This window comes from Pseudomonas sp. R32 (genome assembly GCF_009866705.1).
Classification (GTDB): domain Bacteria; phylum Pseudomonadota; class Gammaproteobacteria; order Pseudomonadales; family Pseudomonadaceae; genus Aquipseudomonas; species Aquipseudomonas donghuensis.
The window spans coordinates 2,339,377-2,781,704 of sequence record NZ_CP019396.1 but is presented as its reverse complement, the minus strand read 5'-3'; the positions used below and the strand labels follow the sequence as shown (position 1 = coordinate 2,781,704).

460 protein-coding genes, 1 tRNA gene, 4 pseudogenes and 2 riboswitches (2 of these 467 only partly in view) are annotated in these 442,328 nt (G+C 62.4%); of the genes and pseudogenes, 216 read left to right on the top strand and 249 right to left on the bottom strand.

The genetic code is table 11. From position 1 onward, the window contains the following. The 3 genes in view from PspR32_RS13175 to PspR32_RS13165 are tightly spaced (at most 45 nt apart) and all read right to left on the bottom strand, a layout consistent with a single transcriptional unit that may run on beyond the window. Window positions 1-430: the start of a 3-keto-5-aminohexanoate cleavage protein gene (locus PspR32_RS13175; RefSeq protein WP_159388648.1), read on the bottom strand. It extends 623 nt beyond the left edge of the window; 430 of the gene's 1,053 nt are visible here — the first part of the coding sequence; its start codon is at window positions 428-430; its stop codon lies beyond the left edge, outside the window. 45 nt (window positions 431-475) lie between these two features. Then, window positions 476-1,324 carry a TauD/TfdA dioxygenase family protein gene (locus PspR32_RS13170; protein WP_010226075.1) on the bottom strand — a complete coding sequence of 283 codons (849 nt, stop codon included), beginning with the start codon at window positions 1,322-1,324 and terminating at the stop codon, window positions 476-478. A gap of 13 nt (window positions 1,325-1,337) precedes the next feature. Continuing rightward, entirely contained in the window at window positions 1,338-2,318 is a 981-nt protein-coding gene (locus PspR32_RS13165) for a quinone oxidoreductase family protein (protein WP_010226073.1), read from the bottom strand. A gap of 189 nt (window positions 2,319-2,507) precedes the next feature. Here PspR32_RS13165 and pdxR (PspR32_RS13160) point away from each other — a divergent pair, with 189 nt between their 5' ends. From pdxR (PspR32_RS13160) to PspR32_RS13150, 3 genes are all read left to right on the top strand, one after another. Further along, a complete protein-coding gene (pdxR, locus tag PspR32_RS13160; RefSeq protein ID WP_159388647.1) occupies window positions 2,508-4,004 on the top strand; it encodes a MocR-like pyridoxine biosynthesis transcription factor PdxR in 1,497 nt (498 codons plus the stop codon). A gap of 104 nt (window positions 4,005-4,108) precedes the next feature. After that, a complete protein-coding gene (locus PspR32_RS13155) occupies window positions 4,109-5,173 on the top strand; it encodes a TIM barrel protein (protein WP_010226069.1) in 1,065 nt (354 codons plus the stop codon). Window positions 5,174-5,207: 34 nt separating this feature from the next. Further along, window positions 5,208-6,464 (top strand): MFS transporter, encoded by a 1,257-nt coding sequence (locus PspR32_RS13150; RefSeq protein WP_100783253.1) that lies wholly within the window; start codon window positions 5,208-5,210, stop codon window positions 6,462-6,464. An 8-nt stretch (window positions 6,465-6,472) separates the two neighbouring features. Here the strand turns inward: PspR32_RS13150 and PspR32_RS13145 are convergent, their stop codons facing one another. The 3 genes from PspR32_RS13145 to PspR32_RS13135 all read right to left on the bottom strand — a co-directional run bounded on the left by PspR32_RS13145 (window position 6,473) and on the right by PspR32_RS13135 (window position 10,289). Then, window positions 6,473-8,374, bottom strand: coding sequence for a potassium transporter Kup (locus tag PspR32_RS13145; protein ID WP_010226065.1), 1,902 nt, complete (start codon window positions 8,372-8,374; stop codon window positions 6,473-6,475). 259 nt (window positions 8,375-8,633) lie between these two features. Beyond that, window positions 8,634-9,383, bottom strand: coding sequence for a carbon-nitrogen hydrolase family protein (locus tag PspR32_RS13140; protein WP_036995629.1), 750 nt, complete (start codon window positions 9,381-9,383; stop codon window positions 8,634-8,636). Between the two features lie 24 nt (window positions 9,384-9,407). Continuing rightward, entirely contained in the window at window positions 9,408-10,289 is an 882-nt protein-coding gene (locus tag PspR32_RS13135; RefSeq protein WP_010226062.1) for a Dyp-type peroxidase, read from the bottom strand. Window positions 10,290-10,416: 127 nt separating this feature from the next. On the opposite strand from PspR32_RS13135, the gene PspR32_RS13130 reads away from it, so the two are divergent. Next, a complete protein-coding gene (locus PspR32_RS13130; RefSeq protein ID WP_036995631.1) occupies window positions 10,417-11,310 on the top strand; it encodes a bile acid:sodium symporter family protein in 894 nt (297 codons plus the stop codon). A gap of 49 nt (window positions 11,311-11,359) precedes the next feature. On the opposite strand, the gene PspR32_RS13125 is transcribed toward PspR32_RS13130, so the two are convergent. From PspR32_RS13125 to PspR32_RS13090, 8 genes are all read right to left on the bottom strand, one after another. Beyond that, window positions 11,360-13,345: a hypothetical protein gene (locus tag PspR32_RS13125; protein WP_036995633.1), complete on the bottom strand. Its 1,986-nt coding sequence runs from the start codon at window positions 13,343-13,345 to the stop codon at window positions 11,360-11,362. Window positions 13,346-13,479: 134 nt separating this feature from the next. Then, a complete protein-coding gene (locus PspR32_RS13120; protein ID WP_036995635.1) occupies window positions 13,480-14,289 on the bottom strand; it encodes an AraC family transcriptional regulator in 810 nt (269 codons plus the stop codon). Beyond that, a complete protein-coding gene (locus PspR32_RS13115; protein WP_036995637.1) occupies window positions 14,290-15,207 on the bottom strand; it encodes a pyridoxal-phosphate dependent enzyme in 918 nt (305 codons plus the stop codon). It abuts the gene before it with no gap. Then, entirely contained in the window at window positions 15,204-15,680 is a 477-nt protein-coding gene (locus PspR32_RS13110; protein ID WP_010226055.1) for a RidA family protein, read from the bottom strand. Before PspR32_RS13110 ends, PspR32_RS13115 begins: the two co-directional genes overlap by 4 nt. Window positions 15,681-15,818: 138 nt before the next feature. Beyond that, window positions 15,819-16,283: a sterol desaturase family protein gene (locus PspR32_RS13105; protein ID WP_010226054.1), complete on the bottom strand. Its 465-nt coding sequence runs from the start codon at window positions 16,281-16,283 to the stop codon at window positions 15,819-15,821. 54 nt (window positions 16,284-16,337) lie between these two features. Then, window positions 16,338-17,279, bottom strand: a complete 942-nt coding sequence (locus PspR32_RS13100) for an HlyD family secretion protein (protein ID WP_159388646.1) — start codon at window positions 17,277-17,279, stop codon at window positions 16,338-16,340. A gap of 3 nt (window positions 17,280-17,282) precedes the next feature. Beyond that, window positions 17,283-17,483 carry a DUF1656 domain-containing protein gene (locus PspR32_RS13095; protein WP_010226052.1) on the bottom strand — a complete coding sequence of 67 codons (201 nt, stop codon included), beginning with the start codon at window positions 17,481-17,483 and terminating at the stop codon, window positions 17,283-17,285. Further along, entirely contained in the window at window positions 17,473-19,620 is a 2,148-nt protein-coding gene (locus tag PspR32_RS13090) for an FUSC family protein (RefSeq protein ID WP_100783258.1), read from the bottom strand. The genes PspR32_RS13095 and PspR32_RS13090 overlap by 11 nt, the downstream gene beginning before the upstream one ends. Before the next feature lie 463 nt (window positions 19,621-20,083). On the opposite strand from PspR32_RS13090, the gene PspR32_RS13085 reads away from it, so the two are divergent. Beyond that, the gene (locus tag PspR32_RS13085) at window positions 20,084-20,791 is read left to right on the top strand and encodes an MgtC/SapB family protein (RefSeq protein WP_010226050.1); all 708 of its coding nucleotides are present in this window, start codon (window positions 20,084-20,086) and stop codon (window positions 20,789-20,791) included. Here PspR32_RS13085 and PspR32_RS13080 read toward each other — a convergent pair. Then, the gene (locus tag PspR32_RS13080; protein ID WP_010226049.1) at window positions 20,788-21,003 is read right to left on the bottom strand and encodes a hypothetical protein; all 216 of its coding nucleotides are present in this window, start codon (window positions 21,001-21,003) and stop codon (window positions 20,788-20,790) included. The two genes, PspR32_RS13085 and PspR32_RS13080, sit on opposite strands and share 4 nt — an antisense overlap. A 192-nt stretch (window positions 21,004-21,195) precedes the next feature. Here PspR32_RS13080 and PspR32_RS13075 point away from each other — a divergent pair, with 192 nt between their 5' ends. Next, window positions 21,196-22,107, top strand: coding sequence for a LysR substrate-binding domain-containing protein (locus PspR32_RS13075; RefSeq protein ID WP_010226047.1), 912 nt, complete (start codon window positions 21,196-21,198; stop codon window positions 22,105-22,107). A 70-nt stretch (window positions 22,108-22,177) separates the two neighbouring features. Here the strand turns inward: PspR32_RS13075 and PspR32_RS13070 are convergent, their stop codons facing one another. From PspR32_RS13070 to PspR32_RS13035, 8 genes are all read right to left on the bottom strand, one after another. After that, window positions 22,178-23,218: an ABC transporter substrate-binding protein gene (locus tag PspR32_RS13070; protein WP_010220454.1), complete on the bottom strand. Its 1,041-nt coding sequence runs from the start codon at window positions 23,216-23,218 to the stop codon at window positions 22,178-22,180. Window positions 23,219-23,272: 54 nt separating this feature from the next. Next, on the bottom strand, window positions 23,273-24,655 hold the full coding sequence (locus PspR32_RS13065) for an aspartate aminotransferase family protein (RefSeq protein WP_036995642.1): 1,383 nt from the start codon (window positions 24,653-24,655) through the stop codon (window positions 23,273-23,275). Further along, window positions 24,652-26,091: an APC family permease gene (locus PspR32_RS13060; RefSeq protein ID WP_159388645.1), complete on the bottom strand. Its 1,440-nt coding sequence runs from the start codon at window positions 26,089-26,091 to the stop codon at window positions 24,652-24,654. Before PspR32_RS13060 ends, PspR32_RS13065 begins: the two co-directional genes overlap by 4 nt. A gap of 85 nt (window positions 26,092-26,176) precedes the next feature. Next, the gene (locus PspR32_RS13055; RefSeq protein ID WP_036995643.1) at window positions 26,177-27,670 is read right to left on the bottom strand and encodes an aldehyde dehydrogenase; all 1,494 of its coding nucleotides are present in this window, start codon (window positions 27,668-27,670) and stop codon (window positions 26,177-26,179) included. Window positions 27,671-27,686: 16 nt separating this feature from the next. Then, window positions 27,687-28,850 (bottom strand): acetylornithine deacetylase, encoded by a 1,164-nt coding sequence (gene argE, locus PspR32_RS13050; RefSeq protein WP_159388644.1) that lies wholly within the window; start codon window positions 28,848-28,850, stop codon window positions 27,687-27,689. Then, on the bottom strand, window positions 28,843-29,517 hold the full coding sequence (locus tag PspR32_RS13045) for a DUF1028 domain-containing protein (protein ID WP_036995646.1): 675 nt from the start codon (window positions 29,515-29,517) through the stop codon (window positions 28,843-28,845). The genes argE and PspR32_RS13045 overlap by 8 nt, the downstream gene beginning before the upstream one ends. 10 nt (window positions 29,518-29,527) lie before the next feature. Further along, entirely contained in the window at window positions 29,528-29,938 is a 411-nt protein-coding gene (locus PspR32_RS13040; RefSeq protein ID WP_003201555.1) for a RidA family protein, read from the bottom strand. Beyond that, a complete protein-coding gene (locus tag PspR32_RS13035) occupies window positions 29,938-31,254 on the bottom strand; it encodes a flavin-containing monooxygenase (protein WP_159388643.1) in 1,317 nt (438 codons plus the stop codon). The genes PspR32_RS13040 and PspR32_RS13035 overlap by 1 nt, the downstream gene beginning before the upstream one ends. A 258-nt stretch (window positions 31,255-31,512) precedes the next feature. Between PspR32_RS13035 and PspR32_RS13030 the strand changes: the two genes are divergently transcribed. Then, window positions 31,513-32,034, top strand: a complete 522-nt coding sequence (locus tag PspR32_RS13030; RefSeq protein ID WP_159388642.1) for a GNAT family N-acetyltransferase — start codon at window positions 31,513-31,515, stop codon at window positions 32,032-32,034. Here the strand turns inward: PspR32_RS13030 and PspR32_RS13025 are convergent. Next, on the bottom strand, window positions 32,019-32,990 hold the full coding sequence (locus PspR32_RS13025) for a DNA-binding protein (protein ID WP_159388641.1): 972 nt from the start codon (window positions 32,988-32,990) through the stop codon (window positions 32,019-32,021). The two genes, PspR32_RS13030 and PspR32_RS13025, sit on opposite strands and share 16 nt — an antisense overlap. Window positions 32,991-33,168: 178 nt before the next feature. On the opposite strand from PspR32_RS13025, the gene PspR32_RS13020 reads away from it, so the two are divergent. Next, window positions 33,169-34,128, top strand: a complete 960-nt coding sequence (locus PspR32_RS13020; protein ID WP_159388640.1) for a site-specific integrase — start codon at window positions 33,169-33,171, stop codon at window positions 34,126-34,128. A gap of 23 nt (window positions 34,129-34,151) precedes the next feature. On the opposite strand, the gene PspR32_RS13015 is transcribed toward PspR32_RS13020, so the two are convergent. Both PspR32_RS13015 and PspR32_RS13010 read right to left on the bottom strand, forming a co-directional pair. Further along, window positions 34,152-35,315, bottom strand: a complete 1,164-nt coding sequence (locus PspR32_RS13015) for a glycerate kinase (RefSeq protein WP_100783265.1) — start codon at window positions 35,313-35,315, stop codon at window positions 34,152-34,154. Window positions 35,316-35,425: 110 nt separating this feature from the next. Then, window positions 35,426-36,526: a sugar diacid recognition domain-containing protein gene (locus tag PspR32_RS13010; protein WP_159388639.1), complete on the bottom strand. Its 1,101-nt coding sequence runs from the start codon at window positions 36,524-36,526 to the stop codon at window positions 35,426-35,428. Between the two features lie 161 nt (window positions 36,527-36,687). Here PspR32_RS13010 and PspR32_RS13005 point away from each other — a divergent pair, with 161 nt between their 5' ends. Further along, window positions 36,688-38,022, top strand: coding sequence for an MFS transporter (locus PspR32_RS13005; RefSeq protein ID WP_159388638.1), 1,335 nt, complete (start codon window positions 36,688-36,690; stop codon window positions 38,020-38,022). 143 nt (window positions 38,023-38,165) lie between these two features. Further along, entirely contained in the window at window positions 38,166-39,173 is a 1,008-nt protein-coding gene (locus PspR32_RS13000; RefSeq protein WP_036995654.1) for an aldo/keto reductase, read from the top strand. Here PspR32_RS13000 and PspR32_RS12995 read toward each other — a convergent pair. From PspR32_RS12995 to PspR32_RS12985, 3 genes are all read right to left on the bottom strand, one after another. Beyond that, complete coding sequence (locus PspR32_RS12995; RefSeq protein ID WP_036995655.1) at window positions 39,151-41,730, bottom strand: hybrid sensor histidine kinase/response regulator; 2,580 nt, start codon at window positions 41,728-41,730, stop codon at window positions 39,151-39,153. The genes PspR32_RS13000 and PspR32_RS12995 overlap by 23 nt on opposite strands. Further along, a complete protein-coding gene (nosP, locus tag PspR32_RS12990; protein ID WP_010220471.1) occupies window positions 41,660-42,823 on the bottom strand; it encodes a nitric oxide-sensing protein NosP in 1,164 nt (387 codons plus the stop codon). Before nosP ends, PspR32_RS12995 begins: the two co-directional genes overlap by 71 nt. A gap of 786 nt (window positions 42,824-43,609) precedes the next feature. Further along, on the bottom strand, window positions 43,610-44,791 hold the full coding sequence (locus tag PspR32_RS12985) for a porin (RefSeq protein WP_010226532.1): 1,182 nt from the start codon (window positions 44,789-44,791) through the stop codon (window positions 43,610-43,612). A gap of 351 nt (window positions 44,792-45,142) precedes the next feature. Between PspR32_RS12985 and PspR32_RS12980 the strand changes: the two genes are divergently transcribed. After that, window positions 45,143-46,213 carry an enoyl-CoA hydratase/isomerase family protein gene (locus PspR32_RS12980; RefSeq protein ID WP_036995660.1) on the top strand — a complete coding sequence of 357 codons (1,071 nt, stop codon included), beginning with the start codon at window positions 45,143-45,145 and terminating at the stop codon, window positions 46,211-46,213. A gap of 16 nt (window positions 46,214-46,229) precedes the next feature. Continuing rightward, window positions 46,230-47,381, top strand: a complete 1,152-nt coding sequence (locus PspR32_RS12975; RefSeq protein WP_159388637.1) for an acyl-CoA dehydrogenase family protein — start codon at window positions 46,230-46,232, stop codon at window positions 47,379-47,381. 84 nt (window positions 47,382-47,465) lie between these two features. Here PspR32_RS12975 and pedF read toward each other — a convergent pair whose 3' ends face one another. After that, window positions 47,466-47,903 (bottom strand): cytochrome c-550 PedF, encoded by a 438-nt coding sequence (pedF, locus tag PspR32_RS12970; protein WP_010226528.1) that lies wholly within the window; start codon window positions 47,901-47,903, stop codon window positions 47,466-47,468. 260 nt (window positions 47,904-48,163) lie between these two features. On the opposite strand from pedF, the gene exaA reads away from it, so the two are divergent. Next, window positions 48,164-50,035: a quinoprotein ethanol dehydrogenase gene (gene exaA / locus PspR32_RS12965; protein WP_026001516.1), complete on the top strand. Its 1,872-nt coding sequence runs from the start codon at window positions 48,164-48,166 to the stop codon at window positions 50,033-50,035. 111 nt (window positions 50,036-50,146) lie between these two features. Beyond that, complete coding sequence (locus tag PspR32_RS12960) at window positions 50,147-50,785, top strand: pentapeptide repeat-containing protein (RefSeq protein ID WP_010226524.1); 639 nt, start codon at window positions 50,147-50,149, stop codon at window positions 50,783-50,785. On the opposite strand, the gene PspR32_RS12955 is transcribed toward PspR32_RS12960, so the two are convergent. After that, window positions 50,782-51,408, bottom strand: coding sequence for a response regulator transcription factor (locus tag PspR32_RS12955; protein ID WP_010226522.1), 627 nt, complete (start codon window positions 51,406-51,408; stop codon window positions 50,782-50,784). The genes PspR32_RS12960 and PspR32_RS12955 overlap by 4 nt on opposite strands. Window positions 51,409-51,570: 162 nt before the next feature. Here PspR32_RS12955 and PspR32_RS12950 point away from each other — a divergent pair, with 162 nt between their 5' ends. The 12 genes from PspR32_RS12950 to PspR32_RS12895 all read left to right on the top strand — a co-directional run bounded on the left by PspR32_RS12950 (window position 51,571) and on the right by PspR32_RS12895 (window position 65,023). Beyond that, window positions 51,571-52,236, top strand: a complete 666-nt coding sequence (locus PspR32_RS12950; RefSeq protein WP_010226520.1) for a response regulator transcription factor — start codon at window positions 51,571-51,573, stop codon at window positions 52,234-52,236. Between the two features lie 548 nt (window positions 52,237-52,784). Continuing rightward, window positions 52,785-53,846 (top strand): 3-deoxy-7-phosphoheptulonate synthase, encoded by a 1,062-nt coding sequence (locus tag PspR32_RS12945; protein WP_159388636.1) that lies wholly within the window; start codon window positions 52,785-52,787, stop codon window positions 53,844-53,846. 111 nt (window positions 53,847-53,957) lie between these two features. Then, window positions 53,958-54,239 (top strand): peptidylprolyl isomerase, encoded by a 282-nt coding sequence (locus PspR32_RS12940; protein WP_010226518.1) that lies wholly within the window; start codon window positions 53,958-53,960, stop codon window positions 54,237-54,239. 116 nt (window positions 54,240-54,355) lie between these two features. After that, window positions 54,356-56,188, top strand: coding sequence for an extracellular solute-binding protein (locus tag PspR32_RS12935; RefSeq protein ID WP_232531886.1), 1,833 nt, complete (start codon window positions 54,356-54,358; stop codon window positions 56,186-56,188). Continuing rightward, window positions 56,185-57,243 carry a microcin C ABC transporter permease YejB gene (locus tag PspR32_RS12930; protein ID WP_010226516.1) on the top strand — a complete coding sequence of 353 codons (1,059 nt, stop codon included), beginning with the start codon at window positions 56,185-56,187 and terminating at the stop codon, window positions 57,241-57,243. The genes PspR32_RS12935 and PspR32_RS12930 overlap by 4 nt, the downstream gene beginning before the upstream one ends. Next, window positions 57,243-58,265, top strand: a complete 1,023-nt coding sequence (locus PspR32_RS12925; protein ID WP_159388635.1) for an ABC transporter permease — start codon at window positions 57,243-57,245, stop codon at window positions 58,263-58,265. The genes PspR32_RS12930 and PspR32_RS12925 overlap by 1 nt, the downstream gene beginning before the upstream one ends. Before the next feature lie 30 nt (window positions 58,266-58,295). Then, on the top strand, window positions 58,296-59,687 hold the full coding sequence (locus PspR32_RS12920) for a sigma-54 interaction domain-containing protein (RefSeq protein ID WP_159388634.1): 1,392 nt from the start codon (window positions 58,296-58,298) through the stop codon (window positions 59,685-59,687). Window positions 59,688-59,965: 278 nt separating this feature from the next. After that, window positions 59,966-61,357 carry a GntP family permease gene (locus tag PspR32_RS12915; protein ID WP_159388633.1) on the top strand — a complete coding sequence of 464 codons (1,392 nt, stop codon included), beginning with the start codon at window positions 59,966-59,968 and terminating at the stop codon, window positions 61,355-61,357. A gap of 10 nt (window positions 61,358-61,367) precedes the next feature. Further along, the gene (hbdH, locus tag PspR32_RS12910; RefSeq protein WP_159388632.1) at window positions 61,368-62,138 is read left to right on the top strand and encodes a 3-hydroxybutyrate dehydrogenase; all 771 of its coding nucleotides are present in this window, start codon (window positions 61,368-61,370) and stop codon (window positions 62,136-62,138) included. 56 nt (window positions 62,139-62,194) lie between these two features. After that, the gene (gene eco / locus PspR32_RS12905) at window positions 62,195-62,674 is read left to right on the top strand and encodes a serine protease inhibitor ecotin (RefSeq protein WP_010226508.1); all 480 of its coding nucleotides are present in this window, start codon (window positions 62,195-62,197) and stop codon (window positions 62,672-62,674) included. Window positions 62,675-62,750: 76 nt separating this feature from the next. After that, window positions 62,751-64,712, top strand: a complete 1,962-nt coding sequence (locus PspR32_RS12900) for an acetoacetate--CoA ligase (protein ID WP_159388631.1) — start codon at window positions 62,751-62,753, stop codon at window positions 64,710-64,712. Window positions 64,713-64,747: 35 nt separating this feature from the next. Further along, a complete protein-coding gene (locus tag PspR32_RS12895; protein ID WP_007932676.1) occupies window positions 64,748-65,023 on the top strand; it encodes a peptidylprolyl isomerase in 276 nt (91 codons plus the stop codon). Here the strand turns inward: PspR32_RS12895 and PspR32_RS12890 are convergent. Next, window positions 65,020-65,280, bottom strand: coding sequence for a DUF1652 domain-containing protein (locus tag PspR32_RS12890; RefSeq protein WP_036995672.1), 261 nt, complete (start codon window positions 65,278-65,280; stop codon window positions 65,020-65,022). The two genes, PspR32_RS12895 and PspR32_RS12890, sit on opposite strands and share 4 nt — an antisense overlap. 274 nt (window positions 65,281-65,554) lie before the next feature. Between PspR32_RS12890 and PspR32_RS12885 the strand changes: the two genes are divergently transcribed. Next, window positions 65,555-67,864 carry an autotransporter family protein gene (locus tag PspR32_RS12885; protein WP_159388630.1) on the top strand — a complete coding sequence of 770 codons (2,310 nt, stop codon included), beginning with the start codon at window positions 65,555-65,557 and terminating at the stop codon, window positions 67,862-67,864. Here the strand turns inward: PspR32_RS12885 and PspR32_RS12880 are convergent. Next, window positions 67,861-68,487 carry a LysE family translocator gene (locus tag PspR32_RS12880; protein WP_036995674.1) on the bottom strand — a complete coding sequence of 209 codons (627 nt, stop codon included), beginning with the start codon at window positions 68,485-68,487 and terminating at the stop codon, window positions 67,861-67,863. The two genes, PspR32_RS12885 and PspR32_RS12880, sit on opposite strands and share 4 nt — an antisense overlap. 142 nt (window positions 68,488-68,629) lie before the next feature. Here PspR32_RS12880 and PspR32_RS12875 point away from each other — a divergent pair, with 142 nt between their 5' ends. Both PspR32_RS12875 and PspR32_RS12870 read left to right on the top strand, forming a co-directional pair. After that, entirely contained in the window at window positions 68,630-69,448 is an 819-nt protein-coding gene (locus PspR32_RS12875) for an AraC family transcriptional regulator (protein WP_159388629.1), read from the top strand. A gap of 79 nt (window positions 69,449-69,527) precedes the next feature. Then, window positions 69,528-70,154: a LysE family translocator gene (locus PspR32_RS12870; RefSeq protein WP_159388628.1), complete on the top strand. Its 627-nt coding sequence runs from the start codon at window positions 69,528-69,530 to the stop codon at window positions 70,152-70,154. Here the strand turns inward: PspR32_RS12870 and PspR32_RS12865 are convergent. Further along, window positions 70,132-70,827 (bottom strand): metallophosphoesterase, encoded by a 696-nt coding sequence (locus tag PspR32_RS12865; RefSeq protein WP_010226490.1) that lies wholly within the window; start codon window positions 70,825-70,827, stop codon window positions 70,132-70,134. The genes PspR32_RS12870 and PspR32_RS12865 overlap by 23 nt on opposite strands. Before the next feature lie 85 nt (window positions 70,828-70,912). Here PspR32_RS12865 and PspR32_RS12860 point away from each other — a divergent pair, with 85 nt between their 5' ends. Then, window positions 70,913-71,437: a DUF3016 domain-containing protein gene (locus PspR32_RS12860; protein ID WP_010226488.1), complete on the top strand. Its 525-nt coding sequence runs from the start codon at window positions 70,913-70,915 to the stop codon at window positions 71,435-71,437. A gap of 73 nt (window positions 71,438-71,510) precedes the next feature. After that, on the top strand, window positions 71,511-71,792 hold the full coding sequence (locus PspR32_RS12855; protein WP_159388627.1) for a hypothetical protein: 282 nt from the start codon (window positions 71,511-71,513) through the stop codon (window positions 71,790-71,792). 10 nt (window positions 71,793-71,802) lie between these two features. Here PspR32_RS12855 and PspR32_RS12850 read toward each other — a convergent pair whose 3' ends face one another. The 7 genes from PspR32_RS12850 to PspR32_RS12820 form a co-directional block, all read right to left on the bottom strand. Continuing rightward, the gene (locus PspR32_RS12850; RefSeq protein ID WP_036995678.1) at window positions 71,803-72,330 is read right to left on the bottom strand and encodes a DUF2867 domain-containing protein; all 528 of its coding nucleotides are present in this window, start codon (window positions 72,328-72,330) and stop codon (window positions 71,803-71,805) included. A 12-nt stretch (window positions 72,331-72,342) separates the two neighbouring features. Further along, window positions 72,343-72,768, bottom strand: coding sequence for a bleomycin resistance protein (locus PspR32_RS12845; protein ID WP_010226483.1), 426 nt, complete (start codon window positions 72,766-72,768; stop codon window positions 72,343-72,345). A 137-nt stretch (window positions 72,769-72,905) separates the two neighbouring features. After that, window positions 72,906-73,898 (bottom strand): fimbrial protein, encoded by a 993-nt coding sequence (locus PspR32_RS12840; protein WP_010226482.1) that lies wholly within the window; start codon window positions 73,896-73,898, stop codon window positions 72,906-72,908. Between the two features lie 26 nt (window positions 73,899-73,924). Then, complete coding sequence (locus tag PspR32_RS12835; protein ID WP_159388626.1) at window positions 73,925-74,653, bottom strand: fimbrial biogenesis chaperone; 729 nt, start codon at window positions 74,651-74,653, stop codon at window positions 73,925-73,927. A 114-nt stretch (window positions 74,654-74,767) separates the two neighbouring features. Then, entirely contained in the window at window positions 74,768-74,974 is a 207-nt protein-coding gene (locus PspR32_RS12830) for a YceK/YidQ family lipoprotein (RefSeq protein ID WP_026001512.1), read from the bottom strand. Between the two features lie 71 nt (window positions 74,975-75,045). Next, complete coding sequence (locus PspR32_RS12825; RefSeq protein WP_010226479.1) at window positions 75,046-75,453, bottom strand: acyl-CoA thioesterase; 408 nt, start codon at window positions 75,451-75,453, stop codon at window positions 75,046-75,048. A 4-nt stretch (window positions 75,454-75,457) separates the two neighbouring features. Beyond that, on the bottom strand, window positions 75,458-76,363 hold the full coding sequence (locus tag PspR32_RS12820) for a LysR family transcriptional regulator (RefSeq protein ID WP_036995680.1): 906 nt from the start codon (window positions 76,361-76,363) through the stop codon (window positions 75,458-75,460). Between the two features lie 116 nt (window positions 76,364-76,479). Here PspR32_RS12820 and PspR32_RS12815 point away from each other — a divergent pair, with 116 nt between their 5' ends. The 4 genes from PspR32_RS12815 (at window position 76,480) to PspR32_RS12800 (ending at window position 80,812) form a co-directional block, all read left to right on the top strand. Then, entirely contained in the window at window positions 76,480-76,899 is a 420-nt protein-coding gene (locus tag PspR32_RS12815) for an ester cyclase (protein WP_010226477.1), read from the top strand. Window positions 76,900-76,902: 3 nt separating this feature from the next. Further along, a complete protein-coding gene (locus PspR32_RS12810; RefSeq protein ID WP_159388625.1) occupies window positions 76,903-77,946 on the top strand; it encodes an SDR family oxidoreductase in 1,044 nt (347 codons plus the stop codon). Window positions 77,947-78,260: 314 nt separating this feature from the next. Then, on the top strand, window positions 78,261-79,637 hold the full coding sequence (locus tag PspR32_RS12805; protein WP_036995681.1) for a pyridoxal-phosphate dependent enzyme: 1,377 nt from the start codon (window positions 78,261-78,263) through the stop codon (window positions 79,635-79,637). Beyond that, the gene (locus PspR32_RS12800) at window positions 79,634-80,812 is read left to right on the top strand and encodes a cystathionine gamma-synthase (protein WP_010226471.1); all 1,179 of its coding nucleotides are present in this window, start codon (window positions 79,634-79,636) and stop codon (window positions 80,810-80,812) included. The genes PspR32_RS12805 and PspR32_RS12800 overlap by 4 nt, the downstream gene beginning before the upstream one ends. Window positions 80,813-80,863: 51 nt before the next feature. Here the strand turns inward: PspR32_RS12800 and PspR32_RS12795 are convergent, their stop codons facing one another. Both PspR32_RS12795 and PspR32_RS12790 read right to left on the bottom strand, forming a co-directional pair. Beyond that, window positions 80,864-81,094, bottom strand: coding sequence for a PLD nuclease N-terminal domain-containing protein (locus tag PspR32_RS12795; protein ID WP_036995682.1), 231 nt, complete (start codon window positions 81,092-81,094; stop codon window positions 80,864-80,866). A gap of 195 nt (window positions 81,095-81,289) precedes the next feature. Further along, the gene (locus PspR32_RS12790) at window positions 81,290-81,703 is read right to left on the bottom strand and encodes a CBS domain-containing protein (RefSeq protein WP_036995683.1); all 414 of its coding nucleotides are present in this window, start codon (window positions 81,701-81,703) and stop codon (window positions 81,290-81,292) included. Between the two features lie 601 nt (window positions 81,704-82,304). On the opposite strand from PspR32_RS12790, the gene PspR32_RS12785 reads away from it, so the two are divergent. Then, window positions 82,305-82,670 carry a hypothetical protein gene (locus tag PspR32_RS12785; RefSeq protein WP_010226465.1) on the top strand — a complete coding sequence of 122 codons (366 nt, stop codon included), beginning with the start codon at window positions 82,305-82,307 and terminating at the stop codon, window positions 82,668-82,670. Window positions 82,671-82,779: 109 nt separating this feature from the next. Here the strand turns inward: PspR32_RS12785 and PspR32_RS12780 are convergent, their stop codons facing one another. Beyond that, window positions 82,780-82,989: a DUF2158 domain-containing protein gene (locus tag PspR32_RS12780; RefSeq protein ID WP_010226463.1), complete on the bottom strand. Its 210-nt coding sequence runs from the start codon at window positions 82,987-82,989 to the stop codon at window positions 82,780-82,782. 175 nt (window positions 82,990-83,164) lie between these two features. Between PspR32_RS12780 and PspR32_RS12775 the strand changes: the two genes are divergently transcribed. Then, the gene (locus tag PspR32_RS12775) at window positions 83,165-83,593 is read left to right on the top strand and encodes a hypothetical protein (RefSeq protein WP_159388624.1); all 429 of its coding nucleotides are present in this window, start codon (window positions 83,165-83,167) and stop codon (window positions 83,591-83,593) included. 28 nt (window positions 83,594-83,621) lie between these two features. Here the strand turns inward: PspR32_RS12775 and PspR32_RS12770 are convergent, their stop codons facing one another. Continuing rightward, on the bottom strand, window positions 83,622-85,151 hold the full coding sequence (locus PspR32_RS12770) for an MFS transporter (protein ID WP_159389382.1): 1,530 nt from the start codon (window positions 85,149-85,151) through the stop codon (window positions 83,622-83,624). Between the two features lie 191 nt (window positions 85,152-85,342). Here PspR32_RS12770 and PspR32_RS12765 point away from each other — a divergent pair, with 191 nt between their 5' ends. From PspR32_RS12765 to PspR32_RS26370, 6 genes are all read left to right on the top strand, one after another. Further along, the gene (locus PspR32_RS12765; RefSeq protein ID WP_036995688.1) at window positions 85,343-86,224 is read left to right on the top strand and encodes a LysR family transcriptional regulator; all 882 of its coding nucleotides are present in this window, start codon (window positions 85,343-85,345) and stop codon (window positions 86,222-86,224) included. A 133-nt stretch (window positions 86,225-86,357) separates the two neighbouring features. After that, window positions 86,358-86,579 carry a hypothetical protein gene (locus PspR32_RS12760; RefSeq protein WP_010226457.1) on the top strand — a complete coding sequence of 74 codons (222 nt, stop codon included), beginning with the start codon at window positions 86,358-86,360 and terminating at the stop codon, window positions 86,577-86,579. A 231-nt stretch (window positions 86,580-86,810) separates the two neighbouring features. Next, complete coding sequence (locus PspR32_RS12755) at window positions 86,811-87,215, top strand: hypothetical protein (RefSeq protein ID WP_036995689.1); 405 nt, start codon at window positions 86,811-86,813, stop codon at window positions 87,213-87,215. 91 nt (window positions 87,216-87,306) lie between these two features. Further along, window positions 87,307-88,236, top strand: coding sequence for an AraC family transcriptional regulator (locus PspR32_RS12750; protein ID WP_010226455.1), 930 nt, complete (start codon window positions 87,307-87,309; stop codon window positions 88,234-88,236). A gap of 271 nt (window positions 88,237-88,507) precedes the next feature. Then, a complete protein-coding gene (locus tag PspR32_RS26375) occupies window positions 88,508-89,086 on the top strand; it encodes a hypothetical protein (protein WP_232531853.1) in 579 nt (192 codons plus the stop codon). Continuing rightward, window positions 89,086-89,262: a fimbrial protein gene (locus tag PspR32_RS26370; protein ID WP_232531852.1), complete on the top strand. Its 177-nt coding sequence runs from the start codon at window positions 89,086-89,088 to the stop codon at window positions 89,260-89,262. Before PspR32_RS26375 ends, PspR32_RS26370 begins: the two co-directional genes overlap by 1 nt. Before the next feature lie 79 nt (window positions 89,263-89,341). Here PspR32_RS26370 and PspR32_RS12740 read toward each other — a convergent pair whose 3' ends face one another. Beyond that, window positions 89,342-89,707 carry a hypothetical protein gene (locus PspR32_RS12740; RefSeq protein ID WP_100782734.1) on the bottom strand — a complete coding sequence of 122 codons (366 nt, stop codon included), beginning with the start codon at window positions 89,705-89,707 and terminating at the stop codon, window positions 89,342-89,344. A 188-nt stretch (window positions 89,708-89,895) separates the two neighbouring features. Beyond that, window positions 89,896-90,081, bottom strand: a complete 186-nt coding sequence (locus PspR32_RS12735; protein WP_036995693.1) for a hypothetical protein — start codon at window positions 90,079-90,081, stop codon at window positions 89,896-89,898. A gap of 677 nt (window positions 90,082-90,758) precedes the next feature. Between PspR32_RS12735 and PspR32_RS12730 the strand changes: the two genes are divergently transcribed. Beyond that, window positions 90,759-91,166: a hypothetical protein gene (locus PspR32_RS12730; RefSeq protein ID WP_159389381.1), complete on the top strand. Its 408-nt coding sequence runs from the start codon at window positions 90,759-90,761 to the stop codon at window positions 91,164-91,166. A 196-nt stretch (window positions 91,167-91,362) separates the two neighbouring features. Here PspR32_RS12730 and PspR32_RS12725 read toward each other — a convergent pair whose 3' ends face one another. Beyond that, window positions 91,363-91,743 carry a hypothetical protein gene (locus PspR32_RS12725; protein WP_036995696.1) on the bottom strand — a complete coding sequence of 127 codons (381 nt, stop codon included), beginning with the start codon at window positions 91,741-91,743 and terminating at the stop codon, window positions 91,363-91,365. A gap of 577 nt (window positions 91,744-92,320) precedes the next feature. On the opposite strand from PspR32_RS12725, the gene PspR32_RS12720 reads away from it, so the two are divergent. Continuing rightward, the gene (locus PspR32_RS12720) at window positions 92,321-92,887 is read left to right on the top strand and encodes an isochorismatase family protein (RefSeq protein ID WP_159388623.1); all 567 of its coding nucleotides are present in this window, start codon (window positions 92,321-92,323) and stop codon (window positions 92,885-92,887) included. Window positions 92,888-92,936: 49 nt separating this feature from the next. Here the strand turns inward: PspR32_RS12720 and PspR32_RS12715 are convergent, their stop codons facing one another. After that, entirely contained in the window at window positions 92,937-93,629 is a 693-nt protein-coding gene (locus PspR32_RS12715) for a formyl transferase (protein ID WP_232531850.1), read from the bottom strand. Window positions 93,630-94,117: 488 nt separating this feature from the next. On the opposite strand from PspR32_RS12715, the gene PspR32_RS12710 reads away from it, so the two are divergent. Further along, window positions 94,118-94,510, top strand: a complete 393-nt coding sequence (locus tag PspR32_RS12710; RefSeq protein WP_420831628.1) for a hypothetical protein — start codon at window positions 94,118-94,120, stop codon at window positions 94,508-94,510. Here PspR32_RS12710 and PspR32_RS12705 read toward each other — a convergent pair. The 4 genes from PspR32_RS12705 to PspR32_RS12690 form a co-directional block, all read right to left on the bottom strand. Next, window positions 94,490-94,897, bottom strand: coding sequence for a DUF3224 domain-containing protein (locus tag PspR32_RS12705; RefSeq protein ID WP_036995700.1), 408 nt, complete (start codon window positions 94,895-94,897; stop codon window positions 94,490-94,492). The genes PspR32_RS12710 and PspR32_RS12705 overlap by 21 nt on opposite strands. 572 nt (window positions 94,898-95,469) lie before the next feature. After that, complete coding sequence (locus PspR32_RS12700) at window positions 95,470-95,859, bottom strand: hypothetical protein (protein ID WP_145997597.1); 390 nt, start codon at window positions 95,857-95,859, stop codon at window positions 95,470-95,472. Window positions 95,860-96,218: 359 nt separating this feature from the next. Continuing rightward, window positions 96,219-96,596: a hypothetical protein gene (locus tag PspR32_RS12695; RefSeq protein WP_036995701.1), complete on the bottom strand. Its 378-nt coding sequence runs from the start codon at window positions 96,594-96,596 to the stop codon at window positions 96,219-96,221. A 24-nt stretch (window positions 96,597-96,620) separates the two neighbouring features. Continuing rightward, complete coding sequence (locus PspR32_RS12690) at window positions 96,621-97,184, bottom strand: hypothetical protein (RefSeq protein ID WP_010226156.1); 564 nt, start codon at window positions 97,182-97,184, stop codon at window positions 96,621-96,623. A gap of 361 nt (window positions 97,185-97,545) precedes the next feature. On the opposite strand from PspR32_RS12690, the gene PspR32_RS12685 reads away from it, so the two are divergent. Continuing rightward, complete coding sequence (locus PspR32_RS12685; RefSeq protein ID WP_036995702.1) at window positions 97,546-97,725, top strand: hypothetical protein; 180 nt, start codon at window positions 97,546-97,548, stop codon at window positions 97,723-97,725. Window positions 97,726-97,736: 11 nt separating this feature from the next. Further along, on the top strand, window positions 97,737-98,891 hold the full coding sequence (locus PspR32_RS12680; RefSeq protein WP_442967018.1) for a site-specific integrase: 1,155 nt from the start codon (window positions 97,737-97,739) through the stop codon (window positions 98,889-98,891). A 199-nt stretch (window positions 98,892-99,090) separates the two neighbouring features. Here the strand turns inward: PspR32_RS12680 and PspR32_RS12675 are convergent, their stop codons facing one another. Beyond that, entirely contained in the window at window positions 99,091-99,384 is a 294-nt protein-coding gene (locus PspR32_RS12675; RefSeq protein ID WP_159388621.1) for a hypothetical protein, read from the bottom strand. Between the two features lie 275 nt (window positions 99,385-99,659). On the opposite strand from PspR32_RS12675, the gene PspR32_RS12670 reads away from it, so the two are divergent. The 3 genes from PspR32_RS12670 (at window position 99,660) to PspR32_RS12660 (ending at window position 101,702) form a co-directional block, all read left to right on the top strand. Next, window positions 99,660-99,812 (top strand): hypothetical protein, encoded by a 153-nt coding sequence (locus PspR32_RS12670; RefSeq protein ID WP_159388620.1) that lies wholly within the window; start codon window positions 99,660-99,662, stop codon window positions 99,810-99,812. A 160-nt stretch (window positions 99,813-99,972) separates the two neighbouring features. After that, the gene (locus PspR32_RS12665) at window positions 99,973-100,683 is read left to right on the top strand and encodes a fimbrial biogenesis chaperone (protein WP_159388619.1); all 711 of its coding nucleotides are present in this window, start codon (window positions 99,973-99,975) and stop codon (window positions 100,681-100,683) included. Between the two features lie 2 nt (window positions 100,684-100,685). Next, the gene (locus tag PspR32_RS12660) at window positions 100,686-101,702 is read left to right on the top strand and encodes a fimbrial protein (RefSeq protein WP_232531884.1); all 1,017 of its coding nucleotides are present in this window, start codon (window positions 100,686-100,688) and stop codon (window positions 101,700-101,702) included. A 56-nt stretch (window positions 101,703-101,758) separates the two neighbouring features. Here PspR32_RS12660 and PspR32_RS12655 read toward each other — a convergent pair whose 3' ends face one another. Then, window positions 101,759-101,968 carry a hypothetical protein gene (locus tag PspR32_RS12655; protein ID WP_159388618.1) on the bottom strand — a complete coding sequence of 70 codons (210 nt, stop codon included), beginning with the start codon at window positions 101,966-101,968 and terminating at the stop codon, window positions 101,759-101,761. A gap of 153 nt (window positions 101,969-102,121) precedes the next feature. Next, complete coding sequence (locus PspR32_RS12650; protein ID WP_198421657.1) at window positions 102,122-103,012, bottom strand: LysR family transcriptional regulator; 891 nt, start codon at window positions 103,010-103,012, stop codon at window positions 102,122-102,124. A 92-nt stretch (window positions 103,013-103,104) separates the two neighbouring features. Between PspR32_RS12650 and PspR32_RS12645 the strand changes: the two genes are divergently transcribed. Beyond that, window positions 103,105-103,713 (top strand): short chain dehydrogenase, encoded by a 609-nt coding sequence (locus tag PspR32_RS12645; RefSeq protein WP_036995708.1) that lies wholly within the window; start codon window positions 103,105-103,107, stop codon window positions 103,711-103,713. A gap of 205 nt (window positions 103,714-103,918) precedes the next feature. After that, complete coding sequence (locus PspR32_RS12640; protein WP_145997599.1) at window positions 103,919-104,134, top strand: hypothetical protein; 216 nt, start codon at window positions 103,919-103,921, stop codon at window positions 104,132-104,134. A 674-nt stretch (window positions 104,135-104,808) separates the two neighbouring features. Here PspR32_RS12640 and PspR32_RS12635 read toward each other — a convergent pair. The 4 genes and pseudogenes from PspR32_RS12635 to PspR32_RS12620 form a co-directional block, all read right to left on the bottom strand. Next, window positions 104,809-105,420, bottom strand: a complete 612-nt coding sequence (locus PspR32_RS12635) for an alpha/beta fold hydrolase (protein ID WP_036995710.1) — start codon at window positions 105,418-105,420, stop codon at window positions 104,809-104,811. Between the two features lie 113 nt (window positions 105,421-105,533). Next, window positions 105,534-105,683, bottom strand: a pseudogene (locus tag PspR32_RS12630) (lysis protein); the annotation flags it as partial. Between the two features lie 4 nt (window positions 105,684-105,687). Next, window positions 105,688-105,897 carry a hypothetical protein gene (locus PspR32_RS12625; protein WP_159388617.1) on the bottom strand — a complete coding sequence of 70 codons (210 nt, stop codon included), beginning with the start codon at window positions 105,895-105,897 and terminating at the stop codon, window positions 105,688-105,690. A gap of 371 nt (window positions 105,898-106,268) precedes the next feature. After that, the gene (locus PspR32_RS12620; RefSeq protein ID WP_159388616.1) at window positions 106,269-106,682 is read right to left on the bottom strand and encodes a hypothetical protein; all 414 of its coding nucleotides are present in this window, start codon (window positions 106,680-106,682) and stop codon (window positions 106,269-106,271) included. Between the two features lie 606 nt (window positions 106,683-107,288). Between PspR32_RS12620 and PspR32_RS12615 the strand changes: the two genes are divergently transcribed. Next, window positions 107,289-107,627, top strand: coding sequence for a hypothetical protein (locus PspR32_RS12615; RefSeq protein WP_159388615.1), 339 nt, complete (start codon window positions 107,289-107,291; stop codon window positions 107,625-107,627). A 57-nt stretch (window positions 107,628-107,684) separates the two neighbouring features. On the opposite strand, the gene PspR32_RS12610 is transcribed toward PspR32_RS12615, so the two are convergent. Continuing rightward, a complete protein-coding gene (locus tag PspR32_RS12610; protein WP_159388614.1) occupies window positions 107,685-107,894 on the bottom strand; it encodes a hypothetical protein in 210 nt (69 codons plus the stop codon). 208 nt (window positions 107,895-108,102) lie between these two features. Between PspR32_RS12610 and PspR32_RS12605 the strand changes: the two genes are divergently transcribed. Next, window positions 108,103-108,402: a hypothetical protein gene (locus tag PspR32_RS12605; RefSeq protein WP_159388613.1), complete on the top strand. Its 300-nt coding sequence runs from the start codon at window positions 108,103-108,105 to the stop codon at window positions 108,400-108,402. A gap of 403 nt (window positions 108,403-108,805) precedes the next feature. On the opposite strand, the gene PspR32_RS12600 is transcribed toward PspR32_RS12605, so the two are convergent. From PspR32_RS12600 to PspR32_RS12560, 9 genes are all read right to left on the bottom strand, one after another. Then, window positions 108,806-109,189, bottom strand: a complete 384-nt coding sequence (locus tag PspR32_RS12600) for a hypothetical protein (RefSeq protein WP_232531849.1) — start codon at window positions 109,187-109,189, stop codon at window positions 108,806-108,808. Next, on the bottom strand, window positions 109,186-109,809 hold the full coding sequence (locus PspR32_RS12595; protein ID WP_159388612.1) for a glycoside hydrolase family 19 protein: 624 nt from the start codon (window positions 109,807-109,809) through the stop codon (window positions 109,186-109,188). The genes PspR32_RS12600 and PspR32_RS12595 overlap by 4 nt, the downstream gene beginning before the upstream one ends. Before the next feature lie 59 nt (window positions 109,810-109,868). Further along, the gene (locus PspR32_RS12590; protein ID WP_159388611.1) at window positions 109,869-111,119 is read right to left on the bottom strand and encodes a phage tail fiber protein; all 1,251 of its coding nucleotides are present in this window, start codon (window positions 111,117-111,119) and stop codon (window positions 109,869-109,871) included. A gap of 18 nt (window positions 111,120-111,137) precedes the next feature. Continuing rightward, complete coding sequence (locus PspR32_RS12585; RefSeq protein WP_159388610.1) at window positions 111,138-112,202, bottom strand: hypothetical protein; 1,065 nt, start codon at window positions 112,200-112,202, stop codon at window positions 111,138-111,140. After that, window positions 112,202-116,047, bottom strand: coding sequence for a phage tail protein (locus PspR32_RS12580; RefSeq protein WP_159388609.1), 3,846 nt, complete (start codon window positions 116,045-116,047; stop codon window positions 112,202-112,204). The genes PspR32_RS12585 and PspR32_RS12580 overlap by 1 nt, the downstream gene beginning before the upstream one ends. A gap of 58 nt (window positions 116,048-116,105) precedes the next feature. Then, window positions 116,106-116,603: a KilA-N domain-containing protein gene (locus PspR32_RS12575; RefSeq protein ID WP_159388608.1), complete on the bottom strand. Its 498-nt coding sequence runs from the start codon at window positions 116,601-116,603 to the stop codon at window positions 116,106-116,108. A 257-nt stretch (window positions 116,604-116,860) separates the two neighbouring features. Next, a complete protein-coding gene (locus PspR32_RS12570) occupies window positions 116,861-117,472 on the bottom strand; it encodes a tail assembly protein (protein ID WP_159388607.1) in 612 nt (203 codons plus the stop codon). 55 nt (window positions 117,473-117,527) lie between these two features. Next, window positions 117,528-117,956, bottom strand: coding sequence for a hypothetical protein (locus tag PspR32_RS12565; RefSeq protein ID WP_159388606.1), 429 nt, complete (start codon window positions 117,954-117,956; stop codon window positions 117,528-117,530). 98 nt (window positions 117,957-118,054) lie between these two features. Further along, window positions 118,055-118,474 carry a hypothetical protein gene (locus PspR32_RS12560; protein ID WP_159388605.1) on the bottom strand — a complete coding sequence of 140 codons (420 nt, stop codon included), beginning with the start codon at window positions 118,472-118,474 and terminating at the stop codon, window positions 118,055-118,057. Window positions 118,475-118,652: 178 nt separating this feature from the next. Between PspR32_RS12560 and PspR32_RS12555 the strand changes: the two genes are divergently transcribed. Next, window positions 118,653-118,907, top strand: coding sequence for a hypothetical protein (locus tag PspR32_RS12555; RefSeq protein ID WP_159388604.1), 255 nt, complete (start codon window positions 118,653-118,655; stop codon window positions 118,905-118,907). Here PspR32_RS12555 and PspR32_RS26255 read toward each other — a convergent pair. From PspR32_RS26255 to PspR32_RS12425, 26 genes are all read right to left on the bottom strand, one after another. Next, window positions 118,900-119,334, bottom strand: a complete 435-nt coding sequence (locus PspR32_RS26255) for a hypothetical protein (RefSeq protein WP_178114659.1) — start codon at window positions 119,332-119,334, stop codon at window positions 118,900-118,902. The two genes, PspR32_RS12555 and PspR32_RS26255, sit on opposite strands and share 8 nt — an antisense overlap. A 25-nt stretch (window positions 119,335-119,359) precedes the next feature. Then, complete coding sequence (locus PspR32_RS12545) at window positions 119,360-120,115, bottom strand: C40 family peptidase (protein WP_159388603.1); 756 nt, start codon at window positions 120,113-120,115, stop codon at window positions 119,360-119,362. Window positions 120,116-120,117: 2 nt separating this feature from the next. Next, a complete protein-coding gene (locus tag PspR32_RS12540) occupies window positions 120,118-120,870 on the bottom strand; it encodes a phage minor tail protein L (protein WP_159388602.1) in 753 nt (250 codons plus the stop codon). An 8-nt stretch (window positions 120,871-120,878) separates the two neighbouring features. Next, a complete protein-coding gene (locus PspR32_RS12535) occupies window positions 120,879-121,217 on the bottom strand; it encodes a phage tail protein (RefSeq protein WP_159388601.1) in 339 nt (112 codons plus the stop codon). Next, complete coding sequence (locus tag PspR32_RS12530) at window positions 121,217-124,612, bottom strand: phage tail tape measure protein (protein ID WP_159388600.1); 3,396 nt, start codon at window positions 124,610-124,612, stop codon at window positions 121,217-121,219. Before PspR32_RS12530 ends, PspR32_RS12535 begins: the two co-directional genes overlap by 1 nt. Window positions 124,613-124,682: 70 nt before the next feature. Then, the gene (locus tag PspR32_RS12525; RefSeq protein WP_159388599.1) at window positions 124,683-125,129 is read right to left on the bottom strand and encodes a hypothetical protein; all 447 of its coding nucleotides are present in this window, start codon (window positions 125,127-125,129) and stop codon (window positions 124,683-124,685) included. Window positions 125,130-125,312: 183 nt separating this feature from the next. Then, window positions 125,313-125,570 (bottom strand): DUF1799 domain-containing protein, encoded by a 258-nt coding sequence (locus PspR32_RS12520; protein ID WP_159388598.1) that lies wholly within the window; start codon window positions 125,568-125,570, stop codon window positions 125,313-125,315. A gap of 56 nt (window positions 125,571-125,626) precedes the next feature. Then, window positions 125,627-126,010: a phage tail assembly chaperone gene (locus tag PspR32_RS12515; RefSeq protein ID WP_159388597.1), complete on the bottom strand. Its 384-nt coding sequence runs from the start codon at window positions 126,008-126,010 to the stop codon at window positions 125,627-125,629. Between the two features lie 9 nt (window positions 126,011-126,019). Next, window positions 126,020-126,679 (bottom strand): phage tail protein, encoded by a 660-nt coding sequence (locus PspR32_RS12510; RefSeq protein WP_159388596.1) that lies wholly within the window; start codon window positions 126,677-126,679, stop codon window positions 126,020-126,022. A 39-nt stretch (window positions 126,680-126,718) separates the two neighbouring features. Continuing rightward, window positions 126,719-127,147: a phage tail terminator-like protein gene (locus tag PspR32_RS12505; protein WP_159388595.1), complete on the bottom strand. Its 429-nt coding sequence runs from the start codon at window positions 127,145-127,147 to the stop codon at window positions 126,719-126,721. After that, on the bottom strand, window positions 127,144-127,569 hold the full coding sequence (locus PspR32_RS12500; RefSeq protein WP_159389377.1) for an HK97 gp10 family phage protein: 426 nt from the start codon (window positions 127,567-127,569) through the stop codon (window positions 127,144-127,146). The genes PspR32_RS12505 and PspR32_RS12500 overlap by 4 nt, the downstream gene beginning before the upstream one ends. Before the next feature lie 20 nt (window positions 127,570-127,589). Further along, on the bottom strand, window positions 127,590-127,973 hold the full coding sequence (locus PspR32_RS12495) for a hypothetical protein (RefSeq protein WP_159388594.1): 384 nt from the start codon (window positions 127,971-127,973) through the stop codon (window positions 127,590-127,592). A gap of 1 nt (window position 127,974) precedes the next feature. Further along, complete coding sequence (locus PspR32_RS12490; protein ID WP_036995744.1) at window positions 127,975-128,343, bottom strand: hypothetical protein; 369 nt, start codon at window positions 128,341-128,343, stop codon at window positions 127,975-127,977. Then, window positions 128,343-128,699, bottom strand: coding sequence for a hypothetical protein (locus PspR32_RS12485; RefSeq protein WP_036995745.1), 357 nt, complete (start codon window positions 128,697-128,699; stop codon window positions 128,343-128,345). The genes PspR32_RS12490 and PspR32_RS12485 overlap by 1 nt, the downstream gene beginning before the upstream one ends. A 49-nt stretch (window positions 128,700-128,748) precedes the next feature. Further along, a complete protein-coding gene (locus tag PspR32_RS12480; protein ID WP_159388593.1) occupies window positions 128,749-129,729 on the bottom strand; it encodes a major capsid protein in 981 nt (326 codons plus the stop codon). 102 nt (window positions 129,730-129,831) lie between these two features. Continuing rightward, window positions 129,832-130,620 (bottom strand): DUF6651 domain-containing protein, encoded by a 789-nt coding sequence (locus tag PspR32_RS12475; protein ID WP_159388592.1) that lies wholly within the window; start codon window positions 130,618-130,620, stop codon window positions 129,832-129,834. Window positions 130,621-130,717: 97 nt separating this feature from the next. Continuing rightward, window positions 130,718-131,194 carry a DUF6998 domain-containing protein gene (locus tag PspR32_RS12470; RefSeq protein WP_159388591.1) on the bottom strand — a complete coding sequence of 159 codons (477 nt, stop codon included), beginning with the start codon at window positions 131,192-131,194 and terminating at the stop codon, window positions 130,718-130,720. A gap of 35 nt (window positions 131,195-131,229) precedes the next feature. Continuing rightward, entirely contained in the window at window positions 131,230-132,324 is a 1,095-nt protein-coding gene (locus PspR32_RS12465; protein ID WP_159388590.1) for a hypothetical protein, read from the bottom strand. Beyond that, window positions 132,324-133,703: a DUF4055 domain-containing protein gene (locus tag PspR32_RS12460; RefSeq protein WP_174242298.1), complete on the bottom strand. Its 1,380-nt coding sequence runs from the start codon at window positions 133,701-133,703 to the stop codon at window positions 132,324-132,326. The genes PspR32_RS12465 and PspR32_RS12460 overlap by 1 nt, the downstream gene beginning before the upstream one ends. A gap of 2 nt (window positions 133,704-133,705) precedes the next feature. After that, window positions 133,706-135,025 carry a phage terminase large subunit family protein gene (locus PspR32_RS12455; RefSeq protein ID WP_159388588.1) on the bottom strand — a complete coding sequence of 440 codons (1,320 nt, stop codon included), beginning with the start codon at window positions 135,023-135,025 and terminating at the stop codon, window positions 133,706-133,708. Then, window positions 135,000-135,476 (bottom strand): DUF2280 domain-containing protein, encoded by a 477-nt coding sequence (locus tag PspR32_RS12450; protein ID WP_159388587.1) that lies wholly within the window; start codon window positions 135,474-135,476, stop codon window positions 135,000-135,002. Before PspR32_RS12450 ends, PspR32_RS12455 begins: the two co-directional genes overlap by 26 nt. Before the next feature lie 31 nt (window positions 135,477-135,507). Next, on the bottom strand, window positions 135,508-136,116 hold the full coding sequence (locus PspR32_RS12445) for a putative metallopeptidase (protein WP_174242297.1): 609 nt from the start codon (window positions 136,114-136,116) through the stop codon (window positions 135,508-135,510). Continuing rightward, window positions 136,091-136,543 carry a proteasome subunit beta gene (locus PspR32_RS12440; RefSeq protein WP_159388586.1) on the bottom strand — a complete coding sequence of 151 codons (453 nt, stop codon included), beginning with the start codon at window positions 136,541-136,543 and terminating at the stop codon, window positions 136,091-136,093. Before PspR32_RS12440 ends, PspR32_RS12445 begins: the two co-directional genes overlap by 26 nt. 9 nt (window positions 136,544-136,552) lie before the next feature. Then, window positions 136,553-136,783 (bottom strand): Acb2/Tad1 domain-containing protein, encoded by a 231-nt coding sequence (locus tag PspR32_RS12435; RefSeq protein WP_159388585.1) that lies wholly within the window; start codon window positions 136,781-136,783, stop codon window positions 136,553-136,555. A 61-nt stretch (window positions 136,784-136,844) separates the two neighbouring features. Continuing rightward, window positions 136,845-137,108 carry a hypothetical protein gene (locus tag PspR32_RS12430; RefSeq protein WP_159388584.1) on the bottom strand — a complete coding sequence of 88 codons (264 nt, stop codon included), beginning with the start codon at window positions 137,106-137,108 and terminating at the stop codon, window positions 136,845-136,847. Window position 137,109: 1 nt separating this feature from the next. Next, window positions 137,110-137,433 carry a peptidase M48, Ste24p gene (locus PspR32_RS12425; protein ID WP_100413161.1) on the bottom strand — a complete coding sequence of 108 codons (324 nt, stop codon included), beginning with the start codon at window positions 137,431-137,433 and terminating at the stop codon, window positions 137,110-137,112. Between the two features lie 125 nt (window positions 137,434-137,558). Between PspR32_RS12425 and PspR32_RS12420 the strand changes: the two genes are divergently transcribed. Next, window positions 137,559-138,011, top strand: coding sequence for a hypothetical protein (locus PspR32_RS12420; RefSeq protein ID WP_159388583.1), 453 nt, complete (start codon window positions 137,559-137,561; stop codon window positions 138,009-138,011). Here the strand turns inward: PspR32_RS12420 and PspR32_RS12415 are convergent. The 16 genes from PspR32_RS12415 to PspR32_RS12345 form a co-directional block, all read right to left on the bottom strand. Further along, entirely contained in the window at window positions 138,008-138,286 is a 279-nt protein-coding gene (locus tag PspR32_RS12415; protein WP_159388582.1) for a hypothetical protein, read from the bottom strand. The genes PspR32_RS12420 and PspR32_RS12415 overlap by 4 nt on opposite strands. 128 nt (window positions 138,287-138,414) lie before the next feature. After that, window positions 138,415-138,924 carry a hypothetical protein gene (locus tag PspR32_RS12410; protein WP_159388581.1) on the bottom strand — a complete coding sequence of 170 codons (510 nt, stop codon included), beginning with the start codon at window positions 138,922-138,924 and terminating at the stop codon, window positions 138,415-138,417. 189 nt (window positions 138,925-139,113) lie between these two features. Continuing rightward, a complete protein-coding gene (locus PspR32_RS12405) occupies window positions 139,114-139,800 on the bottom strand; it encodes a hypothetical protein (protein ID WP_159388580.1) in 687 nt (228 codons plus the stop codon). Window positions 139,801-139,942: 142 nt separating this feature from the next. Further along, on the bottom strand, window positions 139,943-140,575 hold the full coding sequence (locus PspR32_RS12400) for an HNH endonuclease signature motif containing protein (RefSeq protein ID WP_159388579.1): 633 nt from the start codon (window positions 140,573-140,575) through the stop codon (window positions 139,943-139,945). Continuing rightward, complete coding sequence (locus PspR32_RS12395) at window positions 140,560-141,153, bottom strand: recombination protein NinG (RefSeq protein ID WP_159388578.1); 594 nt, start codon at window positions 141,151-141,153, stop codon at window positions 140,560-140,562. The genes PspR32_RS12400 and PspR32_RS12395 overlap by 16 nt, the downstream gene beginning before the upstream one ends. Window positions 141,154-141,244: 91 nt before the next feature. Beyond that, the gene (locus PspR32_RS12390; RefSeq protein ID WP_159388577.1) at window positions 141,245-141,760 is read right to left on the bottom strand and encodes a hypothetical protein; all 516 of its coding nucleotides are present in this window, start codon (window positions 141,758-141,760) and stop codon (window positions 141,245-141,247) included. Next, the gene (locus PspR32_RS12385; RefSeq protein WP_159388576.1) at window positions 141,753-142,379 is read right to left on the bottom strand and encodes a hypothetical protein; all 627 of its coding nucleotides are present in this window, start codon (window positions 142,377-142,379) and stop codon (window positions 141,753-141,755) included. The genes PspR32_RS12390 and PspR32_RS12385 overlap by 8 nt, the downstream gene beginning before the upstream one ends. Next, the gene (locus tag PspR32_RS26175) at window positions 142,376-142,531 is read right to left on the bottom strand and encodes a hypothetical protein (protein ID WP_174242296.1); all 156 of its coding nucleotides are present in this window, start codon (window positions 142,529-142,531) and stop codon (window positions 142,376-142,378) included. Before PspR32_RS26175 ends, PspR32_RS12385 begins: the two co-directional genes overlap by 4 nt. After that, the gene (locus PspR32_RS12380; protein WP_232531883.1) at window positions 142,531-143,247 is read right to left on the bottom strand and encodes a replication protein P; all 717 of its coding nucleotides are present in this window, start codon (window positions 143,245-143,247) and stop codon (window positions 142,531-142,533) included. The genes PspR32_RS26175 and PspR32_RS12380 overlap by 1 nt, the downstream gene beginning before the upstream one ends. A 74-nt stretch (window positions 143,248-143,321) precedes the next feature. Continuing rightward, window positions 143,322-144,173, bottom strand: a complete 852-nt coding sequence (locus tag PspR32_RS12375; protein ID WP_159388575.1) for a DnaT-like ssDNA-binding domain-containing protein — start codon at window positions 144,171-144,173, stop codon at window positions 143,322-143,324. After that, window positions 144,173-145,051 carry a ParB/RepB/Spo0J family partition protein gene (locus tag PspR32_RS12370; protein WP_159388574.1) on the bottom strand — a complete coding sequence of 293 codons (879 nt, stop codon included), beginning with the start codon at window positions 145,049-145,051 and terminating at the stop codon, window positions 144,173-144,175. Before PspR32_RS12370 ends, PspR32_RS12375 begins: the two co-directional genes overlap by 1 nt. Window positions 145,052-145,061: 10 nt before the next feature. Continuing rightward, the gene (locus PspR32_RS12365; protein WP_159388573.1) at window positions 145,062-145,895 is read right to left on the bottom strand and encodes a hypothetical protein; all 834 of its coding nucleotides are present in this window, start codon (window positions 145,893-145,895) and stop codon (window positions 145,062-145,064) included. 182 nt (window positions 145,896-146,077) lie between these two features. Next, window positions 146,078-146,290, bottom strand: a complete 213-nt coding sequence (locus PspR32_RS12360; protein WP_159388572.1) for a hypothetical protein — start codon at window positions 146,288-146,290, stop codon at window positions 146,078-146,080. A 19-nt stretch (window positions 146,291-146,309) separates the two neighbouring features. Beyond that, complete coding sequence (locus PspR32_RS12355) at window positions 146,310-146,516, bottom strand: hypothetical protein (RefSeq protein ID WP_159388571.1); 207 nt, start codon at window positions 146,514-146,516, stop codon at window positions 146,310-146,312. Window positions 146,517-146,756: 240 nt separating this feature from the next. Then, window positions 146,757-146,945 carry a hypothetical protein gene (locus PspR32_RS12350; RefSeq protein ID WP_159388570.1) on the bottom strand — a complete coding sequence of 63 codons (189 nt, stop codon included), beginning with the start codon at window positions 146,943-146,945 and terminating at the stop codon, window positions 146,757-146,759. Window positions 146,946-146,959: 14 nt separating this feature from the next. Continuing rightward, entirely contained in the window at window positions 146,960-147,175 is a 216-nt protein-coding gene (locus PspR32_RS12345) for a hypothetical protein (protein ID WP_159388569.1), read from the bottom strand. Between the two features lie 96 nt (window positions 147,176-147,271). Between PspR32_RS12345 and PspR32_RS12340 the strand changes: the two genes are divergently transcribed. Beyond that, on the top strand, window positions 147,272-147,940 hold the full coding sequence (locus PspR32_RS12340; protein WP_159388568.1) for an XRE family transcriptional regulator: 669 nt from the start codon (window positions 147,272-147,274) through the stop codon (window positions 147,938-147,940). A gap of 48 nt (window positions 147,941-147,988) precedes the next feature. Here PspR32_RS12340 and PspR32_RS12335 read toward each other — a convergent pair whose 3' ends face one another. The 3 genes from PspR32_RS12335 to PspR32_RS12325 form a co-directional block, all read right to left on the bottom strand. Next, window positions 147,989-148,192: a hypothetical protein gene (locus tag PspR32_RS12335; protein ID WP_159388567.1), complete on the bottom strand. Its 204-nt coding sequence runs from the start codon at window positions 148,190-148,192 to the stop codon at window positions 147,989-147,991. Window positions 148,193-148,838: 646 nt separating this feature from the next. Then, window positions 148,839-149,063 (bottom strand): hypothetical protein, encoded by a 225-nt coding sequence (locus PspR32_RS12330; protein WP_159388566.1) that lies wholly within the window; start codon window positions 149,061-149,063, stop codon window positions 148,839-148,841. After that, on the bottom strand, window positions 149,060-149,371 hold the full coding sequence (locus tag PspR32_RS12325; RefSeq protein ID WP_159388565.1) for a hypothetical protein: 312 nt from the start codon (window positions 149,369-149,371) through the stop codon (window positions 149,060-149,062). Before PspR32_RS12325 ends, PspR32_RS12330 begins: the two co-directional genes overlap by 4 nt. A 121-nt stretch (window positions 149,372-149,492) precedes the next feature. Here PspR32_RS12325 and PspR32_RS12320 point away from each other — a divergent pair, with 121 nt between their 5' ends. The 11 genes from PspR32_RS12320 to PspR32_RS12265 all read left to right on the top strand — a co-directional run bounded on the left by PspR32_RS12320 (window position 149,493) and on the right by PspR32_RS12265 (window position 155,618). Next, window positions 149,493-149,750 carry a hypothetical protein gene (locus tag PspR32_RS12320; RefSeq protein WP_159388564.1) on the top strand — a complete coding sequence of 86 codons (258 nt, stop codon included), beginning with the start codon at window positions 149,493-149,495 and terminating at the stop codon, window positions 149,748-149,750. A gap of 30 nt (window positions 149,751-149,780) precedes the next feature. Beyond that, window positions 149,781-149,972, top strand: coding sequence for a hypothetical protein (locus tag PspR32_RS12315; RefSeq protein ID WP_159388563.1), 192 nt, complete (start codon window positions 149,781-149,783; stop codon window positions 149,970-149,972). A gap of 445 nt (window positions 149,973-150,417) precedes the next feature. Continuing rightward, complete coding sequence (locus PspR32_RS12305) at window positions 150,418-150,852, top strand: hypothetical protein (RefSeq protein WP_159388561.1); 435 nt, start codon at window positions 150,418-150,420, stop codon at window positions 150,850-150,852. Between the two features lie 20 nt (window positions 150,853-150,872). Further along, the gene (locus PspR32_RS12300; RefSeq protein WP_159388560.1) at window positions 150,873-151,289 is read left to right on the top strand and encodes a hypothetical protein; all 417 of its coding nucleotides are present in this window, start codon (window positions 150,873-150,875) and stop codon (window positions 151,287-151,289) included. Further along, on the top strand, window positions 151,286-151,477 hold the full coding sequence (locus PspR32_RS12295; RefSeq protein WP_159388559.1) for a hypothetical protein: 192 nt from the start codon (window positions 151,286-151,288) through the stop codon (window positions 151,475-151,477). Before PspR32_RS12300 ends, PspR32_RS12295 begins: the two co-directional genes overlap by 4 nt. Next, the gene (locus tag PspR32_RS12290; RefSeq protein WP_159388558.1) at window positions 151,474-151,668 is read left to right on the top strand and encodes a hypothetical protein; all 195 of its coding nucleotides are present in this window, start codon (window positions 151,474-151,476) and stop codon (window positions 151,666-151,668) included. The genes PspR32_RS12295 and PspR32_RS12290 overlap by 4 nt, the downstream gene beginning before the upstream one ends. A gap of 157 nt (window positions 151,669-151,825) precedes the next feature. Beyond that, the gene (locus PspR32_RS12285; RefSeq protein ID WP_159388557.1) at window positions 151,826-152,926 is read left to right on the top strand and encodes a hypothetical protein; all 1,101 of its coding nucleotides are present in this window, start codon (window positions 151,826-151,828) and stop codon (window positions 152,924-152,926) included. Window positions 152,927-152,934: 8 nt separating this feature from the next. Then, complete coding sequence (locus PspR32_RS12280) at window positions 152,935-153,750, top strand: ERF family protein (RefSeq protein ID WP_232531845.1); 816 nt, start codon at window positions 152,935-152,937, stop codon at window positions 153,748-153,750. Beyond that, entirely contained in the window at window positions 153,747-154,514 is a 768-nt protein-coding gene (locus tag PspR32_RS12275; RefSeq protein WP_159388556.1) for a lambda exonuclease family protein, read from the top strand. The genes PspR32_RS12280 and PspR32_RS12275 overlap by 4 nt, the downstream gene beginning before the upstream one ends. Continuing rightward, window positions 154,511-155,059, top strand: coding sequence for a hypothetical protein (locus PspR32_RS12270; protein ID WP_159388555.1), 549 nt, complete (start codon window positions 154,511-154,513; stop codon window positions 155,057-155,059). Before PspR32_RS12275 ends, PspR32_RS12270 begins: the two co-directional genes overlap by 4 nt. Before the next feature lie 244 nt (window positions 155,060-155,303). Continuing rightward, complete coding sequence (locus PspR32_RS12265) at window positions 155,304-155,618, top strand: hypothetical protein (RefSeq protein ID WP_159388554.1); 315 nt, start codon at window positions 155,304-155,306, stop codon at window positions 155,616-155,618. 54 nt (window positions 155,619-155,672) lie between these two features. Here the strand turns inward: PspR32_RS12265 and PspR32_RS12260 are convergent, their stop codons facing one another. Continuing rightward, window positions 155,673-156,215 (bottom strand): protein-tyrosine phosphatase family protein, encoded by a 543-nt coding sequence (locus tag PspR32_RS12260; RefSeq protein ID WP_159388553.1) that lies wholly within the window; start codon window positions 156,213-156,215, stop codon window positions 155,673-155,675. Between the two features lie 211 nt (window positions 156,216-156,426). Between PspR32_RS12260 and PspR32_RS12255 the strand changes: the two genes are divergently transcribed. Continuing rightward, entirely contained in the window at window positions 156,427-157,065 is a 639-nt protein-coding gene (locus PspR32_RS12255) for a hypothetical protein (RefSeq protein ID WP_159388552.1), read from the top strand. A gap of 25 nt (window positions 157,066-157,090) precedes the next feature. Here the strand turns inward: PspR32_RS12255 and PspR32_RS12250 are convergent, their stop codons facing one another. Further along, window positions 157,091-157,327 (bottom strand): hypothetical protein, encoded by a 237-nt coding sequence (locus PspR32_RS12250; protein WP_159388551.1) that lies wholly within the window; start codon window positions 157,325-157,327, stop codon window positions 157,091-157,093. 97 nt (window positions 157,328-157,424) lie between these two features. Here PspR32_RS12250 and PspR32_RS12245 point away from each other — a divergent pair, with 97 nt between their 5' ends. The 3 genes from PspR32_RS12245 to PspR32_RS12235 all read left to right on the top strand — a co-directional run bounded on the left by PspR32_RS12245 (window position 157,425) and on the right by PspR32_RS12235 (window position 160,810). Further along, window positions 157,425-157,793 carry a hypothetical protein gene (locus PspR32_RS12245; protein ID WP_159388550.1) on the top strand — a complete coding sequence of 123 codons (369 nt, stop codon included), beginning with the start codon at window positions 157,425-157,427 and terminating at the stop codon, window positions 157,791-157,793. Window positions 157,794-157,846: 53 nt separating this feature from the next. Beyond that, complete coding sequence (locus PspR32_RS12240; protein WP_159388549.1) at window positions 157,847-159,904, top strand: DNA cytosine methyltransferase; 2,058 nt, start codon at window positions 157,847-157,849, stop codon at window positions 159,902-159,904. A gap of 249 nt (window positions 159,905-160,153) precedes the next feature. Beyond that, on the top strand, window positions 160,154-160,810 hold the full coding sequence (locus PspR32_RS12235; protein WP_159388548.1) for a hypothetical protein: 657 nt from the start codon (window positions 160,154-160,156) through the stop codon (window positions 160,808-160,810). 37 nt (window positions 160,811-160,847) lie between these two features. Here PspR32_RS12235 and PspR32_RS12230 read toward each other — a convergent pair whose 3' ends face one another. Further along, window positions 160,848-161,057, bottom strand: coding sequence for a hypothetical protein (locus PspR32_RS12230; protein ID WP_159388547.1), 210 nt, complete (start codon window positions 161,055-161,057; stop codon window positions 160,848-160,850). An 81-nt stretch (window positions 161,058-161,138) separates the two neighbouring features. On the opposite strand from PspR32_RS12230, the gene PspR32_RS12225 reads away from it, so the two are divergent. Genes PspR32_RS12225 through PspR32_RS12210 form a run of 4 tightly spaced genes read left to right on the top strand, consistent with a single transcriptional unit; the run spans window position 161,139 to window position 162,455 of the window. Further along, window positions 161,139-161,570: a hypothetical protein gene (locus PspR32_RS12225; protein ID WP_232531844.1), complete on the top strand. Its 432-nt coding sequence runs from the start codon at window positions 161,139-161,141 to the stop codon at window positions 161,568-161,570. Next, entirely contained in the window at window positions 161,567-161,926 is a 360-nt protein-coding gene (locus tag PspR32_RS12220) for a hypothetical protein (RefSeq protein ID WP_159388546.1), read from the top strand. The genes PspR32_RS12225 and PspR32_RS12220 overlap by 4 nt, the downstream gene beginning before the upstream one ends. Continuing rightward, window positions 161,923-162,219 (top strand): hypothetical protein, encoded by a 297-nt coding sequence (locus tag PspR32_RS12215; RefSeq protein ID WP_159388545.1) that lies wholly within the window; start codon window positions 161,923-161,925, stop codon window positions 162,217-162,219. Before PspR32_RS12220 ends, PspR32_RS12215 begins: the two co-directional genes overlap by 4 nt. After that, a complete protein-coding gene (locus tag PspR32_RS12210) occupies window positions 162,216-162,455 on the top strand; it encodes a hypothetical protein (RefSeq protein ID WP_159388544.1) in 240 nt (79 codons plus the stop codon). The genes PspR32_RS12215 and PspR32_RS12210 overlap by 4 nt, the downstream gene beginning before the upstream one ends. 54 nt (window positions 162,456-162,509) lie before the next feature. Here PspR32_RS12210 and PspR32_RS12205 read toward each other — a convergent pair whose 3' ends face one another. Next, window positions 162,510-162,722, bottom strand: a complete 213-nt coding sequence (locus PspR32_RS12205; protein ID WP_159388543.1) for a hypothetical protein — start codon at window positions 162,720-162,722, stop codon at window positions 162,510-162,512. A gap of 350 nt (window positions 162,723-163,072) precedes the next feature. Between PspR32_RS12205 and PspR32_RS12200 the strand changes: the two genes are divergently transcribed. The 3 genes from PspR32_RS12200 (at window position 163,073) to PspR32_RS12190 (ending at window position 167,247) form a co-directional block, all read left to right on the top strand. Continuing rightward, window positions 163,073-164,248 (top strand): tyrosine-type recombinase/integrase, encoded by a 1,176-nt coding sequence (locus PspR32_RS12200; protein ID WP_159388542.1) that lies wholly within the window; start codon window positions 163,073-163,075, stop codon window positions 164,246-164,248. 71 nt (window positions 164,249-164,319) lie between these two features. Further along, the gene (locus PspR32_RS12195; RefSeq protein ID WP_010226270.1) at window positions 164,320-165,906 is read left to right on the top strand and encodes an ABC-F family ATPase; all 1,587 of its coding nucleotides are present in this window, start codon (window positions 164,320-164,322) and stop codon (window positions 165,904-165,906) included. 150 nt (window positions 165,907-166,056) lie between these two features. Then, on the top strand, window positions 166,057-167,247 hold the full coding sequence (locus PspR32_RS12190) for an MFS transporter (protein WP_159388541.1): 1,191 nt from the start codon (window positions 166,057-166,059) through the stop codon (window positions 167,245-167,247). Here PspR32_RS12190 and PspR32_RS12185 read toward each other — a convergent pair. Both PspR32_RS12185 and PspR32_RS12180 read right to left on the bottom strand, forming a co-directional pair. Next, a complete protein-coding gene (locus PspR32_RS12185; RefSeq protein WP_159388540.1) occupies window positions 167,241-168,272 on the bottom strand; it encodes an alpha/beta hydrolase family protein in 1,032 nt (343 codons plus the stop codon). The two genes, PspR32_RS12190 and PspR32_RS12185, sit on opposite strands and share 7 nt — an antisense overlap. Window positions 168,273-168,412: 140 nt before the next feature. Further along, window positions 168,413-169,024 carry an FMN-dependent NADH-azoreductase gene (locus PspR32_RS12180; protein WP_010222058.1) on the bottom strand — a complete coding sequence of 204 codons (612 nt, stop codon included), beginning with the start codon at window positions 169,022-169,024 and terminating at the stop codon, window positions 168,413-168,415. A gap of 127 nt (window positions 169,025-169,151) precedes the next feature. Here PspR32_RS12180 and PspR32_RS12175 point away from each other — a divergent pair, with 127 nt between their 5' ends. After that, a complete protein-coding gene (locus PspR32_RS12175; protein ID WP_036995812.1) occupies window positions 169,152-170,060 on the top strand; it encodes a LysR substrate-binding domain-containing protein in 909 nt (302 codons plus the stop codon). Then, a complete protein-coding gene (locus PspR32_RS12170) occupies window positions 170,053-170,412 on the top strand; it encodes an MmcQ/YjbR family DNA-binding protein (protein WP_010222055.1) in 360 nt (119 codons plus the stop codon). Before PspR32_RS12175 ends, PspR32_RS12170 begins: the two co-directional genes overlap by 8 nt. Here PspR32_RS12170 and PspR32_RS12165 read toward each other — a convergent pair. Then, window positions 170,405-170,851, bottom strand: coding sequence for a DUF1294 domain-containing protein (locus PspR32_RS12165; protein WP_036995814.1), 447 nt, complete (start codon window positions 170,849-170,851; stop codon window positions 170,405-170,407). The genes PspR32_RS12170 and PspR32_RS12165 overlap by 8 nt on opposite strands. 1 nt (window position 170,852) lies before the next feature. Beyond that, a complete protein-coding gene (locus tag PspR32_RS12160) occupies window positions 170,853-171,683 on the bottom strand; it encodes an undecaprenyl-diphosphate phosphatase (RefSeq protein WP_010222052.1) in 831 nt (276 codons plus the stop codon). A 302-nt stretch (window positions 171,684-171,985) separates the two neighbouring features. Between PspR32_RS12160 and PspR32_RS26675 the strand changes: the two are divergent. Together PspR32_RS26675 and PspR32_RS26670 are read left to right on the top strand one after the other, a co-directional pair. Continuing rightward, a pseudogene (locus PspR32_RS26675) lies at window positions 171,986-172,762 on the top strand (cache domain-containing protein); the annotation flags it as partial. Between the two features lie 123 nt (window positions 172,763-172,885). After that, on the top strand, window positions 172,886-173,620 hold the full coding sequence (locus PspR32_RS26670; RefSeq protein WP_442967033.1) for a methyl-accepting chemotaxis protein: 735 nt from the start codon (window positions 172,886-172,888) through the stop codon (window positions 173,618-173,620). Window positions 173,621-173,699: 79 nt separating this feature from the next. Here PspR32_RS26670 and PspR32_RS26480 read toward each other — a convergent pair whose 3' ends face one another. Continuing rightward, entirely contained in the window at window positions 173,700-173,834 is a 135-nt protein-coding gene (locus PspR32_RS26480; protein ID WP_257792413.1) for a hypothetical protein, read from the bottom strand. 236 nt (window positions 173,835-174,070) lie between these two features. On the opposite strand from PspR32_RS26480, the gene pnuC reads away from it, so the two are divergent. The 8 genes from pnuC (at window position 174,071) to PspR32_RS12115 (ending at window position 180,959) form a co-directional block, all read left to right on the top strand. Beyond that, on the top strand, window positions 174,071-174,637 hold the full coding sequence (pnuC, locus tag PspR32_RS12150; RefSeq protein WP_010222050.1) for a nicotinamide riboside transporter PnuC: 567 nt from the start codon (window positions 174,071-174,073) through the stop codon (window positions 174,635-174,637). Continuing rightward, the gene (locus PspR32_RS12145; protein WP_159388538.1) at window positions 174,634-175,158 is read left to right on the top strand and encodes an AAA family ATPase; all 525 of its coding nucleotides are present in this window, start codon (window positions 174,634-174,636) and stop codon (window positions 175,156-175,158) included. Before pnuC ends, PspR32_RS12145 begins: the two co-directional genes overlap by 4 nt. A 325-nt stretch (window positions 175,159-175,483) precedes the next feature. Further along, window positions 175,484-175,921 (top strand): hypothetical protein, encoded by a 438-nt coding sequence (locus PspR32_RS12140; protein WP_010222048.1) that lies wholly within the window; start codon window positions 175,484-175,486, stop codon window positions 175,919-175,921. A gap of 1 nt (window position 175,922) precedes the next feature. Next, window positions 175,923-176,495: a hypothetical protein gene (locus PspR32_RS12135; protein WP_010222047.1), complete on the top strand. Its 573-nt coding sequence runs from the start codon at window positions 175,923-175,925 to the stop codon at window positions 176,493-176,495. A 52-nt stretch (window positions 176,496-176,547) separates the two neighbouring features. Then, complete coding sequence (locus PspR32_RS12130; RefSeq protein ID WP_159388537.1) at window positions 176,548-178,101, top strand: heme utilization protein; 1,554 nt, start codon at window positions 176,548-176,550, stop codon at window positions 178,099-178,101. A gap of 64 nt (window positions 178,102-178,165) precedes the next feature. Further along, window positions 178,166-178,846 carry a C39 family peptidase gene (locus tag PspR32_RS12125; RefSeq protein ID WP_010222045.1) on the top strand — a complete coding sequence of 227 codons (681 nt, stop codon included), beginning with the start codon at window positions 178,166-178,168 and terminating at the stop codon, window positions 178,844-178,846. A gap of 33 nt (window positions 178,847-178,879) precedes the next feature. After that, window positions 178,880-179,632, top strand: coding sequence for a hypothetical protein (locus PspR32_RS12120; RefSeq protein ID WP_159388536.1), 753 nt, complete (start codon window positions 178,880-178,882; stop codon window positions 179,630-179,632). 46 nt (window positions 179,633-179,678) lie between these two features. After that, window positions 179,679-180,959 (top strand): transporter, encoded by a 1,281-nt coding sequence (locus tag PspR32_RS12115; protein WP_010222043.1) that lies wholly within the window; start codon window positions 179,679-179,681, stop codon window positions 180,957-180,959. A 49-nt stretch (window positions 180,960-181,008) separates the two neighbouring features. Here PspR32_RS12115 and PspR32_RS12110 read toward each other — a convergent pair whose 3' ends face one another. Then, the gene (locus PspR32_RS12110) at window positions 181,009-182,334 is read right to left on the bottom strand and encodes a sigma-54 dependent transcriptional regulator (protein WP_010222042.1); all 1,326 of its coding nucleotides are present in this window, start codon (window positions 182,332-182,334) and stop codon (window positions 181,009-181,011) included. 323 nt (window positions 182,335-182,657) lie between these two features. On the opposite strand from PspR32_RS12110, the gene PspR32_RS12105 reads away from it, so the two are divergent. Then, a complete protein-coding gene (locus PspR32_RS12105) occupies window positions 182,658-182,924 on the top strand; it encodes a hypothetical protein (protein ID WP_010222038.1) in 267 nt (88 codons plus the stop codon). 111 nt (window positions 182,925-183,035) lie between these two features. Here the strand turns inward: PspR32_RS12105 and PspR32_RS12100 are convergent, their stop codons facing one another. The 4 genes from PspR32_RS12100 to cobW are packed head-to-tail and all read right to left on the bottom strand — an operon-like array spanning window position 183,036 to window position 189,536. Beyond that, window positions 183,036-183,776 (bottom strand): vWA domain-containing protein, encoded by a 741-nt coding sequence (locus tag PspR32_RS12100; RefSeq protein WP_100782717.1) that lies wholly within the window; start codon window positions 183,774-183,776, stop codon window positions 183,036-183,038. Further along, complete coding sequence (locus PspR32_RS12095; protein WP_100782716.1) at window positions 183,701-184,702, bottom strand: ATP-binding protein; 1,002 nt, start codon at window positions 184,700-184,702, stop codon at window positions 183,701-183,703. The genes PspR32_RS12100 and PspR32_RS12095 overlap by 76 nt, the downstream gene beginning before the upstream one ends. A gap of 1 nt (window position 184,703) precedes the next feature. After that, window positions 184,704-188,465, bottom strand: coding sequence for a cobaltochelatase subunit CobN (cobN, locus tag PspR32_RS12090; protein ID WP_159388535.1), 3,762 nt, complete (start codon window positions 188,463-188,465; stop codon window positions 184,704-184,706). Window positions 188,466-188,468: 3 nt separating this feature from the next. Further along, the gene (cobW, locus tag PspR32_RS12085) at window positions 188,469-189,536 is read right to left on the bottom strand and encodes a cobalamin biosynthesis protein CobW (RefSeq protein WP_010222033.1); all 1,068 of its coding nucleotides are present in this window, start codon (window positions 189,534-189,536) and stop codon (window positions 188,469-188,471) included. Between the two features lie 96 nt (window positions 189,537-189,632). Further along, window positions 189,633-189,830: riboswitch (cobalamin riboswitch) on the bottom strand. Between the two features lie 59 nt (window positions 189,831-189,889). After that, window positions 189,890-190,118: riboswitch (cobalamin riboswitch) on the top strand. Between the two features lie 98 nt (window positions 190,119-190,216). On the opposite strand from cobW, the gene PspR32_RS12080 reads away from it, so the two are divergent. From PspR32_RS12080 to PspR32_RS12055, 6 genes are all read left to right on the top strand, one after another. Next, window positions 190,217-190,402 carry a CbtB domain-containing protein gene (locus tag PspR32_RS12080; RefSeq protein ID WP_010222032.1) on the top strand — a complete coding sequence of 62 codons (186 nt, stop codon included), beginning with the start codon at window positions 190,217-190,219 and terminating at the stop codon, window positions 190,400-190,402. An 11-nt stretch (window positions 190,403-190,413) separates the two neighbouring features. Then, entirely contained in the window at window positions 190,414-191,106 is a 693-nt protein-coding gene (locus PspR32_RS12075) for a CbtA family protein (RefSeq protein ID WP_159388534.1), read from the top strand. Window positions 191,107-191,108: 2 nt separating this feature from the next. Next, window positions 191,109-191,510, top strand: a complete 402-nt coding sequence (locus PspR32_RS12070) for a cobalamin biosynthesis protein (protein ID WP_159388533.1) — start codon at window positions 191,109-191,111, stop codon at window positions 191,508-191,510. 27 nt (window positions 191,511-191,537) lie between these two features. After that, window positions 191,538-192,284 (top strand): precorrin-4 C(11)-methyltransferase, encoded by a 747-nt coding sequence (cobM, locus tag PspR32_RS12065; protein ID WP_159388532.1) that lies wholly within the window; start codon window positions 191,538-191,540, stop codon window positions 192,282-192,284. A 43-nt stretch (window positions 192,285-192,327) separates the two neighbouring features. After that, the gene (locus PspR32_RS12060) at window positions 192,328-192,573 is read left to right on the top strand and encodes a DUF1272 domain-containing protein (RefSeq protein WP_036995828.1); all 246 of its coding nucleotides are present in this window, start codon (window positions 192,328-192,330) and stop codon (window positions 192,571-192,573) included. Window positions 192,574-192,690: 117 nt separating this feature from the next. Continuing rightward, the gene (locus PspR32_RS12055) at window positions 192,691-193,356 is read left to right on the top strand and encodes a TenA family protein (protein ID WP_159388531.1); all 666 of its coding nucleotides are present in this window, start codon (window positions 192,691-192,693) and stop codon (window positions 193,354-193,356) included. A gap of 20 nt (window positions 193,357-193,376) precedes the next feature. On the opposite strand, the gene PspR32_RS12050 is transcribed toward PspR32_RS12055, so the two are convergent. Together PspR32_RS12050 and PspR32_RS12045 are read right to left on the bottom strand one after the other, a co-directional pair. Next, complete coding sequence (locus tag PspR32_RS12050) at window positions 193,377-194,291, bottom strand: site-specific integrase (RefSeq protein ID WP_010222025.1); 915 nt, start codon at window positions 194,289-194,291, stop codon at window positions 193,377-193,379. A 181-nt stretch (window positions 194,292-194,472) separates the two neighbouring features. Then, on the bottom strand, window positions 194,473-195,276 hold the full coding sequence (locus PspR32_RS12045) for a hypothetical protein (RefSeq protein ID WP_159388530.1): 804 nt from the start codon (window positions 195,274-195,276) through the stop codon (window positions 194,473-194,475). A gap of 120 nt (window positions 195,277-195,396) precedes the next feature. On the opposite strand from PspR32_RS12045, the gene PspR32_RS12040 reads away from it, so the two are divergent. Continuing rightward, entirely contained in the window at window positions 195,397-196,044 is a 648-nt protein-coding gene (locus PspR32_RS12040; protein ID WP_036995830.1) for a DUF1345 domain-containing protein, read from the top strand. Here the strand turns inward: PspR32_RS12040 and PspR32_RS12035 are convergent. After that, window positions 195,970-197,226 carry a pyridoxal phosphate-dependent aminotransferase gene (locus PspR32_RS12035; RefSeq protein WP_010222022.1) on the bottom strand — a complete coding sequence of 419 codons (1,257 nt, stop codon included), beginning with the start codon at window positions 197,224-197,226 and terminating at the stop codon, window positions 195,970-195,972. The two genes, PspR32_RS12040 and PspR32_RS12035, sit on opposite strands and share 75 nt — an antisense overlap. Window positions 197,227-197,534: 308 nt before the next feature. Between PspR32_RS12035 and PspR32_RS12030 the strand changes: the two genes are divergently transcribed. Then, complete coding sequence (locus PspR32_RS12030; RefSeq protein ID WP_010222021.1) at window positions 197,535-197,795, top strand: DUF1652 domain-containing protein; 261 nt, start codon at window positions 197,535-197,537, stop codon at window positions 197,793-197,795. Here PspR32_RS12030 and PspR32_RS12025 read toward each other — a convergent pair whose 3' ends face one another. The 9 genes from PspR32_RS12025 to PspR32_RS11985 form a co-directional block, all read right to left on the bottom strand. After that, the gene (locus PspR32_RS12025) at window positions 197,796-199,880 is read right to left on the bottom strand and encodes a putative bifunctional diguanylate cyclase/phosphodiesterase (protein WP_159388529.1); all 2,085 of its coding nucleotides are present in this window, start codon (window positions 199,878-199,880) and stop codon (window positions 197,796-197,798) included. Window positions 199,881-200,166: 286 nt separating this feature from the next. Then, complete coding sequence (locus tag PspR32_RS12020) at window positions 200,167-201,657, bottom strand: efflux transporter outer membrane subunit (RefSeq protein WP_159388528.1); 1,491 nt, start codon at window positions 201,655-201,657, stop codon at window positions 200,167-200,169. Then, window positions 201,654-204,761, bottom strand: a complete 3,108-nt coding sequence (locus tag PspR32_RS12015; protein WP_159388527.1) for an efflux RND transporter permease subunit — start codon at window positions 204,759-204,761, stop codon at window positions 201,654-201,656. Before PspR32_RS12015 ends, PspR32_RS12020 begins: the two co-directional genes overlap by 4 nt. Before the next feature lie 118 nt (window positions 204,762-204,879). After that, window positions 204,880-207,975: an MdtB/MuxB family multidrug efflux RND transporter permease subunit gene (locus PspR32_RS12010; RefSeq protein ID WP_010222017.1), complete on the bottom strand. Its 3,096-nt coding sequence runs from the start codon at window positions 207,973-207,975 to the stop codon at window positions 204,880-204,882. Beyond that, a complete protein-coding gene (locus PspR32_RS12005) occupies window positions 207,972-209,255 on the bottom strand; it encodes an MdtA/MuxA family multidrug efflux RND transporter periplasmic adaptor subunit (protein ID WP_036995838.1) in 1,284 nt (427 codons plus the stop codon). Before PspR32_RS12005 ends, PspR32_RS12010 begins: the two co-directional genes overlap by 4 nt. A 253-nt stretch (window positions 209,256-209,508) precedes the next feature. After that, window positions 209,509-210,009 carry a thiol peroxidase gene (gene tpx, locus PspR32_RS12000; protein WP_159388526.1) on the bottom strand — a complete coding sequence of 167 codons (501 nt, stop codon included), beginning with the start codon at window positions 210,007-210,009 and terminating at the stop codon, window positions 209,509-209,511. Between the two features lie 160 nt (window positions 210,010-210,169). Then, a complete protein-coding gene (locus PspR32_RS11995) occupies window positions 210,170-211,447 on the bottom strand; it encodes a serine/threonine transporter (RefSeq protein ID WP_010222014.1) in 1,278 nt (425 codons plus the stop codon). A 221-nt stretch (window positions 211,448-211,668) separates the two neighbouring features. Then, window positions 211,669-212,862 (bottom strand): amino acid aminotransferase, encoded by a 1,194-nt coding sequence (locus PspR32_RS11990; RefSeq protein ID WP_010222013.1) that lies wholly within the window; start codon window positions 212,860-212,862, stop codon window positions 211,669-211,671. Between the two features lie 198 nt (window positions 212,863-213,060). Next, window positions 213,061-214,086 (bottom strand): Ldh family oxidoreductase, encoded by a 1,026-nt coding sequence (locus PspR32_RS11985; protein WP_159388525.1) that lies wholly within the window; start codon window positions 214,084-214,086, stop codon window positions 213,061-213,063. Window positions 214,087-214,236: 150 nt separating this feature from the next. Between PspR32_RS11985 and PspR32_RS11980 the strand changes: the two genes are divergently transcribed. The 7 genes from PspR32_RS11980 to PspR32_RS11950 all read left to right on the top strand — a co-directional run bounded on the left by PspR32_RS11980 (window position 214,237) and on the right by PspR32_RS11950 (window position 220,846). Beyond that, window positions 214,237-215,106, top strand: a complete 870-nt coding sequence (locus tag PspR32_RS11980; RefSeq protein ID WP_010222011.1) for a MurR/RpiR family transcriptional regulator — start codon at window positions 214,237-214,239, stop codon at window positions 215,104-215,106. Between the two features lie 31 nt (window positions 215,107-215,137). Next, window positions 215,138-215,896 carry a transporter substrate-binding domain-containing protein gene (locus PspR32_RS11975; protein WP_010222010.1) on the top strand — a complete coding sequence of 253 codons (759 nt, stop codon included), beginning with the start codon at window positions 215,138-215,140 and terminating at the stop codon, window positions 215,894-215,896. A gap of 104 nt (window positions 215,897-216,000) precedes the next feature. Next, window positions 216,001-216,720, top strand: a complete 720-nt coding sequence (locus tag PspR32_RS11970; protein WP_010222009.1) for an ABC transporter permease — start codon at window positions 216,001-216,003, stop codon at window positions 216,718-216,720. After that, complete coding sequence (locus PspR32_RS11965) at window positions 216,717-217,427, top strand: ABC transporter permease (RefSeq protein ID WP_010222008.1); 711 nt, start codon at window positions 216,717-216,719, stop codon at window positions 217,425-217,427. Before PspR32_RS11970 ends, PspR32_RS11965 begins: the two co-directional genes overlap by 4 nt. Window positions 217,428-217,452: 25 nt before the next feature. Next, entirely contained in the window at window positions 217,453-218,694 is a 1,242-nt protein-coding gene (locus PspR32_RS11960; protein ID WP_159388524.1) for an NAD(P)/FAD-dependent oxidoreductase, read from the top strand. 18 nt (window positions 218,695-218,712) lie between these two features. After that, window positions 218,713-219,501: an amino acid ABC transporter ATP-binding protein gene (locus PspR32_RS11955; RefSeq protein WP_026001246.1), complete on the top strand. Its 789-nt coding sequence runs from the start codon at window positions 218,713-218,715 to the stop codon at window positions 219,499-219,501. A gap of 199 nt (window positions 219,502-219,700) precedes the next feature. Next, window positions 219,701-220,846 carry a DUF1624 domain-containing protein gene (locus PspR32_RS11950; protein WP_159388523.1) on the top strand — a complete coding sequence of 382 codons (1,146 nt, stop codon included), beginning with the start codon at window positions 219,701-219,703 and terminating at the stop codon, window positions 220,844-220,846. Window positions 220,847-220,884: 38 nt separating this feature from the next. Here PspR32_RS11950 and PspR32_RS11945 read toward each other — a convergent pair whose 3' ends face one another. Further along, window positions 220,885-221,178 (bottom strand): hypothetical protein, encoded by a 294-nt coding sequence (locus tag PspR32_RS11945; RefSeq protein ID WP_010222003.1) that lies wholly within the window; start codon window positions 221,176-221,178, stop codon window positions 220,885-220,887. 161 nt (window positions 221,179-221,339) lie between these two features. Continuing rightward, window positions 221,340-221,762: a homoprotocatechuate degradation operon regulator HpaR gene (hpaR, locus tag PspR32_RS11940; RefSeq protein WP_010222002.1), complete on the bottom strand. Its 423-nt coding sequence runs from the start codon at window positions 221,760-221,762 to the stop codon at window positions 221,340-221,342. A 366-nt stretch (window positions 221,763-222,128) separates the two neighbouring features. Between hpaR (PspR32_RS11940) and PspR32_RS11935 the strand changes: the two genes are divergently transcribed. After that, window positions 222,129-222,944 (top strand): gamma-glutamyl-gamma-aminobutyrate hydrolase family protein, encoded by an 816-nt coding sequence (locus PspR32_RS11935; RefSeq protein ID WP_010222001.1) that lies wholly within the window; start codon window positions 222,129-222,131, stop codon window positions 222,942-222,944. Window positions 222,945-223,028: 84 nt separating this feature from the next. Here the strand turns inward: PspR32_RS11935 and PspR32_RS11930 are convergent, their stop codons facing one another. After that, window positions 223,029-223,733: an MOSC domain-containing protein gene (locus PspR32_RS11930; protein WP_010222000.1), complete on the bottom strand. Its 705-nt coding sequence runs from the start codon at window positions 223,731-223,733 to the stop codon at window positions 223,029-223,031. 144 nt (window positions 223,734-223,877) lie between these two features. Between PspR32_RS11930 and PspR32_RS11925 the strand changes: the two genes are divergently transcribed. Next, on the top strand, window positions 223,878-224,264 hold the full coding sequence (locus PspR32_RS11925) for a hypothetical protein (protein WP_010221999.1): 387 nt from the start codon (window positions 223,878-223,880) through the stop codon (window positions 224,262-224,264). Between the two features lie 28 nt (window positions 224,265-224,292). Here PspR32_RS11925 and PspR32_RS11920 read toward each other — a convergent pair whose 3' ends face one another. Continuing rightward, the gene (locus PspR32_RS11920; RefSeq protein ID WP_100782705.1) at window positions 224,293-225,237 is read right to left on the bottom strand and encodes a DMT family transporter; all 945 of its coding nucleotides are present in this window, start codon (window positions 225,235-225,237) and stop codon (window positions 224,293-224,295) included. Window positions 225,238-225,387: 150 nt separating this feature from the next. Here PspR32_RS11920 and gcvA point away from each other — a divergent pair, with 150 nt between their 5' ends. After that, window positions 225,388-226,257, top strand: a complete 870-nt coding sequence (gcvA, locus tag PspR32_RS11915; protein WP_010221996.1) for a transcriptional regulator GcvA — start codon at window positions 225,388-225,390, stop codon at window positions 226,255-226,257. 39 nt (window positions 226,258-226,296) lie between these two features. Here gcvA and PspR32_RS11910 read toward each other — a convergent pair whose 3' ends face one another. The 4 genes from PspR32_RS11910 to PspR32_RS11895 all read right to left on the bottom strand — a co-directional run bounded on the left by PspR32_RS11910 (window position 226,297) and on the right by PspR32_RS11895 (window position 231,769). Next, window positions 226,297-228,738 (bottom strand): TonB-dependent siderophore receptor, encoded by a 2,442-nt coding sequence (locus PspR32_RS11910; RefSeq protein WP_159388522.1) that lies wholly within the window; start codon window positions 228,736-228,738, stop codon window positions 226,297-226,299. Window positions 228,739-228,825: 87 nt separating this feature from the next. Further along, entirely contained in the window at window positions 228,826-229,800 is a 975-nt protein-coding gene (locus PspR32_RS11905; RefSeq protein WP_010221995.1) for a FecR domain-containing protein, read from the bottom strand. Continuing rightward, window positions 229,797-230,303 (bottom strand): sigma-70 family RNA polymerase sigma factor, encoded by a 507-nt coding sequence (locus PspR32_RS11900; RefSeq protein ID WP_026001245.1) that lies wholly within the window; start codon window positions 230,301-230,303, stop codon window positions 229,797-229,799. The genes PspR32_RS11905 and PspR32_RS11900 overlap by 4 nt, the downstream gene beginning before the upstream one ends. Window positions 230,304-230,407: 104 nt before the next feature. Then, window positions 230,408-231,769: a M16 family metallopeptidase gene (locus PspR32_RS11895; protein ID WP_010221992.1), complete on the bottom strand. Its 1,362-nt coding sequence runs from the start codon at window positions 231,767-231,769 to the stop codon at window positions 230,408-230,410. 201 nt (window positions 231,770-231,970) lie between these two features. Here PspR32_RS11895 and PspR32_RS11890 point away from each other — a divergent pair, with 201 nt between their 5' ends. Further along, window positions 231,971-232,249: a DUF7693 family protein gene (locus PspR32_RS11890; protein ID WP_010221991.1), complete on the top strand. Its 279-nt coding sequence runs from the start codon at window positions 231,971-231,973 to the stop codon at window positions 232,247-232,249. A 73-nt stretch (window positions 232,250-232,322) separates the two neighbouring features. Here the strand turns inward: PspR32_RS11890 and PspR32_RS11885 are convergent, their stop codons facing one another. From PspR32_RS11885 to PspR32_RS11875, 3 genes are all read right to left on the bottom strand, one after another. Next, entirely contained in the window at window positions 232,323-232,910 is a 588-nt protein-coding gene (locus PspR32_RS11885; protein ID WP_010221990.1) for a hypothetical protein, read from the bottom strand. A gap of 17 nt (window positions 232,911-232,927) precedes the next feature. Then, window positions 232,928-233,539: a hypothetical protein gene (locus tag PspR32_RS11880; protein WP_010221989.1), complete on the bottom strand. Its 612-nt coding sequence runs from the start codon at window positions 233,537-233,539 to the stop codon at window positions 232,928-232,930. An 85-nt stretch (window positions 233,540-233,624) separates the two neighbouring features. Next, a complete protein-coding gene (locus PspR32_RS11875) occupies window positions 233,625-234,335 on the bottom strand; it encodes an SDR family oxidoreductase (RefSeq protein WP_159388521.1) in 711 nt (236 codons plus the stop codon). Between the two features lie 182 nt (window positions 234,336-234,517). Here PspR32_RS11875 and PspR32_RS11870 point away from each other — a divergent pair, with 182 nt between their 5' ends. After that, window positions 234,518-235,105 (top strand): LysE family translocator, encoded by a 588-nt coding sequence (locus PspR32_RS11870; RefSeq protein WP_036995850.1) that lies wholly within the window; start codon window positions 234,518-234,520, stop codon window positions 235,103-235,105. Here PspR32_RS11870 and PspR32_RS11865 read toward each other — a convergent pair. Together PspR32_RS11865 and PspR32_RS11860 are read right to left on the bottom strand one after the other, a co-directional pair. Then, window positions 235,094-235,879 (bottom strand): AraC family transcriptional regulator, encoded by a 786-nt coding sequence (locus tag PspR32_RS11865; RefSeq protein WP_036995851.1) that lies wholly within the window; start codon window positions 235,877-235,879, stop codon window positions 235,094-235,096. The genes PspR32_RS11870 and PspR32_RS11865 overlap by 12 nt on opposite strands. Window positions 235,880-235,884: 5 nt before the next feature. Next, on the bottom strand, window positions 235,885-236,421 hold the full coding sequence (locus tag PspR32_RS11860; RefSeq protein ID WP_010221984.1) for a helix-turn-helix domain-containing protein: 537 nt from the start codon (window positions 236,419-236,421) through the stop codon (window positions 235,885-235,887). A 159-nt stretch (window positions 236,422-236,580) separates the two neighbouring features. Here PspR32_RS11860 and PspR32_RS11855 point away from each other — a divergent pair, with 159 nt between their 5' ends. From PspR32_RS11855 to PspR32_RS11845, 3 genes are all read left to right on the top strand, one after another. Next, a complete protein-coding gene (locus tag PspR32_RS11855; protein ID WP_010221983.1) occupies window positions 236,581-237,363 on the top strand; it encodes an aldolase in 783 nt (260 codons plus the stop codon). Between the two features lie 36 nt (window positions 237,364-237,399). Further along, window positions 237,400-238,284, top strand: a complete 885-nt coding sequence (locus tag PspR32_RS11850) for a dihydrodipicolinate synthase family protein (protein ID WP_036995853.1) — start codon at window positions 237,400-237,402, stop codon at window positions 238,282-238,284. Between the two features lie 160 nt (window positions 238,285-238,444). Next, window positions 238,445-239,974, top strand: coding sequence for a catalase (locus PspR32_RS11845; RefSeq protein WP_036995854.1), 1,530 nt, complete (start codon window positions 238,445-238,447; stop codon window positions 239,972-239,974). On the opposite strand, the gene PspR32_RS11840 is transcribed toward PspR32_RS11845, so the two are convergent. Then, a complete protein-coding gene (locus PspR32_RS11840; protein ID WP_010221979.1) occupies window positions 239,943-240,974 on the bottom strand; it encodes an AraC family transcriptional regulator in 1,032 nt (343 codons plus the stop codon). The two genes, PspR32_RS11845 and PspR32_RS11840, sit on opposite strands and share 32 nt — an antisense overlap. Before the next feature lie 170 nt (window positions 240,975-241,144). On the opposite strand from PspR32_RS11840, the gene PspR32_RS11835 reads away from it, so the two are divergent. The 3 genes from PspR32_RS11835 to PspR32_RS11825 are packed head-to-tail and all read left to right on the top strand — an operon-like array spanning window position 241,145 to window position 243,797. Further along, window positions 241,145-242,329, top strand: coding sequence for an acetyl-CoA C-acyltransferase family protein (locus PspR32_RS11835; protein ID WP_036995856.1), 1,185 nt, complete (start codon window positions 241,145-241,147; stop codon window positions 242,327-242,329). A 14-nt stretch (window positions 242,330-242,343) separates the two neighbouring features. Further along, the gene (locus tag PspR32_RS11830; RefSeq protein WP_010221977.1) at window positions 242,344-243,192 is read left to right on the top strand and encodes a 3-hydroxybutyryl-CoA dehydrogenase; all 849 of its coding nucleotides are present in this window, start codon (window positions 242,344-242,346) and stop codon (window positions 243,190-243,192) included. Between the two features lie 11 nt (window positions 243,193-243,203). Next, window positions 243,204-243,797 carry a TetR/AcrR family transcriptional regulator gene (locus PspR32_RS11825; protein ID WP_010221976.1) on the top strand — a complete coding sequence of 198 codons (594 nt, stop codon included), beginning with the start codon at window positions 243,204-243,206 and terminating at the stop codon, window positions 243,795-243,797. Window position 243,798: 1 nt separating this feature from the next. Here PspR32_RS11825 and PspR32_RS11820 read toward each other — a convergent pair whose 3' ends face one another. The 6 genes from PspR32_RS11820 to PspR32_RS11795 form a co-directional block, all read right to left on the bottom strand. Further along, window positions 243,799-244,047, bottom strand: a complete 249-nt coding sequence (locus PspR32_RS11820) for a hypothetical protein (protein ID WP_159388520.1) — start codon at window positions 244,045-244,047, stop codon at window positions 243,799-243,801. A gap of 81 nt (window positions 244,048-244,128) precedes the next feature. Beyond that, on the bottom strand, window positions 244,129-244,506 hold the full coding sequence (locus PspR32_RS11815) for a response regulator (protein ID WP_010221975.1): 378 nt from the start codon (window positions 244,504-244,506) through the stop codon (window positions 244,129-244,131). A gap of 53 nt (window positions 244,507-244,559) precedes the next feature. After that, window positions 244,560-245,786, bottom strand: a complete 1,227-nt coding sequence (locus tag PspR32_RS11810) for a hybrid sensor histidine kinase/response regulator (RefSeq protein ID WP_010221974.1) — start codon at window positions 245,784-245,786, stop codon at window positions 244,560-244,562. Continuing rightward, window positions 245,780-246,355, bottom strand: coding sequence for a chemotaxis protein CheB (locus PspR32_RS11805; RefSeq protein WP_036995859.1), 576 nt, complete (start codon window positions 246,353-246,355; stop codon window positions 245,780-245,782). Before PspR32_RS11805 ends, PspR32_RS11810 begins: the two co-directional genes overlap by 7 nt. Beyond that, window positions 246,352-247,173, bottom strand: coding sequence for a CheR family methyltransferase (locus PspR32_RS11800; protein WP_010221972.1), 822 nt, complete (start codon window positions 247,171-247,173; stop codon window positions 246,352-246,354). Before PspR32_RS11800 ends, PspR32_RS11805 begins: the two co-directional genes overlap by 4 nt. Beyond that, window positions 247,170-250,652 (bottom strand): response regulator, encoded by a 3,483-nt coding sequence (locus PspR32_RS11795; protein WP_159388519.1) that lies wholly within the window; start codon window positions 250,650-250,652, stop codon window positions 247,170-247,172. The genes PspR32_RS11800 and PspR32_RS11795 overlap by 4 nt, the downstream gene beginning before the upstream one ends. A gap of 296 nt (window positions 250,653-250,948) precedes the next feature. Between PspR32_RS11795 and PspR32_RS11790 the strand changes: the two genes are divergently transcribed. Next, on the top strand, window positions 250,949-251,320 hold the full coding sequence (locus PspR32_RS11790) for a response regulator (protein WP_010221970.1): 372 nt from the start codon (window positions 250,949-250,951) through the stop codon (window positions 251,318-251,320). Window positions 251,321-251,372: 52 nt separating this feature from the next. Beyond that, window positions 251,373-252,692, top strand: a complete 1,320-nt coding sequence (locus tag PspR32_RS11785; protein WP_010221969.1) for a glycosyltransferase — start codon at window positions 251,373-251,375, stop codon at window positions 252,690-252,692. Here the strand turns inward: PspR32_RS11785 and cobF are convergent. Then, on the bottom strand, window positions 252,658-253,407 hold the full coding sequence (cobF, locus tag PspR32_RS11780) for a precorrin-6A synthase (deacetylating) (RefSeq protein ID WP_010221968.1): 750 nt from the start codon (window positions 253,405-253,407) through the stop codon (window positions 252,658-252,660). The two genes, PspR32_RS11785 and cobF, sit on opposite strands and share 35 nt — an antisense overlap. A 72-nt stretch (window positions 253,408-253,479) precedes the next feature. After that, a complete protein-coding gene (locus PspR32_RS11775) occupies window positions 253,480-254,769 on the bottom strand; it encodes an OprD family porin (protein WP_100782697.1) in 1,290 nt (429 codons plus the stop codon). 365 nt (window positions 254,770-255,134) lie between these two features. On the opposite strand from PspR32_RS11775, the gene PspR32_RS11770 reads away from it, so the two are divergent. Together PspR32_RS11770 and gloA are read left to right on the top strand one after the other, a co-directional pair. Further along, window positions 255,135-255,494, top strand: coding sequence for a histone-like nucleoid-structuring protein, MvaT/MvaU family (locus PspR32_RS11770; protein ID WP_036995862.1), 360 nt, complete (start codon window positions 255,135-255,137; stop codon window positions 255,492-255,494). A 216-nt stretch (window positions 255,495-255,710) separates the two neighbouring features. Beyond that, window positions 255,711-256,232 (top strand): lactoylglutathione lyase, encoded by a 522-nt coding sequence (gene gloA, locus PspR32_RS11765; RefSeq protein WP_010221965.1) that lies wholly within the window; start codon window positions 255,711-255,713, stop codon window positions 256,230-256,232. A 142-nt stretch (window positions 256,233-256,374) separates the two neighbouring features. Here gloA and PspR32_RS11760 read toward each other — a convergent pair whose 3' ends face one another. Beyond that, on the bottom strand, window positions 256,375-257,787 hold the full coding sequence (locus PspR32_RS11760) for a purine-cytosine permease family protein (protein ID WP_159388518.1): 1,413 nt from the start codon (window positions 257,785-257,787) through the stop codon (window positions 256,375-256,377). Window positions 257,788-258,111: 324 nt separating this feature from the next. On the opposite strand from PspR32_RS11760, the gene PspR32_RS11755 reads away from it, so the two are divergent. The 3 genes from PspR32_RS11755 (at window position 258,112) to PspR32_RS11745 (ending at window position 260,089) form a co-directional block, all read left to right on the top strand. Then, window positions 258,112-258,597 carry a flavin reductase family protein gene (locus PspR32_RS11755; protein WP_036995864.1) on the top strand — a complete coding sequence of 162 codons (486 nt, stop codon included), beginning with the start codon at window positions 258,112-258,114 and terminating at the stop codon, window positions 258,595-258,597. Window positions 258,598-258,691: 94 nt separating this feature from the next. Then, the gene (locus tag PspR32_RS11750; RefSeq protein ID WP_010221962.1) at window positions 258,692-259,735 is read left to right on the top strand and encodes an LLM class flavin-dependent oxidoreductase; all 1,044 of its coding nucleotides are present in this window, start codon (window positions 258,692-258,694) and stop codon (window positions 259,733-259,735) included. Window positions 259,736-259,840: 105 nt separating this feature from the next. Beyond that, a complete protein-coding gene (locus PspR32_RS11745; RefSeq protein ID WP_010221961.1) occupies window positions 259,841-260,089 on the top strand; it encodes a hypothetical protein in 249 nt (82 codons plus the stop codon). A gap of 16 nt (window positions 260,090-260,105) precedes the next feature. Here PspR32_RS11745 and PspR32_RS11740 read toward each other — a convergent pair whose 3' ends face one another. Beyond that, entirely contained in the window at window positions 260,106-260,321 is a 216-nt protein-coding gene (locus PspR32_RS11740) for a DUF3079 domain-containing protein (RefSeq protein ID WP_010221960.1), read from the bottom strand. Between the two features lie 174 nt (window positions 260,322-260,495). Between PspR32_RS11740 and PspR32_RS11735 the strand changes: the two genes are divergently transcribed. Genes PspR32_RS11735 through PspR32_RS11720 form a run of 4 tightly spaced genes read left to right on the top strand, consistent with a single transcriptional unit; the run spans window position 260,496 to window position 263,588 of the window. Further along, window positions 260,496-261,026 (top strand): iron transporter, encoded by a 531-nt coding sequence (locus PspR32_RS11735; protein WP_010221959.1) that lies wholly within the window; start codon window positions 260,496-260,498, stop codon window positions 261,024-261,026. Next, window positions 261,027-261,347, top strand: a complete 321-nt coding sequence (locus tag PspR32_RS11730) for a cupredoxin domain-containing protein (protein ID WP_036995865.1) — start codon at window positions 261,027-261,029, stop codon at window positions 261,345-261,347. It begins immediately after the preceding gene. Between the two features lie 19 nt (window positions 261,348-261,366). Next, window positions 261,367-262,221, top strand: coding sequence for an FTR1 family iron permease (locus PspR32_RS11725; RefSeq protein ID WP_010221957.1), 855 nt, complete (start codon window positions 261,367-261,369; stop codon window positions 262,219-262,221). Further along, window positions 262,209-263,588 carry a 4Fe-4S binding protein gene (locus tag PspR32_RS11720; protein WP_100782694.1) on the top strand — a complete coding sequence of 460 codons (1,380 nt, stop codon included), beginning with the start codon at window positions 262,209-262,211 and terminating at the stop codon, window positions 263,586-263,588. Before PspR32_RS11725 ends, PspR32_RS11720 begins: the two co-directional genes overlap by 13 nt. Here the strand turns inward: PspR32_RS11720 and PspR32_RS11715 are convergent. The 12 genes from PspR32_RS11715 to PspR32_RS11660 form a co-directional block, all read right to left on the bottom strand. After that, window positions 263,585-265,204 (bottom strand): methyl-accepting chemotaxis protein, encoded by a 1,620-nt coding sequence (locus PspR32_RS11715; RefSeq protein WP_159388517.1) that lies wholly within the window; start codon window positions 265,202-265,204, stop codon window positions 263,585-263,587. The two genes, PspR32_RS11720 and PspR32_RS11715, sit on opposite strands and share 4 nt — an antisense overlap. 12 nt (window positions 265,205-265,216) lie before the next feature. Beyond that, the gene (locus PspR32_RS11710) at window positions 265,217-265,912 is read right to left on the bottom strand and encodes an anaerobic ribonucleoside-triphosphate reductase activating protein (protein WP_100782692.1); all 696 of its coding nucleotides are present in this window, start codon (window positions 265,910-265,912) and stop codon (window positions 265,217-265,219) included. Next, window positions 265,909-266,076, bottom strand: coding sequence for an anaerobic ribonucleoside-triphosphate reductase (gene nrdD / locus PspR32_RS26465; protein ID WP_010221953.1), 168 nt, complete (start codon window positions 266,074-266,076; stop codon window positions 265,909-265,911). Before nrdD ends, PspR32_RS11710 begins: the two co-directional genes overlap by 4 nt. A 31-nt stretch (window positions 266,077-266,107) precedes the next feature. Next, entirely contained in the window at window positions 266,108-268,120 is a 2,013-nt protein-coding gene (locus tag PspR32_RS11700; protein ID WP_010221952.1) for a ribonucleoside triphosphate reductase, read from the bottom strand. Between the two features lie 172 nt (window positions 268,121-268,292). Next, on the bottom strand, window positions 268,293-269,285 hold the full coding sequence (moaA, locus tag PspR32_RS11695) for a GTP 3',8-cyclase MoaA (RefSeq protein WP_036995871.1): 993 nt from the start codon (window positions 269,283-269,285) through the stop codon (window positions 268,293-268,295). A gap of 10 nt (window positions 269,286-269,295) precedes the next feature. Continuing rightward, window positions 269,296-270,213 (bottom strand): peptidylprolyl isomerase, encoded by a 918-nt coding sequence (locus tag PspR32_RS11690; protein WP_159388516.1) that lies wholly within the window; start codon window positions 270,211-270,213, stop codon window positions 269,296-269,298. A 10-nt stretch (window positions 270,214-270,223) separates the two neighbouring features. Continuing rightward, on the bottom strand, window positions 270,224-270,904 hold the full coding sequence (gene narI / locus PspR32_RS11685) for a respiratory nitrate reductase subunit gamma (RefSeq protein ID WP_100782690.1): 681 nt from the start codon (window positions 270,902-270,904) through the stop codon (window positions 270,224-270,226). Beyond that, window positions 270,897-271,652: a nitrate reductase molybdenum cofactor assembly chaperone gene (gene narJ, locus PspR32_RS11680; RefSeq protein ID WP_159388515.1), complete on the bottom strand. Its 756-nt coding sequence runs from the start codon at window positions 271,650-271,652 to the stop codon at window positions 270,897-270,899. Before narJ ends, narI begins: the two co-directional genes overlap by 8 nt. A 2-nt stretch (window positions 271,653-271,654) precedes the next feature. Beyond that, on the bottom strand, window positions 271,655-273,193 hold the full coding sequence (gene narH, locus PspR32_RS11675) for a nitrate reductase subunit beta (RefSeq protein ID WP_010221946.1): 1,539 nt from the start codon (window positions 273,191-273,193) through the stop codon (window positions 271,655-271,657). Window positions 273,194-273,204: 11 nt separating this feature from the next. Continuing rightward, on the bottom strand, window positions 273,205-276,972 hold the full coding sequence (locus PspR32_RS11670) for a nitrate reductase subunit alpha (protein ID WP_159388514.1): 3,768 nt from the start codon (window positions 276,970-276,972) through the stop codon (window positions 273,205-273,207). Between the two features lie 70 nt (window positions 276,973-277,042). Then, window positions 277,043-278,440 (bottom strand): NarK family nitrate/nitrite MFS transporter, encoded by a 1,398-nt coding sequence (locus PspR32_RS11665; RefSeq protein ID WP_036995877.1) that lies wholly within the window; start codon window positions 278,438-278,440, stop codon window positions 277,043-277,045. Further along, a complete protein-coding gene (locus tag PspR32_RS11660) occupies window positions 278,427-279,722 on the bottom strand; it encodes an MFS transporter (RefSeq protein WP_010221942.1) in 1,296 nt (431 codons plus the stop codon). The genes PspR32_RS11665 and PspR32_RS11660 overlap by 14 nt, the downstream gene beginning before the upstream one ends. Before the next feature lie 316 nt (window positions 279,723-280,038). Between PspR32_RS11660 and PspR32_RS11655 the strand changes: the two genes are divergently transcribed. The 3 genes from PspR32_RS11655 (at window position 280,039) to PspR32_RS11645 (ending at window position 283,257) form a co-directional block, all read left to right on the top strand. Then, on the top strand, window positions 280,039-281,841 hold the full coding sequence (locus PspR32_RS11655) for a HAMP domain-containing protein (RefSeq protein ID WP_010221940.1): 1,803 nt from the start codon (window positions 280,039-280,041) through the stop codon (window positions 281,839-281,841). Then, window positions 281,838-282,485: a two-component system response regulator NarL gene (narL, locus tag PspR32_RS11650; protein WP_010221939.1), complete on the top strand. Its 648-nt coding sequence runs from the start codon at window positions 281,838-281,840 to the stop codon at window positions 282,483-282,485. Before PspR32_RS11655 ends, narL begins: the two co-directional genes overlap by 4 nt. A gap of 94 nt (window positions 282,486-282,579) precedes the next feature. Next, the gene (locus tag PspR32_RS11645) at window positions 282,580-283,257 is read left to right on the top strand and encodes a Crp/Fnr family transcriptional regulator (protein WP_010221938.1); all 678 of its coding nucleotides are present in this window, start codon (window positions 282,580-282,582) and stop codon (window positions 283,255-283,257) included. 21 nt (window positions 283,258-283,278) lie between these two features. On the opposite strand, the gene ubiT is transcribed toward PspR32_RS11645, so the two are convergent. The 7 genes from ubiT to norR form a co-directional block, all read right to left on the bottom strand. Next, on the bottom strand, window positions 283,279-283,749 hold the full coding sequence (gene ubiT, locus PspR32_RS11640; protein WP_010221937.1) for a ubiquinone anaerobic biosynthesis accessory factor UbiT: 471 nt from the start codon (window positions 283,747-283,749) through the stop codon (window positions 283,279-283,281). Next, window positions 283,743-284,633 carry a U32 family peptidase gene (locus tag PspR32_RS11635; protein ID WP_010221936.1) on the bottom strand — a complete coding sequence of 297 codons (891 nt, stop codon included), beginning with the start codon at window positions 284,631-284,633 and terminating at the stop codon, window positions 283,743-283,745. Before PspR32_RS11635 ends, ubiT begins: the two co-directional genes overlap by 7 nt. A 10-nt stretch (window positions 284,634-284,643) precedes the next feature. Beyond that, window positions 284,644-285,639: a ubiquinone anaerobic biosynthesis protein UbiU gene (gene ubiU, locus PspR32_RS11630; protein ID WP_159388513.1), complete on the bottom strand. Its 996-nt coding sequence runs from the start codon at window positions 285,637-285,639 to the stop codon at window positions 284,644-284,646. A 132-nt stretch (window positions 285,640-285,771) separates the two neighbouring features. Then, a complete protein-coding gene (locus PspR32_RS11625; RefSeq protein WP_159388512.1) occupies window positions 285,772-287,007 on the bottom strand; it encodes a molybdopterin molybdotransferase MoeA in 1,236 nt (411 codons plus the stop codon). Further along, a complete protein-coding gene (gene moaB / locus PspR32_RS11620) occupies window positions 287,004-287,558 on the bottom strand; it encodes a molybdenum cofactor biosynthesis protein B (protein WP_010221932.1) in 555 nt (184 codons plus the stop codon). Before moaB ends, PspR32_RS11625 begins: the two co-directional genes overlap by 4 nt. A 90-nt stretch (window positions 287,559-287,648) precedes the next feature. Then, window positions 287,649-288,296 carry a pyridoxamine 5'-phosphate oxidase gene (gene pdxH, locus PspR32_RS11615; RefSeq protein WP_036995879.1) on the bottom strand — a complete coding sequence of 216 codons (648 nt, stop codon included), beginning with the start codon at window positions 288,294-288,296 and terminating at the stop codon, window positions 287,649-287,651. Between the two features lie 81 nt (window positions 288,297-288,377). After that, complete coding sequence (norR, locus tag PspR32_RS11610; RefSeq protein ID WP_036995941.1) at window positions 288,378-289,898, bottom strand: nitric oxide reductase transcriptional regulator NorR; 1,521 nt, start codon at window positions 289,896-289,898, stop codon at window positions 288,378-288,380. Window positions 289,899-290,072: 174 nt separating this feature from the next. On the opposite strand from norR, the pseudogene PspR32_RS11605 reads away from it, so the two are divergent. Continuing rightward, a pseudogene (locus tag PspR32_RS11605) lies at window positions 290,073-290,513 on the top strand (hemerythrin domain-containing protein); the annotation flags it as partial. Window positions 290,514-290,645: 132 nt separating this feature from the next. Here PspR32_RS11605 and PspR32_RS11600 read toward each other — a convergent pair. The 3 genes from PspR32_RS11600 to PspR32_RS11590 form a co-directional block, all read right to left on the bottom strand. Continuing rightward, window positions 290,646-291,083, bottom strand: coding sequence for a CopD family copper resistance protein (locus tag PspR32_RS11600; RefSeq protein WP_010221927.1), 438 nt, complete (start codon window positions 291,081-291,083; stop codon window positions 290,646-290,648). Window positions 291,084-291,100: 17 nt separating this feature from the next. Beyond that, window positions 291,101-292,291 (bottom strand): NnrS family protein, encoded by a 1,191-nt coding sequence (locus PspR32_RS11595; RefSeq protein WP_159388510.1) that lies wholly within the window; start codon window positions 292,289-292,291, stop codon window positions 291,101-291,103. An 84-nt stretch (window positions 292,292-292,375) separates the two neighbouring features. Then, window positions 292,376-292,651 (bottom strand): hypothetical protein, encoded by a 276-nt coding sequence (locus PspR32_RS11590; RefSeq protein ID WP_145997604.1) that lies wholly within the window; start codon window positions 292,649-292,651, stop codon window positions 292,376-292,378. Here PspR32_RS11590 and PspR32_RS11585 point away from each other — a divergent pair. Then, window positions 292,650-293,333 (top strand): Crp/Fnr family transcriptional regulator, encoded by a 684-nt coding sequence (locus PspR32_RS11585; protein WP_159388509.1) that lies wholly within the window; start codon window positions 292,650-292,652, stop codon window positions 293,331-293,333. The genes PspR32_RS11590 and PspR32_RS11585 overlap by 2 nt on opposite strands. Beyond that, window positions 293,330-293,521: a hypothetical protein gene (locus tag PspR32_RS11580; RefSeq protein ID WP_010221924.1), complete on the top strand. Its 192-nt coding sequence runs from the start codon at window positions 293,330-293,332 to the stop codon at window positions 293,519-293,521. The genes PspR32_RS11585 and PspR32_RS11580 overlap by 4 nt, the downstream gene beginning before the upstream one ends. On the opposite strand, the gene PspR32_RS11575 is transcribed toward PspR32_RS11580, so the two are convergent. The 6 genes from PspR32_RS11575 to PspR32_RS11550 form a co-directional block, all read right to left on the bottom strand. After that, window positions 293,518-295,356, bottom strand: a complete 1,839-nt coding sequence (locus PspR32_RS11575) for a nitric oxide reductase activation protein NorD (protein WP_159388508.1) — start codon at window positions 295,354-295,356, stop codon at window positions 293,518-293,520. The genes PspR32_RS11580 and PspR32_RS11575 overlap by 4 nt on opposite strands. Window positions 295,357-295,431: 75 nt before the next feature. After that, on the bottom strand, window positions 295,432-296,859 hold the full coding sequence (locus tag PspR32_RS11570; RefSeq protein WP_010221922.1) for a cbb3-type cytochrome c oxidase subunit I: 1,428 nt from the start codon (window positions 296,857-296,859) through the stop codon (window positions 295,432-295,434). Between the two features lie 3 nt (window positions 296,860-296,862). Then, on the bottom strand, window positions 296,863-297,303 hold the full coding sequence (locus tag PspR32_RS11565) for a c-type cytochrome (protein ID WP_010221921.1): 441 nt from the start codon (window positions 297,301-297,303) through the stop codon (window positions 296,863-296,865). Between the two features lie 90 nt (window positions 297,304-297,393). Further along, window positions 297,394-297,630: a cytochrome C oxidase subunit IV family protein gene (locus PspR32_RS11560; protein ID WP_010221920.1), complete on the bottom strand. Its 237-nt coding sequence runs from the start codon at window positions 297,628-297,630 to the stop codon at window positions 297,394-297,396. A 9-nt stretch (window positions 297,631-297,639) separates the two neighbouring features. Next, window positions 297,640-298,218: a cytochrome c oxidase subunit 3 gene (locus PspR32_RS11555; RefSeq protein ID WP_026001241.1), complete on the bottom strand. Its 579-nt coding sequence runs from the start codon at window positions 298,216-298,218 to the stop codon at window positions 297,640-297,642. Continuing rightward, entirely contained in the window at window positions 298,202-298,996 is a 795-nt protein-coding gene (locus tag PspR32_RS11550) for a CbbQ/NirQ/NorQ/GpvN family protein (protein WP_036995884.1), read from the bottom strand. The genes PspR32_RS11555 and PspR32_RS11550 overlap by 17 nt, the downstream gene beginning before the upstream one ends. 199 nt (window positions 298,997-299,195) lie before the next feature. Between PspR32_RS11550 and PspR32_RS11545 the strand changes: the two genes are divergently transcribed. From PspR32_RS11545 to PspR32_RS11495, 11 genes are all read left to right on the top strand, one after another. Further along, the gene (locus PspR32_RS11545) at window positions 299,196-300,884 is read left to right on the top strand and encodes a nitrite reductase (protein WP_010221917.1); all 1,689 of its coding nucleotides are present in this window, start codon (window positions 299,196-299,198) and stop codon (window positions 300,882-300,884) included. 24 nt (window positions 300,885-300,908) lie between these two features. Further along, window positions 300,909-301,223: a c-type cytochrome gene (locus tag PspR32_RS11540; protein WP_010221916.1), complete on the top strand. Its 315-nt coding sequence runs from the start codon at window positions 300,909-300,911 to the stop codon at window positions 301,221-301,223. A 19-nt stretch (window positions 301,224-301,242) separates the two neighbouring features. Beyond that, window positions 301,243-301,566 carry a c-type cytochrome gene (locus tag PspR32_RS11535; RefSeq protein WP_010221915.1) on the top strand — a complete coding sequence of 108 codons (324 nt, stop codon included), beginning with the start codon at window positions 301,243-301,245 and terminating at the stop codon, window positions 301,564-301,566. Next, entirely contained in the window at window positions 301,563-302,741 is a 1,179-nt protein-coding gene (locus PspR32_RS11530; RefSeq protein WP_159388507.1) for a cytochrome D1 domain-containing protein, read from the top strand. Before PspR32_RS11535 ends, PspR32_RS11530 begins: the two co-directional genes overlap by 4 nt. Window position 302,742: 1 nt before the next feature. Then, window positions 302,743-303,201, top strand: coding sequence for an Lrp/AsnC family transcriptional regulator (locus PspR32_RS11525; protein WP_010221913.1), 459 nt, complete (start codon window positions 302,743-302,745; stop codon window positions 303,199-303,201). After that, window positions 303,198-303,707 (top strand): siroheme decarboxylase subunit beta, encoded by a 510-nt coding sequence (gene ahbB, locus PspR32_RS11520; protein ID WP_010221912.1) that lies wholly within the window; start codon window positions 303,198-303,200, stop codon window positions 303,705-303,707. The genes PspR32_RS11525 and ahbB (PspR32_RS11520) overlap by 4 nt, the downstream gene beginning before the upstream one ends. Beyond that, entirely contained in the window at window positions 303,700-304,143 is a 444-nt protein-coding gene (locus PspR32_RS11515; RefSeq protein WP_100782680.1) for an Lrp/AsnC family transcriptional regulator, read from the top strand. Before ahbB (PspR32_RS11520) ends, PspR32_RS11515 begins: the two co-directional genes overlap by 8 nt. Then, a complete protein-coding gene (gene ahbB, locus PspR32_RS11510) occupies window positions 304,118-304,618 on the top strand; it encodes a siroheme decarboxylase subunit beta (RefSeq protein WP_159388506.1) in 501 nt (166 codons plus the stop codon). The genes PspR32_RS11515 and ahbB (PspR32_RS11510) overlap by 26 nt, the downstream gene beginning before the upstream one ends. Window positions 304,619-304,633: 15 nt before the next feature. After that, entirely contained in the window at window positions 304,634-305,812 is a 1,179-nt protein-coding gene (gene nirJ, locus PspR32_RS11505; protein ID WP_159388505.1) for a heme d1 biosynthesis radical SAM protein NirJ, read from the top strand. A gap of 72 nt (window positions 305,813-305,884) precedes the next feature. Continuing rightward, window positions 305,885-306,715, top strand: coding sequence for a uroporphyrinogen-III C-methyltransferase (gene cobA / locus PspR32_RS11500; protein WP_159388504.1), 831 nt, complete (start codon window positions 305,885-305,887; stop codon window positions 306,713-306,715). Continuing rightward, window positions 306,712-308,196 carry a nitrite reductase gene (locus PspR32_RS11495; protein WP_159388503.1) on the top strand — a complete coding sequence of 495 codons (1,485 nt, stop codon included), beginning with the start codon at window positions 306,712-306,714 and terminating at the stop codon, window positions 308,194-308,196. Before cobA ends, PspR32_RS11495 begins: the two co-directional genes overlap by 4 nt. On the opposite strand, the gene hemN is transcribed toward PspR32_RS11495, so the two are convergent. The 3 genes from hemN to PspR32_RS11480 form a co-directional block, all read right to left on the bottom strand. Continuing rightward, a complete protein-coding gene (gene hemN / locus PspR32_RS11490; protein WP_010221905.1) occupies window positions 308,193-309,578 on the bottom strand; it encodes an oxygen-independent coproporphyrinogen III oxidase in 1,386 nt (461 codons plus the stop codon). The genes PspR32_RS11495 and hemN overlap by 4 nt on opposite strands. After that, complete coding sequence (locus tag PspR32_RS11485; protein WP_051636777.1) at window positions 309,565-310,899, bottom strand: hypothetical protein; 1,335 nt, start codon at window positions 310,897-310,899, stop codon at window positions 309,565-309,567. The genes hemN and PspR32_RS11485 overlap by 14 nt, the downstream gene beginning before the upstream one ends. Window positions 310,900-310,987: 88 nt before the next feature. Continuing rightward, complete coding sequence (locus PspR32_RS11480) at window positions 310,988-311,431, bottom strand: CopD family copper resistance protein (RefSeq protein WP_010221903.1); 444 nt, start codon at window positions 311,429-311,431, stop codon at window positions 310,988-310,990. A gap of 183 nt (window positions 311,432-311,614) precedes the next feature. Between PspR32_RS11480 and PspR32_RS11475 the strand changes: the two genes are divergently transcribed. The 5 genes from PspR32_RS11475 (at window position 311,615) to PspR32_RS11455 (ending at window position 318,431) form a co-directional block, all read left to right on the top strand. Continuing rightward, window positions 311,615-312,040, top strand: a complete 426-nt coding sequence (locus tag PspR32_RS11475) for a DUF1810 domain-containing protein (RefSeq protein WP_010221902.1) — start codon at window positions 311,615-311,617, stop codon at window positions 312,038-312,040. 185 nt (window positions 312,041-312,225) lie between these two features. After that, window positions 312,226-313,965: a dipeptidase gene (locus PspR32_RS11470; protein WP_159388502.1), complete on the top strand. Its 1,740-nt coding sequence runs from the start codon at window positions 312,226-312,228 to the stop codon at window positions 313,963-313,965. Next, window positions 313,962-314,747 carry a hypothetical protein gene (locus PspR32_RS11465; protein ID WP_232531842.1) on the top strand — a complete coding sequence of 262 codons (786 nt, stop codon included), beginning with the start codon at window positions 313,962-313,964 and terminating at the stop codon, window positions 314,745-314,747. The genes PspR32_RS11470 and PspR32_RS11465 overlap by 4 nt, the downstream gene beginning before the upstream one ends. Window positions 314,748-314,892: 145 nt before the next feature. Next, window positions 314,893-317,508, top strand: a complete 2,616-nt coding sequence (locus PspR32_RS11460) for an autotransporter outer membrane beta-barrel domain-containing protein (RefSeq protein WP_442967008.1) — start codon at window positions 314,893-314,895, stop codon at window positions 317,506-317,508. Beyond that, window positions 317,508-318,431, top strand: a complete 924-nt coding sequence (locus PspR32_RS11455) for a hypothetical protein (protein WP_010221897.1) — start codon at window positions 317,508-317,510, stop codon at window positions 318,429-318,431. The genes PspR32_RS11460 and PspR32_RS11455 overlap by 1 nt, the downstream gene beginning before the upstream one ends. A 128-nt stretch (window positions 318,432-318,559) precedes the next feature. Here the strand turns inward: PspR32_RS11455 and PspR32_RS11450 are convergent, their stop codons facing one another. Both PspR32_RS11450 and PspR32_RS11445 read right to left on the bottom strand, forming a co-directional pair. Further along, window positions 318,560-319,468, bottom strand: coding sequence for a carbohydrate kinase family protein (locus PspR32_RS11450; protein ID WP_036995895.1), 909 nt, complete (start codon window positions 319,466-319,468; stop codon window positions 318,560-318,562). A gap of 133 nt (window positions 319,469-319,601) precedes the next feature. After that, window positions 319,602-321,164 carry a carbohydrate porin gene (locus PspR32_RS11445; RefSeq protein ID WP_036995896.1) on the bottom strand — a complete coding sequence of 521 codons (1,563 nt, stop codon included), beginning with the start codon at window positions 321,162-321,164 and terminating at the stop codon, window positions 319,602-319,604. Window positions 321,165-321,333: 169 nt separating this feature from the next. On the opposite strand from PspR32_RS11445, the gene PspR32_RS11440 reads away from it, so the two are divergent. The 6 genes from PspR32_RS11440 (at window position 321,334) to PspR32_RS11415 (ending at window position 328,171) form a co-directional block, all read left to right on the top strand. Next, window positions 321,334-322,608: an ABC transporter substrate-binding protein gene (locus PspR32_RS11440; RefSeq protein WP_159388501.1), complete on the top strand. Its 1,275-nt coding sequence runs from the start codon at window positions 321,334-321,336 to the stop codon at window positions 322,606-322,608. 21 nt (window positions 322,609-322,629) lie between these two features. Beyond that, window positions 322,630-323,592, top strand: coding sequence for a carbohydrate ABC transporter permease (locus tag PspR32_RS11435; protein WP_010221891.1), 963 nt, complete (start codon window positions 322,630-322,632; stop codon window positions 323,590-323,592). Then, the gene (locus PspR32_RS11430; protein ID WP_159388500.1) at window positions 323,589-324,431 is read left to right on the top strand and encodes a carbohydrate ABC transporter permease; all 843 of its coding nucleotides are present in this window, start codon (window positions 323,589-323,591) and stop codon (window positions 324,429-324,431) included. Before PspR32_RS11435 ends, PspR32_RS11430 begins: the two co-directional genes overlap by 4 nt. 27 nt (window positions 324,432-324,458) lie before the next feature. Further along, window positions 324,459-325,604, top strand: coding sequence for an ABC transporter ATP-binding protein (locus tag PspR32_RS11425; RefSeq protein WP_010221889.1), 1,146 nt, complete (start codon window positions 324,459-324,461; stop codon window positions 325,602-325,604). After that, entirely contained in the window at window positions 325,601-327,103 is a 1,503-nt protein-coding gene (locus PspR32_RS11420; protein WP_026001237.1) for a glycoside hydrolase family 32 protein, read from the top strand. Before PspR32_RS11425 ends, PspR32_RS11420 begins: the two co-directional genes overlap by 4 nt. Before the next feature lie 75 nt (window positions 327,104-327,178). Further along, window positions 327,179-328,171, top strand: a complete 993-nt coding sequence (locus tag PspR32_RS11415) for a LacI family DNA-binding transcriptional regulator (protein ID WP_010221887.1) — start codon at window positions 327,179-327,181, stop codon at window positions 328,169-328,171. Between the two features lie 194 nt (window positions 328,172-328,365). Here PspR32_RS11415 and PspR32_RS11410 read toward each other — a convergent pair whose 3' ends face one another. Both PspR32_RS11410 and PspR32_RS11405 read right to left on the bottom strand, forming a co-directional pair. Further along, window positions 328,366-329,601, bottom strand: coding sequence for an MFS transporter (locus tag PspR32_RS11410; RefSeq protein WP_159388499.1), 1,236 nt, complete (start codon window positions 329,599-329,601; stop codon window positions 328,366-328,368). 357 nt (window positions 329,602-329,958) lie between these two features. Next, window positions 329,959-330,921 (bottom strand): GlxA family transcriptional regulator, encoded by a 963-nt coding sequence (locus PspR32_RS11405; protein ID WP_036995902.1) that lies wholly within the window; start codon window positions 330,919-330,921, stop codon window positions 329,959-329,961. Between the two features lie 95 nt (window positions 330,922-331,016). Here PspR32_RS11405 and PspR32_RS11400 point away from each other — a divergent pair, with 95 nt between their 5' ends. Further along, window positions 331,017-331,454: a tautomerase family protein gene (locus tag PspR32_RS11400; RefSeq protein WP_159388498.1), complete on the top strand. Its 438-nt coding sequence runs from the start codon at window positions 331,017-331,019 to the stop codon at window positions 331,452-331,454. A 235-nt stretch (window positions 331,455-331,689) separates the two neighbouring features. Here the strand turns inward: PspR32_RS11400 and PspR32_RS11395 are convergent, their stop codons facing one another. From PspR32_RS11395 to PspR32_RS11385, 3 genes are all read right to left on the bottom strand, one after another. Then, window positions 331,690-332,031 carry a hypothetical protein gene (locus tag PspR32_RS11395; RefSeq protein ID WP_159388497.1) on the bottom strand — a complete coding sequence of 114 codons (342 nt, stop codon included), beginning with the start codon at window positions 332,029-332,031 and terminating at the stop codon, window positions 331,690-331,692. A 52-nt stretch (window positions 332,032-332,083) separates the two neighbouring features. Continuing rightward, window positions 332,084-332,644 (bottom strand): YSC84-related protein, encoded by a 561-nt coding sequence (locus PspR32_RS11390; protein ID WP_036995905.1) that lies wholly within the window; start codon window positions 332,642-332,644, stop codon window positions 332,084-332,086. A gap of 69 nt (window positions 332,645-332,713) precedes the next feature. Beyond that, window positions 332,714-332,872: a DUF3309 family protein gene (locus PspR32_RS11385; RefSeq protein WP_036995906.1), complete on the bottom strand. Its 159-nt coding sequence runs from the start codon at window positions 332,870-332,872 to the stop codon at window positions 332,714-332,716. A gap of 304 nt (window positions 332,873-333,176) precedes the next feature. Between PspR32_RS11385 and PspR32_RS11380 the strand changes: the two genes are divergently transcribed. Continuing rightward, on the top strand, window positions 333,177-333,347 hold the full coding sequence (locus PspR32_RS11380; protein ID WP_159388496.1) for a CsbD family protein: 171 nt from the start codon (window positions 333,177-333,179) through the stop codon (window positions 333,345-333,347). 192 nt (window positions 333,348-333,539) lie between these two features. Further along, window positions 333,540-334,232, top strand: a complete 693-nt coding sequence (locus PspR32_RS11375) for a Crp/Fnr family transcriptional regulator (RefSeq protein WP_103143295.1) — start codon at window positions 333,540-333,542, stop codon at window positions 334,230-334,232. 183 nt (window positions 334,233-334,415) lie between these two features. Here the strand turns inward: PspR32_RS11375 and PspR32_RS11370 are convergent, their stop codons facing one another. After that, window positions 334,416-335,150, bottom strand: a complete 735-nt coding sequence (locus tag PspR32_RS11370; RefSeq protein WP_036995907.1) for a Crp/Fnr family transcriptional regulator — start codon at window positions 335,148-335,150, stop codon at window positions 334,416-334,418. A 176-nt stretch (window positions 335,151-335,326) separates the two neighbouring features. On the opposite strand from PspR32_RS11370, the gene PspR32_RS11365 reads away from it, so the two are divergent. Both PspR32_RS11365 and PspR32_RS26365 read left to right on the top strand, forming a co-directional pair. After that, a complete protein-coding gene (locus tag PspR32_RS11365) occupies window positions 335,327-336,637 on the top strand; it encodes a cation:proton antiporter (protein ID WP_159388495.1) in 1,311 nt (436 codons plus the stop codon). 187 nt (window positions 336,638-336,824) lie between these two features. Continuing rightward, entirely contained in the window at window positions 336,825-337,109 is a 285-nt protein-coding gene (locus PspR32_RS26365) for a hypothetical protein (protein ID WP_081839672.1), read from the top strand. 267 nt (window positions 337,110-337,376) lie between these two features. On the opposite strand, the gene PspR32_RS11355 is transcribed toward PspR32_RS26365, so the two are convergent. Continuing rightward, on the bottom strand, window positions 337,377-338,558 hold the full coding sequence (locus PspR32_RS11355; RefSeq protein WP_036995909.1) for a PAS domain-containing sensor histidine kinase: 1,182 nt from the start codon (window positions 338,556-338,558) through the stop codon (window positions 337,377-337,379). Window positions 338,559-338,966: 408 nt separating this feature from the next. Here PspR32_RS11355 and PspR32_RS11350 point away from each other — a divergent pair, with 408 nt between their 5' ends. Both PspR32_RS11350 and PspR32_RS11345 read left to right on the top strand, forming a co-directional pair. After that, window positions 338,967-339,257 carry a type II toxin-antitoxin system ParD family antitoxin gene (locus PspR32_RS11350; protein WP_036995910.1) on the top strand — a complete coding sequence of 97 codons (291 nt, stop codon included), beginning with the start codon at window positions 338,967-338,969 and terminating at the stop codon, window positions 339,255-339,257. Window positions 339,258-339,259: 2 nt separating this feature from the next. Continuing rightward, a complete protein-coding gene (locus PspR32_RS11345) occupies window positions 339,260-339,616 on the top strand; it encodes a type II toxin-antitoxin system RelE/ParE family toxin (RefSeq protein ID WP_159388494.1) in 357 nt (118 codons plus the stop codon). A gap of 91 nt (window positions 339,617-339,707) precedes the next feature. Here the strand turns inward: PspR32_RS11345 and PspR32_RS11340 are convergent. From PspR32_RS11340 to PspR32_RS11320, 5 genes are all read right to left on the bottom strand, one after another. Beyond that, window positions 339,708-339,783, bottom strand: a tRNA-Gly gene (locus PspR32_RS11340). Between the two features lie 63 nt (window positions 339,784-339,846). Then, window positions 339,847-340,407, bottom strand: a complete 561-nt coding sequence (gene pgsA / locus PspR32_RS11335) for a CDP-diacylglycerol--glycerol-3-phosphate 3-phosphatidyltransferase (protein WP_010221879.1) — start codon at window positions 340,405-340,407, stop codon at window positions 339,847-339,849. 32 nt (window positions 340,408-340,439) lie between these two features. Next, the gene (uvrC, locus tag PspR32_RS11330; RefSeq protein ID WP_036995958.1) at window positions 340,440-342,263 is read right to left on the bottom strand and encodes an excinuclease ABC subunit UvrC; all 1,824 of its coding nucleotides are present in this window, start codon (window positions 342,261-342,263) and stop codon (window positions 340,440-340,442) included. Between the two features lie 8 nt (window positions 342,264-342,271). Beyond that, window positions 342,272-342,910 carry a response regulator transcription factor GacA gene (gene gacA, locus PspR32_RS11325; RefSeq protein WP_010221877.1) on the bottom strand — a complete coding sequence of 213 codons (639 nt, stop codon included), beginning with the start codon at window positions 342,908-342,910 and terminating at the stop codon, window positions 342,272-342,274. A 99-nt stretch (window positions 342,911-343,009) separates the two neighbouring features. Beyond that, complete coding sequence (locus PspR32_RS11320) at window positions 343,010-343,396, bottom strand: helix-turn-helix domain-containing protein (protein WP_010221876.1); 387 nt, start codon at window positions 343,394-343,396, stop codon at window positions 343,010-343,012. Window positions 343,397-344,056: 660 nt separating this feature from the next. Here PspR32_RS11320 and PspR32_RS11315 point away from each other — a divergent pair. From PspR32_RS11315 to PspR32_RS26360, 11 genes and pseudogenes are all read left to right on the top strand, one after another. Further along, window positions 344,057-345,364: a nucleotide sugar dehydrogenase gene (locus tag PspR32_RS11315; protein ID WP_010221875.1), complete on the top strand. Its 1,308-nt coding sequence runs from the start codon at window positions 344,057-344,059 to the stop codon at window positions 345,362-345,364. 162 nt (window positions 345,365-345,526) lie between these two features. Beyond that, on the top strand, window positions 345,527-347,059 hold the full coding sequence (locus PspR32_RS11310; RefSeq protein ID WP_010221874.1) for a glycosyltransferase: 1,533 nt from the start codon (window positions 345,527-345,529) through the stop codon (window positions 347,057-347,059). Window positions 347,060-347,074: 15 nt separating this feature from the next. Beyond that, the gene (locus PspR32_RS11305; RefSeq protein ID WP_010221873.1) at window positions 347,075-348,226 is read left to right on the top strand and encodes a PilZ domain-containing protein; all 1,152 of its coding nucleotides are present in this window, start codon (window positions 347,075-347,077) and stop codon (window positions 348,224-348,226) included. A gap of 24 nt (window positions 348,227-348,250) precedes the next feature. Further along, window positions 348,251-349,702, top strand: coding sequence for a sel1 repeat family protein (locus PspR32_RS11300; RefSeq protein ID WP_159388493.1), 1,452 nt, complete (start codon window positions 348,251-348,253; stop codon window positions 349,700-349,702). Beyond that, window positions 349,699-351,150 (top strand): alginate export family protein, encoded by a 1,452-nt coding sequence (locus PspR32_RS11295; protein WP_100782668.1) that lies wholly within the window; start codon window positions 349,699-349,701, stop codon window positions 351,148-351,150. Before PspR32_RS11300 ends, PspR32_RS11295 begins: the two co-directional genes overlap by 4 nt. A gap of 14 nt (window positions 351,151-351,164) precedes the next feature. Continuing rightward, complete coding sequence (locus tag PspR32_RS11290; protein WP_159388492.1) at window positions 351,165-352,592, top strand: MBOAT family O-acyltransferase; 1,428 nt, start codon at window positions 351,165-351,167, stop codon at window positions 352,590-352,592. 9 nt (window positions 352,593-352,601) lie between these two features. Further along, window positions 352,602-353,696: an alginate O-acetyltransferase gene (locus PspR32_RS11285; protein ID WP_036995970.1), complete on the top strand. Its 1,095-nt coding sequence runs from the start codon at window positions 352,602-352,604 to the stop codon at window positions 353,694-353,696. A 10-nt stretch (window positions 353,697-353,706) separates the two neighbouring features. After that, window positions 353,707-354,351 carry an alginate O-acetyltransferase AlgF gene (locus tag PspR32_RS11280; protein ID WP_010221868.1) on the top strand — a complete coding sequence of 215 codons (645 nt, stop codon included), beginning with the start codon at window positions 353,707-353,709 and terminating at the stop codon, window positions 354,349-354,351. Between the two features lie 3 nt (window positions 354,352-354,354). Continuing rightward, a complete protein-coding gene (locus tag PspR32_RS11275) occupies window positions 354,355-355,764 on the top strand; it encodes an alginate O-acetyltransferase AlgX-related protein (RefSeq protein WP_100782665.1) in 1,410 nt (469 codons plus the stop codon). Continuing rightward, complete coding sequence (locus tag PspR32_RS11270) at window positions 355,755-356,870, top strand: polysaccharide lyase (protein WP_159388491.1); 1,116 nt, start codon at window positions 355,755-355,757, stop codon at window positions 356,868-356,870. Before PspR32_RS11275 ends, PspR32_RS11270 begins: the two co-directional genes overlap by 10 nt. A 17-nt stretch (window positions 356,871-356,887) precedes the next feature. Then, a pseudogene (locus PspR32_RS26360) lies at window positions 356,888-358,066 on the top strand (right-handed parallel beta-helix repeat-containing protein); the annotation flags it as partial. Window positions 358,067-358,333: 267 nt separating this feature from the next. On the opposite strand, the gene PspR32_RS11260 reads toward PspR32_RS26360, so the two are convergent. Continuing rightward, window positions 358,334-358,765 carry a GNAT family N-acetyltransferase gene (locus tag PspR32_RS11260; protein WP_100782663.1) on the bottom strand — a complete coding sequence of 144 codons (432 nt, stop codon included), beginning with the start codon at window positions 358,763-358,765 and terminating at the stop codon, window positions 358,334-358,336. 62 nt (window positions 358,766-358,827) lie between these two features. After that, a complete protein-coding gene (locus PspR32_RS11255) occupies window positions 358,828-359,226 on the bottom strand; it encodes a DUF488 domain-containing protein (RefSeq protein WP_159388490.1) in 399 nt (132 codons plus the stop codon). A gap of 128 nt (window positions 359,227-359,354) precedes the next feature. Here PspR32_RS11255 and PspR32_RS11250 point away from each other — a divergent pair, with 128 nt between their 5' ends. Further along, window positions 359,355-360,971 carry an inorganic phosphate transporter gene (locus tag PspR32_RS11250; protein WP_159388489.1) on the top strand — a complete coding sequence of 539 codons (1,617 nt, stop codon included), beginning with the start codon at window positions 359,355-359,357 and terminating at the stop codon, window positions 360,969-360,971. Window positions 360,972-361,042: 71 nt separating this feature from the next. Here the strand turns inward: PspR32_RS11250 and PspR32_RS11245 are convergent, their stop codons facing one another. The 6 genes from PspR32_RS11245 to PspR32_RS11220 form a co-directional block, all read right to left on the bottom strand. Then, window positions 361,043-361,738: a glutathione S-transferase N-terminal domain-containing protein gene (locus PspR32_RS11245; protein WP_010221861.1), complete on the bottom strand. Its 696-nt coding sequence runs from the start codon at window positions 361,736-361,738 to the stop codon at window positions 361,043-361,045. 48 nt (window positions 361,739-361,786) lie between these two features. After that, the gene (locus PspR32_RS11240; protein ID WP_010221859.1) at window positions 361,787-362,293 is read right to left on the bottom strand and encodes a GNAT family N-acetyltransferase; all 507 of its coding nucleotides are present in this window, start codon (window positions 362,291-362,293) and stop codon (window positions 361,787-361,789) included. A gap of 48 nt (window positions 362,294-362,341) precedes the next feature. After that, window positions 362,342-364,180: an amidohydrolase gene (locus PspR32_RS11235; protein WP_174242326.1), complete on the bottom strand. Its 1,839-nt coding sequence runs from the start codon at window positions 364,178-364,180 to the stop codon at window positions 362,342-362,344. A 198-nt stretch (window positions 364,181-364,378) separates the two neighbouring features. Continuing rightward, the gene (locus PspR32_RS11230; RefSeq protein ID WP_010221857.1) at window positions 364,379-364,873 is read right to left on the bottom strand and encodes a DUF934 domain-containing protein; all 495 of its coding nucleotides are present in this window, start codon (window positions 364,871-364,873) and stop codon (window positions 364,379-364,381) included. Then, window positions 364,861-366,543, bottom strand: coding sequence for a nitrite/sulfite reductase (locus tag PspR32_RS11225; protein WP_100782659.1), 1,683 nt, complete (start codon window positions 366,541-366,543; stop codon window positions 364,861-364,863). The genes PspR32_RS11230 and PspR32_RS11225 overlap by 13 nt, the downstream gene beginning before the upstream one ends. A gap of 184 nt (window positions 366,544-366,727) precedes the next feature. Then, window positions 366,728-367,801, bottom strand: a complete 1,074-nt coding sequence (locus PspR32_RS11220; protein ID WP_010221855.1) for a sigma-54 interaction domain-containing protein — start codon at window positions 367,799-367,801, stop codon at window positions 366,728-366,730. 273 nt (window positions 367,802-368,074) lie between these two features. Here PspR32_RS11220 and PspR32_RS11215 point away from each other — a divergent pair, with 273 nt between their 5' ends. The 3 genes from PspR32_RS11215 to PspR32_RS11205 are packed head-to-tail and all read left to right on the top strand — an operon-like array spanning window position 368,075 to window position 372,070. Beyond that, window positions 368,075-369,298: a lipase family protein gene (locus tag PspR32_RS11215; RefSeq protein WP_159388487.1), complete on the top strand. Its 1,224-nt coding sequence runs from the start codon at window positions 368,075-368,077 to the stop codon at window positions 369,296-369,298. A gap of 11 nt (window positions 369,299-369,309) precedes the next feature. Beyond that, window positions 369,310-370,506, top strand: coding sequence for an LLM class flavin-dependent oxidoreductase (locus PspR32_RS11210; protein ID WP_159388486.1), 1,197 nt, complete (start codon window positions 369,310-369,312; stop codon window positions 370,504-370,506). Between the two features lie 4 nt (window positions 370,507-370,510). Continuing rightward, on the top strand, window positions 370,511-372,070 hold the full coding sequence (locus tag PspR32_RS11205) for an ABC transporter substrate-binding protein (RefSeq protein ID WP_159388485.1): 1,560 nt from the start codon (window positions 370,511-370,513) through the stop codon (window positions 372,068-372,070). Here the strand turns inward: PspR32_RS11205 and hpaA are convergent. Further along, the gene (hpaA, locus tag PspR32_RS11200; RefSeq protein ID WP_010221851.1) at window positions 372,067-372,969 is read right to left on the bottom strand and encodes a 4-hydroxyphenylacetate catabolism regulatory protein HpaA; all 903 of its coding nucleotides are present in this window, start codon (window positions 372,967-372,969) and stop codon (window positions 372,067-372,069) included. The two genes, PspR32_RS11205 and hpaA, sit on opposite strands and share 4 nt — an antisense overlap. Before the next feature lie 143 nt (window positions 372,970-373,112). Between hpaA and PspR32_RS11195 the strand changes: the two genes are divergently transcribed. The 8 genes from PspR32_RS11195 to hpaI all read left to right on the top strand — a co-directional run bounded on the left by PspR32_RS11195 (window position 373,113) and on the right by hpaI (window position 380,470). After that, the gene (locus PspR32_RS11195; RefSeq protein ID WP_010221850.1) at window positions 373,113-373,784 is read left to right on the top strand and encodes a fumarylacetoacetate hydrolase family protein; all 672 of its coding nucleotides are present in this window, start codon (window positions 373,113-373,115) and stop codon (window positions 373,782-373,784) included. Beyond that, window positions 373,784-374,557 (top strand): fumarylacetoacetate hydrolase family protein, encoded by a 774-nt coding sequence (locus tag PspR32_RS11190; protein WP_036995985.1) that lies wholly within the window; start codon window positions 373,784-373,786, stop codon window positions 374,555-374,557. The genes PspR32_RS11195 and PspR32_RS11190 overlap by 1 nt, the downstream gene beginning before the upstream one ends. A 5-nt stretch (window positions 374,558-374,562) precedes the next feature. Beyond that, window positions 374,563-376,023, top strand: a complete 1,461-nt coding sequence (gene hpaE, locus PspR32_RS11185; RefSeq protein ID WP_036996135.1) for a 5-carboxymethyl-2-hydroxymuconate semialdehyde dehydrogenase — start codon at window positions 374,563-374,565, stop codon at window positions 376,021-376,023. A gap of 106 nt (window positions 376,024-376,129) precedes the next feature. Further along, a complete protein-coding gene (gene hpaD, locus PspR32_RS11180) occupies window positions 376,130-376,987 on the top strand; it encodes a 3,4-dihydroxyphenylacetate 2,3-dioxygenase (protein WP_036995986.1) in 858 nt (285 codons plus the stop codon). 105 nt (window positions 376,988-377,092) lie between these two features. After that, complete coding sequence (locus PspR32_RS11175; protein WP_159388484.1) at window positions 377,093-377,485, top strand: 5-carboxymethyl-2-hydroxymuconate Delta-isomerase; 393 nt, start codon at window positions 377,093-377,095, stop codon at window positions 377,483-377,485. A 51-nt stretch (window positions 377,486-377,536) separates the two neighbouring features. Then, window positions 377,537-378,841 (top strand): MFS transporter, encoded by a 1,305-nt coding sequence (locus tag PspR32_RS11170; protein WP_010221845.1) that lies wholly within the window; start codon window positions 377,537-377,539, stop codon window positions 378,839-378,841. Between the two features lie 11 nt (window positions 378,842-378,852). Then, a complete protein-coding gene (gene hpaH, locus PspR32_RS11165; protein WP_159388483.1) occupies window positions 378,853-379,656 on the top strand; it encodes a 2-oxo-hept-4-ene-1,7-dioate hydratase in 804 nt (267 codons plus the stop codon). 10 nt (window positions 379,657-379,666) lie between these two features. Continuing rightward, complete coding sequence (gene hpaI / locus PspR32_RS11160; protein WP_159388482.1) at window positions 379,667-380,470, top strand: 4-hydroxy-2-oxoheptanedioate aldolase; 804 nt, start codon at window positions 379,667-379,669, stop codon at window positions 380,468-380,470. An 86-nt stretch (window positions 380,471-380,556) separates the two neighbouring features. Here the strand turns inward: hpaI and hpaR (PspR32_RS11155) are convergent, their stop codons facing one another. After that, window positions 380,557-380,979: a homoprotocatechuate degradation operon regulator HpaR gene (gene hpaR, locus PspR32_RS11155; protein ID WP_036996137.1), complete on the bottom strand. Its 423-nt coding sequence runs from the start codon at window positions 380,977-380,979 to the stop codon at window positions 380,557-380,559. Window positions 380,980-381,143: 164 nt separating this feature from the next. Here hpaR (PspR32_RS11155) and PspR32_RS11150 point away from each other — a divergent pair, with 164 nt between their 5' ends. Beyond that, window positions 381,144-382,442 (top strand): NAD(P)/FAD-dependent oxidoreductase, encoded by a 1,299-nt coding sequence (locus PspR32_RS11150; RefSeq protein WP_159388481.1) that lies wholly within the window; start codon window positions 381,144-381,146, stop codon window positions 382,440-382,442. A gap of 34 nt (window positions 382,443-382,476) precedes the next feature. After that, entirely contained in the window at window positions 382,477-382,842 is a 366-nt protein-coding gene (locus tag PspR32_RS11145) for a cupin domain-containing protein (RefSeq protein WP_010221837.1), read from the top strand. 82 nt (window positions 382,843-382,924) lie between these two features. Here the strand turns inward: PspR32_RS11145 and PspR32_RS11140 are convergent, their stop codons facing one another. The 6 genes from PspR32_RS11140 to PspR32_RS11115 all read right to left on the bottom strand — a co-directional run bounded on the left by PspR32_RS11140 (window position 382,925) and on the right by PspR32_RS11115 (window position 388,555). Continuing rightward, on the bottom strand, window positions 382,925-383,509 hold the full coding sequence (locus PspR32_RS11140; protein ID WP_159388480.1) for a TetR/AcrR family transcriptional regulator: 585 nt from the start codon (window positions 383,507-383,509) through the stop codon (window positions 382,925-382,927). A gap of 27 nt (window positions 383,510-383,536) precedes the next feature. After that, window positions 383,537-384,760, bottom strand: a complete 1,224-nt coding sequence (locus PspR32_RS11135) for a multidrug effflux MFS transporter (RefSeq protein WP_159388479.1) — start codon at window positions 384,758-384,760, stop codon at window positions 383,537-383,539. 131 nt (window positions 384,761-384,891) lie between these two features. Beyond that, complete coding sequence (feaR, locus tag PspR32_RS11130) at window positions 384,892-385,836, bottom strand: transcriptional regulator FeaR (RefSeq protein ID WP_159388478.1); 945 nt, start codon at window positions 385,834-385,836, stop codon at window positions 384,892-384,894. 117 nt (window positions 385,837-385,953) lie between these two features. After that, window positions 385,954-386,538, bottom strand: a complete 585-nt coding sequence (locus tag PspR32_RS11125; RefSeq protein ID WP_010221833.1) for a DUF3156 family protein — start codon at window positions 386,536-386,538, stop codon at window positions 385,954-385,956. Then, the gene (locus PspR32_RS11120; protein ID WP_010221832.1) at window positions 386,498-388,000 is read right to left on the bottom strand and encodes an APC family permease; all 1,503 of its coding nucleotides are present in this window, start codon (window positions 387,998-388,000) and stop codon (window positions 386,498-386,500) included. The genes PspR32_RS11125 and PspR32_RS11120 overlap by 41 nt, the downstream gene beginning before the upstream one ends. Before the next feature lie 105 nt (window positions 388,001-388,105). Continuing rightward, window positions 388,106-388,555: a winged helix-turn-helix transcriptional regulator gene (locus PspR32_RS11115; protein WP_010221831.1), complete on the bottom strand. Its 450-nt coding sequence runs from the start codon at window positions 388,553-388,555 to the stop codon at window positions 388,106-388,108. Window positions 388,556-388,647: 92 nt separating this feature from the next. On the opposite strand from PspR32_RS11115, the gene PspR32_RS11110 reads away from it, so the two are divergent. Continuing rightward, complete coding sequence (locus PspR32_RS11110) at window positions 388,648-389,856, top strand: MFS transporter (RefSeq protein ID WP_036995989.1); 1,209 nt, start codon at window positions 388,648-388,650, stop codon at window positions 389,854-389,856. Here PspR32_RS11110 and PspR32_RS11105 read toward each other — a convergent pair. The 7 genes from PspR32_RS11105 to PspR32_RS11075 form a co-directional block, all read right to left on the bottom strand. Next, complete coding sequence (locus PspR32_RS11105) at window positions 389,820-390,785, bottom strand: Csu type fimbrial protein (RefSeq protein WP_036995990.1); 966 nt, start codon at window positions 390,783-390,785, stop codon at window positions 389,820-389,822. The genes PspR32_RS11110 and PspR32_RS11105 overlap by 37 nt on opposite strands. Then, window positions 390,782-393,094: a fimbria/pilus outer membrane usher protein gene (locus PspR32_RS11100; RefSeq protein ID WP_232531881.1), complete on the bottom strand. Its 2,313-nt coding sequence runs from the start codon at window positions 393,092-393,094 to the stop codon at window positions 390,782-390,784. The genes PspR32_RS11105 and PspR32_RS11100 overlap by 4 nt, the downstream gene beginning before the upstream one ends. Before the next feature lie 73 nt (window positions 393,095-393,167). Further along, entirely contained in the window at window positions 393,168-393,959 is a 792-nt protein-coding gene (locus PspR32_RS11095; protein WP_159388476.1) for a fimbrial biogenesis chaperone, read from the bottom strand. Window positions 393,960-393,999: 40 nt separating this feature from the next. Continuing rightward, window positions 394,000-394,503: a Csu type fimbrial protein gene (locus tag PspR32_RS11090; RefSeq protein ID WP_051636784.1), complete on the bottom strand. Its 504-nt coding sequence runs from the start codon at window positions 394,501-394,503 to the stop codon at window positions 394,000-394,002. A 3-nt stretch (window positions 394,504-394,506) separates the two neighbouring features. Further along, on the bottom strand, window positions 394,507-395,040 hold the full coding sequence (locus tag PspR32_RS11085) for a Csu type fimbrial protein (protein ID WP_010221823.1): 534 nt from the start codon (window positions 395,038-395,040) through the stop codon (window positions 394,507-394,509). A 17-nt stretch (window positions 395,041-395,057) separates the two neighbouring features. Further along, window positions 395,058-395,585: a Csu type fimbrial protein gene (locus tag PspR32_RS11080; RefSeq protein ID WP_036995994.1), complete on the bottom strand. Its 528-nt coding sequence runs from the start codon at window positions 395,583-395,585 to the stop codon at window positions 395,058-395,060. A gap of 32 nt (window positions 395,586-395,617) precedes the next feature. After that, window positions 395,618-396,145, bottom strand: coding sequence for a Csu type fimbrial protein (locus tag PspR32_RS11075; protein WP_026001231.1), 528 nt, complete (start codon window positions 396,143-396,145; stop codon window positions 395,618-395,620). Window positions 396,146-396,387: 242 nt separating this feature from the next. Between PspR32_RS11075 and zapE the strand changes: the two genes are divergently transcribed. Then, the gene (zapE, locus tag PspR32_RS11070) at window positions 396,388-397,485 is read left to right on the top strand and encodes a cell division protein ZapE (protein WP_026001230.1); all 1,098 of its coding nucleotides are present in this window, start codon (window positions 396,388-396,390) and stop codon (window positions 397,483-397,485) included. 118 nt (window positions 397,486-397,603) lie between these two features. On the opposite strand, the gene PspR32_RS11065 is transcribed toward zapE, so the two are convergent. Further along, window positions 397,604-399,493, bottom strand: a complete 1,890-nt coding sequence (locus PspR32_RS11065) for a propionyl-CoA synthetase (RefSeq protein ID WP_159388474.1) — start codon at window positions 399,491-399,493, stop codon at window positions 397,604-397,606. A 141-nt stretch (window positions 399,494-399,634) separates the two neighbouring features. Here PspR32_RS11065 and PspR32_RS11060 point away from each other — a divergent pair, with 141 nt between their 5' ends. Then, complete coding sequence (locus PspR32_RS11060) at window positions 399,635-400,924, top strand: leucine-rich repeat-containing protein kinase family protein (RefSeq protein WP_159388473.1); 1,290 nt, start codon at window positions 399,635-399,637, stop codon at window positions 400,922-400,924. A gap of 87 nt (window positions 400,925-401,011) precedes the next feature. On the opposite strand, the gene PspR32_RS11055 is transcribed toward PspR32_RS11060, so the two are convergent. The 3 genes from PspR32_RS11055 to PspR32_RS11045 all read right to left on the bottom strand — a co-directional run bounded on the left by PspR32_RS11055 (window position 401,012) and on the right by PspR32_RS11045 (window position 404,764). Further along, window positions 401,012-401,719: a YebC/PmpR family DNA-binding transcriptional regulator gene (locus PspR32_RS11055; RefSeq protein ID WP_010221816.1), complete on the bottom strand. Its 708-nt coding sequence runs from the start codon at window positions 401,717-401,719 to the stop codon at window positions 401,012-401,014. Window positions 401,720-401,947: 228 nt separating this feature from the next. Continuing rightward, window positions 401,948-403,231, bottom strand: a complete 1,284-nt coding sequence (locus PspR32_RS11050) for a Zn-dependent hydrolase (RefSeq protein ID WP_159388472.1) — start codon at window positions 403,229-403,231, stop codon at window positions 401,948-401,950. Window positions 403,232-403,276: 45 nt separating this feature from the next. Further along, window positions 403,277-404,764: an NCS1 family nucleobase:cation symporter-1 gene (locus PspR32_RS11045; RefSeq protein WP_159388471.1), complete on the bottom strand. Its 1,488-nt coding sequence runs from the start codon at window positions 404,762-404,764 to the stop codon at window positions 403,277-403,279. Between the two features lie 331 nt (window positions 404,765-405,095). Between PspR32_RS11045 and hydA the strand changes: the two genes are divergently transcribed. The 3 genes from hydA (at window position 405,096) to preA (ending at window position 409,296) form a co-directional block, all read left to right on the top strand. Then, window positions 405,096-406,541, top strand: coding sequence for a dihydropyrimidinase (gene hydA, locus PspR32_RS11040; protein ID WP_010221813.1), 1,446 nt, complete (start codon window positions 405,096-405,098; stop codon window positions 406,539-406,541). Window positions 406,542-406,653: 112 nt separating this feature from the next. Next, entirely contained in the window at window positions 406,654-408,021 is a 1,368-nt protein-coding gene (locus tag PspR32_RS11035) for an NAD(P)-dependent oxidoreductase (protein WP_036995997.1), read from the top strand. Continuing rightward, window positions 408,022-409,296, top strand: a complete 1,275-nt coding sequence (preA, locus tag PspR32_RS11030) for an NAD-dependent dihydropyrimidine dehydrogenase subunit PreA (RefSeq protein WP_100782203.1) — start codon at window positions 408,022-408,024, stop codon at window positions 409,294-409,296. A 55-nt stretch (window positions 409,297-409,351) separates the two neighbouring features. On the opposite strand, the gene PspR32_RS11025 is transcribed toward preA, so the two are convergent. After that, complete coding sequence (locus PspR32_RS11025; RefSeq protein WP_036995999.1) at window positions 409,352-409,981, bottom strand: LysE family translocator; 630 nt, start codon at window positions 409,979-409,981, stop codon at window positions 409,352-409,354. Between the two features lie 124 nt (window positions 409,982-410,105). On the opposite strand from PspR32_RS11025, the gene PspR32_RS11020 reads away from it, so the two are divergent. Next, entirely contained in the window at window positions 410,106-410,489 is a 384-nt protein-coding gene (locus tag PspR32_RS11020) for a DUF2784 domain-containing protein (protein ID WP_010221808.1), read from the top strand. Here the strand turns inward: PspR32_RS11020 and tam are convergent. Both tam and pdxR (PspR32_RS11010) read right to left on the bottom strand, forming a co-directional pair. Continuing rightward, entirely contained in the window at window positions 410,486-411,250 is a 765-nt protein-coding gene (gene tam / locus PspR32_RS11015; RefSeq protein ID WP_036996000.1) for a trans-aconitate 2-methyltransferase, read from the bottom strand. The two genes, PspR32_RS11020 and tam, sit on opposite strands and share 4 nt — an antisense overlap. 63 nt (window positions 411,251-411,313) lie before the next feature. Further along, a complete protein-coding gene (pdxR, locus tag PspR32_RS11010) occupies window positions 411,314-412,768 on the bottom strand; it encodes a MocR-like pyridoxine biosynthesis transcription factor PdxR (RefSeq protein ID WP_159388470.1) in 1,455 nt (484 codons plus the stop codon). A 90-nt stretch (window positions 412,769-412,858) separates the two neighbouring features. Here pdxR (PspR32_RS11010) and PspR32_RS11005 point away from each other — a divergent pair, with 90 nt between their 5' ends. The 5 genes from PspR32_RS11005 (at window position 412,859) to PspR32_RS10985 (ending at window position 418,544) form a co-directional block, all read left to right on the top strand. Continuing rightward, window positions 412,859-414,070, top strand: coding sequence for a multidrug effflux MFS transporter (locus tag PspR32_RS11005; protein WP_159388469.1), 1,212 nt, complete (start codon window positions 412,859-412,861; stop codon window positions 414,068-414,070). A gap of 34 nt (window positions 414,071-414,104) precedes the next feature. Beyond that, entirely contained in the window at window positions 414,105-414,584 is a 480-nt protein-coding gene (locus tag PspR32_RS11000; RefSeq protein ID WP_010221804.1) for a GNAT family N-acetyltransferase, read from the top strand. A gap of 77 nt (window positions 414,585-414,661) precedes the next feature. Next, the gene (locus tag PspR32_RS10995; protein WP_036996006.1) at window positions 414,662-415,483 is read left to right on the top strand and encodes a WG repeat-containing protein; all 822 of its coding nucleotides are present in this window, start codon (window positions 414,662-414,664) and stop codon (window positions 415,481-415,483) included. Window positions 415,484-415,527: 44 nt separating this feature from the next. Further along, a complete protein-coding gene (locus PspR32_RS10990; RefSeq protein WP_159388468.1) occupies window positions 415,528-417,261 on the top strand; it encodes a hypothetical protein in 1,734 nt (577 codons plus the stop codon). Beyond that, window positions 417,258-418,544 (top strand): hypothetical protein, encoded by a 1,287-nt coding sequence (locus tag PspR32_RS10985; RefSeq protein ID WP_010221801.1) that lies wholly within the window; start codon window positions 417,258-417,260, stop codon window positions 418,542-418,544. The genes PspR32_RS10990 and PspR32_RS10985 overlap by 4 nt, the downstream gene beginning before the upstream one ends. 89 nt (window positions 418,545-418,633) lie before the next feature. Here the strand turns inward: PspR32_RS10985 and PspR32_RS10980 are convergent, their stop codons facing one another. Beyond that, window positions 418,634-419,254, bottom strand: coding sequence for a TetR/AcrR family transcriptional regulator (locus PspR32_RS10980; protein ID WP_010221800.1), 621 nt, complete (start codon window positions 419,252-419,254; stop codon window positions 418,634-418,636). A gap of 159 nt (window positions 419,255-419,413) precedes the next feature. Between PspR32_RS10980 and dkgB the strand changes: the two genes are divergently transcribed. The 3 genes from dkgB to PspR32_RS10965 all read left to right on the top strand — a co-directional run bounded on the left by dkgB (window position 419,414) and on the right by PspR32_RS10965 (window position 422,331). Next, window positions 419,414-420,217, top strand: a complete 804-nt coding sequence (gene dkgB / locus PspR32_RS10975; protein ID WP_159388467.1) for a 2,5-didehydrogluconate reductase DkgB — start codon at window positions 419,414-419,416, stop codon at window positions 420,215-420,217. Window positions 420,218-420,360: 143 nt separating this feature from the next. Next, window positions 420,361-421,791: a MocR-like pyridoxine biosynthesis transcription factor PdxR gene (gene pdxR / locus PspR32_RS10970; RefSeq protein ID WP_159388466.1), complete on the top strand. Its 1,431-nt coding sequence runs from the start codon at window positions 420,361-420,363 to the stop codon at window positions 421,789-421,791. Between the two features lie 102 nt (window positions 421,792-421,893). Next, complete coding sequence (locus tag PspR32_RS10965; protein WP_010221797.1) at window positions 421,894-422,331, top strand: carboxymuconolactone decarboxylase family protein; 438 nt, start codon at window positions 421,894-421,896, stop codon at window positions 422,329-422,331. A 36-nt stretch (window positions 422,332-422,367) separates the two neighbouring features. On the opposite strand, the gene PspR32_RS10960 is transcribed toward PspR32_RS10965, so the two are convergent. The 3 genes from PspR32_RS10960 to PspR32_RS10950 all read right to left on the bottom strand — a co-directional run bounded on the left by PspR32_RS10960 (window position 422,368) and on the right by PspR32_RS10950 (window position 425,326). Continuing rightward, window positions 422,368-423,798: a short-chain fatty acid transporter gene (locus PspR32_RS10960; protein WP_010221796.1), complete on the bottom strand. Its 1,431-nt coding sequence runs from the start codon at window positions 423,796-423,798 to the stop codon at window positions 422,368-422,370. A gap of 143 nt (window positions 423,799-423,941) precedes the next feature. Beyond that, window positions 423,942-424,598 carry a CoA transferase subunit B gene (locus PspR32_RS10955; RefSeq protein WP_010221795.1) on the bottom strand — a complete coding sequence of 219 codons (657 nt, stop codon included), beginning with the start codon at window positions 424,596-424,598 and terminating at the stop codon, window positions 423,942-423,944. Between the two features lie 29 nt (window positions 424,599-424,627). Continuing rightward, a complete protein-coding gene (locus tag PspR32_RS10950; protein WP_010221794.1) occupies window positions 424,628-425,326 on the bottom strand; it encodes a CoA transferase subunit A in 699 nt (232 codons plus the stop codon). A gap of 137 nt (window positions 425,327-425,463) precedes the next feature. On the opposite strand from PspR32_RS10950, the gene PspR32_RS10945 reads away from it, so the two are divergent. Both PspR32_RS10945 and PspR32_RS10940 read left to right on the top strand, forming a co-directional pair. After that, the gene (locus PspR32_RS10945) at window positions 425,464-426,369 is read left to right on the top strand and encodes a LysR family transcriptional regulator (RefSeq protein WP_010221793.1); all 906 of its coding nucleotides are present in this window, start codon (window positions 425,464-425,466) and stop codon (window positions 426,367-426,369) included. Next, entirely contained in the window at window positions 426,357-427,184 is an 828-nt protein-coding gene (locus PspR32_RS10940) for an aldo/keto reductase (protein WP_010221792.1), read from the top strand. Before PspR32_RS10945 ends, PspR32_RS10940 begins: the two co-directional genes overlap by 13 nt. 90 nt (window positions 427,185-427,274) lie before the next feature. Here the strand turns inward: PspR32_RS10940 and PspR32_RS10935 are convergent, their stop codons facing one another. The 4 genes from PspR32_RS10935 to lexA are packed head-to-tail and all read right to left on the bottom strand — an operon-like array spanning window position 427,275 to window position 433,011. Further along, the gene (locus tag PspR32_RS10935; protein ID WP_198421656.1) at window positions 427,275-430,379 is read right to left on the bottom strand and encodes an error-prone DNA polymerase; all 3,105 of its coding nucleotides are present in this window, start codon (window positions 430,377-430,379) and stop codon (window positions 427,275-427,277) included. Next, window positions 430,355-431,770 carry a Y-family DNA polymerase gene (locus PspR32_RS10930; RefSeq protein WP_159388464.1) on the bottom strand — a complete coding sequence of 472 codons (1,416 nt, stop codon included), beginning with the start codon at window positions 431,768-431,770 and terminating at the stop codon, window positions 430,355-430,357. The genes PspR32_RS10935 and PspR32_RS10930 overlap by 25 nt, the downstream gene beginning before the upstream one ends. A 6-nt stretch (window positions 431,771-431,776) precedes the next feature. Beyond that, window positions 431,777-432,394, bottom strand: coding sequence for a translesion DNA synthesis-associated protein ImuA (gene imuA, locus PspR32_RS10925; RefSeq protein ID WP_159388463.1), 618 nt, complete (start codon window positions 432,392-432,394; stop codon window positions 431,777-431,779). Then, window positions 432,394-433,011 (bottom strand): transcriptional repressor LexA, encoded by a 618-nt coding sequence (lexA, locus tag PspR32_RS10920; protein WP_026001228.1) that lies wholly within the window; start codon window positions 433,009-433,011, stop codon window positions 432,394-432,396. The genes imuA and lexA overlap by 1 nt, the downstream gene beginning before the upstream one ends. Before the next feature lie 77 nt (window positions 433,012-433,088). Between lexA and PspR32_RS10915 the strand changes: the two genes are divergently transcribed. From PspR32_RS10915 to PspR32_RS10900, 4 genes are all read left to right on the top strand, one after another. Next, window positions 433,089-433,745 carry an HAD family hydrolase gene (locus tag PspR32_RS10915; RefSeq protein ID WP_100782213.1) on the top strand — a complete coding sequence of 219 codons (657 nt, stop codon included), beginning with the start codon at window positions 433,089-433,091 and terminating at the stop codon, window positions 433,743-433,745. 278 nt (window positions 433,746-434,023) lie between these two features. Beyond that, window positions 434,024-434,743, top strand: coding sequence for a DUF899 domain-containing protein (locus PspR32_RS10910; protein ID WP_100782214.1), 720 nt, complete (start codon window positions 434,024-434,026; stop codon window positions 434,741-434,743). A 101-nt stretch (window positions 434,744-434,844) separates the two neighbouring features. Then, entirely contained in the window at window positions 434,845-435,750 is a 906-nt protein-coding gene (locus PspR32_RS10905) for a hypothetical protein (RefSeq protein WP_159388462.1), read from the top strand. A 113-nt stretch (window positions 435,751-435,863) separates the two neighbouring features. Continuing rightward, window positions 435,864-436,781 (top strand): bestrophin family protein, encoded by a 918-nt coding sequence (locus PspR32_RS10900; RefSeq protein WP_010221784.1) that lies wholly within the window; start codon window positions 435,864-435,866, stop codon window positions 436,779-436,781. Here the strand turns inward: PspR32_RS10900 and PspR32_RS10895 are convergent. Further along, window positions 436,762-437,754, bottom strand: a complete 993-nt coding sequence (locus tag PspR32_RS10895) for a bile acid:sodium symporter family protein (RefSeq protein WP_159388461.1) — start codon at window positions 437,752-437,754, stop codon at window positions 436,762-436,764. The genes PspR32_RS10900 and PspR32_RS10895 overlap by 20 nt on opposite strands. A gap of 79 nt (window positions 437,755-437,833) precedes the next feature. Between PspR32_RS10895 and PspR32_RS10890 the strand changes: the two genes are divergently transcribed. The 5 genes from PspR32_RS10890 to PspR32_RS10870 form a co-directional block, all read left to right on the top strand. Further along, on the top strand, window positions 437,834-438,649 hold the full coding sequence (locus tag PspR32_RS10890) for an AraC family transcriptional regulator (protein ID WP_159388460.1): 816 nt from the start codon (window positions 437,834-437,836) through the stop codon (window positions 438,647-438,649). Between the two features lie 81 nt (window positions 438,650-438,730). After that, a complete protein-coding gene (locus tag PspR32_RS10885) occupies window positions 438,731-439,126 on the top strand; it encodes a hypothetical protein (protein ID WP_010221781.1) in 396 nt (131 codons plus the stop codon). 3 nt (window positions 439,127-439,129) lie between these two features. Further along, window positions 439,130-441,790, top strand: coding sequence for a DUF4132 domain-containing protein (locus PspR32_RS10880; RefSeq protein ID WP_036996026.1), 2,661 nt, complete (start codon window positions 439,130-439,132; stop codon window positions 441,788-441,790). A gap of 59 nt (window positions 441,791-441,849) precedes the next feature. Then, the gene (locus PspR32_RS10875) at window positions 441,850-442,269 is read left to right on the top strand and encodes an LIC_13387 family protein (RefSeq protein ID WP_159388459.1); all 420 of its coding nucleotides are present in this window, start codon (window positions 441,850-441,852) and stop codon (window positions 442,267-442,269) included. Further along, window positions 442,266-442,328, top strand: the 5' portion of a protein-coding gene (locus PspR32_RS10870; protein WP_159388458.1) for a hypothetical protein. It continues 363 nt past the right edge of the window; only the first 63 of its 426 coding nucleotides appear in the window; its start codon is at window positions 442,266-442,268; the stop codon falls past the right edge of the window. The genes PspR32_RS10875 and PspR32_RS10870 overlap by 4 nt, the downstream gene beginning before the upstream one ends.

Below are 442,328 nucleotides of genomic sequence, written 5' to 3'. Positions count from 1 at the left end.
GCTCCATGATGTTCATCTGCGTGGTGTTGATCGCCACGGTGACCTGGTCGGGCTTGGGCGTCAGCTCCGCGAGCATGTGCCGGGTGTCGTCGGACAGCCACTTGGCCGCCTCGCCATCGCTTTCCGGGGCGAACGAGATCGAGCCGCCAACCTGGATGATCATCTGCGGCACCGCCTCGCGCACGCCGGCAATCAGTTCGTTGAATTTCGACAGGCGCTTGGAGCCCTTGCCGTCCAGTTCGCGCACGTGCAGGTGGAGCACAGTGGCACCGGCCTCATAGCAATCGACCGCCTTTTGTACCTGTTCGTCCATGGTCAGCGGAATGTCTTCGGGAAAGTCCTCGGGCATCCATTCCGGGCCGTACGGGGCCACGGTGATCACCACTTTTTCCATGTTTTCCGGGTGCAACGAATCGTCGAAGAATTGCATGCTGTAGTCCTCGGTCTTGTTATTGTCCTGGGGTGTTGCAGGCGCTCAGAAGGTGCGATCGCCCTTGATTCCGGCGCGCTCCATCTTGCGGTGACAAGGCGGGTAGTCCATCACCGCGTAGTGCTGGGTGCTGCGGTTATCCCAGATCGCCACGCTGTTGGGTTTCCAGCGCCAGCGCACCTGGTATTCGGGCAGGTAGGCCTGGCTGATCAGGTAGCGCAGCAGGTCGCTGGCACCGGGGTTGGCATCCTGGCCGAAACGCACCCGCTGCGGCGTGTGGTAGTTGCTGAAGTGGGTGGTGAAGGCGTTGACGAACAGCACCTGCTCGCCCGTTTGCGGGTGGGTGCGCACCACCGGGTGCTCGGCATCGGGGAACTGCGCCTTGAGCGCCAGGCGTTTTTCCAGCGTCATGGCGGCGCCAAAACTGGCCTCGATGCTGTGCCGGGCACGCAGGCCCTCGATCTTGACCTTCACCTCCTCCGGCAGGTTCTGGTAAGCCAGCACCATATTCGCCCACATAGTGTCGCCGCCTACCGGCGGGCATTCCAGGCAGCGCAACACGCAGCCCATGGGCGGTGCCTCGCGCCAGGTGGCGTCGGTGTGCCAGGCGTTTTCGTAGCGATCGGCCGGCTGGTCCGGGCGCTTGTAGATCTGCACCAGGCCCGGGTGCTCGGGGTCGCTGCCGGCCACCGGGTGGTCCTCCAGCTCGCCGAAGCGACTGGCAAAGGCCACGTGCTCGGCGCGCGTGATGTTCTGGTCGCGCAAGAACAGCACCCGGTGCTTGAGCAACTGCGCACGCAGTTGCTCGAACAGGTCGTCATCATGAATCGCATCTGCCAGGTTGACCCCGATGACTTCGGCACCGATGGCGCAGGTCAGTTGTTCGATGTGCATGCTGTTGCCCTCTTCAGATGACGAAGATCGACGAACCGGTGGTCTTGCGTGCTTCCAGGTCACGGTGGGCCTGGACCGCGTCCTGCAACGCATAGTGCTGGTTGATCTCGATCTTGATCCGCCCGCTGCTGACATGCTCGAACAGCTCGCCGGCAAGGTCGGCCTTCTCGGCCGGATCTGCGATATAGTCGGCCAGCGCCGGACGGGTCAGCTGCAACGAGCCTTTGATCGCCAGGATCTGCGGGTCGAACGGCGTGATGCTGCCCGAGGCGGTGCCGACGCAGACCATCAGGCCGCGGCGCTTGAGCGAGTCCAGCGAGGCCATGAAGGTGCTCTTGCCGACGCTGTCGAACACCACGTTGACGCCAACGCCGTCGGTGAGCTCGCGCACGCGCTTGGCCACGTCTTCATGGCTGTAGTTGATGGTGTGGCTGCAACCATGGGCGCGGGCCACTTCGGCCTTGGCCTCGGTGGACACGGTGCCGATCACCGTCAGGCCGAGCAGGCGCGCCCACTGGGAAACGATCAGGCCCACGCCACCGGCGGCAGCGTGGAGCAAAATCGTGTCACCGGGCTTGAAGTCGTACAGGCGGCGCATCAGGTAGGCCGAGGTCAGGCCGCGCATGGTCATCGCCGCCGCGGTTTCGAAGGCGATGGTTTCCGGCAGCTTGATCAGCGCCGCCGCCGGGATCAGGCGCTCGGTGCAGTAGGCGCCGAGGGTGTTGAGAAAGCCGGTATAGGTCACCCGGTCGCCGACCGCGACCTGGGTCACGCCCTCGCCGACCGCCTGTACCACCCCGGAGGCTTCCACGCCCATGCCGTTGGGCAGCGCGATCGGGTAGGTGCCGTTGCGAAAATAGGTGTCGGCGTAGTTCAGGCCCACCGCCACCTGGCGCAGGCGAACCTGCCCCGGGCCCGGTTCGCCGACCTCGGCATCCTCATAGCGCAGAACCTCGGGGCCACCGGTTTCATAGAAGCGTACGACTTTGGCCATGCATGTCACTCCAGTCATCCTGACGCAGTGCGTCAATTCTTGTTGACTGGACTCTATGCCCAACGCTTGCCGGGTGCTTCGCATCGGACGACAGGCTGTTTTCATTTGGTGACAAAACCCCATGGGCTGGCTGCCTGGCGGGCTTTCTCGTAGCATAGCCAGGCCCTCCTCCGTGCCTGCGAGCCCTTGATGAAGTCCCCCGCCGGTTTATTGTTCTCAGGTATTGAACTGGACCGTGACAGCGCGACGCCGCTTTACCGCCAGCTGTACCTGCAGATCCGCAAGCAGATCCTCACCGGTCGCCTGCAAGGCGGCATTCGCTTGCCATCGACGCGGACCCTGAGCCAGGAACTGCAGCTCTCGCGCATTACCCTGCTCAACGCCTTCGACCAGTTGATTGCCGAGGGCTTCCTGGTGTCGCGTACCGGCGCTGGCACCTATGTCAGTGACGAGTGGCAGCGCAGCGCCGGTGCCGAGCTGCAAGCTCCCGCGCCACCCAAGCTCTCGGAGCTGAGCCAGTCGATGCTGTCGCTGCGCAGCGATCATTTTCGCGGGGTGTCCTACGCCCACTGCGGCGCCGATACACCGACCTCGTTCCTGCCCAGTCATGGCGCTTTCGAGGCCTTTCCCCAGACGTTGTGGAAGCGTCTGCTCAACCGCCACGGGCAGAAACCGAGCAAGGCCATGCTCGGTTATGGCGAACTGCAGGGCTTGCAGACGCTGCGCCAGGCGATTGCCGAGTACGTTTTCGACGCCCGCGGTATCGACTGCAACGCCGAGCAAGTGGTGATCGTCTCCGGCGCGCAGCAGGCCTTCAACCTGCTGGCGATGCTGCTGCTCAACCCGGACGAGCCGGTATGGATGGAAGACCCTGGTCATATCGCCGCGCGTATCGCCTTTCAGGCCCATGGCTGCCGGGTGGTGCCCGTCCCCATCGACGATCAGGGCCTCGATGTGCAACACGCCATTGACGAATGCCCCGAGGCGCGCCTGGTGTTCACCACCCCGTCACGGCAACACCCGCTGGGTATGTCCCTCAGCCACAACCGGCGCCTGGAACTGATTGACTGGGCGGCGGCCAGTGGCAGCTGGATCATCGAAGACGACTGCGACAGCGAACTGCGCTACCGCGGCCGGCAATTGCCGGCGCTGTACGCCATGGACCGAGGCGACCGGGTGATCTACGTCGGCACCTTCAGCAAGGTGCTGTTCCCTTCCCTACGCCTGGGTTACGTGATTCTGCCCCCGGCACTGGTCGAACCGTTCTGCACCTTGCGCGCGGTGCTCGACCGCAGCCCGCCGACCCTGTTGCAGGCAGTGACCGCCGACTTCATGAGTGAAGGCCACTTCATTGGCCATATCCGCCGCATGCGGACGTTGTACCAGGCCCGCCAGCAGTGCTTGCTGGAGGTGCTGCAACGGCGCCTGGGCGGCTTTTTGCAGGTTGCCCCGGTCGAAGCCGGCATGCACCTGATTGCCTGGCTCCCGCCGCAGCTGGATGACCAGGCACTGGCCCGGCAGTTGGCCGGGCATGGCGTGCATACCTACGCCTTGAGTGACTACTGCCTCACGCGCTACTTGCCACCGGCGCTGCTGCTCGGCTTTGCCGGCACGCCCCAGGATCAGGCCGAGGCCAAGGTCGAGGCGCTGGTGCAGGCCCTCAGGGCGATTGGCCACCCGGTCTAAGCAGTGGCCTTATCAATTGATTGGTAATGGATCTATCGAGTGTTCCTCGGCGGCGCGATAAAGAACGCGCCGGTAAACCGGTGCCCGCACCAGGAACGATTCGAATGAACACAATACAAAAACGCTTCGCTACGTTGCTGAACCACAATGCGCAAGGTGCTGACGCACCCCTGCTGACCCGCGAGCTGGCCACCCGCCTGCTTGAACGCCTCGACCAGGCGCGACTGTTTGCCCACGCCTACCCGCTACTGACCAACCTCACCCACGGGCGCGTCACCCCGTTCGACCTGCTCGACTTCGCCTATCGCCATGAACTGGCCGGCCTGAGCCTGCACATGCTCGACGGTGAGCACAACAGCCTGGCGCAAATGAACACGACGCAATTGTGCGCCTTTGCTGAAAAGGCCCGGGCCCTGCAACTGGACGTGCACCTGGAGATCAGCAGCACGCGCAAGGCCGACGTCGATGCGGTGGTTGCCGTGGCCAAGGTCATCGGCAGCCGCAACATTCGCGTGTACTCGCGCTATGAAGGCCTGCTGTCGCAGGTGATGGACCAGATCGGTGGCGACCTGCTGTACCTGGCCCACCAAGCCGATGCCCACGACCTGCACTTCGACTTCGAGCAGCACGAGGAGCTCAAGAGCGATGAAATTGCCCAGCTGCTGCGCCAGGCCAACCATCCGCGCCTCAATGCCCTGTTCGATTTCGGCAACATGATCAATGCCTGCGAGCAACCGCTGCAGGCCCTGCGCAACCTCGCCCCGCATATTCGCCAGAGCCACCTCAAGGGCGTACGGGTGGTGGCCGAAGACCAGGGTTTTGGCCACTACGGTGTGCTTCAGGGCAGCGCCGAGGACGAGCTGCCCGGCGCGCGCATGCTGTTCGAGCTGCTGATGCTCGGGGACCGGCAGGCGCAAGTGATCGCCTTCATCCTCGAACAGGAGAACCACTACATCGCCCCGGCCTTCCGTCAACACAACGAGCCGGCCGATCCGTTCATTGCCTACCGGGAAATGAGTGACACGCCCCTGCCCGCCGGCTTCACCCTCGAACAGATGCTGGCCGGTGAGCAGCGCTGGGCCAACAACCAGGTCAGCTACGTGAAAACCCTGCTGGCCGAGCTGCGCACCCTCGCCGAGCTGACCCTGGCCAGCTGCGCCACCCCTTGAACGCCACAACCAAACACGCCTGGAGAATAAGAAAATGACAGCGCACGACAAGGCCAAATGGTTCAAATTCCTGGTCCTGATCCTCGGTGGCGGCACCGTCTACAAGCTGGCCAACCTCAAGGACGCGTTCTACGTCCCCATGCAGGACTTCATGGGGCTTTCGCATACGCAAATCGGCTTGCTGCTCAGCGCCAACGCCATCATCGCCACCGGGTTGTTCGTGGTCGGCGGCATGCTGGCCGACCGTTACGATACCCGCAAGCTGATCCCGCTGGGCCTGATCGGTACCGGCGCCCTGGGCCTGTACCTGGCCACCTTCCCGCCGTTCAGCAGCCTGATGGTGGTGTTCTGCCTGCTCGCGGTCTGTGCCGACTGCATCTACTGGCCAGCGCTGCTCAAGGCCATTCGCGGCCTGGGCAACGACCAGGAACAAGGGCGCATGTTCGGCCTGCTGGAAGGTGGCCGGGGCGTCGTCGATACGCTGGTGGCGTTTTCCGCGCTGGGCGTGTTCATTGCCCTGGGCAGCGGCGAACATGGCCTGAAAGCGGCGATCCTGTTCTACGCCTTGATCGATATCGCCGCCGGCGTGCTGACCTGGTTTTTGCTCAAAGGCAATCAGGCGCCAGCCCAGACCAGCGCCAAGAACCCGCTGGCCAACCTCATGCAAGCCATCAAGGTCCCGGCTATCTGGCTGGTCAGCTTCAACGTGTTCATGGTTTACATCGTCTACTGCGGCCTGACCTATTTCATCCCATACCTGAAGGAAGTCTATGGCCTGCCGCTGGCGCTGATCGGTGCCTACGGCATCATCAACCAGTACATGCTGAAGATCTTCGGCGGGCCGGCGGGCGGTTTCATCGCCGACAAACACTTCAAGAGCCCCAGCCGCTACCTGAAATGGGCGTTCCTGGCACTGCTGCCGATGATGGCGATCATCCTCCTGGTCCCCAAGAGCCCAGGCTTCATCTATGCCGGCATGGCCGCGACGCTGTCGTTCGCCTTTATCGTGTTTTCCATGCGCGGGGTGTTCTGGGCACCGATGGGCGAAGTCGGCATCGCCCCGCACATTACAGGTTCCGCTTTCGGCATCGGTTGCCTGATCGGCTATGCGCCAGGGATGTTCGCCTATGTCGGCTACGGCGCAATCCTTGACCACTTCCCGGGCCAGCAAGGCTACAACTATGTGTTCATCGCCATGATGCTGCTGGCTCTGATCGGTTTTGCCGTCGCCAGTCGCCTGCAACGACAGGTGCGCAACGCCGCCCCGGTTGCCGCACCGGCCGCGGCGTAGCGCCTGGGTTACATCTCGACCTGGGTGCCCAGTTCGATCACCCGGTTAAGCGGCAGGTTGAAGTACTTGAGGTTGCTGTTGGCGTTCTTGAGCAGGAACGCAAACAGCGCCTCACGCCAACGCGCCATGCCGATGCGCTTGGTCGGGATCACCGTCTCGCGGCTGAGGAAGTAGGTGGTGACCATCGGGCTGAAGTCCAGCTCTTCGAGGTGGCACAGTTGCAGCGCGGCCGGTACGTCGGGCTCCTCGATGAAGCCGAAGTTGAGGTTGACCCGATAAAAGCCTTCGCCAAAACCCTGCACTTCGAAGCGCTGCGCCGCCGGTACCCGCGGGCGGTCCTGGGAGACCACGGTGAGCAGCACCACCCGCTCATGCAGCACCTGGTTGTGCAGCAAGTTATGCAGCAACGCATGGGGCACGGCATCGGCCCGAGCGGTGAGGAACACGGCAGTACCCCGCACCCGGTGCGGCGGTTGCGCGGCGATGCTGCTGATGAACAGCGGCAGCGGCAAGGCCGACTCGTCCAGGCGCTCGACGATGATCTTGCGCCCGCGCTTCCAGGTGGTCATGAGGATGAACAAGGCAGTACCGGCGATCACCGGAAACGCGCCGCCCTGGAAGATCTTCGGTGCGTTGGCGGCAAAGTACAGGCTGTCGACCAGCAAGAAGCCCAGCAACAACGGCACCGCCAGCCAGCGCGGCGCCTTCCACAGCAACAAGACCACCGCCGAGGACAGCAAGGTGGTAATCAGCATGGTGCCGGTCACCGCCACGCCATAGGCCGCCGCCAGTGCGCCGGACGACTCGAAGCCGATCACCAGCAACACCACGCCGACCATCAACGCCCAGTTCACCGTACCGATGTAGATCTGCCCCTGTTCCTGGCTGGAGGTGTGCTGGATGAACATGCGCGGCACGTAACCCAGTTGAATCGCCTGGCGGGTCAGCGAGAAGGCGCCGGAGATCACCGCCTGGGAGGCAATGATGGTCGCCAGGGTGGCCAGGGCGATCATCGGCACCAGCGCCCAGTCCGGAGCCAGCAGGTAGAACGGGTTGCGTACCGCCTCGGGGTTGCCGAGGATCAGCGCGCCCTGGCCGAAATAGTTGAGTACCAGCCCCGGCAGCACCAGCAGGATCCAGGCGCGGGCAATCGGCTTGCGGCCAAAGTGGCCCATGTCGGCATACAGCGCCTCGGCACCGGTCAGGGCCAGCACCACTGCGCCAAGAATCGCCACGCCCATGCCCGGGTGGACGATAAAGAAGTTCACCGCCCAGGCCGGGTTCATCGCCAGCAGCACTTCCGGGCGCTGGACGATGCCGTACACCCCCAGCGCGCCCAGCACGCTGAACCACAGCACCATGACCGGGCCAAAAATGATACCGATGCGTGCGGTGCCATGCTTCTGGATCAGAAACAGCGCCACCAGCACCACCACCGCCAGGGGCACCACCCAGTGGTCGATGCCGTCAAAGGCCAGTTGCAACCCCTCCACCGCCGACAGCACGGAAATCGCCGGGGTGATCATGCTGTCGCCGTAGAACAAGGCCGCGCCAAACAGCCCGAGCAGCACCAGCACCCGGCTCAAGCGCGGGTACGGCGCAGCAGCCCGCCGCGCCAGGGCGGTCAGGGCCATGATCCCGCCTTCGCCCTGGTTGTCGGCGCGCAGCACGAACAGCACGTACTTGATGGTCACCACCCAGATCAGCGACCAGAACACCAGCGAGAGGATGCCGAGCACCCCGTCATGGTTGGCCTGCACGCCATAATGGCCGGCGAAGACCTCCTTGAGGGTGTACAACGGGCTGGTGCCGATATCGCCATAGACCACGCCGGCGGCGGCGATCAACAGGCTAAGTGACGAAGTTTTTACGGGGGAATGGGCGTTTGCGGAGGTTGCGGCTTGGCTCACGGTCAGACGTCTCGAAGAAATGCCAGGGCAGTATCTCTTTCTGCGTAACGGGCCTTCGTAAAAAGTCCGTAAAATTTTCTTACATTCAGCTTGGCCTGCTATTGCGGGAGCGGGACTTGCCCGCGATCGAGCGCGCAGCGGTCGTAATCCAGGCAACACCTGATGGGCTGGCTGGACTGGCCTCATCGCTGGCAAGCCAGCTCCCACAGGTCCGGCGTACACCTATCTACTGTGGGAACGGGCTTGACCCGCAATCGATCTACTGCCCGATCACAGTCCCTTCCCACGCGCCGGCACCGTCCTGCCGAGCCACCACCAGGCACTCCCCAGCCCCATCCGCCTTGCAGATCAGTGCGCCATCCCTGGCCCAGATCGCACTCTGCCCCGCCGCTTGCCAGCCACCCGTCTCGCCGCCATGGTTGGCAAGCATCACCATCATCTGGTGTTCGACGGCATAACCGGCCATCTGCTGGCTCTCGGCAACGATGCCCCTGTGGGAAATCAGCATCCCCGCCGCATAGATGTCCGCACCGAGCCTGGCAGCATGAGCCGGGTGGCCGGGCTGCATGGCATCGGCGCAGATGGCCAGGGCCAGCCGTTGGCCCCCCAGTGGCAGCAGATCACCACCGCTGCCGGGGCTGAACACCAGGTCCTCGCCAGGATGCAGATGCTGCTTGCTGTACAGACCGACACTGCCGTCGGGGCGAAAGATCAGCGCCGCCAGCAGCACGTGGCCGCTGCCGGGCACACGCACCGGCGCGCCGACCACGCTGTACATAGCCTGTTGACGGGCCAGGGTGCGCAATGGCTCGAGCAGCGGGTCGTCCGTGCCCAGGGCCAGGTCGGACGCGGCATCGAGCTCATAGCCGGTCAGCGACAGTTCCGGGAACAACAGAAACTGCACGCCCTGTTCGGCGGCCAACTGCATCATCTGCAGATGACGCTGCACATTGCCCGTAATGTCCCGGGCAATGGCAACGGTTTGAGCGCAAGCGACAGTCATTGTCATGCTTTCATCCTTAAGGAGGGGTGTTCAACCCGTGAGCAAAGCACTCAAGTCCAGGCCATGCTCGCCCAGTGGCGGGCACCAGTAGTAGCCGCCGGTGAGCGGCCGGCTGAAGCGGTACAGGGCGTCGACCACGCCGTCTTCCAGGCCGCTCATGCGTCGCAGCTGCACTTCGAAGGCATCGAAGGAGTGGCCGAAGGCGAGGAAGGCCAGGCCCGCGCCACGATCGTCTGCCCAAGGCATCGAGCGACGGACGATAAAGGCCTCAGGCGCGAAGCTTTCCTGGGCGGTGCGCTTGACGTGAGCCGACTGCGGCGCATCGTCGAGTTCTTCGTTGTCGGCCTTGCGGCGGCCGATGATGTCGTCCTGCTCGGCTTGCGGCAATGCCTTGAAACAATTCAGGTCATGGCGCCACAGCTGGAAGGCGGCAAAGCTCGAACCGTTCAGGCCCGGCACGTCGCTGGAGCGGATGGCGGCGTCGATGGCGGCGTCTTGCACCGGGTTCTCGGTGCCGTCTTCATAGCCGGTCAGGTCATGGCCGCTCTTGTGGCGGAAGGCATCGGTGGCCTCGGCCAGGGTGAACGCCGCGGCCAGCAGTTGTTCCAGGTCCTGGCTGAGCAGCCACAGGTCACCGCGGTCTTCACCGCGCAGCCACAGCCACAGGTGGTGCTGGGTGCAGGGATTGTCGACCGCCGCAGTCAGGCGTGGAAACTCGCGCAGGCCGTCGATGCTGCGGCCCAGGGCCTGCACCAGCGGCGCACCGAAACCGGCCACCACACGGCTGCCATCGACCTGTTGCTGCAGCGCATCGAGCACGCCCGGCAGCGCAGCTGGCGAGTGCAAGGTGAAAAACAGGTGGCGGGCCTGGGCGGGAACGGGAGCGGCGAGAATGCCTGGCTGAAACTGCATCGGGAATCGGGTCCTGGGGTAAAAGCGGCGATGCTACTGTCTGGTGGGCATAAACCGCAAGATAAGTAATGGATATTGAAATCCTTTCCTACACTGGCGTACATCGCCCCTTTTAAGAGTCTATGCCATGACTGCATCGCCCTTGCTCAGTGCCTTCCTGCCCATTGCCCTGGGCTTCATCATGCTCGGTCTGGGGCTGACCCTGACCCTGGCCGATTTTGCCCGGGTGGTGAAGTTCCCCAGGCCCGTGCTGATTGGCCTGGCCTGCCAGATCCTGCTGCTGCCGTTGATCTGCTTTCTGATCGCCAAGGGCTTTGGCCTGGCGCCTGCGCTGGCGGTCGGGCTGATGCTGCTGGCGGCCTCGCCGGGCGGCACCACTGCCAACCTGTTCAGCCACCTGGCCCATGGTGATGTGGCCTTGAACGTGACCCTGACGGCGGTCAACTCGCTGATCGCGATCCTGACCATGCCGCTGCTGGTCAACCTGTCGCTGGCGCACTTCATGGCCGCCGACCAGGCCATCCCGCTGCAGTTTGCCAAGGTGCTGCAGGTATTTGCCATCGTCCTGGTGCCGGTGGCCCTGGGGATGCTGATTCGCTATCTGGCGCCGGGATTTGCAACGCGCATGGAGCGGCCGATGAAAATCATTGCCGCACTGTTTCTGGTATTTACGATTGTCCTGGCGATGGTCAAGGACTGGCAGACCGTCGTCGACTATGCCCCGGTGGTAGGTGGCGCCGCGCTGTTGTTCAACCTGTTGAGCCTGAGCATCGGCTACTGGCTGCCGCGCCTGCTGAAAATCCCCAAACGTCAGGCGATTGCCATCGGCATGGAGATCGGCATTCACAACGGCACCTTGGCGATTGCCCTGGCGCTGAGCCCTACCCTGCTGAACAACTCGACCATGGCGATACCGGCGGCGATTTACAGTTTGATCATGTTCTTTACCGCGGCTGGGTTTGGCTGGTGGGTGAGCCGCGCTCGCGAGCATATCAGTGTCGGTGAGGTGGCTGACCAATAACAGACAAGCCCGCTGCTTCAAGGCCAACACAGCGCTGAAGCAGCCGGTTTCAACGCTGGGTCAAGTGCTGTTTGAGCGAGGCTGCCCGGGCGACGATAGTGTGCAATAGCTCACTGCTATCGGTGTCGTTGCCAAATCGACGCTCAATGTCTTCGTAAAGGGCAATGGCCTCGTCCTTACGCTGAAGCGTGCTTAATGTGATGCCTTTGAACAACAGCGCTTTGGCAACCTGCTCACGAAGCCCGAGCGTGGTGTCTTGATCGTAGCGCCGGATGGCCTCGTCATAGGCTGCGATCTCATCAGTACTGGATCCCTTCTTACCAAGCATGACACCTTTGTTGACCAGGGCCACCGCCACGCGCTCGCGAAGCTCAACGTTTTCATCCTTGCCGTAACGCTCTTCGACCAATGCGTAGGCGTTGATAGCCTCTTCAATGCGTCCCTGTTCATTGAGCCTTGCACCTTTGGAAATCAATGCCTTGGCAACCGCGATGCGCACAGGGAGCGCCTTGTCGTTACTGTATCGATGATCCACGTCCTGGTAGATGGCAATTGCCTCTTCGCCGCGACCTAACTGGTTCAGTCGATAGGCTTTGCTGGCCAATGCCGTGGCGACCTGTTCACGTATTTCAGGGCTATTGTCCCGGCCATATCGCTGGTCGATCAGGTCATAGGTCTTGAGTTCTTCTTCACTGTCGCCGCGCTGCCCTAGAACAATCGCTTTGTTATAGAGGGAACGGGCAACACGCTCACGCAGGTTAGGATTATCGTCACTGCCGTACCGCTGGTTGATCACTTCATAGGTGGCGATTTCTTCGTCACTGCGCTCAACCTGGCCCAAGGTCAGTGCCTTGTTGAACAGTGCGGTGGCAACCAGTGCACGCAACGCATCGTTATTATCCTGGCCGAAGCGTCGATCAATTTCTTCATACACACTGATCTCCTCATCGCTGCGGTTAAGCCAATCAAGGCTGGAGGCTTTGTTAACCAGCGCCCTGGCGACCTGCTCGCGCACATGGGGATCGGAATCGCCGCGATAGCGTTGATCGACACGGTCATAAACAGCGATTTCTTCTTGCCGGCGACCGAGTTGCGCAAGCGTTATACCTTTGTTGACCAGTGCGCTGGCAACCTGTGCTCGCCACGCCCCCTCGGCATCCCCGTACAAACGATCAATTTCATCGTATACGGCAATTTCTTCATCACTACGCCCCAACTCTGAAAGTGATTCCGCACGCCTCAAGAGGAAATCGACAAAGCGCTCTGGTGAAATGTCTTCGACCTTCCCTTTCTCCAACGCTTTATCGAACCAATACAAGGCCGACTCGTAGTGTTTACCCAGCTGTTCACTGAGCCCGCGCGCATAGTTGTCTTCAGCGGTGAAGTCGTTCTCCGCTTTAGACTTCAATGCCTCGCTGACTTGCAGTACGGCACTTCTGTCATCGTTTGCGCTTTGCAAGAGGTGGTCTTTATGGCCCTCTCGAGAAAAAATCTTCTGGTTTTCCTGATCATGCTTGTTGCGGGTTTCCTCGATGAAATGTTTCAGCTCATCAGCGTGATTCTTGGCATCGGAGGTGTGCTGATCAATTTCCCGATGGGCCTGTGCGACTTTAACCTTGAGCGCACTAATCTCGTCTTGAAGGCTTTCGGTATGCTCTTTAAGCCACTGCTCAACAGCCTCTTTGGCCTCGGTGACCGCTTGATTCTTGGCGGTGAAGTACACGAGCAGACCGGCGATGGTGGCAATGATTGCGACGATCACGGTGATACCGATGCCAACCAGTGTGGAAAGGTTCGAGATTTCCCCGATCGCGTTGGCCTGGCCCGCAATGGACAAGCCGACATCACCGATGCGCTTGTCCTGCGCGTCGAGGCGATTGTCGATGACGCTCTTGAGGATGATCGCCTCGTTTTGCAGTGTGCGCACCTGCTCTTGAAGCGCTTGGGTCTGGTTCTGATTAGCCGCGGGTGCCGCGCTGGCCAGAGAGGCAAGGATTACCAGGCAGAAAGTAAGTCCGGTTAGCAGTGTACGCATACTCATTCCATAGACAGCGGGTGCCTCCCGAAGAGCGGGAAGTTATCGACGCAAAAGAAGTTCCGAGAGGTGGCGTCTGGCGCCGAGCGAAGCGGGGTATAGTTCAGTCCTGGCGCGCACATGTCAACTAGCCATTATTGGCGGGGGGCTTTACCCTGCGCCAGGCCGCGCGGCGGCGCGCCATAGGTGCGGCGGAACAGCCGGCTGAAATGGGCCTGGTCGTAGAAGCCCAGGTCCAGGGCGATGGCACTTAACGGCTGGCCGGCCAGTACCCTGGGCAGGGCCCGCTCCAGGCGCAGCTGGGTCAGCCATTGCTGCGGCGGCAGGCCGCAATGGTTGCGAAAGCGGCGCAGCAGTTGCCAGGGACTGAGGCCGGTGAAGGCGGCCATCTCTTCCAGGCTTGGCGGCAGGTCCAGGCGCGACTCCAGCCAATCACGCAGTTGCCGCCAACGCAGCGGATCGAAGCCCTGGCCGTGTTCGCCGACCTTGAGCGTCGAACCCAGCCCGAGCAACAGTGCCAGTGCCTCCCATAGCTGGCTCTGGAACGCCAGCGGGTCGCGTTGCCGGTGCAGGCCGTCGAGCAGCTGCTGCAGTTGCGGGTGGCGCAGTTGCAAGGCATTGAGACTGGGCAGGCCCTGGCGGCCGTCGCTCAGGTCACGGCTGACCTCGGCCAGCCAGGCAGGGTCCAGGGTCAGGATGCGGATACTGTAGCCTTGGTCATCGGCACTGGCGCCATCGTGCACATGCTCCGGCGCCATCAGCAGGATGTCCCCTGCCCCGGCCAGCTGGCGCGTGCCGCCGGCGGCGTAACGCTGCTGGCCGGTGACGATCAGGCCGATGTGGTACTCCAGGTGAAAATGCCGGGGAAAGGCAAATTGCTGGTAGCGGGCATCGATCAGGCGCACGCCTGGATGCCCGGGGGCCTGGTGGACGACGCTATCCAACTAGCAGGCCGCCCGCCATTGGCGGATCTGGTCGAGGGTCGCGGTCACGCCACCACAGACGATCACCAGCACTTTCTGGTGCTGCTTGAGTGCTGCCGTTGGCGCATATGCCAGGGCCAGGGCTGCACCGCAGGCGGGCTCGACCAGGATGCGTTGGTCCAGCAGGAACTGCTCGCAGGCCTCCAGCGCCGCCTGATCACTGACCACATGGCTGTACACCGGTCGCTGCTGGCTCCACTCGAACGCCCGCTGGCACACCTGTTTGGCCGCCAGCGAGGTCGCAACGGTATTGACGCTATCGAGCGCCACCAGTTGCTTGCGCGCCATGCAGGCTGCCAGCGAGGCGGCGCCGGCGGTCTCGACGGCAAACACCGGCACCTGGCCCCAGCCGTTGCGCGCCAAGCCTTCACAGACGCCGGACAGCAAGCCGCCGCCACCGACTGCGACCACCACGGCATCGGGCTTGAAACCGGTGGCGGCGACTTCGTCGATCATGGTCGCATGGCCCTGCCACAGCAGCGGGTCATCGAACGGATGGATATAGGCGTCGTCCTCGCCCATCAGCGACAGCGCCAGGGCATTGGCCTCGTGCCAGGCCTTGCCGTGCACGATCACCTCGGCCTGTTCCTGGCGAATCAGTTGCTTGGCCCGCTCGGTGGTGGTCTCTGGCACCACTACCGTCACCGGCAGGCCCAGAATGCGCCCGGCAACAGCCACGGCGATGCCGGCATTGCCGCCCGACGACGACACGAAGCGGCGCTTGCCCTGCTTGGCATAGGCTTCACAGGCGGCACCGATGCCACGCAACTTGAACGAGCCGGACGGCTGCAGCGCATCGAGCTTCAGCCAGATGTCCAGGCCGCTGGCCAGGCTCAACGGGCGTGAGGCCACCAGCGGGGTTTCGATGTGCAGGCTCATAAGGTTTCTCCACTGGTCAATTCAACGATCAGTTCTATTTCGACACAGGCGCCCAGCGGAATCTGGCTGGCCCCGAAAGCGCTGCGGGCATGCTTGCCGCGCTCGCCGAAGACTTCTTCGAACAATTCAGAGCAGCCATCGGCGACCAGATGCTGCTGGGTGTAGTCACTGCAGCTGTTGACCAGGCATAGCAGCTTGACCACTTTGGCCACGCGGTTCAAGTCGCCGGTGGCGGCGAACAAGGTCGCGAGCAGGTCGAGGCCAACCCTGCGCGCGGCGAGGTGCCCGCTGGCGGTGTCCAGTTCGCGGCCGAGCTGGCCAACCCAGGGGGCGCCATTGTGTTTGGCGATATGACCGGAGATAAACAGCAGGTTGCCACTCTGCACCCACGGCAGATAGGCGGCGGCCGGTGGGCTGGGCGGCGTGAGAATGATGCCCAGTTGTTCCAGGCGCTGATGAGGGGATACGGACATGGCAGGTGGCCTTGAGGAGGGAACCTGGCCAGCCTACTGCTACTGGGCTGTGGGAATCTTGTATGAAATTGCGCTCGATCGCTGGCAGGTCCGGCGTGCACAGATCCCCTGTGGGAGCCGGCCTTGCCGGCGAAAATCTCAGCCGCGCTGCCGCGCCCGCAGCTGCTGCCTCAACCTGCGCAGCGGCGGCGCGTAGAGAAAGCCGAACGACACGTTGTTGTCCCGCCCCTTCAACGCATGATGCAGCATATGCGCGCGGTACAGGCGCTTGAGGTAACGGTTGCGCGGCCGTGGCCGGAACGGCCAGTGCCGGTGAACGATGCCGTCATGGACGATCACATAGATCACCCCGAACGCTGCCACCCCCGCCCCCACCCACTGCAGCGGCGCATGCCCGGCCCTGCCCAGCGCGACCAGGGCAAAGGCGATCAGGGCCAAGGCCAGGAGGTAGACATCGTTGGTTTCCAGCGCCCCCAGGTGCGGTTCATGGTGCGAGCGATGCAGGAACCAGCCCCAGCCATGCATGATGTAGCGATGCGCCAGATAGCCGATGCCCTCCATGGCCGTCAGGGTGCAGAGAAATACAACAAGGTTGAGGATCATGCGCTCGAGTTCGCGTGAGTTGGCAAAAACGCCGCAAAGCCTACCACCTCGGCCCTACTCGCGCACCGTCACTGTCGCCGTGGTACCGGCGCGCAGGTTGGCCTTGCCGGCATAAGCCGGGTCTATTTCAATGCGCACCGGGATGCGCTGGGCCAGTTTCACCCAGGTGTAACTGGGGTTGATATTGGCCAGCAGGCGGTTACCGGGGGCGTTTTCGCGGTCGGTGATGGCGTAAGCGATGCTCTGCACCCAGCCCTGGAAGCGCTCGCCGCTCATCAATGCGATGTCTACCTTGCTGCCCTGATGAATGCGCGGCAGCTTGGTTTCCTCGAAGTAGCCACTGATGTGGAACGAGCCGCTATCGACCAGCGCCAGCAGCGGCCCGCCGGCGGTGGCGTAATCCCCCTGGCGGGTCAGCAGGTTGGTCACATAACCGCTGACCGGCGCATAGATGCGCGTGCGTTGCAGGTCCAGTTCCGCCTGGGTCAGGGCGGCGCTGGCCAGTCGCACGTTGGCGCTGGCCAGGCTCAGGTTGGCCTGGCCACGCATCAGTTCGGCCTGGGCCACAGCAACGTCGGTACTGGATTTTTCCCATTCTTCACCGGAGATGGCAAAGCCCTGCTTCAAGGTGCGCCGCCGTTGTTCCTCACTCTGGCGCTGCTTGAGCAGGGCCTGGCTGGAGATGATCGCCGCCTGGGCCAGGCCTTCGCTGGCCCGCGCCACCTCGATGGCGCGGCGGGCATGCTCAACCGCCAGGGCATAACGCTCGGGATCGATCTCCAGCAGCAGCTCGCCCTTGTCGACGTGCTGGTTGTCCGCCACCTTGAGGCTGACGATACGCCCGGCGACATCCGCCGACAGCGTCACCACGTCGGCGCGCACCCGTGCATCGCGGGTCCAGGGCGCGCGGGTGTAATGCTCCCAGGCAAACCAGCCGAGCACCAGCGCCAGCACCACCACAACCAGGGTCGAGACCTGGGCGACAAGTTTGTTCAAGGTTCAGCTCCCCATGTACAGGATGATCAACGCGCACAGGCAGGCGTACAACGCGCCTTCAAACAGGGCCGGATGCCAGACCCGCTGCATGACCCCCAGCTTTTGCAGCAGCCAGAGCACGGCAATCAACAGCGGTATAGCCAGCAGCAACGCCTGGGCAATCGGTGGCAGGTAGACGCCGCCAATCTCGAAATCAATGGGCAAGGGCCGGGGCTCCTTCATCTGCAGGTTGAAGATAAGAGCTGTAGTGACGCAAGAAACCGGCGATCACCAGCAAGGCCACACGGATCCGGAACAGCGAGCGTAGCTGTTCGGCCGGCGCCTGCAGCTGTTCGCCGTGCAGGTTGTCGAGGCGCTCACCCAGGTCCTGCAGGGTCTGCAGCAAGGTTGGCAGCACCACCGCGGTACGCCCGGCAATGTACCGGCCAGTATTGCGCAACACCTGCTCAAGCTGGGTGCGCATTGCCTCCGGCAGCAACGGGTTGACCCTGCCCTGCTCCTGCAACTGGCGCAAGGCCACGCCCAGGGCCATGCACGCCAGGTTGACCTCGAACAGCGCCCGCGAACGCGCATCCGTTGTGGCCGGCAGCAGGCCGATAATCAGGGTCAGGCGGTCGACCATGCGACTTTCGAAGGCGAACTGGCGTTCATCCGAGGCCGGGCCCTTGAGCAAGGCATAGACCTGTTCACGGGTTTCGCGAAACAGCCGTTCGATGCGCAACTGCGGGTTGAACGGGAATATCCACGCATACACCATCAATGACAGCGCCGCGCCACAGGCATAGGCACCGGCGAATTCAAACCACTGCATCGCGGTGTTCTGCCAGGCGCCGATGTTCTGCGGGCCGAACAGCAAAAAGCTCGACAGGCCCAGGCCCATGCCGATCCCCGCGGTCATCGGCCCCGACAACCCTACCGCCACCACATAGAGCAACGGCACCAGCAACAGCGCGAGCATTTCGAAGTCGACCACCTGCGGGATCAGCCAGAACTGGTACAGCGCCGACACCACCAGCGCCAGGCCCAGGCCACGGGCGTAGTTCTGCGCGGCCATCAGCGGGCGCGGAAAGGTCGCCATCAGCGAGCACAGAATCCCTACCAGGATCATTCCGGCGCGGGCGCCGTCCCAGGCGGTCTCGATCCAGATCAGCCCGGCAGCGACCAGGGCGATAAAGGCGCGGCTGGCATTCATTGCCGCCAGGCGCCAGTCCAGGTGCAAAGGGTTGGTGCGCCCTTGGCGGTACAGGCAGTCGCCGGCACGGCCTTCCTGAATGGCATCGCTGAGTTCGAGCATTTCCCCCAGCTGTTCAAGCAACCGCGCTTGCTCCCAGCGCAAGGCCCAGGCCAGCGAGCGCAATGGGGTTGGCAGGTCGCTTTGCAGCTGCTCGGCTTGCAGCGCGGCCTGGTCGAAGCGCCGCTGCAGGGCACTGAAATGCTCACGGGCCGGTGCCGGCAAGGCACGGCCCTGCTGCGCCAACTGGTCGAGAAAGGCCAGCTCATCGGCCAGCAGGCGGCTGATGAACTCCGGGTAACTGCCCTGCCAACGCTCGGCGATCATCAGCTTCTGGTTACGCAAAACCGTCAGCCGCGAGCTGAGCAGCACCAACTGGTTGCCCAATAGCTGCACCAGGCCGTTGGCCCCGCGCAAATGCGGCGCATCGAAGTACAGGTGCCGGCGCAGGCCTTCCAGGGCGCTGATCTCACCAAGGATCTGCATCTGCCGCTTGGTGAACTCGGCAGCGCTTTGCTCACCGCGAATCGCCGCCGCAGCATGGCTGGCCATGAGTTTGATCAGGTTGTCGATCTTGGCAAAGTACCCCGTGGCCACCGCCTGCGGCCGCGCACTGAGCAGGCTGACCGCACACACACAGGCCACCGCCAGCAGGGTTTCGGTGACCCGGGTAATGGCCAGCATCAAGGTGTTGTCCTGCTCGGGGATCGCCAGCATCGCCACCACCACGGCGGTAAAACCACTGAGCACGAAGGCATGCGAGCTGGTGTAACGCAACAAGGTACCGCCGGCGGTACACAGGGCCAGCCACAGCGCCAGGGTGATGATGAACGGCAACGGCGCCTGCGGGAACAGCGCCATGATCAGCACCGCCACCGCCGCCCCGAGGGTGGTGCCGAGCACCTGGGCGAAGCTGCGTTGCAAGGTCATGCCGCCCAGAGGCTGGCTGACGATGAACACCGCCATGATCGACCACTTGGGTTGGTCCAGGTCAAAGATGAACGCCAGGTACAAGGTCAACAGGCAGGCGACGATGGTCCGCAGGGCGAAGCGCAGGGTGTCTGCCCCCGGATGCAGCACCAGCCGCCAGTAATTGATCAATGGTTGCACACCGGTCTCTCGAAAGTCCTTTCAGCGAACACTAGCCATAGAAGCGCTCCAGGGAAAGACCACGATATGACCCAGAGCGTTGCAAATCCGGAACGATAAACCGCTATCAAACAACAAATGTCATGTTTTTACCCTTGACCCTGCCAGGCCCGAGGGTTAGTTTCTCGCCCGCATTTTTGCATGCCTACACAGGAGTCCTGCATTGGACAGTAGCTCTGGTCGATTGCGACAGGTCCACACGGCGCGCTAGTTCAGCAGGTTGCTTCTGCCACTGGCACGCCGAACATGGCGGTTAGTGGCGATTCGCATCCCTTGCGGATGACAAATCCTCATTCTCCCTCCCGCACACCTGGCACCTTCAATGGTGTTGAAGGTTCGTGGCCCTGCGCATTCTCTTTGTTCACGAGCATCACCTTTGGGGTCGATGCCAAAGCGGCGCATTGCCGTGGATTCGAGGTTTGCTATGGATTGGAAAGTATTTCTGCTGCGCGTCACCGTCGCGCTGGTACTCGGGGCGCTGATCGGCGCCGAGCGTCAACTGCGTCAGCGCCTGACCGGCCTGCGCACCAACGCGCTGGTCAGCACCGGCGCCTGCCTGTTCGTGCTGATGACCCAGGCGGTGCCGGGCATGGCCGCGACCGATGCCTCGCGCGTTGCCGCGTATGTGGTCTCGGGCATCGGCTTTCTCGGCGGTGGCGTGATCATGCGCGACGGCCTCAACGTGCGCGGCCTGAACACCGCCGCCACGCTCTGGTGCACCGCGGCCGTTGGCGTGCTGTGCAGCCTGGGCCTGCTGCTGGAGGCCGCGCTGGGCAGTTGCGTGGTGCTGTGCGCCAATATCCTGCTGCGCGACATCGCCCAGCGCCTGAATCATCAGGACGTGCTGCCGGCCAACGAGGCCGAGCAGCGCTTTGAAGTGCGCATCACCTGTCGCGCCGAGGACGAGATCCAGGTGCGCAGCCTGATGCTGCACAGCTTCGGCAACGGCGGTCTGCGCCTGCAGTCGCTGCACAGTGAAGACCTGGCCAACCCGGCCAAGCTGGAAGTGCGCGCCGAACTGATGGGCAGCCCCGATGCGCCCACCCAGCTTGAACGCCTGGTCAGCCGGGTGAGCCTGGAAAAAGGCGTGAGCTCGGTGCGTTGGCAAGTGCAGGAGCTCACGGCCGATTAACGGCGATCGTCCGACAGCGGGGTGGGCTGATCAGGCTTGGGCAGGGGGTCGTCCAGCGACGGGGCATCGGGCATGCGCTCGATGTCCTGGGACGGGTCGCGCCGTTGCCGGTCATCTGCTACGTTGGGGTCACTGACCGGGTCATGTTCGCGCTGCGGGTTGTTAAGTGGATCCTTCCAGAGGGGATCACTTTCGGGACGTGGCTGGCTCATGACAACTACCTCGCAATAGCGGCGCAAAAGTATGCGCACCGTACAGTTTCGAGGTGTTTTGAGTGCCTGCAGTGCCGTCCAGGCGATCAACGGCAGGCCCGCAAAAATATGCCCAGTGGCAAGTAAAATCCGCTGCAGCACCCAGCTGATCAAGGGGTATCGTGTAGCAAAATAATCAGCCAGAGGTGCACTGTGGCGTCCTATACCTTGCGTCAGTTGAAGTACTTCGTCACCACCGTTGAATGCGGCAGCGTCGCCGAGGCGTCGCGCAAGCTGTACATCGCCCAGCCGTCGATCTCCACGGCGATCAAGGGCCTGGAAGACAGCTTCGGCGTACAGCTGTTCATCCGCCATCACGCCCAGGGCGTTTCACTGACCCCAAGTGGTGCACGCTTCTACCGCAAGGCCCAGGAACTGCTGCGCATGGCCCGCGAGTTCGAACAGAACGCCCTGGCCGACAATGACGTGGTTTGTGGCCAGATCGACATCGGCTGCTTCGAGACCGTCGCCCCGCTCTACCTGCCGCGCCTGATCGCCGGCTTTCGCCAGCGCTTCCCGGGCGTGGAGATCCGCCTGCAGGACGGCGAGCAGCAGGAACTGGTGCAAGGCCTGACCGGCGGGCGTTTCGACCTGGCGATCTTCTATGAGCACGATTTGGACAGCACCATCGAAGTCGAAGCCCTGACCGCCCCGCAGCGCCCCTATGCGCTGGTGCCGGCCGGCCATCGCTTTGCCGGGCAGGCCCAGGTGTCGATCCGTGACCTGGCCCTGGAGCCAATGATCCTCCTCGACGTGCAGCCCAGCCGAACCTATTTCGTGAGTATTTTCGAAGAGTTGCAACTGAGCCCCAACATCGTCTTCAGCTCGCCATCGATCGAGATGGTGCGCGGCATGGTGGGCCAGGGCTTTGGCTTTGCCCTGCTGGTGACCAAGCCCCATGGCCATAGCACCTATGATGGCCAGGAGGTGGTCTGCGTGGAGATTGCCGAAGATGTCACCGGATCGGCGCTGGTGGCTGGCTGGCTCAAGCGTGCGCAACTGACCAAGCCTGCGCAGCTGTTTGTCGATTACTGCAAGGAGCAGTTTGCCGCGTGGCTGGCTTAGGGTTCAACAGCATCGCGGGGCAAGCCCGCTCCCACATTATCTGTGGGAGCGGGCTTGCCCCGCGATGAACTCAGCGCGCCGCCCAGGCGTTGAAACGCTGCTCCAGTTCCTCGCCATGGTCCACCCAGAACCCGGCATCCACCGCCCGCGCCCCGGCCAGGTTGGCTTCTGCGGTCGGCAACTGCTGCTGGACAGTCGCCGGCAGCAGCTTCAACGCCTCGCGGTGTACCGGCCCGTAGGGGATCTGCTCGGAGAACACCTTCTGGGTCTGTGGCTGGCTGGCAAAGGCAATGAAATCCTCGGCCAACGCTTTGTTCGGCGTGCCCTTGACCACCGCCCAGTACTCCGGGTCGTACAGGCTCTGCGGCCAGACGATGCTGAGCTTCATGCCCTCCTTCTGCGCCGAGGCGATCCGGCCGTTGTAGGCCGCGCTCATGACCACGTCACCGGCGATCAGCCACTGCGCCGGTTGCGCGCCGGCTTCCCACCACTGGATATTGCCTTTGATCTGGTCCAGCTTGGCAAAGGCGCGGCTGACGCCCTCGGCGGTGCCGAGCACTTGATACAACTGCTCGGGCTTGACGCCGTCGGCGAGCAAGGCGATTTCCAGGGTGTACTTGGCGCCCTTGCGCAAGCCGCGCTTGCCAGGGAAGTCGGCAACGTTCCAGAAGTCCGCCCAGGAGCTCGGCGCCCTGGCCAGCTTGCCGTTGTCGTAGGCCATGACCATCGACCACACATAGGTGGCCACCCCGCATTCACTCAGGGTGCCCGGCACGAACTGCGCCGGGTCGCCGAAGCGCGCCGGATCGAGGCGTTCGAACAGGCCCTCGTCGCAGCCGCGCAGCAGCTCCGGGCTTTCGACTTCGACCACATCCCAGCTGGTATGGCCGACATCGACCATGGCCTTGATCTTCGACAGCTCACCGTTGTACTCGCCGGCAACCACGCGTCCTGCACCGCTGGCGTTGAAAGGTTGGAAGTAGGCCTTGTCCTGGGCCTGCTTGGTGGCACCGCCAAAAGAGATGACGGTGAGGTTCTGCGGCGCAGCCGACACGGCGCTGCACAGCAAAACCAGGGCAAAGGGAACACAGCAACGCAAGGATCTGGACATGAAGCGGTTCCTCTAATAGGCCGACGCGCCCGCACGCGCCGGCCGCTTGTGGGCTTACAGGCGACCGAATTCGCGGGCGGTACGGTCTACGGCGGTACGGGTCTTGTCGACCAGTTCATCGATGTCGGCGTGGCTGGCCACCAGGGCCGGGGCCATGATCATTCGGCCCAGGGTCGAGCGGATGATCAGGCCTTCTTCAAAACCGAGGGTGCGGCAACGCCAGGCCATGTCGTTTTCGTTGGCGAAGCGCTTGCGGCTGGCCTTGTCTTCGGCGAACTGCAAGGCGGCAACCAGGCCGGTGCCCTGTACCTCGCCAATCAATGGGTGGTTGCCGAACACCTCACGCAGGCAGCGCTGCAGGTACGGGCCGGTCTGCTGCTTGACCCGGCTGACGATGCCTTCGTCGCGCAAGGCCTTGAGGTTGGCAATCGCCACCGCCGCCGCCACCGGGTGGCCGGAATAGGTCAGGCCGTGGGCGAACACCCCGCCCTGCTCCACCAGCACTTGCGCCATGCGCTTGGAGAGGATCAGGCCGCCCATGGGGATGTAGCCGCTGGTCAGGCCCTTGGCGATCGACAGGGTGTCGGGCTCGAAACCAAAGTGCTGGTGGGCGAACCACTCGCCGGTCCGGCCAAAGCCACCGATCACCTCATCGGCGCACAGCAGCACGTCGTATTGACGGCAGATGCGCTGGATTTCCGGCCAGTAGCTTTCGGGCGGGAAGATCATGCCGCCAGCGCCCTGGAACGGCTCGGCAACGAAGGCAGCAACGTTCTCGGCACCCAGTTCGAGGATCTTTTCTTCCAGCTGGCGCGCTGCGCGCAGGCCGAATTCGGCCGGGGTCAGGTCGCCTTCGTGGGCGAACCAGTACGGCTCGTCGATGTGTGCAACATCGGGGATCACCCCGCCCATGTCGTGCATGAACTTCATCCCGCCCAGCGCCGTGGCGCCCAGGGTCGAGCCGTGGTAGCCGTTCCAGCGGCCGATCATGATCTTCTTCTGCGGCTGGCCGAGGATCTGCCAGTAGCGGCGCACGGTACGGATCAGCACCTCGTTGGCTTCGGAGCCGGAGTTGGTGTAGATCGCGTGGCTGTAGTGCGCCGGCAACAGGCTGAACAGCAGCTCGGACAGCTCGACCACCGCCGGGTGGGTGGTGTGGAAGAACATGTTGTAGTACGGCAGTTGCTCAAGCTGCTGGCTGGCGGCCGCGGCCAGGTCCTTGCGGCCATAGCCGAGGTTGGTGCACCACAGCCCCGACATGCCGTCCAGGTAGCGTTTGCCGTCGTTGTCCCACAAGGCCAGGCCTTGGCCACGGACGATCACCCGTGGGCCTTCGGCGTTCAGTGCCTTCTGGTCAAGAAAGGCATGAATGTGGTGCGCGGCGTCCGCTGCCTGGTAATCACCGGTGCTACGGACAGGTTTCTCTTGAGCGGTCATTGCGAGTCTCCTTGCGGGTTTTTATCGTGTTGAGTGCCCAGCACGCTTTCCAGCGGCTCGGGCTTGAACAGCGGCTTGCCCATCACACCCTTGATCCACAGCACGGCGATGATCGAGACGATCAGCAGCACCAGGCCTGCGTAGGCAAAAATCGAAAAGGTCATGTCCGGGCTCGGCGAGACGTTCCAGATCGCAAACAGCATGCCGGCGATACCGAACAGCTGCGGCAACGGGTAGAACGGCGTGCGGAACGGCCGCGCCACCTGCGGGTAACGCCGGCGCAGGGCGATGACGTTGACGTGGGTGATGATGTAGGCCAGCAACCAGGCCAGGGCGGCGGACAACAGCAGCTGGTTGATCGCATCGGCATGGTCGTGCATCAGCAGCAACGGCAGGCCGGTGACCGCAGCGATGAACAGCACTGCCACCCAGGGCGCACCGGTGCGCTTGCCCTGGCGCTTGAACACGCCGAAGGCCTGGCCGTTGCGGGCCATGCCCAAGAGCATGCGCGGGATCGCCGCCAGCGAGCTGTTGAGGGTGCTGCAGGTGGCGGTAATCGCGGCGGTGACCAGGAACACCTTGCCGGCCTCACCGAACACCGTGGTGGCGAACAGGTAGTGCGGCAGGCCGTTGCTGGCCAGTTCCGCCTGCGGCACGGTGAGCAAGGCACCCAGGCCGTACAGGCTGATGATCACGAAGATGATGGTCAGGCCGAGCATCATCGACCCCGGTATGTTGCGCTCCGGACGGCGGGTTTCTTCTACCAGTGGGCAAACGAACTCGGCGCCGACAAAGCCCCACACCGCCATCGCCGTCAGGGCGATCACCCCCAGGCCCAGCGGGTTCCAGTGGGCACTGTCGAACAACGCCGGGTTGGGCGCGACGATATCGCTGTTCATCGCGCTCAGGCCCATCACCAGCAACACCACGGTCATCACCACCGCCAGCACCGTTTGCAGGCGGGCGAAGATGTCGATGTTGAACAGGTTGAGCACGGTGAACAGCGCCAGCACCCCGAGGGCCACGGTCAAGGGCGGCATGGCGTGCGGGTAGACCTTGTCGATGATGAACTCCATCAGCAACAGCTCGGCCGACAGGGCGAACATCGCCACCACCACATAGCCGGAGAAGGTCGCCAGGATCGCCGGGAACTGACCGATGGCGACTTCGGTGTAGCTGCTCAGGCTGCCGGCGCGGGGGATCATCAGCGCCAGCTCCGAGAACGAACAGGCGTAGCTCAGGGCCAGCAGATAGGCCAGGCCCAGGGGCACGATAAAGCCCAGACCGGCGATGCCGACGCCTTGCAGCATCAGCACCATGACGCCCTGGGACACCACCAGGCCGATAGCCACCGCCAACAGCGCTGTGAGGCCGAGTTTCTTGCGACTTGCAGGCGGCGCCAGGGCGCCGGTTTGCACGCTTGCATTGCTGTTCATCGGTTGCTCCGAGTTGTTGTTATTGGAAGAACAGAGTTGTTGCCTGTGCTGGCCTCATCGCTGGCAAGCCAGCTCCCACAGGCCTTCAGCCACGCAGCTGAATCCAGGTGGTTTTAAGCTGCGTGTACTTGTCGAACGAATGCAGCGACAGGTCGCGGCCAAAACCCGACTGCTTGCCGCCGCCAAAGGGCACGGTCACATCCAGGGCATCGACGGTATTGACCGACACCGTCCCGGCATTCAACCGCCGGGCGACGCGGTGGGCGCGGTTAAGGTCGTCGGTCCACAGCGAAGCCGCCAAGCCATAGATATGGTCATTGGCCATGGCCACTGCCTGGTCTTCGTCATCGAACACGCTGACCGCCAGCACCGGGCCGAAGACCTCTTCGCGGGCCAGGGTCATTTCAGCGGTTACGCCGGTAAAGATCGTCGGCTCGATGAAGTTGCTGGAGCCGTCGAAACTCAACTGCCGACCACCACACACCAGCTGCGCGCCCTCGGCCTGGGCCTGCTCGATGTAATGCATGATCCGCTGCGCCTGGCGGCTGTCGACGATGGCCCCGGCGCGGCTCGCCGGGTTCAGCGGATTGCCCGGCTGCCACTGGCGCGCCTTGTCGATCAGACGCGCAATGAACGCATCGGCGATCGAGCGCTGCACCAGCAGGCGCGAATTGGCCGAGCAGACTTCGCCCTGGTTGAAGAAGATCCCGAACGCGGCTTTCTCGGCCGCCAGGTCCAGGTCCTGGCAGTCGGCAAACACCAGGTTCGGGCTCTTGCCACCGCATTCGAGCCACACCTGCTTGAGGTTCGACTGCGCGGCGTACTGCATGAAGTACTTGCCGACCTCGGTGGAGCCGGTGAACGCCAGAGCATCGACGTCCATGTGCAGGCCCAGAGCGCGACCAGCCTCCTCGCCCAGGCCCGGCACGACGTTGAGCACGCCCCTGGGAATGCCCGCTTCAATCGCCAGCTCGGCCAGGCGCAGCGCCGAGAACGGCGATTGCTCGGCCGGTTTGAGCACCACGCTATTGCCCGCGGCCAATGCCGGGGCAAGCTTCCAGGCGGCCATGTCCAGCGGGAAGTTCCACGGCACCACGGCGCCGATCACCCCCAGCGGCACGCGGGTGATGGTCGCCAGGGCATTGCTGGCGGTCGGCGCCACCTGATCGTAGAGTTTGTCGAGGCTTTCGCCGTACCAGGCAAACACATGGGCGGCGCCCGGCACGTCGATGTTCCAGGCATCCATCACCGGCTTGCCCATGCTCAGCGAGTCGAGCAATGCCAGCTCATCGCGGTGTTCGAGCATCAATTGCGCCAGGCGCAGCAGCACGGCCTTACGCTCGGTCGGTGCCCTCTTCGCCCAGGAGCCTTGCTCGAACGCCTGGCGAGCACTGTGCACGGCCTGGTCGACCTCGACCTGGCCGCAGGCTGCAACCTGGGCCAGTAGCTTGCCGGTGGCCGGGTTGATGACATCGAATCGCGCCCCGCTGCGCGCTTGACAGGCCTCGCCGTCGATAAACGCGCTGTCGATCAGGCGCTGCTGTTGCGCCAGGGTTGTCCACTCGTTGCAGTTTTTCACCGCAGACTCCTTATTGTTATCCGTTGTTGGAGAGGTATTCGGCCAAACGGTCCATCAGGCGGTCACAGGCCGCCATCTGTTCGACGCTGACAAATTCATCCGGCTTGTGGCCCTGGTCCATGCTGCCCGGCCCGCACACCACGGCCGGGATCCCGGCCTGGTCGAACAAGCCGCCTTCGGTGCCAAAGGCCACGGTGCTGAAGGCGTCGCTGCCGCACAGCTGCGCAACCAGTTGCGCCGCCGCGCTCTCAGGCGCGGTGGCCAGGCCCGGGTAAGCGGACAGCGGCTCGAAGCGAATCGCCGTGTCGGCCTTGACCGCTTGCATGGCCGGCAGCAGCGTTTGCTGCGCATAACGTTGCAGCTCGTCCACCACCGCCTGCGGCTCGAAGGCCGGCAAGGCGCGTACCTCAAAGTCGAAGCGGCAAGTGGCCGGGACGATGTTCAGCGCCGTGCCGCCGTGGATCACCCCAACCTGCACGGTGGAGAACGCCGGATCGAAGCGCGCATCGTGATGCTCCGGCGCCGCCAGGCGCTGGCCGATGTCGCCCAGGCGGCCGATCAAGCGCGCCGCCTGCTCGATGGCGTTGACGCCATACGGCGCATAGGCCGAATGACACGGCGCACCGTGTACGTGGCAGCGCATGGCCAACTTGCCCTTGTGGCCGAGCACTGGCTTGAGCTCGGTGGGCTCGCCGATCAGGCACAGCGCCGGTTGCGCGATACGCCGGGGCAACAGCTCCAGCAGGCTGCGCACGCCCAGGCAGCCGACCTCCTCGTCATAGGAGAACGCCAGGTGCACTGGCCGGCGCAGGGGGCGTTGCAGAAACAGCGGCACCGCCGCCAGCACCGAAGCCAGGTAGCCTTTCATGTCGGCGGTGCCACGGCCGTACAGCTTGCCGTCGCGCTCGGTGAGGCTGAACGGCTCGACCGTCCACGCCTGGCCGTCCACCGGCACTACGTCGGTATGCCCCGACAGCACCACCCCGCCCGCCACTGCCGGGCCGATGCTGGCCAGCAGGTTGGCCTTGGTCCGTTCGTCGTTGTAGATCAGCTCGCAGCTCACCCCCAGGCCGTGCAGGTAGTCGCGGACGAACTCGATCAAGGCCAGGTTCGAATCGCGACTGACCGTGGCAAAGCCGATCAGCCTGGCCAACAAGGCACGGCTGCGCAGCTCACTCATCGCCCGGCACTCCGTAGCTCGGCGCCAAGGTCGGGTTGAGGGCGCGGGTCAGGTAGTCCTGCAACTGCGGCTGGTAAGCGGTCCAGAGTTTGTTTAGCTCGCCAATGGGGTTTTCCTCGGCCCAGTCCACGCGCAGGTCGACGATCGGCCAGAGCAGCTCGCCGACCACCGACAGCGCCGCCGAATGCACCGCCCCGGCTTCGCCGCCGGCGTCCTGGCTGGCCTGCAGCGCGCTGAGCAAGCGGGCGGCCAAGCAGCCCTCGCTGTTCTCGAAAACCTCGACCATGCGCTCGATCACCGCGCTGTTGGCCAGCAGGTTGCCCGCCGCCACGCATTGCTCACCGGCCACGGCATTGTGGATGCCCAGCGCATGGTTGCCGCTGAACAGCGCCGTGCGCCCCTGGGCATCGATCACCGCCACCTGGCGGTATTGGCTGTAACCGTTGCGGGTCAAGGCCCGGTCCAGGGCCTGGTGCGGCGCCAGGCCTTCATCGAGGCCGTCGAGTATCTGCGGGCCGAGGGCCGGCAAGGTGATGTTCTGGCTCGACACCGCACCGACGCCGCTGCGCAGCCACGGGCAGCGGGCGCCGACGGCGATGCTCGATGAGCTGATGGCAATGCCCAGTTGGCCGGTGTCGGCGCAGCGGCCAACGATGGAAAAGGTCATGGCACGCTCCTTATTCGGGGATGACCGCAATCACGTCGATTTCCATCAGCCACTGCGGCTGGCCGAGGGCGCTGACCACCAGGCCCGTGGAGATCGGAAACACGCCCTTGAGCCATTTGCCGACCTCCTGGTACACCGGCTCGCGGTAGCGCGGGTCGATCAGGTAGGTGGTGGTCTTGACGATATGACTGAGGTCGCTACCGGCCTCCTCCAGCAACTGCTTGACGTTGCGCATGGCCTGCTCGGCCTGGGCCCGTGGATCACCGAGGCCGACCAATTGGCCATTGAAGTCGGTGCCCACCTGGCCCCGCACATACACGGTGTTGCCGGCACGCACGGCCTGGCACAGGTCGTTGTCCAGGGTCTGGTTGGGGTAGGTGTCTTTGGTGTTGAACATACGAATACGGGTATGAGTAGGCATCAACGGGCTCCGATCAGGCTGGCAGGTTGGCTGGACGCTTCGCGCTCGGCTTGGCGTTGCGCGGCGTCGCGGTAATTGAGGTAGGTGCGTTGCTTGGCAATGTGCTCGGCGATGTGCTTGGCGTCGTGCCACACGCCCCAGATAAACGCCGAGCCGCGCCGCGACAGCCATGGCAGGCCGACGAAATAGACCCCCGGCTCGCTGGACACGCCGCGCTGGTGGCGGGGCTTGCCGTTGTCTTTGAAGGCGTCGACCTGCAACCAGCTGTAGTCCACCGAATAGCCGGTGGCCCAGATGATGGTGCTGACGCCGGCCTTGGCCAGGTCGAGTTCGAGAATCGGCTGGGTCAGGCACTGCGGGTCGGGGAGAATCTCCCGCGCTTGCGGCTCTTGCGGCAGGTCGAGGCCATTGCGGGCGATATAGGCGTCGGCGGCATCGAGCAGCGCCAGGTAGTTTTCGTCACCGCGGGCGATGTTCTCGGCCAGGTTCGCCTCGAAACTGACCACGCCATTGTCAAAGCCCTTGGTCAGGCCGACCAGGGTCATGCCCTGCTGCGCCAGCCTGCGAAAATCGACCGTATGGCCGCCGCGCGCACCGCTGACGGCGATGGTCACGTGCTCCTTGCCCGGTTGCATGGTCTCGGCATCCCACTCGCCGAGCACGCCCAGCCACCAGCAGAAATCACGGTTGCGGTAGGCCCGTGGCGGCCGGTCGTGGGCACCGACCGAGAGGTACACCTGCTTGCCGGCGCGTTGCAGTTCATCGGCGATCTGCACCCCCGAGGAGCCGGCACCGACCACCAGCACCGCCCCTTCAGGCAGCTGCTGCGGGTTGCGGTACGCGGCCGAGTGGATCTGCAGCACGCTCGACTGTTGCGCGGCAATCGGCGGGATCACCGGGCGCTGGAACGGGCCGGTGGCGACCACCACCTGCAGGGCTTCGATCACCCCGTCGCTGGTTTGCACGGTGAACCCCGGGCGATCGCTGTTGCGCACTACCTGGGTGACATCGACGCCGGTGCGGATCGGCGCGTTGAACTTACGGGCGTAGGCTTCGAAGTAATCGGCAACCTGGTCCTTGCCGGCGAAGGCATCCGGGTCCAGGCCCTCGAATTCCAGGCCCGGGAAGCGGTCGTGCCAGGCCGGGCCGTTGGCCACCAGCGAATCCCAGCGGCCGGTGCGCCAGGCTTCGGCAATGCGCTTGCGTTCCAGCACCAGGTGCGGCACGCCCAGGCGGCTCAGGTGTTCACTCATGGCCACACCGGCTTGCCCGGCGCCAACTACAAGCGTATCGATCTTGGTTTTATGGGTTGTCATGTCTGCGCCCTACTGAGTTGTCCCACGCGGGTAGCCGTGGGAGGGTGTAGGGCGCATTCTGGGAGCGCGCGGGAAAACGCGAAATTATGATTTTTGTGGTTGTTAGAGAGTAAAAAACTGGGGCTGCTTGCCAGCGATCGAGCGCGAAGCGGTCGCTAGTACGTTTCTGGCGTTAGTCCAAAAGTGCCAAAAGGCCCACCTGTTGCGGATCGGCCGACGATTGACGACACTGCAGCTTTACCCTGCACAGTTGCCATCATGCCCCTGAACATTCGCCTGGCCCGCGTCGAAGACGCCCCCCTGCTGCCCGCCGTCGAGCGTTCGGCGGCGCAATCCTTTATCCATCATCACGGCCTTGAATGGATTGCCCAGGGGCCGGTCATGAGCACGGCTGAGCACCTGGCCTTTATCGATCAGGGCCATGAATGGGTGCTGGTAGACCCAGACGATCAACCCCTGGGGTTTCTCTGCGCCACGCCGTCGGGTGCCGACCTGTTCGTTCATGAACTGTCGGTTGCCCAGCACGTCCAGGGTCAAGGCCATGGTCGCGGGCTGATCAACACCGCCTGCCAGTGGGCCCGCGAACACGACTTTCAGGGCCTGACCCTGACCACGTTCGCCCAGGTGCCCTGGAACGCGCCCTTCTATGCCCGCCTGGGTTTCGCGCTACTGACCGAACAGCAACTCAGCCCGGCCCTGCACCAGCAATTGACACGTGAACAGTTGCAGGGGCTGACCGGGCGCTGCGCCATGCGCCTTGATCTTCAGCCCTTGTCCTGAGCCTGCTCGCCGGCGCGTTCAGCCTGGCGCAGTTGCGCTTCCTGCTTGCCAATCAGCTGCAACTGGCGGCGCAGCTCCGAGACCCGTTCGGCCAGGCTCAAGGCCAGGTCCTTGTTCTGTTTCTCCAGTTCGTCACGTGATCCGCTGAGCTGCGCAAGCTTTACCTCCAAGCCCTGGATCTGCGCCTGCTGACGCTCGCTCTGGGTCTTGAAGCCACGCTGGGCCTCCTTGAGGGTGCGGATCTGCACCAGCAAGCCTTCGTTGTCGCGGTTCAGCCGGGTCAGCTCGTCCTGTTTGACGATCAGGGTCTGCTGCAACTGGCGCACTTCCACCTGCAGCAACTGCACCTGGGCCTCATGACGGCGCTGATCCTGATCACGCTGCTCGCGGCTGGCGTTGCGGTAATGCTCAAGGGCATCGCGGGCATGCTGGTGCTTGTCTTCCAGCGAGCGGATCTGCTCGTCCTTGTCCGCCAGACGCAGGTTCAGCTCGCCGACGGCCTGGTTGAGGGTGGCGTTACGCGTCTGCTCGCTTTGCAGGGTGCTGCGGGCGGTGGCCAAGGCTTCTGACTCGCCGGCCAGTGCCGCCGCCTGGATGTCGTGCTGCTGTTGCAATGCGGCCAACGCCTGCTGGCTGATCTGTACTTGCGCGAGCAACGTCTGGCGCTGTTGTTCAAACGCGCTACGGGCTTGCTCGATGCGCGCCTCGCCCTCCTCCCGCAACTGTTCAGCCAGTTGCTCGACCAATGTCGCCAGCGTGCCACTGAGGTTTGGCGCACTGGCAGGCACGGCGGGCTGCAGGCTCTCCAGCGCTTTCAGGTAACGGTGAATGGTGGTTTTCGAACCGGTATTGCCCAGTTCGATACGTACCGCATCGATACTTGGATGCTCGCCACGGGCCAGCAATGCTTGCCGCGCCTTGTGCACTAATGCCTGGTTGATGCCGCCACGGGCCATGTCAGCTCCTACGATTTCGTACTGTGATACGTACCATGTATTTACATACTATCTCATCACCTGCCTCTGTGCTTGATGAACCTGCTACTGAGATAAAATAATCACGGCTTATCGCATCTAAGGCGCTAAAATGCCGAGTAAAGGTGCCCGGGCGGTACGACAGGCGAGGAACCAGGCGATGAATACGATCGAGCGCTATCTGCAGGCGGCGGTGCGCGACAACACCCGGCGCAGCTATCAGGCGGCGGTGGAGCACTTCGAAGTGAGCTGGGGCGGTTTTTTGCCGGCCACCGCAGACAGCATCGCCCGCTACCTGGCCGACCACGCCCAGAGCCATTCGATCAGCACCCTCAAGCAGCGCCTGGCAGCGCTGGGCCAATGGCATGTCAGCCAGGGGTTTCCCGACCCGACCAAGGCACCGCTGGTGCGGCAGATGCTCAAGGGCATTCGCACCCTGCATCCGGCAGAGCCCAGGCAAGCCACACCGCTGCTCATACAGCATCTGCAAACCGCGGTTGCGGTGCTGGAAGGCGAAGCGACCCAGGCCCGCGCCCGGCACGATTTGCCTGCACTACTGCGCGCCAGCCGTGACAAGGCCTTGCTGTTGATCGGTTTCTGGCGAGGATTTCGCGGTGATGAACTGGCGCGCCTGCAGGTCGAGCATATCCAGGCGCAGGCGGGCGTCGGCATGACGATCTTCCTGCCGCGCAGCAAGGGCGACCGCCAGGCGCTCGGCGTGCGGCACCGGGCACCGGCGCTCAAGGTCCTGTGCCCGGTGCAGGCTTACCTGCAGTGGATCGAAGTGGCGGGCATTGCCCACGGGCCGGTGTTTCGCAAGCTCGACCGCTGGGGCAACCTCGGCAAACAGGCCCTCAACAGCAACAGCTTGATCGCTTTGCTGCGACGCATCCTTGAGCGCGCAGGTGTTCCGGCAGCTTTATATACCGGTCACTCGCTACGCCGCGGGTTTGCCACCTGGGCCAGCAGCAATGGCTGGGAGCTCAAGGCGCTGATGAGCTATGTCGGCTGGAAGGATGCCAAGTCGGCGCTGCGCTATATCGATGCCTCGGTGTCGTTTGGCGAGCTGGCGCTGCTCGAAGGTGGCAGCACCGCTGGGCTACTGACGGATCAGGCTTAAAACAAATAGTGAAGGTGCTGGCCTCATCGCGGGTCAAGCCCGCTCGCACAGGTCTTGCGGGCGCAATTCCACAGGCGGGCAATGTCGCGGGCCCGCGCCTGGAGCAAGGCTGGTGCATTGGCACAGGCCGCCTCCAGGGTCATCGGCCCGCTGGTCAAGGCAAATGCGGCGTCGATGCCGTGGGCGTACAGCTGTTCGTAGCCATCCCCCAGCGTGCCGGCGATCACCACCACCGGCACGGCGTGGCGCCGCGCCACCCGGGCCACGCCGAACGGCGTCTTGCCGCGCAGGGTTTGCGCGTCGAAACGGCCTTCGCCGGTAATCACCAGGTCAGCCCCCTGCACCGCCGCCTCCAGCCCGGCCAGTTCCGCCACGACCTCGATCCCCGGGCGGAAGGCGGCCTGCATGAACGCCTTGGCGGCAAAGCCCATGCCGCCGGCCGCGCCACATCCGGGAAAATCCCGCACGTCGGTGCCCAGCAGTTGTGCGCAGTGATCGGCAAAGTGCCCAAGGGCCTGGTCCAGGGCTTCTACCTGCTCGGGGCTTGCGCCCTTTTGCGGGCCGAAAATCGCTGACGCGCCATTGCTGCCACACAGCGGGTTGTCAACGTCCGCGGCGACTTCCAGCTGTACATCAGCCAGACGCGAGTCCAGCGCGCTGGCGTCGATCCGGGCAAGCCGAGCCAAGGCCAGGCCGCCGTCGGCCAGCGGCTGATGATCAGCATCGAACAACCGCAGGCCCAGCGCACGCAGCATGCCGCTGCCGGCGTCATTGGTCGCACTGCCGCCGATGGCCAGGATGATCCGCCGGGCACCGGCATCCAGTGCCGCGCTGATCAGCTGGCCGGTGCCGAAGGTGCTGCTGCGGCACGCATCGCGCTGATCGAGGCGAAGCAGTTGCAAGCCGCTGGCGGTGGCCATTTCGATGATCGCCGTGTGGCTCTCGGCCAGCCAGCCCCAGCCCGCCTCCACCGGCTCACCCAGCGGCCCGCGCACCTGCAGGCTGCGCAACTCGCCAGCACAGGCGGCAACGATGGCCTCCATGCTGCCCTCACCGCCGTCGGCCATCGGGCACTGGACCAGTTGCGCCTGCGGCAATACCTGGGCAATACCTGCGGCAATGGCCGCAGCCACACCTTCAGCGCTGAGGCTGTCCTTGAACGAGTCGGGGGCGATGACGATTTTCATGGGGGTCTCCTGATCCAGATGCCTGCATGCTGACAGCTGGGCCTTCATCGGGCGTCGGTCGAATGCACAAAAACCGCCGCGCTTTGTTTGGCACTTGGCCAAAGCCGGTGTCAGCTACCGGCCGGCAGCAACTGCAAGCCCAGGTACAAGCTGAGCATCCCTTCCAGCCGCAACGGGTCGACCTCGCTCAGCTCGGCGATGCGTTCCAGGCGGTAGCGCAGGCTGTTGCGGTGAATGCCCAGGGCGTCGGCACAGGCCTGGCTCTGGCCATCATGGGCGCACCAGGCGCGCAGGGTGGCCAGCAACTGGCCGCTGTTGTCCTTGGCGCGGATGCGCTGCAGTGGTTCGAGCACTTCGTCCAGGGCGTCATCGTTGCGGTGGCGCCACAGCAGGGCCGGCAGCCGATAGTGGCTCAGGGTCAGCACGCGCTCCGCCGGCAGCACTTCACGCCCATAGGCCAGCAGATCACGCACCCGGCGGTAGCCGCGGCGCAATTGCTCCAGGCTTTGCGTCGCCGTCCCAGCGGCCAGGCGCTGGACCTGCCAGCCGTGACGCTGCAGCCGCTCAAGCAATTTCAACTCATCCAGGGCGACGCTGGCGGGCCGGCACCATAACAGCGATTGGCGTGCCGGGCTGACGCACCAGCTGTCTGGATAGCGGCTCATCAACCAGCTGGCCAGCGCTTCAGCGGGAGGCCCGGCATCCAGTTCGAACAGGCAGGGAATGCGCGGCAACTGCGGCTTGAGCCCGAGCTGCCGGGCTTCATCGACCAAGCGCGGCGAGTCGCCAGAGCCTCCCAGCAACAAGGCCAGCAAGTCATCACAACGTTGCCGCCGCCACTGTTGCTCGACCTGCAGGTGACGCTGGGCCAGGAGCATTTCGGCGGTCATGCGCACCAACTCGCCATAGGTACGCAACTGCTGCGGATCACCGGTCAGGCCAAGTACGCCGATCAGCCGCCCATCGAGAAACAGCGGCAGGTTGACCCCGGGCTGCACGCCCTTCAGGCACTTGGCCGCGTCCACGTCGAGCTCGACGATACGGCCGTTGGCCAACACCAGCTGCGCACCCTCATGGCGGGTGTTGATGCGCTCCGGTTCGCCGCTGCCCAGGATCAGGCCCTGGCTGTCCATGACGTTGACGTTGCACGGCAGGATCGCCATCGCCCGCTCGACGATGTCTTGTGCCAGGTCATGGTCCAGTTCGAACATGGGAGGATCCTTGTTGTCGCAATGATTGGTCCGGGGCACAGCAGGCCAGGCGAAATGCTGTGCAAAAGCACAAAGACAGCCACGGCCCGCTCACCGAGACTCGTCGCAGCAGCCGCCTTGACGCAGGTTGCGGCGATAAACATAACAACAGAGAGAGAATCATGTCATACAGCCCTGCCCCTGACCAAGGCCAAGACGTCACCCGCAATGCGCTGTATCGGCGCATTACCCTGCGGCTGATTCCGTTCATCTTCATCTGCTACCTGTTCAACTATCTGGACCGGGTCAACGTCGGCTTCGCCAAGCTGCAGATGCTCGATGCACTCACGTTCAGCGAAACCATCTACGGCCTGGGTGCCGGGATCTTCTTCATCGGCTACGTACTGTGCGGCCTGCCCAGCAACCTGGCGCTCAATCGCTTCGGCCCACGGCGCTGGATCGCGCTGATGATGATCGCCTGGGGCACGCTGTCGACCTGCCTGCTGTTCGTCACCACGCCGATGGAGTTCTATGTGCTGCGCCTGTTTACCGGCGCTGCCGAAGCGGGCTTCTTCCCCGGCATCGTGCTGTACCTTTCGCGCTGGTTCCCGGCGGCCCGTCGCGGGCGGATCATGGCCCTGTTCATGTCGGCGATCCCGGTATCCGGGCTGCTCGGCGGGCCGTTCTCGGGCTGGATTCTCAATCACTTCGCCGCCGGCCAGCATGGCCTGGCCGGCTGGCAGTGGATGTTCCTGATCCAGGGCCTGCCCACCGTGCTGCTGGGCTTTCTGGCGATCTTCCTGCTCAGCGATGGCTACGCCAAAGCTACGTGGCTGAGCCCGGCCGAGCGCCAGATGATCGAGGCCGACCTCAAGGCCGATGCCGCCAGCAAGCCGGTGACGAGCAGCGACAGCCTGCTGTCGGTGTTCGCCAATCCGCTGATCTGGACCTTCGGTTTCGTCTACTTCTGCATCCAGAGCGGCGTCTACGCGATCAACTTCTGGCTGCCGTCGATCATCAAGAACCTGGGCTTCAGTGATGCCTTGCTGATCGGCTGGCTGAGTGCGATCCCCTACCTACTGGCCGGGGTGTTCATGCTGCTGGTCGGGCGTTCGGCAGACCTGCGCAACGAGCGGCGCTGGCATTTGGTGGTGCCGATGCTGATGGGGGCACTGGGGCTGCTGATCGCAGTGAACTTCGCTCACAGCCCGGTGATCGCCATTATCGGCTTGAGCATCGCCACCATGGGCGCCCTCACCGGCCTGCCGATGTTCTGGCCGATGCCGACCGCCCTGCTCAGCGCCGGCACTGCCGTGGCGGGCCTGGCAATCATCAACTCGGTCGGGCAGATGGCCGGCTTTCTCAGCCCCTACCTGGTCGGGTTCATCAAGGACCAGACCGGCTCCACCGATGCCGCGCTGTATTCGCTGGCGGGGTTGATTGTGTTTGGCAGCCTGGTGGCGTTGCGGGTTTCGCGGGCGCGGGCTTCCGGGACGGTGGCTGAGCCGGCGAACTGATCAACTGCGCGGCGCTGCTATCGCTGGCAAGCCAGCTCCCACAGGTTCCGGTGATGTGGGAGCTGGCTTGCCAGCGATGCTTTTAATCCCTCGGCGAACTGTGTAAAACAGATCGAATTCCAACCGCGAAGGGACTTTCGATCATGATCTACCGTCCTCTGGGCCACAGCGGCCTGCAGGTGTCAGCGCTGACCCTGGGCAGCATGATGTTCGGCGAGCCGACCAGCACCGAAGACTCGCTGCGTATCATCGACAAGGCCTGGGACCAGGGCATCAACTTCATCGATACCGCCGACGTGTACAACGCCGGGCGTAGCGAAGAAATCGTCGGCGAGGCCATCGCCCGCAACCGCCAGGGCTGGATCCTCGCCTCCAAGGTCGGCTTCGGCCCCGCCGAGGGCCTGCCCAACCGCAGCGGCCTGAACCGCAAGCATATTTTCAATGCCATCGACGCCAGCCTGACCCGGCTGGGCACCGATTACCTGGACATCTATTACCTGCACCGCGAAGACCATAGCACCCCGCTGGAGGTCAGCGTCAGCGCCATCGGCGACCTGCTGCGCCAGGGCAAGATCCGCCACTGGGGCGTGTCCAACTTCCGTGGCTGGCGCATCGCCGAAATCTGTAACCTGGCCGAGCGCCTGGGCGTGGCCAAGCCTGTGGTCAGCCAGCCGCTGTACAACATCGTCAACCGCCAGGCCGAGCCCGAGCAGCTCACCGCCGCCGCTTACCATGGCCTGGGCATCGTGCCGTTCAGCCCGTTGGCCCGTGGCGTGCTCAGCGGCAAGTACAGCCCCAATTCCAACCCCGATGCCAACAGCCGCGCCGGGCGCCAGGACAAGCGCATCCTGGAGACCGAATGGCGGCCCGAATCGCTGGAAATCGCCCAGAAGATCCAGGCCTATACCCAGGCCAAGGGCATCGGCATGGTCGAGTTCGCGATTGCCTGGGTGCTCAACAACCAGCTGATCAGCTCGGCCATTGTCGGCCCGCGCACCGAAGCCCAGTGGGACACCTACAGCGGCGCCCTGGCGGTGAAGATCACGGCTGAAGACGAAGCCTTCATCGATTCGCTGGTCACTCCGGGCCACGCCTCGACCCACGGCTACAACGATGCCGCGCACTTCGTCAGCGGGCGCCTGGCGCGCTAAGTTCGCTGCCGAGCAGGTGGCTGATGGCAGCCTTGAGCCTCATTGGCCGCACCGGCTTGTGCATCAGGGTGTGGCCCTGCTCGCGCACTTGCTGCTTGAGCTCGTTGCTGTAGTTGGCGGTGATCATCAACGCGGCCAGCGGCACACGCCGTTGGGCGTTGATCGCCGCCACCGCATCGACGCCATTGCGGCCGTTGTCCAGGTGATAGTCGGCGATCAACAGGTCGGCGTCGGCGCGGTCGGTCGCCACCTGACGCGCCAGGTCCTGTTCGCTCAAGGCAGTTACCACCTCGCACCCCCACTGCTCCAGCAAGGTGCGCATCCCCGCACAGATCGCCGCGTCGTTATCCAGCACCCAGATGCGTGCACCCTCCAGGCGTTCGCGCAGCGGCTCACTGAGGTCAGGCTCCACCGCTCTTTGCGGTGCCCGTTGGCTTTGCGGTACGCCAATGGCAAACACCGAGCCCTTGCCGGGCACTGAACGCAACTGCAGGCGATGACCGAGAATACCGGCGATTTTGTCGACGATCGCCAGGCCAAGCCCCAATCCGCGATCCTGGTCCGGACGCTGGATATCACCACGCTTGAACTCCTGGAAGACTTCCTCACGGCGGTCCTCGGCGATACCGATGCCGGTGTCCCAGACTTCGATCCACAGCGTCGCGCCACGACGCCGGCAACCAAGCAGCACGCGTCCACGCGGGGTATAGCGAATGGCATTGCTGAGCAGGTTGCGCAGGATCCGCGCCAACAACTGGATATCGCTGTGCACGCTCAGGCGGCACGGCACGTAGTCCAGGCGCAGGCCTTCACTGGCGGCGGCATGGGCATATTCGGCGGCGAGGTTGTCGAGCAGGTCACTGACCGCGAAAGTCGCAAGGTCTGCCTTGATCACCCCGGCATCGAGCTTGGAGATGTCCACCAGGGTGCCCAGCAGGTTCTCGACATCATCCAGCGAGTTGCTGACGTTGCGCACCAGCGCCGGGTTGGCGCTGCTTTGTTCGAGCAAAGCGCTGGTGAACAGCCGCGCGGCGTTCAAGGGTTGCAGCAGGTCATGGCTGACGGCGGCGAGAAACTTGGTCTTCGACAGGTTGGCCTGCTCGGCCTCCTGTTTAGCCTTGCTCAGTTCGGCGGTGCGTTCACGCACTCGCACTTCGAGGTTCTGGTAAGCCTGGTGCAAGGCCTCGGCGGTGCGCCGGCGCTCGGTAATGTCGCGGATCAGCACGAAGATCCCGACCACCTCGCCATTGGCCAGGCGATTGGGCACGTAGGAGCGCAGCATGTAGCGTTCCTGGCCGTTGACATGGGTTTCGGCGCATTCGAACGTCACGCTTTCGCCGGCCAGGGCCCGCTGGATGTAGCCCTCCAGGCGCTGATAGTGCTCCGGGCTGTGCACCTCGCGCAGGCTCTGCCCAAGCATCACCCCCGGCGGCCAGCAGTACCACTGCTCGTACACCTTGTTGGTGAACTCGTAGACCAGCTCGGCATTGAGGTAAGCGATCAAGGCCGGAACATGGTCGGTGATCAGGCGGATCCAGCGCTCGCTTTCGCTCAGCGCTTGCGCGTGCTGGTAACGCTCGGTGATGTCGGTGAAGGTGTTGACGAAGCCGCCGGTGGGCAGCGGGTGGGTGCGGATCTCGAGCATGCGGCCATCGAACAGGCGTTGTTCCCGTTCATGCACGCAACGGCCATTGCCGTCGCGACTGGCCGGGGTCAGCAGGGCCAATTCGCTGTCGGCGATCACCTCGGCAAAACTGCGGTGCGCAGCGATTGGCGCCAGGCCGCTGAGCTCGAGAAAGCGCCGGTTCCACAGTTCCAGCACGCCATCGGCATTGACCATGGCCACGCCCTGGGAAAGGTTGTCGACCGCCCGTTGCAGCAAATAGGATTTCTGCGCCACCGCCTGCTCACGGCGCCGGGTTTCGCTGTGCTTGACCTCGGTGATATCGGTGAACAGCATCACCCGCCCGCCGTCGCGGGTCGCCCGCTCGCTGACCTGCAGCCAGCGTCCGCCTTGCAATCGGTACAGCAGGTGATCGTCATTGGCGCCGCGTTGCTCTTCGCTGAACAGGCCGCTGCTGTGCATCAGGCGCTTGACCTCGGCCAGGCGCATGCCGCTGATGATGCGGATACGGCTGCCTGCCCAGAACGCCTTGAAGCGGCTGTTGAACAGCACGATGCGCAAGTCCGGATCGAACAGCACGAAAGCGTCGGAAATACTCTCGATGGCATCGACCAGGTACTGGTGAGCGGTCTCGGCGCGCAAGCGCGCATCGCTGAGCAGGTGGTTGCTGGCCTTGAGTTCGACCAGGGTCTGGTTCAGGGCATCGGTGCGTTCACGCACCTGTTCGGCCAGCACCACCGAATGCTGAAACGCCGCATAGGAATCGTCCGGCCGCGCCGCCCCTGACTCCAGGCGTTCGATCAGTGCGGCGTTGATCCGCAGCAGCTTATGGTTGGCCCGCTGCAGCTCGGCCAAGCGCAGGTCACTGCTGTCGCTGGCCACGGGGCCGTCCGATGGCAACGCCGGTGAAGGTCTGGTTGATGTGCATGCCATTGAACTGTTCTCCGTAGGAGTTAAAGCCCAGCACCCGCTGGCGGCGCAGGAAACTGCCGACTTCGGCCAGGCTGTCGCTGCCTTCCAGCTCCAGGCGGCGCAGGAAGCAATCGCAGCCGATGGCCAGCAACAGCGGCCCGAGGCGCTCACGCAGCCCGTCGAACAGGCCTTCAAGGTTGGGCAACAAGGGGCCGGGACGCATGGCGGTGAGGACGATGCCGTTCTCTACCGCGCAGTAGAAGCTCAGGCTCAGGTCCTCGTGGACCTGCTGAATGGCACGTACGTAGTAGCGCTCGTTGATGCGCACCGCCAACGGGTGGGCGGCGAAGGTACGGTGGTTGATCTGGCTGACCGGCACACCGATCAGTTGCGCGTATTCCAGCGCGGCAGGCTCGGCATTGAGCTCGTAGACCCGGCGCAGGTTGCGGTCGGCGCGGGTGACCACCAGTTTCTCCGTGCGGGGTTCGATGTGATGGGTGGTGAACACCTCGAAGTCCAGCCAGGTATTGACCAGCAACACCACGGCGGCGCCGCTGCGAAAAGCACCGTCGAAATAGACGTGGGTGTGGTTGAGGTAATTGTCATCGCCTGCCGAGCCGCCAAAATGCGGAATATCGCCCAGCGCCGCACTGAGCGCCGCCAGGACCATCTCCTCGCGGCTGGACAGGCCGTCGAGCAAGGTCAGGGCAAAGCTGTGGCCCTTGATCGGTGCCAGGGTATTGCTGCGGCACTCGCCCACCAGCCGCTCGACCGTGGCTTGTGCCTGGATCAGGCTGAACGCCGGCATGGCGTCGATGAGTCCGGCGGCAATCGAGAACTGGCGGTGATCGAAGCCCAGGGCGGTGATGCAGCCCCGGCCATAGCCGTCGGGGGTCAGTTCGCCGGCGCTGGTGCAACCGGCCAGGCGAATGCCGCCAAAGCTCTGTTGCAGGGCCTGGGCCAGGGCCGGCAGATCGTACTCGGCGGAGCAAAAGAACAGCACGAAGCCCAGGTGCGGGTGCAGCAGCTGGCTGGCCAGCTCCTGGGCGGCGAGCTCGGCGGCGCTGGCCCGCGACACGGCACTGATCACCCCCTCGGCTTGAAACTGCTGCATGGCTGCCTCCTGGGTGGGCATTGATGGATGCAGGCAGTTTATGGAGGCTCGGGAGCGGGCCGAATGCTACTTGGGTACTGGGTGTGGGTGGCATTGGTTGTAGAACGGAACCTGTGGGAGCTGGCTTGCCATGCACATAACGCGGCGTCTGGATTACGACCGCTGCGCGCTCGATCGCCGGCAAGTCCGGCTCCCACAGGATTGGCAGTGCTCCCAGGGTCGGTGCAAGACCTGTGGGAGCTGGCTTGCCAGCGATGAGGCCGGTCCAGCTTGCACATAACGCGGCGCCTGGATTGCGACCGCTGCGCGCTCGATCGCCGGCAAGTCCGGCTCCCACAGGTTTGGCAGTGGCCCCAGGGTCGGTGCAAGACCTGTGGGAGCTGGCTTGCCAGCGATGAGGCCGGTCCAGCTTGCACATAACGCGGCGCCTGGATTGCGACCGCTGCGCGCTCGATCACCGGCAAGTCCGGCTCCCACAGGATTGGCAGTGCTCCCAGGGTCGGTGCAAGACCTGTGGGAGCTGGCTTGCCAGCGATGAGGCCGGTCCAGCTTGCACATAACGCGGCGCCTGGATTGCGACCGCTGCGCGCTAGATCGCCGGCAAGTCCGGCTCCCACAGGATTGGCAGTGCTCCCAGGGTCGGTGCAAGACCTGTGGGAGCTGGCTTGCCAGCGATGAGGCCGGTCCAGCTTGCACATAACGCGGCGCCTGGATTGCGACCGCTGCGCGCTCGATCGCCGGCAAGCCCGGCTCCCACAGGTTTGGCAGTGCTCCCAGGCCTTGTGTTTACCAGGTCAGCACCGCCCCCACGGCAAAGGTATCGGTATCCTCGTTCTGCGCATCGCCCTCATGCCCGTCGATCTCGAACTGGTTGTACTCGGCCACCAGCTTGAGGTTGTCGTTGATGTCATGAAACAGCGCGATACCGCGGGTTTCATAATCGGCGCCGGTGTTCACTGCGCCGTTGCCGTCATCCTTGGTCTTGCCGTAGGACAGCGCCACACGGTTCTTGCCGACCTTGTACGAGCCCTGCAGCAAATAACCCTTGCTGTCGACTTCACGCAACGTGGCCTCACCGGCGTTGTTGGTGAAAAACGGGTTGATGCCCTTGGCGGTAAAACCCGAGCCGGTCAGGGAAAAGCCACCCACCTTGGCCTGCACGCCATAACCCAGGCCTTTGGAGGTGACCGAATCAACCCGGCTGTCGGTGTTGTCCGAGGTCTGGTAGGTGCCGTTGAGCCAGCTGTAGAGCTGCACCCCGCCCAGGTCGAACTGGTAGGTGATCTCGCTCTCGGTACGCGGGTTTTCCTGGTAGGCCTTGCCCACCGCGCTGTCGTCGTTGGTATCGACCGGGTCCATGATCCCCACGGCAATGCGCAGGCCTTCCATCACCGGTGTGCGGTAAGTGATCTGCGAGGTCGGGAACGGGTACGGGTAACCGCTGCCGATGTTGCCGAACGACACGCCGCCGCCATCGACCAGGCCCAGGGTGTCACTGACCTGGCCATAACCTGCGAGCAGCTCATCAAGGAGGATGTTGGAGCGGGCGAACAGGCCGAAGTCCTTGCCGATCAGCACCTCGCCCCACTCGGGGTTGGCCACGGTGCCGTAGAACTGGCGCACGTCGATGGCGGTGTCGGTGCCGTTGGTTTCGCTGTCATTGATGGTCACCCAGAACGAGGCGCGGCCACCGAGCTTGAGGTCATCCACCTGGCGGGTCATGTTGAAGCCCAGGTAGTTGGGCAAAAAGCCCATTTTCACCCGCGACTGTCGACGGTCGTACTGCTCCCCCGCCCGATCGACGTCGCTGTTGACGTAGAAGGCGTTGATATAGCCGTCGGTGGAAAAGGTCGTCTGCTCCTTGTCGTAGAGCATGATTTCGGCATCGGCCAAGGGGCTCAGACTCAAGGCGACAAGGCTGGTCAGCAAGGGCAGGAAACGGCGATTGGCATTGTTATTGTTGTGCATGGCGCTCTCCGCAAACGGGGGGACGAATGTCGGAGGCGATTATCGAAACCCTCGCCAGGCAGCCATACGCTGCCTTGGCACCGGCCGGGTGCTGCTTTGGCGGCGCGGGCCTGGCTCCCCGCAGGCGGAACTACTCCTCTGACCTAAGCCCTTGCCCACCGGTGCCACAAGGCTAAAGTGGCAAGACCCGGTGCGTTAGGCGCAATCGGCCATGCAAAAATGCAGACTCAGCCTGCAGATTTACGGATTGTATTGGGCAATTTTGCACTGATAGGATCCTTCGATCCTCTAGCGCCTATCCAGACCGTGTTAAAACACGTGGAAAATCAATAACAAAGCAGGGAGACAGCGATGACCGCGCACGCTCAAGCGCCAACCGACGCCCATGTACTGGCCGAGGTTCGCAACCATATCGGTCACTTGACCCTCAACCGCCCCGCCGGCCTCAACGCCCTGACCCTGGACATGGTGCGCAGCCTGCAACGCCACCTGGATGCCTGGGCCAGTGACCCGCAGGTGCAGGCCGTGGTGCTGCGCGGCGAAGGCCCGAAAGGTTTCTGCGCCGGTGGCGACATCCGTTCGCTGTACGACAGCTACAAGGCCGGCGACAGCCTGCACCGGGATTTCTTCGTCGAGGAATACGCCCTCGACCTGTGCATCCACCATTACCACAAGCCGATCCTCGCCTTGATGGACGGCTTCACCCTCGGCGGCGGCATGGGCCTGGCCCAGGGTGCCGATCTGCGCGTGGTCACCGAGCGCAGCCGCTTGGCCATGCCGGAAACCGCCATCGGCTACTTCCCGGATGTCGGCGGCAGTTATTTTCTTTCGCGCATTCCTGGCGAGCTGGGCACCTACCTGGGGGTCAGCGGCGTACAGGTGCAGGCGGCCGATGCGCTGTACTGCGGCCTGGCCGACTGGTACCTGGACAGCAGCAAGCTGGCCAGCCTCGATGAACGCCTCGACACCCTGAGCTTTGGCGAACACCCGCTCAAGGACCTGCAAAGCGTGCTGGCCAAGCTTGGCACCCAGGTGCTCGAAGACGCGCCATTGGCCAGGTTGCGCCCGGCCATCGATCACTTCTTCGCCCTGGCCGATGTCGGCAGTATCGTAGAGCAATTGCGGGCAGTCACCGTGGCCGACAGCCACGAATGGGCGGTGAAAACCGCCGACCTGCTGGAAAGCCGCTCGCCTTTGGCCATGGCCGTGACCCTGGAGATGCTGCGCCGTGGCCGCCACCTGGGCCTGGAAGACTGCTTCGCCATGGAACTGCACCTGGACCGCCAGTGGTTCGAGCATGGCGACCTGATCGAAGGCGTGCGCGCACTGATCATCGACAAGGACAAGCAGCCACGCTGGAACCCCACCACCCTCGCCGGCCTCAACCGCCAGCGCGTGGATCAATTCTTCGAAGGCCTGTGAGGCCTGGAGTACGCAGATGCAAGACCTGGAACTGACTGAAGAACAGATCATGATCCGCGACATGGCTCGGGATTTCGCCCGCGGCGAGATCGCCCCCCATGCCCAGGCCTGGGAAAAGGCCGGCTGGATCGATGATGGCGTGGTGCAGAAGATGGGCGAGCTGGGCCTGCTCGGCATGGTCGTGCCCGAGCAATGGGGCGGCAGCTACACCGACTATGTCGCCTACGCCCTGGCGGTCGAGGAGATCGCCGCCGGCGATGGCGCCACCGGCGCACTGATGAGCATCCACAACTCGGTGGGCTGCGGCCCCCTGCTCGCCTACGGCAGCGCCGAGCAGCAACAGACCTGGCTCGAACGCCTGGCCAGCGGGCAAGTGATCGGTTGCTTCTGCCTGACCGAACCGCAGGCCGGCTCCGAGGCCCACAACCTGCGCACCCGCGCCGAACTGCAGGGCGATCACTGGGTGATCAATGGCGCCAAGCAGTTCGTCAGCAATGCCCGCCGCGCCGGGCTTGCCATCGTCTTCGCGGTGACCGACCCGGAGCTGGGCAAAAAAGGCATCTCAGCGTTTCTGGTGCCCACCGATAACGAAGGCTTCGTGGTCGATCGCAGCGAACACAAGATGGGCATCCGCGCCTCCGACACCTGCGCGGTAACCCTGAACAACTGCCGTATCCCCGCCACCAATATGCTCGGCGAACGCGGCAAGGGCCTGGCCATTGCCCTGTCCAACCTCGAAGGCGGCCGTATCGGCATTGCCGCCCAGGCCCTGGGCATTGCCCGCGCGGCGTTCGAGGCGGCGCTGCTGTACTCACGCGATCGCATCCAGTTCGGCAAGCCGATCAACGAGCACCAGAGCATCGCCAACCTGCTGGCCGACATGCAGGTGCAGATCAACGCCGCGCGGCTGTTGATCCTCCACGCCGCGCGCCTGCGCAGCGCCGGCAAGCCGTGCCTGAGCGAGGCTTCACAGGCCAAGCTGTTCGCTTCGGAGATGGCCGAGCGGGTGTGTTCCAAGGCGATTCAGGTACACGGTGGCTATGGGTATCTGGAGGATTATCCGGTCGAGCGCTATTACCGCGATGCGCGCATTACCCAGATCTACGAAGGCTCCAGCGAGATTCAGCGCATGCTGATTGCGCGGGAGTTGAAGCACTACACCCTGTAATCACGACCTACTGTAGGAGCGGGCTTGTCCCGCGATAGCGATTCAACAGTGATATCGCATCGCGGGACAAGCCCGCTCCTGCAGTCACTCTTCGACATGCACGCTGTCGAGGTAGCTGCGCACCGCCCATAGTGCTTCCTGGCTCAGGTAGTCGGCCATCTTCGGCATGTACACCCGGCCATCGCGTACCGCGCCGTTGCGCACCCGCTCGACGAACCACTCATCACCGGCAGCCCCTTCGTCAAGCAAGCGCAAATCCGGGGCGATGCCACCGGACTTGGCCTCCAGGCCGTGGCAGGCGGCGCAGTTCTGGTTATAGGCCGAAGCGCCGATCGACACCGCCTCGTCATGGTCCTTGCTGTTGCGATAAGGGTTTTCTGCGCGCCACTGATCACCGAGCTTTTCCAGGTTACCGGTATTGACCGCGGTCGGCGTGACGTTGCCATGGGCGAAAGCCCCGGCGCTGCTCATCAGGCCGACACCGACGATCAGGCTCAACCAGGCGTGTTTTGCTGTTTTCATTGTTCTGCCCTCGACTGCTGTTTGCACGCAAGAACCTCTCGGCTGAAAGGTTGTGCCGGCATCTTAGGGAGGCCCTGGCAAGGGCCCCATGCTGCTTTGGTGGTCGCAGCCTCCTCCCTTGGTAGTAGCGCTTGTGGGGCAGTGCCAAATCATGCCCGGATTGGGAAGTTTTCCCGCTAAGACCGGGAGTTTTTCCGTATCGATCGCGCCCTTGGCGTTCCAGTCTATGCAGGCCAAAACCTTCATTGGGAACTCCAACCATGACAATAAGATCGTTACCCGCCGCGCTTTCTCCGCTGTCTGCCGCCGTGCACACCGTCCTCCTGCTGGGCAGCCTGGCCCTGACCCCGCATGCCCTGGCGAAACCGGTGAGCTGGGAAGACATCGCCGACGACCACAAGAGCACCAGCAACGTGCTGCAGTACGGCATGGGCACCAATGCCCAGCGCTGGAGCCCGCTGGCCCAGGTCAACGACCAGAACGTGTTCAAGCTGACACCGGCTTGGTCGTACTCCTTTGGCGACGAGAAACAACGCGGCCAGGAGTCCCAGGCCATCGTCAATGACGGGGTGATCTACGTCACCGGCTCCTACTCGCGGGTATTTGCCCTCGATGCCAAGACCGGCAAGCGCCTGTGGACCTACAATCATCGCCTGCCGGACAACATTCGCCCGTGCTGCGACGTGGTCAACCGCGGTGCCGCCATCTATGGCGACAAGATCTACTTCGGCACCCTCGACGCCCAGGTCATTGCCCTGAACAAGGACACCGGCAAGGTGGTGTGGAAGAAGAAGTTCGGCGACCACAGCGCCGGCTACACCATGACCGGCGCCCCGACCCTGATCAAGGACCAGAAGAGCGGCAAGGTGCTGCTGATTCACGGCAGCTCCGGCGACGAGTTCGGCGTGGTCGGCCAGCTGTACGCCCGCGACCCGGAAACCGGCGACGAGGTGTGGATGCGTCCCTTCGTCGAAGGCCACATGGGCCGCCTGAACGGCAAGGACAGCACCCCCACCGGCGACGTCAAGGCACCGTCCTGGCCGAACGACCCGAGCACCGAGTCCGGCAAGGTCGAGGCCTGGAGCCATGGCGGCGGCGCCCCGTGGCAGAGCGCAAGCTTCGATGCCGAGACCAACACCATCATTGTCGGCGCCGGCAACCCGGGCCCCTGGAACACCTGGGCGCGCACGTCCAAAGACGGCAACCCGCACGACTACGACAGCCTTTACACCTCCGGCCAGGTCGGCGTCGACCCGAGCACCGGCGAGGTCAAGTGGTTCTACCAGCACACGCCCAATGACGCCTGGGACTTCTCCGGCAACAATGAACTGGTGCTGTTCGACTACAAGGACAAGGACGGCAAGCAGTACAAGGCCACCGCCCATGCCGACCGCAACGGCTTCTTCTACGTGGTCGACCGCACCAACGGCAAGCTGAAGAACGCCTTCCCGTTCGCCGACAACATCACCTGGGCCAGCCATATCGACCTCAAGACCGGCCGCCCGGTAGAAAACCCCGGCCAGCGCCCGGCCAAGCCCGAGCCAGGGCAGACCAAGGGCAAGCCGGTGGAAGTGTCACCGCCGTTCCTCGGTGGCAAGAACTGGAACCCCATGGCCTACAGCCAGGACACCGGCCTGTTCTATGTGCCGTCGAACCAGTGGAAAGAGGAATACTGGACCGAGGAGGTCAACTACAAGAAGGGCTCGGCCTACCTGGGCATGGGTTTTCGCATCAAGCGCATGTACGAGGACCACGTCGGCTCGCTGCGCGCCATGGACCCGACCACCGGCAAGATGGTCTGGGAGCACAAGGAACGCCTGCCGCTGTGGGCCGGGGTACTGGCGACCAAGGGCAACCTGGTGTTCACCGGTACCGGTGACGGCTACTTCAAGGCCTTCAATGCCAAGACCGGGGAGGAGCTGTGGAAATTCCAGACCGGCAGCGGCATCGTCTCGCCGCCGATCACCTGGGAACAAGACGGTGAGCAATACATCGGCGTGACCGTCGGCTACGGCGGCGCGGTGCCGTTGTGGGGCGGCGACATGGCCGAGCTGACCAAGCCGGTGGCCCAGGGTGGCTCGTTCTGGGTGTTCAAGATCCCCGCCTGGGACACCAAGACGGCCCAGCGCTGATTTGACGCCCTCTCGCCGGCAAGGCCGGCTCCCACAGTGGATCGGTGCATACCAAACCCTGTGGGAGCTGGCTTGCCAGCGATTGCTATCGCCCAGCCCCAGGAGATCCCCATGAAATACCTCCCGCTACTGCTCACCCTGGCCTGCACCCCTGCCCTCGCCGACGACGACACGCCCTTGACCATCAACGGCTGCACCATCGCCCAGGAAAGCCAATGCCCCAATGCCAACCTGCGCAATGCCGACCTCAGCAACCAGGACCTGCGCAAGATGAACCTGGCCGGTGCCGACCTGCGCGGGGCGAACCTGCGCCATGCGCGCCTGGACCTGGCCAACCTGGAAAAAGCCCAATTGCAAGGCGCCAACCTCACCCGCGCGAGCCTGCAGCAAAGCAACCTGCGCCTGGCCGACCTGCGCGACGCCAAGCTGGTTGCGGTACAGGCCTGGGGCATGTTCGCCCAGGGCGCCAACTTCGAGAACGCCGACTTGAGCGCCGCCTACCTGGAATTCGCCCGCCTCTCCGGGGCCAAACTGCACCGCAGCAAGCTGCAGGCCGCCGACCTGGAAATGACCTGGTTGAGCAAGGCCGACCTCAAGGGCGCCAACCTTGCCGATGCCAACCTGCAAGAAGCCAAGTTCGGCGAAAGCAATCTGGAGCAGGCCGACCTGCGCGGCAGCCGCCAGCATTACGCCAACTTTCAGGACAGCAACATGGAAGGTTGCCAGGGTTGCCCGAAAACCTGGGACTAAGCGGCGATACGCAGCAGGCCCGCCTCAATCGCCAGGTGCACCATTTCGGCGTGTGAGGCGACCTGCAATTTGCTTTTGAGCAGGGTCAGGCAGTTGGATACGGTCTTGGCGCTGATGCACAACTGCTCGGCGATCAGCCGGGTCGGCATGCCCTTGGCCAGCATCAGGAAAATTTCGGTTTCGCGCAGGCTCAAGCCTTGCAGGCGCGTACTGCCCCCCTGGCAGGCCAGGTCGGTGGCCAGCGCCTGCTCGATGTAGGCATGCCCGGACAGCACCCGGCGTACCGCTTCAAGCAACACCGCAGGCCCCGCCGCCTTGGACAGAAAGCCACAGGCGCCCGCCGCCATGGCCTGACGTACCAGGCCAAGATCACTATGCTCGCTGAAAAACAGCACGCGCAGCTGCGGCCAGCGCTGGCGCAGGCGCCGGGTGGTTTCCAGGCCGCTGATGCCGGGCAGGCCGAAGTCCATCAGCACCAGCCCCGGCAACTGCTCGCCAACCTTGTGCAGGGCCTCTTCACCACTGGCCGCTTCGATGATCGGCATGCCGTCCAGGCCCTGTTGCAGCGTAGCGGCCAGCCCCAGGCGCAGCATGGGGTGATCGTCGACCAGCAAAATGGCCATGGCGTGGTGCTCCTGCAGTTTTATCCCATGCTAGAACGCACGCCTGGGCGCTCGACTACTACTTTGGTACTGTTTTACTTGTCGATGGTCGCATTCCCAAAGCGTTGCACCTGGCCTGTAATGAAGGGGTGCAGCACAACCACAACAATAAGGTGCAAAGCCATGTACAAGATTCTGATCGCCGACGACCACCCGTTGTTTCGCGAGGCCATCCACAATGTCATCAGCGATGGCTTTCCCGGCAGCGAGGTGATGGAAACCGCCGACCTCGACAGTGCCCTGGCGATCACCGGCGATCACGATGACCTCGACCTGATCCTGCTCGACCTGAACATGCCCGGCATGCACGGCCTGGGCGGGCTGATCAACCTGCGCAACGAGGCACCGACCATCCCGGTGGTGATCGTTTCGGCCGAACAGGACAAACAGGTGGTACTGCAGGCCATCACTTACGGCGCCGTCGGCTTTATCACCAAATCCTCGCCGCGCTCGCAGATGACCGAGGCCATCGAGCAGATCCTCAACGGCAACGTCTACCTGCCGCCAGACATCATCCGCACCCAGAAGAGCAGCCACCGGCGCAGCCAGGGCGAACACCAGGGCTTTGCCCCGGAACTGCTGCAGGCCCTGACCCGCAAGCAATTGCTGGTGCTCGAACGCATGACCAAGGGCGAGTCGAACAAGCAGATCGCCTACAACCTCGACATCGCCGAAACCACGGTCAAGGCTCACGTGTCGGCGATTCTGCGCAAGCTCAATGTGCACAACCGCGTGCAGGCGATCCTCAGTGCCGGCGACATCGACTTCACCGCCTACCTGCGGCGATAGCCCTGGCATATCGCATTCATGCAAATTAGCCATTGAAACCACGGTAACGCCTGAAGTAAGCTCGGGAACATCAACTGGAGAGTCACATGTCGCACACACCCCTCACTCACGCTTGCAGCACCGGTCGCTTGTCGCGCCCTGTGGCGGCTGTCGAGTGCGCGACGGCCTCACCGGCTCGATTTTATTTTGGGTATTGGTTTAGCCACAGGCGCCGCTGATACCCACACCGGCGCCCACACTCAAGGGGCCGCCGAACACGAGAATACTCAACCCCCGGTCGGCTCCCCGACCGGGGGTTTTGCGTTTCAGGCCCCCGGCAACTAGCGAATCACATTGAGGAACAGTACATGAACTACGTCACCTACCACCCTTACCCAAGCTTTAGCGCCTGGCGATTTAGCCAATCCCGTTCGGGCCAGCCTGCCGCCTCCGATCGGTCACTTGTTGGTGGCACGCACACACATGACGCCAATCCGGCCATCTGTCGAACACCTCGATAGGGCCGACAGCGCGGGCCAGACCCCGCCATCCGCCCAGGGAACCAGAACATGCAATCGTCCAACCTCGCTCTGCCACTGTCCGAACCCACTGCTGCCAACAGCGCCGTCAGCCAACGCCTGCCGAGCCCGCTGCTGCTCAAGCAGCAAATGCCGCTTACCCCTGCCCTCACCGCCCAGGTCGAAGCCCATCGCCAGGCCGTACGTGCCATTCTCGATGGCGAAGATCAACGCCTGCTGGTGATCGTTGGCCCCTGCTCGCTCCATGACCCCCGTTCGGCCCGCGAATACGCCCAGCGCTTGGCGCGCCTGGCCATCGACGTCAGCGACCAGATGCTCCTGGTAATGCGCGCCTACGTCGAAAAGCCGCGCACCACCGTCGGCTGGAAAGGCCTGGCCTACGATCCGCACCTCGATGGCAGCGACGACATGCACGGCGGCATCGCCTTGTCCCGCGGCCTGATGCTGGCCATGCTCGAGCGCGGCCTGCCGGTTGCCACCGAGCTGCTGCAACCCATGGCCGCCGGTTACTTCGATGACCTGCTGAGCTGGGCGGCGATTGGCGCACGCACCACCGAATCGCAGATTCACCGCGAGATGGTCAGCGGCCTGGGCCTGCCGGTCGGCTTCAAGAACGGCACCGACGGCGGCGTTGGCATTGCCTGCGATGCGATCCGCAGCGCCGCGCACAGCCATCGGCATTTCGGCATGGACGTGCAAGGCTACCCGGCGATTGTCGAAACCCTGGGCAACCCTGACACCCACCTGGTGCTGCGCGGCGGCAACAAGGGCCCGAACTACGACCGCCAAAGCCTCGCCCTGGCCCGTCAGGGCCTGGCCAAGGCCGGTGTGTCGCCGCGGATCATGGTCGATTGCAGCCATGCCAACAGCGGCAAGGACCCATTGCGCCAACCGGCGGTGTTCAACGAAGTGCTCGAGCAGCGCCTGCAGGGCGACACCTCGCTGGTCGGCATGATGCTTGAAAGTCACTTGTTCGATGGCTGCCAGGCGCTGGGCGCGCAACCGCTCAAGTACGGTGTGTCGATTACCGATGGTTGCCTGGGCTGGGATTCGACCGAACGCTTGCTGCGTGAGGCGGCCGAGCGCTTGTGAGCCGCCCACAACGGTAGGAGCGGATTCATCCGCTCCCACTCCAGGCCGTCGGTGGTGCGGCGGCACCGCATTTGCGTTAGGCTTGGGGTTTTACCCCAAGGAGCCACTCCCATGGCCAAAGCCACTGCCCGTCACATCCTGGTTGCCACCGAAGACAAGTGCAATGAACTGAAAGCCCAGATCGAAGCCGGCGCCGATTTCGCCGAGATCGCCAAGGCCAACTCCACCTGCCCGTCCAGCCGCCAGGGCGGTGACCTGGGCTCGTTCGGCCCGGGCCAGATGGTCAAGGAGTTCGATACCGTGGTGTTCAGCGCACCGGTCAACACCGTGCAAGGCCCGGTGAAGACCCAGTTCGGTTATCACCTGCTGGAAGTGACCAGCCGTCAGGACTGATCGCTGCTGTACAAACCGGCCCCCCCAGGGCCGGTTTGTTTGCCCAGGTGACCTGCTAAGCTTCAGCCACAGTCGTGGTTCAGGTGGTCAGGCGCTTGCGAATTGCTCCCTTCCCCTTGCTGTTGTTGATCTTCGGCCTGGCCCTTGCCTGGTCGTGCGCTGCCACGTCAGCCCCTGGTCACGCCTTGACCGTCTATGATGAAGCGCCACGCTACCCGGCTGGCTTCCAGCACTTCAGCTACGCCAACCCCGACGCGCCCAAAGGCGGAAGCCTGCGCCGCTCGGCCATCGAGATCGGCCAGTTCGACCACCTCATTCCCTATATCGACAAGGGCATCGGCGTTGCCGAGGTAGATGGTTGGCTGTACTCGCCGCTGGCCGTGCGCTCGCAGGACGAGCCCTACACGGTGTATGGGCTGGTGGCGCAAAAGCTTGAGCGCGATCCCGACGGGCACTGGCTGCGCTTCTATCTTGACCCACGAGCGCGCTTTGCCGATGGCCAGCCGATCCGCGCCGAGGATGTGCGCTACACCTTCGAGCTGTTCATGCATGCGGGCAATCTCAGGTACCGTACCCAGTTCGCCGACGTTGATGGGGTCAAGGTAGAAAACCCGCGGCAGATCATCTTCCACTTCAAAAGCAACCAGAACCGTACCCTGGCCCTGGACCTGGCGACCTTGCCGGTACTGCCCGAACACTGGTGGAAAGACCGCGACTTTGCCAATGGCGCAGGCTTCGAAGCACCGCTGGGCAGCGGCCCGTACAAGGTCGGCCGGGTCGACAACGGCCGCAGCATCACCTTCGAGCGCGACAAAAGCTGGTGGGCCCGCGACCTGCCGGTCAACCGTGGCCGCTACAACTTCGACCAGTTGCGCATCGAGTACTTCGGCGACACCGAGGTGGCGCGTCAGGTGCTGCGCGGCGGCGGTTTCGATTACAACCGCGAGTTCTCCGCCACCGCCTATACCCTCGGCTACGCCAGCCCGGCGCTGGACGATGGCCGCCTGCAGCGCGCACACCTGGCCAAGGATGCACCGCAGACCGCCCAGGGTTTTGTCTTCAACCTGCAGCGGCCGGTGTTCAAGGACCGTCGGGTGCGTCAGGCGCTGGCCCTGCTGTGGGACTTCGAGTGGAGCAACCGGCAGATGATGCGCAACCTGTACATTCGCCAGCAGAGCTTTTTCGCCAACAGTGACCTGGCGGCGCGCAGCGTGCCCGATGTGCAGGAGCTCAAGTTGCTCGAACCGTTGCGCGGGCAGGTGCCCGACGAGGTCTTCAACCAGGTGTTCGAAGCGCCGCGCACCGACGGCTCGGGGCTGATTCGCGACAAGCAACTGCAAGCGCTGGCACTGCTCGAGGCGGCTGGCTGGAAACCCCAGGGCGATCAACTGGTCAACGCCCAGGGTGAACCGCTGACGTTCACCTTCCTCAATGGCCAGGCCGGTTTCGAACGCCTGCTGCTGCCGTGGAAGCGCAACCTGGCGCAGATCGGCATCATCCTGGAAATCCGCCGTATCGACGCCTCGCAGTACGTCAACCGCCTGATGGCCCGCGACTATGACCTGATCGTCAGCGGCTATCCGGTATCACCGTCGCCCGGGCTTGAGCTGTACAACTATTTTGGCTCGGCGGCGGCCAGCGACCCTGGCTCGAACAACTACATGGTCTTGCAGGACCCGGCCGTGGACCGTCTGCTCGACGGCCTGGTCAAGGCGGCGAGCAAGGCTGACATGCTGCGTCATGCCCATGCCCTGGACCGGGTGCTGAGCTGGAACTACTACTGGATTCCCAACTATTACCCACCTGGCTCATCCACCGTCTGGTGGAACCGCTTCGGCCTGCCCGAGGTGCAGCCGAGCTACGACGAAGGCCTGGACAGCTGGTGGGAAGTCAGCCCGACGCCGCTGACCAACGCACAGATGGCCGAGCGCCTGGGGAGCCCGCCGTGATCGGCTACATCCTGCGCCGTCTGCTGCTGATCATCCCGACCTTGTTGATCATCCTGCTGGTCAATTTCGTCATCGTCCAGGCCGCGCCGGGCGGCCCGGTCGAGCAGGCGGTTGCACGCCTGCAGGGGATCGGCGGCGGTGCGCCCGGGGCCAGCGCCGAAACCCTGCACACCAGCTCACGCGCCAGCCGCGGCCTGGACCCCAAACTGCTGGAAGACATCAAGCGCCAGTACGGCTTCGACAAGTCGGCGCCCGAGCGCTTATGGCTGATGCTCACGCAATACGCCCGGCTGGACTTCGGCGCCAGCTTCTTTCGCGGTGCCAAGGTCACCGATCTGATTCTGGAGAAGATGCCGGTGACCTTGTCGCTGGGCTTCTGGGCCACCCTGATCACCTACCTGGTGTCGATCCCCTTGGGGATTCGCAAGGCGGTGCGCCACGGCAGCGCCTTCGATGCCTGGAGCAGCAGCCTGATCGTCATCGGCTACGCCCTGCCCTCGTTCCTGTTCGCCCTGCTGCTGATCGTGCTGTTCGCTGGCGGCACTTCGCTGAACTGGTTTCCGGTGCGCGGGCTGGTCTCGGAAGACTTCGACCAGCTCAGCCTGCTGGGCAAGCTCGCCGACTACTTCTGGCACCTGGTGCTGCCGGTCGGCGCGCTGGTGATCGGCGGCTTTGCCACCCTGACCCTGCTGACCAAGAACGCCTTTCTCAACGAGATCACCCGCCAATACGTGATCACCGCACGGGCCAAGGGCCTGAGCGAGCAGCGAGTGCTGTACGGGCACGTGTTTCGCAATGCCATCCTGCTGGTGGTGGCCGGCATCCCCCAGGCCCTGATCAGCGTGTTCTTTGCCGGCTCCCTGCTGATCGAGGTGATCTTCTCCCTCGATGGCCTGGGGCGCATGAGCTACGAGGCGGCGGTGTCGCGGGATTATCCGGTGGTGTTCGGTTCACTGTTCATCTTCACCCTGTTTGGCCTGCTGGTACGGCTGATCGGTGACCTGTGCTACACCCTGGTCGACCCGCGTATCGATTTTGCCACGAGGGCACGCTGATGCTTCGCCTGTCGCCGGTTTCACTCAGGCGCCTGCAGCGTTTTCGGCGCAACCGTCGCGGCTGGATTTCGTTGTGGCTGTTCGGCCTGCTGTTGCTGGTGAGCCTGGGGGCGGAGCTGGTGGCCAACGACAAGCCGTTGCTGCTGGGTTATCAGGGGCAGCTGTATTTCCCGGCGTTCAAGCGCTATACCGAGCAACAGTTTGGCGGTCAGTTGCCGTTCCAGGCGGATTACCGCAGCCAGTACGTACGCCAACTGATCGAGGGCCAGAACGGCTGGATGCTGTTTGCACCGGTGCCCTTTAGCGCCGATACGCCGAACTACGATTTGCTGGTACCCACGCCCAGCCCCCCGTCCACGGTCAATTGGCTGGGTACCGACGACCAGGCCCGGGATGTGCTGGCGCGAGTACTGTATGGCACCCGGGTGTCGATTCTGTTTGCCCTGGCGCTGACCGCCATCAGCACGCTGATCGGCATCGCCGCCGGCGCCTTGCAGGGCTATCACGGCGGTTGGGTCGACCTGATCGGCCAGCGCCTGCTGGAGGTCTGGTCGGGCCTGCCGGTGTTGTACCTGCTGATCATCCTCAGCGGTTTTGTCGAGCCGAACTTCTGGTGGTTGCTGGGGATCATGGCGCTGTTTTCCTGGCTGGCGCTGGTGGATGTGGTGCGCGCCGAGTTCCTCCGTGGGCGCAACCTCGAGTACGTGCTGGCCGCCCGCGCCCTGGGCCTGCCGGACCGCGGGGTGATCCTGCGGCACATTTTGCCCAACGCCATGAATGCCACCCTGACCTACCTGCCGTTCATTCTCACCGGTGCCATCACCACCCTCACCGCCCTGGATTTTCTCGGCTTCGGTATGCCCGCCGGCAGCGCTTCGCTGGGCGAGCTGGTCACCCAGGGCAAACAACACCTGCAGGCCCCCTGGCTGGGCTTTACCGCGTTTTTTGCCCTGGCGCTGATCCTGTCGCTGCTGGTGTTCATTGGCGATGCCTTGCGCGAAGCCTTCGATCCACGGGCATAATCGCAGCCTTTACCCCCGGCGGAGCGGCGCATGCAGGACAGTGACAGCCTCAAGGACTACCAGCAGGTGCGCCTGTTGGCGATTCGTTCGCTGTTCGAAATCATCGAGCAGTCCAGCGAAGGCACGATCATCGTCGACCGTGATGCGCGCATCGTCTGGATGAACGAGCGCTATGCCCGGCGCTTTGGCCTGGACGACGCCAGCAGTGCGATCGGCCAACCGTGCGAGAGTGTCATCCCCGGCAGCTTGATGCGCGAGGTGGTGAGCAACGGTCGGCCGATCCTGCTGGACATGCTCGACACCCCGAAAGAGCCGCTGGTGGTGATGCGCCTGCCGGTGCACGACAGCAGCGGCAAGCTGATCGGTGCCATCGGTTTTGCCCTGTTCGACGAATTGCGCAGCCTTTCGCCGCTGCTCAAGCGCTACGCCAGCATGCAGCAGGAGCTGGCCTCGACCCGCTCGTTGCTGCGCGCCCGCCAGGCCAAGTACAGCTTTGCCCAGTTCATCGGCACCAGCGCCGCCAGCCTTGAGGTCAAGCGCCGCGCCCGGCGTGGCGCCAGCAGTGATTCGCCGGTGTTGCTACTGGGTGAAACCGGCACCGGCAAAGAGCTGCTGGCCCATGCCATCCACGCGGCCTCGGCGCGGGCGCACAAAGCGTTTGTCAGCATCAACAGCGCGGCAATCCCCGAGACCCTGCTTGAAGCCGAATTTTTCGGCACCGCCCCGGGCGCCTTTACCGGCGCCGAGCGCAAGGGCCGCCCGGGCAAGTTGCAGATTGCCGAGGGCGGCACGCTGTTTCTCGACGAGATCGGCGACATGCCCTTGCCACTGCAGAGCAAACTGCTGCGCGTGTTGCAGGAGAAGGAGTACGAGCCGGTCGGTTCCAACCAGATGATCCACAGCGATGTGCGGATCATTGCCGCGACGTCCACGGACCTGCAGGCGGCGATGGCCCGTGGCGAGTTTCGTGCCGACCTGTACTACCGGCTCAATGTGCTGCCGATCCAGGTGCCGCCGTTGCGTGAGCGGCTGGACGACCTGCCGGCCTTGAGCGAGGCGATTCTTGAAGAACTGGGCAGCCAGCACGAACTGGAGGACCCGGCCCAGGCACTGCTGGCCCGGCATGCCTGGCCGGGCAATATCCGCGAGCTGCGCAATGTGCTGGAGCGGGCGACCTTGCTGGCGGATCAGCCGCGCTTGAGCGTGGGTGATGTACAGGCGGCGTTGGGCGACCTGGCGCCGCTGCAGGTCCAGCTGCCACCGCTGAGCTACAAGCAGGCCTGTGCCGATTTTGAGCGCCAGCTGCTGGAGAACACCCTGGCGCGCTGTGCCGGGAATGTGCCGGAGGCCGCGCGGCAGCTGGGGTTGGGGCGCTCGACGTTGTACAAGAAGTTGCTGGCGCTGGGCATAAAATCTCATTAAATAGAATTGTGTCTCCATATAGAGACGAACACCTCTCCCCATGGGAGCCGGCCTTGCCGGCGATGCAAGGCGTAGCCTTGCCAGGTTTTGGGCTGCTTTGCAGCCCATCGCCGGCAAGGCCGGCTCCCACAAGACCTGTCTCTATACAGAGACATACTTATTGAAACCCATTCAGAAATTAAATTTATACGTTTAAATTCAACAACTTATAAACATGGCACGATTCCCGCTATCTCCTTCGCACCAACAAAAACAAGATGCACCCAAGGAGACACTCGATGAGTGTGATCATCGACCTGGCAGCCCTGGCGCTGCTGATGCTGGCTGCCTACCGTGGTTATAGCGTTATCCTCTTCGCCCCAATTGCCGCCCTTGGCGCGGTGCTGTTGACCGACCCTGCGGCGGTCGCCCCGGCCTTTACCGGGGTGTTCATGGAAAAGATGGTCGGCTTTATCAAACTGTACTTTCCGGTGTTCCTGCTGGGCGCCGTGTTCGGCAAGCTGATCGAGCTGTCGGGCTTCTCGCGCTCGATCGTCGCCGCCGCGATCCGCCTGCTCGGCACCCGCCAGGCCATGCTGGTGATCGTGCTGGTCTGCGCGCTGCTCACCTACGGCGGCGTGTCGCTGTTCGTGGTGGTGTTTGCGGTGTACCCGTTTGCTGCCGAAATGTTCCGCCAGAGCAACATTCCCAAACGCCTGATCCCGGCGACCATCGCCCTGGGCGCGTTTTCCTTCACCATGGACGCCCTGCCCGGCACCCCGCAGATCCAGAACATCATCCCCAGCACCTTCTTCAACACCACCGCCTGGGCCGCGCCCTGGCTGGGCCTGATCGGCACCCTATTCGTGTTCTGCACCGGCATGCTGTACCTGCAGCGCCAGCGCAACAAGGCCCAGCGCACCGGTGAAGGCTATGGTTCGGCGCTACGCAACGAGCCGGAAACCGCCGCCGACCTGAAGCTGCCCAACCCATTGCTGGCGCTGTCGCCGCTGCTGTTGGTGGGGGTGATGAACCTGCTGTTCACCCACTGGATTCCGGCCTGGTACGGCAAGACCCATACCTTGAGCCTGGCGGGCATGAGCACGCCGGTGCAGACCGACATCGCCAAGCTCACGGCGATCTGGGCGGTGGAGGCGGCCTTGCTGCTGGGTATCCTGCTGGTGCTGGTGACAGGCTTTGGCGCGATCAGAAGCCGTCTGGCCGAAGGCAGCAGAAGCGCGGTCAGCGGCGCCTTGCTGGCAGCGATGAACACCGCCTCGGAATACGGCTTCGGTGCCGTCATCGCTTCACTGCCGGGTTTTCTCGTGCTCGCCGACGCCCTGCGCGCGATCCCCAACCCACTGGTTAACGAGGCGATTACCGTCACCCTGCTGGCCGGTATCACGGGTTCCGCCTCCGGCGGCATGAGCATTGCCCTGGCGGCGATGTCCGACAGTTTCATCGCCGCCGCCAATGCCGCCAACATTCCCCTTGAAGTGCTGCACCGGGTCGCGGCCATGGCCAGCGGCGGCATGGACACCCTGCCGCACAACGGTGCGGTGATCACCCTGCTGGCCGTCACCGGCCTGACCCACCGCGAAGCCTACAAGGATATTTTCGGCATTACCCTGATCAAGACCCTGGCGGTGTTCGTGGTGATTGCTACGTTCTATGCCACCGGTATCGTCTAAGGAGCACCCTATGCGTCTCAACGGCAAGACAGCAGTAGTCACCGGATCGACCAGTGGCATCGGCCTGGGCATTGCCCAGGCATTGGCCAAGGCCGGCGCCAACCTGATCCTCAACGGCTTTGGCGATGCCAGCGCGGCCATCGCCGAAGTGGCCCGCTTCGGTACCCGGGTCGGTCATCACCCGGCGGACCTTGGCGACGTTAAACAGCTCGAAGCGCTGTTCGCCTATGCCGAGCGCGAGTTCGGCGGCGTCGATATTCTCGTCAACAATGCCGGCATCCAGCATGTGGCGGCGATTGAAGACTTCCCGGTGGAGCGCTGGGATTCGATCATCGCCGTCAACCTCTCGGCCGTGTTCCATGGCACCCGCCTGGTGCTGCCGGGCATGCGCGCGCGAAACTGGGGGCGGATCATCAACATCGCGTCGGTGCACGGCCAGGTCGGCTCCACCGGCAAGGCCGCCTATGTCGCCGCCAAACACGGGGTGGTGGGCCTGACCAAGGTGGTGGGGCTGGAAACCGCCACCAGCAATGTCACCTGCAACGCCATCTGCCCGGGCTGGGTACTCACCCCGCTGGTGCAGAAACAGATCGATGACCGCGCCGCCAACGGTGTTGATCCGCAGCGGGCCCAGCATGATCTGCTGGCCGAGAAGCAGCCGTCGTTGGCCTTCGTCACTCCCGAACACCTGGGTGAGCTGGTATTGTTCCTCTGTAGCGAGGCTGGCAGTCAGGTTCGTGGCGCTGCCTGGAACATCGATGGCGGCTGGCTGGCCCAGTGACGGGCAGCCTCAACACCTGGCTGCCGCATCGTCTTTTTTACCTGCAAGGAGGCCTTATGCGCCCACTCTCCCTCACCGCGTTGTTCACCCTGACCCTGGCTGCCGCTACTTCGCTACAGGCCGCCAGCCTCAAGGATGTTGCGCCCTACCCCGAGGCCGAAAAAGGCTTTACCCGCCAGGTGATCCAACTGCCAAAGCAGGCTGACGAGTCGGCCTACAAACTCGAAGTGCTGGCTGGCAAGCAACTGGAAGTCGACTGCAACCGTCAGCACCTGGGCGGTAACCTGGAAGAACAGACCCTGCAAGGCTGGGGCTACAACTACTACCGCCTGGAAAAAGTCTCGGGCCCGGCCTCGACCCTGATGGCCTGCCCTGACGGCAAGAAAAAACAGGCTTTTGTGCCCGTGGTCGGCGATGGCTTCCTGTTGCGTTACAACAGCAAGCTGCCGGTGGTGGTGTATGTGCCGGAAGGCGTTGAAGTGCGTTACCGCGTCTGGTCGGCTTCGAACAAAGTGAAAAAAGCTACAGTGGAATAAAGCACTGCTGATCGCTGGCAATGCCGCCGGCGATGGGGTGCGCAGCAGCCCTGGCCAACCGCAAAAAGGAACGCCCATGAACGAAGTGCTCTGGCGCCCGAGCAAGGCGCGTATTCAGGCCAGTCGGATGGATGCCTTTCGCCGGCAGGTCAATCAGCAGTTTGGCCTGGCGCTGCGCAATTACGCCGACCTGCACCGCTGGAGCATCGAACAGCGTGCCGCGTTCTGGCAAACCCTTGCCGACTATTTCCAGGTGCGCTGGCAGCAGCCGGCCACTCAGGTGCTCGACGAAGGCCCGCAGATGCCCGATGCGCGCTGGTTCGCTGGCGCCACCCTGAACTTCGCCGAACACCTGCTACGGCGCCGCGACAACCATCCGGCGTTGATCGTGGTGCGCGAAGACGGCGAGCGACGGGTTATCAGCCATGGCGAACTGGCCGAACAGGTGGCCGGCCTGCAGCGCAGCTTCCAGGCCGCCGGCATCGGCGTCGGCGACCGGGTTGCCGCCTGCATGCCCAACACCTGGCAAACCCTGGTGGCGATGCTGGCCTGCACCAGCCTCGGCGCTATCTGGTCATGTTCTTCGCCGGAGTTCGGCACCCACGGCATCATCGACCGCTTCGGCCAGATCGAGCCAAAGCTGTTGATCGTCTGTGCCGGTTACCCGTACGCCGGCAAACAGATCGACCAGGTCGACAAGATCAACCAGGTACTGGCACAACTGCCAAGCCTGCAACACCTGCTGGTGGTGCCTTACACCCGCACGCACACCGCCAGCGACGAATTCATCTGCCAGGCCCGGGTCAGCCTCTGGGACGATTTCTACCAACCCGGCGGCGAACCGCAGTTCACCCCGCTGGCGTTCAATCACCCGCTGTACATCCTCTATTCCAGCGGCACCACCGGCGTGCCCAAGTGCATCGTCCACGGCGCCGGCGGCGTATTGCTGCAGCACCTCAAGGAGCACGGCCTGCACAATGACCTGGGCTCGGACGACGTACTGTTCTACTACACCACCTGCGGCTGGATGATGTGGAACTGGCTGGCCAGCGGCCTGGCCGTGGGGGCCACCCTGGTGCTGTACGACGGCTCGCCTTTTCATCCGGGCCCCGAACGCCTGCTCGACCTGATCGACAGCGAGCGCATCAGCGCATTCGGCACCAGCGCCAAGTACCTGGCAGCCCTGGAGCAAGCCGACCTGCGCCCGCGCCTGAGCCATTCACTGGACTCGCTGAAATTGCTGCTGTCGACCGGCTCGCCGTTGTCGCCGGAAAGCTTCGACTACGTCTACCGCGAATTCAAGCGCGACCTGTGCCTGGCATCGATGTCGGGCGGTACCGATATCGTCTCCTGCTTCGTCATCGGCAACCCACTGCTGCCGGTGCGCCGCGGCGAGATCCAGTGCAAGGGCCTGGGCATGGCCGTTGAGGTCTGGGATGACGATGGCCATGCGCTGATCGGTGAAAAAGGCGAGCTGGTCTGCACCCGGCACTTTCCGGCCATGCCCCTGGGCTTCTGGAATGACCCGCAGGGCGAGCGCTTCCAGGCGGCCTACTTCAGCCAGTTCCCCGGGGTCTGGGCCCAGGGTGATTACGCCGAGGAACGGTCCGAGGGCGGCATGCTGATCCACGGTCGCTCGGACGCGGTGCTCAACCCCGGCGGCGTGCGTATCGGCACGGCGGAAATCTACCGCCAGGTCGAGAAGGTGCATGAGGTGGTCGAAAGCGTCGCCATCGGCCAGCGCTGGCAGCATGATGTGCGGGTGGTGCTGTTCGTGCGCCTGCGCGACGGCCTGCAGCTGGACGACGCCTTGCAGGCGCGAATCCGCCAGGTGATCCGCAGCAACACCACGCCTCGGCATGTGCCGGCGGTGATCGCCGCGGTGACGGATATCCCGCGCACCATCAGCGGCAAGATCGTCGAGCTTGCGATTCGCAACGTGGTGCACGGGGAGCCGGTGAAAAATACCGACGCCCTGGCCAACCCCGAGGCCCTCGAGCAATTTCGCGACCGCCCGGAGTTGCGCAATCAGGCATAATGCGCGGTTTTAGCGCTTTACGAAGGTACGTTGAGATGAAAGCACAGGCCCGGCATATTCTGGTCAAGACCGCCGAAGAAGCCGAACAGCTCAAGCAGCGCATCGCCAAGGGCGAGGCGTTCGATGTGCTGGCCAAGAAATACTCCACCTGCCCGTCAGGCAAACGCGGCGGCGACCTGGGTGAAGTGCGCCCGGGGCAGATGGTCGGCGCCATCGACCAGGTGATTTTCAAAAAGCCGCTGCGCACCGTGCACGGCCCGATCAAGAGTAAATTCGGCTATCACCTGGTGCAGGTGTTCTACCGCGATTAAAGGCTGTCGCGGCGCCGCTGCGAGCGCAGGTTGCGCTGATCCTCCAGATCATTGCGCAGGCCGACGATCAGGTTGGAAATCGCCCGGCTGCTGGTCAGTTGCTCGGTGCTGATGCCGGTGACCAGCAGGTCGACCCGCTCGCAGCTGCGGTCGAACACCCGTACGGTCAGCGAACGGTCGGCCGCCAGGGTGCACTGGCAGCGGGTGGGTAAAAAACTGCTTTCTATGATGTTGCGCAACTCCAGGGTCGAGAGCATCGGTACGTCTCCTTGGCAGGTGGCGGACAGCGGTTCCTGTTGCCCGATCCAGCTCCAAGCCTAGGTCATATTCCTCAATTGAATCAGACCCTTTCACTATAAGCAGCGCAGGCTTTGGCCGGCCTCCGGGCAGTGGAAGCAAGTGGCCACCTAGCATTTTTGTCAGTTGTCGATATTTCTGATTGCTCTATACATCAGGGCACGACCCTCCAGTGCTCGCAGGAAAGCTGGAGCCGCAGTGGTCAATGCCCTGTATGGAAATGGAGCCCGCCTGATGCGCACCTCGCTTATCGTGGTACTCAGCGCCCTGCCTTTCACTGCCATTGCCCAGAACGTGGTGGTCGGGCCCGGCGATACCCTCGGCGCCGTGCTACAGACGCCGTTTATCGATGACTTCCTGATGACCGGCGGCACGCTGCAGTCCCTGGCCCAGGGCGATGCCCGCGATACATTCAACATGTCGGCGGGACGGATCATCGGTGCCTTCGAAGACGGTGACGTGGCGTTCTTCTCCGGTGGCAGCATCGGCCGGGTCGACATGAAGCTGGACAACAACATTTTCAGCATGTCCGGCGGCACCATCGTCGGCAACCTGGTCACCGGCTTTGGCAACGACCAGATCTTCCTCAATGCCGGTACTATCGGCGGCAATATCAGCACCAGTGGCGGAACCGATGTTTTCGTGATTACCGGCGGTACGCTGCAAGGCAACCTGCTGGCCAGTTTCGGCAATGACTCGCTCAAATGGCAGGGCGGCGTTATTCGCGGCACTGTCGACATGGGCGGTGACGATGACGTGGCAGTGCTCAAAGACCTCGCCAGCCCGGTGCTGAACATCACCGTCAACGGCGGTGCCGGCGTCGACAGCCTGACCTTCGATAACAGCCAGCCGGTGGGTGGTGATCGCTATATCAACTGGGAAAGCGTCAACCTGATTAACGCCAGTGTGTTCAAGCTGGACAATACCCTGACCCTGGGCGATGCCAGCGCCGTTACGGCGCCCACCCGCCTGAACATCGACCCCAGCAGCTCGCTGGTCTCGCGTTCCGGGACCATCAACCCCTTCACCGCCGGCCAGCCGCTGACTGTCAACAACAGCGGGCTTGTCGACCTGAGCAGTGGCGGTGACGCCCAAGGGCGGCTGACCATCAACGGCAGCTACGTAGGCAACGGCGGTACCCTGAAGCTCAACAGCGTACTGGCCGGCGACGGTGCAGCGTCCGATCGCCTGGTAGTCAGCCGGGGCACGATCTCCGGCAGCACCAACCTGCAGATCAGCAACTTCGCCGGTGCCGGTGCGGTGACCCGCCAGAACGGCATCCAGGTGGTTGAAGCAATCAACGGAGCGACCAGCAGCAACACGGCCTTCGTCCAGACCCAGACCTTGTCGGCCGGCGCTTTTGACTATCGTCTGTTCAAAGGCGGGGTGACTGCTGATAGCGTCAATAGCTGGTACTTGCGCTCCACGGTGATTGCCCCGGTACCACTGCCTGGGCCGCAGCCTGAGACGCCGGACCCGGTTACGCCTGTAGATCCGGTTGATCCTGTGGTCGCGATACCGCCCCCCACCCCGGGCCCAGCCCCCGGCCAGCCTGACTTGCCACCACCGGCGCCCGGCGTGAGTATCCCCCTGTACCGGCCGGAAGTTGCTGTTTACGCCGCCGCGCCACGGGCTGCGGCGTTGATTGCGCGCTCGGCGCTGGGCACCTTTCATCAACGCCAGGGCGACCAGAGCCTGCTGAGCGAAAACGGCGCGGTATCGGCCAGTTGGGGACAAGCCTACGGCAACAGTTTCCATCAAAGCTGGTCGGGCACTGTCAGCCCCAGCCTGGATGGCAGCCTGTACGGCTTCAAGGTCGGCCAGGACCTGTGGGCCTGGCTCAACGATGACGGCCTGCGCCAGCATGTTGGCCTGTATGTCGGTCACAGCCGCTTGAACGGCGATGTAAAGGGCTTCGCCCTGGGCGTCGAGGACAGCAAGGTCGGCGACCTGAAACTCGACAGCGACAGCGTCGGCGCCTACTGGACCCTGATCGGCGCGCAGCAGTGGTATGTCGATGCCGTGCTGCAATACTCGGACCTCGACGGCCGGGCGAAATCCGATCGAGGCGACAAGCTCGACCTCAACGGCCACGCCTGGAGCGCGTCGCTGGAAACCGGCTACCCGATTGCCCTGTCGTCGCAATGGTTCCTGGAGCCCCAGGCACAGATCATCGCTCAGAGCGTCTCGCTGGACAGCGCCGAAGACAGCGTTGCCCATGTCAGCTACGACGCCCAGACCGAGTTGACCGGGCGCCTCGGCGTACGCCTGGAAGGCAACTTCAAATCAGGCGCAGTGCCGTTGCTGCCCTACCTGCAAGTCAATATCTGGCACGGTGACGGTGGTCGCGACACCCTGACCTTCGATGACCTTGACCAGATCAAGACCGACTACCGCTACACCTCGATGGACATCGGTACCGGCCTGGTCGCGCAGATCAACCGGAACTTCAGCGTGCATGCCGGTATCGACTACGCCAGCAACCTCGATGCCCACCAACAGGAGCGCGTCGGCGCCAACCTCGGGATACGCCTGAGCTACTAAGCCCGCCGTGCTGCCAGCAAGCCGACCCCGGCGCAGCCGAGCAGCGTGGCACTGACCCGATTGAACAGCCGCCGCGGGCCGGGCTGGTTGAACCAGCGCTGCAGGTAGGCGCCCAGCCAGCCGTAAATGGCAATGGCCAGCCATTCCAGCAACAGGAACATCCCGCCCAGCCAGGCGAACTGCTCGGCCACCGGCAACGGGCTGCCGACGCTGATGAACTGCGGCAAAAAAGCGGTGAAGATCAGAATCGCCTTGGGGTTGCCGGCCGCCACCCAGAACTCCTGGCGCGCCAGGCGCAGCGTACCGCGGCGACGCTCACTGAGCACGGCAGCCTCGGCCACTGGCGCCCGCCACAGCTGCCAGGCGATGTAGAACAGGTAGGCGGCCCCCAGCACCTTGATCACCAGGAACAGGTATTCGCTGGTGTGCAGCACCGCTGCCAGGCCCATGGCCGCCAGCACGATCATCCCGGCAAAGGCGAACAACCGGCCAATCCCCGCCACACAGGCCGTTCGCAGGCCATACCGGCTGGCATTGTTCAGCGACAACAGGTTGTTCGGCCCGGGGGCCATGTTCAGGGCAAAGCAGGCCGGGATGAACAGGGCCAGGGTGGTCAGGTCCATGGAGGCGCTCCGGTGGCGAAAAACCCAAGGTTCCCCTCGGCGCTGTACCCGCGTCAAGGTACAGCTGGGCGACAAAACTGTGCAGCCCTTGGCGGGCCGTGCAGTGATAGACTTCTGGCCACGTTTTCATCGGCCCCTGCACATGCCTCAGCCAACTGACGCCGCCCGTACAGCGTTCTGGCGCGACCCGGCCTTGCCCTATGTCGAAAGCCGCCGCGCCTGCGACAGCCGTGCCTGCTACAAGGCGCACAGCCATCCAACGTTCTCCATGGGTGCGGTCGATCAGGGCTGCAGTGTGTTTAGCGGTGCGAGCAAAGCGCAAACACGCCTTCACCCTGGCACCCTGGTGTTCGTTCCGGCGCACTGCGTGCATGCCTGCAACCCCGAACCCGGGCTGAGCTGGAGTTACCAGATGATCCATCTGGACGCCGCCTGGCTGCAGACCTTGCGCCTGGAATCGGCACTGCTGGCGCAGGTAGAGGGAACGCCGGCGCACGTCACGCGCAACCGGTCGACCTACGCCCGTTTTACCCGGCTCAACGATCTGTTGTTCTCTGCGGCCAGTACCCATGAGAAAGAAGCCGCCTTGATCGCGTTCATTGGCGATCACCACAACCCGCCAACCCAGACTTTGTCGCAGCCACCGCAACGCCTTGAGCGCAACCTTGAAACGTTGCTCCAACGGCTTGCACAGGACGACGCCGGCAGCCTGTCGCTGGGCGAGCTGGCGGACAGCGTCGGCCTAGGCCGTTATCAACTGATCCGCGCGTTCCGTGCCGCGACCGGCTTTACCCCTCATGCCTGGCAGTTGAACCAGCGCATCAACCGCGCGCGCCAGTGGTTGCGCAAGGGCCAGGACATGGCTGACATCGCCTATCGCCTGGGCTTTGCCGACCAGAGCCACTTCCAGCGCGTGTTCAAGGCCCACACCGGCGCAACGCCTGGGCTGTACCGCGGCTGACCCCGCAATTTTGTTCAATACAGGCTCCTTGCACGGCACCGACAATCAGCCCCCCTATCGCTGAAGAAGTCCGTCATTCATGGAGCAGTTTCTGATCGTGGCGGCAGCGCATTTTCTTGCCCTGCTGTCGCCTGGCCCTGATTTTTTCCTGGTTGCCCGTACGTCGATGAGCGCCGGCTGGCTCAAGGCGACTGGCGCCTGCCTGGGTATCGCCCTGGCCAACGGCGTGTTCATTGTTGCCGCCTTCAGCGGGGTCTCGGCGCTGCACCCGGACAGCGCGCTGTTCGTCGCCCTCCAGCTGGCCGGCTGCGCCTACCTGCTGTACATCGGTGTGCTGTTCATTCGCCATGCCGGCGCAAGTTCGCTGACCCAGGTCAGCGTTCGGGCCAATGCCTTGAACAGTCCCTGGCTTCAGGGCCTGTTGATGGGCTTTCTGTCTGCAATCCTCAACCCGAAGAACGCCCTGTTCTATGTCAGCCTGGCCAGCATGGTCAGTGGTAGCCAGACCAGCGCAGGCTGGAAACTGACGTACGCAGTGTGGATGTTCAGTGCGGTGTTGCTGTGGGACATGCTGGTGGCCGCAGCCATCGGCAATCTGCACGTGCGCCGGCGCTTTGCGCGACTGCTGCCATGGCTTGAACGGGTTTCGGGCGCGGTGCTGATACTGTTGGCGCTGGGGGTGCTCACTCACCTGGCCTGGCGTTGAGCAGGCTCAGGCTGCCCAGGTCGAGCAGGCTGAACTGGCCGCTGGCCCAGCCGCCGGTGTCGATATGCCAGATGTTGCCCAGCACCCGCACCTCGCGCTGCGGGGTATGCCCGACGATCAACGCTCGCAGCCCCTCGACGGGCGTAGCATCGCCGCTGTACAAGCGCTGGCGCGACCATTGGCAAACCTCCTGGACCTCGCTCGGTGGCGTACTGGCCAGCAGCTCACGCAACTGCGCCCAGTGGCGAAACGGACAATCGGCATGCAACAGGCCGATCAGACCGTCCGCGGTTTCTACCTCCAGCGCCAGCGGCAGGCGCCGAAAGCGCTGGGCAAACCGCGCCTGTTCATCGGCGCTCAGGGCCAGGAACCAGCCGCCGCCAGCGGCGCGGTACTGGCCATAGTCGAGCATACCGCCGTCGACATGGGTGACCGCCAGGGCTTCATGGTTGCCTTGCACGGCATGGAACCAGGGTTTGTCCAGCCAATCCAGCGCCTGCGGGCACTCCGGGCCACGGTCGACCAGGTCGCCAACGCTGAACAGGCGATCTACCGCCGGATCGAAGCCTATCGCCGTCAGCCGCTCCTGCAGGCGCGAAAAATGCCCGTGGATGTCCCCCACGGCAATGTCCCGCCCATGCCGGTTGGCTGTAAATCGTTCGATCCTGCGCACTGCCGACTCCTCTGCTTTCAATCATCACAGGCGTACAATGAAGCCTGTGCAGCGAACTGCGCAAGGCTGCACCCGGAGGTGAATCATGCGCCCTGCCCTGACTCTGGCCACGCTCAGCCTGCTGGCATTCAACAGCCTGGCGCAAACGCCGGCCAGCCCCAACGTCGAAGTCACCTTCGACAAACCCGAGCACTTTCGCGACGCCAGCCTCGACAGCAACGGCTACCATCGCGGTGCCGACGCCTATGTGATGAAGGAACTGAGCGCCTACCTGGTCAAGCTCGGCCAGCGCTACCTGCCCGCCGGTCAACGCCTGCGCATCGACATCCGCAATATCGACCTGGCCGGCCAGTACGAACCGTGGCGGGCCAATGCTTACTCGGTACGGATCATGCGTGACGTTACCTGGCCCAGTATCGACCTGCACTATGCCTTGTCGCAACAAGGCCAGACCGTAAGCCAGGCTGATGCGCACCTGACGGACAAGTTTTACCTGCAACGCCCGGGGCGGCGCGCCGACACCGACCGCCTGTATGCCGAGAAAGCCATGCTTCAGGAGTGGTTTGGCAAGCAGTTCAGCGTACAACGGCAGACCTCGGCCCAGCCCTAGCGGCGAACCGAGCCCATGCCTGAGAGTCGAAGTCTTTAACAGGCTTGCCATCAACGGTGGCGAGGAGTATCCCATGGTCACCCACTACAGGACCGCCGGCCACCTGGCCTGCGGTCGCCACGGTAAAAACCTGATCGCCACCAGCGAGCTCAATCGGGTCAAATGCCGCAGCTGCCGCAACACCGAGGCGTTCAAGACCGCACGCAAGGACCAGCGCAATGCCGCGCGGCGCGCGCGCAGGGCCAACACTCACCCCACCGGCAACGACTGGCGCAGCGCCTGGATCGAGCGCCTGAGCGCCCTGCCCGGCCGCCAGCGTTTGCCGCGCGGATTTTACGGCCAGGGCTTCGTATGAGCCCAGGCCTTTATCTGACGTTGATCAGGCGCTTGAGCGCATTCGGCGCGATGAATCGGTGAAATGGCGCGACCGGCAGCATGTACAAACGCCCGAGACGATTGTGGGTGTGCACCACCGTGGACACCACAATCTCGCGACGGTTGTCGGCGCCCAAGGGTAAGCGCAGCAGCGAGATATACACGTCCAGGTGCTTGTCGCGGTCGACCAACAGTACTTCATCCGGGCTATTGCTGATCAGGGTGAAAATACCGACCCGTTCATTGACCTGGTAAGACGCCTCGTCGCGCTGAAGGTCGATTCTCGACAAGCGCCCCAGGTCTTTCAGGCCAAACAGCTGCACCGCGCGATTGCGCAGCACCATCAGGTTGTCGATCCAGCGGGGCATGCTGCTCATCAGCAACAGAAAATGGCCGAGCGCCGAGCGTTCGGCGTTGATCACCGGCGCTCGGTGCGCATCGACGAAATCGGCACCGGCCAATTGCACATGGATCTGCGCACTGCCCGGTACCGCACAGCGTGTGATGAGGGTGTTCATCTGCAGGTTTCCTTACGAGCAGGGACGGACGCCGAGGTCTTCAAAGAAGCGCAGCAAGTAACCATCCGGGTCCTGGATGAGGAAGTTGCGCTGGCCTACTTGCTTTGCTTCGCTGCGGTACCAGTGGTCTTCCACCCCGCGGCGCAAGGGATAGCCTGCGGCCTCGAACGCACCGGCCAGCGCATTGGCATTTTCACACAGGATCTGCAGGTTCAGGCCACGCCCGAACGGCGCCTGCAGCGGGCCGACGCGCCATGGCGACTCGCTGTGCCAGTCCTGTTCGAGCATGATCTGGCTGTGGCCAAGCGAGAGGAATGCAAAGTTGTCCTCCGTGCGCTGGTACTCCACGGAAAAACCGCCCGTGGCGCAATAAAACCCCAGGCTGCGCTGCAGGTCGGTGACGATCAGTTCCGGCACCAGTGCGTTCATCTTGAACATAGGGATATCCATACAGGGTAACGACTGATCTCGCCTCGGTGCTCGCAACTGAGCACGTGGTCACCGTCAGGTCGATGACCGGCACATTCTTGCCATTGCAAGCTGGCAAGGCGCCGAGTCTACAACAGGGCGGCAACTTACTTGTAGAAAATATCCAGGGTCGCACCGGCGTTGAACTCGCCAAAGCTCGGCGTCGCGGTCATCCACTTCAGGCGCGCGAGGAAGTTGTGCGAGTTGGTGGTCGACGTGGTTTTTGGCGTCAACACGAATTCTTTCTTGAACAGCAAGGCGCGCTGGTCATCTTCGTTGATCAGGCTGATCCCCACCGATTTGTTATCGGTCGGGATCAGGGTGTCCTGGCTGCTGGACAGTGTACCTGTCAGCGGCTCCAGGTAACCGCCCAGCCCATAGGCGGCATTGCAGGTGCGCTGTTCGGTGATGGTGAACGGTACGTCCTTGATCGTCGCGCCGACTTTGGCGCCAGAGGTGCGGATCGCACCGAAATCGATCACGCTTGGCTGGATGTTGATCGACGATTCACACGGCAGGTAGCGGAACTTGTTCAGGCCCTTGACGGTGACGTTGTAACTCACCCCTGGGCGCACCCCGCCAACGCCGTCGAACTGGAACGCCCGGTAGTCACTCAGTGAGGTAATCGGCCCTTCCTTGTTATCACCGGCAGGCGACTTCTTCACGAAAAACAGCGAGTAAGTCATGGCCTTGCTTTCTTTTTGCCAGCCGCAGTTGTCGTTGGCCGGACAGCCGTTCACCCACCATCCGATATTGAGCTTGCCGCCGGTAAGCGAAGAATAGAGATAGTCCTTGCCTTCATAGGTGACACCGATTTCGATGTCCTTGCCCAGGTCCACCCGGTTCGGGTTCATGTAGAAGTAAATGTTCTCGCCGGGGCTACCCTGAATGTCCACCCAGCACTGGACATTGATGCGTTGCGTCGGTTGCCGCCAGAGGACCGTGCCGGCGGGCAATGAATTGGGAATGGCGGTGGTATCGGTAATGGTTGTGGTGTCATTGATCAGCCCCGAACTGGTCTGCTGGCATTTCAATGCGTAGCTGTGGGGGATGCTCAGGAAGAACAGAAAACCGACAAAGAACAGCTTCTTGGTAAACATGACAATGCCTTCTGAGGTAACCAGGGTCACAAGTTGCTGCGCCGCGCATGGCTTAGCCCGGCGTCGCTGATAAATGCATAAGCCACTTGGCTGACAGGCCTGTCACAGCCTTTCACGTTCAATGAATAGGACGAAAACGGCGCGATCATCAGATGATCGATGGCCTGGCCGCAGGCGACGCCTGATTGATCAAGCAAAGCGACCTCGGTCAGCGTCAGGTAATAGGGCGAGTCGTTGCGGGCCCGATAACGGCCTGCAGCAGCCGGCGACCAGTGCAGTTGTTCAACGCAAGCACTGACTGAGCCTGGCAATGGCGGCCGGTAGAACAGCTTGAGGTTGTGCTGCAAGGCAATCGCCATGGCGTTGCTATCGACGGTTTTTTTCGGAATCTGCAGCACTTTCAACAACAGGAAGGACTCCCTGTCATCCGGCAGGCCCACCCCCTGGTAAAGGATGTCGGTCGATGCCTTGCTGTTGGCGGGAATCAGCAGCAATGGCTTGGAAACAGCCATGGGCAATTCACCGGTGCCCTGCTTGTCACCCCAGTCGAGCTTGACCTGGACCAGCGCCGGTTGGTTGCCCTGGTTGACGATAATCACCGGCAATTGCTTCTGCTTGCCCTCGAAGATAAAGCGCGTGAAACCGTCGAAGGTGATGTCGGCGCGTGCCGTTGTGCTGAACAGCAAGGCCAGGAGGATGCCGATGCCGGGCAGCAGCCGGCAACGAGTGTGGCGAACGCTAATGTCGAATTTCATTCGCCGATTCTGGCGTGGCCCAGGCCCGTCACCTATCAGACGATTCCTAAAGACTGGTACGCCAGAAACTGGAGCCCGGCAGCGTCAACGGCCTGGGCATCCAGCATTGATCGATTACAGGCACGCCGGAAGGGATAACGTGTCTGCCACCACGGTGAAGGGTAAGTCGAGAATGATGAACGGCCCAATCAACGGCATCATTTCCTTGAACTCAAGCTCTGTGCCTTCAAAGCAGGAAGCAGGCCCGTAAGAGTTTGCAACAAACCAGGCGCAGCCGCTCAACTGCGAAATGGCCAGGATCAACATGAGTTTACGTAGCACGTAATGTCCTTATTACTTTCCATTGTCTGCTGCATAGACGTTGGCACGAAAAAGCAAGTCACCCGCGGCGCTCAAGCCTGGAGTAGCGCCCTCAGCGGCTCAGGAACTTCAATAACGGCTCGGGTAACCGGTGAGATGCAAACCTGTGTGAGGCTGGCGGTAAAGGCCACAACCTCTGAGGCTAAACGACCTTCGACAAGAAATGTGAACGAGTGACGCCCGACACGGGCAACACTTACCTTCATGGAAAGTTCATCATCCCACGTGACCGGATGAAGAAACTCTAGCGAAAATGCCCTTGCCGGAGGCAGTAAATCAAAACCCAGCAGGGTTCTTAATCCAGGACCGGACAGCCAGACTGCAAGTGCCTCATGGACGGCCTCAATAACGAAATACGAAAACCTCGGGGTATAGACAATCCCCTCGGGATCACAGTCACCAAACAATACTGTTCTCTTGACAATCACTGCAGTCGGCACAAGATCAATCCTTAATAGTGAGAGGCACAGCGTTAACATCCCCGTTTTTAACGCCAAGGGTTTGTACCATCACCTGTTCCAGGATGGCATAAAAAGTTTTGATATGGATCTGCTTCAGGGCCTGCGGCCGCGTCACCATGTACACATCCATGTCGGGGATGTGCAGCTCAGGGAACAACTCGATCAAGCCGTTTGCCAACATCCGAGGCAGCACGGCCACGCCAATGCCTCGCCTCACCGCTTCGAGCTGCGCAGCGAAGGAACTTACGCTGACCTGCGCGCGGTCCAGGCTCGCCGCCTTCGCTGCACGCATCTGCGGCAACATATCCAGCGGCGCAAGCAAGGCAATACTGTCGGCGATGGCCGGCGTCACGTGTGGAAATCGCTTCAGATAGCTTGCATCGGCAAAGACACCGTACGCGAGTTTGCCTACTGAGCGATAAATCAGCGACGGCTCGCCCAAATGAGCGGTGCGTACGGCAATGTCAGCCGCGCCGCGCACGATCTTGTGGAAATCGGCTGTGACCTGCAACTCCACGGAGCAACTCGGGTGCAAGGACGTGAAGCGCGCCACCGCCTCCATAATGCAAGAAGAGAACCCTTCTCCGGCGCTCACCAGTACCCGCCCGGATAACGCCGAACTCGACCCGGGCACAGTGACAGTCTTTCCCCTCAAGCCTGCTTCCGCGGCCAAGGCAACTTCCACCAGCGATTGTCCTCTGGAGGTCAACCAACAGCCTTCAACGCCCCTTTCGACCAGTGGTTCGCCCAGGGCGGCTTCAAGTTGAGTTAATCGGCGTGACACGGTAGACGCCGCGAGCCCCAGCAACTGGCCTGCTTGAAGAAAGCTGCCACGCCGCGAAACGGCCAGTAACAGACGAAGATCATCCCAATTTGCGTGCATCGCCATATGCCATCTCTTCCCTGTTTTGCATAAATGCAAAGCCATTATGCAGCAGTCGCTGTTTTTCGGTGGATGCCTTGAGGGTATATCTGCAAGCCCTCCGAACAATTGGCATGGAACAAATGACTACAGGCCCTACCGAATACGCAGATCGAGCCGCTAATGCATTCAATCGCCGTGATGTAGAAGCGATGCTTGCGCTGGTTCACGAAGACTTCGTTTACCTTGATGCCATGGGGATACAAAAAGGTCGGGAGTCCATGCGCAGACGTGAAATCGCGCTTATCGACGCATTTGCTGATGCCCACGTGATCTTGACCCCATTCGTTGTCACTGAGGATCGCCTGGCGCTGACGGCCATACTGACCGGCACCTTCTCGGCCCCATTGGTACTGCCAGACCGGGTAATCCCAGCCCATGGCCGAGCCATCTGCGTGCACTACGCGGCGCACTTCACCTTCAAGGATCGACTGGCCATCCGCGAGGAGGTTTTTTTTGACACGGCGGTGTTGATGCCGTTTGCACAACAGGGCGAGGGTTGAACCATGCGCAGCGCATTCGTTACCGGCGCCACCGGTTTGTTGGGCAATAACCTGGTTCGCGAGTTGGTTGCACGTGGCTATGCGGTTAAAGCCCTGGTCCGCTCAAGAGCCAAAGGTCAACTGCAGTTCGCCGATCTGCCCTCTGTCGAGTTGGTCGTTGGGGATATGGCCGACGTCACGGCATTCGCGCCGTCGCTGCAAGGCTGCGATACGGTGTTTCATACAGCAGCGTTCTTTCGCGATAACTACAAGGGCGGCAGCCACTGGAAAACACTCGAAAAGATCAACGTCGCGGGCACGCACGAGCTGATCCACCAGGCTTATCGTGCGGGCATACGGCGGTTCATCCATACGTCTTCAATTGCCGTGCTTGACGGCGCACCTGGCAGCCCCATCGATGAGACGTGCCTGCGGGCCGAGGCCGACGCGGATGACTACTACCGCAGCAAAATACTTGCTGATCGGGTTGTCCTGGCGTTTTTGCAAGCACATCCCGAGATGCATGCCTGCATGATCCTGCCAGGCTGGATGTGGGGGCCTGGCGACATAGGTCCGACCTCCTCGGGGCAATTGATCAAGGATGTTGTGAACAGAAAACTGCCCGGATTGATCCCGGGTACCTTCTCCGTGGTCGATGCCCGTGATGTGGCATTAGCGCATATAGTCGCGGCGGATAAAGGGCGCAGAGGCGAGCGCTATCTCGCGGCAGGTCGGAACATGACCATGCGCCAGCTGGTACCCATTCTTGGACGAGTCGCAGGCGTTAAGACGCCTGTTCGGCAACTCCCGCTGCCCGCGTTATACCTCCTGGCGACCGTGCAGGAGCTCTATGCGCGCCTTACCGGCAAACCCATTTTGCTGAGCATGGCGACATTGCGCCTATTGATTCGGGAGGAGCACCGTACCTGTTTTGACCATCGCAAGAGTGAGGAAGAGCTCGGCCTGACGTTTCGGGGAGTTGAGCGGACCATCACAGAGACCATAGCGTGGTACCGAGAACACGGCTGGATTGAAAAAAGCACCGCGCGCGAACCTCGCGAAACATAGTGGTCAACCGATCCCGGACGCCGTGTCAGGTTGTCCTCGGCCACGGCGGGCGCCAGCCCGCCGTGGCACTGACGCCAATCAGCGAGCGGTGGGATTCGGGCTTCGCTGCGGATCAGCCCGATCAGCGACGATCGCAACTGTCTACTTCCGGCCAGCATCAGCCATCTCGGCATCGCTACCGGCTGGCTGCGGACGGTTGCGGAGGGTGCAATCCAGGCCTATGTTCCAAGCGAGGCTTTCCCTGCGACTGACACGCAACGCTTCAGCGCAGGTTACCGTCCATCCAGTGCGAATTCCCGCAGCGAGGTGACGACATGCCGAACGACTCCCGCCCTGCCGTGCTCGAACTGATCGGCAATACGCCGCTGGTGCGCGTCAGCCGCTTCGATACCGGCCCCTGCACACTGTTCCTCAAGCTCGAATCGCAAAACCCCGGAGGTTCGATCAAGGATCGCATCGGCCTGGCGATGATCGACACCGCCGAGCGCGATGGCCGCCTGCGACCCGGCGGCACTATCGTCGAGGCCACCGCCGGCAACACCGGCCTGGGCCTGGCCCTGGTCGGCCGCGCCAAGGGTTACCGGGTGGTGTTGGTGGTGCCGGACAAGATGTCCACCGAGAAAGTCCTGCACCTCAAGGCGATGGGCGCCGAGGTGCACATCACCCGCTCTGACGTCGGCAAGGGCCATCCCGACTACTACCAGGATGTTGCTGCGCGGCTGGCGCAGGAGATTCCCGACGCCTTCTTCGCCGATCAGTTCAACAACCCGGCCAACCCGTTGGCCCACGAGTGCAGCACCGCTCCGGAGATCTGGGCGCAGACCCAGCATGATCTGGATGCCATCGTCGTCGGCGTCGGCTCGGCCGGCACGCTTACCGGGCTGACCCGCTTCTTTCGCCGCCTGCAGCCGAACCTGGCCATGGTGCTGGCTGATCCGATCGGGTCGGTGGTCGCCGAATACAGCCGCAGCGGCACCCTCGGTACGCCCGGTTCCTGGGCTGTGGAAGGCATCGGCGAAGACTTCATTCCGTCTATTGCCGACCTTTCCAGTGTGCGCCAGGCCTACTCCATCAGCGACGAGGAGAGCTTCGATCACGCCCGCCAACTGCTGCGCGCCGAAGGCATTCTCGGCGGCTCTTCGACCGGCACATTGCTGGCGGCGGCACTGCGCTACTGCCGCGAGCAAACCGAGCCCAAGCGGGTCGTCAGCTTCGTCTGCGACACCGGCACCCGCTACCTGTCGAAGGTCTACAACGACCAGTGGATGACCGATCAGGGCTTGCTTGCGCGCAAGCGTTATGGCGATCTGCGCGACCTGATTGCGCGGCGTTTCGAGGATGGCCGGGTGATCAGCGTGGGCCCGGACGACACGCTGCTCACCGCCTTTCAGCGCATGCGCCTGGCTGATGTGTCGCAACTGCCGGTACTGGTGAATGGACAGCGCCTGGTCGGCGTGATCGACGAGTCCGATATTCTGCTCGGCGTGCACCAGGACGCTTCGCACTTTCATCTGACCGTGGCCAGCGCGATGACCGACAAACTGGAAACCCTGCCGCCCAGCGCCAGCCTGGCCGAGCTGCAGGCTGAGCTCGACCGTGGGCTGGTGGCGATCATCGAAGACGCTTCGGGCTTCCACGGCGTGATTACCCGCGTCGACATGCTCAATCACTTACGCAGGTCCCTACCATGAGTCAGCACGATGAAACCGGCGCGCCACGCGCCTTCGCCACCCGAGTGATCCATGCTGGACAGGCGCCGGACCCTTCGACCGGAGCACTGATGCCGCCGATTTACGCCAACTCCACCTATGCGCAGCAAAGCCCCGGTGTGCACAAGGGCCTTGACTACGGGCGCTCGCACAACCCCACGCGCTGGGCGCTGGAGCGTTGCGTGGCGGACCTTGAGGCCGGAACCCAGGCCTTCGCCTTCGCCTCAGGGCTGGCGGCGATCGCCACTGTGCTCGAACTGCTCGACACAGGCTCCCACATCGTCTCTGGCAATGACCTGTACGGCGGTACTTTCCGGCTGTTCGAACGGGTGCGCCGGCGCAGCGCCGGGCATCGCTTCAGCTTCGTCGACCTGACTGACCTGGCGGCATTCGAAGCGGCGCTGCAGGACGACACGCGGATGGTCTGGGTCGAGACACCGAGCAATCCCTTGCTACGCCTCACTGACCTCGCCGCCGTCGCGCGCACCTGTCGCGAGCGAGGGATCATCTGTGTGGCTGACAACACCTTTGCCAGCCCGTGGATTCAGCGTCCGCTGGAGCTGGGCTTCGATATCGTGCTGCACTCGACGACCAAGTATCTGAACGGCCACTCCGACGTGATCGGCGGCATCGCGGTGGTCGGGCAGAACCTCGAGCTGGCCGAACGCCTGGGCTTTCTGCAGAACGCGGTGGGTGCTATCGCCGGGCCGTTCGACGCTTTCCTCACCCTGCGCGGCGTAAAGACCCTGGCACTGCGCATGGAGCGCCACTGCAGCAATGCGCTGGAGCTGGCGCAATGGCTTGCACGTCAGCCGCAGGTTGCGCGGGTCTATTATCCGGGCCTCGCGTCGCACCCGCAGCACTCACTGGCACAGCGGCAGATGCGCGGGTTCGGCGGGATGATTTCCGTTGACCTGAACAGCGACCTGGACGGCGCCAAACGCTTCCTCGAAGCGGTACAGATATTCGCCTTGGCCGAGAGCCTGGGCGGGGTCGAAAGCCTGATCGAACACCCGGCGATCATGACCCACGCCAGCATCCCCGCACCAACCCGCGCGCAACTGGGCATCGGTGATGCGCTGGTGCGTTTGTCAGTGGGTGTCGAAGATGTCGAAGACCTGCGCGCCGACCTGGCCCAGGCATTGGCGCGGATTTAAGCGGTGGGTCGATAGCTGCTCGTGGTCGGACAAGAGCACGTTTGCACCCTATCACTTGCTGTGCTCAGGCGATCCAGACCCTGACCCAGGCTTGATACCGCGAGGTCCGAACAGTCCCCAGACAATCAGGCCAAGCACAGGGAAGATCACAATCCCCAGAAGCCACAGGACCTTGACGCCATCACTCTTATCACTACCCAAGATGTTGATGATCGCCCAAAGGTCGACAAGAACGATGACCGCCGCGACGAACATCCAGAAATAGCTGACTGGATCTGACATGGCTGCTGCTCCCTAAAGGGTTCATACAGGGTTGGCAGCATACCTGCGGCAGGGTTCAAAATTTCGCGAGCACCTGTCCATTGCACCCACTCAGGTATGCGCAAAGGCCGAAGCACAACGCATGCTTCGAGCCTTTATTCACGCAGACTGGGTTGATCGGAGTGGCGCTGGGTGAGGATCGCCATTTTTTTGAACTTAATGGGGTCTGGCCACGCCTTGAAGTACTTCACCACTTACGGTGTTTTGATGGGCGCTCGCTATATTGGCAAGCGAAACAATCCCCACCAAACGCTTCTGACTGTTTACAACGGGTAGTCGGCGCTTTTCTATGTCGGCCATATTACGTGCCACCGCTTCCAGCTCATCACTTTCCGTGCAGTAACAAACACTTTTTGACATGACATCACCGACCTGAGCATCCATTGACCGGCCTTCTGCAACAGCACGAAGAACGATATCGCGGTCAGTCACTATTCCTACCATTCGATCGTTTTCACCGACAACCACCGAACCAATATCCTCGGCTTGCATCATGCGCGCCACTTCTTGAAGTGTCGCCTGGGGGCGAACGGTTTTTACATCACGGCTCATAATTTCGGAGATTTTCATCTAAATTCCTCCATTCTATCCGAACAGGTCGCCGCCCAGTGTTTTCGGCGCTGGCGGCGAGGTCGCATTTATTCACGACTGGCTTCAGTCGTCACCGTGGCTTTGCGCTTATGGCTGTGTACGTAACAACTGACGCCAAACAACCCGAGGAGTTTTGTATACTCGACAAGCGGTGCTAAATTTCTCTCTTCATTACTTTTCGTGCAAACGATAGCTTGCGAAAAAATAAGGTTCTTCACGGAATTCCGGGGCTGTGATCCTGAGGCTGGGATGGAGAGGTCAAGGTCGCGAATGGATAAACTCGCAGCCTCAACATCCCATCCCAAGGATCATAGTCCCCGAGCTTCCGTGAAGAACCAAAAATAAGACCTTAACCTTTTGCACGCAAAAAGTTCGAGCACACGATATTCAGATCATCACCGCCCCCCATTGATAACGGCCCACGCCTACCCAACGGGGGCCCGCTCTACATGGCCGGTTGATCTGAAAGGGCCGAGGCCTTACTTTTCGATACAGGGCAGCTCTTCGTCGCGTTTGAGCACAAGGGCGCTGAACACCTGACAGCACGGCTCAGCCGGGCACTGGATGATGGGTACACACCATGATGGATCGGGAATTGCTGGAGCTGGCAGCTAAGGCTGCTGGGTATGAACTCATCGAATGGACGGACTTGTGGCAAGGCGATCCTGGGCACCCGAGGGTCTGTGAAGAGGGCTTTCTAATGCTCGTTGACGAAAGTAGAGCGCTCTGGAATCCACTGGTAAATGATGGCGACGCGCTGCGCCTGGCGGTGAAGCTTGGTCTTCATATCGATTGCGCGTTTCTATGCGCAATGCCCAAAGATCTTTTTGGAAAGAACCCGGACGACTGGTCTGAGGGCGCGGATATCGATAGCGATGACGAGTGTGAATTGATGCGCCGCGCCATTGTCCATGCTGTCGCCAAGATCGGAAAATCTATCCCTTGATATCTACGACACCGGCCGTGCTGGTAGCTACGCCAGAGCGCCCCGGCCACCAGCGCCATCGACACGGCTGCGCCGATCGTGCATGGTGATCATCCCTATCCCGCTTGCCTCAAAGGGTTGAGCCTTTAAGCCGACCGTCCCCTTTTGCAATCATCTCAGCGTTAAATGTAGCCGTGTGATGCTGCTCTGCTTTATCAAACCAATCACAGGTCACTTGCACGCTGTAACCTTCGCTTATGTCATTATCAACATACCTGACAGTCATGACAGGGCCACCACTGTTCAAAACCACTAGATCGCCCTTCTCGAAATTCGACATGGCCTGGCTCCCTGGTTGATTGACCCCCTCATGGGTTGCGGCAAACCTAAGCGCAATTACCCTTGGAGAGCCCTGATCTGCGTCTGCCTCAGTATATTCTCAAACCGACGATTTCACCCGCCGCAACCGCTTGCAGGGTGATTCCTCGCCGCCGGTTCAGTTCGTAAGGGTAAGCATGGATAGCATCATCAAACTCCGTATTGGCTTAATCATCGGAGCACTCGTCGGCCTGCTACCGATCACCGTTCTTTTCTCGGTGACCCTGGTGGCTATTTTCATCCATCCCCCCTTCGTTCCCGAGGTCCCTTCGCGCACCATTCCTTTCACGCTCATCGCTTCTGCAATCTCGATGTTCGGAATCTGGTCAGGCTGGAAAATCTTCAGCATTGCAATCTCGAGCACACCCGCACTGAAAAACAAGCCACTGCTCGTCGTTGGGGTAATTGTTACCACCCTATGGGGTCTAACAATCGCCGCCTCCTTCAAGGCGTTCATCCCGCAAATTTATTGCTTCTTTCTCACGCCAGGGATCACATCAACCGTGATGCTCGTGATCGCGTGCAAGAGAGCGGCACTGACCGCGAACGAAATACCAGGTCGATAGACCGAAGACCTTCGGATTACAGTCACAACTAAGGCTTAACGGCTTTGCTCGAACGAAAGACCCAGTAGCTCGCCGCCACTAGCACCCATGCAGCAATACCGCCATACAGCATCACCCAGCCAAACCCATGCGCCAACGCTGCATTGGCGACATCGACCGCAATCGCAGTCCCTTGGCCAGCCTGCGCCAACTCGGCAGTGTTGCCGGCTGAAATTTCCTCCGCCAGCAACCTCAGTTGCACATCATCGGGTGCGCCAGATAACTGGTCGCGCAGGGAAGACAGGATGCCTTCCACCAAGATGAATCCCATCAGTGCGATATTAATTGCAAGGCTGATCATACGAGCGCTGATATCAATGCCCGATGCCATGCCAGCACGCTCACTGGGCACCGATCCGGTGGTGGTATTGGTAACAGGCGTATTGGTCAACCCGAGTCCAATCCCGGCGATCAGGCAGCCTGGAAGCATCGTCAGCCAGCTGGCATCCGTGACGCTGCTGCCCCAATTCATCAGCAGGAACCCCAGGCCTATGGTGAACAAGCCCGCCGGGATCACGACCTCCGGCCGATAGCGCAGCGCCAGTCGTTCGCCTAACGGGGGGACAACCAACGTCGGCAACGTGTAGGCCAGCAGTGCCAGGCCGGTGCCGACACTGGCGTAGCCTAGGCTGTTTTGAAAGTACAGAGGCAGGTAAATCATGAATGGCCAGAAGCTGAAGTTCATGCCGGCCGAGCCTAACAAGGCACCCGAGAAGCGGCGGATGCGCAATACAGAGAAATCGAACATGGGATCGGCATTGCGGCGCTGCGCGACGACAAAGACGATGAAGCTGACCATTGCCACACCCAGACTGGCCAGACTGGCGATGGCCAAAGCGCTGGAAAAACCTGGCGCCGCTCCCTGAGTGATGAACCAGGACAGGCCTAACACTGCCAGCGACAGCGAAATAATGCCCAAAACATCCAACTTGCGACGCTGCGGATCGCGTGATTCATCGACACCGGCGATCACCAGCAGCAGCGCGAGCACGGCGATTGGCGCATGTACCAGGAACACCCATTGCCAATTCGACAACGCCACGATCATTGCGCCGATAATCGGACCGAACCCCAAACCGATACCAAACACGATCCCCCAAGCACTAAAAGCTTTGCCGCGTGCAGCGCCTGACTGGAATCGGTGAGACAGCACTGCCACCTGACAGATCAGCATGGCCCCGCCGGACATACCTTGCAGGAATCGGTTGACGATCAACACGCTGGCGCTTTGCGCCCATCCACAGCCCAGTGAGGTAATGCCGAAAAGCACCAGGCTAATGACGAACACACGCTTGCGCCCATACCGATCCGCCAGCGTGCCGGTGGCCATCAGCACCGTGGTGCAAGCGATGGTGTAGGCATTCATGATCCACTGCATCTCTTTGAAATCGCTGCGCAGAACCGATTCAAGCGTGGGCAGGATGGCCGGCACGCTTGAGATTTCCAGGCCGAACATCAGCGAGGCCAAGCAAACGGCGGCTATGGCGAACACATCTTTTTGCGAAGAAGAGAACTGCATTGTGATCTTCCAGATCAAGTTGATGGGGCCTGGCAAGACTGCTCTGAACGCTGTCAGGGGCAGACGCAATAGCCTCGCCAGCGTCACCGGGCAAACGTCCAGGTGACCGCCCGCATTCTGGAAGTAATTAAAAAATGACAGAAATGATTTAATTTCGTAAGTTTTATGAGCCTCCGTCATGAGTTGACTTAATGGACTTCGACCCAGCGTTATTGCGTGCTTTTGTCGCGATCAAGGAAACCGGCAGTTTCACCCGTGCCGCAGAGCGGCAGCACGTGAGCCAGTCAGCGATCAGTCATCAGATCCGGCGTTTGGAAGAACAGGCCGGTACCAGACTGCTGGTACGCACCACCCGACGTTTGACACTGACAGAAGATGGCGAAGACTTTCTGCGCCATGCCGAACAAGTCCTCAGAGCGCAGGACGCCCTTTCCCGACGTTTCGAAGCGTCATCGATATCCGGGGCGGTGCGTTTCGGTGTACCCGAGAACTTTATCGGCGACGGCCTGCCGCCGTTACTGGCTCGGTTCGCCAGGCAATTTCCCGCAGTACGCCTGGATGTAACCGTTGGCACCTACCTCGATCTGCGCGCGCTGGTTGATAGCGATGGGCTCGATCTGGCCGTGGTCATGGCATTGCCGGACAGTCAGGCCGGCGGTACCGTGCTGCGCGAAACCCGGTTTGTCTGGGCTGCGGCGCACAGTTTCGACTTTGCCGGCGATGGCCCATTGCCGCTGGCGTTTGCCCCAGCACCCTGCGTGCACCGCCAGGTGGCCGTAGAGGCACTGGAGCGTTCCTCCGTCGAGTGGCGGGTCGCCTTTACCTCTCCTAGCCAGCAAGGGCTGCGGGCGGCGGTATTGGCGGGGCTTGCCGTCACCGCGCTACCGCTGGGCGATCTAGAGCCCGGTATGGTGGTGATTGACGGGCAACATGGCTTGCCAGCGCTGGTGGATGCTGATTTCAGACTGATATGGAGCGCCACGGGAAAGACGCCTGCGGCCAACGCATTTGGGCAACTGCTGGTGGAGATGTCTGAGTCGCCATCAATGCCGATTCCAACACTCAGCCCCTGAAGGCAAAGCGGTCCTGCAGCCATGAACAGCGCGAATTCGCCGGATTGGATGCTTGTCCTGGCCCGCGCATCAGCCCGCTTCGGCGGGCTTTTTGTTGCCTGCTATCCTGTCGTGACCTTTGGAGGATCAGCCCATGGTCACCGACAAACTCACTCTCGCCCTACTCTCCCGGCTGGCTGATGCGCAGCTTGCCTTGGCCACTTCCATGAAAGGGGTTACCCCGTCAAGCCAGGGCTATCCTGAAAAGCCCCTTCAAAGCATCGCCGAAGCCTTGGCGGTCATTGAGGCCGCCTTGGTGGAGATTGGGTTATTCAGCGATGGCGGCGATTCAAATGAGCACACCAAGCTACACTGAACTGGCCGAGAGCTCTCCCCTTTTACTGCGCTCGGCATCAGCCCGCTTCGGCGGGCTGTTCATGCGCAGCAGAACACTACCTCATTCCACGCCACTGTTCCCCTACGCGTGAGGAATACACCGCGCTCGCGTTTCAGCATAAGCGCTCACACCTTCCCTGTTTGCAACGGCTAGCGTTGTTGGTCAATCCCGATATCATGCAGGGTGTAGAACACGGATGTAGATACCGCTATGCCAAGATTGTCATTCGCCGTCAGAGTTTTGTTTGCCTGCTGTCTTCTCATCGCAACCGCTAATCATATTCGTGCAGACGTTGCACATGGATTGCTCTGGGACTATGGATACGGGCCTAGCGCTTACTTGGCTAGTCGGGTGTTCTGGGGGGCGCTTACGTTTCTGGACCCACTTGCAGCACTGCTGCTTTTCATCAAGCCAAGAGCCGGAATCGTGCTGACGGCAGCGATTATTTTGCTCGACGTAACCCACAACAGTTTTTACGTAGCATTGAAGCAACAGTGGCTGGAGCCGTTCTACCTGTCTCAGGTGGCATTCCTTATCGCCGTATTGCTACTCTCACCTATCGCTTGGAATGGCCTGGCGCTCACCCATCGTAAGCGCCTGTGCTCGAAATATTGAGCCTCTGCTTTTTGATATCTGAGAGTATTGTGTCTGCACCATGACGACCGAACCTACCGCTCACGCATCACGTGCTGAGTACACGCGGCGCATGAACCGTGTACTCAACTACATCGATGCTCACCTGGAGCATCCGTTGGAGGGCGCGGAATTAGCCGACGTCGCCAACTTCTCGCGCTTTCATTTTCATCGGATCTTCGCCGCCTGGATGGGCGAGACACTGGGCAGCTACGTCCGGCGAAGACGGCTCGAGAAAGCGGCACTCCGTCTGTCCTGCGGCAGCCATGAAACAGTACTTGAAACCGCCCTGGCCACCGGCTTCAACTCGGGTGAAGCATTCGCGCGGGCCTTCAAACTCAAGTTTGGATGCACGCCATCAGACTGGCGTGCCAATACGCCACAGCGACTGGCAGCGCTGGCGGCCGCCATCGGCCAGCGCCCTGGCAAGCAGGAGAGCAATCCTGATCAGGTCTTCGGCAATACCGATCAGGCACGCGAAACCGCGTTCGGTGACTCTGACGTCTCTTATCTATCGACGAAGGAGACCACCATGCATGTACGCATCATCGACTTACCCAAAACGCGAGTCGCCTACCAACGTTTGATCGGCCCGTACGGCCCTGCGATCGGCGAATTCTGGCGCAGTACAATGGCGCCATGGATGCACTCGAATGGCTTCAGCGAGGAAGCTTGCTACGGCATAGGTTATGACGATCCATCTATCACGCCAGCCAACAAGTGCCGCTATGACGCTTGCGTTGAAGTGCCAGCAGATTTTGTTGCCAGCGGTCAGGCAGACACTCAAACCCTACCGGGCGGCCGCTATGCGGTGTCGAGCTTCAAGGGGCGAGTAGAGAACATAGCTGACGCCTGGACGCGGCTGATGCGCGAATGGATGCCGTCCAACGGCCTGCAATGCGACGACCGGCCATGCTTTGAGATGTTTTATGCAGCGACGGCATTTAACCCTGAAACGGGTGAGTTCAGCTGCGATATCTGCATTCCTGTGAAAGCCCTGTAGTAGGACTTCCTTGCGGTTGGCGGAAATGTTCGGCCTATTCGACCCACAAAGAATAACCCCGCAGACGTTAATCTGCGGGGTTTTCATTAATGGAGGCCGAGGGCGGAGTCGAACCGGCGTAGACGGCGCAGCTGGGTGGTTGCTCGCCAATCTGGGGAGACATGCCGTCCAAGGCCTAGAGCCTGTGGCGACAATGAGAATCGTCTGATTCCGAATGGGGGGGGAGCAGAAGGTAACTTCAAATATTCCCTTCAGCCAGCATGAATCAGCAATGAACGATGAAGATAAAAAATTGGAATTAACGCCAAGCAAGCAGTTCGCCTGTGATACTTCTGCGCCCTCTTTGCCAACCTGTATCAACATCAAGACGGACGTTTCAAGAAAAAAGGGCCGTTTGTGCTCACTGCTGAGCATTGCTGCCGCGATGGCGCTTGTCTACTCGTCGGGCGCAATGGCTGCAAACTGCACTTTTACCTTTTCCGACTCCGGTAACAAACCCGCCACTCTGAATTTCGGCTCTAGATTGACCTCTGACAGCCTGACGATCCCGCAGGACGCCCCCATAGGCACAGTCATTTACGAAGAAAGCCTTCAAAAGGAAGAACTTATCTTTACCTGCACATCGTCGTTCCGCTACGGACTGGTCATGTCGCCTGCACTGGGCGTACCTTCCGGCAATACGTACCCCTTGGGCAAGGCCGGACTGTCATTCCGTATAAAGTCACCTAACCCGAATATCCCAGATATGCCGCCACCCTTCACCATTGACAAAGGTACTTACACAACCAGCGGAGGAACTTACACGCTTCAAATTTTCAAGTCCGCTGAATTATCAACAAATAGCAACTGATGGATGAGGCAGGTAACCCCATCGCGCTGGATACCACGTACCCGTTCAACGCTTTCAACACTACCGGTACCGACTTCTTCATACCGTTGTCCGCTGCTTATTACCGCCTGGCCGGCAATACACTTGAAGCAGGCACCGCGAACACCGAAGTGACGTTCATCATCAGTTACCTGTAACGAACCAGGAACCGATAGCAGCCACTGGTTTTTGTCCGCTGGGCCGCCCCGTCGCAGACTGGGAAGCGCGATGATTTACCTATGGATAGACTGGCGTGTCGACGCGCTCGTCAGTCTTCATATCCACAATTTTGAAGTCCCACCAGTCTTCACTCGGAACGTACTCCATGCCGTACTCTCGTCCGGCGACCAGGTTAACGTCCCGAAACATAGGTCGGGTCGCCCTGGTGCCAGTCCACTTCTTGACTTCCAACCGATGGGGGCCAGCAGTCAATCGATACTCTGTTCTCTGCGTGTAAAGCGCATACAGCGTGTCTTCCCCATCCACACTGGCAATTGTGAGCGCTTTTTCGATTGCCCGAATGCCAGCTGTCTCGGAGTTCGGCAGCCCTTGCGCACCTTTCTCCGTGTAGGACTTACAACCAGCGGCGACAGCAAACAGCATCGCTACACCACAAATTCGAAGACCCCGTATCAACTGCATACCCTGCCCCTGCTTCCCTCTACAAGATCACGCCACTCAACCCCAAAACATCAAATTGCCACCATACCATACCCGGCCACGGCGTCGATGGCTGCCCAGGCTAGGGCGAATGATCCATGGAGAGCGGCTGAACGGTGATCGATAGCCGCTTAAGACTCATCCGCGAGCCGGAAGCGGAACTGCGCGGGAGCTCCCGGCGCCTTGAAATAGGATTCCTCGACATGCAAGGCGCCACAAAGTTGGCAGTTAAAAACTTGCCAGTCGGTTTTGCTGTCGTGACGTAACTGAACTTCGGTTTCCTTGCCGCACTTTTTACACGTCAATTTTTGATTCATCGCATCGCTCCTGCTCCCCATCCCTTAACTGTAGCCGCGTCTTTCTCAAGCGCAGAACAGATGGTCAGCGTGCCGCTCCATCGCAGCTACGAAGTGCGAGCCGCAATGCTCCTGGCATTCAACACCCGCAAACGGGAAAGTAGCGACCCAGATGAGGAAGCGTCAAAGGCCTGGATCGCAGAGCAGCAGCTCAAAGTGCAGGACGGTGGCCGGCGCCAGCACTCCACGTACGAAAAATACAACATCAGGACACCAGCAAAGGCGCCAGCGCCATGGAAGGAAGGCAGGTATTTGCTATGAAAGCACTTTCAATTCGCCAACTCTGGAGTTGGCTCATCATCCACGGCGGCAAGGATATCGAGAACCGCAGCTGGCACACGAAACTCCGGGGGAGTTCTGCGTGCATGCTTCACAGGGCATGAAGCGCACCGACTACGCCTGGGTGGCGCGGTACGCCGCTGGTCGATGGCGTCGAAACCACCTATCGAGGTGTCTGGAATTAGTTGACCACTACACCCGGCGCCAGCTTGTGCAATCGGTTTAGTGACACAAGGCCTGATACCCGGACGGCTATGCAGCAGAGACACCCATGCTTCGTATAGAAAGGTTCGTATACCCCCCCTATAATCCGCGACTGCGCCCATTCCTCCAGGAGCAACTTCACTATGGAAGCAACCATGCCTCAGCCTTGGTACAGCACACGTCCCGTCCCGGTCTTCATGACTGTCTTTTACTGCTTCATCGTCTTGATTCAAGCAGGCCTTTGGATGGTCAACGAAGGATTTGAACAAACCCGACAAGGGGATATTTCGATCCTGGTGCTGCTCAATGTTTGCACCGTAGCACTTCTGATGTGCGTAGGCGGGTTGATGCTACTGGGCAGGAAAAAGAGCAGCTCGTTGTGCTTTATTCTAGCCCTGGCATTAGGCGTGACTTCCTCCCTCAGCCAGATGCGCAGCGGATCTATCGTGCACCTGCTGACGCTCCCGATGTTTAAGGAGTACGCCCTGGTTTTCGGGATCTGGGTATACAGTCTGCAACTGCGTAGCGGCAGTTATTTCTATCCAGCGCGGTCTGCTAGCTAGTCCCACAACCAAACGAGCTGGCATAAGCGAAAAGCCGGATTGAACCCAGGGACGCTCCCAGACGCCACCCCGCTGATGCGTTCTCTGCCGGCCAAATGGTGTCCACTTAAATGTAAGTGGACACCATCGCCTCAAGCGAAAGTGTCAGAAAGGTGCGTTGGCCTGACGTTTACGGCGTGGAGTTGAATAGTTGCGATTATTTGATGGAAGTTGGGGGCGTCGAGTCAATGTAATCCAAAATGCATTTTCGTCTGGACACATTCACAAACGCCTTAAGCTCCTCCGTCTTTTCATTCTCGGACTCACGCACGGCATAGGACTTTGCTGCCGCTAATAGCCTAAGGCGAGCCTCCTCCCGGGCTTGATTAGGAGCTTCATCCTCATCCAGGTAGTCCACCGGAAGGTTCCACTGCCGCGAGACCATTACTGCCGCCGCGTCGAGCGCCAATGTCTCGCAATGGCTGATCTCCTCCGTCTGAAGCTGTATTCGTCCATTTACCTTTGTCCACGCGGCGGCGGTGGAGGTGCCCAAAAGACAGAAACAAGCAAGTGCAGTCGGAATTACCTTGTCGATCATAGTGATCCATCACAAAAAGACGGGAGCCTACCACTACCCTGTCCACCCATCCAGCGTGGATGGAAAGCCAGTACCACGCCATCATCGCGCATAGTGGCGTTGTACCTCCAACGAACGGCCCCAGTCCGTTACCAATCATGTGGCAGTAGTGAACATCGACCCCAGCGGCCAGCAATCTTGGGCGTGCCGCCGAATTCACCTTGGAGGCCGCGCGCGAGGTTTGCCGACCCGCCGCCGGGCGCCGGAAGGCTTGGTCAGCCGACTGCATCGAAACCATCCGCCGGCGCCTTGTGCACCGGCACGACGTCGATCTCAAGCAGGCCCTGCGCGGCACCGGCATCAAGCTGGCCAAACCGAAGCGGTCGCGAATGCGCACGAGTATCCAGAACTGCGGCGGCTGTGGCCGTTTCGTGCCATCCCCCTGCTATGACGACTGCCGCAATTGCGGCCACGACAACCGCCCTTAGTACCCCCGCGCGGCCCGCCAGCGCCTCTCCACTTCAACGAATCCAGTTGCTGGTAAAGGTTCGTTGCAGAATACTCAGCCTACTGCCCCACCTAAAGGAGATGAAATCACATGAAGGATCAACCCAGCCCTATCCCCCTTGTTATCCTTGACGTTCAGGATGCCATTGATCGCCCAATTTGGGATGGCAAAAGTAATCCTGAGTATTTGGCGGTGATCCAACGTCTTCTCGACCTTTGGCGATCAAACGGCTGGCCAGTTCTTCACGTGAAGCACGATGAACAGACGCCTACATCCAGCTATTACGTCCATGGCCCGTGGAATGGCATCAAGAAAGACGTTGCTCCGATAAGGGGAGAAACCGTCATCATCAAACAGGAAAACTGCGCCTTCATCGGCACCGAATTGGACGCCATTCTAAAAGGTATGCAGGTAAGGCGTTTGGTGCTGACGGGCGTTGTCATTCATAACAGCATGGACGCCACAGTCCGTGCGGGAAAAGCTCTCGGATACAGCATCATCCTTCCCTCAGACGCCACAACAGCCGTACCCGTCGTCGCGGCGCATGGAAAGTCCTGGGACGCCACAACCGTTCATGAACTGACGTTGGCAATACTCGGTGATGAATATGCCGAAGTCATGTCATCGGACGAAGTGATCGCACAGTTCACCCTTTGAAGCTATGAAGGTACCTGGGTAATTGCACAGACTTGCCGCCGTTCCGCTCTCAAGGAGCGTTTATCCGCAACGGAAATCCGTACGATTCGAAAAGCCCCCAAACATCCTCGCGATCGAAGAGCCGCCACCCCAGTGTCGTGAACTGCATCAGGTCATCCTCGCCGGGAAAGGAGTAGTAGGCCCCGGCAGATGGATCTTGAGACGTCCCCGTCATGGGCTCATCGCGCTCCAAGCGCCTGATTGCGTTCATGATGAGACGCGCACCTGGTTGATAAAGTGAAAGGATGTGCCACAGCAAGGAGCGCTCCTTTTCGACTGCCACACGCGCAGTCTCAATGATGCGACCAACATCAATGCCGGGACTGTCGATCCAATGAAGAGTACAACCGATCTCCGGGTCCCCGTTCAGCAGCGCCCGGAAGGTCGCGAGAACACCTCGATATTGAGGCAAGAGGCCAGAGTGAAGATTGAGGACGCCGCGTGGCGGAATTGCCAACGCTTCATTCTTCAGGATTTGACCAAAGCGGATTGAGATGAACAGATCCGCTCGCGCATCCTGCAGCATTTGCAGGCCCGCAGGATCCCTCAAGCTGGGCAATACCCGCACAGGAACCCCAAAGCGTTGCTGCAGTTCTGCAAAACCGAATCGATGCCCGCTGCTGACCTGGTCGCTCGATCCGATTAACCCAGCGGTCAAGGCATTGAAGAGGTCCTGCTCGATCAATGCCAGTTGTCCGAGCATGCGTGGCACCTTCCTGCCCGATCCCACTCTCTCCGAGAGGAATATTCCCACTGTGCTCTCGTGAATCTCGGGCAACAGGAAATTGAGAGCGAGATTGCTCTCCACGTCCCGGTTCACCAGAAAAGCGATTCGCAACTTCAGACCTCCTCCGGCAGACCTGCCTTGAGATGCAGCAACGGCCAAATCAACACAAGCGGATCGATCCCATTCCCATTGTTTTGCCACGACGTATGGACGGAAGGCCCGATCTGCTCGATCAATTCCGGCATCAGACCTAGCATAGTTGCTCTTTCGTCATTGCTACGTCCCCCAGCAGCTCCTGGCCGCTCTCTGCCGATCATGGTTACAAAGCGTGCTGGTGAAATCCGATGCCATCGGGTGGTCAAGAGGAGTGCAATTGCGCAGTACCCACTGATGCGGAAGCAGTTGACCTAATTCACTAGCCCGCTGCGTCGTCAGGCGTGCCGGCCTGCATCGGTCGCCGCGTGATGGCATATAGCAAGCCGGGCACCATCACCCGCGACTGCGGACATTACCTCGGAGTCCTCCTCGACAGCGAATCTAAGAAGCGCATCCGCAACTACCACCCGACCTGGGAGATGCAGTACGGCGAGATGGCCGAAGAGCTGCCGCTGAAACAATTCGAGGGACTCACCAACGGCATGTATGACTGGGATGATGTGAAGTACATGCTCGGCGATGCGCGTCATTACGTACGACGCGTATGGGCGGCCACTCGCACCAGGCCAAGTATCGGGCCTATCAAGAGCTGGACGAGTGTTTCGAAGACGCCACAGCGATGCTCACCTTTAAAGTCCGCGCGGCCTGATCTTCCCGCGCTGCCCGCCAGCCAACAAAAATCAGATTTGATGATCTGGTAGCGCGTAGTCAAATTTGTATGAGTGCTGCCCATCGGTGATCGTGATGACCATGCTACCAATTAGCCCGGAAAGCGCGTCAGTACCGGAATCAGGTACGACGGTGATGGACTGAACGGGTGTCCCACGATTCATCGTCGAACTGTGTTGAAGTACGAAGCTACCGCTGCGACCGTGCAAGGTTCCATGCACAGTTTCCATGGCAACGTAGCCGGCAGAACCTTGAGTGCTGCTGCGAAAAGACAACATCTCACCCTGACTGGTGGCTTCTAGGTCACCCTGAAACTGCTTGTCCAAAGACAATCGACCGAGGCCGGTTTCTTCAGCAGCGCTGCTCAAAGCTTCCGGATTAAGTGTGATGTCGAACGGCCCTATGGCGGTGTGATGCATTTCAAGTTCCTTTTGACCCGGCCCCATGCCGGTAACCCGTAATACCCCATCCTACCTGAGTGTATGGAGCTCGACACCATACCGGGCCGATCACCAATACCCCACTTCAACCAATCACGCCACCCCGGCGAGGGCGGCGCCTGCACGAAAGGACCACAACATGACCCAGCAGCACCGCATCCTGGTGGGAGTCGAAGGAGTACAGCGAGCTGGTCGAGCAGTACGACCAGAAGCTGATCGAGCTGAACAACCGCCTGCCGCTGGCAGGTTGAGGGAAAACGCCATGACCCGCACTCCTAAAAGCCTTTGGCGGAACGAATCGCAGACGCTGACGCTTTGGCTACATGCGCGAAACAACAGGCTGAAAAGAAGCGAGCCGGGCGGATGCTTTAACATCCAGCCCGGCTCCCGAACGGTTAACTCGTTGATCTACTTAATTTTGCTTTGTCCAATGGTTCCGGGGCTTTTAGATTAACGAACTACCCATTCGGGACACTAGCCGAGGAAGGTACGGCCCTGCTTACTATTGATCTCAAAGGCTAACTTGACCTTTACTTACCGGTCTCCGCCTCTTAGCTCGAGCGTGACTTTGTGCAAAAACTTTTGAGGATATGGTAGTTATGAGGTAAATGGTCACCGTAATACGAGACTACTTCTCCAACGACCATAAACGGTGTAAATCCTTCATAGCCACCTTCTGCGCCTTTATAATTCACATAGCCACAGACTCCTTCATAGCTTTTACCGCTAGCGAAACGCCCCTTGAATTTGTAAATAGTTTCAAATTTCGCTGACTCGGGGTCTGAAATATGTCTGAGCAGCTTCCTTTTTGCATCGGCGATTTCGGTCTTGCTTGCAATAGAGTGCTCGACGGTGGGGGGAGCGGGTGGCGCTGGGGGAGGGAGAAGCCCGCAACCTGTAAGTGCAAGAGTGAAACCAAGTATGGTTAGTTTCTTTAACATTTTCCAAAATCCTTTTTCAAGTGACTGCGACAAGAGTCAAGATTTTTTTTGTTCCTGGTCAGTCGCCGAAGCGCATGGCCGACTGTATCACGATGGTATTGACGTAGAAGTCTCTTACGAGCTGCTGCCAGAGCACTGCGGAAAAGTACGAGCAATGCCCAAGCCCAGCACCTATGACCATGAAGCCCGTTGCCCTGACAGTAGCTGATCACGAGGCCCTGGCTGAACTGCCGGTGTCTGACTGGTTCGATGTGGCGTTTGCCCCAATCAACCGCCCCTCGTACCGCTGCCAGCGCCTTTCCAAGCGAAATGGATGATGTGCATATTCGTGAAATCTGTCCTCGCCAGTGGCCCATGCGTTACCCTGCCGGCGCCATCTCGACCGCTACACAACGCCCTTTCGTCCGCACCTTCTGCACCAGTCGCGCTCTGTTGACGAACACATTGATCTCGCAACTGCCTGAGTGCTGTACGTCTTCCCAGTATTCTGCGTGCACAAGTTGCCCGTTCTGTGGCCCCGTGTAAGTACCCGCTGCTTCACGTGAGACATAGCTACTGTCACGTACATACCTAAGCACTACCATATCTTCCTCCGGCGCCAACATGATCTGTCTTGGCACACCGAAGAAGTCGATCAGTTCGCCCACCGGGCGATCTTTCCAGGCACTGCTGGCCGATAATGATGCGCAGCCACTGAGCAAGGTGGCGAGCAGGGCCAACATAAGCAATCGGTTCATAAGGTCTTCTCCCTGAAGATCGCGTTACTTAGCAGACATCTGCGTGAACCCTTCATCTATCTTCTGCATGATGGCCGTCTTGGCGGCCTCGCGGTTCAATATCTGGAAGAACTGCGGCCCTGACTTGCTCATTTGCGACGCGGACATCACACCCAAGTGCTCCATCTTCTTGGCCTGGCGTTCAGTCGGCTTACAGACAAAGTCACGGCTTTGCGCCAGCCAGGCGTCAGGTTTGCTCTGCCATTGGCTGGAATACTTCGCGTTGCGAAGCTCATTGAACACGCTGCGGAAATCCGCTGCACCCATGATGCGCACGCGGTTCTTCGCACAGTCGATTTCGACATCGTAAGCGGTGAAGTTGGGTTTACCGGGCTCTTCGTAAAGTTGATAGACGCCCAATGATTTCGCGCCACCTGGGCGATTGACGATGTGATTGGGGTCACCGTCGGCGATGAACACCTGATTCTTGCCCAAGGCACCCTGGTAGTGAACGACCCAGAAGTCGCCCATCAGCACTTCGCTCGCATGGGCACCGAGGGCACTACACAGTAATGCGGCAGGCAAAAGCTGCCTTGTAAAAGCGATCATGGGGCCGGTCCTTTACCATTTTTTTTAGAAAATAGCTTCACACACCGAACATGAGGCAAAGGGCCATCTAGCACATTCGTCCTAAGCGTACGACCTTTTCCATTTTCTCTATCAACCTTTCATGGGGCATCACCACGAACCCAACCAGTTACGACGAAGCCCAGAAGGAAGCCTGCTGGCTCAATCAGCAGCGGGACGCCCCCTTCGACCGCTGCGCTTATGTGGTGGTCGAGATCGATGGCCGCGAGCACCTTCCCCGGCGCCTGACTTGGCGCGAACGCCTCACCGGCAAGATTCAGTAACCCCTCCCCCTACAACAACTCAAGCCTGCCAGTAGACGTGGGCATGGAGCACTACTGCCATGAACAACGACATTGCGCCTGGAGACGTCGACAAGGTCACCGAGCAACGCATGGCTGAATTACTCGGCTGCACCAAACGAGCACTTGAAGGCCGGCGCCTACGCGGCGTACTCCCCGAAGGCATCTGGATAAAGCACCACGGCCGCATCATTTATAGCAAGAAGAGGTATGACGAATAACTGGAAAACCAATGGATTTACCCCCAGGGATCGACATCAACCACGGATCGCTCCGCCTCCGTTTCATGTGGGAAGGTACTCGACGCACCGAAACCCTTCCCTACCCCACGACATCGAAAGGCCTCAAAGCTGCATCCCAACTTCGCGATAAGGTAATCGGACTGATCCGGCTAGGACTTCTGGATCAAGACAAATATGCGGAGCTGTTCCCCAGCTCCGCAACAGTGGTCGGAGGCATACCGTGCTTCGGGGAGTACGCCCAGATTTGGCTCGACAGTCGTGAAATCGTTCAGGGGACCCGGAACGGCTACAAAAGCGCACTAAATCTGTACTGGATGCCGCACTTGGCATTGGTTCGCATAGATTTTCTCAACACCACCATGCTGCGCAGGCTTGTAAGCTCGATCACCTGGACATCTCCGGCCGTCAAGCGCAATGCCCTGGTCAAGCTGTCGACCATCCTGAAATCAGCTGTCGCTGATGGGCTCATCAACCGGAACCCAGCCGAACCCGTGCAGTTGCCTAAGCGCTCAAAGAAAGAGATCGACCCATTCAGGCTCGACGAGGCGAATCTGATCATCGCCAGGCTTTACGACCATTCGCACTGGATCAGCAGGATCTATGCGGCTTTTTTCGAGTTTGTGTTCTTTACCGGAGTGCGTTTATCCGAGGGCCTAGCCGTGCAGTGGCAGGACATCTACAGGGAAAAGAAGGTGGTGCGGATCCGCAGGACTATTGCCCTGGGCGAAGTGGCGGAGCGAACCAAAACCGGCCAAGAGCGGGTGGTGTTGCTCAATGAGAGGGCCTTGCAAGCCATCGACTATGCAGAGAAGTACGCCGAGCGGCGCAGGCAAGGAAAGGGACGAGTAACCGAAACGCCGTTCGTGTTCCCGCCATCGAAGAATGGAGAGTTTGTGAAACAAACTTCGGACCTTCACCATCAATGGCGACCAGTCCTCAGAGAAATGGGGGTTCGGTATCGACCACCATACAACTGCCGTCACACCTATGCGACAATATGCTTAATGTCTGGCCTCAACCCCGCATTTATCGCCCAACAGCTCGGGCATAGCGTGCAGATGCTCTTATCGACTTATGCACGTTGGATCAACTCGACCTCGGATTGGCAGGAGCTTGAAAAGCTCCAGATTGGTCTCAGGCTGTGAAAGCGTCACATAAGTTATTGATAGGTAAGCCCTTTGATCTCCACCGCTAACATCACCATGCGATGATTTTAGCGTTTTTAGGCGGCCTCAAGTGCAATGTTTCCGGGGGTTTAAGCCTCTCAAGCACGCACCAAAACGCATACATTGGCCCAAGAATTGGCCCAAGCTCATACCCTCCTCCGGCGTTCTGCCGACCTCACTACTCCACCCTGCACCACCACGACTGCGCATAGTAGGCACCCTCCACTTCCTCGATCCCGGTCAGGTTCATTCCGACCTGGGCCATGCCGGTGATCTTCACGTCGAGCAACCGCGGAAAAACACCAGGGCCTGGCCCTGAACCAAATATCCAGGCGCTGATTGTCGAGCGCCCAAGGCCCGCGTCATGATATTCGCTGATTTGGATGTCGCCAGCCAGCGGCTGCATTCTCCGCAGCTGATCTGTTGGTATGGCAACGCCCAGCTTCCGCCGGCGCAAGATGAGGAAACGCATGCCAGCCACTGCTGTATAAAAATACCGCATGGCATGGATTTGCCCGGAGCCTGGCAATTGCCGATCGGTGGCAGAGTCGAGGCCTGATGAGGCCTGTCTGACGCCAACATAAAGATCCCCACCTTGAGAACTAGTAGCTGGGTGATTGCTCGCCAACCTAGGGGGGAATGCCGTCCAAGACCTAGAGCCTGTGGCGACAATAAGAATCGTCTGATTCCGAATGGATGGAGCAGAAGGTAACTTCAAATATTCCCTTCAGCCAGCATGAATCAGCAATGAACCATGAAGATCAAAAAAATGGAATTAACGCGGAGCAAGCAAGCAAGCAAGCAAGCAAGCAAGCAAGCAAGCAAGCAAGCAAGCAAGCAAGCAAGCAAGCAAGCAAGCAAGCAAGCAAGCAAGCAAGCAAGCAAGCAATTATAAGTTAGGTGCGACCTGCCTTGCAAGTATTATATCCGTTCTTTCTGGGTGCACGCTTACTTTGCAACCTGCAACTAGCGACTACTCGCTATTTGTTCAATACCTCACCACACTAAAATCCGAAAACCCTAATTACCATTGGGAGTTCATCGAGAGGCCAGATCAATAATGGCCTTCACTTCCTCGACACCCTTATCTTTCATTAAAGTCATCCTGCTGTGGCTCGCCGTCGGCAGCAGCGCTGAGGCCATGATAAAAATCGATGGCACACGACTTATTTATACAGGCCAACACCGCGAAGCCACCATCCGCGTCACTAACGTATCGTCGCAAACCGTCGCACTTCAAGCCTGGGTCAGTTCATCCGAAGAAAACAGCAGCGATGTACCCTTTGCCTTGGCCCACCCTCTGATCAAACTGAATCCGCAGCAAGTAGACGTACTGCGAATACTCTACAGGGGCGAAGGCTTACCGGAAGATAGAGAATCACTGTTCTGGCTAAACGTCATGGAGATCCCCCTTAAGCCCGACAGGCAAAACAGCATTCAAATGGCAGTCCGCCAACAGTTGAAGCTATTTTTTCGACCGCCGCGGTTGCAAGGAACGTCTTCCGCATGCGTCGCCGGGTTAAGTTGGAAAGTAAAGAATGGCAACTCGATCGAAGTAACCAATGCATGCGCCTTTCACGTATCGCTGGTGGATGTAAGAATTGAAAGGCACAATCGCGGCAGCCTGTTAAGCGAGTACACTCTATTAAAACCAGGGGAAATACAATACCTGAGAAGTTCTGACCCCTCAATTTCTAGCGACGCGAAAATACTATTCACTGAAATCAATGATATTGGATTACGCACTGCACACAGGATGAACATCCAGTGAGCATGTCCATAGGCTACTCGCGAACCTTCAAAATGCTACCATTCAAATCGTTTGCTCTGACACTCCTACTTGCCGCCTCAGCCAGCCCAGCTACAAGCTTCGCGCTTTCCTGTAAAGAGGACGGTACAAATTCTGCCATCTCCAAAGATTCGCTTGGTACCGCACTGGCTGTACCCGCAGATGCCCCAGACGGCACTATAATCTGGGAATCGCCGTTACATACAATAAAGGTGATCTGTGCAGATGACTACGAACGGGGTGAAGAGACCGTATATTTTCATATGAATCCGGCGAACGTTAGTATCGGAGACGGAATACGCGTCGGCATCAGATACAAAAATTCTGTGATAACCTCAAGTAGCGGAAAGGTAAGTACAGGGTTCTCCTCCCATACCGGCTGTAATTGGGCTAACTGCACGGGATGGGACAAAGCAAGGTTCACGCTTACCTTCAGTATCTTCATTGAAAAATACGGCCCTACTCCACCCTCCGGGCAAGCCAGTTCACGACCAGAGTATAGAGTTTTTCAATTAGATGGCGTCGGCAGCTTAAATCCAAAACCCAACAGCAACCTCAATTACGTCGTAACAGGCATCAACAACATTCGTTTTATCCCCTGCTCACCGGAACTGACAATAACTCCAAGCATAGTAAATTTTCGTAGAGCGCTGTCTAGCACAGCGGGTGTAGGAAAAATTGCTAGCAGCGCCAATTTTAGCCTTGGATTATCTCGTTCCTGCGATACGCCCTACACAGTTAATGCGAGATTCGCTTCCACTGCTGGTGGGGGATCAGTCATCAACAACCTATTGGTACCCCCAAACAACAGCTCGGTCGGGATTTCTCTCGCTCGGTCTGAAACCAATGAAAACGTTCCATTCGATACCTGGTTCAAATTGACAGACCTGACGGGACGCGACCAGAGCAAGAATGATTTCAAAGCAGACTTGATCTGGCGCGAGCCACCCAAACCCGGGACCTTTGAAGCATCTGTAATCGTAGATCTGTTTTATAAGTAACGGGAAGACTCTACGCCTCCCCGAAACGATGGGCCAAGCTAGCAGTACCTTAACATTCAATTAAGTGATTGAGCTGGCCCGCCAAGCGACCGCAGCTGATACTCAGTGACAGCTTGGTAGAGTGATTCGGCCTCGAAGCGCAGGCGTTCGATTTCTGCCGCTGGTTCGCCGGCGTCCTGGGCCGCATGGTAGCGGCGCAGCGCATCGATGGCCTGCCGAATCAGCGGCTCACCCGCCTCGATAACTCCCGCCAGGGTCTTCTTCACGCTGCTGCTCCGGCTATTTGATCAGAGCAGTATAGGTCAACGGCCATTCGGGCTTCGCTACGGATCAACCAGATCAGCGACGACCACCAATGTCACCTTCCGGCCAAAAGCAGTCATCGAGCATGCACAAAATCAGGGGTTTCTCACTTTGAGCTAACGCGGCGCGTGTAATTCTGCAATAACCTGGACAAGCCAATCTCTGGATGCACTGCCCGAAGCTCTTCTATGCCATCCCACAACCACATTGAAGTTTAGGGAAGACATATCTATGTCAATCACTTGGAAGCCACCGGTGGCAGCAATGGCCGAGGGTACGAAAGCCACCGTATCATTCACGTGCATAAACGCTTGCAGAGACGTGTAGCAGGGCAAAGTGGCAATCACTGTGCGGCTGACCTCCTGCGCACTAAGGAAGTCATCCACTCGACTCCCCAGATTGCCTACTCCACTAGCGAAATCCACATGAGGATGTAAGGACACATCTGCAAGCACCTGTATCTGCCGAGGCAACAGCGAACCTTGCCGAGCGACGCAGCAGTAGTGGTCGCTTCTCAGTCTATTCCGCACTAATCCCGGATCAACGTAGTCAGAAAAACCAATCACTAGGTCAGCCTCTCCTTGCGCCAGCGTCTTGACATGCTGATCGGGATTGAAGTCAATGACTTCAAGCTTCACCCCGGGCGCGCGTTCGCGCATGAGCAGCGAAAGCGACGGGATGATAGACAGTTGCGCATATTCATTTGCGATCACCCTGAATGCGTACTCACTCGTTGCCGGATCGAATGGGAATGAATTGAAGATGCCGTCGATCTCTTCAACTATTTTCTCGAATTTAGCTGCGAGGTCGTACGCATAGTCGGTCGGCTGTAGGCCTGCGCTCTGGCGCAGGAACAGCTCATTGGGAAACACTTCACGCATGCGCTTGAGGTAGTTGCTAACCGCCTGTTGTGATATCTCAAGCCGCTCGGCAACGCGAGAAACGTTTTTCTCGCGCACGAGATGCAGTAAAACCCGCATGTGCCGGACATCGATCTTCTCAATCATTTTTGTTGTATCTCATACAAGCTTGTCGTGATTTCCATTGTATCACTGGGCGCCTAGAGTATCGCCTCCTTAAGATTTTACGAGGCATTACTATGAAAACCGTAATTTTGATTGGTGCCCAAGGGCACATGGGCCAAGCCGCTATGACCGGTCTCAAGAAACACAACGTCATCACCGCCAGCCGCTCCGGCACAGGCTGCGACCACACGGTAGATATCACCAGCAAGGCGTCGATCAAGGCGCTGTTCGAAAAGGTTGGGCCGTTCGATGCTGTCGTTAATACAGTTGGTTACTGCGAATACGCTAACTTCAGCGAAATGACAGATGAGCAGTGGGACACAACTATCCAAAGCAAGATGGTCGGCCAGATCAATCTGGTAAATGTGGGCCTGAACTACATCAACGATGGCGGTTCGTTTACGTTGATTTCGGGCATTCTCAATGTCAAACCTATTCCTGTGGCAATTGCTGACGCCACCACCAGCGGCGCCATCGACACCTTCGTACAGTGCGTAGCGCACGAGCTTCCACGCCAGGTTCGCATCAACGTGGTCAACCCTACAGTTCTGGAAGAGGCGTGGGACGTGTATGGGGAAATGATGCCAGGCTTCCAGCCTGTCCCTGGCGCGCTGGTAGGCAAAGCCTTCGAGCGTTCGGTTGATGGCTTCATCACCGGAAAGGTTATATTCGTCGACGCTTGAAGAAGAGTCCATCTGCACTGAAAGTAAGTTACTGAAATTTAAGATGGCGCCGACTTGGAAGTTAATCAGGTCGGATGCCCCTCAAGCTACATGCATCTATATTAAGTTAATTTATGACCCTAATTAAAAGACTCAACCTTTATCCGTTTGCGCGGTTTTCATGCGCGCCTAGAAAATCATCACTTAAACTGACGAGATCTATATCATGAAGATTTTAAATGGCTTTATTGTCACGCTTTTGCTTGTCGCTGGCTACACACAGGTACATGCCGAAGACGGTCATGATCGCTCTATGAAGAGGCATGCACAATTTAGAACTGAACAAAAAATTATTCACGGATATGAAGTTGAAAAGAAGGAGTTGAAGTCTGAGGCTGTCAGCCATGATAAAGCCAATTGCAAAAGATCTAGCGCAAGCTAGTCTCAGCTCTTGGGGTGCACTCATCTGAGATTTTCAAATATCTTGTCGGTTGTCCGAAACGCTTACCATCTTGGGCACCACTAAGTTGCAAGCTTTCGGGATTTTTCACCTATGGCTCCAACAGTGCTGGTCGTAGAAGCTGATGAAATATTGCGCTCCCTAACGGTTGAGGCGATTTCGCTTCTGGGTGTATGTGTGATTGATTGTGCCTCTGCAGATGACGCTCTCGCCATGCTGGATGACTCGACTTCAATTGCGCTAGTCATTACTGATCTGCATACCTGGCAAGATGGATGGGCTGGAGTTCGTGAATGTGATTTGGTCGCGTTGGCCATGCTTGCCTGTCATCGTGACGTCTGGCAATACATTGGCTCCAAACGGGCTGTGGCCCTCCCAGTCAATGCTCATGAGTAAGCCATGGTCACTGGATGCGTTGTATAAAGCGGTCAGGACGTATCTGTCGGTTTAGTAACAGCATGCTAACGGCTCTATGTTCGCGCCAGAAAAGTCTCATCACCTGATGCAAGATGACTGGCCGTTGCGTGGACTAAGCGAACGACCGCATGTGGCCGTTTACTGCCCTTCGCAACAGGCAGCAAACGACCCGGAGCAGACACTGAGTGAGACGGAAAATGAATCACGTGACCTGGGCATTCAAGCCTGATCCGACACCATCAAATGCCAAGATGCTTGTCGATTAGCTGCGCGACAGCCTCGGCATGAGTATGGCCGAGATCATGACCTGCCTCGGGGAACAACTCCAGCCTGGCATCGGGTATCAGTTTCGCCAGCCGTTGGCCAACCGAGACTGGGCTTATTGGGTCCGCGCCTCCCCACAACAGCAGTACTGGAAGTTGTAGTTCAGGTAGACGGCCAGAAAGCTCGGTGCGATCGTCCAAGAACCAGCGTGGGAGGGTTGGGTTATCTGACTCGAACGCCGCGCGCCAGTTCTCTGCACCCAACGCTGGAACATTCAAACCTCCCGACGTGACGGCCAGGATCAGGTGGGTGACCAAGTCAGGGCGCTCAAGCGCAATCTGCACCGCGACAACTCCGCCCATAGATTGCGCCACCAAGGCCACGGGCCTGTCGATCTCTGCAATCGCAAGAGTAGCGAGATGCTCCAGACAGGTTATCTGCGGATTTGCTGGCGAATCGCCAAAACCGGGCCAGCCCATGTGTTGCACAGCAATTGACGTTTCGAGGGCTTCGGCGACCGGTTTCCAAAATTGATTGTTGCCGGAGGCGCCGGGGAGGAAAAGAATTTTTTGGGGAGAGGTAGTCACGGCTCGGTCCTTGAGTCAGGGTTGCAGCAACTTACGGGCATTCGCAGCCATGCGCAAATGATATGCGCGCAGGAGAGATATCTGCTGCCGCTAGCGGCTTGGTTTTTTCCAGATCACTGCTCGATGCCTCGGACGTAGGCCTGGCACGCCCGCAAGGCAATCAATCCTTGGTCGCCGGCATCGGTGACTGCGACAATTCGTTGAGCAGCCGCTGGGTCAAGTTCGCCTCGCGCGGCTCCATGAACCACGCCGCAGGTGTCGGACTATTCAATGGAGTGAGCGCGCCGGTCCACCAAGCGCTCGGAGCTGGTACTCAGTGACCGCCTGGTACAAGGACTCGGCCTCTAGCCGCAGGCGTTCGACTTCCTTTGCTGGTTGACCGGCATCCTGGGCTGCATGGTAGCGGCGTAGCGCATCGATGACCTGCTGAATCAGCGGCTCACCCGCCTCGATAACTCCCGCTAGGTTCTTCTTCACGCTACTGCTCCACCTGTTTGATCAGCGCAGTATAGGACCTATTGCGGTGCCACCGTTCGAGTTCGACCCAGGGGGGGGCTCAAGTGAGGGGCACCTATTGTTAGATGCCCGACGCCAGTTCCTTACTGCTTTGGTGGTGGGCAATCAGCCTGCAGAAAGGTCATCGAGTAGGTGAAGTGCCTGTCGAAAGAAAGAGGCGGAGTGCCAGGGGCGGTCCATTCCGAATAGTTGCCAGTCATGGTGGTAGGGTTATCCAGCTTGCCCATCGCCATGCTCGCAACGTTACCAACCTGTGCATTGGTTCAGTGACCGCCTAGGCGGTCACTTCTGAGCCAGAACACTTAAAACTTGAGTCTATCAATCGAGTTGAGTCAATGTAATTCCCAACTTATTACTACATTTTTAGCATCAAAACTAAATGACAAAACATTTCCAGATAACTCTGCATTGCCAGAAGCCTTGTTTGAGATGCTAGTTATTGCCTCTGCATTATTTTGGGCAATACCAACCGAGCTAAGCACGCTACCTGCTCCCGGTATAAAGCTTGATAGCGAATCAAGGGATTTATACCCATCTCGCTTACGATACACCCATGAGGATCCAGTATTGCTTCCGGCAAACTGCTCGTCAGGGGTTCCGTAAATTGATTGTATTTCCGACTTTGTTGTTTTGTTTTCAATTACGTGGGATCGTATATATTTTTCGCTATATTTATCCTCCCCAACAGAGGCACAAGATGCTATGGTAGTCGCCATCATGGCTAACAGTATGATTTTTTTAATCACTTAATTTCCCTCAAGGCATTATTAATAAATAGCTTTGTGCTTATACGACGCTCGCACTTATGCCACCTAACAAAACAGCCGTCAATAATTATACAATTTTGCTAATTCACTACAACATGTGTTTCCCGTATCGCCTGGGACGGGTTCGCCGCAAACTGGGCGGCAGTCAGGTAGAACCGACAACATGGCCCAATCTGGGCACGGTGTGGATAGGATTTCCAGGATCAGCAGCCACCTAGCGGAGGGGAAGGGTATCGCCATGATATTTCGTTCCTTGAGGGATATTGTCCCCGGCCGCGTAGGGCCGTTCAGACAAATAGGATGGGTGTGGCCTGCTGCAGCGTCAATATAGGACGGATGTGCTAATGGCTCATTGCTATTATTGATTAGGGCCGCGAAAGTTACCGTGGGCCATCAAAAAGGGCACCCCCTCGCCCAGGTTTACCCCCCGATTACACATATAGGCTGGGAACACATCAACCTGACTGGCGGTTACGTCTGGCGGCAGGGCCGCAAGCTGGAAGACGGGAAATTCAGGCCGTTACGACAGGTCGGAAAACCTTAGCGTACGATTTTTTCCGAATTCTCTAGGCTCCCCATACAGGTTTGAAAGGGAACTACATCGTCGAAGTCACACTGGCCGGCTCAAGGCTGGAAAAGCTAAACGTCTTGGGCAGTGCTGAAGGTCTGAACCAGTTAAGCGATTTGCTGGTGGCAAAGTACGGAGAGCCGAGTAGCCGAGAGCTGATCCGACTCGAGACAAAAACCGGTTACTCGTTCGTGAGCGAAGTGATGGGCTGGTCAGGCAATGCTTTCTCGATGACTCTGCGGCGTAGTGACGACGACACCAGCGCATACTCGCTGACCCTCACCAACTTAAAGCTGTCTCCTCCGGCCTTGTCCAAAGCGGCTCCAGAGGCAGTCGGAGAGGCCGCAGAGCTATAAGACGTTCCACCTGTAAAGCCTCACTCCCCCGCTTACATTGAGGCGAGTTTAAGAAGTTCAGTGACGTGTCGCGCCCTCGCCTCCAAGAGACCGTAGCTGGTACTCGGTGACAGCCTGGTACAGCGACTCAGCCTCCAGCCGCAGGCGCTCGACTTCCTGGGCGGGCTGCCCTGAATCCTGGGCGGCATGGTAGCGCCGCTGCGCATCGATGGCCTGCCGCATCAGCGGCTCACCAGCCTCGATAACGCCCGCCAGTGTCTTCTTCATGCTACTGCTCCGCCTGTTTGAACTAGTGCAGTATAGAACACCTCACACGCCTGGCCGTAGCAGGACAGCATTTTCACAGTTATATAGTGAATTGAACCATCACGGATCTCGAAAAGATATAGCGAGTACAATAGTAGCATTTCCTAGTTCGACTACTCTGAAAAAGCCCGACAAGCTGGTCGCGGCAGCCAATAAAAGGAGATTTAAAATGGCGACGCAAACGGCATCCCAAATCACAGTAGATAACATGGCAGGTTGTGATATCAAATTTGCAGTAGAATACAATGGAAATACCACGCCATACACTTCAAGCTTCCCCATCGATCAATCAGAAACAATTGATCTTGCGTCATATGGAATTCCCGTCGGAACAGTTGTATATCCGATAATCCATGCGGATGGCGGCGAAACAAAAGATGGTGTTACCGTAACATACGATCCAGCTGGAAACACGGCCTCATATCGAGTCACCGGAGGATTGGACACCTTATCCATAACCCTACAGTAGCGCCACACCAGCTGCATTCGCATACCACAAATAAACCTTAGGTGTCGTGCAAGGTTTATTTGTGGGCAAGTATGTATATCTTGTTCTAAACGTCTTGCCGCAAGCCATGTTTCAGTTCATCTACATGCCGAAACTGCAGCGTCCAACTGTCGCTCATATCCGATTCGTTGTAGGCGCTCCGCCAATAATGCCCGGACCTTCATCTCCAGGCCGTCCGTCTTTTTCAGGCCTGCAGTTGCCCATGAGGGCTCTGCCACATCTGGCACACGACAGGGCACTTGCACCGGAACCTCAACTCGCACGTAGTGGATCTCCGGCTCTACCTCCCCGGCGCAACCACCCAAAAGCGCCCCGGCCAAAAGTAGGAATAATTTCCGGAATATTTTGCAGTCATCTTTGTAGTTCAAAGGCCCAATTCCTTGTCGATGATTGATGACGCCGCGGCGCATTGGTCGCCGCCGGTGTACTCCTGCTGTAAGCGGTTAGCCGCTTCGAAGTTAGCCCGGGCACCAGCGTCGGCATCTTTCAAGGCCTGCTCTGCCCTGGCCTGGCGCTCGTTCCCGGCCAGGACCAGCGCGCCAAGCTTCAGCCCCTGCTCGGAGGCCAGGGCCTCAAGGTTGCCCCGGGCGGACCTGCAACTAGCCAGATCACTGCCCGCCCCATCGAGCAGAGGGCGGTAATGCCGTTCCGCCTGCCATACACCAATAGCGGCGCCCAGGCAGATCAGCAGCAGTGCCGCAAGTAGGTATGCCAGCAACCGACCGTCGCCGGCGGACACCGGGATCACGCCAGCACCTTCAACGCGCGGTCATACAGCGCTTTCCGCTCAGCGGCGCCATGGGGCACTCGGCCAGGCTTGCCGGTGTTGATCACGCTGCCGATATCCTGGAGCCGGCCGGCGTCGGCCAACTCGTTGAGACCGTGGGTCGACCACCACCAGGCGGCGGACATGGCGGCGTGCTCAGGCTGCTCGAGCAGCTCAGGGTTGTCCTCCAGCGGCAGGGCCAGGCCGGCGCCGGCGGCGGCATAATTCGACCGGCTGGTGAGCTGGATCAGGCCACGGCCACGGTACCGCCAGCCATCACCGGGCCGGATGTTTCCCATGCGCCCGCTGTACACGATGTTTGCGATCTTCTCCGGCTGCCGCGCGCAGGCGGCCGCTGAAGTCGCGGTGAATCGGCTGGGCCAGGTGCGCACCAGCGCCTCGGCGCTGTAGTTCAGGTTCTCCACCAGGTTGCGCAGCTGGCCCGACTCATGCCCGACCTGGGCCAGGAACGCGGCAATGCGCACCGGGCTGTCGATCTTGTGGCGCGCCATGGCCCGGTTCAGTGCAGGCAAAAAAATGCCCGCGACTGGGCGGGCGTTCGGGAGGATCTGCAGCAACTGCTGCTCGGTCAAAGGGGGCATGTGTTTCTCCAGGCAAAAATAAACCCGCTCGATGGCGGGGGCTGGTGCTGCTTGTGAGTTCAGGCTTCAGCCTGAGCCTCTGCCGGCGGCGCGGCTGGCATATCCAGGCGAACGTCGATCCAGCTTTCTGCCGGAACATCCATCAGGGCGCCAGCCACCTGCTCCAGCTCGCCGTCATCGTTCAGGGCGTACTTGATCTTGCGCAGCTCCACGACGACGCTGCCGTCTTCGTTGGTGGTGCCAGTGGCAATGCCGAGCTGCCGGCCGCCGTTGCGGTCAGTTGGGCTACCCACTTGCCAGCCGGAGGCAGCAAGGCCGAGTGAGCCGGTAACCTGGTAACGACCAGTGTCCAGGCGCGTGACCTCGATTCCGTTGGCCTCCTCGTTGTAGGCGCCCCACTCGCCCGAGGCGTTGAAGCTGTCCAGCAGATCGGCCCGGGAAGAACCCGCCACGTCAGCGATGCGCGCGATCGGCGAGGCCCGCTTGATGAAGCCCGAGGCATCCACGGTGGTGTTGGCCGAGGTCCAGAGGTTGGCCCAGGTTGAGAAACCACTGGCGGCGTTGTAGCTGCGGTACGCCAGGCGGCTATCGGTGATGCTGCAAGCCAGGCAGCCAAAGCTGCCATCAGGGTGAGAGGTGACGACAGCGGTGCCGTAGGCGAACGCCGGCGCCGAGCCCGGAACGCTGAAGCTGAAAAGGCCGCCGAACGAGAGGCCATCCATATTGCCGAGTGCGGGAGGCGTGTTGCCGTTGAAGCTGCCGACACCTGCGTAGCCAGTGGTCATAACGCGCCCGGCAGTGGGATCGGTCTTGCCGGTCACCACGGTTGCGGTAGCTGCAGTGCCCAGGCCGAGCCCAGTACGTGCCGCTGCCGCCGTTTTCCCACCGGTGCCACCCTGCGCCACACTCAATGCAGTGGTCAGCCCGCTGAGCGCTGTGATGTCGTTGTTCGGCCCGCGCGCCGCGGCGCCGATATTGGCAAGCAGGGTCGGGGCATCCGTGGCGCCACCGAACAGCGCCAGCGTGCCGCCGAACTGCTCGATGGTTTGCCGCAGGCGGTCGGCCGACTCTTTCACGTAGCCCTGCATGGGCGCCAGGGCATAGGTGCCGCCGGCTACGGTCGCGCCCTGGTACGCAGGAAGAATGGTCAGCACCGCGGCGCTGGCAATGTTGGTGACTTCATACCAGCGGCCATCGGGACCCTGGAAGGCATCGCCAACACGGCTGTTGGCCGAGAAGGCGGTGCCGATGCCGGTTACTGTGTTTTGACCAGCCGCGATTGCAACTGTGCCGGATCTGTACCAAGGCATTGAGATGCTCCGAGATAATTAAAGTGGGAGTTGTGGCCGAGACGCGAATGCTGTTCTACCGTTTGGCGTGACCGCATCTACCCCGCCTGCGTTTGATGTATGCATCTTCAGGACTGTCCGGTCATTTGGAAGGAATCCCCCGAAGTTTGTTTTGATGGGCTGGGAACCCTGGACAATGTTTGTACAAGAGAACAACGCGTTCGCAAGTACGTAATCACCCTGCTGCCCTGTCCAGGGCATCCTAAATGAAGAAATATAGTTACCCGGCAATTCTATAGGTTGACCGTCGTTATAGAATGACGTTGCCGTCGGCTGACTGTTCAAAGTGGCAATATTGGCTGTCGATGAAAACAGCCTTGAGCCGTCAGCAGCGCGCACTGTTGCGCCATACATACCGGTCACACTTGTATCAGACTGGTATGTCGCGCAATACCACTTCATCTGCATGTAATCAGAAACGGCTAGCCCATGGTGCGCGTGGTAATTTCCATATTGCACGATTCCCCAGCCTGTCCAATTGCCTGGCGACCCTTCCACATAGAAGCCTCCAACCATCATGTAATTGGCAGCATTCAGAAAAATCATTGGCCGCTCATAGGTGGTGATGGGCGTCGGGAACCTGTAGAAGAAGCTCGGAATGATTTGCGCCTGCATTCCGGGTCGCCAGTACACCCCGAACTCAAACTCCCCACTGTATCGAATACCGAGCACTCTATTGACCGAATCAATCTGGGTCTTGACATTGTTATTAAAAGTTCTTACCCCGTAATCACCATTATTGGCGAAAGGCTCGTTTCCTTGAGATAGGATCATCAGCTGCCACTGAGTCACGCCAGCCGCTCGCAGCTGAAGCTGCCCCGGCGTCCACCATGCTTGAGGGGTCCACGTGTTTTCCTTGAGGTCCATTAGCGCATCGACCACAACGAAAGATTCAGCTGTGATTTCAGGTACATCTAACGTCTGGTTGTATTGCCCATTGCCGGTGATGGTCATCATCTTCAGCGACCGGATGGAGGTGATAGAAGTATCCAGGGTCACCCTGCCAGATGCATCCTTGGTGCGCATTCCATACTGAACCGCCATCAGGTCAGCCTCCCGCCAGCGAAGCGCTCTTGACCCGCTGCGTCGTACACGTACAGGCCGCCGTTATTAATCAGGGTTGAGCCGTCAGCATCCTGGCCGCGCAGTACAAACGTGCCGGCAGCGAAGTTGATTTCCAGCAGAGGCAGCCCTTGGCTATTGACCGCGGCTGATCGGATCGACATGCCCGCAATGATCTCCTTGATGAACGCTGTATTGATGATCGCCTGGCTGATGAACACCTGACCGTTCTGTACAACAAACGGCGTGATCAGCTGGCCGGTGACCTCGTCGACAATCGCAAAGCGCTGGGCAAAGGCCAGGATCTCCGATGTGGTCCCATTGCTGCCCAGGGCCAGGCCGGCCATCACCGTCTTGCCGCCAACCACCGTCTGGGCCTTGATCGTCGTTTGCGCGGACACGCGGCCATTGAGATCGACCACCGTCTGGCTGACCTGCTGTACCGACGCCGTGGTGTCGTTGAGCGAGGCCTCCAGCGTTTCCGACTTCATCGCCAAGGCGCGATCGGCATTGGCCAGGGTCCTGGTCTCCGAAGAGAACTTCGCCCTGGTGTTCCAGGCATCCAGTGCCCCTAGCAGATCCCCTTCCCCATAATCGTCACGCCCGGCGGTGTACACCGATTCGACCGAGGTCCGCATGGACGCGACGGTTTCGTCAGTGGTGGACTGGGCTTCGGATACCTGCTGAATGCGCGAGGCGTTGCCGTCAACCTCGGTCTTCATCTGGTCAAGGCGCGAAGAGCTGGCCTGCTCGTTGGTGGCCACCACCTGCTCGAGCGTGGTGAGCCCTGCCTTGTTGTCCCCGACCTGGGCGTCGAGCGTCGTCAGGCGTTCAGCCATGGCGAAGTCCTTGGCCGCCTGAACGCGCGTCTGCTGGGCTGCCGCTGCCTTGGAGTTGTAGCTGTCCAGGGCATCGGCAAGATCGCCTTCGCCGTCGTCGTCCCTGTGTCCGGCCTGCAGCGCCTGCATCTGGCTGGCCGTGGCCGTCACCTTGCCGTCGATCTCGCTGATATCGGCGGTGTTCTGCTCGACCTGTGCCGCCAGAGCATTGGCCGTCTGCAGGATGGTGCCGATATCCGCCCAGTACAGCGGGTCAGGTGGCGCGGCGCCGACTGGCACTGCGACCTTGGCCTGGTACAGGTGCTGGCCGTCGCGGACGATGTCGCCGGCGGCGTAGGGCTTGGCTGGGTCATAAGCCAGGGCATCAGTGATCTGATCGATCCGGTCATAGAGCTCCTGCTTGGCCTCCTCCAAGCGGTCGTTTACCGACCCTGGGCCATCGCCCGAGATTTTCTCGATCTCCTTGCGCAACTCTGGGTAGAGGGCACCGCTACCGATCTGCTCACGGAAGTACTCCTCGTACAAGCTCTGGTCAGCGCTGGACTGGCCGTTGACTCCAACGTCAGCCGGAAACCACGGGCCGATGTTGCCGGTGCGGTCGATCAACCGCGCCCAGAAGAAGAACGATACGCCAGCGGCCAGGCCGTGCATCTCGTGCTCAGCCTGCGGGTAGGAAAAGTCGCCAAGCTTGATAGCGTCGTCGCGCGAGGTGGTCTTGCTGTACCAGATCTCCGTCCGCTGGGTGTCCTCGGCGCCAGCAGGGAAGCCCCAGGCCAGCTTGATGCCATAGACCAGTGGCGTGGTGTTCAGGAACGACACCGCCGGCGGCAGGCCGGCCTTACCGGTCAGCTGCGTGAGGCTGGAGCTCTTCCAGATCGACGAGATATCGAAGGCGCTCACCGCCCGCACTCGGGCCAGGTAGACGCCGGCGTAGATCCCAGTCACGTCGACCGAGGTCGAACCCGTGCGCTGCAGCTTGATCCAGTTGCCGTTGTCCTTGCGCCACTCCACGTCGTAGGCCACGGCGCCATTCACGGCCGACCAGGCGATGGTCATGGTACTGACCGCGATACCCTGGTCCACGGCATAGTTCGAGGTCAGGGTCACGCTCGCCGGCGGCGGAACGACGGTGATCGGGATCACGCTGATCGGCCGCTCTTCCAGGCGGGCGCCGGTGTCGATGTGGGCGAACTTGCTTGGGTCGTACTGCACCGCGCTGATCTCGAACACGCCAGGCTCTGGGCGGGTCACGCTGGTCACTCGGTACAGCGGCACGGCCAGGTCGTCAGCATCGAGCGCCCACACCAGCTCGGGCTCAGGCGCCACCGAATAGGCGGTGGTGACGGTTACGGCCCGGCCGCTCACCGATTGAACGGTACGCGCCTGGCAGGTGCCATCCGGCAGGTTGAGGATCAAGCGGTCGCCGGCCTTGGCCTGGGTGTCACGGTCCAAGCCGATGGTGCGGCCGGACACTGCAGCGATGCGCCCACCAATTGGCCGGCCCGCCAGCAGCTCGTCCGCGACCGGGATCACATAGCCCGGCAGAGGGATGCGCCCATCGAGCCCGACCTTGAAGGTGATGCCACGATCCCGCGAGTTCGTCAGCAGCGCCCACTTACCGCGGCGCTGGGCCTCCGATTCGCGAGTGCAGCCGATCGCGCTGATCTCCAGCACATTGTCGCCGTAGCGGCGCTGCAGCTTCTGGTCGGTCACCGAGGTGACATCGGTGTCGTAGCTGTTCGCCGGGTTGTCGTAGCTGATCAGGGCGCGGCTGTAGCGCGTGCGCTCCGAGGCGCTCGAGTAGGTGAACTTGCCGTCGATAACGTTCGCCCGGGTGTAGGCGAAGTCGAAGTCGGTGTCGCGCGGCATGTCAGCCAGGCTGTACACCTGCCCCTGCGCCCAGTAAGTCATACCCCGGTAGATCGCCGAAATATCGCGCAGCAGGCTCCAGGCGTCGGCTTTGCTCTGCAGGTTCAGGTTGCAGATGAAGCGGGGCTCCTGGCCGCCCTTCCCGTTCGGCACCATCTGGTCGCAGTACTGGGCGATCCGGTAGAGCTCCCACTTGTCGACCTGCCAGGGCTTGATGCGCCGGCCTAGGCCAAAGCGGTCGTTCACGGTGATGCCGTAGGTGTGCCAGGCCGGGTTATCGGTCCAGGCCTCTTTGAAGGTGCCGTCCCAGACCCCGGTGTAAACCCTGGTGCGTGGGTCGTAGTTGCTGGGCACCTGGAACTTGCGGGCATCACAGTCCACAGTGACCGCCGGAATGTTGCGGAACTGCTCGGCCGAGAACTCAATGTAGAGCAGCGCGGTGTTGGGGTAGCGAATCTTGGCGTCGATCACCTCAGTGCGCCCGACGATCTGCATCGTGTCGGCGATCTTGTTGTTGTTCTGGTTGGGTGTCAGTCGGCGGACGCGCAGCAGCCAACCACTGGTGGCCTTCGGCAGATCGATGCGACGGGTACGCTCGTAAGTGCTGGTGGTCTTGCCGTCGACAGCCTCCAGCAGCACCTGCTGATAGGCGCCGCCGTCGGTGGCCAGGTCCACTGCATACTCGATCCGGTAGCCGTTGACGTTGCCGCCTTCGTCAATCGACTGGAGCATTGGCCAGGCAAAGCGCAGGCGGATCGCAGACAGGTCCAACCTGTCGATAGCGCGGATGTAGGCGTTGTCGCTGCGCAACTCGACGCTTTCGCTGATCTCGTTCTCAATGGACGGGATGCCTGGGATGTGACCCTGTTCCACCGAACCGGTGCGCCATTCCCACTTCACGTTCGGGAAGTTCAGGTTGCCGGTCGGATCGGCCAGCGGCGTGCTGTCCAGGTAGATGTCGCGGGCGGTTGGCGTGCCCTCGAACTCCCCCTGTCCCACGGCGATCAGCATTTTTGCTACGGCGACCGAGCGAAGGCTGTCCGGCGCCTCAGTAGGCTGTTTCGGCTTATCCGAACCGCCCTTAGCGCCGACGATGTCCAGTTTCTGTGCTGCGCCCATGCTTTCCTCCAGGCGAAAAAAAGCCCGCTCTAGGCGGGCGCTTCGACTTACGTGATGTTTAGGCCGCGTCCAGCCCCAGCGTTAACTGGAGCTGGTCTCGCCAGTATTCGACCTGGTGGATAAGGCCAGGCTTCTTCCAGCGATATCTGGCCAACTCCTTACCGCTGAGGCTGGCGACTTGTTGGGCGTCGCCCAGGGCTCGACACGCACGATCGAACTGCTGCTTCTCGTTGAGTTCGCCGCGCAGGAGCGCATCGATATGGAGGTCGCACCAGACGGCAAAATCCACGTTCAGCCAGCGGGCGAATGAGACGGCCAGCTTTGGGTGAAGCCAGGTCCCGCCACTTCGACCCTTTGCGCTTCGAGCTAAAAGGTGGGATTCCCCCACATTTAAGTGGCGGGCCAGCGCGTCCATGTACTTGACCGACTCGGGTAGGCGCAGCCATTCGGCAGGCTTCTTACCGTAGCGCTTGGCTACATCGGTCGCATTGATCCAGCCATCGCTGTTGAACCGAACAGCCTGGCCTTCGTAGTGAAACGGAATGACGTTGTTCATGCGCAGCTCCTTCCGCCTGTAGAAGGTGTGCAGGCAGGGGCGTAGGCGGAGCAAAACCGACCCTTTTCGGTTGATCTGACCTAGCCTGCACGGGTACCCCGAAAGGGATTCACGGGCACAAAAAAGCCCCGGTGCACGTTACGCTTCCGAGGCTTTGGCATTTCTATGGGCACAAAAAAAGCGCCTTTAGGCGCCCTACTTACTAAAATGTCCACAATGGCTCAAAACTACGACCAAAAGCTCACAGAGTCAACAGATCACATCTGGTCTTCGGCGTAGATCGCGGCACTGATAACCGCACCGCCCCATCGCCTGCGCCCCAGGCAGAGCGGTACGGGGTTTCCGCTGGCCGTGGTGTTCTTGGCGCTGCCGAAGGCGTAGCCCGGGGTGTTCTCAGGGGCGGCACTGGTCTTTAGGCCTTTGGCTTGGGGGCTGAGCATCTGCACAACGCCACCAATCGCCAGCGCTACGCCAACCTGCATCATCGGGGTCCCGAGCCAAGCAAATGAGCCGCCAGAAAAGTAGTTGACTGCCGCACCAGCGACTACCAGAACAGCACCCACAATTGTTTGCATCAGACCTCCACGCTTGCTACCCACAACGACAGGGGCGATTCGGATATCACCTGCGCCGGCATACCCGAGCTCGTCTTCGCCAATGGCTTTCTTTCCCCTGAATACAGCGAACTCAAGCCCCCGCGACTTCGCATTCGAAAGGAAACGCTCAAAGCCCGGAATTTGAACGCAGAGCGCTTTGATAGCCTCTGCTGGGGTGCGCACGGCCAGCCTATAAGTTTTTCCAAACTGCTTAAGGAATCCGTACAAGCGGATCGTGGTGAGGGGCTGGTATTCAATTGCGAGTGCTGCCATACGAATCTCCAAGCAATAAAAAGCCGCCCGGAGGCGGCTGCGATGTCAATTCAAATCAGAGAGAGCTTGGCCGGATGTCCAGGCCGCCCTGCGAGTCGCCCCCAATGCGGAAGCGTTTTACTTGTCCTTCTTTCAAGCTGGCCGACTGCTCCTTCAGCATGTCCGTCCAGCTGCACATTCCGCCACCCTGCTTATCGATGCCCAGGCCAACCAGGTGGTCGCCAGTTGGCAGATAGAATCGAGCCACCTCACCAGTGTCTATACGCGCTGCAACCTTTCCATCGATGTGCACGGCTACAAAGCAGCCGCCGCCCATCCACCCTGTATCCCTAGTCACAATCACTGTGCCATAAGCCTCTTTCGGCTTGGTAGTGAAGGAAACAAGCCGATCAGCAGGAACTGGCGTGGCTTGCTCCGGCGACACTGGAGAAGTGGAGCACCCCGCCAGCAGCGCCACCGCCACCGCCCCAATCAGAATTCGCATGTGATCCCTCCCTTGAAAGGGGTGACTGTAGCGCGGACCTGGCCGGGCAGCCAGATGCAAAAAGCCCAGCGCGGGGCTGTGCTGGGTTCTGAAACAGTTCACTGGTCCCAATTGCCTACCAAAAAATTTAGGCCCGATTGGGTAGCCGATCGCCCTTGTAACGCGTTGCACCAGAAGCGCCAAACTGACTCTTGGCAGTCTATTTTGTCTCGAATTTGCAGCGAATACGTGGCGCCATGCTCGCGCTCAATGTATTCGAATACTCGGTGCGCAGCGATTACAGCCAGCCCTGTTTTACGAAAATCCGGGCATATGAAAAACTTTGCTACTTCTGGGCTGGAGCAATTTAGAGCGATCACACAAAACCCTAAGTTTTCATTCCCCTTTTTGATGATGTGAAGCTCGTACCGCCCTGGCCACTTGGTGTCATCAAAGCGGCACTCCAGATCTAATGCATTGAGTTCATCAGCAAGCGCATGATCGTGCGACATTTCTAAGTGAATAGTGTGCCTGTCCATGAGTCCCCTCCTAAGAAGATCCAACAACTTAGCTCATTGCTGGCCGCCCATCCAGTGTGGATGGAAAGCCAGTACCAGCCCCACCTGCCGGCGTAGTAGCTTTGTGCCTCCAACGAACTGCCCCAGTCCGTTACCGGAAAGCCCATGGATTGGGGCAATGATGACCTAGGAGGTCGATGTGAACCCCGGACAGACGATTTTCCCTTACGTGATTGTGTCCACAAAGGAAGAATACATCCCCGTTGCCGAGAAACATGCCTACCGTGGAGTAGCAGTTGGGTGCGGCGCTATTACCTTTCTTTCTGAATCTGACTTCGCCACCATTTACGATGAACTCAAGGCCATTGGTTCTGGGTACGCGCTGATTCTTGCCGACAACCTAAACTATTTCGGAGATGGAAACTTCGATCGAGTGTTCGGCAACGTCAGGTGACCTTGAAGCTGCCCCCAGTGAAGAGCAGCTTGCCGTTGATGACCTCAATCTTGCCACCTTCGGCAAGATTATATGGGCCGCTGAGCAAATAATCAGCGCGCCCATCCTGCACGTCCACCTCGAGGGGCTCACGACCAGGTGGATTGCTCAGTCGACGGCGCCACGCAATGACCGGCCGATACGGATCAGCCTCGTCTCTATCCCAGACATAGCTGAGTCCATCTGGACCGGACAGTAACAGCGCGGTTAGGCCGGACTTACCCGTGTAGCTCCTGCGGTAGCCGCTCGGACTCTGCCATTTGCCGCTGATGGTGAAGCGGTCGACCTCCTGTTCGCCATCCATGATCGCGATAACGGCCTGGGCGCCGCATACGTCGCTCCCTTTCTTCGAGAACAAGTCCAAAATCGTCAGCATGTAACGCTGCATTTTCATCTCCCGCGGTCTGGCCGCTTCACTTCGCGTCCCGATGACGCAACACAAGGCGTGTCCGGGCAAGCCAAGGCCCGCCGAACACGATGATTTCTGATGGCCTGCCGTACAGGTGGTGCAGCAGGAATGGTCCCTGCCCGAACACCTGGACCTGCTCGTCTGGCAGTTGCGGGTCGGCGCCCAGGTAAATCCCAGCATGGTTCGGGTGCGCCGTGCGCCCCACCTCCATGACGATCATGTCGCCGCGCTGTGGTCGGTCGACATGGTAGAAGCCCGCAGCCTCGTACGCCTGCTCGTACAGGCTGGGCCCGGCGGCCTGTTCCCACCAACCGTCCTCTCGGGCGTAGGCCGGGAACTCCAGCCCCCACTCCCGCTGATACCAGTCCGCGCAGGCCTGCCAGCAGTCCCAAGCGCCGTGCACGAATGGCCGGCCCAGCAGCGGCGTGCTGCCGCTTGGGGTAATGGTGCGCAGGTCGCCTTCAGGCCAGGAAAGGATGTGCCAAGGCAACGCGGTGGCTTCGCACATGGCCAGGTCGCGAGGTGATGGCCTGGATGTAGCATCAGGGTGAGAATGGACGATTCCTATCACCTCGCCTTGGTCTTCCGCAGCAGCGTACTCCTCCGGCGCGATCCGGAACTCTTCGCCCGGGTCGCTCGCAGTGTTGGTGCACGGCACGTAAACCTGCTTGCGGCCTACGGCCAGGATCAACCCGCAACACTCGCGCGGGTACTCAGCCGCGGCGTGCGCTTGCACGGCGGCCAGGATGTGTTTATGCATGGTCAGCTCCGTGCGATCAGGGATACGGCCGGGAAGCCACCGAAGGAAAGCTCGTTGGTTTCGCCGAAGCGCAACTTGCAGGAGCTGAGGCAGCCCTTGCACTGGTCCTTCGAGGGGTCGTCCGTGGGGTTGTCCTCGTCGTCGAACATGGCAGCGCCGGTGTAGTTGCAGTCAGGCCCCCGATAACCGTTGGTCATGGCCCAGTGGCAGAAGGTGGTCATCTGCCGGCCCGGCAGACCAAAGCCGTCAATCTCGCCCGGGGAAGAAAGCTCCCACACGACCATCTCGCCGTCTTCGCCGGTCTTCTGGTCGATGTACCAGATCTCGAGCGCTTCCTGGGTCGGGTCCGCTTCGGGATTACCGCCCGCGAAGTTCTCAGCATCCAGGTACTGGGCCAGGGTCTCGCGCACGGTCAGCTGGAACTTCAGCAGGTCGTCGAACGACAGGCACAGCGCAGTGATACGGCCGTTGACGTTTCCAGCGGACAATGTCGGCCGGGTTGCAGAGCCGTTGCTGTCCGCCCCAATACCTTCGATCTGCACTGGCCAGGCCGCATACTCGTTGCCCTGCCAGAAGATCGACTTGGCCGGTAGCTGATCGGCGTTCGCGCCTGCCGCTGCCAGCTCCTGAGGGGTGTGCGGGATAGCGTGTCCGTGAAACCGAAGTACATCGGCTCCGAACTCACTACCGTCGATCTCAAACAGGATGACCTCTTCGCCAGGATCCAGCTTCTGTATGTCTTTGATCAGTGCCATACGCGGGCCTACGGGTGGAATGTTTGAGTGAAGGTCGCCGAGATCGTGTACACGATGCCGCCGCGGTTGCTTGGCTTGTAGCTGGCGCACTTGTATAGGCCCAGCTCTCCCATTGGCGGCGTCCAGAGGAACGCCTTCGAACCCTTGTGGCGATCAAGGAAGTCCATGATCTGCTTAACACGGGTCTTCTGGCCGGTGTAACTGACCGGCCATGACTGGGAGCGGTTGTTCAGGCTCTCGCCGACCGATTGTTCATAGCCGTCGCCAAATCGCTTGGTGCGTACAGCAAACGTTACGTCGCCCTGCTCGCCGGTTTGCACAGGCCAGGTGAAAGTCTCAATAGCCATTACCGTCCCTTGATTGCGTTGCTGAGGCGACCACCTTGGCGGAGATCCTTATCCCTCAGTTGTTGGTACTTTTGATCGATGAGCGTGCCGATCTCCGTAGCAAACTGCTTGAGCCCAGCCGTATCGCTTGTAGAGCCGACGTTGCCGTCACCATCGATCTTCACTGACACATGGATCACCGCTCCGCCGCCCACGCCGCCAGCAGCGGTGACTGAAGCTGGCCCCGCTCCAAGTGGAGTGATCGTGCCGCCCTCAGCGCCCATCATCAGGTAGGTCTTCCCTCCCTGATTCAGCAGCTCCGGGCCCAGCTCGTTGACCTGGTAGAGCGAGTTCGCCGCTACCGGACCGCCGGCGGCACGTTGACCAGAGACGAAGTTGTCCATGATCTCCGGGCTGTAGCCGGCCTGGGTCGAGCCCGCCGAGGTCGGTGCGCTGCCGCCACTGATCCAGGCGCCCAACGCGCTGCCGGCGATGCTCGACAGCAACCCCGAGGCAGCCTGCCGCGTGGCAATTCGCGCCATGTCCGCCAGGATCGACTTGGTGAAGTCGGCGAACGAGAACTTGCCCGATATGGCGAAGTTCGCGACGGCGTCTTCCATCGAGCTAAAGGCGTTGGTGAATAGGCTCTTGGTTTGTCCGGCTACATCCCTGGCCGACTCCAGGTAGTTCTGGAAGGCCGACGATGCGCCGGCGCTCCAACTGCCCTGGGCAGCGGTCATGTCGTTGTAGTTGGCAATCGCAGTTTCCTGCAGGTCGCGCTGGGTTTTGTCGAGCGCCGCGAGCTTCTGGTTGTACTCATCGAGACTCATACCGCGGGAGCCGTCACCGTACTGGTTGGCCAGGTCCAGCTTCTGCTGGTTGATCCGGTCGGCGATGCCGTTCTGCTGGTCCTGCAGGCCGCGTTGCCGGTCGCCCAGGCCGAGGCCTTCGGCAGATCGCTGGCCCTGCAAGCGCAGAGCCTTCACCTGCTGGTCCAGCGCGCTGGTGTAGGTCTGCACCGCCTGGGCCTGCTTGCGCAGCCTGCCCTCCTCGTTCGTGGCCAGCACCGCCAGCTCCGAATCAGCGTCCTTCTGCGCCTTGACCATGTTGGCCCGGGCATCGGCGATCTTCTGGTCCAGCTGGACCCGCTGGGCGGCGGAGGTGTCGGCCTTGCCCTTGGCAGCTTCGAGCGCCGCGATCTCCGCCTGATAAGCGTTGGTCACCTCGTCCTTTTGCTGCTCGACGATGGCCGCGCGTTGGGCTGCATACGACTCCTGGGAGATGATGCCGGCCTTCTGGGCTGCATCCAGCTCCTTCTCAGCGTTCTTGTACTCAGCGAGAATCGCCGCGAGTGAGTTCTTGGAGTCATTGAAGCCCGTCAGGTTGACCGCTGCGGCTCGGCCCGCCGGGTCCTTGTTCTTGTCCTTGATGTTCTGGATGGTCTTGGCGACCACATCAGCCTGCACCAACGGGTCGTTCGGGTTGGCCTTCCTCAGCGCCTCGACATCCCGCCGGTACTCTTTGATCAGCTTGTTGCGTTTCTCTTCATTGGTGAGATTCGTATCGCTGATTTGTTTGAGGCGTGCAGCCGCATCGATCCCATCGCGCTCTACCCGTACCCGATCTGCAACGAACTTGGTCCGATACCGCTCGGCCTCGATCTGCATTTCGAGGAAAGCAAGCTGCTTCTGGTCATTCTCGGTGTCCCTGGTCTCGATACCCATGGCAGCGGCGCGCCCGCCACGCCCCTGGTTAGTCTGCAGCCGCTGGCGAATCACCTCCGCCTGCTGCTCCAAGGTCTGAGCCCGACCGACACTCAGCGTGGCGTCGAGAGCCTCAGCAGCCGCACTCTTGATCCCTTTCCAGGCGCTTTCGATCAAGCCGAGGTTTTCCGTGACCTCGCCAGTCCTGGTTCTGATGGTGTCGGCGTAGGTGTCGGTCAGCAGCTTGGCCGCGCCGATGGTGTCGCCCTGCTCCTTCAAGGCCACGATTTGCGAGTAGACCGACGCCGTCAGGAAGTTGTACTGGTCGTTCAACTCCTTGGCGGCGGCAACCGGGTCTTTAGCGATCTTGGCGAACTCGGCGACCGTTGCATCGATGGAGCGGCCCGTGGCCTTTTCCATGCTGAGCGCAGCCTCAGCGATCACCTCGAAGCTGCCGCTAGCGATTTTTCCGCTACCGGCGAGCTTGGCCAGCACTTCAGCTGCAGCGCCGGTAGTGCCGATGGTGGCGCTGACCTGCTGAGCCATGGACGCCAGCTGATCAGCGCTGGTGCCTGCGGCGTTACCGGTGAAGATGATCGCCTTGTTGTACTCGTCGGCCTCCTGGCTGCCCTTGTAGTAGGCCAAGGCCAGCGCACCGGCTGCAGCTGCAGCCACGGTGAACGGGTTGACCAGGCCAAGCACATAGCCGCCCAGGGCCTTCGCCGCCGGCGCGATACCGCCGAACATATCCTTGAGCTGGCCGCCCTGCTGCAGCAGCACAGTCAGCGGTGCCTGGCCGCCCTGCAGAGAAACGAAGATGTCAGTGAACTGCGCTGGCACCCCACGGAGCGCCGCGGCATTCTGCTTGGCAGTGTTCCCAGTCCGGGTCAGCGAGTCGTCAAATCGCGTGAGCCCTGCTCGCGCCTCGTCGATCTTGGATTGGTACTGATTAAAGGATTCTGGATCGAGAAGCCCTTTCTTCTGGTACCCAGAAAGTCGCTTCTCCATTTCGTCCAGTCGACCCAGCGCTGCAACCGTAGGATCAATCTTGCCGAGTAGCTCATCGAGTGCTTTGACTTCATCCCGCTGAGCAGCGGCGGTGGACTTTGCCGAAGCAGCCAATCGTTCTTCGTTCGCAATGATCGCCTGTGCCCGGGAAGCAATTGCCGCTTGGCGGGACGCATTGTCACCCAACACGGCGTTTGCCTGGCCTGTCACTTCGGCAGTACGGGCCATCGCGCTGTTGAGAGACTGCACATACGTACTCGCTTCCAGCGACGACTTGGCCACAGCCAGCAGTCTTGCCTCCTGCTGTGCTGCTGTTTCAGCCGCCCTGCGCCCAGATTGCTCTGCAGCTTCAGTGACAGCGGAAAGCGTGACCTGGGCCTGGCCGGCCTGGTCGGCGCCAGCCCGGAAGGCGACCATGTTCGCCGCGGCACTGCTGAATGCCGTCGATGCTGAGGTAACCGCGCGCCCAACGGTGATCATTTGCTGGGCCAGCTCAGCCTGCTTGGCGTTGAGGGCCTGCAGCTCCTGAACAATCTGCCGGGTATCACCGTGCATCCCGCTCAGCGCTGATTCCCAGGCGCGCCCGGTCTTGCCCGCCGATTCCTCGCTACGCTTGCCTGCGTCTGCCAGCTTGTCGAGGTCGTTTGCAGCCTCGACAGCATCGCCGGAGTCGATCCGCAGGCCAAGGGAGGCAATCGTTGTCATGATCTGCTCCAGGCAGGCAACAAAAAGCCCGCACTAGGCGGGCTTAGGTATTGTTTGAGAACTGCATGAGTTAAGAGGGCTGAAATCTGGTACCGCAGGAATGGCACATCCAAGTACGGCGCCACTCTTCCAACTTGTCATACTGAGCGACGTTGAACTTCCAGTGACGCACAAACCCGACCACACCAATGGCGATGAATGTCACGCCAATGAAGAACCTGCTCCAATCGACGCCCCAATACGAGTTCATCAGCTTGAGGCCGTCGTACAGGATAATAGCGCCAACCCCTGTGAGGATTACGGGTCCCAGCAAGCGCTTACCTGGGGGTGGACCGACGCTAGCGGCCAAATCGGTCTGATGCCGGCCGGTGGTCTCGACAGTTACGCGCGGTCCGATTCCGGATTGCGCTTGGTGAGTTGTATGAATGCGGGAAGTCCCAGCGGCATGGATGACGGACAAGAGCTGTACCTGCTGACCCTGGCATTGCGGGCAGCAGATGGCGTTGTTGCTCACCACGATTTCATTCCTTTGAGAGGCGGGAAACATGCATTCTAAGATAAGGAGAACCAATTCTGCACCTATGTATGCCCAGAAATGCTCCTTGGGAACTTACCAAGCCGTGATCGGCGCCGTCAGCTTTTACTTCGCCCAACTGCTCACGTAACAACCTCCTGCCATCTCGCCGCATCATTCGCTGCCCTACGCCACTGACTCAGCCATGACGGCCAGAGCCTCGGCCTCCATTACACGGAGATCGGGAAAAATGTCTGGAAGGTCGCAGCGCTTGATGCCGAGCATCGAGGCGGTGAGCGGGATGATCGAGTAGTCCAGGCCTGAAACACCGCCTATGCCCGTCCGCCATTGGGTGGACATCGCTTCGAGCAGGCGGAAGGCTGGCCAGGCGTCCGGCCAGACCTCTACCTCTTCCTCATCGATGTCGTCTGGCGTAAGCCCCAAGGCCGCTAGCTGCTCGGCGGATGGGCCGCGCTCATAGCAGGCGCGGGCCGCCGCCCTCAGTTTCCCAGGCGTGCCGGGTTATAGGCGTTCTGGAAGGCGTCGATGACAGCTTTTGGCGCACCAGTGCAGGTTCGCACCAGATCGAGGATGGCGTCGTCGCTGAACTTGTCGTCGAGATCCCAGCCAACCACGATGTCCTTCAGCTGCTCAGCCTGAAGCTCGATTTCGGCGGTGGTGGCGTCCTTCCAGCTGACACCCTCTTCCTTCGCCTTCTCCGCCCAGGCGTCACGCGCTTTGTTCCAGTGATCGAACATCTCGGATAGCGCGATACGGTCCAAGTAGCGAAACTCGAACCCAACCTCCACTGGATCGGAGCCCACCCGTGGAAGCTGTACAGCTGCGCCGAACGTTGGGTTCTGCGCGATTTTGATCTTTGCCATGGGAACTCCTTACGCGCCAGCCAGGTAACGAAGCGAACGAGCAGACAGACCGACGCTGATGGTTCGGGTCATGACGTTGTTCCGCTCCATGGTCGGATCAGGGGTGATGCTGACGTAGCCTGGGTACAGGATCTGGTCACCGTTGCGGAGCTTCATACGGATCACCGCGAGCTCTTTGGAGGCGTCGTAACCCTCTACAGCCTGCACGTAAGGGGCGGCAGGTTGGTCCTCCACCACTATCGACAAGGTGGTCGGGTTGCGGTTGGTGGGGAACTGCTTGTCGTCGTCATCTTCCAGATAGCCGACGGTCGCATACTGCTGCTCACCACCGGCCGAGTTGAACGACGTGACCTTCGAGATCTGAACCCAGTCGGAAACCGGGTACACGGAACCCACGCCCGCGCCTGCGGTGAATTTTTCTGCGTCGCTGGTATCGAGACCAGCCAGAGAGAACGCGTCATCGGCGACGTTTGAGGCCTTAACGGCGCGGTCGCTGATGAGTGCCCAGCCGGAGTTGACCAGCAGAACGTCGCCGTTCTGGATAGTGTGACCGGCAGCGGTCGCCACCGGCGGCTTTGCGTTGGTGAGTGCCGTGAACGCTACGGCGGCGCCAATGACTCTGGCGATCTCGAGCGTAGCTCCGTTCGGCAGCGGGAAGCGTGCGGCCATGGTGTATTTCCTCATTGATGCCCGCCGGGCGGCGGTTGGTTATGCCCCAGCGGGCGGTTGGTCTGCGACACCCTGGTAGGTGAAGCTGGTCGGGACCGTGTAGGTCGCCGGCTCGGTGATGGTGGGCCCCTGCTCCAGCGGCTCGACGATCAAGCCTTCGAAGCCGTTGCGGCTGAGCTCGGTGTCGACGCGGAACAGTGTGCTCAGCTCGTCGACCAAGGCCTCGGCAGTAGCCAGGGCTTGGCCCGCCGGGCAGATGATGCTGATCTGGTAGATGCCCCGGTACTCATAGGCCTCAGCAGCCAAGTAGCGGGTCGTGGTGCTGGCCGGCAGTAGGAAGGCCCGGAGGTAGGTTTCGCCCGGAGCGGCCTCGAAGTCCTCCTCCATGTGCGCAACCCGGATCGGGCGCGCAGCTGCCCAGGCCGCCAGCTTGATCTCAATGGCCTGGCGTGCGCGTGCGTGGCTCATACCTGGTTGTTCCTGATGGCCTCCAGCACGATCTGCTGAAAGCGAGCGACGGTGATCCTGACCATTCCGCCCGGGGACTGGTCGGAGTGACCGAACTCCAGCGGTATGGCATAGGGCAGATTGTTGACGATGAAGGCTGATTCGCCGGCGCGGAAAGCGATGGAGTCACCAATCAAGCGCGCCGTGGCTGCGGATCCTGAAGGGTCCGCCTCGTCAAGCGTGCCGCTGGCCGGCGTGTCGACGCTGAACTGCCAGTTGCCCCGGAATCGCCCGGTATCAACTGGCGACATCCGGATCAGCGAACCGCCCAGCTCGATGACGATCTCACGCAAGCTCGCGTCGATAGCCTCGGTGGCCTGCTGGGCAAACTCGGCGAGGCTAAGAGCGAAACTGCCGGACTGTCCGCCGTACCGCTCTTTCATGTGCGATCCGCGCGCCATTGTCACTTCCTCAGCTGAATGGTCCAGGTAGCCTTGGCGGCGTCCTGGCCGACGTTGACCACGCGGTAGCCGCTGATGCGGTCGTTGATGGCCGGTACCGCGGAGATAGCTGTGACCACCCCGCCCTCTTGCATGAACAGTTCGTTCTGGAGGGCCTTGAGGCGAACGTCCGAAGCCAGAATGCGCGCTCCGTCGATCTCGCTGGCCTTGTACTGCCCAAACACGCCGCGCCCGGTGTAGAAGACAGTTGTCCCTGGGGCGCCACCAATTGCGGGGTCGTAGTCACCCTTCACCGCCCTGCTGCCTTCTACCGCACTAACAGCATCAGCCAGGTCAGTGTTAAAGGCCTCAGCCATGTCGGCCTGCAGCTCGTCTCGAAGCCCCATATCAGCCCCTCACTATCTTGGCCTGGCCGGTACCCAGGTATTGGCTCAGCAGCGCCAAGGCGAATGACTCACCGGCGCTGATCTTTCGGGCGGACGCCGAGTAGGTTTTGCTGCTGGAAACTCCGTCGGCATCCACCGACTTGCTCAGCACCCCGGTTTCCTTGGCCGCAAATATGTTGCCAGCGGCAGCCTCCCGGGCAATCTCTGCGCCAGCCTGGACCACATCGTCAGGCACTGGGTCGAACGCAGGCAGCCCCAGGTTGGTCAGCCAGGTGTTGGCCATCAGCACCGCGCGCGGCTTCTTTTCATCGGGCGCCCAGTCGGCTCCCAGCAGGGCATCCACCTGTTCGATGCTGACGTAGGCAGTCATCACACGGCCTCGCCCAGCAGCTTCTGCAGATCTTCCAGACTGGCGTCAAGCTCGAACTGGATACCCTTCTCAGTCAGACTGGCCTTGAGCCCCTCGACCTTGATGGCGTCGTCGAGCAGCTTCTGCAGGGCAGCAGCTCCGGCACGCCCGTCGTACTTGATGCCCTTCTCGTCCAAGGCCTTTTTCAAGGCATCGAGAGATGGTTTATCGCTGGGCTTAGCGACCTTGATCGGCTCAGGATTCTCGTAGTCGGCCGGCGCAAAGCTCACATCAATGATCTTGTAGCCCTTCCGACGCAGGTCGGCTTTGCGCTCGGCTGTCACCGGATGGCGCTCGTAAATGATCTTTTCGGACATGTCAGTCTCCGAGGTAGGCGGCCCCGAAAGGCCGCATCATTTTGATTGATCAGGCCTGGCCGATAGCCATGACGCCAGCAGTGTGCTTGATGCTGGTCGCGACCTCGTCCCAGTTCGCGCCGGTGGCGAGAGCCGCGTCGTCCGGCGAGGCGCCACCGTTAGCAACATCCCAGGCATAACCGCGGAGTCCTACGCCGAAGCTGTAGTCGATCTGCAGGGTGGTCTCGATGCGCTCCTTGCCGTTGCTCGTCTCGATGTTCGAGATCAGATCGCGGGCATCGTGGACAGTGGCTGCCCCCTGGGCCAGGGATAGCACTCGACGCTTGGCCGGCGCGGCCGGATCGGCCACAGCAGCGCTGTAGAGTGCAGGAGCATCGGTCACCACAACCAAGCGACCCAGGATGTCGACAACGCGGACGGCATCAGACTTGAACAGCTGCTCGGCGTTGGTGAGGTTTTGGCCCACGAAGGCATGGAACTGGGCGCCATCCATCACTTGGGCGATCAGTTGGCTGGAGTGATCGCCGAACAGCGCATGGCTGTCGTTCACAGCGATGTAGTCCACCTTCTTGGTGCCCGACACGTCGACGACCGCGGCAGCGCCCTGGTTGCCGATGCCTGCCACCAACGCGGCGATGGCAGTGTTCAGCTGGTCCTGCAGCAGGGATTCGGCGAAGTAGCGGGACGCCACTTCTACGCCCTCGGCAGTTGGTTTGCGTAGCCAGGTCATCTGGGATGGCTCATAACGCACCGGGCCGAAGCCGCCCGCGACCTTGACGGTGTTGTGCTTGAGCTGGGTCAGGTCGACAGCGTTCACGTTGCCGTTGTTGCCGTAACGGTTCACGCGACGACGCGCGCCCGCCAGGCCAGCGTAGAAACTGGTCTGCAGGAAGTCGCCGTCAAAGCCGTCGGTGGTCAGCAGAATCGCGCCACCGGATGCGGCGTTGAACCGCTCGACCATCTGCGCCAGCGTCTCGATGGTCGCAGGCATGAAGTAGGTGTTGAACACTTCCATATCGGAAAGCGCCATGTTGGAGCTCCTATAGCTGTTGCCCGGATGGGCTCAATGAATGGTTGTCGGGCATCCGCCCAGGTGCGCCGTACCCCATCCGGGATGACAGCCAGAGTCTGATCAGGGCTGGGCTAGATCAGGGAACTGCGATTTGATTGCTTGCAGGCGGTCTTCTTTGTTGCCGCCAAAGTTGCCCTTACCTGCAGGTGGCTTGCCGCCAGTGTGGCTGCCGTTAGGTGCGCCGCCGCCATTTGCACCGGAGCTTTTGAGTATCTGGTCTTTGTAGGGATATTGATCGACAAGGGCTTCGAGCGCTTCGTCGAAGTCCGCCACCTCGCCTGGGCGGGCGCGACTGAAAATCTTGTTGCCGGCCTGGTCGTAGGCGACCACCTTGCCCTCTTCGATCTTGAACGCCTGACCGAAGCGGGCCTGAACCAGGTCACCTGGAATCGCGAACTTCTCCGCGATCAGTTTCGACCGACTGAAGCTCCCTCCGATGAGTTCGCCATGCAGTTGGCCTTGCAGTTTTTCCAAGTCGCCTTGCAACGTCTTCTCGCGCTCTGCGGCCGCTTTGGCAGCTGCTGCAACTTGCTCTTCAGCAGCGCGCTTGGCGGCAGACTTGATCTCTTCGACCTTGCCGGCAGTGACCAGATCACCCTCCTTGAGGTTCTTGACGGTCTCCAGCGCTTTGATCGCGGCCTCGGCATCCTCGATACCTTCGAACAGCTTGGCGCGGGCCTCAGCTGCCTCTTTGGCCTCGCGATGCCCCTGGGCCTCACGGTTCAATGCCGAGATTTTGGTAACGGCAGCAGCAGCGTCGAATGGAGCCTCTTTGCCGTCATCGTGAACATAGACCGGCTGGCCGTTCTGCAGGACCACATTGCCGTTGTCGTCAAGTTTGAGCTTCATGGATCGTTCTCCGGGCATCCGCCCATTGGCAGGCCTTCCGGCCCAATTGCGCCCCGCTCATCCGAACTGCAGGCAGAAAAAAACCCGCCGAAGCGGGTTATGTTGAAAGTTTGCGTTTGGGTATTCGCTGATCTTCCGGAACATCTTTGTTGATACGTATGAGCTGACTCATAAGGCCGCCATGCAATCCTGTGCTTGTCGGCGCACGCCGTTTTAACTCTTCCTTAATCAGATACCCGGGGCCGTTATAGATTTCTTCAAAAGTACCGTCCCGATATAGTTTGATTCCAAGGTAGTAGTCAGGAACGTGATGCACCGGAAAAGTCAGGTTTTTGCTAAACGTCGCCTTGATCTGCACCTTCCGCCCATCGTCAGAGATCGCATCGTGGTGCTTTGTCAGGCCCTCATTCAGCGTGAGCTCATAGTTTAGGCTCGCGACAACCTCCCCTATGTCGCCAACCAATCTGCCGTCAAGCGTGAACGGTTTGCCTGGATAAGCAGCCTGCAGCTGAGATACCGCACTGAACAGCTGCTCCAGAGCACCGGAAATTTGATTCTGAATTTGTTCACTCATGCTGAACCATCCGAGTTGGAAGGTAGCAGGCTATCTCAAGAACCAATCGACTTAAATATCCGCCTCTGATGCAGCTCATCCAATGTCAGGAACTTGCCCTTGTCGTTGTAGAAGGCTTCAAGCTTCAACTCGCCCTCCCGCATTAGCCGCGCTCGCGCCGGTCCGAGAATCTCGTCTTGGCGCACTGCCGGCTGACGACGCAACCAATCCGCGTATGTGGTCGACTGCGGCACCTGGCCGTCCATACTGGCCCGTGTGGCGCTGTCGCTGAATCCAAGCCTGGATGCACTCTTCAGGATCGGTAGCTTGGTGGACCGACAGCAGAAGTGAATCCGCCCAGGTCCAGCTAGCCACGGGATCTTGTGCCCGATCGGCTTGTAAGTACCCAAGGTGTAAGGCAGGCGATCCCTGATGCGGCAATCGGTCGATGTGCGCGTGTCTAGGGTGCTGAGCCATTCAACATGGCTGATGATGTCGCTGTTGGCCTCGTAGGCGGCATCGCTGGCCGTTTCAGCGGTGTGCGATATGGCGGACCTGACGACTGCCTCAACCTCGCGCCTGGACTTCTGCAGGATGCCATCGGCGTAGTTCTGTGCCCGGGTACCCATGACGGTGCGGACGATATCGGCAGTCGTGCGCCCCTCAACCACGCCAGCGCGGACGGCATCGCGAACGGCAGCGGCGCGGGTCGCCTCAATGCCGGCCATCCACTCCCTGAGCAGACGCCCTTGGAATGGCCTGGCCTGAGCTATTGCTTTGACCCGGCTGAACACTGGCGCAACGACGGGGAAAGCCTCCTGCACCACCGCAGGCAGAACTGCTCGCAGCGCGCCCTGCTGGAAGGCGAGTTCGTAGCTGATCAGGCTGTCGGTGGCCTGGTCCATCGCCTGACGGATCTCGACGAATGTGGCCTGGTTAAGGCGCAGCACTTCAGCCAGCGCCCTATCCACTGCCGGCGCCGATAGATCGGTACCGAGATTGTCGATCGCCTCAATGAGTGCAGCCCGCAGCTCGGCGTCCTTGCTGTTCAGAATCTTGATGATCGCCCTGACCTGGCCATTGCTCAGCCTGGAAAGGTCAACCTCATGCCCGATCAGCTCATCCAGCAACCTCTCGTTGGCCGTCTTCATCACAGCGCACCAAGCGCAGGGCCTTGGGACTCGATCTTCTCAAGCTCTTCGTCCCAGTCGTATTCGTCACTGATCACGCCGCGGCGCTGCATCTCGGTGAACAGCGTTTCCTTGGAGATCATGCCGGCGTTGGCCATAGCCACCAGGGTCGGCAGCGAGACTTCCGGCATGTAGTCAACATCGAAGTTACCGCGCATCTCGACCGCGCCACCCTCGCCGAGGCTGCGATACTCGGCCATGTACTGCAGCAGCTGGGCCAGGCAGTCGCCGAAGTGGTTCGCCATGCGCGCCAGCGGGGAAAGCTCTTGTGCTGCCTCCTCTTCGGCCTGTGTGGCAGTCTTGGTGGCAGCCTTTTCGGGGGTCAGCAGCTTGGCTCCGGCCATGCGCATCTCGCCTATCAGGTCCTGCAGCGCTGTCCGGCCAGCTTCCACAGCCTGCCCGGTGTGCTCGACGTACTTTAGGTCGCCGGTGGGTGGCAGATCGGTTAGAGAACCGGTGCCGACCTTGAACTCTGGCGGTACCGGCTGGCCCTGGTCGTTGAACATCGGCTGCACGCCGATCCGTACCAGAATCGGCACGCGGATGACGTGCAGGATGTTGTCCTGGTCGCTCTGACTCTGCCAGTGCTTGACGTTGAGGTGAGCTAGCTCCAGCAGCGGCGGCTTGGCAGTCATGAAGCCAGTTCGCCCGGTGTAGAACGTCACCCAAGGGATGCTGGTCAGGCTGTTGGTGCCCTCGTCATGCAGCGCCCATGCACCGCCCTTCTCGGCACGGCGGTAGGTCCGCCACTTGCCTGGCTCCAACACGCGGACCTGCTCGACGCACTTGGCGCCGAAGTCGCCCTCCTCCTCCTCGACCACTTCGATATAGCGGATCATGGTGAGCACCCCGCCCTTGGAGCGCCAGCCCAGAACCTGCTCAGGCTTCACCAGGACGACGTAGGGCCGCACACCGGCAGCCTGCTCATCTGCTTGGGTGCGAACACCCTCAGCAGGCGGGTGATCAACGAACGCATGACACAGACCTTGGCTCAGGCCTTCGCGGAAGAACTCCACCGACCAGGAGTTGAGGTCGTTACCGGCCATGTCGATGTCCTTGGCCATCACCTGGATAGCTTCAGGCACATCGTCACCGACCTGCAGCGGCTCGGCGAACACCCGGGAGGTCATATTGCCAACCGTCTCGGAATAGGCCGGCAGCAGAGTCGAGAGACGCAGACGCTCCTTGTAGGAATCGTCATCCTCGGCCGGATACTGCGGCAGCAGGGTCTTGCCCGCCGCTCGCATGGCCATCGTCCCGCCCATGAGCGGCGTGATCACGGCCCAGTAGGCGCGCATGGCGTCGACTGCGGGCAGCGTGATGCTTGGGTTATCGCTCATGGTCACATTCTCAGGGATTGGGTAACGGTCATATCGACGTTGATCGGGTACCGCTTGGCGATGAAGTAGCCGGCGGCGTCGTTCATGTGGTCGTGACCCTTTTTGGGGTCCTTGTCGGGATCGCCATGCTTGTCATAGGTCTGCCGCTCCAGGCACAGCGTCAACTGCGGGCATTGATCGGTGTTGACCTTCAGGCGGCGCTCGCCGTAGCTGTTCAGCAACATGGCATTGACGGCATTCACGCGGTCTTTTACTCCTGGGTTCTGGCTGTCCACGATCACCGTGAACCCAGCCTTGCGCAGCAGGGAAAGGTCCGACTCGCTTGCGTTCTTGCTACTGGTGTTCTGGCCGCTGGCGTCGGGATAGACCGCGATACCATGCCCAGGGAAACGTGCCTTGATTTTCTCGATCATCTCGGGCGTGTCGCGCACCGAATGGAACTCATCCAGGGCCAGTGGCAGGCCTTCGCGTACCACGTAGACCACCGCAGCCATCTTCATGACGTTGAAGTCCATGCCGATGTGCAGAGCCTCGCCGGGCTTGATGCGCTCGCTGGTCCGGCTCTCGCTGCGGCTGAAGGTGTAGTAGACGACGCCGGCGTAGTTCTCGAAGCTGGCCTCGTACTCCTGCCGGAACGTACGCGGGTCCATCTTCCGCCTGGCCGCATCCAGCTCTTCGGCTGGAACGTTGCCGCCCTGCAGCGAGGTGTAGAGCCAGCTCTTGTGGTCAGGCTCTCCGCCGGGCTGGCCGTCGCGGTAGGTGTCGAAGCAGTGGTTGAACCCCTTCGGCGTGCCGATGCGCAGAGCGTGACCGCCCTTGCACTTACCAATTCCAGGGACGACGTACTCGCAGGTCGAGAGCATCGGCCGCAGGACTTCTTCCCAGGCAGCCCACTTGCAGTCGGCCCATTCGTCCACCAGGACAAAGAACAGGCCGGAGCCGCGCAGGTCGTCGTAGTTCTCCAAGCCCACGCAGCGTATCAAGTGACCGCTCTTGAGCGTGATCAGCATGTCCGATTCGTTCGGCTTGCAGTCTCTCCACTCGCGGGGTATGGCCTGCTTCAGGCGGCGCCAGAAGACCCGGCGAGCCTGCTTTTGTGTCGGGGCGGCGTACCAGATCTCGTCCTCGACGCTCACACCCCATTCAGCAGCCAGCCGGGCAGCGCGGCGCATTTCTGCCTTCCCGAGGAAGGTCTTGCCAAATCGGCGACCGCACACCGCGTCACGGAAGCGCGCATTCCGCTGGTATCCCCAGACGTAGATGTTTGCCTGTTTCGGCGTCAGCTTGACCGGTGCCTCATAGGTACGGGGTAGCGGGGACATTCTCGTCTGGCTCCAGGGTGTACTCAGCGACAGCGTGCTGCTGGTCCGCCTGGGAGCCCAGGGGCTTGTCGGGTTCTATCTTGCGGTTGACGTACATGTCGCCGCATTCCTTGGCTGCCTGCTCGTACAGCTGGGCAGTCAGCGCCAAGTTGCGCATGCTCTCGGCCTTCTCAGCCATCCTGCCCAGCCCGCGGAGGCGAAACGCTCGGTTGGCGATGGGGATCTCTGCCGTCTCCTCTCGGAAACGCTTCCGAGTGTCTTCGAACAGGGTCACCCAGCGCTTGGCCAGGTTGCGCCCCTGCCGCTTGGTGGGGTCATGGCTTTCCGCCGTCTGGCGGCTGATCTCAATGCCAAATTCTTTGTTGACGGCCTCTGCCACCTGAGACGGTGTATCGAAGCAGGCCAACGCCTGAACGATGAAGGCCTTCACCTCGTTGCTCAGGGCTGCCATAGATTGTTTTCCGTCAAGCGCCTGTCAAACATCAAGCCGACTTAAGCAGGCAGGTTCCACAGGCCCTCGCAATGTTGATCTTGGCCACCTCAGGCGGCCGGCTTGCAGCGTCAATCAGCTGCTGAACGCCTTCCCCTGCCCCATAGCGACGAACCACACCGACGAACTCTTCAACGTCGTGTCCGCGCATCTGCAACTTGGGGAGACCTTCTTGGGTGAACTTGGGCGCGCCGTACTGATCGGTCGCCTGGGCGATGTGGTAGAGCTCATGCTCGACCAGGGCGCAGAACTCAGCGTCGGTGCATTGGGCGCAGTAGTCAGCGGCCAGGGTGATCAGGTAATCCGGCTCCTCGCCGAACCAGTCCCGCATCTGCTGCTCTTGGCGAGCTTTCTGCCAGCCACCGGCACGGAACATGACCTGCTCGGCCTGGCCCAGCACCACCCGGCCCTGCTTGGCGAATCCAGAGGATGCCCAGAGCACGCCGATGTTGGCGTCGATCAGGTGCGCGTGCTCTTCGTTGTGGATACTGCCGGTGACGGCCAAGATCTCCTGCTGTATCCACTCCCACACATCAGGAGCTGGCCGAAGGATCAGCCAGGGCGACTCGATCAGGTCACGTGGAGGTATTGGCCTTTGCATGCTGGTCAAGCCTCAGGGTTCTGATCTTCCCGCCGGTGTAGATGTCCCGCTTCATCGCGGCACGCACCGCTTCCTCAGCGCTTGCACCCATGTCCATTGCAGCCAGGGCATATGGGGCACCGCTGCCAATGGCGTCGGGGTTGGTCGGGTCGAGATCCTGCCTCCAGATGCCCGTCTTGTCGTCATGACCGACCATCATCAGCTTGTCGCCATCGACGACATAGCCTGAGCACTCCACAGGAACTGCCGATGGAGTACCGAAGTACGCGGCGATCAAGGCCTTCTCATCGCATACGGCGCCAGAGAGAAAGAAGCTGACGCCGTCGACAACCTGGCGCTTCGGGGCATCGTCAGAAACGATTGCACTGTTACGGGTCTGGCGAGAGTCGTAGGCGATCACGCCGTCTTTGTAGGCGATGGTAGTCATGGGGAGATCTCAGCAGAACGGATCAGCAGGCTTGGCAATCGAGCGCACGAACCACATGAAGCCCTGCTGCAGGTTGGTCTTAGCCAGAGCCAGCAGGCGTGGGTCGACACCCTCAATCTGCCCGATCTGCTTGAACAGCTCGCCGGCGCCCGCTTCCAGGGCCTTGATCGAATTCATGCCGTCAATCTCGCTCTGACTCAGGTCGCGGTAACCGGTGATTTTCTTGTGCTGGTTGTCCATAGGTGATTCCTCTGGGGGTTGTCGCGCCACGAAACGGCGCACCTTGAATGTGTGGCGCGACTCAACTGAACACGTGACCGCGTCGGGCCCAGGCATATGCGACAACACCGGCATGAAGCATCGCGCCGAATGGATTCACCCATTGCCCCTGCAGGGCTGTGGCGAATGCCCCGAATCCGCCGATGGCAACCAGGTAGAACGCAATGCTCAAGAGCGGCTGGTCCGCTGGACGAACCTTGCGCAGGTAGTCGCACGCGGCGGCCACCACTAGAACGCACAGAAACACGTCCAGGGCAGTCAGCGCTGAAACCAGGATGTTGTTCATATCAGGCACCTCGAGCCGTGACGAACGACCCCATGGCAGCCTTGATTGCCGGGATGATGTTCATGGCTGTAAGGCCCAGCACGAAGGCCACGCCGCACAGCAGGTCATCGGTCACTGCAAGCTCAAGCTTGGGGGCAAGCCAGGCGGTGACGGGCTGGGTCAGGTAGACCGAGAAGCCGAAGCCGGTGGCAACAGCGGTCGCTGCCTGGAAGCGGGTCAGATCCTTCAGGAAGCCAAGCGAAAGAATCGAGCCGATGAATGCAGCCATCACCACCCCGTATTTTCCCAGCACTACGCTGGCGGCAGTGCTTGTTGGTTCGGCCATAAGGGGTGTCCTTGGAAGAAAAGGCCCGATTGAGACCCCTTCAGGGATCGGGCAAGTGTGCAAAGAAGAAAAACATGGCTCCGTGCTATCGTCGTCACCCCTACGGCTAGACAAGACACGGAGCCATGGCAAAAACAAACATTGAGCGCTTCGATGAAATGAGCGCTGACATACTCGCGTTTCTGTATGAGCGATTTCCCATTCCATCGAGCGTGGGCCCAGATGTCGCCGGCCTCTCTGTCGTAAAATATCTTGAGTACGACCCTATTTCAGGGGGTGCCGTCACTGAAGGTGAGCGCGACCCAGAGACAGAATTTTTCGAAGCTACGCTAGCGTGGCTCGTGCACGCGGGGTTCATCACGAACAAAGCCGCCCCTGTAAACATTTTCGTTTATGTGCTCACGCCTTACGGGCTACAGGCTTTGAAGCACGTACCCAAGCCATCTCTGGGGACGGAGACTCTCGGCGAGAAACTCTCTGAAGCCACGAAATCCGGCGCGAAGACCGTCGCCTCGGAAGTCCTTAACCAAGCTCTCTCGATAGGAGTACAGCTGCTTACCAAGCCAATGGGACTTTAGACCTCTGGCCGCATGACCTCGCGACAAATGATCTTCAGAGAGGCGTTGATCTCCTTGATCTCGTCGCCCAGCCCTGGCGGTTCTTGGGCAAGAATCTTCGACTCCAGTTCGATCAGCTTCCTCTCGCTCTCCTGGAGACTGGATTCTTGATGCTCCACGAAGACGTTTGCCTGGGTGAGCCTCTCTTGAGCATCATGCTGAAGAGCCTTGGCCTCTTTTAGCTTCTGCTCGCAGCAGATGATCGCCTCAACAAGGCAGCGGTATTCGCTCTTCATGCTCGACTCCAGAACCTGCGGGTTTAAATCAGCCCCAGTGGCACTCCCAGCTTGGAGCGATGGGTGTGGTGGAGCCGAAAACGAAAAAGCCCCGGCAAATGCCGAGGCCCCTGAAAAAGCAACGAACCCTAAAAGCAGACTGTCGCTACTTGCGCACCAACCCTAGCTGGAAGGGGGATAAGGATTTCCCATTGAGGCAACTTGCGCGGTCCCTCTTCTGGTTGGTGATTCGACTCCTGCATGCGCCAGTATGCGCAGGCATATTCAATGCGAGCCTCTAAGCTAGCCTCGAAGTCTAGCCATGTCACGTCATGCCTTGACGCACGGCTTGCAACAATCTCGTAGATGGGAATCGGATTGTCAGGAACTGGCTTGATCGAACGCGCAAAATCAATTGCTTGTTCAACGGTTTCTGCTGCAAATATCGAGCAATGCCTCGACCAGGGAAAGCCAACAATGTCCAATGCCTTTTCAGCGCAATACTCTCGTATCACGGCAGAGTCTGAGCCGGGAGGAGGCACCACTTGGATTTGAGACCAATAGACCGATCCAAAAATTGATAGCCCTCGATGATCGACATCCAATTCTTGACCTGGCTTTAGCGACGCATTTCTGTCCGCATGAAAAAAAGTATACATGCCATGCCCTCTTAGTTTGGAGAGCAGTATATAAGCGCTGGACAACAAAAAAACCGGGGCAATAGCCGGGACTCTTGAGGCCCTCTCGGGGGCAATAAAAAACCCGGCTTTTTGGGCCGGGCTTGAATGTTTTCGCCTTAGGCGAAATTATGACGATGGCGAAATACTGCCAGAACACTCCTCAAATGGTCAAGCTGCTATTTCTGCTTCCTCTTCCTCACGATCACGAAGCCGCTGAACGACCGCAGCAACTGGCTTGAGAGCCTGCTTGTCCAACTTGTCAACGTGATTACAAAGCGCCTCCCAAATCTCCTGCCAATCCCTGGCCCAGTTCTGCGGATTCATCTTCTCGCCGGTTCGATCCTCGACGAACATGCATACCGCTCCCGGCCCCATCGCCTCGCCGCCGTGAACGAGCGTCTTGTGCGATTGGAGCGCGGCCATAGCCATCCAGTAGGCTCGCTGCTTCTTTCGGTCTGTGAGCGCTTCCAGGCCGCTTCCCAGCCATACCAGGCCATGGGATATGCTGAGGTCGTTACCGCTGGCCACGGGCGAGTACAGGAAATTGCCCAGGTGGCGCAGCGATTTCGGCAGGGAGTCGATCGCCTGAATCACCAGGCCCGCGGTCAGCATGTGCGCACAGCGGTCGTTGGTGAGGCGGCGACCAGGTCGAGTTTCTTGCACCCCCTCCTTGCGGACCTCGTACACCTTGCACACCTCCTGCCCGTCATGGTTCTCCAGCATCACCATGATCTTCACGTCGCCAGCGCCACCCTTCTTGCCCAGGGCGGCCTGTTCAGCGGCAACAGCCAGGGCGGAGGCGCGGTTTTCGTGAAGTGCGTCGTGCCAGACTTGGCGAGCGCTGATTACTTTCATGGTCGGTTCCCCTTGTTCCGGCTGTTCTTGTTCACAATGAATTCTTCGTAACTACGCTTTCGCGCCAAGGCCGATCCCCAGGCCAAAGCCCCACCGGATGCCACAAGCATCACGGCCAGAATGAAAAACGCCCATGCTGGGGTCATGCTGCAGCCTCCTTCAGCTGTTTGATCTTTGCCCGGTACTCGGCCTTGATGGGCCGCCTATTCCCGTTATGCGTTCTTTTCTCCGCGAACAGAGCGTCATGGTCGGACATGCCTGCCAGCTTTCTTCGGATGATGGTCGCTCCGCTGATCTTGACCCTTGGATCGCGGGCCCACTGCGCCGGCGTCAGCCTCTTGCCTTCGAACTCAACAAGTCCGGCCCGACCCCGCCTTTCGTAGCTTTCCGGCTTGAAGCCTCGCTTAACGTTGCAGCCCCGGCATAGGACCCGGAGATTGACTCGCTGATTGTTCTGACGGTTTTCATCGATGTGGTCGACATGGCAAGTCAGCCAGGTCTCGTGCTTGGAACAGATCTCGCAATCTCGGCATCCAGGACCGACAACTTCCCACATGACTCGGCGGTGCTCGAACACATACCCGTTGCGATCAGCAAGGGCGTGCTCTGGGCCCCAGATACGCACGTAACCGTTTGGCGTGACTACGCGCTGAATTCGGCTCGCTGGAAGCTTCTCGACATCCCCATTCCGCCTGACGCGGAAGTAGTGCTTTTGGCACAGCTGAGCGGCCTTATATCTTGCGGCTTGCCCGCAATCTTTCACGCTGCATTGCATTGGATTCGAGCCTCCAGCCGGCTGGCTTTTTTAGTGAATACAACCTTCATCCGCTTCAGGTACGGGATGTCGTGGCGCGCCAAGCGGTTGTTACACTCCAGCCAATCGACCTTTTCCTGACCAATCTTCTCGATGAGTGCAGGCCGGTAGGCCACGATATTTCCGCTCAGGAAGTTGTTGCAGGCACTGCATGACTTGTTCATGTTCCAGAGGTTGAACCGCAGGTGCGGGGCCGCGCCTACGCTGCGGAAGTGCGAGCAGTGCCACTGCCCTTGCCATGCGGCTGACTTGTCGCAGCTGATGCAGCCCAGATGCGCGTCTCGCAGCCGGACATAGCGATTGACCGCGGCCTGGGCTTCTTTGGCATGGTCCGCCCGGGTCTTGAGCCCCTCCTTGCGAACCTTGATCTCGCGGCGCTTGCGCTGGTCGATGGCCTTCCGGGCTTTATCGTGATTCACCGGCGCCATGGCCAGCGCGCACTTCACGCTGCAGGCCTTCTGCGTCGACAGCGATGGCCGGAACTTCCCGCCGCACGCCTTGCAGGTCTTCTGCTTCACTTCCTTGAGAGATACGCGCATTAATTTGCCCCCATAAGCAGGCCGATCATGCAGGCGATGACCGCGGCAAACGGCTGGCCAGACAATGCCAAAACCAGAGCGATAATCCAGATCATGCCGCCTCCCTGAACGCTTCGAATTCAGCCATCTCGGTCAACCGCTCCTCGGTGAGCGTCGGCCAGTCATGCAGCACCAGGTAGGCGCAGCACTGGCGCCAGAAGTCCTGGAACACCTCCTCCCCCATCGAGTCGTAGGAGAGACTGCGTGGCGTCTTGCGGGTGAGCTGGCCCAGGCCCTGGATGTCGAACTGCTCTTCATCGCAGTACACGCCAGACTCCAGCTGCAGGGCCTTGATGGCGTCATGGGACTGCTTCCCCGCGAACCGGTCGATGTTCTGGCTCAGCACCCGGCCCAGGCCGTGCACCAATCCGTTGAACCGTGGGTTGCGTGGCTGTTTGAGGTCGGCGCGGATCTTGGTGTTGATACGGAAGTCCCGCTCGCGCAGGATCGACCGGTCGGCGTCAGAGGACGGTACAAACGCGGCGACTTCCTTACCGGTGGCCGGGTCTAGCAAGCGGCGTAGGACCAAGTAAACAGGCATAGGCCGTGGCTTGGATGGCTTAGACATGGCAGGCCTCCCTTTCCTTCGCGGCGTCTATCGCCGCTTCCAGCTTTTCGCCAGATGGCAACATGCCTGGACCAATGGAGCCCGCGATTTCCTTGTAAGCAACCACGCCACATTCATCTCGCAGCCACCGGTATCGCTCGGCATCCTTGCGCAGCACCTCGTTCTCGGCCTTGAGCTTCTCGGCGCTACGCCTGAACGAGTTCCGCTCACGGGTGAGCTTTCCCATATCCAAGCCCATTGCTTTGCAACTGCCACGCAAGCTTTCATTGTCGGCTGCAAGCTGGTCGCGCTCCGCGCCACGCTTCTCGGCAAGTTGTGCCAGCGGGTCATTGAGGATGTTGATGCCGTCCATGATCTTGCGGGCAAACACTTCGGGGGCGACTTCAGACGCGCTGTAAGCATCAGCCCCGACATAGCTGACCAGGTTGCGCAACACCTCTTCGCAACCCTCCAGCCGCTCCACTTCAGCGAGCAAGCCAAGGGCCACCTCCTCCACGGTGTGCTCCCCAAGGAATCCATCCAGAGCATCGGTGCGCAGGTGCAGATCCTGGTCGCCGGCCCTCCATGCACCTACCACTGCCCACAGCAGGGGCTGAAGCTTTGCTTTGTCGATGTTCATGGCCTGGCCCTCCCGATGGTGCAGTTGTAAGTGGTGTTGCCGATGTAGAAGCCACCAATGCGGTCGCAGTCGTTCTTGATGCTCTCGTGCGCGCCAACCCATCCGCCGATCGCACACAACGCGAAGACAAAGGCCAGCCACAGGGAATTCATCACACCCCCTCCACAACCGGCTGCCCGGCGCGCTTGATGTTTAACTTGGCCAGCAGGTGTGCACGGCACGCGGCGGAGCTCGATGGGATCTGCTGGAGGTCCAGCAGCCTCGCCTGGCGCTGGCTTGCGTACTCTTCGGCCAGCTCCAGTTGACTCTTCTGGCTGTCGTGGCCGATGCCGATAGAGATGTCTTCCAGCGGCTTGCCCTGCATCAACATGCGGATGGTGACGTCATAGGCCCTGTCGAATACCTTGCTGGCCTTCTCGGGGATAAGGTCGCCCAAGTTGTGCATCTCGCATTGCAGCGCAGCATGACGAACCGCTTGGTGCGACCAAACTCGACCCCCGAACCGACTCGGATGGGCGTTCACCAGCGCCTCGCGAAAGGCTTTGTCGTGTGACGGGATGCCGAGCATTTCCGGTGTCGGCTGGCAAAGCTTGATGAACTTGCCGACACTCGGTGCGAAGTCTGTGCCGAGTGATCGGCAACGCTCTATGCCGAAGCGGATCTGCTCCAGAGTGTTTATCTCGGCCACGATGAACGCTTTGATCCAGCTGCGCTTGGAGGTGTTCAGTGCGGCGTCGGTCGGCCACGCTTGCTTCCAAGCCGGGAAGATGGCCTGCAGCTCCTTAAAAAGCGCGTTGACGACGTCAACCGTGCCAGGCGGCAAAGTCTTTGGCATCACGGGCGTTGGTGGCGGCTTGTAGCCAGCCATTGCGCCCGGGAGGTCATCGGTTGCCCCGGCTGCCTTCATGAGCTGTGCCGCGCTTCTCGGCGGCTTAGGCTTGCTCACAGGACACCGTCCATGTTTTCGGCCCAGTCGCGACCATCGAAGTCAGGGCCGTTCACCTGTCGACGGAGTGGGAACTGGCGAATGTTGCTCGCCGATACTGAGTCACGCTTCACCCACTTCACCAGCAGGCTCACCCAGGACGCCTGGGTCTCTACGCGGCACGACGCCGAGTAGTGGCAGACGAAAGCGGCAGTGGCCTCGGCAGTGAAGCGGTCAACAGGAATGCCCATGCGCGCGGCGTAGGCCTTCAGCAGCTTCTGATCGGGAACCCACTCAAGGGTCATTTCGCAGGGCGCCTTTGGGTCGGCGGAATTTTCCTGCTCCGCGCGTTGAGTGTTGTGTTGATCTTCTTCAGGAATCAGTGAATCAGGATTCGGAGAATCAGGAATCAGGGCGTTATTGGCCGTTGGGTTAACAGGCTCTAACGGTGGGTTAACGTTAAAAACCTGTTCTTTAACGTGAACCTTGCGTTGCTTACCGGGTAAAACAACGTTCTTCTTCCGTTCGTTAACGGTGAGATACCCATCTTTATCTGGCAGCACGCTGTCTTTTTCAGAGCCGTGTGGGTTCTGGTGTTTCTGGAAGTTATCGATCTCGATGACCGAGAAACTCTCCACCTGGTAGCGGCTGACGAATCCGGCAACAGCCAGGCGGGATAGGCCTGCATCAACGTCATAGTCGTCACAGGGGAACAGTTCCATCTTGATACGCTTGGGACGATCCTCAAGGCGCCCTTCCCGGTCAGCCAGGCACCACATGCCAATGAACAACAGGCGGTCGAAGGCAGGAAGCTCGGCCAACAGTTCATTGCTGAACAGGCCAGGTTTGATATTGCGTGCACGGGCCATTAGGCGGCCTCCTTCATGAGGGAGCTTTCGGCGATTCGCCCGAGCGAAGCCATCAGCGATGCGGCTGCAGACAGCCTGGAAATCACAGACGGATCGCACTCACGCAGATCTGCAGCCAGCAGGTCATGCAGGCAGCTCGAATCCACCTCGTTGCGCTCCAGATAGCGGGCTAAAAGCTCCATTTGAGTGATCACGGTAAGAACCAGATCAGTTGCCGCAGGAGTAGGCCTGAGCGACGACCTGGCGTCCCTTGAGGCTCTCTGGATAGCCTTCTTATCGCCAGAGGCAACAGCGGCCTGCTGGTCTCTTGGCAGTGTCAAAAGCAAAGCCGCCGCTGACACAGATGCGCGGCCCTCGTCCATTGCCTGGACAAGCTCCGGCGCAGCGTCATTGGTTACACGCTTGGCCTGCTCATATGTCTTGCCATTACCAAAACCAGCAGCCTTTGCGGCTATGTCTCTGGTGTCTCCTTTCGGAAAGTCCGGTAAATTTTCCGGACTTTCCTCGGGTGGGCGCCCCATTCTGTCGCCGAGCTCACGCTCGATAGCCTCTCCAATGGCAACACGCTCGGATGGGGTGAAGTCCTTGCGAAATTCGTTCTCGGCCAGCTCGCCCTTGAGGATCGATTCGATGTGAACGGTGCGGACTGGGATCTTCTGCCAGCCCAGGGAAAGGCATGCCCGCAACCGACGCTCACCGAAAACCAGGCGATACCCGGAGTCGATGCCGATAGGCTGCAGTAGGCCAAGTTCTGCGATACTTTTGGCCAGGCTTTCAATGTCGCCAAAGTCCTTGCGGAATCTGTTCTCGACCTTGATCAGCGAGGCTTGGCACTGAATAATTTGATCAGCCATATGGATAAAGGGGCGGTTTCCCACCCCATCCTGTTCAGATGAAGGTCGGGAATGCGTCGTCGGTTCGCATGGCGTTCTGGGAGTGCTTGATAGGCTTTCCGCGCATCTCCGCATTCCAGATACGAATCAGGGCGCGCAGAATCTGACTGCGGTGAATCGGGCGACGATCAAGAGTTGCTGCGGCGCAGCGATTGCGCAGATAAAGCAGGTTATCCGTCGCGCCATCGACAGCGCCGACCATAAACCGCTCAAGGAAGCGCTCTGCCTTGGCTTGGCTATTTTGACTGGCGTAGTAATAGAACATCGCTGCCACGGAGCGAGGCACCGGCGCCTGACGAGGGAGTGCCTGGGCATACTCGGCTGCGGCGATCGCCAGTGGGTTTCGTTTAACGAAGTCCAATACTTCGGACTTCTCAGCCTTGCCAGGGAAGCCGTACTGCTCCTTTTCGTAGTCGATAATCCACGTGGTGGCCGTCGCAAGCATCTTGCAGGTTTCAACGGGCAGGCCGAGCTGCACGAAGAGGACATCCGATTTCTGGCGACTCTTGCCGCTGTCGAGTACGTCGAAGATGCTCTCGTCCAGGCCACGCATAACTACGCAAGGAACGGTTTCACCAGATTGCAGGATCGCAGTCAGTCGATGCTGACCGTCAAGCAGGCTGCCCCCGGTGGAGAAGCGAATCGGGTCACCCGTCATCTTCCACTTCCCATCGCGGATCGCACGCTCCAGCTTTGCCACGTGCGCCGAGCTCGCTGGCCGATTGCCGACGTTCGCACCCAGCCAGGCCCGAGCCATTTCAGGCGTAACTTGCTCAACCGTGATTTGTGGGCCGTTTACGTTGACGGCGTTTTGGGTTAAATTGCCCATGTAGATTTTCCTTATGTATCGCAAATGACTAGGCCGTGAACCTGGTTTTTTTGCGCCCGCGATTTGCGGTTTTGGTTTTGCGCCACGTTTGGCGCTTGATCGTTTCGTGGCGCGCCTTCGCGCCGGATGCCAGTCCCTGTTTAGGGGCTCTTGCTGCCAGTCCCTAATTAGGGATCTGGCGGTTACCTTGGAGCCGCGAACGGCACCACGTTGTTGCTCTTGGGTTTCACGCGCTGCGACAAGAACTGCGCAGCTTTCTTCAAGATCTGCTCGGCCAGTTGGTCGGTGCTGATCCCTACCTCTTCGGCCCAGGCCTCAAGGTCCTCGAAGTCGTGCGCCCTGAAGCGCGCAACCTCTACGTCCTGCTTCGGTACTGCGTCATTTGCAGGTGGCATTCGCCCTCCCCTGACCTATTCAGGCCCTGGCCTTCTTCTCGTTGATCAGCGGCAGATGCCCGTGCTCTTTCTTGAACGCCAGCGCGGCCAGAATGATTTCCCTGGCCAATACGCTGTGCTGAGCCTTGAGCTCCAGGGCATACCCCTTCAACTCGTTGAAATCCTCGTCATCCAGACGGACCTTGACCTGGTGGTCGTGGCGGTGGGTTTTGTCGTCATAGGCCATCAGGTGTTCCCCTGGTTGCTACGTGTCTGGATGAGGGCCTGTTCAGGCCTTTCGGTGAAACGGTGTAACGGTTCCCCGCGGACTGCGGGGTTTGGTTCGGTTGGCCAGCTCACGACGGATCAGCTCAGCGGCGAGTGTCTCGGGACTTACGCCCCGTCGCATCGCTTCTCGCTCCAGCTGTTCCATCTGCCCCTGGTCCAATCCGATTTCTTCGCTCGGCATGGGGCCTCCTACGGGCCTTCAGGCCACGTGCTGATCGCCGTTATTCTCCGAAGCTAGGGCGGCCAGCTGAGCCTCCAGCAGTTCGCGGCAGAGCACTGCCCGCTGGGTGCGATGGAACTTCGCCAGCGCCTGGATCAGTTCAAACGTGTCCTCATCGACCCGGACCTTGATCTCGCGGTCATGCAGGTGATTGCGGTTGGCGTACATGCGGGGATTGCTCCTTAAGCTGCTTTCTGGTTGCGTTCAGCCGACTTTTTTGCGGCTCGTTCTGTTTTGCTGAGCAGGGTTTCGATCGACTTTCCCAGTTCGTAGCGAACATCTGCGCCGCCTTTCGCTGCTCTGCAGATGGTCGGTTGCGTGGTATCGCAGTCTTTGGCGATCTGCGCCTGAGACAGCCCAAGCTGAAAAAGGCGTACCAGCATCATTTGGACTGTCATGGCCGTCCTCCTATGAAGTTTTGCATATCAAATCATACGGAAACTGATAGCCCGGAGCAATACAATTCCTCGTATACGTTTTTGTATGGTGATTTTATGAGCGTGGCAGATAGGCTCCGCAGCAAACTGCGAGAGCTTGGCTTGAATGAAAGTGAGCTGGGCAGGCGGGCCAAGGTGCCACAACCCACAATCAATAGGATCCTCTCCGGGGAAAGTCAGAGTCCAAGGAAGAGCACTATTGAACCTATTGCCATGGCGCTGGGCGTCTCTCCCGATTGGCTTCTGTTCGGCGGCGGCGAGGAAAAAACGCGAGAACTAACCTCCCCGAGCGAAAAGGAATACGCTTTGATCCCCCAGTTCACAGCTCGCGGCGCCTGCGGCAATGGTTACCTCAATGAACACGTAGAGGTAACCGAAGGCCTGGCCTTCAAGCGCGAGTGGATCAGGCGCATGAACTCGAAGCCCGAGAACCTGTTTGTTATCTACGCCGACGGGGACAGCATGGAGCCCTATATTTTTGAGGGTGATGTTGTTCTTTTCGATACATCGAAGGTGGAGCCCAAAGACAAGCAGGTGTACGTTATCCGTCGCCCAGATGGCGGTAACAGCATCAAGCGATTGAGCCAGCAGCTTACCGGCTCCTGGGTGATTCGCAGCGACAACCCGGACAAAATTTCATACCCAGATGAGCCTGTCAGTGAGGCTGCTTTGCATGACATGCCCTTCCTCGGAAAGGTCATCTGGAGAGGTGGCGGGATAGGTTGAAATTCAACAAGTTGTTTTGAGTATTTACCCTGGGAGGGAAACCATGCGTCATGTAGCTCTCGCCGCGTTGGCGATATCGTTCGTTTCAGGTTGTGCTGTTCCGCCAAAAAAACCTGACATGCTGCTCCATAATGTCCAGCCAACACCGGTGTGCAGCGGGGAGAAACAGTGTTCAGCCATGTGGGCGCGGGCCATTGAAGGTGCATCGATGGTCACTCGCATGAAGGTTATGTCAGCTAACGACACCTTCATTCAAACGTACCCTACTAGTCAGATCGGATTCCTCAATGGCCAGGTGTTCAAGCAGTCCCTTGGTGATGGGAAATATGCGATCAGGGGAACCTTCAGCTGCGCCCCGTATTCCTGGTGTGACAGCTTCCGGAATTCGACCCAGCACACCTTCAATATGTGGGTACAGGGTTACGACCCAGTAAACTGATCTGACATATACGTTAAGAGCCCGCCAAGTGCGGGCTTTTTCATACCCACTCGAAAAATTATGCAAAACCGTATTGACTGGGATTATGAGGATTCGTATAGTTCACCCCATCGCAGTCACCCACCAGGGACTGCGGAGGCCCTCAACCGGCCACCGCTCTTTAACAACCAGATGGACGCCGAGCTGGCCGATGCATAGCCAGCGGACGTACCGCGCAACGGTACGCAGCGATTCGACCTCATGTCGGCGCTGGGCATAGGAGACCTCATCGGAGGGCGTAGCTGGAGAGGCTGCGTGGTGGTGAGTAAGCGTTTGGCCTTGGGACCGTGATCCCGTGTCGCGCTGAAAGTCACTGACGGGAAAGCGACCGTTGGCCTATGCAAGGAGTAGAGATTACCTGCCCGTTATCAGCGGGCAGGATGCTCTCCAGATACCCCTGACAGGGTTATGCGGAAAGCATCATTTGCGGCGATTAGAGCCCGGGGCGCCACCAGATACTGGTCGCCTTGGAGTCCGATAGCCAGATAACGCATGAAGCTCCTCGCGCTTGATGCGCTGCTCCAATGTTTGAATTTCGGTAACCAGGCCGCCGCCCTCGCCTGGCGGCATTGAATCAAGTTCGCGCTGCACTTTGGCGACAGCTCGCTTTAGACGCTCAATCAGCTCTTTGTGGCTCTCGGTCATTTCCCTTTTCCCGAACCTGGCGAGCCTCCATGGAAAACCTTGGTCGCTGAGTAAAGGGTGTCGCCTTCGCCAGGCTTGTAGCGAGTCTTGCGCTCGTTGCGACAACCCTCACACATGACTGGGGGATTAACCCAGTCAGCCCGATAGCTGAACTTGGTGGTTTTGCAGAATCGGCAGTTCGCGACGATCCAGCCGCTTTTGGGCTTCTTCGGTGGTGGCGGTTCGAATGGAGAAGGAATGGCAGGAGGGTTCGCCTTTTCCATGGCTTGCTTGAGCTGCATCAGTACCGCGAGATTCTTCGGGTCCATGGCCTTAGCCTCTGATTTTCACCTTACCCGAGATTACCAGCAGCAAATAGCCATCACAAACACCAACGATTCACTGATGCCGCTTCTATGAGGCGGCATTGGGAATCCACTGGAGAGAACCATGGAAGCACGAAGGATCAGTATCAAGCCCGACACGCCAGAGCTGGCATCGCTGTGTGATGCCATTAGCAGGTCTCAGGGCAACCCAATCCTGGAGGCTGCATTAAGCCAGTATGTGAGTCGGCTGATCGTAGCGACCATGGCTGACCCGCGCGCTCTGGAAAGCCTTTTTGCAGTCGCCGAAGACTCGAAAGCCAGGGCGAAGCAAGAGCGCATCGAGAAGCTCCGGACGGAGCTCGCGAAGCTGGAAGCCGAGTAACCCAAATCAACCGCCCTGGAGGGCAAGACGATGAACCAAGATCGCTACGCAGTTGACGGCGCTGTGAGACCAGATGATCCCGATGGTCCTGAGTTTCAAGGGGACGGCCAGTTCGCCCCGTTTGTCATCTTCGACATCGAGGCTCAGGAAAATCTGCCAGGACATTTCGCTTCCCGCGCAGTAGCCAAGCAGGAAATGCACCGCCGGTTCGGCTCGCACTGATTCCCTGACAGCCGGAAAGACGGCCCGATGCCCTGCTCCCCATCGCAGGCTGCATCGGAGTGTGATCTGAATGCGCAGGCTGATGCGCAGGTTTGAAAGCAAACAGTTCCCGCGAACGATCGACACCAGCTAAGTAGTTTCATATGCCCGCGCGGTACTGGGTCGCAATAACTGGCATTGAGGTAGGCGCAAGCCGTTCACCTCGGCATGGTTCGCAAGCCGGAGATCAGTACCGGCCAGATCACACCCCGATGCAGATTGCATCACCGCAGGCGAATCCGGGGCCTTCCCGGCCAGACCAGATGCTTCCCGGGCAGCGCCGGGCGCCTGCATCCCCTTCCCTTCAAATCGACCGCATCGGCAGGTGCCAGGCCAGTCTTATAGCTGGGTTTGGTCACCCGCGCCTGGCATCTGGCCAATGCGGCCGCAAATTGAGCAAAACGACATGAGCGAACTTGGATATTCCGAGGGAGACACCTGCGGCCGTGACGGCTGCGAGGGTGAAATCCGGCTGGAGAAGGTCGAGAACTGCAGCTGCCACATCAGCCCTCCCTGCTGGGCCCACGAGAACGCCGACATGTGCTGCCCTGGCTGCGGCTGGCGTGCTACTGACGACCCTTTGTGCGTCCGCGAGATCTCTTCCATCGGCCTCGGCGGTCCGCTGCCGATCATCGCCACTAAGCCGCGAGTGCTTGATCCGACCAAGATCGACTGGGTGGCAAAACCACACAGCAGCAGCTCAATGATCAAGGAAGGCGTTTTCCCTGTTGGCACCTCCGCCAAGGAGGTCGAGGACAAGGTGCGCGGAACCTTCGGCGGACGCTTTGAGCGATTCGACGCGAAGAACGGCTTCTTCAAGTACATCGCATACACCGACTGACCCACCACCTGGAGGCGACCATGGGCGCACTTCGCAAGGCACAGTTTGAATACGACAACCGGCAGGCGCCTCCAGCGATCGATGCTCGGGCCGATGCGCGCTTGGCCTGGCAGGAAGAAGCTGGCGAGCTCCTGGCCCGGGGTAGCGACATCAAGGTGCAGCGCCGCCTGCGCGCGCCTCGCACCGTAACCTTCGCCGAGTTCAAGACCCACATTCAGCTGCTCCTGTTGAAGCGCTGGGAGGAAGGCGAGGACAAAGGCGACTGGCTGGCCGAGATCGTCATTCAGGCGGCCTTTGGCGAGCCCAGCAGGTCCACAGCAGCGAGCCTGCTGGGCGACGAAAAGCCGGATCAGTGCCTGATCGAACTGGCGGCCGAGTTCCTGGAGCCGTTGGCCGACGACGCGCTGATCGCCCAGGCCGAGGACGCCGAGCTATGAGCCCGCACGTCCTGCTCGATAACGAGCTCGACGCCATGGCGCACCCCAGCACGGACCTGAGCTGGAGCTTCATGGTTCAGAAGCTCATTACCGAAATGCTCGCTGATGAGCGAATCACCATCGAAGAGTTCAACCACTACTGTGGCCGCCTCAACAAGATCGTTGATGGGCGCAAGGAGGTTGCATGAGCACTGCACCGGTTAAATCGCTCATCGATGAGCAATGCGACGAGATTGAAGCCAGGCTGGTGATGTTGGGCTTTGGCCTTCCCTTCAATGAGGTGATCGGCCTGCCGCGTGAACGTGCAGTGGCCAGCCTGCCGCGCCGCTTGAGCGCAACCATGAAAGGTGGCCGGATTGCGGTGAGGGTTCGGCCATGACCAGCCACCAACGCCAACGCCGCTACCTGCTCTGGCGCGGCGCTTTCCCAGCTATCGCCCTCTTCACCTTCTTGATGCTGCTCAGCGCTCTCGCTGATCGGATCACTCAGTAACCCCTTCATCAGCGCCCACCGCAGGGATGGCGCGGGAGATTCACATGTCCGCACAAACCGAACTGGCCGTCGTGCCGCCGAAAGAAACTGCGCTTCAGGTGTACCAGGTCGCCAACGGCCTGGACCCGTACCTCAAGAAGATCCGCGACGAGATCGACGCCTTTGTGCCGGACGTCACAACCCGCAAAGGCCGCGAAGCCATCGCTTCTATCGCCTACAAGGTAGCCCGCTCCAAGACCGCACTAGATAACGTGGGCAAGGACTTGGTCGCCGACCTGAAGGAGATCCCGAAGAAAATCGACGCCGAGCGCAAGCGGATGCGCGACACGTTGGATATCTGGCAGGAAGAAGTGCGCCGGCCGCTGAACGAGTGGCAGGCCGCCGAGGATGCGCGGGTGGACGGGCACAACAACGCCATCGCCCACCTGAAGCTCCACGCCGAAGCGCTGGAAGGCATCACCGCCGAAGACCTGGCTGATCGCATCGCCAAGGTTGAGGCCGTCGCCCTGGGCGAACAGTGGGAAGAGTTCGAAGCCGAAGCTGCCCGGGCCAAGGACGATTCGTTGAAGGTGCTGCGCGCCGCCCTCGTCGCCCGTCAGCAGTACGAAGCCGAGCAGGCCGAACTGGCCCGCCTGCGCGCCGAGGCTGAAACCCGCGAGCAGAAAGAGCGCGAAGAGCGCATCGCCCGAGAAGCCGCCGAACTCGCCCGGGTCGAAGCCGAGCAGAAGGCTCAGGCCGAGCGCGAAGCCACCCAGCGCCGCGAACTTGAAGCCAAGGCCGCCGCCGATCGCCGCGAGCTGGAGCTGAAGCTGCAGGCCGAGCAAGCCGAGCGCGCCAGGGCCCAGGCCGAAGCCGATCGCGTCGCGGTTGAGCAGCGAGCCGAGCAAGAGCGCCAGGCCGCCGCCCGCCGCGCCGAAGAGGCTGCCGAGCAAGCCCGCCTGGACGAGCGCCGCAGAGCTGATGCTGCAGCAACTGAAATTCTCCGCCAGCAGGAAGCCCGCGAGGCTGATAAGGCGCACAAGACCAAGATAAACCGCGCCGCCCTGGAGGCTTTCGTCACCGGCGGCATGACGGAGGAATGCGCCAAACAGGCGATCACCCTGATTGCCCTGCGCAAGATCCCGAACATTTCCATCGCTTACTGAGGTGTGCCATGAGCGCTACAGCAATTGCCGAACACCGTGAACAGCGCCATCCGGTGCAGGCCGGCGCCAGCCCGGAAGCTACCGCCATGCTGACCATGGTCCAGCGCGCGGCTACCGATCCTTCGTTCGACACCGAGAAAATGCAGGCCATGATGGCCATGTACGAGCGATACACCGATCGTTCTGCCGCGGCTGCCTTCAATGCCGCCATGGTTCGCGCCCAGTCCGAAATCGGCCCAGTGTTCCGCGACAAATACAACAGCCAGACCAACAGCTCCTATGCCGCCCTGGAGTCGATCGACAAGAAGATCGCGCCCACCTACACCCTCCACGGCTTTTCGCTGTCGTTCGGCACCGACGACAGCCCGCTGGCCGGGCACATCCGCACGGTCTGCGACTGCATGCACGAGGTCGGGCACACCAAGCGCTACCACGTCGATCTTCCCATTGACTCGACTGGCATCAAAGGCAGCGTCAACAAGACCGGTGTGCACGCCAATGGCTCGACCTACAGCTACGCCAGGCGGTACCTGACAATGATGATCTTCAACGTCGTGCTGACGAATGAGGATAACGACGGGAACGGCGGCGGCGCTCAACCCCAAAGCCTCGGCGAGCTGATGAATGAGTGGATCCCCAAGGCTTACGCCGCTGACTCCAAAGATTCGCTCACGGCAATCTGGCAGGAGGGCGTCAAGTTCGCCCAGGACCTGAAGGCAACTGACAAGAAGACGGCGGACGATCTCTACGAGGCATTGAAGGTAGCGGTTAGCACTCGCGGCTCGCAGCTCAGCGCAGCCCCGCAAACAGGAGCAAGCCAATGATCATCGTCAATTGCACCCAAGGATCACCCGAGTGGCTGCAAGGCCGCGCCGGAGTTATCACCGCCAGCATGTTCAGCACCGCCCGCGCCAAGGTCAACGGCCTGACCGCCCAGCAGCGCACCTACGTCGATTCAATCCTGGCTGGGCATAGCGAGACCCGCGCTCGCGATCTGGCGGGCTACAAAGCCGCTCCAAAGGCTGAAGTGGTGCAGCGCGCTCTGGATGGCGAAACCGTGGGCGAACCATCAAATGCTGCCCTCACCTACGCCTTCGAGCTGGCAGTAGAGCGTATCGGCGGTGCGCCGCTGGATGGCGGGTTCGAAACCTGGCAGATGCGCCGCGGGCACGACCTGGAGCCAGAAGCGCGCATGGAGCACGAAATCCAGACGGGCTTGATCGTCACTCAGGTGGGCCTGGTCAAAACTGACGACGGGGCCTTCGGCGCCAGTGCGGACGGGTTCATCGGCGACGACGGAGGTGCTGAGTACAAGTGCTTTCTCGCCCCCGACAAGCTGCGCGCCTTCCACATCGACAACGACGCAAGCGATGTCGTCGACCAGGTGCAGGGCTGCATGTGGATCACCGGCAGGAAGTGGTGGCATATCGGGATGTACTGCCCACTCCTGAAGCCTGTCGGGCGCCAGCTCTGGCTGCAAGAGTTCAAGCGTGATGACGACTACATCGAGAAGCTCGAGGAAGACCTCTGGCAGTTCAAGCTACTGGTCGACCAGTACGAGGCCAAGCTAAGGAGCAAGGCGGCATGATCGACAATCAAATCCTCGTCGGCGCCCAGCGCCAGGCAGAACTGGAGGCAGCGAAGGCTGCCTTCTTCGCATCTGGAGGCCAAGCCGTCGAACTGGCCGGCTTCACCTATAAGCCTCTGCCCTTCCGCCGGCACCCAGAGCCAGCCCAGAAGATCCCGAAGGGAGTCCAGCAAGGCGCGAGACAACAACGCTCCAAAGAGCGTGCAGTCCTGATCGCCGAAATGGCCAAAACGATGACCTGCCGGGAAGTCTCCCAGAAGCTGGGCATCCCACAGAACACCCTGTGGACGATGTCGCAGCGGGAAGACTTCACGTTTGCCCCGGGCTGCCAGGGTAAGCGGAAGACGCCATACACCGACGCGGCGGCAGACGCGAAGCTGGCAGAACGAATCACCGCCCTTCGGGATGTCGGCCTGACTCGCCACCAGGTGGAGAAGAGGATCGGTATCGGCAATGGGACGCTGGTTCGAATCCTTGAGGCCTTTCAGATCGATTTCCCGAAACGCGGTGAGCGACGCGAAGCCTCCAGCCGAGAAGCATCATGAAGGCTCGACGGTTCCGCCTCATCCACCCAGCGGCCTATTACCAGGGCCGGGCCTGCCGCCAAGACGGAAAGTGCCGCCTCTCCCAGCCCTACGGAAACATGACCGTAGACGGCGGGTGGTGGCTTGCAGGCTGGCTCGACACCGATATGGAGCTATCCCATGAAACTCAAACGAATGGCCCGGCAGCGCCACCAGCGCCGGGCACAGGTTCACTTGCCGCTTAGCGGACTGAAGGGGGTGCTGAATGGCAAAAACACCTCAGGAGCGGAACGAGAAATCCGCCTTGAAGAAAAAGGCTGCTGGAGAAAAGGAGCTTCGACACAAGGTTAGGCCAGGCATCCAAGAGGCTCTGAATCGGGTCAAGGAACGGGCCAAGATGTCGGTTACCAGCGAACTGCTGCAGGTCGCCATCATGAAGATGGACCTGATGACCGACGAAGAGCTTGCAGCCTTCACGAAGTACCCGCGCCACGAAATCAAAGTTAGCGAAAACGTGGCGCGGATAATTCACGCCGCCGGGCAGAGACAAGCGGCACGGTTAGGCGCAGAAGAAGCCTAGTAATGCAGAACGCGACAACTTCAAACCTGACGCGCACGCATCTTTCATTACAGCTTATAAATATAGCGATTTATGGAAGTCACGGAGTGCTTTTTCTTGATCGTCTGTTTCAGCCGTCGACGCGTCAATGTAGTTTTGAAGCTGAGCTGATGTGCATCCGGGCGTAATGTATATTTGATATGCGGTCATCATGGTGCCTGTTCTTCCAAAACCAGCACCGCAATACACCAGAGATCCTTGCTTCTTATTCCGAGTAGCAGCGATCAGATCACAGCCTTCCTTCAATTGTTTAACGGTCGGGGCAGCAAAGTCCTTAAGTGTTAAATGCAAGTACTCGATACCTTTTTTTCGAAGTTCCTCAGGACTCTGCTTCGTGGGTAAATAATTCAGGCTAACGATAGTTTTTACATTTTTAAGCCCCAGGGCATTGAGAACTTCATCATTGATATCCTGAACCTCATCCTCCCCATTATAATTAGGCTGAGAGCTACGATGTACATCTGGTGTATCTACTGGATCATCCCAGCTTTTGAAGATCGGATTCGCTTCTGGAAAGTTACCCACATACTTTTCGATACTCTTAACTTCCTTGTTCATTACCCTCTCCTTTTACTTGCTAAAAACCAGATAGCCAGGCACTACAAAAACATAAAAATAGACCCGACACAGCAAACTGTCAAATTCAAGTTACTTAATGACCTTTTCCTGAGTTACCTTTTCCTGAATTACCTTTATTTAACAATTAACTACCCCCCATTCCGTGCTGCCGCATCCGGCCACGGAGGGCGGCGCATGCTTGGAGAAAGCCATGAGCCAGTTCTACTTGCAGGACAGCCGCAGCCATGTCGGCGACGGCATGATGTTCTGGGCGAAGGAAGGCCGCGGCTACGTGACCAACCTAGACCAGGCCGAGCTGTTCACCTTTGAGGAGGCATGCCGACACCGCGACACCGATATCCCTTGGCCGAAGGAGTACATCGATGCCAGGGCGCACTACGGCGTCGACTGCCAGCTGATGGATGACGATCGGCGCGTCGCTGGGCTCCAAGCCGGCGCCCATGTCTACGTGCACGTGCCAGGCGACTGGAACGGGAACGATGTCTACTGGGTCAGCGAGCAACGCGGCAAGGTGACCGAGAACCTGCAGCAGGCTCTCAGCATGGATCTGGAAAACGCCCAGTTCACGTATGCCAATCACGCCGGTCAGGGCACGCGAGTTTTCTGGCCAGCAGCCTACATCGAGGAAATTCGCCGGCGCCTGGTGCATTGCCAGAACGTCGACCACAAGCTTGCCCTGCGCGTGGCAGGCGTGAAGATGCCCAGACCTCCAAAGGTCGCCAAGCGCCGCGAGCCGATGCTCAACTGCTGCGGCTGCGGACGCTTCATCAGCTGGGACGGGCGATTCCTCAACAACTGCCAGAACTGTGGCGCGAACAACTGCCCCTGACCATCCGGCGCTGCCCGCCAGCGATTCAGCCGTTGTCGTGATCGAAACCGCCCCCGCTACGAACTGCCTCCTTCGAAATTTCAACGGTTTTCGATGCAGGGAGCTTGCGGGCTACTTCGGAGTCGCGTTCAACCTCTTGCGCGAAGTAGGCGAGCCATGAACCATCTGGCCGCACTACCACCTCGGTTAAATAGGACTCGACCTGGCCCAGTGTAATTCCGGATGCCCTGGCAACGATCTTGTTACGTTTCGCGATGTCCACCTGCCCCTCCTTGGCCCGGCCCGATGCCGGTCATAAACGAATAGTCCACTTCAACGAATCACGCCACCGAGGCCGGCCAGGCCATGGAGGATTCCCCATGCAAGCAGTTATCTACGCCGGCCTTCGCAACGGCGCCCGCGATCAGGCCATCCACGACGCACTGATCTATAAGCACGTTGCCGACGTCGCCAGCGAATTCAAGCTATCCCCTAACACCGTCAGGGCGGCTGCGAAAAGAATCGCCAACGTCAGTGCATACGACTTGGAGCTTCTGGGGGGGGGTAGCCCTCTTCGCATCGGCCAGGTCGTCGCCGACTCATTCCGCAAGGCTGCACTCGGCGCATACCGAAACTACCGGGGCACCTTCCAGAATCTGGAACTGCCCTGTTGGGTGATTACCGACGGCACTCAAAAAATTGAGGTGACCGAGCTTCGCAGTATCGATACCGGCGAAGTCCAGCTGTAACCCCCTTCCCCTAAATCTCCAATCGACTCACGCCGCCCCGGCGAGGAACGCCTATGTCTGCATTTCAGAAAAAGCCCGCCTTCGACTTCAAAACCCAGTACGGCCTGGGCCTCGATCCGCAAGACGATGAGATCGTGGTCGACTTCTTCTGCGGCGGTGGCGGCGCCGGTACCGGCCTGGAGATGGGCCTGGGCCGGCCGGTGACGGTGGCCAAGAACCACAACCCGGCGGCGATCAGCATGCACACCGCCAATCACCCGCACGCCAAGCACTTCACCACCGACGTGTTCGAGGGTGACCCTGACGAAGAATGCGGCGGGCGCCCGGTTGGCTGGTTCCACATGAGCCCGGACTGCACACACCACAGCCAGGCCGCCGGCGGCCAGCCGCGCAAGCGCGAGATCCGCAACTTGTCGTGGATCGGCCTGAAGTGGGCCGGGAAGAAGCGCCCTCGGGTGATCAGCCTGGAGAACGTGAAGCAGATTCTGCAGTGGGGTCGCCTGATCGCGAAGCGCGACAAGGTCACCGGTCGCGTCGTCAAGCTCGACGGTACCGTGGCGACTCCTGGAGAACGCGTGCCGGTTCAGCAGCAGTTCCTGGTGCCTGATCCGAAGCGCCGTGGCTCGACCTGGCGCCGGTTCGTTGCCCTGCTGGAGGGCATGGGTTATGTCGTCGAGTGGCGCGTGATCAAGGCCTGCGACTTCGGGGCGCCGACCAGCCGGGAACGCCTGTTCATGATCGCCCGGTGCGATGGCCAGCCCATCGTGTGGCCTGAGCCGACCCACGCGAAGAGGCCTGCCAAGGGCCAGCAGAAGTGGCGCACCGCCGCTGAGTGCATCGACTGGACCATCCCGAGCCAAAGCATTTTTGGCCGCAAGAAGGACCTGGCACCGGCTACGCTGCGGCGGATCGCCAAGGGCATGAAGAAGTTCGTTATCGATGCCGCCGACCCGTTCATCGTGCCGATCGCGAACTGGTCCGGTGAAAGCGTCCAATCTGCGCAAGAGCCTCTGCGCACTGTCACGTCCTGGCCCCGCGGCGGTTCATTCGCCATGGCCAGCCCGATCATTGCACCAGCCACGCACCAGGGCAGCGACCGGGTCAACGATCCGCACTCGCCGCTCCCCACCATCACCTGTGCCAATCGCGGCGAGCTGACACTGATCAGTCCGACCCTGATCCAGTCGGGATATGGCGAGCGTGCTGGCCAGCAACCGCGGGTGCCGGGACTTGATCAGCCGGTCGGTACTGTGGTCGCCGGTGGGGTCAAGCATGCATTGGCGTCAGCGCACCTGGTGAAGTTCCGCTTCGATGACGCGGGCAAGCCTCTGGACGAACCGTTACCGACCATCACCAGTGGCGGCAACTACCAGCGACCGGCCGGGGCCGCCCACGCCATGGGTGTCTCGACGGTGTTCATGGCCCAGATGAACGGAGGCTTCAATACTACCGACGCCAAGAGCATTGAAGACCCGATGACGACGGTGACCAACACCGGCAGTCAGCAGCAACTGGTGACGGCGAGTCTCTTGCACCTGCGCGGGAACTGCGATGCGCGCGAGGTAAGCGATCCCCTGCACACCATCAGCGCCGGCGGCCAGCACCACGGTCTGGTCACGGCATTTATGGAGCGCCAGTTCGGCGGCAGCGTTGGCCAGGCCATCGACGAGCCTGCGCCAACGGTCACCGCCGGCGGAAGCGGCAAGAGCTCGCTGGTTGAGCTGCAGCTGTCGCCAGAGGCTGAGGCAGGCGCGCTGCGGGTCGCGGCATTCCTGATCAGCTACTACGGCACCGAGAACGTGAGCGGCGCCGACGATCCATCGCCGACCATCACCACGAAGGATCGCCTGGCCCTGGTCACCGTGACCATCAAGGGCACCCCGTACGTGATCGTCGATATCTGCCTCCGGATGCTGCAGCCCCCCGAGCTATACCGGGCCCAGGGCTTCCCCGCTGATTACCGAATTGACGAAGGTGCCGACGGCAGGAAGTTCACCAAGACCGAGCAGGTGCACATGTGCGGCAACAGCGTAAGCCCTCCGCCGATGGCTGCCCTAGCTAGGGCGAATGATCCATGGAGAATGGCTGAAAGGAAATCGATAGCCGCTTAAGACTCATCCGCGAGCCGGCAGCGGAACTGTGCGGGAGCTCCCGGCGCCTTGAAATAGGATTCCTCGACATGCAAGGCACCACAAAGTTGGCAGTTGAAAACTTGCCAATCGGTTTTGCTGTCGTGACGTAACTGAACTTTGGTTTTCTTACCGCACTTTTTACACGTCAGTTTTTGATTCATCGCATCGCTCCAAATCACCATCCCTCAACTATAGCTGCGTCTTTCTCAAGCGCAGATAGGTATCCCCATGCCCACAGAAAGCCGATCCAGCAACACCGAACAGATGGTCAGCGTGCCGGCCAACAAGCTGAAGAAGATCCATCGCGACTTGGACGCCTGTCAGAAGGTGATCTGGCTGCGAGGGGGGGTCGACCCGGCCTACTGCAAGGATGCCCAGGATTCGCTCAAGGACATCGACGCCCTTCTCGCCCAGCCAGCCGCCCAGCACCAGGGCGAGCCGGTGGCTGTCCTATATCGCGACGGATCCGTGTTGACTAAGGCCGATTGCGGAGACGCCTTCGAGACCTGCTGCAAAGTCGAAACCCCGCTCTACGCCAACGCCGACACTGGCGAGGTTGAGCGGCTGCGCGCTGCCCTGAAGTTCTACGCCGATCGAGACCACTTCTCGGATGACATGGGCAGCGACTGGGATAACGTCAGCGGCGAGCCCGCGAACATTCTGTGGCATGAAGATGAGGCTTGGTTCGTCGAAGACGGCTCTATTGCAAGGGCCGCCCTATGTGCCAGCACAGCGCCTGCACCAGCCTCCGACGGCTTCAGCGCCGAGCAGATGACAGCTCAGGGTGCCGATGGGTACCGGAACGGGATCAAGGCAGCTGCCGAACTCACCGAGGCCTACCCAGAGTTGGCCCAGGCAATCCGCGCTTTGCCGCTGCCGCAGTAGCTCTTGACCGAATGAGTACATTTGTACTCCATCCGCTTCACAGCCTCCTGAGCATCCGGACTGCGCTTTCGATCTCATCGATAGCGCCAGGCACGTACTCGGCTGTTACCCAGCGCCAGGAGACGTTGCCAATCAGGCCGCCAGTGGCTTGCCTTCGAAGCTCATCAGCATCGAGCCCCTTCTGCTCAGCTGCAGCCAGGATGGCCACAAGCGCCTGCTCTAAATGCACAACCCGTTCTGCGGACATGGCTGCTCTCCGGTTGAGAGATTCAGCCTAGTTCCTCTCCCCTCTATTGAACAGCCGCGATATGGCGGCAAGGACGAAGTCATGCCTGAAGAGAAGATTGTGTTCGTGAACGGTCGCACTGCCGACTGCGGCTGCCAGATGGACTTCAGCGACGGCGGCGGCGAGTACTCAGACGTGCATCGGATTACCCCTTGTTCCATCCACGCAGTTAAGCCATTCGGCCCCGTCGAGGTTCGGCGCGACGAAAACGGCTGGTGGCACCACCCGGGAATCCCCGACTTTGACGGGACGGAAGACCCGGCGCCATACAAAGCCTGGATTGCCGAGCAAGGCCTGGAGCTGAAGACCTGGGACATGGAGGCAGAGCTGGACTTCCACCCCTACTGGGATGGCGAGGCCCACTGCAACGGCTGGAACCCAGGGTCACCCGGTCCTGATTGGTTCCTGATGGGCATCTTCGATACGGACGACGGTCCGCACGTGCAGTGGGCACGCAAGGTGGTTAAGTCATGAAGGCAAGGATCGAGAAGAAGCTGAGCAGACGCCTGGTCGAGCTTGCCCCGTCGCAGTTCCGCGGCGCATGGCTCGACAAGGACGAGCCAAGCGAACTCGCCTACGAGCAGCGCACCCGGGTCAGCCACGTCTGGAGCGTTGGCGGTGGGGTCGACTACTGGGGCGAAGGCTGCGATGCCTACACCGTCTGGGAGATCTGGAAGATGAACTGGTGCTGGCATGGGCCTTTCGAGGCCTACCCAGAGGGTCACCGCTCTGAAGGATACCCAAACACTGATGGCTTCCGGGCTACCACGATCAACCAGCTGAAACTCGCCGCCGACTGCGAGCGAGCCAGCAAGGAGGCTCGCCGATGACCCGCCTCGCCCTCTGCCTCCTGCTGCTGGCCACCGGCGCCAGCGCAACCGAGAACGTCATCGACGTGCAGCACGACAGCCAGCGCGGCGTCACCTGCTACCTGCTGAATGGGGTCGGAATCAGCTGCATCCCCGACAGCCAGCTCAAGTTGCCCACCAGCACCACCAACAGTGGAGACCAAGACACACGGGCGACTGCGCCTACCTCCATGTGGAAAAACGAGCAATTGCCCACCACCCCTACCCCTGCAAAGGCGCCAGTGTGCTGGAATGAAGAGAGGTATGAGATGTGAGCGAAAAGACCCTGCGCGAAAAGATCATCACCTACATGCAGCAGCGCGAGCAAAACGTCGGCGGCTGGTTCTGCACCTGGTGGTTCAAATTCCACGTATCCGGCGCCAGCGGCACACCGGAGATTCGCCGGGAGCTGGAGCGGATGGAGAAGGAAGGACTGGTCGAGTCGGACCGAAGCCAGAACAACAACACGAAGTGGCGGCTGATCAAGGCGCTCGAGGAGCTGCAGCCATGATCCTCCTACCCATCGCCGCCCCGCTCTACATGGCCTGGATGATCTGGAAGGGGCCTACTCGGTAACGACATCAGGCTCGACGCCTCCAAGCTCCTTGGTAAAACGAGCCCAGGCCTCGAAGCAAGCACGGTGCCGCTTACACATGGCTTGCCACTCAGGTCCGGACATTGTGTTCATCGCCACAAGCCTCATTGCTAAAGACGTTTCCGCGTCGAGCAGAATCAGCAGCTTGTGGGCTTCTATTTGAGATTCATCCGCTTTGGTCATGGTTGAACTCTCTTCCCTATAAGGGGCTGCGATCAATGCCCCTGCCTCTGACTATTTGACATCACGCATTACGAGTTCGATCCGCCGAACTTACACCTCCCCACCTCTGCCGCCATGCGCGGCGTGGAGACAATCATGCAAACCATTAGGAAAAAGCCCGGCGATGAACACGCCGAACAGGAACAGGCCGTTGCCCAGGGAATGGACAAGGTCACAGAAGAGAAGATGGCCGAACTACTGGGGATCACGCTGCGAGCGCTCCAGACCAGGCGCCAGCGGGGAAAGATCCCTGAAGGCATCTGGAACCGAAACGGCCGCAGCATCATTTACAGCAGATGGAGGTATGAGGAATGGCTCGAAAGCCTGTGGGTTTGCCCCCTGGAGTTGAAATCAGAGGGGACGCGCTCCGGATCCGTTTCACTTGGAACGGTGAGCGCCGCGGGGAAACACTTGCCCATCCCCCGACAGCGCAAGGGATCAAGGCGGCCAGCCGTCTACGTGATCAAGTAGTCAACCTCATCAAACACGGCCTGCTGGATGACGAGAAGTACGCCGACCTGTTCCCCGGGTCGGACTTGGCGCTCTCGGCCCAAGCCGCGATACCGAGCTTTGGCGAGTACGCCCAGCTGTGGCTGAACAGCCGCCACATCGTTGGTGGCACCCGCAACAACTACAAGAGCAGTTTCAACCTCTACTGGATGCCGTACCTGGGCCTGCGCCGGATCGACATGATCACGCCGACCATGCTGCGCGGGATCATCGCCAACATTGAGTGGTCCTCCACCGGCGTGAAGCGCAATGCAATCATCAAGCTCGCCAGCGTGTTCAAGACAGCGGTGCTGGATGGGCTGATCGCCAAGAGCCCCACCTCATCGCTCGACAAGCCAAAAGCAGTGAAGAAGGTGGTTGACCCCTACACCAGGGATGAAGCCGAGCGGATTATTGCCCACCTATATAAGACGCTGCACAAGTACTCGCAGATCTATGCCCCCTTCTTCGAGTTCGCTTTCTTCACGGGGTTGCGTCCAGGTGAAGCCATGGGCTTGCAGTGGGATGACATTGACCTGGAGGCGAGAACCGCGAACATCCGGCGTATCATCGTCGATGGCCAGCCAGAAGACCGGACCAAGACGAAGCACCACCGGGTGATACTGCTCAATGAGCGCGCCCTCCACGCCCTGGGCCAAGCCCGGCGCCTGGCCGATCTTCGTCGGATAGCTTCCAAGTCCGCCACTCCCACCAGCCCATTTGTGTTCCAACCGGGCAAAGGCGGGATGTGGATCAGAGAGCCAAGTGTTACAATCAAGCACTTCAAGCTCGCGCTCAAGGCGCTGGGCATCCGTGAACGTCGGCAGTACGACACGCGCCACACCTACGCAACCATGTGCCTAATGGCTGGGATGAACCCCGCGTTCATCGCGAACCAGCTCGGCCATAGCGTCGAGATGTTGCTCTCTACTTACGCAAAATGGATCAGCTCCTCCTCGGATTGGAGGGAGCTGGAGAAGCTGCCGGCTAGAGTCTGATTGGCCCAAAATTGGCCCAAATCAGGCGACGGCACCTAAACACACCTCTGGAACCCCCGCAGGATAAGCACTTGATTTCTACCGCTAACATCACCATGCAGTTCGGCGCCAAGCCCTTGTTCGAGAACGTCTCGGTCAAGTTCAACAACGGCAACCGCTACGGCCTGATCGGCGCCAACGGCTGCGGCAAGTCGACCTTCATGAAAATCCTCGGCAACGATCTGGAGCCGTCCGCCGGCCAGGTCATGCTCGAGCCGAACGTGCGCCTGGGTAAACTGCGCCAGGATCAGTTCGCCTACGAAGAATTCACCGTGATCGACACCGTGATCATGGGCCACGAAGAGCTGTGGAAGGTCAAGGCCGAGCGCGATCGCATCTATTCGCTGCCGGAAATGACCGAAGAAGACGGCATGGCCGTCGCCGAGCTGGAAACCGAGTTCGCCGAGATGGACGGCTACACCGCCGAATCCCGCGCCGGTGAGCTGCTGCTGGGCCTGGGTATCCCGCTGGAACAGCATTTCGGCCCGATGACCGAAGTCGCTCCAGGCTGGAAGCTGCGCGTGCTGCTGGCCCAGGCGCTGTTCTCGGACCCGGAAGTGTTGCTGCTCGACGAGCCAACCAACCACCTGGACATCAACACCATCCGCTGGCTGGAAAACATTCTCACGGCGCGTAACAGCACCATGATCATCATTTCCCACGACCGGCACTTCCTCAACAGCGTCTGCACGCACATGGCCGACCTGGACTACGGCGAGCTGCGCCTGTTCCCGGGCAACTACGACGAGTACATGACCGCCGCGACCCAGTCGCGCGAGCAATTGCTGTCGGACAACGCCAAGAAGAAAGCCCAGATCGCCGAGCTGCAGACCTTCGTCAGCCGCTTCTCGGCCAACGCCTCGAAAGCCAAGCAGGCCACCTCGCGGGCCAAGCAGATCGACAAGATCCAGCTGGCCGAGGTCAAGCCTTCGAGCCGGGTCAGCCCGTTCATCCGCTTCGAGCAGACCAAAAAGCTGCACCGCCAGGCCGTGACCATCGAGAAGATGTCCAAGGGTTTCGACGGCAAGACCCTGTTCGAGAACTTCAGCTTCACCGTTGAAGCGGGCGAACGTGTGGCGATCATCGGCCCCAACGGTATCGGCAAGACCACCCTGCTGCGCACCCTGGTCGGTGAACTGAGCCCGGATGCCGGTGCGGTGAAATGGACCGAAAGCGCTGAACTGGGCTACTACGCCCAGGACCACGCCCACGACTTTGAAGAAGACCTCAGCCTGTTCGACTGGATGGGCCAGTGGACCCAGGGCGAGCAAGTGATCCGCGGCACCCTGGGGCGCATGCTGTTCTCCAACGACGAGATCCTCAAGTCGGTCAAGGTGATCTCCGGTGGTGAGCAAGGCCGCATGCTGTTCGGCAAGCTGATCCTGCAAAAGCCCAACGTACTGGTGATGGACGAACCGACCAACCACCTGGACATGGAATCGATCGAGGCGCTGAACCTGGCGCTGGAAAACTACCCGGGCACGCTGATCTTCGTCAGCCACGACCGTGAGTTCGTGTCGTCGCTGGCCACCCGCATCATCGAGCTGAGCCCGAGCGGTGTGGTGGACTTCAGCGGCACCTACGATGACTACCTGCGCAGCCAGGGTGTGGTGATCTGATCCAGACCTGATCGCGGGGCAAGCCCGCTCCTACAATCCTGTAGGAGCGGGCTTGCCCCGCGATGCTTGAAATCCCGTTAGCCTGCTTTCTTTTCTCCTCGCACCCGGCGATCATGGGCCCTCTCCCACCGCCCGCCAGCGAACGAGCTCATGTCCGCGCAACAACCCGCTCCCGTCGACACCGGGTCGATCACCCGGCAAATCCTTTCAGTTGTCTTCTACACCTTCATCGCCTTCCTCTGCATCGGCCTGCCGATCGCGGTGCTACCCGGCTATGTGCACGATCAACTGGGCTTCAGTGCGGTCATTGCCGGCATCACCATCGGCCTGCAATACCTCGCCACCCTGCTCAGCCGGCCGTTTGCCGGGCGCGCGGCCGACAGCCTGGGCAGCAAGCGGGCAATTATCTATGGGCTGCTGGGGATCGCCGCCAGTGGCGTGCTGACCGTTGCCTCAGCGTTGACGGTGAGCCTGCCGCTGCTGAGCCTGCTGGTACTACTGGCAGGTCGCGTGCTGCTGGGGATCGCCCAGGGGTTGATTGGCGTGGGCACGTTGAGCTGGGGGATCGGCTCGCTCGGCGCCGAACAGACCGCGCGGGTGATTTCCTGGAACGGTATCGCCTCCTATGGCGCCATCGCCATCGGCGCGCCGCTCGGGGTCATGCTGGTTGCCGAGATCAACTTCGCCACCTTGGGCCTGGCCTTGAGTGCGCTGGCGCTGCTGGCGTTGCTGGTGATCCGCAACAAGCCCTCAACACCGATAGTGCGTGGCAAACGCCTGCCCTTCTGGGCCGCATTCGGCCGCGTGGCGCCGTGCGGCGTCAGCCTGACCCTGGCATCGATCGGCTATGGCACCCTGACCACCTTCGTCACCCTGTTCTATCTGGAACAAGGCTGGAGCGGCGCCGCCTGGTGCTTGAGTGCCTTTGGCATGTGCTTCATTGCTTCGCGGCTGCTGTTCGTCAACGCCGTCAACCGCTTTGGCGGTTACCCGGTGGCGATGGCCTGCATGGCCACCGAAGCCCTGGGCCTGGCCTTGCTGTGGCTGGCGCCCAGCCCACTGCTGGCACTGGTAGGCGCAGGGCTTGCCGGTTTCGGTCTGTCGCTGGTGTACCCGGCGCTGGGCGTGGAGGCGATCAAACAGGTGCCCAGCTCCAGCCGTGGTGCCGGCCTGGGCGCTTATGCGGTGTTCTTCGACCTGGCCCTGGCAATTGCCGGGCCGTTGATGGGCGCGGTGGCCCTGCACCTGGGCTATGCCTGGATCTTCTGTGTGGCGGCCTTGCTGGCGCTGCTGGGTGTCGGCTTGACCCTGCTGCTGTCACGGCGCCCCCGCGCTTACTGATCAGCCATGTGCAGCCCGCTTTGTTGCCGGGTAGCCAAGGTGTGGTTGAAAAAACGCGCGGCCTCGGCCTGCAAGGACAGGTGAATATCCTCACGATCGACGCCGTCCGGGTCGTTGCACAAGGCCGCCATCTTCTGCCGCTGTTCGTCGTCGCAGGGCGCCATGAAGACGAAATGCCCGGCACCCGCGAGCAGTGTGTAGTTGGGCGTGAGCGGCAGCTTGCGCGCCAGGGCCTGGGCGTTTTTGTCGATGGCCAGCAACTGGTCCTTGTCGCCACTATAGATAAGCGCCGGGACCCTGACCTCGGCCAGGGCGTGGCGGCCGAACATCAGGCTCAAGGGCGCCATCAACAGCAACGCCTTGACCCGTGGATCAGGCGCGGCGCGCAGGTCGGCGCGATCAGCGATCAGCACCCCCTTGGTCTTGCAGGCAACGGCATCCTGCGGCCGCTCCTGGCAATAGCGCCGCAGACGCTCCAGGTCCGGTTGCGCGCCCGACAGGATCAGCGCCGTCTCGCCACCGGCCGAATAGCCAATCACGCCCACCTGCGGGCCGTTGATGTACGGGGCGAGAAACCCATCGTCGAGGCTGGCGCTGATCGCCGCGCTGATCTGCAAGGGGCGGCCGTAAAGATTGCTCAGGGTTCCCAGGCGGCTGTGGTCACGGGCGTTGTCACCTGGATGGGTCACGGCGACAACGATAAAACCGCGCCGCGCCAAGGCCGTGGCCAGATCGTGCAAGGCCAGGGGCGTGCCGGTATTGCCGTGGGAAAGCAGCAACAGCGGATAACGGCCCATGACCATGGGCGCGCCTTCCCAGGCCTGGACCCGATAGCCGTCGATACGGCTGCTGCGCTCGGGGCCGCTGGACGGATAGAACGCCAGTGCCTGCACCGGTTGCGCATCCAGCGGGTCGGCGAAGCTCAGCCGGTGCACACCGACACTCCAGTGCGCAGCCGGCTCGGCATACACCGTCAGCGGGCCGCCCAGCAGCACAAGCAGGAATAACGCGCCAAGACGCCGCATCGTTTTGCACCTTACCCAACGCTGTCGATCAATGCTGACAGTGCGCAGCATAGAACGGGCCGGATCGGCGCAGATGAAGACTCCATGAAAAAACCGACTGCAGGCCATGCCTGCAGTCGGTCTGGGTGACGCTAGCGCTATCAGGCCGCGGCGAACAGGTCGTTGCTGATCTGCAGTTGCGCGGCGTTCAGGGCCTTGACCCGGTGCTCATCGCCATAGGCCAGGCCATGGGCGCGGACGATTTCCAGGTCGGTGATGCCGATGAAACCGAGGAACACCTTGAGGAACTCTTCATGGCCGACCGCCGTTGGCTGGCCAGCGTGCAGGCCGCCTGCGGTCGATACCAGGATCACTTTTTTGTCGCCGCACAGACCTTCGGGGCCGGCTTCGGTATAGCGGAAAGTCTTGCCGGCAACTGCGACGCGGTCGATCCAGGCCTTGAGCTGGGTCGGCACGGTGAAGTTGTACATCGGTGCGGCCAGTACCACGGCGTCGGCGTCGAGGAACTCCTGCAGGGTTTCGGCGCTGAGCTTGGCTTCATGCTGTTGCGCGGCATCGCGCAGTTCTTCCGGGGTGCCCGCAGCGACCAGGGTCGCGGCCGAAAAGTGGCTGATGGCGTCGCCTGCCAGGTCACGGTAAGTCACTTGCAGCGACGGGTCGGCGGCTTTCCAGGCTTCAACCACGCTGCGGCTCAGTTGGCGGGAGGCGGAATTGTCGCCCAGGATGCTCGAATCGATATGCAACAGTTTCATGGGACTCTCCTGAATGAAGACCGCGAGTGGGCGATCACGATGGGGAGAATCCTACTTGGGTGACGAATAGCTGATAAGTCAGCAAAAATGCGTTAGTTTGTCCTACTGACAGGACAATGGTACCCCCATGCAAGACCTTAACGATCTTTTCTACTTTGCCCGGGTGGTTGAAGCCGGTGGTTTTGCCGCCGCTGGCCGGCTGCTGGGGATCCCCAAATCACGCCTGTCGCGGCGCATCGCCGAGCTTGAAGAGCGCCTGGGCACGCGGCTGCTGCAACGCACCACACGCCAGTTGAAGCTGACGGCCGTGGGTGAACGCTACCTGCGCCACTGCCAGGCGATGCTGCTGGAGGCGGAGATGGCCGACGAAGCGGTGGCGAGCATGACCAGCGAACCGCGCGGGCGCTTGCGGGTGTCGTGCCCGGTGGGCCTGGCCCATGAATTTCTGCCCGATGTGATCAGCCGCTTCCTGCAGCAATACCCGCAGGTGCAACTGGACATGATCCTGCTCAACCGCCGGGTCGACCTGATTACCGAAGGCGTCGATGTTGCCCTGCGCGTGCGTGACCTGGGTGATGAAGACCCAGCCCTGGTCACCCGCCGCCTGCGTCAGGCGCAGATGTTTCTGGTGGCCTCGCCGCAATTCGCCGCCGCGCAAGCGCTCGATCATCCGCAAGACCTGGCCAGCCTGCCGGTGCTCGGCGCGGTGGATGCCGACCGCCTGGTCCACCTGCGCCTGCTCGATGCCCAGGGCCATAAGCATGAACTGGCGCTGGAGGCGCGCCTGGCCATCGACGACTTTGTGGTGCGCAAGGCCGCCGCCGTTGCAGGCCTGGGCTTTACCGCGCTGCCGATCATGCACTGCGAAGCGGAACTTGCCCGTGGCGAGTTGGTGCGCGTGCTGCCAGACTGGTCGTTGCCTGGCGGTTATCTGCAGGCGGTCTACCCCCATCGGCGTGGGCTATTGCCGGCGGTACGGGTATGGATCGATCATCTGGTGGCAGAATTCGCCCAATGCGGGGAGCGTTATGTCTGAAGGGAAAATCACCGAAACCCAGGTCGCGGCCTTCTGCCTGAGCCTGCCGGGTGCGCGGGAAGACTACAAATGGGGCGGCGTGCGGGTGTTCTCGGTGGCCGGCAACAAGATGTTCGCGGTGCTTGACCTGGCCGGTGCCGGGCTTTCGTTCAAGGTCGATAACGAGCTGTTTCTGGGCTATGCCGACCGCCCCGGCGTGCGCCCGGCGCCCTACCTGGCGCGGGCCCACTGGATCAGCATGGCGCCGCCCTACCCCATGGGCCGGGCTGAACTGACCGAGCTGCTGCAGCGCTCGCACCAACTGGTGGTGCGGCGTCTGCCCAAGCGCCTGCAGCCGGGGCTGCTTATCTGAGCACGGGCGCCAACGCCGCCCCCAGCCAGCGGCCACCCAGCAGCAGGTGGTCGACCCAGAACAGCTGGTGCACAGCGACAATGGCCCAAAAACTCAGCTGGAACGACAGCTTGCGGGTCTTGTGCCGAAAGCGTTGCTGGGCCAGCAAGGCGCCCGGCCAGCCGCCACACAGCTCACTGGCGTGTAAAACCTTCTCCGGCGTGCGCCAGGCCTGATTGCGGGCCTGCTGCTTGTCGCGCCAATACAGCACAAAGCTCACCAGGCTGGCCAGCGGGTAGGCCAACGCCGGCACCCACGACTGGCCGCTGAGCAGCATCTGCAGGGCCCCACCCACGGGCAGCAGGCACAGGGCGACAAAAACCAGCAGCTTGCCGCGCGGGTTTTGGATCGCGCCGCTGGCAGAGGCTGCGCGGCGCTGTTGGCTCTGGCTACGGCTCATCTCAACCGTGCGCCGTGGTCCAGTCGACCCAACCGAACAGCCAGGTGCCGAGAATGATCAGGCCGAACCCGATGCGGTACCAGGCGAAGGCCGCGTAGCTGTGGTTGGCGATGAACTTGAGCAGGCCGCGCACGGCGATCATGGCGAAAATGAACGACACCACGAAGCCGATGGCAAATACCGGGAAGTCGTCGGGCTGGAACAGCTCGCGGTATTTGTAGCCCGAGTACACGGCGGCACCGACCATGGTCGGCATGGCCAGGAAGAACGAAAATTCGGTGGCCGCCTTGCGCGACAGGCCGAACAGCAAGCCGCCGATGATGGTCGAGCCGGAACGCGAAGTGCCCGGGATCATCGCCAGGCACTGGGCGCAACCAATCTTCAGCGCGTCGCTCCAGCGCATGTCATCGACCTGGTCAACGCGGATCACATGCTGGCGGCGCTCGGCCCAGAGCATGATCACGCCACCGACCACCAGGGCGGCGGCCACGGTGATGGGGTTGAACAGGTATTCATGGATCAGGTCGGCGAACAGCACGCCGAGCACCACGGCCGGCATGAAGGCGATCAGCAGGTTGACGGTGAAGCGTTGTGCTTCGCGCTGACGCGGCAGCCCCACTACCACGTCGAAGATCTTGCGACGAAATTCCCAGACCACCGCCAGGATCGCGCCCAGCTGGATGATGATGTTGAAGGCCATGGCCCGCTCACCACCGAAGTTGATCAGATCGGCGACGACGATCTGGTGGCCGGTACTGGAGATCGGCAAGAACTCCGTCAAGCCTTCGACAATACCTAGAATGACAGCCTGCAGGCCGGTCCAAAGATCCATGCTTCCCCCGTGAGGCAATGCCTGCGGCATGCCCCTTTATAGTCTTTTAGTTGCCAATGGCTGTTCAGCGCCTGGCCGTTTTACAGCGACAGTTGGTCGCAAAGCCAGCAGAAAAGTTCACGCGGCCTTCAGGTTTATCCCGTCGAGGCCGAAATCCTATCAGACCTCTCGGATAAACGCTGCTGGGACGACGCAACAGACCTCAACGAATCAAGCACTTAGTCCTTGGTCGAGTAGGTGGCGGGAGGCAAAGCATGCTTGGATGTGGGCAACAATAAAAAAGAACTCGAGGTAAGCATTCCATGAAGACTCTTCGCAGTATGTCGATCAGCCGGCGCTTGTGGCTGATCCTGGTAGTGGCAGTGGTGATGCTGGTAACCCTCGGTTTGCTGATGCTGCGCCAGATTCATGGTGACCTGTACCAGGCCAAGGCGGAAAAAACCCGCCATGTGGTAGAAACCGCCGCCGGCGTGCTGGCGTATTACCAGGGGCTGGAAGCAGCCGGCACATTGAGCCGCGACGCGGCCCAGCAACAGGCCCTGAGCGCCGTGCGCGGCCTGCGTTACGACCAGAATGACTATTTCTGGATCAACGACCTGGGGCCGAAGATGATCATGCATCCGACCAACCCCAAGCTCGACGGCCAGGACCTGTCGGCGATTCGCGACCCGGACGGCTTTGCCCTGTTCAACGAGATGGCCGCCCTGGCCAAGGCCAAGGGTGCCGGCAGCATCGACTACCGCTGGCCGAAGCCGGGTGCCAGCGAGCCGGTGAAAAAAACCTCCTACGTTCAACTGTTCAAGCCGTGGGGCTGGGTGATTGGCTCGGGCGTCTATATCGACGACATGCAGGCCGAGTTCATCCGCCAGGTGCGCGACGCCTCGATCCTCGGCCTGGGCATCGCCCTGGTGATGGCCCTGCTGGTGGTGTTGATCGCCCGCAGCATCGCCCGGCCGCTGCAGGAGGCGGTCGATGCCATGGCCACCATCGCCAGTGGCGAGAGCGACCTGACCCGGCGCCTGGATACCCACGGCAGCGATGAAGTGACCCAGCTGGGTACCCACTTCAACAGCTTCACCGGCAAATTGCAGGGCGTGGTCAGCCAGTTGCAGGGCGCGGTACATGCCCTGGCGCAATCGGCCAGCGATGTGGGCAACAACGCCGGCCAGGCCCAGCAGCGCAGCGAACAGCAGTCCCAGCAAATGGAGCAAGTCGCCACGGCTATCAACGAAGTGACCTACGCGGTGCAGGATGTGGCGAAGAATGCCGAACAGGCTTCCAGCGAGATGCGCGATGCCCAGTTGCGCGCCGAACAAGGCCAGCAGAGTATCCATGGCAGCCTGCAACGTATCGACCAGCTGTCGGCGACCATCGATGAAGCCGTGCAGGTCATTCGCGCCCTGGCCGGCCAAAGCACACGCATTGGCAGCGTGCTTGAGGTGATTCGCTCGATTGCCGAGCAGACCAACCTGCTGGCCCTCAACGCGGCCATCGAAGCGGCCCGCGCCGGCGAACAAGGTCGAGGGTTTGCCGTGGTGGCCGACGAAGTGCGCTTGCTGGCCCAGCGCACCCAGCAGTCCACCGCCGAAATCCAGAGCATGATCGAACACCTGCAGGGCCAGTCCGAAGCGGCCGTCAAGGCCATCGACGCCAGCAGCGAGGCCTCGCGCCAGACCGTCGAGCAGGCCAGCGAAGCCGGGGTGAGCCTGGATGCCATCAGCCAGGCACTGCACAACCTGACGGCGCTCAATGCCTCGATTGCCAGTGCCACCTTGCAGCAGTCCCATGTGGTCGAAGAGATCAACCGCAACGTCACCGAAACGGCGAACCTGTCGCAGCAAACCGCCCTGGCGGCGCAGCACTCCAGCGACTCGGGCAAAGCGCTTACACGGTTGAGCACGCAGCTTGAGCAACTGCTGCGGCAATTCCGGGTTTAACGCAAATCATGTAAAACTTCTGCCAATAGACTGCCTGACGAAATTGCCCCTAAGGTAAAGCCTCCCCCATGGAAGGAGGCTACACCCATGCACAAGTACCCCTTGGCACGCCCGTGTCATAGCCGCTGACCGGCGTCACCGAGGCGAACAGCGACAGCGCAGGCAGCTCGCTGGTGGTCGTGGATTCGATGGTATCGGTTTGCAAGTCATTCATGGCAGACAGCCTCGGTAGCAGGGGGGAACAACGTTTCGGCCCTGCGTGCATACCGCCATGAAAACAGGCCGACCTGGTTAAAGTCGACCCTTATTCAATACCTCGTTATCGAGGCCAACAACTGACAAAAATGCTAGGTGGCAGTCCAAACCTCATGCCTGTGCGTCCCTCGCGTATGCCAGAAGTAGCGCCAACAGGTACAATCGCGCTTTTGCGCACACTACCAAGGAACGCCGATGTCCGGCCTCGAACTGTTCGCCGCCGTGCTCGGCGTTATCGCCGTCTGGCTCACTGCCAAGCAGAACCCCTGGTGCTGGCCGATTGGCCTGGTGATGGTGCTGCTCTACACCTGGGTCTTCTATGACGTGAAGCTGTATTCGGACATGCTTCTGCAACTGGTCTATGCCGTGCTGCAACTCTATGGCTGGTGGCAATGGACGCGTCCGGACAGCGTGCGCGAGGCGCGCCAGGTCAGCCTGTTGCCGACGCATTCGGTTGCTTTTGGCCTGGGTATCGGCTTGCTCGGCAGCCTGGGCCTGGGTGCGGCCATGGCCACCTGGACCGACGCCGCCCACCCATGGCTGGACGCCGCCCTGACCGGTTTCAGCCTGGTCGCGCAACTGTGGATGGCGCAAAAGCGTCTGCAGTGCTGGCCGCTGTGGATCGTCCTCGATGTGATTTTCGTTGGCCTGTTCCTGTACAAGGCCATGTACCTGACTGCCGCGCTCTACGCGCTGTTCACCCTGATCGCGGTGCAGGGCTGGCGCGATTGGCGGCGTGACCCGGCGCTGGCCTACGCATGAAGGTCTTGGTACTCACGGGCCCTGAATCCAGCGGCAAAAGCTGGCTCAGCCATGAAATCCAGGCGCACTTCGGTGGCGAGCTGGTGGGCGAGTTCGTACGTCACTTCATTGACGAACAGGCACGCGATACCTGCTATGCCGACATCCCGACCATCGCCCGCGGGCAGTTGGCCTGGGAAGACGCGGCCCGCGCCCGGCAGCCGCATCTGCTGATTCTCGATACCCATCTGTTGAGCAACATGCTCTGGAGCCGCACGTTGTTTGGCGATTGCCCGGCGTGGCTCGAAGCGGCCTTGTTGGCGCGCCATTATGACGTGCACTTACTGCTCAGCCCCGAGTCAATTGCCTGGCACGACGACGGGCAACGCTGCCAGCCGCAACTGGCCGAACGCCAGGCGTTTTTCCAGGCTACCGCTGACTGGTTGGCGCTGCACCAGCTGCCATATCAGGTGGTGCAAGGCGACTGGGAGCAGCGCCGGTGCGCGGCATTTGCAGCGGTAGAGCGCTTGCTCAAGGCCTGAATGGCCGCCCTCTGCAGCCAAATGTCCATTCCTGAAACACTGGTCACTGCGCAAACCCGCGATCTAAAGCGGCCCCAGTGCGCGTACGCAACAGTGTTAAACACCTGAAACAGCCACGGTCCGGGCCCCTTGATGAGCGCAGGCGCGCGCTGGATCCATGTTTGTACGCCATCTGCGTCTCAATGGCGTTACACGAAATTTTCACAATTGCGCTCAGTAAACTCAAACCGTTGTTTTTCCGCGACAAATAGAAACCGGCACACCTTCTGCTCTCTTCCTCGCACCGCTAAGTACGGCCTGCGCACTCGAAGAAGGAATTGCCATCGTGGGAAAGATTGATAAGGGTATTTATCGCCTCCTGCTGGTCGGATGTGCATTGGGGTCAAGCTTGAGCTGGCCTGTCCAGGCCGAGAACGGGATCATCGTGATTACCCGCGATGTGCAACCGCGCAACGCCATGCGTCCCCCCCTGGCTCCCGACCCCTACCCGACCACCGTCAATACCAACCCGTCGGCACACGTTCTCAAGCAAACCAACGAGTTGAGCGATGGCGACTTTGCCTCGATCAGCAGCGGTGCCGGCATCAATGTCCTGGTCACGCAACAGACCAATAACCTGGGCGGCAACATCAACAACCAGACCCAACTGCCCAACCTGGCCGGCGGACGTTCCGGCAACGCCGGCAACGGCATCTCCAACATGGTCAATTCAAATGTGCAAAAAGGTCTGGCGCCCCTGCAGATCCTGACCGGAGGCCAATGAGATGAAGCACTCGCTGCTGATTCTGGCCATGTTTTGCAGTGCCCCGGCCTTCGCCCAGCCCCCAGTGATCAACAACGCCACCATCGACAGTTCCGGCACGCATTACCAAGGCAACCTCACAGTCAACCAGGCTGCCGGCGATCAACAGCAACAGGCCAACGCCCGGGCCTTCGCCATTGGCCATGGCGCCAGCGCAAACACCCAGATACGTCAACGCCTGCGCAGCCCTGGCGACCCCGCGATCGCAGCCCAAGCCAACATCCAGGGCAATGCCTTCAGCCAGGGCAGCGGCGCACTGGGGGTCAACCAGAGCGCCGGTGCCAGTACCCAGCAAGCCAACGCACTGCGTATCAGCATCAGTGCGCAGCCACAAAGTATCGACGACAGCGTCCTCATGCAGCAAAACGTGGCGCTGCTCAACAACTCCGATCCAGCTGACGCTGCACCCGGCTATCGCCAGGTCACCACCAGTGACCAGGCCTTCACCGGTAGCCGTGGGGTGATTCAGTTGAATCAGAGTGCAGGGGTGGGAAACCGAACGGCCAACACCCTGAGCATACGGGTCGCGGACTGACCCAAATAGTTAGGAACAACACTTAACCTAAAATAAAGTACGGAGAATCACCATGAAACCCTCGATGGCACTCAAGCCTCTGGTGTTCGCAATTGCTGCGGTCATGGCTGTTGCTGTACAAGCTGGGCAGAATGATCGGCGTGGCAATGACCATCATCACAATGGTCACCACAACAACGGTCACCACACCCCTCCTCCAACCAAGATCCCTGTCTATGCGACTGCCAATGCCAATGATAGCCAGCGCAGCACCGGCAACCGCATCCACAACGAAGGGACCGAGAACTCAGCCGAGATGACCGATTCCGCCGAAGGCTCGAGCGGCAACGTCGGTGTCAACGTGGCGGCCGGTAACGGCAACCAACAAGACAACGCCGCGGCCATCGCCAACGCTCAATCCGAATCGAGCGTTGACAACACCTTCGTCTTCGGTACTGCCGAAGCTACCGCCCGCGTCACGCAATACAGCAACAACAACAAGGTCAACAACTGGTCGACGCAAAACTCTGCGGTCATGAGCGGATCTGCCAGTGGTGCCAACGGCAACGTCGGTATCAACATTGCGGGTGGCGACCTTAACCAACAGAAAAACACCATGGCCATTGCCAATACCAATGCGCCACTCGGTAACGCAAGAGCCACCGCCTCTGCCAATCAAAACGGTCCTGGCCTGACTGTCAACAACTACGCCGATCGGGAAACCCGTCTGGATACGCTGACCTTTACCAAAACCATCAGCGGTTCGTCTTCTCGCGAAGGCACCTTCGACGCCAGTGTTGATAAGAGCGCTTCGTCGAGCTCCAGTGCCAGCGGTTCGCGCAGCTCTGAGGCCAGCGGTTCGAAGAGCTGGAGTGCCAGCGGTTCCAACAGCATGACTGCCAGCGGTTCCAACAGCTCGAGTGCCAGCGGCTCCAACAGCTCGAGTGCCAGCGGTTCGGGCAGCTCGAGTGCCAGTGGTTCCAACAGCTCGAATGCCAGTGGTTCCAACAGCCGCGATACCAGCGCAACCAGCAGTGCTTCTCTGGACGTCGCACTGAACGCCGCCGCCGAGGCTGCCCGGTCCGTCACCACGGATGATGGCCGTCGCGAACGCACCCGCAGCCAAGAAGCCAGTGCATCGCTTGATGTAACACTTAATGCATCGATCGATGCATCGCGCGAAACTTCGTTCGACTCTTCGTTCGACAGATCGCGCGACTCGTCGTGGGATAAATCGCGTGACTATGCGTACGACAAATCGCGTGATTCTTCCTACGATAGATCCCGTGATTCTTCTTACGATAAGTCCCGTGACTCTTCTTACGATAAGTCCCGTGAATCTTCGTACGATAAATCGTCGTCCTCCTCGTTCGAGAAAGCCTACGAAAAAGCTTCTGAGTCTTCGAGCTCCATCTCGAAAAGCTACAGCGAAGCCGACTCGTTTGAGCTGAGCAACAGTGTTTCCTTCCAAGTGCTGACTCCAATTGGCTGGGCAAACCCTGTGACCAACACTGCAACCCTGAACGGTTCGGTTAATGGTGGCAGTGGCAACCTGGGCGTCAACGTAGCTGCTGGTGTGGGCAACCAACAAAGCAACTCGCTGGCCATCTCCAACACCTCGATGTAATTGCCGTGGCCTGGAGGCCCCCTTCGGGGGGCCTTTTTTCACTACCAGCAGGGGGGTGTCGAACATGCGCATTATCGTCTTGGCGTTTTTTCTTTGCCTGGCCAGTCTGAGTGAAGCTGCACAAATGCCACTTTCCGTGTTGCCGGGTGGTGCGGTGATATTCAAGCCCATCCAAAGCGTACGCGAGCGCAAATTCGCCGACCTTGTGCAACAGAAAACCGACTTCAGTTGCGGCGCCGCTGCCCTGGCGACCATATTGCGCCAGGCCTATTGGCTGGACGTGAATGAAGAACAGATTATCGAAGGCATGCTGGCCCACGCCGATCAGGACCTGGTCCGTGTCCAGGGCTTCTCCATGCTCGACATGAAGCGTTATGTCGAAAGCCTGGGCATGCGTGCCCGCGGTTACCGGGTAGCCGTCGAGACCTTGCACACCATCCGCATTCCGGTGGTGGTGCTGATGGACATCCGTGGCTACAAGCATTTTGTGGTCATGCAAAAAGTTCACAACGGCTGGGTATACATCGGTGATCCGGTGCTTGGCCATAAGCGCTTCAAAGTCGACGACTTTGTCAAAGGCTGGAACGGCATCATCTTTGCCATCATCGGCCAGGGTTACGACAAGACCAATGCCCTGCTCGACCCGCCGCTACCGCTTACCGCCAAGAACCGCATCAACACCTTCACTCCGGTGCAAGACGCCGAGCTGATGGATTTCGGATTCATCCCAAGCGACTTCTTCTAATGACAAGGGAGCACGAAGCTCCGGGAGCATCCAATGAAGACTTCAATCTGGCTCGCCGTGCTTTGCCTGGCCACCAGCCTGCCAACCCAGGCGCAGACGCTCAAACCCATTGAACTGAAGGATCAGGAACTGGCAAACCTGCGAGGCCGCTTTGTCATGCCGGGGCGGATCATCAGCTTTGGCATTGTCATGAGCAGCACCTGGCAAAATGCCAATGGTGAAGTCATCGGCGCAACGTCCTCGATGCACATTCAACAGTCGACCATCACGCCACAATTCTATGTGTCAATGATCGACGAAAAAGGCACGGGCTCGGCGCGTTCGCAAAACACCGGGACCGGCACCGTCACCGGTGGCAGCGGCCTCAGCAGCACCGAAGGCGTGACGCAGATCGTGCGTGCTGCCGGTGACAACAACAGCGCCTACAACAACGTTGATATCAACGTCACCAGGGCCAACCAGGCGTCAGCAACCGCAACCCAACCACAAGGCCAGGCACTGGCCGCAGGCTCGACGCTGGTCGGCGCCAACGGCGCAGGCTCGCTGAGCATTTCGTCCACCGGCAGCGGTGTGCAACTGAACATCGTCGCCAGCAACAACCAGGGCAGCACCGTGCAGCGCCTGGCTCAGGGCGGGCTGATGCAGAACACCACCTTGCTCGGCGCTGGCAACCAGGTCAGCAACCTCACCTCTCTGAATGTCGTGCTACGTGACAACGTGCCGACCGCCGGGGCGCTGAACGGCAACCTCGATCAGCTCAAAGGCCTTCGCACGCTCGGATTCTGATCTACGCTCAGTCTCACCATCCGAATGCAGAAGGGACGGCTAACCCATGCACCGATCGATGACGTTCAGGGCTATCGTCTGTTTGAGTAGCCTGGCTCCAGCCACATTGCTCTACGCAGCCGCCGACCCCCAGGTCGAAGCACTAAAACAAGAACTCATGGAGTTGAAACAGCGTTACGAGGCACAGCAGCAAGCGCTGATGGTCCTCGAACAACGCGTTCGCCAGGTTGAAGAAGCACCTGCCACACCTGCCCCCAAACGCCTGACCAGGTCCCCTGCCGAGACGGTCAAGGGTGGCCAGACCGTGGCATCCGGTGCGCCGGGTACCACCGGCAGCTCCTACGGCCAGTCGCTCAAAGACGATTCGGAGCCTGCACAAAGCGTTTCCAACCTGTATGACGAAGCCAGCGGCTTTTTCGGTGGCGGCAAGTTCAGCGTCGAAACCGGCCTGACCTACACCCACTACGATACTCGGGCATTGGTCCTCAACGGTTTTCTGGCACTGGACTCGATTTTCCTCGGCAACATCAACCTCGACCGCATCAAAGCGGACAACTGGACCCTGGACCTGACGGCCCGCTACAACCTGGATCAGCGTTGGCAGTTCGACATCAACGTCCCCGTGGTCTACCGCGAATCCACCTACTCCTCTGGCGGCGCAGGTGGCGCCGGCCCGGTTTCATCCGAAGCGACCGTCAGACGCGATCCCACCATTGGCGATGTCAACTTCGGCGTTGCCTACAAGTTTCTGGATGAATCGGAAAACCTGCCCGACGCAGTCGTCACCCTGCGGGTCAAGGCCCCCACCGGCAAGGAGCCTTATGGCATCAAGCTGGTCAACGACCCCACCAACGACAACTTGTCGGTGCCCGAAAGCCTCCCCACCGGCAATGGTGTCTGGGCGATCACACCAGGTATTTCGCTGGTCAAGACCTTCGACCCTGCCGTGCTCTTCGGCAGCCTGTCCTACACCTACAACATGCAAGACTCGTTCAGCGATATCAGCCCGACGATCAACACCAAAGTTCCGGGTGACGTGAAGCTTGGCGACTCCTGGCAGATCGGTGCCGGTATTGCCTTTGCCTTGAACGAGAAAATGAGTATGTCGTTTTCGTTCTCCGACCAGTTTGCCAGCAAAAGCAAGATCAAACCCGATGGCGGCGACTGGCAGTCGGTTCCCAGCAGCGACTACAACGCGGCAAACTTCAACATCGGCATGACCCTTGCCGCTACCGACAACCTGACCATCGTCCCCAACCTGTCCATTGGACTGACCGACGACGCGCCAGACTTCTCCTTCAGTCTGAAGTTTCCGTACTACTTCTAATCCTCGCGCCCACGAAAAAGCCCGCTTCAGCGGGCTTTTCCAGCGCTGCTCAACGAATTTGATGCTTATGCAACAGCCGGTAGAACGTAGGCCGGGAAACCCCCAGTACCTTGGCGGCAATACTCAAGTTGTCGCTGTGCCGGTTGAGCACATCACATAAAGCCTGGCGCTCGGCCCGGTGCTTGTAGTCTTCAAGGGTGCCCATGCTCGGGACGAAAGCATGCGGGCTGAGCAGCCCCAGGTCCTGAGCCTCGATCTGCCGGCCCTCGGCCAGAACCAGACCGCGCCGGACCCGATTGGCCAGTTCACGTACATTGCCCGGCCAATCGTGCTTGCCCATCGCCACCAAGGCATCCTCGCTGAAGCTGCGCGGGCGTCGCCCGGTTTCCAGGCTGTAGAAATGCGAAAAATGGCTGGCCAGCATCGACAGATCGCCGTGGCGGTCTCGCAGCGGCGCGGTGACGACCTGCAGCACATTGAGGCGGTAATACAAGTCTTCGCGAAAGCGCCCGCTGTCGATGGCCTTTTCCAGGTCGACGTGGGTGGCGGCCAAAACCCGCACATCCACGGCAATCGGCTGGCTGCCGCCCACCCGCTCGATATGCTTCTCCTGCAAAAAACGCAGCAGGTTGGCCTGCAGCTCCAGTGGCAGATCGCCGATTTCATCGAGAAACAGGGTGCCGCCGTTGGCCGCTTCAATACGGCCGATCTTGCGTTGATGGGCGCCGGTAAAGGCGCCTTTCTCATGGCCGAACAGTTCGGACTGGATCAGGTGTTCGGGGATCGCGCCGCAATTGATCGCCACGAAGGGCTTGTCGTGGCGCTGGGACTGGCGATGCAGGGTCCGCGCCACCAACTCCTTGCCGGTACCGCTTTCGCCGCGGATCAGCACCGGTGACTCGGTGGGCGCCAGCTTGCTCAGCAGCTTGCGCAGCTCGCGGATCGGATGGCTATCGCCCAACAGTTCATGCTCGGTCTCGTCGACATGCACGTTGCCCTTGCCTCGCAGGCGCGCCATGCCAAAGGCCCGGCCGAGGGTGACCTGCACCCGCGAGACATCGAACGGCAAGGTATGAAAGTCAAAAAACCATTCGCAGACAAAATCGCCGACATTCTGCGCCCGCAGCTCTTCGGCGCTCAAGACCGCGATCCATTCGGTGTTGCTGCGGCTGATCAGGTCCTTGACCGCATCTGGGGGCTGCAGGTGCGAAGCCTGCAAGCGCAACAGGCCTACGTCGCAGGGATGCTCAAGGGCCGAAGACAAGGTACAGCTATGCACATCCCAGCCCACACTGCGCAAGCCTGGCAACAGGCGATGACAGTCATCGCACGGATCGACGATCAGCAGGCGGCGGTTGGATGCAGGCTCTAGCATGACCTTTTCCTTGGCGCCAATAGTTGGAATTTTAAGCAGAAACAGTGTGTTGGCAGGCCCGTTTTAACAGTAGCAACGATGCGTCAATATCCCACTACCGTCTGTCTGCAAAGCATCGTTAGTTGCCTAAGGGTCGGGAATTTTTCTGCGCTTTCAACGTCTGAAGCGGCGACACTTGGTCGCGTTGTGTCACTGCGGTTAAATAATTTTCAATAGAGATGTGACTCACCTTGGTGCTGCGTGCATCAGTACAAGTAACTCACCGCGGCGCAAACAGGCGCGCGGGTTTATTCCATGTTTGGGCCCACAGAGAGACCGAACCCATGAACGCCCCGCTGCGTGTCAACGAAGCCCTGCTGATTGCCGACCACGCCTTTGAACCTTTCCAGTGTGTTGCCTGGGATGTACCCAACGGTACCGGCGAGTTGAGCCTGGCAGTCATCGACCGGACCAGCACCCGCATTGGCAGCAAGCAAGTTCCTTGCAGCACCTACTCCGACCCTGCGCAACTGGCTCATTTGATTGAAGAAGTTCGTGCCGAGTTGAGCGAGAAAGGTTATACGCTGCAGCCTTGGTCGATGCCCAAGTAAAGAGCGTTTAATTGCCAAAGGCGCTGTATTCGCGCACGCCTTTGGCAACGTTGCTATAACTCGCTGGACAAACTGCGACACGTGGCCGCAGTTGTTTTTATTTATACCAGGCTATCCACCGAGCACCGCCAGTGTCTCCAGGTGCTGGTAATCGGCATGCAGTTGTTGCGCAAGTAACTGTGCCCTTCCCAGCTTGACCGGCGAACTTTCGATATCCACCAACAGCGATTGGCAAGGCAGCGGCTGCAGCGCCTGCCAAGCCTTGAGCCGGCCATCGGTCACAATCAGGCAACGCTGAAGTTCTGCCGGATAGCGTCGTTGACGCGCCTGCAGCCAGTCCCGTGCCTGTTCCAGTGCCGCCAGCAATGGCGTACCGCCGCCCGCCCCCAACGCCTCCAGCCACGGCTGCAAGCTCGCCGATGCTTTCAGCCCGTGGCGTTGCCAACGCGGCGCGTTACCGCTGGCGGTGAGCAGGGTCAGCCGCGCACGACGGCGGTAGGCCTGATCAAAAAACTCGCCAAGCATGCCCTTGGCCCGGCTCAGGGCCTGGTGGCGGCGGGTTGACGCCGAAGCATCGACAATCACCAGCCACAACTCATGGGCGCTGGCCGTGCGCTGTTGCCAGCACAGGTCGGTGCGCGTGCGCGGGCGGCCCTTGAGCAAGGTCGCCGGCCAGGCCACCGCGCCGGATGCAGCCTGCTTGCCACGCCCACGTGGGCCTGCGGCAAGTGCTCCGGGTCGGGGTTTGGCATCCGCGCTGGTGTGCCGGCGGATGCTCAGGGCTTTTTTGCCCAGCTCGGTACCTCGCGCCGGGCGCCGCTCGGGGTGGCTTGTGGCGCCAGTTCGCCCCATTGACCCTGGCCTTGCTGGCCGGCCGATGGCGGCATCGCCGCACCGTTGTCTGGCGCTTGCGGTTGTGGCGCGGGGGCTTCACGGCGGCGATGGCGCAAGGCGAATTCGGCCACGGCATCGATATCCTCGGCTTCGATCGCCAGCGCACCACGCCAGGCCGCGTGGGCCCGGGCCGCCCGCAGCCAGACCAGGTCGGCGCGCAAGCCATCGACGCCAGCGGCAAAGCAGCGCTCGGTAATCTGCGCCAGAGCCTGGTCATCCAGGGCAATCTGCGTCAAACGTTCGCGAGCACCGTGACAACGCTCGCGCAGGGCCGCCTGAGCGGGCGCCCACTGGGCACAGAACGCCTCGGGATCACTGTCGAAATCAAGGCGCCTGCGAATGATCTGGCCACGGGCTTCGGGCAACGGCTGGCCTTCGAGCACGACATTAAGGCCGAAGCGGTCGAGCAGTTGCGGGCGCAACTCGCCCTCCTCCGGGTTCATGGTGCCTATCAGCACGAAACGGGCGCTGTGGCGGTGGGAAATACCGTCGCGCTCGACCCGGTTGGTGCCACTGGCAGCCACGTCCAGCAACAGGTCGACCAGGTGATCCGCCAGAAGATTGACTTCATCCACATAAAGCACGCCGCCGTCGGCCTTGGCCAGCACACCGGGGGAGAATTGCGCCTTGCCTTGGCCCAGTGCCGCATCCAGGTCAAGTGTGCCAACCAGGCGCTCCTCACTGGCGCCCAAGGGCAAGGTCACGAACGGCCCCTCGCCGAGCAAATCGGCCAGGCCCCGGGCCAGGGTGCTCTTGGCCATGCCGCGCGGCCCTTCGATCAGCACGCCGCCGATCTTCGGGTCGATGGCGGTCAGGCACAACGCCAGCTTCAGCTGATCGGCGCCAACCACGGCGGCCAGGGGGAAGTGTGCAGGTTCGCTCATCTCAATTCTCTTCTTCGCCGTCCAGCAGCTGTTCTTCCAGGGCTTCGCGGTACTCGCCGGGCTCCTGCCAGAGCCCGCGCTGCTGGGCTTCGAGCAGGCGCTCGGTGATGTCGCGCAGCGCCTCGGGGTTGTGCTGGCGGATAAAGTCGCGGGTCGGGCCATCGAGCACATAGGCGTCGGCCAGCGACTGGTAATGGTGGTCGTCGATCAGGTGCGTGGTGGCATCGAACGCGAACAGGTTATCGACGGTGGCGGCCAGCTCGAAGGCACCTTTGTAGCCGTGGCGCTTGGCCCCGTCGATCCACTTGGGGTTCAGCGCCCGGGCACGGATCACCCGGTTGAGCTCTTCCTTGAGGGTGCGGATGCGTGGCCGGTCGGGCTGGCTGTGATCGCCGTGGTAGCTGGCAACGTTGTTGCCGCTCAGGCTTTCCACGGCGGCGAGCATGCCACCCTGAAACTGGTAGTAGTCGTTGGAGTCGAGCAGGTCGTGCTCGTGGTTGTCCTGGTTCTGCACCACCGCCTGCACCTGGCTCAGGCGCCGGGCAAAATGCGCGCGCGCCGGCGTGCCGTCATCGGCTGCACCATAGGCATAGCCACCGTGATTGAGGTAGACCTCGGCCAGGTCCTGGCGCTCGTTCCACAGGCGCCCGTCGATGGCATTCTGCACACCCGCGCCATAGGCGCCCGGCTTGGCCCCGAACACCCGCCAGCCGGCCTGACGGCCCGCCTGTTCGGCGTCCAGGCCCTGGGCCAGCAACTCGGCGCGCTCGCTGCGCACCTTGGCCGCCAGGGGGTTGAGGTCATCCGGCTCATCCAGCGCCGCCACCGCCTGCACAGCAGCATCGAACAGTTTGATCAGGTTGCCGAAGGCATCGCGGAAGAACCCCGACACCCGCAAGGTGACGTCCACCCGGGGGCGGTCGAGCAGGCTCAAGGGCAGGATCTCGAAATCGTCGACGCGCTGGCTGCCGCTGGCCCATACCGGCCGCACGCCAAGCAGGGCCATGGCCTGGGCAATATCGTCGCCGCCGGTGCGCATGGTCGCCGTGCCCCACACTGACAGGCCCAGCTGGCGCAGGTGATCGCCATGGTCCTGCAGGTGACGCTCGAGAATCAGGTTGGCCGAGGCAAAGCCGATGCGCCAGGCGGTGGTGGTCGGCAAGTTGCGCACATCGACGGTATAAAAGTTGCGCCCGGTCGGCAGCACGTCCAGGCGCCCGCGACTCGGTGCGCCACTCGGGCCAGCGGGCACGAAGCGCCCGTCCAGGGCCGCGAGCAGGCCATGCATTTCTGCCGGGCCACAGCCATCCAGTTGCGGTGCGACCTGATGCTCCAGCGCCTCGACAATGGCCTGCACCTGCACCCATTCGGGGCCGCCGGCAAGCTGCACGCTGCCATCGAGGGTCTGCTCGATCAGCTGGCTGGCATACCGCTCCAGGCGCTCGCGGGTATCGCCTGCGGTACGCCACAACGCCGCATCGAGGTCGGCCAGCAGCGCCGGGCGCGGGCCCTGCCAGGGCTGGCCAAGGTCGCAATCGAGCGGATCGAAGCCCAGCTTCAGCGCCCTGGCCAAGGCCCGCAACAGGCTACCGTTGGCCCCGCGCCCATCGCCCCGCTCAACCCGCAACAGGGCCAGCAAGGTGTCGATGCGCAGGCGTCCGCTCGGGGACTCGCCGAACACATGCAGGCCATCGCGGATCTGCGACTCCTTGAGGTCGCACAGGTAGGTGTCCAGGCGCGGCAGCCACACCGCGGCATCGTCCAGCGCGCCTTCGATCTGCAGTTCACGGTCGATATGGTTGTCGCGTACCAGCGCGAGGATATCGCGCTGCAACTCCCGAGCCCGGCGCGGGTCGAGCAGTTGCGCCTCGTAGTACTCGTCGGCCAGCAGCTCCAGGTTGCGCAATGGCCCATAGGTTTCGGCGCGGGTCAGCGGCGGCATCAGGTGGTCGATGATCACCGCCTGGGTGCGCCGCTTGGCCTGGGCACCCTCGCCCGGATCATTGACGATAAACGGGTAGATGTTCGGCAGCGGCCCGAGCAAGGCGTCCGGCCAGCAGCTGTCGGACAGGCCGACGCCTTTGCCGGGCAGCCATTCCAGGTTGCCGTGCTTGCCGACATGGATCAGCGCATCGGCGGCAAAGCCGTGACGCAGCCAGAAGTAGAACGCCAGGTAGCCGTGCGGCGGCACCAGGTCGGGGTCGTGGTAAACCGCGCTCTGGTCCAACTGGTAACCCCGTGCCGGCTGGATGCCGACGAAGGTCAGGCCGTAGCGCAGACCGGCGATCATCATCCGCCCGCTGCGGAACATCGGGTCCTGGCTCGGCTCGCCCCAGCGCTCGCGCACAGCCATCTGGTTGGCCTCGGGCAAAGCGGCAAAAGCCGCCAGGTAATCGTCCAGGGCCATGCTCTGCATGCACGGGCGCAGGTCAAGGCTGTCCAGGTCGTTGCTGACGCCGCCGAGCAGGGCCTGGATCAGCGCCGTGCCGCTGTCGGGCAAGGGTGCCACGGGATAGCCCTGAGCCTGCAAGGCGCGCAGGATGTTCAGCGCGGCGGCCGGGGTGTCGAGACCCACGCCGTTGCCAATGCGGCCATCGCGGGTCGGGTAGTTGGCGAGGATCAGCGCCACGCGTTTCTGCGCGTTGGGTAGCTGTGCCAGGTCGCACCAACGCCGCGCAAGCTCGGCGACAAAGTCCATGCGCTCGGGCTGGGCCCGGTAGCAAACCACATCGGACTGGCTGCGCTCACTGCGCCAGGCCAGGTCCTTGAAGCTGATCGGCCGGGTGATGATGCGCCCGTCCAGCTCCGGCAAGGCGATGTGCATGGCCAGGTCGCGGGCGCCCAGGCCTTGCTCGCTGGCCTGCCAGGCCGGCTCGTTGTCCTGGGCGCAGATCGCCTGCAACACCGGGATATCGCGGCGGAACGGGCGCAGGTGCGGCTGCTCGGGGCTGGACTGGGCAAAGCCTGTGGTGTTGATGATCAGCGCCGCGTCAACCTGGTCCAGCCAATCCTCGACCTGTTGCAGGCAACCTGCCTCCTTGAGGCTGGCCACGGCAATCGGCAAGGGGTTGAGGCCGGCCCGTTGCAAGCGCTGGCAAAAGGTATCGATAAAGGCAGTGTTGGCCGCCTGCAGGTGCGAGCGGTAGAACAGGATCGGCACCACCGGCTGCTCGACCTGCCACTCGTCGAACCAGTCCTCCAGCACCGCAGCGGCCTTGCGCGGGTGATACACCGCAGTGCGCGGCAGCTGCTGCGGCTCGCTCCAGGGGTAGTCGCCCTGCAGGTACTGGCTGGCCAGGCAATTGAACAGGTTCAAGGCGTTGGCCTTGCCGCCCTGGCGCAAAAAGTGCCAGAGCCGTTCGGCCTGCTCGGCCGGCACCGTGCTCAGGCGGGTCAGTTCCGGGTCCGGCCGGTCGTCGCCCGGCACCAGGATCAGTTGCACGCCACGGGCGGTCAGTTCCAGCAGTTGCTCGACACCATAGCGCCAGTAACCGACGCCGCCGTGCAGCGACACCAGGATGACCTTGGCATGGCGTAGCACCTGGTCGACATACAGGTCGACCGAGGCGTGATTCTGGACCTGCATCGGGTTGGCCAGACGCAGGCTGGGGAACGCCTCGGGCAGCTGCTGGGCGGTTTCGGCCAGCAGCGCCAGGTGCGAGTCACCGCTGCAGAGGATTACCAGCTCGGCCGGGGTCTGGCCGAGGTCGGCAATACTGTCGTCCGGTACAAAGCCACCGGGCTGGGTCCGCAGCAGGTGCATGGGTCAAGCGCCCAGAGCGGCGCGCAGGCGCGCTTCCAGTTGTGCCGCATCCAGTTCCTGGCCGATCAGCACCAGGCGTGTGGTGCGTGGCTCTTCGCTGCGCCAGGCGCGGTCGAAGTGCCTGTCGAAACGGGTCCCCACGCCCTGGATCAGCAGGCGCATCGGCTTGCCCGGGATCGCCGCGAAGCCCTTGACCCGCAGGATGCCGTGCTGCACGACCAACTGGGTCAGGGCATCGAGCAACAGGCTTTCGTCGGCTTGCGGCAGCTCGATGGAGATCGAGTCAAAGGCGTCGTGGTCATGGTCGTCGTGATCGTCGCCATCGTGGTGCGAATCATGGTGAGTACGGCGGCCATCGATGTGCGCCTCGGACTCGGCGCCCAGGCCCAGCAGCACCTCCAGCGGCAGGCGGCCGCTGCTGGCTTCGATCACCTTGACTGCCGGTGGCAGCTCTTCTTCGACTTCGGCGCGCACCTTGGCCAGGTCACCGGCGGCAATCAGGTCGGCCTTGTTCAGCACCACCAGGTCGGCGCTGGCCAATTGGTCGGCGAACAGCTCATGCAACGGCGATTCATGGTCCAGGTTGGGGTCGAGCTTGCGCTGGGCATCGACCTGCTCCGGGTAGGCGGCAAAGGTGCCAGCGGCGACGGCCGGGCTGTCGACCACGGTGATCACCGCGTCGACGGTGCAGGCGTTGCGAATCTCCGGCCACTGGAAGGCTTGCACCAAGGGCTTGGGCAGGGCCAGGCCGCTGGTTTCGATGAGGATATGGTCCAGATCGCCACGGCGGGCCACCAGCTCGCGCATCACCGGGAAGAATTCTTCCTGCACGGTGCAGCACAGGCAGCCGTTGGCCAGCTCATAGACGCGGCCGTTGGCTTCTTCTTCGGTGCAGCCGATGCTGCACTGCTTGAGGATTTCGCCGTCGATGCCCAGTTCGCCAAACTCGTTGACGATCACCGCGATGCGCCGCCCCTGGGCGTTGTCGAGCATATGCCGCAGCAGCGTGGTCTTGCCCGAGCCGAGGAAGCCGGTAACGATAGTGACGGGGAGTTTGGCCAGTGTTTTCATGTCGATGCCCTTGGCAGGATGGCGGGCATGCGGGACGAGCGCCAACGGTGTCACGCACCTGGCCTGTTCGCCACCGGATCACCCCGCCCGGTTGAATGTCGGAAACTGTCCGAGGCAGGTCTCCTGGCTTGCATTGCACCGGCGCCCGGGCCAGTCGAACGACGCCTTCCCGCAGGGTTGCAGTGGCTGTGTCGAACGCTTCAATGCTTACAGTTGCGGGGGCAGCCGCGGCTTGAACCGCGTTCCCGTCTTAGCTTCGGCCAGCGCCGAAGAACCTCGAAGCGGCTAGGCTACGCAGTGCCCGGTGAGCGGTCAACTGCTGTCACGATTGACGCCTGCCCGCGCCCGTGATTTGCTAAGGCCATTCGATTGGGTGCCCCTTGAGGGTGAAACTGGGAAACCGGTGCGTCATATGCTTCTTTATTGAGGCGCATGACAAGTCCGGTGCTGCCCCCGCAACGGTAAGTGAGAAAAGCGTCAGAACCACTGTGCCTGCTGTTTGGCATGGGAAGGTGACGCCTGTGGTGTGGCCACCTGCCCACCCTCACCAGCCCGGAGACCGGCCCAACGTTTGACTGAACAAACCCGCGGTGGGCGGGCGCTGTTGCAACCCCTGGGCGAACCTCGTGCAGGGGTTTGCTGCGCTTGCCTGTTGCCGACAACACCAAGAGGAAAGCGCCATGCGTACCAGTACCGTCAGTAATGAAGCCGTTACCCCTTCAAGCCTCAGCCAGCGCCTGCTGGTTGCCGTCGGTGCCTCGCTGCTGGGCCTGTGCCTGGTGTACTTCGCCGGTTTCTCGCACATCGAAGCAGTGCACAACGCCGCCCACGATACCCGCCACAGCGCCGCCTTCCCTTGCCATTGAGTGCTGCCCCGATGATCAAGCGTATTGCCAGTACCGCAGGCTTTACCGGCCTGCTGGCCGCCCTGCTGCTGACCCTGCTGCAAAGCTTCTGGGTCGCGCCGCTGATTCTCCAGGCGGAAACCTATGAAAGCACCGCGCCTGCGGTCGAGGCGCCCCATGAACATGCCGCCGGTACCGCCGAGCATCATCACGACAGCGAAGCCTGGTCGCCGGAAGACGGCTGGCAGCGAGTGCTGTCGACCACCGGCGGCAACCTGGTGGTGGCGGTCGGTTTCGCCCTGATCCTCGCCGCGCTCTACACCCTGCGCGCACCGAAGACCGTGATCAGCGGCGCGCTCTGGGGCCTGGGCGGCTTTGCCGTGTTCTGCCTGGCGCCGACCCTGGGCCTGCCCCCGGAGCTACCGGGTACTGCTGCCGCCGACCTGGCCCAGCGCCAAGCCTGGTGGGTCGGCACGGCTGCCGCCACCGCCGTGGGCCTCGCCTTGATCGTATTCGCCCACAACTGGCTGCTGAAGATAGTCGGTGCAGTGTTGCTGGTAGTCCCGCATGTGCTTGGCGCGCCACAGCCCGAAGTCCACCAGATGCTCGCCCCAGAAGCCCTGGAAGCCGAGTTCAAGGTCGCCTCGCTGCTGACCAACGCCGCGTTCTGGCTGGCCCTGGGCCTGATCAGCGCCTGGCTGTATCGCCGTTCGAGCCAGCCCTGAGGATGCAGCTGTACCTCGGCCTGGGTTGCCGTCGCGGCTGCCCGGTCGACGCCCTGAGCGCCCTGCTCACGCGTACTCTGCTCGCCCATGACCTGCCGCCCGGCGCGGTCGTGGGCCTGGCCAGCATTGACCTCAAGCGCGACGAACCCGGCCTGCATGAACTGGCCCGGCGCCTGGACGTGCCGCTGGTGTTTTTCAGCGCGGCGCAACTGGCCGCCTTCGAACAGCGCCTGAGCCACCGCTCGGCCGTGGCCTACCAGCACAGCGGTTGTTACGGCGTCGCCGAAAGCGCCGCCCTGGCCCTGGCCGAACAGCTCGGCAGCCCGGCCCGCCTGCGGGTACCGCGCAGCCTGCAGGCCGACGCCAGCCTGGCATTGGCCTGCGCCACCGATTTTCGCCGATAATCGGCACTTTCCCAGCAAGGACTCTCCATGACCGTCTATTTCATCGGCGCCGGCCCCGGCGATCCGGAGCTGATCACTGTCAAGGGCCAGCGCCTGATCCATCGCTGCCCGGTGATCATCTACGCCGGCTCCCTGGTCCCGGCCGCAGTGCTGGAAGGCCACCGCGCCGAGACGCTCATCAACAGCGCCGAACTGCACCTGGCGCAGATCATCGACGCGATCAAGCGCGCCCATGACCAGGGCCAGGACGTGGCGCGGGTGCACAGCGGCGACCCGAGTCTGTATGGCGCGATCGGCGAGCAGATCCGCTACCTGCGCGAGCTGGGCATTCCCTACGAGATTGTCCCCGGCGTCACCGCCGCCGCGGCCAGCGCCGCCCTGCTCGGCTGCGAACTGACCTTGCCGGGCATCGCCCAGAGCGTGATCCTCACCCGCTACGCCGACAAGTCACCGATGCCGGCCGGCGAGCAACTGGCCGATCTTGCCCGCCACCAGACCACCCTGGCGGTGCACCTGGGGGTCAAACACCTGGCGAGGATCGTCGAAGAACTGCGCCCGCACTACGGCGATGACTGCCCGATCGCCGTGGTGCACCGGGCGACCTGGCCGGACCAGGACTGGGTGCTGGGCACCCTGGAGACAATTGTCGAGTTGGCGGCGGCCAAGGATTTTCGCCGTACCGCGCTGATTCTGGTAGGCCGGGTGCTGGGCAACGATACCTTCTCGGAGTCGGCGCTGTACCGCGCCGGCCACGCCCACCTGTATCGGCCCTGAGCGTATACACTGACGATTTCCCCCTGCCTGCGAGGACCTGAGCATGCTCGAACTGCGCCCGAACTGTGAATGCTGTGGCTCTGATTTACCCGGCGATAGCCCGGATGCGTTGATCTGCTCGTTCGAATGTACCTTCTGCCGTGATTGCGACGAGCGTCAGCTCAAGGGCCAGTGCCCCAATTGCGGCGGTGAACTGGTCAAGCGCCCGGCCCGCTCGGCGGCCAAACTGGTGAACAACCCGGCGTCGACCCAGCGCATCGTCAAGGAACAGGGCTGCCCGACACATTGAGGTGAGCCTGATTGGCAAGGCATGGCCTTGTATCGCCGGCAAGGCCGGCGCCCACAGGATCGGCAAGCACCGACGTCCTGGCCTTGCTGTATGGATTCGACCACCAAGGGGTAAACCATGGATATCTTCGAGCGCCTGAAACAGGCCGCCAGCGCCGATTGGCACAGCTATGTCGAGCACGACTTCGTTCGCCAGATGGGTGCCGGCACCCTGGCGCAGCCAGCGTTTCGCACGTACCTGGTGCAGGATTACCTGTTCCTGATCCAGTTCGCCCGCTCCTGGGCCCTGGCCGCCTACAAGAGCCGCACCCTCGCCGATATCCGCGCCGCCCAGGCAGGGCTGGCGGCGATCCTCGACGAAACCGAGCTGCACGTGCGCCTGTGCGAGCGCTGGGGGCTGTCGCCCGCGGACCTCGCGGCGACCCCAGAGCACCAGGCCACGGTAGCCTATACCCGCTTCGTGCTGGACTGCGGCGCCGCCGGCGACCTTCTAGACCTGCACATAGCCTTGGCGCCGTGCGTGATCGGCTACGCCGAGATTGGCCGCAACCTGACGCCGAACGGTGTCCTGGCGCTGGGCGATCATCCTTATCGCGAATGGATTGGCGAGTACGCCGGTGCCGGTTACCAGGGCGTGGCCACCGCTGCCCGCGCGCATCTGGATGAGCTGGCGGCCCGGACCATGACCGAACGGCGATTCGAGGAACTGGTCAAGGTCTTCGCCCAGGCCTCGCGGCTGGAAGCGGACTTCTGGCAGATGGGGCTGGAGGCGGCTGGGCAGTAATCTAGAAGCAACTCCACAGGTCAGTAATCGTAGCGATCCACCGCCCTGCGCCGCTCGTTGTCATCGCGCATGTCGTAGTTGGCGGTGGTCTGGATGTTGGTGTGGTGGGCAAGCTTTTGCGCGATCGACAGGTCATGCTCCTCGATCACCCGGGTGATGAACGAGCGGCGAAAATCGTGGGGCATGATCTTTACCCCGACCTGGGTGCCGCGCTGGCGGGCGATGTAGTAGATCGCGTGCTTGGTGATGCGCTCGCGGGTAATGTGGCTGCCACGGCGGATCCGGTTGAACAGGAACTCATCGTCGGCCTGCCCTTCAGGCAACTGCTCGCGGCGAAACGCCAGCCAGGCGTTGAGCTTTTCAAAGGCCCAGGGCGGTGCGTACTTGATCAGTTGCTTGTTGCCCTTGCCCAGCACCTGCAGGCTGCGCTCATCAAAGTCCACCTGGCTCAAGGTCAGGTTGACCGACTCGGACTTGCGCATGCCGGTGCCATACAACAAGGCAATCACCGCCGCATCGCGCAGGCCCTGGGGCCGCGGGTCGGCGGCGCAGGCGTCCATCAGTTCGCGGATCAGGCTGCGCTTGAGGTTGCGCCCGACCGGCAATCGAGCGCCTTGGGTTGGCTTGACCGTGCGGATCTTGAGCAATTGCTCCTGGCTGATCAGGCTCAGGCGCCAGGCCTCGTTCATCACCCCGCGCACCGCGTTGACGTAAAGCGACGAGGTGTTCGGCGCATAGCCGTCGGCGCGCAAGGCCGCTACCAGCGCGGTGACATGCCCGGGCTCAAGCTGGTGCCAGGGCACCTCGGCGATGTCGCAATCCTCGAAGCCCAGGCGGTCGGCGGCATCCTGGAGGATGTACTTCATGGTCAGCTGGCTGGACGGCGCCAGGCGGGCGAGGTATTGCAGCAAGGGGTTTTGCAGTGAATCGGACAAACCGGGAATCCTGTAGAGCGCAACAGAGGTCAGGGGCTTGCAACGGGCCAGTCTGACTCGTGACAGCGCCGCGGCCACTGACCTGCATCACGATCAGGTCTTTGATTGGCAAGTCTTTTTGGCCACGGCAAGAATCCCGATAGTACCTCATCGACACCCTTGGAATCGATTGAGGGCAATTTCATGGCACCGGCTCATCCAGGTACAACTGCACGGTCTCCGGGGTCAGCGACAGGACTTCATGGGTCAAGCCGTCGTAATCGGTCTCGCCCCGCTCCAGGTAGCCATCGCGGCGCTTGACGATGTACGGCACATAGCCGCGCGGTTTACCGGTGTCGGTATCGATCATCTGCAGGCGCTTGCCGTACAGCGGCACAGGCTCGATCTGCGGTACCAGGGGCGGACGACCGGCATCCACCTGGTAGGGAACCCACTCCGGCAGCCGGTCGCGGTGCTTGGCCACTTCGCTGAGTACCTGGGCGACCGGCAGTTGCATGGTTTTCGAGTAGTAGGCGTTGTAGGGGAAGGCGGTGATGCTCAGCTTGCAGGGGATGCTGGTCTTGCCCGCCAGCAGGCGATGGATTGCCGGCTTGAGCAGCTCCGTCTCGGTGCTGCGGTCCGGGGTGGTCTTGTTGAAACGTGCCCAGACCACATAGTTGTAGCCCCGGACTTCGGAGATGCCCTCGAAGTCCACCCCGCCGCCCAGGTTGTAGATCATGGCATGACCGACGGTGAAGTCCTGGTCGTCATCCAGGGCGCACTTGAGCCACTCACCGATCTGCCCGTCGCCGGTGTGCCGTTTGAACAGGCTGACAATCTCTTCATCGCTGCGAAAGCGCAGGTAGTAGGAGCCGTCGTGATAGGTGAACGAACTGAATTCCAGCGGCATCGATTCGATGCCATGGCTGCAACCGCCGAGCGACAGGGCAGCGCCCAGGGCGCAAGCGGCCAGGCGTAGAGAGGGGGCAAACAAAGGCGGCGTCATCCATGAGCATACAAGGCGCGCAAGAATGCCCAAGGCCACGCCTGCCAGCAAGCATTTCCGTGTCCGGTGGCCGAGGCGATGGGCTACAGTTGCCCAGATACCCTCCCGACCTGAGGCCCCATGGCTTTCCATCGACTGACCCGCACCCACCCGCGCCTGAGTTTTTCTGCCGTTGTCGGCAGCCTGAGCGGCTGGCTGATCCCGGCCGATGGCCTGGTTCAGCACATCCTCACCGGCTGGAACATCGGGGTCTGGCTGTACCTGCTGCTGGTGCTGTGGCTGACGCTGCGCGCAAGCCCCGAGAAGGTGCGCGAAGTGGCCTGCATCGAGGATGAAAACGCGGGGCTGGTGCTGTTCACCGTCAGCATCGCGGCAATCGCCAGCCTCGCCGCAGTGACCCTGCAACTGGCCGCCAGCCGTGGTCTTGTCGGCGGCTCGCAGATGCTGCACTACGTTTATACCGGCTTCACCGTCGCCGGCTCCTGGCTGATGATCGGCATGATTTTCAGCCTGCACTACGCCAGGCTGTTCTACACCGCCGGCAGCAAGGAGCCGCTACTGCGCTTTGCCGATGGCGAGCTGAACCCCGATTACTGGGATTTTCATTACTTCTCCTTCACCCTCAACGTCGCCGTGCAAACCTCGGACGTGGGCGTGGCCGACCGGCAGATGCGCCGCATCGTCCTGGCCCATTCACTGGTAGGTTTTGTTTTCAACACCGCGATTCTGGGTTTTACCATCAATATTGCCGCCGGCCTGCTGAACTGACGGCACGCCTTCGAGCACCTCGGCGGCGCAGCGGGCAATGCGCTGGCAGGCCTGCTCCAGGCGCTCGCTGTCGAGCACCAGGCCAAAACGCAGGTGCCCGGCGGCGCTGGGGCCGAAGGCATCGCCGGCCAGCACCGATACCCCATGTTCCTCCAGCAGGCGCTCGGCAAAAGCCTGGGCACCCATGCCGGTCTCGCGGATATCGACCATCACGAACATGCCGCCATCGGGCTTGTGCACGCGGATGCCCGGGCAGCCTTCAAGGCTGGCGCAGACCCGGTCACGCCGCTCGCGGTAGGTGTCGCGCATTTGCCGCACCTCGGGCAGGTCTTGCTCAAGGGCCACCTGGGCGGCGTTCTGGATAAAGTCCGGCAGGCCATAGAGCATGCACAGGGCCAGGTTACTCAAGTGCTCGGTCAACAGCTGCGGGCCGATTACCCAACCGACCCGCCAACCGGACATGGCATGAGACTTGGACAGGCTGTTGATGGTCGCGCTGCGCTCGGCCATGCCCGGCAGGCTGGCCGGGCTGAAATGCTTGCCCTCAAACAGCAGCTCGCTGTAGACCTCATCGGAGATCAGCCACAAGTCATGTTTGATGCACAGGTGCGCCAGGCGCTGCCAGGTGGCCTTGGGCAGGCTGGCGCCGGAGGGGTTGTGCGGGCTGTTGAGCAGCAAGGCGCGCGTGCGCGGGGTAATCAGCCGAGCGACATCATCGGCGTCGACCCGAAAGCCCTGCTCCGGGCGCACCGGCACCGGTACCACCCTGGCTGCGCAGGCGCCAAACACCGCCTCGTAGGTCACGTACATGGGCTCGGCGACGATCACCTCATCGCCCGGGTCGAACAGGCACTGGGCCACGCCATACAGCGCACATTGCGCCCCGGCCAGCACCACCACTTCCAGCGGGTCGACCGGCTGCCCGCTATGACGGGTGTGGTGAGCGGCAATGGCACTGCGCAAGGCTTCGCTGCCGCGCACATCGGAATAATGGGTATGGCCGGCGCGCAGGCTGTCGATGGCGGCATCGACAATCGGCTGAGGGGTATCGAAATCCGGGTCGCCAATCGACAGCAGGATGATGTCCCGGCCCTGGCCTTGCAGTTCGACGGCACGGTAGTGGATGTTCCAGGCTGCAGCACCGTCACCGGCGATACGTTGGGTGAGCGCGGAATAACGCATGGACGGTCTCCTTGACTGAACCCGGACGCGCCATTGGTCTGAAACTCCCTGGCAAGCATCCCAGCCGACTGCCGGTAAAAATAGCAGAACAGCGCAACAGCACGCGGTGAAATATTGCCGGCAAACGTTTGCCGGGAAAGGGAAAGTGTCCGCCCTGCCCTCCAGTGAGCGTGACCTGGATCAAACAATCGGAAAACCGTCATGATCGGCGCCGGACACTGGCGCCAGTGATGCTATGTTTAGGTTTCCCGTCGGGTCCCACCGACCCACCCACTCTTGCGTGAGGTTCACCGTACACGGAGGCCGGCATGAACAAGCTGACGTTCCCCAACGCCTGCCAGATGATGCGCTGGCATTTTCATCCGCTGGGCTTCGAGGCCAGCATGGACGCCCCGCGCAGCATGGTGGCGCGCCTGTTCGACCGGGCCACCGGCGAAACCTTGCTGGCGGTTGCCGGCATTCCCTGTGCCACGCTGATGCCTGCGGCTGACGTCGAACGCATCATCGAGGCGGTGGAGGCGGAACTCGACGCCTTCCAGACCTCCTGCAACCTGCGCGCCGCCGGCTGATCAGCTGGCGGCCAGGGGCTCGCGCCCTCGCTCGATATCGGCAATGAAGCGCTCGGCCGGCTGTGGCTGGCCGAGCAGATACCCTTGCAACGAGTCACACCCCAGCCGGGTCAGGAAACTCTGCTGGCGATCGGTCTCGACCCCTTCGGCAACAATCCGCAAGCCCAATGCCTGGCCCAGGGCGACGATTGCCGAGACGATGGCGGCATCGTCGCTGTCCTGCTCCAGGTCGCGAACAAAGCCTCGGTCGATCTTCAGCTCGTTGGCCGGCAGGCGCTTGAGGTACATCAGGCTCGAATAGCCGGTACCGAAGTCGTCAATGGACAGGTCCACGCCCATGTCCGATAGCCGCTGCAGCACCTGCATGCTGGCATCGGCGTCGCGCATGGCGGTGGTTTCGGTGATTTCCAGGGTCAGGCTGTTGGCCGGCAACTGATGCCGCGCCAGCACCTTGGCCACACTCTCGACCAGCCCTGTGTGACAGAACTGGATGGCCGAAAGGTTCACGGCGATGCGCCAGTTGCTGTGGCCTTGATCGATCCAGATGCGCATCTGCCGGCAGGCCTCGTCCAGCACCCATTCGCCGATCGGGATGATCAGCCCGGTCTTCTCCGCCTGGACGATAAAGCGGTCCGGCAGCATCAGGCCATGCTGCGGGTGCTCCCAGCGCAGCAGTGCCTCGGCGCCGATAGGCTGGCAGTTGTGGGCATCGAACTTGGGCTGGTAATACAGGCAGAACTGCCCCTGCTCCAGGGCCACGCGCAAATCCTGCAGCAGTTGCAGTTGCAGGCGCGCGTTGCTGTTCATCGACACGTCGAAGAAGCTGTAGCCGTTCTTGCCGGCGCTCTTGGCGTGGTACATGGCCGCGTCGGCGTTGCGCAGCAGCTCATGCTGGTCGATGCCATTGCCCGGGTACAGGACGATACCGATGCTCGCCGAAATCTGCAGGCTCTGCTCGGCGACGCGAAAGCTGCGCGAAATCAGGTTGACCTGCTTGGCCGCCACACCCACGGCGTCATCGGCTTCCTGCAAGTCGACCAGCAGCACGAACTCATCGCCGCCGATTCGCGCCAGGGTATCCTGGCTGTGCAGATGGCCGCGCAGGCGCAGGGCGACTTCCTTGAGCAACTGGTCGCCCATATGGTGGCCGAAGGCGTCGTTGACCGGCTTGAAGCCGTCCAGGTCGATGAACATCAGGGCGAAACAACCACCCTGCTCGGCCACCTTGCTGATCGCCTGCTCGATACGGTCGGCCAGCAGCGTACGGTTCGGCAGGCCGGTGAGCGTGTCATGCAGGGCCAGTTGGGTCAGTTCCTGGTTGGCCAGGGTCAGCGAGCGCGCAAGCTCGGCTGTACGGGCTTCCAGGCGGGCATCCAGTACCGAGGTCAGCAAGGCTGCGGCCAGCACCGCCAGGGTAGTGATCAGCACCAGGTAATCCAGGCCGTTGCCACTCAGGCCCTTGCCCAGCGCTGCGCAGTAGCTGCCTTCAGGGAAGTTCGCCGCGGCCATGCCGGTGTAATGCATGCCGACGATCGCCATGCCCATGATGATCGCCGCGCCGCCACGAATCTGCCGCACGTACAGGGTTTGCTGGCGCAGGCGGAAGGCGATCCACAACGCTGCCGCCGAAGCACCGACTGCAATCAGCAACGAGGCGCTGAACAGCGTGGGGTCGTAGTCGATGCCCGGCGCCATGCGCAGCGCCGCCATCCCGGTGTAGTGCATGCAACTGATGCCGCTGCCCATGATCAGCGCACCGAACCCCAGTTGCAGCCAGGGCAAGGTCGGCTGGCTGACCAGCCACAGGGCAAAGCCCGACGACAGCCCGGCGATCAGCAGCGACAACAGGGTCAGGGTAATGTCATAGCCCAGCTCGATCGGCAGGCTCAGGGCGAGCATGCCGATAAAGTGCATCGACCAGATTCCGGTCCCCATGGCCAGGGCCCCGCCGCAGATCCACAGGTACACCGCACGGCCCTTGGCGGTGGTGATCCGGCCGGTCAGGTCCAGAGCGGTATACGAAGCAAGGATGGCCACACACAGCGAAATCAATACCAGCGAAGAGGAATAACTACCGATCAGCATGAGGCCTTCCACAACCCGTAGGCCGGGCACTGGCAAGGCCCGGGTAAAAGCCGATGATTGTACTCAACCTTTGGCGAAACGCACGGAGTTTTCGGTGGAAGATGGCAATAGCGAATCATCGCTATCTCAGGCAATTTCTAGAATATAAACTTCATATAAAACAATGCCTTAATAGATATAGTTAAAGTCATATAACGACAAACAGTGCAATCTGCACCGGAAGCTTCTAATCCGAATAGATAACCTTAACAAATCTATCTATCTGCTTGTTTTATAACACTTTATATCAATCACTTTGTTCAGAAAACGCTGCCTGTGAGTCCCACCCACCGCCCAACGCCGCGATCAACTGCACGCTGGCCACCAGCCGTCCCTGCAGCAGGTTGAGCACGCTGCGCTCGTTGCTCAGGGCGGTGGTCTGCACGTTGACCACGTCCAGGTAGGCAATCAGCCCGGCCTTGTACTGGTTGTTGGTCAGGCGCAGGGATTCGCGGGCCGAGGCCAGGGCTTCGCTGCGCACCCGCGCTTCGTCCTCAAAGACCTTGAGCTGCACCAGGTAGTTTTCCACTTCCTTGAAGCCGTCGAGCACAGTCTGGCGGTACTGGGCCACGGTCTGGTCGTAGACCGCTTCGCTGCGATCGACTTCGGCGGCGCGCTGGCCGCCGTCAAACAGGGTCATGGCCAGTTGCGGGCCGACCGACCAGAAGCGGTTCGGCAGGCTGATCCAGTCGCTGAAACTGCTGCTGCTGTAGCCGCCGCTCATGCTCAGGGTCAGGTCCGGAAAGTAGGCGGCGCGGGCCACGCCGATGCTGGCGTTGGCCGACATCACGTTGCGCTCGGCCTTGGCGATGTCCGGGCGGCGCTCAAGCAACTGCGAGGGCAAGGCCACTGGCACCTGCGGCAGCGCCGGGATGGCCTTGCTGTCGGCCAGGGCGAACTCGGCCGGCGTCTTGCCCAGCAGCACGGCGATGGCGTTTTCCAATTGCGCGCGCTGCCACACCAGGTCGATCAGGTCGGCCTGGGTGCTTTTCAGCTGGGTCTGCGCCTGGGCTACCGCGTCCTTGCCCGAGACCCCGGCACGGTACTGGTTCTCGGTCATCTTCAGCGAACGCTCGTAAGCCTCGACCGTCGCCTCGAGCAGGCGTTTCTGCTCGTCGATCACCCGCAACTGCAGGTAATTCTGCACCAGCTCCGATTGCAGGCTCAGGCGGATCGCCGCCATGTCGGCGAGGCTGGCCTCGGCGCTGGCCTGGTTGGCGGCCAGGCCGTCACGCAGCTTGCCCCACAGATCGGCTTCCCAGCTCACCCCCAACTGGGTGCTGTAGGTGTTGCGGATGCCGCTGCTGTTATTGCTCAGGCTCGAGCTTGAGCTGCCGGTGCCCTGGCTGGAGCGGGTCTTGCCGGCCGACAGGTCGAGGCTTGGGAACAGTGCGCCACGGGCGCTGCGCACCAGGGCCTGGGCCTGACGGTACTGGGCGGCATATTGGGCGACGGTCTGGTTGCTGGCATTGAGCTGCTCGACCAGGCCATTGAGCTGGGCATCGCCGTACAACTCCCACCAGGCACCGCGGGCGATGGCGTCCGAGGGGTTGGCTTGGGTCCAGCCTTCGGCGTGCTTGAACGCTACCGGCGCCGGGGTTTCCGGCCGGTGGTAGTCCGGGCTCAGGGTGCAGGCGCTGAGCATTGCCAGGCTCAGCGCGCAGGCCAGCAGGCGCGAGCCGCGGGCGGCCAGCAACGGCTGCAGCGAACGGTCGGAAAGAAACGGACGTCGGGTCATAGCGGGGTTTCCAAAGCAGCATCGGTACGCACGCCGCGCCAGTGGTTGAAGCGATGGCGCAGGCGGTCCAGATAGAGGTAGACCACCGGGGTGGTGTAAAGCGTGAGGATCTGGCTGAAGACCAGCCCGCCGATGATGGTCAGGCCCAGCGGTTGACGCATCTCGGCGCCCTCGGCATGGCTGAGCAGCAGCGGCAAGGCGCCAAGGATGGCCGCCAGGGTGGTCATCAGGATCGGCCGCAGACGCAGCAGGCAGGCGCGGCGGATCGATGCCTCCGGGCTCAGCTGCTCATGGCGCTCCAGCTGCAGGGCCAGGTCGATCATCATGATTGCGTTCTTTTTCACCACGCCGATCAGCAGGAACAGCCCGAGCAGGGAAATCAGACTGAACTCGCTGCCGACCACGTAGAGCGTGAGCAAGGCCCCTACCCCGGCCGATGGCAAGGTCGAGAGGATGGTCAGGGGGTGAATGTAGCTTTCGTAGAGAATGCCCAGCACCAGGTATACCGCCAGCAAGGCACCGAGGATCATGAACGGCTGGCCCTTCTGACTTTCGGCGAAGGCGTCACCGGTGCCGCCGAGCTTGGCGATCACGTCCTCGGGCAGGCCGACCTTGGCCACCGCCCGCTCGACCGCGGCCATGGCCTGGTCCTGGCTGTAGCCTTCGGCGATGTCGAAGTTGATGCTCTCGGAGGCGAACTGGCCCTCGTGGCTGACGCGGTCGTCGGCCAGGCTGTTCTCGTAATGGGCGAAGGTGGCCAGCGGCACCCGGGTGCCGTCGGCGGTAATCACCTGCACCTGCTCCAGGGTCCGCGGGTCCTGGGCGTACTTGGGGTTGATCTCCATCACCACCTGGTACTGGTTGAGGCTGTCGTAGATGGTCGAGATCTGCCGCTGGCTGTAGGCGTTGTTGAGCACCGAGGTGACCATGCTCATGTCGATGCCCAGGCGTTTGGCCTGTTCGCGGTCGACCACCAGGGTGATCTGCTGGGTACCGCCGCCCTCGCGGGCGTCGATGGCGGTCAGCTCCGGCAGGGCCTTGAACGCAGCGACCACCTTCGGGTACCACTCGCGCAGGGCCGACAGCTCGCTGCTTTGCAGGGTGTAGAGGAACTGCGAGCTGCTCTGGTCGCGGCCACCGCCGAACTGCAGGTCCTGGTCGGCCATCAGGAACAGCCGTCCGCCGGGCACCTTGGGCAGCTCTTTGCGCAGGCGCTCGATGATCTTCTGCGCCGACACCTTGCGCTCGCTGATCGGCTTGAGGCGCACCAGCACCATGGCGTTGTTGGTGCCGCTGTTGCCGCCGATGAAGCCGGCCACGCTTTGCACCGCAGGGTCAGCGAGCAAGGCGCGGCGGTAGATTTCCATCTTCGGCTGCATTACCTGGAACGACAGGCCGTCGTCACCACGGACAAAGCCTATCAACTGGCCGGTGTCCTGCTGCGGCAGGAAGGTCTTGGGCACCATCACATACAGGGCGATGTTGACCGCGATGGTCACCAACAGGCTCAGCAGGGTCAGGCGCCGATGGCGCATGACCCAGTCCAGGCTGCGCCCATAACCGGCCATCATGCGTTGGTTGAGCTGCTCGCTCCAGCGTTGCAGGCGGGTCTGCTCGCCCTCCGGCTGGGCCTTGAGCCAGCGCGCGCAGAGCATCGGCGTGAGGGTCAGGGACACCAGCAACGACACCAGGATCGCCACCGCCAGGGTGATGGAGAATTCGCGAAACAGCGAACCGACGATGCCGCCCATGAACAGGATCGAGACAAACACCACCACCAGCGACAGGTTCATCGACAGCAGGGTGAAGCCGACTTCCTTGGAGCCCAGGTACGCGGCGCGCATCGGCGGCACGCCCTCGTCGATATGCCGGGAGATGTTCTCCAGCACCACGATGGCATCGTCGACCACCAGGCCCGTGGCGAGGATCAGGGCCATCAGCGACAGGTTGTTCAGCGAGAAGCCGCACAAGTACATGACCGCGAAGGTGCCAACCAGCGACACCGGCACCGCCAGGGTCGGGATCAGCGAGGCGCGCAGGTTGCCAAGGAACAGGAACACCACCAGGATCACCAGCACCACGGCGATGATCAGGGTGTGCTCGGCTTCCTTGAGGGTCGCCTTGATCACCGGCGAGCGGTCCATGGCCACGTCCAGCTTGACGCTGGCGGGCATCAGCGACTCCAGGGCCGGCAGTTGCTCCTTGATCCTGTTCACGGTCTCGATGATGTTGGCGCCGGTCTGACGGTTGATCACCAGCAACACCGCGTCCTGGTCATTGAAAAAGCCGCTGTTGTAGCGGTTCTCCACCGCGTCGCTGACCTTGGCCACATGGCTCAGGCGCAGCACCGCGCCGTCCTGGTAGCGAATCACCAGGGGCTCGTAGTCCTTGGCCTTCTCCAGTTGGTCGTTGGCCTGCACCTGCCAGTTGCGCTGGCCGTCCTCGATAAAGCCCTTGGGCCGGCGCTGGTTGGCATTGGCGATGGTCTGACGCACGTCATCGAGGGCCACGCCATACTGGTTGAGCAACTGCGGTTCGAGCTCGACGCGCACCGCTGGCAGCGAACTGCCGCCGATCTGCACCTCCCCTACCCCCGGCACCTGGGACAGGCTCTGGGACAGGATGGTCGAGGCGAGATCGTACAACTGGCCCTTTTGCAGCACGCTGGACGTCAGCGCCAGGACCATGATCGGCGCTTGCGACGGATTGTATTTCTTGTAGGTCGGCATGCTGCGCATGCCGCTGGGCAGCAGGTTGCGCGAGGCATTGATCGCCGCTTGCACTTCACGCGCCGCCGCGTCGATGTCACGGCCCTGGTCGAAGCCGAGGATCACCCGGGTCGAGCCCTGGCTAGAGCTGCTGGTCAGGGTGTTGACCCCGGAGATGGCGCCCATGGAGCGTTCCAGCGGCGTGGCCACGGTCGAGGCCATGACCTCGGGGCTGGCGCCCGGCAGGTTGGCCTGGACGACGATGACCGGGAATTCGATCTGCGGCAACGGCGCCACCGGCAACAGGCCGAAACTGACGCCACCGAGCAGCATGATCGCCAGGCTCAGCAGCATCGTCGCCACTGGGCGGGCGATGAAAGGCGCGGACAGGTTCATGGACGGTAGCTCCAAGCTGCAAGCTTCAAGCTGCAAGCAGTTTGAGGTGACCTCTGCAACTGCGGTCCTACACCAGACCACTTGCAGCTTGTAGCTTGCAGCTTGTAGCTGGCGCCGATCACACCAAGTCTCCAGTCAGGCCACGGGAGCGAAGGCGCCTCGACAACCGATCAAAGTACAAGTAGATGACAGGCGTAGTGAACAGCGTCAGCACCTGGCTGACCAGCAGCCCACCGACCATGACCAGGCCCAGCGGCTGGCGCAGTTCGGCGCCGGAACCGGTGGCGAGCATCAGCGGGATGGCGCCGAACAGCGCCGCCAGGGTGGTCATCAGGATCGGCCGGAAGCGCAGCAGCGCCGCCTGGTAGATCGCCGCTTCAGGGGCCATGCCCTGGTTGCGCTCGGCCTCCAGGGCGAAGTCGATCATCATGATCGCGTTCTTCTTGACGATACCGATAAGCAAAATGATGCCGATGATGGCGATCATGCCCAAGTCGTTGCCGGAGAGGATCAACGCCAGCAAGGCGCCCACCGCCGCCGACGGCAGGGTCGAGAGGATGGTCACCGGGTGGATGTAGCTCTCGTACAGCACACCAAGCACGATGTACATGGTCACCACCGCCGCCAGGATCAGCAGCAAGGTGCTCGACAGCGAGGCCTGGAAGGCTTCGGCCGCGCCCTGGAAGCGGGTTTGCACGCCCACCGGCATGCCAATGTCCTGCTGCACCTGCTCGATGACCTTGACCGCTTCACCGAGGGCCACACCCTGGCCCAGGTTGAACGACATCATCACCGCCGGGAACTGACCGATATGGGCAATCGCCAGTTGCGCCTGGCGCTGCTCGATGCGCGCCAGGCTCGACAGCCGCACCTGGCCGCCGTCGCTGGCCTTGACGTGAATCTGCTCAAGCACTTGCGGGCCGATGCTCGACGCCGCCTCGGCCTGCAGCACCACGCGGTACTGGCTGGCCTGGGTGTAGATGGTCGAAATCTGCCGCTGGCCGAAGGCGTCATACAGGGCATTGGTGATGTCGGCGACGTTGATGCCCAAGCGGCTGGCGGCGTCGCGGTCGATCACCAGAAACACCTGCAGGCCTTTGTCCTGCAGGTCGCTGGCAACATCGGCAAGCTCCGGGCGCTGCTGCAGGGCATCGACCAGTTTGCCGCTCCACTGCGCCAGCAACTCGGCATCGGGCGATGACAGGCTGAACTGATACTGGGTGCGGCTGACCCGGTCCTCGATGCTCAAGTCCTGCACCGGCTGCATGAACAGGCGGATGCCGAGCAGTTTGTCGACCTGCGGCTGCAGCCGGGCAATCACCTGGGCAGCGGTAAGGTCTCGCTCGCCATGCGGCTTGAGGTTGATCAGCAGGCGGCCACTGTTGAGGGTGGCGTTGTCGCCATCGACGCCGATGTAGGACGACAGGCTCTGTACCGCCGGATCCTTGAGGATCACCGCGCTGAGCTCCTGCTGACGCTGGCTCATGGCGGTGAACGACACCGACTGCGGCGCCTCGGAAATGCCCTGGATCACCCCGGTGTCCTGCACCGGGAAGAAGCCCTTGGGCACTACCAGGTACAACAGCACGGTCAGCCCCAGGGTTGCCACCGCCACCAGCAGGGTCAACGGCTGGTGCTTGAGCACCCACTGCAGGCCACGGCCATAGTAGTCGATCATCCAGTCGATCCAGGCGCCGCTGGCCCGGTAGAAACGGCCCTGCGCCTCGATCGCCGGCTCGCGTTTGAGCAAGCGTGCACACATCATCGGCGTCAGGGTCAGCGACACCACCAGGGAAATCAGGATCGCCACCGCCAGGGTAATGGCGAACTCGCGAAACAGCCGGCCGACCACGTCAGCCATGAATAGCAGCGGGATCAGCACCGCAATCAGCGAGAAGGTCAGCGAGATCAGGGTGAAGCCGATTTGCCGGGCGCCCTTGAGCGCGGCCTGCATCGGCGTCTCGCCCTCCTCGATATGCCGCGAGATGTTCTCCAGCATGACGATGGCATCGTCGACCACAAAGCCGGTGGCGATGGTCAGGGCCATCAGGGTCAGGTTGTTGATCGAAAAGCCAGCCAGGTGCATGACCGCAAAGGTGCCGATCAGCGACAGCGGCACGGCCACCGACGGAATGATGGTAGCGCTGAAGCGGCGCAGGAACACGAAAGTGACCATGACCACCAGGGCAATGGCGATCAACAGCTCGTGGCGTACGTCCTTGACCGAGGCGCGGATGGTCTGGGTGCGGTCGGTGAGCACGCTGACGTCCAGGCCCGCCGGCAGGTTGTCGGTGATCGACGGCAGCATGGCCTTGATCCGGTCGACCACTTCGATGACGTTGGCCCCGGGCTGGCGCTGGATGTTCAACAGTACCGCCTGGTTCTGGTTGGCCCAGGCGGCCAGGCGCTCGTTCTCGGCGCCGTCGACGATCTCGGCGACGTCCTTCAGGCGCAGCGGCGCACCGTTTTTGTAGGCGAGGATGAGGTTGGCGTATTCCTCGGGCGAACGCAGCTGGTCGTTGGCGTCGAGCATCGAGACCCGGGTCGGGCCGTCGAAGTTGCCTTTGGGTTGGTTGACGTTGGAGGCGCCGATCAGGGTGCGCACGTCGGCCAGGTTCAGCCCGGCCGAGGCCAGGGCGTCGGGGTTGACCTTGATTCGCACCGCCTGGCGCTGGCCACCGGCGATGCTGACCATGCCGACGCCGCCGATCTGGGCAATCTTCTGCGCCACCCGGGTGTCGACCAGGTCGTTGAGCTTGGGCAGCGGCATGGTTTTCGACGAAATCGCCAGGGTCAGCACCGGGGTGTCGGCCGGGTTGACCTTGTTGTACACCGGCGGCGCCGGCAGGTCGTTGGGCAGCAGGTTGCTGGCGGCGTTGATCGCCGCCTGGACCTGTTGCTCGGCGACGTCCATGTTCATGTCCAGGCTAAAGCGCAGGGTCAGCACCGAGGCACCGCCGGAGCTGGTCGAGGCCATCTGGGTCAGGCCGGGCATCTGCCCGAATTGACGCTCAAGGGGTGCGGTGACCGCGCTGGTCATCACCTGGGGGCTGGCGCCGGGGTAAAGGGTCATGACCCGGATGGTTGGGTAATCGACCTGGGGCAATGCCGCCACCGGCAGCATCTTGTAAGCCATCAGGCCGGCCAGAACGATGGCCAGCATGCTCAGGGTGGTCGCCACCGGGCGCAGGATGAACAGCCGCGAGAGGTTCATGCGCCGGCCTTGCCCTGAGCGCCGGTCGCGGCGGAAGCGTCTTTGTTGTCCTGGCCCTGCAGGTGCTGGCCTGGGGTGACGGGAACGTCGGCGCTGTCGTTAACCACTTCGACGTCGCTGCCATCGCGCAGGCGGTCGGTGCCTTCGAGCACCACCCGCTCGCCTTTGGCCAGGCCTTCGGTGACCACGGTGAGGTCGCCGTCACTGGCACCCAGCTTGAGCTGGCGGATGCGCACCTTGTTGTCGCCTTCCATGACATAGACGAACGAGCCGTCGGTACCGAACTGGATTGCCGCCGAAGGCGCCAGCACCACGCCCTTCAAGGTGTCGGCCAGCAGCCGCACATTGACGAACTGGTTGGGGAACAGCGCTTCGTCCTGGTTCTCGAAGAAGGCCTTGAACTTCAGGGTGCCGGTGGTGGTGTCGATCTGGTTGTCGAGGCTGCGCAGTACACCAACCGCCTGCTGCTTGGCATCGCTGCGGTCCCAGGCCTCGACCGGTAATTGTGCGCCACTGCGGTAGCGCGCCAGCACCGTGTTGAGCTCCGATTCGGGCAAGGTGAAAGCCACGCTGATTGGCTGGGTCTGGGTGATGACCACCAGCGCGGTGGTGTCGTTGGCCGCCACCAGGTTGCCGACGTCGAGCTGGCGCAGCCCCAGACGGCCATTGATCGGCGCGCGGATGCGGGTGAATTCGAGGTTGAGTTTGGCGTCACCTACCGCCGCCTGGTTGGTCTTGATCGTCCCCTGGTACTGGCCGACCAGCGCCGCCTGGGTGTCCAGGGTCTGCTTGGCGATGCTGTCTTCGGCGTACAGGCCTTGATAGCGCTGCAGGTCGATCTGGGCGTTTTTCAGTTGCGCCTGGTTCTGCGCCAGGGTGCCTTCGGCCTGTTGCAGGGCGATCTGGTAGCTGCGCGGGTCGATCTCGGCCAGCAGGTCTCCGGCCTTGACCTTCTGCCCTTCCTGGAAGTTGACCTTGACCAGCTCGCCACCGACCCGGCTGCGCACGTTGACCGTGTTGGTCGCCGTCACCGTGCCCAGGGCCTTGAGGTACACCGGGAAGTCGCCAACCGTCGCCGGCTCGACCCGCACCGGCACCGGACCTGCGAACGCGCCAAAGCCCGGCCGCCCACCCTTGCCACCCGGCGCAGCAGCGGCCTTTTGCGCGACCGGCGACGGCCACAGCCACCAGCCGAGGCCAGCGACCAGCAGCAGGATCAGCAGGCCGACAAGCCAGCGACGGGAGGAACGGGAACGAGAAAGCATGGGTTGATCGACCATTGTGCGGGAAAGAATTCTTTTGAGGAGGCTGAACGATAAGCACTGAAGACGGATAAGCAAAGCGCCTTTACCGGCACTTTACCTTGAGCTTACGTAGCTAAAGTAATGAACTATAAATAAAAACGGCCTGGACGAGGGCCAGGCCGCAACAACTCTTAGCAATTATTAACAATAATCGCGTCGCCCTCGCCGCTCCTTGTGGGAGCTGGCGTTGCCAGCGATGGGCTGCGCAGCAGCCCCGGCAGGGTCGCTATTACTTCAGGACTGCCAGAGCAGCCTCATAGTTCGGCTCTTCAGCGATTTCGCCGACCAGCTCGCTGTGCAGCACCTTGTCGTTCTCGTCCAGCACCACCACGGCACGGGCAGTCAGGCCGGCCAGCGGGCCGTCGGCGATAGCTACGCCGTAGTGTTCCTTGAACTCGGCGCCGCGCAGCAGCGACAGGTTCTGCACGTTCTCCAGGCCTTCAGCGCCGCAGAAGCGCGCTTGCGCGAACGGCAGGTCAGCGGAGATGCACAGTACGACGGTGTTGTTCAGCGTGCTGGCTTGCGCGTTGAACTTGCGCACCGAAGTAGCGCAGGTCGGGGTGTCGACGCTTGGGAAGATGTTCAGCACTTTGCGCTTGCCGGCCAGGGAGGCCAGGGTCACGTCGGCCAGGCCAGCACCAACCAGGGAAAACGCAGGCGCCTTCGCGCCGACTTTCGGCAGTTCGCCTTTGACCTGAACCGGGTTGCCTTTAAGAGTCACTTGAACCATGAACGAAGTCCTTATGCGGGGGATGAGTAAAGGACCAGAGTTAAGCATGAAAGTGCCCGTCTACCTATGGGCCGATGTTAAATTGTTGAATTGCCAGACAACTTTTGTGGACAATTTTTAGTCATTCGGGAGCCGATTGCCGGCTCCCGAATCCATAGGTTCAGCTCAGCAGCGAGTAAACCAGCGCCGAAATGGCCACCAGGCCCACGGCGACGACGAAGACGTTGGACATCTGCCCGCGGTACTTGCTCATGGCCGGCACCTTGCGGATGGCGTACATCGGCATCAGGAACAGGATCGCAGCGATCACCGGGCCACCAAGGGTCTCGATCATGCCGAGAATGCTCGGGTTGAGGGTGGCGACGATCCAGCAGATCACCAGCATGAAGGCCGCGGTCATGCGGTCCAGGGCCTTGGCGCCCGGACGCTTGCCGGTCTTGACGATCAGGCCCTTGAGGCCTTCGCTGGCACCGATGTAGTGGCCCAGGAACGACTTGGCGATGGCGATGAAGGCAATCAGCGGCGCGGCAAAGGCGATGGTCGGGTTGCTGAAGTGGTTGGCCAGGTACGACAGGATCGACAGGTTCTGTGCCTTGGCTTCGGCCAGTTGCGCCGGGGTCAAGGTCAGTACGCAGCTGAACACGAAGAACATCACCATGGCCACCATCAGCAGGTGGGCGCGGCACAGGATCTGCCCGCTGCGCTCGTCGGCGTGCACGCCATAGCGACGTTTCTGGTCAACAGCGAACGCCGAAATGATTGGCGAATGGTTGAACGAGAAGACCATCACCGGGATCGCCAGCCACAGGGTGTGCAGGAACGCCGAACCCGAAGGCACTTCAGTGGCGGTAGTGAGGATGCCGCCGCTCCAGTGCGGGATCAGGAACACCGCCAGGAACGCCAGGGCAACGATGAACGGATAGACCAGCCAGCTCATGACCTTGACCGTGGCCTGCTCGCCGCAGCGCACGATGGCCAGCAACCCGAGGATCAGCACGAAGGACAGCACCGCGCGCGGTGGCGGCTCGATGTGCAGCTGGTGTTCCATGAAACTGCCGACCGTGTTGGTCAGCGCCACGCTGTAGATCAGCAGGATCGGGAAGATGGCGAAGAAATACAGCAGCGTGATCAGGGCACCGGCGCTGAGGCCGAAATGCTCTTCGACCACGTCGGTGATGTCGGCGCCATCGCGCCCGGAGAGCACGAAGCGGGTCAGGCCGCGGTGCGCATAGTACGTCATCGGAAAAGCCAGCAGCGCCAGGACCAGCAGTGGCCAGAAGCCGCCAAGGCCGGCGTTGATCGGCAGGAACAGGGTCCCGGCGCCAATCGCCGTGCCAAACAGGCCCAGCATCCAGGTGGTGTCCTGACGGGCCCAGCTGCCGAGGGCGGCGGGGGTTGATTCAAAGCGTTGTTCAACGCTTGGGGCCTGCTCATTCATCCGGGTGCAACTCCACTCGCAAGACTGCAACAGGGCTGAGAGTGGCGAAACAGAGGCCTCGCCCCTCTCAACCATATAAAGAGGGGCGCGATTGTGCGCCGTTTGGTTGCACTTGCAAAGCCCTGGCCGAGGAGTGGTTGCACCTTGGGCTTAAAGCATCGCGGGTCAAGCCCGCTCCTACGAATGGTGTAGGAGCGGGCTTGACCCGCGATAGGTTTTGCTTACTGAACCGCAGCGAAGGCCTTGGCCACCTGCTGCAGGTTGTCCGGACGCAAGCCGGCCATGCACACCCGGCCACTGTCGATCAGGTACACACCGAACTCGTCACGCAAGCGGCGCACCTGCTCGACGCTGAAGCCGGTGTAGCTGAACATGCCGCGCTGACGCAGGAAGAACTGGAAGTCCTGGCCCGGCAGCAGTTTGGCCAGGGCATCGACCAGGGCCTGGCGCATGTCGAGGATACGCAGGCGCATCTGCTCGACTTCCGCTTGCCATTGGGCGTTGAGCTCGGCATCGCCGAGCACCGCCGCCACCAGTTGGGCACCGAAGCTTGGCGGGCTGGAGTAGTTGCGGCGCACGGTGGCCTTGAGCTGGCCGAGCACGCTTTGCGCGGTATCGGCGTCATCACAGACCACCGACAGGCCGCCAACCCGCTCGCCATACAGCGAGAAGATCTTCGAGAACGAATTGCTCACCAGGCACGGCACACCGGCACGGGCGGCTTCGCGGATGGCATAGGCGTCTTCGGCCAGGCCTTCGCCAAAGCCCTGGTAGGCGATGTCGAGGAACGGGATCAGGTTGCGCGCCTTGACCACTTCGATCACCTGTTGCCACTGCGCCTGGCTCAGGTCGACCCCGGTAGGGTTGTGGCAGCACGGGTGCAGCAGGACGATGCTGTTGCTCGGCAGGCCCTGCAGGGCGCTGAGCATGCCGTCGAAATCGACGCCACGGCTGGCCTGGTCGAAGTACGGGTAGGTGTTGACCTTGAAGCCTGCGCCTTCGAAGATCGCCCGATGGTTGTCCCAGGTCGGATCGCTGACCCACACCTGCGACTCGGGGAAGTAGCGCTTGAGGAAGTCGGCACCGACTTTCAGCGCACCGGAGCCACCGACGGTCTGCACGGTGGCCACACGGCCGCTCTCGACAGCAGGATGCGCGGCGCCAAACAGCAGTGCCTGGATCGCCTGGCGGTAGCTGTTCAGACCTTCCATCGGCAGGTACATCGAGGCTTCGTGAGGCTGGGCGGCAAAGCGTTGCTCGGCCTCGCGCACCGCAGCCAGCTGTGGCACCACGCCTGCGGCATCGTAATACAGACCGATACTCAGGTTGACCTTGGCGGCACGCGGATCGGCCTTGAAGGTCTCCATCAGGGAGAGAATCGGATCGCCGGCATAGGCATCGACATGTTTGAACACAGCGCACAGCTCCTTGGGTCAGGACAATTCGGACTAAAAGCTGTGTCGAGGATACCTGTACTGTGGGCCAAGGAACATTACCCTTGGTGCAACTGATCAGTGCATGTGTGCACAGTAATCGCTGGCAAGCCAGCGCCCACAATGATCAGCTAAAACCCTGTGGGAGCTGGCTTGCCAGCGATAGCGTGCTCAAGTTCACTATTGGGCCAAACGCTGCAACTGCTCAAGTTCCGCCACTGTCAGCGTCACGCCCTGCTTTGCCGACTGTTCACGCTCGCGGAACCGGCGCTCGCCCGGCAGGCGCTGCAAGCCCACTGCCTGCATCTGCCGCACCAGGTCGCGGCTGCGTTCGGCAAAGCGATTACCCACCGACTTGACCGGGTCGATGACGATGATCAACTGGCCGGTCCAGGGCGTTTTCGCACCCGGGTGCTGTGACCAGTCGAACTCGAACGAGAAGTTGCCGCCGGTCAGTGCCGCCGCCAGCAGCTCGACCATCATCGACAGCGCCGAGCCCTTGTGCCCTCCGAACGGCAGCAAGGCGCCGCCATCGAGAATCGCTTGCGGGTCGCGGGTCGGTTGGCCCTGGTTGTCGACGCCCATGCCTTCAGGCAGCAGTTCGCCCTTGCGCGCAGCAATCTGCACATCGCCGTGGGCGATGGCGCTGGTGGCCATGTCGAAGACAATCGGGTCGCGACCGGCGCACGGTGCGGCGAAGGCAATCGGGTTGGTGCCGAACAACGGCTGCTGGGCGCCATGGGGCACCACGCAGGTCATGCTGTTGACCACGCTCAGGGCCACCAGGCCTTCATCGGCAAACGGCTCGACGTCCGGCCACAAGGCCGCGAAATGGTGCGAGTTATGGATCGCCAGCACGGCAATACCGGCGCTGCGGGCCTTTTCTACCAGCAGCGCACGGGCCGCCGCCAGGGCCGGCTGGGCAAAGCCGCCGTTGGCATCGACGCGCACAAAACCGCTGGCAACGTCTTCGACGTAGGGCACAGCCTGGCCATTGACCCAGCCACTGGCCAGGGTCGAAACATACCCGGGGATACGGAACACACCGTGGCTGTGAGCGCCATCGCGCTGGGCGCTGGCGCAGTTGAAGGCCAGGGCCTGGGCCACCGCTGCGCTGCAACCATGACCGAGGAAAATTCGCTGCAACAAGGCCTGCAGGTCGGCAAAGGCAATCTGCGCGACAGCAGTGTCGGGACGTGCGGACATCTGTAGCTCCCTTATTGGATTTGGAATGGGCGACAGCGATGGGCAATGGCCAGACTTTCCCCCAGTGACAGCAAACTGTCAAATATTGACTTGATGACAGAAAACATTCATTTTCTGTTTCAACGTGTCGCCGCCTTCGAGAGTCGCCCTGTGAGCCAACCGATCAAACAGCGCCTGGAACACAGCCTGCACAACGCCGCAGCGTCCGGGCGCAAGATCGCCAGCTACATGCTCGCCCACCTCACCGACCTGCCCTTCGAAACCTCCGCCAGCCTTGCGGCCAAAATCGGCGTCAGCGAGTCGAGTGTCGGGCGCTTCTGCCGCTCGCTGGGCTACGAGCACCTCAAGGCTCTCAAACATGACCTCAAGGACGATCTGGGTGAAGGCCCGTGGCTGGTCGGTGATCGTCTGCAAGAATTTCGCCAGCAGCACGGCAAGGATGCCGCCGGCCTTGCGCGCAGCCTTGAACAGGAAGTTGGCGCGCTGGTGCGGGTTTACGAATACAGCCGCACCCCGGCGTGGGACACCGTCAGCCAGCGCCTGGCACAGCGACGCAAGGTATTCGTCGCCGGCTTTCAGACCGAGCGCGGCATCGCCCAGTGCATGGCCCACCTGCTGCAATACCTGCGCGATGGCGTGCAGGTGGTCGATGGCAGTGCCGGGCATTTTGGCGAGGTACTGCTCAGCGCTCCGGCCGATTGCGCCCTGGTGGTGTTCGAGGCGCGCCGCTATTCCCGCCATGCCCTGACCCTGTGCCGCAAGGCGTATGCGGCAGGCATTCCGGTAACCCTGGTTACCGACACTTTTTGTGACTGGGCCGATGCCAACGCCAGTGAGGTGTTTCGCATCCCCACCGAATTCAATCTGTTCTGGGAGTCCACCGCGACGATGCTGTCGTGGGTACACCTGATGGTCAACGAGGTCTGCAAGAAGCTAGGACCGGATGTTGAAAAACGCTTGGAAGCAACTGCAGCTCTACACAACGAATTCGTTGGCTACACGTCAACGAGCAAACAATAGCAAGAGTGCAAACAACAGATCGAGGTGTGTCATGAAACCCGTTATCCGCTTCGCAGGGGCTTGCGCCCTGCTGCTCGCCGGCTCGACCATGGCCCAGGCCGAAACCCTGAAGATCGCCACCGAGGGCGCTTACCCACCGTTCAACTACGTCGATTCGGATAACAAGCTGCACGGCTTCGACGTCGACATCACCCACGCCCTGTGTGAGCAGATGAAGGTCGAATGCACCCTGGTGGCCCAGGACTGGGAAGGCATCATCCCGGCCTTGATGGCGAAGAAATACGACGCGGTGGTGGCGTCGATGATCAATACCGAAGAACGGCGCAAGAAGATCGCCTTCACCAACCACTACTACAAGACCCCGTTGTCGGTGGCCGTGGCCAAGGACAGTGAAATCACCGACGCGCAAACCGACTTCAAAGGCTACACGGTCGGCGCGCAATCTTCCTCGACCCAGGCTATCTATGCCGAGGACGTCTACGGCAAGGCCGGCGCCGACGTCAAACTCTACCCGACCCTCGATGAAGCCAACGCCGACCTCGCCGCCGGGCGCCTGGACGGGGTGATTGCCGACAAGTTCCCGCTGACCGAATGGCTGGGCAAGGCCGGCAAGGACTGCTGCAAGATCCTTGGCGACGTCAACGGCACCAAGGCCGACGCCTCGATTGCCGTGCGCAAGGAAGATGAAGCCCTGCGCGAGCGCCTGAACAAGGCCCTGGACGCAATCGTCGCCAACGGTACCTACCAGAAGATCGCCAGTCGTTACTTCGACTTCGATATCTATCAGTGACTGATCGCGGGTCAAGCCCGCTCCCACAAACTCTGTGGGAGCGGGCTTGACCCGCGAAGAGGCCCTCCAAAGCACCATCACTCTTGAACCGAGAGGGTTCGCCCATGCTCGAACAACTGTCACTGCTTTCCTTCGCCAGCGGCGGCTGGGGCCAGGCATTACTGGCCGGCGCCCTGGTGACCATCTCCCTGGCCCTGGCCTGCCTGCCCATCGGCTTGCCACTGGGCCTGGGCGTGGCCCTCGCCGCGCGCTCCTCCAAGCGCTTCCCGCGCGCCGCGGCGACGGTGTTCTCCACGGTGTTCCGTGGCCTGCCGGAATTGCTCACCCTGCTGATCATCTACTACGGCTGCCAGATCGCCGCGCAGAAAATCCTCCTGGCCATGGGCTATGAAGGCGAGGTGCTGATCAACACCTTCCTGGCGGCGATGATCGCCTTCAGCCTGGTGTTCGCCGCATTCTCCAGCGAAATCTGGCTGGCCGCGTTCAAAACGGTCGCCAAAGGCCAATACGAAGCATCGGCCGCGCTGGGCCTGAGCAAGGCCACCACCTTTCGCAAGGTGGTGTTCCCGCAACTGGTGCGCATTGCCCTGCCGGGCCTGTCGAACAACTGGCTGTCGCTGCTCAAGGACACCTCGCTGGTGTCGACCATTTCCCTGGTCGACCTGATGCGCCAGACCAATCTTGCGGTCAGCGTCACCAAGGAGCCGATGTTCTTCTACGGCGTCGCCTGCCTGGGCTACCTGCTGTTCTCGGCGCTGTCGGGACGGGTGTTCACTTTCATCGAGCGGTACTTCAGCCGCCATCTGCGGGGGGCACGGACATGAGTTTCGATCAATTGCTGGCGCTGGTGCTCGACCCCGACCTGCTGGAACGCTACGGCCCGCGCTTTATCGACGGCCTGCTGGTAACCGGCAAGCTGGTGGCGCTGTCGTTCACCCTCGGCGCCCTGCTCGGCATGCTCCTGGCCCTGGCCAGGTTGTCGAACAACCTGATGCTGCAACGTCTGAGCGCTGGCTACATCTACTTCTTCCGTGGCTCGCCACTGCTGGCCCAGCTGTTCTTGCTGTACTACGGCCTGGGTTCGCTCAAGGGTTTCTGGCAGGACGTCGGCCTCTGGTGGTTCTTCCGCGACGCCTGGTACTGCACGGTCCTGGCTTTCACCCTCAACACCGCCGCTTACCAGGCGGAGATCTTCCGTGGCAGCCTGCTGGCGGTCGCCCCCGGCCAGTACGAGGCCGCCAAGGCCCTGAGCCTGAAGCGCTCGACCACGTTCTTCAAGGTGATCCTGCCGCAATCCTTGATCGTTGCCATCGGGCCGTTGGGCAACGAGTTGATCCTGATGATCAAGGCCAGCGCCATTGCCTCGCTGGTGACCATCTACGACCTGATGGGGGTCACCAAGCTTGCGTTTTCGCGCAGCTTCGACTTCCAGATCTACCTGTGGGCCGCCGTGCTCTACCTGCTGATCGTCGAGATCGTGCGACGCAGCCTGAAACACATAGAAGCCCGCCTGGGCCGCCACCTGCGCTGATTGCCTGCTTGTGAGGACCGTTCCAATGCATTGTCAAACCATCGTTCTGGGTGCCGGCATCGTCGGCGTCTGCACGGCCCTTCATTTGCAGGCACGCGGGCGCAAGGTGATCCTCATCGATCACCAAGAGCCTGGCAGCGGCACCAGCCACGGCAACGCCGGGCTGATCGAGCGCTCCAGCGTCATCCCCTATGCCTTCCCCCACGAGTTGTCGAGCCTTTTGCGCTATGGCCTGAACCGTCAGCCCGACGTGCGCTACAGCTTCACCTACCTGCCGAAGATCAGCCCATGGCTGTTCAAGTACTGGAAAAACTCTTCGCCAGCGGGCCTGGCCGTGGCCACCCAGGCCATGCTGCCGCTGGTGCAGCGCTGCGTCGAAGAGCACGACGCGCTGATCGAAGCAGCGGGCCTCGGCGAGCTGGTCAAGGCCAGCGGCTGGATCGAGGTGTACCGCAATGAAGACGCCTACCAAAAAGCCGTGGCCGACGCCCATGCGCTGCAAGCCTATGGCTTGAAGTACGAAATCCTCGATCGCCAGCAACTGCACGCACGCGAAGTGGACCTCAGCGACAACGTGGTCGGCGGCATTCACTGGCTCGACCCCAAGACCGTCAGCAACCCCGGCGGCCTGACCCGCGGCTATGCGGCGCTGTTCGTCCAGCGTGGCGGCCAGTTCATCCACGGCGACGCCCGCACCCTGCGCCAGATCGGCAGCGAGTGGCAGGTCGACAGCCGCCAGGGGCCAATCACCGCACCCGAGGCGGTGGTCGCCCTCGGGCCACAGTCGGCCGAGCTGTTCAAGCCGCTGGGTTATCGCATTCCGCTGGAGATCAAGCGCGGTTATCACATGCATTACCGCGCCCGTGACGGCGCCGAGCTCAAGCATTCGATCTGCGATGCCCAGGGCGGTTACGTGCTCGCGCCCATGGCCATGGGCATCCGCCTGACCACTGGCATCGAGTTCGCCGCCAGCACCGATGCCGCCAACCAGATCCAGCTGCAGCGCTGCGAAGCCTTGGCGCGCAAGGTCTTCCCGCTGGGTGAGCGGGTCGATGCCGAGCCCTGGCTGGGCCGCCGCCCGTGCCTGCCGGACATGCGCCCGGTGATCGGCCCGGCCGCTCGCCACAAGGGCCTGTGGTTCAACTTCGGCCATGCCCACCACGGCCTGACCCTGGGCCCGGTGACCGGACGCCTGCTGGCGGAGCTGATCACCGGCGAAACGCCATTTGCCGATCCTGCGCCTTATCGCGCGGACCGCTTCAACTGATCGCGGGAGAATAACAACATGACCGCTTCACTGAGCCTTGCTACCCCAACCCCTGCCCCTCAGGCCGACCCGCGCAAGGTCGTGGTGACCATCGAGGGCCTGAACAAGCACTACGGCGCCTTCCATGTGCTACGCGACATCAACCTCAACGTGCGCGAGGGTGAGCGCATCGTCCTGTGCGGCCCTTCCGGTTCAGGCAAATCGACGCTGATCCGCTGCATCAACCGCCTGGAAATTGCCGAACAGGGCAACATCCGCGTCAACGACACCGACCTTTCCCTGACCACCCGCCAGGCCGCCGAAGTGCGCAGCGAAATCGGCATGGTGTTCCAGCACTTCAACCTGTTCCCGCACATGAGCGTGCTCGACAACTGCACCCTGGCGCCCATGAGCGTACGCGGCCTGTCGCGCAAGGAGGCCGAGGAACGCGCGCGCTTCTACCTGAACAAGGTGGGCATCGAAAGCCAGGCCGGCAAGTACCCCAGCCAACTGTCCGGCGGCCAGCAACAACGGGTAGCGATTGCCCGGGCGCTGTGCATGAAGCCGAAGATCATGCTGTTCGACGAACCAACCTCGGCGCTGGACCCGGAGATGGTCGCCGAAGTGCTGGACGTGCTGGTGAAACTGGCTGACACCGGCATGACCATGCTCTGCGTCACCCACGAGATGGGCTTTGCCCGCCAGGTGGCCGAGCGGGTGCTGTTTCTCGATGGCGGCCAGATCATTGAAGACGCCAGCCCCGAGGCGTTCTTCAACAACCCGCAGAGCGCACGGGCCAAGGGCTTCCTGGCGCAGATACTGCACTGAGGCCTTTGGGCAAGGCTTCGCCTTGCATCGCTGGCAAAGCCAGCTCCCACAAGTTCTGAGCAGTTCCCAAGGCCAGCGCCAATCCTGTGGGAGCTGGCCTTGCCGGCGATGGGCTGCACAGCAGCCCTAGTTTGCTTGCGGGAAATACTGGTTATGTTATAACGCATCAACCAATCACTCCACGACCGCTACCTCACCCATGCCACTCGCCAACCAACGCCTGCTCTGCATCGACGCCCTGCGCGGCCTGGTCATCGTCTTCATGCTGCTCGACCATGTGCGCGAAACCTTCTTCCTGCACCGCCAGGTCAGCGACCCGATGGACGTCGCCAGCACCGACCCCTGGCTGTTTCTCAGCCGTACCCTCGCCCATTTGTGCGCACCGGTGTTCGTCCTGCTCACCGGCCTGTCGGCCTACCTGTACGGCGAAAAGCATCAGGGCAAAGCCGCGGTCTCGGCCTTCCTGTTCAAACGTGGCCTGGTGCTGGTGTTGCTGGAATTCACCCTGGTCAGCCTGGCCTGGACCCTGGAGTTGCCGCCGAAGGTGATCTACCTGCAAGTGATCTGGGCCATCGGCCTGAGCATGATCGCCCTGGCCGGCCTGGTGTGGTTGCCGCGGCCGCTGCTGGTGGTGCTCGGTGCGCTGATCGTCGTTGGCCACAACCTGCTCGATCCGCTGCACTTCGCGCCAGGTTCAGCGCTGCACCTCCCGTGGGCCGTGCTGCATGATCGTGGCTGGATCGACCTGTCGGGCAGCCTGCGCCTGCGCACTTCCTACCCCCTGCTGCCATGGATCGGCGTGATTGCCCTGGGTTATGCCATGGGCCCTTGGTTTGGCCGTGATGCCAACGCGCGGGCCCGCCAACGCAAGCTACTGCTCAGTGGCACTGGCGCCCTCGTGGGCTTCCTGCTGCTACGCCTGCTCAATGGCTACGGTGAGGCGCCGTGGCAAGTGGCGCAAACCACGCTGCGCACCCTGATGAGCTTTTTCAACATTACCAAGTACCCACCTTCGCTGCTGTTTCTGGCCCTGACCCTGGGCGTCGGCCTGTTGCTGCTGCGCAGGTTCGAGCAGCTGCAAGACAGCCGTGCGATCCAGGTGCTGAGCGTGTTCGGCGCCGCGCCGATGTTCTTCTACCTGCTGCATTTATATGTGCTGAAGCTGCTGTACCTGATCGCCGTCACCTGCTTTGGCCTGAACCAGGGCAGCTACTTTGGTTTCGACGGGGTCTGGGCAGTGTGGCTGACAGCAATCGTCCTGAGCGTTGCGCTCTATCGGCCGGTGCGCTGGTTCGCCGCGCTCAAGGCGCGGCGCCGCGATATCAGCTGGCTGAAGTACTTCTGAACAGGCCTGCCCCTGCCAGCAGGGGCAGGCCGGGTATATTACTGAGGGTGCATTTTCGACTTGATCAGGCCGGCGATGAAGGTGAGCACCGCGCCCCCCGCACCGCCACCGACAATACTGCTGATCAGTGCCGGCAGGTCCAGCGAACCGCCCGCGGCCACCGCCGCACCGGGTTCACCGGTAAAGGCTGCGAGTATCTGCCCGACAATCACCCCACCCACTCCACCGAAGATCGAGTTGAGTAACGGGCCCATGCTCTGCTTGCTCATACCGGCTGCGTTGCCGCCCACCACACCGGCAACAATCTGAATGATCAGACTGACAATATCCATGATCCAACCCCTTTGTAGCGTTATGAATTGACGACTCGCGTCCTGCTACTTCAGAAAGTCACGACCACGGGAACAGAGACGCCTGGCTCCAGTCAACGACGGCACGCTGTTGCGGATGGGCACAGTATAGGTAGCAAGCGGCCAGTGCGCCAAAACGGCGCTCAGGGCTTGATGTTTTTCAGGCTGTTGAGCAGGCCCAACAGTGCTTGCAGTTTGTCTTCGCCGAACTGTTCGAGGATGCGCTGATAGTTGTGTTCCATGTCTTCGCTCATGTCGACGAAGCACTGCTGGCCCTGTTCGGTCAGGCCCACGAACACCCGGCGCTGGTCCTGGGTCGACTTCTTGCGCCGCACCAGGCCGTCACGCTCCAGGCGCGCCAGCACGCCGGTCATGCTTGGCTTGAGGATGCAGGCCTGCTCGGCCAGTTGATGGCTTTCCAGTTCGCCTTGTTGGCGCAGGATGCGGATCACCCGCCATTGTTGTTCGGTCAGGCCATGGGCATTGAGCGAGGGGCGGAAGAAGGCCATGGCGGCTTCGCGGGCTTGCAGCAGGGTCAGGGTCAGGGACGGTCTTGGAGTGGGCATGGTTCAGGCTGGTAGTCATCGGTGACAGCCAGCTTAAGAGAAACCGCGCGATGCAGCAAAGCCGCGCAGGCGCTGCTTCGGCCATTCACCGGACCTTGTTAAATATAATGAACTGGCCGCACCAGGCGCCATGCCAGTTACCGGGGCCTGCAGGCCGATAATTGCATCCAGGCAATCTCAAGCTTCGCCCATGCAATCTGAAGTCGTTTGACATATTAAACGGCTCTGGCAAGCTATATGACAGGTTTCGACCGGATACAGCCCCTTGCTTGGCGTACCGGCAGTGCTCGAAACCTCAGGCAGCGCAAAGGTTTCAGCAGCGCGCCTGCACAATAATGACAGGCTGCGCCTGTCCCAAGGTGACATATGCCCAACAGCAACATTGGCAATAAGAATCAAACCCCTCGCAAACCCGTCGTGCTGATGACCATGGGCTCCCAGGAGCGCAAAGGCCACGACTATCAAGTCATGACCCACAAATACATCGTACCGCTGGTTGAACACGCCGGTTGCGTACCTGTGCTGGTGCCAACCTGCTGCGGCACCGACGACCTCGAAGCCTACCTGGACATGGCCGACGGTGTTTACCTGACCGGCGCCGGCAGCAACATCGACCCGGCCCTGTACGGCCAGGAGAACGAAACCCCGGGCAAGGCCCAGGACCGCGACCGCGACCTGTTCGACCTGCCGCTGGTACAACTGGCTATCGCCCGTGGCCTGCCGATCTTCGGCATTTGCCGTGGCATGCAGGAAATCAACGTCGCCCTGGGTGGCGACATCTACCAGAAGGTCTACGCCGAGCCAGGCTTCAACGACCACCGGGAAAACCCGGACGATCCGGTCGATGTGCAGTACAGCGCGGTTCACAGCGTCAAACTGGAGCAAGGCAGCTGGCTGCACAAGCTGCTGCAGAGCGATGAAATCCGCGTCAACTCGCTGCACGGCCAGGGCCTGAAAAACCTCGGCGAAGGCATCGAGCCCCTGGCCCGCGCCGAAGACGGCCTGGTCGAAGCCATCCACGCCCCGAGCCTGTCGCCTTTCCTCTTCGCGGTGCAATGGCACCCGGAATGGCAAGCGGCGAAAAACCCGGACTCGGTGAAGATGTTCCAGGCCTTTGGCGACGCGTGCCGCAAGCAGGCCGTCAAGGGTCAGGTGGTGAAGCAGCTGGGTACGGCTGCCTGATTGCGATCGCCGGGCAAGCCCGCTCCTGCCTTGTAGGAGCGGGCTTGTTCAGCGATGGCCGACTGACTAGTTGCCCAACCCCTTTCAAGATCTTTCGACGCCCGGCCCTTGCAGCCGCGGTGCCCAGTCCTCGACTTCGGCCTTTTCCAGACGCCGCGAAAGCGTCCGGCGCCAAGAGGCAGCCAACGGCAGTTCCAGGCACTGGCGAATGACCTCGAGATCGACCTGCTTGTCGAACAGCACTGACGACAAGCGCGCCACCGACCACTGCGGATGCGGCCGAGCGATCAGCTCGATACTCATCCCGGCGGCCAGCACGCCCTCCTCCAGCACCCGGTAGTACCAGCCGGTGCGACCGCTTTGCTGCACCCGCAGGGACATGTCCCCGACCCCGAAACGGTCGTTGAGCTTCCAGCACGGCATGCGCCCCTGGGAGATCTCCAGCAAGGCCGTGCCGGCGCGAAAACGGTCGCCCAGGCATACGCTCTGCTCGGTCCAGCCACAGGTGCTGAGGTTTTCGCCGAAAGCACCCGGTGCCTGCAGCAGGGGATGTTCGCCCAGCTCCGCCGCCCAGGCAGCATAGTGTTCACGTGGATAGTGATGGATGGCCTTTTCGATCCCGCCATGCACCCGCAAGTCGCCTTGCTCGTCGCCGGCCAGGCCCAGTTCGGTCACGGCCACCTCGCCGTCGCGTGGGGCCTTGGCGATGGCGCTGGCTGAACCCGGGCGGGTAAAAGGCACGGCGCGGCCGGTCAATACACTTTGCAGTTGCAGTTGCTGTCCCAGCATGAGCGATTCACTCCTCTACACATTCGGCCAGCTCAAACACGTCCGGCGGCCTCAAGGTGGCGAGCGTATCGGATAAATACGCTACCGACAAAGCGCTGCACCGAGCCCATGGCAGAGGGCGCTGGATTCGCTATGCTGCAAGGCATGAACGCCACCCTGCCCACCCGCACCCCCTGCCCGCCCGGCGCCTGTGATTGCGGCCGCGAGACGCTGCAGGACCCGCGCATCCTGCTGCTGACGCGCCAGGAAGAAAAGCGCCTGCTCGAGCGCCTGGAGAACCTGCAGAGCCTGTCGGAGCTGGAGCACATGCAACGACGCTTGTATGAGCAGTTGGGCATTCGCGTGCAGATCACTCCGAGCTTCAATGAAGTGCGGACCATGCGCGGCATCAACATTCAGATCGAGGACCTGCCGGGCTTGTGTCGCAAGACCCGGCAGAATATTCCGGCGGCGATCCGCCGGGCGCTGGAGAAGCAACCGCAGATTGCCTACCGGTTGCTCGATGCCCATGACCTGTTGCGCGATGCCTGACACAGCAGCGCGGCAAGCTGACTGCGACCTAAATATCCCGGCCGATAAAACTGTCCGGATCCTCCGCCGCCACCCGCCGCCACTTCAGCAAGCGCCCGTCGATCGCCGCCAACCCCAGGGCAATCAGCCCCATACCGATAAAGTGCCTGGTCTCCAGACGCTCCCCCAGCACCAGCACGCCAAGCACGATGGCACTGAGCGGAATCAGGAAGGTCACCAGCATCAGGTTGGTCGCCCCGGCCGTGGCCAGGATACGAAAGAACACCACATAGGCCAGCGCGGTGGAAAGCAACACCAAACCGGCCACCGCCGCCCAGGTTGCCAGGCTTGGCGCGGCCAGCGTCCAGGGTAGGTCGATCAGCAACGCCAGCGGCACCAACAAGATGGCCGACGCACTGATCTGTCCGGTGGCAGTGATCAGCGGCGCCACCCCCATGACCTTGAAGCGCCGCCCGTAAACCCCGGCCACGGCGTATGACAAGGCCGCCGCCAACACCGCCAGTTGTGCCCACAGGTTGCCGTCCAAGCCGGACCAGGCCGCCGAGCCGATCATGATCGCCACGCCGACAAAGCCCAGCGCAACACCGGCCAACTTGTTGACGCTGATGTTTTCGTCCTCGGTCAGCAGGTGCGCAACGATCACCGCAAACAGCGGCGTGGTGGCATTGAGGATCGAGGCCAGGCCGCTGCCGATGCGGGCCTGGCCCCAGACGATCAGGCAGAATGGCAGCAGGTTGTTGAGCAGTCCCATGGCCAAAAACGCCCGCCAGATCCGCCACTCGCGCGGCATGTACAGCCCCAGTAGCCGTACCAGCGCAAGCAGTACCAGCGCCGCCAGCCCCACGCGCAGCATCACCAGGGTGAAAGGCGGCAGTTCCTTCACGGCAATACCATTGAAGAAGAACGAACCGCCCCACAGTATCGACAGGGCAATCAACAGGCCCCACTCCCTCAGGCTCATGACTTTATTCATCGTGGCTAACTCCTCAAACGGGCGATCTAGATTGAGCTCTGCTAAGGTCAATCGGCAGCCTCTGGAGCTCTTCAATGCCAGTATTCACGGGCACCAGCACCACGACAAACGAGCATTTTTCGCCAGATGATTGAGGTGAATTAAAGCATCATGACCCTACCCTCACTCAGCGCCTTGCGCGCCTTCGAAGCCGCCGCCCGGCATGTCAGTATCACCCTTGCCGCCCGCGAGTTGTGCGTCACCCCCGGTGCGGTCAGCCTGCAGATCAAGGAACTGGAAGCGGCCCTGGGCGTGCAGTTGTTCGTCCGCCGCCCGCGCAGCCTCAGCCTCACCCCGGAGGGCGAGGACTATTTCGCGACCCTGCGCAGCGCCTTTCGCATGATTCGTGAGGCCACCAGTGCCCTCACTACGCGCGCCAGACAGCAGGTACTGACGCTCAGTTGCACACCCGGGTTTGCCGTACAGTGGCTGCTGCCACGGCTAGGCGGTTTCGAGGCGCAGCAGAGCGGTGTCGATGTACGCATCAGCGCCTGCAAGCGCCTGGTGGATTTCGCCCGCGACGGCATCGACCTGGCGGTGCGTCATGGCTATGGCCGCTATGACGGGCTGGTCGCCGAACGCTTGCTGGATGATGATCTGGTGCCAGTGTGCAGCCCGCACTTGCGCAACATCCACGCCCTGCACCAACCCAACGACCTTGCCAGCGTGCACCTGCTGCACGATGAGCACCGCCACGACTGGCGGATGTGGCTGGATGCAGCCGGGGCGCCACAGGTGGAGGCCAGTGGCGGTACCTTGTTCGTAGACAGCAACGGCGCGATTGAAGCGGCCAAGGCGGGGCTGGGCGTGGCGCTGGTGCGCCGCGGCTTTGTGCAGCGGGAGCTGGATGAAGGCATGCTGGTGACGCCCTTTGCACAGGGCATCGCCAGTGAGCTGGCGTATTACCTGGTGTACCCGGCGACGGCACTGGAACGGCCGCAGGTGGCCGGGTTTCGTCAGTGGTTGCTGGCTTGTCGCTAGCAGGGATTGCTTTGCAGCCCATCGCCGGGCAAGTCGGTCTTACCAGTTATAGGTCAGGTCAGTGGTAAGGGTCCGCCCTTCGCCGTAGTAGCAATCCACGTCGCTGGTGCAACGGCTGACATACACCTTGTCTTCCAGGTTCTGCAGATTGACCTGCAACTTCACCCCTTTCAGGCGCAATGGCGACTGCTGCAAGTCGTAGGAGACCATGCCGTCGTACACGGTATAGGACGGGATGCTGAAGTGGCCATCGGCAAAATCGGTGCCGTCACTGCCGCGCACATAACGTGCACCCAGACCCATGCCTAGGCCGGCAATCGGGGTATCACCGGTGAAGTGATAGTCCAGCCACAGCGATGCGGTCATCGGCGGGGTGCCCGACGGATGACGACCTTCACGGCCATCGTTGTCCTTGGTGTAAACCACGTCGTTGCGCGATACCGAAGCGATCAGGCCCAGGTTATCGGTGAGGTTGGCCTTGCCTTCAAGCTCGACGCCACGCGAGCGCAGTTCGCCAACCTGGCTGTTGAAGCCGGGGTTGCCGACGTCGGCGGTGAGGATGTTCTGCTGGTTGATCTCGTACACCGACAACTGAATGAAGCTGTCCTGGCCAGGCGGTTGGTACTTGATACCCGCCTCGACCTGCTTGCCGGTGGACGGCTCGAACGCCTTGCCCGCGTAGTCGGCACCGCTCAGCGGCAGGAACGACTCGGAGTAGCTGACATAAGGCGTCACGCCATTGTCGAAGGCATAGCCAAGCCCCGCGCGGCCGGTGAACTTCTCGTCCTTGACGGTGGTATGGGTGCCAGCGATCGGCTCCTTGTTATCGGCCTCGGCCCGGTCGTAGCGGCCACCGAGGGTCAGGAACCAGTTGTCCCACTTGAGCTGATCCTGCACGTACAGGCCGGTCTGATTGATGGTGCGGTCCCACTTGAACGGCTGGCCGAAGTTCATTGGCTTGCCGTACACCGGGTTGTACAGGTCGATGACCGGCGGATTGCGGTCGTACAGGCCGAGGAATTTGGAGTTGGAGTGGTAGTAATCAACGCCGATCAACAGGGTGTGGGCGACGTCGAAGGTGTTGAACTTGGCCTGGGCCATGTTATCGATGCCAAACACCTTGTTGCGCTGGGCCCAGTCGACCCCGAAGCGGGTCATGGCGCTCTGGTCGTCGGCCCCGGTGACCGGGTTGGGCACGAAGGCGTAGCCGTGCAGCGGCGCCCGGTATTTGTCATCGACGTAGGCGTAGCGGGTGTTCTGCTTGAGGGTCCAGACGTCGTCCAGCTCATGACTGACTTCATAGCCAAAGGTGTACTGCTCGCGATCGTAGGAGTTGACCCCCGGCTCGCCGATGAAACGGCTGCGCTTGATCCGCCCATTGGGGCTGGCAAACACCGTGCCCACCGCCGGCAGGCCCTGGGCTTCCGGCACGCCGTTGTCGCGCTGGTAGTGGCCGTAAACGGTCAGGCGCGTCTGCTCGTTGGGGCTCCAGGTCAGGCTCGGGGCGATCATGTAGCGCTGCTGTTCGACGTAGTCGGCCTCGCCGTTCTTGTCCAGGCCCATGCCGGTCACGCGGTACTGGTACTCACCCTGGTCATCCACCGGGCCGGCAAAGTCGAACGCGCCGTAACGCCGGTCCTGGCTGCCGCCACCGAGTTTGACTTCATGCAGCGGCGTCGCGGTCGGGCGCTTGGAGACCATGTTGATCAGGCCACCTGGCTGGTTCTGGCCATAGAGCACCGAGGCCGGGCCCTTCATCACCTCGATACGTTCCAGCGCGTACGGATCGATCTGCAGCGCACCGCCAGTACTGCCGCCGCCATAAGGCAGGTGCAGGCCGTCCAGGTACAGCGGCGTCGGGCTGAAGCCGCGGGAGGTCGGCTCGTCGAAAATCCCGACCCGGTCGGAGAAACCACCGCCGGTGATACCCGGGGTGTAGCGCAGGGCCTGGGTGACCGTCTGCGAGCCGAGCGCCTTGATTTCATCCTGGGTGATGACGTTGATGGTCTGCGGTACTTCCAGCACCGAGGTGTCGGTCTTGGTCGCAGTGCCGGTGCGCTTGGCCACATAGCCCTGAACCGGCCCCCAGGCATCTTCGCCGGCGTTGGAAACGATCTGGGTCAGGCCCAGTTCCAGCGCCCCGCTCTGCTCGGCCGGCACCAGGTTCCAGGTGCCGCCGGCGGTGATGTTGAGATTAAGGCCGCTGCCATTGAGGGCCTGGGTCGCCGCTTGCTCGGGAGTGAACTGACCGCTGACCGCTGCCGAGCGCTTGCCCTGCAACAGTGCCGGCTTGACCGACAGCACTCGGCCGGACTGGCGGGCAATGTGGCTCAAGGCTTCGCCCAGGTCCCCGGCCGGGATATCAAAACGCTGGCTGGCGCTGACGCTGCTGTCGGTTTGCGCCTGCGCGTACAGCGGCGCACTGCTGCCCAGGGCGATGGCAAGGGCCAGCAGGCTGGGGCGGATCATGGAGTCGGGCATGGAGGTGTTGGCTCGTTCGAGGTTGTTGTCCATAACGAGGACACGCCAGTAACCGAACCCCCTCAGCGAAATCTTAATTATTTTTATTCAGATCACATCGATACGGGTCAGCCAGCCGCCAAAGCTGTCGACCCGGATCGGCAGGGTCTCGGCCAGGGAGCGCAAGGTACGCTCGCTGTCATCCAGCGGGAAGCTGCCGTAGACGCGCACCTGCGCGGCCTGCGGGCTGATGCGCAACAGCCCGGCGCGGTACGGGCGCAAGGCCTCGATCAGCTCGCCCAGTGGCTCGTCGCGGACATCGATGCGGCCATCGGCCCAGCTCGCACGGGTGTGTAGTGAGGCCGCCACAGGCTGGCTGCCGTGGCCATCAAAACGGAAGGCCTGGCCCTCTTCCACGCGCTGGGCTGGCGCACTGCCGCTGCTGAGCATGACGCTGTGCTGTTGTACCGAAACCAGGCTCTGGCGCTCTTCCTGGCGCACGCTAAAGCGCGTACCCAGGGCTTGCACCTGGCCTTCGCGGGTAGCGACGATAAAGGGTCGGCCCGGTTCTGCGGCCACATTGGCTTGCAGCTCACCGTCGCGCAGCAGCACCAACCGCTGCCCGGCGCTGAAACGCACATCCACCGCGCTGCGCGCGTTCAGGCACAGGCGCGAACCATCGGCCAGGGTGAAGGTACGCCGTTCACCGGTGCCGGTGCGCAGGTCGGCAAGCAAATCGCCCAGCGGCGCCACCCGATTACCAATTGCACCGGCGCCCAGCCCCAGCAACAACATCGCCAGACCGCCGCCCAGCGCTTTGCGCCGCGACGGCGAAGGCAAGGCACGCAAACTGCGGCTGGCCATGGCCAACTGGCCGGGGTTGCGCTGTTCGGCTTGCTGCAGATCGGCCAGGGGTTCGCCAAGCAAGGCATTGACCCGCTGCCAAGCGGCCTGGTGGCCGGGAGACTGCTCGAGCCAGCTGTTGAACGCCACCAGCAACGGGCTCCCGGCAGGAACATTCTCCAGCTTGAGCAGCCAGTCCACTGCTTCGTGGGTGGCGCGGTCCAGTGGTGTGTTGCTCATTCCGGCCTCGCGCTCAGGCAATGCACGAAGGCCCGGCGCAGGTCGCGCTCGACCGTGGCCAGCGACACCCCCAGATGCTCGGCAATGCTCGGCTGGTTCATGCCTTCGAGGCGATGCAGGATAAAGGCGTGACGCACCCGCACCGGCAGGCCATCGAGCACGCGGTCGATTTCGGCCAGCGCTTCACGCACCAGCACCACGTCTTCGGCCGAGGGCATGCAGTGTTCGGGCAGGCACGCCAGCTCGTCGAGGTAGGCCTGCTCCAGCGCACGACGGCGGAACAAGTTGCTCAGCAGACGGCGGGCGACGGTGGCGAGAAAGGCGCGGGGTTCTTCAAGGGCGGGCAAGGCGCTGCTGGTCATGGCCCGGACGAAGGTGTCCTGGGCCAGGTCCGCCGCATCGTGCGGGCAGTTCAGCCGGCGGTACAGCCAGGCGCGCAACCAGCGATGATGGTCGCTATAGAGGTGGGCGACGATAGCCTTGGAGTCGACAGAGCTCGGCACGAGGGTGATCACACATTAATGGTAATTACTCTCATTATCATGATGCGTGGGAAATTTCACAATCCCCTTTTCGCGGGGCAAGTCGGATCGCCGCACCGCCGCTCCTACAGATCTTGCCCCGCCACTACGGTCGCCAGCTTCTGTGGCTGAACGACGCGTTTGAACGCCGCCTTGACTTGCGCAGGCGTCACCGCCTCAAGCTGTTGGCGCCAGGTCACCAGGGTATCGTCCGGCAAGCCGTTCAAGGCGATCTGCGCGACATGCTCAAGCAGGCGGTGGCGGCTGGTGCCGGCAAAAAGCTCGAGTAGCCGCGCCTTGGCCTCAGCCAGTTCCTCGGCGCTCGGGCCCTCGCTGACAAAGCGCGTCAACGCCTGATGGGCCGCCTTCTGTGCCTGCTCCTGATGCCCGGCAGGGACTTCCAGCGAGATCACGAAGGCCCCGGCCTGTTGGCCCATGGCGAAGTAGCTGGCCGATTCCCAACTGACATCGCCGCCAAGCTCAGCGCCCACGGCCCGATTGAGCCGCGTCGGCCAGTGCTCGCCACCGAGAATGTCGCTGCCCAGCAGCAACGGGAAAAAGTCCGGGTCGCTGCGTGGCACTGCCGGCTGGCCGATCTGTATCCAGATCGTACCCTGCTGCGGTTCCAGTTGCTGGCGGCTGGCCTGGCTCAACGCCTGCACTTTGGGCAGCGCTGGCAACGCTGGGCAATGACCGCTCGGCAAGCGCCCAAGCACTGCATTGGCCACGGCATCGGCCTGAGCCCGGTCAAGATTGCCGACCAGGCTGACCGTGGCCCGGCATGGCAGCATCATTGCACTGTAATGCGTGCGCAAATCTTCCATGCGGGTGCGCTCGACCATGGCCGGGGTCAGGGCATAGCCGAACGGCAGCGCGTACTCGTCCAGGTCGATCTGCTTGTTGCGCTGCAGTCCCGGGCGGGTCAGCTCGCGGCCATAGGGGTGGTCGCCATACACCGCCTGGGCAAAGCGTTGCCCTACCCCGGCAAAACGCCGGGTGGTTTCGCCGTTGACCTGGCGAATGTAATACGGCTTGGCCCGGAACCAGATGCTGCCGGCAAAGGCCGGTTCGGCAATCTGCCGACCTAGCAACGCCGTGGCCTCGGCCTGGCGCTGGGCACTGGTGTCGGTGATTTTCAGGATGTAGCTGAAGCGGTCGGCATCGACCTGGGTATTCAGTTCACTGTCCAGGCGCATCCAGGCCATTCGCAGCGCGTTGCCGTTCAGCTCCGGGGCATCGCCCTGGGCATGGACACCTTCCACCGCAAGCGCTGCGCCGAGCACCGCCAGGCCCGGTTGATCCAGTGGGTCGCGGCGGCTGCCGGCATCGAAGTCAACCTGGATCTGCAGGTCGCTGGCCTGGCTTTGAGGCAACAGGTAGACCCGCGCGCCGCTGGGCTGGGTCCAGTGTTGAATAGCCAGGTTGTCGGCAGCCAGGGCCGGGGCCATTGCGCTCAATCCAAACGCGCAGGTGAAGAGTCGTTCCATCAGGGTCATAACCGATACTCAAAAGACCAAGGTGCGCACGCTACCCACTAGGCCGCTGCAGATCAAGCCTGGACAACGGCTGACAGCGGCGCCGGCACGCACTATGCTCAGCGTCCTCGCGACCCCGTCGCCCAGGCCATGTACCTTGAGAGCGAGAAATAGATGCCAGCCCTGAGTGCCCGTGAGGTGTGCCAGCAACTGCGTGATGCCGCCCTCGGCGTTCGTCCGTTGCGGCGTGTCGGCGTTGAGGTCGATATCGACGGCTGGCGCCTGAGCCTGGATTTCGACGGAACCCACCTGCACCATTGCCTCACGTGCCGCAGCAGCGACGGCCGCGAAGGCACGCTCGAGTGCTGGCAATGGGGCACCGATCCGGTGAGTTTGCTCAGCACCTGGGAGCTGGCGCAGGTCGAGCGATTGTTGTGCGGGGCTACTGCGTAGCCCATCGCCGGCAAGGCCGGCTCCCACAGGGTTGGTGCAGGGCCTGTAGGCGTTGGCTTGCAGCAATGAGGCCTTACAACAACTGACGCTTGACCGCCTCGTCCAGCGTGCTTTGGGTCAACTGGCGGACCAGTTCGCTGGTGTCCTGCTGGAAGGGAATCCCGACGATCAGCACCAGGTGCATCCAGGTGCGTACCGACTCGCTCTTGCTGATGCGCCCCAATTCCTTGCCGTCCTTGTCCTTGAACACCGTATCAAGGGTGAAGGTGTTGCGCGCCGTGGACGGGATGATGAAGAAGGTCGCCCCGGTGATGATCGCCGACGCCACGTTGTACTGTTCGTGGTTGGTCAGGGTCGATTCGGCGTAGATATCCGCCGTGACCTTTTCCGTGCTCACCCGGGCAAAGCGCCCGGACTGCTTGTAGGTGTCGACCAGTGCCTGCTCCCAGGCCTCGGCCGGCTTGCCGGCGGTGGCATTGGGCTGGCCGCGATTGACCTGGTATTGCGCGGTGGTGCGCACATAGGCGGTCGGTTTCACCGCCTGGGCTTGCGCCTGTGGCGGCCAGCTCTGCACTGGCGCCAGTTCGTGTTGCGAATAGGAGACGCAGCCGGTCAGCAGCACAGCGCCGAGCAGCAGGTTGGCTTTGATGATACGCAGCATGGGAATCGTCCTTGTCGTTACTGTTTGGCCAGTTTCAGCGTGGCGTCGTCGAGCAGCTTGGCAACCACTTCATTGAGCTGCGGTGCCCCCAGGGTCGGCGCCCAGTATTCACGGCGGTAGAGGCCGACGTTGCGCTCAAGCTTGAGTTCCTGGCGGGAGCTGGCCAGGGCCTTGCCGTTACGGTCCTCGATCACCAGGTCACCGGCGACATCGAAGGTGTCGACGTAGATCGGGCCGTTGACCCAGATCCACACGGTCAGGGTCAGCAACGCGCCCGGCACATAGCCCGGATGGGGGCCGCGATGGCCCTTGAGCGAGGTCATGTTGAATTTGAGCATGACGTCCTGCTCATCCAGGCGTGTCGGGTATTGGCTGACCTGTTTGAAGTACTTGCCGGCCTCGACGTACTGGTCGAGTTGCGCAGTCAGCGAACGGCTGATGGCCTTGCGCGTGGCCTCGTCGATGCCTGGTGCCGAGACCGCCACGTCAGCGACCTGCGCCGTACGTGGGCTGGTGGTGGCGGCTGGATGTTGCGGAGCGCCCAGAGGGCCGGTGACGTTGTAGGACACACAGCCGGTCATCGACAGGGTGGCGATGATCGCGGTGGCCTGGAGCAGCTTTTTCAACATGGGATGTCCTGGTATATGGCACAGTGCCATATTGCTTCGGCAGCAGGTCGTGAAACTTGAGCACGACCTGCGCCCGCTCATCGGCTCACAGCAGCCCACCGCCGTCGATATCGACAATGCTGCCGGTCATGAAGCCGTTCTCCATGGCCAGGATAAAGCCCGCGGCGACCTCATCGGCTTGCCCCACCCGCCCAACCGGCAGCCCGGCCGCGGCGCGGTCAAACATCGCCACACGCTGCGCGGTATCCATCGCCGCGTACGCTTCGGTATCGGTCAGCCCGGGGCTGATGACGTTGACACGACGCGGCGCAAGCTCCTTGGCCAGTTGCTTGCCCAGAGCCTCGAGAGCGGCGTTGAGCGTGGTCTTGATCAACTGCCCGGGGACGAACTTGCGCGACAGCAACCCCGACGTCAGGCTGATGCTGGCGCGTGGCGAAAGGTAGGGCAGCGCCGCCTGGACCGCCTGCAAGGCGCCCCAGAACTTGACCTCGAAGGCCTCGCGGGCCCGTTGCAGGTCGCTTTGCGCCAGGGGCTTGGCCTGTACCGCAGGCCCGGCGCTGATCACCAGGTGATCGACCGTGCCAATGTCGGCAAACAGGGCGTGCAACGCCCCGGTATCGGTGATATCGAGCGTCACTGCTTCGATACCTTCGCCAACCGGACCTGGCTGGCGACTGGCGACAATGACCCGTGCGCCACGGTCTCGGGCCTGGCGCGCGACTGCCGCACCGATACCGCTGGCACCGCCGAGCACGACGACGGTCTGGTTCAATAAGGACGGATGAGGGTTGTGCATGACGATCACTGCCTGTGGTTGAAAGTGATTGCATGCTGATCGGTTATCAATAAAAGAAAAACAGCGAACCCGGCACAACACCTGTAATTTTTACTTGAAAATAATCAGGGTAATTTTCTTCAATACGCGCCCACTCCCGCCCCTTAGTCTGTGCCGGTTCCCCACTACCGGATACTGATCCCATGAGCCTGATGCTATCGATGGCCGCCTTCGCGCTGGCCGCTTCCATTTCCCCTGGCCCGGTCAATATCATTGCCCTGGGCGCTGGCGCCCGCCATGGCCTGCGCGCCAGCCTGCGGCATGTCGGCGGTGCAACCCTGGGCTTTGGCGTGCTGCTGGTGCTGATCGGCCTCGGCCTGCACGAGCTGTTGCGCTATTGGCCGGCACTGACTCAGGTGCTGCATTGGGCTGGCGTGGCATTCCTGCTGTACCTGGCCTGGAAACTGGCCAGCGACGGCGGTGAGCTGGCCGCAGCCGGCAACCAGAATGCACCGTCGATGCTTGCCGGCGCCGCCCTGCAATGGCTCAACCCCAAGGCCTGGCTGGCCTGTGTGGCCGGGATCGGCGCCTATGTCGACAACGGTGAATCCCGTCTGCTATGGCAGTTCACCGGCATCTACCTGGTTATCTGCTATCTCTCGATCGCCACCTGGGCCTGGGCTGGCAGCAGGATCAGCCAGCACCTGGGCAATCCACGGCGCATGCGGCTGTTCAATCGCAGCCTGGCGTTCATATTGCTGGCCAGCGCCCTCTACCTGCTACTGGCCTGAACGGTAATGCCCCGGGGTCGCGGCCAGATGCTGTTTGAAGGCGCGTTGCAAATGCGCCTGATCGGCAAAACCGGCCTCCAGCGCCACCTCGGCAATCAAGCGCCCGCGCCGCAACTGGGCACGGGCATATTGCACACGCTGGTCGAGCAGATAACCATGAGGGGTGAGACCGAACTGCTGCTTGAAGGCCCTGATCAGGTAGGACGTCGACAACCCGGCGGCCCGGCTGATGGCCTCAAGGCGCAAAGGCTCGGTGCAATGCTCGCGAATAAAGGCCGCAGCCGCCAGCAAGCGCGGGTCAGGTTGCTGCGCCGAGCACTCGAAACCGCCAAGGCGCTGGCTGAGCCCGGCGAAAAACAACCGCAGTGCGGTCTCTTTGCGCGCGGCCGGGTATTGCGCATCCAACAACACGTCAAACAGCCTGAGCACCTCGTCGAACAACGACGCCGAAGTACTGCTGATCGCCGCCAGTGGCGAGAAGCCCAACGCCTGTAACCACGGCCAGTCGACATAGAGCATCAGGTACGACCAGGGCTGACCGTCGATGGGATTGCAGGTATGCACCACACCAGGATTGATCAAGACCACGGTGCCAGCCGCCACCTGCTGGTGGCGCTCGCCGCTGACATAGGTACTGCGTCCGCCAGTGATCGCGCCAAGGGAGAAGCTCTCGTGCGAATGCGCCGCATAACAGACCTTGCGGCCATCGGCGACGCGACGTGCTTCGATGAAGGGTAGCGCCGGGTCACGCCAGAAGCGGGAGTGTGCATCCATGGGGATCAGCTCTCGGTGTCGTGCACCACGACCAGCAACTGGGCCTGCAACTCGCCCAGCGAACGCAGGCGGTGTGGCGTCTGGGCGTTGAAATACAGCGCATCGCCACGTTCGAGAATGACCCGTTCATTGCCAAAGTCGACCTCCACCTGGCCTTCATGGACGAACAGGAACTCTTCGCCCAGATGCTCCTTGAACGAGGCATCGCTGAATTCCGGCGGCGGGCTGATGATGAAAGGCAACAGGCTGCGGCTGCCGATCTGCTTGGCCAGCACCGTATAACCCGGCGCCTGCCCCACCACCGCCTGGCGCTCGCCGCTGCGCACCAGGCTGTAGCGCGCATGGCCTGGCTGGTCTTCGGCAAACAGTTCCTCGACATTGACATTCAAGGCGCGCGCCAGCTTCAACGCGGCGGCAATCGAGGGGGTATTCAATCCGCGCTCGACCTTGGACAGGTAACTCTTGGTCATGCCGGAGCTTTCAGCCAGCGCATCCAGGGTGATACCCAGTTTTTTTCTTAACAATTTCAATCGAATAGACATGCGACGCGGTTTTCCCAATGCCATGGGCAAGTTTTTTCTTGCTAATGACACTTTGTGTCATATAGCCTTGATTGTGTCATTAGCCTGACCGCCCCGTCACCTTCCAAGCAACCGGGGTGGTCAGCCGTGACAACCCATCACGCCACCGAGGATAGCCCCATGGCCAAGACAATGGCACTCCCCAAGGACCAGCTGATTCAGCAGGCCCTTAAGCAGATGCAAGGCTCGCTTGCCGATAATACGTGGACTGTGCGCGAAAAGCTGGCATTGACCTGCCGGATTCTGTTCGACAACGGCCACGACTCCGGCCTTGCCGGGCAAATCAGCGCCCGCGGTCCGCAACCGGGCACCTTCTACACCCAGCAACTGGGCCTGGGCTTCGACGAAATCACTGCCAGCAACCTGTTGCTGGTCAACGAAGACCTGGAAGTGCTCGAAGGCCAGGGCATGCCCAACCCGGCCAACCGCTTCCACAGCTGGGTGTACCGCGCGCGGCCGGATGTGAACTGCATCATCCACACCCACCCGACCCACGTCGCCGCCCTGTCGATGCTGGAAGTGCCGCTTGAGGTGTCGCACATGGACCTCTGCCCGCTGTACGACGATTGCGCGTTTCTCGAAGCCTGGCCCGGCGTGCCGGTGGGCAACGAAGAAGGCGAGATCATCAGTGCAGCCCTGGGCGACAAGCGCGCCATCCTGCTCTCGCACCACGGCCAGTTGTCGACCGGCGCCAGCATCGAGGAAGCCTGCGTGATTGCCCAGTTGATCGAGCGCGCCGCCAAGCTGCAACTGCTGGCCATGGCCGCCGGCAGCATCAAGCCGATTGCCCCTGAGCTGGGCCGTGAAGCCCATGACTGGATCTCCCGGCCCAAACGCCACAGCGCTGCCTTCAACTACTATGCGCGCCAGTGCCTGCGGGTGCATGGCGACTGCCTGAACTGATCCGAGCTTTTTTACTTACCTTGCGGAGTAGATTTCATGTCCAAGACTTTTCACGGCATCATCGGCTACACCATCACCCCGTTCAGTGCCGACGGCGAGCAGCTTGACCTCGACGCCCTCGGCCGCTCGATCGACCGCCTGATCGACGGCGGCGTGCATGCCATCGCCCCCCTCGGCAGCACCGGCGAAGGCGCCTACCTGAGCGACCTGGAATGGCAACAGGTGGCCGCGTTCAGCCTGCGCCACATTGCCGGGCGGGTACCGACCATCGTCAGCGTCTCCGACCTGACCACTGCCGGCGCCATTCGCCGTGCGCGCTTTGCCCAGGAACACGGCGCCGATGCGGTGATGGTGCTGCCGGCGGCCTACTGGAAGCTCACCGAAGCGGAGATTTTCGAGCACTACCGAGCCATTGGCGCCAGCATCAAGCTGCCGATCATGCTCTACAACAACCCGGCCACCAGCGGTACCGACATGTCGGTGGATCTGATCCTGCGCATCGTGCGCGAGGTCGAAAACGTGACCATGGTCAAGGAGAGCACCGGCGACATCCAGCGCATGCACAAGCTGCAGTTGCTCGGCGAGGGCAAGGTACCGTTCTACAACGGTTGCAACCCGTTGGCCCTGGAGGCATTCGTGGCCGGCGCCAGCGGCTGGTGCACCGCCGCACCGAACCTGATCCCCGCGCTGAACCAGCAGCTGTACCAGGCCGTGCAGGCCAACGACCTGAACGCGGCCAAGGCGGTGTTCTACCGTCAACTGCCACTGTTGGAGTTCATCCTCAAGGGTGGCCTGCCGGCGACCATCAAGGCCGGGCTGGGCATGACCGGCTTGCCGGTGGGTGAACCGCGGCGGCCGGTATTCGCCCTCGACACTGCAGGCCAGGCGCGCTTGCAGCAGTTGCTCAAGCAAATGCCGTAGAGGCGCTGCAGCAACCCGGCACTGAGGCAGTGTCGGGTCCCCCCCATAGTCGCCAGCGAGTTCCGGAGAAGTCTGACGCCGCGTAATGAAAACCCATCTGGGTACACTGTCCCGTCGTTTCTATCATCGGCTGCTCCCCTTCCATGACAGGACAGTCATCATGAGTACCCGCAGTTTTTCAGGCTACACATTGGGCATACTCGCCTCGGCCGTGCTGATTGCCAGCAGCGCCCTCGCCGCTCCGCTGACCCGCGACAACGGCGCCCCGGTAGGCGACAACCAGAACTCGCAGACTGCCGGCGGCACTGGCCCCGCCCTCCTGCAGGATGTGCAGTTGATCCAGAAGCTTCAGCGCTTCGACCGCGAGCGCATACCTGAGCGTGTCGTTCATGCCCGCGGTACCGGTGCCCATGGCGAGTTCATCGCCTCCAGCGACATTTCTGAGCTGACCCGGGCCAAGGTGTTCACCCCGGGGGAGCGAACCCCGGTATTCGTGCGTTTCTCTTCGGTAGTACACGGCCTGCATTCACCGGAAACCCTGCGCGACCCGCGCGGCTTCGCCACGCGGTTCTACACCGCCGATGGCAACTGGGACCTGGTCGGCAACAACTTCCCGACCTTCTTCATCCGCGATGCGATCAAGTTCCCCGACATGGTCCACGCCTTCAAGCCCGACCCACGCACCAATCTGGGCAACGACGCGCGGCGCTTCGACCTGCTCTCGCACATGCCCGAAGCCACCCGCACCCTGACCCTGCTGTATTCCAACGAAGGCACGCCACTGAGCTATCGACACATGGACGGCAACAGCGTGCATGCCTACAAGTTCGTCAACAGGGACGGTGAAACCACCTACGTGAAGTTCCGCTGGAAAACCTTGCAAGGCCAGAAGAACCTCACCCCTGGCGAGGTGGCCAAGATTCAGGGGCATGATTTCAGCCACATGACCAGCGACTTGGTCAATGCCATCAACCGCGGCGACCATCCGAAGTGGGAGCTGTACATCCAGACCCTCAAACCCGAGCAACTGGCGGGTTTTGACTTCGACCCCCTGGACCCGACCAAGATCTGGCCAGGGGTACCTGAACGAAAAGTCGGGCAGATGGTGCTCAACCGCAACGTCAGCAACTTCTTCCAGGAAACCGAACAGGTGGCGCTCGCGCCTTCCAACCTGATTCCGGGCATCGAGCCCTCGGAGGATCGCCTGCTGCAGGGCCGGCTGTTCTCTTATGCCGACACCCAGATGTACCGGGTTGGCGCCAATGCTGGCGGCCTGCCGATCAACCAGCCCAGGGTCAAGGTCAACAACGCCAACCAGGATGGCGCCCTGAATGCCTCACGCACGGTTGGCGGGGTCAACTACGAACCCAGCCGCCTGATGCCGCGCCCCTCGACCGAGTCGGCGCGCTACAGCCGGCTACCCTTGAGCGGCAGCACCCAGCAACAGGGCATCGAGCGCCAGCAGAACTTCAAGCAAGCCGGTGAACTGTTCCGTTCTTACGACAAGAAAGACCGCCGCGACCTGATCAACAGCTTCGGCCAGTCATTGGCCAGCAGCGATGACGACAGCAAGCACATCATGCTGTCGTACCTGTACAAGGCCGATCCTGAATATGGCAAGGGCGTGGCCAAGGTAGCCGGTGGCGACCTGGTCAGGGTCAAGCAACTGGCGGCGCGGCTGCAGGACTGAGCATGCGCTGACGATAGCTGCCGGGGCTTTCGCCAGTCCACTTCTTGAACGCCCGGTGAAACGCACTGGGCTCCTGGAAGCCCGTGTGCTCGGCGACTTCGGCAATACTCAGGTGCGGCTGGCGCAGGCATTCAAAAGCCATGGCCCGACGCACCTCGTCCTTGATCTGCTGGTACGAGCGGCCTTCACGCTCCAGTTGGCGGCGAAAGCTGCTGGGGCTCAAACCCTGGCGCTCGGCCATGGCCAGCAGGGTCGGCCACTGGCCGTACTGGCGGGCACGCAGGTAGCGATACACCTGGGCCACCTGGCCATTCTGGTTGCGGTAGCGGATTACCAACCATTGCGGGGCGCTGCGCAGGAAGGTCTTCAATGCCGTCAGGTCCTGGACCACCGGCAAGCGCAGGTATTCAGCAGCAAATTCGATCTCGGTGTGGCCACTGCCCAGTTGCACGTTGGCGCCCCAGAGTAACGGATCATCCTCCTGGGCCGGGCGCCTGTCGGTCAGCGCCGTGCGGTCAATCACGATTCGCCGCCCCGCCAGCCAGCACAGCAGGCTGATCACCAGCGCGAGGAAGGTTTCTTCGGCATACACCCGTGTCAGCGGGTCGTCGATGGCGGTGCGCAGGCTGATCACCGCGCGTGCGCCCCTGACCGTCAATTGCCCGCGAATATCGCGCAAGAACAGCGCAAAGTTGTTCAGGCACTGGCGCAGGGCCTTTTCCAGGGTTGGCTCCTGGATCAGGCCGCGGCAGATCAGGGCAAAACTGCCCTGCGGCATGCCATGGCTGTCGAGGTTGAAAAACTCATCGTTCAGGGCCTCGATCAGTAACAACCACAAGCGCGCAAAGGTCGGCGCCGGCACACGCGCGGCGGGCGCTTGCAGCACTGCCGGATCGATACCGGCTTCGACCAGCAGCGCGACGGCCCGCTCAGGCTGGGCGCGCAGGGCATGGAGCATGGTATGGACGAAGTAAACGGCGACTGTATCGTTTTCCCGCATGGCGGTTTCCGCAAGGGTGTGGCAAAAAATACCAGTGTCACTGGACAGTTATGGCATAGGCCCGCCCGCAGGCTTTGCCTAGACTCAAAGCCAACCTGAAGGTGGCCGTGGGCAGCATTCTGGCAGACGCCAGCCCCGCCACGCCACGCTTTCGCACACTGGAGTCGATCATGAATACCCCGGACATCTACGTAGTCAGCGCCGTACGCTCGGCCATCGGCAGCTTCGGCGGCGCCCTCAAGGACCTGCCCCTGGCGGATCTGGCCAGCAGCGTGACCCGCGCCGCCATCGAGCGCGCCGGTGTGGCACCCGAACAGATCGGCCATGTGGTCATGGGCAACGTCATTCCGACCGAGGCGCGCGACGCTTACCTGGCCCGGGTCGCGGCGATGAACGCCGGTATTCCCAAGGAAACCCCGGCCTTCAATGTCAACCGTCTGTGCGGCTCGGGCCTGCAGGCCATCGTTTCAGCCGCGCAAAGCCTGCTGCTGGGCGATGCCGAAGCGGTTGTCGCCGCTGGCGCCGAATCCATGAGCCGCGGCCCTTACCTGCTGCCGCAAGCCCGCTGGGGTGCGCGCATGGGTGATCTGCAGGGCGTCGACTATATGCTCGGCATCCTCCACGACCCGTTCGCCGGCTTTCATATGGGCATCACCGCCGAGAACGTTGCCGAGCGCAATGGCATCACCCGCCAGATGCAGGATGAACTGGCCCTGACCAGCCAGCGCCGCGCCGCCCGCGCCATCGCCGAAGGCCGCTTCGCCAGCCAGATCGTGCCGATCGAGATTCCCAGCCGCAAAGGCCCGGTACGCTTCGAGGTCGACGAGCACGTACGCGGCGAAGTAACCGCCGAGCAGCTCGCTGGCATGAAGGCCGTGTTCAAGAAAGACGGTACCGTCACCGCCGGCAACGCCAGTGGCCTGAACGACGGTGCTGGGGCACTGGTGCTGGCTACCGGTGACTTCGTCAAACGCCATAACTTGCAGCCTTTGGCGCGCCTGGTAGCCTACGCCCACGCTGGCGTCGAGCCCGAACTGATGGGCCTGGGCCCGGTACCGGCAACCCGCAAGGTGCTGGACAAGGCCGGCCTCAGCGTCGCCGACCTCGATGTGATCGAGTCCAACGAAGCCTTCGCCGCACAGGCCTGTGCAGTCGCCGGTGAACTGGGCTTCGACCCGGAAAAGGTCAACCCCAACGGTTCGGGCATTTCCCTGGGGCACCCGGTCGGCGCCACGGGCGCTATCATCGCCACCAAGGCCATCCATGAACTGCAGCGCATTCAGGGCCGCTACGCGCTGGCAACCATGTGCATCGGTGGCGGCCAGGGCATCGCCATCGTCTTCGAACGCGTTTGAGCAAGGAGTTTAAGTTGAGTATTGAAAATATTGCCGTGATCGGCGCCGGCACCATGGGCAACGGTATTGCCCAGGTCTGTGCGCTGGCCGGTTACCAGGTCACCCTGATCGATGTGACCGACGCGGCCCTGGAGCGCGGCGTCGCCACCTTGCGCAAGAACCTCGAGCGCCAGGTCAGCAAGCAGACCCTCACCGCTGAAGACGCCGAAGCGGCGCTGGTGCGGATTCGCACCAGCACCGACTACGGGCAGCTGCAGCAGGCCGGGCTGGTCATTGAGGCCGCCACTGAAAATCTCGAGCTCAAGCTGCGCATCCTTAAGCAGATCGCCGCCAGCGTCAGCGACCAGTGCGTGATTGCCACCAACACCTCGTCGCTGTCGATCACCCAACTGGGCGCGGCGGTCGGCCTGCCTGAGCGCTTTATTGGCGTGCACTTCTTCAACCCGGTGCCGATGATGGCCCTGGTCGAGATCATTCGCGGCCTGCAAACCAGTGATGCCACCTACGCCAAGGCTCTGGCCCTGACCGAGAAAGTCGGCAAGACGCCGATCAGTGCCGGCAACCGCCCGGGCTTTGTGGTCAATCGCATCCTGGTGCCGATGATCAACGAAGCGATCTTCGTCCTCCAGGAAGGCCTGGCCAGCGCCGAAGACATCGACACCGGCATGCGCCTGGGCTGCAACCAGCCGATCGGCCCGCTGGCCCTGGCCGACCTGATCGGCCTGGACACCCTGCTGGCGATCATCGAAGCCTTCCACGAAGGCTACAACGACAGCAAATACCGCCCTGCTCCGCTGCTCAAGGAAATGGTTGCCGCCGGCTACCTGGGGCGCAAGAGCGGTCGCGGTTTCTTCACCTACTAGGGAGCCCTGCCATGGACGCCGCTTTGCGCTGTGCGAACTTTGAAGAGCGGCGTGACAAGGCCCTGGAGTTGTTCGCCGAGAAGGGGTTCGGCCAGGTCAGCATGCGTGAACTGGCCGCGCACCTGGGGCTGACGGCAGGCTCCTTGTACCACCACTTTCCGAGCAAACAGCACTTGCTGTTCGATCTGATCGAAGAGCTGTTCGAGGAGTTGTTGGCCACGCTCAACCCGGGACGTCGAGCCCAGCAGCAGACCTTGGGCGAGGTGATTGCCGCCCACTGGGGCTTGCATGCCGAGCGGCCGCTGCAGTTTCGTCTGGCCGAGCGTGACCTGTGCTGCCTGAGTGCTGAGCAACAGGTTCACATCGGCCAATTGCGTCAACAGTATGAAAGCGCTCTGCTGCGTCTGTTAGTGCCCAAGGCAACCTTGCGCGGCAAGGCACTTGAAGTCACTGCCCATGTCATCGCCAACTTGCTCAACAGCCTGCCTGGCTGGCTGCAAGCCTCGCAACTGCCCCAGGCCCAGGGCCTGGCGCTGATGGAAAGCATGCTGTTGGGCGGGATCGAGCGGACCTTGCGCGGTGAAAGCCTGAATTCGATGGCATGAGTCACCAGGCGCTGTAGGGAATGCCATGGGCGTCGATGCAGGCTTGGGACTCGGGTTCCAGTGGCAGGTAGCTGTCTCCCGATGGCACGATGCGATCGACAGCGCGGGCAATAGACGGGTCGCCGATTCGTGCAATGGCCCGACCACCTAGCGGATGTTGTGTACAACCACCACGTGCCTCACCACCGGTATTGGTGGCGTCCCCCTGCCGGACGATAAAGCGCAGCGCCTGTTCCCTGTGGCGATTCACAAGGTAGCTATCGGACGCTTTTTGCACGATGAGGGAAATCAGCCACCTGTGAGGGATAGCGTGGGAAGTGTCACCAGGACACTAGCGCAACAGCTCCTGAATCTGGTCACGCAGGCTGTCCAGGTCAAACGGCTTGGCCAGGATTGGCGCCTTGAAGGCGATCGGGCTGCCTGATTCGCGGATTTCTGCCGGGTAACCGCTGATGAAGATCACCTTCAAGTCCGGCCTCAGTTTGACGGCGGGCTCGGCGATCTGTACCCCGCAGATCCCGCCCGGCAAACGCATGTCAGTGACGATCAGGTCCAGGTGCGGCTTGCGCGCCAGAATATCGAAGGCCTGCTTGCCGTCTTGCGCCACCAGCACGTGGTAACCCTCACCCTTGAGGTAGTCCTCGAGAACCATGCGAATCACCGGCTCGTCTTCGACCACCAGTACGACGTCCTGCGCATCTTCACTCATGCCAATGCCTTGCTCTCTAAAATGCTCGATAACATCGCCATACGACCCTGGCCTCAGGCAGAGGTTGCCTGCGACCGGCCATTTTCACGCAATGCCTGCGGCAGCGGCAGACGCACGGTAAAGGTCGCGCCCTCACCCTCGACGCTGTGCACGCCGATGCTGCCGCCATGGGCCAGGACGATCTGCTCGGAAATATACAGGCCAAGGCCCAGCCCCGCGCTGCTCTGGCTGGAGGCGACCCGTTCGAACTGCTGGAAGATCCGCTGCTGGTTGTGCTCACTGATGCCGATGCCATGGTCGCGCACCTCCACACAGGCCATGCCGCCCTGCTCGAAGGTGCGCACCTGCACCGGTTTTTTCGCCCCGTAGCGCAGGGCGTTGGTCAGCAGGTTGGCGACCACCTGCTCGATCCGGAACTCATCCCACATCCCCGCCAGCGTGACACCCGCGTTGAATTCGAGCTGCGACTCGGCGGCCACGGCCTGGGCCTGGAAGTTTTCGATCAAGCCGCCGACCAATTGCCCCAGGTCGAACTGGCCAGGGCGTATGGAGAGCTTGCCGGTGCGGATCCGCGAGACGTCGAGCATGTCTTCAATCAAGCGGATCAGGCTGTTGATCTGCCGCTCGTCACGCTCGACCATGGCGCGCAGCTTGTCCAGGGTGAAGGCATCGGCGTTGCCCTTGGCCAAGTGCAACTTACGCAGCTGGGTTTCCAGGATCAGGCCGTTCAACGGCGTGCGCACTTCATGGGAGACGATCGACATGAAGTCATCGCGCATGCGCACAGCATGTTCGAGCTCGCGACGGGTGACCTGCAACTGCGCCAGCAGCTGTTCCTGCTCCTCGCGGCTGCGCTGCAGGGCTTCCAGTTGCTGACCAAGGGCCTTGCGCTGGCGGAACAGGTCGACGAACACCGTCACCTTGCTTTTGACCGCCAGGCTGTCCAGGGGCTTGTGCAGAAAATCCACCGCGCCACTTTCATACCCTTTGAAGGCGTAGTTCATCTCGCGCCCGGCGGCGCTGACAAAGACAATGGGAATGTTCTTGGTCTTCTCGGTGCCGCGCATCAGCTCGGCCAGTTCGAAGCCGTTCATTCCGGGCATTTGCACATCAAGGATCGCCAGGGCGAACTCGTGTTCGAGCAACAGCGCCAGGGCCTGGTCGGCAGACTGGGCCTGGTGCACCTCGCGGTCTTCGCCTTTGATCAATGCCTCCAGGGCCAGCAGGTTCTCTGGCAGGTCATCGACGATCAGCAGTTTTGCTTGTATGTGCCTTAGCATTCAGGGGCTTCCAGGCTGGCGAGCAATTGCCCGATGCCATTCAAGGGGAGTATGTAGTCGGGCTGGTGCAACGCCAGCGCCGCACGCGGCATGGTCGACGCTTGCGCCTGCGAGGGGTCCTGCACGACAGTGCGCCCGCCCTGTTGCTTGATCCGTGCCAGGCCGTGGGCACCGTCTTCATTGGCGCCGGTCAGGAGCACCCCGAGCAGGCCCGGGCCGTAGGCGTCGGCCGCCGACTCGAACAACACGTCGATCGACGGCCGGGAAAAATGCACGCGTTCTTCCTGGCTCAACGACAGGCTGTGGTCGCGTTCCACTGACAGGTGATACCCCGGCCCGGCGACGTAGAGGGTGCCGGGAGCGATGTCCTCCTTGTCACGGGCTTCATGCACCGGGCATTTGAGCCTTCGGCCAAGAACCTCGGCCAGGTGGCTATGGCGGTCGTCCGGCAGGTGCAGCACACATAGCATCGGAATGCGAAACGCTGGCGGCAAGGCGTGCAACACCGTGAGCAAGGCAGTGACGCCCCCTGCCGAGGCGCCAAGGGCAATCGCCTGGACCCCGTTCATGATTTGCGGTAGATCCGTTCGGGCTTGACCAGCGCCTCGAACTTGTCGGAATAGGCCGAGAAGTCCAGTGTTTCCTTGCTGCCCAGCACCAGGAAGCCGCGATGACACAGCGACTCGTGGAACAGGCCGAAGGCGCGGTCCTGGAGGGTCTTGTTGAAGTAGATCAGCACGTTGCGGCAGGAGATCAACTGGGTTTCGGAGAACACGCTGTCGGTCGCCAGGCTATGGTCGGCGAAGGTCACGTTGTCGCGCAGGCTGCTGTCGACGATGGCGTTGCCATAGGCCGCGGTGTAGTAGTCGCTGAGCTCGCCCCGCCCGCCTGCCTTGCGGTAGTTTTCGGCATACAGGCGCATGTTCTGCATGCTGTAGATGCCCTGCTTGGCTTTCTCCAGGGAGCTGGGGTTGATGTCGGTGGCATAGATGATGGTGCGTTCCAGCAAGCCCTCCTCACGCAGCAGGATGGCCATCGAATAGACCTCCTCGCCGGTACTGCAGCCGGCGATCCAGATCTTGATCGACGGCCAGGTGCGCAGCAGCGGCACCACTTCCTGGCGTACCGCGAGCAAATGCTCGGGGTCGCGGAACATCTCGCTGACCGGGATGGTCAGGAACTGCAGCAACTGCATGAACATGCTCGGATCGTGCAGCACCCGCTCCTGCAGGGCCGAGACGGTCTTGCAGTCGAACTGACGCAAGGCGTACTGGATCCGGCGCTTGATCGAGGCGCCGGAGTAATCGCGAAAGTCGTAGCTGTACTTGAGGTAGATCGCCTCGATCAACAGCCGGATTTCAATATCGGTGTTGCGTTCAATACTCAAATTCGCTCCAGTTGCGGCAGCCAGACACGGATCAGCGAGAACAGGCGGTCCAGGTCGATGGGCTTGGCCAGGTAGTCGTTGGCCCCGGCTTGCAGGCAACGCTCCTGGTCATCCTTCATCGCCTTGGCGGTGACGGCGATGATCGGCAGCTTGCGCCAGCGCGGATCCTTGCGGATCAGGCGGGTGGCTTCATAGCCGTCCATCTCCGGCATCATCACGTCCATCAGCACCAGGTCGATGTCCTCGTGCAGCTCCAGGCGCTCGATGGCTTCGCGGCCATTGCGCCCGATCTCGACAATCGCCCCCTTGTGCTCCAGGGCGCTGGTCAGGGCAAAGATGTTACGTACGTCGTCATCCACCACCAGCAGCTTGCGCCCTTCGAAGACCTTGTCGCGGCTGCGCGCGGTCTTGAGCATGCGCTGTCGCTCATGGGACAACGTGGATTCGACTTTGTGCAGAAACAGCGTCACTTCATCGAGCAGGCGCTCAGGCGAGCGCGCGCCCTTGATGATGATCGAGCGCGAGTACTTGAGCAGGTCGGCCTCTTCTTCGCGGGTCAGGTTGCGCCCGGTGTAGACGATCACCGGCGGGAACGCGCGGATGTCGTCGTCGGACATGCGCTTGAGCAATTCGTTGCCGAGCATGTCCGGCAGCTTGAGGTCGATGATCATGCAGTCGTAGATATTCTCGCGCAGCAGGTCCAGGGCTTGCTGGGCCATGCCCACGGCGGTGATCTCGATGTCTTCGTCGCCGATCAGGCGGGCGATGCTCTCGCGCTGCAGGTCGTCATCCTCGACCAGCAGGATGTGCTTGAGCTTTTGGGTCAGCTTGGCTTCAAGGCGGGCGAACACCTGCTTGAGTTCTTCACGGGTGGCCGGTTTTACCGCGTAGCCAATGGCGCCCATGTGCAGCGCTGCCTCGACCCGGTCCTCGACCGAGATCACATGCACCGGAATGTGCCGGGTACTGGCCTGCTCCTTGAGCCGCTGCAGCACGGTCAGCCCGGAATGATCCGGCAGGCGCATGTCCAGCAACACCGCGTCGGGGATGAAGCTTGCCGCCAGCTCAAAGCCCTCGTCGGCAGCCTGGGCGACCAGGCAGCTGTAGCCCAGCTCATGGGCCAGGTCGTAGAGGATGCGGGCAAAATTCGGCTCGTCCTCGATCACCAGGATGCAGCGGTTGCTGAACGGCGCCTGGTCGCGGTCGTCGGCAAAACCCGGCGCCTGGCATGGCGCTGGCTCAACTTCAGGCGCGGGGGCGGCGACCACCACGGCTGGCTGATGCACGATCACCGCCGGGCCTTGATCAACAATCGGCTCGTAACGCTCCGGCAGGGTCAAGCTGAACACGCTGCCCTTGCCCAGGCTGCTGTCGACGCTGATCTGGCCGCCAAGCAGCTGCGCCAGGTCCCGTGAAATGGACAAGCCGAGGCCGGTGCCGCCATAGCGGCGGTTGGTGGTGCCGTCGGCCTGGTGGAACGCTTCGAAAATGCTCTGCTGCTGATCGGCGGCAATCCCGATGCCGCTGTCGCGCACCGAGAAAACGATACCCGCGCCGGCCTGCCAGCCAACGCTCAGGCTCACCTCGCCGCGCTCGGTGAACTTCACGGCGTTGGACAGCAGGTTCTTGAGGATCTGCTCCAGGCGCTGGCGGTCGGTGTACAGGGTCGGCGGCACCTGCGGCTCGACCGAGACGGTGAAGCCCAGCTGCTTCTCATTGGCCAGCGGCTCGAACAGCGTGCGCAAGCCTTCGGTCAGTCGCGCCACGTGGGTGGTTTCCGGACGCACTTCAAGCTTGCCGGCCTCGACCTTGGCGATATCGAGGATGTCATTGATCAGGTTGAGCAGGTCATTGCCCGCCGAATAGATCGACTCGGCAAACTTGACCTGCTCGTCGGTCAGATTCTCTTCGGCGTTCTCGGCCAGCAACTTGGCCAGGATCAGTGAACTGTTGAGCGGCGTACGCAGCTCGTGGGACATGTTGGCGAGGAACTCGGACTTGTACTTGCTTGAGCGCTGCAGCTCTTCGGCGCGCTCCTGCAGCTCGACCTGGGCCTCGTTCAGCTCGCCGTTCTTGCGATCCAGGACATCCCGCTGTTCGGCCAGCGCTTCAGTGCGCTCGGCCAGTTGCTCGTTGGTCTGTTCAAGCTCGGCCTGTTGGATTTCCAGGTGGGCCTGGGACTCTTTGAGTACCCGCGACTGTTCTTCAAGCTCCTCGTTGGCCGTTTTCAGCTCTTCCTGCTGGACCTGCAACTCTTCGTTGAGCTGCTGGGTTTCAGCCAGCACCTCTTGCAGGCGCTGGCGGTAGCGCGCGCTTTCGATCGAGGTGCCCAGGTTGCCGGCAACCAGCTCGAGGAACTCCAGCTCGCGCTCATCCAGGCTGCGCAAAAAGCCCAGTTCGACCACGCCATTGACTTGCCCGTCGTTGCGGGTCGGGATCACCAGCACGCTACGCGGCAAACCCTCGCCCAGGCCACTGCTGACCTTGAAATAGTCAGCCGGCAGATCGTCCAGGCGCAGCAGGCGCTCCTGAATCACTGCCTGGGCCAGAATACCTTCCTGGCTGCCGACGACCTGATCCTGCGCAGCCTGTTCGGCTGACAGCCCGTAGCTGGCCACCCGGCGCAACCCACCGTGCTCGTCGCGGACATACAGGGCACCCACGGCGCTGCCCAGGTAACCGGCAAAGAAGCGCAGGATATTGTTGCCGAGCATCGGCAGGGTCAACTGTCCCAGTACCTGGCCGGCCAGCTCGGTCTGCCCGGTACGCAACCAGGCCTGGCGCTCCAGGCGCTGGTTGGCACGTTGCTGCGACTCAAGGCTGCTGGCATAGCGGCTGGACAGCGCCAACAGGTCGCGGCGGCCCAGGTAGGCCAGCAGGGCGCTGAGCAGGATGACAAACACCAGGTACACGGAGATCGACACCAGGGTGGTGGTATTGACCTTGTCGTTGCGTGCCACCCGCAACTGTTGCTCCATGGCAATGAACGCGTCGAATTCCTTGCGGATCTGATCAGTCAGGCGCTTGCCCCGCCCCGAACCGATAGCCTGGCGATAATTGCCGTTGTCACGGCGCAGGCTGATCATCGTGTTGGCGAAGGCGTTCCATTCTTCCTGCAGGCCCAGCACACGTTCCAGGCGATCGACCTGTTGCGGGTTGTCAGCCACCAGTTGCTCCAGGCCTTTGATCCCGACCATCACCTGCGGCTTGGCCACTGCATAGGGGTCCAGGAAGCGCTCTTCGCCGGTGAGCAGGAAGCCGCGCATGCCGGTCTCCATGTCGATCGAGAGCTTGATCGTCTCGTTGGCATTGTTGATCACCCGGTCGGTATGCTCGACCCGTTGGATGGCCGACAACAGGTAACTGATGATGGTCACGAACACCACGGCACTGAGCAGTCCAACCCCCAAGGGCAGGCCGATGTTGCGGGCCAACAGTTTACGGAAGCTACGCTGATCGATTGAGGCTGGTTGAATCATCTCAAGACGCCCGAGCAAAGGAAGCAAACGAAAGAGTGTGGTGGATTTTCGAATGATCGTTCTGTTTTCCGCTGGAGAGGCCACTCTGCCAGCCTTTCCTACTCCGAGTCTAAACGCCTTTGGCCATTCTGGTAGGGCATTTAGCCAGCATTTGAGCGGTACCTTGCGCAAACGTTCCCTGCTTTCTGATAGACCGCTATGCTGCTCATTCGGGAAGCTTTATCCAGCGTAGAGGGAACCTCAAGGCGTGCCCGGCTTACAGATAATGCACAGACTTTTTGTACAGGAAACCCACCATGGCGCAGACACCCCAGCCCCTGCTCGTCGTCGAAGATGACGCTATCGTGCGCATGCTGACGGTCGAGGTGCTGGTAGAGCTTGGCTATCAGGTGCTCGAAGCTGCCGATGCTCAAGCGGCACTGAAGACATTGAAAGATCTGCAACAACCGTTGGCGTTGCTGATGACCGATGTCGGCCTGCCGGACATGGACGGCAAGGCCTTGGCCGTCGAGGCCCGGAAGTTGCGCCCGGCATTGCCGGTGCTGTTTGCCAGTGGCTATGGCGACAACCTGGAGGTGCCGGCTGGCATGCACCAGATCGCCAAGCCGTTCAGCATTGATCAGTTGCGTGACACAGTGCAGGGCATTCTCCCGGCAGTTCAAGGATAAGTGGAGGTGGAATCTGCTTTAATACGCGCTTTTGCCAAGGTCCCCGATCGCCATGCTCACCCGCGCCCTCAACGTCCTGGTCATAGGCTACGTCTGGCCCGAGCCACGCTCATCAGCTGCCGGCTCGCACATGATGCAGATCCTTGAAAGCTTCGTGCAGCGCGGCTGGCGCATTACCTTCAGCAGCCCCGCAGCCATCGGCGAGCACAAGGCCGACCTGGCCAGCCTGGGCATTGCCGAACAGGCCATCGCCCTCAACGACAGCAGCTTCGACCGCTTTGTCAGCGAACTGGCACCGGACGTGGTGCTGTTCGACCGTTTCATGATGGAAGAGCAGTTCGGCTGGCGCGTCGAAAAACACTGCCCCAACGCCCTGCGCGTGCTGGAAACCTCCGACCTGCAAAGCCTGCGCGATGCCCGTCAGCAATTGCTGCGCAGGCGCCTGGTCGAGGGCCTGGACCCGAATGACTTTCGCGCGCTATTCAACACGTCCGGCCCCGACCTCTATCGGCAGATGGCCAGCGCCGACCTGACCTTGCGCGAACTCGCCGCCATCTACCGCAGCGATCTGAGCCTGATGATCTCCGATGTCGAGATCGACCTGCTGCTCAATGGCTTCGGCGTGCCCGAGCACCTGCTGCACTGGTGCCCGTTGATGCTCGATGCGCCCAGCGAGCCGTTCAAACCATTCGCCGAGCGTGCGCATTTCCTCAGCATCGGCAACTTTCGCCATGCACCGAACTGGGATGCCGTGCTGTGGATGAAGAACAGCCTGTGGCCGATGATCCGTCGGCGCCTGCCGCAAGCGCAGTTGCATATCTACGGCGCCTACACTCCGCCCAAGGCCACCGCCCTGCATAAACCGGGCGAAGGCTTTCACATCATGAACTGGGCCGAAGACGCCCTGCAAGTGATGAGCAACGCGCGCATCTGTCTGGCACCGCTGCGCTTTGGCGCCGGGATCAAGGGCAAGCTTACCGATGCCATGCAATGCGGCACGCCCAGCGTCACCACCCCCATCGGCGCCGAAGCCATGCATGGCGCCCTGCCCTGGCCTGGGGCGATCGCCGACACCGCCGAAGGCCTGGCCGAAGCCGCAGCAACGCTGTACAGCGATGAAACGCGCTGGAACCAGGCTCAGCAGGACGCGCGCCGCTTGCTCAGCGCACGCTACGACCGACGCCAGCACGCCAGCGCCCTGGTCGAACGGATCGAATACGCCCTGGCCGACCTCGACCAGCACCGGCTGTTCAACTTCACCGGCGCCATGCTCCGTCACCACCAGCACAAGAGCACCCAGTACATGGCCCAGTGGATCGAGGCCAAGAACCGCCTGGCTACAGCGGCCGACGCAGCAGATAAGTGTCCATGATCCAGCCCTTGCGCGCCCGCGCCTGTTCTCGGGCGGCGAGGATCTGCGCCTTGACCGCAAGCAACGGCCCGGCAATCAGGATCTGGTCGGCGGTGCCCAGGTAAGCGCCCCAGTAGATGTGCAACTGCGGGTCATCCAGCGCCGCAAAGGCACACTGGCCATCGAGCATGACCACCAGGTTGTCGATGCGTGGCTGTTCAGCCAGGCGCCGCCCGGGCAGCACGGTCAGGGGTTCACCAATACGGTTCAAGGGGATGCGGTGAGCGGCGGCCAGGGCCTGGACGCTGCTGATGCCGGGGATCACTTCAAGGCTCAGCGGCAAGCCTGCGGCCTGTACCAACTCAAGAATGCGCAGGGTGCTGTCATACAGCGTCGGCTCGCCCCAGAGCAGGAAAGCGCCGCATTCGCCGTCAGCCAGTTCGTTGTCGATCAGGTTGGCATACAGCGCTGCACGCTGCTGGTGCCACGCCTGCACCGCGCCGACATAGTCGCTGGCCGCGCCATCGCGCAGCGGGTCGTCGACCTGCACCAGGCGGTACCCGGGCCGATCGACAAAACGCTCAAGGATGTTTTTGCGCAGTTGCAGCAACTCATCCTTGACCGCGCCCTTGTCGAGCACGAAGAACACCTGGGCACGGTTGAGCCCGTCGATGGCTTCAAGGGTGATCTGGCGCGGATTGCCCGGCCCGATCCCAATCAACAGCAGTTGTTTCATCGCACGTCGTTTCCATGGCCCGGCCAGCCCCTATAGTCGGCTGGCCGGCGCGCAATGGCAACGTACTGTTGGTTAGAAGATCGAGAAGTTGTAGCTGACGATCACCCGGGTTTCGTCCATGTCACGGGCATACTTCTCGTAGTTGCTGCGGTAGGTCGAGTTACGCAGGCGTACGCTGACATCCTTGAAGGTGCCGCTCTGGATCTGGTACTTGAGCTCGCTGTCGCGTTCCCACTCCTTGCCCTCGGCCAGGCTGCCCGGGACCTTGATATGGTCGCCGTTGATGTAGCGGGTAAAGAAGCTCAGGCCCGGTACACCCATGGCCTTGAAGTCGTAATCGTAGCGCAGCTGCCAGGAACGCTCCTGGGCCGCAGCGAAGTCGTTGACCTGGGCATAGTTGACCAGGTACGGGTTGCTGCCATCCAGGTATGGCATGGCATTCTCGCCGTACATGCGCTGCCAGCCGGCGCTGATCTTGTGCCCGCCCAGGCTATAACCGAGCATGCCGCTGAAGGCGCGGTGATCGATATCGCCGGCACGCGCGCGGCCGATGTCATCGCTCTTGATCAAGCGCAGGTCTGCCGACAGGCTGCCGACACTCAGCGGCTGGCTGACGACCAGGCCAAAGAAGTGCTGACGGTAGATGTTTTCAAGTTTGGCCACCTGGTACTGCGCACTCAGGCGATCGTTGAACTTGTAGTCGACGCCGGCCATGTCGAAATGATCGGCCGTGGTATCGCAGGCGTAGCGTTTGTTCTTGCAGTGAACACGAATGTCCTGGCGGTCGGTAGAGTCCCGGGCGGTGTACTTGTCCAGGCGCGCCACGGTGAACTTCAGGTCCTTGAACTCTTCCGAGGTCAGCATCGCGCCCTGGAACATGGTCGGCAGCAAACGGCCGTCGTTGTACTTGAGCAACGGCATGTCCGGCAACATCGAACCGACCTTGAGCACGGTCTGCGAGTAACGCATCTTGCCGGCCACACCCATCTTCGCGTACTGGTCTACCGAGCGACGCGGATCGTGCCCGCTGGACGGCAACAGACCACTGTTACTGTCGGCCGGGCTGGAGTCGAGTTTAAACCCGAGCATACCCAATGCATCAACACCAAATCCTACAGTGCCTTCGGTATAGCCGGACTGTACATTCAGAATAAAGCCCTGGGCCCACTCTTCACGTTTCGATCCGCCCTGATTGGAACTGGTATGACCATCACGGAAGTCACGGTTGAAGTAGACGTTGCGTGCTTCGACTTTGGCGCTGCTGTCTTCTAGAAAACCAGCGGCCTGAGTCGAGACAGCAGCAAACATCGCGAGCAGGCCAACAAGGCTGCGCCCGGGCGCGAGAGGGTATGGGGCAAACATGAGAAGCGAAATCCGAAAGAAAGGCAAAAAACAGCCGGCGCAGATCCCGGCGCCGACAATGCTCCCAGCGCCGACGACAGTCGACGTTGACCGTTCATCATCTCGCAACCGCTCTGGAACGGGCCATTGGACCATGGTCTAAGGCACCAACCCCAGCACCCACTAGTTCTTTACGCGGGGAGGAGGCGTAATTAAGAAAGTTCCATAACCAGCAATATAAAAGTTTAATGTTTACCCGCTGCGCACCGACTACTACACTCTTAATTAGTGCGATGTTGTGCCCAACCCGGTGGCGGCTGCGTTATACAGAATGTTGCTGATCTTCACGCATGCCGGGCCACTGCAGACTTAAAGGAGTGATGACAGTGTCCAGACTTGCAGAGTTCCGCGCAGCCGAAAAGGCCCTTCAGGAACAAATGGCGCAATTGGAGGCGCTGAAAAAGGACGCCGGCCTCAAGCGTGAAATCGAGTTCGAGAAAAAACTTGTCGACCTGATGAAACACTACGACAAGGGCCTGCGCGATATTATTGCCATCCTCGACCCCAAAGCCGCCCATAAAGGCTCGGTCAGCGCGCCCAAACAGCGTCGCGCACGGGTGGTAAAGGTCTATGAAAACCCGCACACCGGCGAGCTGATCGAGACCAAAGGCGGCAACCACCGCGGGCTGAAAGCCTGGAAGGAACAGTACGGTGCCAAGACAGTCGACAGCTGGTTGCGCAAGTAGAAAACACCTTCACACATTTTTCACATCGACTGGATCAGGATGAAGGCTGCTAACGGACTAGCGCCCCATACGCCCGCTTCGGCGGGCTTCTAATTCTTGCGCCCCGCCCCACAAAGGCGGGGCGCAAATCGTTTGCGCAATCGCTTCAGTTCCGTATCATGACGCCCTGACTGTTTTGCTGGCAGCGCTGTTGCCAGCCTCAAATGCGGAGAGCCCATGAGCCTGAACCATCTCGACACCCTCCCCGGTGTCACCGCGCAACCGGATGCCGCGACCCACAACTTCGTTTTCAACCACACCATGCTGCGAGTCAAGGACGTTGCCAAGTCCCTGGACTTCTACACCCGCGTCCTGGGCTTCAGCCTGGTGGAGAAGCGCGACTTCCCGCAAGCCGAGTTCAGCCTGTACTTCCTCGCCCTGGTCGACAAGGCGCAGATTCCGGCGGATGCTGCCAAGCGCACCGAGTGGATGAAGTCGATCCCTGGCATCCTCGAGCTGACCCACAACCACGGTACCGAGAACGATGCCGACTTTGCCTACCACAACGGCAACACCGACCCGCGCGGTTTCGGCCATATCTGCATCTCGGTGCCGGATATCCGTGCAGCGTGCGAGCGTTTCGAGCAACTGGGCGTCGCCTTCCAGAAGCGCCTGAGCGACGGCCGCATGAAGCACCTGGCATTTATCAAGGACCCGGATGATTACTGGGTCGAGATCATTCAGCCGACCGAGTTCTGATCAAGGCCTTTCGATACTAGCTCCCACAGGTCTTGTATCCATCCAGAGAACAGCACCGACCCTGTAGGAGCGGGCCTTGCCAGCGATCGAGCGCGCAGCGGTCGCAATCCAGGCAACACTTGATGTGCTGGCTGTATTGGCCTCATCGCGGGTCTAGCCCGCTCCTGCATTGGATCTGTACCAGCTGACCCCGCCCCCGGGTCGCCAGGCAGTAATACAACGGGCACGTCACCAGCAGCCCGATCAGCCACGACAAGTCCGCACCCTCCACCAGATTGGCATACGGCCCGACATACAACGACGTATTGGCAAACGGCAGTTGCACCACAATCCCGCAGGCATACGCGATGATCGCATGGGCATTGAAGCGCCCGTAGACTCCACCATCGGCACGAAAGATCGAGGCAATGTCATAGTTGCCGCGCTTGATCAGGTAGAAGTCGATGAGGTTGATCGACGCCCAGGGCACCAGTACCAGCAGTAGTGCCAGGATCAGGCCGATGAACTGGCCGATGAAGTCCGCCGAGGCGCTCAACGCTACCAGGCAGCAACCCAGCAAAATCACACTGGCCAGCACCACTCGCAGTTTGATGCTCGGCGTCCAGCGGCTGGCAAAGGTCTGGATCGAGGTCACGATCGACAGCACCGCGCCATACAGGTTAAGGGCGTTGTGGCTGATGATGTTGAGCAGGAACAACACCATCAGGATCGGCCCCAACCAACCGGTGGCCTGCTCCACCGCCGCCATCGCCTCGGTCCCCTCTGGCACGGCCAGCACAGCAACGACACCAAAGCCGAACGACAGGATGGTGCCCAGGGTCGCGCCAAAATAGGTAGCCCAGAACGGCCGTGCGATGCCCACTTCACGCGGCAGGTAACGTGAATAGTCGGACACGTAAGGGGAAAAGCTGATCTGCCAGATCACCCCCAGCGACAGGGTTGCGACCCAGCCCGACAGGTTGAAACCGCCACGGCTGAAGAAGTCGGCCGGCAGCTCCTGGGCGAAGATCATCAAAAAGCCCGCCAGCAATGCCGAGCCCATCACCCAGGTACCGATGCGGTTGAGGGTATGTATGAAGCGATAGCCGATCACACCGATGGCCGTGGCACTCAGGGCGCCGATGACGATTGCCGCCGGCATCGGCACGCTCGGGGCAATGCCGTGGATCGACTTGCCAGCCAGGACGATGTTGGAAATAAAGAAACCGACATAGATGATGGCGGCAAAAAACACAATCAGCAGCGCGCCATAGCGGCCAAACTGCCCGCGGCTCTGAACCATTTGCGGGATGCCCATCTGCGACCCCTGGGCCGACGCCAGGGCGATGACGATGCCCCCGAGCAGATGCCCCAGCACGATCGCCAGCATTCCCCAGAAAAAGTCGAGCTGGAACACCTGGACCACCATCGCCCCGGTGACAATCGGCAGCGGCGCGATGTTGGTGCTGAACCACAGGGTGAATAGATCGCGCGCCTTGCCGTGGCGCTCGGTGGGCGGTACGTAATCGACCGTATGGTTTTCGATCAACTGATGTTGCGAAGACGGCTGGGACATGGGCAATAAGCTCGAAAGGTTCTGTTTTTATCTTTGTAGGAAACCGCTTGCGGAGTGTTCGAAGCGGCCTCTCAGCTGCGAACCATATTATGGTATTCCATCTTTTCCACAAGACTGATCCGGCTATTTTGCCTGCAACTGATCTGATCTTGACCTCGCCATTTTCCTTTGAAAAACGCTGTAAGCCCCGTGTTTACTGGCCTTTAGCGTAATCCTGGGCCACTCGTCGCGACTTAAAATTCCACTTGCAAATCAGGTATTACGGTATACCATCAGACACATCAAACAAAAACGCGGACCACCGCTGCTTCCGAGGACCACGCCATGATCGACGCAACCGTCTACAAGAACGTCCTGGGCTCCTTCCCGTCCGGCGTCACGGTGATAACCACCCTGGACGACGACGGCCAGGTCGTCGGCCTGACCGCCAGCGCCTTCAGCTCGCTGTCCATGGAGCCGCCGCTGGTGCTGTTCTGCCCCAACTACAGCTCCGACTCCTACCCGGTGCTGATCCGCAACAAGCGCTTCGCCATCCACTTGCTGTCCGGTGCCCAACAGGCCGAAGCCTATGCCTTTGCGCGCAAAGGCAAAGACAAGGCCCAGGGCATCGACTGGACCCTGAGCGCACTGGGCAATCCATTGCTGGCCAACGCCACGGCAATCATCGAATGCGAGCTGTGGCGCGAATATGAAGGCGGCGACCACGCGATCATGGTCGGCGCGGTGAAAAACCTCATCGTCCCCGAGCAAGCCCCCAGCCCGCTGGTGTACTGCCGCGGCAAGATGGCCGAACTGCCAGCCTTCGCCTGAGCCGCACTATTCTTACGACAGGCGCAGGGCGCAGGTCGAGAGTCATGCCGCCTGATCCGACAGGCGACCTACAACAAGATCCGAGGAATGCGTTATGAAATTTTCGTTGTTCGTACACATGGAACGTTGGGATGAACAGGTCAGCCACCGCCAGCTGTTCGAAGACCTCACCGAACTGACCCTGATGGCCGAAGACGGCGGTTTCAGCACCGTATGGATCGGCGAACACCACGCCATGGAATACACCATCTCGCCCAGCCCCATGCCGCTGCTGGCCTACCTGGCGGCGCGCACCAGCACCATTCACCTGGGTGCCGGGACCATCATTGCGCCGTTCTGGCACCCGTTGCGGGTGGCCGGTGAATGCGCCCTGCTTGATGTGATCAGCAACGGGCGCATGGAAGTGGGCCTGGCCCGCGGCGCCTACCAGTTCGAATTCGACCGCATGGCCGCTGGCATGCCGGCGTCCGAGGGCGGCCAGGCCCTGCGGGAGATGGTGCCGGTGGTGCGCGCCTTGTGGCAAGGCGACTACGCCCACGATGGCGAGATCTGGAAATTCCCCACCTCGACCTGCGTGCCCAAGCCGATCCAGCAGCCCATGCCTGCGATGTGGATCGCCGCGCGCGATCCGGACTCGCACAACTTCGCAGTCAAGCACGGCTGCAACGTCATGGTCACGCCATTGATGAAAGGCGATGAAGAAGTCCTGGACCTTACGAACAAGTTCGAGGCAGCCCTGGCCAACAACCCCGAGGTACCGCGCCCGCAATTGATGGTGCTACGCCACACCCACGTGCATGCCGCGGATGACGCCGACGGCTGGAAAGTCGGCGCCCAGGCCATCTCGCGTTTCTACCGGACCTTCGATGCCTGGTTCGGCAACAAGCAGGTACCCAACAACGGCTTCCTGGCACCAAGCCCGGAAGAGAAATTCAAGGAACGTCCGGAGTTCGAACTGGACAACATCCGCAAGAACACCATGATCGGCACCCCGGCAGAAATCATCGCGCGCATCCGCTACTACCAGGAGCTGGGGGTCGACGAGTTCAGCTTCTGGTGCGACAACAGCCTGCCCCATGCCGAAAAGAAAAAGTCCCTGGAACTGTTCATCAACGAAGTGGTGCCGGCGTTCCGCTGACGGTCACGTTCGTCGGCCCGGATCCAGCCGCACGGCTGCTGTGGTATACCCGAAAAAGCGCCCTGACTGGTGCGCTTTGGATACCACAGCAGCGAGGTAAGGACGATGAAGACCCTTCAATGCGTGCATCGCAACCACACCATCACCGCCAGCGTCGAAACCCACCCGGGCATCCCCACGCCCTACAACGCCGGATGCCTGATTACCGATCCCGAGGGCCACACCAGCCGGCGCTTGTCGCTGCCGGTGAAGATGGCCTACCTGGCCGACCTTGATAACGCCCAGCACGCATCACTGGCGCACGGCAAATGGCTGGTCGACCAGCAACTGGATAAGCGTCAACAGCTGTTTTGACTGAACAACAGAGCACCTATGTGGCCCCCTGATCCTGAGCGGGGCCCTGCTGCTCCGGCAACGCCAGCCCGTAATCACCTTGCTCGTTCCAGTCCTCACCGAACACTTCCGCCGGGTGCATGGTGCGGTCGGCGCCGTTGCCGCAGGCCAGGGCGTTGGCCGCGCAGTAGCGATCGCACCCCCAGCAGATGCGCTCGGGGTGCTTGGGGCTGATGGGAAAGGGCTTGGCCATGAAATGCCTCAGGCAGGCAATGGGCGAGCCTCCACGCTACTGCGCGGGTCAGGCATTGCCCTTGATGCAGATCAAGGACGCTGACCGATATCCCGTAAAATTGATAATAATCATTATTGTTCGCACAGAAGCTTCCTAGACTCGGGCTCCCATTGCTCAGCCCTGGACGTCATCATGCGTAGCGCCCTTTCGCTCCCTCTTGCCTTGCTCCTGATCGCCCCGCTTGCCCACGCCAAGGAATACCCCATTGGCGAGCCGCAATTGTGCCCGGGCCTTGAGGTCGGTGCGGTGTACCTGCAGCCGATCGAAATGGCCCCGGCCGGGATGATGCGCGCCACCGCCGATTCCGACATCCACCTGGAAGCCGATGTACGGGCCACCGAAAACAATCGCCAGGGCTTTCAGGAAGGCAGTTTCGTGCCCTACCTGAACGTCGCCTTCAGCCTGCAAAAGCAAGGCAGCGACACACCCATCCGCGGCGATTTCCACGCCATGGTCGCCAACGACGGGCCGCACTATGGCGACAACGTCAAGCTCCAGGGCCCGGGCAAGTACCGGCTGACCTTCACCCTGCTGCCACCGGCTGGCCATGGTGCATTGGGCCGCCATACCGACAAGGAAACCGGGGTCGAGCCGTGGTTCGAACGCTGTGAACTGCACTACGAGTTCGTCTATGCCGGGATCGGCAAGAAAGGCGGTTACTGAATGAAAGCCCTGGCCCTGTTGCTCGCCTGTGCGGCCTTGCCGCTGAGCGCCGCGCCGTTGCCGAGCTTCGAGCTGATCCTGCGCGACGGCCACTTCACCCCCGCCCTGCTCGAAGTGCCAGCCGGGCAGCGTTTCAAGATCGTCCTGAAGAACCTCGGCGAAGGCCCGGCGGAATTCGAAAGCACGCCGCTGCGGGTCGAGAAAGTACTGTCGCCCGGGGTGACCAGCTTTGTCGTCATCCACCCGCTGCGCCCCGGCCACTATCCGTTTTTCGACGAGTTCAATCCGCAGTTGCCCGAAGGCGGCATCCTGGCCAAATAACCCGCGTGCAGGAGGCTTCATGAATCAAGCACTGTTCATCGTCTGGCGCGAAAGCGTCGAGGCCTTGCTGGTGATCGGCATTCTCCAGGCCTGGGCCGGCCAGCAACAAGGCGCCCGGCGCCTGTTCAATTTTCTCTGGGTGGGCGTGGCCCTGGGCGTGCTGCTCTCGGGCCTGCTGGCGGTGCTGATCCTGTACGCCGGCGAGACCATGAGCGGCGCCGCCAACGAATGGTTCCAGGCCGGCCTGGCGCTGGTCGCGAGCCTGCTGATGGTGCAGATGGTCGGCTGGATGCATCGCCATGGGCGTACGCTCAAGGGCCAGTTGCAGCGCCAGGCCGACCGGCAACTGACGCGTCAGGGCGGCCTCGGCCTGTTGCTGCTGGCAATGCTTGCGGTCAGCCGCGAAGGCAGCGAAACCGTGGTCTTCCTGTATGGCGCTGGCGCCCGTCTGCAGGGGCCACAACTGGGCCTGTTTGCTATTGGCGGCATTGCCGGGCTGGTGCTCTCGGGCCTGACCATCGCCCTGTTGCAGGGCAGTCGCCGATGGATGTCCTGGCAACGCTTCTTTGCCCTCAGCGAGGGCGTTCTGCTGTTGCTCGCCGCTGCCTTGCTGGTCAGTGCCAGCGAACGCATCAGCGGCCAGTTACTGGCCATGGACCTGCCGGAAATGGCCTATACCCTGGTCGGTGATGCGCTCTGGGACAGCAGCCTGTGGCTCAGCGACAGCCATGGTGTCGGCGGTTTTCTCGCAGGTGTAGCCGGCTACCGGGCCAGCCCCAGCGCCCTCACCCTGCTGGTGCTCTGCGGCTACTGGCTGAGTGTCGGCTGCTGGCTGCTGCAACGCAGAACAGGCGCCCAAGCATGTCCGGCCTGAGCCTGGGCAACCGCTGGCTGCAGCGCCTGGGCGATGGCATGCGGCGCAACGCCGGGGTGATTCGTACGCTGCAATGGACGGTAGTGCTGTTCTATGCCCTGCTGCTGGTGCTGCCGGCGCTGCTGCCCTTGCCGGATAGCCAGGCGCGGATGCTGGACAACCTGACGCTGTTCGCCCAGTTCCTGTTCTGGGGTATCTGGTGGCCATTCGTGCTGCTGTCGATCGTGCTGTTCGGCAGGCTTTGGTGCGGCGTGCTCTGCCCGGAAGGCGCGCTCAGCGAATGGGCCAGCCAGTATGGCAAGGGCATGGGCGTACCGCGCTGGGTGCGCTGGGGCGGCTGGCCCACTCTGGCGTTCTGCCTGACCACCCTCTACGGCCAATTGATCAGCGTCTATGACTACGCCCAGGCGGCGCTGCTGATTCTCGGTGGCTCGACCCTGGCGGCGGTGCTGGCCGGTGTGCTGTTCGTGCGCGGCAAGCGCATCTGGTGCCGCTACCTGTGCCCGGTCAGCGGCGTCTTCGCCCTGTTGGCGCGGCTGGCGCCGGTGCACTTTCAGGTCGATGAACAGCGCTGGCAAGCCAACGCCGGGCCACGCCTGCCACCGCCCAACTGCGCCCCGCTGCTGGACATCCGGCGGATGCGCGGCGCCCGTGATTGCCATGCCTGTGGCCGCTGCAGCGGGCAACGCGGCGCGGTGCAGCTGATCGCCCGTTCCAGCAACCAGGAGATACTTGAAGCGGCCACCCACACCCCCTCGCCCTGGGACACCCGCTTGCTGCTGTTCGGGGTGATCGGCCTGGCCATGGGCGCCTTCCAATGGACAGTCAGCCCCTGGTTCATCACCCTCAAGCAATGGCTGGCCAACTGGCTGGTGGAGCATGAGCTGCTCTGGCCGCTACAGGACAACGCGCCCTGGTGGCTGCTGACCCATTACCCGCAACTCAACGACAGTTTCAGCTGGCTCGACGGTTTCTGCATCGTCGTGTACCTGTGTGGCAGTGCCCTGCTGCTCGGCGGCGGGCTGCTGATCCTACTGCGCCTGGCCGCGCGGCTGGCGGGCAATCCTGCCCTGTATTGGCCCCTGAGCCTGTGCCTGACGCCCCTGGGTGGTGCGGGGCTGTTCCTTGGCTTGTCGGCCACCACGGTGAAGTTGCTGCGCTTTGAGGGCTTGCTGCTGGACTGGGTACAGCCGGCCAGGGCCACGTTGTTGATCGCGGCCTTGGGCTGGAGCCTGCTGTTGGCGAGCAAGCTGCTGGCAGCGCAACACATCCGTGGCTGGCGCCGTTGCGGCGCCAGCGCTTGCCTGCTGTTGGCCATCGCCGCCGTGGGCCATGGCTGGTGGTTGCAGTTCTGGGGCTGGAGCTAGACCTTGAAGCGCGCCACGGTCTGGCTCAGGCTGCCGGCCATCTGCGCCAGGTCATGGCCGGCGGTGTCGGTGTGTTGCGCACCGAGCAGCACCTGTTCGGACAGGTTGCGAATGCCCACCAGGTTGCGGTCCACCTCGCGGGCCACCAGGGCCTGCTCTTCGGTGGCGCTGGCGATCATCATGTTGCGCTCGTTGATCTGCGAGATCGACTGGGTGATCGCCTCCAGCGCTTCACCGGCACGCTGCGCCACCTCCAGGGTGCTGTGTACCAACTCGCTGCTGCTGAGCATGGCGGTCACCGCCTGGCCGGTGTCCTGACGAATATTGCCGATCATCTGCTCGATCTCCTGGGTCGAGACCTGGGTGCGATGGGCCAGGGCCCGCACCTCGTCGGCGACCACGGCAAAACCGCGCCCGGCATCGCCGGCGCGGGCCGCTTCGATGGCGGCGTTGAGCGCCAGCAGGTTGGTCTGCTCGGCGATGCTGCGGATCACATCCAGCACCGTGCTGATGTCCTGCACGCGCCCGGCCAGTTGCTGGATGCGCCCGGAGGTATCGTTGACGCCGTCGGCCAGCGCGGTGATCGAGGCGACCGTCTCGCGCACCTGCTCACGGCCACGCTGGGCGGTTTGCTCGGATACTTTCGAGGCTTCGCTGGTGCTCACCGCGTTGCGCGCCACCTCGTCCACTGCGGCGGTCATCTCGTTGACCGCCGCAGCCGCCTGTTCGATTTCCAGGCCCTGCAACTGCAGGCTGCTGCTGGTCTGGCTGCTGACCGCGCTGAGCTCTTCGGAGGAGCTGGCCACCCGCTCCACCGAGGCGGCGATATGCTTGACCATGCTGTTCAGGCTCTGCTGCATGTGGTGCATGTTGAGCATCACGCTGCCGTCGGCGCTGGTGTGGGTCGGCACCTCGATGGTCAGGTCGCCCTGGGCGATCTGGCTGAGCACCCGCGCGGCGGCATCCGGCTCGCCGCCCAGTGGCCGGGTAACGCTGCGGGTCACCAGCAACGCGGCGGCGATCACCGCCAGCAGGCACAGCACGAACAGCCCGAGCATGTTCAGCCGGGCATCGTTGTACAGGGACTGGGCGGCCTGCTCGCGCTCGACGAAGATCTGCCCCTGCAGGGCCATCAGGCTTTCCAGGTTCTTGTAGACCTCATGCTCGGCGGGCACCACCTGCTGCTTGAGCTGGGCCATTGCCGCCTGCGCGTCGCCCTGGCGAATCAGCGTCTGCACCTGGGTGAACGCCGCGACATAGGCTTCGCGGCTGGCTTTCAAGGCGGCATAGGCGGCCTTGCCTTCGGGCAGGTAGAACAACGGTTCGAGCGTCGCCAGGGCCTGGGTGATGCGCTGCTTGGTGGTGTCGATGGCCTGCTGTACTTGCAGGTTGTCCTTGTCCAGCAACAGGTCGCGGGTGTTGCGCGCGTTGTCGCGCACACCGGTGGCGATGACCATGATCGGCTCGATCTTCGGCCAATCCTGTTTGACGATCACTACCGCCTGCTCCTTGAGCGTGGCCAGGTCGTGCAGTGCATAGAAGGCCAGGCCCAGGAGAGCCAGGGGCGCGATGGCAAAGCCGATGAGGATACGTTGTGCTGTGGTCAATCTGGTCATTTCAAAGCCTTACTAGTCGCGTACTTCGAACGCGGGAAAAAGCGCGTGGAGGGTGCCCCACAGCTCAGGCAGCAAGCTTTGTGCCGAAGCACTGGGCAATTGCGCATCGAGCATGCGTGCCGTGCGCACCAACTGCACGACGAAGCGTTTGACCCCGAGCGCGTTCAAGCGCCGGGCCAGGGTGATGAGTCGGGGGGGATCGATCAGGTGCCAGTGCACCGTGGTGCGGCATTCGTAGTCGACGCCGCTGGCCAGCAGGTAGTCGAGGCTGCGCCAGTTGGCCTGGCCACTGCCGCGCACGCCGGTGACCGCCTGGCCGTCCTCGGCCAGCGCCTTGACGTCAAAGCCCACCCAGTCGGCGCCGGGCAGCACCCGGGCAAAGGCCTCGGGCTTGATCCCGGCACTGTGCAGGCCGATGGCAAAGCCCATGGCCCGCACTTGGGCCATGGCCTCGGCCAGGCTGTCTTGCAGGGTCGGTTCGCCGCCGCTGAACACCACGGCGTCGAGCAGGCCCTGACGCCGCTGCAAAAATCTCAGCACCTGCGCCCAGGGCAGCTCATCGCTGCCCCGGGGCGGAATCAGTTGCGGGTTGTGGCAGTAACGACAGCGCCAGGCGCAGCCCTGGCAGAACAGCACACAGGCCAGCCTGCCGGGGTAATCGAGGGTGGTCAGGGGCACCATGCCCCCGACCCGTAGCGCTCGATTCATGGATGCCCGGCCGTTGCCGCACCCTCATTGAAGTGCAGCCGCTCGTGGTGCTCGGACTGTTTGCCGGGGTTGAACGCCGACACCGGGCGGTGATAGCCCATGACCCGGGTCCAGACTTCGCACCGTTGGCGTTGCGCCACGGCCGGGGTTTGCTGTGCAGTCATGATGAAGCTCCTTGCGGTTGAGGGTAAGGGGTCAGTGCACGCTGCCCTGCTGCTGGGCCAGCAGCAGCGCTTCGTCGCACTTGGGGCAGAACTCGTGTTCGCCATCCAGGTAGCCGTGTACCGGGCAAATCGAGAAGGTCGGGGTGATCGTCAGGTACGGCAGGCGAAAACGCTCCAGGGCCCTGCGCACCAGTTGCTTGCAGGCCTGGGCCGAGGAGATCCGCTCGGCCATGTACAGGTGCAGGACGGTGCCGCCGGTGTATTTGCATTGCAGCTCGTCCTGCAGTTCCAGGGCCTCGAACGGGTCGTCGGTGTAGCCCACCGGCAGCTGCGAGGAGTTGGTGTAGTACGGCGCCTGGCTGCAGCCGGCCTGGAGGATGTCGGGGAAGCGCTTGAGGTCTTCCTTGGCAAAGCGGTAGGTGGTGCCCTCGGCCGGGGTGGCCTCAAGGTTGTACAGGTGGCCGGTTTCTTCCTGGAAACGCACCAGGGTGGCGCGCACGTGGTCCAGCAGGTTCAGGGCGAAGCGCCGGCCCTGGGCGGTGTGCAGGCCCATCTGGTCATCGCTGAAGTTGCGCAGCATCTCGTGCAGGCCGTTGACGCCGATGGTCGAGAAGTGATTGCGCAAGGTGCCCAGGTAACGCTTGGTGTACGGATAGAGCCCGGCATCCATATGGTGCTGGATGACCTTGCGCTTGACCTCAAGGCTCTCCATGGCCAGCTCCATCAGCGCGTCCAGGCGTTGCAGCAGGCCACTGATGTCGCCCTTGTACAGGTAGCCCAGGCGCGCGCAGTTGATCGTCACCACGCCGAGCGAGCCGGTCTGCTCGGCCGAACCGAACAGGCCGCCACCGCGCTTGAGCAACTCGCGCACATCCAGCTGCAGGCGACAACACATCGAGCGCACCTGGTTGGGCTGCATGTCCGAGTTGAGGAAGTTCTGGAAGTACGGCAGGCCATAGCGGGCGGTCATGGCGAACAGGCGCTCGGCGTTGTCGCTGTCCCAGGGGAAGTCATGGGTGATGTTGTAGGTCGGAATCGGAAAGGTGAACACCCGGCCCTTGGCGTCGCCAGCCTGCATCACTTCAATGTAGGCGCGGTTGAGCAGGTCCATTTCGGCCTGCAGCTGGCCATAGGCAAAGGGCATTTCCTCACCGCCGATCACCGGGATCTGCTCGCGCAGGTCCTGCGGGCAGACCCAATCGAAGGTCAGGTTGGTAAAGGGGGTTTGCGTGCCCCAGCGCGACGGCACGTTGAGGTTGTAGATGAACTCCTGGATGGCCTGGCGCACCTCTTCAAAGCTCAATTGATCCTTGCGCACATAGGGCGCGAGGTAGGTGTCGAACGAGCTGAAGGCCTGGGCCCCGGCCCACTCGTTCTGCAGGGTGCCGAGAAAGTTGACCATCTGCCCCAAGGCGCTGCTCAAGTGCTTGGGCGGCCCGGCCTCGACCCGCCCCGGCACGCCATTGAGGCCCTCGTGCAGCAAGCTGCGCAGCGACCAGCCGGCGCAGTAGCCAGCGAGCATGTCGAGGTCGTGGATATGCAGGTCGGCCTCGCGGTGGGCGCGGCCGATGGCTTCGCTGTAGACCTCGTCGAGCCAGTAGTTGGCAGTGACCTTGCCGGAGACATTGAGTACCAGGCCGCCGAGGGAGTAACCCTGGTTGGCGTTGGCCTGCACCCGCCAGTCTTCGCGGTTGAGGTACTCGTTCATCGAGGTGGCCACCTCGACCAGGGTCTTGCGATCGCGGCGCAGGCGCCCGTGCTGTTCGCGGTAGACAATATAGGCGCGTAGCGAAAGGAAATGGCCGGCGTCCATCAATACCCGCTCGACCCGGTCCTGGATCTGTTCGACGTGCAGTTTCGAATAGCCCTCCAGATGGGCGAGCACGGCATCGAGTAAACCGTCCGCCTCGGCTTCGGCGTATTCGCCGGTGGCCTTGCCGGCGGCGATCAACGCCTGGCGGATCTTGTCCGCGTCAAAGGCCACCAGGCTGCCATCGCGCTTGTGCAACCGGTTATGCCCTACCCTGATCAGCGTGCTGTGCATTTGCCCTCCAGACACTACATATAGGTGTTTATTTATTTAGAAACACAATATGCAGTGAAGGCTACGGGTAAAGCGGGTGGAAGAAATTGATCGATATCAAGAATCGCGGGGCAAGCCCGCTCCTACAGGGTGGGAGCGGGCTTGCCCCGCGATGAGGCCCTGACGGCCACCCTCACCCGCCGCTCATGTTCATGAACCGCAAGATCTGCACCTCCCCCTGCGGGTTGAAATCATGGCGCAAGGGTTTGCGCCGCAACGCCTGTTGCAGCGCGCTGACAATCGGCTGGTCATCCAGCGGATAGCGGCGCAACAAGCCGCGTAAATCCAGCGAGTCCTCCTGCCCCAGGCACAGCAACAAGCGCCCTTCCACCGTCATCCGCACCCGGTTGCAGCTGGCGCAGAAGTTGTGGCTGTTGGGCGAGATAAAACCGATGCGGGTCGCCGGGTGCTGCGCCAGACGCACGTAGCGCGCCGGCCCGCCGCTGTGCTCGGCGCTGTCGAGCAGGGCATGGCGACTGGCAATCAGCGCCCGCACCTCGTCGCTGGCGCAGAACGACTCGCCGCGCGAACGGCCGACGTCGCCCAAGGGCATCTCCTCGATGAAGGTGATGTCGATGCGCTGGTCGATGGCGTACTGCACCAGGGGCAATACTTCATCGAAGTTGCGCCCTTTCATCACCACGCAGTTGAGCTTGACGCCCTCGAAGCCGGCATCACCCGCCGCCTCAATGCCGCGCAGGACCTGATCGAGATCGCCATTGCGGGTAATCGCCCGGAAGCGTTCGCCGTCCAGGCTGTCGAGGCTGATGTTCATGCGCTTGACCCCGGCGTCTACCAGCGGCCGGGCCAGGCGCTGCAGTTGCGAGCCATTGCTGGTCATCACCAGTTCGCGCAGGCCCGGCAAGGCACTCATGTGACGGCACAGCTCGACGATGCCGGGGCGAATCAGCGGTTCGCCGCCGGTCAGGCGGATCTTGCGCACACCCTGGCCAACGAACAGCGTGGCCAGGCGCTGCAACTCCTCAAGGGTCAGCACCTGCTGGCGCGGCAGGAAGGTCATGTGCTTGGCCATGCAGTACACACAGCGAAAATCACAGCGATCGGTCACCGACATGCGCAAGTAATCGATCTGCCGCCCGAAGCCGTCCTGCATCACAGTGCTCATCACCGTCCCCTTATTGCACCAGCGGTGAGTCGGCGCCCTGCAAGCGGATGCCGCGAATATCGGCGGCACCGATCAGGGTTTGCAGGTACTGCACCAACGCCTTTTGCCACACGCCCTGCTGCAACTGGGTGCGAATCGCCGTGGCCACTGCCTCGTACGGCAAGGCCTGGCCTTCGATGCGCTGGTCGACACTGACCAGGTGCCAGCCGTAGCGGCTTTCCAGCGGCTTGACGGCCAGCCCCGGCGCCAGGGTGAACAGTTGGCGTTCCAGCTCCGGCACGGTCTGGCCCTTGCTGATCTGTCCCAGCTCACCGCCCTGGGCCTTCGACGGGCAGGCCGAGTACTTCTGCGCAAGCTCGGCGAACTGCTCGGGGAACTGCATCAGGCGCTCATGGAGAATCTCGGCCTGCACCAGCGCCAGGCTGCGTGCCTCGGCATCGTCCGGCGCGCATTCGAGCAGGATGTGCCGCACCGCCAGCAGCGGTGCGCTGTGAAAGCGCCCGCGGTTGCTGTCGTAATAACGCAGGCAGGTGGCCTCGTCACACACCGGCACCTGCACTTCGCGCTCCAGCAACAGGCGCGTGGCGGCTTCCTCTTGGTTCTCGCCGGCGCCAACCTGCACCGACAGCCCCAACTCGGCAATCCGCTGCTGCATCAGCTCGCGGATCACCAGGGCGCGGGCGGCCATGTACATGGCCTCCTCGCGATCGACCGCCGGGTGGTACTGCAGCTCCTGGGCCAAGGCCTCGGGGCCGATGGCGACGCCATTGACGCTGATCACCGGCCACTCCTGCTCGCTGCTGGCGATCAGTTGCGCGGGCACCTCGACCGCCACCGCCTGCTCGCCCGCCTCGGGCACATGCGGCGTCGACGAAGCGCAGCCACCGCCACCACCATTACCGCCACCACATCCGCATCCGCTAGTCATGGCAACCTCCTCAGGCTTTCTGCCGCACGATTTGATAACGCCGGCCCAGGTACCACACCGGTGCGCTGACGATGTGCACCAGGCGGGTGAACGGGAACAGCACGAACAGGGTCAGGCCCAGCAGCACGTGCAGCTTGTACACCAGGCTTACCGGGGCAATCGCCGCCGCCGCGTCCACCGGCCGCAGCAACACGGTGTTCTGCGCCCAGTCGGCGAGCATGACCATGACCGAACCATCCATATGGCCGGTGGAGGCAACGATGGTCAGCAGGCCGAGCACCAGCTGCGCCAGCAACACCAGCAGGATGAGAATGTCCGAGGTGCTGGAGGTGGCGCGTACCCGCGGCTCAGTCAGCCGCCGGTGCAGCAGCATGATCAGGCCGATCAGGCACAGCAGGCCGAAGAAGCCACCGGAGACCATCGCCAGCAGTTGCTTGTGCTCGGTGCTGATCACATGGTGATAGACCGACGCCGGGGTCAGCAGGCCGACAAAATGCCCCGCCAGCACGAACAGCACGCCGATGTGAAAGAAGTTGCTCGCCACGCGCATGCCGCGCTTGTCGAGCATCTGGCTGGAGCCGGCCTTCCAGCTGTATTGCGAGAGGTCAAAGCGCGCCCAGCTGCCGAGCAAGCAGATGGCCAGCGCCACGTAGGGATAAATCCCGAACAACAACAGGTTCCACTTAGACATTACCCACCTCCCCGGCCGGCGCGCCGGCCTGGCCTTGATGCTGAAAATCGACCCAGTGCAGCGGTACCGCGCTCTCTTCGCGCGCCTTGCCCGGGGCACTTGGCATTGAGCTGCAACGCTCCTGCTGTTCGGCCTTGAGAAAGTCCACGGCCTCTTCCTCCCAGATCTTGTCCAGGGCTTCGAGGGAGTCGTCGCGTTGCTCGGCGGCCACCTGCTCGCGCAGGTCGGCCACCGCCTGGTGCGGCTCAGCGCCGGCAATCTGCAGCAGCGCCCGGAAGCAACTGGCGTAGGCGCTCTCGCGCTCCTCCAGGCGTGCGGCAAGCAGCGCCAGCAGGTGCGCGACATCGGCCAGGCCCTCGCGGGCCTCGAGGTCTTCGCGGGTCGAGAGGTATTCCAGGTACAGCGGAATGTAGTCCGGCAGCTCCTTGACGCCGATGGCAAAGCCCGCGTCTTCATACTGGGCGAGCATGTCGACCATGGCCTGGCCGCGGTCGCGGGACTCGCCATGCACATGCTCGAACAGCAACAGCGACAACGAGCGGCCACGGCCGAACAGCGCGCCGTAATGTTCCTGGCCATCCATCAGGTCGTTGTTGCAGATCAGCTCCAGCAACTCGAACAGGGCGCCGCGCTGGCGCGGGCTGATTTCCCGCGCCTGGATGATCGCCTGCTCCAGCTCGTCGCGGCCGGCCACCAGGGTTTCGCTCGGGTAATCGAGCAGCAGCGAAATCACTTTAAGGATGCGCATGCTCAGTCCTCCCACAGCTGTACGGTTTTGAGGATGTCGCGGCGGTTGGCCTTCTTCGCCCCGAACATGTTGGTGTCCGAGCTGCCACTGCAGCCGCTGCCGAAACTGAAGCCGCAACCGGAGCGCTCGGCGAAGGCATCGCTCATGGCTTCTTCGCGGTGGGCACTGGGTACCACGTAGCGGTCCTCGTAGTTGGCGATGGCCAGGTAGCGGTACATCTCCTCGACCTGGTTGACGCTCAAGCCGACGTCGCTGAGCACCTTGAGGTCCTGCACGCCTTCGACCTGTTCGGCGCGCTTGTAGGCGCGCATGGCCAGCAGGCGCTTGAGGGCGCGTTTCACCGGTTTTTCGTCGCCGGCGGTCAGCAGGTTGGCCAGGTAGCGCAGCGGAATGCGCAGGCTGTCGACATCCGGGATCACCCCGTTCATGCCCACGGTGCCAGCGGCCGCAGCGTTCTGGATCGGCGACAGCGGCGGTACGTACCAGACCATCGGCAAGGTGCGGTATTCCGGGTGCAGCGGCAGCGCCAGCTTCCAGTCGACGGCCATCTTGTACACCGGCGAGCGTTGTGCGGCGTCGATCACCGACTGCGGCACGCCGTCTGCCAGGGCCTGGCGGATCACCGCCGGGTCGTTGGGGTCGAGGAAGATTTCCAGCTGCTTCTCGTACAGGTCGTGCTCGTTGGCGGTGCTGGCCACCTCGCTGATGCGGTCGGCGTCATACAGCAGCACGCCGAGGTAGCGGATACGGCCGACGCAGGTTTCGGCACACACGGTGGGCATGCCCGCTTCGATGCGCGGGTAGCAGAAGATGCATTTTTCCGACTTGCCGCTCTTCCAGTTGAAGTAAATCTTCTTGTACGGGCAGCCGCTGATGCACATGCGCCAGCCGCGGCATTTTTCCTGGTCGATGAGAACGATGCCGTCCTCCTCGCGCTTGTAGATCGCCCCGCTCGGGCAGGACGCCGCGCACGCCGGGTTCAGGCAGTGCTCGCACAGGCGCGGCAGGTACATCATGAAGGTGTTTTCGTACTCCCCGTAGATGTCGGCCTGGATCTGGTCGAAGTTCTTGTCCTTGCGCCGCTTGGCGAACTCGGTGCCGAGGATTTCTTCCCAGTTCGGGCCCCACTCGATCTTCTCCATGCGCTTGCCGGACACCACCGAGCGCGGCCGCGCCGTCGGTTGGTGCTCGCCCAGCGGCGCGGTGTGCAGGTGCTGGTAGTCGAAGTCGAACGGCTCGTAGTAGTCATCCAGGCTCGGCAGGTCGGGGTTGGCGAAGATGTTCGCCAGCACCCGGAACTTGCCGCCTATGCGCGGGTTGATCGAGCCGTTGGCGTTGCGCACCCAGCCGCCCTTCCACTTGTCCTGGTTTTCCCACTCTTTCGGGTAGCCGACCCCGGGCTTGGATTCAACGTTGTTGAACCAGGCGTACTCCATGCCTTCGCGGCTGGTCCAGACGTTCTTGCAGGTGATCGAGCAAGTGTGGCAACCGATGCATTTGTCCAGGTTCAGGACCATGCCAATTTGTGAACGGATCTTCATGACAGCACTCCTCATTCCATCTCGGTCGGCAGCGGACCTGGCAGCTCATCGCCGCGCGAACCGTCGAGCCAGTCGACCTTGGCCATCTTGCGCACCACGACGAATTCGTCGCGGTTGCAGCCGACCGTGCCGTAATAGTTGAAGCCATAGGCCTGTTGGGCATAACCGCCGATCATGTGGGTCGGCTTGAGCACCACGCGGGTGACCGAGTTGTGGTGGCCGCCGCGGGTCTTGGTGGTCTCGGCGCCTGGCACGTTCACGATCCGTTCCTGGGCGTGGTACATCATCACCATGCCTTCCTTGACCCGCTGGCTGACCACCGCCCGCGCGGTCAGCGCGCCGTTGGCGTTGAAGCACTCGATCCAGTCGTTGTCCTCGATGCCGGCCTTCTTCGCGTCGATTTCCGAGAGCCAGACGATCGGCCCGCCGCGGCTGAGGGTGAGCATCAGCAGGTTGTCGCTGTAGGTGCTGTGGATGCCCCACTTCTGGTGCGGGGTGATCCAGTTGAGAACGATCTCGGTCTCGCCGTTGCTGCGCTTGCCTTTCACCCCGGCGATGGTGCGGGTGTTGACCGGTGGCCGGTAGCTCATCAACTGCTCGCCGAACGCCTGCATCCACGGGTGATCCTGGTAGAACTGCTGGCGGCCGGTGATGGTCCGCCACGGGATGTTCTCGTGCACGTTGGTGTAGCCGGCGTTGTAGCTGACATGATCATCCTCGAGCCCCGACCAGGTCGGGCTGGAGATGATCTTGCGCGGCTGCGCCTGGATATCGCGAAAGCGGATCGCTTCGTGGGCCTTGGACAGCGCCAGGTGGCTGTGGTCGATGCCGGTGAACTGCGACAGTGCCGCCCAGGCCTTGACTGCGACATGGCCGTTGGTTTCCGGCGCCAGCGAGAGGATCACCTCGGCGGCGTCGATGGCGGTGTCGATCTTCGGCCGGCCCTGGCTGATGCCCGCCTCCACTTCGCGGTAGTTCAGCTCACCGAGGAACTTCACTTCCTCATCGGTGTTCCAGTTGATGCCCTTGCCGCCGTTGCCGAGTTTTTCCAGCAGTGGGCCAAGCGAGGTGAACTGCTTGTAGATGTTCGGGTAATCACGCTCGACCACCTGCAGGTTCGGCGCGTTCTTGCCCGGCTGCGGAGCGACGCCGGCGGTTTTCCAGTCGGTGCCGCCAAACGGCTGGGCCAGTTCGCCGACGCTGTCATGCATCAGCGGTACGGTGACCAGGTCCTGCTCGATGCCCAGGTGCCCTTCGGCCATGGCCGAGAAGGCCTTGGCGATGCCTTTGTAGATCTCCCAGTCCGAACGCGATTCCCAGGCCGGGTCAATCGCTGCCGACAGCGGGTGGATGAAGGGGTGCATGTCCGAGGTGTTCATGTCGTCCTTCTCGTACCAGGTCGCGGTCGGCAGGACGATGTCGGAATACACGCAGGTCGAGGACATGCGGAAATCCAGGGTGGTGACCAGGTCGAGCTTGCCGATGGCGCCCTCGTCGACCCATTCGGCCTCTTGCGGCTTGCAGTCGCCGACCTGGCCGATGTCTTCGTTCATCACCCCGTTGCGGGTGCCCAGCAGGTACTTGAGCATGTACTCGTGGCCCTTGCCCGACGAGCCCAGCAGGTTGGAACGCCAGATGAACATGTTGCGCGGGAAGTTGACCGGGTTGTCGGGCTGTTCGCAGGCAAAGCGCAGGCTGCCTTCGTGCAGGCCCTTGACCACGTAGTCCTTGGGTGCCATACCGGCCGCCGCAGCGTCACGGCAGATGTGCAACGGGTTGGTGTTGAGCTGTGGCGCGCTGGGCAGCCAGCCGGCGCGTTCGGCGCGGATGTTGTAGTCCAGGGCGTGTTCGGGGAACTGGCGCTTGTCGGCCAGTGGCGAGAGCACGTCGTGCATGCTCATCTTCTCGTGGCGCCATTGCGAGCTGTGGGCATAGAAGAAACTGGTGCCGTTCATCTGCCGTGGCGGCCGGCTCCAGTCCAGGCCGAAGGCCAGGGGCAGCCAGCCGCACTGCGGGCGCAGTTTCTCCTGGCCGACGTAGTGGGCCCAACCACCACCGGTCTGGCCGACGCAACCGCAGAGCATGAGCATGTTGATCAGCCCGCGGTAGTTCATGTCCATGTGGTACCAGTGGTTCATCGCCGCCCCGACGATGATCATCGAGCGGCCACGGGTCTTGTCGGCATTGTCGGCAAACTCGCGGGCGATCTGGATGGCCTTCTCGCGTCTGACACCGGTGATCTGCTCCTGCCAGGCCGGGGTGCCGGGCACGCTGGCATCGTCATAGTCGCGGGCGACGTTGGCGCCACCCAGGCCACGGTCGATGGCAAGGTTGGCCGCCGACAGGTCGAACACGGTCGCCACCTTGACCTGGCTGCCGTCGGCCAGGGTCAGGCTGCGCACCGGCACGCGGCGGTACTGCACCGCATCGCCGGCGACATGCTGGAAGTGCTCCTGGCTTTCACCGGCGAAATACGGGAAGGCCACTTCAGCGACATCGCCGCCAATCAGGCTCAGGGTCAGGTCGATCTCGCGGCCCTCGCCGCCTTCACGGGCCAGGATGTTCCACTTGCCCTGCTCGCCCCAGCGATAGCCGATCGAGCCCTGGGGCGAGACCAGCTCGCCGCCGGCATCGACGGCGATGGTTTTCCATTCCGGGTTGTTGTCCTGGCCGAGGTTGTCGGCCAGGTCCGAGGCGCGCAGGAAGCGGTCCGGCTGGTAACCGTTGCCCGGTGCGGTACCGAGCATCGGCTTGAGCAGCACCAGCACCGGCAGGTCGGTATAGCGCTTGGCGTACTCGGTGAAGTAGGCGCTTGGCTGGTCCAGGTGAAATTCTTTGAAGATCACATGATTGAAGGCCTGGGCCAGGGCGGCGTCGGTGCCCTGCTTGGGGTTGAGCCAGAGGTCGGTGAGCTTGGCCACTTCCGAATAGTCGGGGGTGATGGCCACGGTCTTGGTGCCCTTGTAACGCACTTCGGTAAAGAAGTGCGCATCGGGGGTGCGGGTTTGTGGAACGTTCGAGCCCCAGGCGATGATGTAGTTGGAGTTGTACCAGTCGGCCGACTCCGGCACGTCGGTCTGTTCGCCCCAGACCATTGGTGAAGCCGGCGGCAGGTCGCAGTACCAGTCGTAGAAGCTCAGGCAGGTGCCGCCCAGCAGCGACAGGTAACGGGCACCGGCGGCGTAGCTGACCATCGACATCGCCGGGATCGGCGAGAAGCCCACCACCCGGTCGGGGCCGTACTGCTTGATGGTGTAAACGTTGGCGGCGGCGATGATCTCGGTGACTTCATCCCAGCTGGAGCGAATGAAGCCGCCCATGCCGCGCTTGCTCTTGTAGCTGTCAGCCTTGGCCTTGTTCTCGACGATGGACGCCCAGGCCTCGACCGGCGCCATGCTCTGGCGCGCCTCGCGCCACAGCTTGAGCAGCGGCTTGCGGATCTTCGGGTACTTCAGGCGGTTGGCGCTGTAGATGTACCAGCTGTAGCTGGCACCGCGCGGGCAACCGCGTGGCTCGTGGTTGGGCAGATCGTTACGGGTACGCGGGTAGTCGGTCTGCTGGGTTTCCCAGGTGATCAGGCCGTTCTTCACGTAGATTTTCCACGAGCAGGAGCCGGTGCAGTTGACCCCGTGGGTGGAGCGCACGATCTTGTCGTACTGCCAGCGCGAACGGTAGACGTTCTCCCAGTCGCGCGACTCCTTGCGGGTCTCGCCATGCCCCTGGGCAAACTCGCCTTGCTTGCGGTTGAAGAACCGCAGTTGATCCAGTAAATGACTCATGGTGCTTTCCTCTCAGGCTTGCTGCGGGGTTCTGTGCCCCGCCCGTGCAAGATGTGAATTCGGGGTCATGTCAGCAGGGCGTCGCGGCGCCTTTACGCGCGTACCACCACCAGGTCACGACGATGCAGCTCAGGTAGAAGCCGACGAACATGTAGAAGGCCATCTGCGGGCCACCGGTCAGGGCCATGGAAGAGCCAAAGGTCTTGGGAATGAAGAACGCGCCGAAAGCGCCCATGGCCGAGCTGAAGCCGAGCACCGCGGCCGACTCCTTGCCGGCGTCCTTGAGCGCTTGTTCGCGGGCGGCGGCGCCTTTGCCGCTGGCGGCTTTTTCGTGCAGGGTGCGGAAAATCACCGGGATCATGCGAAAGGTCGAACCGTTGCCGATGCCGGTGGTGATGAACAGCAGCATGAACATGCCGAGAAAACCGTAGAAGTTGCCGCTCTCGCCCTGCGCGGGGATGAACGCCAGCACACCAAAGACCATGACGATCATCAGCACGAAGTTCCACAGGGTCACCCGCGCACCACCGAGTTTGTCCGCCAGCCAGCCGCCCAGCGGGCGTACCAGGGCGCCGACCAGCGGGCCTAAGAAGGCAAAGGTCAGGGCGTTGACCTGCGGGAAGGCGGTCTTGATCAGCAGCGGAAAGGCTGCCGAGAAGCCGATGAACGAGCCGAAGGTGGCCAAGTACAACCAGCACATCAGCCAGTTGTGCTTGCGCTTGAAGATCACCGCCTGCTCGCTGAACGAGGCCTTGGCGCTGGACAGGTCGTTCATGCCGAACCAGGCCAGCAAGGTGACCAGGATAATGAACGGCACCCAGATGAAGCCTGCGTTCTGCAGCCACAGTTGGCCACCGTCGGCGAGCGCCTGCGGCTGGCCACCGAACGCACCGAACAGGCCGAAGGTGATCACCAGCGGCACGCAGAACTGCATCACCGAGACGCCGAGATTACCCAGGCCGGCGTTCAGGCCCAGGGCGGTGCCCTGCTGCGACTTGGGGTAGAAGAAGCTGATGTTGGACATGCTCGAGGCGAAGTTGCCGCCGCCAAAGCCGCACAGCAGCGCAATCATCACGAACACGCTGTAGGGCGTGCCCGGGTCCTGCACGGCAAAGCCCATCCACAGCGACGGCGCCAGCAGCGAGGCGGTGCTCAGGGCGGTCCAGCGGCGGCCGCCGAAGATCGGCACCATGAACGAGTAGAACACCCGGAAGGTCGCCCCCGACAGCCCCGGCAAGGCCGCCAGCCAGAACAGCTGGTCGGTGCTGAAGCTGAAGCCGATGGCATTCAGGCGCACGATCACCGTGCTCCACACCATCCACACGGCAAAGGCCAGCAGCAGTGCGGGGATCGAGATCCACAGGTTGCGGGTAGCGGTCTTTTTGCCGCTACGGCCCCAGAACGCGGGATCTTCCGGGCGCCAGTCGTGAATCACCGGGCCTTTGTCAGGCGTGTTAAGAACCGACATGGTCTTCTCCTTGGGCAATGCTGGAAAACGGGGACGCGGTCGCTGGAGGCTGTTTGCCCAGCAGCGGGCGCTTGCGGATTTCGCTGAAGTACATCCAGGTGAGCGACACCCAGACCACGCCGTACATCAACATGAAGCAGGAGGAGCGCACGCCGGTGAGGTCGACCAGCGCGCCGAACAGAATCGGCAGGATGAAGCCGCCCAGGCCGCCGGCCAGGCCGACGATGCCGGACACCGCGCCCATGTTGTGCGGATAATCGTTGGCGATGTACTTGAACACCGAGGCCTTGCCGAAGGCGAAGGCGATGCCCATGACGAACAGCAGCACGGTGAACAGCGCCGGGTTCAGGCCGATGTGAAAGTCCAACGGGCCGTTGATGGTCTGCACCTGCAGCTGGGTTTGCGGGTACGACAGCAGGAACAGGCAGATCCAGCTGACCCACAGCACCCACCAGGTCACGCTCTGCGCGCCCCAGCGGTCGGACATCCAGCCACCGACGGCGCGCAGCACCCCGCCCGGCAGCGAGAAGCAGGCGGCCAGCAACGCCGCGCTTTGCAGGCTGAAGCCGTATTCCTGGACGTAGTACTTGGTCATCCACAGCGCCAGGGCCACGTAACCGCCGAAGACGATCGAGTAGTATTGGCAGTAGCGCCACACCGCAGGCTCGGCCAGGGCCTTGAGCTGTTCGCCCAGGCTCGCCCCCGAAGCGCTGCGGTGGGCCTTGTTGTCGGCACTGAGAAACCAGAACAGCAAGGCAGTGATGAACAGGATGGCGCTGAACACCTTCGGTACCAGTTGCCAGCTGCCGGCGGCAATCAACGCCGGGGCGAGGAACTTAGTCACCGCCGCCCCGGCGTTGCCGGCGCCGAAGATGCCCATGGCCAGGCCCTGGTTGTCCTGCTCGAACCACTTGGCGACATAAGCGATGCCGACCGAGAACGAGCCACCGGCAAGCCCGACGAACAAGCCCAGGACCAGGAACTGCCAATAGGCGCTGGCGTGGCTGATCAGGTACAGCGGCAGCACGCAGGCCAGCATCAGCAGAAAGAACACACTGCGCCCGCCGAAGCGGTCGGTGAGCATGCCCAGCGGCAAGCGCACCAGCGAGCCGGTCAGCACCGGGGTGGCGGCCAGCAGGCCGAACTGGGTTTCGTTGAGCTGCAGCAGTTCCTTGATCGGCACGCCGAGCACGGCAAACATCATCCAGACCATGAAGCAGACGGTGAAGGCCAGCGTACTCATGCCCAGCACCAGGCCTTGGCGTATTCGCGGTTGAGTCATCTTGGGTCTCCAGTCAGGTAGCCATGGCCGGCAGACTAGAGAGGCAAACCCCGAGAAAACTTGACCCCGATCAAAGAAGCCCTGGCGCCCCTGGGCCTATGCTTGTACTGCCTACCTCCAACGAGGTAGCACCGAAAAACCTCTAAACCCTTTGTTTATCAGGGTGTTGCCAGTTTCCCACCGGGCTTGGCGGTAAAACTGGCGGTTGAAAACTCTTTAGAGGTAGAGCGCCAGGGACAGGCTGCGAAACGATCAGTTGCAACACCCTGGAGTGCTCCATGTACCGTTTTCCCCTCCTCACCCCTGGCCCGCGTCCATGATCGGCTGGCTGCGCAGCTCGTTGCCCGCGCGCGCGGGCCTGGCGGTGATTCTGATCGCCGTGCTGGCCCTGGCCAGTTCGCTCAGTGCCGGCCTGATCGCCTGGTTCAGCCAGGGCGATGCCGCCGCCATCAACACCGCCGGCTCCGTGCGCATGGAGACCTACCACCTGAGCTGGAAGCTGGCCGCCGGCGCCGAGCGCGCCGACCTCGAACGCATTCGCGACAGCCTGCAGCAGCGGCTCAACAGTCAGGCGCTCATAGCCGTGCTCGAAGACGGCAACAACCTCGAGCTGCAGGCCAGCTACCAGCAATTGCAGCAGTACTGGCAGCAGACCCTGCTGCCGGCCTTGCAACGTGGTGACGCCACGGCTTTTCAGGCCAGTACCCTGCCCTTCGTCAACCAGCTCAATCAGTTCGTCAACCTGCTGCAGCGCCAGAGCGAACACAAGCAGGGCTGGCAACAGGTGATCCAGGGCGCGGCGCTGTTCACCACCATGATCGTCCTGCTGTTCGGCCTGTACGAGCTGCAATACAACGTCATCACACCGTTGAAAGAGTTGGTGGACGCCACCCAGCGCTTTCGCCGCGGCGAGTTCCAGGCGCGGGTCAACCACCAGTCCGAGGACGAGCTCGGCGAGCTGGCCACCAGTTTCAACGCCATGGCCGAGACCATCGAACAATCCCACCGCACCCTGGAAACCCAGGTCCGGCAAAAAACCCTCAACCTGCAGCAGGCCAACGCCGCCCTCGAGCTGCTGTACCAAAGCAGCCGCAGCCTGGCCACCCGGCTGGCCAACGCCGAGGGCCTGGATGAGCTGATCCGGCGCTTTCAGCAACGCTTGCCGGGCCTGCGCCTGTCGCTGTGCCTGCAAGGCCAGTTACAGGCCCCGGCCCAACAACTGCTGGCCCTGCATGGCGCCGACAGCCGCAAGATCTGCGCCAGCAGCGATTGCGCCAGCTGCCAACGCCACCAGCGCACCCACCATCACACGTTCAGCATCAGCAACCAGGGCAGTACCCTCGGTGAGCTGAAGGCGCACTTTATCGACGGCCACGAGCCGCAAGCCTGGGAGACCGAGCTGATCCAGGCCCTGGCCAACCTGATCGGCACCTCGCTGTCGCTCAAGCGCCAGCGTGAACAGGACCACCGCCTGGTGCTGCTCGAAGAGCGCGCGATCATCGCCCGCGAACTGCACGATTCCCTGGCCCAGGCGCTGTCGTACATGAAGCTGCAGGTCAGCCGCATGCAGACGTTGATGCGTCGTGGCGAGCCGGTGGCGACCCTGGAGAACGTCACCGCCGAGCTGCGCGAAGGCCTGAACAACGCCTATCGCCAGTTGCGTGAACTGCTCACCACCTTCCGCCTGCAGATTCACGACGCCGGCCTTGTGCAGGAGCTCAAGGACACCGCCGAGGAGTTCTCCCGCCGTGGCGAATTCCAGGTGCACCTGCACGTCGACAGCCTGGCCTTCGAGCTGTCGGCCAGCGAGCAGATCCACATCCTGCAGATCACCCGCGAGGCGCTGTCCAACTGCCTGCGCCATGCCCATGCGCAGAACGCCTGGCTGCAATTGCGCCAGTATGGCGAAACCGTCTGCCTGTCGATCGAGGACGACGGCCGTGGTTTCAGCGGCACCCACGACCTGCGCGAACACCACGGCCTGAACATCATGGACGAGCGGGCCCGCAGCCTGCGCGGCCAGTTGCAGATTGTTGGCCGGGAGCCGCAAGGCACCCGGGTACAGATGGAATTTCGCCCGGAGTTTCTCGGGCACCTGACAGAAGGTAACCCTGCATGACCCCCTCCCCGCGCTACCGAATCCTGCTGGTCGACGACCACCCGATGATGCGCCGCGGCATCCGCCAGATGCTCGAACTGGAAGACGACTTCGAGATCGTCGGCGAAGCCGGCCACGGCGAAGAAGCCCTGGCCCTGATCCCGGCGCTGCAACCGGACCTGGTGCTGCTGGACAACAACATGCCGCAGATGAACGGCATCGAAACCCTGCGCCATCTGCGCAGCCAGGGCTTTGCCGGCAAGGTGCTGCTGTTCACCGTGTCCGATGCCGAGGACGACATTCGCGACGCCCTGCGCCTGGATGCCGACGGTTACCTGCTCAAGGACATGGAACCGGAGCTGTTGATCCAGTATATCCGCGACGCCATGAACGGCGCCCTGGTGATCAGCCCCGGGCTGACCCGGGTGATGGCCCAGGCCCTGCGCTCACCGCCGCGCCAGCCGGAGGTGGAGCTGACCGAGCGCGAGCGCCAGGTGCTCAAGACCATCGCCAGCGGCTACAGCAACAAGGTCATCGGCCACAAGCTGGGCATCACCGAGGGCACGGTCAAGGTCCATGTGAAAAACCTGCTGCACAAGCTCGGCCTGCGTTCGCGGGTAGAGGCGGCGGTGTGGGCCATGGAGCATCTGCGCCAAAGCGCCTGAGCCCCTGTTGCAGATGCCCCTTTGGAGGTAGACCGGCGGAGGCATAGGCCGCCGGCGTCGGGGGTTTTACCATAGGCGCCAGCGGAGGTACGCCATGCTGACCCACCCTTCTACCGTTCTGGTTTTACGTCGTCATCACTTGTTCAGCCAACTGCCGGACAACGTTTTCGAAGCCGTCTGTGGCCTGGCCATGCTCAGGCGCCTGAGCTGCCATGACACGCTCATGCACCAGGGCGACCCGGCCAAGCGCTTCTTCTTGCTGGTCAGTGGCCAGATCAAGCTGTACCGGCTCAGCGCCGAGGGCCAGGAACATCTGGTGGAGATCATCCAGCCGGGCCAGACCTTTGCCGAAGCGCTGCTGTTCAGCCAGGCGCGCAGTTACCCGGTGACGGCCACGGCGCTCAAGGACTGCGTGTTGATCAGCATCGATGGCGCCCATTACCGCAATGCCCTGGAAGACCAGCCACAGGTGTGCCTGGCCATTCTGGCGAGCATGAGCATCCACCTGCACCAGCGTCTCAGGGACATCGACACCCTGACCTCGGCCAGCGCCAGCCGCCGGGTGATCAACTTCTTGCTGCAGGAATGCGACCCCGACAGTGGCCGGGTCGAGTTGCAGGTGTCCAAGCGCCTGGTGGCCTCCAAGCTGGGCATCCAGCCAGAGACCTTTTCGCGCACCCTGCACCGTCTGGTGGAACGCGGCCTGATCGCCATGGAACGGCGCAGCATCCACATCCTCGCCGCCGATGAGCTGGCCGGTTACTCGGGTTAGCCCCAGTAGCCGGCCCTGCCCTCAACTGGCCGCCAGGCCCTTGCCGGCGCGCTCCAGGTTGCGCCACAACCACACCGGCAACACCTCGGGGTCGAGGCTGTCGATCAGGTTCTTCAGGGTCAAACCCAGCTCGGTGTCGCCCTCGATCACCAGGCGGCGGCGGAAGAACAGCGTGTCCGGGTCCTCCTGACGGCTGGCCAGCAAGAGAAACTCGCGCCAGTTGCCGCGAATGGTGACATCGGCCTTGGCCCGCTCGGCGATCTGCAGGCCATCGCGGTTGCGGGTCAGGTACCAGGCCAGGTCCAGGTCGGGAATCCGCAGGCACAACCAGCGCCCGCGCAGCAGGTCGAACTCACCGTCGCGCAGGGGCTCGGCCAGGCAGCGATTAAGCGCCTGCTGCAAAGCAACCCGCTGAATCACGAACGGCACCCGACGGATCAGCGGCAGCACCCGGTCGGCACCTTTCAACAGCCATTGCGTGCGGTTCAGCACAGGCCCACCTCCTCGACCCGCAACATGCCCGCCTGGCCGTGCCAGTAGCCGTTGCAACCTTCGACAAACAACGGCGGCGCCTCGCCCTGGCGCACCCGGGCAAAGGCCTGAACCACCTCGACCATGCCCTGGGCCCGCGGGCTCAGGCGCAACAGGTCGGCGCCGCAGGCCTCAAGCCCCGGGTAGTCGGCCAGCAAGTTGGTGACCTCGGCCGACATGGTCTGGATGCCGTTCAGGGTGAACAGCGCCTGGCCTTCCTGGCTACTCAGGGCCAGGCCGTCGGGGTAGTTGATGCAGCAGAACTGGCAGTCGTCCTTGGGCCGGTTTTCGGCACGGGCGGTAAAACAGCGCGCCGAGTAAGCCAGCGGCAGATGCCCATAGGCAAAGACTTCAACCTCAGGCAACTCACGGTTCAACTCAACGGCCTGGTCGAGCACCGCGCGGATCAGTGTGGCCGAACACTCCACCGGCGGCACCCAGCGGATCATCCCGCAATCGAGCAGCTTGGCCAACGCGTGGCCGTTGTACAGGTTGAGCGCGGGGCCGGCCACGAACGGCAGCTTGCGCTCAGCCAGGTACTGCACCGCACCCATGTCGTTGGCCTCCACCAGCAGCTCGCCGTTGTCGCACAAGCGGCGCAGGCTGGAGAGCTCGGAAGCGGCTTCGATCAGGGTCAGGCTCGACAACACGATCTGCGCCGGGCTGCAGGCCTGCAGCTCGCGGCCCAGACCAAGCCAGTGATCGAGGTTCATGGCCCGGCGTTTCGAGCACACGGTTTCCCCCAGATAAATCACATCCAGGGGCAAGGCCGACATCTCGCTGTAGAAACGCCCCAGTTGTTCCTTGTCCCAGTAATACAGGACGGGTCCCAGGCTGAGCTTCATGTCCAGTCCCTCATTGCCATGATCGATGGTAAGCACCCAGGGTGGTCTGGCTGCCTTCGGACAAACCGGCCAGCACCTGACGCCACTGGTCCTTGACCGTGAAGCGTTGCGGTGCCAGGCGATGGGCGTCGAGCGCGGCACGCCAGACCTGGGTGACCTGCTCGACATAGGCCGGGCTGCGCTGGCGGCCCTCGATCTTCACCGCCTCGACGCCCATGGCGGCGAGTTCCGGCAGCAGGTCGAGGGTGTCGAGGCTGGTGGGCTCTTCCAGGGCATGGAAGCGCTTGCCATCCACCAGGAAACGGCCCTTGCACAGGGTCGGGTAACCGGCCGGCTCGTCGGGTTGATAGCGGTCGATCAGCACTTCGCTCAGGCGTGCACTCAAGCCCTCGGCGTCTTCGCTCCAGCGCACCGCCTTGGCCGGCGAACAGACGCCGCACAGGTTCGGCGACTCGCCGGTGATGTACGACGACAGGTGGCAACGCCCTTCGGCCATGATGCACAGGCTGCCGAAGGCAAAGACCTCGATGGGCACCGTGCTGTTGGCTGCCACCTGGCGTACCTGGGCCAGCGACAGCACCCGTGGCAGCACGGCGCGGCGGATGTTGTAGTGCTGGGCGTAGAACGCCAGGGCGCTGGCGTTGGTGGCCGAGCCTTGCACCGAGAGGTGCAGGCTCAACTGCGGGTGGCGCTGGGCCGCATAGCCGAGCACACCCGGGTCGGCGGCGATCAGGGCATCGACACCATGGTCGGCGGCACGGTCGACCGCGCGCTGCCAGCGTTCCCAACCCTGGGGTTGCGGGTAGGTGTTGACCGCGACATAGAGCTTGCGTTGGTGTTGGCGGATATGGGCAACAGCGGCGTCGAACTGCTTGTCGTCCATGTTCAGCCCGGCGAAATGCCGGGCGTTGGTGTCGTCGCGAAAGCCGACGTAAACAGCATCGGCGCCTTGGCACACCGCGGCTTTAAGCGCAGGCAGGTTGCCTGCCGGGCAGACCAGTTGCATGGGGTTTCCTCATCAAAGAAGCTGCTGCCATGCGCCTGCGATGCACAACACGAGCAGGCTCGGAGCAATCGAAAAAAGCGCTGCCAGTCTAGCCACAGTGCCCGGCAGGACCTTGACGGCAATCAAGGTCGCTCACTGCATCAGCAGCGCGAAAGAAAGGAACTGCACGTTGTCGTGCTTGTGCAGCTGTTGCTCGCATTCCACCACCGCCAGGCCATCGGCCCAGCAGGCGGCGCTGAGCATTGCCGAGCTTTGTTGTGGGTGCAGTTGTACGCTGGACTGGCCGTTGGCCTCGGGCAACAAGCGGGCCAGCAGGTACTGGCGGCGCTTGTTGCGTTGCAGCCAGTCGAAACCGGCTGGCAGCGCCAGCGGCCGGGGCAACACATCGCGCACGCCCTGGGCGCGCAACAGGAACGGCCGTACCACCACCAGCGCGGTAATCAGCGCCGCTGCCGGGTTGCCGGGCATGCCGATCCACGGCCGGCCCGCCACCTCGCCAAAAGCCAGGGGCTTGCCCGGCTGAATCGCCAGACGCCAGAAGTCGACACTGCCCAGGTCCTGGATGGCCTGCTTGAGGTGATCTTCCTCACCCACCGAGACGCCGCCGGAGGTCAGCAGCAGGTCGCATTCGGACGCGGCCAGATTCAGCGCGTGCTTGCTGGCCGCCAGTTCGTCGGCCATCACCCCGTAGTCGTGCACCTCCACGCCCCAGCCTTGCAGCAAGGCCATCAGGCAATAGCGGTTGCTGTTGTAGATCTGCCCCGGGGCCAGGGGTTGGCCGGGCTCGCGCAGTTCGTCGCCGCTGCTCAGCAAACCGACGCGCAAGGGCCGATGGACCTCGACCCAGGCCACGCCCGAAGCGGCCAGCAGGCCCAGCTCCTGGGCACGCAGGCGCTTGCCGGCCTGCAGCAACAGATGGCCTTCGCGCACCTCCTCGCCAGCCTTGCGCACGTGGTCGCCAAGGCCGGCGGCGGGTAGCCAGACCTGCTCGCCTTCCACCCGGCATAGCTCCTGGGGCGCTACCGTGTCGGCACCCGGCGGCAAGGGTGCACCGGTGAAGATCCGCACCGCCTGCCCAGGTTGCAACGCGGTGCTGGCCTGCTGGCCGGCGGCGATGCGCCCGGCCAGGCTCAGGCAACCGCCAGCAGCTGGCAGGTCGGCCACCCTGAAGGCAAAACCGTCCATGGCGCTGTTGTCCCAGCCCGGCAGACTGCGCGGGGCATGGATATCAACCGCCAGCACCCGGCCCAGGGCTTTGTCCAGCAACACCATCTGCGCAGCCGGTGGCGGTGGCGCCTGCTCGAGCAAATGGCGGATGGCCTGGTCGACCGGGATCAACTTGCCGCTGTCGCATACCCGCCCGCTCATGGCCGCGCCCCACAGGCCTCAATGGCCTGCCCGGCCTGGGCCTTGAGGTGCGGGGCGAAATTGCACGGGCCGGTACGGCTGTCGAGCTGGCTATGCAGGATTTGCGTCCAGGCGGTGCGACAGGCGCCGGGCGAACCCGGCACGCAGCACACCAGCACGCCATTGCTCATCCCCGCCAGGGCACGGGACTGCAGGCTGGACATGCCGATTTCGGCCAGCGACACCTGGCGGAACAACTCACCAAAGCCTTCGACGTGTTTATCCAGCAATGGCTGCACCGCTTGCGGGGTGTTGTCGCGGGCGGTAAAACCGGTGCCGCCGGTGGTCAGCACCACCTGTACCCTGGGGTCGGCGATCCAGCGCGAGAGGGTCGCGCGGATCTGGTAGATATCGTCCTTGACCAGGTCGCGCTCGACCAGCACATGCCCTGCTGCTTGCAGCAGGTCGATGAGGGTCTGGCCGGAGCTGTCGGTGTCGTAGGTGCGCGTGTCGCTGATGGTCAGCACGGCGATGTTCAGGGGTTCAAACGTGCGTTGTGCCAAATGGGCCATGGCCTGGGCTTCCCGTGAAAGGTGGATGGGCCCAAGCCTGAACCTAAAGCCTGGGCGAACCTATTCCTCCTTGGAGGTATCTCTTCGGGCTCACGGCGCCAGGCGCTGGCGCGTCCACTGCCCACCCTGGCAGCGATAATCGAGACGGTCATGCAGGCGATCGGCGCGACCCTGCCAGAACTCCATGCGTTCAGGCCTCAGGCAATAGCCGCCCCAATGCTCGGGGCGACGCAGCGGCTGCTCGACGAAGCGGCGGATGGTCTGCGCCAGCAGCGCTTGCAGTTCGCCGCGGTCGGTCAACACCCGGCTTTGTGGTGAAGCCCAGGCGCCCAGGCGACTGGCTTCGGGACGCGAATCGAAGTAGGCATCGGATAACTGCGGATCGAGCCGCGTCACCGGCCCCTCAATTCGTACCTGGCGCTCCAGCCCCGGCCAGAAGAAGGTCATCGCCGCATAGGGGTTGGCCGCCAGTTCCTGTCCCTTGGCACTCTGGTAGTTGCCGAAGAAGGTAAAGCCCTGCTGGTCAAAGCCCTTGAGCAGCAGCACCCGGCAGTGCGGCCTGCCCAGGCTGTCGACGGTGGCCAGGTGCATGCTATTGGCCTCCACCGGCTCGCGCTCGGTCTCGCGGGCCTGTTGCAGCCACTGCGCAAACAGCGGCAGCGGTTCGAGCGGCGCCGCCTCCTCCTGCAGGCCACCGAGGGTGTAGTTACGGCGCATCTGGGCAAGGGACAGCGGCATGGCAGTGATCTCCTGGGAAGTTGTACGCAGTCTGTAAGCTGCGACACCGGCAGGCCTTGATCACCATCAACGCTCCGAGTGTTACTTGAGGCGCAAGCGCCTGGCCAGTTTGTGCAGGTTGCTCGGGTCGACCGCCAACAGCCGCGCGGCACTGGCCCAGTTATCCCCGCTCAGGCGCAGCGCCTGGGCAATGGCCTGGCGCTGGCAGGCATCGACGGCGTCGCTCAGGGAGGGATGCGCCAAGCTGGCGGCAACCGGTTGATCCGCCAGCGGCGCCGCTGCCGGCGCGCTATCGAGGTCGAGCACCTCCGGCTCCAGGGTAATGATCAGGCTACGGCTGCCTTCGCGGCTCAATTGCTTGAGCGCGGCGCGGCTGATCACATGCTCAAGCTCACGCACGTTGCCCGGCCAGTGGTAGGCCAGCAGCGCCCGCTCGGCCGCCGCCGACAGGCGCAAACCGCGCAGCCCCAGACGGGTGCGGTTGAGTTCGAGGAACTGCCCGGCAATCATCAACACATCGTTGCCGCGCTCGCGCAACGGTGGAATCGGTAGCGGGTACACCGACAGGCGATGGTAGAGGTCGGCGCGAAACAGGCCGTCGCGAATGCTGTCGGGCAAATGCCGGTTGGTCGCGGCGATGATGCGCACATCCACGTGCAGCGGCTTGTCGGCGCCCAGGCGCTGGATCTCGCCGTTTTGCAGGGTGCGCAACAGTTTGGCCTGTACGCTCAGGGGCAGCTCGCCGACTTCATCGAGAAACAACGTACCGCCATTGGCTGCATCGAAGCGCCCGGCGCGGTCGCTGCTGGCGCCGGAGAACGCGCCTTTGACATGGCCGAACAGCTCGCTCTCGGCCAGCGACTCGGGCAAGGCCGCGCAGTTGACCTGGATCAGCGGCTTGTGGCTGCGTCGCGACAGGCGATGCAGGCGGCGGGCGAACAGCTCCTTGCCGACCCCGGTCTCGCCCAGCAGCAATACCGGCAGATCGGCATCGGCCAGTACTTCAATCTCGTTGAGCAACTGCTGCAACACCGCACTGTGACCGAGGATCTCGCCCTCTTCCACAGGCCTGCGCAAGTCCTGGGGCTCGCTGCGCGACAGGCGCAGGCTGCGGTTCTCCTGCTCCAGGCGGGTGACCCGCAAGGCAGCCTCGATCTGCAGGGTGCAGCGCTTGAGTTCATCGCGGGCATCGCTGCCGAAGGTCCCGGCCTTAAGCGCATCGAGGGTGATCGCGCCCCAGACCTGGCCTTCCACGTAGAGGCTGACGCCCATGCAGTCGTGAACGGCCAAGGGTTCGTGCAGCGCGGTCTCGAGCAGGCCATCGTAGGGGTCCGGCAGGCGGCTGTCGGGCTCGAACCAGGTCGGCTCGCGCGAGGCCATGATCGCTGCCAGGCGCGGATGCTGGGCGATCACGAAGCGCCTGCCGAGGGCTTCGTGGACCAGGCCGACACAGGCCAGCGGCCGCAGGCTGTCGCCTTCGAGCCGGAGCAGGCCGACGGCGCCGCAGTTGAAGTATTCGCGCAGCGTCTGCACCAGACGCTGCAAGCGCACGGCATTGGGCAGCTCGACGATCAGGTCGGCGGCAAGGCTTTCACGCAGCATGGTAGTCATCACCCTCTGTGGTTATCGCTACCCTGAGGTATTCGGGTGAATTTCACCACATCCACAGCAACGGCCCTTGATTTCGGGCAATTAAAGCTGGCATGGGCGATGCAATGGTCCTGGGGAACCTTTGCCAACAGACCAGGAGCCCTGATGAACCCGACACTCTCCCCGGCCGAACTGATTGCCTACATCCTCTCCCGCTACCACGACCGCCACCGCCAGCAGTTGCCGGAACTGATCCGCCTGGCCCGACGTGTGGAGCAGGTCCACGGTGGCCATGACCATTGCCCCAACGGCCTGGCCGATCACCTGCAGGACATGCAGCAGGAACTTGAAGGGCACATGCTCAAGGAAGAACAGGTGCTGTTCCCCTTGCTGCAACGGGGCATGGGCCGCCAGGCCGGTGCGCCGATCCAGGTTATGCGTCTGGAGCATGATCAACATGGCCAGGCGCTGGAGCGCTTGAGCTTGCTGACCGACGAAATAACCGCGCCGGAGGGCGCCTGCAACACGTGGCGCACCCTGTACCGCGGGCTGGAGGAGTTTCGCGAGGATCTGCTGCAGCATATTCATCTGGAGAACGATGTGCTGTTCGTCAACGCACTGGCCTGATGGCTGGCCTTTGTGGGAGCTGGCCTTGCCCGCGGCCGTAATTCAGACGCCACTTGATGTGCTGGCTGTACCGGCCTCATCGCGGGTCAAAGCCCGCTCCTACAAGTAGTGCCCGCCTTAGTACGGCGCAGGCTAGTGCCAATAGAACATCGCCTTGGCCAGGATCACGATCACCAGCATATGGCCAAGAATGCTGCAGCGGATCCAACGCGCCCGCCCCTGGCTCAAGCGTCCGCGCTTGAGCCAGAACGCCAGCAACAGGTAATGACCAATGATGCTCAGGGCCAGGACGATCTTCAGGCTCAGCAGGCTGGCAAAGCTGCTGGCCAACGGCTGGCTCAAGGCCGCGCGGTGATGCCAGGCCAGGCCAACACCGGCGCCATACAGCAGCAACACCACGCCATGCAGCACCTTGCGCGAACGCACCGACAGCGCCTGGTCGACCCCGGCCTGCGCCGCAACCGGCACATGCCGGCGCGCCGCTTGCCAGATGAGCACTTCGAAAAACAGCGTGCCGATAAAGGCGATGGCCGCCAGTAGATGAATCACCAACAAATACGGATACAACATCCTTCGCCTCCAGGCGCTTAACCAGGATGCCCGTCAACCCGGGCGCGCAGCAGCATCGGTGCATAGCGCCAGGTATACACGGCAAACGCCAGCCCCCAGCACGCCCCGGCCAGCCACAAGCCCGCCATCGGCATCCACGGCACCAACAGCACCCGGCTGAGCGCAGCCAGGTTGAGCAGAACGAACGCCAGGGTCATCCCCGCCGGCGGCTGCAACGCCCGCCCGGTATGACCCAGGCTGACCCGGGCAATCATCGCCAGGATCAACCCGGCCATGGCGCCGATAGTCAGGCAATGCACCGCCAGGCTCGGGTTCAACGGCACGCCGAAATGCCACAGGGCCATGCCCAGGCAGGCCAGGGCCAACCAGCCGTAGGCCAGGTGCAACGACCACAGCAGCGGCACTTGCCAAATCCCGCGGTCATGCCAGCGCCACAGGCGCACTACATGCCCGAGCGCCAGGGCGGCAAACAGCAGGCCGACCCCGGCATTGGCCGTCAGGGCAGGCCCTGCCGCATACAGCACCGCTACCAGCGCCGACCCCGCCAGCAACAGCCAGTCGAGCCAGGGCCAGGGCACTACCGCCTCGGTCCGCCCCAAGCCGCGCAGGGTGAAGAACGGAATCACCCGCCCGCCAATCAGGCCCATCATCGCCGCCACCAGCCAGATGCCGCCGAGCACGCCCTGGCGCTGCCAGCCATCGTGGCCTTGCACCAGGCCATACACCGCCAGGCCATCGACCGCCGTCAACAACAGCAAGACCATCACTATCGGGTAGTTGCGCTTTTGCCGTACCTGCCACAGGGTGCTGCCCATCAACACCGCCACCAGCAACGGGAAGCCCAGTTCCAGCAGCGCCAGCAACGGCCAGGGCGCATTCGCCAGCCACGCCACCCGCCCGGCCAGCCACAGTAGCGCCAGGCCCGCCAGCGGCTTGCCACTCAGGCCCGGTTGCCCGGTCCAGGTCTGCACCGCCGTAAGCAAAAAGCCGGCGATGATCGCCAGGCCGAAACCGAACACCAGTTCATGCCGGTGCCAGGCCAGCCAACCGCCGGCCGGCTGCCAGGTGCCAAGGGCGCCGTTCAGCGCCGCCAGCCACAGCGGTATCGCCAACACTGCCAGCGCACAGCCAGCGAGGAACAACGGCCGGAACGCCAGGCGCAAGAGTGGCACGATGGCCAGCGCTTTACGGCGATCAAGTACTTGCATCAAGCCTCTCCTTACCTTGTTGCCGGGTCGTACTGAGCCCGGCCTCATCATCTGCCATCGGCAGGCTGCCACCCTTGTCGCACGTCAAGGCGCGCGGCGTGCAACGGCGTAGGCTGCCAATCGCTGTTGAATACGCCAGTGCAAGGGTTGTGCCCTGGCGTGATTGCGGGCTGAAGCAGGAGAAACAAGGGTAAAAATAACCCTGTAACGGTCAATTTCACCCAAGCGCCGTGGGTATTTTTCACCCTCAAGTATCAGCACGCCATACAACCCGGGGCTTGCCGCCTGGCCCGGCTCTTGCTCGACGCCTACATCCAGGTTCGAGCCCCACCCCTTTTCCGCTTGAGGATGAAATGCCATGGTGCTTCACCGCGTCCACCACCAGATCCTGCGTACTCACCACCTGTTCGAGCCCTTGAACGACGAGCAGCTCGATGAATTGATGGGCAGCAGCCAACTGCTCAGCGTCGACAAGGGCGAGCCGCTGTTCCGTCAGGGCGAGCCGGCCGAGGCGTTCTACTTCGTGATTGCCGGTGCGGTGAAGATCTACCGTTTGACCCCGGACGGCCAGGAGAAGGTCTTCGAAGTCATCGGCCCGCGGCAGACCTTCGCCGAAGCGATGATGCTGATGGACACGCCCAATTATGTCGCCTCGGCCGAAGCGGTCGGGCAAACGCAGCTCTATCGGCTCTCGACCAGCACCTACATGCGCCTGCTGCAGAGCAACAGCCGGCTGACCTTCGCCCTGCTCGGCAAGCTCTGTATGCGCCTGCACCAGCGGGTCAATGAAATCGAGACGTTGTCGCTGAAAAATGCCACCCACCGGGTGGTGCGCTACCTGTTGACGCAACTGATGCACGCCGAGCCGGTGCAGCGCCAGTTCGAACTGCCGATGGCCAAGCAACTGATAGCCGGCCACCTGTCGATCCAGCCGGAGACCTTTTCAAGGATCATCCGCCGCCTGATCGATGAAAAGATCATCACTCAGGACGGTCGGCGCATCGCCATTCTCGATCGGCCGCGGCTGGAGCAATTCGAATGAATGCCCTGCCGGTATGCCTGTACTGCGAACACACCAATCCCGCCAAGGCCAGCACCTGTGAGCACTGCGGCATGCCGCTGCCCGCTACCGCAGCATTGGCCGGTGCGCGACAACAGTTGCGCTTCCTGTGGTTCTGCATCGGCCTGACGCTGTTCTGTGTGGCAATGGTGTTCTGGTTGCCGCGCTAAGGCTGGGTCAACTGCCGATACAGCTGCGGCAAACGCTGCGGCAGTTGCTCAGGCTGGTGTATCAGGGCGTAGCCGTTGCTGCCGAACATGTACGGCAGGTAGGCACCGGCCTTGCGGTCGATGGTGATGCAAAAGGGTGTCAGGCCCAGGCGCCGGGCTTCACGCACCGCTTCGCGGGTGTCTTCAACGCCATATCGGCCTTCGTAAAGGTCCAGGTCATTGGGCTTGCCATCGCTGAGCAGCAGCAACAGCTTGCGCTGTCGCTTACGGCCACCAAGCACTTGGCTTGCCTGGCGAATCGCAGCGCCCATGCGCGTGTAGTAACCCGGTTTGAGCCCCTGGATCTTGCCGCGCGTGACATCGTCATAGCGCTGATCGAACGCTTTGAGTTGCTGCATGCGCACCTGCTGGCGACGCAACGAAGAAAACCCGTACAGGGCAAACTCATCCCCCAGCGTCGACAGGGTTTCGCCGAACAGCAGCAGGCTGTCGCGGATCACGTCGATCACCCGCTGCTCATCGTTCAAGTGGGCGTCGGTGGACATCGATACATCGGCCAGCAACAGGCAGGCAAGATCGCGGCGAACGCGGCGCTGCTCCAGGAACAGGCCACGCTCGGCGCATTGCCCATGCACACGTTCGACATGAAAATCCAGCCAGGCCTGCAGGTCAGGTTCGCTGCCCTGGGGCTGCTGACGCAACCACTGGCGATCCGTGCGCAGGTGCTCGAACTGCCGGCGCAGGCGCCGTGCCGGGCCTTGCAGCCGCGCTGGCAGCGGTTGGGGCATGCAATCACGCGGTTCGAGCAACTGCAGGTTGACGAAACCGGCTTGCAGGCGGCCTTGGCGATAGTCCCATTCCGGCAACTTGATGCCTGCACCCAGGGGGATGTCGTCGACGTCCGCCGGCGGCAGGTCCAGGTGCAGTTTCAGGCCACCACCCTTGCGGATACGGGTGCGCGACAGGGTCAATTGATCGAGGTCTTCGGCCACCCGGGCAGCGTCCGGGTCCTGGCTATCGTCCTCCCAGCGGTCGAGGTCGACGTGTTCGGTCCAACTGAACAGGTTCTCCAGGCGCACGATCAACAGGCCGCCCTTGGCCGGGCTGTCATCGACACGGCTGGCGCGTTTGCGTCCGCCCTGCTGCTGGCCGGGGGTGTTGGGCAGCTCGTTTTGCGCGTCTTCAAGGTCACCCGCCTGAGGGCTGGCAAGGTGCAGCGGCGGATACAACCACAGCGGCAGCGGCCAGGCCGCCCGTTCACTGCGCGGAAACACCTCGACGCTGCCCGGCTCGCGCAGGGCCTGGCGCAAGGCGCGTTCAAGCAGCGCAGCATCCGGGCTTAGCGAGGCCGGATCCGGGCGCAGTTGCAGGTGCGCATCGACCAGCCGTTGGTAGCGGCTCGCCAACCCCGGAAAGCGTTGCAGCAGCTCACGCGTCCAGCGCTGGTTGTCTCGCCCCCAGTGGCGCATCGGCCCCGATTGCGCCGCGAGCAAGGCCAGCCAGCGATACAGCTCTTCGTTCAAGGCAGCGTCGGGGAATACTGCCAGGTGCGCCGGCAAGCGCACGTTGTGCGCGTCACACCAGGCCAGCGGCGCCTGCTTGCAGGTGCCGGCGATCTGCTGCAACAGGCTGCGGCGCAGCAGCAGGTCACGCTCGCTGGCGGCCTCCACACCGATGCCGCCCGCCCCGCCCATGGCCCTGAACAACAGCGCCAGGCGCCGTTGCCTGGGGGCCAGTTCGACCCCTGCCTCGGGGAAATCGACACTCGCCCGGCGGGTAATGAAACGATGCCAGAGACTGCCGACCCATTCTTCCAATTCGACCGTGAAGGCCATGCTGCCTCCTGTGTACAACGCAGAAAGCGGCCCGCTGCATCAGCCGGGCCGCAGGTGTTCAAACACTAATGCCGTTCACGAAGGCACTACCCTGGCCGGTGCGCGCAAGGCGGCGCGGCCACGCTGGCGAAAACTCAGCAGGTAGCACAACAGCCCCGCGAGAAAGCCCACGCCGCTGACCAGCCGCGCCCAGAACAGCCCGCGCAACTGATCGGTGGTGGACATGAACGGCAAGGCGCTGCCATCTTCGGCCCAGCGCTGCAACAGCACCTGGACCACGCCGGCGGCGGTGAGCAGCAAGGTGATCATCACCATCGACAGGGTCATCAGCCAGAAGCCCCACACCTCAAGGGTCTGCGAGCGCTCATCGGCGGCCTCGCCGAGCCCGCGCAGGCGCGGCATGGCATAGCTGATCAAGGTCATGACGATCATTGCGTAGGCGCCGTAGAAGGCCAGGTGGCCATGGGCGGCGGTGAGCTGGGTACCATGGGTGTAGTAGTTGACCGGCGCCAGGGTGTGCAGGAAACCCCAGACGCCGGCGCCGAAGAACGCCGTGACCGTGGTGCCCTTGGCCCACAGGGTGGCGGCGCGGTTGGGGTGCTGGCGGCGGCGGTTTTTCACCATGCTGAAGGCGAACATGACCATGGCCAGGAACGGCAGCGGCTCCAGCGCCGAGAAGATCGAACCGACCCACAGCCACACCTCGGGCGCACCGATCCAGAAGAAGTGGTGGCCGGTACCGATGATGCCGGTAATCAACGCCATGGCGATGATCACATACAGCCATTTTTCCACCACCTCGCGGTCAACCCCGGTGATCTTGATCAGCACGAAGGCCAGCATCGAGCCCATGATCAGCTCCCACACGCCCTCGACCCAAAGATGCACCACCCACCACCAGTAGAACTTGTCGCGGGCAAGGTTGCCGGGGTTGTAGAAGGAGAACAGGAAGAACACCGCAAGGCCGATCAGGCCGGTCATCATCACCATGCTCACGGTGGTCTTGCGGCCTTTGAGCAGGGTCATGCCGATGTTGTAGAGAAAGCCCAGGCAGACCACGACGATGCCCAGCTTGGTGATGGTCGGCTGCTCGAGGAACTCGCGCCCCATGGTCGGCAGCAGCTCGTTGTGGGTCAGCCGCGCAAGGCCGGCATAGGGCACCAGCAGATAGCCGAGGATGGTCAGCACACCGGCGGCGGCGAACACCCAGAACAGCAGGATCGCCAGCCTTGGGCTGTGCAGCTCGCGGTCGGCTTCTTCCGGCACCAGGTAATACGCCGCGCCCATGAAGCCGAACAGCAGCCAGACGATCAGCAGGTTGGTGTGCACCATGCGCGCCACGTTGAACGGAATGGCCGGGAACAGGAAGTCCCCGATCACGTATTGCAGGCCCATGATCAAACCGAACAGCACCTGGCCGAGGAACAGGATCAGGGCGAACACGAAGTAGGGTTTGGCAACGGCCTGGGAGGCAAATTTAAGATGCGGATTGGCAACGTTCATCACTCAGCCCTCCTGGTTTGGCGGCCAGCCATTGGTGTTGATGTTCGAGCTCCATTTGAGGAATTCGGCGATGTCGTCGACTTCCTGTTCGCTCAGGTTGAACTGCGGCATGGCCCGGCGGCCGGGCACGCCCAGCGGCTGCATCTTCATCCAGGCATGCATGAACGGCTTGAAGCCTTCTTCGCCGCCACGGCGCTTGAACACATTGCCCAGCTCCGGCGCAAAGTACGCGCCCTCGCCCAGCAGCGTGTGGCAGCCGACGCAGTTGTTCTGCTCCCAGACCGTCTTGCCGCGCACCACCGCGTCGGTCAATTGCGCGGCGTTGCTGCGTTCGGGAAAGGTCTGTTCGGTGTGGTAGGTCAAAGCCAGGAATATCAGGAAGAAGAACACGCTTCCCCCGAAATAGATGTTCCTGGCCATGCCCTTGGTGAAGGTCTCTGACATGGTCGCTTCCTCATTGCTTGGCCTGGCCATGATAGAAAGCGCGGGGTAAAAACCTGCTTGATGGCGATCAAGAAACGCCGATGGTTTTACTCAGGTATTAGCGGCCAGGCTCAGGCCCACCAGCGCGGCCAACACCAGGGCCCAGCTCAGCAGCAACCAGCGCCAGCGCTGCGGACCGTGGCGCAGTTCCATGAAGCCATCGGTGATCAACCAGGCCTTGGCCACCGCCAGCAGCAGGATCAGCGCGCCCTGGCCGAGCATCACCGTGCCCAGGCTCAGGCATGTCAAGGCAAGCCAGCACAGCAGCAGGAATATCGATGTCGGCATGCGCCCTCCTCACCCGAGCAGGTAAACCAGCGGGAACAGCAACACCCAGACCAGATCGACCATGTGCCAGTACAGCACCCCGGATTCAAAGCCGCTGCAGGTGCCCGGGCCAAGGCTGCGACGCCAGGCCATCTGCGCCAGCCAGGCCAGGATCAGCATGCCGAGCAGGACATGGAGAAAGTGAAAGCCGGTGAGGATCCAGTACAAGGTGAAGAAAGTGTTGTGCTCGATGCCCAGCCCGGCGCCGAGCAAGTGGCGGTATTCGCCGAGCTTGAGCGCCACATAGACACTGGCCACCAGCAAGGCGGCCAGCAGCAACACTGCCGCCCGCCGCGACCGGTGCTTGCGCACCTGCACCTGGGCCAGCGCCGCCAGCAGCCCGGCGCTGAGCAGGCTCAGGGTCATCGCCAGGCCGGTGGAGCTGTCGAGCAAGGCGCGACTGGTGGCGAACAGCTGCGGCTTGAGTTGCCGGGTCACGGCAAAGGCCAGGATCAGGATGGCGAACACCGAAAGCTCGGCGAGGATGAACAGCCACATCGCCAGGTCGCCCGGCAGTTGCCGGGGCATTGGCTCAAGGGAAGTGGACATCGACCACGTCCATCAACGCCGCGACCGTCAGCGGGTCATCGGTGAGCGGCTCGGCCAGGCAGGCCAGGCACGCTTCTCGCGGGTGCATGCCGGCAGCGATCATGCGCGCGGTAAAAATCAGCAGGCGGGTCGAGGCCACCTCTTCCAGGTCGTGTTGGTCCAGGCGGCGCAGCGCCTGGCCGAGCTTGACGATCTGGTTGGCCAGGGCGCCATCGACCCCGGCCTCACGGCGTACGATGTGCGCTTCTTCGGCTGCGGGCAGGTAGTCGAAGCGCATCGCCACAAAGCGCTGGCGGGTGCTGGGCTTCATACCCTTGAGCAGGTTCTGGTAGCCGGGGTTATAGGACACCACCAGCATGAACGACGGCGGCGCCTGCAACACTTCGCCGGTGCGTTCGAGAAACAGCTCGCGGCGGCCATCGGCCAGCGGGTGCAACACCACCACCGTGTCCTGACGCGCCTCGACCACTTCGTCGAGGTAGCAGATGCCGCCTTCGCGCACCGCACGGGTCAGCGGGCCGTCCTGCCACCAGGTGCCCTGGGCGCCGATCAGGTGGCGGCCGACCAGGTCGGCGGCGCTGAGGTCATCGTGGCAGGCCACGGTGTGCAGCGGCAGGTGCAGGCGCTGGGCCATGTGCTGGACGAAGCGGGTCTTGCCACAGCCGGTGGGGCCTTTGATCAGCACCGGCATGCCGTGGCGCCAGGCCTGTTCGAACAATGCCCGTTCGTTGCCGTGCGCTTGATAGAAGGGTTCGCAGCGAGGTTCTGTGAGGTCCATGGCTTACCTGGGTAGACAGCGGGTTCGACCACCACGCTAAGAGCCCCTGCGACAACCTGGCAAGCACCATGGCCGGCAAACTTGATCGCCGTCAAGCGGTCCGCAGCCTGCTCCGGCATAGCCTTTCCCGGCACCAAGAACCTGCGCTCTGTCCTGGCGTTCCAGCACATCGCAAAGGTCTAGCCTGAGGAGAGAAGGAATGCTGATCAGTAATCGAAAAACCTTTGCCCTGAGCCTCGCCAGCCTCTGTTCGGCGCTGGCGCTGGCGTTGCCCACCAGCGTCGGCGCCGAGCAGAAAAGCGCTGCCGCGCAACCGGCCATGGTCACCACGGCCGGCGCGCCGGACATGACCCAGGCCGATTTCGATGCCGCCAAGGAGATCTACTTCCAGCGCTGCGCCGGTTGTCATGGCGTGCTGCGCAAGGGCGCCACCGGCAAGCCGCTGACCCCGGACATCACCCAGGCCCGTGGCCAGGCCTACCTGGAAGCGTTGATCAGCTATGGCTCGCCAGCCGGCATGCCGAACTGGGGCACCTCCAACGCGCTGACCAAGGCGCAGATCACCAGCATGGCCCAGTTCATCCAGCACACCCCGCCAACGCCGCCGGAATGGGGCATGGCCGAAACCCGCAACACCTGGAAGCTGCTGGTCAAGCCCGAAGACCGCCCTACCCGCCAGCTGAGTACGCTCAACCTGCAGAACCTGTTCTCGGTGACCCTGCGCGACGACGGCAAGATCGCCCTGATCGATGGCGACAGCAAGCAGATCGTCAAGCTCATCGAGACCGGCTACGCCGTGCACATCTCACGGATCTCGGCGTCCGGCCGTTACCTGCTGGTGATCGGCCGCGACGCGCGCATCGACATGATCGACCTGTGGCCCAAAGAGCCGACCAAGGTCGCCGAGATCAAGGTCGGCATCGAGGCGCGCTCGGTGGAGACCTCCAAGTTCAAGGGCTTCGAAGACAAGTACACCATCGCCGGTTCCTACTGGCCGCCGCAGTTCACCATCATGGACGGCGAGACCCTGGAGCCCAAGCAGATCGTCTCGACCCGCGGCATGACCGTCGACAAGCAGGAGTACCACCCCGAGCCACGAGTGGCGGCGATCATCGCCTCCCACGAATGGCCGGAGTTCATCGTCAACGTCAAGGAAACCGGCAAGGTCATGCTGGTCAACTACGAAGACATCAAGAACCTCACCATCACCAGCATCGACGCGGCGCCGTTCCTGCATGACGGCGGCTGGGACAGCAGCCACCGCTACTTCATGACGGCGGCCAACAACGCCAACAAGGTCGCGGTGATCGACTCCAAGGAGCGCCGCCTGACTGCCCTGGTCGACGTCGGCAAGACTCCGCACCCCGGCCGTGGCGCCAACTTCGTGCACCCGCAGTTCGGCCCGGTGTGGGCCACCAGCCACCTGGGCGATGCCGGCATCTCGATGATCGGCACCGACCCGCTCAAGCACCCGCAGTACGCCTGGAAACAGGTCGGCTCGCTCAAGGGCCAGGGCGGCGGCTCGCTGTTCATCAAGACCCACCCCGACTCGCGCCACCTGTACGTCGATACCACCCTCAACCCGGACGCCAAGCTCAGCCAGTCGGTGGCGGTGTTCGACATCGACAAGCTCGACGCCGGCTACAAGGTGCTGCCGATCGCCGAGTACTCGGGGATCAAGCAAGGCGCCCTGCGCGTGGTCCAGCCCGAATACAACAAGGCCGGTGACGAGGTGTGGTTCTCGGTATGGAACGGCCAGACCGAAGAGTCGGCGCTGGTGGTGATCGACGACAAGACCCTGGCGCTCAAGCAGGTGATCAAGGACAAGCGGCTGATCACGCCAACCGGCAAGTTCAATGTCTACAACACCCAACACGACATTTATTGAGCTTCATCAACGCAAGGAGTCGTCATGAAAAATACCCTGCTGTCACTGTGCACCCTGGCCGCTGCGTTGAGCCTGCAAACGGCCCTGGCCGATGACGGGCTGGCGCTGTTCCAGAGCAAGTCCTGCGTTGCCTGCCATGCCGTCGACGCCAAGCTGGTAGGCCCGGCGCTCAAGGACGTGGCGGCCAAGAACGCCGGCGTCAGTGGCGCCGCCGACACCCTGGCCAGCCATATCAAGAACGGTACCCAAGGCAACTGGGGGCCGATCCCGATGCCGGCCAATGCGGTCAGTGATGATGAAGCAAAACAGTTGGCCAACTGGGTCTTGAGCCTCAAGTAACCCACCCAAGGAGGGCGTCATGAAAACTCACCGCGCTGTTATGTGCCTGGCGGCCCTCCTGCTCTGCCCCCCCGTTTTCAGCGCGCCTGACGCCCTGCGCCAGGCGCAGCTCAAACACCTGCTGGCCCAGGACTGCGGCGCCTGCCATGGCCTGCACCTGACCGGCGGCCTGGGCCCGGAACTGACCCCGGCGGCCCTGGCCGGCAAACCCCGTGACGGCCTGATCGCTACCGTGCGCCTGGGCCGCCCCGGCACCGCCATGCCCGCCTGGGAGGCGCTGTTGAGCGCCGACGACATCGGTTGGCTGGTCGATCACCTTGTGCAAGGAGCCCCCGCCCCATGATCCGACGCGTACTGATACCCGCCACCTGCGCACTGCTGGTGTCCGCCTGTACCCAGGCGCCGCCGCGCGGCAGTGGCGACCTGGGCCTGGTGGTGGAGCGCGCCAGCGGTAGCGTGCAAATCATCGAAAGCACCGCGGGCAAGGCCCTGGCGCGGATCGACGGGCTGGGCGATTTGTCCCATGCCTCGGCGGTGTTTTCCCGCGATCAACGTTATGCCTACGTGTTCGGCCGCGACGGCGGCCTGAGCAAGCTCGACCTGCTCGAACAACGCATCGACAAACGCCTGATCCAAGGCGGCAACAGCATCGGCGGTGCGATCAGCCAGGACGGCAAGCTGATCGCGGTGTCCAACTATGTGCCCGGCGGGGTCAAGGTCTTCGATGCGCACAGCCTGGAACTGGTCGCGGACATTCCCGCCACCCTGCTCGCCGACGGTAAAAAGCGCTCGCGGGTGGTCGGCCTGGTGGACGCGCCCGGCCAGCGCTTCGTGTTCAGCCTGTTCGACAGCGGCGAGATCTGGAGTGCCGATTTCAGCCTGGGCAACACGCCGAAGATCACCCGCTTTGCCAATATCGGCCAGCAGCCCTACGACGCGCTGATCAGCGCCGATGGCCGCTATTACATGGCCGGCCTGTTCGGCGAAGACGGCATGGCCCAGCTTGACCTCTGGCACCCTGAGCGCGGGGTCAAGCGCGTGCTCGGCGACTATGGTCGCGGCCAGGAAAAACTGCCGGTGTACAAGATGCCGCACCTGGAAGGCTGGGCGCTGGCCGACAACCAGGCCTTCGTCCCGGCGGTGGGACGCCATCAGGTACTGGTGATGGATGCCCGCACCTGGCAGCAGACCGACGCCATCGCCGTCGCCGGGCAACCGGTGTTTGTCACCGCGCGCCCGGACGGACGCCAGCTGTGGGTCAACTTTGCCTACCCGGACAACGACCGGGTGCAGGTCATCGATACCGAGAGCCACGCCCTGGTCGCCGACCTCAAGCCAGGCCCCGCCGTGCTGCACATGGAGTTCACCGCCCGCGGCGACCAGCTGTGGCTGTCGGTACGTGACGGCAACCAGGTGCAGGTCTGGGACCCGTACAGCCTCAAGCGCCTCGCCACCCTGCCGGCCGCGGCCCCCAGTGGCATCTTCTTTAGCAGCCGCGCCCAGCAGATGGGGTACTGAGATGCCGCTACTCGCCCTTGAACAGCGCCTGATCGAACGTTTCCAGCATGGCATGCCGATCTGCGCCGAGCCCTACCTTGAGATGGCCCAGGTGCTGGACTGCAGCGAAGCGCAGGTGATTGCCTGCCTGCAGCAGATGGCCGAGCGCGGCAGCCTGTCGCGCATCGGCCCGGTGTTCGATCACCACCGCGCCGGCGCCAGCACCCTGGCTGCCTTGGCCGTGCCTGCCGAACGCCTGCAACAGGTGGCCGAACGCGTCAGCCAGTACCCCGAGGTCAACCACAACTATGCCCGCGAGCATCACTACAACCTCTGGTTCGTGCTGACCGGGCCGGACCGCCCGCACCTGCAGCGGGTGCTCGACGAACTGGAAGCCGACACCGGCCTGACCCCGCTGGACCTGCCGATGCTCACCGCCTACCGCATCGACCTGGGCTTCGCCCTGGGAGACGCACCATGAGTTGCCCGCTCGATTCCACGCAGCGCCTGGCCCTGCGACGGTTGCTCGAAAGCGGCCTGCCGTTGCTGCCCCGGCCTTACCAGGCCCTGGCGCAGCAGATCGGTGCCCAAGAGCAGCAGGTATTGGCGCAGCTCGACCAGTGGCAGCAGCAAGGCCTGTTCCGCCGCCTGGGCCTGGTGCTCAATCACCGCGCCCTGGGCTTTACCGCCAACGCCATGCTGGTGCTGGACATCCCCGATGCGCTGATCGACGAAGTCGGCCAGCGCCTGGGGCGCGAGCCGCAGGTCAGCCTCTGCTACCAGCGGCCGCGGCGCTTGCCGCAGTGGCGCTACAACCTGTTCTGCATGGTCCATGGCCGCCAGCGCGAGCGGGTCGAGGCGCAGATCGCAGGGTTGCTCGAACGGCACCAGCTCAGCGACCTGCCCTATCAACTGCTGTTCAGCACCCAGGCGTTCAAACAATGCGGCGGCCGCTTCGCCCCTGTTGGAGCCCGCCCCCATGGATGAACTCGACCGTCGCCTGATCAACCGCCTGCAACTGGGCCTGCCGCTGGTGCCTCAGCCCTGGCAGGTGCTGGCCGAGGAGCTGGGCAGCAGCAGCGAGCAGCTGCGCGAACGCCTGCAACGCCTGCTCGACGACGGCACCCTGACCCGCTTTGGGCCGATGTTCGACATCGAGCGCCTGGGTGGTGCCTTTACCCTGGCGGCGCTGAAGGTCCCCGAGGCGCGCTTCGAGGCCGTCGCCGCGGTACTTGCGGCCATGCCTGAAGTCGCCCACAACTACCGACGCGAACACCCCTGGAACATGTGGTTCGTGCTCGGCTGCGCCAGCCTCGAAGCCCTCAACGACGCGCTACGGCGCATCGAACAGGGCACCGGCCTGGCCCCACTGAACCTGCCCAAGGAGCAGACTTACCATGTCGGCTTGTACTTCCCGGTCTGAACAGGCCCTGGCCCTGCGCCTGGTGGAACTGACCCAGGCCGGCCTGCCGCTGGTCGACGACCCATGGGCCTGGCTGGCCGAACAGTTACAGCTGAGCGTCGAGGCGACCCTGGCGCTGCTCAAGCGCCTGCAGGCCGACGGCGCCATCCGCCGTATCGCTGCGGTGCCCAACCACTACCGCCTGGGCTATTGCTGCAACGGCATGACCGTCTGGGATGTCGACGATTCGCAGATGCCCCGCCTGGGCCGGCTGATCGGCGCCCAGCCCTTCGTCAGCCACTGCTACCAGCGCCCGCGCAGCGGCGACTGGCGCTACAACCTGTTCGCCATGGTCCATGGCCGCAGCAGCGCTGAAATCAACAGCTACCGCGAGCACCTGCGCTACCTGCTGGGCGATGCCTGCCGGGCCGACGACATGCTGGTGAGCAGCCGCATTCTGAAAAAAACCGGTTTACGCCTACCCACCGGCCCCTGAACCAAGGAGCGTTGCATGTTGAGGATCAGCCACTACCTGCGCACCCTGGCCGGCCACAGCCCGGCCCCTCGTACCAGCCCGGCGGGCAGCACGCGCCCGCCGGTGGTGATCTGGAATCTTCTGCGCCGTTGCAACCTGACGTGCAAGCACTGCTACGCCACCTCGGCCGATAGCGCGTTTCGCGACGAGCTGGACACCGAAGCGGCCCTGCAGGTAATCGACGACCTGGCCGAGGCCGGGGTCAAGGTGCTGATCCTCTCCGGCGGCGAGCCGCTGCTGCGCGGCGACCTGTTCCTGCTCAGCGCCCATGCCCGCGACAAAGGCATGTTCGTCGCCCTGTCGAGCAACGGCACGCTGATCGATGAAGGCAACATTGCCCAGGTGCGCGCGGCCCGCTTCGATTACGTCGGCATCAGCATCGATGGCCTTGAGGCCACCCACGATGCCTTTCGCCAGCTCAACGGCAGCTTCGCCCGTTCACTGAAGGCTATGCGCCTGTGCCGCGAACACGGTATTCGGGTCGGCATGCGCACCACCCTGACCCAGGACAACCACGCGCAATTGCCGCAGCTGCTGGCGTTGATGCGCGACTGTGACGTGCACAAGTTTTACCTCTCGCACCTGAACTACAGCGGCCGCGGCAAACGCAGCCGCAAGCTCGACGCACTGCAGCAGATGAGCCGCGAGGCGATGAACCTGCTGTTCGACCAGGCCTGGGATGATATCCAGCACGGGCGCGACAGCGACTTCGTCAGCGGCAACAACGATGCCGATGCCATCCTCTTGCTGCAATGGACCGCGCGTCGCCTGCCCGAACACTACGCGCAACTGGAACAGATGCTGCGCGCCTGGGGCGGCAATGCCTCAGGCTGCGCCATCGCCAATATCGACAACACCGGCGAGGTGCACCCCGACACCTACTGGTGGCAGCACTCGGTGGGCAATGTACGCCGCACGCCGTTCCGCACCCTGTGGCTGGAACAGCCCGACCCTCTGCTGCTGCGCCTGCGCGAGCATCCCCGGGCGGTGACCGGGCGCTGCGCCGCCTGCCGCTGGCTGAGCATCTGCAACGGCAACACCCGCACCCGCGCCTGGGCCGCCGGTGACCTCTGGGGCCAGGACCCCGGCTGCCACCTGAGCGATGAAGAAATCGGCCTGCCGCCGCCCCCCTGCATTCCTTGCGTCACGCATTGACAACCTGACCGGGCAAGCCGCCGACACAGGCGACAACCCGGCGCCCCTGATGATGGATCAAGGAACGCCCTCATGCATTGTGCCTCCGTTCTACCTGCCGCCCTGCACTCGCCCTTCAACCCCGGGGAAGTCGCCCTGGTCGGCGCCGGGCCCGGTGACCCGCGCCTGCTTACCCTGCGCGCCTGGAGCCTGCTGATGCAGGCCGATGCCGTGGTGTACGACCGGCTGATCAGCGGCGAACTGCTGGCGCTGATCCCTACCGCCTGCAGCCGCCACTACGTCGGCAAGATCAGCGGCTACCACAGCCTGCCCCAGGCACAGATCAACCAGTTGCTGGTCGACCTTGCGGCCCGGGGCCAGCGGGTGGTGCGGCTCAAGGGTGGCGACCCGTTCATCTTCGGCCGTGGCGCCGAAGAGCTCGATCACCTCCTGCAGCACGGCATCGATTGCCAGGTGGTGCCGGGCATCACTGCCGCCGCCGGCTGCAGCGCCTATGCCGGCATCCCCCTGACCCACCGCGACCTGGTCAGCTCCTGCCGCTTTATCACCGGCCACTTGCAGCACGACGGCGAACTCAACCTACCCTGGCATAACCTGGCCGACAGCAGCCAGACCCTGGTGTTCTACATGGGCCTGTCCAACCTGCGGCTGATCGCCGAGCAATTGATCGGCGCCGGGCTTGCCGCCGACACGCCGGCGGCGCTGATCAGCCAGGGCACGTGCGCCGATCAGCAGGTGCTGCGCGGCAGCCTGGCGCAGTTGCCAATGCTGGCCCGCCAATGCCCCGCCGCCACGCCGACGCTGACGGTGATCGGCCAGGTGGTCGGGCTGTTCGCCGAGCAGGCGCTGCGCTACCCGGCGCACTTTGCCGGTGCCGCGCTGGCCGCCGAGGTCGCGCCATGAAAGCCCTGGCCCTTGTCCCATGGTTATGGATGGCTTCGGCCCAGGGCGGCCCGGCCCTTGACCAGGCCGCCGCGGACTACCAACAACATTGCCAGCAGTGCCATGGCACCCATCGCTTCGGTGCCAGCGGCCCGGCCCTGCTGCCGGAGAGCCTGAGCCGGATCAAACCCGCCGAGATCCGCCAGGTGATCACCGGCGGTCGCCCGGCCAGCCAGATGAACGGTTTTGCCCAGGTATTGAGCGCAGCCCGGATCGACGACCTGGTGGCCTACCTGCAACGGCCTCCGGCCACGCCACCGACCTGGAGCGACAGCGAGATCCGCGCCAGCCACCAGGTGTTCAACGCTATCGACAGCCTGCCCGGCACCCCCCAGCACGGCGCCGACCCGCTGAACCTGTTCGTGGTGGTCGAAGCCGGCGACCATCACATCAACATCCTCGACGGCGACCGCTTTACCGTACTGGCCCGTTTTGCCTCGCACTTTGCCGTGCATGGTGGGCCGAAATTCTCCCCTGACGGGCGCTTTGTCTACTTCGCCTCCCGCGACGGCTGGGTCAGCCAGTACGACCTGCACAACCTCAAGCTGATCGCCGAAGTGCGCACCGGGCTCAACACCCGCAACCTGGCGGTGAGCAAGGACGGGCGCTGGGTGCTGGTGGGCAACTACCTGCCGGGCAACCTGGTGCTGCTCGATGCCCGCGACCTGAGGCCGGTGAAAACCATCGCCGCCGTTGGCCAGGACGGCACGCCGTCGCGGGTCAGCGCGGTGTACACGGCGCCGCCGCGAGACAGCTTCATCGTTGCGCTCAAGGACGTGAAAGAGGTGTGGGAACTGTCCAGCGCCGGCCAGCCCGACTTCGTGCCGCGGCGCATTGCCGCCGAGGATTTTCTCGACGACTTCTCCTTCTCGCCGGACTACCGGCAGCTGCTGGCCACCTCACGCAAGGCCAACGGCGGCCAGGTGATCGACCTTGACAGCGGCCAGGTGCTCAGCCGCATCGCCCTGCCCGGCATGCCGCACCTGGGCTCCGGCACCTGGTGGCGACGCGGCGGCGACTGGGTGTTCGCCACACCGAACATCAGCAAGGGGCTGATCTCGGTGATCGACCTCAAGACCTGGAACGTGATCAAGGAGATCCCGACCCTGGGCCCGGGCTTCTTCATGCGCAGCCACGCCAACTCGGCCTATGCCTGGACCGATGTATTCTTCGGCCCCGACAACGATGCCATCCACCTGATCGACAAGCAGACCCTGGAGATCGCCCACACCCTGCGACCGGTACCAGGCAAGACCGCCGCCCACGTCGAGTTCAGCCACGACGGCCGCTACCTGTTGCTGAGCATCTGGGCTAACGACGGCGCGCTGATCGTCTACGACAGCCAGACCCTCAAGGAGCTCAAGCGCATCCCGATGAACAAGCCCTCGGGCAAGTACAACGTCGGCAACAAGATCGAGTTCGCCGAAGGTACCTCGCATTAAACCGTGCGCGAGAACTGGCCTTTGCGCCCACCGCCCAGGTAGGCGTCAAAGGCCATGGCGGTGTTGCGCATCATCAAGTGGCCCTGGGGCAGCAACTGCAAGGCGTGCCGGTCAAGCGCCAGCAACTGGTCATCCACCTGCTCGGCCAACTGCTCCAGGGCCTCGGCGAAGTAGTCGTTGAAGCGGATGCCATGGGCCGCCTCGAAGGTGGCGAAATCGACACGGCCATGGCACATCAACTGGTTGATCACCTCGCGGCGCAACAGGTCGTCGGCGTTCAGGCGGTAGCCGCGCTGGATCGGCAACAGGCCCTGGTCGAGCCGCGCATAGTACTGCGACAGCAGCTTGACGCTCTGGCTGTAACTGTCGCCGACCTTGCCGATGGCCGACACGCCCAGGCCGATCAGGTCGCAGTCGGCGTGGGTCGAGTAACCCTGAAAATTACGCTGCAGGGTGCCCTTGGCGCGGGCCAGGGCCAGTTCGTCGTCCGGCAAGGCAAAGTGGTCCATGCCGATGTACACGTAACCGGCTTCAGTCAGGCGCTGGATGGTCAGCTCCAGCAGCTCCAGCTTGCGCTCCGGCGGCGGCATGTCTTCGCGGCGGATCATCCGCTGGGCGCGGACCTGCTCGGGCAGGTGGGCGTAGCTGTAGGCGGCAATGCGGTCCGGGCGCAGGGCGATGATCTTTTCCAGGGTCACGTCGAAGCTCTGCACCGTTTGCAGTGGCAGGCCATAGATCAGATCGACGCTGATCGACTTGAAGCGCGCGTGGCGCGCGGCGGCGACCAAGGCGTAAATCTGCGCCTCGCTTTGCCGGCGATTGACCGCGGCCTGCACGTCGGCATCGAAATCCTGCACGCCGAAACTCAGGCGATTAAAGCCCAGGCCGCGCAGCATCTGGATTTGCCCGGTACTGACGGTGCGCGGGTCGACCTCGATGGAAAACTCGTGCTCGTCGCTGTCATCGAGGTTAAAGGCCTGGTGCAGGCAATCCATCAACTCGGCCAGTTGCGCATTGCTCAGGTAGGTCGGCGTGCCGCCGCCCAGGTGCAGCTGGGTCAGCTTGCGGCTGCGCTCGAACAGCGCGCCCTGCAAAGCGATCTCCCGCTTCAGGTAGCCCAGGTACTCGGCCGCGCGGTGTGTCTTGCCGGTGATGATCTTGTTACAGGCGCAGTAATAGCAAAGGCTCTGGCAGAACGGGATATGGATATAGGCCGACAGCGGTTTGGCCATCGGCGCCTGGTTGCTGGCCTGCACCGCCTGCAGGTAGTCATCGAGGGCAAAGGCCGGGTGAAACTGCGGTGCGGTCGGGTACGAGGTGTAGCGCGGGCCCGGACGGTCGTACTTTTGCACCAGGGCGCGGTTGAATTCAAAGGCTGGCATCGTGATCGACCCATTGCTGATGGAGGGAAAGCCCCGGGCTGCTCTGTTCGAACAACTGGCAGATGGCATCCACTTCCACTCGGCCTGCGGGCAATATGCTGATGTAACCTGCGCCCAACTCGACCAGCCCGGCGCGGCTCATGGCCTCCAGCTGGCGCCAGGCGCTGGCGAAGTGCTGGCGAAAGTCCAGGCCATAGCGGCTTTCGATGGCCTGGATATCCAGCTCCAGATCACAGGCCAGGCGTTCCATTACCCGCTGGCACACCTGGTCGTCGGCCTCGCAGCGCCAGCCGCGGCAGGTGGCCAGCTGGTCGTTGCCCAGCTGTTGCAGATAGTGCGCCAGGGTTAGCGCATTTTGCGCATAGAGCGCGTCGAACTGGCTGATCGCCCCCAGCCCGAAGCCGACATGGTCACAGTAACCATGGCGGGTAAAACCCTGACAATTGCGGCGCAGTCGCCCGCGCTCCTGGGCGATGGCCAGGTCGTCGTCGGCGCGCACGAACTGGCCCAGGCCGATGGGCTGGTAGCCCGCCTGTAACAGTTGCTCAAAACAGATGCGCCGCATCTGCGCCTTGTCCTGCTCGCTGCAGGGCGCTTGCCGGGCACTGCGGGCATAGCGTGGCGGCGGTTGGCTGTAATCGAACACCTGCAGGCGGTCGGGCTCAAGCTCGATCAGGGTGGCGAGCTTGCGGGCGAAGCTGTCCGGGGTCTGCCAGGCGTGGCCGTAGCCCAGGTCGACACTGACCGAGCGAAAATCAAAGGTCCGCGCCGCATCGATCAGCGAGTGAATCGGCGCCGGGTTCTGCCAGCGCGCGGCCGACAGCGCACCGTCCGATGTGCAATCCGGCACGCCGATGCTGACCTGGTTGAAGCCCAGCTCACGCAACAGGCCCATGCTCGCCCAATCGGTGTGCTGCAGATCGACCTCGACGCCGTAGTCACCGAGCTCATGCTCAAGGAAGGTAAAGCGCCTGCGCAGGTGCGCCATCAATTGCTGCAACGCTGCAGCGTCCAGCCGGGTAGCGCTCAGCTGGAACTGCTCGACGCGCTGCTCGGCACTCAGGTGACAGCCCACCAGGGCGATTTCCCGCCGCAGGCAGTGCAGATAGCGCTCCTGCTCCAGATTCTCGAGCCCGGCCGGCACTTGCAGGCTCAAGGACAACGGGCGCAGTTGCTGGCGGCTGGCACGCAGCGCACGCAATACGTCCAGCGAACCGATCCCGGCGTGAAACCTGCGGGTATCGGCATGCCCCCTGGGCTCGCTCGGCCACTGCCCATACGGGGGTATCTGCGCGGGGTAGCGATGAAGAGTATCGAGCATTGCAGGGCTCCGAGACAGGCTGCGGAACCTGAGTGTCTGCCCAGAGCGGCCGGGGGGCCTTGATTTGCATCAAGCGCCGTGCGACTGGCTACCAGGTCAGGTAGAACATGGCCTTGGCCAGCACCAGAATCAGCAGCAGATGCGCGAAAACGCTGTGATGAATGAACTTCACCCGGCCGCTGCTCATCTGCCCGGTCCTGAACAGCAGCATGGCAATCAGAAAATGCACCAGTACGCTACCGGCAACGATGACCTTCACCAGCAGCAAGGTGCCGAACGACGAGCTCAGCGGCGCGGCCAGCACCGGCAGGTAACGCTGCCAGACCATCCCCACCCCGGCGCCGAACAGTACCAGCAACACCCAGGGCATCAACTGCCGGGCGCGCTGGCCGATGGCCTGTTCGAGCAAGAGCATGAGTTTGGCCGGCAGCTGTTTGCGGATGTGCTCCAGAAACAACAGCTCGAAGAACACCGTACCGATGAACATCACTGCGGCGAACAGGTGCAGGGTTAACAGCAGCGGGTAAAGCATCGGGGCCTCGGCGCGAGTGTGGTACTGGGCTGGAGACTAGCGCGGCGGGCAGTAGCCTGCGTTGATGGCAATCAACAAAGCGCAGCCAACGTTCATTGCCGGCCCCCACACAAGAAATGCAATCTGCCCTGCTCTATGCTGACCTGTGTGAGTGCACATTCAACGCTGCAAGGGAGCGACAACATGGCTGATCCCTTCAATCTCTCTCGTTTCGTCGACGCCCAGGAGCCGGTGTATGAGCGGGTTATGCAGGAGCTGCAGGCGGCTCGCAAGACCAGCCACTGGATGTGGTTCATCTTCCCGCAGCTGCGGGGCCTGGGGCACAGCGAAACCGCCGAGCGCTACGCCATCAGCGGCGCCGAGGAAGCCCGGGCTTACCTGCAGCATGAACTGTTGGGGCCACGCCTGGAGCGCTGCGTTGCAACCCTGCTGCAGCACCCGGACAAAAGCGCGTTGCAGATCCTTGGCCACCCCGACGAACTCAAACTGCGATCCTGCCTGACCCTGTTTGCCCGGGTAGCGCCCGAGCCGCTGCTGTTCCAGCGGGCGCTCACGCAATTTTATGACGGCAAGACGGACACCCGGACGTTGGCGCTGCTCGGCGACTGAACAGCAGCCACAGCCGACAAGCGTCCTCCCCCTGGGCCTTTTGCGTTTCTGCGCCGCTTTTACATTTCTGTGCGACACATCCCACTTCAGGGACTCCCGTACCAGGCCCTCATGGTGGTAGCTTGGAAATGTTTTGTTGCACCTATCCTTTCTCATTATTTGCCTGCAAAGGAATGCCCCCCGCAATGAATTTCGCCCTGAAAAAACTGGCTGCGGCCACCCTGATGCTGGCTGGCCTGGCATCCATCACTTCGCCTGCCCATGCCAACATCACCGCGCAGCAGAGCGCGGCCATTCTCAAGAGTTTCAGCGACGCATCGGTCAAGGATTTCCGTCAGTTCCTCGCCAGTGTGGCGAAAAGCGAACTCGGCAAGGCCGACAAGCTCGACCAGAGCATCGCCGCCTTTCTCGGCAACAAGCAGCTGACAGCTGAACAACAGAACGAAATCCATCGCCTGCTGGGTATCTATGCGCGGGTGAAGTACGGCGATGCGGCCACCCAGACCTTGCGTGAACTGGTAGCCATTCCGACCTTTCGCGTCGACGGTGTTGCCCAGCACGACAACCCCGAGTTCATCAAGATCGCCGACAAGATCAAGGGCCTGGCCCAGGCCTTCAACCTGAACTTCCGTAACATCGACAACCGTGTCTATGAAATCTCCCTGGAAGGCCAAGGCGATGAAGTGGTCGGCATTCATGCCCACGCCGACGTGGTGCCGGTGACGCCGGAGAACTGGGTACTCAAGGACGGCACCCGCCTCGCCCCGTTCAAGGTCACCCTGATCGGTGATCGCATGTACGGCCGTGGTACCGAAGACGACAAAAACGGTATCGTCGTGGCGATGTATGCGATGAAGATCATCAAGGAAGAAAAGCTGCCGCTGGCACGCAACTTCAAACTGCTGGTCGACACCACCGAAGAGACCACCGGCGACGCCATCCCCTATTACTTCGAGCGCAACCCGACGCCCAACTACAACCTGGCGCTGGACGGTGGCTACCCGGTGGTGATCGCCGAGAAAGGTTATGGCACGGTCATGGCCAGCTTTGCCCGGCGCGCAGGCGAAGGCAAAGGCGCTGAAATCATCGCGCTGACCGGCGGCCTGGCCACCAACCAGATCCCGTCCACCTCGGTGGCGACCCTGGTGACCGACAAGCCCGCCGAATTGGCTGCCAGCCTGCAAAAAGCCGGCGCTGAGTATGCCAAGGCCAATGGCGGCAACTTCGAGGTAAGCGCCAAGGTCGACGGCAAGGACGTCAAACTGACCGTCACCGGGGTCTCGGCGCACTCCTCGGAGCCGGAGTCCGGGGTCAACCCGGTGGCGCGGATGCTCGACTTCCTCAACAGCCTCGAAGGCAAGGTCGCGCTCAAGCACAACCACATCACCGACGCCGCCCGCTACGCCGCCGACAACTGGGGCCTGGACTACCTGGGGGGCAAGCTGGGAGTCGGTTTCGCGGACACATTCATGGGCCCGCTGACCACCTCGCTGACCTACGTCGGCCTCGACGACAAAGCCTTGAAGCTGGCGGTCAACCTGCGTGTGCCGAAGGGCAAAAGCCCGCAAACCCTGAAGAGTGAAATCGCTGGCAAGCTGGATGCGTGGAGCAAACAGAGCCACATCACACCGACCTTCGACTACTCGATCGCCGAGCCGATGTACCGCAACCCCGAGGGCGAATGGGTCAAGGCGCTGCTGGCAGTCGCCAGCGAGAACCTGGGGATGAAGCACGAGTTCGGCACCTCCGCTGGCGCCACCTCGGTGCATGAACTGCCCAATGGCGTGCAGTTCGGCCTGGCCATGCCCGACGTCAAGTACACCGGGCATAACGACAACGAGTTCAAGACCGTGGAGCAGTTCCTGCTGGACCTGCAAGTCGTGACGGAAATGATGGGGCGTGTGGGGCAGATGCCCACGCTTTGACGCGCCTGGCAGGCCCGCTGTGGTGGCGGGCCTGCCTTGTTGACGGTGTTGCGCTGTTTCTTCAGCGATGTCGCCGTGCTGCAGGTTATGATCCCCCCACCCCACCATGGAATGGATCAAACATGCAAAAGACCTCGCCCCGGCCAAGGTTGCTCAGGGCCACACTGTTGGCATTGGCTGCGCTGAGCAGCGCCAGCATCAGTGGCTGCCTGACCAGCGCGCTGTATGAGCCGCGGGCCAGCGATGAAGTCTATACAGAGCAGGTTGGCCAGCTCTATGTCACGGCTGACCAGAAGAGCCTTGTGGTACTGGGCAAAAAATACCACTACGTCATCCTGGTCGAACCCGAACTGTTGCAGGCGATCCGCTCAGGGCTGCATGCAAAGATGCAGGCTGAGTTTCTGCCAGTCCACGTCGGCATGTTTAAAACCCTGGATGGCGAGTTCGTACTCAAGATTCCCGGGCTTGGGCAACTTGATCCACACGAGCTCAACGAGGCACAAGCGCTGGGCTTCGTTGCGTCGGCGCAGCAGGACGCCCTGCTGCATCGCTACAGAATCCGCGGCAGCCGGTTTGAGTCCGCCAAGGACATCACGGGTTTTCAGGGCAATACGCTGAACAGCACGTACACCCTTCAGGTGTCGGCCTACAGAGAAAAGAGCAAGGTTACCCAGGTACTGCTGACGCCGGTCACCGTCACCGCTGATGGCGTGTTGATGATCCTCGCCGCACCGCTGTTGCCGGTGGCGTTCATGGTGGCTCAACCGTTCCGGGTCAAGTAGCGGTCACGCAATCAAATAATATCATTTTGACATCAACTCATTTACCATCGCCGCGCTCTTCTGCGTGGCCCCACCTTTTTTGTCGCAACGAGGTCCAGCCCCGCACGGAAGCGAAGCACCTAAAACGCCGTTAAAGGAATGAACCGTGACCCCCGTGATGTTTCGCAAGACCCTGCTCGCCCTGGCCGTAACCACCACTGCCCTGCCCGCCTTCGCAGACACTGTCCAGCTGACCAACGCCGGCTTTAAAAGCGAGCACCAGCACTACAGCGGCAATCTCGAGATCACCGGCGCCTACAACGGCCGCAGCGCTGAAGATGCCATCGAACTCAACGGTTCGAGCATCGAGAAAGACCTGATTCTCAATGCCACCATCAACAGCACCGGCGACTTCGCCGGCGGCGTCGACATGGACGTGTGGGAAGGCACGCAGCCGTGGGTCGCCAACAGCGTTGGTGGCGACGTGATCAACAAGGGCAGCATTTCTGCCATTGGTGGCGGCGCCAACGCGCTGATGATCGACCCGGCGAAGATCGGCGGCAGCGTCATCAACGAAGGCCTGCTGTACGCAGAAGGTGCGCCGCTGAACGACGACGGCGGCCGCGATGTCGCCCGCGCCGTGGATTTCTCCGGCTCTTCGGTGATCAAGGGCGACCTGCTCAATGCCGCCAGCGGCAAGATCATCGCCAAGGGTGAAGATGCCAAAGGCATCAACCTTGAAGGCGGCGAGATCGTCGGCAAGGTCATCAACCGTGGCCTGATCGAAGTCACCGGCGCAGGCGCGACCGGCATCGACGCCACCACCAGCGGCTCGGGCGCGTACACCGACATGGTCGACCTGGCCGGCATCGAGAACCACGGCACCATCATTGCCAACGGCGACGACGCCGAGGGTATCCGCATCGACGGCGCCAGCTTCACCGGTATGAACAACCACCTGGTCAACACCGGCACCATCCGCGCCGAAGACGCCGCCATCGCCATCGGCTTCAGCGACTTCGACAGCCCGGGCGCCCAGCCCTGGTACAAAGAAGAAGGCGATTTCAACATCTTCAACAGCGGTTCGATCATTTCTGCCGACGAGGCCATCGACGCCTCGGAAAGCAACCGCCCGGTCGAGCTGATCCTGCGCAAAGGCAGCGTGATCGTCGGCAACCTGATCGACCTGAGCAATATCGAGATCGAAGGCGACACCTCGTTCACCGGTACCGACAGCCGGGCTGACGGCGCCAACATTCGTATGAAAGACGGCGGCTGGATCGATGTCGGCAGCGTCAGCGACAACCTGAAAACCACCCTGACCCTCGAAGCCCCGCACACCAGCATCGACGGCAACCTGTACGTCGCCGGCAATTCGGCCCTGGGCCTGAACCTGAGCAGCGCCACCGACGCCAACACGGCCGTGCTCAAAGTCACCGGCACCACCCAGTTCGGCCAGGGCGCCCAGGTGCAACTGGCGGCCAAAGGCGAAGACTTCAACGCCAATGGCAGCACCTACAAACTGATCGAAGCCGGCCAGATTGAGCTGCTGGGCGCCGACGGCGAAAGCGTCGACCCGAACGGCAAACTCAACCTGGTCAGCAGCTCGGCGCTGCTCAAGGTCGACAGCTTCACCGTCGACAACAATCAGGTGGTGGCTGTCGTCACCGGCAAGGGCAAGGAAGAAGTCGAGCAGATCATCACCAACCAGGGTGGTTCGGCCAACAGCCAGAAAGCCTTGGGCAGCCTGACCGCCGACGGCATGATCGGCAAGCTGGCCAACAACGACCCGTTCAAGCAGGCATTGCTCAACGCCGATGAAGCCCAGGTCGCCAAGCTGGCCTCGGAACTGACCCCGGAAACCAACGGCGGCGCGACCCAGGCCGCCACTACCAGCCAGAACCTGGTGAGCAACGTCACCGGCAGCCGCACCAGCTCGCTGCGCGGCGCCTCCTCGGGCGAGGGCTTCAAGGAAGCCGGTGTCTGGGTCCAGTCGCTGTACAGCGATGCCTCGCAAGACCTGCGCGACGGCGTGGCCGGCTACAACGCCTACAGCCGCGGTATCGCCGTGGGTGCCGATGGCAAGCTGAACGACAACCTGACCCTGGGCCTGGCGTACAGCTTCATCAACACCGACGTAAACGGCAAAAGCGGCAACCAGACCGAAGTCGACAGCCATGCCTTTACCCTCTACGGTGGGTTCGAGCAGGGTAACTATTTCGTTGATGCCAGCCTGACCTACGGCTTCAACGACAACGAAAGCAAGCGCAACATTGCCGGCACTCGCGCCAAGGCTGACTACGACAGCGACCTGCTGGGCCTGAACCTGATCGGTGGCTACACCTACCGTATCAACCCGCAGGTACTGCTTGAGCCACGCCTGGCCGCACGCTACAGCCTGGTGAACATCGACGGCTACCGCGAGAAAGGCTCTTCGGCAGCACTGAAGGTCGAAGATCAGCGTTACGAAGCCATCGAGCTGGGTGCCGGCCTGCGTGTGGCGGGCAGCTTCGCCCTGGGCGCCGGTACCCTGGAGCCGCAAGCCAAGCTGATGGCGTATCACGACTTCGCCGCTGACGAAGCGAAAAGCACCTCGACCTTCCTGCTCGGCAGCACGCCGTTCGTGACCAGCGGTGCCAAGGCAGCACGCAACAGCTACGAAGCCGGCGTGGGTGCCGACTACAAGCTGGGCGCGGTGACCCTGGGCGTCAACTACGACTACATCGGCAAGTCGGGCTTCGATGCCGACGTGTTCTCGGCGAAAGTCCGTTACGACTTCTGATGAGCAACCGCCTTGCCGGCCCACGCCCGTGGGCCGGCGTCTGTCGAACCGTGGGGGCGCTGCTGGTCAGCGCCCTTCTCTGTGCCTGCCAATCCTCCTTTCAAACGCTGCAGCAACTGGCTGAACAGCACGGTCGACACCTGGAGGTAGTACCGGGACAGCCATTTCCGCTCGCCATGCTGGCACCACCTGACCAGCGTGCAACCGAGCGTCTGCGGGTGTACCTGGAAGGCGACGGCCATGCCTGGGCCACGGCGACTCAGCCCAGCCTTGATCCGAGCCCGCGCAACCTGCTGGTGGCACGACTGGCGCTTGAGGACCCGACCCCGAATGCCTATCTCGCACGGCCTTGCCAGTTCGTCACCGCAGCAGGCTGTAGCTCTGCGCTGTGGACTGATCGGCGCTTCTCCCAGGAAGTGGTCAGCAGCCTCAGCCAGGCGCTGGACCGGCTCAAACAGCGCTTCGGCAATCGCGAGTTCGAGTTGGTGGGGTATTCGGGCGGCGCGGCGTTGGCGGTGCTGCTGGCCGGGCAACGGGACGATGTCACGCAGATCCAGACCATCGCCGGCAATCTTGATCCAGGCTTATGGGTACAGCTCAAAGGCTTGTCGCCGCTGAACGGTTCGCTGGACCCGATGGCCTATCGGGACCGGGTGAAATCATTGCCCCAGCGGCATCTGCTGGGAGGTCGCGACCAGGTGATTGCGGGTGAGATCGCCGCCAGCTTTCGCGGCAATCTGCGTTCGAGCGACTGCAATCAACGGGTGATCATCCCTGGCGCAACGCATGAGTCAGGCTGGGAAGCTGCGTGGAGGGTTTGGCGAAGCCAGCCGATCGACAGGTGCAACCAACACGGAAACCGCGCTGAGTCGCCGCGTGCTGAAGATCGAGACCCACCGCGGCCGGCCGGTTCAGGAGTATGACGTGCGGAACCGCTGGTTCAACCTGGTCGATCGCTCACCTGTGACTGATGACAAACCCTTCGACGACTAGCCAGCGCAGTTTGTTTATCTTGAATCTGGCCTCCCGCTTGCAGCGCCGGCAACCATGCTCAGGTATGCATTAGCAGCTTCAGTAAACCATCTACATCAGCTAGTGCAGGAGCATGGGCTCCGGCATGACGGCACGATATGGATGCGCAAGCCGCTGAAAATCGCAGGCGCTCTTTCAAGTCTGCGATCCCCAGCATCTGCGCAGCCAGCCAACCCGCCATACAAGCATCTCCTGCTCCTACCGTGTCTTCCACTTCCACGGCAATCGCTGGCTGATCGAGTTGGCTGTCCGGGGTGTGGAGAGTCATCCCGTGTTCCCCTCGGGTAAAAAGGATCTGCGCCTGAGAATTCAGAGCACGCAGCTCATCCATTGCCTGGTATTCGGTCAGCCCTGGATAAATATGCCGGAGGTCTTCGTCGGACAGCTTGATCATGTCAGCAAGGGTGGTCATCGTAGTGAAGGTCTGCTCCCGATAATGGCGATCCATTAACGTGCGCCAATTAGGATCATAGCTAATCCGTTTACCGGCGCCCTTGGCCTCCTGAGCAATTTTAACCAGCCTGTCTGCGAGTGGTTGTCGAGCCAAACTGATGCAACTGAAGTGGCACAGCTCTGCGTGGTTGAGCCATCCTTCGGGCATCTGATCTGGATCGAAAAAAAGATCGGCATCTCCCGCAAAAAAGTAACGTGGAGGACGGCTCGATAGAACAATGGCGACCAAAGGATCTCGATCTACCCGTTGGATGAAGTTCATATCCAGCCCTGCAGCTTTCGACTGCGAGACTATCTCGTCGCCCATTGAATCTTTGCTCACTGCCCCAGCAAAAGCGCTGCTAACACCCAAGCGACCTAGTGCTCGTGCAACGTTCCAAGGAGCACCACCTGGGTAGCCCTTCCACTGTCCAGGGGTGCCTTGGACAAGGTCCGTCAGGGCTTCGCCAAATACTACTGCGCGAGGCAATACCATCGTCATTTCCTCAGTTTTTTATCGTAGGGATAACTGCAGGCTCATCAGCGTTGACCGGTAAACAATGACTCAATACGCAGGGTGAAAAGCCGGGTTCGATGCGTGAAGGCGGGGTGGCCGACGCGTTCAAATATTAAAACCAGGTTTCCATCTGTATACCGTATTGCCATACACCTCCGGCGTTGAAGTCCGTCGTGCCGAAGTTGTCTGTGGCGCTGTATCTGTCCAGATCCGAAGACCAGTTCATGAGACTTGCGAACACGCGCAACTCGGGACGTGTGAGAAGGTCTCCAACATCAGGTTTGAATGTCGGGGCAACCGTGAATTTCCAGAAGTTACCGTCGACCGCATTACGTTGCATATAGCCCTTGGGATCGAGGTCCATGGTTTGCCAGCTCATTTCGTAGGCCATCTCGAAATTGCTGTTGATTTCATTGGCCAAGCGCACGTTCAGGGTCATCCAACGGTAGTCGTCACCCTTGACGTATCTGTCCTTGCTTTGTTCGGCCAGCACGCTGGGACCGATGCGCCAGCCAGGTGCAATGGGTGTCTCACCGTAAAGCGCCAGACGCAAAGCGCGGGCATCGTCGATCAGTTCGCCATCCGAGCCGATGTTCTTGACCTCTGCACCCAGACCTTGCCCATAGAGCAGTGCCGTTTTGAAGAAGCCTTCCCTGCCAAGAAAGTTTTTCTGGTGATTGGCCAGCATGCTGTGCAAGCCTGAATCCGCAGGCGTCAGGCCCGCTTCATTGCTGCGGGTGCCAATGTCGTTTTTCTTTGAGCCAATGGCATTGAACATCCACTGCCACTGACCATTATCAAAGAACTGGTTAGAGGTCAGGATGTAGCTTTCCACATCGGCGTTGATACCGCCTTCACTGAAATCCCCGTAGTTACGCCCGATCAAGGAATAATTCGAGCGCCAATGCTTGTTCATCTGCATATCGTAGATTCCACCCCCGGTGCCAGCCAGATAAACGACGTCCGAGTCCAGCCAGTGGATGTCGAAGTTATCCCTGTCGAATCGCTTGCCTGCCCACAGGGTGGCGTTCTCAAACACTGAATTACCCTTGAATGCAGCAAGATGGTCGAGCTCTGCAAATACCTGACGCACGTTCAGGTTACTTTCATTGGCCGTCCAGTCGTTGGAGCTTTCCACTCCATCGGCGATAGAAACCGTGAATTTGGAACGGGTGCCGTTTTGCGCATAGGCTTCTTTCGAGAGGTCTATGCGCATGTAGGTGTCGTCTTCGTTACCGAGTCGCCCGACGGCCCCGCCGACCGAACCGGCAGGGGTTGTATAAGGGCCACCACGACCACCGCCACGTCCATCGTTGATCAGCAGTCCGGAACGGGCGTAGCCCTTGAAGCTGAAGCCGTCAGTAAGGTGTCCGCTGCTGCCCTGCTTCTCCATGCTTTGCTGACGGGCTTCCAATGTTGCAACCCGGGCATCCAACGTGGGCGCCGCAATCGCTGTCGAAGTAGACGCAGGCGGCAAGGTGGGCGTTGCACGTTTGAGCTGCTGCAATTCCCTGGCGAGTGCTTGGGTCTGCTGTTCGGCTGCGGCTGCGCGCTTTTCCGCTGCGCTGGCACGGGCTTCAAACGCGGCCATGCGTTCTTCCAGAGTCGCGGCCTCAGAGGTCGCAGCCGATGTGCCGAGCACACCTGCAAGTAGCCAGCTTGATGCTTTCTGCATGTGGGTTTCCTGTCTTGTTTTTATTGTTTGCTCCTGCGACCAGCCCTTTCTACGTGCGTTTCGATTTGTTGCGGTCGACGTAAAAAAAAGGATGCCTCATCGCAAAGACGCTGCTACATTTGGCAATGTTAACGTTAACTTTTTTAAAAACAAAAATAAAGGGTACGCAATGAAACAGCTGAAATCTGTCCTTCCAGCAGCACTCATTACCCTCTGCGCCGGACTGCCATCCGCCTCGAGCGCAGCAGATTTGACGATTTCGTGCGGTGCGGTGGGTGCGGAATTAGCACTCTGCAAGGAGGCTGTCGAAGCGTGGTCGAAACAGACCGGCAATAACGTCGAGGTGGTTTCCACGCCTAATTCGGCGACCGAGCGGCTGTCGTTCTACCAACAGATCCTCAGTGCGCAGTCCACCGATATCGACATCATCCAAATCGATATGGTGTGGCCGGGGATGCTGGCCAAACACCTGATGGATCTGCGCGAGGTGCTTCCTGCCAACGCTACCCAGGGCTACTTCCAGGCACAGGTGGATAACGCCACAGTGAACGGGCGGCTGGTGACGATGCCATGGTTCACCGACTCGGGCCTGCTGTATTACCGCAAGGACTTGCTCGAGAAGTACAACCAGCAGGTTCCCCAGACCTGGGAGGAAATGACCGCTACCGCCAGGAATATTCAACAGGCCGAGCGCACTGCTGGGAACCCCAATGCCTGGGGTTACATCTTTCAGGGACGCGCCTACGAGGGCCTGACGTGTAACGCGCTGGAGTGGATCAGCAGCCAACCGGACGGCGGACTGGTCAACCCACGCGGTGACATCGTGGTCAACACTCAGGCCTCAAGAGCGGCTTTGACCCTGGCGAAAAGCTGGGTGGGAGACATCTCCCCGCGAGGCGTACTCAACTACACCGAGGAAGAAGGACGTGGCGTATTCCAATCGGGAAATGCGTTGTTCATGCGTAACTGGCCTTATGTCTGGGCCTTGGTACAAAGCCCGGACAGTGCCGTAAAAGACAAGGTCGGGGTCGCCCCCCTGCCCCGTGGCGGCATAACCGGCACCCATGCCTCCACCCTCGGCGGGTGGGGCCTGGCAGTATCGCGTTACAGCGCCCACCCAAAACTTGCCGCAGAGTTAGTGAGCTACTTGAGCAGTGCCCAGCAGCAGAAACATCGTGCCCTGGTCGGCGCCTATAACCCGGTTATCGAGTCGCTGTATCAAGATCCCGACCTGCTCGCGGCAATGCCTTATTACAGTCAGCTGCACAGCATTCTCAACGATGGGGTGATGCGCCCCGCCTCAATAACCGCCGATCGCTATCCACGGGTCTCCAATGCGTTCTTCGATCGAGTGCATGGCGTGCTGGCGGGCGAGCAGCCTGTCGATCAGGCGCTGAGCGAACTGGAAAGTGAGCTCACTCGCATCAAACGTCGGAGCTGGTAAGCCACAAGGAAGGAAATCGCCATGCCTGTCTCTACTACCCATGCCCCCCGTGAGCAGCTCCTGCTCACCCGGGAAACGCCTGTACAGCGCCGCCAAGTACGCACCGCCTGGCTGTTTCTGACACCGATGTTGCTGTGTCTGGCTCTGGTGGCGGTCTGGCCGCTACTGCGCACATTCTGGTTCAGCCTGACGGACGCCAACCTGGCGGACACCAGTGAAGGATCCTTCGTAGGCTTGAGCAATTATCTGTTCCACAACGGTTCCAACTGGTCGGGCATCCTGGTTGATCCTCAATGGTGGAACGCTGTTCGCAACACCTTGCATTTCACCGTGGTGTCAGTGGGACTGGAAGTCGTCCTGGGCCTACTGGTGGCGTTGCTGTTGAACATCAAGTTCACCGGCCGCGCCTTGGTGCGTGCGTTGATTCTGATTCCTTGGGCGATTCCTACCATTGTCTCGGCGAAGATCTGGTCGTGGATGCTCAACGACCAGTTCGGCATCATCAATCACCTGATGCTGAGCGTCGGCCTGATTGACGCGCCCCTGGCCTGGACGGCAGATGCGGATCTGTCGATGTGGGCGGTGATCATCGTCGATGTCTGGAAGACCGTCCCGTTTGTCACGCTGCTGATGCTGGCGGCCTTGCAGATGTTGCCGAGCGATTGCTACGACGCCGCCAGGGTCGATGGCATTCACCCGCTGAAGGTGTTCTGGCGTGTCACGCTTCCTCTGTTGATGCCTGCATTGTTGGTGGCGGCGATCTTCCGCATCCTCGATTCCCTGCGAGTGTTCGACGTGATCTATGTGCTGACCTCGAATTCTTCGAGCACCATGAGCATGTCGGTCTATGCCCGCCAGCACCTGGTGGAGTTCCAGGATGTTGGCTATGGCAGCGCGGCCTCGACTCTGCTGTTTCTGGTCGTTGCGGTAATCGCCATGCTTTATCTCTACCTCGGACGCCGTCAAATGGAGGTTCGGTCATGAGCCTGCGCCTACTCAAAAAAACGCTGTTACGTCTCGGGTTCTGGTGTCTGATCGGGGTTTTGCTGCTGTATGCGGTCTTCCCTTTCTACTATGCCATCGTGACTTCGCTAAAGCCGTCTGGTGCCTTGTTCCAGGTGAGCTACTGGGTCGAAAGCCCCGACTTCTCCAATTACGCGGCGGTACTCCACCAAGCCTCATTCCTGCGAGCGATCGGTAACTCGCTGGTGGTTGCGCTTTGCGTGGTGACCCTGGCGCTGTTCCTCAGTGTGACCGCCGCCTATGCCTTAGGAAGGGTGAAGTTCCGTGGGCGTGGCACGGTATTGATGATGGTGCTTGGCGTGTCGATGTTTCCCCAGGTTGCCGTGCTGTCGGGGCTGTTCGAAGTGATACGTGCCCTGGGCCTGTACAACACGTCTTGGGCATTGATCCTGAGCTACACGATTTTCACCCTGCCGTTCACCGTCTGGGTGCTGACCACGTTCATGGGCCAACTGCCACATGAACTGGAAGAAGCGGCAATCATGGATGGCGCTTCGCCCTGGGTAACCCTTACCCGGGTGCTGTTGCCGCTGCTATGGCCTGCACTGATCACCACGGGTTTGTTGGCTTTTATTGCAGCGTGGAACGAGTTCCTGTTTGCCTTGACCTTGACCCTCACCGACACGCAACGCACGGTGCCGGTCGCCATTGCCTTGATTTCCGGCGGTAGCCCCCATGAACTGCCGTGGGGGCTGTTGATGGCCGCATCGGTGCTGGTCACCGTCCCTCTGGTAATTCTGGTGCTGATCTTCCAGCGCCGAATCGTATCCGGTCTCACTGCCGGCGCGTTAAAGGGTTGATGCCCAACAAGTACAAGGAACAGCATCGTGATCAAACTGAAACTAGACAACGTGAACAAGCAACTGGGCGGCATGCAGATACTTCGCGACGTTAACCTGGAGATCGCTGCGGGTGAATTCGTAGTTTTCATTGGCCCTTCGGGCTGCGGAAAGTCGACCCTGCTGCGACTGATCGCCGGACTGGATTCGATCTGCGCCGGCAACCTGCTGATCGACGGGCAACGGGTCAACGACCTGGAACCGCGTGAGCGTGGCGTCGGCATGGTGTTTCAGTCTTATGCGCTGTATCCGCACATGAGCGTCTACGACAACATCAGCTTTGGCCTCAAACTGGCCAAGACCGAAAAGAGCACCCTGCGCGAACGCGTGCTGAAAACAGCGCAGATCCTTCAATTGGACAAATTGCTGCAACGCAAACCAAAGGAACTGTCTGGAGGACAGCGTCAGCGTGTAGCAATGGGCAGAGCCATGGCGCGGGAGCCGGACATTTTGTTATTCGATGAACCCCTCTCCAATCTGGATGCATCTTTACGGGTGCAGATGCGCAACGAAATCGCCCGGCTGCATGCTCGACTGAGCTCGACCATGATCTACGTCACCCACGATCAAGTGGAAGCGATGACCCTTGCCGACAAAATTGTTGTGCTCAATGGCGGTCATATAGAGCAGATCGGCTCACCGCGCGAACTCTATGAGCGCCCAGCGAGCCGCTTTGTCGCCGGCTTTCTCGGTTCGCCAAAAATGAACTTTCTAGCGGCGCGCCTGCATACCCCGGGCGAAACCAGCCTGGTCGATACCCCCGTTTTGGGTATGACCTCCCTACCCTTCGACAGCTCACACCTGGCGGCAGGCACGTTACTGAGCCTGGGGGTTCGCCCGGAGCATGTTTCGCTCAAAGCGGCAGGGGGGGCAGTCGGGATCGTCGTGGCCGGGGTCGAATACCTTGGCAGCGAAACGTATGTGCACCTCGAAACAGGCCAGGAGGAGCCACTGATCTGTCGTTGCGAGGTCAGCGCCGGCTGGCAGGCGGGCGATCGGGTCGAACTGCAGCTGGACATCGACAACCTGCACCTGTTCGACAACGACGGTACGGTCTTGGAGCGTCATCCACAAGCCATTGAAACCCGTCCGAATGAAGTCTCTCTGCGCTCAGACCGAGCACCGGCCCTATGACCTTGTCTTCGAACAACATGAGCGATCCAATGTCTTCTTCCCTTGATCTTGCGCAGCAGGCACTGAGTGACGGCCTGTCTCGTGTCATCCAGGATTATCGGCCCGGTTATCATATCGCTCCCCCGGCAGGTTGGATGAACGACCCTAACGGGGTCGTGTACTTTCGTGGCGAATATCACGTTTTCTATCAACATTACCCCTTCGAAGCGAAATGGGGCCCGATGTATTGGGGGCACGCCAAAAGCGCCGATCTGGTTCATTGGCAGCACCTGCCCATTGCACTGGCACCCGGCGATGACTTCGACCGTGATGGATGTTTTTCCGGTAGTGCGGTGGTGTACGGGGATACCCTCGCACTGATCTACACCGGACACACCTGGCTGGGGGAAGTGGGTGACGAACGCTTGATCCGTCAAGTACAGTGCCTGGCCACCAGTATCGACGGCATCCGGTTCGTCAAGCAGGGCGCAGTCATCGAGACCGCGCCGCACGACACGATAATGCACTTTCGTGACCCCAAGGTATGGAAAGAGGATGACTTTTGGTACCTCATTGCCGGCGCACGTCTGGGCGATAGGCCGCTGCTCCCGCTGTACCGTTCTACGGACCTGTTCACCTGGGAGTTCCTCGATTACGTGTCCAGTGGCAGCGAGGGCGATGGCTACATGTGGGAGTGCCCGGATCTGTTTCGACTGAACGGACGCGATGTGCTGCTGTACTCCCCCCAAGGCATGCAACCCCAAGGTTATGAACGGCTCAACAAGTACCAGACCGGTTATCGAGTGGGCCGACTCAACAGCGAGTGGCACTTCACTGGCGGGCCTTTTATCGAGCTGGATAACGGCCACGATTTCTATGCAGCGCAAACGTTGATAGCCGCCGATGGTCGACGACTTTTGTGGGCGTGGCTCGACATGTGGGAAAGCCCGATGCCGAGCAGAGCCCATCACTGGTGCGGCATGCTCGGTTTACCGCGCGAACTTGAACTGCGCGCAGATCGCCTGCACGTGTATCCGGCACGGGAGCTCAGCGCTCTACGCAAGGCGCCATTGCCGAGTACGCCATGGTGGGATGGGTCGGGAACCCGGTGGGTGCCGCAAGTGAAGGGCGATATGCTCGAACTCCATGTGCATCTGGATTTGCTCGGCTGCACCGATGGGCACTTGGGAATCGCCTTGCGCTGCAGCGACGATGGCCATGAGGAAACCCTACTCTACTATGATGCGTCGTTACGTCGTCTGGTGCTTGACCGCAGCCACTCGGGTGCGCAAGCCACAGGTCAGCGCAGTGTGGCGATAGACGCAAGGCAGGAGCGACTCGAACTGCGCGTGTTCCTGGATCGCTCGTCCATCGAGGTGTTCGACGAAAGCGGGTGCTTTAGCCTCAGCAGTCGCCTCTATCCGCAGCCCGACAGTCTGGGGGTGAAGCTCCTTGCAAGCGGGAATGGCGGGCGTGTCTGCATTCCCAGAGCATGGCCTCTCGCCTCGGGATGGCTATGAGCTGCGTCATTCGGATCGCAAGAAGCGCAGGCCATGTGTCATGATTCTCCGCAAACCTGACCGGTCTCGCCTCGTATGACTTCAGTGAAAGACGTTGCACAACTGGCCGGCGTGTCCCTGATGACGGTTTCTAGAGCGCTCAACAATCCGGAAAAATTGAGCCCCGAAACCTATCAGCGGGTACGTCGTGCCATTGATGAACTGCAATTCGTTCCGAGCCTGTCGGCGCGCAAGATTCGCGGCGACAACCTCCAGACACGAACCATCGGTGTGTTCGCGCTGGACACTGCGACCACGCCGTTCGCCGTCGAGCTGCTGCTGTCCATCGAACAGACCGCGCAGCAAGCAGGCTGGAATGTCTTTATCCTTAACCTGCTAAGCAACCCGCCTACCGACCAGAACATCGACCTTATGTTGTCACACCGCCCTGACGGGTTGATCTTCAGCGCCATGGGGTTGCGCCAGGTGTGCATTCCCGAGCGGTTGAAGAGCAAACCCCTGGTACTCGCCAATTGCCTGGCGGACGACAGCCACCTGGTCAGTTATGTGCCCGACGACGAAACGGGGCAGTATCGAGCCGTGCATCACGCATTGAGCCAAGGCTATCAGCGTCCTCTGTTTATCAACCTGCCCAAACAGAGTCTGGCCTGGGGGCTGCGTCAGAAAGGCATGCAGCGTGCTTGTCAGGCATTCGGACTGGCGCCTGACGCACTCCTGCAGTACGACCTGTCCGATCATGACGCCTATGGTGAAACCGCAGCCATCCTCGACCGGCACATCACTGATGGTCGTCCCCAATTCGACATTCTGATCTGTGGCAACGACCGCATTGCTTTTTGTGCCTATCAAGTGCTGTTGGGCCGTGGTCTGAAAATTCCCGACGATGTCGCCGTGCTCGGCTACGACAACATGATCGGTATTGCTGAGCTGTTCATCCCGCCGCTGACCACGGTGCAACTGCCGTACTACGAAATCGGTCGCAAGGCTGCCCGGCACTTGATCGACAGCCTTGAGGAATCGGGAGCTCAGCCAGTGGATTGTCCATTGGTGGTCAGGGCATCAGTATAAGAATGAGGTAATTCGGGAGGCTTCAACCAGGGTTGGCCAATCGCGTTGCAGCCCGCCGTCGCGTCTTGGCACAAATAGCCAGGGATAACGGGCTGGCTAAGAAGTTCGATGAACCGGGTGATGTTTTTCTCGTCGCTGGAGGCAACATGGCGTTCCTTTTCCAGGCTATTTCCTCCTCGGAAAAGTAATGAGCCTCAGGCAGCTTCATTGTCCTTGGGAACGAGCAATACCATCGCACCGACGATCACTTCGAAAATCCCGCTACCGAGGATGACCATACCGGTTTCGAACCGCGCATAAAGTGCCGCGCCGCAGGCCCCGGCAATGAGAATGGAGGCACCCAGCGTAGCAAAGCGCAACCTTGCCAGCCCGGCGATCTCGCTTTGCCTGAATGTGGTTTGAATCAGCAGAATGAATGAAATGTCGATCAGTGGCCCACCGAGCGCGGCCAGGCCGGCGCCGAACATCATCCCGGCCAGGACGTACTCCGCTGGCAAATACATCACCGCCGCACCGATCGTCGCAATGCCCAGGCCGTTGACCACGGAGCCGAAGGTAAAGCCACCATACAGGCGGTGGATATGCAGGTTCCCGACGACGAAAATAGAGATCAGGTTGCCGCAGCCATAGGCGCCCATGATCAGGCCGTAGGCGGCAAAGTCCTGTACACCGAAGCCCTGGATGTCGTATTTGACCACGGCCAGCGCCATGCCGATAGAAATGCCCAGACTCCAGGCGATGTTGCCCAATCCAGCACACACATACACCGCCTGCATCTGCCGGCGACCGACCAGGCTGCGCCAACCGGCAGTGAAGGCGGCACGCCGGCTCGTCACCTTGAGCGGTTGACGAGGCAATGCCTTGCTCAGCTTCATCACCGCCCAAGCCGAGATCAGGAAAGTCAGGCTATTGAGGGTAAACAGATGCTCAAGCGGAATCAGCAGCGTAATTGCCGCGGCCAGCATCGGCCCGATCACTCGAGCCACCCGGATGATCGCGTCGAATAGCGCATTGACGGCCTGCAACTGGTCCGACGCCACGACAATGCGTGGCAGGCTGGCGCGCAAGGCCGGTTCGAACAAAGCGTTGACAATCATCATGAGCATGACCGGCACTGCCAGCATCCACAGGCTCATGATGCCCAGCGTCCAGGCCAGCATCGGAAGCAGGGCGAGCCCGGCCCGCGTCAGGTCGGCACCGATCATCGTGCGTCGATGGTCCCAACGCTCAGCCCAGATCCCTCCCAGCAGCGCCCCCGCCAACGCGGCCCCACCGCGCAACGCACTAAGCCAACTCGCATCGGTGCCGGCGATCTGCACTGCCATCCAGGCGACGGCGATCGCGAACAACTCGTCGCCGATCGAAGATAGCGCCAGCCCTCCCCATAACAACGCCACCGGCCGCTGAAGTAACGGTCTAAACAACTTCATATAATCAATTCCGCCAATAAAGACCCGTCACACAACGCAGCTGTAAGCCCACCCTTATCGGCGCGTCAAACGTCGAAGCCGGGGCTACTCCAGCGCAGTCTGCTGTTTATATGTTCGGGCACTCCTTACAGACTGCCGGCCTCTGAAGCATGCACAGGTACTCTACCTGACGACGGGGCTCAATGAGCGTGGCCTTCACGCCTATCCACCCTGCACCACCAGAACCGCGCATAGCAGGCCCTGAGCCTCAACAGGTGGATGAGAGTACGCTGCACCTAAGCATAAATTCAGCGCCTTGGCGATCGTGCAAGCTTTCTGCTACGAGCTGTCTGCGGACGAGATCTTCAGAGAGAGAGGTTACTGGCGCAGTTGTTTTGGGGAGGCGTTCAACAGGCGGCGCATAAGTCGCCGTAGGGCTGTGGCATCCTGATATCCGACCTGCTCGGCGATGAATTCAACGGAGTACCTGCTGGTTTCCAGCAGCACGCGGGCCCTGTTCAGTTGTACACGCTGGATCAAATTCCGAGTTGAAAGACCGGTTGCTTTTTGAAGGTGCCGGGACAGCGTTCGCTCAGACATGCCGACGTACGCTGCAAGGCTCGGGACACTGGGCGGATGGGGCAGTCGTGCTTCTATGTAGGCGGTGAGGTTGGCGACCAGCGTATTGCCCTGGGCCATGATTGCCGGGTTGATGAATGGGGATTGCAACTGCCGGCCATCGAGTAGAAGGGCCTTGCCCACAACGTCGGCGAGCTCCGGTGACAGACGTCTGCGCAGCAGGTGCAGCATCAGGTCAGTTTGCGCGAAGGCTGCGCCGGCGGTCGTCAAGGGCGGGTCGCAGAGCACCATGACATTGGGGTCGACAATGCAGTCAGGCGCAATGCTCGACAGCCAAGGGGCGAGCCACCAGGACGTCGTCACCCGTCGCCCCGTCAGTAGCCCTGCGGCATGCAGGAGAAAGACCGCCGAGCACGAGGCTGCAATCTCCTTGCTTTGATTCACATGCGCCTTCAGCGCTGGCAGTGTCTGAAGGACCCAGTCGTCCTCAAGACGCTGCAGCAGCGCGTCGAAGTCGCTGATGCCAAGGCCCGGAATGACCCAGCAGGAGTTGTCCTCGACGTCTGTGGTCAGCGCGTCAACCTGCAGCAGCATGCCTTGGCCCAGCGTAATCAGCCCTGGCTGCGGCCCACAAACGCGCCAGCGTGGCACGGCAAGGCCGCGCCGTTGCGCAAGTGTGGCGGCGGTGCCGAGGATGTCCAGGGTGGCTGCGACGCTCGAGGCGAACGCCCCGGGAAAGACGAGGACAGTGAAATCGTACATTGTCCGATTATGCCCGAAAGAAGACGAATCGGTCACTTATCGAGTAGAGCAATAACTGGCCCAATAGCGCCTCCAGTTAACCGCGAGGTTTCGCCATGCCAAATATCCTGATCAAGGTGCCTACCGGCGCTTTCAACCAGCCACAGCGCCAGCAACTGCTTCGAAGCGTAAGCGACGTGGCAATGCTTAATGAGCACATGGGCGATGCCCCTCAGCAGCGTGCGCTGTGCTGGGTGCTCATCGAGGAAGTTCAGGCCGATGAATGGCTGTGCGCAGGCGTTGCTCCTCATGCCCGGGTTGTCCCCTGCATTGTCATCGTCAAGGTGCCTGCCGGCGTTCTTGATGCACCGATGCGTCAGCGCTACGTGCGTGAACTGCATTGCGCCATACAATCGAGCCTGGCAGCGGAGGATCAGCGCCAGTTGCTGAGCTCGATACAGATCGAGGAGGTTGTTGACGGAACTTGGGGGGCGAACGGTGATATCTGGCATTTGGCCGACTTCACCCAGGCAGCCGGATACGGACATCTATAGGCCCTCCTCCCACTTCCATCCGAATCCCTGCGCTGAGTCAGCCATAGGAAAAAGCTGCTGGAGCGCATCTGGCAATATACGGGAGGCAACGCGGTGTGGAGCGCAACCGTAGAATACCAAGGCCCTGATGAAAGCAGCGGGGATGTCATAATCAATCCCCCCGAGATGCTGACGGCAATGAGCGTTGGAGTCGGTGATGAGCAAAGTCACCGGAAGTAGACATGCGCCCACACAGTCAACCCAATTGATCAACCATGACCGCATTGCTGTAGAACAGCGCACCGTCAGCAGCACGATGCCCGACCAAATGAAATTGACCGCGTTGGTCACGAGCACTTAAATAAACCCGAAATTGGCAATCAGATAATGGGCCACACTCCAGAGGCAGTATCAAATCCATCTGACTGATATCGACATCGACCATCACCTCGGACGCTTGGGTCCTTTTCAGCTGTTCTTCAGCCTCCTCAAGCCGCAGATGATCCGCCCCACTGACGTGAAAATGGATTTGCCCCAGTTCAATGGGTGTATCCTCGCTACTGGTCTTACACCAGCCTTCTATGGTCAGGGTATTCATCGGCATTGCTCCCGAGATGAACGCCCCGACAGTGATCGGGGCGTGCGCTGGGCTAGCGCTTGATGAGCGAAATCTTGGTGCCCTCAATGCTGATACCCGCCATCAATCCTTGCTGATCGAAGACAAACGCATAGGCATCCTGTTGCAACGACGAACTCGATAAATTTTTCGCCACGCCCTGATCGACAACCACGACAGTGGGCCCTACGCCGACCTCCCAGCCCTTCGTATCACGCACGTACTGAAGGGCTTTGTCGGTCATCAAGAACACGGCATAAGCGTAGGATTGCGCACCTGCCTGCAACCCCCAGGAGCCCGTCACAGAGTTGTAATAGCCGTCTACTTTAGAACCTATCAACAACTCACCCTCACCATAACTACCACCAAACACCAGGCCCGCCTTGACGATGTTGGGGAATACGAGCACAGCCTTGGCGGTGCGCGACATGGTTTCGGCCAATGGGTGTGCCTTGTAGAGTATCTGTAAGGCCTGTTGGGAGTCCTTGTCTAGGTCAGCGGCCGTTGCAGCACTCGCGCTGTTAATGAGACCTGCTGATGCCAATGACAAAACGACAAAAACTATCGAAAACAACAATCGCAATGAATTTTTCATTGTTGAACTCCAATACCAGTAATAGAAAGGAAGTGATCGTTGGTTGTGCGACTGACAGCGGCCAGTCGGTTATATCCACCCCATCAGCAGCAATACGAGGACAATGATTACCACGATACCCAACCCGCCAGTCGGTGCATATCCCCAGTTCCTGCTGTGCGGCCAGCTCGGGAGCACACCGATCAGTAGCAGGATTAAGACGATTAATAGAATTGTACCCACGCCCATGACTATTTCCTCAAGTGCGCGAAAGAACAGGTTTGATCGCTGTCGCGCATGCCCAACGATATAACGACACCAGAGTGAACCCTTTACTGGCGGCGATCTGTACGGCACCGCACACAGTACACATCGTTGGAAACAATGGGTGCCAGAAACAAGTGAGTACAACAACAGTTCCGGACCACTGGTCTGCAGGTATGTGTGTTGCCGTACAGACTTAAAACTCTTTTGCACCGAACCTCTTGTACGTGGTCGCTATAAACGCGTGACAACAAGCACGCTGTATTGCAAGCCGACACTGGAGTGCACCATGAACAAGAATCAAGTAAAAGGCAGGGTTAAAAAAATTGAAGGTACGATCAAGGAAGTCGCAGGCAAAACCTTTGGCAACGAACACCTGGAGGAACGAGGAAAGATTGAGAAAACCGTTGGCGCTATTCAAGCGGGTCTCGGGGACCTGAAAGAAGATTTGAATCGCTGATCCAACTCAATAGTCTGGTGCATTCAGGAAACACAAACAGCGTGGCCGGCGTACAGAGCGCTGAACGCACTCTCGCAACCACACGAGAGCGTGCTGTAGCGAACAAACTGTTAGGCGAACGTCGTCCAGACTTTCTGCACGAGGCCATACAGCACCTCTGTTGCCACCGTCACAGTGCTGCAGGACAAACGCGTGCTAGCCAAAACACCACGGCAGGTGGAGAACCGACTGCTCCAGGGCCTGTCTAAAAAGGGCTATAACTCAATAGTGGATCAGTGCGAGCGCGTCGACCTGGCCTTTGGTACGGTGTTGTGTCAGCCCGGCCAGCCCCTGCTGCATGTGTACTTCCCAGGTACCGCATTTATTTCCCTGATGACGGGGTTGCGCGGCCGTCCCCCCCTTGAGATAGGTCTGATCGGCTATGAAGGCATGCTCGGTGCGACCCTTGCCCTAGGGATCGACACTGCCCCCATGCACGCGATCGTACACGGGGCCGGCAGCAGCCTGCGAATGAGTTGCGCGCAGTTGCAGGTCGCGCTCCGCGATAACCCCTTGCTGTTGCATCGGCTGAACAAATACTTGTATGAGTTGCTCAAGCAACTGGCGCAATCGGTAGCCTGCATCCATTTCCATGAGATCGAGCCGCGTCTAGCACGTTGGCTACTGATGGCCCATGACCGTGCGCACGCCAACCATTTTTATCTAACACACGCACTCCTGGCCAACATGCTTGGCGTAAGGCGCAGTGGAGTGACCTTGGCTGCTGGTGCACTGCAGCAGCGCAACTTGATTCGATACACCCGCGGTGACATTACCATCCTTGACCGCAAGGGATTAGAGGCTGCGTCATGCGAATGCTATCGCGCGATCAACACCGAAACCTGAAAATCACGCCTGGGTTGAGGTATGCGATGGCACACGTCATAGCAAAGGCGTAACGCCCGACTGGGCCAAGCAATACACCATGACAGCCGAAACAGGAAAGCTCTTCGTTTACAAGCCTCACGACGGGATAGCACGATAGTGACAGGTACACAGGCGCACTGTGAGCCTGGCTGTTGGACCTGTTCAGTGCGAAGTGGTTTGGCTGAAGGCAGTATGCACAAGAAGACGATCGGTTTCTTTCTTTACAACTGCATAACACTCGCAACACAGCATTTCAAGCTTCGCGCGATTTAACACCTCAATATGACCACGGCTGTACTCGATCACACCGAGTTTCTGCAATTTACCCGCAGCTTCCGTGACGCCCTCGCGGCGAACGCCAAGCATGTTAGCGATCAGCTCCTGGGTCATGATCAACTGATTACTCGGCAAGCGATCCAGCGATAGCAACAACCAACGACAAAGCTGCTGGTCGATTGAATGATGGCGGTTGCACACTGCCGTTTGTGCCATTTGAGTAATTAACGCCTGGGTGTAGCGCAGCAGCAGCTGCATCATTTCACCATGCCGGTTGAACTCACTTTTCAGGCGCTGCCCCGCCAGCCGGTAGGCGTTCCCGGCGCTCTGCACAATAGCCCGGCTTGGGGTGCTTTCGCCGCCCATGAAGACGGCTATACCAACGAGCCCTTCGTTGCCCACCACGGATATTTCCGCCGAGGCACCGTCTTCCATCACGTAAAGCAGGGAAATAATGGTGTCGGTAGGGAAATAGACATACTGCAGAGAATCACCTGACTCATACACAACCTTGCCCAAGGGCAAGGCCACCAACTCTAACTGGGGAATCAGCCGCTCTTGAATCTCTATGGGTAAGGCCGCCAGCAGACGGTTCTGCAGCGGGTGGGGAAGCTCAGACATGGTTTCTCCAACGGTGCCAATGGCCTGCGAACACACGTGCTTTCACAATGATAGCCCCGCAGGGGATTTCCACCTACCGGCGACGTGGGCATAGGGACTCAATTTTCTGTAGTACCTGGCCCTCCGGTAGAGGATGCTAGACAAGGTTACAACGCGCTCCAGGTTAACTGACTGCCATGTCTATTGCCCTATGGTCACTACTCCTCGGGACTTTACTCATCACCATGGTGCTGGGGGCAACCCTACTCGCTCGGTTACTGTTGAGCAGCGCCATGGTCTACCTTCTAGTCGGCTACATGCTAGGACCTGCGGTGTTCGCGGTGATCACCTTGGACCCTGCGCATCATGCCGATGTGCTGGAATGGGTCGCCGAGGTCGCAGTGCTTATCTCACTGTTCAATGTGGGATTAAAGATGGGGGCTGTTCCATTCTCCGACCGAAGCTGGAGGCTGCCGCTACGCTTGGCGCTCATATCCATGGTGCTCACGGTAGGGCTTATCACAGCCGTCGGTTTCTGGGGACTGGGGCTTCCGCTGGGGGCAGCTGTGTTGCTAGGGGGCATCCTTGCCCCGACAGACCCTGTGCTGGCCTCAGGGGTGCAAACTAACAGTGAAGTACATCCAGATCGCCTGCGTTTCAGCCTTTCCGGGGAAGGTGGCTTGAACGACGGAACGGCGTTCCCCTTCGTGATACTAGGCCTCGGGCTCCTGGGGCTGCACGACCTCGGCAGAGGTGGCTGGCGTTGGTGGGCAATAGACCTGATCTGGGCCACAGCAGGAGGCCTGCTGATCGGCGTTACGTTAGGTGCAATCATCGGTAGCCTCGTTGTTCACCTGCGTACGCGCTATAGACTGGCCGTAGGTCTGGACGAATTCCTCTCACTCGGTCTGCTGGCGATGGCTTATGGCGCTGCGCAACTGAGCCTGGCATCCGGCTTCCTGGCAGTATTCGCCGCGGGTCTGGCGCTACAAAGGGTCAAGGAACAACCGCAGCCCGACGCGGCATCACTGAGCACGAGACCTGGTGTGAGCGGCCACGCCTACAAGGCATTGGCCACGCACTCCCACCATGCCAGCGCGACCATGACCAGCGCAGTGATCGGGTTCAATGAGCAACTCGAAAAGCTGGCCGAGCTTGGGATGGTGCTGTTCGTAGGGGCATTACTGCCCTACGTGGTGTATTGGCCAGCGTTGTGGTGGTTCATACCCTTGTTGTTCATGCTCCTGCGCTCGCTAGCTGTTGCGATTGGGATGCTGGGTGAATACGTGCCCAAACCACAGCGCATGATGATCTGCTGGTTCGGGATACGAGGAATAGGTTCCATCTTTTACCTGATGTTCGCCATTCGCCATGGTCTGCCCCCCACCTTGGCTCAACAATTGATAACGCTGACGTTGGTGACCGTCACTGTCTCTATCGTGGTACACGGCATGTCGGTTCTGCCTCTGATGAAGTGGTATGAGCGGCAAGACCAACCCTTGCACTAACGCTGATGTGCCCTTTCCTGGCCGGCCAGCACCGGCTCAGTCCACTCTCTGCCGCAGGTATGTGCTTCAGCGAACAGAACATCGGCCCACTATCCGTCAGACTCGGAAAACTGGATTACTGGGGGCACTTCCCGCACCACGTATCGGATTGCTCCCAGCACCGCACTTACCACGAGGAAGCTCACCAATGATCACTCACTTCAAGGTCGCCGGACATCTCGCCTGCGGCCATCATGGCGATAATCTAATCTCAACCACTGAACTGACGCGGGTGAAATGCCGCAGCTGTCGTAGCACCGACGCATTCAAAGATGCCCGCAAAGATGCACGCAACGCAGCGCGCAGAGCCGCGCGGAAAGCCAAGGGCCTTCACATCGCTAGTAATTGGCGCGAAGCCTGGAGGGACAAGCTCACCGCCATGCCGGGGCTGCAGCGACTCCCAAGGGGATTTGGTGGTCAACCCTACGTTTAGCTGGGCTAAGACCTGTACGAAAAATCGCCGAACGGCGCTTAGGCAAGGCGAAAACAGGCGAGCAACGGCCGGGGTCGCGCACGACTTGACTGGCTGTCAATGAGCATTCCGAATCTGTTTTCAACGCAGCATAAGTGTCGCGCAGGCATATTTCGTACAGACCCTAGTATTTATCTCAGTCCTAAACACCTTGGTGGATAACCACAACCTCCCTCCTCAGACGTCCTGCCGACCGAACACAATCCCCTCTGTCTACCACCCAGCGCCCTAAGTTATAGCCCTTAGCCGCGGGAAGGTCGCGGTGAATGTAGTACCCAATTCAACAGTGGAACTGACAGTGATCTCACCATGATGAGCCCTTACAATTTCACGAACGATAAACAGCCCCAGTCCCACGCTGCGTAGCTCTGCGTTATCATGGCTACCGCGAATCATAGGCTCGAATAGATTTTTCAGAAGCCCAGTGGGAATCGGCGCTCCGACGTTGTGCACGGAAATGGTGACGGTTTCTTCCTCAACATGGGTAGACACCGTGACAGTGGAGCCCTCTGCGCCATAGGCGATGGCGTTAGCCGCAAGATTACCGACCATCTGATACAACCGATCACTGTCTGCAAAGAAATCCCCCTGGCCGCTGTGTACATGAACCAAATCGCTCGTGGGAAACGACAGCCGGATTTCCTTAAGGCAGTCTGCAACGACCTCATGGAAGCTTAGAGGCGCACAAACCACGGCGATCCCGCGACCAACCTGTACGAGCGTAAAATCCAACAGGTCAGCTACAAGTCGCTGAGCCCGCTCGACCGAATGGGTGATGTGACCCAGCATCTGGATAGACTTGGCATCCTGATCACGACGTGACAAAATTTCAGCCGCCATTCTGATTGCCGAAAGCGGATTGCGCAGATCGTGGCTTACGATCCCGACCATCTGTTCGGCGAAGAGCGCCCGACCTTCGGCGGCGGCATAAATTGTCCGCAGCTTACCTTGCGTGATCTCTTGAGACCTTTGAGCTTTCAGACTTTTGGCCAAATGCCCTTCAGCGAGCATTCGAGCATTAACCAGCCCCCGCTCATACCTTCGCCGATCTTCAGCTTTAAATAGTGTCAACTCATGAAATATGCCGTTTGAATGCTCGCAACTAATGGCGCTGAGCATCATGGGGATTGAGTAGCCTGCTCGATGAACAAGATCAAATTTCACATTGGCTACTGAGCCTTGAATCTGCATTAGAGGTCCCCAGTAGACCTGATGAAAGGTCCTGGACTCCAGGGTCATTAGACTCTGAATTGTTCTCCCCAGCAGTTCCTCCCGACCGAAACCGATCCAGCGACAGAAAGTTAGATTGGCCCGTTCGATTCTCCCATTTGCTGCCGCCAGCAACAGGCCGCAATCGGCGTCGTCAAATAAGGTGTCGGGCCCGAGTGGAAGCTCATTCTCTGAGGACATGCTCGTTCTATCCCGGTCGTGTAGTCGATGCCAAAGCGGTGTGATTCTGAAAAATTATAGACAACCAGCAGACACCGAGAGACCCAATCCGTCCCTTTGCCTCGCTACGACTGCACGGGTTGTTGATAGGCGGATTGGATATCAGACCACTACAACATCAAACAAGGCTTGGCCAAGCTGAGGGCCCAAGGCCCGCACCAATCAAGCTGTCCACGACGTCCCGCCTGCGACAGCCTTGTTTGGACTTTGTGCACATGCGGTCCGGGTCTGCAGGCGCTGTTCGGCGCAAAGGATGACCCCGTGCTACACAGTTCGTCAGATACAACTCCCAAACTATGTGTTCGCGGGTAAATTGGCATAATATGCCATTGATCGAAAGAACCTGATTGCCGAAAGCTGGAGCTCATTATGGCGACGCGAAACGTTGTGCTCACCCCTCACCAGGATCAGGTTATCCAGGACCTGGTGCAGTCCGGCCGTTATCAGAATGCCAGCGAAGTGATGCGAGAAGGTTTGCGTCTATTGGAGCAGCGCATCGCCGAAGACACTGCCAAAATTGAGGCCCTGCGTCAGGCGACCTCGATCGGCATCATGGATCTTGAGCACGGGCGCTTTACTCAGTTGAACGAAGGGGATCTGGAGCACTACATCGAGGGCTTGAGCCTGGAGGCCACCCTCCCCGCGCGCGAGAAACATTGAGCATGCCGCAGTATCGGATTTCCAACGCGGCGCGCGCCGACATTGTCGACATCCTCAGGCTCTCCCAGACGCAGTTCGGCGATCAAGCACGCCAGCGCTACCAGGCGCTGATCCTCTCCGCATTACAAACTATCGCCGACACGCCCTATCGCATTGGCAGCCACGACCGCGATGAGCCTGCACCGAGCCTTCGCAGCTATCACCTCATTTACTCACGCCAACTGGCTAAACACCCCCATGGAACGATCAAAACCCCGCGCCATGTCGTGTTCTATCGCGTGGCAAACGACGACGTGATCGAGGTCGTCCGACTCCTTCATGATGCCATGGAGGTGCAGTTTCACCTGCCTACCGACTGACGCGCTCGAACGTCCAGCGCAATGCATATCACGCTGAGGTATTTTTCAGGCACAAAAAAGCCACTCATCTGAGTGGCTTTTTTCTGAATCTTGGAGCGGGAAACGAGACTCGAACTCGCGACCCCGACCTTGGCAAGGTCGTGCTCTACCAACTGAGCTATTCCCGCGTCGTGATGGGGGCTATTGTAACGATTCAATAAATCTCGTCAAGCCCTTGATTCAAAAAAGCTTTATTTCTGTTCCGAGCCTTCGCGCAGGTGCGGCCAGGCGGCGCGCAGGTAGTGCACCATCGACCACAGGGTCAGGCCGGCCGAGATCATCAGCAAGGCGTAGCCCAGAATCACCCAGAACGTCAGCACCGGCGGGTTGGCCAGTAAAATCACCAGGGCGAGCATCTGCGCCGCGGTCTTCCACTTGCCCAGGTTCGACACCGCCACATGCGCCCTCGCCCCCAGCTCCGCCATCCACTCGCGCAGGGCCGAAACCACGATCTCGCGGCCGATGATCACCGCTGCCGGCAGGGTCAGCCAGAAGTTGGCGTGCACTTGCACCAGCAATACCAGGGCCACGGCCACCATCAGCTTGTCGGCCACAGGGTCGAGGAAGGCACCGAATGGCGTGCTCTGCTGCAGGCGACGGGCCAGGTAACCGTCCAGCCAGTCAGTGGCCGCGGCGATGGCGAAGACACTGCTCGCTGCGATATAGCTCCAGTGATACGGAACATAGAACAGCAAAATGAAGATCGGAATGAGCAGGACGCGAAGAACGGTAAGCAGATTTGGAATATTCATCGGCACAACTGGCTGCAAAGTGAGCGAGCATTCTACTCGCTATGCAGGTTGGCATAAATCGACTCGGCAAGCTTTTTACTGATTCCCGGTGCCTTGGCGATTTCTTCGACGCTGGCGCGGGTCAGTTCCTGCAAGCCACCGAAGTGCTTGAGCAGGTCGCGGCGGCGTTTCGGGCCGACGCCAGCGACGCCTTCGAGGGTCGAGGTGCGGCGGGTCTTGCCACGGCGGGCACGGTGGCCGGTGATGGCAAAACGGTGCGCTTCGTCGCGAATCTGCTGGATCAGGTGCAGCGCCGGTGAGTCGCCCTTGAGGGTGAACTCGTGGGCCACATCATTGAGGTACAGGGTTTCGAAACCGGCCTTGCGCGTGGTGCCCTTGGCCACCCCGAGCAGGATCAGGTCGGGCACCGCCAGTTCCTGCAGCACTTCCCGGGCCATGTTCAACTGGCCCTTGCCGCCGTCCACCAGGAGCACGTCGGGCAGCTTGCCCTCGCCGTCCTTGAGCCGGCCAAAGCGCCGGGTCAGGGCCTGGTGCATGGCCGCGTAGTCGTCACCCGGGGTCACGCCTTCGATGTTGTAGCGCCGGTAGTCGGACTTGAGCGGCCCTTCCGGGCCAAACACCACGCACGAGGCCACGGTGGCTTCGCCGCTGGAATGGCTGATGTCGTAGCATTCCAGGCGCTGCGGGGTTTCGTCCAGGGCCAGGACCTGGGCCAGCGCCTCGAAGCGCGAAGCCATGTGCTGGCGGTTGGCCAGGCGTGCACCCAGCGCCTGTTCGGCGTTGGTCACCGCCAGTTGCTGCCAGCGCGCACGGGTGCCCCGCACCCGGTGGCTGATGGTCAGTTCACGGCCGCGCAGGGTTTCGATGGCGGCAGTGATGGCCGCGAAGTCCTCGTGCACCACGTTGACGATCAGTTCGCCGGGCAGCTCGCGCTCGGCGTTGCCCACGTAATACTGCGAGAGGAACGCGGCCATGACCTCGGCCACCTCCTCCTCGATGCCCACCTGGGGGAAGAAGTTCTTGCTGCCCAGCACCCGCCCGCCGCGCACGCTGATCAGGTGCACGCAGGCGCCGCCGGGGTTGACGAACGCCGCGACAACATCGACGTCGCCGCTGCCGCCTTCCATGCTCTGCTGGTCCTGGACCCGGCGCAGCAAGGCGATCTGATCGCGCAGTTCGGCGGCCTTCTCGAACTCCAGGGCCATGGCCGCCTGTTCCATCTCGGCGTTCAGCTCGTTGGTCAGCTGGTGGCTGCGGCCCTCAAGAAACATCACCGAGTGGCGCACATCGACCGCGTATTCCTCAGGCTCGACCAGGCCGACACAGGGCGCCTTGCAGCGCTTGATCTGGTATTGCAGGCACGGCCGGGTGCGGTTGCTGTAATAGCTGTCTTCGCACTGACGGACGAAAAAGGTCTTCTGCAGCAGGCTCAGGCTTTCGCGGATGGCGCCGGCGCTGGGGTAAGGGCCGAAATACTTGCCTTTTTGCTTCTTGGCCCCGCGATGAATGCCCAGGCGCGGGTAGTCGCCATCGGAGAGGAAGACATAAGGATAGGATTTGTCGTCGCGCAACAGGATGTTGTACGGCGGCCGCCATTCCTTGATCAGGGTCTGCTCAAGCAGCAGCGCCTCGGTCTCGTTGGCGGTGATGGTGGTCTCGACCTGGGCGATGCGCGCCACCAGGGCAGCCGTCTTCGGCGCCAGGCCAGTCTTGCGAAAGTAGCTGGCGAGGCGCTTCTTGAGGTTCTTGGCCTTGCCCACATACAGCAGCCGGGCCTCACCGTCGAACATCCGGTAGACGCCCGGGCGACCGCTGCAGGTCGCCAGGAATGCGCTTGAATCGAACACAGCTGTCATGAATGCGCTCAGAGACTGGCGTCAACCATGCCGTGGCGGACCGCCAGCAGCGTCAGCTCGACGTCGCTGGTGACCGAGAGTTTTTCGAAGATCCGGTAACGGTAAGTATTGACCGTTTTCGGTGACAGGCACAGTTTGTCGGAGATGATCTGCACCTTCTGGCAGCCAACGATCATCAGGGCAATCTGGATTTCCCGCTCCGACAGCGCGTCAAACGGCGAGCCTTGCGGCTGGAACGACTTGAGCGCCAACTGCTGAGCAATTTGCGGGCTGATGTAGCGCTGCCCGGCAAACACCAGGCGGATGGCCTGGACCATTTCATCCAGCCCTGCACCCTTGGTCAGGTAACCCGCGGCGCCGGCCTGCAACAGCCGAGTGGGGAACGGGTCTTCTTCACAGACGGTCACCGCCACCACTTTCACGTCCGGGTGGCTGCGCAGCAGTTTGCGCGTCGCCTCCAGGCCGCCAATACCGGGCATTTTCACATCCATCAGGACCACGTCGGGCTTGAGTTCGCGCGCAACCTTCAGCGATGCCTCGCCAGAGTCGGCTTCGCCCACCACCTGCAGACCGTCGATATCGGCCAGCATGCGCGTGATGCCCGTACGCACCAGATCGTGGTCATCGACCACCAGCACCCTAATCAAGCAGACACCTCGCACTGCGGCGGTAATTGGATCCCGCCACCTTAGCAAAAAATAGAGCCGTAGACCTAACGGAACAGGTCATTTGCCTGACGTCATTTTTCATTTGCCAGACAACCGTCCATAGATACCCCGCTCATGGCCGCCAACCCTCAGCGGCGGGCGCTGTACACGCTCGGCAAGGCTGCCCAGCAATTGCTGGACGGCAGCCTGGTCGGCTGCTTGCAGCAGGCGAAAGCTGCCGAGCAGCTGTTCTTCTTCGGCGTTCAGGCTGCCGTGCGCAACCGGAGTATGTACCCCGCTCAACACATACAGCGCATCGACCCCGCGCGCCGCCACCGCCGCCAGGTAGTCGGCCTTGGGCGTACGCTCGCCGCTTTCATATTTGCCCTGGGCGTTGGGCTCGACCCCGCCGATGTCGCCAAATACCCGCTGGGTCAGGCCCAGCCGTTCTCTTTCTTCCCTGATACGCGAACCGATTCCGTTCATTTGCTTGGCGTCCCTTATCCAGCATCCGGATGGATGAGCACACAACCTTCAATGGCGTGCCTCGAACGAAGCCAGAACTATGCCGCGATCAGCTCCGCTGCACAAGTCGACGCCCGTTCTACCTGTCCACAGTTGTCAGGACAAGCGCCGCAAACCCTGTAATTCACGCCTGCACTTCATGCACAAGGCATTAATAGTTCCGGACAACTTCCCTTGCTAGCCAAAATGCCATCACCCGGGGAATTTCAACGCTCTACTACAACAGCGCGCAGAGAATAAAGAAGTTCAAGAGGACACCGGAAAAGCCCGTCAAAAAAACCTTGAAAAACGCCAAAAGCCGTCGAAGCAACGGCTTTCTGACGTCATTTTGACGGCAAAAAGACGATATCGGTTTTTTGACGCCCAACTAATATCAAACTTTAAATTGTTGATTTATAAGGGTTTTTAAACTTTAACAAAACATTTTTAAACTTTATCCAACTCAGAGTTAGAGACAGCTTGCCGAAGTTTAAAAAACTCCCTTAGGATGTAATAAGACAACGAAAACGCCTGCATCGCCTCCTGTTAGCGCGCTGCTTTTTCTTGCGCGTCTGCCGCGTCAACCATGCCGTTTAACTGAGTATCTCGGTCAGCTTTTGCTGAACCTTGGGAGAGGGAACTATGAATATCAGCATCTTTGGATTGGGTTATGTAGGCGCTGTCTGTGCCGGTTGTTTGTCCGCGCGTGGGCACCAGGTGCTGGGCGTGGATATCTCGCCAGCCAAGATCGACATGATCAACCAGGGCAAGTCACCCATCGTCGAACCCGGCCTGGAACAACTGCTGCTCGATGGCGTGCGCCACGGCCGCCTGCGTGGCACCACGGATGTCCAGGCCGCGGTGCTGGCCACCGAGATGTCGCTGCTGTGCGTCGGTACCCCAAGCAAGAAGAACGGCGACCTGGACCTGGTCTACATGGAGGCGGTGTGCCGCGAAATCGGTACCGCCATGCGCGACAAGGCCAGCCGCCACACCGTGGTGGTGCGCAGTACCGTGCTGCCCGGCACGGTGAAGAACGTGGTGATCCCGATCCTGGAAAAATACGCCGGCAAGCGCGCCGGCATTGACTTCGGCGTGGCGGTCAACCCCGAGTTCCTGCGTGAAAGCACCGCGATCCAGGACTACGACTTCCCGGCCATGACCGTGATCGGCGAGCTGGACACGCAATCGGGCGACCTGCTGCAGTCGCTGTACCAGGGCCTGGACGCGCCGGTGATCCGCAAGTCGATCGAAGTCGCCGAGATGATCAAGTACACCTGCAACGTCTGGCACGCGACCAAGGTCAGTTTTGCCAACGAGATCGGCAACATTGCCAAGGCTTCCGGCGTCGATGGCCGCGAGGTGATGGACGTGGTCTGCCAGGACTACAAGCTCAACCTGTCGCGCTACTACCTGCGCCCGGGCTTTGCCTTCGGTGGCTCGTGCCTGCCCAAGGACGTGCGCGCCCTCACCTACCGCGCCGGCCAGCTGGACGTCGAGCACCCGCTGCTGGCCTCGATCATGGCCAGCAACCGCAACCAGGTGAAGAACGCCTTCGAGCTGATCACCCGCCAGGACAAACGCCGCATCGGCCTCCTGGGCTTGAGCTTCAAGGCCGGCAGCGACGACCTGCGCGAGAGCCCGCTGGTGGAGCTGGCGGAAATGCTCATCGGCAAGGGTTACGAGTTGAGTATCTACGACGCCAACGTCGAGTACGCACGGGTGTTCGGCGCCAACCGCGAGTACATCGAGTCGAAGATCCCTCACGTTTCGTCGCTGCTGTGCAACGACCTGCAGCAGGTGATCCGCGAAGCCGAGGTGGTGGTGCTGGGCAACAACGATGACCGTTTCGCCCAGGCCCTGGATGCCAGCGGCGGCAAGCAGATCATCGACCTGGTCGGCTTCATGGCCCACGGCAGCGATGCCCAGCGTGAAGGTATCTGCTGGTAAGGCCCCAGTACTCCATCCAGAGAGTACCCGGCGATTGACCCAGGCACCCCGCCTGACTGACTGCCCACCTGCCTCCTGCCCGGCCGACCTTGTCTTGGCCAGGCGCGAAAAGTGCGCATGTCATTCAGCCGGGCGTGGCCCGAACACAGGAGCAACGACTACATGGAACGACAGCAACAGCCGCCCTCGGGCCGGCCGGACTACCTGCAGGCAGGCGCGCGGTTTTGCGCCTGGGCCTGCCTGTTCGGCCTGATCGCGCTGGCGTCGGAGATGGTCGCACCGCAGTACCTCGACCCTGCGCACCATAAGTTCATCTTCATCATCGGTGCACTGGGCATGTGGCGCTACGGCAACGCTATCGTCCACTACCTGCGCGGCATGTACTTTCTGCACTGGAAGTTCCCGCGCATGCGCAAGGCGGTCGAGCGCATGGGCGATGCGGCGCTGCCGGCGCACATGTTCATGGTGGTGACCAGTTTTCGCATCCCCACCCACACCACCTTCAAGGTCTACCAGTCGGTGTTCCAGGAGGTGCAGCGGCTGAAGGTGCCGTGCACGGTGATTGCCTCGATCGTCGAGAAAGGCGACGAGCAGTTCATCAAAGAGATCATGCGCAACGAGGTCAAGGATCGCGACGACATCAAGCTGGTGATCGTCCGCGCCCGCGGCACCGGCAAGCGTGACGGCCTGGCCCATGCCTTTCGCGCCCTGTCACGGCAGATGCCGCTGGAAGATTCGGTGGTCGGCGTGGTCGACGGCGACACCATGATGCTGCCCGGTTGCGTCGAGCGCGCGGTCAAGCTGTTCGCCTACCTGCCCAACGTCGGCGGCCTGACCACCAACGAGTTCTGCGAAGTCGAAGGCAGCAACCTGATGCGCCAATGGCACTCGATGCGCTTCGTCCAGCGGCACATCAACATGTGTTCGATGGCCCTGTCGCACCGGGTGCTGACCCTGACCGGGCGGCTGTCGTTCTTTCGCGCCAGCGTCATGACCGACCCGGACTTCATCCGCGACGTCGAGGCGGATTTTCTCCAGCACTGGCGCCTTGGGCGGTTTCAGTTTCTCACCGGTGACGACAAGTCGTCGTGGCTGAGCCTGATGCGCGCCGGCTGGGACACCTTCTACGTGCCCGACAGCAACACCCTGACCGTCGAGCATCCGCCAGACAACAGCTTCTGGCGTGCCACCCGTCAGCTGATGTTCCGCTGGTACGGCAACTCGCTGCGCCAGAACTTCCGTGCCACCGCCCTGCTCGGCCGCGCCCGCCTGGGCCTGTTCACCCTGTACGTGCTGCTCGATCAGCGGGTGTCGATGTGGACCTGCCTGATGGGCCTGAGCGCCTCGGTGGTCGCCGGCATCGTGTTCGGCATCCAGTACCTGCTGGTGTACCTGTTCTGGGTACTGCTGTCGCGCAGCCTCGTCACCGTGCTGTTTTTGTTCGCCGGCCACCCGGTCAGCCCGGTGTACCCGTTCGTTCTTTATTACAACCAGATCATCGGCTCGCTGATGAAAGTCTACGCCCTGTTCCACATGGACCAGCAGAGCTGGACCCGGCAAAAAACCACATTAAGCAACGGCGCCGTCAACTTCGATGCCGCCCTGAACCGCTGGTCCTCCAAGGCGATGCTGTTTTCTTCCATCGCGATTTTCTTCGGGGTCATCTCGGTTCTTCTCGAACTCACGCAACGTTAAGGAAAGGCGCCTGCCATGAGTAGCTCAAGCACACCCGCAGTACCCGCGAACGTAGTCCACGAAGCGATCGACGAACGCCAGTACGTGCGCACCAAACTCAATGCCCGGGTCACGCTCAGCGCGACCGGCCAGCCGCCGTTCGACAGCACCCTGCAGGATATCTCCCTGGGCGGTATCGGCCTGGTTCACTCCGAGCCGCTGAAGATCGGCAGCCTGTACCACGCCTCGATCCAGCTGCGCCTGAACCAGGTCGACCTGAACATCGACAGCCAGATCAAGATCGTCTCCCAGCGTGGCCAGGAAGTCGGCGCCCAGTTCGTCGAGCTCGACTCGCAAAAACGCGACATCCTGCGCTACATCATCAGCGCCTACCTGTCGGGCGAGATCGCCGACATCAATGGCCTGTTCAACGTGATGCAGCGGGAAAACTACATCAAGGAACGCAAGCACAAGTACGCCAGCGCGCGCAGCTCGGGCGAGCGCCTCAAGGCCACCCTCGGCACCCTGCTGTACGCCGCCGCCGGCCTCGCCGCACTGGGCTTTGTCGCCTACAAGTGCTACTTGCTGTTCTTTCGCATCCCCGCGGTGCAGGCCCAGGTCTCGGCCAACGCTCAGGTCATCAGCATGCCCGACAACGGCTATGTGAAGTTCCTCCTGGCGCCGGGGCAGACCGAGGTCAAGGCCGGCACGCCGGTGGCGAGCATCTCCACCCAGCTGGCCACCAGTTTCACCAGCCCGGCCGACATGAAAGCGGTCGCCGACCTCTCGCCGGGCGACCTGCAGACCCTGCTCGGGCGCGCCACCATCGAGACCGTGATCAACAGCCCGTGCGACTGCGAGGTGTACTTCCCAAGCAAACCCCTGGACGGCTACGGCTACAAGCAAGCACCGCTGGTGCATCTGCTGCCCAGGGATGAAGGCCTGTTCGTCACCGCCAACGTGCCGTTCGACAAGCTCGCCGACATCGGCCGGGTGACCTCGGTGGACCTCAAGGTGTTCGGGCTGGATGAGACTTTCAGCGGCAAGGTCATTGACTCCCATGTCGATGAAGCCAACAAGAACCTGGCCCTGACCATCGCCCCCGACAGCCCGCTGCCCCGCGCCGCTTACCAGAAGCCGGTGGCGGTGGACCTGTACCTGGGCCTGCCGTTCACGGCTTCGCGCTAAGCACCCGCAAGGAAGGAATAGGCAATGAATGCGAAGACGCCCTCCCGCCTGCTGCTGGCCAGCATCGGCCTGGCCTGCGCCAGCAGCGCCCTGGCCGGACAAAGCCTGGAGCAGATCCGCTACGCGCTGTACAAGGACCCGAGCGCCAATGTCAGTGACGACCTGCGCGCCCTGGCCGACCGCGGTGACCTGGCGTCCAAGCTGCTGCTCGGTGATGTGCTGGCCAACAGCGATGGCGCCAGCCGCCCGGAAATCATCGGCCTGTATAAAGAGGCGTTTGCCGATGGCCGTGGCCAGGTCCCGGCGCTGGCCTCGCTGGCGCGCCTGCTGGACCGCACCCCGAGCCTGCAAAACAGTCAGCGCGAGTGGATGGCCCAGGCCCTGACGCGCTACCCGGCGACCCTCGACCCGCGCAATGCCAGCACCACCCTGGAGGTGTTCCTGGTTTACCCGCAACTGGTCTCCACCGAACAGGCCGGGCAGTTGCTGGCGCTGTACCAGCAGTCGTGCCTGCTCAACTGCCGCCCCGAGCTGTACCAGGCCGTGCTGGCCGAGCGCCAGGGTGACCGCGCCGGCGCCGAGCGCTGGTACCAGCAGGCGGTGCGGGTGGATGTGCGGGCGATTGATCGCTACTACCGCTTCCTCGGCGACGATCAGGACCGCGCCTTCGCGGCCTTTGCCCACAGCCTCGAACCCCTGCGCCCGACCCTGGCCGTGGAGATCGTGCATCGCATCGGCTCGTTGCTCGACAGCATCAACAGCGTGCAGCGCGCCGAGCAGGAAGCCGACCGCTACGAGCGTCAGGCCAGCGCCATGGGCCCGGCGCGGGTGCCACCGGACGCCGCGCAACTGGCCCTGGAGAAACAGCGCAGCGATGCCCTGGACCTGGCCCGCGCCGAAGCCCACCGCTGGCGCGACAACGCCGTCGAACGCGGTTTTGTGCCGGCGATGGTGTCCAAGGCCAACTTCATGATCTCCAACCCCACCGAGCACAACGCCGAAGAGACCCAGGCGCTGATCGACCAGGTCCAGGCTCGCGAAGCGACCCGGGCCAAGGCGCTGCAGGCCTCGTTCTACATGGTCAACAACTGGCTGACCCTGGACCCGGACAAGGCCCGCGCGCTGATCGACGAGCTGCTCGCCAACCGCTACCCCGACGCCGAACTGCTGCTGGCCGAGTACTACAGCAAGGGCGTGGCCGACCAGCCCGACCAGGACAGGGCCCTGGAGATTTTCCAGGCCCAGGCCCGGGCAGGCTCCACCGCCGCCTGGTACCGCATGGCCACCTTGCACGCTTACGGGCGTGCCATCTGCCACGACCCGGTCAAGGCCTACACCTATGCCCAGGTGGCCCTGGCACTGGGCGAGAACGGTGCCCGCAGCCTGGTCAAGCGCCTGGAAAAGACCCTGAAAAAGGATGACATCGTGCGCGCCCTGGCGGCACGCAACGATCTGTTGAAGGAGGCAACCCTGTGAAAGCCCACCACCCCTTGTTCGGCGCCCTGCTGGCCCTGGCACCGCTGTACCCGGCACACGCCCTGGAAGAAGTCACCGGCCCCGAGGCCGACAGCAGCGAGCCGGTGCGGGTCGCCGATGGCAGCGAGCCGGTGATCACCTCGGAGTTCTTCAACAAGCTCACCGTGCAAACCGGCTACGGCCCGGAGAACTCCGAAGTCGGCCGCAGCCGCGAGATGTTCTACAGCTTGCGCTACGAGCCGTCGTTCGCCTGGTACTCGCCGGAAAAACGCTGGGCCAAGTGGATGGTCTACGGCCGCGTCTGGCTGAACTATGACTCCAGCGAGTCGGCCAGCGTGCAGAACGAAAACGCCAACAACCTCGACCGCGACCAGCCCGAAGGCTGGTACGCCGAACTGCGCGAACTGTATGTGAAACGCAACCTGCTCGGCGACGACCCGCGCTTCTCGCTGTCGGCCGGGCGCCAGCGCTATTTCGACGACTACGGCATCTGGTGGGACGACAGCATCGAGTCGCTGCGTTTCAACTACAACGACACCTTCTCCCGTGGCTTCGTGGCCGTGGCGCAGAAGTTCTACAACTACAACAGCGACGTCAACCGCCTGGCCGACAGCGAGGAGCGCACCACCTACCTGATGGGCGAATACGCCTACCGCTGGAGCGAGCACAACTGGGCTGGCGTGCGCCTGATGCACGAGAACGACCACAGCGGCCACGACGCCGAAGACCGCTACGACTTCAAAGGCATGCGCTACGGGCTGTTCTTCAAGGCTGACGACCTGGACGTGACGCCGCTGTTCAGCGACTACCACCTGGAACTCGCGGGCCTGGACGGCAAAGTCGACAACACCGACGTCAACGGCGTCACCAGCAGCGGCCACAACGCCAGCGGCTGGGCGGCCCTGGGCGAAATCGGCAAACGCTTTCACGACCTGCCGTGGACACCACGGGTGGCCTTGCGCGGCGGCCTGACCGACAAGCCGAGCAACGACAACGACGGCTTTCGCCTCAATGCCATCCAGTCCGACCGCATCACCCGCCAGGGCAGCTACAGCACGCGCCTGGCCAGCTCTTTCGTCAGCCTCGACCTGCGCAACCTGAGCTACTACGGCATCGCCCTGGAAACCAACCCGACGCCGCGCAGCGCCCTCGATTTTCGCCTGACCGAACTCAAGCTGCGCGACGCCAACGGCACCCTGCCGATCCGCCTCGACGGCGACCAGCGCAGCGAGCGCAACCGCGCCATCGCCCAGGGCAGCCACGGCAACGGCAAGGACGTCGGGCAGATGCTCGACCTCAACTACTACTGGAAGATGTTTCCGGTGGCCATCGACGGCAAGCACCTGGACGTCAACGCCCTGGTCAGCGCCAGCTACCTCAATGCCGGCAACGCCCTGGACAGTGGTGATGACTACCAGCTGACCTTCGGCGTCGTGGTCAGCTACTAAGGACGGAACCCGAGATGATCTTCGCCTCCAACGTGTTCCTGTTCCTCTACCTGCCGCTGTTCCTGGCCGTGTACTTCCTCGCCCGGGCGCCGTGGCGCTCGACGGTGATCGTCGCCGCCAGCTACATCTTCTATGCCTGGTGGCGGCCGGACTTTCTCCTGTTGTTCGTGGCCATTACCTACTGGAACTACTGGTTCGGCCTGCGCATCAAGGCGCGCCTGGATGCCGGCGACAAGCGCTGGGCCTTTCGCCTGCTGTGGATCGGCATCATCGGCAACCTGTCGACCCTGGGCTACTTCAAGTACGCCAACTTCGGCGCCGAGGTGCTGGCCGCCCTGCTCGCGCCGCTGGGCATCAACACCTTCACCCTGGAAACGATCTTCCTGCCGCTGGGCATCTCGTTCTATGTGTTCCATGCCCTGAGCTACATCGTCGACATCTACCGCAAGGACGCCACGCCAACCAACAACTTCATCGACTTCGCCGCCTTCGTCGCGCTGTTCCCGCACCTGGTCGCCGGCCCGATCCTGCGCTACAGCCAACTGGCGCCGCAGCTGCGCCAGCGCAGCCACTCGCTGGAGCTGTTTTCCCTGGGCGTGTGCCGTTTCATGCTCGGCTTCATCATGAAGGTGCTGATCGCCGACCAACTGGCGCCGATCAACGTGCTGTTCATCAGCGAAGGCACCCTGCAGTTGAGCGATGCCTGGTTCGGCCTGGTGGTCTCGACCCTGCAGCTGTACTTCGACTTCGCCGGCTACAGCCACATGGCCCTGGGCCTGGCCTTGATGATGGGTTTTCGCTTTCCGGAGAACTTCAACCAGCCCTATGTGTCGCAGAGCATCACCGAGTTCTGGGCCCGCTGGCACATGACCCTGGCGCACTTTCTGCGCGACTACGTGTACATGCCGCTGGTGCGCAAGCGCATCGCCGGGGCGCTGCCGGCGCTGGTCTACACCATGCTGCTGTCGGGCCTGTGGCATGGCGCCAGTTTCGCCTTTATCTGCTGGGGGCTGTTCTTCGGTTTCGGCATGGTCATCGAGCGCAAGTTCAACCTCGCCACCAAGATCACCACGCCCTACCACCTGGGCCGCAACCTGCGCACCTTCGTGCTGATCATCCTGAGCATGCCGCTGTTCTTCACCAACGACCTGCGCCACAGCATCGACATCTACCAGGCTCTGTTCGGCCTCAACGGCCTGGGCTCGCTGGACCTGTACGTGCTCGGCGCCTCGAAGATGGCCATGTCGTTCGCCGCCATTGCCCTGTGCTGGCTGGTGCTGGCCGGCAACAACAACGTGCGCTTCTACGCCGGCAACAAGGAGCAGTACTTCATGCGCCATGTCGGCGGTCTCAAGGCGCTGCTGCTGTGGGCAGGCTTTACCCTGGCGCTGAGCAGCCTGGCGGCGCATTCGTTCTCGCCCTTTTTGTACTTTCAGTTCTAGGAGAGCGCCATGTACCCGGTCATGAATTCGGCCAGCAAGGTCAACGGCATTGCCTTCGGCGTCCTGCTGGCGGGCATGTTCGTCTACTCGCTGCCGCCAGTGTTCAGTTTTGCCCGCAACCAGACCGACGCCTGGAACCTGTTCGTCGACGGCAAGCTGCTGCGCAAGTTCGAGCAGGTCTACGAGAAGCGCTTTTTCCTGCGTGAGCCGTCGGTCGAGCTGTGGGCCAACGCCCAGTACCGGCTGTTCGACGAAGGCACCAAGGGCGTGGTGCTGGGCAAGGACGGCTGGCTCTACACCAACCAGGAGTACCGCGTGCCGAATGATCTGCAGGCCAATCTGGACGGCCAGCTCAAGCAGATCGCCGAGATCGGGCAGCAGCTCAAGGCCCACAACAAGCGCCTGATCCTGCTGCCGCTGCCGATGAAAGCCGACGTGTACGCCGCCCACGCCGAACGCGCGATCGACCCGCGGGCAATCAGCCTGTACGACCGTTTCGTCGAACGCCTGCAGGCGCAGAACATTGCCGTCACGCCGCTGCGTTCGGCGTTTCTGGCCAACCTCGCCGGCCCCGGGCTGTTCCTCAAGTCCGACACCCACTGGAGCCCGGAAGGCGCGCGCCTGAGCGCCTACGAGCTGGCCCGCCAGCACCCGGAACTGCTCGGCGACGAGCGCTACCTGTCGCACAAGGTCGCCGACAAGACGGTCAAGGGCGACCTGATGAACTACATCCAGTTCAACCATGTGCAACTGGCGCCGCAGTTCGGCCCCAGCCAGATCGCCCTGTACGAAACCCTCAAGGCCGAACAGAACGCCGGCGACCTGTTCGCCAGCGAAAACCAGAGCCTGATGCTGGTCGGCACCAGCTACAGCAAGATCGATGACTGGAACTTCGTCGGCTTCCTCAAGGAGGCGCTCAACCGCGACCTGCTCAGTGTTTCGGTGGAAGCCCGCGGGCCGTTCGAGGCCATGAGCCAGTTCCTTGCCAGCGACCAGCTGAGCAACCCCGAGATCGACACCGTGGTCTGGGAGTTCCCCCTGCGCACCCTGCTCGCCCACCGCCTCGGCTCCCTGAGCCGCCCCGGCCAGACCCAACATTTCTAAGGAGAGACTGATGAACATTGCACTGCAACGCCTGCTCGCCACTTCCGCCCTGCTGCTGGGCAGCGCCGCTGCCCATGGCGCCGAAGGCAATGCCGACCTGTACGACGCCGTGGCCCCGGCCGACTCGGCCTTCGTCCGCGTGCTCAACCTGTCCAACGCCAACATCGACGTGACCCTGAGCGGCAAGATCAGCCCGCAACGGGTCGCCGCCGGCCAGCTCAGCGGCTACCGTTTCACCCCGGCCGGCGCGCACAAGATCGCCGTCGGCGCTACCGCCATCGAGCCGCAGCTCAAGGCCAATGCCGCCAGCACTGTGGTCTTTGATGGCAGCAAGCTGACCCTGATCGCCGACAAATACGTCAACGAACCGAAGAAAGCCCAGGTCGCCTTCTACAACCTGACCGCGGCCCAGGCGGCGCTGAAAACCGTCGACGGCAAGCACGTGATCGTCGAGCCGCTGGGCAAGGACCAGACCGGCAGCCGCATGGTCAACGAGATCAAGATCGGCTTTGCCGCCTACGTCGATGAGCAGAACGTGGCCAGGTTCGATGAGCTGTTCCTGAAAAAAGGCCGCTCCTACAGCTACGTGCTGCTGCCCCAGGGCGCCGGCTATCGCAGCATGAGCCTGGCCAACAGCATCGACCCGAGCGAGTGATCCATGGCCATGAAGCGCATTCTTCCCCTTGGCCTGGCCGCACTGCTGAGCCCTCTGCTGAGCACCCCAGGCGTAGCCGCAGAGCCAGGCAAGGCCGCCTGCAGCAGCCTTGAGTGCATGGTCTGCCCGGGCTTGAGCAACCCACAGAACTACGCCGAAGGGCGCATGAAGCTGATGCGTGAAATCGTCCCGGCCAAGGACCGCTGGCTGTTTCGCTCGGCGGTCGACCTGACCAATGATTTTGGCATCCCGGCGCCAATGCGCGCGGAATTCGCCCGTTTGATGGCCGCCTTCCGCCAGCAGGGCATCCACGTGGCCATGGCGGTACAACCGACCCGCGGCCTGATGCACCGCGACAAACTCTACGCCGACAAGCTGCACGGCTTCGACTTTGCCCGCGCCAGCAGCAACCTCGAAAGCTACCTGCAACAACTGCGCGCCGCTGGCGCGGTGGTGCCGCCATTGATGCAACTGGTGCACACCCCGCCCAAGGGCGAGTTCTTCTTTCGCCGTGACCACCACTGGACCCCCGCCGGTGCCGAAGCCACGGCACGCCTGGTAGCCGAGGAAGTGCGGCGCCAGCCGTTCTATGCCGAGCTGAGCAAGAAGCGCTACCGCACCGAGCCCGGGGTCATGGTGCCCAAGGACGGCACGCTGAACCTGGCGTTGAGTTATATCTGCGGCAACAACTATGGTTTCCAGTATGTGCGTGGCTACCAGACCATCCCCGAAGCCGACGGCGCCGATGCACTGTTCGACGACGCGCCGGACCCTGAAGTTATCCTGGTCGGCGACAGTAACGCCGCCGCCCGTGAGGACGAGAGCAAGCAGTTCAACTTCGACGGCTACCTGAAACAGTACCTGGAGGTCGACATCCTCAACTACGCCCTGCCCGGTGTTGGCCAGGACGGCTCGCTGCTCGAATACCTGCTGTCGGAGAACTACAAGCCCAAGGCGCCGCCGAAGCTGATCATCTGGGAGCTGCCGGCCAACTACCCGTTGGAATCCGAGTCGATGTACCGCCAACTGATCCCGGCGGTCAAAGGCGGTTGCCCGGTGTCCACCGAGGTCCTGGCCAACCGTGTGCAGCGCCCGCCGCTGCGGGTCAACGAGCGCATCGAGCTGCTCAGCAACGCAGGTGATGGCCGCAAGCAGCTCGGCAACGGCCAGGGCTTTCTCGATATCCGTATCAGCGACAAGAACGTCAAGGACTTCTACCTGATCGTCTATTACGACAACGGTGCCCGCGACAAAGTCTGGTTCCGCCGCGAAGCGGTGGTCACCGGCGGCCAGTACTACCTTGAGTTGAGCCGCGCCAAGGAATTTGCCGGCGCCAACCTGCTGTCGGTGTTCATGGAACCGACCAAGCCCGGCACTGCCGCCACCCAAGTGGAAACCCGCGTATGCCTGTAAAGACCTGGACCGCGCTGGGCCTGGGCCTGTGCGCCAGCCTGCAGTTGAGCAACAGCCTGGCGGCCAGCTCGATCTGGCCGCCGCGGGCCACCGCGCAGTCGGCGATGATTGCCGACTACCGGACCCTGAGCTGCAGCAAGCAAGTACCAGCGCCCTACACCGGCAGCTTGCAGTTGCAAAGCAAGTACGACCAGCGCGACGCCAGCAAGTCGACCCTGCGCAGCAGCCCGGACGCCAACAGCGAACAGATCGGCAAGCAGGTCAAACAGTTCATCGGCGGCCTGATCTACGCCAGCAAGCGCTTCCAGCGGGCCAAGAATCCGCAGGAGGCGAACATGGCCCTGGCCTGCCAGGACCAGTGGCTGGAGCGCTGGGCCCAGGCCGGTGCACTGCTCAACCCCGACGCCAGCAGCACCGGCATGGCCGCACGCAAATGGGCGGTGGCGGCCATGGCCTCGACCCTGCTGATGACCCAGGCCGCCAGCGACGCCAAGCTGCAATTGTCGCCGGCCCAGAAGGCCTGGCTCAGCCAGCTCGGCGAACGCATCATCGCCGAGTACCAGCCGCGCCGCACGCCGGGCTTTACCTGGTTCAACAACCATGACTACTGGGCGGCCTGGGCCGTGGCCGCCACCGGCATGCTGGTGCAGCGCGACGACTTCATCCAGTGGGCCGACGGCAACCTGCGTCGCGGCCTGCAGCAAGCGGTGAAATCCAGCGATGGCAACTACGCCTACCTGCCGCTGGAAGTGGCGCGCAGCAAGCTGGCCGCCACCTACAGCCAGTACGCCCTGGTGCCACTGGTACTGCTGGCGGAATCGGCGCGGGCCAATGGCCTGCCGTGGAGCAGCGACGATCAGCAGACCCTGGAACTGCTGGCCAACTTCGCCGCCCGCAGCATCCTCGACCCCGACGGCCTGCCCGAGCTCAAGGGCCAGTCGCAGACCGACGTCGCCCCGTACAAGCTGGCCTGGCTGATCCCCTTCCTGCAGCGCGCCCCCGGCAACCGCCTGGCTCGCCAGCTGTATGACAGCGAGGACGGCGAGGTCGACAACTACAGCCAGATCGGCGGCCCGCTCAAGCCGTTCTATCCCAAACTGCCGTAACCCAAGGACGAACCGTCATGGCCATGCTTGCCCGCCCGCTTACCCTTTCCTGCCTGGCGCTGCTGTTCAGCGCCATGGCCCAGGCCGCCAGCCAGAGCCTGCCACTGCAGCAAACACTGAGCGCGGTAGACAGCGCCGAACACCAGCGCGACCTGCAGCAGTTGCAGCAACAAGTCAGCCAGGCCGTGCAGCTGCAGGTCGACGAACGCCCGCGCCCGGCTGGCCGCGCCAGTGTCAGCCTGCAACCGATGTTCTCGTCCCAGGCTGGCAGCTGGCCGTTCGAGCCGTTCGTCAACAACGGCCTGTTCCGCGCCATTGCCGGCTACCAGGCGCATCACCCGCAAGCGGTAATGGTGCGCGGCGGCAGCATTACCCTCGCGCAGTTGCACGATGCCCTGAACGACCCGAAGATCATCAAGCGCTACAAGGACGGCTATCTGCTCAGCTACCCGCTGCTGATCGCCAACGACGGCGGCCTGTTGCTTGAGGGCACCAGCCTGTACCTGTACAGCTACTCCGGCACGGCGTTGATCAACCAGGGCTGGCTGGGCCTGAACCAGTCACGCCTGGAAAGCGTCGCCGGCGACAAACCGGGCAGCACCGACCGCGCCTGGCGGCCGTTCGTGGTGGCCTGGGCCGGCAGCCATACCCAGGTGCTGGGCTCGACCCTCAACCGCCTGGGCTACAACGCCAACCTCTCGCGCGGCCTGACCACCGCCTTGAGCAGCCAGCAGGCAGCGTCAACCCGCCCGGCCACGCTGCTGATCCGCGACAGCCAGTTCACTGAACTGGCCAGCGCCGTGGAGCTGCAACACAGTCAGGCGCAGATCGACAACAGCCAGTTCGGCCAGTCTCGGCAGTACGCCATCGACGTGCGCGACAGCCAAGTGACAGTGCGCAACAACCAGCTGCGCGGCATCGACAACAACAGCGGCATCCGCCTGCGCGGCCAGACCCGCGCACGCATTGAGCACAACCTGATCCTCGGCGCGCACAAGGCGGCCATCGAGGTCAGCGAGCAACAGGGCGCCCTGCTGCTCACTGGCAACCTGATCGGCGACAGCCGTGGCAACGGCATCCAGCTACGCAACCTGGCGCCGACGGCTGGCGCGCCGCTGCTGATCAGCGACAACCTGATCGGCAACAGCCGGGGCAGCGCCGTGGATGCCAGCGAGGTCGGCGCCGTGAGCCTGATCGGCAACCGCATCGGCAACAGCCCGGAGTACGCCGTCAGCCTGCGCAACGCCGCGCCGCTGGCCGGGCCGCTGACCTTGAGCGGCAACACCCTGGGCAAGGTCGGCAAGGCTGTGGTGCGAGTCGAAGGCTTGCAGCGGGTGGTGCTGGGGCCGAACACCTTCGAGGGCAAGCCGATTTTGCAGAACCTGCTGATTGGTGACTTGTTGCCGGTGCAGGGCCTGTTGCTGCAGGCGACCCAGCGTCAGGGCTGCGTGGTGCGGGTCGAGCTAAGCGAACGCCCGTTGCATGCGCAAAAAGCACTCGTCCTCGCCCATGCAGACGAAGCCCTCGCGCTCGTACAGGCGCCGTGCCGGGTTGCTCTTGAACACCATCAGGCGCAGCAGCGGCAATTGCCGTTGGCGGGTCCAGTCGGCCAGTTGCGTTAACACCCAGCGGCCGATACCGCGGTCGCGAAAGCCTTCGAGCAGGTGCAGTTCACGGATGAACAGGGCCTGGCGGTCCTGGCTGAGGCTGAAGTAACCCAACGGCTGCCGGGCTGCGCTGATCAGCCACTGCTCGCGCCACGTCCAGGCCTGGTCGAAGGCTTCTTCCTGCCAGAGCAGGTCGAACTCGCGGTAATAAGGCAGCATGGCCCGGCGGGTGAGGTCGCGGGCGAAGGTGCGGTGCTGGTCGGTGGCGGGGGTTAGTTGCACTGTCATAAGGGCCAGGATATGTGGGAGCCGGCATTGCCGGCGATGGGCTGCAAAGCAGCCCCATTGACTCAAGGTTTGAACTCATCGGCATAACACACCGGCGAACTGCCCGGCCCCTGGCGCTCCAGCTCATCCTCGAGCCATTGCGCCAACACCGTAGCATTGTTGTGCTCAGTGTCCTTGCCAGCATACAGCAAGGTCACATCGCCCTGCCCGGCCATGCCCAGCAACTTCCACCAATGCTCGGGCCGCGCCGTCAGTTCCTCGCGGTAGCGCTCGGCAAACCCGGCAAAATCCACTTCACCGGCATGAAAAGCCTGACGCAACGCCGTTGAAGGCGCCACCTCCGGCAACCACAAGGCTTGCAGCTGGTCCTTGCGCCGGTTGCGCGGCCACAGCCGGTCGACCAGCACCCGCTGGCCATCGCCAGGCTCCAGCGGATCGTAGACGCGTTTGCAGCGGATCATCGCTTCACTCCATCGAATGCTCTGTTGATCCTAGGACTTTCCTTGACCGAGGTCACGGTGCTGTCAGCGATTGTTTTTATCATGGCCGGGCAAGGCTAGACCCTTCCTGGTAACCCGGACCCGTCATCATGACCACCCCGACCCTGGCTGGCAGCCCATCGCTGGCCAACCACGATCCACGCCCGCGTCTGAATCACAAACCCGGCCGCACCACCCTGACCCTGTTCTTCGGCCTGCTGGCGGCCGGCCTGGTGTATACCGCCTGGAGCCTGTTCCGCGACATTGACGCCACCGGTACCGTGGTCACCACCTGGACACCCTTTGTGCTGCTCGGCCTGGCGTTGCTGATTGCCCTGGGGTTCGAGTTCGTCAACGGCTTTCACGACACCGCCAACGCCGTGGCCACGGTGATCTACACCCATTCGCTACCCCCGTCGGTGGCGGTGGTCTGGTCCGGCTGTTTCAATTTTCTCGGCGTGCTGCTGTCCAGCGGTGCGGTGGCCTTCGGCATCATCGCCTTGCTGCCGGTGGAGCTGATCTTGCAAGTCGGCTCCTCGGCCGGTTTCTCCATGGTCTTTGCCCTGTTGCTGTCGGCGATCATCTGGAACCTGGGCACCTGGTGGCTGGGCCTGCCAGCGTCCTCATCGCATACCTTGATCGGCTCGATCATCGGCGTCGGCATCGCCAACGCCCTGATGCACGGGCGTGACGGCACCAGCGGCGTGGACTGGAGCCAGGCCAGCAAGGTCGGTTACTCACTGTTGCTGTCGCCGCTGGTGGGCTTTACCTGCGCGGCGCTGTTGCTGCTGGCCCTGCGCATGCTGGTCAAGCGTCGCGAGCTGTACCAGGCACCGGTCGGCAATACGCCGCCGCCCTGGTGGATTCGCGGGCTGTTGATCCTTACCTGCACCGGCGTGTCCTTCGCCCATGGCTCCAACGACGGGCAGAAAGGCATGGGCCTGATCATGCTGATCCTGGTCGGCACCCTGCCCATGGCCTATGCCTTGAACCGGACCATGCCGGCTGACCAGTCGCTGCAGTTCGTCGCGGTGGCCGAGGTCACCCAGCAGGCCTTGCAGCGCAGCGCCCCGCAGGCCGCACCGGCAGACCCGCGACAAACCCTCAGCAGCTTCATTCGCGAGCCGCAGGCCAGCGACGAACTGGTGCCTGCCCTGGCGGCGCTGGCCGGGATGATCGGCACCGAGGTCAAAGGCTACGGTTCGCTCAACCGGGTGCCGGCAGAAGCGATGGCCAACGTGCGCAACGACATGTACCTGACCTCCGAGGCCATCCGCCTGATCGACAAGCACCAACTGGGGCGGTTCGATGCCGATACCCAGGCCAAGGTGCAGGTATTCAAGCAACAGATCGACAACGCCACCCGCTACATTCCGCTGTGGGTGAAGATCGCCGTGGCTATCGCCCTGGGGCTGGGGACCATGGTCGGCTGGCGGCGGATCGTGGTGACCGTTGGCGAGAAGATCGGCAAGACCCACCTGACCTACGCCCAGGGCGCGTCGGCGGAGCTGGTGGCGATGTGCACCATTGGTGCCGCGGACATGTACGGGCTGCCGGTGTCGACCACCCACGTGCTGTCGTCCGGGGTGGCCGGGAGCATGGTCGCCAATGGCTCGGGCTTGCAGATGCGCACCCTCTTCAACCTGATGATGGCCTGGGTGCTGACCTTGCCGGCGGCGATGATGCTGGCGGGGGGGGTGTACTGGCTGTTGCGGCAGGTGTTCTGAATCGCGGGTCAAGCCCGCTCCTACAGTGATTGCGCCGATCCTGTAGGAGCGGGCTTGACCCGCGATGAGGCCTATGCAGGTATCTTCAACCCGCGCTCCACCGCCGGCCGCTGCACGAACGCCGCCAGTACCCGCTTGACGTTGGCAAAGTCATCAAAGCCCACCAGCTCGCCCGCCTCATAAAAGCCGACCAGGTTGCGCACCCAGGGCAGAATGGCGATATCGGCAATGCTGTAGGCGTCCATCACCCACTCACGCCCTTGCAGGCGCTGGTCCAGCACCCCGAGCAAGCGCCGCGACTCGGCCACGTAACGGTCGCGCGGACGCTTGTCTTCGTACGCCTTGCCAGCGAATTTGTGGAAAAAACCCACCTGGCCGAACATCGGCCCGATCCCGCCCATCTGGAACATCAGCCACTGCAGAGTCTCGTAGCGCTGGGCCGGGTCCGCCGACAGCAGTTGCCCGCTCTTCTCTGCCAGGTAAACCAGGATCGCCCCGGACTCGAACAACGCCAGCGGCTCGCCACCCGGGCCATTGGGGTCGAGGATCGCCGGGATCTTGTTGTTGGCGCTCAGGGAAATGAATTCCGGGGTCAACTGGTCATTGCTCTCGAAGCTGACCTTGTGCACCTCGTAGGCCAGGCCGATCTCCTCGAGCATGATCGACACCTTCACGCCGTTGGGCGTGGCCAGCGAGTACAGCTGCAGCAGCTCGGGCTGTTTGGCCGGCCATTTGCGGGTGATCGGGAATGCACTGAGATCAGTCATGAACAGAACCTTGAGCAGAAATTGAGGAAGACACTGTAACCAGTTTTGTCACCGCCGCGCGACCATCACCCAGTCGCGGTGACGCTCCGGGCCACATTCGAACAGCGCCTCGCCGACCTTGCTAAAACCATTGCGCTGATAAAAACGGATGGCCCGGGTGTTCTGTTCATTGACGGTCAGGCGAATCGCCCCGCGCACCGGCGCCAGGGTGTCGTCGAGCAACAGCTGGGCGCCGCCGTGGCCATGGTGCTCGGGCAGCACATAGCAGCGGCTCAGCTCCGGCAGGCCATCAGCCTCGGCAATCCCCAGGGCTTCAGGTGCACTGTCGATCATGCTGTAGCCGACCACGCTACCCAGGTACTCCAGCACCCGCAGGCGCTTGCGCGGATTGAGCAGGTGGAGGACGAAATGCTCGGACTGCAACTGCCTGTCGATGTAGGCCTGCAACGCCTGGGGCGCAGCATCCGGCGGGCTGGCCAGGGCGAAGGTCAGGCCGGCGACATGGCTGAGCGCCTCGGCATCACTGGGCCGGGCAACACGGGTACTGAAAGGCATTAAGCAACATCCTGTCGATCGGGCGAACCGGCATGGTAGCCCGAACCCTCAGAAGGCAAAACAGGAACAACCGAATGCGCCCCAAAAGCCCTGAAAATCGCTGACCGGCACCGACGATTGCCGCGCGCGCTGATGCGCGTGGGCATGCACCGCGCAGGCACCGACGCACTGATGCACCTGGGCGGTCAGCGGCGCGCCCTGGCGCCAGTGCCCGGGGACCTTGGCCACCGGCGACCAGTCGGGCAGCACCGGCAAGGTCGGTGGGTCGAGCCGGGCGAACTCGGCGGCGCCATACACCACCTTGCCATCGACCAGGGTCAGCACCGACTCCAGGTGCTTGATCGCCTCGGCGTCGATACTGAAATAGTCGGCGCTCAAGGCCGTCAGGTCTGCCAGTTGGCCGACCTTGATCTGGCCCTTCTTGCCCTGCTCACTGGAAAACCAGGCGCTGCCGTGGGTGAACAGCGACAACGCCGTGTCGCGGTCCAGCCCCTGTGGGTACAGCTCCAGCCCACCAACGGTACGTCCGCTGACCAGCCAGTACAGCGAGGTCCAGGGGTTGTAGCTGGACACCCGGGTGGCGTCGGTGCCGGCGCCGACCGGGATGCCTTCGCCAAGCATGCGCTTGATCGGTGGCGTGTGCTGCGCCGCCTTGGCGCCGTAGCGCTCGACGAAGTACTCGCCCTGAAACGCCATGCGGTCCTGAATGGCGATGCCGCCGCCCAGCGCCCGCACCCGCTCGATGTTCTTCGGGCTGATGGTCTCGGCATGGTCGAAGAACCACGGCAGGCCGTTGAAAGGGATGTCGCGGTTGACCTTCTCGAACACGTCGAGCATGCGCGAGATCGATTCGTCGTAGGTGGCGTGCAGGCGAAACGGCCAGCGCTGCTCGACCAGATGGCGTACCACCGGTTCCAGATCGCCCTCCATGGCGCCGGGCAGGTCCGGACGCGGTTCGAGGAAGTCTTCGAAGTCGGCGGCGGAGAACACCAGCATCTCGCCGGCGCCGTTGTGGCGCAGAAAATCGTCGCCCTGACCGTACTTGACGCTGCCGGTCCAGTGCTTGAAATCGGCCAGTTCTTCCTTGGGCTTCTGGGTAAACAGGTTGTAGGCGATGCGCACGGTCAACTGCCGGGCCTTGGCCAGTTGCTCGATCACCGCGTAATCGTCAGGGTAGTTCTGGTAGCCGCCACCGGCATCGATGGCGCTGGTCAGGCCCAGGCGGTTGAGCTCGCGCATGAACTGGCGGGTCGAGTTGACCTGGTATTCCAGCGGCAGCTTCGGCCCCTTGGCCAGGGTCGAGTAAAGGATCATCGCATTGGGCCGGGCGATCAGCATGCCGGTCGGGTTGCCGTTGGCGTCGCGCTGGATCTCGCCACCCGGCGGGTTGGGCGTGTTGCGGTCATAGCCGACTACGCGCAGGGCTGCGCGGTTGAGCAAGGCGCGGTCGTACAGGTGCAGGACAAACACCGGGGTGTCCGGCGCCGCCTGGTTGAGCTCGTCGAGGGTCGGCAAGCGGCGCTCGGCGAACTGGAATTCGTTCCAGCCGCCGACCACCCTCACCCACTGCGGCGCAGGCGTGCGCAGGGCCTGGTCCTTGAGCATGCGCAAGGCGTCGGCCAGGGACGGCACGCCCTCCCAGCGCAGCTCCAGGTTGTAGTTCAGGCCGCCGCGGATCAGGTGCAGGTGCGAATCATTGAGCCCGGGGATCACCGTGCGTTGCTTGAGGTCGATGACCTGGGTCGCCGGCCCACGCAAGGCCATGACCTGGGCATCATCGCCGACTGCCACGAAGCGCCCGTCGCGAATGGCCACTGCGGTTGCTTGCGGCCGCTCGCGGTCCACCGTGTGCACGCGGCCATTGTGCAGGATCAGCTCGGCCGGCATAGCCTTTTCGGTCCCGCGCAGAAGGGCCCCGGCGGCCAGTGGCACCGCCGAGTACATGGCTCCGGCGGCGCCGAGCAGCGAACTTGTAGCGATAAAACGGCGACGGCTTTCCCGATCCTGGTTCATGGCGGCTCCTGAGGCACGGCATTGCCGGGCAAACAAAAGCTAAACGATAGACCAGTGCCGGCGCCGTACCAGTCAGCGACGACGAAACAACGGCCGTGGCTCGATCACCGAACGCCCATACAGCACGCTCATGCCAGCCAGGCCCAGCAAGGCATCCTGCGCGCATTTGTCTTCACGCACCGCGTAGCTGTCAAAACCGCACTGGCGCATATGGCTGAGCTGGTCGCGCAACACATCGCCGACCGCACGCAGTTCGCCGTGCCAGCCCAGCCGGCTGCGCAGCAGGTAAGCCTGGCTGTAGCCACGGCCGTCGCGAAAGCTGGGGAAGTCCACCGCAATCAACGGCACCTGCGCCAGCCACGGGCGCAACGGTTCGACATCATCGTCCGGGCCCAGCCACAAGCCGTCACGCCCCAGGGGCCGCTGGGCGCGGCGGGCAATCCAGGTGGCCAGCGGCAGAATCAGCAGGCCGTCGGGCAGCACCTCGCCGGGTTCGCGCAACAGTTGCCAGGGATCGTGCTCGATCAACTGCGCCTCACCATTGCGCAGGCCAATCACATTACGCATATCAGCTCCTCCGGGCGCTTGGCATAGACCCGTTCCTTGAAGGGTTCCAGGCCGACCCGGCGCACGGTGTCGACAAAGGCTTCGTCCTGCTCGCGGTAGGCGCAATAGGTGGCGATGATCTGCTCGATCACCTGCGGGATCTCGGCGGCGCTGAACGACGGGCCGATGACCTTGCCCAAGGTACTGTGCTTGCCCTGGGCGCCGCCGAGGGTCACCTGGTACCACTCGCTGCCGTTCTTGTCGACGCCGAGGATGCCGATGTTACCGATGTGGTGGTGGCCGCAGGCGTTGATGCAGCCGGAGATGTTCAGGCTCAGCTCACCCAGGTCGTGCAGGTAGTCCAGGTCATCGAAGCGGCGCTGGATCGACTGGGCGATGGGGATCGACGTGGCGTTGGCCAGGGCGCAGAAATCGCCGCCCGGGCAGGCGATGATGTCCGTCAGCAGACCAATGTTGGCCGTGCCCAGGCCGCGTTCGCAGGCCAGGCGCCAGAGCGCGTGCAGGTCACGCTTGCGCACGTCCGGGAGAATCAGGTTCTGCTCGTGGGCAATGCGGATTTCGCCGAAGCCGAACTGCTCCGACCAATCGGCCACCGCGTCCATCTGCGCATCGGTCAGATCGCCCGGTGGCGAGGCATCGCCCGGCTTGGTCGACAGCACCACGCTGGCATAACCCGGAACCTTGTGCGCCTTGACGCAGCAGGCCACCCAGCGGGCGAACGCATGGTCCTGGGCCAGGTGGGTGTCGTAGGCCAGGTCATCGTCAATGACACTGTCGTAGGCTGGAGGCTCGAAGGCCGCAGCCACGCGCTGGAACTCGTCCTCGGTGAGTTGCGCCGGACCGTCCTTGATGTGTTGCCACTCCTCCTCCACCTCGCGGGAAAACGCCTCGATGCCCAGCGCCTTGACCAGGATCTTGATCCGCGCCTTGTACTTGTTGTCGCGCCGGCCATGGCGGTTGTACACGCGCAAAATGGCTTCGACATACGACAACAGGTGCTGCCACGGCAGGCCCTCGCGAATCTGCAAACCGAGGATCGGCGTGCGCCCCAGGCCGCCGCCGACCATGACCCGCAGGCACATCTGGCCGTGGCCGTCGCGGTACAGGTAGAGGCCGATGTCATGCATCATGATCGCCGCGCGGTCTTCAATCGCCGAACAGATGGCGATCTTGAACTTGCGTGGCAAAAACAGGAACTCCGGGTTGATCGTCGACCACTGCCGGAGGATCTCGGCCAGCGGCCGCGGGTCGAGCAACTCGTCGGCGGCAACGCCGGCAAAGGCTTCGGTGGTGATGTTGCGCACGCAGTTGCCGGAGGTCTGGATCGCATGCATCTCGACCTCGGCCAGGCGCTGGAGGATGTCCGGCACCTGGGCCAGTTCGATCCAGTTGAACTGGATGTTCTGGCGCGTGGTGAAGTGGCCGTAGCCGCGGTCGTACTCGCGGGCGATCTGCGCCAGGGTGCGCATCTGCCGGGCGCCGAGGGTGCCGTAGGGAATGGCCACGCGCAGCATGTAGGCATGCTTTTGCAGGTACAGGCCGTTTTGCAGGCGCAGGGGCAGGAACTCTTCTTCACTCAGTTCGCCAGCCATGAACCGGCGCACCTGATCGCGAAACTGCGCCACGCGCTCGAACACCAGCGCACGGTCATACTCGTCATAGTGATACATGGTTCGGACCTCATCAGGGAGGCCGTTACTATGGCTTTTGGGTGTACTGGGTTACAGATTCAGGTTGGGGGTATTTATACGGATCAGATGCTTAAATCGTGCTGTGCCCATCGCTGGCAAGCCTGCTCCCACAGGCACTGCATGCACCGGCCCCTGTGGGAGCTGGCTTGCCAGCGATGAGGCGCTAATGCACAGCACCCTCCGTACGCTTCAACTCACCAATCTTCTCCAACCGCGCCCGCACGATGTTGCGGCTGATGTTCAGCAAGCGCCCGGTCTGCAACTGGTTGCCATGGCAGAAGCGGTACGCGGTGCGAAACACCGTTTCCTCGATATGCTCGTACAAGTCTGGAATGTTCTGCTCGAACAGCGCCGTCAGCGCCGCCTCAAGGTTCGGCGGCTCGCTGGCCAGGCGTAGCGGCTGGCTGTGTTCTTCCTGGCGGATGCCCACCGAGCGCATGTCCACCAGGTGCAGGTCGGCCGGCTGCACCACCTGTTGCCGGCACACCAGCAGCGCGTGGTGAATGGCGTTTTCCAGCTCGCGGATGTTGCCTGGCCAGCTGTGCGACAGCAGCTTGCGTTCGCTTTCCAGGCTCAGGCTGGCGCGGCTGTAGCCCAGGCGCTGGCAGTGCTCCTCAAGGAAGAACTCGGCCAGCGGCAGGATGTCCCCCGGACGTTCGCGCAGCGGCGGCAGGCGGATGGTCGCCACGTGCAGACGGTAGAACAGGTCTTCGCGAAAATGCCCGGCCACCACCGCATCGGCGAGGTTGACGTTGGTCGCCGCCACCAGGCGCACGTTGATCGGAATCGGCGTGCGCGAGCCCAGGCGTACCACTTCGCGCTCCTGCAGCACCCGCAGCAGTTTCACCTGCATGTTCAGCGGCAGGTCGCCGATCTCATCGAGGAACAGCGTGCCGCCGTTGGCCGCTTCGAACCAGCCGGCCTTGCTGTTGGTGGCGCCGGTAAAGGCGCCCTTCTCGTGGCCGAACAGCTCGCTCTCGACCAGGGTTTCGGCAAAGGCGCCGCAGTTGACCGCCACGAACGGCTCGCGCCCGCGACGGCTGAGCTGATGGATATGGCGGGCCACCAGCTCCTTGCCGGTGCCGGTCTCGCCGATGATCAGGGTGTTGGCTTCACTCGGCGCCAGGCGTTCGATGCGGCTGAGCAGTTCCTGGGAGCGCGGGTCCTTGAACACCAGGACGGTGGCGCGAACGGATTTGGTCAATTCCCGGGCGTGGGGATGGGTTATCAGCGACATGGTGCATTCCTGGCAGTGAAAGCGCAGGGCCATAGTGCCCGAAACAAATTAGAACAAATAATTATTAATTAGTATTTATATATACCTATTAGAGATATGCGCTCTGCGTTGCTGCTCCAGCAACAGTCGGCCAGCAACGCGTGGTGGCTGGCCAGCATCGATGCCCTCAGGCAACCCCCATGCTGGCAACGCAGCCCTTGAAAACCAAGGCCTGCAGCGCCCTGGCACGCATTTCGCTCAAGCCTGGCACACGCACCGTGCAAGGACCTCTCGATGAAACTGCAGAACACATTCGCCTTCGGCCTGAGCCTGCTAGCCCTGTCGCTCAGCGCCATGGCCGCTGACACCTTCGCGCCCAAACCCGACCCGCTGCAAGGCGATGGCCGGGTCTCGGCGTTCTACAGCTGGAGCCAGGCCATCCCCGCCAGCCCCGGCAAACTGTTGCGCAGCGAGCCGCTGGAACAGACCCTGAGCCTGCCCGGCGCGGCGTCGCAACTGCGCATCCTCTATAGCTCCACCGACGGCATCGACGGCAAGACCCCGGTGGCAGTGTCTGGTGCACTGTTCATTCCTAAGGGCAAGGCACCGGCAGGCGGCTGGCCGCTGGTGACCTGGGGCCATGGCACGGTGGGTGTGGCGGATGTCTGCGCGCCGTCCTGGGCCGGGCGCTCGTACCGCGACGTGCAGTACCTGGCGCGCTGGCTCAACGAGGGCTACGCCATCGTCGCCACCGACTACCAGGGCCTGGGCGTGCCCGGCGGCCACCCGCTGCTGAACAACCGCATGGCCGCCTACGGCATCCTCGACGCCGCCCGCGCGGTGATTGCCGGGGTGCCGGGGCTGGCCAATAAGGTGCTGGTGGTCGGCCAATCCCAGGGCGGCGCCGGCGCCTTTGCCTCGGCCGCCTATGCGCCGACCTACGCCCCGGACCTGGGCCTGAAGGGCAGCGTCGGCACCGGGGTGATCTACACCGTGGGAACGAAGAACGTCGGCGAGCAGGACCCGGACAAGGTCGACGCCTCCCTGGCCTACGGCTTCTACACCTTGCTGGCGGCCCAGCAGTACGACCCACGCATCGACCCGCGCGACTTCTACACCGACAAGGCCCTGCCGCTGTTCGAACAGGCGCGCAGCACCTGCCTGTCATCACTGGTGGCCGATGTGCTCGGCACCGGCCTGACCCCGGCCAACACCCGCAAGACCAACAGCGGCGAACAGCTCAAGCCGTGGCTGGCGCAGGTGTCCTACCCGACCCTGAAACTCAAGCAGCCGATCTTCATCGGCACCGGCGCCGAAGACAAGACCCCGGCCGCCGCCACCCAGGTGGCCTTGATGCAGGACGCCTGCAAGACCGGCTCGATTGTCGAAGGCCACCTGTACAAGGGCCTGGGCCACAGCGAGACGGTCAACGCCTCGCTCAAGGACTCGCTGCCCTTCGCCCGCAAGGTGTTCAGCGACCAGCCCATCAGCGCAATCTGCAACCCCACCGTGCAATAAGGACAATCACCGTGAGCATTGAATTTTTTACCCGCCTGCCGTTGCACGGCGAAACCCAGTTCCTCCCTGGCGATCCGCGCAACCGAGGCGACTGGCATGCCGGCAGCGACAGCACCGGCGCGGTGTCGAACTTTGCCGTGGGCGATCACTTCACCTACATCGACTACCTCGGGCAGATCGCCCGCGCCGCCGAGATCAACGGCTTTGGCGGCGCGCTGATGGTCAACGCGCCGTCTGGCGAAGAGCCGTGGACGGTGTGCTCGCTGCTGGCCCGCGAGACCCGCACCTTAAGCTACGTCACCGCCTTCCAGCCCTACCACTACACGCCCTGGGTCGCCGTGCAGCAGGCCGCCACCTACCAGCGTGCCACCGGCAACCGCCTGGTATGGAACATCATCAATGGCGGCTCGGACGTGATCCAGCGCCAGGTCGGTGACTTCAGCGACCACGATGAACGCTACGAACGCGCCATCGAGTTCATGGACGTGGTCAAGGGCTACTGGCACTCGGAGAACTTCCACTACCAGGGGCGCTTCTACCAGGCCGAAGGCGGCGGCCTGCGCGGGCCGCAGAAAAAGGCCGAACTGCCGTTGATCTGCACTGCCGGCTCGTCGATCGCGGCGCGGGAGTTCGCCGCCCGTCACGCCGACTTCTACCTGATGCGCGCCGAGCATCCGGACGAGATCCGCGCACTGATCGCCGATATCCGTGAACGGGCGCTCAAGCATGGCCGCAGCAACATCCGCTTCGGCCTGTCGATCGATGTGATCACCCGCGAGACCGAAGCCCAGGCCCTGGCCGAGGCCAAGCGCTTCTTCGACGAAGGCGTGGCCAAGGGCGCGGTCAAGGCCGTGGCCGCCCATGCCGGGCTGCGCACTGCGCGCAAGCTCAGTTACGAAAATGAGTACTCGGCCAAGGATCAAAGCCGGCCGTTCGACGACTTTTTCATCTACCCCAACGTCTGGGCCGGCTTCGGTTACATCGGCATCCCGCCGGGCCTGGCGCTGGTCGGCAGCTACGCCAACGTGGTGGCGCGGATTCGCGAGTACAACCAGTTAGGCATCGACCTGTTCTTTCTCGCCGGCTACCCGCACCTGGAAGAAGCCTACCGCCTGGGCGAGCACATCCTCCCGCACTTTCGCGGCGACCGAGCGCCATTACGGCGGATCGACACCCAGGCGCCGGCCCTGCGTGCAGCAGGAGGCTGAGGCCATGGACCCTTTTGATTACCAGCGCCGGCGCTTTCTCGGCTATAGCCTGGCGCTGGGCGGCGGGCTGCTGCTCAGTGGTTGCGGCCCCGAGCAGCCGGCCGCCAGCCCTGTTGCCAACGACCCGCCGCGCCACGGCGGGCGCCTGCGCCTGGGCGTGCTGTCCGGCGGCCAGGTCGGCAACCTCGATGCCCACAAACCCATCGGCAGCGGCATCGTCCGCGGCTTTGCCCTGTACAGCAAGCTGTGGGAATGGGACGAGCAGATGCAGCCGCGCCTGGCCCTGGCCGAAGAGGCCGAAGCCAGCGCCGACGCCAGCACCTGGACCGTGCGCCTGCGCCAGGGCCTGGAATTTCACAACGGCAAGACCATCGACGCCGACGACCTGATCTTCTCCATTCGCCGCCTGACCGACCCGCAACTGGCCTCGCCCTATGCTGCGCTGCTGCACTGGGTCGACCGCGACAACCTGGAAAAACTCGACGCGCGCACCGTGCGCATCCGTTTCAAGGACGGGCGCAGCTACCTGCCGCTGGCAGAAACCTGGGTCAACTTCGGCGGCATCGTCCCGGTCGATTACCACCCGCTGACCAACCCGGTCGGCGCCGGCCCTTACAAGCTGAAAAGCTTCACCCCCGGCCAGCGCTCGGTGTTCAGCCGCTTCGAAAACTACTACAAGGACGCCAGACCCTACGCCGACGAACTGGAGATCATCGACTTCAAGGACCAGGTCTCGCGTCTGGCCGCCTTGCGCGCCGGGCAGATCGACATGGCCAACGGCCTGCCCAGCGAGCAGTTGCAGATCATCGAACGCGACCCGCGCCTGCAACTGGTGACTTCGGTCAGCGGCAACTGGCTGTCGTTCGAGATGAACACCAGCAAGCCGCCGTTCGACAACCCGAAAGTCCGCGAGGCGTTGCGCCTGCTCGCCGACCGCCCGGAGCTGGTGCGCCGCGCCTTGAATGGCCAGGGCCGGGTAGCCAACGACCTGTACGCACCGAACGACCCGACCTTCAACCACCACCTCGGCCCACGCCCGCATGACCCGCAACGGGCGGCGCAACTGCTGCGCGAAGCCGGCTATGACAAGCTCGAAGTCGAGCTGGTAACCACCAGCGGCCCGGCCCTGGCTTCGGCACTGGTGTTCGCCGAACAGGCCAAGGCCATCGGCGTGAGCCTCAAGGTGCGCCAGGTCGACCAGGCCACCTTCGACGGCCCGCAGCACGACCAGTGGCAACTGAGCACTGGCGGCACCATCGGCGCGCCGTTCCTGGCCAGCGCCATGCACATCGATGCGCCCTTCGCCGTGGCCAACAAGACCCACTTCAACGACCCGCAGTTCAGCGAACTGTTCCTCCAGGCCATGGCCCAGCCGGACCTGGCCAAGCGCAGCGCCCTGGTGCACCAGGCCCAGCAGATCCAGTACGAGCGCGGCGGCTTGCTGATCTGGGGCTATGTGAATCTGCTTGATGCCTTCTCGCGCCAGGTCGGCGGCGCCGCAGCCGAGCAGACGCTGTTCAGCACCTGGCGTTTCGACAATCTCTGGCTACGCGGCCAGGCCTAGCGCAACCCCGCCTGACGCTGGCGGTATTCCCCCGGCGTCAGTTGCGCGTAACGCAAAAAGAACCGGCTGAAATACGCCGGGTCCTTGAAGCCCAGGCGGTAGCAGATCTCGTTGGCCGAGCTGCCGGTGTACAGCAGCAGGCGCCGCGCCTCCTGCATCAGCCGTTCGAGGATCAGGCGCTTGGACGGCAAGTCGGCGATGCGCCGGCACACTTCGTTGAGCCGCGCCTCGGTGACACCGATGCCCTGGGCATAGCGCGCCAGCGGCCAGTGTTCGAGGTAGTGGGCCTCGATCAGTTCGTTGAAACGATGGAACACCTGCAGGTCTTCATGCCGGGTTGGCCGGGCCGGCAGCGAGCGGGCGCACAGGCGCAGCAGGCTGGTCATGATCAGCCGCGTCAGGCTTTCCAGGGCCGCCGCGCGCCCGGCTGCGCTGGCGTTGATCTCGCTGTGCAGCTCATCGAACAGCAGCGCCAGGCGCCGCGCCTCGGCGGCGTAGCTCGGCTCCAGGCCGCTCAAGGCCACGCAGGCCGGCGCCACCTGCGGCCCCGGCGCCAACCCAGGATCGGCTTCGAGCAACTGCCAGACCAGTTGCTGACGCACGGTCAGCACATGGCCGTCGGCATCGGGCTCGGTGACGAAGGAATGCGGGATGGTCGGCGGGGTGAGGAAGAACATCGGCCCCGATTCGACGTACTGCTGGTCGTCCAGGTACACCCGCACCGTGCCGCTCTCGACGTAATGCACCTGGAAAAACCGGTCATGGCGGTGCACCGGCATGTTGCGGCCGAAGAACCCGGCCAGGTTGCCGAGCTTGTCGTAGTGCACCTCGGCATCGCTGTAGCGCTGATCGTAGACCTGACCGATGTTGATGTTGGGGATTGGTTGGCGCTCGCTCATGGCCCTGCTCACTCTTATTGTTGTGCCGCCAGCTTACTCCTGCAGCAAGCCGCTTGCATTTCGTTAACATCTTAATTATAACGTTAATACATTAACAATTATTCGAGCAGGGACCCTGCCCCTGCCCCAGCCAGGAGAAGCCCATGAGCCGTGCCTTGCACGATGCTGCCAGCGGTACCCTGTTCGGCGTTGCGCTGAACTATCAGGGTTTGCTGAACCAGCGTCTCGCCGAATTCGAACAGCCGCCGTATCAAAAGCCGCCGGTCAAGCCGGTGCTGTTCATCAAGACCCCCAATACCCGTAATGGCCACGGCCAGCCGGTGGTCTACCCGCAGGGCATCGAGCAGCTGCAACCGGGCCCGGCCCTGGGTGTGGTGATCGGCAAGCGTGCCACCCGGGTCAGCGTCGACAACGCCTTGGCGCATGTTGCCGGCTACACCATCGTCAACGAATTCAGCCTGCCGGAAGACAGCTACTACCGCCCGGCGGTCAAGGCCAAGTGCCGCGACGGCTTCTGCGCCCTGGGCCCTGAGCTGGTACCCGCCGCGCAGGTTGCCGACCCGCAGCAACTGAGCATCAAGCTGTTCATTAATGGCCAACTGCGCCAGCAAAACAGCACCGCCAACATGGTCCGCAGCGTTGCCCAGCTGATTGCCGAGATCAGCGAGTTCATGACCCTGCACGAAGGTGATGTGCTGATCACCGGCACCCCCGAAGGCCGCGTCGATGTACTGCCCGGGGACCAGGTAGAAGTCGAGATCAGCGGCCTCGGGCGCCTGACCAACAGCATCGTTGCCGCGCAGGAGAAGCGCTGATGAAACACGCACGTATCCGCTACCAGGGTGAAGTCCACGCCGTCACCGTCGAGGCCGACAACGCCGTGCGCCTGGCTGATGGCCGGTTGTTGCCGGAGCAGCAGGTCGAGTGGCTGCCACCGGCCACCGGCAACATGTTCGCCCTGGGCCTGAACTACGCCGACCACGCCGCGGAACTGGCCTTCACGCCGCCCACCGAACCGCTGGCGTTCGTCAAGTCGGTGGGCACCTACACCGGCCACAACCAGGTCAGCTGGCGCCCGGACAACGTCGCCTACATGCACTACGAGTGCGAGCTGGTGGCGGTGATCGGCAAGCCTGCGCGCAACGTCAAGCGCGAGGATGCACTCAAGTACCTGGCCGGCTACACGGTGTGCAACGACTACGCCATCCGCGATTACCTGGAGAACTACTACCGGCCCAACCTGCGAGTGAAAAACCGCGACGCCACCACCCCGGTCGGGCCGTGGATCGTCGACGTCGCCGACGTGCCGGATGCCGGCAACCTGACCTTGCGCACCTGGATCAACGGTGAGCTCAAGCAGCAAGGCAGTACCAAGGACATGATTTTCGACATCCCCTACCTGATCGAATACCTGTCCAGCTTCATGACCCTGCAGCCGGGCGACATGATCGCCACCGGCACCCCCGAGGGCCTGGCCGACGTGGTGCCGGGCGACGAAGTGGTGGTCGAAGTCGAAGGCGTCGGGCGCCTGGTCAACCGAATTGTCAGCGAAGCCGAGTTCTTCGCCCTCAACCGCCAAGAGGCATGAGCAACATGATCAAACACTGGATCAACGGCCGCGAGGTCGAAAGCAAAGACGTGTTCGTCAACTACAACCCGGCCACCGGCGAGGCCATTGGAGAAGTCGCCAGCGGCGGCGCCGACGAGGTTGCCCAGGCTGTTGCGGCGGCAAAGGAAGCCTTCCCGAAATGGGCCAACACCCCGGCCAAGGAGCGCGCCCGGCTGATGCGCAAGCTCGGCGAACTGATCGAGCAGAACGTGCCGCACCTGGCCGAGCTGGAAACCCTCGACACCGGCTTGCCGATCCACCAGACCAAAAACGTGCTGATCCCCCGTGCTTCGCACAACTTCGACTTCTTCGCCGAAGTCTGCACGCGCATGGACGGCCACACCTACCCGGTCGACGACCAGATGCTCAACTACACCCTGTACCAGCCGGTGGGCGTGTGCGGGCTGGTATCGCCGTGGAACGTGCCGTTCATGACCGCGACCTGGAAGACTGCGCCGTGCCTGGCCCTGGGCAACACCGCCGTGCTGAAGATGAGTGAACTGTCGCCGCTGACCGCCAACGAACTGGGGCGCCTGGCCGTCGAAGCCGGTATCCCCAAGGGTGTGCTCAACGTCATCCAGGGCTACGGCGCCACCGCCGGCGACGCCCTGGTGCGTCACCCGGACGTACGTGCGATCTCCTTTACCGGCGGCACCGCCACCGGCAAGAAGATCATGCAGACCGCAGGCCTGAAGAAGTACTCCATGGAGCTGGGCGGCAAGTCGCCGGTGCTGATCTTCGAAGACGCCGACCTGGAGCGCGCCCTGGATGCGGCGCTGTTCACCATCTTCTCGCTCAATGGCGAGCGCTGCACCGCCGGCAGCCGCATTTTCATCCAGGAGAGTGTCTACCCGCAGTTCGTCGCCGAGTTCGCCGCACGGGCCAAACGGCTGATCGTTGGTGACCCGCAAGACCCGAAAACCCAGGTAGGCTCGATGATTACTCAAGCCCACTATGACAAGGTCACCGGTTACATCAGGATCGGCATCGAGGAAGGCGCGACCCTGCTCGCTGGCGGCCTGGAGCGCCCGGCCAACCTGCCGGCGCACCTGGCCCGCGGGCAGTTCATCCAGCCGACGGTGTTCGCCGACGTCAACAACCAGATGCGCATCGCCCAGGAAGAAATCTTCGGCCCGGTGGTGTGTTTGATCCCCTTCAAGGATGAAGCCCAGGCGCTGCAACTGGCCAACGACACCGAGTATGGCCTGGCCTCGTACATCTGGACGCAGGACATCGGCAAGGCGCATCGTCTGGCCCGCGGTATCGAGGCCGGCATGGTGTTCATCAACAGCCAGAACGTGCGCGACCTGCGCCAGCCGTTCGGCGGGGTCAAGGGCTCGGGCACCGGCCGTGAGGGCGGGCAATACAGCTTCGAGGTGTTTGCCGAGATCAAGAACGTGTGTATCTCGATGGGCAGTCACCATATTCCGCGCTGGGGCGTCTAAAAGCAGATCCCTGTAGGAGCGGGCTTGCCCCGCGATCTTGCTTCGGTCCTACACCACATCGCGGGGCAAGCCCGCTCCAACAACAACAATTACCAGGAGTTCCATCATGGGCGAAGTCGTCCTGGCAGCCAAAGTCTGCCACGTACCCTCGATGTACCTGTCCGAACTGCCCGGCAAGCATCATGGCTGCCGCGAGGCGGCGATCGCCGGGCACAAGGAAATCGGCCGCCGCGCCCGCGAGCTGGGCGCCGATACCGCCGTGGTGTTCGACGTCCACTGGCTGGTCAACAGCGGCTACCACATCAACTGCGGCGAGCACTTCAAGGGCACCTACACCAGCAACGAACTGCCGCACTTCATCAAGAACATGGACTTCGAGTACCCCGGCTGCCCGGAGCTGGGCGAGCTGATCGGCCTTGAAGCCAACGCCGCCGGCGTGCGCACCCTGGCTCACAACATCCCAAGCCTTGAGCTTGAGTACGGCACCCTGGTACCGATGCGCTACATGCACATGGATGTACCGCAAGCGCAAAAGCTCAAGGTCGTGTCGATTGCCGCCTGGTGCGCCTGGCACCGCCTGGAAGACAGCTTCGCCTTTGGCGCCGCCGTGCGCCGGGCCATTGAAAAGAGCGACCGCAAGGTCCTGGTACTGGCCTCGGGTTCGCTCTCGCACCGCTTCTCGGACGACCGCGAGGCCGAAGCCAACATCCACAACTGGACCCGCGAATTCGACAAGCAGATGGACCTGCGCGTGGTCGAGCTGTGGAAGCAGGGCCGCTTCAAGGAGTTCTGCGCGATGCTCCCGGACTACGCCAATCACTGCTACGGCGAAGGCGGCATGCACGACACGGCGATGCTCCTGGGCCTGCTCGGCGGCGCCGACTACAACAAGCCGGTCGAGGTGCTGACCGAGCCGTTCGGCAGTTCCGGCACCGGCCAGATCAACGCTGTCTTCCCGCTGTAGCGCGAAGGCAGCAGCCACAAGCTTCAAGCCACAAGCTGCAAGTGAAGAGCACGCGCTCTTGCCGCTTGTAGCTTGCCGCTTGCCGCCGTTCAAACGGAGATCTTCATGCCGCATTTCATCATTGAGTACACCGACAACATCGAGCAACAGGCCGACCTGCCCGGCCTGTTCGAGAAGGTCCACGCCAGCCTGGGCGCCAGTGGCGTGTTCCCCCTGGGCGGCATCCGCAGCCGCGGCGTGCGCCTGGACACCTGGCGCATGGCCGATGGCAAGCATGACTACGCCTTCGTCCACATGACCCTGAAAGTCGGCCATGGCCGCGACCTGGACACCCGCACCCAGGTCGCCCAGACGCTGTTCGAGGTGATCACCGCGCATTTTGCCGAGCTGCAAAGCCAGCGCCTGCTGGCCCTGTCGTTCGAGATGATCGAGCTGCACCCGCAACTGAACTTCAAGCAGAACAATGTTCACGCCTTTCTGCGCAACCAGGCGGGCTGAGCCACAGCCACCCGCCCTCCCCAACGGCCCTCTGACAAAAAGTACAAGATCATGAGCACAGCCAATACTGCCGAACACGCTGCCCTTGCCCAACATGACTCGACCCACAGCAAGATCACCTGGCGGCTGATGCCGCTGCTACTGATCTGTTACCTGTTCGCTCACCTTGACCGCATCAACATTGGTTTTGCCAAGATGCAGATGAGCAGCGACCTGCACTTCAGCGACACGGTCTACGGCTTTGGTGCCGGGTTGTTCTTCATCGCCTACGCGCTGTTCGGCGTCCCCAGCAACATGGCCCTGGACCGCGTCGGCCCACGGCGCTGGATCGCTACCCTGATGGTGGTCTGGGGCACGTTGTCGACCAGCATGCTCTGGGTTGAATCGGCCTCGGGCTTCTACGTCCTGCGCTTTTTGCTGGGCGTCGCCGAAGCCGGCTTCTTCCCCGGCATCCTGGTTTACCTCAACCGCTGGTACCCGGCCCGCCGCCGTGGGCAGATCACCGCGCTGTTCGCCATTGCCGTGCCCATGGCCGGCGTGGTCGGCGGGCCGCTGTCGGGCGGCATCCTCGAGCTGTTCCACGACGCCGCCGGCTTGCGTGGCTGGCAGTGGATGTTCCTGATCGAAGGCGCACCGGTGGTGTTGCTCGGCCTGGTGGTGCTCAAGTGCCTGCCCGACAGCTTCGAAAGCGTCAGCTGGCTGAACGGCAACCAGAAACAGCAACTGCGCGAGCAACTGAGCCAGGAAGAACAGCGCAAATCCATCACCTCGTTCGCCGGCATCCTGCGCGACAGCCAGGTCTGGCTGCTGGTGGCGGTGTACTTTGCGGTGATGCTGGCGGTCAACACCCTGGCGTTCTGGATGCCGACCCTGATCCACGGCGCCGGCATCGGCAGCGATGGCCGGGTCGGGTTGCTCAGCGCCGTGCCGTACCTGGCCGGGTGCTTCTTCATGATCGCCTGCGGCCGCTCCTCGGACCGTCAGCGTGAACGCCGCTGGCACCTGTGCGTACCGCTGCTGATGTCGGCCATCGGCATTGCCGTGGCGGGCCTGGCGCCAGGCAATGCCGTCATGGTCCTGGGCGGGCTGATCATCGCCGGCATGGGCGCCAGCGCCGCCTTGCCGATGTTCTGGCAACTGCCACCGGCGTTCCTTTCGAACACCACCCAGGCTGCCGGTATCGCCCTGATCAGCTCGTTCGGCAGCATCGCCTCGTTCCTTGCCCCCTACCTGATCGGCTGGATGCGCGACACCACCCAGAGCGCCAGCCTGGCCCTGTACGTATTGGCGCTGTTCATCACCCTCGGCGGCTTGCTGGTGCTGCGCACCAAGGCTGCCATCGTCAACCCTCAGTAAGAGATTCAGCCATGCTTGACCACAGCCAGATCCTACAAGCCGCCGCCCAGCTCGACCGCGCCGAACGCAGCCGCGAACAGGTGCAGCAGTTCTCCCTGGAGCACCCGGGCATCAGCATCGAAGACGCCTATGCCATCCAGCGTGCCTGGGTCGCGCAAAAGATCCAGGACGGGCGCAAGCTGGTCGGCCACAAGATCGGCCTGACCTCGCGGGCCATGCAGGTGTCGTCGAACATCAGCGAGCCGGACTACGGCGCGCTGCTCGATGACATGTTCTTCGACGAAGGCAGCGACATCCCCTTCCAGCGCTTTATCGTGCCGCGGGTCGAGGTGGAGCTGGCGTTCGTCCTCGGCAAGCCGCTCAAGGGGCCGAACGTGACCCTGTTCGATGTGCTCGACGCCACCGAATGGGTGATCCCGGCGCTGGAGATCATCGATGCGCGCATCCAGCAGATCGACCCGCAGACCCAGGCCACGCGCAAGGTCTTCGACACCATCTCCGACAACGCCGCCAACGCCGGCGTGGTCATGGGCGGGCGCGCGGTGCGCCCGGGCGATATCGACCTGCGCAAGGTGCCGGCGGTGCTCTACCGCAATGGCGTGATCGAAGAGTCCGGGGTTTCGGCGGCGGTGCTCAATCACCCGGCCAAGGGTGTCGCCTGGCTGGCCAACAAACTGGCGCCGTACGACGTCACCCTCGAAGCCGGGCAGATCATCCTCGCTGGCTCCTTCACCCGCCCGGTGGCGGCCAACCCGGGCGATACCTTCCATGTCGACTACGACATGCTCGGTTCGATTGCCTGCCGTTTCGTTTGAGGACTTGCCCATGGACATGCCCATCAACCGTTTTAAACAACGCCTGCAACACGGCGAGGCGCAAATCGGCCTGTGGCTCGGCCTCGCCGAGCCGTACTGCGCAGAACTTGCCGCCAACGCAGGCTTCGACTGGCTGCTGATCGACGGCGAGCACGCCCCCAACGACTTGCGCGGCATGCTCGGCCAGTTGCAGGCCATCGCCCCCTACCCGGCCCAGGCGATTATCCGCCCGGTGATCGGCGACACCGCGCTGATCAAGCAGGTGCTGGATATCGGCGCGCAAACCCTGTTGGTGCCGATGGTCGAAAGCGCCGAACAGGCACGCCAACTGGTACGCGCCATGCACTACCCGCCCAACGGCGTGCGCGGCGTCGGCAGTGCCCTGGCGCGGGCATCGCGCTGGAACAGCATCCCCGGTTATCTCGACCAGGCCGATGAGCAGATGTGCTTGCTGGTGCAGATCGAGAGCCTTGAAGGGCTGCAGAACCTGGATGCGATTGCCGCCGTCGAGGGGGTTGACGGGGTGTTCATCGGCCCGGCGGACCTGAGTGCGTCCATGGGGTATCGCGGCAATCCCGGGCACCCTGAGGTGCAGGCGGCGATTGAACAGGCGATCGGGCAGATTCAAAAGGCCGGCAAGGCAGCAGGGATTCTCAGTGCCGATGAGGCCTTGGCACGGCGCTACCTGGAGCTGGGCGCCGGATTTGTCGCGGTGGGGGTGGATACCACGGTGCTGATGCGCGGCTTGCAGGGGTTGGCGGGCAGGTTCAAGGGGGGGGTGGCGCCGGCTTCATCCGGCCCTTCTGTGTATTGACTGTACTGGCCTCATCGCTGGCAAGCCAGCTCCCACAGGTTAGGTTTACAGAAGACCTTGTGGGAGCTGGCTTGCCAGCGATGCGGTCACCGCCCCACCTGCTTCAACTCCTCCAGCAAGCCCAGCAACGCCTGCAGCTTCTGCTCCCCGAACTGCTCCTGAATACGCCGATAGTTGCTCTCCATGCACTGGCTCATCGAGGCAAAAATCTCCTCGCCCTTGGCCGCCAGGTTGACCAGCACCCGGCGCTGATCCTGCTCGGCCTTGCGCCGGCTGACCAGCCCGGCCGCCTCCATGCGCACCAGCACCCCGGTCATGCTCGGCTTGAGGATGCAGGCCAGTTCCGCCAGGCGGTAGATCTCCATTTCGCCCTGCTGGTGCAGGATACGGATCACCCGCCACTGCTGCTCGGTGAGCCCGTGCTGGTTGAGCGAGGGTCGAAAGAAACGCATGGCCGCTTCGCGGGCTTGCAACAAGGTCAGGGTCAGGGACGGGCGCGGTTGGGGCATGGCTTGGCTAATCATCAGGCTATTTTGTTAACACTTTAACAAAATCAACGCCTTGCCACAGCCCTGGCACCGCCAGTCAAGCCCGGCGGCAGGCAGGATCAAGACGCCAGCGCGGCGCAGGGCCTTAATAGAGCCCATCAGTACTTCACTTTTCAGGCAGCGCCATGATCAACATCGAAACGCCGACCTACTACACCGCCACCAAAAAATACAACCTCAGCTTCCCGACCCTGGAAGAAGACGTGGACGCCGACGTGGTCATCATCGGCGGCGGTTTTTCCGGGATCAACACGGCCCTGGAGCTGGCGGAAAAAGGCATCACCAACATCGTCGTGCTCGAAGCCCGGTACCTGGGCTTTGGCGGCACCGGGCGCAATGGCGGGCAGATCATGGCCGGCATCGGCCACGACCTGGAGAAGATCAAGCAGCACGTCGGCGACGATGGCTTGCGGCAGATCTTCGAGATCAGCGACCTGGGCGCCGACATCATCAAGCAGCGCATTGCCAAGTACGCCATCGATGCCGACTTCTGCCATGGCTACGGCTACATGGGCTTCAATGCCCGCCAGGAAAAGACCCTGCGCGCCTGGGAAAAGGACTTCAAGTCGGTCAACTCCCAGCACGAGATCCGTTTTCTCGGTGGCAGCGAGGTCAAGCAGATCATCGGCTCCGACGCCTACAGCAGTGCCCTGCTGCACATGGGCGGTGGCCATGTGCACTCGCTGAACCTGTTGCTCGGTGAAGCCAAGGCCCTCAGCGAACACGGCGTGCGCATCTTCGAGAACAGCCCGGCGCTGCAGGTGCAGTACGGCGAGCGCATTCGCGTACGCACCGGGCGCGGTTCGGTGACCGCCAGCAAGCTGCTGTGGGCCTGCGACAGTTTCCTCAACAAACTGGAGCCGGAGCTGCACCGCTCGACCATCAACACCTACGCCTTCCAGATGATGACCGAGCCGCTGCCGGACGAACTGATCCAGCGCATCAGCCCGATTCGCGGCGCCTACAGCGACATCCGCCCGGTGATCGACTACTACCGCGTGACCAACGAAAACCGCCTGTTGTTCGGTGCCGCCACACCGCTGGTCGAGCACATCCCGCGCGACCTCAAGGCCTGGAACCGCAACCTGATGCTGAAGATCTTCCCCTACCTCAAGGACGTGAAGATCGACCTGGCCTGGGGCGGGCCGATGGCGTGCAGCCCCAACCTGTTCCCGCAGATCGGCACCCTGCCCGGTCGGCGCAACGCGTTTTACGTGCAAGGTTATTCCGGTTTTGGCGTCACCCCAAGCCACATCATCTGCAAGGTACTGGCCGAAGGCATGAGCGAAAGCTCTGCGCGCTATGACCTGATCAGTTCGGTGCCACGCCCGACCATCCCGGCCAAGGACTCACTGCGCGCGGTGCTGCTGACCGCCGGCAAGTCCTGGCACCAGTTGTCCGGCTACTGGAATGGCCGGCGCTGAAACCCATTGTTTTCAACCCTCAAGGAACACTGCCATGACCCTGACTGCCGTTAAACAGAACCTCCAGCTCAGCGAACTCGACGCCTGGGGCACCGTTGCCGACCTGGGCTCTGAGATACTCGAAGGCGAAGTGCGCGCCTTCGGCAAAATGACCTTCGGCGCCCCCACCGACCCGGTCAGCAGCGCCTATTTTGGCACCACCACGGGCAAATTCCGCATGGTCTACCCGTTCAATGAACAGGCCGTGGTGGTCACCGGCCAAGTGCGCTTGACCGACGAAGCGAGCGGCGTCAGCCGCACCTACAACCAGGGTGACAGCTGGTTCGTGACCAAGGGCACGCCGGTGTTGTGGGAGATTCTCAGCGAGAGCTTTGTGAAGCATTACTTTGCAGTAGCCTGACAAAAAGCATCGCCGGCAAGCCAGCGCCCACAAGGACTGCATGCACCGAACCTGTGGGAGCTGGCTTGCCAGCGATGAGGCCCTAAAGCCTGGCCAACGATTCCCCAAACAAGCGCCACAATGCCGCCAAGCGCCGCTCGAACGCCCCCGCCCCCGCATAGATCAATTCGACATTCAAACTGTCGACAATCCCCAGGTAGGCATCGCCATACAAGCGTTGCTGCTGCTCATCCAGCGCTGACGCATAGCGGCGCAATGCCTGGGTGAACAACTCGCCCAAACGCGCCAGGTACGCCTCGAACCCGGCGCAGATCACCGGCCGCAATTCACTCGGTGGAAAGAACGCCGTGCGCAGCATGAAGCGCAAGTGCGCCGACGCCTGGTAACGTTGGTTCAAACGCTCGGCAAAGCGCTGCCCCGGCAATTCCCCGGCCGTCACCTTCTCGGCAAAGCAGGCCTCCAGGTACTCATGCTCGGCGTGCAGGGCCCGTGCATAGACCACCTGGAACAGGTCATCCTTGCCGGCGAAATGCGCATACAACGACGGCTTGCGCATGCCTGCAGCGGCGGCGATATCGTTCAGCGACGAGGCGTCATAACCCAGTTCGGCAAACTGCTCGACGGCAATCGCGCAGATTTTTTCCGCCGACGGCGTCAGGCTTCTCATAGCGGTGTCTCCCACAACAAATACGGATCAATGCCCAGCCAGGCTGTGCAGGTGCGGCTCGGCATGGCGGGTGCTGATGTGCACCAGCAGCGCGATGCACACCGCCGAGACGCCAAGCAACAGCGCCCAGTGCGCCGCACCCAAAGGCGCCATGATGCCCGACAATGGCGTGGCGAACGACGAAATGATCAACTGGAAGGCGCCGAGCAAGGCGGCGGTCGAGCCCAGGGCCTTGCTCTGCGACGCCATCACCAGCGACATCAGGGTCGCCTCGGCCATGCCCAGGCCGAACATGGCCACGGCCATGCCGGCAACGATACCCACCAGCCCCGCCGCACTCAGTGCGCCAGCCAGCACCAGCACGGCACCGACCAACATGCACGCCGCGCCCCAGCGGGCCAGACGCACCAGGCCCTTGCGCGCCACCAGGCGGCCGGCGCTGACGGCACCGAGCAAAATGGCCACGCCGGTGGCCCCGAACAGTGTGCCGAAGGCTTCCACCGACAGCCCGAAATGCTCCTGGTAAACCAAGGCCGCACCGCCGATGTAGGCAAACAGAAAGAAGAACACCGCCGACAAGGCCAGGGCCGGGCGCAGGAACTGGCGGTCGCAGGCGATACGCCCATAGGTACGCAGGAATCCCCGGGGCTGCCAGGCCATGCGCTGGTCCTCGGGCAAGGTCTCCTTGAGCATCACGGCCGAGTTGATCAGTACCAGCACCGCCAATACCGCCAGCACCAGCATGATCGTCCGCCAGCCAAAGTGCGCACCGACAAAGCCGCCCAGCGCCGGGGCGATCACCGGTGCCAGGCCCTCGATGGTCATCAGCAAGGCGAAGATCTGCGCCGCCCTTGCGCCTTCGGCGACATCGCGAACCATGCTCATGATCACCACCAGGGTCAGGGCACTGCCCAGGCCCTGGATGAAGCGCGCCAGCAGCAGGCTGTTGAGGTCTGGCGCGGCGGCAGCGGCCAGGGAGCTGCAGACGAACACCAGCAAACCGGCGAGCAATGGCCGGCGCCGGCCGAGGGTATCGACCAGCGGGCCGAACAACAACTGCCCGGCACCCATGGCCAGGAGGAACACGGTCAGGGTCAGTTGCACCCCGGCATAGGAGGTGGCGAACTCGCTGGCAATGCTCGGCATGCTTGCCAGGTACATGTCGACCGCCGAGGGCCCGAGGGCGCCGATCAGGGCCAGGGAAATGGCGAAGCCGACCTGGGCGGTCGGCGTGGGGGCTGTACTGTGCATAGGCTCGATTCCAGATAAAAACGGCAACTGGCTGGTGTTTACCATTAAACCTACCTATCGGTAGGTAGCCAGCCCGAGCGAGCCTATACAGACCGCATCCTGCGGTCAAGTCAGCACAGTTGAAACGACGATCAGGCCAGGCTGCTGGCGCGGTAGTCCTTGGGCGACTGCTCGAACTGCTTCTTGAACGAACGGCTGAAATGCGCCGAGTCGGTGAAGCCCCATTTGTAGGCGATGGTGGTGATCGACTCGCGCTTGAGCACCGGGTTGGCCAGGTCGGCGGCGCTGCGCTTGAGGCGCGCGCGCTGGATGTAACGGCAGACGCTGTCACCCTGCTCTTCGAACAGGCGGTAAAGGTGGCGCACGGAAATGTTCAGGCGGTTGGCGAGGTTGACCGGGGTCAGGTTGGCCTGCCCCAGGGAGTCATCGATGATTTTTTGCACATAGCTGCGCAAATTGGAGCCCTGCAACGAGGCCGGCAGGGCCGCCGGATCGTCGCTGCCCTCAAGGGCCGAACCGAGCAACGACAGGAAGGCACTGTGCAGCGCCTGGCCCTCGCCCTGCTCGTCTTCGCCGGCGCTTTGCTCCTTGCATAGCTGGTCCATCAACAGGTGCAGCATGCGCCCGCAGGCACGGGTCTGGGAGATCTTGCCAAAGGTGCGGCTGTCGCTGCCCAGTTGCTTGCACACCTCGGCCCGCGACAGTGACAGCGAGGCGTGTTCGATCAGGCCGAAGGGCATGATTTCGCAAGCGCCGGCAGCGTCCATCAGAAGCATTTCGCCCGGTGCCAGCTGGATGCTGAGGCCGTTCTGGGTGATCTGCGAAAAGCCGGTGCGCTGGCTGACCAGAAAGCAGTGCTGGTCGTTGTCGCGGTCGCTGTTCAGGCCCTTGCGGCGGATCAGCCCGGCATTGGTGCGCAGGTTGGCCAGGGCCAGGCCGCCGCGCGACCAGGTGGAAATCTCGCCGATGAACAGCGAGGGGTTGAACGCCAGTTCCGTCTCGTACACCCCGCAGATGTTCTGCATCGTTGCGTTCCAGCGTTCCAGCGCAGGGCTGCTGGCGTGATGGATACTCATGGGTACCTCCACAGTGGCATCTTGTTTTTGTTGGGCAATAGTTAACATGTTATCTATGTGCGCGCAACTTGCGTCAAGCAGCCAGGGTGAAAGCAGGTTTGATGCCAGGTGGCCGGGTCAGAGCCCGGCCACTAGCGCCGGCAAGCCTTGCAGCGCGGCCAGCAGGTGCTGGCGTTGCTCGGGGCTCAGGCGAATGTAGCGACGAAAGGCCGGCAGGCGGTTGACCACCTCGCTGGCACCGATGTGTTCGAGGCTCAGGGTCCACTGGCCGTCGCACCGTTGCAGCAACAGGCGCTTGAAGTCCAGCGGCATCAACGCTTGCAGCAATGCGCTATCTGCCTGCAGGCGGCGTTGCAGTTCAGCCTGCAATGCCAGCTCGCCCTTGCGCAGGCGAACCTGCAGCCCGGTGCGCCGCAGTGACCCGCGGTGGTGCAGCACCAGGCGGGCATTGCCCTGGCCGGTGGCAGGCAGGGTCAGGCTGAACTCGGTCAGCACCAGGTGCATGAGCAATTGCGCTTCACAGCGCTCGCGCACCTGCACCGCCTGCCCGGCCCAGTCGAAGCGGCCCAGGCCGGGGGCGACGACCTCAAAGCGCTCCAGGCCCAGGTTGCGCCGCACCCGCTCAAGGGTCAGCCCCGGCCGATAGCCGGCCGGCGCCCGTTCAGACAGCCTTTGCCACAGATGACGCAGGGTAATGGCCATGTGCAGTCCCCGGTTGATGAGCGAATTCCCGCGCCAGCACCTCTTCCACCGAGGCCGGCTTGAACGGATTGACCTTCTGTACCACCAGCGTCCAGAACAGCGCGTACACCGCCGTACCGGCCAGCATCAGGCCGAAGGGCACGTAGATGTCGGCCGGGTCCATGCCTGGCGGGGTGATGAACCACATGCCCAGGACAATCCCCACGCTCGACAGGATCTGCGGCAGCGGGAACAGCGGTGAGCGGTAGGCCCGTGGCAGGTCCGGGCGGCGGATGCGCAGGATCACCACCGACAGGGTCACCAGCAAATACGCGGTACTCCAGGCACACACCGCCGCCAGCACCAGGTGCATGATGCGGTCGGTGTTGCCACCCAGCCACAGGGCATGCAGGCATGGAATCAAGGCGGCGACGAGGATGCACAGCAGCGGCGTTTTAAAGCGCGGGTGCAGGTAGGTGAAGACCTTGGGCAAGGCGCCATCGACGGCCATGCCGTAGAGAATCCGCGGTACCCCGGCCATCAGCGTGTTGATGGTCGCAGCACCGGCGAACAGAAAGCCGATACCCAGCCACAGCGGGCCGATATCGCCCATCACCTGTTCGGCAAACCGCGGGATGGCCATGGGCGTATCCAGCAGGTGCACGCCGCTGGCGGCATCGAGCAACAGGTTCTCGACCTGGCGCTTCATCGCCGCGCCGTAGATGAACATGCACGCCGCCACCCCGAGCAGGCCCAGGGCCATGGCTCGCGGCATGCTCCGCGCCGACTGGCGCAGGTCCGGGGCCAGCGGCGTGACGAACTCGCAGCCGACGAACATGAACATCGCCATGCCCACCAGCGAGAGGATGGTCACCAGGTCGGTGCCCACCAGCGACACCCCGAACCAGCCCTCCAGCTCCACGGCTGGCGCGGCCACCAGGCCGAGCACGCCAAAGACCATCAGGGTGGTCCACATGCCGAAGGTGAGGATGATCTCGGCCTTGCCGAACGCACTGACGCCGAAGGCATTGAGGATGGCGAAGATGATCACGAACCCCACACCCAACAGCCACGAACCACCGGCCGATTCAGCCAGGGTGTTGAGGTGCTCGAAGTTCACCAGGGCCATGACCCCGGCCAGCATGGTCTCGGCGGTGCCGGCAAAGACGTGGACGATCAGGTAGGCCGACAGCGTGCCGGTGATGGCGAAGAAGCGGCCCATGCCGCAGTTGATGTAGTCGTACACCGCACCGGTGGTCGGCAGGATCGACGCCGCCTCGGCAAAGGTGGTCGCCTGCGCCAGCATCATCACCACGGCAATCAGCATGGCCACGGCGAAGGCACTGCCGCCAATGCCGAAGCCCATGGTTGCAGTGAGGATCACCGGGCTTGCCATGATCAGGCCGATGGTACTGGCAAGGGCGGTGGGAAAGCCGACCGTGCCGCGATTCAGGTGCGCACTGAGCGTGTCGTTGAGCGACATGGCAAAAGACCTCGAGCAGAAGGATGACAGTGGTCCTACTCTGCGCGTTGAGGCAATGGCCGTCTTGCCCGTGGCTGCCGTGACGGTTGTAGCTGGCTGCCAGGTTCAGCCCCTGGCCGGCAGCCGTACACAGTCGTGCGGGCCGAGCAGGCGGCCGTCGGCCGCACGCAGTTCCAGGGCCTTGACCGGTTGGCCGTGTTGCCGGTCGACCAGTTGCGAATGGGCTTCACCCGCAGCGAAGTAGAACGCCTCGCCCCACTGGCGCAAGCCGACGATCAAGGGGAACAGGCCCAGGCCCTTTTCGGTGAGCACGTATTCCTGATAGGCACTGCCCTCGGACACCGGCACCAGTTCGAAGATCTGGTGCTCGACCAACTGGCGCAGACGGGTGCTGAGGATGTTCTTGGCCAGGCCGAGGTTGCGCTGGAACTCACTGAAGCGCTTCAAGCCATCGAAGGCATCACGCACGATCAGCAGCGACCACCAGTCACCAATGGCGTCGAGGGAACGGGCCACCGGGCATTCGGCGTCTTGCAGGCGGGTGCGTTGGACCATGGGAAATCTCGCCAATGAAAGTGGTTGCAATATAAAACCAGTTTATCTAGCGTACAACTGGTTTCATTATGCAACCAGAAGGATTGAACCCCATGCAGCCCGCACATCGATTGTCGTCCGCCGTCGTCTTGCTGTTTTCCGTGGCCTGCGCTTTGGCGGTGGGCAATGTCTATTACGCGCAACCCTTGCTGGAAGCCATGGCCCGGGAATTTGCCATCGACCCGGGCCTGGTCGGCCTGGTGGTGACCCTGACCCAGGTCGGCTATGGCCTGGGCCTGTTGCTGCTGGTGCCGCTGGGCGATCGTCTCAACCGGCGGCGGCTGATTGTCGGCCAGTCACTGCTGTCGGCCCTGGCCTTGCTGCTGATTGCCTGGGCACCGAGTACCCCCTGGCTGCTGCTCGGCATGGGCTTGAGCGGCTTGCTGGCAGTGGTCACGCAAGTGTTGGTGGCCTATGCCGCCACGCTGTCGGCGGCCAGCGAACGCGGCCAGGTGGTGGGGGTGATCACCAGCGGTATCGTGATCGGCATCCTCCTCGCCCGCACCTTGTCCGGGGCCATGGCCGACCTGGCCGGCTGGCGCTCGATCTACTGGCTGTCGGCGGCCCTGACGCTGGTGATCGCCGCGTTGCTCTGGCGCGTGCTGCCGCGCCAGGAACCGGCGCAGGCGCCCACCCGCTACAGCGAACTGATCCGCTCATTGGCGCTGCTGTTGCGCGATGAGCCGCTGCTGCGCCGACGCTCGCTGCTGGCCCTGCTCAGCTTCGCCTCGGCGATGGTCTTGTGGACGCCACTGGTGCTGCCCTTGAGCGCCCCGCCACTGTCGTTATCGACCAGTGAAGTCGGCCTGTTCGGCCTGGCTGGAGCGGCCGGCGCACTGGCCGCGGCACGGGCCGGAGCGCTGGTGGATCGTGGCCTGGGCCAATGGGTCAGTGGCGGCTCGTTGCTGTTGATGCTGGCGTCCTGGGCGGCCATCGCCCTGACCGGCTACTCATTGTGGGCGCTGCTGCTCGGCGTGGTGCTGTTCGACCTGGGCCTGCAGGCCGTGCACGTCGCCAGCCAGAGCCTGATCTACCGCTTGCCCGAAGCCACCCACAGCCGCCTGACTGCCGCCTACATGCTGTTCTATTCAGTGGGCAGTGCCTTCGGCGCGCTGACCTCGACCCTGGTCTACGCCTGGGGCGGCTGGCTGTGGGTGTGTGCCTACGGCGCCCTGCTCAACGCCCTGGCCCTGGGTTACTGGTGGCTGACTGAAGGGGCGCGGGCTCAAAACTGCACGTCGAGTATCACGTTGTCCAGGTAGGTACCGGCTGGGGGGGTGCTCTGGTCGGTGTAGACCTTGGCGTTGTAGTTGAACACCTGGCTGCCGGTACCGGTGCCCGCGCCGGGATTGATGTCGGCATCGGTGCTGGCCCGACGGGCAGTGGTAACGCTGCCCCAGCGCACGCTGCCGGCGCTCTTGAAGATGTCATAGGCGAGGTAATTGTTGGCCGCCGATTTCATCCGCCGCCGCCCGGCGGAAACGTTCTGGCCGTCGTCCAGGCCCACGCTGTAGTTGCTGCCCTTGGTGCAGGAGACGTTGACGTTGCTGTTGACCGTGCTGAAGCCGCCGACCACCGGCGCACTGCCGAAGCTGATATTGGGGCTGGTGATCTGGCAGTCATTGGTCACGGTCAGGCTCACGGTCAGGTTGGTGGTGCCGGTGAGGTTTTGCCGGCCCAGGCAGATACTGCCCACGCCCAGGCCCCAGCAGTAACTGATGTCCCAGTACACCGAGAAGGTTTCCTGATAGAAACCGGCGGCGACGTTGCTGCCGGTCAGGCTCTTGAGGTAGATCGGCACCGCCTTGGGTGTGGTGCCGTTGAGCAGGCCGAGGGCATCGATGATGCCGTTGCGGGCAAAATCGTAGGGCAGGCTGCGGGCGATCGGGAAGTTGCTGGTGTTGTTGGCGTACAGGGTATAGGTGATCACATCGCCGGAGGGCCCCAGCAAGCCGGTACTGCCTGCAGGCGGGGTGAAGGTGGCATAGAAATGATCGTCGCTGGCCAGCAGGCTCGCCAGGGAACCTGTGCATTGCAGCCCGGCATTGAGGGTCGAAGCCGACTGTACGGTGGTGCGCACCAGGGTCGAGCTGACGCTGCCAAAGCTTGCCGGCGCGGTATCGACCACCGAGCACAGCGCCTGCACCTGCTGGCTGAGCAATAACGCCAGCAGCGCGAGCAGGCGCTTCATTGGCACACCAGCGGGCCGATCAGCGGCACCTGGTCCTGCTCGGGCGCCAGCGTGAACTGCACCCGGCAACTGCCGCCATTGGCAATCTGCACCTGCAGGCTGTTGTCCGCAGCCAGCCCCTCCAGATACACCAGCCCGTCCCAACCGACCACCGCCAGCGCCCCGCTCTGCTCGTGGCGCACCTGGCTGCCCAAGGGCAGTTCCTGGTGGTGGCCATCGACCAGGACGATGCTCGCCGCCACCACCCGTTGCAGGGGGAACTCCAGCAGGTAGCCGCTGCCACGACGCACGGCCACGCGCTGCTCGACCTCAGGGGTCTGGACATTGGCCGGCAGTTCCATGGGGTCGATCTCGTACTTGGCCCGGTAGTAGGCGCTGCTCCAGGGCACCAGCAGGTGGCCGTTGCGGTCGGTGCGACCGACCAGCTGGTTCTCGTAACGCACCGGTACGTCGGCAAAGCCTTCGGTACTGACCACCACAAAGGCATCGTCGATGCGGTTGGCGGCGAACACCCCGGCGTCCATCCACACCAGCGACCCGCTGGCATCGGCCCAGCGGGTCATGCTGGCGCTGCTGCCATAGGCGCCGGCCTGCAGTTGCACGGACTGCAGACGCCAGGTGACGTCGGCCTGGCGATAGGCTTCGCGGTCGCCATCGGCGTAACCGAGGTTGAAACCGACCCCGCCTTCGCTGGGCACCGCGCGGCTGTAATTGACCCGTTGCTGGCGCTCGCCGTCCTTGTTGCGCTCGACGCTGAAGCTCAGGGTGCCACGCAGGTCGAACGGGACCACCAGTTGCGCCTGCAGCGCCCACTGGCTGTCACCGATTTCACGGTTGGCCGACAGGTACAGGCTGCTATTGCCCCACAGTGGCTTGCTCCAGCTGAGGTTGAGCAAGCGGGTCCGCGAGTTGTCGCCGGCACGTACATCAAAGTAGCCGGCACCGAGGCTACCGTACCGCTCCAGGTTAAGGCTCAAGGTCACCTGCTCGCTGCGCTGGCTCAGGCGCGTGTAGGGGCTGTCGACCAGCGACAGGTCGGCGTAGTCGCCCCGCCGTTGCAGGCGCTGGTAGTTAAAGCCCAGGCGCTGGCTGTTGTACTGGTAGCCGAAGCTCAGCTGCTCGCCGCTGCGGCTGTCGAAACGGCTTTGGCTCAGGGCCGTGTTGACCACGCCCCAGTTGCCCACCTGCCAGTTGCCGCCCAGCCCGCCGAGGGCCAGGGACTCGGCCGCCTCGGCGTGGCTTTCGAGGGTGAAGCTGTCGCTCAGGCCATAGCGCAGGCTGGCGGCGGCAACCCCCGGGCCGTAGGCAAAGTCGCGAATCGCGTAATCCCGGCGCAGGCTACCGGCAGCGACCGAGAAATCCGCCAGGCCCTTCTGCAACAAGCTGCTGGTGACATAGAACGGCAAGGTGGTCGATACCTGGCGGCCCAGGGCATCGGTGGTCACCACCACGGCCTCACCGGCGCCATTGATGAACGGCACATTGGTCAGGGTGTAAGGGCCCGGTTGCAGCTCGGCGCTGGAGCTCTTGTAGCCGTTGATGAACAGGTCCACCGAGGACGGCACCGCCGCTTCACCGGCAAAGGCCGGCAACGGGTAGGTGACCAGGTCCGGGCGTACGGCAAAATCACGCGACAGTTGCAGGCCGCCCAGGCGCACCGAGCCGGTCCAGGGCAAGGCGCCACTGATCACGTCGCCGACCTCCAGGGTCAGCAGGCGCGCTTCGTCGGTATAGCGCCAAGTGGTGTCGTAGCGGCGAAAACCTTCCTGGCTGGCGGCGTAATCGTTGCCACCCAGGGACTGGCGCCACTGGCCGGTGGTCGACAGCGTGCCCCAGCTGTCGAACAGGCGCAGCTCGTTCCAGGCCGCGAGATAGCGACCACCGTCGTCGGTGTCGTTGAGGTACAGGTCATAGTTGAGCAATGCACCGAAACTACTGCGTGCTTCGCTGGCCGGATACAACTGACGGCTGCCGATGCGCTGGGTCGGCAGCCAGTTGGCCGGCACCTGCAAGAGCAGGCGCTGGCCCTGGCTGTCGTAGTCGGTATGCAGCCCGGGGATGCTGTCCAGGGCCACTTCGGCGCCGTACTCGCCAGGCAGTTCGATACCGGCCGCGTGCAAATCGGCCGTGGCCATGTACAGGCGCCCGGCGCGCTGCTGCACCGCTACCAGCTCAGGGCTGCTCATCTGGTTGACCAGCAGTTCCAGGAACAACGGCGCATCGGCAACCGCTTCGAGGCTGGCCGGCGGCGGCAGGTCGCCGGCCAGCAGCGAGCCACAAACCAGCACGGTCAGGCCACAGGCCTGCAGCGCCGAAAAGAGCCTCACACACCGTATCCGACCATTACCGGGTCCTCCCTGGCCCCTTGCTGCTAGCAGTGGCTCATTGGCTCTGACTCAAGGTTTGTGCCGGCTCCTGGCCATTGACCCGGCCCTTGAGCACCGAGGCGGCGCTCATCGTCTGCGGCGCCGGCCAGCGCATGACCGCGCCGGGCAGCACATAGCCGAGCAGGCCCTCGACCAGCGGCCGGTTCTGGCCGCCCTGCTGCAGCACCACATCGGTCAGGCGTGCGTGCACCGGCCCGCTGTTGCGGATTTCCACATAGGGCTTGCCCTGCACCGACACCTGGCGCCAGCTCAGCGCCGGCTTGCCCACCCCGCTGTCGCCGCGCGGGCCGCTGGCGTCCGGCTTGCCCCACAGTCCCTCGCCATAGACAAACAGCGGCACCGAGTAACGCATCTGAAAGCGGATCGCGGCCTGGGCCTTGTCGGCGCTGGCCACCGCCGGCAAGGCCGGGGGAATTTCATCGATGATGATGCGGTAGGCCTGCTCCTGGCCGACCGGCGAGTTGCCGGTGCGGGTCAGGCGGATCAACTGCTTTTGCCCGGGGGCGATATTGGCCACCGGCGGGCTGCCGATGATCTCGCGCTGGGCCTGGTACTGATCGTCGAACTCGCCCTGGCGCCAGGCGAACACCCGGACCTGCAGGTTGGCCGGTGCGTCGCCGCGGTTTTCCAACCACAGCGCCCCGGCTTTCTGATTGGCCTCCAGCACTGGATCGATCGGCCAGATCAGTACCGAAGTGGCGGCCTGCAACGGTGCACTGCCCAACAGGGCAACCGCGCAAGCCAAGAGGTTGTAACCCAAGCGCGAACTGCCAGCGCCTACTCCCATGCACACACTCCTTATTGTCCAAGTCATTCAGCGGCGCGGCTCAAAAGGTCAGCACCACCTGCACCACATCGGTATAGCTGCCGGCCGGCAGAGTGCCGGTCAACTGGGCCCGGGCGTAAACCGGCAAGCTGATGGCCGCAGGGTCGCTGTAGCTCACCGCCACGCTCTGGTTGATGCCCAGGCTCTGGCTGAAGCCGGCATCGCGAAACAGTTGATAGGCCACCAGCGAGGTACCGCTGCTGCGTTTGAGGTTGCGCGTGCCACTGGCGCTGTTTAATCCGGCATCGACGCTCATGCTCAGGCTTACCCCCGGCGTGCATTGCAGGGTCACCGTCGTTCCGCCCAGGGCGGTGCTCACGCTGCTGGTCGACAGCGCCGAATAACTGCCGAAATCCAGGCTGCCGTAGTTGCTCACCGCGCCCACCACCAGGCAACCGGAGGCCACCGTGGCACTGACCTGAAAGGTGCTGGTGGTGACCGCCGCCAACGGCAACGGCAGGCTGCCGGCGACCAGGGCCAGCAGCGCCGGCAAGACGCGGTGCACGGCTCAGAAACTCAACTCGACCGCCACCGTGTCGGTGTACACCCCGGCCGGCAGGCCCGCCTTGCCTTTGGCCAGGCCATAAAGGTTGACCGTCTGCGCCGCACCGGTACTGGTCGGCAGCGTGATGGTGTCGTCGATAGCCAGCAGTTGGCTATGCCCTGAATCGGTGTAGAAGTCATAGGGCACGTAGTTGCCGACGCCGTCGTAAAGCGCCCGGCTACCGCCGGCTGACTGGCTGTCATGAGCACCGGCGCGCACCTTGATCACCGGCACCGTACCGCTGGAGCAGAGGATGCTCATGGCGCCACCGCCACCGCCGAGCACTTGCCCGGGGGCATCCGTGAACAGCGCTTCCTGGGTGCCGAAGTTCAGCGTACCGAAGTTCAGGCCGCTGGCACCGCCACCACCGTTGACCTGGCAACTGGCGATCAGCGTCAGGGTGGCGGTGATGTTGCCGGTTACTGTGGCCGCCTGGGCCTGAGCAGCGAGCGCCAGGCCTATGCCTGCGAAAATCAAGCGAGAGAGGTTCAGATGCATGAGTCACTCCTTGCATGCTACCAATCCAGGGTCACCATCAGGGTGTCACGGTAAATGCCGGCCGGCAGCGCCTTGGGATGGGCGACTACTGCACCATAGATCGGAATCGGAATCTGTGCGGCGCTGCTGACCGAAAAATTGCGGGTCTGGCCGATGGCGTAACGGGCCCGGCCTGAAGGGTCGGCGGACAGCTCATAGGGAATCAGCTCGCGGCCGTTGCTCAGCCTTCGCGTGGCACCATCGCCGTTGGTACCGCCGTTGATGCTTACGGTGAAAGCCCGTACCTGCGGGTTACAGCGCACGTGCAGGCTGCCGTCACCGGTGCTGTTTTCGATGCCGGAGTGCAACGGGCTGGTCCAGCTCGGGGCCTGGCGGCCAAAGTCCAGCACACCGCCACCCGGGGTTTGCAGGGCGCCGGGGCCAGCGCTGATCTGGCAGGCGCTGCTGATCACCAGCTGGGCCTGGATATGCCCGCTCATGGCCGCAAAGGCATCATGGCTGATCAACAGCAGTGGGCCAACACTCAACAGCAATACCCGTTTCATCCTGCCAGTTCCTTTAGCAAGCGCCGCCCCGGCTACCAGGTGACGGTGACTTTGAGCAGATCCGAATAACGCCCCACCACCGGTACGTAGGCCAAACGGTCGATACGCGCATACAACGGCAGCGCCACCGAGCCCGAGTCGGGCACCCGGGCGTGCTGGACGACATTGACCGGCAGCGGCATGCGCCAGGCCGGGTCCTGATACAAACGGTAGGGGATGGGTCGGGCTGTCGGCTGGTTGCTGGCCAGGTAACGCACCTCGCCGACGCCACCGTGCTGACCGCCATCGACCTGTACCTGATAGGCGGTGTCGGGGTTGCATTCCAGGCGTGGTGCACGCACGGCAACCAGTTGGCTGCTGAGCGGGCCGGCCGGGTCGTCCAGCCGCGCGGTGCGGCCGAAGTCGAGCACGCCCAGGGCCTGGGCGCCGGCATCACGGGGCTGGTGAATGAGTACACAGCCGCGCTGCACCTGCACTTTGACTTCAACCATGAAATCGACGGCGCCTGCCGTGCTGGCTGAGAGCAACGCGAGCAGCGTTGTCAAAGAGCGTCCCTTCACCGTGTCATCCTTCAATGCAGGATTTATCTGACCTTGAGGGTAGCAGTGAAGGAAAAACCTGCCAGTTCGCAAAGAAATGTATAAGCCGCGTACAAGATTTCTCTGTAGGAGCGAGCTTGCCCCGCGATAGACATCGCCACCTATCCCCTGTCGAGATCACTGGCCGCCTTCAGTCATATTGGTTAAATTGGCCGCCCTCGCTCAAGCTGGCCCTTGAGTCCCATCGCCCCGAGGAGCCCGGTTTGCCTGCCCTGCCCCCTTCCTGGATACGTTCGCCCTTGCGCGCCTTGCGCCGCTTGAGCACGCCCGCGGCTGATGACCGCGCCCTGGCGGAGACCGTTCGTCAGCATTTTCGCACCCAGGCCACAGCCTGCGGCTACACCCTGAGCGCCGGCCAACTGCGCGTCATCGAACATATGGCCGCCCAGGCGGCACAACTTGAAACTGGCCAGGCGCGCAGCCTGTACCTGTATGGCGCGGTCGGGCGCGGCAAGAGCTGGCTGCTCGACGGTTTCTTCCAGGCCCTGCCCCAGGCCCACAAGCGCCGCCTGCACTTTCATGACTTCTTCGCCCGCCTGCATCAGGGCATGTTTGACCATCGCCATCAGGACGATGCCCTGGCCTGCACCCTGGATGAACTGCTCGAAGACTGCCAGGTGCTGTGTTTCGACGAGTTCCATGTGCACGACATTGGCGATGCCATGCTCATCACCCGGCTGTTTCAGGCCTTGTTCGCGCGGCGGATATTTTTGCTGGTGACCTCCAACCACGCACCGCAAGGCCTGCTGCCCAACCCGCTCTATCACCAACGTTTCGAGCCGGTGATCGGCCTGATCAACCGCCGTATGCACGTGCTTGAAGTGGGCGGCGAGCAGGACTTTCGTCGCCTGCCCAGCGCTGCTGGCCAGCAGCGTTTTACCCAGGGTCATTACCTGTGGCCGGGCAGCCGCGAACAGCGCCAGGCCTTGCAGTTGCCTGAGCCGGGTGACGCGCCGGTTTTGCTGGAGGTAGGCAAGCGCACGCTGCGCGCACACCTGAGCGAGCAGCGCACGGTGGGCTTTGACTTTGTCGAACTCTGCGAACAGCCCACGGCGGTGATCGACTACCTGGAACTGGCCCGGCATTTTGATCACTGGATCATCGAGCGCTTGCCAAACCTTGAAGACTGCTCGATCGCCGCCCAGCAGCGCTTCGTCAACCTGGTGGATGTGCTGTACGACCAGGACAAGCACCTGGTGCTGATCGGTAGCCGACCGCTGGCCGACAGCCTCGGCGGCAGCGCCAGCGACCTGGCCCGCACCCGTAGTCGGTTGGGGCAGTTGCGCCAGGCTGGCTGCTGAGACCTGAACTACGAGCGCTTCGCGCTCGATCGCCGGCAATGCCGGCTCCCACAGGATTGGCAGTGCTCTCAAGGTTGGTGCAAGACCTGTGGGAGCTGGCTTGCCAGCGATGAGGCCACTACCCCACCCGCGCCAAGCTCGCCAACACCGCCTCGATCTCCACCAGCACCGCCGGATCATCCAGGGTCGAGGGCGGTGTATACGGCTGCTGATCGGCGATCTTGCGCAGCACCGCGCGCAAGATCTTGCCCGAGCGGGTCTTGGGCAGGCGCTTGACCACCCGTACCTGGTTGAAGCACGCCAGGGCGCCAATCTGCTCGCGCACGCTGGCCACCAGTTCGCTCTGCATCTGCGCCTGCGGGATGTCCTGGCCGTCCTTGAGCACCACCAGCGCCAGCGGCACCTGGCCCTTGATCTCGTCGTGCACGCCGATCACCGCACACTCGGCCACGGCCGGGTGGCGGGCGACCAGGTCTTCCATCTCGCCGGTGGACAGGCGATGGCCGGAGACGTTGATGACGTCGTCGGTGCGCCCCATGATGTAGACGAAACCGTCTTCATCCAGGTAACCGCCGTCGCCGGTGTGGTAATAGCCAGGGTAGGTCTTCAGGTAGGCATCCAGGTAACGCTGGTGATCGCCCCACAAGGTCTGGCTGCAACCGGGCGGCAACGGCAAGGCAATGACGATCGAGCCTTGCTGGTTGGCGCCCAGCAGGTGGCCATCCTCGTCGAGCACCCGCACGTGATAACCCGGCACCGCACGGTTGCTCGAACCCGGCCGCGCCGCACTGCCTTCAAGGCCCACGCAGGGCGCGGTCACCGGCCAGCCGGTCTCGGTCTGCCACCAGTGATCGTGCACGGTCTTGCCGCTGGTTGCCTCCAGCCATTGATGGGTACTGGAATCGAGCTTCTCACCGGCCAGGAACAACTGCCGCAGGGAGCTCAGGTCATAGCGGCGCAGCAGTTCGCCGTCGGGGTCTTCCTTGCGGATCGCGCGCATGGCGGTGGGCGCGCAGAACAGGCCGTTGACCCGGTACTGCTCGACCACCCGCCAATAGGCACCGGCGTCCGGCGTGCGGATCGGCTTGCCTTCGTAGAACACCGTGGTACAGCCGTTCATCAACGGCCCGTAGACGATCAGCGAATGGCCGACTACCCAGCCAACATCGGAAATCCCCCACCACACGTCCCCCGCCTGCATGCCATAGATGTGGCGCATGGCAAAGCTCAGGGCCACGGCGTTGCCGCCGTTTTCCCGGACAATCCCCTTGGGTTTGCCGGTGGTGCCGGAGGTGTACATGATGTACAGCGGGTCGGCGGCGGCCAGCTCCACCGGCGCCACCGGGCTGGCCGTGGCCACGGCTTCGAGCCAGTCCAGGTCGCGGCCCTCGACCAGTGCTGCCGTGGCTTGCGGACGTTGCAGCACCAGCACCTGACGCGGCTGGTGCTTGGCCAGTTGCAAGGCACGATCCACCAGCGGCTTGTACTCGATGACCCGGTCGAACTCCAGCCCGCACGAGGCAGTCAGCAGCAGCTTGGGGCGGGCATCGTCGATGCGCAGGGCCAGCTCGTTGGCGGCAAAGCCGCCGAATACCACCGAATGCACCGCGCCGATACGCGCGCAGGCGAGCATGGCCATGGCCGCCTGCGGCACCATGGGCATGTAGATGATCACCCCATCGCCCTTCTCTACACCCAGGCTGTGCAACAGCCCGGCCAGGCGCGCCACCTCGTCGCGCAGCTGGTTGTAGCTGAACTGCTGCTGGCTGCCGGTCACCGGCGAGTCGTAGATCAGCGCAGTCTGCTCGCCACGGCCTTGCTCGATCTGATGATCAAGGGCCAGGTAGCAGCTGTTGAGCCGGCCGTCGGCAAACCACTGGTGGGTGCCGTCGGCGTTTTCAACAAGGGTGTGCAGGGGCTTGCGGTACCAGGCCAGGTGGTCAGCCTGTTCGGCCCAGAAGCTGGCTGGATCGGCGATGGAGCGGGCGTAGCTGTGCTGATAAGTCATCGAATGAAAACCCTGAACTTGTTGTTATTAATAAAGGGCGAGCTTCGAGTATGGACCGCAGCGGCCAGTCTGCCATGGGACTAAAGTCGCATCTTGCCGGTATGATGGGCGCCGTTTATTTTTGAGCCTGCCACGCCCCCCATGCATACCCTTGAAGACCTCAAAGCCGGCCGTCTGGCGGGCATTACCCGCCTCGACCTGGCCTGCGGGCTGGAACAGTTCCCGCGGGAAATTTTCGACCTGGCCGACAGCCTGCAGGTGCTCAACCTGACCGGTAACCGCCTCAGCGACTTGCCCGAGGACCTGGGCCGCCTGGGCAAGCTCAAGGTGCTGTTCTGCTCGCAAAACCGCTTTCGCCACCTGCCCGAAAGCATCGGCCAGTGCCAGACGCTGGAGATGGTCGGGTTCAAGAGCAACCAGATCGAGCAGGTCAGCGGCGCCGCTCTGCCCCCGCGTTTGCGGGCGCTGGTGCTTACCGATAACCGTATCGAACGCTTGCCCGAGGCATTGGGCGATTGCCCGGACCTGCAAAAGCTGATGCTGGCCGGTAACCGCCTGCGAGCGCTGCCAGCCAGCCTGGCGCGCTGCACCCAGCTGGAACTGCTGCGCCTGTCCGCCAACCAGTTGCCAGCCCTGCCCGAATGGCTGCTGCAGATGCCGCGCCTGGCCTGGCTGGCCTATGCCGGCAACCCCATGGCGGCGGGTTACTGCACGCCGCAAGACCCTGGCCATTGCAACATCATTGACTGGCAGCAGATCACCCTTGAACAGGTCGTGGGCCAGGGCGCTTCCGGTGTCATCCATCAAGCCCGCTGGCAACACCAAGAAGCGCCGGTGGCGGTCAAGGTGTACAAGGGCGAGATGACCAGCGACGGCTTGCCGCTCAACGAGATGAGCGCCTGCATAGCTGCTGGCGACCACCCGCAACTGGTACGCCTGGCCGGACGCATCGACAACCACCCCCAGCACCTGCCGGCGCTGGTGATGCAGCTGATCGAGCCGAGCTGGTTCAACCTCGCCGGGCCGCCAAGCCTGGATTCCTGCACACGGGATACATACCCGCCACGGCGCTTGAGCCTGGCTTGCGTGCGGCGCCTGGCCGGCGCCATTGCTGGCGTGGGCGCGCACCTGCATGGGCACGGGATTACCCATGGCGATCTGTATGCGCACAATGTGCTGTGCGATGAGGAAGGCGATTGCTTGCTGGGGGATTTCGGCGCGGCGTCGTTTCATCCGCTTGATAGCAGTGTGGCAGCCGCCGCGTTGCAGCGGATCGAGGTGTTGGCGTTTGGGGTTTTGCTAGGGGAGTTGCTGGCGTGTTGCGAGGGGGATTGCGAGGCGTTGAAGGCACTGCAGCGGGATTGTGTGCAGCCTGAGGTGATGCGCCGGCCAAGCTTCGACGAGGCCTGTCAGCAGCTTCGCGGCGTCTGAATCGCTGGCAAGCCAGCTCCCACAGGTCCGGTGCATGCTGTACCTGTGGGAGCTGGCTTGCCAGCGATAGGGCCCTGAAGGCTTACATCAACCCGCCAGACCTACATAAACGTTCTGCACGTCATCGTTATCGTCAATCGCCTGCAGGAAGGCTTCAACCTCGGCCATCTGTTCGTCGTTCAAACTGCTGACCGGGTTTTTCGGGGTGTAGCCGATTTTCGCCGAAACCACAGTGAAACCCTGACCCGGCAGGGCTTTCTGCACGGCATCCAGATCGGTGGTGTCGGTGATGAACAGGGTCGCGCCCTCTTCTTCGCCTTCGGCAAAATCCTGGGCACCGGCTTCGATGGCGGCCATTTCCGGGTCAGCGTCAGGACTGTTCGGCGTGGCCTCGATCAGGCCGACGTGGTTGAAGTCCCAGGCCACCGAGCCAGAGGCGCCCAACTGGCCCTTGCGGAACAGCACGCGGATCTGCGCCACGGTGCGGTTGACGTTGTCGGTCAGGCACTCGACGATCAGCGGCACCTGATGCGGAGCAAAGCCTTCATAGGTCACAGCGGTGTACTGCACCGCATCGCCATCCAGGCCGGCACCCTTGCGGATCGCGCGCTCCAGGGTCTCGCGGGTCATCGAGGCCTTTTTGGCTTGCTCGATGGCCAGGCGCAGGCGCGGGTTCATGTCCGGGTCGGCGCCGGACTTGGCGGCGATCTGGATCTCCTTGGACAGCTTGCCCATGATCTTGCCTTTGGCGTTGGCTGCTTCTTCTCTATGCTTGGCTTTCCACTGTGCGCCCATCTCGACTCTCTTGATTCAGGTGCCGGTTCAGGTAGCGACCGGCCAAAGTGGGGAGCAGTTTATACGCTCTGCAAGCCATCGACAAAAAAACCCGTCAGCCCTTGTCTGCCTTGCATGCGGCGGATGGCTGGCTCTGAACCGCGGCGCGGCCATCGCTGGCAAGCCAGCTCCCACAGTGGCTCCTGCTTTCCCTGTGGGAGCTGGCTTGCCAGCGATGGGGCCTTGAGCTCAAGCCGCTTCCCTGCCCCGCGCCAGCGCCTGGGCCGCTGCCAGCATCGAGCGCAACAGCACCGCGCAACCATCGGCCAGGTCTTCAGGCGCGGCATTCTCAATCTCGTTGTGGCTGATCCCGCCCTCGCACGGTACAAAGATCATCCCCGCCGGCCCCAGTTCAGCGACAAAGATCGCATCATGCCCGGCGCCACTGACGATATCCATGTGCGACAGCCCCAGGCCCTTGGCCGCGCTGCGCACCGCCTCCACGCAACCCTCGTCGAAATACAGCGGCGGGAAATCCGCCGTCGGCGTCAGGCTGTGGGTCAGCCCATGCTGCTGACAGGTGCTGCTGATCACACCCTTGACCTGGGCAATCATCGAATCCAGCCGCGCCGGCTCCAGGTGACGGAAATCCAGGGTCATGCGCACCTCGCCAGGGATCACGTTGCGCGAGCCCGGATAGGCCTGCAGGCAACCGACCGTGCCGCAGGCGTGGGGCTGGTGCTCCAGGGCCACGCGGTTGACCGCCGCCACCACCGCGCTGGCGCCAACCAGGGCATCCTTGCGCAGGTGCATCGGCGTGGGCCCGGCGTGGGCCTCGACGCCGCGCAGGGTCAGGTCGAACCACTTCTGCCCGAGGGCCCCCAGCACCACGCCGATGGTCTTGTGCTGGTCTTCCAGGATCGGCCCCTGCTCGATATGCGCCTCGAAGTAAGCGCCCACCGGATGCCCGCTGACCGGCCGTGGCCCGGCATAGCCAATGGCGTTGAGCGCCTCGCCAACGCTGATGCCTTCTGCATCGGTCTTGGCCAGGGTTTCGGCCAGGGTGAATTTCTCGGCAAACACCCCCGAACCCATCATGCACGGAGCAAAGCGCGAGCCCTCCTCGTTGGTCCACACCACCACCTCCAGCGGCGCTTCGGTTTCCACCTTGAGGTCATTGAGAGTGCGCAGCACTTCAAGCCCGGCCAGCACGCCAAAGCAGCCGTCGAACTTGCCACCTGTCGGCTGAGTGTCGATATGACTACCGGTCATCACGGGCGGCAGTTGCGGGTTGCGTCCCGGGCGGCGGGCGAAGATGTTGCCAACGCCGTCAATGGTGACGGTACAACCGGCCTCCTCGGTCCATTTGACGAACAGGTCGCGGGCCTGGCGATCAAGGTCGGTCAGGGCCAGGCGGCAAACCCCGCCCTTGACCGTGGCGCCAAGCCGGGCCAGGTCCATCAGCGACTGCCACAAACGTTCGCCGTTGATATGCCGTTGGGTCGATTGCAGAACATCCTGAGCGGTTTGCATGTGCTTCTCCTGCATCACGTGCCTGGCCTCTGCGGGCCATAGGCGCTACACGGTGGGTTTGAGGTTGGTCGCGCGGGCTGCCCTGAGGCTGCCGAGGGCGTAGTAGATCAGCCCGCCCAATGCGGAGCCGGTGAACCAGCCAAAGTCGTAGAACCAGCTGAAAGCGGTGCTGTGCAGCGACAACAGGGTCAGCACCACCGGTACGCCGAAGGCGATGAAGCCGGCGGCATTCCAGGCCGGATAGACGTCGTCGCGGTACAGGCCGGCGAGGTCCAGGGTCTGTTTGCGGATGATGAAGTAGTCCACCACCATGATCCCGGCAATCGGCCCGAGCAAGCTGGAATAGCCCAGCAACCAGTTGGAATAGAGGCTTTCCAGGCTCACCTCGCTGACGATCCAGCCAAGCTTTTTCAACAGCTCATGGCCCATCAGCAACAGCCCCACCAGCCCGGTGAGCAGCACCGCGGTGATACGCCCGATCCATTTGGGCGCCAGGTTCTGGAAGTCGTTGGTTGGCGAGACGATGTTCGCCGCCGTGTTGGTCGACAGTGTGGCGATGATGATCAGGGCCATGGCCAGTGCGACCCACAGCGGGCTCTGGATATGCCCGATCAGGCTGACCGGGTCGGACACGGTTTCGCCGACCAGCGAGGTCGAGGCAGCCGTCAGCACCACCCCCAGGGCGGCGAACAGGAACATGGTCAGCGGCAGGCCGAAGATCTGCCCGAGAATCTGGTCTTTCTGGCTTTTGGCATAGCGGCTGAAGTCAGGAATGTTCAACGACAGCGTGGCCCAGAAACCGACCATGGCGGTCAGCCCGGCAAAAAAGTAGCCATACACGCTGGCGCCCTCGAGGCGCTTGGGCGGCTGGGCCATCAGCTCGCTGATCGACACATTGGGCAAGGCCCACACCAGCAGCCCGGCGCCCACCAGCACCAGCAACGGCGCCGACAGGGTCTCCAGCCATTTGATCGACTCAGCGCCACGCAGCACCACCCACAGGTTAAGGCACCAGAACAGCATGAAGCCGATCACCTCGCCGGTGCCGCCCAGCGCCTTCCAGTCCGCCGACAGCGAACCAAGAAACAGGTGGATGGCCAGGCCGCCGAACATCGTCTGGATACCGAACCAGCCACAAGCCACCAGGGCGCGAATCAGGCACGGCACGTTGGAACCGAGGATGCCGAAGGACGAGCGCAGCAGCACCGGAAAGGGAATGCCGTACTTGGTGCCGGGAAAGGCATTCAAGGTCAGCGGAATCAATACCACGGTGTTGGCCAGCAGGATCGCCAGCAGTGCCTCGCCCACCGTCAGCCCGAAATAGGCGGTGAGCACGCCGCCGAGGGTATAGGTCGGCACGCAGATCGACATGCCGACCCACAGCGCGGTGATGTGCCATTTGTTCCAGGTGCGCTCGTGCACCTTGGTCGGGGCGATGTCGTGGTTGTACCGGGGGCTGTCGAGGACGTCGCTGCCGGCGTCGAGTTCATACAAGCCGTCGCGTTCGCTCACCTGCGATCTGGTCTGCTGCATGGCCGCTCCACTGTTGTTGTGTTTTTGGGAGTTGGTTGCATTGCACTGGCATGTGGGCAATCACGGCTGCCCATGAGAAATCTTGACCATTTCCACAACCTGTCAAGAACGACAGGACCACTGGTCGTTTTTCTTGAGCCCGAAATAGTTCATATAACCCTTGTAAATCAGCCATTTAACCTAGTGATAGGCCTATAAACTAATTATTTGCCCTATCCAAAATCGCCGACTAGATTCAATTCCTGACAGCTATGACAGGTTTTCGCCTACGCTGAAAAAAGTACAAAACCTAGAACCGGTAACAACCGGTCAAGCCTGCGAGGAGCATCTGATGACGCTTATGATTCGTGGCGCCACCCTGATTACCCATGAAGAAAGCTACCGTGCCGATGTGTTGTGTGCCGACGGCGTGATCAAGGCCATCGGCAGTGACCTTGAGGTCCCGGCCGGCTGTGAAGTGCTCGACGGCAGCGGCCAGTACCTGATGCCCGGCGGCATCGACCCGCACACCCACATGCAACTGCCCTTCATGGGCACCGTGGCCAGCGAGGACTTCTACAGCGGCACCGCTGCGGGCCTGGCCGGCGGCACCACCTCGATCATCGACTTTGTCATCCCCAACCCGCAGCAATCGCTGCTCGAAGCCTTTCACCAGTGGCGTGGCTGGGCCGAGAAATCGGCCAGCGACTACGGCTTTCACGTCGCCGTGACCTGGTGGAGCGAGCAGGTGCGCGAGGAGATGGGCGAGCTGGTGAGCCTGCACGGGGTCAACAGCTTCAAGCACTTCATGGCCTACAAGAACGCGATCATGGCCGCCGACGACACCCTGGTCGCCAGCTTCGAGCGCTGCCTGGAGCTGGGCGCGGTACCCACCGTGCACGCCGAGAACGGCGAACTGGTCTATCACCTGCAGCGCAAGCTGCTGGCCCAGGGCATAACGGGCCCGGAAGCGCACCCCCTGTCACGTCCCTCGCAGGTTGAAGGTGAAGCCGCCAGCCGCGCCATTCGCATCGCCGAGACCCTGGGCACGCCGCTGTACCTGGTGCATGTCTCGACCCGTGAAGCCCTGGATGAGATCACCTACGCGCGCAACAAGGGCCTGCAGGTCTACGGCGAAGTACTGGCCGGCCACCTGTTGCTGGACGACAGTGTCTACCGCCACCCCGACTGGCAAACCGCTGCCGGCTACGTCATGAGCCCGCCGTTCCGTCCGCGCCAGGACGGCCATCAAGAAGCACTGTGGCACGGCCTGCAATCGGGCAACCTGCACACCACCGCCACCGACCACTGCTGCTTCTGCGCCGAACAGAAAGCCGCCGGTCGCGACGACTTCAGCCGCATCCCCAACGGTACCGCCGGCATCGAGGACCGCATGGCAGTGCTCTGGGACGAAGGGGTCAACAGCGGCAAGTTGTCGATGCAGGACTTCGTCGCCCTGACCTCGACCAACACCGCGAAGATCTTCAACCTGTTCCCGCGCAAGGGCGCCCTGCGCGTCGGCGCCGATGCCGACCTGGTGCTGTGGGACCCGCAAGGCACGCGGACCATCTCAGCCGCCACGCACCATCAACAGGTGGACTTCAACATCTTCGAAGGCAAGACCGTGCGTGGCATCCCCAGCCACACCATCAGCCAGGGCAAGCTGGTCTGGGCCAACGGCGACCTGCGCGCCGAGCGTGGTGCCGGGCGCTACATCGAACGGCCGGCGTACCCGGCGGTGTTCGATCTGCTCAGCAAGCGGGCCGAGCATTCAAGGCCGGTTGCCGTGAAGCGCTGAAGAGCATCGCTGGCAAGCCAGCTCCCACAGACGCCGCCGAACCTGTGGGAGCTGGCTTGCCAGCGATGGAAGGCAAAGCCTTCCCCAAAAAATAAAAAAAGAGGAACCCACCGTGATCGACTCCCTCAACCACCTGCCCCGACCGACCCAGAACAACGCCACCCTCGCCGAGCACTTCAGCGACCTGGCACCGCCCCTGACCGCCCGCCAGGCCGCCCTCGAAGCTTCCCGTTGCCTGTACTGCTACGACGCCCCCTGCGTCAATGCCTGCCCCAGCGAGATCGACATCCCCTCGTTCATCCGCAACATCCACCAGGAGAACGTCCAGGGCGCGGCGCAGAAAATCCTCTCGGCCAATATCCTCGGCGGCAGCTGCGCGCGTGTCTGCCCCACCGAGATCCTCTGCCAGCAGGCCTGCGTGCGCAACAACCACCAGGAATGCGCGCCGGTGCTGATCGGCTTGCTACAGCGCTATGCCGTGGACCATGCCGACTTTGCCCAGCACCCGTTCCAGCGCGCCGCCAGCACCGGCAAGCGCATTGCCGTGGTCGGCGCCGGCCCGGCGGGGCTGTCCTGCGCCCACCGGCTGGCCTGGCACGGCCACGACGTGGTGATTTTCGAAGCCCGGGAAAAAGCCGGCGGCCTCAATGAATACGGGATCGCCAAGTACAAGCTGGTGGACGACTTCGCCCAGCGCGAGGTGGATTTCGTCCTGCAGATCGGCGGCATCGAGATCCGCCACGGCCAGGTACTGGGTGACAACCTCAGCCTGGCCGAGCTGCAACAGCAGTTCGACGCGGTGTTCCTCGGCCTTGGCCTGAATGCCGTGCGCCAGCTGGGCCTGGCCAACGAGGCTGCGCCGGGCATGCTCGCCGCTACCGCGTACATCCGTGAACTGCGCCAGGCCGATGACCTCACCACCCTGCCCGTCGCCGACCGCTGCATCGTCCTCGGCGCCGGCAACACCGCCATCGACATGGCCGTGCAGATGGCTCGCCTCGGTGCCCGCGACGTCAACCTGGTGTACCGCCGCGGCGTAGAGGACATGGGCGCGACCGCGCACGAGCAACACATCGCCAAGGAAAACCAGGTACGCCTGCTGACCTGGGCCCAGCCTGAGGAAGTATTGCTCGACGATCAGGGTCGGGTGCGCGGCATGCGTTTTGCCCGCACGCACATGAGCGATGGCCGCCTGCAGCCAACCGGGGAAACCTTCGAACTGGCCGCCGATGCGATCTTCAAAGCCATCGGCCAAACCTTCGATGACTGCGCCCTGGGTGACAGCAGCGGGCAACAGCTTGCTCGCGACGGCGAGCGTATTCGCGTCGACCAACAGCTGCGCACCAGCCTGCCCGGCGTGTATGCCGGCGGCGACTGCACCCAGCTCGGCCAGGACCTCACCGTCCAGGCCGTGCAGCACGGCAAGCTGGCCGCCGAGGCCATGCATGCGCACCTGATGCTCAATGTGGAGGCTGCATAAATGGCTGACCTGTCGATCGAATTCGCCGGCATCAAGGCGCCCAACCCGTTCTGGCTGGCCTCCGCGCCGCCTACCGACAAGGCCTACAACGTGGTCCGCGCCTACCAGGCCGGCTGGGGTGGCGTGGTCTGGAAAACCCTCGGCGAAGACCCGGCCGCGGTCAACGTCTCGTCGCGCTACTCGGCGCACTACGGGGTCAACCGCGAGGTCATGGGCATCAACAACATCGAGCTGATCACCGACCGCTCGCTGGAAATCAATCTGCGCGAAATCACCCAGGTGAAGAAGGACTGGCCCGACCGCGCGCTGATCGTGTCGTTGATGGTGCCCTGCGTCGAAGCCTCCTGGAAAGCCATCCTGCCGCTGGTCGAGGCCACCGGCGCCGACGGCATCGAGCTGAACTTCGGCTGCCCCCACGGCATGCCCGAACGCGGCATGGGCGCGGCGGTCGGCCAGGTGCCGGAGTACGTCGAACAGGTCACCCGCTGGTGCAAGACGCACGGTTCGCTGCCGGTGATCGTCAAGCTGACACCGAACATCACCGACATCCGCCAATCGGCCCGCGCCGCCCATCGCGGCGGTGCCGACGCGGTGTCGCTGATCAACACCATCAACTCGATCACCAGCGTCGACCTCGAACGCATGGTCGCCCATCCCATCGTCGGCGACATGAGCACCCACGGCGGCTACTGCGGCTCGGCGGTCAAGCCGATCGCCCTGAACATGGTCGCCGAAATTGCCCGCGACCCGGCCACTCATGGCCTGCCGATCTGTGGCATTGGCGGTATCGGCAGCTGGCGCGATGCCGCCGAATTCGTCGCCCTCGGCTGCGGCGCGGTGCAGGTGTGCACGGCGGCGATGCTGCATGGTTTTCGCATCGTCGACGAGATGAAGGACGGCCTCTCGCGCTGGATGGACAGCCAGGGCTACCGCAGCCTCCAGGAGTTCCAGGGGCGCGCCGTGGGCCACACCACCGACTGGAAGTACCTGGACATCAACTACCAGGTAGTGGCCAAGATCAACCAGCAGGCGTGCATCAACTGCGGCCGCTGCCACATCGCCTGCGAAGACACCTCGCACCAGGCCATCGCCAACCTCAAGCAGGCCGACGGCAGCCACCGTTACGAGGTGATCGACGCCGAATGCGTGGGCTGCAACCTGTGCCAGATCACCTGCCCGGTGCAGGACTGCATCGAGATGGTCCCGCAGGACACCGGCAAGCCGTTCCTCGACTGGCAGCATGACCCGCGCAACCCCTATCGCGAAGCGTCCTGAGGCCGAGGTAAAAACAACGAGGGAGGATCATTGATCCTCCCTCGTTGGCTTTCGCTCAGCGCAAATCACTGCGCCGGTACAGGCTCAAGCCCACCGCCAGCGCCGCCAGCATGCCGGCGCAACTGCGGTTGATCCACTGCATGGTGCGCGCCGAAAAGCGCCGCATGGCGTGCCGCCCGCCATAGGCGTAAACGGCCATCATCAGCCCGTCGATCGCCGCGCTGGTGATCGCCAGCACCAGGTACTGCTCGGCCACCGGTTGCTCGGGGCGAATGAACTGCGGCAGGAACGCCGAGAAGAACAGCAAGCCCTTGGGGTTGGACAAGCCGACCAACAATGCCCGCAAAAAGGCCGAACGCCCCGTGGCGCCAGCGCTCACCGTGCTACGTTGCAAGGCCCCGCTCGGCGCCCGCCAGAGCACCCAGGCCAGGTACAGCAGGTACACCGCGCCCACCCACTTGACCACACTGAACAGCTGCTCCGAAGCCTGCAGCAACGCCCCCAGGCCGCAGCCCACCGCCGCAATCAACAGCAGGTCGGAGAGCATCGCCCCGGCCATGCCGAAACCGGCCACGCGCATGCCGTGGGACGCGCCATTGTTCAGGGCCAGAAGCATCGCCGGGCCGGGGGTGATCATCACCGCGCTGGCGGCGATAACGTAGAGCAGCAGGGTCGAGGCTTGCATGGCAGGCTCCGTGGACAGAAAGGCCCAAGCATGCCTTGGCCAAGCGGATCATGGCAATCGTAGCGGCCCGCGAATGCCTATATCATGGTGGCTAGAGGAACATATCCACGAGGAAGGAATCGTCATGCTGTACCGCCTGGGCGCCGATGGTCTGGTGCTGTTTCACCTGTTGTTCATCCTGTTCGTGCTGTTTGGCGGTTTGCTGGTACTCAAATGGCGCGGTGCGATGTGGTGGCACTTACCGGCGGTGTGCTGGGGGACCGCCGTGGAGTTCTTTCACCTCACCTGCCCGCTCACCGAATGGGAAAACCGCCTGCGCCAGGCCTCGGGCCTGGCCGGTTACGAAGGCGGTTTCATCGAGCATTACATCTGGCCGATCATCTACCCGGCCGGGCTGACGCCGGGCATCCAGCTGGTGCTCGGCTCGGTGGTGGTACTGGTCAACGGCCTGGTCTACCTGCGCGTCCTGCGCCAATGGCAAGCGCGGCGCCAGCAGCGCATCGCCTAGCGTGTGGCGACGATAAACAGGCGCGGGAACGGTAACAACACCGTGCCATCCGCTGCAGGCGGATAAGCCTGCTCCATGGCCTGCAGGTAGTACTGTAGAAAGTCTGCCTGCTCCTGCGCATCCAGCGCCGCCAGATACGGCCGCAGCGCCGAGCCCTTGAACCACTCCACCACCGCCGGCGCACCACCCGCCAGCGGGTGGTAGTAGGTGGTGCGCCAGACATCGACCCGCCGGCAATGGGGGCTGAGCACATCGTAGTAGTAGGCAGCGGTGTGCCGTGGCGGCAGCTTCAGGTCAGCGACCTTGCTGGCCCACGCGCCACGCCTTGCGATCTCGCGAATCTGCCGATGGGCCGGCTCGTCGAGGTTGTCCGGGGTCTGGATGGCCAGGCTGCCACCGGCCACCAGCTGGCGCACCAGGTGCGGGTACAGCTGGGCATGGTCGGGCAACCACTGCAGCGAGGCGTTGGCGAGGATCACATCGACGCCCTGTTCGGCGCTCCAGCTGCCGATATCACCCACGTCGAACGCCAGCTGCGGCAAGCGCTGGCGGGCGGCGGCGATCATGTCTGCAGAGCTGTCCAGGCCGGTGACCTGCGCCTCGGGGTAGCGCCTGGCAAGCACTTGCGTGGAGTTGCCCGGGCCGCAGCCCAGGTCCACGGCGCTGGCCACCGCCTGGTTGGGCAGCGCCGCCACCAGGTCGCGCACCGGGCGCGTGCGTTCGTTCTCGAAAGTGCTGTACTGCGCGGCGGACCAGGTCATCGCAGGTTCCTTGAGTGGCCTTGGGAATTCGAGCGTGGCCCTAGCATGCCGGTTACCCGCCGATTAGGAAACCTCATGCAGCAGCGCCGCGAGCTTGCGCCCGGCAAAACGCAGCTGCGCCGCTGTCAGGGCGGTGAAGCCAATCATCACCGCCGGTCTCAGTTGCACCTGCTGGCAGAAGCTGCCGATCCGCTGTAGCTGCAAGCCTTGACTGGCCGCGCGCTGGCAAAAGTCCTGCTCATCCGTCCCCTCTGGCAACCACAGGACAAAGTGCAAACCGGCTTGCTGCCCGCTGACCTCATAACCGCTCGGCGCCTGCTCGGCCAGGCACTCGAGCAACAGATCACGGCGTTGCTGATAAGCCTGGCGCGCCTGCCTCAGGTAGCGCACGAAGCTGCCATTGGCCATGTACTCGGCCAGGCCCAGTTGCTCGGTGACCCCAACCGCGCCACCGGTACCCTGCAGGGTGGCCAGCAACGGCTCGCGCAGGCTGGCCGGCACCAGCATGAACCCTACGCGCAGGCCGGCGAACAGGGTCTTGTTGAAGCTGCCGCAGTAGATCACCCGGTCGCTGTGATCCAGGGCCTTGAGCGCCGGCAGCGGCGCATTGTTGTAGTTGAACTCGCTGTCGTAGTCGTCTTCGACGATCCAGGCGTCGGCACGCTTGGCCCAGTCCAGCAACATCAACCGTCGCGACACCGACAGGGTCACGCCCAGCGGCGACTGGTGCGCGGGGGTCACGCAGGCCAGGCGGGCATCAAGGTGGCGCTCGAGCAGCTGGTCATCGATACCCTCGGCCGTCACCGGCACTGCGACCACCTGCGCCCCGGCCCGCTCGAACAGCGACCTGGCGGTGCGGTAGCCGGGGTCTTCGACGCAAGCCTTGTCGCCTGGGCAGATCACGCTGCGCGCCACGAGGTCGATGCACTGGCGAATGCCGCTGGTGACGATCAGGTCCTGGGCATTACAGCGTATGCCGCGATAGCTGCGCAGGTAGTTTGCAATCCGTTCGCGCAGGGCCGGCAGGCCGGCCGGGTCTGGCGAACTGAGCAAGGCTGTCGGCGCGCAGGCCAAGGCCCTGCCCAGGGCCTGGGACCAGGCCTTGACCGGGAACAGTGCCGGGTCGGCCAGGCGCGCGACAAACGGCACCCCCACCTGCACACCGGTAAGGCGCGAGGCTGTCGGCTCGCTGACCGGCTGCTGCGCCAGCGCCAGTGGCGGGCCGCTGCCGGCAGCGATGAACAGGTCAGGAACGACCGCGCAGACCCGCGTGCCGGAGCCGGCCACCCGGCTGACATAGCCTTCATCGCGCAAGCGCTCGAACACCAGCTCCAGGGTGCCGCGCGACAACTGCCAGCGCTCGGCCAGGGTTCGCGTCGAGGGCAAGCGGGTGCCGGCCGGCAGGCGCTTGTCGAGTATTGCATCGCGCAAGGCGGCATAAGCGCCTTGCTGCTTACCCTGGGCCAATGCCGGTGGCAGCGGTAGATCGAGGGCGATGGCGGCTTTGCCGGTGCGCATAGTGGTCCAATCAAATTAGCTCTTAATGGCGCTGCCGATTAAACCACATTGGCCGTTAAGGTCGGCGCATCGACAACAAGGAAATGTTCCATGCGCACCACCCCCTCGCCCGGCCCACGAACCTGGTTGCTGTTGCTGCTGATGATTGTCTGCCTGCCGCGGGTGGCCCTGGATATCTACCTGCCCGCCCTGCCCGACATCGCCACGGCCCTGCACGCCAGCGACGCCCAGTTGCAACTGACGCTGACCCTGTACATGGTCGGCTACGCCCTGAGCATGCTGATCAGCGGCCCACTGTGCGACCGTTTTGGCCGCCGCCCGTTGTTGCTGCTCGGCGGCACTATTTACCTGGTGGCGAGCCTGGCCTGCAGCCTGGCCAGCAGCGTCGAGGTGATGATTGCCGCGCGCCTGTTGCAGGCCCTGGGCGGTTGTTGCGGGGCCGTCATCGGCCGGGTGATGGTGCGTGACCACTTCGACCGCCAGCAACAGGGCCACCTGCTCGGTTACCTGTCCATGGGCATGGCGCTGGCGCCAATGATCGCGCCACTGCTGGGCAGCCTCATCGAAACCACCCTTGGCTGGCGCTGGATTTTCCTGCTGCTGAGCCTCAGCGCCGCCCTGAGCCTGCTGCTGATCGCCCTGCGCCTGCCGGAAACCCGCCCGCCGCACGCCGCCGGACAGCGCCACGAGCCGGTGCTGAAGGTTTACCTGCGGCTGCTCGGCGACGGCTACTTCATGCGCTATTCACTGGCGATTGCCTGCGTCTATTGCACCTATTTCCCGTTCATCGCCGAGTCCTCGACCCTGCTGCAACGCAGCCTGGGCCTGAGTTCGCTGCAGTACGCCGCGGTCTTCGCCGTCACCGTCGGCGGCTACCTGGCCGGCTCGCAGCTGTTTCGCCGGCGCAGTGGGCGCTACAGCGCCGATGCCTTGCTCGGCCAGGCCATGTTCCTCAACCTGGGTGGCGCGCTGCTGCTGATGCTCACCACCCGCCTGTGGCCCGAGGCATTGCTGGCGATCGTCCTGCCGATGCTGCTGATCATGCTTTCGGTGGGCCTGGCCATTCCGGCCTGCCAATGGGCGGTGCTGCACCCCTATGCGGCCATCGCCGGCAGCGCCTCGGGGTTGTTCTTCTTCATCCAGATGGCCTTCACCGCTCTGTGCAGCCTGGTCATCGGCCAGTTGTCCGATGGCAGTGCCGGGCCCTTGGCGGGCATGACCGCGCTGGCCAGCCTGGCCTTTGCCCTGGTGCTCAAGCGGTTACGCAGCGAAGCAATTACCCTCAAGGCCAGTTCCGGCTAACATGGGCGATTACCTCACTTGCCGGAAGCCTGCCATGAGCCTGACCATCCGCCCTGCCCGGCGCGACGACGCCGCCCAGATCCTTGCCTTCATCACTGAACTGGCCGACTACGAACGTGCCCGCCACGAGGTGATCGCTTCCGTGGCCGACATCGAGCGCACCCTGTTCGATGACGGCGCCAAGGCCCTGAGCCTGATCTGCGAGCGCGACGGCCAGGCCATCGGCTATGCGGTGTACTTCTACAGCTATTCGACCTGGCTGGGGCGCAACGGCATCTACCTCGAAGACCTGTACATCACCCCCGAGCAACGCGGTGGCGGCGCCGGCAAACAGCTGCTGCGCCATATTGCCATCGAAGCCTGCGAGAACGGCTGCGGGCGCCTGGAATGGAGCGTGCTGGACTGGAACGAGCCGGCCATCCAGTTCTACAAGTCCCTGGGTGCCCTGCCCCAGGATGAATGGGTCCGCTACCGCCTCGAAGGCGCCGGCCTTGAGGCCTTCGCCCGCGGTTGAGTGGCTGGGCAAGGCCGGCGCGATCGGCTAAGGTGCATGCCTTGCCCTACCCTCGCCTTGCCAAGGAATGCACTGAATTGAAGGCTTTATTTCGCGCCCTCCCGTCATTGTGCCTGGGCGCTGCCCTGGCAGCGTGCAGCACCACCCCCGCCGACCCGGTCAGTTTTAAGGAAAATGGCCTGTATGGCCTCAAAGACGCCAGCGGCAAGGTCATCGTTGCGCCGTCCATCGAGCTGCAACCGGTCTACCACGAAGGCATGGCAGCGGTTCGCATCAACAACCAATGGGGCTACATGGACCGCAAGGGGCAATTGGTCATCCCAGCCCTCTACAAGCGCCCCGGGCCATTCAGCGATGGCCTGGCAGGCGTCTGCCTGACGTCTTCCGCATGCGGCTACATCGATACCCGGGGCCGCACCGTGGTGCCCTTCGACTATGACTGGGTCGAGAGTTTCGATGAAGCCAAGGACGACCTGGCGGTGGTCGCCAAAGGCAACCTGTACGGCATGATCAACCGCAAGGGCAAGCAGGTGATCCCCCTGCGCTTCAGCTCGCGGCCCCTAACCCAGAAAGGCTATGTGCTGCTGAACGACAACGACAGCAAAAAAAGCGGCCTGATGAACACATCCGGCAAAGTGGTGCTGCCTTTCGAATACGACGGCATCGCCTACAATACCTGGGGCGGACGGCTGATCAACGACAACCTGCTGAGCGTGGCCAAGGAAGGTAAATGGGGGTTTGTCGACCTTAGCGGCAAGGTGGTGCTGCCCTATCTCTACGACAGACCCGGTTTTTTCCGTGACGGCCAGGCCATCGTCCAACGCGACGGCAAGCATTACCGGATCGACCGCCAGGGCAATGAAACGCCGTTGGAATACGAGCCGTTGAAGCTGCCCTGATAGCAGTTCCGCTGATTTGAGCCTGGTGCACAGGAGCGTTGCCCATGGTCGTGAAAGCCAATAGCCAGACCTTCACCATCCTCGCCCAGGATCCTGCAGTGCGTAATGCCCGCGGCGAGCTGCTGTTCGCCCGGGTCAGCGTGCCGCGGGAAAGCCTCGGCCTGGGGCCCACCGGCTACCGCCTGAAGGTGGTCGACTTCGATGCCTCGCGCAACCAGCTGTATCACGCCCATGCCTACCAGCAGGACGCGGCCAGCGGCTGCATGATCGACCCCTTCGACCCGCCCGGCGAAGCGCTGCTGGGCAATCCGGCGTTCCATTGCCAGCACGTTTATGCGGTGGTCATGCGCACCCTGGCGCGTTTCGAGATGGCCCTCGGGCGCCGGGTTGGCTGGGGCTTCGACGGCCATCAGCTGCACGTGGTGCCGCATGCCTTCGTCGAAGCCAACGCCTTTTACTCACGGGCTGACCGGGCGCTGATGTTCGGTTACTTCAAAGGCCTGGACGGCCAGCATGTGTTCACCTGCCTGTCCCACGACATCGTCGCCCACGAAGCCACTCACGCGATTCTCGACGGCTTGCGCGGCGGCTTCATGAACGCCTCGGGGCCGGACCAGGCGGCCTTCCACGAAGGCTTTGCCGATGTCGTGGCCCTGCTGTCGGTGTTCTCCCTGCGTGAAATCATCGAGTTCGCCCTGACCAATGGCGGGCGCATCGAACTGACCGTGCAGGGCGACCGGCGCCTGCTCAATGGCGATCAGCTGAGCCCGCAGAACCTCGCCGAATCGCTGCTGTTCGGTATCGGCGAAGAGTTCGGCCAGCAGCTCGAAGGCCTGCGTGCCAATGCCCTGCGCCGCTCGGTGATGCTGCCGCCGTCGACCGATTACCTTAGCGGCGAGCAGTTTGCCGAGGCCCACAACCGTGGCGAAATCTTCGCCGCCGCCATGCTGCGCAGCATGCTCGCCCTGTGGGTGGCGCGCCTGGGCGAGCTGGGCAATTTTGGCGACAACCTGTACAACCTGCGCGAAGTGGTCGCGGAAGGCGCCAAGGCCGCCGACCAGTTGCTGACCATCGCCATCCGCGCCCTGGACTATTGCCCGCCGCTGGACCTGGAGTTCGGCGACTACCTGGCCGCCCTGCTCACCGTCGATGCCCAGGTGACTCCGGATGATTCGCGCTACGACTACCGGTTGATCATCCGCACCACCTTCGAAGCCTTCGGTATTGTCCCGCCAGCGGCGCGCACCGACAGCGACGGCTGCTGGCATGGCTTTGCCGACAACGGCCAGGTGCAGTACCGCAACAGCCACTTCGACTCGATGCTGCGCGACGACGAAGAGGTGTTCCGCTTTCTCTGGGAGAACCGTGCGGTGCTGGGCATCGATGAGCGGGCCTACACCCAGGTGGTGTCGGTGCGCCCGAGCATCCGCCTGGGCACCGACGGCCTGCTGCTGCGCGAGAGCGTTTGCGAATACATCATGAAGGCCAACATCTTTGGCGCCGAGCTCAAGAGCGTGTGCAACATCAGTCCGCGCCCGGCCTGGATCAAGACCACCGACGCCCTTACCGTCTACGGCGCCGGCACGCTGATTTTCGATCAATACGGGCGCATCAAGTACCACGTCCAGCGCCCGCTCAATGACGGCCAGTGGCAGTTGCGCCGCTTGAGCTACCTGGCGGGCCTGGACAACGGCGAGCTGGACCTGCGCAACCCGCTGGCCCAACTGCACCGCCAGCGTGCCTGGCAGGTGGGACCGCTGCGCGAGGAGCAAGCATGAGCCCGACCAGCCTGACCCTCTATGCCTACCAGGTTGGTTTTGGCGACTGCTTCCTGCTGCGCTTCAACTACCCCGGCGCAGTGCGCCGCCATGTGCTGATCGACTTCGGTTCCATGGGCATGCCCAAGGGTGTCGCCCAGGGCCAGCGCCTGCTGGCCATTGCCGAGGACATCAAAGCCAAGTGCGCGGGCAAGCTCGATGCGGTGGTCGCGACTCACCGGCATGCCGACCATATCAGCGGCTTTGCCACCAACCGCGCCGGCACCGCCAGCGGTGATGTGATCCGCAGCCTGGCGCCGGAGCTGGTGCTGCAACCCTGGACCGAACAGCTTGAGCTGGCTGAAGACGCCAGCGCCCCCGAACAACCCGGCCTGCTCGGCGCACGCAGCATGGCCCAGACCCTCAAGAGCATGAATGCCCTGGCCAGCGCCGTGGTCAAGCTGCTCGATCAGGGCAAGCACGGGCTGTCCGAGGAGCTGACCCGGCGCCTGGGGTTTATCGGCGAAGACAACATCTCCAACGCCAGCGCGGTCAACAACCTGGCGAGCATGGGCACCCGCAACGCTTATGCGTTTTTCGGCAGTGAGGACGTCCTGGCCGAGCTGCTGCCCGGCGTACGCACACACATTCTCGGCCCGCCCACGGTCGAGCAGAGCGCCTCGATCCGCAAGCAGCGCAGCCGTGACCCGGCCGAGTTCTGGCACCTGCACCGGCAACTGCTCGATGCCCAGGTCAACCCGCCGGACGACGATCCGGGGCCCTTTGCCGACTACCCGGCGATGCGTGGCAGCAAACTGCCCATGAGCAGCCGCTGGATCGCCCGACGGGTGCGCGAAGCCCGTGGCGAGCAACTGCTGCAGATCGTCACTGCGCTGGACAAGCAAATGAACAACACCAGCCTGATCCTGCTGTTCGAAGTGGCGGGCAAGAAGCTGCTGTTCCCGGGCGATGCGCAGATCGAGAACTGGAGTTATGCCTTGAGCCACCCGGACATTCGCCAGCTGCTGGCGGATGTCGACCTGTACAAGGTCGGCCACCATGGCAGCCTCAATGCCACGCCAAAAAGCCTCTGGGGCGGTTTCAACAAACGGGGCAAGGCCGGGACGGCGCAGCGTTTGACCAGTGTGTTGTCGACCATGCCCGGCAAGCATGGCAACCCCGAGGCTGGCACCGAGGTGCCGCGGCGGCCGTTGCTGGAGGCGCTGGGCAAGGAGAGTGAGTTGCACAGTACCGATGGGTTGGAACCGGGAGCCTTGTATGAGGAGCTGGAGTTCAGCTTCTGACGGTCAGGGCCCTATCGCTGGCAAGCCAGCTCCCACAAGATCAGCATCCACAGTACCTGTGGGAGCTGGCTTGCCAGCGATGCTTTTGATCAGGGCTCCAACCCGATACCCCTGAGGATCACACTGGTCACCGTCTGCACCGCCCGCTCGAACTGCAGCTCCGACAAGGGCTGGTGGTCATTGAGCAGCCCCACCTGGTGGCTGAAATCCGCATAGTGCTGGGTCGAGGCCCAGATCATGTACAGCAAGCCCGATGGCTCCACCGGCAGGATTCGCCCATCCTCGATCCACTGGCGGATCTTCGCCTCCTTCATCTTCGCCCAGTCGTACAGCGGGTCATCCAGTGCTGCGCCAAGGTTCGGCGCGCCATGGATGATCTCGTTGGCCCAGACCTTGGAGCCATGGGGCCGGGTGCGCGAATGGTTCATCTTGGCGCGGATGTAACTGCTCAGCACAATGCGTGGATCGTCGTACAGCTCGAAGCACAGGGCATCCTGCTTCCACACATCGAGCAGGCCGAACAGCACCGCCTGGTACAGTTCGGCCTTGGTGCTGAAGTAATAGTGTACGTTGCTGCGCGGCAGGTCGGCGGCCTCGGCGATGTCGGCCATGGCCGTGCCGGCGAAGCCTTTTTCAGCAAAGACCTTTTCGGCGGCAAGAAGAATGTTGTCAACGTTGCGTTGACGAATGCTGAGCTTGTGCTGGGCCATGGGCGAATCCGCTGCGACTGACCCTGCAAGGCTACCACTGCCGGGGCATTCGTGCGCTGCAGGCAAAAAGGTTGTGCCGCGATGGGCATTTTTCTGCGTGTGCACAGTCGCAATACTGCACGCCTTGTTTATCAACGCCCGCACTGAAGGAACCCGCTAATGACTATTCCCGCCCTCGGCCTCGGCACCTTTCGTCTCAAGGATCAGGTGGTAATCGATTCGGTGGCCACCGCCCTGGAGCTCGGTTACCGCGCCGTCGATACCGCGCAGATCTACGGCAACGAAGCCGAAGTCGGCCAGGCCGTGGCCGCCAGCGGCATCGGCCGTGACCAGCTGTTCATCACCAGCAAGATCTGGACCGAGAGCCTGGCCGCCGACAAGCTGATCCCCAGCCTCAAGGACAGCCTGGGCAAGCTGCGCAGCGACTACCTGGACCTGACCCTGATCCACTGGCCATCGCCCAAGGGCGCAGTGCCCGTCAGCGAATTCATGGGCGCCCTGGCCGAAGCTCAAAAACAGGGCCTGACCCGGCAGATCGGGGTGTCCAACTTCACCATCGACCTGCTGCGCCAGGCCATCGAGGTGGTCGGCAAAGACGCCATCGCCACCAACCAGATCGAGCTGCATCCATACCTGCAGAACCGCACGCTGGTGGACTTCATGCACAGTCAGGGCATTGCCGTGACCTCGTACATGACCCTGGGCTACGGCAAGGTCCTGCAAGACCCGGTGATCCAGCAGATCGCCGCGCAACACCGTGCCACCCCGGCGCAGGTGACCCTGGCCTGGGCCATGCAGCTGGGCTATGCGGTGATCCCGTCCTCGACCCGGCGCGAGAACCTGGCCGGCAACCTCAAGGCCCGCGAGCTCAAGCTGAGCGATGAGGACATGGGCAAAATCGCCGCCCTCGACAGCGGCCTGCGCCTGACCAGCCCCGAGGGCCTGGCGCCGGCCTGGGATTAACCGCGGTCGGTGCAGACCCGGGCCAGTTTCAGGTACTGCAGGTTGTGTTGCTGGCCGCGGGCATTGGCGTTGCGCCGGGGGCTCTACGGCGCCGAATCAGGTAACCTGAGCAGCAGACAAACGCCTGCGGACGCCCCCCCACCATGGAACTCCATATCAGCCTGCAAGGCCGCAAGGGCCTGGCCGAGCAGCTTTACCAGCAGTTGCGCGACGGCATCGACAGCGGCCGCCTGGCCGCCGGCACACAACTGCCGCCCAGCCGCCTGCTGGCCGAACAACTGGGGGTGTCACGCAAGACCGTGGCCGAAGCCTATTCGCGCCTGACCTATGACAACCTGCTCTGCGGCCAGGTGGGCAAAGGCACCTTCATCACCCCGGCCACGACCCGCAGCCCCTCGCCTATCGCCAGCATCCCCCTGGCCAGCGCCACGACCCTGGCCAAATGGCGAGCCCGCGCCAACCCGCTGGCGGACCTCAAACTGCCCACCCTGCGCTACGACTTCATCGGCGGCGCCTCAAGCAAGGTGCAGTTCCCCTTCGATGACTGGCGCCGCTGCAGCCAGTACGCCCTGCGCCAGATCCGCCACAGCAGCGCCCGCTACAGCGCCCATCAGGGCCTGCCAGAGTTGCGCGAGGCGATTGCCCGGCATATCGCCTTTGCTCGCGGCGTGCGCTGCAGCAGCCAGGATGTGCTGGTGTGCAACGGTGCCCAGCAAGCCCTGGACCTGATCGCCCGGGTGCTGATCGAGCCCGGTTGCCAGGTGGCCATGGAGGACCCCGGCTACACCCCGGCACGCCAGTTGTTTCTGGCCCAGGGTGCCGAACTGCAGTGCGTGCCGGTCGACGCCGAGGGCATGTGCGTCGAGCAGATCGCCCAAGGCACGCGGCTGATCTATGTCACCCCGTCACACCAGTTCCCGCTGGGCATGCCGATGAGTCCGGCGCGGCGCCAGGCCCTGCTGGAGCGCGCGGCACAGCTTGGCGCGATCATCATCGAGGACGACTACGACAGCGAGTTTCGCTATGAAGGGCGGCCCACCGACTCGTTGCAAAGCCTCGACCGTCATGGCCTGGTGGCCTATGTCGGGACCTTCTCCAAGACCCTGCTGCCAGAACTGCGCCTGGGTTACTGCATCGCCCCTCAAGCGCTGCGCGAAGCGCTTTGCATTGCCAAGCAACTGACCGACTGGCACACCCCGACCCTCAACCAATGGGCCCTGGCGCAGTTCATCAGCGAAGGCTCGTTGCAAAAGCACATCCGCCGTGTGCACGAGGTCTATGCCGCGCGCCGCGAACGCGTCCTGGCACGTCTGTACGGCGACCTGGCGCCGTGGTTCGAGGTGGTGCCGGCCACTGCCGGTTATCACCTGAGCGCCCTGGCCAAGGGGGATCTGGATGTGGAATTTCTCATCAGCATGGCACGCAAGGTCGAGGTCGGCCTGTATTCACTGGCGCCCTTCCATGCCCGGGTACCGGTGCGCCAGGGCTTGTTGCTGGGCTTTGGCGCCATTGATCGGCTGGACATCGACCCGGCCCTGGACCGGTTGCGCGACGTCCTCGAGGCCCTGGGCTGATTGGCCTCCTGACAAAGGGCAAAATTGGCTATTCGAGCTGGCCCGGCCAGGCGCTAAGGTAGCGCCATCACCGCCTGTCGCGGACCTTACCGGAGAGCAACAATGAGCAACCGTATCGAATGGGCCAAACACGCCCCTGAGGCTTACAAGGCGATGGTCGGCCTGGAAATGGCCTTGGGCAAGTCGGGTCTTGAGAACTCGCTGCTGGAGCTGGTGCGCCTGCGCGCCTCGCAGATCAACGGCTGCGCCTACTGCGTCAACCTGCACGCCAACGATGCCCGCAACAGCGGCGAAAGCGAAGCACGCCTGCAGACCCTGAGCGTCTGGGACGAGACCGAATTCTTCACCCCGCGCGAACGGGCAGCGCTGGCCTGGGTCGAAAGCCTGACCCGCCTGCCCGACCAGCGCGCCCCGGAGCACCAGTACCGCGCCCTGCTCGAGCACTTCAGCGAAGCCGAAGTGGTCAACCTGACCCTGGCCATCGCCACCATCAACGCCTGGAACCGCTTTGGCGTCGGCTTTGCAATGATCCCAAGCTGATCTGTGTTTGGACACAGACTGTGGGAGCGGGCTCAATCAACCCGCCGGGGTCGGCATCACCGGCGGCGTGTACTGCAAGGTAGTGCCGAGGATCCACAGCAGGAACAGCACCAGCGGCACGTGCACCAGCAACTGCACGAACGAGAAGCCGATCAGGTCGCGGGCCTTGAGCCCCAGCACGCCCAACAGCGGCAGCATGTAGAACGGGTTGATCAGGTTCGGCAGCGCCTCGGCGGCGTTGTAGATCTGCACCGCCCAGCCCAGGTGGTACTGCAGGTCATTGGCCACCAGCATCACGTAGGGCGCTTCGATGATCCACTTGCCGCCACCCGACGGGATGAAGAACCCCAGCACAGCCGAGTACACGCCCATCAACAAGGCGTAGGTATCGTGGGTGGCGATCTGTACGAAGAAGGTCGAGATGTGGTGCGCCAGGCTTTGTGCATCGGCGCCCTGGACCTGGGTCAGGATCGCCGCGATCGAGCCGTACAGCGGGAACTGGATCAGCACCCCGGTGGTGGTCGGCACCGCCCGGGCCACTGCGTCGAGAAAGCTGCGCGGACGCCAGTGCAGCAAGGCGCCGGTCATGATGAACAGCAGGTTGTAAGTGTTCAGCCCGGAAATCGCAGTGATCGCAGGTTTGCTCGAGAATTCGTTGTACAGCCAGCCGGCTGCCAGCGCCACCAGCAACAGGATCAGGATCGGGCTGTATTCCAGCCACTCGCCCGGGCGGGTCCGCTGGGGCGGCGGCGGCGCCGAGAAGCTCGGGTCGACGCCACAGGCCTCGGCGCTGCGGGCGCTGCCCGGGCCGGGTGCGGTGGCATAGGCCACGACCAGCGAGACCACCACCAGGGCGGCGAGCATCACCCCCGATTGCCAGAGGAAGATGGTTTCGGTGAACGGGATCACCCCGGTGATCGCCAGGATCGATGGCGGCAGGCTGGCCGGGTTGGCCTGCAATTGCGCGGCCGAAGACGACAAGCCCAGGGCCCAGACCGCGCCCAGGCCCAGATAGGCGGCTGCACCGGCAGCACGGTAGTCCATGTTCAAATCGCTGCGGCGCGCCAGGGCACGGACCAGCAGGCCGCCGAACACCAGCGACAGGCCCCAGTTGAGCAAGGACGCGACCATCGAGATCAGCGCCACCCAGCACACCGCCGAGCGACCGTTCTTGGGAATTCGCGCCAGGCGGTCGATGAGCCTGACCGCAGGCGGCGAACTGGCCACCACATAACCACCGATGACCACGAAGGCCATTTGCATGGTGAACGGGATCAAGCTCCAGAAGCCGTCACCGAAGGCCTTGGCAGTGTCGGTGGGCTTGGCGCCCATGGCGATGGCGGCGACCGCTACCAGCACCACGGCCAGCGCGGCGAACACCCAGGAGTCGGGGAACCAGCGTTCGGCCCAGTTCGAACAACGCAGGGCAAAGCGGGCGGAGCGGCTGTCTTGAATATCAGCGGCCACGGAAATTTCCTTTTATTGGCTTTATCGAAACGGCACAAGGCCCCATCGCTGGCAAACCACCCCCCACACGGTCGTCTCTACACCGAACCTGTGGGAGCTGGCTTGCCAGCGATGAGGCCAGCAAGGTCTACACGAAACTCAAATCAGAAGGTCATCTCTTTGACATCGTCCGCCACAATCAACTTGCCAGCGGTCTTCTCGATGATCTCTTCAACCGACACCCCCGGCGCGGTTTCGCGCAGGATGAAGGCGCCGTTTTCGATCTCAAGGTAAGCCAGGTCGGTCAGCACCTTGCGGATGCAACCGGCACCGGTCAGCGGCAGGCTGCAGCGCGGCAGCAGCTTGGACTCACCGTCCTTGGAGGCGTGGGTCATGGTGACGATGATGTTGTCGGCACCGGCCACCAGGTCCATCGCCCCGCCCATGCCCTTGACCAGCTTGCCGGGGATCATCCACGAGGCGATGTTGCCTTCCACGTCCACTTCAAAGGCGCCGAGCACGGTGAGGTCGACGTGACCGCCGCGGATCATGGCGAAGGACTCGGCCGAGTTGAAGATCGAGGCGCCCGTGCGGGCGGTCACGGTCTGTTTGCCGGCGTTGATCATGTCGGCGTCCAGTTGCCCTTCGGTTGGGAATTCACCCATGCCGAGCAAGCCGTTTTCCGATTGCAGCATCACGTCCATATCGGTCGGGACGTAGTTGGCCACCAGGGTCGGGATGCCAATGCCGAGGTTGACGTAGTAGCCGTCCTTGAGTTCGCGGGCTACGCGTTGTGCCATTTGTTCGCGGGTAAGTGCCATGGTCAGGATCTCTTTATTGTTCTATCGGGTCAGGCTTTGACGGTGCGTTTTTCGATACGCTTCTCGAACGTGCCGACGATGACCCGGTCGACATAGATGCCCGGGGTATGGATTTCGCTCGGCAACAGCACGCCCGGCTCGACGATCTCTTCGACCTCGACCACGGTGATCTTGCCGGCGGTGGCGGCCAGCGGATTGAAGTTCTGCGCGGTGTTGCGGTACACCACGTTGCCGTAGTGGTCGGCCTTCCAGCCCTTGACGATGGCGAAGTCACCGGTGATGGCTTCTTCGAGGATGTACTTGCGGCCGTTGAACTCGCGCACTTCCTTGCCGTCGGCCACCGGGGTGCCGTAGCCGGTGGCGGTGAAGAAGGCCGGGATCCCGGCGCCGCCGGCGCGCATCTTCTCGGCCAGGGTGCCTTGCGGGGTGAGTTCCACTTCCAGCTCGCCGCTGAGCAGCTGGCGCTCGAACTCGGCGTTCTCGCCCACGTAGGAGGCGACCATCTTGCGGATCTGGTGGTCTTCGAGCAGCACGCCCAGGCCAAAGCCGTCGACACCGCAGTTGTTGGAGACCACGGTCAGGCCCTTGACACCACGGCGCTTGATTTCGCCGATGAGGTTTTCCGGGATGCCGCACAGGCCGAAACCCCCAGCCAGTACCGTCATGTTGTCGGTCAGGCCTTCAAGAGCCTGTTCATAGGTTGCTACGCGCTTGTCCAGTCCGGCCATGCTGATCCGCCTTTTGTAGTTGTTGATCCGACAGGGGTGTCGGCGAGCGTTTGCGCCATCTTCACCCCTGGGCACTTATTTGTTAATTTTGTTTTTATGATCGTTTAATAAATTTTCCAAAACAATAGTCCAGTCCGATGAACGTCAAACAGTTGCGCGCTTTCGTTACCGTCGCCAAGTACCAGAGCTTTGCCCAGGCGGGCGAACGCCTGCACCTGTCGCAGCCGGCCTTGAGCCTGACCATCAAGGCCCTGGAGGACAACCTCGGCGGCGCCCTGCTCAGCCGCACGACCCGCAGCGTCAGCCTGACCCCGGAGGGCGAAGTGTTGCTACCCCTGGCCCGGCAACTGCTGGCCGACTGGGACAACACCGAAGAGCTGCTGCGCCAGCGCTTTACCCTGCAGCTTGGACGGGTGGCGATTGCGGCCATGCCGGCCTTTGCCGGTAACCTGCTGCCAGCGGCGCTGAAGGTGTTTCGCCAGCGCTACCCACGGGTCAACGTCACCGTGCACGATGTGATCAACGAACAGGTGCTGGAGCTGGTCCGCCACCGACGCGTCGAACTGGGCATCGGTTTCGAGCCTGAAGCCAGCGAGCCACTGCGCTTCAAGCCGCTGTACCTGGACCGCTTCGTCGCCGTGGTACCGGCCGACTCGCCGCTGGCGCAACAGGCCCAGGTGAGCTGGCGCGAACTGCTGGCCGAAGACTTCATCGCCCTGCAACGCCCCTCGGCAGTGCGCTTGCTGCTCGAACAGCACCTGGCCGCCGAACACGGCAAGCTGGCGGTGGCGTTCGAAAGCCACCAACTGTCGACCATTGGCCGTATGGTTGCCAACGGCTTGGGCGTGAGTGCCGTGCCGGCGCTGTGCATCGGCCAGATGCAGGAGCTGGGCGCGCGTTGCGTGCCGCTGGTGGAGCCGAGTATCGAACGGCGCATTGGCGTCACGATGTTGGCCGACCATAAACTCTCGGCAGCGGCCCAGGCGCTGCTGGACGTATTGCTTGAACATATCCGCCCACAGGAGGTGACATGCGTACCGTGAAACTTGCCGAACACAACGTCCCGGCCATCGGCCAGGGCACCTGGTACATGGGCGAGGACCCGGGCCGGCAGCCCGCCGAAGTCGCCGCCTTGCAGCACGGCATCGAGCTGGGCCTGAGCCTGATCGACACGGCCGAGATGTACGCCGAAGGGGGTGCGGAAAAGGTCGTCGGCAAGGCCATTGCCGGGCGCCGCGACAACGTGTTTCTGGTCAGCAAGGTGTACCCGCACAACGCCAGCCTCAAGGGTATTCCGGCAGCTTGCGAACGTAGCTTGCAACGCCTTGGCACCGATCATATCGACCTGTACCTGCTGCACTGGCGCGGCCAGTACCCGTTGACGGAAACCGTCGAAGCCTTCGAGCGCTTGCGCGTCGAGGGCAAGATCGGCCGTTGGGGGGTGTCCAACTTCGATGTCGATGACCTGCGCGAGCTGTATCAGGTGAGCCGCGATTGCGCCGTCAACCAGGTGCTGTACAACCCGGCCCAGCGCGGCATCGAATACGACCTGCTGCCCTGGAGCCACAAGCGCCAGCTGCCGACCATGGCCTACTGCCCGCTGGCCCAGGCCGGTCGCTTGCTCAAGCACCCGACCCTGGCCGAGATTGCCGAGCGCCATGGCGCAACGCCGGCGCAGGTGAGCCTGGCCTGGGTGATTCGCCAGGACGGCGTGATCGCCATTCCCAAGGCGGTGAACCTTGAGCATGTGCGCCTGAACGCGGCGGCGGCTAACCTGGTACTCAGCCATGAAGACTTGCGGGCGATAGACCGGGCCTTTGCGCCGCCGACGCGCAAGCAGCATCTGTCGATGGTTTGAGGCGTTTCTGAGGGCCTCATCGCTGGCAAGCCAGCTCCCCACCGATCCCCTGTGGGGCGTTGCCGGCGATGGGCTGCGTAGCAGCCCCAATCAATGGAAATCCCGGCTCCGCACATCCAGCCCCTGCAACAGCGGACTCAGATCCTCCAGGCGCTGGGCAATCAGATGCCGCACCCCGCTCTCGCACTCCAGCCGCCCAGTCACCCGCATCAGTTGCGAGCCCACCAGCACCCGGCGCTGACGCTCGGCCAGGTCGCGCCAGACCACCACGTTGACATTACCGAACTCGTCTTCAAGGGTGACGAAAGTCACCCCGCTGGCCGTCCCCGGCCGCTGACGCCCGGTCACCAGCCCCGCCACGCTGACCCGGTCGCCGTGCCCAGCCTGCTCCAGCGCCTGCGCACTGCGACAGCCCAGGGCCGTGAGGCGGCGGCGCAACAAGGTCAGCGGGTGCGGGCCGAGGGTGGTGCCGACACTGGCGTAGTCGGCGAACATGTCCTCGCTCAGCGACGGCTGCGGTAAATCCACCGGGGCTTCCAGCGGTGCCTCGATGCCGGCGAACAACGGCAGTTGCGCCTGCACCGCCGCCACGCTCCAGCGCGCCCGGTAGCGGTCGCTGGCCAGGCCACGCAAGGCCCCGGCATCGGCCAGCAGCTCACGGGCGCGGGCATCCAGGCGTGCCCGTTGGCACAGGTCACTGACATCGCGCCAGCCGCGCTCGGCCCGGGCCTGCTCGATACGCTGGGCATCCTGCTGACGAAAGCCGCGCACCTGGCGCAGGCCCAGGCGAATGGCCAGGGCCTGCCCTGCCCCCGGCTCCAGGCTGCAGTCCCAGTCGCTGTGGCAGACATCCACCGGGCGGATCTCGATGCGGTGACGGCGGGCGTCCTGCAAGATCTGGTCGGGGCTGTAGAAGCCCATGGGCCAGCTGTTGATCAGCGCGCAGGCAAAGATCGCCGGCTCGTGGCACTTGAGCCAGCAGCTGGCGTAGGTCAGCAAGGCGAAGCTGGCGGCGTGGGATTCAGGAAAGCCATAACTGCCAAAGCCCTTGATCTGCTCGAAGATACGCTCGGCAAACTCTGCGCTGTAGCCGTTGTCGAGCATGCCCCGGGTCAACCGCTCGCGGTGCGGCTCAAGGCCGCCGTGGCGCTTCCAGGCGGCCATGGCCCGGCGCAACTGGTCGGCCTCGCCCGCCGAGTAACCACCGGCGACCATCGCCAGCTCCATCACCTGCTCTTGGAACAACGGCACGCCGAGGGTGCGCTCGAAGACCTTCTGCAAGGCTTCGGACGGATAGTTCACCGGCTCAAGGCCCTGGCGCCTGCGCAGGTACGGGTGAACCATGTCGCCCTGGATCGGCCCGGGGCGAACGATCGCCACCTCGATCACCAGGTCGTAGAAGTTCTTCGGCTTGAGCCGCGGCAGCATGGCCATCTGCGCCCGCGACTCGATCTGGAACACGCCGACGGTGTCGGCGCGGCCGATCATTTCGTAGGTTGCCGTGCAGTCGGCCGGAATGCTGGCCAGGGTCAGCTGGCGGCCACGGTGGCGATACAGCAGGTCGAAACAGCGGCGCAAGGCGCTGAGCATGCCCAGGGCGAGGATATCGACCTTGAGCAGGCCGACCAGGTCGAGGTCGTCCTTGTCCCACTGGATCACCGTGCGATCTTCCATGGCGGCGTTTTCCACCGGCACCAGGCTGTCCAGCGGCTGCTCGGAAATCACGAAACCGCCCGGGTGCTGGGACAGGTGTCGGGGAAAGCCGATCAGCTCGCCGGTCAACGCCAATACCCGGCGCAGCAGCGGGCTGTCGGGGTCGAAACCGGCTTCGCGCAGTTGCTCGGGCGGCGGCAAGCGGTCGCTCCAGCGCCCGCAGCAATCGGCCAGGGCGTTGATCTGCTGCGCCGGCAAGCCCAGCACCCGGGCAATATCGCGCACCGCACCAGCGGCATGGTAGGTGCTGGCCACCGCGGTGAGCGCCGCGCGGTGGCGGCCATAGCGGCGGAACACATACTGCAGCACCTCTTCGCGGCGCTCGTGCTCGAAGTCGACGTCGATGTCCGGCGGCTCGTCGCGCTCGCGGGACAAGAAGCGCTCGAACAGCAGGTGGCTTTTCAACGGGTCCAGTTCGGTAATGCCGAGCACGTAACACACCACCGAGTTGGCCGCCGAGCCGCGCCCCTGGCAGAGAATGCCCTGGCCCCGGGCGAAGTTGACGATGTCATGGACGGTGAGGAAGTAGCTTTCGTAGTTGAGCTCGGCAATCAGTTCCAGCTCATGTTCAAGGGACTGGCGAGCCTTGTCGCCGATACCTTCGGGCCAACGCCAGCGCTGGCCCTGCTCGCACAGATGACGCAGCCAGGCGCTGGCCGTCTGGCCTTCAGGCACCAGTTCGCGGGGGTACTGATAGCGCAACTGGCCAAGGTCGAAACGGCACCGCGCGGCAATGCGCAGGCTTTCTTCAAGCAGGGCTTGCGGATACAGCTCGGCCAGTTGCGCCAGCGGGCGCAGGTGCCGCTCGCCATTGGCGAACAGGCGCTGCCCGGCCTCGGCAACGCTGCAGTGGTGGCGGATGGCGGTCATGCTGTCCTGCAGGGCACGGCGGCCACGGGCGTGCATGTGCACATCGCCGCTGGCCACGGCGGCGATGCCGAGGCTGGCGGCCAGGCCCAGCAGTTGTTGCAGGCGCCGCGGGTCATCCGGGCCACGGTGCAGCTCGACCGCCAGCCACAGCCGCAGGGCGAACACTTCGCGCAACCAGCGGCCGGTGGCCAGGTCATCCTCGGCGGCATCCGGCAGCCACAGCGCCAACAGGCCCTCCAGGGGCTTGTCGAAATCTTCGCGCAGCAACTGGTACTCGCCCTTCTTCGCCCGTCGCCGGCCCAAGGTGATGAGCTTGCACAGGTGCTGGTAACCGCTGAGGTTCTCCGCCAGCAGCACCAGCTTGGGGCCGTTGTGCAGGCGCACTTCGCTGCCGACGATCAGCGCCAGGCCCGTCGCCCTGGCCGCCTGCCAGGCGCGGACGATACCGGCCAGGGTGCACTCGTCGGTGATCGCCAGCGCCTGGTAGCCATGCTGGCGGGCGCGCTGGAACAGCTCCTGGGCACTGGAGGCGCCACGCTGGAAGCTGAAGTTGGACAGGCAGTGCAGCTCGGCATAACCCGGCGTGCTCATGCGAACCAGCCCTGCAGCCACAACGGGCCGTCTTCACCGAGGGTGCGGTAGGCCCAGCCCTGCAAGCCGCTGGCGGTACGCACCCGGTAGTAGTCGCGGCGCACATCGCCGCCGTCCCACCAGCCGGACTCAATGCGCTCGGCGCCGGTCAGCAACTGCACGCCGATGCCGGGCAAGGCCTGGGGCTCGACCAGCAGCCAGCCCGGACGCGGCGCACTCGACACTGGCGGCGCCTGACGCGGCCCGTTGCCGCTGTGCCAGGCGCATTCCGGGCGGTGATCGGCCTGGGCCGTGAGGCCGCGCACCGCCTCGTCGCCAAGCCGTGCACGCAGGCGTTCGCGCAGTTGCTCCCAGGGCTGGTTCTGCTGCGGGCGCGGGTCGAACAATTCGCTACGTTGCGGCACGAAGGCCGGCAGGTCTTCGGCCAGCAGGCGCAGGTTGCGCACCGGCGCGGCAATTTGCAGTTGCTCAAGGCGGCCACGGGCCAGTTCGAACAGCAGCGAAGGGTCGCGCTCGGCCGCCAGCAGGCCGACCGGCACACACGTATCGGGCCCTTCGGCATGTTCCAGGTGCAGGGCAAAACGCTGCACGCCACTGTCACGCCCGGCGAGGAAGGCGGCAAGGTCGTTGATCAAGCGGCGCAGGGGGAACAGCAAGGCCTGATGGGATTCGACATCGAAGTTCAGCTCCAGGCGCGCATCGAAACGGTCCGGCGGCACATAGAATCCCAAGGCCATGGGCCGCCGCCCGAGCAGGCGGTCCAGGTGCAGTTGCACCGGTGCGGCAAAGCGCCGGGCCAGGGCGTCACGAGGCAAGGCCAGGACCTGGCCGAGCTGGCGCAGGCCCATGCGGGCAAAGGCGCTGGCGGCCTCGGCGGGCAGGCCGACACGGTCGATGGGCATCTGCTCCAGCGCCACGCGGGTTTGCTGCGGGCACTCCAGGGCCAGGCCATCGTGAACATTGGCGAGCATGCGCGCCGCCACCGGGTTGCTGGCCAGGACAATACGGTGACGAAAGCCCAACGCCCGCAGCTCGGCGCGCAGCCGTGCCTCAAAGGCCGGCCAGGGCCCGAACAGGCCAAGGCTGGATTCGACTTCGAGCAACAGCACCCGCGGGTAATGCAGGCTGACCTGGGAGCTGAAGCGGTAGGCCCAGGCGGCCAGAAACTGCTGCAACTGCTCGATGGCCGCCGGGTCGTGCTCGACACAGGTAAAACTGCCGGCCAGGGCCTGGGCGGTGGTCAGCGACTGCCCGGCGCGCAGGCCCAAGGCGGCCGCCGGTGGATTGACCGCCTGCAAGACCCGGCGCTGGGCCGGGCCGCTGAGCAGCACCAGCGGCGTGTCGACGTCGTCGCGAGCACGCAGCACGGCGTCGAGTGCCAGCTGCGGCAGCAGGATACAGGCCCAGAGCATGATCCATCAGCCTCGCCCGGGGCAGGCAATCGGCGTGGCCGGGGCCAGGCCGCCGCGGCACTTGAGCACTCGCCACTGGGCCGGCAGGGCATCGACGGCAATGCGCAGTGCCGCCGGTGACGGGTTGAGCGCAGCCTGTTGCGGGCGACAGGCAAAGGCCAGGGTCTGGCCGCTTTCGGCAGCGACCTGCAAGCGGCGCAAGGCGCGGTCATCCGCTTTATGCGGCCAGCACAGCACGGCGCCGCAACTGCCCGAGCGCAAACACTGCTCGGCGGCCCAGAGCACCTCGCTTGGCCCCGCCTGGACCACCGCCAACCACTGCAGATCGACCCCTGCCGCCTGCCAGGCCGGTGGGTAGGGAATGAACGGCGGGGTAATCAGTACCACCCGCTCGCCGGCCTGGGTCAGGCGCGCCAGGCTCGGCCACAGCAGTTGCAGCTCGCCACAGCCTTCTGCCGCCAGCAGCAGCTCGGTCAGTGCCCCGGCCGGCCAACCGCCACCGGGCAGCGCCGCGTCCAGGGCGGCATGGCCGGTGGGCTGCAGGGCCTGGGGCAAGGCCTGCGGCCGGCCCTTCCAGACCCGTTGCTGGTCGAGCAGGCCGTCGAGGCTGACCACCGCGCCCATCAGCCGCGCCTCACCAGGCCGCAGAACACCCCTTCGATGACGAAGTCGTGCTCCGGGCCAACCTCGATGGGGGCATACGCCGGGTTGCGCGGCAGCAGACGGTAATGCCCGCCGGCGCGTTCGAAGCGCTTGATGGTCACCTCGCCGTCCAGGCGCGCGACGATGATCTGCCCGTCACGGGCGTCGGCCTGCTGCTTGATGCCGACCAGGTCGCCGTCGAGGATGCCGTCGTCGATCATCGAGTCGCCCCGCACCTTGAGCAGGTAGTCGGGGGAGCGGCTGAACAGGTGTGAATCGAGCATCAGTTGCTCGTGGATATCCACGTCCGGGCCGATCGGCCGGCCAGCGGCGACCTGACCGAGCACCGGGATCTCCAGCACCTCGGGGCGGCGCAAGACGCCGGCCAGGCGAATGCCACGGGCCTGGTTGGGCGTGACCGCGATGAAGCCGGCCTCGGTCAGCGCCTGGATATGCTTGCGCGCGACACTGCGCGAGGCAAAACCGAAGGCCGTGGCGATGTCGGCCAGGCTCGGCGGCTGAGCCTGATCGGCGATGCGCTGACGAATGAAGTCGAGGATAGCGCGGCGTTTGGGCGATAGTGTATTCATGGAGTACATTTGTACTCTTTTCCTACGTATCTGACCAGCCCCGCTGATCCGGTTATCATGGCCGGCCACCGCAGCGGAAGCCGACCATGCTTGATGCCCTGTTGTTCGACCTCGACGGTACCCTGACCGATACCGACAAACTCCACCTGCTGGCCATGCAACAGCTGTTGCTCGAAGAAGGCCGGGTGTTCACCGAAGCGGAGTTCGATGCCCACGTCAGCGGCCGGGCCAATGCCGACCTGTGCCGTTACCTGTTCCCGGACCGGCCGGTGAGCGAGCACCAGCTATTTGCCGAGCGCAAGGAGGCGCGTTTTCGCGCCCTGTCACCGACCTTGCAGCCCACCGCCGGCCTGCTGCGCCTGCTCGAACATGCCGAGCACCGGCGCATCGGCGTTGCCGTGGTCACCAACGCGCCGCGGGCCAACGCCGTGCACATGCTCGACGCCATGGGCCTGAATGAACGCTTTGCACATGTACTGGTGGCCGAAGAGCTGGCCCGGGCCAAGCCCGACCCGCTGCCCTACCTCACCGGCCTTGAGCGCCTGCAGGCACGGGCGGCGCATTCGCTGGCGTTCGAGGATTCGCTGCCGGGGGTGAAGGCGGCCAGTGGCGCGGGGATCTTCACCGTCGGGCTGTCTACCAGCCAGCGGCCTGAAGCCTTGCTTGAGGCCGGTGCGCAGCTGGTGGTGAAGGATTTTGAGGATGAGCGCTTGTGGGCGTTGATCGGGCGGATGTCTGGCTGAAAGTGGGAGCGGGCCTTGCCCCGCGATCGAGCGCGAAGCGGTCGTAATCCGGGCACCACTTGATGAGTTGGCTGTACTGGCCTCATCGCGGGTCAAGCCCGCTCCCACAGTGGGTCTGTGGGGGCTTAAAGCCAGCCACAAAGGGTTGATGCAAAACCTGTGGGAGCGGGCTTGACCCGCGATGAATTCACCACCGTTCATCAGCCCTGCACTCACCCCTGTCGAATCCCCCACCCGACAATCGACCATGAGTACATTCCCCCAGCGGAGCCGTACCCATGGACAACTATCAAAACCCCCAGGTGGTCTCGCGCAGCGAATGGCTCAGCGCCCGCCGCCAGCTGTTGCTGCATGAAAAGGCCCTGACCCACCAACGCGATGAACTGAGCAAAGCCCGCCGCGCCCTGCCCTGGGTACGGGTCGAACAGGACTACCGCTTCGAAGGCCCCGAGGGCCGCCTGAACCTCGCCGAGCTGTTCGCCGGCCGCAGCCAGCTGCTGGTCTACCACTTCATGTTCGGCGAAGGCTGGGAGGAAGGCTGCCCCGGCTGTTCGTTCCTGGCCGACCACTTCGACGGCGCCAACCTGCACCTGGCCCATCACGATGTGTCGCTGGTGGCAGTATCCCGTGCACCGTACGCCCAGTTCCAGGCGTTCAGGCAACGCATGGGCTGGAAGTTTCCCTGGGTCTCGTCGCATGCCAGCAGCTTCAACCAGGACTTCGGCGTCGGCGGCAAGGGCAGCGATCAGTACAACTACGCGCCGTATTCGGGCGAGGAAACCGAGCTGCCGGGCCTCAGCGTGTTCTACCGCGATGCCGACGGCATGCTGTTTCATACCTACTCAAGCTTTGCCCGCGGCCTGGACATTCTGGTCGGCACCTATAACTTCCTCGACCTGATGCCCAAGGGCCGCAACGAGGAAGGCACCATGGACTGGGTGCGCCACCATGACCGTTACGAAGACGTCGCCCAACCACCCCACTGCTGCCATGAATAGCCGCGGCACCTAGCATTTTTGCCAGTAGCCAGCACGCCCTGGCGGTGCTCGAATGCACCGAGGCCTGTCGACCGACAGGCACCACCCCGGAGGCAGGGCGTATGGAACTGTTTATCGATCACACCGATTTCGAATCCAGCAATGACCCATGGAATGGCTGGCGGAAAGGCCCCAACGGCCAGACCCTGGCGGTGACCTCCGACGGCGCCAACCACTGGGCGCACTTCGAAGACTTTGCCGGTAACCTGTTAGGCAGGGTGATCAGTAAGGAACTGACAGGCCTTGTGCCCGACACTGACTATCATCTGTCGATGCGGGTAAAACGCAACGGCAACAGCTCCAAGACCCCTCACCTGTCATTTGAGCTGGATGGCATCCCCCTCGAGGGCGAGTTTGCTGTCACCGCACCTGAATGGCAGATCCTTCGCTGGCAGTTCCGCGCCCGCGAACATTCCCACGCTATCGAACTGATCGGTCGTGACGATACCGGCAACGGCAGTGACCATGGCGGGGATTTCAGCTTCGACGATATCCGGATATACCCAGTTACCATCACCGAAAACCTCGATGGCCAGCCTGCACAAACGATTTCCCAGGGTGAGGAAATTCAACTGCTACGCAAGACCATGACCATCAAGCTCCTCGAAGATCCTCTGGGCATCAAAGCCTTCATCGAACCGACAGCCGCAGAACCCGGAATGCGAGAAGGTCCAGCCATCACACTTCAACGCCAACAGCACCATCAGCCGAACAATCCGCAAAAACTGCAGATCACTCCTGTGCTCCCTTGCTCCGAGCTGAAGTTCTTCTGGACCTGGAAGCAATTTCCTGGTGAGGTCGAGTTCTATGGGCTGCATGGCAACCTGCTGGCCACTTTGTCATACACCGGAGAGCCCAGGGATCATGAGGTGAAATACAACGCTCCAGACGGCGAACAGATTGCCTGGATCGTGGTCATCTGCCGAGACTACGCCTACCTCGACAACTTCACCTTAACAACGGCCTAGCCTGCCCAGGTGAGTTGCTAGGCTCCTCACCTTCTGCAGCGCCTAGCTACCGCAGGCGCCTTTGCCTTACAGTGGCGCGGATATTTTCGCGCCACTGCCAAGGCTTGCCTCGCATGATCATCCAGCCGCAAAAACCCTCCATCCGCGTCCTGCTGTTCTCGCTCAAGGGCTCGATCATCCCGGCCATCTGGCGCAAGGTGCTGTACACCGTACTGATCAGCTCGGCGGTGGTGGCCACCCACGGTACCCTGTTCGAGTACAAGGTAATCCTCACTGCCACGCCCTTCACCCTCTGGGGCCTGACCCTGGCGATCTTCCTCGGCTTTCGCAACACCGTGGCCTACCAGCGCTTCTGGGAAGCGCGCACGCTGTGGGGCGAGCTGCTGATCGTCAGCCGCAACCTGACCCGCCAGACCCTCAGCCTGCTGCCCGACCTCGACGCCAGCCAGCGCCGTGCCCTGCTCGACCCGCTGATCGCCTTCGCCTACGTGCTGCGCGACCAGTTGCGCGGCAGCCCGGCCAGTGCCGATCGCCAGCGCCTGCTCGACACGTCGACACGCACTGCCCTGGCCAGCAGCGATGCGCCCGCCAGCCGCCTGCTTGGCGTGCTCGGTCAGCGCTTCATGGCCCAGGCCCGCGACGCCGGTGCCGGCGAGGTGATCCAGGCCAACCTCGATCAGCAGCTCAACCGGCTGTCGTACGTGCTGGGCGGCTGCGAGCGGATCAAGAACACGCCCATCCCCTACCCCTACATCCTCATGTTGCACCGCATCGTCCACGTCTACTGCTTTTTGCTGCCGTTCTGCCTGGTCGACAGCATCGGCTGGTTCACGCCCTTTGCCGTGTGCGTGCTGGCCTACACCTTCTTCGGCCTGGATGCCCTGGGCGACCAGATTGCAGACCCGTTCGACACCCAGCCCAACGACCTGGCCCTGGATGCCATGTGTCGCAACCTGGAAATCGCCGTGCGCGAGCTCGAAGGCGCAGCGGCGCCGGCGCAATTGCAACCGGTCAAAGGGGTTCTGTTGTAAGCGCAGGCTCGTCGCTGCGCGCGGCATAGCGCTGGGCCAACACTGCACAGACCATCAACTGGAGCTGGTGAAACAGCATCAAGGGCAGGATCATCGCGCCAATGCCACCGCCCACGAACAGCACCTGGGCCATCGGCACGCCGGTGGCCATGCTCTTTTTCGAGCCGGCAAACAGGATCGTGATGCGGTCTTCGAGGTTGAAACCCAGCCAGCGCCCCAGCGCGCTGGTCAGCCACAGCACCACGGCCAGCAGCAGGCAGCAGACCAGCGCCAGGCCCAGCAACCGCGACGGCGGTACCGCATGCCACAGGCCGCTGACCAGCGCATCGCTGAAGGCGGTGTAGACCACCAGCAGAATCGAGCCCTGGTCGACGCGCTTCAACCAGCGTGCATTGCGCGCTACCCAGCTGCCGATCCAGCACCGCGCCAGTTGCCCGGCCACTAACGGCACCAGCAGTTGCGCAACGATCTTCAGCACTGCATCCAGGCTCGAGCCGCTGTCACCTTCGACGTCCATCAGCAGCACCACCAGCAACGGCGTCAGTACGATGCCCAGCAGACTCGACGCGGCCGCGCTGCAGATCGCCGCCGGCACGTTGCCGCGGGCCAGCGAGGTAAAGGCGATGGCCGACTGCACCGTGGCCGGCAAGGCGCACAGGTACAGCACGCCCAGGTACAGCTCATCGCCCACCAGCGGCAGGAACAAGGGCTTGAACAGCATGCCCAGCAACGGGAACATCACGAAGGTGCAGGCAAATACCAGCAGGTGCAGGCGCCAATGCCCGGCACCGGCGGCGACCGCCTCGCGCGACAACTTGGCGCCATGCAAAAAGAACAGCAGGCCGATGGCGAGGTTGGTCAGCCAGCCGAACACCACGGCGCCACTGCCTTCGCAGGGCAACAGGGTGGCAATGAGGATGACCCCGAGCAACGCCAGGGTGAAATTGTCGAACAGCATCCGCAGGTACTTCATGGCCGCTCCCGGCTTGTTATTGTGGCGCTGCAGACGTTAAGGTCTTTGCCCGATTTTCACTAACGCCAGCGCCCCGCCAGTGTCGCCAAAAGGACAACCGCCCGCCTTCACCCCACAGTCGCTGGAACAGCTGACGGCACTGCCGCGCCCGGTGTATGGCCACGTGCAGGCGCTGCCCAACGTGGTGCTCGGCTACCGCCATGCCCATCCATGGGGGCAGTTGTCCTATGCCATTCGCGGGGTGCTGGAGGTGCACAGCGACCAGGGTTTCTACCTGGTGCCGCCACAGCGGGCGGTGTGGGTGCCGGCGCAGGTCCAGCACCGGGTCAGCTGCGCCGAGGACACCTGCCTGCGCAGCCTTTACCTGGAGCCGGCGCCGGCAGGCTGGAGCGATCCGCAGTGCCGGGTGATCGCGGTCAATCCGCTGTTGCGCGAGCTGATCCGGACCTTCAGCGAACTGCCGGTGGAATACGACACTGCGGGCCCGGACGGGCGCCTGGCGCAGGTGCTGCTCGATCAACTGGAGCACGCCGAACAACAACAATTGATGCTGCCGCTGCCGCTTGACCATGACCTGCGCGCACTGTGCCGCCACCTGCAGGCACATCCCGATTCGCCTACCGGGCTGACCGCCTGGGCGCAGCAGGCCGGCGTGTCGGAGAAAACCCTGAGCCGCCGCTTTCAACGTGAAACCGGCTTGAGCTTTCGCCTCTGGCGCCAGCGCATGCGCCTGCTCAGCGCCCTGCCCGCCCTTGAGCGCGGCGAGCGGGTCACCGACGTGGCCCTGGCCTGCGGCTATGAGTCGCTATCGGCGTTTATTGCCGCCTTCGGCAAGCAGTTCGGCCTGCCGCCGGGTGAGTTCTTTCGCGCGCGAATCAGCAGCAGCGAACACTAAGCGCCTGCGCATCGAAATCCCCGAGCCAGCCTGATACCCTTGCGCCCATCCGTTTTGCCTCTTGCCAGAAAAGGAGTTCCCATGGCAACGCTCACCGTCCGCGACGAGTCGGTTTCGGGCGAAGTCTTCGACGATTTCGCCCTGCACTTTGCCACCGACACCATCACCGTGCGCCAGTTGATCCGCGAGCGGGTTCACCAGGAAGTCCAGCTGCGCAACAACGACACCGGCCACAGCCGGCGCCAGCGCCTGGTCAGCCCCGAGCCGCTGGAAGCCGCGCTCAATGGTGAGCCTCCCATCGAGCGTGCGAACATCGACTGGCGCAAGCAGGTCGACATCGCCTGCGACGCCTTCGCGCGCAATGGCTTTTTCATCCTCCTCGACGAACGTCAGGCCGAAAGCCTCGACGAAGTCCTGACCATCCGCCACGACAGCGTGGTCAATTTCATCAAACTGACCCCACTGGTAGGAGGCTGAACCATGGCCCTGGAACAACTTCAGGCGTTTCGCCACGACCGCCCACAAACCGAGCTGGGCCCGGTCGAACACATCGGCCCGGACGGCTACCCGCTGCTGGCCGGCTCCGAACTGCGCCACGAGCATGAGCTGATCGGCGAGTTGCTGCCGCTGCTGCAGAAGATCCACGGTCGCCCCGATGCCATGGTCTTTGCCTTGAGCAAACTGCCGGCAGTCATGGCCCTGAGCCCCGACCCGGCGTTTCGCACGCGCCTGGTGCTGGCGCTGATCGAACGGGTGGTGGCCTACAACGGTGAACTGAGCACGGCCAGTGCAGGCCATGCCTTTTCCCATGTCTTCGACTACGGCGTACTGCCAGCGTTGATGACCTGGCTGATGGAGAACGGCGCCGATGTCGGGCAACTGGCCGAGCCGGTGCTGCAATGGTTTACCAGCTACCGCTTTGCCTATTACGGCACCCTGCCGACCCTGACCGTGACTGACTGGGTCATCGCGCAAAACTACAAACAAATGCCCGACGACCTGCGCGACCTGCTGATCATGCTGCGCAGCCAGTGCGCTGACCTCGGTCACTACGGCAACTTTGGCGAACAGCTGATGGCCAAGCTCGACCCGCTGCTGGGCAACGGCGCCTGGCAGGTACTGGCGCCCTGCGAACACTGGACTCAATTGGCCCTGGAAGACCTCGAGCAATTCAGCCCCGAGGTGCGCGAAGACTGGTTGGCGCTGTTGCGTCAGGCCGCTGCGGCGACCTCGGCGCGACCGTCGGCGAAGTGGCTGAAGAACGCCAAGGCGCTGCTGCACAAGGTCGGTGAAGGCGCACTGCGCGAGGCCCTGCTGCGCTGGTTTGCGCGGGTCGATGCCGGGCGCTGCGGCGCACTGCTCAACGTTGGCTGGGAAAGCAGCGATGACCGCGCGCGCATGCACGATGGCAACGCCACGGTGCTGCGCGGTCTGCTGTGGATGAGCGCGCCGCTGGCCGACAGCGAACTGACCCGGGCCATCGCCCGCCTGGCCCTGAGCGCCTACCGCAAGGTGCGCGGCATCGGCCCGCGGGCACCGAAGGTCGGCAACGCGGCGGTGTTCGCCCTGTCCTCGATCCCCAGCAGCGAAGCGGTCGGGCAACTGGCCCTGCTCAAGGTACGGGTCAAGTTCGGCACGGCGCAAAAGGAAATCGAAAAAGCCTTCACCAGCGCCGCCCAGGCCCTGCAGTTGCCGCGTGACCAGATCGAAGAACTCGGCGTGCCGACCTACGGCCTGGAACAGGTCGGCCTGCGCCGCGAAAGTTTCGATGATGGCGCGCTTGTCGCCGAGCTTAAAGTCGATGGCAAGAGCGCCACCCTGAGCTGGTTGCGCGCCGACGGCACACCGCAGAAATCGGTGCCGGCCAAGGTCAAGGCTCAATACAAGGAAGAGCTCAAGGAACTGCAAGGTGCGCTCAAGGACATCGGCGCCATGTTGCCGGCCCAGGCCGAGCGCCTGGACAGCCTGTTCCTGCTGGAAAAGCACTGGCCGTTCGGCCAATGGCAGGAGCGCTACCTCGACCACCCGTTGATCGGCACCCTGGCGCGGCGGCTGATCTGGGTGATCAGCGAAGCCGGCCAGCAGCACGCCGTGGTGTTCACCGAGGGCGAACTGCAAAGCCTCGATGGCAACACCGTTACCCCGTCCAGCGAGGCCGAAGTACGCCTCTGGCATCCGATCGGCCGCCCGCTGGATGAGGTCCTCGCCTGGCGCGAGCGTATCGAAGCGCTGCAGATCACCCAGCCGTTCAAGCAGGCCCACCGCGAGGTCTACCTGCTGACCGAAGCCGAGCGCAACACCGCCACCTACTCCAACCGCTTCGCCGCGCACATTCTGCGTCAGCACCAGTTCCACGCCCTGGCCGCCGCCCGCGGCTGGCGCAACAAGCTGCGGCTGATGGTCGACGACAGCTATCCGCCGGCCACCCGCGAGCTGCCGGCCTGGGGCTTGCGTGCCGAGTTCTGGATCGAGGGCGTGGGTGACGACTATGGCGTCGACACCAACGAAGCCGGCGCCTTCCTGCGCCTGAGCACCGACCAGGTACGCTTCTACGCCATCGATGCCGCGCAACGCAGCGCCCATGCCGGTGGCGGCGGCTATGCCGTGAACCGCTGGGACAACGCCGACGATGCCGCGCCCTTGCCACTGGAGCAGGTCCCGGCGCTGGTGCTCAGCGAAGTGATGCGCGATGTCGACCTGTTCGTCGGCGTCGCCTCGCTGGCCAACGACCCGCTGTGGGCCGACGGCGGGCCGGACGGCCGCTACCGCGATTACTGGCACAACCATTCGTTCGGCGAACTGGGCGCCACCGCGCAAACGCGCAAGCAGCTGCTGGAAAAACTGCTGCCGCGCATGACCCGGCTCAAAGACAAATGGGCCCTGCACGGGCGCTTCCTCGAAGTCACCGGCAAGCTGCGCAGCTACAAGATCCACCTGGGCTCGGGCAACATCCTCATGCTGCCAAACGATCAGTACCTGTGCATCGTCCCCGACGCCAAGGCGCGTCAGCAGACCACGCCGCAGTACCTGCCGTTCGAGGGCGACGCCCTGCTGTCGATCATCCTCTCCAAGGCCCTGCTGTTGATTGACGACGACAAGATCAGCGACCCGACCATCACCCGCCAGCTGGCCTTGAAGTAGATTGTCTGTTCGCCGCTGGCCCACCGGCGGCGCCTTATTCACCTGCCAAAGGATTGCCCGTGATCGCTCAACTACTGATCTGTGCCAGCGCCGCCATCGCCCTGCTACTGGGCACTGTGCACCTGGTCTATACCTTCGCCAGCAACAAGTTCCAGCCGCGTGACCCGGCGCTGTGCGAACAGATGCAAAAAATCTCCCCGGTGATTTCCCGGCAGACGACGGTGTGGCGTGCCTGGGTGGGTTTCAATGCCAGCCATAGCCTGGGCGCCATGCTGTTCGGCCTGGTGTATGGCTACCTGGCCCTGGCAGCACCGCAGGCGCTGCTGCGTGACGGCTTTCTGCTGGGCCTGGGGGTTGTGTTCCTGGCGAGCATGGCGCTGCTGGCGCGGCGCTACTGGTTCAACATTCCCCTGATCGGCATCAGCCTTGCGCTGTTGCTGTTTGTTGGTGCCGTCATGCTTCAGGCCCTGCCGCTATGAGGCTGTTGCTGCTGGGTTTGATGCTGGTCGGCACGGCTTGCGTGGCCGATGATGAAGAC

What these genes read in the sequence shown, in the direction of transcription:
- PspR32_RS13170 (WP_010226075.1), bottom strand. Translation starts at nt 1,324, where the DNA reads ATGCACATCGAACAACTGACCTGCGCCATCGGTGCCGAAGTCATCGGG.
- PspR32_RS13165 (WP_010226073.1), bottom strand. Translation starts at nt 2,318, where the DNA reads ATGGCCAAAGTCGTACGCTTCTATGAAACCGGTGGCCCCGAGGTTCTG.
- pdxR (WP_159388647.1), top strand. Translation starts at nt 2,508, where the DNA reads ATGAAGTCCCCCGCCGGTTTATTGTTCTCAGGTATTGAACTGGACCGT.
- PspR32_RS13155 (WP_010226069.1), top strand. Translation starts at nt 4,109, where the DNA reads ATGAACACAATACAAAAACGCTTCGCTACGTTGCTGAACCACAATGCG.
- PspR32_RS13150 (WP_100783253.1), top strand. Translation starts at nt 5,208, where the DNA reads ATGACAGCGCACGACAAGGCCAAATGGTTCAAATTCCTGGTCCTGATC.
- PspR32_RS13140 (WP_036995629.1), bottom strand. Translation starts at nt 9,383, where the DNA reads ATGACAATGACTGTCGCTTGCGCTCAAACCGTTGCCATTGCCCGGGAC.
- PspR32_RS13135 (WP_010226062.1), bottom strand. Translation starts at nt 10,289, where the DNA reads ATGCAGTTTCAGCCAGGCATTCTCGCCGCTCCCGTTCCCGCCCAGGCC.
- PspR32_RS13130 (WP_036995631.1), top strand. Translation starts at nt 10,417, where the DNA reads ATGACTGCATCGCCCTTGCTCAGTGCCTTCCTGCCCATTGCCCTGGGC.
- PspR32_RS13125 (WP_036995633.1), bottom strand. Translation starts at nt 13,345, where the DNA reads ATGCGTACACTGCTAACCGGACTTACTTTCTGCCTGGTAATCCTTGCC.
- PspR32_RS13115 (WP_036995637.1), bottom strand. Translation starts at nt 15,207, where the DNA reads ATGAGCCTGCACATCGAAACCCCGCTGGTGGCCTCACGCCCGTTGAGC.
- PspR32_RS13110 (WP_010226055.1), bottom strand. Translation starts at nt 15,680, where the DNA reads ATGTCCGTATCCCCTCATCAGCGCCTGGAACAACTGGGCATCATTCTC.
- PspR32_RS13105 (WP_010226054.1), bottom strand. Translation starts at nt 16,283, where the DNA reads ATGATCCTCAACCTTGTTGTATTTCTCTGCACCCTGACGGCCATGGAG.
- PspR32_RS13085 (WP_010226050.1), top strand. Translation starts at nt 20,084, where the DNA reads ATGGATTGGAAAGTATTTCTGCTGCGCGTCACCGTCGCGCTGGTACTC.
- PspR32_RS13080 (WP_010226049.1), bottom strand. Translation starts at nt 21,003, where the DNA reads ATGAGCCAGCCACGTCCCGAAAGTGATCCCCTCTGGAAGGATCCACTT.
- PspR32_RS13070 (WP_010220454.1), bottom strand. Translation starts at nt 23,218, where the DNA reads ATGTCCAGATCCTTGCGTTGCTGTGTTCCCTTTGCCCTGGTTTTGCTG.
- PspR32_RS13065 (WP_036995642.1), bottom strand. Translation starts at nt 24,655, where the DNA reads ATGACCGCTCAAGAGAAACCTGTCCGTAGCACCGGTGATTACCAGGCA.
- PspR32_RS13060 (WP_159388645.1), bottom strand. Translation starts at nt 26,091, where the DNA reads ATGAACAGCAATGCAAGCGTGCAAACCGGCGCCCTGGCGCCGCCTGCA.
- argE (WP_159388644.1), bottom strand. Translation starts at nt 28,850, where the DNA reads ATGAGTGAGCTGCGCAGCCGTGCCTTGTTGGCCAGGCTGATCGGCTTT.
- PspR32_RS13045 (WP_036995646.1), bottom strand. Translation starts at nt 29,517, where the DNA reads ATGACCTTTTCCATCGTTGGCCGCTGCGCCGACACCGGCCAACTGGGC.
- PspR32_RS13040 (WP_003201555.1), bottom strand. Translation starts at nt 29,938, where the DNA reads ATGCCTACTCATACCCGTATTCGTATGTTCAACACCAAAGACACCTAC.
- PspR32_RS13035 (WP_159388643.1), bottom strand. Translation starts at nt 31,254, where the DNA reads ATGACAACCCATAAAACCAAGATCGATACGCTTGTAGTTGGCGCCGGG.
- PspR32_RS13030 (WP_159388642.1), top strand. Translation starts at nt 31,513, where the DNA reads ATGCCCCTGAACATTCGCCTGGCCCGCGTCGAAGACGCCCCCCTGCTG.
- PspR32_RS13025 (WP_159388641.1), bottom strand. Translation starts at nt 32,990, where the DNA reads ATGGCCCGTGGCGGCATCAACCAGGCATTAGTGCACAAGGCGCGGCAA.
- PspR32_RS13020 (WP_159388640.1), top strand. Translation starts at nt 33,169, where the DNA reads ATGAATACGATCGAGCGCTATCTGCAGGCGGCGGTGCGCGACAACACC.
- PspR32_RS13015 (WP_100783265.1), bottom strand. Translation starts at nt 35,315, where the DNA reads ATGAAAATCGTCATCGCCCCCGACTCGTTCAAGGACAGCCTCAGCGCT.
- PspR32_RS13010 (WP_159388639.1), bottom strand. Translation starts at nt 36,526, where the DNA reads ATGTTCGAACTGGACCATGACCTGGCACAAGACATCGTCGAGCGGGCG.
- PspR32_RS13005 (WP_159388638.1), top strand. Translation starts at nt 36,688, where the DNA reads ATGTCATACAGCCCTGCCCCTGACCAAGGCCAAGACGTCACCCGCAAT.
- PspR32_RS13000 (WP_036995654.1), top strand. Translation starts at nt 38,166, where the DNA reads ATGATCTACCGTCCTCTGGGCCACAGCGGCCTGCAGGTGTCAGCGCTG.
- PspR32_RS12995 (WP_036995655.1), bottom strand. Translation starts at nt 41,730, where the DNA reads ATGGCATGCACATCAACCAGACCTTCACCGGCGTTGCCATCGGACGGC.
- nosP (WP_010220471.1), bottom strand. Translation starts at nt 42,823, where the DNA reads ATGCAGCAGTTTCAAGCCGAGGGGGTGATCAGTGCCGTGTCGCGGGCC.
- PspR32_RS12985 (WP_010226532.1), bottom strand. Translation starts at nt 44,791, where the DNA reads ATGCACAACAATAACAATGCCAATCGCCGTTTCCTGCCCTTGCTGACC.
- PspR32_RS12980 (WP_036995660.1), top strand. Translation starts at nt 45,143, where the DNA reads ATGACCGCGCACGCTCAAGCGCCAACCGACGCCCATGTACTGGCCGAG.
- PspR32_RS12975 (WP_159388637.1), top strand. Translation starts at nt 46,230, where the DNA reads ATGCAAGACCTGGAACTGACTGAAGAACAGATCATGATCCGCGACATG.
- pedF (WP_010226528.1), bottom strand. Translation starts at nt 47,903, where the DNA reads ATGAAAACAGCAAAACACGCCTGGTTGAGCCTGATCGTCGGTGTCGGC.
- exaA (WP_026001516.1), top strand. Translation starts at nt 48,164, where the DNA reads ATGACAATAAGATCGTTACCCGCCGCGCTTTCTCCGCTGTCTGCCGCC.
- PspR32_RS12960 (WP_010226524.1), top strand. Translation starts at nt 50,147, where the DNA reads ATGAAATACCTCCCGCTACTGCTCACCCTGGCCTGCACCCCTGCCCTC.
- PspR32_RS12955 (WP_010226522.1), bottom strand. Translation starts at nt 51,408, where the DNA reads ATGGCCATTTTGCTGGTCGACGATCACCCCATGCTGCGCCTGGGGCTG.
- PspR32_RS12950 (WP_010226520.1), top strand. Translation starts at nt 51,571, where the DNA reads ATGTACAAGATTCTGATCGCCGACGACCACCCGTTGTTTCGCGAGGCC.
- PspR32_RS12945 (WP_159388636.1), top strand. Translation starts at nt 52,785, where the DNA reads ATGCAATCGTCCAACCTCGCTCTGCCACTGTCCGAACCCACTGCTGCC.
- PspR32_RS12940 (WP_010226518.1), top strand. Translation starts at nt 53,958, where the DNA reads ATGGCCAAAGCCACTGCCCGTCACATCCTGGTTGCCACCGAAGACAAG.
- PspR32_RS12925 (WP_159388635.1), top strand. Translation starts at nt 57,243, where the DNA reads ATGCTTCGCCTGTCGCCGGTTTCACTCAGGCGCCTGCAGCGTTTTCGG.
- PspR32_RS12920 (WP_159388634.1), top strand. Translation starts at nt 58,296, where the DNA reads ATGCAGGACAGTGACAGCCTCAAGGACTACCAGCAGGTGCGCCTGTTG.
- PspR32_RS12915 (WP_159388633.1), top strand. Translation starts at nt 59,966, where the DNA reads ATGAGTGTGATCATCGACCTGGCAGCCCTGGCGCTGCTGATGCTGGCT.
- hbdH (WP_159388632.1), top strand. Translation starts at nt 61,368, where the DNA reads ATGCGTCTCAACGGCAAGACAGCAGTAGTCACCGGATCGACCAGTGGC.
- eco (WP_010226508.1), top strand. Translation starts at nt 62,195, where the DNA reads ATGCGCCCACTCTCCCTCACCGCGTTGTTCACCCTGACCCTGGCTGCC.
- PspR32_RS12900 (WP_159388631.1), top strand. Translation starts at nt 62,751, where the DNA reads ATGAACGAAGTGCTCTGGCGCCCGAGCAAGGCGCGTATTCAGGCCAGT.
- PspR32_RS12895 (WP_007932676.1), top strand. Translation starts at nt 64,748, where the DNA reads ATGAAAGCACAGGCCCGGCATATTCTGGTCAAGACCGCCGAAGAAGCC.
- PspR32_RS12890 (WP_036995672.1), bottom strand. Translation starts at nt 65,280, where the DNA reads ATGCTCTCGACCCTGGAGTTGCGCAACATCATAGAAAGCAGTTTTTTA.
- PspR32_RS12885 (WP_159388630.1), top strand. Translation starts at nt 65,555, where the DNA reads ATGCGCACCTCGCTTATCGTGGTACTCAGCGCCCTGCCTTTCACTGCC.
- PspR32_RS12880 (WP_036995674.1), bottom strand. Translation starts at nt 68,487, where the DNA reads ATGGACCTGACCACCCTGGCCCTGTTCATCCCGGCCTGCTTTGCCCTG.
- PspR32_RS12875 (WP_159388629.1), top strand. Translation starts at nt 68,630, where the DNA reads ATGCCTCAGCCAACTGACGCCGCCCGTACAGCGTTCTGGCGCGACCCG.
- PspR32_RS12870 (WP_159388628.1), top strand. Translation starts at nt 69,528, where the DNA reads ATGGAGCAGTTTCTGATCGTGGCGGCAGCGCATTTTCTTGCCCTGCTG.
- PspR32_RS12860 (WP_010226488.1), top strand. Translation starts at nt 70,913, where the DNA reads ATGCGCCCTGCCCTGACTCTGGCCACGCTCAGCCTGCTGGCATTCAAC.
- PspR32_RS12855 (WP_159388627.1), top strand. Translation starts at nt 71,511, where the DNA reads ATGGTCACCCACTACAGGACCGCCGGCCACCTGGCCTGCGGTCGCCAC.
- PspR32_RS12850 (WP_036995678.1), bottom strand. Translation starts at nt 72,330, where the DNA reads ATGAACACCCTCATCACACGCTGTGCGGTACCGGGCAGTGCGCAGATC.
- PspR32_RS12845 (WP_010226483.1), bottom strand. Translation starts at nt 72,768, where the DNA reads ATGTTCAAGATGAACGCACTGGTGCCGGAACTGATCGTCACCGACCTG.
- PspR32_RS12840 (WP_010226482.1), bottom strand. Translation starts at nt 73,898, where the DNA reads ATGTTTACCAAGAAGCTGTTCTTTGTCGGTTTTCTGTTCTTCCTGAGC.
- PspR32_RS12835 (WP_159388626.1), bottom strand. Translation starts at nt 74,653, where the DNA reads ATGAAATTCGACATTAGCGTTCGCCACACTCGTTGCCGGCTGCTGCCC.
- PspR32_RS12820 (WP_036995680.1), bottom strand. Translation starts at nt 76,363, where the DNA reads ATGGCGATGCACGCAAATTGGGATGATCTTCGTCTGTTACTGGCCGTT.
- PspR32_RS12815 (WP_010226477.1), top strand. Translation starts at nt 76,480, where the DNA reads ATGACTACAGGCCCTACCGAATACGCAGATCGAGCCGCTAATGCATTC.
- PspR32_RS12810 (WP_159388625.1), top strand. Translation starts at nt 76,903, where the DNA reads ATGCGCAGCGCATTCGTTACCGGCGCCACCGGTTTGTTGGGCAATAAC.
- PspR32_RS12805 (WP_036995681.1), top strand. Translation starts at nt 78,261, where the DNA reads ATGCCGAACGACTCCCGCCCTGCCGTGCTCGAACTGATCGGCAATACG.
- PspR32_RS12800 (WP_010226471.1), top strand. Translation starts at nt 79,634, where the DNA reads ATGAGTCAGCACGATGAAACCGGCGCGCCACGCGCCTTCGCCACCCGA.
- PspR32_RS12795 (WP_036995682.1), bottom strand. Translation starts at nt 81,094, where the DNA reads ATGTCAGATCCAGTCAGCTATTTCTGGATGTTCGTCGCGGCGGTCATC.
- PspR32_RS12790 (WP_036995683.1), bottom strand. Translation starts at nt 81,703, where the DNA reads ATGAAAATCTCCGAAATTATGAGCCGTGATGTAAAAACCGTTCGCCCC.
- PspR32_RS12785 (WP_010226465.1), top strand. Translation starts at nt 82,305, where the DNA reads ATGATGGATCGGGAATTGCTGGAGCTGGCAGCTAAGGCTGCTGGGTAT.
- PspR32_RS12780 (WP_010226463.1), bottom strand. Translation starts at nt 82,989, where the DNA reads ATGTCGAATTTCGAGAAGGGCGATCTAGTGGTTTTGAACAGTGGTGGC.
- PspR32_RS12775 (WP_159388624.1), top strand. Translation starts at nt 83,165, where the DNA reads ATGGATAGCATCATCAAACTCCGTATTGGCTTAATCATCGGAGCACTC.
- PspR32_RS12770 (WP_159389382.1), bottom strand. Translation starts at nt 85,151, where the DNA reads ATGCAGTTCTCTTCTTCGCAAAAAGATGTGTTCGCCATAGCCGCCGTT.
- PspR32_RS12765 (WP_036995688.1), top strand. Translation starts at nt 85,343, where the DNA reads ATGGACTTCGACCCAGCGTTATTGCGTGCTTTTGTCGCGATCAAGGAA.
- PspR32_RS12760 (WP_010226457.1), top strand. Translation starts at nt 86,358, where the DNA reads ATGGTCACCGACAAACTCACTCTCGCCCTACTCTCCCGGCTGGCTGAT.
- PspR32_RS12755 (WP_036995689.1), top strand. Translation starts at nt 86,811, where the DNA reads ATGCCAAGATTGTCATTCGCCGTCAGAGTTTTGTTTGCCTGCTGTCTT.
- PspR32_RS12750 (WP_010226455.1), top strand. Translation starts at nt 87,307, where the DNA reads ATGAACCGTGTACTCAACTACATCGATGCTCACCTGGAGCATCCGTTG.
- PspR32_RS26375 (WP_232531853.1), top strand. Translation starts at nt 88,508, where the DNA reads ATGAACGATGAAGATAAAAAATTGGAATTAACGCCAAGCAAGCAGTTC.
- PspR32_RS26370 (WP_232531852.1), top strand. Translation starts at nt 89,086, where the DNA reads ATGGATGAGGCAGGTAACCCCATCGCGCTGGATACCACGTACCCGTTC.
- PspR32_RS12740 (WP_100782734.1), bottom strand. Translation starts at nt 89,707, where the DNA reads ATGCTGTTTGCTGTCGCCGCTGGTTGTAAGTCCTACACGGAGAAAGGT.
- PspR32_RS12735 (WP_036995693.1), bottom strand. Translation starts at nt 90,081, where the DNA reads ATGAATCAAAAATTGACGTGTAAAAAGTGCGGCAAGGAAACCGAAGTT.
- PspR32_RS12730 (WP_159389381.1), top strand. Translation starts at nt 90,759, where the DNA reads ATGCCTCAGCCTTGGTACAGCACACGTCCCGTCCCGGTCTTCATGACT.
- PspR32_RS12725 (WP_036995696.1), bottom strand. Translation starts at nt 91,743, where the DNA reads ATGATCGACAAGGTAATTCCGACTGCACTTGCTTGTTTCTGTCTTTTG.
- PspR32_RS12720 (WP_159388623.1), top strand. Translation starts at nt 92,321, where the DNA reads ATGAAGGATCAACCCAGCCCTATCCCCCTTGTTATCCTTGACGTTCAG.
- PspR32_RS12715 (WP_232531850.1), bottom strand. Translation starts at nt 93,629, where the DNA reads ATGCTCGGACAACTGGCATTGATCGAGCAGGACCTCTTCAATGCCTTG.
- PspR32_RS12710 (WP_420831628.1), top strand. Translation starts at nt 94,118, where the DNA reads ATGGCATATAGCAAGCCGGGCACCATCACCCGCGACTGCGGACATTAC.
- PspR32_RS12705 (WP_036995700.1), bottom strand. Translation starts at nt 94,897, where the DNA reads ATGCATCACACCGCCATAGGGCCGTTCGACATCACACTTAATCCGGAA.
- PspR32_RS12700 (WP_145997597.1), bottom strand. Translation starts at nt 95,859, where the DNA reads ATGTTAAAGAAACTAACCATACTTGGTTTCACTCTTGCACTTACAGGT.
- PspR32_RS12695 (WP_036995701.1), bottom strand. Translation starts at nt 96,596, where the DNA reads ATGAACCGATTGCTTATGTTGGCCCTGCTCGCCACCTTGCTCAGTGGC.
- PspR32_RS12690 (WP_010226156.1), bottom strand. Translation starts at nt 97,184, where the DNA reads ATGATCGCTTTTACAAGGCAGCTTTTGCCTGCCGCATTACTGTGTAGT.
- PspR32_RS12685 (WP_036995702.1), top strand. Translation starts at nt 97,546, where the DNA reads ATGAACAACGACATTGCGCCTGGAGACGTCGACAAGGTCACCGAGCAA.
- PspR32_RS12680 (WP_442967018.1), top strand. Translation starts at nt 97,737, where the DNA reads ATGGATTTACCCCCAGGGATCGACATCAACCACGGATCGCTCCGCCTC.
- PspR32_RS12675 (WP_159388621.1), bottom strand. Translation starts at nt 99,384, where the DNA reads ATGCGTTTCCTCATCTTGCGCCGGCGGAAGCTGGGCGTTGCCATACCA.
- PspR32_RS12670 (WP_159388620.1), top strand. Translation starts at nt 99,660, where the DNA reads ATGAACCATGAAGATCAAAAAAATGGAATTAACGCGGAGCAAGCAAGC.
- PspR32_RS12665 (WP_159388619.1), top strand. Translation starts at nt 99,973, where the DNA reads ATGGCCTTCACTTCCTCGACACCCTTATCTTTCATTAAAGTCATCCTG.
- PspR32_RS12660 (WP_232531884.1), top strand. Translation starts at nt 100,686, where the DNA reads ATGTCCATAGGCTACTCGCGAACCTTCAAAATGCTACCATTCAAATCG.
- PspR32_RS12650 (WP_198421657.1), bottom strand. Translation starts at nt 103,012, where the DNA reads ATGATTGAGAAGATCGATGTCCGGCACATGCGGGTTTTACTGCATCTC.
- PspR32_RS12645 (WP_036995708.1), top strand. Translation starts at nt 103,105, where the DNA reads ATGAAAACCGTAATTTTGATTGGTGCCCAAGGGCACATGGGCCAAGCC.
- PspR32_RS12640 (WP_145997599.1), top strand. Translation starts at nt 103,919, where the DNA reads ATGAAGATTTTAAATGGCTTTATTGTCACGCTTTTGCTTGTCGCTGGC.
- PspR32_RS12610 (WP_159388614.1), bottom strand. Translation starts at nt 107,894, where the DNA reads ATGAAGAAGACACTGGCGGGCGTTATCGAGGCTGGTGAGCCGCTGATG.
- PspR32_RS12605 (WP_159388613.1), top strand. Translation starts at nt 108,103, where the DNA reads ATGGCGACGCAAACGGCATCCCAAATCACAGTAGATAACATGGCAGGT.
- PspR32_RS12595 (WP_159388612.1), bottom strand. Translation starts at nt 109,809, where the DNA reads ATGCCCCCTTTGACCGAGCAGCAGTTGCTGCAGATCCTCCCGAACGCC.
- PspR32_RS12590 (WP_159388611.1), bottom strand. Translation starts at nt 111,119, where the DNA reads ATGCCTTGGTACAGATCCGGCACAGTTGCAATCGCGGCTGGTCAAAAC.
- PspR32_RS12585 (WP_159388610.1), bottom strand. Translation starts at nt 112,202, where the DNA reads ATGGCGGTTCAGTATGGAATGCGCACCAAGGATGCATCTGGCAGGGTG.
- PspR32_RS12580 (WP_159388609.1), bottom strand. Translation starts at nt 116,047, where the DNA reads ATGGGCGCAGCACAGAAACTGGACATCGTCGGCGCTAAGGGCGGTTCG.
- PspR32_RS12575 (WP_159388608.1), bottom strand. Translation starts at nt 116,603, where the DNA reads ATGAACAACGTCATTCCGTTTCACTACGAAGGCCAGGCTGTTCGGTTC.
- PspR32_RS12570 (WP_159388607.1), bottom strand. Translation starts at nt 117,472, where the DNA reads ATGGCAGCACTCGCAATTGAATACCAGCCCCTCACCACGATCCGCTTG.
- PspR32_RS12565 (WP_159388606.1), bottom strand. Translation starts at nt 117,956, where the DNA reads ATGCGAATTCTGATTGGGGCGGTGGCGGTGGCGCTGCTGGCGGGGTGC.
- PspR32_RS12560 (WP_159388605.1), bottom strand. Translation starts at nt 118,474, where the DNA reads ATGGACAGGCACACTATTCACTTAGAAATGTCGCACGATCATGCGCTT.
- PspR32_RS26255 (WP_178114659.1), bottom strand. Translation starts at nt 119,334, where the DNA reads ATGCAGCGTTACATGCTGACGATTTTGGACTTGTTCTCGAAGAAAGGG.
- PspR32_RS12545 (WP_159388603.1), bottom strand. Translation starts at nt 120,115, where the DNA reads ATGCATAAACACATCCTGGCCGCCGTGCAAGCGCACGCCGCGGCTGAG.
- PspR32_RS12540 (WP_159388602.1), bottom strand. Translation starts at nt 120,870, where the DNA reads ATGGCACTGATCAAAGACATACAGAAGCTGGATCCTGGCGAAGAGGTC.
- PspR32_RS12535 (WP_159388601.1), bottom strand. Translation starts at nt 121,217, where the DNA reads ATGGCTATTGAGACTTTCACCTGGCCTGTGCAAACCGGCGAGCAGGGC.
- PspR32_RS12530 (WP_159388600.1), bottom strand. Translation starts at nt 124,612, where the DNA reads ATGACAACGATTGCCTCCCTTGGCCTGCGGATCGACTCCGGCGATGCT.
- PspR32_RS12515 (WP_159388597.1), bottom strand. Translation starts at nt 126,010, where the DNA reads ATGGCAAAGATCAAAATCGCGCAGAACCCAACGTTCGGCGCAGCTGTA.
- PspR32_RS12510 (WP_159388596.1), bottom strand. Translation starts at nt 126,679, where the DNA reads ATGGCCGCACGCTTCCCGCTGCCGAACGGAGCTACGCTCGAGATCGCC.
- PspR32_RS12505 (WP_159388595.1), bottom strand. Translation starts at nt 127,147, where the DNA reads ATGAGCCACGCACGCGCACGCCAGGCCATTGAGATCAAGCTGGCGGCC.
- PspR32_RS12500 (WP_159389377.1), bottom strand. Translation starts at nt 127,569, where the DNA reads ATGAAAGAGCGGTACGGCGGACAGTCCGGCAGTTTCGCTCTTAGCCTC.
- PspR32_RS12495 (WP_159388594.1), bottom strand. Translation starts at nt 127,973, where the DNA reads ATGGGGCTTCGAGACGAGCTGCAGGCCGACATGGCTGAGGCCTTTAAC.
- PspR32_RS12490 (WP_036995744.1), bottom strand. Translation starts at nt 128,343, where the DNA reads ATGACTGCCTACGTCAGCATCGAACAGGTGGATGCCCTGCTGGGAGCC.
- PspR32_RS12485 (WP_036995745.1), bottom strand. Translation starts at nt 128,699, where the DNA reads ATGTCCGAAAAGATCATTTACGAGCGCCATCCGGTGACAGCCGAGCGC.
- PspR32_RS12480 (WP_159388593.1), bottom strand. Translation starts at nt 129,729, where the DNA reads ATGGCGCTTTCCGATATGGAAGTGTTCAACACCTACTTCATGCCTGCG.
- PspR32_RS12475 (WP_159388592.1), bottom strand. Translation starts at nt 130,620, where the DNA reads ATGAAGCTCAAACTTGACGACAACGGCAATGTGGTCCTGCAGAACGGC.
- PspR32_RS12470 (WP_159388591.1), bottom strand. Translation starts at nt 131,194, where the DNA reads ATGAGTGAACAAATTCAGAATCAAATTTCCGGTGCTCTGGAGCAGCTG.
- PspR32_RS12465 (WP_159388590.1), bottom strand. Translation starts at nt 132,324, where the DNA reads ATGAAGACGGCCAACGAGAGGTTGCTGGATGAGCTGATCGGGCATGAG.
- PspR32_RS12460 (WP_174242298.1), bottom strand. Translation starts at nt 133,703, where the DNA reads ATGAGCGATAACCCAAGCATCACGCTGCCCGCAGTCGACGCCATGCGC.
- PspR32_RS12455 (WP_159388588.1), bottom strand. Translation starts at nt 135,025, where the DNA reads ATGTCCCCGCTACCCCGTACCTATGAGGCACCGGTCAAGCTGACGCCG.
- PspR32_RS12450 (WP_159388587.1), bottom strand. Translation starts at nt 135,476, where the DNA reads ATGGCAGCCCTGAGCAACGAGGTGAAGGCCTTCATCGTTCAGGCGTTG.
- PspR32_RS12445 (WP_174242297.1), bottom strand. Translation starts at nt 136,116, where the DNA reads ATGCAAAGGCCAATACCTCCACGTGACCTGATCGAGTCGCCCTGGCTG.
- PspR32_RS12440 (WP_159388586.1), bottom strand. Translation starts at nt 136,543, where the DNA reads ATGACTACCATCGCCTACAAAGACGGCGTGATCGCCTACGACTCTCGC.
- PspR32_RS12435 (WP_159388585.1), bottom strand. Translation starts at nt 136,783, where the DNA reads ATGGACAACCAGCACAAGAAAATCACCGGTTACCGCGACCTGAGTCAG.
- PspR32_RS12430 (WP_159388584.1), bottom strand. Translation starts at nt 137,108, where the DNA reads ATGAACAACATCCTGGTTTCAGCGCTGACTGCCCTGGACGTGTTTCTG.
- PspR32_RS12425 (WP_100413161.1), bottom strand. Translation starts at nt 137,433, where the DNA reads ATGGCCGAACCAACAAGCACTGCCGCCAGCGTAGTGCTGGGAAAATAC.
- PspR32_RS12420 (WP_159388583.1), top strand. Translation starts at nt 137,559, where the DNA reads ATGGCAAAAACAAACATTGAGCGCTTCGATGAAATGAGCGCTGACATA.
- PspR32_RS12415 (WP_159388582.1), bottom strand. Translation starts at nt 138,286, where the DNA reads ATGAAGAGCGAATACCGCTGCCTTGTTGAGGCGATCATCTGCTGCGAG.
- PspR32_RS12410 (WP_159388581.1), bottom strand. Translation starts at nt 138,924, where the DNA reads ATGTATACTTTTTTTCATGCGGACAGAAATGCGTCGCTAAAGCCAGGT.
- PspR32_RS12405 (WP_159388580.1), bottom strand. Translation starts at nt 139,800, where the DNA reads ATGAAAGTAATCAGCGCTCGCCAAGTCTGGCACGACGCACTTCACGAA.
- PspR32_RS12400 (WP_159388579.1), bottom strand. Translation starts at nt 140,575, where the DNA reads ATGCAATGCAGCGTGAAAGATTGCGGGCAAGCCGCAAGATATAAGGCC.
- PspR32_RS12395 (WP_159388578.1), bottom strand. Translation starts at nt 141,153, where the DNA reads ATGCGCGTATCTCTCAAGGAAGTGAAGCAGAAGACCTGCAAGGCGTGC.
- PspR32_RS12390 (WP_159388577.1), bottom strand. Translation starts at nt 141,760, where the DNA reads ATGTCTAAGCCATCCAAGCCACGGCCTATGCCTGTTTACTTGGTCCTA.
- PspR32_RS12385 (WP_159388576.1), bottom strand. Translation starts at nt 142,379, where the DNA reads ATGAACATCGACAAAGCAAAGCTTCAGCCCCTGCTGTGGGCAGTGGTA.
- PspR32_RS26175 (WP_174242296.1), bottom strand. Translation starts at nt 142,531, where the DNA reads ATGAATTCCCTGTGGCTGGCCTTTGTCTTCGCGTTGTGTGCGATCGGC.
- PspR32_RS12380 (WP_232531883.1), bottom strand. Translation starts at nt 143,247, where the DNA reads ATGGCTGGCTACAAGCCGCCACCAACGCCCGTGATGCCAAAGACTTTG.
- PspR32_RS12375 (WP_159388575.1), bottom strand. Translation starts at nt 144,173, where the DNA reads ATGGCCCGTGCACGCAATATCAAACCTGGCCTGTTCAGCAATGAACTG.
- PspR32_RS12365 (WP_159388573.1), bottom strand. Translation starts at nt 145,895, where the DNA reads ATGGGCAATTTAACCCAAAACGCCGTCAACGTAAACGGCCCACAAATC.
- PspR32_RS12360 (WP_159388572.1), bottom strand. Translation starts at nt 146,290, where the DNA reads ATGCCACCTGCAAATGACGCAGTACCGAAGCAGGACGTAGAGGTTGCG.
- PspR32_RS12355 (WP_159388571.1), bottom strand. Translation starts at nt 146,516, where the DNA reads ATGGCCTATGACGACAAAACCCACCGCCACGACCACCAGGTCAAGGTC.
- PspR32_RS12350 (WP_159388570.1), bottom strand. Translation starts at nt 146,945, where the DNA reads ATGTACGCCAACCGCAATCACCTGCATGACCGCGAGATCAAGGTCCGG.
- PspR32_RS12345 (WP_159388569.1), bottom strand. Translation starts at nt 147,175, where the DNA reads ATGACAGTCCAAATGATGCTGGTACGCCTTTTTCAGCTTGGGCTGTCT.
- PspR32_RS12340 (WP_159388568.1), top strand. Translation starts at nt 147,272, where the DNA reads ATGAGCGTGGCAGATAGGCTCCGCAGCAAACTGCGAGAGCTTGGCTTG.
- PspR32_RS12335 (WP_159388567.1), bottom strand. Translation starts at nt 148,192, where the DNA reads ATGAAGGTGTCGTTAGCTGACATAACCTTCATGCGAGTGACCATCGAT.
- PspR32_RS12330 (WP_159388566.1), bottom strand. Translation starts at nt 149,063, where the DNA reads ATGACCGAGAGCCACAAAGAGCTGATTGAGCGTCTAAAGCGAGCTGTC.
- PspR32_RS12325 (WP_159388565.1), bottom strand. Translation starts at nt 149,371, where the DNA reads ATGGACCCGAAGAATCTCGCGGTACTGATGCAGCTCAAGCAAGCCATG.
- PspR32_RS12320 (WP_159388564.1), top strand. Translation starts at nt 149,493, where the DNA reads ATGGAAGCACGAAGGATCAGTATCAAGCCCGACACGCCAGAGCTGGCA.
- PspR32_RS12315 (WP_159388563.1), top strand. Translation starts at nt 149,781, where the DNA reads ATGAACCAAGATCGCTACGCAGTTGACGGCGCTGTGAGACCAGATGAT.
- PspR32_RS12305 (WP_159388561.1), top strand. Translation starts at nt 150,418, where the DNA reads ATGAGCGAACTTGGATATTCCGAGGGAGACACCTGCGGCCGTGACGGC.
- PspR32_RS12300 (WP_159388560.1), top strand. Translation starts at nt 150,873, where the DNA reads ATGGGCGCACTTCGCAAGGCACAGTTTGAATACGACAACCGGCAGGCG.
- PspR32_RS12295 (WP_159388559.1), top strand. Translation starts at nt 151,286, where the DNA reads ATGAGCCCGCACGTCCTGCTCGATAACGAGCTCGACGCCATGGCGCAC.
- PspR32_RS12290 (WP_159388558.1), top strand. Translation starts at nt 151,474, where the DNA reads ATGAGCACTGCACCGGTTAAATCGCTCATCGATGAGCAATGCGACGAG.
- PspR32_RS12285 (WP_159388557.1), top strand. Translation starts at nt 151,826, where the DNA reads ATGTCCGCACAAACCGAACTGGCCGTCGTGCCGCCGAAAGAAACTGCG.
- PspR32_RS12280 (WP_232531845.1), top strand. Translation starts at nt 152,935, where the DNA reads ATGAGCGCTACAGCAATTGCCGAACACCGTGAACAGCGCCATCCGGTG.
- PspR32_RS12275 (WP_159388556.1), top strand. Translation starts at nt 153,747, where the DNA reads ATGATCATCGTCAATTGCACCCAAGGATCACCCGAGTGGCTGCAAGGC.
- PspR32_RS12270 (WP_159388555.1), top strand. Translation starts at nt 154,511, where the DNA reads ATGATCGACAATCAAATCCTCGTCGGCGCCCAGCGCCAGGCAGAACTG.
- PspR32_RS12265 (WP_159388554.1), top strand. Translation starts at nt 155,304, where the DNA reads ATGGCAAAAACACCTCAGGAGCGGAACGAGAAATCCGCCTTGAAGAAA.
- PspR32_RS12260 (WP_159388553.1), bottom strand. Translation starts at nt 156,215, where the DNA reads ATGAACAAGGAAGTTAAGAGTATCGAAAAGTATGTGGGTAACTTTCCA.
- PspR32_RS12255 (WP_159388552.1), top strand. Translation starts at nt 156,427, where the DNA reads ATGAGCCAGTTCTACTTGCAGGACAGCCGCAGCCATGTCGGCGACGGC.
- PspR32_RS12245 (WP_159388550.1), top strand. Translation starts at nt 157,425, where the DNA reads ATGCAAGCAGTTATCTACGCCGGCCTTCGCAACGGCGCCCGCGATCAG.
- PspR32_RS12240 (WP_159388549.1), top strand. Translation starts at nt 157,847, where the DNA reads ATGTCTGCATTTCAGAAAAAGCCCGCCTTCGACTTCAAAACCCAGTAC.
- PspR32_RS12235 (WP_159388548.1), top strand. Translation starts at nt 160,154, where the DNA reads ATGCCCACAGAAAGCCGATCCAGCAACACCGAACAGATGGTCAGCGTG.
- PspR32_RS12230 (WP_159388547.1), bottom strand. Translation starts at nt 161,057, where the DNA reads ATGTCCGCAGAACGGGTTGTGCATTTAGAGCAGGCGCTTGTGGCCATC.
- PspR32_RS12225 (WP_232531844.1), top strand. Translation starts at nt 161,139, where the DNA reads ATGCCTGAAGAGAAGATTGTGTTCGTGAACGGTCGCACTGCCGACTGC.
- PspR32_RS12220 (WP_159388546.1), top strand. Translation starts at nt 161,567, where the DNA reads ATGAAGGCAAGGATCGAGAAGAAGCTGAGCAGACGCCTGGTCGAGCTT.
- PspR32_RS12215 (WP_159388545.1), top strand. Translation starts at nt 161,923, where the DNA reads ATGACCCGCCTCGCCCTCTGCCTCCTGCTGCTGGCCACCGGCGCCAGC.
- PspR32_RS12205 (WP_159388543.1), bottom strand. Translation starts at nt 162,722, where the DNA reads ATGACCAAAGCGGATGAATCTCAAATAGAAGCCCACAAGCTGCTGATT.
- PspR32_RS12200 (WP_159388542.1), top strand. Translation starts at nt 163,073, where the DNA reads ATGGCTCGAAAGCCTGTGGGTTTGCCCCCTGGAGTTGAAATCAGAGGG.
- PspR32_RS12190 (WP_159388541.1), top strand. Translation starts at nt 166,057, where the DNA reads ATGTCCGCGCAACAACCCGCTCCCGTCGACACCGGGTCGATCACCCGG.
- PspR32_RS12185 (WP_159388540.1), bottom strand. Translation starts at nt 168,272, where the DNA reads ATGCGGCGTCTTGGCGCGTTATTCCTGCTTGTGCTGCTGGGCGGCCCG.
- PspR32_RS12180 (WP_010222058.1), bottom strand. Translation starts at nt 169,024, where the DNA reads ATGAAACTGTTGCATATCGATTCGAGCATCCTGGGCGACAATTCCGCC.
- PspR32_RS12175 (WP_036995812.1), top strand. Translation starts at nt 169,152, where the DNA reads ATGCAAGACCTTAACGATCTTTTCTACTTTGCCCGGGTGGTTGAAGCC.
- PspR32_RS12170 (WP_010222055.1), top strand. Translation starts at nt 170,053, where the DNA reads ATGTCTGAAGGGAAAATCACCGAAACCCAGGTCGCGGCCTTCTGCCTG.
- PspR32_RS12165 (WP_036995814.1), bottom strand. Translation starts at nt 170,851, where the DNA reads ATGAGCCGTAGCCAGAGCCAACAGCGCCGCGCAGCCTCTGCCAGCGGC.
- PspR32_RS12160 (WP_010222052.1), bottom strand. Translation starts at nt 171,683, where the DNA reads ATGGATCTTTGGACCGGCCTGCAGGCTGTCATTCTAGGTATTGTCGAA.
- PspR32_RS26670 (WP_442967033.1), top strand. Translation starts at nt 172,886, where the DNA reads ATGGAGCAAGTCGCCACGGCTATCAACGAAGTGACCTACGCGGTGCAG.
- PspR32_RS26480 (WP_257792413.1), bottom strand. Translation starts at nt 173,834, where the DNA reads ATGAATGACTTGCAAACCGATACCATCGAATCCACGACCACCAGCGAG.
- pnuC (WP_010222050.1), top strand. Translation starts at nt 174,071, where the DNA reads ATGTCCGGCCTCGAACTGTTCGCCGCCGTGCTCGGCGTTATCGCCGTC.
- PspR32_RS12145 (WP_159388538.1), top strand. Translation starts at nt 174,634, where the DNA reads ATGAAGGTCTTGGTACTCACGGGCCCTGAATCCAGCGGCAAAAGCTGG.
- PspR32_RS12135 (WP_010222047.1), top strand. Translation starts at nt 175,923, where the DNA reads ATGAAGCACTCGCTGCTGATTCTGGCCATGTTTTGCAGTGCCCCGGCC.
- PspR32_RS12130 (WP_159388537.1), top strand. Translation starts at nt 176,548, where the DNA reads ATGAAACCCTCGATGGCACTCAAGCCTCTGGTGTTCGCAATTGCTGCG.
- PspR32_RS12125 (WP_010222045.1), top strand. Translation starts at nt 178,166, where the DNA reads ATGCGCATTATCGTCTTGGCGTTTTTTCTTTGCCTGGCCAGTCTGAGT.
- PspR32_RS12120 (WP_159388536.1), top strand. Translation starts at nt 178,880, where the DNA reads ATGAAGACTTCAATCTGGCTCGCCGTGCTTTGCCTGGCCACCAGCCTG.
- PspR32_RS12115 (WP_010222043.1), top strand. Translation starts at nt 179,679, where the DNA reads ATGCACCGATCGATGACGTTCAGGGCTATCGTCTGTTTGAGTAGCCTG.
- PspR32_RS12110 (WP_010222042.1), bottom strand. Translation starts at nt 182,334, where the DNA reads ATGCTAGAGCCTGCATCCAACCGCCGCCTGCTGATCGTCGATCCGTGC.
- PspR32_RS12105 (WP_010222038.1), top strand. Translation starts at nt 182,658, where the DNA reads ATGAACGCCCCGCTGCGTGTCAACGAAGCCCTGCTGATTGCCGACCAC.
- PspR32_RS12100 (WP_100782717.1), bottom strand. Translation starts at nt 183,776, where the DNA reads ATGGGGCGAACTGGCGCCACAAGCCACCCCGAGCGGCGCCCGGCGCGA.
- PspR32_RS12095 (WP_100782716.1), bottom strand. Translation starts at nt 184,702, where the DNA reads ATGAGCGAACCTGCACACTTCCCCCTGGCCGCCGTGGTTGGCGCCGAT.
- cobN (WP_159388535.1), bottom strand. Translation starts at nt 188,465, where the DNA reads ATGCACCTGCTGCGGACCCAGCCCGGTGGCTTTGTACCGGACGACAGT.
- cobW (WP_010222033.1), bottom strand. Translation starts at nt 189,536, where the DNA reads ATGAAAACACTGGCCAAACTCCCCGTCACTATCGTTACCGGCTTCCTC.
- PspR32_RS12080 (WP_010222032.1), top strand. Translation starts at nt 190,217, where the DNA reads ATGCGTACCAGTACCGTCAGTAATGAAGCCGTTACCCCTTCAAGCCTC.
- PspR32_RS12075 (WP_159388534.1), top strand. Translation starts at nt 190,414, where the DNA reads ATGATCAAGCGTATTGCCAGTACCGCAGGCTTTACCGGCCTGCTGGCC.
- PspR32_RS12070 (WP_159388533.1), top strand. Translation starts at nt 191,109, where the DNA reads ATGCAGCTGTACCTCGGCCTGGGTTGCCGTCGCGGCTGCCCGGTCGAC.
- cobM (WP_159388532.1), top strand. Translation starts at nt 191,538, where the DNA reads ATGACCGTCTATTTCATCGGCGCCGGCCCCGGCGATCCGGAGCTGATC.
- PspR32_RS12060 (WP_036995828.1), top strand. Translation starts at nt 192,328, where the DNA reads ATGCTCGAACTGCGCCCGAACTGTGAATGCTGTGGCTCTGATTTACCC.
- PspR32_RS12055 (WP_159388531.1), top strand. Translation starts at nt 192,691, where the DNA reads ATGGATATCTTCGAGCGCCTGAAACAGGCCGCCAGCGCCGATTGGCAC.
- PspR32_RS12045 (WP_159388530.1), bottom strand. Translation starts at nt 195,276, where the DNA reads ATGACGCCGCCTTTGTTTGCCCCCTCTCTACGCCTGGCCGCTTGCGCC.
- PspR32_RS12040 (WP_036995830.1), top strand. Translation starts at nt 195,397, where the DNA reads ATGGCTTTCCATCGACTGACCCGCACCCACCCGCGCCTGAGTTTTTCT.
- PspR32_RS12035 (WP_010222022.1), bottom strand. Translation starts at nt 197,226, where the DNA reads ATGCGTTATTCCGCGCTCACCCAACGTATCGCCGGTGACGGTGCTGCA.
- PspR32_RS12030 (WP_010222021.1), top strand. Translation starts at nt 197,535, where the DNA reads ATGAACAAGCTGACGTTCCCCAACGCCTGCCAGATGATGCGCTGGCAT.
- PspR32_RS12025 (WP_159388529.1), bottom strand. Translation starts at nt 199,880, where the DNA reads ATGCTGATCGGTAGTTATTCCTCTTCGCTGGTATTGATTTCGCTGTGT.
- PspR32_RS12020 (WP_159388528.1), bottom strand. Translation starts at nt 201,657, where the DNA reads ATGACCCGACGTCCGTTTCTTTCCGACCGTTCGCTGCAGCCGTTGCTG.
- PspR32_RS12015 (WP_159388527.1), bottom strand. Translation starts at nt 204,761, where the DNA reads ATGAACCTGTCCGCGCCTTTCATCGCCCGCCCAGTGGCGACGATGCTG.
- PspR32_RS12010 (WP_010222017.1), bottom strand. Translation starts at nt 207,975, where the DNA reads ATGAACCTCTCGCGGCTGTTCATCCTGCGCCCGGTGGCGACCACCCTG.
- PspR32_RS12005 (WP_036995838.1), bottom strand. Translation starts at nt 209,255, where the DNA reads ATGGTCGATCAACCCATGCTTTCTCGTTCCCGTTCCTCCCGTCGCTGG.
- tpx (WP_159388526.1), bottom strand. Translation starts at nt 210,009, where the DNA reads ATGGTTCAAGTGACTCTTAAAGGCAACCCGGTTCAGGTCAAAGGCGAA.
- PspR32_RS11995 (WP_010222014.1), bottom strand. Translation starts at nt 211,447, where the DNA reads ATGAATGAGCAGGCCCCAAGCGTTGAACAACGCTTTGAATCAACCCCC.
- PspR32_RS11985 (WP_159388525.1), bottom strand. Translation starts at nt 214,086, where the DNA reads ATGTCCGCACGTCCCGACACTGCTGTCGCGCAGATTGCCTTTGCCGAC.
- PspR32_RS11975 (WP_010222010.1), top strand. Translation starts at nt 215,138, where the DNA reads ATGAAACCCGTTATCCGCTTCGCAGGGGCTTGCGCCCTGCTGCTCGCC.
- PspR32_RS11970 (WP_010222009.1), top strand. Translation starts at nt 216,001, where the DNA reads ATGCTCGAACAACTGTCACTGCTTTCCTTCGCCAGCGGCGGCTGGGGC.
- PspR32_RS11965 (WP_010222008.1), top strand. Translation starts at nt 216,717, where the DNA reads ATGAGTTTCGATCAATTGCTGGCGCTGGTGCTCGACCCCGACCTGCTG.
- PspR32_RS11960 (WP_159388524.1), top strand. Translation starts at nt 217,453, where the DNA reads ATGCATTGTCAAACCATCGTTCTGGGTGCCGGCATCGTCGGCGTCTGC.
- PspR32_RS11955 (WP_026001246.1), top strand. Translation starts at nt 218,713, where the DNA reads ATGACCGCTTCACTGAGCCTTGCTACCCCAACCCCTGCCCCTCAGGCC.
- PspR32_RS11950 (WP_159388523.1), top strand. Translation starts at nt 219,701, where the DNA reads ATGCCACTCGCCAACCAACGCCTGCTCTGCATCGACGCCCTGCGCGGC.
- PspR32_RS11945 (WP_010222003.1), bottom strand. Translation starts at nt 221,178, where the DNA reads ATGGATATTGTCAGTCTGATCATTCAGATTGTTGCCGGTGTGGTGGGC.
- hpaR (WP_010222002.1), bottom strand. Translation starts at nt 221,762, where the DNA reads ATGCCCACTCCAAGACCGTCCCTGACCCTGACCCTGCTGCAAGCCCGC.
- PspR32_RS11935 (WP_010222001.1), top strand. Translation starts at nt 222,129, where the DNA reads ATGCCCAACAGCAACATTGGCAATAAGAATCAAACCCCTCGCAAACCC.
- PspR32_RS11930 (WP_010222000.1), bottom strand. Translation starts at nt 223,733, where the DNA reads ATGCTGGGACAGCAACTGCAACTGCAAAGTGTATTGACCGGCCGCGCC.
- PspR32_RS11925 (WP_010221999.1), top strand. Translation starts at nt 223,878, where the DNA reads ATGAACGCCACCCTGCCCACCCGCACCCCCTGCCCGCCCGGCGCCTGT.
- PspR32_RS11920 (WP_100782705.1), bottom strand. Translation starts at nt 225,237, where the DNA reads ATGAATAAAGTCATGAGCCTGAGGGAGTGGGGCCTGTTGATTGCCCTG.
- gcvA (WP_010221996.1), top strand. Translation starts at nt 225,388, where the DNA reads ATGACCCTACCCTCACTCAGCGCCTTGCGCGCCTTCGAAGCCGCCGCC.
- PspR32_RS11910 (WP_159388522.1), bottom strand. Translation starts at nt 228,738, where the DNA reads ATGCCCGACTCCATGATCCGCCCCAGCCTGCTGGCCCTTGCCATCGCC.
- PspR32_RS11905 (WP_010221995.1), bottom strand. Translation starts at nt 229,800, where the DNA reads ATGAGCAACACACCACTGGACCGCGCCACCCACGAAGCAGTGGACTGG.
- PspR32_RS11895 (WP_010221992.1), bottom strand. Translation starts at nt 231,769, where the DNA reads ATGGCCCCGGCCCTGGCTGCCGACAACCTGGCTATTCAACACTGGACC.
- PspR32_RS11890 (WP_010221991.1), top strand. Translation starts at nt 231,971, where the DNA reads ATGCCAGCCCTGAGTGCCCGTGAGGTGTGCCAGCAACTGCGTGATGCC.
- PspR32_RS11885 (WP_010221990.1), bottom strand. Translation starts at nt 232,910, where the DNA reads ATGCTGCGTATCATCAAAGCCAACCTGCTGCTCGGCGCTGTGCTGCTG.
- PspR32_RS11880 (WP_010221989.1), bottom strand. Translation starts at nt 233,539, where the DNA reads ATGTTGAAAAAGCTGCTCCAGGCCACCGCGATCATCGCCACCCTGTCG.
- PspR32_RS11875 (WP_159388521.1), bottom strand. Translation starts at nt 234,335, where the DNA reads ATGCACAACCCTCATCCGTCCTTATTGAACCAGACCGTCGTCGTGCTC.
- PspR32_RS11870 (WP_036995850.1), top strand. Translation starts at nt 234,518, where the DNA reads ATGAGCCTGATGCTATCGATGGCCGCCTTCGCGCTGGCCGCTTCCATT.
- PspR32_RS11865 (WP_036995851.1), bottom strand. Translation starts at nt 235,879, where the DNA reads ATGGATGCACACTCCCGCTTCTGGCGTGACCCGGCGCTACCCTTCATC.
- PspR32_RS11860 (WP_010221984.1), bottom strand. Translation starts at nt 236,421, where the DNA reads ATGTCTATTCGATTGAAATTGTTAAGAAAAAAACTGGGTATCACCCTG.
- PspR32_RS11855 (WP_010221983.1), top strand. Translation starts at nt 236,581, where the DNA reads ATGGCCAAGACAATGGCACTCCCCAAGGACCAGCTGATTCAGCAGGCC.
- PspR32_RS11850 (WP_036995853.1), top strand. Translation starts at nt 237,400, where the DNA reads ATGTCCAAGACTTTTCACGGCATCATCGGCTACACCATCACCCCGTTC.
- PspR32_RS11845 (WP_036995854.1), top strand. Translation starts at nt 238,445, where the DNA reads ATGAGTACCCGCAGTTTTTCAGGCTACACATTGGGCATACTCGCCTCG.
- PspR32_RS11840 (WP_010221979.1), bottom strand. Translation starts at nt 240,974, where the DNA reads ATGCGGGAAAACGATACAGTCGCCGTTTACTTCGTCCATACCATGCTC.
- PspR32_RS11835 (WP_036995856.1), top strand. Translation starts at nt 241,145, where the DNA reads ATGAATACCCCGGACATCTACGTAGTCAGCGCCGTACGCTCGGCCATC.
- PspR32_RS11825 (WP_010221976.1), top strand. Translation starts at nt 243,204, where the DNA reads ATGGACGCCGCTTTGCGCTGTGCGAACTTTGAAGAGCGGCGTGACAAG.
- PspR32_RS11815 (WP_010221975.1), bottom strand. Translation starts at nt 244,506, where the DNA reads ATGAGTGAAGATGCGCAGGACGTCGTACTGGTGGTCGAAGACGAGCCG.
- PspR32_RS11810 (WP_010221974.1), bottom strand. Translation starts at nt 245,786, where the DNA reads ATGCTAAGGCACATACAAGCAAAACTGCTGATCGTCGATGACCTGCCA.
- PspR32_RS11805 (WP_036995859.1), bottom strand. Translation starts at nt 246,355, where the DNA reads ATGAACGGGGTCCAGGCGATTGCCCTTGGCGCCTCGGCAGGGGGCGTC.
- PspR32_RS11795 (WP_159388519.1), bottom strand. Translation starts at nt 250,652, where the DNA reads ATGATTCAACCAGCCTCAATCGATCAGCGTAGCTTCCGTAAACTGTTG.
- PspR32_RS11790 (WP_010221970.1), top strand. Translation starts at nt 250,949, where the DNA reads ATGGCGCAGACACCCCAGCCCCTGCTCGTCGTCGAAGATGACGCTATC.
- PspR32_RS11785 (WP_010221969.1), top strand. Translation starts at nt 251,373, where the DNA reads ATGCTCACCCGCGCCCTCAACGTCCTGGTCATAGGCTACGTCTGGCCC.
- cobF (WP_010221968.1), bottom strand. Translation starts at nt 253,407, where the DNA reads ATGAAACAACTGCTGTTGATTGGGATCGGGCCGGGCAATCCGCGCCAG.
- PspR32_RS11775 (WP_100782697.1), bottom strand. Translation starts at nt 254,769, where the DNA reads ATGTTTGCCCCATACCCTCTCGCGCCCGGGCGCAGCCTTGTTGGCCTG.
- gloA (WP_010221965.1), top strand. Translation starts at nt 255,711, where the DNA reads ATGAGCCTGAACCATCTCGACACCCTCCCCGGTGTCACCGCGCAACCG.
- PspR32_RS11760 (WP_159388518.1), bottom strand. Translation starts at nt 257,787, where the DNA reads ATGTCCCAGCCGTCTTCGCAACATCAGTTGATCGAAAACCATACGGTC.
- PspR32_RS11755 (WP_036995864.1), top strand. Translation starts at nt 258,112, where the DNA reads ATGATCGACGCAACCGTCTACAAGAACGTCCTGGGCTCCTTCCCGTCC.
- PspR32_RS11750 (WP_010221962.1), top strand. Translation starts at nt 258,692, where the DNA reads ATGAAATTTTCGTTGTTCGTACACATGGAACGTTGGGATGAACAGGTC.
- PspR32_RS11745 (WP_010221961.1), top strand. Translation starts at nt 259,841, where the DNA reads ATGAAGACCCTTCAATGCGTGCATCGCAACCACACCATCACCGCCAGC.
- PspR32_RS11740 (WP_010221960.1), bottom strand. Translation starts at nt 260,321, where the DNA reads ATGGCCAAGCCCTTTCCCATCAGCCCCAAGCACCCCGAGCGCATCTGC.
- PspR32_RS11735 (WP_010221959.1), top strand. Translation starts at nt 260,496, where the DNA reads ATGCGTAGCGCCCTTTCGCTCCCTCTTGCCTTGCTCCTGATCGCCCCG.
- PspR32_RS11730 (WP_036995865.1), top strand. Translation starts at nt 261,027, where the DNA reads ATGAAAGCCCTGGCCCTGTTGCTCGCCTGTGCGGCCTTGCCGCTGAGC.
- PspR32_RS11725 (WP_010221957.1), top strand. Translation starts at nt 261,367, where the DNA reads ATGAATCAAGCACTGTTCATCGTCTGGCGCGAAAGCGTCGAGGCCTTG.
- PspR32_RS11720 (WP_100782694.1), top strand. Translation starts at nt 262,209, where the DNA reads ATGTCCGGCCTGAGCCTGGGCAACCGCTGGCTGCAGCGCCTGGGCGAT.
- PspR32_RS11715 (WP_159388517.1), bottom strand. Translation starts at nt 265,204, where the DNA reads ATGACCAGATTGACCACAGCACAACGTATCCTCATCGGCTTTGCCATC.
- PspR32_RS11710 (WP_100782692.1), bottom strand. Translation starts at nt 265,912, where the DNA reads ATGAATCGAGCGCTACGGGTCGGGGGCATGGTGCCCCTGACCACCCTC.
- nrdD (WP_010221953.1), bottom strand. Translation starts at nt 266,076, where the DNA reads ATGACTGCACAGCAAACCCCGGCCGTGGCGCAACGCCAACGGTGCGAA.
- PspR32_RS11700 (WP_010221952.1), bottom strand. Translation starts at nt 268,120, where the DNA reads ATGCACAGCACGCTGATCAGGGTAGGGCATAACCGGTTGCACAAGCGC.
- moaA (WP_036995871.1), bottom strand. Translation starts at nt 269,285, where the DNA reads ATGAGCACTGTGATGCAGGACGGCTTCGGGCGGCAGATCGATTACTTG.
- PspR32_RS11690 (WP_159388516.1), bottom strand. Translation starts at nt 270,213, where the DNA reads ATGACTAGCGGATGCGGATGTGGTGGCGGTAATGGTGGTGGCGGTGGC.
- narI (WP_100782690.1), bottom strand. Translation starts at nt 270,904, where the DNA reads ATGTCTAAGTGGAACCTGTTGTTGTTCGGGATTTATCCCTACGTGGCG.
- narJ (WP_159388515.1), bottom strand. Translation starts at nt 271,652, where the DNA reads ATGCGCATCCTTAAAGTGATTTCGCTGCTGCTCGATTACCCGAGCGAA.
- narH (WP_010221946.1), bottom strand. Translation starts at nt 273,193, where the DNA reads ATGAAGATCCGTTCACAAATTGGCATGGTCCTGAACCTGGACAAATGC.
- PspR32_RS11670 (WP_159388514.1), bottom strand. Translation starts at nt 276,972, where the DNA reads ATGAGTCATTTACTGGATCAACTGCGGTTCTTCAACCGCAAGCAAGGC.
- PspR32_RS11665 (WP_036995877.1), bottom strand. Translation starts at nt 278,440, where the DNA reads ATGTCGGTTCTTAACACGCCTGACAAAGGCCCGGTGATTCACGACTGG.
- PspR32_RS11660 (WP_010221942.1), bottom strand. Translation starts at nt 279,722, where the DNA reads ATGACTCAACCGCGAATACGCCAAGGCCTGGTGCTGGGCATGAGTACG.
- PspR32_RS11655 (WP_010221940.1), top strand. Translation starts at nt 280,039, where the DNA reads ATGATCGGCTGGCTGCGCAGCTCGTTGCCCGCGCGCGCGGGCCTGGCG.
- narL (WP_010221939.1), top strand. Translation starts at nt 281,838, where the DNA reads ATGACCCCCTCCCCGCGCTACCGAATCCTGCTGGTCGACGACCACCCG.
- PspR32_RS11645 (WP_010221938.1), top strand. Translation starts at nt 282,580, where the DNA reads ATGCTGACCCACCCTTCTACCGTTCTGGTTTTACGTCGTCATCACTTG.
- PspR32_RS11635 (WP_010221936.1), bottom strand. Translation starts at nt 284,633, where the DNA reads ATGAAGCTCAGCCTGGGACCCGTCCTGTATTACTGGGACAAGGAACAA.
- ubiU (WP_159388513.1), bottom strand. Translation starts at nt 285,639, where the DNA reads ATGCAACTGGTCTGCCCGGCAGGCAACCTGCCTGCGCTTAAAGCCGCG.
- PspR32_RS11625 (WP_159388512.1), bottom strand. Translation starts at nt 287,007, where the DNA reads ATGAGCGGGCGGGTATGCGACAGCGGCAAGTTGATCCCGGTCGACCAG.
- moaB (WP_010221932.1), bottom strand. Translation starts at nt 287,558, where the DNA reads ATGGCCCATTTGGCACAACGCACGTTTGAACCCCTGAACATCGCCGTG.
- pdxH (WP_036995879.1), bottom strand. Translation starts at nt 288,296, where the DNA reads ATGCCGCTGTCCCTTGCCCAGATGCGCCGTAACTACACCCTCGGTGGC.
- norR (WP_036995941.1), bottom strand. Translation starts at nt 289,898, where the DNA reads ATGCTGCGTGAAAGCCTTGCCGCCGACCTGATCGTCGAGCTGCCCAAT.
- PspR32_RS11600 (WP_010221927.1), bottom strand. Translation starts at nt 291,083, where the DNA reads ATGTTGTATCCGTATTTGTTGGTGATTCATCTACTGGCGGCCATCGCC.
- PspR32_RS11595 (WP_159388510.1), bottom strand. Translation starts at nt 292,291, where the DNA reads ATGCAAGTACTTGATCGCCGTAAAGCGCTGGCCATCGTGCCACTCTTG.
- PspR32_RS11585 (WP_159388509.1), top strand. Translation starts at nt 292,650, where the DNA reads ATGGTGCTTCACCGCGTCCACCACCAGATCCTGCGTACTCACCACCTG.
- PspR32_RS11590 (WP_145997604.1), bottom strand. Translation starts at nt 292,651, where the DNA reads ATGGCATTTCATCCTCAAGCGGAAAAGGGGTGGGGCTCGAACCTGGAT.
- PspR32_RS11580 (WP_010221924.1), top strand. Translation starts at nt 293,330, where the DNA reads ATGAATGCCCTGCCGGTATGCCTGTACTGCGAACACACCAATCCCGCC.
- PspR32_RS11575 (WP_159388508.1), bottom strand. Translation starts at nt 295,356, where the DNA reads ATGGCCTTCACGGTCGAATTGGAAGAATGGGTCGGCAGTCTCTGGCAT.
- PspR32_RS11570 (WP_010221922.1), bottom strand. Translation starts at nt 296,859, where the DNA reads ATGAACGTTGCCAATCCGCATCTTAAATTTGCCTCCCAGGCCGTTGCC.
- PspR32_RS11565 (WP_010221921.1), bottom strand. Translation starts at nt 297,303, where the DNA reads ATGTCAGAGACCTTCACCAAGGGCATGGCCAGGAACATCTATTTCGGG.
- PspR32_RS11560 (WP_010221920.1), bottom strand. Translation starts at nt 297,630, where the DNA reads ATGCCGACATCGATATTCCTGCTGCTGTGCTGGCTTGCCTTGACATGC.
- PspR32_RS11555 (WP_026001241.1), bottom strand. Translation starts at nt 298,218, where the DNA reads ATGTCCACTTCCCTTGAGCCAATGCCCCGGCAACTGCCGGGCGACCTG.
- PspR32_RS11550 (WP_036995884.1), bottom strand. Translation starts at nt 298,996, where the DNA reads ATGGACCTCACAGAACCTCGCTGCGAACCCTTCTATCAAGCGCACGGC.
- PspR32_RS11545 (WP_010221917.1), top strand. Translation starts at nt 299,196, where the DNA reads ATGCTGATCAGTAATCGAAAAACCTTTGCCCTGAGCCTCGCCAGCCTC.
- PspR32_RS11540 (WP_010221916.1), top strand. Translation starts at nt 300,909, where the DNA reads ATGAAAAATACCCTGCTGTCACTGTGCACCCTGGCCGCTGCGTTGAGC.
- PspR32_RS11535 (WP_010221915.1), top strand. Translation starts at nt 301,243, where the DNA reads ATGAAAACTCACCGCGCTGTTATGTGCCTGGCGGCCCTCCTGCTCTGC.
- PspR32_RS11530 (WP_159388507.1), top strand. Translation starts at nt 301,563, where the DNA reads ATGATCCGACGCGTACTGATACCCGCCACCTGCGCACTGCTGGTGTCC.
- PspR32_RS11525 (WP_010221913.1), top strand. Translation starts at nt 302,743, where the DNA reads ATGCCGCTACTCGCCCTTGAACAGCGCCTGATCGAACGTTTCCAGCAT.
- ahbB (WP_010221912.1), top strand. Translation starts at nt 303,198, where the DNA reads ATGAGTTGCCCGCTCGATTCCACGCAGCGCCTGGCCCTGCGACGGTTG.
- PspR32_RS11515 (WP_100782680.1), top strand. Translation starts at nt 303,700, where the DNA reads ATGGATGAACTCGACCGTCGCCTGATCAACCGCCTGCAACTGGGCCTG.
- ahbB (WP_159388506.1), top strand. Translation starts at nt 304,118, where the DNA reads ATGTCGGCTTGTACTTCCCGGTCTGAACAGGCCCTGGCCCTGCGCCTG.
- nirJ (WP_159388505.1), top strand. Translation starts at nt 304,634, where the DNA reads ATGTTGAGGATCAGCCACTACCTGCGCACCCTGGCCGGCCACAGCCCG.
- cobA (WP_159388504.1), top strand. Translation starts at nt 305,885, where the DNA reads ATGCATTGTGCCTCCGTTCTACCTGCCGCCCTGCACTCGCCCTTCAAC.
- PspR32_RS11495 (WP_159388503.1), top strand. Translation starts at nt 306,712, where the DNA reads ATGAAAGCCCTGGCCCTTGTCCCATGGTTATGGATGGCTTCGGCCCAG.
- hemN (WP_010221905.1), bottom strand. Translation starts at nt 309,578, where the DNA reads ATGCCAGCCTTTGAATTCAACCGCGCCCTGGTGCAAAAGTACGACCGT.
- PspR32_RS11485 (WP_051636777.1), bottom strand. Translation starts at nt 310,899, where the DNA reads ATGCTCGATACTCTTCATCGCTACCCCGCGCAGATACCCCCGTATGGG.
- PspR32_RS11480 (WP_010221903.1), bottom strand. Translation starts at nt 311,431, where the DNA reads ATGCTTTACCCGCTGCTGTTAACCCTGCACCTGTTCGCCGCAGTGATG.
- PspR32_RS11475 (WP_010221902.1), top strand. Translation starts at nt 311,615, where the DNA reads ATGGCTGATCCCTTCAATCTCTCTCGTTTCGTCGACGCCCAGGAGCCG.
- PspR32_RS11470 (WP_159388502.1), top strand. Translation starts at nt 312,226, where the DNA reads ATGAATTTCGCCCTGAAAAAACTGGCTGCGGCCACCCTGATGCTGGCT.
- PspR32_RS11455 (WP_010221897.1), top strand. Translation starts at nt 317,508, where the DNA reads ATGAGCAACCGCCTTGCCGGCCCACGCCCGTGGGCCGGCGTCTGTCGA.
- PspR32_RS11450 (WP_036995895.1), bottom strand. Translation starts at nt 319,468, where the DNA reads ATGGTATTGCCTCGCGCAGTAGTATTTGGCGAAGCCCTGACGGACCTT.
- PspR32_RS11445 (WP_036995896.1), bottom strand. Translation starts at nt 321,164, where the DNA reads ATGCAGAAAGCATCAAGCTGGCTACTTGCAGGTGTGCTCGGCACATCG.
- PspR32_RS11440 (WP_159388501.1), top strand. Translation starts at nt 321,334, where the DNA reads ATGAAACAGCTGAAATCTGTCCTTCCAGCAGCACTCATTACCCTCTGC.
- PspR32_RS11435 (WP_010221891.1), top strand. Translation starts at nt 322,630, where the DNA reads ATGCCTGTCTCTACTACCCATGCCCCCCGTGAGCAGCTCCTGCTCACC.
- PspR32_RS11430 (WP_159388500.1), top strand. Translation starts at nt 323,589, where the DNA reads ATGAGCCTGCGCCTACTCAAAAAAACGCTGTTACGTCTCGGGTTCTGG.
- PspR32_RS11420 (WP_026001237.1), top strand. Translation starts at nt 325,601, where the DNA reads ATGACCTTGTCTTCGAACAACATGAGCGATCCAATGTCTTCTTCCCTT.
- PspR32_RS11415 (WP_010221887.1), top strand. Translation starts at nt 327,179, where the DNA reads ATGACTTCAGTGAAAGACGTTGCACAACTGGCCGGCGTGTCCCTGATG.
- PspR32_RS11410 (WP_159388499.1), bottom strand. Translation starts at nt 329,601, where the DNA reads ATGAAGTTGTTTAGACCGTTACTTCAGCGGCCGGTGGCGTTGTTATGG.
- PspR32_RS11405 (WP_036995902.1), bottom strand. Translation starts at nt 330,921, where the DNA reads ATGTACGATTTCACTGTCCTCGTCTTTCCCGGGGCGTTCGCCTCGAGC.
- PspR32_RS11400 (WP_159388498.1), top strand. Translation starts at nt 331,017, where the DNA reads ATGCCAAATATCCTGATCAAGGTGCCTACCGGCGCTTTCAACCAGCCA.
- PspR32_RS11395 (WP_159388497.1), bottom strand. Translation starts at nt 332,031, where the DNA reads ATGAATACCCTGACCATAGAAGGCTGGTGTAAGACCAGTAGCGAGGAT.
- PspR32_RS11390 (WP_036995905.1), bottom strand. Translation starts at nt 332,644, where the DNA reads ATGAAAAATTCATTGCGATTGTTGTTTTCGATAGTTTTTGTCGTTTTG.
- PspR32_RS11385 (WP_036995906.1), bottom strand. Translation starts at nt 332,872, where the DNA reads ATGGGCGTGGGTACAATTCTATTAATCGTCTTAATCCTGCTACTGATC.
- PspR32_RS11380 (WP_159388496.1), top strand. Translation starts at nt 333,177, where the DNA reads ATGAACAAGAATCAAGTAAAAGGCAGGGTTAAAAAAATTGAAGGTACG.
- PspR32_RS11370 (WP_036995907.1), bottom strand. Translation starts at nt 335,150, where the DNA reads ATGTCTGAGCTTCCCCACCCGCTGCAGAACCGTCTGCTGGCGGCCTTA.
- PspR32_RS11365 (WP_159388495.1), top strand. Translation starts at nt 335,327, where the DNA reads ATGTCTATTGCCCTATGGTCACTACTCCTCGGGACTTTACTCATCACC.
- PspR32_RS26365 (WP_081839672.1), top strand. Translation starts at nt 336,825, where the DNA reads ATGATCACTCACTTCAAGGTCGCCGGACATCTCGCCTGCGGCCATCAT.
- PspR32_RS11355 (WP_036995909.1), bottom strand. Translation starts at nt 338,558, where the DNA reads ATGTCCTCAGAGAATGAGCTTCCACTCGGGCCCGACACCTTATTTGAC.
- PspR32_RS11350 (WP_036995910.1), top strand. Translation starts at nt 338,967, where the DNA reads ATGGCGACGCGAAACGTTGTGCTCACCCCTCACCAGGATCAGGTTATC.
- PspR32_RS11345 (WP_159388494.1), top strand. Translation starts at nt 339,260, where the DNA reads ATGCCGCAGTATCGGATTTCCAACGCGGCGCGCGCCGACATTGTCGAC.
- pgsA (WP_010221879.1), bottom strand. Translation starts at nt 340,407, where the DNA reads ATGAATATTCCAAATCTGCTTACCGTTCTTCGCGTCCTGCTCATTCCG.
- uvrC (WP_036995958.1), bottom strand. Translation starts at nt 342,263, where the DNA reads ATGACAGCTGTGTTCGATTCAAGCGCATTCCTGGCGACCTGCAGCGGT.
- PspR32_RS11320 (WP_010221876.1), bottom strand. Translation starts at nt 343,396, where the DNA reads ATGAACGGAATCGGTTCGCGTATCAGGGAAGAAAGAGAACGGCTGGGC.
- PspR32_RS11315 (WP_010221875.1), top strand. Translation starts at nt 344,057, where the DNA reads ATGAATATCAGCATCTTTGGATTGGGTTATGTAGGCGCTGTCTGTGCC.
- PspR32_RS11310 (WP_010221874.1), top strand. Translation starts at nt 345,527, where the DNA reads ATGGAACGACAGCAACAGCCGCCCTCGGGCCGGCCGGACTACCTGCAG.
- PspR32_RS11305 (WP_010221873.1), top strand. Translation starts at nt 347,075, where the DNA reads ATGAGTAGCTCAAGCACACCCGCAGTACCCGCGAACGTAGTCCACGAA.
- PspR32_RS11300 (WP_159388493.1), top strand. Translation starts at nt 348,251, where the DNA reads ATGAATGCGAAGACGCCCTCCCGCCTGCTGCTGGCCAGCATCGGCCTG.
- PspR32_RS11290 (WP_159388492.1), top strand. Translation starts at nt 351,165, where the DNA reads ATGATCTTCGCCTCCAACGTGTTCCTGTTCCTCTACCTGCCGCTGTTC.
- PspR32_RS11285 (WP_036995970.1), top strand. Translation starts at nt 352,602, where the DNA reads ATGTACCCGGTCATGAATTCGGCCAGCAAGGTCAACGGCATTGCCTTC.
- PspR32_RS11280 (WP_010221868.1), top strand. Translation starts at nt 353,707, where the DNA reads ATGAACATTGCACTGCAACGCCTGCTCGCCACTTCCGCCCTGCTGCTG.
- PspR32_RS11275 (WP_100782665.1), top strand. Translation starts at nt 354,355, where the DNA reads ATGGCCATGAAGCGCATTCTTCCCCTTGGCCTGGCCGCACTGCTGAGC.
- PspR32_RS11270 (WP_159388491.1), top strand. Translation starts at nt 355,755, where the DNA reads ATGCCTGTAAAGACCTGGACCGCGCTGGGCCTGGGCCTGTGCGCCAGC.
- PspR32_RS11260 (WP_100782663.1), bottom strand. Translation starts at nt 358,765, where the DNA reads ATGACAGTGCAACTAACCCCCGCCACCGACCAGCACCGCACCTTCGCC.
- PspR32_RS11255 (WP_159388490.1), bottom strand. Translation starts at nt 359,226, where the DNA reads ATGATCCGCTGCAAACGCGTCTACGATCCGCTGGAGCCTGGCGATGGC.
- PspR32_RS11250 (WP_159388489.1), top strand. Translation starts at nt 359,355, where the DNA reads ATGACCACCCCGACCCTGGCTGGCAGCCCATCGCTGGCCAACCACGAT.
- PspR32_RS11245 (WP_010221861.1), bottom strand. Translation starts at nt 361,738, where the DNA reads ATGACTGATCTCAGTGCATTCCCGATCACCCGCAAATGGCCGGCCAAA.
- PspR32_RS11240 (WP_010221859.1), bottom strand. Translation starts at nt 362,293, where the DNA reads ATGCCTTTCAGTACCCGTGTTGCCCGGCCCAGTGATGCCGAGGCGCTC.
- PspR32_RS11235 (WP_174242326.1), bottom strand. Translation starts at nt 364,180, where the DNA reads ATGCCGGCCGAGCTGATCCTGCACAATGGCCGCGTGCACACGGTGGAC.
- PspR32_RS11230 (WP_010221857.1), bottom strand. Translation starts at nt 364,873, where the DNA reads ATGCGTAATGTGATTGGCCTGCGCAATGGTGAGGCGCAGTTGATCGAG.
- PspR32_RS11225 (WP_100782659.1), bottom strand. Translation starts at nt 366,543, where the DNA reads ATGTATCACTATGACGAGTATGACCGTGCGCTGGTGTTCGAGCGCGTG.
- PspR32_RS11220 (WP_010221855.1), bottom strand. Translation starts at nt 367,801, where the DNA reads ATGTCGCTGATAACCCATCCCCACGCCCGGGAATTGACCAAATCCGTT.
- PspR32_RS11215 (WP_159388487.1), top strand. Translation starts at nt 368,075, where the DNA reads ATGAAACTGCAGAACACATTCGCCTTCGGCCTGAGCCTGCTAGCCCTG.
- PspR32_RS11205 (WP_159388485.1), top strand. Translation starts at nt 370,511, where the DNA reads ATGGACCCTTTTGATTACCAGCGCCGGCGCTTTCTCGGCTATAGCCTG.
- hpaA (WP_010221851.1), bottom strand. Translation starts at nt 372,969, where the DNA reads ATGAGCGAGCGCCAACCAATCCCCAACATCAACATCGGTCAGGTCTAC.
- PspR32_RS11195 (WP_010221850.1), top strand. Translation starts at nt 373,113, where the DNA reads ATGAGCCGTGCCTTGCACGATGCTGCCAGCGGTACCCTGTTCGGCGTT.
- PspR32_RS11190 (WP_036995985.1), top strand. Translation starts at nt 373,784, where the DNA reads ATGAAACACGCACGTATCCGCTACCAGGGTGAAGTCCACGCCGTCACC.
- hpaE (WP_036996135.1), top strand. Translation starts at nt 374,563, where the DNA reads ATGATCAAACACTGGATCAACGGCCGCGAGGTCGAAAGCAAAGACGTG.
- hpaD (WP_036995986.1), top strand. Translation starts at nt 376,130, where the DNA reads ATGGGCGAAGTCGTCCTGGCAGCCAAAGTCTGCCACGTACCCTCGATG.
- PspR32_RS11175 (WP_159388484.1), top strand. Translation starts at nt 377,093, where the DNA reads ATGCCGCATTTCATCATTGAGTACACCGACAACATCGAGCAACAGGCC.
- PspR32_RS11170 (WP_010221845.1), top strand. Translation starts at nt 377,537, where the DNA reads ATGAGCACAGCCAATACTGCCGAACACGCTGCCCTTGCCCAACATGAC.
- hpaH (WP_159388483.1), top strand. Translation starts at nt 378,853, where the DNA reads ATGCTTGACCACAGCCAGATCCTACAAGCCGCCGCCCAGCTCGACCGC.
- hpaI (WP_159388482.1), top strand. Translation starts at nt 379,667, where the DNA reads ATGGACATGCCCATCAACCGTTTTAAACAACGCCTGCAACACGGCGAG.
- hpaR (WP_036996137.1), bottom strand. Translation starts at nt 380,979, where the DNA reads ATGCCCCAACCGCGCCCGTCCCTGACCCTGACCTTGTTGCAAGCCCGC.
- PspR32_RS11150 (WP_159388481.1), top strand. Translation starts at nt 381,144, where the DNA reads ATGATCAACATCGAAACGCCGACCTACTACACCGCCACCAAAAAATAC.
- PspR32_RS11145 (WP_010221837.1), top strand. Translation starts at nt 382,477, where the DNA reads ATGACCCTGACTGCCGTTAAACAGAACCTCCAGCTCAGCGAACTCGAC.
- PspR32_RS11140 (WP_159388480.1), bottom strand. Translation starts at nt 383,509, where the DNA reads ATGAGAAGCCTGACGCCGTCGGCGGAAAAAATCTGCGCGATTGCCGTC.
- PspR32_RS11135 (WP_159388479.1), bottom strand. Translation starts at nt 384,760, where the DNA reads ATGCACAGTACAGCCCCCACGCCGACCGCCCAGGTCGGCTTCGCCATT.
- feaR (WP_159388478.1), bottom strand. Translation starts at nt 385,836, where the DNA reads ATGAGTATCCATCACGCCAGCAGCCCTGCGCTGGAACGCTGGAACGCA.
- PspR32_RS11125 (WP_010221833.1), bottom strand. Translation starts at nt 386,538, where the DNA reads ATGGCCATTACCCTGCGTCATCTGTGGCAAAGGCTGTCTGAACGGGCG.
- PspR32_RS11120 (WP_010221832.1), bottom strand. Translation starts at nt 388,000, where the DNA reads ATGTCGCTCAACGACACGCTCAGTGCGCACCTGAATCGCGGCACGGTC.
- PspR32_RS11115 (WP_010221831.1), bottom strand. Translation starts at nt 388,555, where the DNA reads ATGGTCCAACGCACCCGCCTGCAAGACGCCGAATGCCCGGTGGCCCGT.
- PspR32_RS11110 (WP_036995989.1), top strand. Translation starts at nt 388,648, where the DNA reads ATGCAGCCCGCACATCGATTGTCGTCCGCCGTCGTCTTGCTGTTTTCC.
- PspR32_RS11105 (WP_036995990.1), bottom strand. Translation starts at nt 390,785, where the DNA reads ATGAAGCGCCTGCTCGCGCTGCTGGCGTTATTGCTCAGCCAGCAGGTG.
- PspR32_RS11095 (WP_159388476.1), bottom strand. Translation starts at nt 393,959, where the DNA reads ATGGGAGTAGGCGCTGGCAGTTCGCGCTTGGGTTACAACCTCTTGGCT.
- PspR32_RS11085 (WP_010221823.1), bottom strand. Translation starts at nt 395,040, where the DNA reads ATGCATCTGAACCTCTCTCGCTTGATTTTCGCAGGCATAGGCCTGGCG.
- PspR32_RS11080 (WP_036995994.1), bottom strand. Translation starts at nt 395,585, where the DNA reads ATGAAACGGGTATTGCTGTTGAGTGTTGGCCCACTGCTGTTGATCAGC.
- PspR32_RS11065 (WP_159388474.1), bottom strand. Translation starts at nt 399,493, where the DNA reads ATGACTTATCAGCACAGCTACGCCCGCTCCATCGCCGATCCAGCCAGC.
- PspR32_RS11060 (WP_159388473.1), top strand. Translation starts at nt 399,635, where the DNA reads ATGCATACCCTTGAAGACCTCAAAGCCGGCCGTCTGGCGGGCATTACC.
- PspR32_RS11055 (WP_010221816.1), bottom strand. Translation starts at nt 401,719, where the DNA reads ATGGGCGCACAGTGGAAAGCCAAGCATAGAGAAGAAGCAGCCAACGCC.
- PspR32_RS11050 (WP_159388472.1), bottom strand. Translation starts at nt 403,231, where the DNA reads ATGCAAACCGCTCAGGATGTTCTGCAATCGACCCAACGGCATATCAAC.
- PspR32_RS11045 (WP_159388471.1), bottom strand. Translation starts at nt 404,764, where the DNA reads ATGCAGCAGACCAGATCGCAGGTGAGCGAACGCGACGGCTTGTATGAA.
- hydA (WP_010221813.1), top strand. Translation starts at nt 405,096, where the DNA reads ATGACGCTTATGATTCGTGGCGCCACCCTGATTACCCATGAAGAAAGC.
- preA (WP_100782203.1), top strand. Translation starts at nt 408,022, where the DNA reads ATGGCTGACCTGTCGATCGAATTCGCCGGCATCAAGGCGCCCAACCCG.
- PspR32_RS11025 (WP_036995999.1), bottom strand. Translation starts at nt 409,981, where the DNA reads ATGCAAGCCTCGACCCTGCTGCTCTACGTTATCGCCGCCAGCGCGGTG.
- PspR32_RS11020 (WP_010221808.1), top strand. Translation starts at nt 410,106, where the DNA reads ATGCTGTACCGCCTGGGCGCCGATGGTCTGGTGCTGTTTCACCTGTTG.
- tam (WP_036996000.1), bottom strand. Translation starts at nt 411,250, where the DNA reads ATGACCTGGTCCGCCGCGCAGTACAGCACTTTCGAGAACGAACGCACG.
- pdxR (WP_159388470.1), bottom strand. Translation starts at nt 412,768, where the DNA reads ATGCGCACCGGCAAAGCCGCCATCGCCCTCGATCTACCGCTGCCACCG.
- PspR32_RS11005 (WP_159388469.1), top strand. Translation starts at nt 412,859, where the DNA reads ATGCGCACCACCCCCTCGCCCGGCCCACGAACCTGGTTGCTGTTGCTG.
- PspR32_RS11000 (WP_010221804.1), top strand. Translation starts at nt 414,105, where the DNA reads ATGAGCCTGACCATCCGCCCTGCCCGGCGCGACGACGCCGCCCAGATC.
- PspR32_RS10990 (WP_159388468.1), top strand. Translation starts at nt 415,528, where the DNA reads ATGGTCGTGAAAGCCAATAGCCAGACCTTCACCATCCTCGCCCAGGAT.
- PspR32_RS10985 (WP_010221801.1), top strand. Translation starts at nt 417,258, where the DNA reads ATGAGCCCGACCAGCCTGACCCTCTATGCCTACCAGGTTGGTTTTGGC.
- PspR32_RS10980 (WP_010221800.1), bottom strand. Translation starts at nt 419,254, where the DNA reads ATGGCCCAGCACAAGCTCAGCATTCGTCAACGCAACGTTGACAACATT.
- dkgB (WP_159388467.1), top strand. Translation starts at nt 419,414, where the DNA reads ATGACTATTCCCGCCCTCGGCCTCGGCACCTTTCGTCTCAAGGATCAG.
- pdxR (WP_159388466.1), top strand. Translation starts at nt 420,361, where the DNA reads ATGGAACTCCATATCAGCCTGCAAGGCCGCAAGGGCCTGGCCGAGCAG.
- PspR32_RS10965 (WP_010221797.1), top strand. Translation starts at nt 421,894, where the DNA reads ATGAGCAACCGTATCGAATGGGCCAAACACGCCCCTGAGGCTTACAAG.
- PspR32_RS10955 (WP_010221795.1), bottom strand. Translation starts at nt 424,598, where the DNA reads ATGGCACTTACCCGCGAACAAATGGCACAACGCGTAGCCCGCGAACTC.
- PspR32_RS10950 (WP_010221794.1), bottom strand. Translation starts at nt 425,326, where the DNA reads ATGGCCGGACTGGACAAGCGCGTAGCAACCTATGAACAGGCTCTTGAA.
- PspR32_RS10945 (WP_010221793.1), top strand. Translation starts at nt 425,464, where the DNA reads ATGAACGTCAAACAGTTGCGCGCTTTCGTTACCGTCGCCAAGTACCAG.
- PspR32_RS10940 (WP_010221792.1), top strand. Translation starts at nt 426,357, where the DNA reads ATGCGTACCGTGAAACTTGCCGAACACAACGTCCCGGCCATCGGCCAG.
- PspR32_RS10930 (WP_159388464.1), bottom strand. Translation starts at nt 431,770, where the DNA reads ATGCTCTGGGCCTGTATCCTGCTGCCGCAGCTGGCACTCGACGCCGTG.
- imuA (WP_159388463.1), bottom strand. Translation starts at nt 432,394, where the DNA reads ATGGGCGCGGTGGTCAGCCTCGACGGCCTGCTCGACCAGCAACGGGTC.
- lexA (WP_026001228.1), bottom strand. Translation starts at nt 433,011, where the DNA reads ATGTACTCCATGAATACACTATCGCCCAAACGCCGCGCTATCCTCGAC.
- PspR32_RS10915 (WP_100782213.1), top strand. Translation starts at nt 433,089, where the DNA reads ATGCTTGATGCCCTGTTGTTCGACCTCGACGGTACCCTGACCGATACC.
- PspR32_RS10910 (WP_100782214.1), top strand. Translation starts at nt 434,024, where the DNA reads ATGGACAACTATCAAAACCCCCAGGTGGTCTCGCGCAGCGAATGGCTC.
- PspR32_RS10905 (WP_159388462.1), top strand. Translation starts at nt 434,845, where the DNA reads ATGGAACTGTTTATCGATCACACCGATTTCGAATCCAGCAATGACCCA.
- PspR32_RS10900 (WP_010221784.1), top strand. Translation starts at nt 435,864, where the DNA reads ATGATCATCCAGCCGCAAAAACCCTCCATCCGCGTCCTGCTGTTCTCG.
- PspR32_RS10895 (WP_159388461.1), bottom strand. Translation starts at nt 437,754, where the DNA reads ATGAAGTACCTGCGGATGCTGTTCGACAATTTCACCCTGGCGTTGCTC.
- PspR32_RS10885 (WP_010221781.1), top strand. Translation starts at nt 438,731, where the DNA reads ATGGCAACGCTCACCGTCCGCGACGAGTCGGTTTCGGGCGAAGTCTTC.
- PspR32_RS10880 (WP_036996026.1), top strand. Translation starts at nt 439,130, where the DNA reads ATGGCCCTGGAACAACTTCAGGCGTTTCGCCACGACCGCCCACAAACC.